Origin of the sequence: Diaphorobacter sp. ED-3 (assembly GCF_027625375.1) — a bacterium.
Taxonomy (GTDB): domain Bacteria; phylum Pseudomonadota; class Gammaproteobacteria; order Burkholderiales; family Burkholderiaceae_C; genus Diaphorobacter; species Diaphorobacter nitroreducens.
The window spans coordinates 3,084,967-3,534,167 of record NZ_CP115182.1; the positions used below are offsets into that span (position 1 = coordinate 3,084,967).

The window sequence follows — 449,201 nt, forward strand, 5'->3', positions numbered from 1 at the left end:
CATAAGCCGCGGCCGCGGCGAACACCATGGCCAGGGCCGCTGCGTACACCCACAGCAGGCGGCGTGCACGGTACGCGGCCAGCAGTTGCAGGGTCGGCGGCACCGCCAGCACCACGGCGTAGAGCGGCCAGAGCACAGCGGCGTCGCCCTTCGGCAGCAGCCCGTGCAACGCCCACAATGCGGCGCCCTGCGCGATCGCCCAGCCGATCATCCACCCTCTTGCCCTGCCATGCTCCATGCCCTGTTCCCTCCCGTCGTCTGTGTTTCAGAAGCTGCCCTCAAACCCATCGCGGAAGCGATTCTCGCGGACTGGCCCGTCTGCACGGCACATCGGGCGCCGACAGCGCGTGCCATTGGCAAGATATGCCACGCCGCCGGGTGCGGTGCCAAGCGCCGCGTGGAAAGCCTGAGGACAACTTCTCAGAGTTTCTGCAGATCCATCATCAGCTGGCGCGTGCGCAGCAAGGGGCTGCCGCAGTGGTATTGCAGCAGCGCACGCAACTGCGTCTTGAGATCGGCCGCCACCGGCGCCTCGGCTGTCGCGATGGCCCGCAGCGTGGCGGTGTAGCGCGCGGGCTCGTCCAGCGCGCCCTGCAGGGCCAGCCACTGGCCTCCCGAAAGCGCCGCCCGGTCGGCCGGCACGGCCGGGCGCAGGCCGGCTTCCGGCACGAGCGCGTAGCGCGCCGCCGCGTGCAGCGGAGCAAGCGTGGAGGTCTCCGCATTCAGGCCCGGCAACAGGCCGATCTCGCGCAGCAGCAGCAGCTCGAAGCTGCGCAGCACGGGCTCCAGCGCATCGCCATGTTCCCCCTCGTGGTCCACGGTTGCCAGCACGCGCACCACGCCGGCATAGGTATCGAACAGCGGCGCGTGGGTGTCCTCACGCGCCAGCAGCCGCAGGAGCAGTTCGTTGAGGTACAGGCCCGATAGCAACGCATCGCCCGTCGGCATGACATGGCCACCCGCCCACTCCGCGCCCTTGAGCGCATGGATCTCGCCATGCCCCTCGCCGCCCAGCGTGTAGGTCACCCGCAGCGGCTGCAGCGGCAGCAGCACGGGCCGAAAGTTGGAGGTGGGCTTCTTCGCCCCTTTGGCGACCAGCGCCACGCGGCCGTAATGGCGCGTGAACGTCTCCAGGATCAGGCTGGATTCACTCCAGTCGTAGCTGTGGAGTACGTAGGCGGGCTCGTCGGCGATGCGGCGGGCGGCCATGAATTGCTATCTTTTAAATAGCGTCCAACGCTTGACAGATGAGCGCTGGAGGCTGATTTGCTTGAAAATCCGTGTGCAAGCATCCCCCGCGCCGCGTGACGTCGCCACTGCACCACCCGTCAGAGAGCAGCGAAACGGGCCACGCCAGAAGCCTGCGCGGAGCGAGCCTTGCCCAGCCACCGCGTCACCCCTGTGCCCGCGAAACGCAGCGCCGCGCGCGGGGGAAGACGGCACAGCCGTTCACGGGACGGTCCTATTCATAACCGAAGGAGCGCACGCGCGCTTCATCATCGGCCCAGCCGGAACGCACCTTGACCCAGACCTCCAGAAACACCTTGGCATCCATGAGCTTTTCAAGCTCCTGCCGTGCCTCGGTGCTGATGCGCTTCAGGCGTTCGCCCTTTTCGCCGATCACCATGGCCTTGTGACCGTCGCGCTCCACCACGATGGTGGCCGCGATGCGGATGAAGCGCTTGTGCTGCTTGCTCTTTTCCTCATCGAACTTGTCGATGACCACCGTGGAGGTGTAGGGCAATTCGTCGCCCGTGAAGCGGAACAGCTTCTCGCGCACGGTTTCAGAGGCGAGGAATTTCTCGCTGCGGTCAGTCAACTCGTCCTCGGCATACCACCAGGGCTGCTCGGGCAGGTACTTTTCGCAGATGCCGTACAGGCGCTCGATATCGCCCTTGTTCTTGGCCGACATGGGCACGAACTCCGCGAACGGGTGGCGGCCCTGCATGTCCCGCAGCCACGGTGCGATCTCGGCGCGGCGATGCACGGTATCGAGCTTGTTGGCGATGAGCAGCGTGGGGATGCCCGGCTTGAACAGCGACAGCACCTTGGCGTCGGCCAGCGTGAAGCTGCCGGCCTCGACCACGAAGAGAATCAGGTCCACGTCGCCAATCGCGCCCATCACGGTCTTGTTGAGCGACTTGTTGAGCGCGGTGGAATGCCGGGTCTGAAAGCCCGGCGTGTCCACGAACACGAACTGCGTGGCGCCGCGCGTGCGGATGCCCGTGATACGGTGGCGCGTGGTCTGCGCCTTGCGACTGGTGATGGAAATCTTCTGCCCCACCAGCGCATTCATCAGCGTGGACTTGCCCACATTGGGTTTGCCCACGATGGCGATCAGCCCGCAGCGCTGGCCGCTGGCCTCGGCCGGGGCATCGCCGCCGGGGCGCGCGGCCGCCAGCATGGCTTCCAGGTCATTTTGGCCGCTAGCGCCCGAATCGTCTGCGCTACCAGCTACGGTTTCAGTAGCATTCATACGTTTTTCGCTTTCAACTGGGCCAGCATGGCACCGGCGGCGGCCTGCTCAGCGGCGCGGCGCGATGCGCCGCTGCCGCGCTCCACGCGCTGCAACTCGACCACCTCGCACTCCACATGGAACACCTGGTTGTGCGCGGCGCCCGTGGTGGAGACGACCCGGTACTGAGGCAGATTCATTTTGCGGCCCTGCAGCCACTCCTGCAACGCGGTCTTGGCATCCTTCGCCGCCTCCTGCAAGCGCGGACTCAACTCCACGCCCTCGAACAGGCGGTGCACCAGCTGCTCGGCGCACTCATAGCCCGCATCCAGGTACACCGCACCGATGATCGCTTCCAATGCATCGGCCAGGATGGACGGGCGCAGCTTGCCGCCGGACTTGGCCTCGCCCTCCCCCAGGCGCAGCACCGGCGGCAACTGCAGCCGCACGGCGACCTGGTGCAGCGAGTCCTGCTTGACGAGCAGTGCACGCACGCGCGACAACTCCCCTTCGGGCAGGTCGCGCATGCGGCGAAACAGCAGGCTGGAGACCGCGAGGCTCAGCACCGAGTCGCCCAGGAATTCCAGGCGTTCGTTGTGGTCCGCGCTGAAGCTGCGGTGGGTGAGCGCGCGCTGCAGCAGCGACGCATCGGAGAACTGATGCTGCAGGCGTTGCTGCAGCGTGGAGAGACTGACCGGTTGCACTAAGACTAGTAATTCGGGGGTTGGGTCGATTCCTGGAAGCGGTAGACCAGGAAGGCCGGTCCCGCCAGGGCAATTTCACGCGAATAGCTGAATGACACCACGATCTTGTCATTGCGCTTGGTGATTTCCAGGTCCTTGCCGGCAATGGAATGGATGTCGTCAATGGCTGCTGCCCGGTCGAACGCTGCGCGGATCTCGGGCACCGTCGAGCCGTCGCGCGCCGCCTTCGCTGCGGCCTTCTTGATCGCGAAGTATTCCAGGAAGATGGGTACGGACTGCCCGCCGATCGCGAATGCGGCCACAGCGATCAGGCCCACGAAAATCACGCCGATGAACGACAGCCCCCGCTGACGCGAACGAGTGGTGGTGCGTTGTGCTCCCATGTCTGCTTCCCTCTCTGCCAATACTGGTTAGTTGAATGGTCCGATGCGCTTGAGATTACCGAAGTTCATCCACACGAAGAAGGCCTTGCCCACGATGTTCCCGTCCGGCACGAAACCCCAGTAGCGCGAATCGAGCGAATTATCGCGGTTGTCACCCATCATGAAGTAGTGCCCTTCAGGCACCTTGCAGGTCACGCCCTCGACGCTGTAGCGGCACTGATCGCGGAATTGGTAATTGCTCGCACCCTGCACGAACGCCGGAACTTCGGGGTTGTTGAGAAGACGGTGCGGGTGTGCCCCCAGGTGCTCCTCGAACTGCTTGAAATAGCGCATCGCATCCGGGTCGAAGAAGTCCGGTAGTGCCGTGGTGGGCACCGGCGTGCCATTCACCGTCAGGCGCTTGTTCAGGTAGGCCACCTCATCCCCTGGGATACCCACCACGCGCTTGATGTAGTCCATGTTGGGTTGCGGCGGGTAGCGGAACACCACCACGTCACCACGCTGCAGCGGATTGCCTTCAGTGATCTTGGTGTTGATCACGGGCAGGCGCAGGCCATAGGTGAACTTGTTCACCAGGATCAGGTCGCCCACGAGCAGCGTCGGGATCATCGAACCCGAGGGAATCTTGAAGGGCTCGAACAGGAACGAGCGCAGCAGAAAGACGATGGCGATCACGGGGAAGAGCCCCGCTGTCCAGTCCAGCCACCAGGGTTGCATGAGGATGCGCCCCTTGGCTTCCTGGAGGTCGTCCTGGTCCACCTTCTGGATGCCCATGCGATCCAACTCGGCGCGGCGCTGGGCCGCTGCAGCCTCCAGTGCCTGCGCGGCCTGGCGGCGCCGGGGCAGGAAGATGAAGCGCTCGGCCAGCCAGTACGCCCCAGTCACCACCGTGGCCAGGAACAGCAGCAGCGCGAAGTTGCCCTCAAGCGCGCCGAAATACCACGCGCCCACATAGCCCACGAATGCCGCGAGCACCGCGGCCGTGATGTATTGCATGACTTGCACAGCGATCAATCCTCAACCTGCAGGATCGCCAGGAAGGCCTCTTGCGGCACCTCCACCGACCCAATCTGCTTCATGCGTTTCTTGCCTGCCTTCTGCTTTTCCAGCAGCTTGCGCTTGCGGGTGATGTCGCCGCCGTAGCACTTGGCCAGCACGTTCTTGCGCAATGCCTTGATGGTCTCGCGCGCGATGATGTTGGCGCCGATGGCCGCCTGGATGGCCACGTCGAACATCTGGCGCGAGATGATCTCGCGCATCTTCGCCGCCACCGCGCGGCCGCGGTATTGCGACTGGCTGCGGTGGACGATGATGGACAGCGCGTCCACCTTTTCGCCGTTGAGCAGGATGTCCACCTTGACCACGTCGGAAGGGCGGTACTCCTTGAACTCATAGTCCATCGAGGCATAGCCGCGCGAGACGCTCTTGAGCTTGTCGAAGAAGTCCAGCACGATCTCGCCCAGCGGCAGTTCGTAGGTCAGCATGACCTGGCGGCCGTGGTACTGCATGTTCATCTGCACGCCGCGCTTCTGGTTGGCCAGCGTCATGACCGGGCCCACGTAGTCCTGCGGCATATACAGGTGCACGGTCACGATGGGCTCGCGGATCTCCTGAATCTTGCCCTGGTCGGGCATCTTGGACGGGTTCTCGACCATGATGACCTCGCCGTCGCCCTTGACCACCTCGTAGACCACGCTGGGCGCGGTGGTGATCAAGTCCTGGTCGAACTCGCGCTCGAGGCGCTCCTGCACGATCTCCATGTGCAGCAGGCCCAGGAAGCCGCACCGGAAGCCGAAGCCCAGCGCCTGCGACACCTCGGGCTCGAAGTGCAGCGAGGCATCGTTGAGCTGCAGCTTTTCCAGGGCGTCGCGCAGCGCGTCATATTGGTTGGCTTCTGTCGGGTACAGGCCGGCAAACACCTGGGGCTGGATTTCCTTGAAGCCCGGCAGCGCCTCCGTGGCGGGGCCCAGGTTGTTGGGCAGCTTCTTTTCCAGCGTGATGGTGTCGCCCACCTTCGCTGCCTTCAGTTCCTTGATGCCGGCGATGATGTAGCCCACCTCGCCCGCCTCCAACGCATCGCGCGACTGCTGCGCGGGCGTGAACACACCGAGGTTGTTCGCCTCGTAGGCAGCGCCGCTGGCCATCATCTTGAAGCGTTCGCCCTTCTGCAGCCGGCCATCGACCACACGGACCAGCATGACGACGCCCACGTAGGAGTCAAACCAACTATCGATGATCATCGCGCGCAGCGGCGCGTCGGGCTTGCCGCGCGGTGCCGGCACCTTGGCGACGATCTGCTCGAGCACGTCGTCGATGCCCATGCCTGTCTTGGCCGAAATGGCAATGGCTTCGCTTGCGTCGATGCCAATCACATCCTCGATCTCGGCCTTGGCGGTGTCTGGATCGGCCTGGGGCAGATCCATCTTGTTGAGCACAGGCAGCACTTCCACACCCAGATCCAGCGCGGTGTAGCAGTTGGCCACGGTCTGCGCCTCGACGCCCTGCGATGCATCGACCACCAGCAATGCACCCTCACACGCCGAAAGCGAGCGCGACACCTCATAAGAGAAGTCCACGTGGCCCGGCGTATCGATCAGGTTCAGGTTGTAGACCTTGCCATCACGCGCCTTGTATTGCAGTGCCGCGGTCTGCGCCTTGATGGTGATCCCGCGCTCCTTCTCGATGTCCATCGAGTCGAGCACCTGTGCTTCCATCTCCCGGTCGGCCAGTCCCCCGCAGCGTTGGATGATGCGGTCAGCAAGCGTGGACTTGCCGTGGTCGATGTGCGCAATGATCGAAAAATTTCTGATGTGGTTCATCAACGGGATACGACAAGTATTTGAACCGCAAGGCTCATGACAAGAAAAAAGGGCGCGTCAAACAAGCGACGCGCCCTGAACCAACAATCTTTGGCAACTGCGATAGTTGGAGCTTCATTGTAGGCAAAAAGGCCCCGACAAGGGGTGCGTCCTACAAGCGCCCGGGGTCGTTGCCGGGCTGCAACGAGGCACTTATCCACATCTTATTCAACCAACACATCTCAAATTGCTGAATAACAAGTGAACAAGCCATGGAAAACCTGTGCATGACTTAGCGCGTTTTCCGCATGGCGACGTTCAAGGTGGAGTTATATTGATTGGCGCCTTTGAAACACACTTATTCTATCAATAAGTACATAGCGCCCCGTTGATACCAACCCTGCGAAAGAGCGTTCCCCGCTACGGAATCGCAGGGCTCCAGCGAGCCCTGGCGACGCTGCCTAACGGCTGGGGCGGATCAGTGCATATTGCGCCCATTCGCCGCGACGGAAAAGCACGTTGATGGGTTTCCCCATGTCAGCCTTCGCTAGTACCGCTTCGAAATCCTTGAGGTTACGGACTTCGGTGTTAGCCAGCGCGATGATCACATCGTCTGCCCGCAGACCGGCACGCGCCGCCGCGTCGTTGGCAGAGACCACGCGCACCCCTCCCTTCACCTTCAGTTCCTTCGCCTGCGCAGCGGTCAGGTCGGCAACGACCAAGCCGATCTGCTGAGCCGCTGTCGAGGACTTGCCCTTGCCTTCTGCTTCGGCTGCCTTGGCTGCCACCTTTTCATCAGGCTCCACCTCGGCGATGGTGATCGACAGGTCGCGCAATGCGCCACGGCGGAACACCGTGATATGGGTCTTGGTGCCTGGCTTGGTGTTGCCCACCAAGCGGGGAAGGTCAGACGCCTTCTCGACGGCCTTGCCGTCATAGCGCGTGATCACGTCGCCCGCCTCGATGCCAGCCTTCTCCGCGGGGGATCCAGTCTCCACGCCGCGCACCAGCGCGCCGTCGGTTTTGCCAAGCCCGATGGACTCCGCCACATCCTTGGGAACCGAGCCAATCTGAACACCAATGCGGCCACGGCTCACGCGACCGCTCACACGCAGTTGCTCGCTCACGCGCATGGCCTCGTCAATGGGAATGGCGAACGAGATACCCATGAATCCACCAGAACGGGAGTAAATCTGGCTGTTGATGCCCACCACCTCACCCCGCATGTTGATCAGAGGGCCGCCGGAGTTACCGGGATTGATGGCCACGTCCGTCTGGATGAAGGGCAGATAGTCGCCCGTATCGCGCTGCTTGGCACTTACGATGCCGGCGGTCACGGTGTTTTCCAGGCCAAAGGGAGAGCCGATTGCAATGACCCATTCACCCGCCTTAAGACGGCCCACGTCACCCACCTTTACCGCGGGCAGTCCCGTGGCGTCGATCTTGACGACGGCAACGTCGGTGCGCTTGTCCGAGCCGATGATCTTAGCCTTGAACTCCCGCTTGTCGGTCAGCGTCACAATCACTTCGTCCGCCCCCTCCACCACGTGGGCGTTGGTCATGACATAGCCGTCAGGACTCAGAATGAACCCCGATCCCACGCCACGCGGCTGCTCTTCGGGCTGCGGACGCTGCGGCCCCTGCTGGCGTGGAATGTTGGGCACCGGGACACCAAAACGCCGGAAGAACTCCAGCATGTCTTCATCCATGCCTCCGATGGAGGGCCTCGCCGTCACCTTCTCGGTTGTGCGAATGTTCACCACGGACGGTCCCACCTGCTCGACCAGTTCGGTGAAGTCAGGCAAGCCACGCACCACGGCAGCAGGCTGGGCCTGCACCGAAGCGGGCGCCACCACCAAGCCTGCGCCGCCCATTGCCAAGGCGATAGCCATAGCGCAGGGCCACCATGCGCGCTTTGCACGGAGTTTCGTCATCATCAGCCTTTCTTTTCCAGACAATCCGCAACAGCGGGAATAGCAGTTTGTGAGAAAGCGGCGCGCATTGGTTCCCGTACACCGGGAACGGCACGCATCATTCGTCCTTGCGTTGGACGGACTCGATGAACCGCTGGAGCGTTCGGGCAGGAACTTCCCCCACAGCGGTCACCCAGGCGGTTTTGTGCACCTGCCGGCCCACCACTTGTGTGGCGCCCATACTGGCACTGCGCACAGATGCAGCATGGCGTGCCGCATCGAACGGCTCCACAAAGACGGAAAGCGTGGCCAAGCCGTCTGAGTAAATGCACTGCAATAGCGGGCCGGACGCCATGGCCATCACGTCTTTGCGATAGCAACCCTGGGAGACGAATCCGGTCACCGCCTTGCCCATGGTCCAGCCTTGCGCTTCGGCCGTCGTCCGCTGAAGAGGGACCTTTACGAGACGATACCCCTGCAAGTCCTCCATCATCTGTTCGATGCGCGACAGATCCGCCGGGACATCCAGATTCAGTTCCGAAAATGCCACCTGCTCCAGGAGCCGCCCCTCGCCGTCCAAGGTCTGCATCTTGACAACCAATCCAGACACACGATCCACCCAGATCTGGTAGCCGAATCGCCAGGCGTCACGGGGCTGGAATAAAAGCCGATCGGCATCCCTCCCGGCCACGCGCTCCTGCCCAAGCGCCCGCAGTGCGTAATGCTGCGAAGGATGGACACCCTTGGCGTCGGCAACACGCGGAAAAGCACCGGGCACGTCGCGCAGTTCGCTGCGTACCACACGGGCCTGCGGAAGGAAGGTGCGGACCTCCTCTTCGCGCCGGAAGACCACCCGTGGTGTTCCGCTCAGCGCCTCGACCCGCTCAATTTGCCGCGCACCCTCGCAGGCATGCCAGATCCGGGAACTGACCATGGCCCCATTGGAAGAAAGAACCACGAACGTGCCACGGTAGCTGCGAAACAGCGAAGCATGGTGCATGCGCGCAACCCACTCCGCCACGTCGCGTGGTTCGCCAGGGGTCGTTGGTGCGGGGCCTGACATGCAGTTCGCCGCAGCCACGCCACAGAGCATCAAACCGCCACACACCAACCACCATGACCGCAACCTGCGGCAGCACTGCATTACTCGCCACCGAATCACGCGCCTGGACTCCCTAGCCTAGACATTCCAACGATGAGCCCGACCCTTTAGCGCGCAGGCGCTTCAAACGTGGCGTTCCGCAGGAAGCCTGCCGGCATCTGCAGTGCAGTCGTGCTGCCAAACTGCTTGTGCGCCGCGAGCAACTCATCCAGACGCGGATCACGCAACATGACCTGTTGCCCATCAGGGCCGGCGGCTGTAGCCAGCAGAGCGGGCGCCGTGGCCGTCATGGCTGGCTGGGCCGCCGCCAACTGCGCGCCTGCCGCGCGGCCGTCACCTTCGGCGCCCAGATAAACACTCCATCCAACAGCCGCGATTGCGGCAAACGACGCGAACCCTGCCGCCACCTTCCAGCGGAACACTGCGGCGTTGGCTGCGTTGTCTTTCGTCTGCCCCGCCTTCATAGAGGCCACGTGACCTACTTCCACGGCCGCCAAACGGGGCGCCGGTTCGCGCGCCAGTTGCGTGCGCAGGCGGTCTACGAGTTCAAGGTCTCCCATACCCGCTGCTTCAGAACTGCGCAGGGTGTCACCTATCAAATGGTAGAGCTGCCACGTCGCCCTCCCCTCGGCGTTCGCGGCATAGGTGAGCGCGTGCGCAAATTCTTCGCCCTGCAACTCCCCATCGGCCAAAGCCGACAGCTGTTCTCGCATCATCATGTCGTCGTTCATGGTGTTTACTCGCCAAACCGCGCCATTGCCATTCACACGCCTACCACCGCTTGCCGGAGCGCTTCTCCAGCAAAGGCTTGACCCGCGCGGAAATTGCCTCGCGCGCACGGAAGATCCGCGAGCGCACCGTACCGATGGGGCATTCCATGGCTACGGCAATTTCCTCGTAACTCAACCCCTCGATCTCCCGCAGAGTCACGGCCTGCCGCAAATCCTCGGGCAATGCCTCCATGGCCGCATTGACAGCGGCAGCGATTTCCTGGGCCGCCAACACGGTTTCGGGGGTTTCGTCGCTGATTAGTTCACGATCCAGGAAGGAAGTTTCATCTTCGGAGTCGCTGCTGCCGCGAAGAGCGCTCTCCGTGACAACCGGATTGCGTTTCATGTCTACCAACGCCTTCTTGGCGGTGTTCACGGCGATGCGGTAGAGCCAGGTATAGAACTGTGCCTCTCCACGGAACTGGTGCAAGGCTCGGTAGGCACGCAGAAAGGTTTCCTGCGTGATGTCGGCTACCAGATCGGTATCGCGCACCATACGCCCCACCAGGCGCTCGATGCGCCGCTGGTATTTGATGACCAGAAGTTCATAAGCCCGCTGGTCCCCCGCGACGGTGCGCTCGACCAATCGCAGATCACTGTCGGCGGGCTCTTGGGGCGCGGGCGATGGGGTCGTCATGTCTTGTGGGATGCTCCGCCACCCTGCGGGGGTGGCATTCCGTCGGTTGTCTGCTTCGCGGGCGCGCCAGCCAGGGAGCCGCCACGGGCGCGCGAATATACCGCACGCCGCAGAGCCGGCCATTGGAGAGGGTCGCTCCTGCATTCCATCCACAGCCATTGCCGTGTGTGGGATGCCCCTTGCACGGAAAGCATCAGGATGGTCTGAAAGTCAAGATGCACCGCGGGTGACTGATCCACGGGCATACGTATGCCCGTTCGCCCAGTCTCCAACCACCATAGGCTGCCATCCCACACCAAAAAGCCTTCCGGCAGGCGGTGCCAGAAGCGCCAGGCCGCCGCCATACCCAACACCCAGGCCACAGCGCCAACCCAGGCGCGCATGGCCAGGTCGGGCTGACGTCCATGGGATAGCAACCAGACCGATAGACAGGCCATGCCGGCCAGCGCCAACACGACAAGGGTGCGGGCCACCACGAGCGAGCGGCCATAGGGGTAGCGAACGGCGGGAGCGTGCAAGGACTCACGCATGGCGGACGTTAGCCAAACACTGGTGAGGACGAGCCCGCCCGATGATCCAGAGACTCGCGGACGCGCCGGCCGCCGCGCCAGGCCCGATCAATCAGACGCGCCGAAACACCAGCGTTCCGTTGGTGCCACCAAAGCCAAAATTATTCTTGACTGCGATGTCGATCTTCATGTCCCGCGCCGTGTTGGCACAGTAGTCCAGATCGCACTCCGGATCCTGCTCGAAGATATTCGTGGTAGGAGGCACCTTCTGCTGGTGCAAAGCGAGTACGGTGAACACACTCTCAATGCCTCCCGCTCCACCAAGCAAATGCCCGGTCATCGATTTGGTCGAACTCACCACCATCTTCTTGGCATGGTCACCCAGTGCCGCCTTGATGGCATTGGTTTCGTTGAGATCCCCCAGCGGCGTGGACGTGCCGTGCGCATTGAGGTAATCCACCTCGTCGACATTCACGCCGGCATTGCGCAGTGCGGCAACCATGGCACGCCGCGGGCCATCCATATTGGGTGCCGTCATGTGCCCGGCGTCAGCGCTCATGCCATAGCCCAACACCTCGGCGTAGATGCGCGCGCCACGCGCCTTGGCGTGTTCGTACTCTTCCAGCACCAGAACCCCCGCACCCTCGCCGAGAACGAAGCCATCGCGGTCCTTATCCCAGGGGCGTGACGCCGTCTGCGGATCATCGTTGCGCGTGGACAGGGCACGCATGGCTGCGAAGCCGCCCACACCCAGGGGCGAGACGGTGGACTCCGTACCGCCAGCGACGATCACATCGGCATCCCCGTATTCGATCTTGCGGGCCGCTTCGCCGACGCAATGCAGGCCCGTGGTGCAGGCTGTGACCACCGATAGGTTCGGTCCCTTGAAGCCGAAGCGCATCGACACCTGGCCAGCCACCATGTTGATGATGGATGCAGGGACGAAAAACGGCGTGATGCGGCGCGGCCCCCGGTTGGTCAACTCCGCATGCGTGTTCTCGATCAGCGGCAGTCCGCCGATGCCGGAACCAATGATGCAGCCGATGCGGGTGGCCAATTCATCGTCCAGCGCCTCGCCCGTGGGCAGACCAGCGTCGCGCACTGCCTCTTCGGCCGCCGCGATACCGTAATGGATGAACGTATCCATCGTGCGCGCATCTTTGGCACTGATGAAGGAGTCCAGGTCAAAACCCTTGACCTCGCCAGCTATCTTGCAGGCAAAGTTCGTCGTATCGAACTTGGTGATGAGGTCTATGCCGGATTTCCCGGCGAGGATGTTGGCCCAGGCATCGGCCACCGTATTGCCAACGGGGGTGATGCAACCCAGGCCGGTCACGACAACGCGACGACGGCTCATGCGCTAAACCTTTGCTGATGGGATGCCGCGCCCCAGGGAGTGCGGGGCGGCAGCGACTTAGGCCTTCTGGTGGGTATTGGCGTAGTCGATGGCGTTTTGCACCGTCGTGATCTTCTCTGCGTCTTCGTCAGGGATCTCGATGCCGAACTCGTCTTCCAGCGCCATCACCAGTTCCACCGTGTCCAGCGAGTCGGCACCCAAATCTGCCACGAAGGCTTTTTCGTTGGTGACTTGGGACTCTTCAACGCCGAGTTGTTCGGCAATGATTTTTTTGACACGTGCTTCGATATCGCTCATGGTTTCCCTCAGGGGGTTGTGAATGAATCCGCGATTCTAGCCGCTCCGGGTAAAGCCCCGTAGCAGCCCGCCGTACGGACAAAGCGGCGTCAACTGACTTTAATTACATGTACATGCCGCCATTGACATGCAACTCCTGTCCCGTCACATAACCTGCACCAGCCGAGGCAAGGTAAGCCACGGCATGGGCGATGTCACTGGGCTGCCCCAATTCGCCCATGGCGATCTGGGATTTCAGCGCTTTTTTCTGCTCTTCCGGCAGATCGGCAGTCATGTCGGTGGCAATGAAACCCGGAGCCACGCAGTTCACCGTGATGCCGCGGCTGCCCAGTTCACGCGCCAATGCACGGGTCATACCTGCCACACCAGCCTTCGCGGCCGCGTAGTTGGCCTGTCCGGGGTTGCCCGATGCGCCCACCACGCTGGTGATACTGATGATGCGCCCAAAGCGCTGTTTCATCATGGGCCGAATAGCCGCACGACTAACGCGGAAAACGGCCTTGAGATTGGTGTCAAGCACGGCATCCCAGTCGTCGTCCTTCATGCGCATGGCCAGGGTGTCACGCGTGATGCCCGCGTTGTTCACCAGCACATGCAGGCCCCCATGCTCCTTGACGATGGCATCCACCAGCGCGTCCACGGCTGCGCCGTCGGTCACGTTCAGTTTGACGCCCTTGCCGCCGTAGGCCGCCAGGGCCTGGCCGATGCGCTGCGCGCCTTCATCTGTGGTGGCCGTACCAATCACGCGCAAGCCCCGCTGGCCGAGCTCGGCGGCAATGGCGGCTCCGATGCCGCGGGTGGCGCCGGTAACCAGCGCAATCTGGGGAGAGGCGGATTCACTCATGCCAGCAGTTCCTTGGTTTCGGCCAGCGTGGCCGGGTCAAACAGTGAGGCGCCAACCAGTTCGGGGTCGATGCGCTTGGTCATCCCGGCCAGCACCTTGCCGGGCCCGCATTCGATCACATGCGTCACGCCACGCGCCTTCAGCGCCTGCACACACTCCACCCAGCGCACCGGGCCGAAGGCCTGCCGATAGAGTGCATCGCGGATGGCATCTGCGTCTTGCTGCACCGCGACGTCCACATTGTTGACCACGGGAATGCGCGGAGCGCCCAGTTTCAGTGCAGCGAGCGCGGCACGCAGTTTTTCTGCGGCGGGCTTCATCAGGCTGGAGTGGAAGGGCGCCGACACCGGCAGTGGCAGTGCGCGCTTGGCGCCCGCTGCCTTGAGCACTTCGCAGGCTTTCTCCACGCCCGCCTTGGTACCCGCAATCACGGTCTGAGCGGGATCGTTGAAATTCACGGCTTCCACCACATCGGTGGAGCCAGCACCAAAGCTGGCCGTAGCCTCGGCGCAACCTGCGATCACCTTGGCTGACTCCAGCCCGAGGATGGCCGCCATGGCGCCTGCACCCACTGGCACGGCCTCCTGCATGGCGGCGGCACGCAGGCGCACCAGCGGGGCTGCCTGGGCCAGGCTCAAAACCCCCGAGGCCACCAACGCGGAGTATTCGCCCAGGGAGTGCCCGGCCACGGCAGCCGGCAGTGCCCCGCCCTCAGCGCACCACACGCGCCAAGCCGCAATCCCGGCCACCAGCATCACCGGCTGGGTGTTGGTGGTAAGGGCCAGCGCCTCCTTGGGCCCCGCATGAATCAACGCACCGACGTCTTCGCCGAGCGCCTCTGAAGCCTCGCGCAGCGTCTCGGCCACCACGGGATGGTCACCCCAAGCGTCCAGCATGCCCACCGACTGCGAGCCTTGGCCGGGGAACACAAATGCAAAAGTTTTCGACATGGTCAAACAGTTCAAGACAAAAGCGGCTCCAGCGCTTGCACAGCAAGCGCAAGCAGCTACATTTTCAGGAGCACCGCACCCCAGGTGAAGCCGCCGCCCACCCCTTCCAGCAGCACCGTCTGGCCCGGCTGGACCTGGCCATTGCGCACGCCATGGTCCAGTGCCAAGGGAATGGAGGCGGCCGACGTATTGCCGTGCTGATCCACCGTGACCACCACCTTGTCCATGGACAGCTTCAGCTTACGCGCCGTGCTCTGCATGATGCGAATGTTGGCCTGGTGGGGGATCAGCCAGTCGATATCGGCGTCGGTCATGCCCGCCTTGTCCAGCGTGGCCCGCGCCGCTTTCTCCAGCACGCCGACGGCCAGCTTGAAGACGGCCTGGCCATCCATCTTGAGCAAAGGGTCGCCCAGAATCTGGCCGCCGTAGACGTTGCCCGGCACGCAGAGGATGCCGACATGGCTGCCATCGGCATGCAGGTCGCTCGCAAGGATGCCGGGCGCTTCCGAGGCCTCCAGCACCACTGCGCCGGCGCCGTCGCCGAACAGTACACAGGTGGTGCGGTCGTTGAAATCCAGAATGCGGCTGAAGACCTCGGACCCCACGACCAGCGCGCGGCGCGCTCCCCCGGAGCGGATCATGGCATCGGCCACCGTGAGTGCATAGACGAAGCCGCTGCACACGGCCTGCACGTCGAAGGCGGGGCAGCCATTGGCACCCAGCTTGTTTTGCAGAATGCAGGCGGTGGAGGGAAACACCATGTCCGGTGTGGACGTGGCGACGATGATCAGGTCAAGATCTTGCGCCTGGCAACCGGCGGCCTCCAGCGCGCGGCGCGATGCCTCCAACGCCAGGTCGCTGCTGGTGACGTCCCGGTCGGCGAAATGGCGTGCGCGGATGCCCGTGCGCTCCACGATCCATTCATCGGAGGTCTCGATGCCCTGCTGCGCCAGCTGGGCCACCAGGTCATCATTGGTTACCCGGTGCGGCGGCAAATAGCTGCCGGTGCCGGTAATGCGTGAATAGCGTGTCATTGGGGGAGGCACGGCCGGTCAGGAAGCGGGCTGGGCGTCTGCGGCTGCCAGCAAAGGCGCCGCATGCGCAACCCGCGCGCGGACGCGGTCGAGCAGGTTGTTGCGGGCCGCATCATACGCCCGGATCAAAGCCTGCTCGAAAGCCAGCACGTCGGCCGAACCATGGCTCTTGAACACGAGCCCCCGCAGTCCGAGCAGGGCGGCACCGTTGTAACGCCGGTGATCCATGCGCCTCATGATGGCAGATAACACCGGATAAGCGACGATGGCAGCCATTTTCGTGAAAATGTTGCGCGAAAACTCCTGTTTGAGCGCTCCCGCAATCATCGATGCCACGCCCTCACTGGCCTTGAGTGCCACATTGCCAACGAAACCGTCACACACCACGATGTCCACAGTGCCCTTGAAGATGTCGTTGCCTTCCACATTACCGTGAAAGTTCAGGTCGCCGGATTTGGCCGCAGAACGCAGCAGTTCACCGGCTTTCTTGATGACATCGTTGCCCTTGATGACCTCTTCGCCAATGTTCAGCAATCCTACGAGCGGTTCATCGCGGTCCTGCAGCACCGACACCAACGCAGATCCCATGACAGCGAATTGCAGCAAATGCTCGGCCGTGCAATCGACATTCGCGCCCAGGTCCAGCACGGTGGTGGCACCGCCTTGCGCATTGGGCATCTGGGTGGCGATGGCGGGGCGGTCGATGCCGTCCAGCGTCTTGAGCAGATAGCGCGCGATGGCCATCAGCGCACCAGTGTTACCGGCGGAGATGGCCGCATGCGCCACGCCATCCTTGACTTGCTGGATGGCCACGCGCATGGAGGAGTCTTTCTTGCGACGCAGCGCGACCTCCACCGCATCGTCCATCGTGACCACCTCCGACGCCACGACATGCGTCACGCGCTCGTGTACCAGACCCTGCAGGCTGTCCTGCCCACCCACCAGAATCAGGCGTGCGTCAGGGTGATGCTCCAGGAACTGTCGGCACGCGGGAAGCGTGACGCTGGGGCCATGATCGCCCCCCATGCAGTCAACAGCCAGTGTGATCATCGGCAAATCGTCAAGCCGTCAGGCGGCCGTAAATAAATGGGCCATTTTGGCGCATGCCAAAACGACAAAGGCCCGCGCTACTTCTTTCGTAGCAGCGGGCCCGGAGGGTGCGCAGCCTGGATCAGGCTTCGGATTTGTTCTTCAGTACCTGACGGCCGCGGTAGAAGCCGTTGGGGCTGATGTGGTGGCGCATATGGGTTTCGCCGGTCGTGGGCTCCACGGCGATGCCAGGCACCGTCAGGGCATTGTGCGAACGGTGCATGCCGCGCTTGGAGGGAGACTTCTTGTTTTGCTGAACAGCCATGATCGGCTCCTAGGGTCTTGAAAGGGTTGGTGAAAAACGCGATCAGCCCATTGAAGACACGAGGGGATTCGCGCGAAGCCCTCGATTATATCTCAAATGGTTTTTGATCGAAACCGCCGAACGGGCCGTTTCTCAGGCGTCCGGATTGTCCTTGCGAAGCCCTGCCAGGGCTGCGAACGGATTGGGCTTGTCGGCACTGGCCTGCTCGAAGTCCTCGTCGCTGGAGGCCAGCGTGACATCTGTCGGGCATTCCTCATGGCGCGGCACCACCGGCAGGGCCATGAGCAGTTCGTCTTCGATCAGCTCGCGCAGATCGAACTCGCGGCTCAATGCCAGCAGATCCTCATCGCTGTCGCCATCCAGTGCCTCGGCGGTGGCTTCATCGGCCACGAAGCGGAATTCGCGCTCCACCTCCAGGGGCACGTCCACGGAATGCAGACAGCGCTGGCAGGTCATCGGCAAGGTGGCGCTGGCTTTCAGACGCAGCCAGACCTGGCCGCCCACGCCGTGCGTGGTGCGCACTTCGCCGTCCGCCGCCCAATCCACGCGCAAATCCGGGTGCAGCCCCTGCGCCTCCTCGGCCAGACGCTTGTATTTGAGCAGCGTGTCATGACCGGACAGGTGAGCGCCGGCCTGTGCAAAAGCCTTGACGTCCAGCCGGTCAGGGGAGTGTTCCTTGGTCATGCTGGGCAGTGTAAGAGAATCCAGGCATGCCGGATTTCTCCCCCCTGTCCCGCTCCCTGGTATTGGGATCGACCTCGCGCTACCGGCGCGAACTCCTGGCCCGACTGGGCCTGCCCTTCGACGTGGCTGCCCCCGCGGTGGACGAGACACCGCGGCCGGACGAAGCCCCGCGCGCGCTGGCACTGCGCCTGGCGCTGGCCAAGGCGCGCGCCGTGGCCAGCCTGCATCCGCAGGCCATCGTGATCGGCTCCGACCAAGTGGCAGACCTGGACGGCGAGCCGCTGGGCAAGCCCGGCAACCACGAACGCGCCACCGCCCAGTTGCGCCGCATGCGTGGCAAGACCGTGGTGTTCCACACCGCTGTGGCGGTGGTCTGCCAGGACTGCGGCTTCGAGCAGGTGGACCTGGCGCCGGTGCGGGTGCGCTTTCGTGACCTTTCGGACGACGAGATCGAGCGCTATCTGCGTGCCGAGCAGCCGTACGATTGCGCCGGAAGCGCCAAGAGCGAGGGCCTGGGCATCGCGTTACTCGACGCGATCGACAGCGACGACCCCACCGCCCTGATCGGGCTGCCCTTGATACGCACCTGCCGCATGCTGCGCGCCGCAGGGCTGGTGCTGCCATGAGCGAAAGCACTGCAACGGTTGGCTCGACCCCGGCTCGGGGCACCCTGTATCTGGTGCCCGCGCCGCTGGACTTCGGCTGCGAGAGCCAGGCGCCCCTGACCGAAGCCCTACCGGAGGGCACGTTGCGCCAGGCCGCACACCTCACCCATTGGATTTGCGAGAACGCCAAGAGCTGCCGCGCCTACCTCAAGCGCGTGGACGCGCTGCACCCGCTGGGGGCGCCGCTGCAGGCGCAGCAGATCACCGAACTGCCGCGCGAAGTGCACAAGAAGGGCGACCACGGCGCCCGGGGCCATGCATCGTTCGACGCACGTCCGCTGCTGGCGCCGGCATTGGCAGGGCACGACATGGGCCTGGTCAGCGAGGCGGGCATGCCCGCCGTCGCCGACCCCGGCAGCTCCGTGGTGCGCGCGGCGCATGACCTGGGGCTGCGCGTGGTACCGCTGGTGGGACCGGTGTCGCTATTGCTGGCACTGGCAGCCAGCGGACTCAACGGCCAGAACTTCGCCTTCGTGGGCTATCTGCCGCAGGACGCAGGCGAGCGCACCAAACGCCTGCGCGAGCTGGAAACTCTGGCCCACAAGCAGGGCCAGACACAGCTTTTCATCGAGACGCCTTACCGCAACGCCGCACTGTGGCAGGCGCTGCTGCAGGGGCTGCAGCCGCAGACCCGGCTGGCGCGCGCAAGCGGCCTGACGCTGGCCGATGCGCAAGTTGCCAGCCACACGGTGCGCGAATGGCGCCAACACACCGCCGGCACGCCGGACAACCGCGTACCCACGGTCTTCGCCATCGGTGCGTAGGCCGCACGTACGGCCCCGGTTGATTCAAAAATAATAGCTTGCAGCGCTTGATAGATAAGCGCTGGAGCCTGATTTAACCCAATATCAGCGCAGCTGCGGCAGCTGCAGCGCAGCCAGGCCCTTCACGGCGCCCATGCCTACCGCGGCGCCAAACTTCTTGGCCAGGCGCTCGGCCACGTTGTCACGGCGGGTGTAGTCGATCACGTCCTCGGCCTTGACCACCTCGCGCGCCACGTAGTCCAGGTTGCCCAGTTGGTCGGCCAGTCCCATCTCCACCGCCTGCTGGCCCGTCCAGAACAGGCCGCTGAAGGTTTCGGGCGTGACCTTGAGCCGGTCGCCCCGCCCCTGCTTCACCACGCCGATGAACTGCTGGTGGATCTGGTCGAGCATGGCCTGGGCGTATGCGCGCTGGGTTTCGGTCTGGGGGCTGAACGGATCGAGAAACCCCTTGTTCTCACCGGCGGTGAGCAGGCGGCGCTCCACCCCCAGCTTTTCCATGGTGCCGGTGAAGCCGAAGCCGTCCATCAGCACGCCGATGCTGCCCACGATGCTGGCCTTGTCCACGAAGATGCCGTCCGCCGCCGCCGCGATGTAGTAGGCCGCCGAGGCACAGGTTTCCTCGACCACGGCATAGACGGGCTTGTTGTACTTGGCCTTCAGGCGCACGATCTCGTCGTTGATGATCCCCGCCTGCACCGGACTGCCGCCCGGCGAGTTGATGAGCAGCACCACGGCCTGCGAACCCGCATCCTCGAATGCGCTGCGCATGGCGGCTACGACAAATTCGGCGCTGGCCTCGGCGCCCGCGGCGATCTCGCCCTTCACGTCCACCACGGCCGTATGCGGCGTGCTCTTGCTGGTGGCGGTCATTTCGCGCGAAAGCGCGGCCCAGATCACCGCGCCCGCCAACAGGACCCACGCCAGGCGCCAGAAGTTGCGCCAGCGGCGCGCCGCGCGCTGCTCGGCCAGGGTGCCGAGCACCAGCTTCTCCAGCGTCTCGCGCTCCCAGCCGGGGGCGGCTGCGGCCTTGCTCGCTTCATTTTTTGTGGCTTGTTGCGCCCACAGGTCGGGCGCTGCGGGCGGATTTCCCTCAAATCCCGTGGGTTCGGTGCGGTTGGGATCGGTCATGGAGTCAAAACTCTACGGTGTGCAGATGGAGGGCAGTATGCCAGCGCACCCGGCCCCCTTCCTCGGACAAGGAGATCTTCACCAGCCCGCCGCGGCACGGACCGCCAGCGCAGGCTCCCGTGTCGGGCTGGTAGGCCGCGCCATGCGTGGCACACAGCAGCCAGCGGCCGGTGTCGTCGAAAAACTGACCTTCCTGGTAGTCCATCTCCATCGGTACATGGGTACAGCGGTTCAGGTAGGCGTGCACGCGGCCCTGATAGCGGATGGCGAAAGCGCGGCAGATCTGGCCGCAGTAGCGCACGTCGAACGCCACGGCGCGGCCGCCATCCACCAGTGCCTCGCTGGGGCAGAGGTCGATGCGTTGCTCCACCGGAGTCGCCATTACGCGTGCTCCTGCAGCCAACGGTGCAGATCGGCCACGGACGAAGCCACGCACAGCGGCCCCAGTTCGGCAAAGCCCGCCGTGTCGTGCGCGCCATAGCCCACGCCCACGCTGGCACAGCCCGCGGCGCGGGCCATTTCGAGGTCGTGCGTGGTGTCGCCGATCATCAGCAGGCGCTCGGGCTCCACGCCGAACTCGGCCATCAGTTCCTGCAGCATCAGCGGGTGCGGTTTGCCGGCGGTTTCGTCCGCGGTGCGCGAACCGTCGAACATGCCGCGCAGTTGCACCTGGTGCAGCACCTGGTCCAGGCCGCGTCGGCTCTTGCCCGTGGCTACGGCCAGCAGGTGGCCGCGCGTGCGCAGGCCCTCCAGCATGGGCAGCACGCCGTCGAACAGGCTCAGGTCGTCCTGGTGCTGCAGGTAGTGGTAGCGGTAGCGGTTGCCCAACTCCGTATAGCGCTCGCGCGGCACGTCGGGGGCCGCATGGGCCAGGGCCTGCGGAAGCGCCATGCCGATCACCCAGGCGGCGGCTTCATCCGTAGGCACGGTGCCGCCCACATCGCGCACCGCATCCTGAATGCTGCGCACGATGATGGCGGTGGAGTCAAACAGCGTGCCATCCCAGTCGAAGGCAATGAGATCGAATCGGCGCGGGCGGAAATCAGGCATGTGCGGGGTCGTCGGAAAGGAAGGCGGTCAGTTCGGGCGGCAATTCGGCGCGCAATTCCAGGCGCTCGCCGCTGGCCGGGTGGTCAAACTGTAGCCGCCATGCGTGAAGGAACATGCGCTTCAAGCCTTGCTTCTGCAGGCGCCGGTTCAGGTCGAAGTCGCCGTACTTGTCGTCGCCCGCGATCGGGTGGCCCTGGGAGGACAGGTGCACGCGGATCTGGTGCGTGCGCCCGGTCTTGATGGTCACCTCCAGCAGGCTCATCGCCGGCAGGCCTTGCAAGGGGCGCGGCGCGAGCTGGCTGCGCACCTTGACCAGGGTGACGGAGCGCATGCCGTCCGGGTCGTCGGGCGTGGTCACGCGCACGCGGCGCTCGCCATCCTCCTGCAGGTATTTGTGCAGCGGCGTGTCGATGACCTTCTTGTTGCCGGGCCAGTGGCCGGTGACCAGCGCCAGATAGGTCTTGCCCGTCTCGCGCCCCCGGAACTGGTCCTGCAGATGTGTGAGCGCCGAGCGCTTCTTGGCCACCAGCAAAATGCCCGAGGTCTCCCGGTCCAGCCGGTGCACCAGTTCCAGGAAGCGCGCCTGCGGGCGCGCCTGGCGCAACTGCTCGATCACGCCAAAGCTCACGCCGCTGCCGCCGTGCACGGCCGTGCCGGCGGGCTTGTCGATGGCGATCAGGTGCTCGTCTTCCAGCAGGATGGGGAATTCGCGCGCGGGTGCGGGGCGCTCCGCCTTGTCCAGCACCTTGTCGGACACGCGCACGGGGGGCAGACGCACCAGGTCGCCCGGTGCCACGCGCGCGTCGGCGCTGGTGCGCCCCTTGTTCAGGCGAACCTCGCCGCTGCGGATGATGCGGTAGACGTGGGTCTTGGGCACGCCCTTCAGGTGGCGGATGAGGAAATTGTCGAGCCGCTGGCCCGCGGATTCGGCGTCGACCTCGACGATGCGGGCCGCCGGGGCTTCTGGCGAGGTGCGGCCAGCGGCCGGTTTGCCCCCTATAATGTGTTTCACCTGCGCGACGAATGTGTAAGTGGTTGATTTGTCTGGAGTTTAATGGACCCAGCCCGGCTCGGCGCGCAGCATGGTTGATGCCAACGGGCGTCATGCGCGCAGATTGCAGGCCGTTTGCCTGCGAGGTCCGCATGCCGGCCGTGCAGGCTGACAAATCGAAACACTGAATCTACGGAATCCCAAGCTGGCCGCGCACCCCACCCGGGCACTGCGGCCAGCGGATCAAAGCGAAAATCATGTGGGTGTTGCTGGCATGGATGGTGTCATTGTGGCGAGGGCGTCAGCCTTTGCCACGTGCACGCAAATCGCCACCAACACCCGCCGGTCAAGCGCCAATAGCTACATTTTTAGTAGCACGCCTGCGCGCTGACCGGCTCGCCCCCATCCACGCGCCACCACCCCGCCTGCTGAGTTAGCCAACCCAGCAGTCGTGGTGCATCCCGGCAATTCCCTCGTTTCGATGCGTCAGTCCAGGCATTTCCGGCTCGTGTAGAGCCTGTTTGGTTTGGAACCGGCGGTACGCGCCGCTGCAGCCCTGAGAGAGCGCTGCGCGCGGGCCGCCACGACACAACGAAAAGGAATTGCATCATGAAGCGGATGCTCATCAATGCCACGCAGCCCGAGGAGCGGCGCCTGGCCATCGTGGACGGCCAGAAGCTGCTGGACTACGAGATCGAGATCGAAGGGCGCGAGCAGCGCAAGGGCAACATCTACAAAGCCGTCGTCACGCGCGTGGAACCGTCGCTGGAGGCCTGCTTCGTTGACTATGGCGAAGACCGCCACGGCTTCCTGCCGTTCAAGGAAATCTCCAAACAGTATTTCGCCGAGGGCGTATCACCCAGCCAGGCCAGGATCCAGGACGTGATCAAGGAAGGCCAGGAGCTGATCGTCCAGGTCGAGAAGGAAGAGCGCGGCAACAAGGGCGCGGCCCTGACCACCTTCATCAGCCTGGCCGGCCGCTATGTGGTGCTGATGCCCAACAACCCGCGCGGCGGGGGCGTGTCGCGCCGCATCGAAGGCGAGGACCGCGCCGAGCTCAAGGAGGCGATGGACCAGCTGGAGTACCCCAAGGGCATGAGCATCATCGCGCGCACCGCCGGCATCGGCCGTTCCGCGCCCGAGTTGCAATGGGACCTGAACTACCTGCTCAAGCTGTGGACCGCCATCGATGGCGCCGCCAAGGCCGGCAAGGGCGCCTTCCTGATCTATCAGGAATCCAGCCTGGTGATCCGCGCCATCCGCGACTACTTCAACAGCGACATCGGTGACATCCTCATCGACACTGACGACATCTACGAGCAGGCGCACCAGTTCATGGCGCACGTCATGCCCGAGCATGCCGGCAAGGTCAAGCGCTACCGCGACGACGCACCGCTGTTCTCGCGCTTCCAGATCGAGCACCAGATCGAGTCCGCCTACGCGCGCACCGTGACCCTGCCCTCGGGCGGCGCCATCGTGATCGACCACACCGAGGCGCTGGTCAGCGTGGACGTGAACTCGGCACGCGCCATCAAGGGCGGCGACATCGAGGAAACCGCCACGCGCACCAACCTGGAGGCCGCCGACGAGGTGGCGCGCCAGATGCGCCTGCGCGACCTGGGCGGCCTGATCGTGATCGACTTCATCGACATGGAGGAGAGCAAGAACCGCCGCGAAGTGGAAAACCGCCTGCGCGACGCGCTGCGCCAGGACCGCGCGCGCGTGCAGTTCGGCACCATCAGCAAGTTCGGCCTCATGGAGATGAGCCGCCAGCGCCTGAAGCCCTCGCTGTCCGAAGGCGCACACATCCGCTGCCCGCTGTGCGACGGCACCGGCCACGTGCGCGACACGGAAGGCTTCTCGCTGCAGATGCTGCGCATGATCCAGGAAGAGTCCATGAAGGACAGCACCGCCGCCGTGCACTGCCAGGTGCCGGTGGAGGTGGCCAGTTTCCTGCTCAACGAAAAGCGCACCGAGATCGCCAAGATCGAACTCAAGCAGCGCGTCTCCGTGGTGGTGATCCCCAACAAGTCGCTGGAAACGCCGCACTACAAGCTGGAGCGCCTCAAGCACGACGACCCGCGCCTGGAAAACCTGGACGCCAGCTACAAGCTGGCCGACGTGGAGGAAGACCAGACCAAGGTCACGCGCCGCTCGCAGGAGCCCACCAACAAGCAGACGCCCGTGATCAAGGGCGTGTTGCCCGACGCACCGGCCCCTGTGGCCGAGCCGCGCCCCGAAGGCGCCGCCCGCGGCGCCACGCGCCCGCAGGGCCAGGGCCAGCAGCGCCCGGCAACGGCCCCCACGCCTGCGCCCCAGCGCCCGGCCGCCGCACCTGCGCCCGAGCAGGGCTTCTTCGCATGGATCAAGAGCCTGTTCGGCTTTGGCGCCGCACCCGCGCCCGCACCTGTGGCCGCCCCCGCGCAGACGCCCGCGGAACCCGGCGCACGCGGCGAAGGGCGTCGCGGTGAGCGCGGCGGTCGCCGTGGCGAACGCACTGGTGAACGCAGCGGCGAGCGTGGCGGTGAGCGCAATGGCAACCGCGAAGGCGGCGAAGGCCGCGGCCGCCGTGGCGAAGGCCGTGGCGGCGAGCGCAGCGCCGAGGGCCGCGAGAACCGCGAACCGCGTGAGCCACGCAATGGCCGCGACGGCGAACGCCGTGGCGAGCACGCGGAAGGCGAGAGCCGCCGCGAGCCGCGCGAAGGCCGTGGCGGCCGCGAGCGCGGTGAGCGCAACGCACAGCCGCCCGTGCAGTCTGCGGCCGACCTGGCCAACTCACCGGTCACGACCGATGCCGACGTGGCAGTGACCGAGGAGCGCACGGCACGCACCGGCGAGCGCGGTGAACGCCGCGAACGGGGTGAACGAGGCGAGCGCCGTGAGCGCGGTGGCGAGCGCCGCGAACGCGGCCCGCGCACCATCGACGCCAACGCCCCCGCCGCTGGCGCCGACTTTGCCGACACTGCGCCCCTGGCCGCATTGCCGGACATGGACCTGTCCGGCGCTGAAGTCGGTACGTCCGGCGCCGAGGCCCCCGCCGGCGAGGAGCGCCGCGAGCGCCGTTCGCGCGACCGCTATGGACGCGACCGCCGCGAACGTGGCGAGCGCGGCCCGCGCAATGCCGAGGCCAGCGCCACCGGGCCCGATGCCGAAGCGCCTGCCGCGCCGCTGATGGACCTGGACCTCCCCGCTCCCGCTGCGGCGGCCGAGGAAGACTCCGCCCCCGCACGCCGCAGCTATTTCGCCTCCGCTCCGGCATCTGCCCCGGCGGCAGCGCCGCAGGCCGCGCCCGAAGCCACGGCCGCAGTGACGCCACCCCCGGCCGCCGTGCCAGTCCCCGCACCGGCGCCCGCGCCCGTTGCAGCGGCACCTGTGCCCGCACCGGCTCCGGCTGCCACCGCGGTAGCGCCGGCAACCGGCGGCATGCCGCGCGTGCAGGCATTCACGCTGCCCGTGGACACGCTGCAGCAGGTGGCGCAGGCTTCGGGCCTGCAATGGGTGAATTCCGACGCCCAGAAGATCGCCGCCGCGCAGGCCGCGATTGCGGCCGAGCCCAAGCCCGTCCACGTGCCGCGCGAGCGTGCGCCCGTGGTGGTGCTGGATGAAGGTCCGCTGGTGCTGGTGGAAACCCGCCGCGACCTGGGTGCGATGCAGCTGCCGTTCGACCAGGACAACGCGGCCGCCTAAGCCCGCGCCATGGCAGAACACCGGGGGCGTCACGCCCCCGGTGGCGTTTTACGCTATCGATAAATGAGCTGCTGGCGCTTGATGGATAAGCCTTAGAGGCATATTCAGCTGATAGCCACGGCAGCTCGCACATTGGGAGTAATGACCGTGCTGTTCCTGCTGTCGCCCGCCAAGTCGCTGGACTACGACACCCCCCTGCCCGCCGGCCTGCCGCACACGCTGCCCGCGTTCGTGCCCGACGCACAGCGCCTGATCGCGGTGCTGCGCGAGAAGTCGCCGCAGGAAGTGGCCGCGCTGATGTCGATCAGCGACCCGCTGGCCGCCCTCAATGTGGCGCGCTATGCGGCCTGGCAGCCGCGCTTCACGGCCACCAACGCGCGCCAGGCCGTGATGGCCTTCAACGGCGACGTGTACGAGGGGCTGCAGGCGCAGACGCTCTCCCTCGAAGACCTGCAGTGGGCGCAGCAGCATGTCGCCATCCTGAGCGGCCTGTACGGTGTGCTGCGGCCGCTGGACCGCATGCAGCCCTACCGCCTGGAGATGGGCACGCGCCTGGCGACCGATGCCGGCGCCAACCTTTACCAGTTCTGGGGCGCGCGCATCGCCGAACACCTGAACCAGCGACTGGCCGCGGACGCCACGCCGGTGGTGGTCAACCTGGCTTCGCAGGAGTACTTCAAGTCCGTGGACCGCAAGGTGCTCAAGGCGCGCGTGATCGAATGCGTGTTCGAGGACAACAAGGCCGGCCAGTACAAGATCATCAGCTTCTACGCCAAGCGCGCGCGCGGCCTGATGGCGCGCTGGGCCATCCAGCAGCGCGCGGCCACCCCGCGGCGGCTGGAGGAATTCGACCTGGAAGGCTATGCTTTCCACCCGGCCTCGTCCCAGCCCGACCGGCTCGTGTTCCGCCGCCACGCCGCCGGCAGCTAGACGGGTTCCCCTCCTTTCCTGGAAGCCCCCCATGAACCACGCCGTCGAAACCGCGCACTATCCCGCCACCCAGGCCGTCGACCAGCCCTTCGAGGCCACCGTGCGCGAAGGCTGGGGCGTGTGGATCACGTTCATGCGCGAAGAATTCCTGAAAGCCACCTTCACCCGGCGCGCCGATGCGGAGGCGTTTGCCGCCCAGCACACGCATGGCGGCCAGCGGGGCCAGGTGCGGCGCATGTGGCTGCTGGTGAACGAGACGGCCGGCGAGGCTTATGCGCTCGCGTCCGACGGCGTGCAGCCGCTGCAGGGTGTAGACCTGGACTTTCGCCACCACCAGCGCCTGCAGACGCTGCGCAGCGACGTGCTGTCGCGCTTGAGCGATGCCGAACTGCAGGTGCTGGGCCTCAAGCGCACCTGAAACCCTTGCCCCGACGAAAGCCCATGCCAGATCACAGCTTCGCCTCCTCCCAGTCCGTTACGCCCGAGCTGCGCCAGTGGATCCTCGACCAGTCCGGCGCCGGCATCGCCACGCCCGCACTGATCGAGGCCATGCGCAACGCGGGCTGGGCCGATAGCGTTGCCGTGCGCGCGGTGGAGGAGGTACTGCGCGCGCATCTGGACGGCGCGGCGCAGCCGCAAGGCCTGCCGCCCGCCGTGCCGGTGCCCGAGCCCGACATCGCCGACGCGCCGCTCTTCATCGACGTGGGCGACCGCCAGGTCGAGGTGCTGATGTCGATGGCCCACCCGCGCGTGGTGCTGTTCGGCAACCTGCTGTCGCCCGAGGAATGCCAGGCCATCATCGATGCTGCACAGCCACGCATGGCGCGCTCGCTCACCGTGCAGACCACCACCGGCGGCGAAGAGGTGAACGCGGACCGCACCAGCGACGGCATGTTCTTTCAGCGCGGCGAGACGCCCGTGGTGCAGCGGCTGGAAGAGCGCATCGCCCGCCTGGTGCGCTGGCCCATCCAGAACGGCGAAGGCCTGCAGGTGCTGCACTACCGCCCCGGCGCGGAATACAAGCCGCACTACGACTACTTCGACCCCGACCAGCCCGGCACCTCCACCATCGTGCGCCGCGGCGGTCAGCGCGTGGCGACGCTGGTGATCTACCTGAACAACCCGCGCAAGGGCGGCGGCACCACCTTCCCCGACGTGCCCCTGGAGGTGGCGCCGCGCCAGGGTAATGCGGTGTTCTTCAGCTACGAGCGGCCCCACCCCAGCACGCGCACGCTGCACGGCGGCGCCTCGGTGATCGAGGGCGAGAAGTGGATCGCCACCAAATGGCTGCGCGAACGGGAATTCAAATGAAATGGGCCGCTAGCGCTTATTCGACAAGCGCTAGCAGCTATCCAATCCATAGCACACCATGAACACCCCGGAACACTCCCAGCTCGGCAAGGCCTCGGCCTATGCCGACCAGTACGACGCGTCGCTGCTGTTTCCCATCCCGCGCGCGGACAAGCGCGCCGAGATCGGCATCGACGGCAACGCCCCCTTCTTCGGCGCGGACCTGTGGACGGCGTTCGAGCTGTCCTGGCTCAACCTGCGCGGCAAGCCGCAGGTGGCCCTCGCCCACATCACCGTGCCCTGCGAGACGCCCCACATCGTCGAGAGCAAGTCGTTCAAGCTGTACCTGAACAGCTTCAACAACACCCGCTTTGCCAGCGAGGCCGAAGTGCGTGCGCGCATCCGCGCTGACGTGAGCGAGGCCGTGTGGCGCGGCGCCGAGCATCCCGGCACCGTGGGCGTGACGCTGCTGCTGCCCGAGGCCTTCGACCGCGAGCCCATCCACGAGCTGGACGGCCTGCTGCTGGACCGCCTGGACGTGGAATGCACGCGCTACCAGCCCGCGCCCGAGCTGCTGGCCGCACACCATGACGAGGCCCCGGTGACCGAGACGCTGGTGAGCCACCTGCTCAAGAGCAACTGCCTGGTGACCGGCCAGCCCGACTGGGGCAGCGTGCAGATCACCTACAGCGGCGCGCAGATCGACCAGGCCGGCCTGCTGCAGTACCTGGTGAGCTTTCGCAACCACAACGAATTCCACGAGCAGTGCGTGGAGCGCATCTTCATGGACATCTGGACGCGCTGCCGCCCCATCAAGCTGGCCGTGTACGCGCGCTACACACGCCGCGGCGGCCTGGACATCAACCCCCTGCGCACCAGCCACCCGCAGCAGCTGCCGCGCAACGTGCGCACCGCGCGGCAATAAAGCGGCAATCGCATGGCAGCAGCGCGCTCGTAGCAGCGCACGGCCCGGCACCGCCACGGCCCCATGCAGCCAGTAGCCGCGCGTGCCTTTTCACCGAAAGCGCCACGCGCTGGACGGCCCGTCAGCCCAGGCGGAACACATCCACGCTGCGGCCCAACGAGGTCACGCCTGCGCGCAGCGCCTGGGCCGCGGCGGCCGACTCCTCCACCAACGCGGCGTTCTGCTGCGTCACGCTGTCGAGCTGGACGATGGCCTCGTTCACCTGGCCGATGCCTTCGGACTGCTCGCGCGTGGCGGTCGTGATCTCCTGCACCTGGGTGCTCACGCGCCGCACCGCGTTCACCATCTCGTCGATGGTCCGGCCCGCCTGCGCCATGCGCCGGTTGCCATCGGCGATGCCATCCACCGTCTGGCCGATCAGGCCGCTGATCTCCTTGGCGGCGGTGGCACTGCGCTGCGCCAGCGCGCGCACCTCGCCCGCCACCACGGCAAAGCCGCGGCCCTGCTCGCCCGCGCGCGCGGCCTCCACCGCGGCGTTGAGTGCCAGCAGGTTGGTCTGGAAGGCAATGCTCTCGATCACGCCGATGATCTCGCCCATGCGCGCCGACGAGCGGCGGATGTGCTCCATGGACTGCGCCACCTCGGCGATGGCGGCGCCGCCGCGGCTGGCCACGGCCGTATTGCGCTCGCTCTCGCTCGCCATCTGCGCCGCCGCATCCGCCGTGTGGGCCACGGTGCTGGCCAGTTCCTCCATGGCGGCCGCAGTCTGCTGCAGGCTGCCGGCCTGCGCTTCGGTGCGCGCCGACAGTTCGCGTCCGCCCTGCGCCACCTGCGTGGCGGCGGCAGAAAAGCCCTGCACTTCGTTGCGCACATCGCCCACCACGGCGCGCAGGTTGATCTGGATCTGCACCAGACGGCGCATGAGCGCTCCCAGCGACGCCGAATAGTCGGTGCGCGCCGTGGTGGCCAGGTTGCAGCCCGCGATGTCGCCGGCAAACCGCTCGGCCTCCTCCAGCGCGGTCGAGAAGTGGCGGTGAATGTAGTTCAGCATGACGCCCGCGCCCAGCCCCAGCGCGGCAGCCCGCCACGCCACGGCCGCCCAGCCCGCAAGGCCCAGCACGTCGGGCAACAGTACGGCGATGGACAGCACCGCCAACGTAAGGGCCATGTGTGCCGTAAGGCCCAGGCGTACCAGGCGCTCCACCCAGCCGCGTGGGCCGGCGTGCAGCAACTCGCCCTCGCGCAGCACCAGCGTGACGCGGCCGGACTGGGCCTCGGCGCGCATGCGCGCATACAGTCGGCCGCGGCCACCTCGTCGGCCGATGGCTTCACCCGCACCGACATGTAGCCCACGGGCTTGCCGCGTTCCAGCACCGGCACCACGTTGGCGCGCACCCAGTAGTGGTCGCCGTTCTTGCGGCGGTTCTTGACCAGCCCCGTCCAGGGCTTGCCGCGGCCGATGGTGGACCACAGGTCCTTGAAGGCCGCCGGGGGCATGTCGGGATGGCGGACGAGGTTGTGCGGCTGGCCCATGAGTTCTTCATGGGAATAGCCGCTCACCCGTGCGAACGCGGGATTGCAGTGGGTGATTTCACCCCGGGTATTGGTGAGAGACACCAGCAACTCATCGGCGGGATAGTCATACCCGCGGCCCCGTGACCGGGACGTTCACACGCATGCAGAACCTCTGAAAGGACGAACGGCCCCTCTGCGGGGCCGTCAGGAATGTGAGTAAACGAGTGTAACTTTTATGAATTACCCCCTAGATTTACGTCAAGCAAATTCGCACCAACATGGTGCGACATCCCGACCCCATCAGAACAACGGCGCGCTTTCGCCCCAACCCGCCGCCTGCTGGGCAACGGCTGCCTGGGGCAGCAGGTTGCCCACGCGCACGCCCAGCAGGCGCAGGCGCTTGGTCAAGGGCACGCGTTTGAGGCACAGGCCCGCCACGCGGCGGATGGTGGCCGCGTCCTGGGTGAAGTCCGCCACCGTCTGGTCGCGAGTGGCGATCTTGAAGTCGTCGTAGCGCAGCTTGATGCCGATGGTGCGGCCCGCGTAGCCCTTGCGCTGCAGGTCCCCCGCCACCTGCTCGCACAGTGCGGTGAAGATGCGGCCCAGTTCGGCCCGGTCGTGCACCGCGTGCAGGTCGCGCTCAAAGGTGGTTTCGCGGCTCATGGAGACGGGCTCGCTCTCGGTCACCACCGCGCGCTCGTCGCGCCCCCAGGCCGCGTCGTGCAGCCAGGCACCGTAGGAACGCCCGAACTGCTGCATCAGCCACGGCAGCGGCCGCTGGGCCAGTTCGCCAATGGTGCGGATGCCGTGGGCGAGCAGCCTGGCCTCGGCCTTGGGGCCCACGCCGTTGATCTTGCGGCAGTCCAGCGGCCAGATCAGGTCTTGCAGGTCGCCTGGCTGCACGATGGAGATGCCATTGGGCTTGTTGAACTCGCTCGCCATCTTGGCGATGAGCTTGTTGGGCGCCACGCCGATCGAGCAGGTCAGCCCCGTGGCGTCGAAGATGCTCTTCTGGATCAGCCGCGCCAGCACCCGCCCGCCGTCGCGCTGGCCGCCCGCTACTCGCGTAAAGTCGATGTACACCTCGTCCACGCCGCGGTCTTCCATGACCGGCGCGATGGAGAGGATTACCTCTTTGAAAAGCCTGGAGTAGCGACGGTAGGCAGCAAAGTCCACCGGCAGCAGCACGGCCTGCGGACACAGGCGCGCGGCCTTCATCAGCCCCATGGCCGAGCCCACGCCGAACTGGCGCGCCGCATAGGTGGCGGTGGTGATCACACCGCGGCCCGCGTAGTCCTTCAGCAGCGCAAACGCCGCCACCGGAATATCCCCCGGCCGCCCGGCGTAGGCAGCGGCCAGCGCTTCGTCCTGCGGGCGGCGGCCGCCGCCGATCACCACGGGCAGCCCCTTGAGCTGCGGGTAGCGCAGCAGTTCGACGGAGGCGTAGAACGCATCCATGTCGAGGTGGGCGATGCGGCGATCAGAGGCAGTAGCGGTCACGGCCGCAATTGTCGCGCGCTGCGCGAGTCGTGCCGCCTAGGAAACTGGCGCGCCCCCCGGCGTGGGCCACCGCGCAAGGGCCGCCCCGCCGCGCTGGTGGCGTCCCCCTGCCCGCATTGCGCGGCAATGCGAGAGCGGGGGGAAGGCGCGAAGCGACTCAGGGGATGTTTCTCTTCACACGCCCTGTAGGCAGGTCAGCACCAACCCCACCAGCATCAACGCCATGCCGATCTTCTCGGGCCGCGTGAAGGACTCGCTGAACAGGCGGCGCGATACCAGGTAGCTGAACACCACCTCCACCATGCCCAGCGTGCGCACGGCGCCCGTGGTCTGCATGGCGTAGGCGGTGAACCACGCCAGCGACGCGGCCGCACCCATGCTGCCCGCCACCAGCGACATGCGCCACGCCGGCCACAGCGGCGCCAGGCCCCGCTCGTTCTTGAGCGCCACCCAGGCGCCCAGGCCCAGCGTCTGCAGCGTCTGCGCGATCAGCACGCCCCAGGCGCCCGACAGCCACGGCGTCTCGGCCCCTAGCGCCAGCGCCCCGCCGCGAAAACCCACCGAGGCGATCGCAAAGCTGGCGCCGCAGGCCAGGCCATAGAGGGCCGGGCGGCTCAGCCAGGCCGCAGGCGACAGCAGCTGTCCGCGCGGGGGCAGCGACAGCAGCAGCACGCCCAGCGTGGCCACCACCATCGCCAGCAGCGCGAGCGGCGTGGGCAGTTCGTGCAGGAACACGCTGGCGAACAGCGCCACCTGCAGCACCTCGGTCTTGGACAGGGTCACGGCCACGGCGAAGTTGCGCTCGGCCATGGCCAGCAGCAGGAAGGCCGTGCCCGCGATCTGGAAGAACGCGCCCAGCGCGATCCAGCCCAGGTAGGCGGCGCTGAAATGCGGCACGGCCGGCGGCTGCGCGGGCCAGGCGTACAGCAACGCCAGCCACACGCCGGCAAACGGCAGGCCGTAGAGAAAGCGCACCAGCGTGGCGGGCAGCGTGCCCAGCTCGGCGGTCAGGGAGCGCTGCGCGGTGTTGCGCACGGTCTGCGCCAGCGCGGCAAACAGCACCACGGGCACCCAGAGCCAGGGTGCAACGGCGGTCAGGGAGGAGGTCATGCGCCGCCGAGCATAGCCAGCGCCATCGCCGCGCAGCCCCTGCGATTGGCGAGGGGCGCCTCAGCCCATGGCGATGGCCATCCTGAATACCCGACGCCAAATCGGCCGCCAGCGCTTATCTACCAAGCGCCAGCAGCTATTAAGACAATAGTACGCGTCAGCTCTGCGGCGCGGTGGGATAGGTGCCGGGCACGAGGATGGAGCGGTCCACGTTCTGGATGTTGGTGTGGCCGCAGAAGGCCATGGTCACGTCCAGCTCCTTGTGGATGATCTGCAGCGCCTTGGTCACGCCCGCCTCGCCGAATGCGCCCAGGCCGTACACCATGGCGCGGCCGATCATGGTGCCGCGCGCTCCCAGCGCCCAGGCCTTGAGCACGTCCTGGCCGCTGCGGATGCCGCTGTCCATCCACACCTCGGTCTGCGAGCCCACGGCATCCACGATGGCTGGCAGCGCGTGGATGGCGGACGGCGCGCCGTCCAGCTGGCGCCCGCCGTGGTTGCTGACCACGATGGCGTCGGCGCCGTGCTGCACGGCCAGGCGCGCGTCCTCCTCGACCATGATGCCCTTGAGGATCAGCTTGCCGCCCCACTGCTCCTTCACCCAGGCCACGTCGGCCCAGGACAGGCGCGGGTCGAACTGCTCGTTGGTCCAGGCGGCCAGCGAACTCATGTCCGACACGCCCTTCACATGCCCCACCAGGTTGCGGAAGGTGCGCCGGCGCGTGCCGGCCATGCCCAGGCACCACTGGGGCTTGGTCATGAGGTTGATGATGTTGGCCAGCGTGGGCTTCGGCGGCGCGGTCAGGCCGTTCTTGATGTCCTTGTGGCGCTGGCCGATCACCTGCAGGTCCAATGTGAGCACCAGGGCACTGCACTTGGCGTCCTTGGCGCGCTGGATCATGCGGGCCATGGCATCGCGGTCGCGCATCATGTACAGCTGGAACCAGAACGGCGCGCTGGTGTTCTCGGCAATGTCCTCGATGGAGCAGATGCTCATCGTGGACAGCGTGAACGGAATGCCGAACTTCTCGGCCGCGCGCGCGGCGTGGATCTCGCCGTCGGCATGCTGCATGCCCGTGAGCCCCACGGGCGCGATGCACACGGGCATCTTGGCCTGCTGCCCCACCAGCGTGGTGGCCGTGGTACGCCCTTCCATGTTCACCGCCACGCGCTGGCGCAGCTTGATGGGGTGGAAATCGTCTTCGTTGGCGCGGTAGGTGCCCTCGGTCCAGGCGCCCGAGTCGGCGTAGTCATAGAACATGCGCGGCACGCGGCGTTCAGCGACCACGCGCAGGTCTTCGATGCAGGTGATTTTGGACAGGTCGGCCACGGCAAATCCCTCGGGCTGTGCGAGCATGCCGCGCCTGGAGCGCCAGCGAATGGCCGGTGCCTTCCCAGTCCGGCAGGCTCTTGGTGAGTGCGTTGACGGAAAAGCGTGGATCGTAGTCCCAGCCCGGCGCCGCGTGCTTGAAGGATTTGAGCGCGCTGTGAAAATTTTGCAGCGCGGGCGCGGGCGCGGGCACCAGGCACCGGGCTCGCACGTGCCGCTGCGTCAGCGCCGCGCGCGCACGCCCGCGCCGCGCACCTCGATCTGCACCTGGTCCAGTACCTTGCCCTGGGCGTCCATCAGCTCCACGCGGTGGCGGCCCGGCCAAGGCAGCCATGCCCACTGCGCGCCGCTGCCGGCCATCCGCCCGTCGATGCGCCAGCGCACCGCCGCGCGGCCCACACCGCCCGCCGTGAATTGCAGGCGCTGGTGCGCGGGCGGAATGTCCGGGTCCAGCGCCACCACGGTGCCCGACGCCGGCGCCAGGATGCGCGCCGCTACCGCCTCAGGACTTGCATCATTTGTGCCTGTAACGCCCGTCTCGCTTGCGCCACCAGCTTCACTTTCGATAGCAAATAACGCTTGCTGCGTGCCGCCCATGAACCACTCCTGCCGCGCACCCTCCAGCGGCTGGCCACCGTCGCCCGGCCCGAAGCGCACCGCCTGCCGCACCAGGCCCTGTGGCGGGCGCGGCGCGCGGCTGGGCGTGCTGCGGTGCAGCCAGCCCATGACCTCGGCCCAGATGGGCGCTGCGCCGCTGGTGCCGCTCACGTCATGCATGGCGGCGCCGCTGGCGTTGCCCACCCACACGCCCACGGTGTAGCGCTGCGACCAGCCCACGGCCCAGTTGTCGCGCATGTCCTTGCTGGTGCCGGTTTTCACCGCCGTCCAGAAGCGCGTGGCCAGCACGCTGTCGGTGCCAAAGGTGCGCACGCGCGCGTTGGCATCCGACAGGATGTCCCCCACGATGAAGGCCGCGCCGGCATCCAGCGCCGGCGTGAACGCCGGGCGCTGCGCAGGCGCATAGGCCACGGGGCTCAGGCGCCCGCCGTTGGCCAGCGCACGGTAGGCATTGGTCAGGTGCAGCAGCGGCACCTCGCTGCTGCCCAGCGCCAGGCTGTAGCCGTAATAGCCGCCCGATTCCGGCAGCGGCAGGCCCAGGCGCCGCAGTTGCTCGAAGAAGGCGTCGGGTGTCACCATCACCAGCGTGCGTACCGCCGGCACGTTCAGCGAGGCGGCCAGCGCGGTGCGCGCGGACACCCAGCCCTTGAACTGGCGGTCGTAGTTTTGCGGGATGTAGAGCCCGCCGGCGGTGGCGATGTGCGCGGGCGAATCGTGCACCAGCGAGGCGGCCGTGAGCCGCCGCTCGGCAATCGCCTGCGCGTACAGGAAGGGCTTGAGCGTGGAGCCGGGCTGGCGCAGGGCCAGCACGCCATCCACCTCGGCCGCCTGGCTCAAGGGGCCGGACGAGCCCACCCAGGCCAGCACCTCGCCCGTGGCGTTGTCCAGCACCACCAGCGCGGCGTCTTCCACGTTGCGCCCGCGCAGCTCGCGCAGGTGGCGCGTGAGCGTGTCCACCGCCATGCGCTGCAGCGGCGCGCTGAGCGTGGCGCGCACGCGCTGCTGCGCACTGCCCGACGGCATGCGCGCCCCCTGGCGCAGCAGCTGGCGCGCAAAGTGCGGCGCGATGCCCTGGCTGGCGTCGAACGCGCGGCGCTGCAACGCGGCGGTGGTGAACAGGTCCAGCGCGTCGCAATCGGCACCCTGCGCGCCGCTGTGGCCCGCCCGTTGCATGTCGCGCAGCACGCCACAGGCGCGCCGGGCCACCAATGCGGGCCGCGCATTGGGCGCGCGCACCAGGGCCGCGGCCACGGCGGCCTCGCGCTCATCCAGGCCGTGCGCGGCTTTGCCGAACAGCGTGCGCGCCAGCGCGTCGATGCCCACGATCTCCCCGCGAAACGGCACCAGGTTCAGGTACGCCTCCAGGATCTGGTCCTTGCGCCAGCGTCGGTCCAGCACCTGTGCGGCCACGGCCTGCCCCAGCTTCTGCGGCACGCTGCGCCCACCGGGGCCCTGGCGCAAGAAATCGGCATCCGGGCCGTCGAGCAGCCCCGCCAGCTGCATGGTCAGCGTGCTGGCGCCGCGCGTGCGCTGGTTCCACAGGTTGCCCCAGGCGGCGGCCGACACCGCGGCCCAGTCCACGCCGCTGTGCTCGTAAAAGCGCCGGTCCTCGCTCAGCACCAGCGCCTGGCGCAGCGCGGGCGACACATCGGCCAGGCCCAGCCACTGGCCGCGGCGCACGGTGGCGTCGGTACGCAGGCGCTGCAGCACCTCGCCCTCGCGCGAAAGCACCAGGGTCTCGGACGAGCGGAAATCGGCGCGCACCTCATCGAACGTGGGCAGCGCCAGGCTGACGGTGCTGGCCAGCGCCAGACACGCCGCCGCGAGGGCGCGCCGCCACCTCACAGGCGCGTCACCGCGTGGCGCGCAGTGCGGCCGCATCACACCAGCGCTGCGCCACCTGCGGCGAGGTGGTGCATACCGCGTCGTGCGTGGCGGTGGTCACGGCGCGCTCCAGCAACTGGATGTCGGCCTCGTGCTGGCGCGCCACGTGCGGGTCCTCGAAGAAGATGGCGCGGTGGCAGCGCCGCTGCAGCACCCAGTCGGCAATCTGCGCGTCGCCGCCCAGCGGGCCGCTGTTGAAGCGCTGCACCCAGGGCGTATCGGCGGGCCAGCCGCGCGCCCAGGCCAGTTCGTTCAGGCGCTGGCCCGTGGTGCCCGTGGCCACGCGCTGGCGAAAGCGCGAGAGCAGCTCGAAGTTGCGCGCCGCAAAGTCCAGCATGGCGGACTTCATCGCATCGTGCGCGATCAATGCCAGCGTCTGCGCGCCGTAGTCATGGAAGCGGTCGGCGTTGCGGTCGGCCGGCAGGCCGGCATGCATGCGCTCCATCTCCACCCAGTCGCGCGCGCTGGCCACCGTGGACAGGAACGGCTTGCCGTGGATCACGCACTGGCGCTTGAGCGCCAGCGCCTCCGGGAAGATGGACGACGGGTCCACCGGGTCGATGAGGTAGATGGCGCCGTCCAGCGTGCGGCCCGGCTCGGGCATGCCCACCACCTCGGCCACGAGCTTCATCAGCCCGCCCTCGCGCCCATAGGGGTAGCGCACCAGCGGCCGGTAGCCCTGCAGCATGCCGGCGGCGGCGATCGCATCATGGGTGCGGCCCACGGTGTGCAGGCCCAGCCGCAGTTCGCGTATGCCCGCCTCGCAGGCGCGCAGGAAGGCGAACAGCGCCCCGTCTTCGGTATGGTGGTGCAAACGGTTGGCGGCTAGACCCATCAGCATGTGCAAAGGCTTTCAGACGAAGAAGAGGGACAACTGCCGAGCATAGTCGCAGCCGCACACGCCACCGCTGCCGCGGCCTTACCGACCACGCCACCAGGCGAAGAGCAGCACAGCCAGCAGCACCCACAGCATGACGATGATCGCCGCGGCCAGCCAGCTGCGCGGGCGTGCCAGCATGCGCGCGGCACGCTCGCGCGCGGCCAGCAGCACCGGCGGCGGCAGCAGGCGCAGCACCAGCGCCAGGCCCAGGGGCACGATGAGCAGGTCGTCCAGATAGCCCAACACGGGAATGAAATCGGGCACCAGGTCGATGGGGCTCAGCGCATAGGCGGCCACGGCCAGCGCCAGCAGGCGCAGCGCCCAGGGGGTACGGGGGTCGCGCGCAGCCAAATAGACGACGAGCACGTCGCGCTTGAGCGCACGCGCCCATTGCTTGGCGGTTTGCAGCAGTCCCATGGCGTGTTCAGGCGGGGTGATTCATCCAAAGGGCTGCATCGTACGAGCTGCCCCGCGCGGAAATGGCTTGATGTACATCAAAACCCCACTGGGATCGGGTGACGACAGTGGCTGCATTCTCCCTTCGACACCCTCCCCTGCCCCATGGCCAAGAAGTTTCCGCTGAACCCCGCGCATCCCGAGCGCACGTGCTGGGGCTGCGACCGCTACTGCGCCGCCGATGCCATGCAGTGCGGCAACGGATCGGAGCGCAGCCAGCATCCGGCGGAGCTGTTCGGCCCCGACTGGGCCGAGTGGGAGCCGCCTTCTGCCGGCGAGGCGCCTGCACAGCAGCAGCCCGCCGCATCACAGCCCGCCTGACCGCGCGGTCACTCATTCCAGCACCAGCAGCACGGGCTGGTGGTCTGATGCCTGCGTCACGCCATCGACCCGCACCGCACGCACCCGGCTCCTCAGCGAATCACTGACCCAGATGAAGTCACAGGCCAGCGGCTGCGGCGCATAGGTCTGGTCGAACACGCAAAACGTGGGCGGCTGTGGCGTGCTGGGGTGCAGCAGTCGCCATGCATCCCACAGCGGGGGCTGGCCTGCCTGACCCGCGGTCGCGCCCTCCTCGTCCGCCAGCGCAGCGGCCAGGGCGGCGTATTCGGGCTCGTGCGCCTGCAGGTTGAAGTCGCCGCACAGCACGGCGTGGGGCGTGTACGCCTTGGGCTGGAACGGCGAGCCGTCGGCCAGGCCCTGCGGCGGCTGCGCAGCCTGCGCGCAGGCCTGCAGGTGCAGCGCACGCAGCGCCAGCGCCTGCGCCATGCGCTGGGGCTTGGAGTAGTACTCCAGGTGCGTGGTCATCACGCGCACCGGGCCCAGCGCGGGGTCCTGCACGGTGAGCACGCTGCACAGGCGCGGCATGCTGCGCACGCCGGCATCGGGCGGGTATGGCAACGGGTGGTTCTGCAGCTGCAGCACGGGCAGGCGCGTGGCGATCAGGTTGCCAAAGCGCTGGCGGCCCGCGGCGGTCCACTCATCCACCGCCGCGCCAAAGAACACCTGCCAGCCTGCGGGCAGCGCGGCCTGCACCTGCGCCACCTGGTCGCCGGGCGCGCCGGCCAAGCCGGGGTAGTTCACCGCGATCTCCTGCAGGCACAGCACATCCACGTCGCCCAGCGCCACTGCGTATTGCACGATGCGCGCGGGGTCCACGCGGCCGTCCAGGCCGCGGCACCACTGGGTGTTCCAGGTGACGAGCTGCATGGTTTACTCCTGAAAACAGAGCTGCTCGCGCTTGCTGCACGGGCGCTGGAGGCTGATTTGTTTTGAATCGCTACTTGATGCCCGCGCGCATGAAGCTTTGCACGAACTGGCGCTGAAAGAGTATGAACCCGATGAGCAGCGGCGCGGTTGACATCAGCGTGGCCGCGGTGATGAGCGACCATTCCACGCCCTGCTCCACCGACGAGAACACCTGCAGCCCCACGGTGAGCGGGCGGGATTCCACGCTGTTGGTGATGATGAGCGGCCACAGGAAGTTGTTCCAGTGAAAGCTCACCGACACCAGCGCAAACGCGGTGTACACCGGCCGCGCCAGCGGCACGTATACGCGCCACAGGATCTGCAGGGCGCTGGCACCCTCCACGCGCGCGGCTTCATCCAGCTCCTTGGGAATGCCCATGAAGGTCTGGCGCAGCAGGAAGATGGCAAACGCCGAGGCGAAGTACGGCAGCCCGATGGCCACCAGCGAATCCACCAGGCCCAGGCGACCCATGGTCTTGTAGTTCTCCACCAGCAGGATGTCGGGCATGACCATGAGCTGCACCAGCACCAGCGCGAAGGCCACGTTCTGGCCGCGAAAGCGATAGCGCGCGAAGGCATAGGCCGCCAGCGTGGACAGCACCAGCTGCGCGGCCAGGATCATCGCCACCAGCACGGTGGTGTTGAGGAAGTAGCGCGCGAAGGGCGCGGCCTCCCAGGCGCGGCGGAAGTTCTCCAGCGTCCAGGGCGCCAGCAGGTCGAAGCGCGTGGCGTACTCCGCGGGGTGAAAGGCCGTCCACACCGCATAGGCCAGCGGCAGCAGCCACAGCAGGGCCAGCGTCCAGGCGGCCAGGGTGTCCAGCAGGGTGACCTGGTACAGCGTATTGGTTCTCATGGCGCGTCGCGCCCTCCTAAGGGATGAAACCGGCACCACCCAAGCCAGGGCCGCCGTGCAAGGGCCGCCCCGCCGCACGGGCAGCGTCCTCCTTCCCACGCGCAGCGTGAGAGAAGAGGGAAGCGGTGCAGCGCTCAGGGGGGTGTTTCACTGGTAATGCACCCGTTTGTCGAACACGAAGAACTGCACCAGCGCCACGCCGGCCAGCGCCACCACCAGCACCACCGTGAGCGCCGCGGCATAGCCCGTGTCCCAGAACTTGAAGCCCACCTCGTACAGGTGGTACAGCAGCAGCGTGGAAGCGTTGTCCGGCCCGCCGCGCGTGAGGATGAAGAGATGGTCCACCAGACGGAAGGCGTTGATCACGGCATTGACCAGCACGAACAGCGTGGTGGGCATGAGCAGCGGCCACTGCACGCGGCGAAAGAAGTACCAGCGCGACGCGCCCTCGATGGCCGCGGCCTCCTTCAGGCTGGGGTTCAGCGTCTGCAACGCGGCCAGGTAGAAGATCATGAAGAAGCCCGCCTCCTTCCACACCGCCACCACCGTGACGCAGGCCAGCGCCGTCGCCGGGTCGCCCAGCCAGTTGCGCGACGGCAGCCCGAGCAGGCTGGTGATCTGCTCCAGCAGCCCGTACTGCGGCGTGTAGAAGAACAGCCAGATGTTGGCCACGGCGATCATCGGCAGCACGGTGGGCGTGAAGTACGCCATGCGCACCCAGGTACGCCCGACCATGCGCTCATTCACCCACAGCGCCATGATCAGCGCCAAGCCGATGGACAGCGGAATGGTCGCGCCAGCGAACCACAGGTTGTTGCGCGCGGCCTGCCAGAACACGGGGTCGTCCACCATGGCCGCATAGTTCTCCAGCCCCACCCACACCCCCGCACGGCCGCCGCGGGGCGTGGAATGGAAGCTGTCGATCAGCGTGGCCAGCGTGGGCCAGTGCGTGAAGGCCACCAACAGGACCAGGGCCGGAAGCAGCATCAGCCAGGCGTGCACGGCACGCTGGCTGCTGCCCGCATCCGGCGTGCTGCGCATCACCGGCATGGGAGGCTCGCCCTTACTTGTAGCTGCGCAGGATGCGGTCGGCCTCGCGCTGTGCGTCCTTCATCGCTTGCGCCGAGGTCTTGGTGCCGTTCAGCGCGGCCTGGATGGCGTCGTTGAGCACCTTGGTCACACGCTGGTTGTCGTGCGTGGAGAACTCGGCCACCGATACCGGCAGTTGGTCGCGCGCCACCAGCGCGGGCGGGAAGTCCTGGCCGTATTTTTTGAGCGCCGGCGTGTCGTAGGCAGCAGGCGAGACGGCCACGTAGCCGCTGTCCATGCTCCACTGCGCAGCGCGCTCGGGCTGGGTGATCCACTTGGCGAACTCGAACGCGGCCTGCTGCTGCTCTTGCGGCGCCTTCTTGAAGATGTAGAAATTGCCGCCGCCCGTGGGCGAGCCCTTGCGCAGGTTGCCGGCAATCTGGGCCACGCCGAAGTCGAACTTGGCGTTGTTCTTCACGTTGGTCAGGTTGCCCGTGGTCGTGACGATGATCGCGGCCTTCTTCTCGAAGAAGTCCTTGGGCGTCGTGCCCCACTCCACCACGCCCTTGGGGTGCACGCCTTCCTTGGCCAGGTTGACCCAGAAGTCCAGCGCCTCGATGACCTTGGGGTGGTCGAAGGTGACCTGGGTGCCGGCGCCGTTGGCCAGCAGCACGTCGTTGGGCGTGGTCAGCGTCTGCAGCATCCAGTAGGCAAAGCCGGTGGACGGGATCTGGATGCCGTACTGCGTCACGTTGCCGCTGGCGTCCTTCTTGGTGAGCTTATGCGCCGCTTCCTTCAGTTCCTTCCAGTTCTGGGGCGCCTTGTGGGGGTCCAGGCCGGCTTCCTTGAAGGCCTCCTTGTTGTAGTACATGACCACCGTGGAGCGCTGGAACGGCACGCCCCAGGTCTTGCCGCCCGTCTGGCTGTTGGCCATGAAGGCCGGGTAGAAGCCCTTGAGCCAGGCACGGTCGGCGTCGGTCTTCACGAAGTCGTCGATGGGGGCGATGGCGTCCTCGTCGATCAGCGTGAACATATCGGTGGACAGCAGCACCGACGTGGCCGGCGCCTTGCCGGACTTGTGCGCGGTGAGCGCCTTGACGATGGTCTCCTGGTACGTGCCGGCATAGATGGGCACCACCTTGTACTGCGGATGCGCCTTGTTGAAATCGGCCGCGTAGCCGTCGATCACCTTGGTGATGGGGCCGCCCACGACCACGGGGTAATAGAACGGCACCTCCACCGGGGCCTGCGCATGGGCGGTAACGGCACACAGCGCCATGGCCGCGAGGGCGGGCGCAGCCAAGGTCTTCAAAAACATCTTGCGTTGCATTGCGAAAGCTCCTGGGGTCTGGAAAGAGTGGGGAGAGGAAACGAAAGGCAGCGCCGTGCACGCGCATGCGGCGCAGGCTGCGTAAGAAGTGGCTCAAGCCGCCAGGCGCTGGCCCTGGGCGTCAAAGAAATGCTGGTCGTGCCCGCACCACCGCAGGCGCACACCCTGGCCGTTGGCTGCGGGGGCGTGCTGCCCCGGCGCGCGCACGGTGATGAATTCGGTGCCGATGGCGCAGCGCAGCACGGCATCCGCGCCCAGGTATTCCTGGCTGTGCACGGCGGCGGCCACGCCGCTCGACCCACCGCTGCCATCGTCCAGGGCCACGGCCTCGGGACGCAGGCCGAGCCAGTGCGCCTGCGTGCGACCCACGGCGATATCGGTGCCCGCGATGCGGCCCTGCTCCAGGCGCACCAGGTTCATGGCGGGCGTGCCGATGAAGCGCGCGGCAAAGGTGGAAGCGGGCGCGGCGTACACATCGCGCGGCGGTGCGCACTGCTCCACACGCCCCTGGTGCAGCAGAACCACCTGGTCGGCCATGCTCATGGCCTCGGCCTGGTCGTGCGTCACGTACACCACGGTGAGGCCCAGGCGCTGCTGCAGCTCGCGCAGCTCGGTGCGCATCTCCTGGCGCAATTGCGCATCCAGGTTGGACAGCGGCTCGTCCATCAGGCACACGCGGGCCTGGGCCACCAGGGCGCGGCCCAGCGCCACGCGCTGCTGCTGCCCGCCGGACAACTGTGCGGGCCGACGCTCCAGCAGCGGGGCCAGGCCGAGCAGCTCGGCGGCTTGCGCCACGCGCTGCGCGGCCTCGGCCTTGGGCACCTTGCGCACCGCCAGTCCAAAGCCGATGTTCTGCGCCACGCTCAGGTGCGGAAACAGCGCATAGTTCTGAAACACCATCGCGATGCCACGCCGCGCCGGCGGCAGCTGCGTGACGTCCTGCCCGTCGATGCGCACGCTGCCCGACGTGGGTGACTCCAGCCCGGCGATGATGCGCAGCGTGGTCGATTTGCCGCAGCCCGAGGGTCCCAGCAGCACGCAGAAAGAACCGGGCTCAATGCGCAGGTTCATGGACTGCAATGCCGTGGTGCTCCCCCAGGACTTGGCAACCGCATCAAGTTCGATCAGTGACATCGCGGCAGTGTAGGGACCGCTTGTGACGCTGGCGTTACGCACCCGCACGCCGCGGCGGGCCACCCGCCCACCCGCCACGGCCCGTCGATCGGTCCGTGGCGGTGCGACACCAAAACTGCCGCTAACGCCCGTCCATCAAGCGCCAGCAGCTATGCATTGAATAGTCACGGGCGCTGCACCACGTTCACCCGTGCATTCGGTGCCTCGCCGAACATCTCGGGCGCATACAGTGCCTCGACGCGGCTGGGCGGCAGCGCAAAGTCGCCCGCATTGTTCAGGCGCACGGTGTACTGCATCGTCACCGTGCCCTTGGGCAGGTACTCGTAGTAGCTGCGGAAGGACTCGAAGCCGCGCTCCTCGAACGCGGGCCAGCCCCGGCCCTCGCGCTTCTCGCCCTGCGTGGCGATCTCGGAGTCGCGCCCCAGGCCGCTGCCCCGGATGGTCGCCCCTGCGGGGATGGGATCGGTGATCGCCACCCAGGTCATGTCGGCCGTACCGGTCACCTCCAGCGTCACGCGCAGCACGTCCCCGCGCGAGTAGCTGCCCGCGGGCAGTGCCTTGTCGGCCTGCTCAACCGGCGTGACCGTGCGCTTGAGGGTGTAGCCCGCGCTGAACGGCTGCTGGCGCGGCACGGCCGCCACCGACTGCAGCGTGAGCCACGGCTTGCCCGGCCCCTGGTGCGTGACCACGAGCGGCTGCGCCGCGCCAGCGCCCGTGCCCCACGGCAGGAACATGCCGTTGTTCTTGAGCATGCCGGGCGCCGCTGGCGCGCCGAACCAGCGGGTCTGGTGCGCGGCGCCCGCGGCGTCGCTGGCCTTGGCCGGCTCCACCTTGGCCCAGTCCACGCTAGCGCTGTGGCCGCCGAGCGTGGCGCGGGTGGTGCCGGCCACCGGCGTGGACTCGAAGCGGGCGCTGAACTTCTCCAGCGCCAGCCCGCCCCACAGGTTGGCCGTGGTGGTGTGCCATGCGCCGCCCTGCTGGCGCGCGATGAAGCCGCTGGCCAGGCGCCCCATGTCGTCCTTCCACGCGGGGTCGTCCAGCACGGCCAGCATGAGGCGCGCGGTGTTCACGTCGCCGTTCTGCATCAGCCACCACCAGTAGTCCTGCTGCTCGGTGCTGAACAGCAGCTTGGTGCCCTGGTAGGACAGGCGGCCCTTGAGGATCTGCATCGCCTCGGCCAGGCGCTGCTCGCGCTGCGGCACGCCCTGCACCCGCTTGAGTACGTTGACCCAGTCGATCACCGCGTGCGTCGGCCACTGGTTGGGCGCGATGGTGATGCTCTCCAGCAGCCGCGCCGGGGCATGGCCCGTGCGCGATAGCGCCTCGATGGCCGCCAGCTTGCGCAGGTCCAGATCCTTGCGCGGGCTCCAGAAGTCGCGCTGGATGCGCCCTTCCACGAAGGCCGTCAGCCCGCGCTCCATGGCCTCGCGCACTTCGACAGGCAGCGTGAACTCGGGGTACAGCGCGGCCGCTTCGTGCGTGGCGGCCAGCAGGTAGGCGGTGAGCGTGTCGCTGCCCCGGTTCGCGCTGCCTTCGCTCGGCGGGAAGTAGTAGGCCAGGCCGTCGCCGTCCAGGTAAGTGGGCATCTGCGCGGCCACGCTGCGCCACAGCGCGGCATCGCGCAGGCCGATGGCCTTGCTGGCCTTTTGCTCCAGGCAGGCGAACGGGTAGTTGGCCCACCAGTCGCGCACACCGGGCAGGCCCTCGGCCAGCCGGGGCTGCAGCGCCAGCTTGAGGCCGCCGCGCCCCTGCAGCGCACCGGCGGGCGGCGCCGCCTCCGTCTGGAAGCTGCCGTCCAACTGCACCAGCGTGGCCTGCTGCACGGCCAGCGGCACGGCCGGCACCAGCCGCTGGGTCACCTTGAGCGCATCGCGTGCGCCGCTCACCGTATCGCGCGCCTCGATCTCCCACAGCAGCGCCTGGGCACGCGTCTGGGCCAGCTGCGCGGGCGCGGTGACGGACCACGCCACCTCGCGCGACTCGCCTGCGGGGATCGCCACGGTCTGCTGGTCCAGCTGCAGCAGCGTGGCACGCGGCGTGACCTCGACCTTCATCGCCGCCTTGGTGGTGTTGCGCAGCGTGAGCTGCGCGCGGAACTGGTCTTCCTCGCGCACCAGCGGCGGCAGGCCGCTGATGATCTGCAGGTCCTGCGTGGCGCGGATCTGCGTGGCAACGGTGCCGAACAGGCCCGTTCCCGCATCCGCCACCGCTACCACCTTGAAGGTGGTGAGCGCGTCGTTGAGCGGCACGGTCACCTGCGCCCGGCCGTTCGCGTCCAGCTGAATGGCGGGCCGCCACAGCAGCAGCGTGTCCAGCAGCTCGCGCGTGGCCGTGTGGCCGCCGCCGCCGCCCGCAGGCACGGCCTTCTTGCCGTAGTGGCGCCGGCCGATGATCTCCATCTGCGCGGTGGAAGTCTCCACGCCCCACGCCCGGCGCTGCAGCATGGCCTCCAGCAGGTTCCAGCTGGTGTTGGGCATCAGCTCCAGCAGCGCCTGGTCCACGGCGGCCAGCGCCACCTCGGCGCCGGCGGCGGGCTTGCCGTCCGGCAGCGTGGCGGTGATGGTGACCTGCGCCTTGCCGCGCACCGGGTAGCTGTCCTTGTCGGCCTTGACCTGCACCGCGATCTGGTGCGCGGCATGGCCCACACGCAGCTCGGCCACGCCCAGCCGGTAGGCGGGCTTGGACAGGTCCACCATGGCCGTGGGGGCGACGTACTCGCGGCCTTCGTACCAGAAGGCGTTCCACCATTCGCGCGGCGCCTTGAAGCCCCAGGTGAAGAAGCTGTACCAGGGCACCTCGCGCAGGCGCCCGCGCAGCGCCAGCACGCTCACGTAGACGTTGGGGCTCCAGTCCTGCCCGATCTGTACCTGCACCGTGGGGTCCTGGCCATTGAGCTGCACCACGCGCGTGTCGATGATGCCCTCGCGTTCCACGCTGACCAGCGCCGTGGCATGGCGAAACGGCATGCGCACCTGCAGCCGCGCGGTCTCGCCGGGCTGGTAGCTCTTCTTCTCGGGCAGCACGTCGATGCGGTCATGGTCCTCGCCGCCAAACCACAGCTCGCCGCGCCGCGTGACCCAGACGGAGGACGCGGCCTGGGCCTCGTTGCCGTCCTTGTCGCGCGCGGTGACCACCAGCTCCACCTCGCCGGGCTCGTCCAGCTTGGCGTCGCACAGCAGCAGGCCGCGGCTGTCGCTTTTGCCGGTGCACACGGTGCCCAGGTCCTTGGTCTCGGTCTTGTTGTCGTAGCTGTAAAAGCCTCCCACCATGCGCTTGCGGCTGGTGGTGGTGACATGCGCGATGGCCTGCACGGCCAGGGGCACACCGGCCTGGGGCTGGCCCTGCAGCGACAGCGCCAGCGCCTGGAAGCGCACGCGGCTCGCAGCCGATGCCCAGCCCTCGGTCTTCACGCCCGCCACCACGGCGGCCGGCCACAGCGTGTGCGTGCTGCGCACCGTCTGCACCTCGCCATTGGGGTCGGCATAGGTGGCCTCCAGCACCAGGTCCTGCGCCTGGCGGGCCGGGGGCAGTTCTTCGATGGTCACGCGACCCGCGCCGCTCTTGTCCAGCGTGAGCGCCAGCTTGTCGGCCACCACGCGCGCGTCCTGCCGCGCCGCGGGCTCCTCGTCGTCATCGCCCGCCTGCGCGCCGCGCTTGCGGGGCGGCTGGAAGCTGAAGGCGTCGAAGTCGCCGAACTGCAGGAACTTGCCGCGCACCATGGCCGACACCCGCACCGGCAACTGGCCGGCAGGGCCGCCAGACACGTAGCCCACCCGCACGTCGGCCGGCACCGAGCGCACGCGCACCAGCGGCTTGCTGTCCGCGGGCGCGATACGCCCTTCCAGCACCGGCAGGCGGAACTCCTCCACGCGGAAGCTCCCGGACTCGAACGAGCGCTCGCCCCCATTGACGTCAGCGCCGCGCAGCTCCACCTGGTACAGGCCCAGCTTGGCCGCCGGCGGCACCGCGAACTCGCTGGTGGCCGACAGGCCGCCCGTGCCCGTCTTGCGCCACTGCAGCGGCTGGGTGAACTGCTGGCCGCTGCCGACGTGGGTGATCGCCAGTTCCGACGGCCGCTCCTGCGGCAGCGCAAAGCCCTGGCGGTTCTGCAGGCGCAGCACGTGCTTCATGGACACCGTCTCGCCCGCGCGCAGCAGCGTGCGGTCGAAGATGGTGTGGGCCACGGTATCCGGGCGCGGGTCGCTGCTGGTGGGCAGGTTAAAACGCCAGGGCTCGATGCCGCGCTGCCAGTCGCTCCAGGCAAAGGCCAGATCCTCCACCCCGTCCGCGCCGCGGTGGCGCGCGCTCACGAAGTAGGCCTGCGAGCCATCGCCGTAGTCGTCGTAGCCGTCTGCGTCGCCGCAGCGCGGCGGCTCGGGCGACAGTCCGTCAAAGCGCGCAATACCCTGCGCATCGGTCTGCGCCTGGGCCAGCAGGCGACCCCGGCAATCGGACACGCGCACGCTCGCGCCCGGCACGGGCTGCCCCTTGTCCAGCGTGGTCACCCAGGCCAGCGCGTTCTCGCGGCCCAGCTTGAAATGCACGCCCAGGTTGGTCACCAGCGCCGCCGTGCGCACATACATGGTGCGGCCGGCGCCGTGGCGCTCGTCCAGCAGCGCGCCGCCCAGCGCCTGCGACGCCACCTCCACCACATGGAAACCCGGCGCCAGCGGTATGCCCACGACCTCGAACGGCCGCGGGTCCGCTGCCGCGGCGCGGGGCAGCTCCAGCGCCTTGGCGCCGCTCTGGCCGGCCAGCAGCGACAGCATGCGGGTCTGCACGTACTCCTTGTTCTCCTGCCCCTGCAGCGGCTGGGGCAGGGTGCTCACGCCGTCCCTGCGGGCCTGCCCACGCTCCACCAGCGCGCCGTGGTAGCGGCGCACCTTGCGCATCCAGGCGATGATCTCCGCATCGCCGCCGGGCTGCAGCGTGCGCACCCGGCCTGCCGGCGCCTCGGGGGTGGACGCAGGTTGCAGGCCCTGCACGCGCAGCGCGGGTTCCACCTTGCGCAGCGTCACGGGTAGCAGCGCGGGCGGGTGGTCCTCGGCCGGGCCTTCGGCAAAGCGCTCGACGATGCCAAAAGGCGCCGCCGCAAACTTGGCCAGCGGCGGCATGCCGCCCGTGGCCACCTTGAGCGGGAAGCTCGCCGCATTGCGCGGCGCGCGCCCCGCGGCATCGCGAAAGTCCGCCGGCAGCTCCACCGTGAAGGACGTGCTCTCGGCCAGCGGCACGCCAAAGCGCACGGCATTCACTAGCGTATCGCCCGGTTGCGCGGCCGTGCCCTCCCCTTCGCCCTCAAAGCGCGGCAGCAGCGTCTCGTAGCTGGACTTCAGCCGTATGCCCGCCGCCACCTTGCGCGATACGGGTGCGTTGAACGACAGCACCATGGGGCGGATCGGCAGGCACGCGGCCTGGGCGTTCTCGCGCTCGCACTGGAACTCCACGGCAAAGGGCTCGCGCACCTGGAAGGCAAAGCGCTTTTCCACCGTGTTCGCCACGCCGCTGGGCGTGGCCACGCCCTTGCCGAAGACAAGCTGCATGCGCGTGCCCGAGGTCAGGCGGCGGTTGCATGCCAGCGTGGCGTATTGCAGCGGCGCCTGCGCGGCGCGCTTGTCCAGCCCGAGGGCCTTGAGGATGTCGCCGCGCTGCGCACCTTCGACCAGGCGCACAGGCACGCGCTCGCCCACGCCGTCCAGCGCGCACCAGGCATGGCTGCGCAGGCTGTCCTGCGTGGCCGCGCCGTTCAGCTGCAGCACGAACACCTGCTCCTCGTCGATGGACTGGTAGGTGCCGGGCAGGATGCGCTGGACAAACGGGCCGCCACTATTGAACTGATAGCTTTTCGCGCCCGACAGCTCTGCGCCGGAGACCGATTTGAACCCCGACCTGGCGGTGGCCGTGCAGCGCACGCCCGGCGGCAGGTCGCGCGCGAAGTCGAACACCCATTCGCGCTCGCCCGTCCAGCGGCCCGTGCCCTTGGCTGCATCGGCGTCGCTGCACTGCACCGTGAAGGGAGCCGGCGCCTGTGGGTCGCCAAAGCGCACGGCGGCCGCGTCAAACCGCGCCACCACCTGGCGCACCTGCGCCACCTCGCCCTGGGGCGAAAAGCTGCTCACCTGCAGCGCCTGCGCGCCGCCCGCCAGCAGTGCGCCACCCGCGGCAACCCACCGTATCCATGTATTCAAGAGATCCCCCCTGCAGTGCTTTGGCCGAGCGTATCAAAGCGCTCCATGCGCCACGCGGCTGTTGCATGCGCTTACAGCCTGGGCAGACCCCGTCCCGTGCGGTGGCGCATGACGACGCCCAAAGGGGCGCAAGTCCTACCCAGGCGCCGTAAAACCGCGCGAAACATGGCGGCTCGCCGCAGCGCGGCACCGTGCAACACCCACCGCCATTTCGCCCAAGGAGCGTCCATGCCACGAACCCCCGCCACCAAGCAACCCCTACCCGCCCGCCAGGCCGCGGCCCATGCGGACAGCTACCGCGGCCATGCCGGAGAACTGCAGCAGCAGGCCGCCGGCCAGCACCCGGTGCTGACCACCCAGCAGGGCATTGCCGTGCCCGACAACCAGAACACCCTGCGCCCCTCGCCGCACGGGCCGGCGCTGCTGGAAGACTTCATCCTGCGCGAGAAGATCACCCACTTCGACCACGAGCGCATTCCCGAGCGCGTGGTGCACGCGCGCGGCTCCGCGGCGCACGGTTTCTTCGAGCTCACCCACTCCCTCGCGGACTACACCACGGCACGGGTACTGACCGAAGTCGGCACGCGCACGCCCGTGTTCACCCGCTTTTCCACGGTGGCCGGTGGCGCCGGATCGGTGGACACGCCGCGCGACGTGCGGGGCTTTGCCGTGAAGTTCTACACGCCCGAGGGCAACTGGGACCTGGTGGGCAACAACATCCCGGTGTTCTTCATCCAGGACGCGATGAAGTTCCCCGACCTCGTGCACGCCGTGAAGATGGAGCCCGACCGCGCCTTCCCGCAGGCCGCCAGCGCGCACGACACGTTCTGGGACTTCATCTCGCTCATGCCCGAATCCATGCACATGGTGATGTGGATCATGAGCGACCGCACCATTCCGCGCAGCCTGCGCATGATCGAGGGCTTTGGCGTGCACAGCTTCCGGCTGGTGAATGCCGCGGGCGAAAGCACCTTCGTCAAGTTCCACTGGCGGCCCAAGCTGGGCATCCAGTCCACCGTGTGGGACGAGGCGATGAAGCTGCAGGCGGCGGACAACGACTTCCACCGCCGCGACCTGTTCGAGGCCATCGAGGCGGGCGACTACCCCGAGTGGGAGCTGTCCGTGCAGCTGTTCACCGAGGAAGAGGCCGGCTCGTTCCCCTTCGACCACCTGGACGCGACCAAGCTCATCCCCGAAGAGCTGGTGCCGCTGCGGCCCATCGGGCGCATGGTGCTCAACCGCTGGCCCGACAACTTCTTCGCCGAGACCGAGCAGGTCGCCTTCTGCCCGGCCAACCTGCCGCCGGGCATCGACTTCAGCAACGACCCGCTGCTGCAGGGGCGCCTGTTCAGCTACCTGGACACGCAACTGCTGCGCCTGGGCGGCCCCAACTTTGTGCAGATCCCCATCAACGCGCCCAAGTGCCCCTTCGCCCACAACCAGCGCGACGGCCACATGCAGATGCTCGTGCCGCAGGGCCGCGTGAACTACGAGCCCAGCAGCCTGCAGGCCGACTCGCCCCGCGCATCGCAGGCGGCAGGCTTTCGGCACGTGGCGCAGACCGACGAGGGCAGCGGCAAGGGGCGCATCCGCCCCGAGAGCTTTGCCGACCACTACAGCCAAGCGCGCATGTTCTACCGCAGCCAGAGCCCGCTGGAGCAGGCGCACCTGGCGTCGGCGCTGGTGTTCGAGCTGTCCAAGGTACAGACGCTGCATGTGCGCGAAGGCGTGGTGGGCCATCTGCTGCACATCGATACGGAGTTGGCCCAGCGCGTGGCCGATGGCCTGGCGCTGCCGCAGCTGCCGCCCGCCCCCCCGCTGGCCGTGCCGGTGCAGGACCTGCCGCCCTCGCCCGCCCTGCGCATCATCGACCGCATGAAGCCCACGCTGCAGGGCCGCTGCGTGGGCATTCTCGTGGCCGACGGCTCCAACGGCACCACCGTGGCCAACCTGCGCAAGGCGCTGGAGAAGGCGGGCGCGCAGGTGAAGATCGTCGCGCCCAAGGTGGGTGGCGCGCTGCTCAAGGACGGCACGCAGTTGCCTGCCGACGGGCAGCTGGCGGGCACGCCCTCGGCGGTGTTCGACGCGGTGGCCTCGGTGCTCTCGCCGGAGATGGGCGCGCAGCTGGCGCGCGAGGCCGTGGCGGTGGACTGGTTCCGCGACGCCTTCGGCCACCTCAAGGCCATCGCTGCCTGCAAGGGCACGCAGGCCATCCTGCAGGCCGGCGGCATCGAACCGGACGCGGGCGTGGTGGACCCGGCCGACGCGCAGGGCTTCATCGCCGCCGCGCAGACGCGCCAGTGGGCGCGCGAGCCGCAGGTGCGCACGCTGGCGTGAGCGCGGGCCTACGCTGGTCTGCGGGGCAGCGGCCGGGGTGCGCCCCTACCGCGCCCCTACCGCGCAGCTACCGCGCAGCTACTGCACGCCTACTGCGCCGTGAAGCCGCTGTTGCGGATGATGCGCGCCCAGGCTGCGGTGTAGGCCTTCTGGCGCGCGGCCAGTTGTCCGGGCGCCATGTGGCCCACGGTGAGGCCCAGGGTGGTGAGCTGCTCATGCACCGCGGGCTGCGCCAGCACCTGCGCCAGTGCGGCGGAGAACTGCGCGATGAAAGCGCCGGGCGTGCCGGCCGGCGCGTAGATGCCGTAGTACGGCAGATCCTCGAAGCCCTTGAGGCCCAGTTCGTCGAACGTGGGCACATCGGACAGCGCGGCCTGGCGCTGCGTGCCCAGCACGCCCACCACGCGCAGCTTGCCAGCGCGGTGGTGCTCGATGAAGTCCTGCACCGATCCCACGCCCGCCGCGATCTGGTTGCCCAGCATGTCGCCGATCATGGGCGCGCTGCCGCGGTAGGGCGCGGCCACCAGGTCCAGCCGGTACTTGCGGCCCAGCAGCTTGACCAGAAACTCCGGCGTGGATGCCGGCGCCGGCACGCCCACCGCGCCCTGGCCACCCCGCGCGGCCTGGAGCCACTGCACATACTCGTTGAACGAACGCGCGGGCGTGCCGCCCGAAACGGCAAACGCGTTCACGAAGGTGGCAAAGCCCGCCACGGGCACGAAGTCGCTCACCGGGTCGAAGCCGGGGTTCTTCACCACCAGCGGCAGGATGGAGAGGGTGTGGTCGTGCGTGAGGAACAGCGTGGTCCCGTCGGCCGGCGCGGCCTTGAGCACCTGCGCCGCGATCTGCCCGCCCGCGCCGGGTCGGTTGTCCACCACCACGGGGACGCCCAGCACGTCCTTGAGCTTGTCGGCCAGCAGGCGGGCGATGGCATCCGAGCCGCCTCCGGGCGGAAAGCCCACCAGGATGCGCACCGGCTTGGTGCCGTCGGCCCAGGCGGGCAACGCCGGCAGCACGCTGGCGGCAACGGCGCGGGCCAGCAGGTGGCGGCGGTGCAGGTTCATGGTGGCTCTCCTGGGGCGGCAGGTCGGTACAAATTCAGGAGCTGCTCGCGCCTGCCAGTAAAGCGTTTCAGCATCAAAACATACTGAAAACCGCCTACATCAAGCGCTGACAGCTCCTATTTTTGACGGGCAATCAGGCGGACAGCCGCGCACGGTGGCGCGCCAGCTGCGTGCGCACCTGCGCGGGCGCGGTGCCGCCCAGGGTGTTGCGCGCGTTCAGCGAGCCCTGCAGGCTCAGGGCATCGAACACGTCCTTCTCGATCGCCGGGTGAAAGCCCTGCAGCACGGCCAGCGGCAGCTCCGACAGGTCCACGCCGTGCGACACCGCGGCCTTCACCGCGTGGGCCACGGTCTCGTGCGCGTCGCGGAACGGCAGGCCCTTCTTGACGAGGTAGTCAGCCAGGTCGGTCGCCGTGGCGTAGCCCTTGAGCGCCGCGGCGCGCATGGCCTCGGCGTTCACGGTGATGCCGCCGTCCTTGCAGCCGGTGGCGGAGTTCATCTGGCCGCCGATCATCTCGGCGAAGATGCGCAGCGTGTCCTTCAGCGTGTCCACTGTGTCGAACAGCGGCTCCTTGTCTTCCTGGTTGTCCTTGTTGTAGGCCAGGGGCTGGCCCTTCATCAGCGTGATCAGGCCCATCAGGTGGCCCACCACGCGGCCGGTCTTGCCGCGCGCCAGCTCCGGCACGTCGGGGTTCTTCTTCTGCGGCATGATCGACGAGCCGGTGGTGAAGCGGTCGGCGATCTTGATGAAGCCGAAGTTCTGGCTCATCCAGATGATGAGTTCTTCGGACAGGCGGCTCACGTGCACCATGCACAGGCTGGCGGCGGCCGTGAATTCGATGGCGAAGTCGCGGTCGCTCACGCCGTCCAGGCTGTTCTGGCACACGCCCTCCATGCCCAGCGTCTTGGCCACGCGCTCGCGGTCCAGCGGGTAGGTGGTGCCGGCCAGCGCGGCGGAGCCCAGCGGCAGCACGTTCACCCGGCGGCGCACGTCGCGCATGCGCTCGGCATCGCGTGCAAACATCTCCACGTAAGCCAGCAGGTGGTGCGCAAAGCTCACGGGCTGCGCCACCTGCAGGTGGGTGAAGCCGGGCAGGATCACCTCGACGTTCTGCTCGGCCACCTCGACCAGCGACAGCTGCAGCTCGCTCAGCAGGCCCTCGATCAGGTCGATCTCGCCGCGCAGCCACAGGCGCACGTCGGTGGCCACCTGGTCGTTGCGGCTGCGGCCGGTGTGCAGGCGCTTGCCGGCGTCGCCCACCAGCTGGGTCAGGCGCGCCTCGATGTTCAGGTGCACGTCCTCCAGGTCCAGCTTCCACTCGAACGCGCCGGACGCGATCTCCTGCGTGATCTGGGCCATGCCCTTCTGAATGTCGGCGTGGTCCTGCGCGCTGATGATGCCTTGCGCGGCCAGCATCTCGGCATGGGCCAGGCTGCCCGCGATGTCGGCCTGCCACAGGCGCTTGTCGAAGAACACGCTCGACGTATAGCGCTTGACCAGATCGCTCATGGGCTCGGAGAACAGGGCCGACCAGGCCTGGGCCTTGGTGGCGAGCTGGTCGTGGGACGGTTGCGAGGCGGAAGAAGAGGACATGGGGGCAATAATCCGGGGGTTTCGACACCCGGAACGCCCGGATGCCGCAATGCAAGAGACGCAAATTTTATCGACCCGCCCCGCCGCCCTGCCCGAAGCCGCACCGCGCAGTGCGGTACGCGGCCGCGCGCTGGTGTTCGACGCCTGCCAGGTGGGCGTGGTGCTGCGCGCCGTGCTGTTCGTGGAACTGGTGCTGGGCGTGGGCGCCTTGTTCGGCGCGGGCAGCCTGGCCGAATGGCTGGCGCGCCTGGCGTTGCTCACGGGCGGCGCGCTGCCGGCCACCCTCGCCTGGCTGATCACGGCCTGCAGCCTCAAGACGGCGCTGCAGCGCCTGCAGGAGCCGCTGCAGTACGCCGCCGGCGTGCTGCTGGGCGCACTGGCCGGCCTGCTGGCCTGCGCCATGCTGGCCCTGGCCAGCGGCCCCGCGGGCGCCCCGCCACCGTGGCTGGCCAGCGCCGCCAGCGGCGCGCTGCTGGCGGCGCTGCTGGTCACCGCGCTGAGAATGCGCGCCCGCGCCCGCACGCCCGCCGCCACCACCGCGCGCCTGACCGAGTTGCAGGCGCGCATCCGTCCACACTTCCTGTTCAACACGCTCAACAGCGCCATCGCCCTGGTGCGCGACGAACCCGCCAAGGCCGAGGCGCTGCTGGAAGACCTGAGCGACCTGTTCCGCCACGCCCTGGTGGAGCAGGGCGAGTCCGCCACACTGGAGGAAGAGATCGTGCTGGCGCGCCGCTACCTGGACATCGAGCAGGTGCGCTTTGGCGAACGCATGCGCGTGCAATGGGTGCTGGACGCGCGCGCCAACGCCGCGCGCCTGCCGCCGCTCTTGCTGCAGCCGCTGGTGGAAAACGCGGTCAAGCACGGCGTGGAGCCCAGCGCGCGCGGGGGCAAGCTGCGCATCGCCACCGAGCGGCGCGGCGGCCGCGTGGTGCTGACCATCACCAACACCCTGCCCACCGATCGCCCCACGGCCGAGGACGCGCCGCGCGGCCACGGCATCGCACAGGCGAACGTGCGCGACCGCCTGCGCCTGCTGCACGACGTGGACTGCGACTTCAGCGCCGGCGTACAGGGCGGCCTGTACCAGGTGCGCATCTCGCTGCCCGCGCCCTGAATCCCCGGGCCACGCGGCACGCCACATCCACTACAGTCGACGCCCCATGCACATCCTGATCGTGGACGACGAACTCCTGGCCCGCAGCCGCCTGCGCACGCTGCTGGCCGACTGCGACCCCCGCCACAGCGTGACGGAGGCCGCGCACGCCGCGGACGCATTGGCGCAGCTCGAGGCCAGCGGCGGCCGCGCGGTGGACGTGGTGCTGCTGGACATCCACATGCCCGGCCAGGACGGCCTGGGACTGGCGCACCACATCCAGCGCCTGCCGCACCCGCCGGCCATCGTGTTCGTGACCGCCCACGCGGACCATGCGCTGTCGGCCTTCGAACTGGATGCCGTGGACTACCTGACCAAGCCCGTACGCCTGCAGCGCCTGCAGCAGGCGCTGGCCAAGGCGCAGCGCGCCGCCGTCCCCAGCGCCGCTCCCACGCGCTCGCCGCTGCCGGCACCCAGCGGCGAGGTGCTGCTGATCCAGGAGCGCGGGCGCACCGAGCGCGTGCCGCTGGACGACGTGCTGTTCCTGCGCGCCGAGCAGAAATACGTGACGGTGCGCACCCTCACGCGCAGCTTCGTCATCGACAGCGCGCTGTCCGACCTGGAGGCGCGCCACGCGGGCCACTTTCTGCGCGTGCACCGCAGCACGCTGGTGGCCCGCCGCGCCATGCGCGCACTGGAGCGCTATTACGACGCCGAGGAGGGCGAAGGCTGGGCCGTGCGCCTGCATGGACTCACCGAGCCCCTGCCGGTCTCGCGCCGCCAGGTGGCCGGGGTGCGCGAGGCGCTGGCCACGGGTTGATACGGCTGCGGCGTTCACGGCGTTCCAGGCGCCCACACGCCCGCACCCTCTAAACGGCTGCACCCTCTGCGCGGCCGCCGGCCCTTGGACTGGCGCCGCGGTCCTCCCCGGGCAGGCAGGCGCGGCGCGCACACCGGCGAACGCGCTGCCGTGCTCAATGCGCGTGCGCCAGCCCGCTCACAAAGGTCACCACCGCGATGCCGGCCGCCAGCCAGGCGATCTGCGCCAGCGTCTGCGCGGCCGAGAGGCGTTTTTGCAGTTGCGGGATCAGGTCGGCCAGCGCCACGTACACGAAGCTGCTGGAGGCGATGGCCAGGAAATACGGCAGCCCGCCGTCCCACAGCCCCACCAGGTAGTAGCCCACCAGGCCGCCCAGCGCCGTCAGCGCGCCCGCCAGCGAGACCTTGAGCAGCGCCGCGTTGCGGTGGCGGGTGCTGTGGCGCAGCACCACCAGGTCGCCGATGTGGTGCGGCACCTCGTGCGCCAGCACCGACAGCGCGGCCACCACGCCCAGCCGCATGTCCGCCATGAAGGCCGAGGCGATCAGCACGCCGTCGCCAAAGCAGTGCACGCTGTCACCGGTCAGCAACGCCCAGCCGCCATGCCCGTGCTGGCCCGGGCCATGGTGGTGGTCGTGCGCGTGGTCAGGGTGGTGGTCGTGGTGGCCCTGGCCATGGATGTGCCGCTCGGACGGGCTGTGCTCATGGCCGTGGTGCCACAGCTCGGCCTTGTCCAGCAGGAAGAAGAACACCAGCCCCAGCAGCAGCGTGGCAAACAGGTCGTGCGCACTGGCCTGGCTCTCGAACGCCTCGGGCAGCAGATGCATGAAGGCGGTCGCCAGCAGCGCGCCCGCCGCCAGGCTCAGCAGGTGGTGCGGCCCCACGCGCTGGCGCGTGCCCATGCCCAGGCGCAGCAGCGCCGCCGCCACCCACACACTGCCAATGCCCGCGGCCAACGTGGCCAGGATGATCGCTATCAATGTCATAGCTGCCTGCGCTTTCTCTTATTGGCTTGGATGCCAATTTCATTCAAAACCAAACTCTCGCCGCGCCATCAAAAAAAGCCCCGAAGGGCTTGTGTGCGTGCTGGCTGCCGCGGCTCACGCCACGCCGTGCTGCTTGAACCAGGCCAGCGTGCGCTTCCAGCCGTCCTGCGCGGCTTCCTTGCGAAAGCTCGGGCGGTAGTCGGCATGGAAGGCATGCGGCGCGTCCGGGTAGACCACGAACCGCGAGGCTTTCGCTGCGGCAGACCCTTCTGACAGGGCGCTTTTCATCTTATCAATCGTGTCAAGGGGTATGCCGGCATCTTTTTCACCATACAGACCCAGCACGGGTGCCTTGAGGATGGGCGCCAGGTCCACGGGGTGCTTGGGATTCAGGGCGCTGGCCTGCCCCACCAGGCGGCCATACCAGGCCACCCCGGCCTTCACCGGACCATGCGCGGCGTAGAGCCAGGTGATGCGGCCGCCCCAGCAAAAGCCGGTGATGCCCACGCGCTGGAGGTCGCCGCCATGGGCTCCGGCCCATTGCACGGCGCCGTCCAGGTCGGCCATGACCTGGGCATCGGGCACCTTGGACACCAGCTCGCTCATGAGCTTGGCGACTTCACTGTAGGCGCGCGGGTCGCCCTGGCGCGCGAACAGGTCGGGGGCAACGGCAAGGTAGCCCTCGTGCGCCAAGCGGCGGCAAACGTCGGCAATGTACTCGTGCACGCCGAAGATCTCTGAAATCACCAGCACCACGGGCAGCCCCGTCTTGCCCTGCGGCGCCGCGCGGTAGGCCCGCACGTCAAAGCCGTTCACCGCAAAGTGCACCTCCCCCGCCGTGAGCCCGTCGGCCGGGGTGGAGACCGCTGTCTGCGCCATCACCGGCGCGGCCGCGGCGGCATAGCCGGCCCCCAGCATGACGCCCAGCGCGGTGCGGCGGCTGGCGCCCGCTGCCGTGCTACGGCCGGGGACGAGTGCATCGAAGTCGTTCTGGAGATCGCTGTGCATGACGGAGGCTCCTGGCAAGGGGTGGCAAGGGTTGGGGGACGGACGCCCCCCGGCGCTGGCCAGGAGGCATGGCGTGCCAATGTAGCGGCAATGGCCGTTTTGCGCATGCGACCCGCCCGCGCCACCGCGCCACCGGGCGACAAGCGCTATCAGTGCGCCTTGTCCCAGTCGGGCCCCACGCCCACTTCGGCCAGCAGCGGTACCTGCAGCGCGGCCACGCCGGCCATCAGGCGCGGGATCTCACGGCGCAGCCAGTCCACCTCGCCCTCGGGCAGCTCGAACACCAGTTCGTCGTGCACCTGCATGATCATGAGCACCTCGGGCTTGCGCGCGTCCAGCTCGCCCTGCACGGCCACCATGGCCTTCTTGATGAGGTCGGCCGCCGTGCCCTGCATGGGCGCGTTGATGGCGGCGCGCTCGGCCGCGCCGCGGCGCGGGCCGTTGGGCGAGTTGATCTCCGGCAGGTACAGGCGCCGGCCGAACACGGTCTCCACGTAGCCGCGCGCCTTGGCCTGGGCCTTGGTCTCTTCCATGTACTGCTTCACGCCGGGGTAGCGCTGGAAGTAGCGGTCGATATAGGCGGCGGCGGCCTTGGTCTCGATGCCCAGGTTCTTGGCCAGGCCGAAACTGCTCATGCCGTAGATCAGGCCGAAGTTGATGACCTTGGCGTAGCGGCGCTGCTCGCTGCTTACCTGGTCCAGCGCCACGCCGAACACCTCGGCCGCCGTGGCGCGGTGCACGTCCAGGCCCTCGCGGAAGGCGTGCAGCAGCGCCTCGTCGCCGCTGATGTGCGCCATGATGCGCAGCTCGATCTGGCTGTAGTCGGCACTGGCAATCACGCGGCCCGCGGGTGCCACGAAGGCCTCGCGCACGCGCCGGCCCTCCGGCGTGCGAATGGGGATGTTCTGCAGGTTGGGCTCGTTGCTGGACAGCCGCCCGGTGACGGCCACGGCCTGCGCGTAGTGGGTGTGGACGCGGCCGGTGCGCGGGTCCGCCAGCGTGCTGAGTTTGTCGGTGTAGGTGCCCTTGAGCTTGCACAGGCTGCGGTGTTCCAGCAGCTTGGCGGGCAGCGGGTAGTCCTCGGCCAGCTTCTCCAGCACCTCTTCGTCGGTGCTGCGCGCGCCGGTGGCGGTCTTCTTCACCACGGGCATGCCCAGCTTGTCGAAGAAGATTTCACCCAGTTGCTTGGGCGAGCCCAGGTTGAAGGGCTGGCCGGCGATGGCGTACGCCTCCTGCTCCAGCTGCAGGATGCGCTGGCCCAGCGCGTGGCTCTGGGCGGCCAGCTTGCCCGCGTCGATCAGCACGCCATTGCGCTCGATGCGAAACAAGGTCTCGCTGCAGGCCATCTCCAGCTCGTAGATGCCGCGCAGCTTGTCGTCGGCCTGCAGCTGGGGCCATAGCACGCGGTGCACATCCAGCGTCTGGTCGGAGTCCTCGCACGAGTAGGCCGCAGCCTTGTCCACCGGGACCTGGGCAAACGGGATCTGCTTGGCCCCCTTGCCGCACAGGTCTTCGTAGCTGATGCCGGTGCGGCCCGTGTGGCGCTCGGCCAGGCTGGCCAGGCCATGGGGCTTGTGCACTTCCAGCACGTAGCTTTGCAGCATGGTGTCGTGCGCATAGCCGCGCACCTGGATGCCATGGTTGGCGAACACATGCCGGTCGTACTTCACGTGCTGGCCCAGCTTGGGGCAGGCCGGGTCTTCCAGCCAGGGGCGCAGGCGCTCCAGCACCTCGGCCAACGGCAGCTGCGGCGGCGCGTCAGGGCCGTTGTGCGCCAGCGGGATGTAAGCGGCGGCTCCGGGCTCGACGCTGAAGGACACGCCCACGATCTCGGCGCGCAACTCGTCCAGCGACGTGGTCTCGGTGTCCAGCGCCGCCAGCGGCGCGGCCTTCAGGCGCGCGAGCCAGCCGTCGAGCTGCTCCCAGGTGAGGATGGTGTCGTAGGTCACCTCGCGCTGCTGCGCCTGCACGGCGACGGCGCTGGCGTCGGGCGTGGCGAAGAGGTCTCCGCTGGCGCCAGCATCCGGCACCACCGCGGACGGCAGCGCGCGTGCCAGGCTCTTGAAGCCATACTTTTGATAAAAATCGCGCAACGCGTCCGCCTGCTCAGCGCCAACAGCTATCGCATCGATAGCAGGCAGGCCATCGAGGTGGCCTGCCAGGTCGCAATCGGTCTTGATGGTGACCAGCGTGCGTGCGGTGGGCAGCCAGTCCAGCGCCCCGCGCAGGTTCTCGCCGGCCACGCCCTTGATGGCGCCCGCGTTGGCCAGCAGCGCATCCAGCGAACCGTATTCCGTGAGCCATTTGGCGGCGGTCTTGGGGCCGACCTTGGGCACGCCGGGCACGTTGTCCACGGCATCGCCCACCAGGGCCTGGTAGTCCACCATGAGCGTCGGGGGCACGCCGAACTCGGCGGTCACGCCGGCCACGTCCCGCTTCTTGCCGTTCATGGTGTCGATGATGGTGATGTGTTCGTTCACCAGCTGGCTCAGGTCCTTGTCGCCGCTGGAGATCACCACCTGCATGCCCTGGCCGGCGGCGGTAGCAGCCAGCGTGCCGATCACGTCGTCGGCCTCCACGCCGGGGATACACAGCACCGGCCAGCCCAGCAGCCGCACCACCTCGTGGATGGGCTCGATCTGCGCACGCAGGTCATCGGGCATGGGCGCGCGGTGCTGCTTGTACTCGGGGTACAGCGCATCGCGAAAAGTGGGGCCGCTGGCATCGAAAACGCAGGCGGCGTAGTCGGCCGGGACTTCTTTCTTGAGCGCCTGCAGCATGTTGATCATGCCGCGGATGGCCCCCGTGGGGGCGCTGGCGGGATCGCCCGGCACGGCGCGCAGGTCGGGCATGGCATGGAATGCGCGGTACAGGTAGCTGGAGCCATCCACCAGCACCAGGGTCTTGGGGCGTGTCATCGGCGAATTCTCCCACGCTCATCGGCCGTGGCCGCCATCGCAATCAGCACCCCGCACGCGGGCAGGTGCAGTGGAAAGCGGCACAATCCGTCGCCATGGCCCGGCGGTGCGCCGCGCCCTCCCCTCTCCCCAAGGCTGCCCCATGAAACACCACCTGCTCGCACTCGTCGCCTGCGCCACCACCACCCTGGCGTGGGCCAACCCGGACTTCAAGAACGTGCCGCCTTCGATGCAGAAGTCGCTGCACGGCATCAGTGCCGCACAGTTTGACGGCGGCGTGCTGCGCGCGCAGATGAACAAGCCCGAGGTCACCGAGCTGGTGTACAACACCTTCGTCTTCCACAACATCTGCGCGCAGCAGTGGCACGACCCTGCGCAGTTCGCGCGCCTGGGCCTCACGCGCGTGGAGCTGTTCAACGCCGCCGGCACGCAGGGCTTTGCCTTCGATGCGCGCGGCGATGTGTGCGAGGAGATGGGCAAGCTCGGCAAGAACTTCCGCACCTTCATCGGCAAGTACACGCAGGCCTGCAGCGCCAGCACCTGCCCGCCGCAGCGCTGAGCGCGCACGCCGGCGCACGGCGCCTACAATCGCGCCATGCGCGCTCTCCACTCCACCTTCCTGCTGCTGGCCCTGGCCAGTGCTCCCGCCCTGGCTCAGAATGCAAGCCAAAATGCCATTCAGCCCAGTACAGACGGGCGCGGCCAGCTATTGGAAAGAGAGCAGCAGGCTGAAGGGCGCCACAACCAGCGCGTAGAGCACATCGTGGTGGAGGACGCCGGCAGCCGCGTGCAAGAGCTGCGCGTGGGCGGGCAGACGCAGAGCATCACCGTGCAACCCAAGACCGGCACGCCGCTGCCCGCGTATGAAGTGCGCTCCAACGACGGAGCCCGCGCACGCCCCGGCAACTTCAACGAGTCGGACACCGTGACCGCACCGCGCGTGTGGAACTTGCGCAATTTCTGACCGCAGCCAACGCGGCATTCCTGGCGGCCCGTATCGCCCGCTCCTTCCCCCGTTTTTTTTCAGCACGCCGCGTGCACTGACGTACTGACCGATGGCCGTTTTCACCGAAGTCTCCACCAAAGAGGCGCGCGAATTGCTGCGCCGGCTGCAGCTGGGCAAGCTGCTTGAGCTGCGCGGCATCGAGGGCGGCATCGAGAACACCAACTACTTCGTCACCTGCGAGCAGGGCGAGTACGTACTCACGCTGTTCGAGCGCCTCACCGCAGAGCAGCTGCCTTTCTACCTGCACCTGATGAAGCATCTGGCGCACGCGGGCATCCCCGTGCCGGACCCGCAGGCCGACAAGCATGGCGAGATCCTGCACCAGGTGTGCGGCAAGCCCGCTGCGCTGGCCACCAAGCTGCGCGGCAAGAGCCAGCTCAGCCCCCAGGAAGCGCACTGCGCGGCCGTGGGCACCATGCTGGCGCGCATGCACCTGGCCGCAAGCAGCTATGAACGCCAGCAGCCCAACCTGCGCGGCCTGCCCTGGTGGAACGAGACCGTGCCGGTGGTACTGCCGCACATCGGCGCCGAGCCGGCGGCGCTGTTGCAGTCCGAGCTGGCCTACCAGAACCATGTGGCGGCCTCCAGCGCCTACGCGGCGCTGCCGCGCGGCCCCATCCATGCCGATCTGTTCCGCGACAACGTGATGTTCGAAGGCGAGGAACTCACGGGCCTCTTCGACTTCTATTTCGCGGGCGTGGACCCCTTCCTCTTCGACCTGGCCGTATGCCTGAACGACTGGTGCATCGACCTGCCCACCGGCGCGCACGCCGCACCGCGCGCCCAGGCCATGATCGACGCCTACCAGGCCGTGCGCCCGCTCACCGCGCATGAACGCGCCCTGCTGCCCGCCATGCTGCGCGCCGGGGCGCTGCGCTTCTGGATCTCGCGCCTGTGGGACTTCTACCTGCCGCGCGAGGCCGCCATGCTCAAGCCCCACGATCCCACACACTTTGAGCGCGTGCTGCGCCAGCGCGCGGCCCATCCGGTGACTCTGTAGCCACCATGGTGCGCCGCGCGCCGCGCAACAGCCACTCCACACATAACCGTTGGTTTCATCCACCGCTGCGGCCTGTGCAGCGGCAACTGGGGTAAATTCCTCCATGCGCCCGCACCGCTGCCGCGGCGCTCCACCTTCGATTTCCAATCCATGAAACTGCACATCGTCCCCGCGCGCGCGGGCCTGGAATGGGTACGCCTGGGCATTCGCGTGTTCTGGCGCCAGCCCATGGCGCTGGCCGCGCTGTTTTTCATGACCATGGCGGCGATGTCGCTGGCCACCATGCTGCCGCTGATCGGTCCCGCCGTGGCGCTGGGCCTGCTGCCCTCGGCCACGCTGGCCATGATGGTGGCCGCGGCCGAGGCCAGCCAGGACCGCGTGCCCACGCCCGCACTGCTGCTGGTGGCGTTTCGCACCGGCAAGCAGCGGCTGAACCACATGCTGACCCTGGGCGCGCTCTACGCCGTGGGCTTCCTCGGCCTGATGGGGCTGTCGGCCCTGGTGGACGGCGGGCAGTTCGCACGCGTGTACCTGGGCGGCGAGCCGCTGACGCGCGAGATGGCCGAGTCGGGCAGCTTCCAGGCGGCCATGTGGCTGTCGCTGCTGCTGTACGTGCCGCTGTCGCTGCTGTTCTGGCACGCGCCCGGCCTGGTGCACTGGCACAACGTGCCGCCCGTGAAGGCGCTGTTTTTCAGCATCGTCGCCTGCCTGCGCAACTTCGGGGCCTTCACGGTGTATGGGCTGTCGTGGATGGGCGTGTTCCTCGGCGCAGGCGTGGTCATCAGCCTGCTGGTCACGATGCTGAGCGCCATCGGCCTGGGCGCCGGCATGGCCGGCGGCATCATGGTGGCGACGGCGATGATGCTGGCCGCCATGTTCTTCTCGTCGGTGGTGTTCACGTTCCGCGACAGCTTCGACGCGCCCCACCACGACCACGGCGACTCGTCCGCTGCGGCGTCACCCGAGCAGGATTCATAAAGCTGCGCCAGCGGAGTCGTCGGGGCGCTCCGCCCGGTCCCGTGCTTCCAGATATTCCGACGGAGCGGGCCGAGTCCCCGCGCGCTTCGGCGTACCCGGGCGTGCCCCGAGCCAAACAGTGCGCTTGGGGTGGCTGCTCCTCAGCGAACAAGGTTCCACCCGCGCCCTCGCCCTGAACAGGCAAGAAAAAACCCGCCAGAGGCGGGTTGGAAGTACCGCGGAGCCGTCCTGCGCGCAAGGCGAGAGACGGCTCCCGTGCAAGCCGGTTAGATACCGATCGTGCCGCCGTCCTTGCGCGTCACCACCACGGTGGCCGAGCGCGGACGCTTGAGGCCCTTGTGGCTGCTGGTGATCCCAGGCTGGTTGCCGGGCCAGTAGCTGGTGAAGGTGCTGGTGGCGAAGTTGGCCTTCTCAGCATCCTCGCCCGGGTGCTGCACGTTGAAGAACAGCGTCTTGCCGTCGGGCGTGACCACCACGCCCGTGATCTCGCAGTCGAACGGGCCGACCAGGAAGCGGCGCACCGTGGCCTCGGTGGGCTTGGAGCCCATGATCGTGGCCTGGCCCTCCTTGGTGGTGACCTTGCCGCCGTCACCGACCTTGCCGGGAATGGCGGCCAGCATCATGCAGTTGGTCACATCGGTGTAGGAACCGTCGTCGGTCTGGATCCACAGCAGGCCGCCGGCATTGGCGCTGCGCTGGTCGAAATGCAGGCCGTCGGGGCTGGAGAAATCGTTCACGGCGGTCAGGCCCGACAGGTTCTCGCTCTGCTTGTTGTCGCTGCGCGCGCCGAACAGGTACACGTCCCACTGGAACTTGGTACCCGCCTGGCCGCCCTCTTCCTTCCAGCGGATGATGTGGCCATTGGTGTTGCCCACGCGCGGGTTGGCGGCGTTCAGCGTGGCGGCCGTTCGCTGCGAGTTGTTGGTCATGGTCATGTACACCTCGTTGTTCAACGGGTTCACGCCACCCCACTCGGGACGGTCCATCTTGGTCGCGCCGCGGGCGTCGGCCGCCAGGCGGCAGTGCATGACCACATCGGCCTGGTCGGCGAACGGGTACAGCGCGTTGGTGGCGTCGATGCCGTTCTTGCCGAACGTCAGTTCCAGCCACTCGCCGCTGCCATCGTTGTTGAACTTGGCGGCGTACAGCGTGCCCTTGTCCAGGTACTTGGCACCGGCGGCCACGCCGCCGTTGATGTCCTTCGGATCCCACTTGGCATCGGACACGAACTTGAACACGTACTCGTTGCGCGCATCGTCGCCAGAGTAGATGACGATCGGCTCGCCGGCCTTGGCGGGCGCCGGCCATGCCCCTTCATGGTTGAAGCGGCCCAGCGCCGTGCGCTTGACGGGCTTGCTGTCGGGGCGGAAGGGGTCGATCTCCACCACCCAGCCGAAGGTGTTGAAGATGTTGCGATAGTCCTCAGCGGCGCTGGCGGCGCTCACCTTGCTGTTCCAGCGCTGGTACTGCTCGCCCTCGGCGGTGTCCCAGAGGTAAGGGCTCTTGCGGTTCTCGGGCAAGCCATAGCGCTTCAGGGCCACGATTTCGGTGGCGGAGCGTTGGGCGTCGTCGCCGGCGGCACGGCCGATGACGTTCAGGAAGTTCTCCTCGCACGTCAGGTAGGTGCCCCAGGGCGTGTAGCCGTTGGCGCAGTTGTTGTTCATCCCGAAGGCCTGCTTGCCGTCCGGCGAGAGCTTGTTGAACAGCTTGGCGTTGCCGGCGGCGGGGCCGCCAAAGTCCATCGGCGTGGCCGAGGTGATGCGGCGGTTGTATTTGGAGCCGCGCACCATCTCCATCTCGTTGCTGCCGCTCTTGCGCTTGACTTCCACCACGCTGGCACCGTGGGCGCGGATTTCCTTGTCCACCTGCTCGGCCGGGCGCTTTCCGTCCACCGTGATGCGCCCCGTGGGATGCAGACCATAAGGCGCAACCACATACTCATGGTTCACGCACAACAGGCCGCGGTCGGAGCGGCTGGGGTCGAACTTGCCGTCGTCGGACATGCCGAAGTAGTACATGCCGTCGTGGCCGTCGCCGATGCGGCGGTCATAGGACTCGGCCGTCTCGGAGCCATCGTCCTTCCAGGACTCGTCGCCATAGTGGATCGGGTCGCCCAGGGCGTGCAGGATGCTGACCTGGTAGCCCTCGGGTACCGTTACCAGGTCAGCGTTGCTCTTGGCGACGGCATTGAAGTTGAGGCGGATCGGCTCGGGTGCGGGAGTTTCGTCATCGTCGCTGCCGCCGCCGCAGGCGCTCAGGCTCACGCCGCCCAGCAGAGCCGCAGTGGTGGCGCCGACACCGCCCTTGAGGGCGCTGCGACGGCTCAGGCGCGCGGCCAGGACGCTGTCGATGTGCTGGTTGGACGAATGGTTGACGATTTCATTGTCGTCGTACTCGGAAACGATCGTGGTGTTCATGGGTCGTTGGACTCGGTAGTGGCAATCAAGGTCCCGCGATCCTGGAGTACGTCTGTTGCGCCCGCATGACGTGTACATGACATCTTCAAGACACCGCTTCGCACGCCGGGCCCTCTGTGTACGCGCGAGGAACACACAGGCCCACAGCGCCTGAGCCACGCGCGGGCCCGGGTCCCATCCCCTACCGCACCGGCAATGCCCCGATCACGATCTGCACGCGCCGGTTGCGCTGGCGCCCATCAGGATCGTCCCGCCCATCCGGCGTGGTATTGGGCGCGACAGGCTGGCGTTTGCCCATGCCGCGCGTGGCGATCGGCCGCCCCGTGCGCGACTGCAGCGCGGCGGCAACGGCGGCGGCGCGGCGCTGCGACAAGGCGTCGTTGTAGGCATCGCCCCCCTTGCCGTCTGTGTGTCCCACCACGTCGATGGGCGCCTGGGGGTAGCTCTTGAGCAGCTCGGCCGCCTTGTCAAGCGAGCGCGCGGCATCGGCCCGCAACTCGGCCTTGTCAAAGTCAAACAACACATCGGCAGGCAGGTCGATGGAGATGGCCTGCTCGGGCGTGGGCTGGGCCTGCAGTTCCACCAGCAGCGCGCGGGTCTGCTCCAGCCGCTGCGGCGGCACCTCGGCCGCGCGCAGCAGCGTGGCCGGCCCTGCCGCCGCCTGCAGCCGGGTTTCGGTCTCGCGCGGCACCAGGCCGCCGTGCGTCACGTGCGGCTGCAATTGGGTCAGCGGGGCAGCATCCGCTGGTTGCAAATGGGTGGGCGTCGCCGCGAGCGACTGGCTGCTGCGCCGCACTTCCAATGGTTGCGCTGCTGAGGCCACGGCGGCGCAGCACGCGGCCCACAGGGCAGCCTGCCAGGCTGGCGAACACCGCACCGCCATCAGCCCGCCTGCAGCGGCAGGTCCATGGACAGCCCCGGCGCCACGATGTTGTCGCCATCGTTGCCGTCATTGAAGACCAGCTTGAGCGTGCGCGCGGTGGGCAGCACGCGGCCCAGGAAAACCAGTTGCCCATCCAGGGTCTGGCCTTCGCGGATGGTGATGTCCCGGTTGTGGTCCGGCCGCTTGACGTGCAGGCGCGCGCCGCTTTCGTCCTGCAGGTAGGTATCGGCCAGCGCCAGCATGGTGGAGTCGGTGATGCGGTTGGCAAAGGAGATGCTCACATCCAGCACCGTGGCGTCCCCCCCGATCTGCACACTCTTGACGCGCACCGTCACCCCCGCCGGTGCCACGCCTTGCACGCCCAGCGGCAAGGTGCGTGGCGCGGCCGGAGCAGCGCTGGGAGCGGTTACCGCCTCCGGTACCGCAGACACCGCCGTGGTTGCCGCCGCAGGCGCAGCAGCCACGGCGGGAGCGGGTGCCGGCGCGGGTGCGGGGACCTGCACCGCCGCTGTGCCCACCGGATCCTTGCAGCCCGTGAGCCACAACGCCGCCATAGCCACCGCCGCCCAGCCCGCGATACCTTTGTATGCCATACCCATCTTTACTCCTTAAGTGGTTCTCGAAAAGCGCATGCGCATCAACGGATGCGAATGCTGTTCACTTGCGAAGGGGCGCCCAACGCCTCGCCCGGGGCAGCAGTGGGTGGGCAATCACGCGTATCCACATGACGGGAGTTGCGCCCCTGCACGATCACCGTGCGGCCTTCCAAACGCGCGCCGCGCACGTCCACGCTATTGACGGAAGTGTCCGTGGCGCCGCAGATCGTTGCGGCCGCGCTGTTGCCCGTGGCTTCCACGCGATTACCCATCCCCTCCCGCTTCGGTGCGTTCCTGGGTTCTACCGGCGCGGGACGCCGGACGGCCCCGACCTGGCCGGCACTTCCGTCCTGCGGGCGGGACGGCCCGATATCGCCGCGGGGTCCCAAGCTGCCTCGCGGACCGAGGGGGTCGCCAGCCCACGACAACACAGGCAGGCTGGCGCCCCATCCGGTCCAGAGGGTTGCGGCAAGCATTAGGCAGAAACGTTGCATAACGGCAATCAGGGAGATGCGGGGATACCGGGCAACCGCGCGCCGGGCAACGGCGCTGTCGGACCGGAGGATGACTGAGGTACCCCAGGCAAGCTCCGGCCGGGCAGCGATGGCGCGGCGGCGGGTAACGCAGGCGCCGGCGCAGACGTGAGCGGCGCGCCTGTCGGCGCCTGCGGAGCACTCGGCGTCTGGCGGAGAACCTGGGCCTCCAGTTCCAGCGCGAAGCGTTCAGCCAAGGCCATTTCTTCGGCGGCCATTTCCGACCCCAGATCGTTGATAGCCTGGGCCACGTCGGGGGCCGCGGCGGTTGCGCCCGGCGCCCCAAGGCGCTGCGCCAGACGGGCATAGCCCAGGGCCTTGACTTTGTCCTGCGGCACACCACTGCCGCGGCGGTTCATCTCCGACAGGCGTTGCATCGCCCGCGGGTCACCCCGCACCGCCGCCATCAGGTACCAACGGTAGGCCTGCCCCACGTCGCCCAGGCCAGCGCGCGGGTTTTCGTAGGCATTGCCCAACAGCGACAGAAGCTGCGGGTTTTGCGTGGTCACGGCCTCACGCTTGAGACGCTCCAGTTCATTGCGATACAGGGGGCCCTGGCAGCCCAGGTCAGTCACCCCTTTTTCCAGAGACTGATTGCAGGCTTCGAGAAAGCGCACGCTCGCACTCACCGGGGGTGATCCGCTCCCCTGCGCCGTGGGAGGCACAGGTGAGCCACCAGGTGCGGGCGCGACTGCAGGCACCGCCGCGGGCTGCGCGTGTGCGCCCAGCGAAAGGCAGAGGGCCGCGCCGCACCAGGCCTTGTAGACGAACATCCTGCTCATGTGCCTGCCTTGCCATTCGCCGCCGGCGAGGGGGCCGCAGGTTGCGCTGCAGCCTGCACCGCCGCATCCCATGGCATGGGCACATTGAAGAACAGCGGCTGGAAGCCTTCCCAACTCATCACGTCCACAGAACCCCACTCTGCGAAACGCGCGGCGTACACACGTTCCAGGGCCGCCCGCGTGGGCTCGTCATATTTCTGTGTGACCTCCACGGGCTCGCCATACTTGCGCAACATCACCTGGATGAGGCCGATCTTGAGCTCAGGGGTCAGGCCATTGAAGGCATTGCGCATGTTCTGCATGACCACGGGATCGGGCGTTCCACCTGGAATACAGCGCCAATACGGCGTGTTAGTGGCCTTGCCCACAAGTTCCAGGACGCTCAAATCCACCAGCGTGCGGATCGCCGAATGGCGTCCTTGCAAATACTTGCCCTCCATCTTGAAGCCGAAAGCGTCACCGTAGAAGCCCAGGCTGGCGTTGTCCTCGGAGCTGAAGTTCAGCACCTTGACCACGTTGGACGCCTGTATCTGCGGCACCATCTGCTGGGTGGAAAAACTCACGAGATTGAGGTCCAGCGCCAGCGCCGAGTAGATGGCGGTGCGCTTGACGTCACCGCCCAGCGTGACCGTACCGTTGCCTCCTCCGAATTCGATGCCCACCGAGTTCACCCGCCCCGCGCCTGCAATAGCGCGATCGAACTCCGTCAATGCGCCAGTGATGAGGAAATCGGGCATGGTCACGCCGAACTTGGCCCCCAACTGCGCCTGGGCAACCAAGTATTCCGGATGGTAGGGAACGTACACCACGCGCGCACCGATGCGGTTGACAGCGGTACGCACCATCTCCGTGATGTCGCCGGGAATCTCGGCGCCCACGAGAGGGTTCGACAGATTGGTGGCGTCGAGGATGCTGCGCGTTTGCATGTAGAGGACCGGGTCGCCGTCCTTGTAGATATCCAGCATTCGGCCGAAACGGCCCAGCGCCTGCGCATAGGGGCTGAGGTTGGTGACCGGCAGGAGCTTGTCGGATTCGCGCTCCTGCATGAGCTTGTTGGCGTCCTTGAGCGCGTTCTCGGTGGTGGCGCAGCCCGCCAGCAGCACCAGAGCCAACGCGGCCCCTCCCATTCGCAGATAGTTGGTTCTCATATTTCTTTGTGTTCAACGATGACCTGTTGGCGCTGCAGACGGCGACGCCCCTGCGCCCTAGCGCGAATTCAGCACTGTGATGTTCTCCACGCCACGGCCCTCCACATACAGCGTGACGTTGCCGGACACGTTGCCCTGAATCACCGGGCTGGCAATGCGCAACGTGCCGTCGGCGCCGCGCTGTATATCGGAGTACGAGGTACGGATCACCAGGTTTTGCTGGTTGTCGGGCAGTTTCAGCGTACCGTCGGGCTGCACCAGGGCGCTCTGGTCCACCAGCGTGTTGCGGGCGATGGCACGCGCCACTCGCGCCTTGGCGCTCACCGAGGGGTACACGCCATCATTGAGGCGTACACCACTCTGAGCCATGTCCTTGTAGGAACCCAGCTGCTCGCCGTAATTGACCATCTGCGCTGGCGCGGATAGCGCCACGATCGACAGCACCCCGCCGGCGGCCCAGGTGCGAATGGCGTTTTCCAGGTTTTTTTTCATAGGTGGACCTTCCTTGCACATTGAATGAAAGAGCGCCGTACGGCATCGCTACATACTCAACAGGTTCACTGCAGGCAGCACGGTCACGGACTGGTTGACCACGCCAGAGGAGGGCACCGTGTAGGTGTAGCCCGGGTTGGCCGCGAAGGCCGCGTTGCCTGCCACTCCGGCGGCTCCCGTGATCGCGCCACCCACATTGCGCACGCTGCCGGATGTCATGCCGGGACCGGCCATGGTGGCGTTGCCCACGATGGCCACCGTGCCGGTCACCACGCCATGGTTGATGAGGGAGTTGGACACGCCTCCAACGGTCGCACGTCCGTGGTTGCCAACAATCGCCACGGTACCCGCCATGACGCCTTGGTTCACCACGGAATTCACCGTGCCGCCCATCACCGCCCCGCCCCTGTTTCCGGCAATCACGACCTGGCCGCTGAGCAGCCCGCGGTTGTCCACGCTGTTGACCGTGCCACCGCCCAACGCGGTGCCCTGGTTGCCACTGATGACGATGCGGGCTCCCTGCATGCTGCCGCGATTGCGCACGCTGTTGACCGTACCGCCGCCCTGTGCGCTGCCGGTGTTGCCGGCGATCAGCACTTGCGTGCGCCGCAGCGCGCCGGTGTTGTCCAGCGTATTCACACGCCCGCCGCCCTGGACGCTGGCCTGGTTGCCGAGGATGGAGATGCTGGCCGTCGCAATGCTGCCGTCGTTGCGCACGCTGTTGGCGCTGCCGCCCGTCGCCGTACCCTGATTGCCAAGCACCGTCACCTGGCTCGCGGAGAAACCTCCCCGGCCCACCACACTGTTGACCACGCCCCCTGAATCCGCCTGCCCCTGGTTGCCCAGGATGGTGATGCTACTGCCTTGCAGCGAGCCCGAGATGTCTGCGCTGTTGACCGTGCCCTGGCGCGCGGTGCCCTTATTAGCAGCCAAGGTGACCTGCGTGCCGCGCACGCGCGCGCCCTGGCGCACCCGCAGGCTGTTCGCTGATGCATCGCGCGCCCCCCCGGCATCCGACCCGCCCTGGTTGCCCGCCAACTGCACGCTGGAGCCCTGCAGGCCGCCATCGACCTGCACGCTGTTGGTGAGCGCGACGCGGCCGTCACGTGCCTGTGCGCCGGAGGCGGAATTGCCCGCCAAACTCAACTGCATCGCCTCGGCAGTCCCGTCGCCTTGAACGAAACTGTTGGCAGAAGCCAACCCTTCGTCCGCCCGCACGTTCGCCGCTAAGTTGCCCGCCAGTTGAATGCTGGCTGCACGCAGCTGTCCCAGCACCTGAACTGCGTTGGCATTGGCCTGGCCGATGCCCTTGCCCCAGGCCATCCCCGCCACCGTCGCTTCGCGGCCCTGGCTGCGCACGTTTGACGCATTGTTGCCGGCAAGCGTGACGCTGCTGGCTTCCACCCGGCCACGGTCGTTGAGCGCAAGCGCATTGGCATTCACACGCCCGCCCTGCGCCTGCGCCTGGCGAGCCCGGTTACCGGCCACCATCAGCGAAGAGCGGTCCAGCCCCGTGGCGGCTGCCCCATCCATGTAAAGGGCGTTCGCCGCCAGCACCCCGTTGCCATGGCGGCCCACGCCCAGTACCTGCGACGCCCCGCCCTCGGCCACGATGCCCTCGACCACGTTGCCGGTGATCGCCACATTGCTGCCACGGATTAGCGCCCCCCGGTAGGCCGCAAGCGCGTTGACCAGGGCCGTGCCGCCGTGCGCCTGGACACTGCGCGCCTGGTTGCCGGCGACGGCCCAGGTCGATGCCGCATCCACCCACGCGCCGTTGTGCAGCACCAGGGCGTTTGCCGCAGCCCGCGCCTGCGCACTGCGCGAGGCCATACCGCCACCTGCAGCGGCCGAACCCGCCTCGGTTGAAATCTGCCGCGCCGTATTCCCGGCGATGGCCCCGGTTCCTGAAAGACGCGCCGCCTGTCCGCCGCCGTGCTCCAGGGCCACGCTGTTGGCCATGGCAATGCCGCCACGCGACTCAATCCGCACAGCCGTATTGCCGAGCACTGCAAGGCGGGAGGCGTCCAACTGCGACCCTGCAATGGCCAGTGCGTTGGCCAGCGCCGACGCGTTCTGCGCGGAAGCAAACAGCACTCCGCCACCGGCCTGGGCGGCATACCCCGTGGCGCTCACGCCTTCGGCATGGTTGGCGGACAGCGTCACGTCCGACTGCTGGACCCGCCCCTCGCTGAGCAGCAACGTGTTGGCTCCCGCCAGCCCCCCTGCGCCCTGTACCTGCTGGGCGGCGTTGCCCGCGAGCGCCACACGCGCTTGCGCCAGCGTGGACTGGCGGTCGGCCACGGCGGCATTCGCCAACGCACGGCCGTTGCGCTCGAAGCCCGCCACCGCGCCACCGCCAATGCTGCCCGTCGCGCCGGCCGTCTGCACCTGGGCCGCCCGGTTGCCCGCGACGTGGACGCTACCGCCCTCCACCGTGGCGTCATCCAGCCACAGGCTGTTGGCGACGGCTGCGCCGCCGGTCGCCACGACGCCCTGTACCCGGTTGCCCGCCAGGTCATGGCGCGGACCGGCACGCAGCGCGCCGCGCGTCACGGAGATGCTGTTGGCCAGTGCCGTGGCCGACATGCGCACATCCGCAAGTGCGCCACGCAGGACCGATGCCGCGCCACCCCATGCGCGCACATCGGTGGCCTCGTTGCCTGCGAGGGAGGCTGCATATCCCCCCGCCGCGTCTGCGCGATGTTCGCTAAAGCTGATGCTGTTGGCCAGCGCACTTGCGCCGTCCGCCCCCACCTGCCTGGCCTTGTTGGCCGTCTGCTGCAGCCGCACCCCTGCGAGTTCGCTGGACGCCAGCGACACGGTGTTGGCTGCGGCCACGCCTGTCAGCTCGACCTGCGCGATGGTGCCCCTCCCCACGCCACCCGCTCCCCCGCCAGCGCGCACGTCGGTGGCTTCATTGCCCGTCTGGGTGACATCGGTGCCCACGAGCTCGCTGCGCGCGGCCGTGACACCGTTGGCCAGCGCCGCACCGCCAATGGACGTCACCTCCCGGGCGTTATTGCCGGAGACCACCACCTGCGAATTGCGCACCGCCGTGGCGTCCAGCAGCACGCTGTTGGCAGTTGCGCGGCCCGGCATCTGCAGCGACCCGCTGCCCAGCAGCACCTCGCTCTTGGCGCCAAAGGCGGCCACTTCGGCTGCACGGTTGCCCTGTACCACCAGGCCGGAACCCCTGATCGGTTGCGCGCCAGTGCTGCCCGCGGCCAGCACCACGTTGGCCGTGGCCGCCCCGCCCAGCGCATGCACGAAGCCCGTTATCTGGTTGGCCAGCACATGCACGCGCGACTGGCGCAGTTCCATTCCCGCGATGCCCGCGGCATGGGCCTGTGCGGTACCCGCCAGATCCACCCGCATGCCCGCGTTGGCAAGTGCCGAGCCCTTGCTGCCTGTGGAGACGACCGGACCCGCCGCCCGGTTGCCCTGCACACGCACTTCGCTGGCGCCATCCACCTGCGTGCCGGCGCTGTTCTTGTGCCAGCCGAGGCCGGCCAGCATGGATTCCTGTGCCGTGGCGCGCAGCGGCAGTGCCGCCGCTGTCAGCCCCAGGCACCAGATGATGACCATTGGCCTGTCAATGCCTTGCACCTTGTGTCCTCTCTCTGCCACACCCTGGCGTCTGCACCGGTTGCGCGCTGAGGCGCCAGGATGCACACGGCAGGGCGCCGGTCGCACGGCCGCCGGGCTCCGCGCCGCGCGTCCCGCGGCTGGACCCGTACGTCGCGGATAGCAACCCACGGTAGAGGCCAGCCACCGCCGCGCGGTACAGCATCAGTTGATATTGATGCTGTTGACGTTGGCCGTACCGCCAATGGCCTTGATGTCGGTGGCTTCGTTGCCGCTCACCGTGATGTCAGAGTTGCGGATCTTCGAGCCGGTGATGTTGATGCTGTTGACGTTGGCCACGCCCTCCATCGACACCTCGGCCACCTTGATGCCGGCCTTGCCGCCACCGGCAATCACGTTGGTCGCCTTGTTGCCGGTCACGGTCACGCGGCTGTTGGTCACTTCCGAGCCGGCGGAGCCCTTGCCCGACAGCAGGCCCGGAATTGTCACGTTGCCGCTCTGGGCAAAAGCGGCGCCGCAGCCCAGGGACAGGGCGGCAATGGCGGTCACTGCAAGTTGTCGCATTTCATGAATCCTTTCGAGTGGATGATGGGTAATCGGCAATGCAATAAATGCGGCCCTTCAGGCTGCGGGCGGATTGTTCCCAACATCACAAGACTTCATGTAAACAAAAGTTCTGCTCTTTACACACCTAATGTAAGCACACACCAACCCTTATTTTTCACCGATTCCACGCATGGGCCCTCGGGGCGCATGGAATGTCTTCGCTCGCGGAGGAGAACTGCCGGCTTTCGATTTAGCAGAGCCAAAATGATTAAAAAATCATCACGAATCAATTGCGACATGAATCATCAAGTTACGCTTTGAATAATCAAGGAACCTGCTCGCCCAGTCCGCCACCAAAATCAATCTCAAATAAATTTCCAAACCTAAGGAAATCCTGCAAAACCCCGAACGCAGTCTGCTAGAAGCCAGGAAGTCATGGCATCCTCCCCGCCCATGAAGCAAAGCAGCCTTGACCTGAAACTGAGCACCAAAAAGACCCGCAAGCAAGAACTGCTGATCCAGATGGATTTGGTGGTTCCCTGGGCTGCGTTGGTCGAGCTCATCACGCCGTATTACCCAGAAGGCAAGAACGGCCGCCCACCCTTTGCCCTGGAGACCATGCTGCGCATCCACTGCATGCAGCAGTGGTTCACCCTGTCAGATCTGGCGATGGAAGAGGCCTTCTTTGACACCCCGATCTACCGGGAGTTTGCAGGTCTTGATGTCCATGGGAGGGTGCCTGACGAGAGCACCATCCTGAGGTTTCGTCATCGGCTGGAGAAACACAAGCTGGCCGAGCAGATTCTGGCCACTGTCAACGAGCTTCTGGCAGCCCAGGGCTTGCTGCTCAAGGCAGGCACTGCGGTCGATGCCACACTGATCGCAGCGCCTAGCTCTACCAAGAACAAGGACAGAAAGCGCGATCCAGAGATGCATTCGAGCCAAAAGGGCAACGAATGGCACTTTGGCATGAAGGCACATATTGGCGTGGATGCGGACTCGGGACTCGTGCATACCGTCATAGGCACCTCGGGTAACGTGGCCGACGTTGTAGAGGGCAACAGCTTGCTGCACGGGCAGGAGACAGACGGGTTTGGTGATGCAGGCTACCAAGGTATCGACAAGCGCCCGGATGCCAAGGAGGCAGTGCGGTGGCACATCGCGATGCGCCCAGGCAAACGCAGAGCGCTGGACAAAGAGAACAACCCCGTTGACGCGCTGATAGACCAAGTGGAGAAGATCAAGGCGAGCATCCGTGCCAAGGTGGAGCATCCCTTCAGGGTGATCAAACGACAGTTTGGATACACCAAGGTGCGCTACCGGGGATTGAAGAAGAACACGTTGCAGCTCAAGACGCTGTTTGCGCTGTCCAATCTTTGGATGGTGCGCCATCAATTGCTGGAGGCGCAGGGATGAGTGCCCCTGAAATCAGGCAAATGGCCGCAAAGGCGGTGCAGATGGCCCGCAAGGGCGTGGAAAGTGGTGCGAAGACCCAGGCTAAACGCCATCCATCGCACTATCTGAAACCGGTGACCTTGTAGCACTTACGCATTCGAGTTATTCAGGGCATCCCTAATAGTCATCAATATTTCATGAAAATACGGCAGATTAATTTGGGTATTTGTATTCTGGGCGTGGCAATGGCGCTGGGCGCATGCTTGGACAGCGGAGGACAGAACATCCGGTTTCCCGCCGATCCCGCCATCCACGCGGCGCTGCAGGCGCAGTTCGCCAATGATCCGCACAGCGCGGCGGCGCGTGAACTGGTCCGCACGCTGGGGGGAGAAGGCGGAGAGTTGCGCTATCGGGTGCGGCACGTGCTGTACCGCCAGGGACCGTTCGAGGCGCGTTACGACGCCGTGCTGCACCTGGGTCAGCCCGGCGCGCGGAACCTGCAACAGCTCTACGCCAGCATGATTCCGGAGGCGGAGCGCACCCGGTTGCCTGCACAGGACTTGGCGCATTACGAGGAGTGGCTGCGCCAGCTGGCCGCCACGCTGGAAAAGGCGAACCCCGACCAGTCTCGCGCGCTGCGCCACACGCTGGAAGTGCTGGGCCCCTGCTACCGCGACGCACCGGCGGGGGCCGAAGTCGTCGTCATGGAAGGCCTGTCCGCCTTGTTGTCGCCGGAACGCAAGGGGCTGTTTGCCGAAAAGCTCCCCGCCGACCAGGCGGTGCTGCGCTGCCTGCCCTCCTAGCGCCGGCGCAGGCAGGCAGGGCCGCCCGTCGCCACCCGCGCCAACCCGCCTTACTCGACGATGGTGAGCTTGGCCACCGACAGCGCCAGCCACTTGGTGCCGTGGCGCGGAAAGTGCACCTGCGCCCGCGCGTCGGCGTCCGCGCCCTCGATGGCCAGCACCTTGCCCTCGCCGAACTTGGTGTGGAACACCGCCAGCCCCACGCGCAGGCCATGGCCCGGCGCCGCCTTGACCGGGGGTACGGGGGGACTGGCGAATACTTCGGTCTTGAAGCCAAATTGGCCTCTAGCGCCCGACTGGTAAGCGCGAGCAGCTCCTGAATCAGGAGCAAAAGATCCAAACCCTGCCTGGCGCGGTGTGATCCATTTGAGCGCCTCCTCGGGTAGCTCATCAAAAAAGCGGCTCTTGACGTTGTAGCGCGTCTGCCCGTGCAGCATGCGCGTCTGCGAATGGCTCAGGTACAGACGCTTGCGCGCGCGGGTGATGGCCACGTACATCAGGCGGCGTTCTTCCTCCAGGCCGTCGCGGTCGCTCATGGAGTTCTCATGCGGGAACAGCCCTTCCTCCATGCCGCCGATGAACACGCAGTCGAACTCCAACCCCTTGCTGGCATGCACGGTCATGAGCTGCACCGCATCCTGCCCCGCCTGGGCCTGGTTGTCCCCCGCCTCCAATGCGGCGTGGGTCAGAAAGGCCGCCAGCGGCGACAGCGTTTCGCCGGTGTCGGCATCCACGTTGCCAGGGATATCCAGCATCGGCGCGTCGGGGTCCAGCCCCTGGCTGGCCGGGCTTTGCGTGAGGGCGTTGCCGTGCTCGTCCAGCGGCAGCGCGACCGCATCGCGGCCAAAGCCCTCCTGGGTGACGAAGCTCTCGGCCGCGTTGATGAGCTCGTCCAGGTTCTCCAGCCGGTCCGCGCCTTCCTTTTCGTGGCGGTAATGCTCCAGCAGGCCGCTGGATTCGAGCACCTGGCCGATGATGCCGCGCAGGTTCTGGCCCTGCGTCTGCTCGCGCAGCACTTGAACCAGGGCCACGAAGGCCCCCAGGTTGGTGCCGGCCTTGCCAGGCACCGCACTCACCGCGTCGTGCAGCGAGCAGCCACTGCTGCGCGCCGCATCCTGCAGCACCTCCAGCGTGCGCGCACCAATGCCGCGCGGCGGGAAGTTCACCACGCGCAGAAAGCTGGTGTCGTCGTGCGGGTTCTCCAGCAGGCGCAGATAGGCCAGCGCGTGCTTGATCTCGGCGCGCTCGAAAAAGCGCAACCCGCCGTACACGCGGTAGGGCACGCTGGCGTTGAACAGGGCCGATTCGATCACCCGGCTCTGCGCATTGCTGCGGTAGAGCACAGCGATCTCCTTGCGCGGCATCTCGCCGTCCCGCACGAGCTGCTTGATCTCATCGACCATCCACTGCGCCTCGGCCAGATCGCTGTTGGCCTCGTAGATGCGCACGGGCTCGCCCGGGCCCTGAGTGGTGCGCAGGTTTTTTCCCAAGCGCCGGCTGTTGTGGCTGATCAGCGCGTTGGCCGAATCCAGGATGTTGCTGTAGCTGCGGTAGTTCTGCTCCAGCTTGATCTGGTGCTGCACGTCGAACTCGCGCACAAAGTCCTGCATGTTGCCCACGCGTGCCCCGCGAAAGGCGTAGATGCTCTGGTCGTCGTCACCCACGGCCAGCACGCTGCCCTGCGTGTGCAGGCGTCCGTCCACCACGTCGCCCGCCATCTGCTTGAGCCAGGCGTATTGCAGCTTGTTGGTGTCCTGGAACTCGTCCACCAAAATGTGCGCAAAGCGCCGCTGGTAATGCGCCCGCACGGGGTCGTTGTCGCGCAGCAGCTCAAAGCTGCGCAGCATCAGCTCGCCAAAGTCCACCACGCCCTCGCGCTGGCACTGCTCCTCGTACAACTGGTACAGCTCCACCTTCTTGCGCGTGTCGGCATCGTGCGCCGGCACGTCGCGCGGGCGCATGCCCTCTTCCTTGCAGCCAGCGATGAAGTAGGCCAGCTGCTTGGGTGGGAAGCGCTCCTCGTCCACGTTGAACTGCTTGCACAGCCGCTTGATGGCCGAGAGCTGGTCCTGCGTGTCCAGGATCTGGAAGGCTTGCGGCAGGCCTGCCAGCTTGTGGTGCGCGCGCAGCAGGCGGTTGCACAGGCCGTGGAATGTGCCGATCCACATGCCCCGCACGTTGATGGGCAGCATGGCTGAGAGGCGCGTCAGCATCTCCTTGGCCGCCTTGTTGGTGAAGGTGACGGCCAGGATGCCGCCCGGAGTGGCCAGACCGTTCTGCAGCAGCCAGGCAATGCGCGTGGTAAGCACCCGGGTCTTGCCGGAGCCGGCGCCCGCCAGGATGAGCGCATGGCCGGCAGGCAGCGTCACGGCGGCCAGTTGCTCGGGGTTGAGGTTTTGCAGCAGCGGCTGCACCGCCTGGGACGAAACCCCGGTAGCGCCGGCACCATTGCCAGTGCCAAAAGGCGCTGGCGCGCCGGAAAACAGGTCGTGTGGGAGCATTCCGCCATTGTAGGAACGCGGCTGGCGCATGCAGCCGCTCGGGCTTTGTGGAACCATGGCACCCATGCGCTATCCACTGCTCACCCTGCTTGCCTGTCTCGCCATGCCCCTGGCGATGGCGCAGCCGCGCGCCTCCTGCTCCAGCGACGCCCAGCCCAAGCCCACGGTGCTGGTGGAGCGCTTTCTCAACGCCGACTGCGCCAGCTGCTGGGCGGAGCCGCCGGCGGTCGCGGCTGCTGGCCGGGATGCGCTGGTGCTCGACTGGATCGTGCCCGGCACGCAGGGCGAAGATGCCCCGCTGTCTGCCGCGGCCACGCCCGATGCATTGGAACGCCTGCGGTCACTGGGACGCGAGGTGCCGCAGCGCAGCGACACCTTCGTGAGCAGCCTGCCCACGCTGCCCACCACCGCCCTGCTGCGCGTGGCCCACGGGCCCGCAGTGGCGGACTACGTGGGCGCGCATCTGCGCTTCATTCCCCCGCATGGCAAGACTCCGCGCCGCCTCCAGGTCACGCTGCTCATGCTGGAGGAAATACCCGCAGGCACCGAGGGCAGCCCGGTCACGCGCCACCTGGTGCGCAATGTCTTTCACGGCGTGTGGGACGCGCGCGGGCAGCGCCCCTCACAGGAGCGGGGCGGCTGGCTGGAGATCCGCCCCATGCGTATACCCGATGGAGCGCGGCCCGAGCGCCTGCGCATGGCGGCCTGGGTGCAGGGCGATGGCGGCGACTGGGTAGGCGCCGCACACACCTACTGCGGCACGGGTCATTAAAGCGAAGGCAGCGCGGCGGGTAGAATCAATCACCGGGCCCAAGTTTCTTGCGCCCGGTTTTTTTGTGCCTGCGCACTGCAGGGACCGGCCCGGCCATCACGCCTGCGGCCCGCAAAAGCCGGAAAGCAAGCCAAGCGCCCCATCGCCCGCGAAATCCCTCGCGCGCGACCTCTACAGGAGCTTGGAACCTTATGGAAATCTTCGACTACGACAACATCCTGCTGCTGCCGCGCAAGTGCCGCGTGGAAAGCCGCTCGGAGTGCGACACCAGCGTGGAGCTGGGCGGGCGCCGCTTTCGCCTGCCCGTGGTGCCCGCCAACATGAAGACGGTGGTCGACGAGAAGATCTGCACCTGGCTGGCGCAGAACGGCTACTTCTACGTCATGCACCGCTTTGACCTGGACAACGTGCAATTCGTCAAGGACATGCATGCGCAAGGGTGCTTCGCATCGATCTCGCTCGGGGTGAAGCAACCCGACTACGACACGGTGGACCGCTTTGTGGCCGAGGGCATCTGCCCCGAGTACATCACCATCGACATCGCGCACGGCCACGCCGACAGCGTGAAGAACATGATCACGTACCTGAAGGCCAAGATCCCCGCGGCCTTCGTGATCGCCGGCAACGTGGGCACGCCCGAGGCCGTGATCGACCTGGAGAACTGGGGCGCGGACGCGACCAAGGTGGGTATCGGCCCCGGCAAGGTGTGCATCACCAAGCTCAAGACCGGCTTCGGCACGGGCGGCTGGCAGTTGTCGGCGCTGAAGTGGTGCGCGCGCGTGGCCACCAAGCCCATCATTGCCGACGGCGGCATCCGCAGCCACGGCGATATTGCCAAAAGCGTGCGCTTTGGCGCCACGATGGTGATGGTGGGCTCGCTGTTCGCGGGTCACGAAGAATCGCCCGGCAAGACCGTGGAAGTGGACGGCGATCTGTACAAGGAGTACTACGGCTCGGCGTCCGACTTCAACAAGGGCGAGTACAAGCACGTCGAGGGCAAGCGCATCCTGGAGCCCATCAAGGGCAAGCTGGCGGACACCCTGACCGAGATGGAGCAGGACATCCAGAGCTCCATCAGCTATTCGGGCGGCAAAAAGCTCATGGACATCCGCAAGGTGAATTACGTGATCCTGGGCGGCGACAACGCTGGCGAGCACCTGTTGATGTAAATTTTTCGGCCGACGTCGCAGCGAGGCAAAAAAATGGTGCATAATCCATGGCTGTGCTGCAACGCGGCACCTCTGAAAAGAGAGGGCTCTTAGCTCAGTTGGTAGAGCAGCGGACTCTTAATCCGTTGGTCGAGTGTTCGAGTCACTCAGGGCCCACCAAAGACAGCCAAGCCGAATCCGCAGCGCGGATTCGGCTTTTTTCATGGCGATCTGGGCTCCACGCCAGCCCGGCTCTCCCGCTCCTTCGCCCGCTTGATGCGGGCCTTCTCCTCCCCGCCTATTCAGGCCCATCGCACCCCTGGCGCCCATCGCTGCGCGGCCGCCACAGCGGCGGGCCGATGCGCCACAGAACGGCCAGGAAGGCCAGGCACCAACCTGCAGCCGCCAGGGCCAGCCAGCCACCTCCCCCGCCCATCCCGCCAGCGGCCGCACGCACGGCCGTCGCCACCAGCAGCGCGGCCGCGCCCAGGGGCACCCACCGCCCGGGGTCCGGTGCCAGACCGGCGTGGGCACGCCCGGCGATGGCGATCACCACGTAAATGCCCAGCCCCACCGTGCCCATGCCAATCAGGTGCCGGCCTGCAGCGGTACCGGGAAGGACACCCAGATGCGCCAGCCCCAGCGCGCCATAGCCCAGGGCCATGCAGGCGTACATGGCGTAGAGCAGCAGCGGAAACCGCCGACGCCACAGGGCGGCACCGACATGCCAATCACCCATCAGGTGAAAGACCGCCGCCGAGGCAGCCAGCGCCAGCCAGCCCGCCAGCGCGCTCGCCGGGCGCAGGAACTCGGCCGCGGTGTACAACGTGATGCACAGTGCCGCCAGGTGGCGCCGCGGCGGGCGGGCCACGTAGGGCGCGGCACCCGGCGTGACCTGCTCGATGGCGCGGTTCACGATGCGCATCGAAATGCGGCTGGCCGCTACCACGATGAGCAACATGAGCACGCCCAGCGCCGCATGCAGCCACCGCAGCCCCGCCATGCCGCGCAGCGCATCGGCGTAGAAGCCCGCCGCCGTTCCTGCCAGAGCCAGCAGCAGCACGCCAAACGACCCGTGCCGTCGCCCTTGCGGGCTGCGCAGCGCGGGTGCCAACACCGCCAGCAGCGCCAGCGGCAGGCCCACCTGCGCCGCGGCCGCCAGCCACAACGCCACACCGCCGGCATGGCCTGACACCCAGAACCCCAGCCGGCCACACAGCCACAGCAGCACCAGCGCGCGCAACTGGCTTCGCGTGGCGCCAGGCCTGCCGGTGAACTCCGGCAGCGCCGTCAACGCAAAGCCCGCCACCGCCGCCATGGCAAAGCCGTAGACCAGTTCATGCACATGCCACACCAGCGGCCCGCCGACCACCCGGGGCACGGGCCAGCCCAGCGCCAGCACGAAGGCCCACCAGCCCAGCAGGCCGATGGCCGCCACCATGGTCAATACAAAGAAGGGGCGCATGCCGCACATCCAGATGGGATGGCCGCTGCGCAGCAGGTTCGCGGGGTGATTCATTTCAAAAAAAGGAGCTGCTCGCGCTTTCCCTGCAATGGCTGGCGGCATTTTTCATATCAATTTCAACAACCACTACGCTGCGGCCCGCCGACCATGGCGGCGGTGGCGTGCCACGTGCCCGCAGCCGCCACGCTGTCGTCCGCGTCCGTGGCGGAGCCCGCCCTGTCGGGCAACCCGAACGCGGCACGCACCGCGGGATGCTGCTGCAACTCCGCCGCGCAGCGGTGCACCAGCGCGTCGCCACGCGCTACCGCCGCGCCGGGCGGGTGGTAGCGCGCCACGATGCGGCCCGGCGATGCGGCCATCACCAGCACCTCGTCCGCCAGCCGAACGGCTTCCATCAGGTCGTGGGTAATCAACAGCACGGCCATGCCCGTGTGTGCCTGCCGGGCCAGCAGCAACTGGTGCAACTGGCTGCGCAAGCCCACATCCAGCGCGGCAAAGGGCTCGTCCATCAGCAGCAGCGCGGGTGCCAGTACCAGCGCGCGCGCCAGCGCGGCACGGCTTTGCATGCCGCCCGACAACTCGGCCGGGTACTGCGCCAGCGCCGCAACCGGCAGGCCCAGCGCCTGCGCCATCTCGGCGGCCTGGCGGTGGCGCTCGGCTCGCGCGGCCCCTCGGGCCTTCAGGCCCAGTGCAATGTTGTCGCAGGTGGTCATCCACGGCAGCAGCCGCGGCTGCTGGAACATCACCGCGGTGGGCTGCAGGGGCTGCTCGATGCGGCCCTGCTGCGACGCCAGCAAGCCGGCGCACAGGTGCAGCAGCGTGGTCTTGCCGCAGCCCGAGGGGCCCACCAGCGCAACGATGCGCCCTGGTGGCACCTGCAAATCGATGCCTTGCAACACCATCGCCGGCCCGTAGGCGTGGTGCAGCGCCTCAATCTGCAAGCCGCTCATGTGCCGGCTCCCCGCCAACGCTCCAGCTCGCGCTTGATGGGCTCCAGCAGCGCGTACTCGAGCACCAGCAGGCTGCCAACGACGGCGCAGATCCAGGCCAGCGATGCGCCCGTGTCCAGGTGCGAGCGCGTCACCGCCAGCGCCGCGCCCACGCCGTCGCTGGTGGCCAGCAGTTCGGCCATCACGGCCACTTTCCACGACGAGCCCAGCGCCGTGATCCACGCGGGGAAGAGGTACGCCGCCACATGCGGCAGGTACAGATCGGTGAGGCGCATGCGCCAGGGCAGGCGATAGGCGCGCGCCATGTCCTTGAGGTGGTGGTCCAGCGTGCGCGTGCCCTGCAGCGCGCCGATGAACACCACCGGCAGGCAGGCCACGAACACCGTGAACACCGGCGTGCCATCCCCCGCGCCGAACCACAGCATGGCCAGCACCAGCCAGGCGATGGGCGGCATGCCCAGCAGCAGCGTGACCCAGGGCCGCGCCATCATCGAGGCCGTCATCGACAGCCCCGCCAGCAGCCCCAGCGCACTGCCCACGGTCACCGCCAGCAGCAGGCCGGCAAGCGCACGCCGCGCGGTCACGGCCAGCTCGGGCCAGGCAACGCCCGATTGCACCAGGCCCCACAGGGTGGCGAAGGTGGTCATCGGGTCGGGCAGGATCAGCGGGCCATACAAGCCCGCGCCCAACTCCCACAGCGCCACGAACAGCAGCAGGCTGGCAGCCGCGCCCCAGCCGCTCCAGAGGTACGCGGGAATGCCGCGCAGCCAGCGCCAGGCAAGGCCCATGTCAGCCGCCCTCCCCCGGCTCGGGCACGTAGACCATGGAGCCGTCCTTGAGCCGGTAGGCCACGCCGGCCTTGGCGCCCTCGCCCTCCCCGATCTCGCCGCTGGCGCGGTAGCGGTCGATCTTGCGGCCGTCCTTCACGATCACCTCCATGCTGGGCTGGCCGGGGTTCTTGATGACGGTGACCGATTCGCTGCCAAAGGGATTGACCGCACTGTTGGCCACCGCCAGCAGCAGCGCCGCGATGATGACCAGGAACACATCGATGAGGTTGACGACCGAGAGGATGGGGTCATCCGTCTCCGTGTCGTCCAGCAGGCGCAGGCGGCTCATTGCACCCCCTCCATCGCCAGCGCGGCCACGGGGTCGTGCACGGGCGCCGGCGCGGGCGGCTGCACCGGCGCACCCTGTTCGATGACGGCCAGGTCCACGGCATACCAGCGCCGGCGCACGTTGACCACGGCATAACTGATGGCCGCCGCCAGCAGCGCGAGGATCACCGCCGAGAACGCCACCATGAGGTTGCGCGAGACGTCGGCCAGTTGCCCGTCGGCCAGTGCCATGAGCGCAGGCCCCATGGGGATCATGGTGGCCACCAGACCCAGCATGGGCGCCACGCGGGTGGCAATGCGGGCGAACTCCAGCCGCTTCGTGGCCAGCGCCTCCAGGTCGATCAGCGAAAGCGCCGGATTGCGCGCCCGCGCGGTGGCCAGTTCAAACCCGCCGGGCTGGCCCCGGTGGCGCTGCCACGCCTGCCATGCGAAAGCCCCCAGCGCATAGAACGCATGCACGAACAGCAGCGCGATGGCGATGAGCACGGGATAGAGGAAAAGCTGGCTGGCGACGTACATCGCCGATTCGATCGGATTGGTCATGGTGTATCGAGGTTCAATGGGATGGAACAAGGGTGCGCCGGCGCTGGCGCAGGGCGCCTGCCGCGGTGATGGCCGCAAGCAGCAGCCCCAGCGCGGCCGTGGCCAGCGTGGGTCGGGGGGGCTGCACCGGCTCCACGGGTGCCAGGCGCATGCCCGTTACCGTGGGCGGTGGCGGCACGGGTTCGGGGGCCGGTTCGGGCGGGGCCTGCGGCTCAGGCGCCGTCGGCGCTTGCGGGGCCACGGATGGCGTTGCCGTGGGACGCGCGGCGCGCGCAGGCGACTGCAGGCCGAAGCCCATCGCGGCGGCCTGCGGCGCCCCCTCGGCAACGAAGGACGCAAAGCGCGCGTTGTCGCTGCGCACGTCGAAGCGCCGCGACAGGTCGCGCCAGCGGCTCTTGAGCGTCTGCAGCGTTTGCGCATCGGCCTGCCAGTAGCCCTGGCGCGCGGCCTCCAGCATGCGCTCGATGGTCTGCGCCAGGGCGTGCGGGTTGTGCTGCTCGAACCACGCATCCAGGCCCAGGCGGTGCTTGTCGCGCACGTACACGTCAGCCATCTCCTGCCACTGGTCGTCGCGCACGATCTCACGCGCCACGGCCGTCCAGCCCCAGAAGTTGTTGGTGGCGTCCAGCACCTGCAGCGTGCCCGCGTAGCCTTCCTTCATCAGGCCCTGGATGTAGCCGGGGTGGAACTGGCGCGTCGCCAGCTCCTTGGCGAGAAACTGCGGCGCGCCTTCCACGCGCCCGCTGCCCGGCCCGCGCAGATTGCTGATGAGCAGCTGCGGAGCCTTGCCGTCGAGGTGGCGCACGGCCAGCGCAATACCGCCCAGGTACTGGAACGGGTCGTCCGTGGTCAGCATGCCGTAGGTATTGGAGCTGCGCGAGAGCACGGCGGCCTGCGTGCCGCGCAAGTGCTCGGCATAGAGGTTGCCCGTCCCGTCCTTGCCGCCGCGTTGCGCGGCAGGCAGGCTGCCCCACTCGGATTCGTCGGGCCCGTAGGCGTACTGCATGCGCGAGAGATAGAGCTGCGCGAGCTTGCGGTCGCCCTCGGCCTTGCCCTGCCAGGTGTCGGTGGCCAGCACCGCGTCGTCCAGCCCCGTGCCGTAGCGGCCCGACTCGGAAGAGAAGATGCGTGTCTGGCCCGCGCGCAGCGCCACGCCCTCCGCCATGCCGCGCGCGCGCAGCCGCTGGGCGATGGCGCGGGCGTTGGCCGCCACGGGGTTGTCGGGCTCGTCGGCCTGCGCGGCCAGCTGCGCGGCGCGCGCAAGCTGCTGCATGGCGTTGGGGAAATGGTCGCGGTACAGGCCGGTGGCCGACAGCACCACGTCCACCCGCGCACGGGCGAGCTGCTTGCGCGGCACCAGCCGCACGCCGGTGACGCGCCCGCCCTGGTCCCACACCGGCTCCACCCCCATGAGCCACAGCGCCTGCGCCTCCAGCATGCCCTGGTGGCGCATGGTTTCCACCGACCAGAGCGAGAAGGTGACCTTGGTGGGCGCGGTGCCGCCATGCTGTTCACGGTAGGCGGCAATGAGCTGCTCGGCGGCCTGCTTGCCGGCCTCCCAGGCCTGCGGGGTAGGCACGCGCGAAGGGTCGAAGCCATACAGGTTGCGGCCCGTCGGGTAGGCGTCGGGGTTCTTGAGCGAATCGCCGCCGTAGGACGTGGGCAGGTGCCGCCCCGCCAGCACGGCGAGCAGCGCCGGCAGTTCGTTCTGTGCGCCGATGGCCTGCCACCACTGCCGCGCCTGGGTCATGTGGTGTCGCAGCGGCGCGGGCAGCGCATCGTCGGCTTCGCCCTCCAGCAGATGGCGCGCCAGCAGGCGGTAGGGCACGGTCTGCGCCATGCGCTCGTAGTCGCCCACCAGGGCTTCGTCGATGTCCTCGGCCGGTGTGCCCGCATGGCGCGCGGCCGCCTCCCAGTAAGGGCGGCCCAGCATCAGCAGCACGGTGCCCAGGCGGTGCGCGTCGGCCGGCGCGGTGCCCAGCGTGTGCAGGCCCAGGGGCTGGGCGGTCTCGGCCAGTTCGTGCAGGTGCGCATGCAACTGGTTGACGAAGCCCGCGAAGTCGGCGCGCGCCTGCGCGGCGGTGAGGCCCATGTCGGCCACGATGCGCTGCTTCTCGGCGCCCCCCAGCAGATCGGCGGCGATGCGCTCCTTCACCGCACCCTCGTCCTGCGCCACCCAGGCGTGCAGCAGGTCGTGCAGCGCGGTGAGCTGCGCATGCAGCCCCGCGGGCTGAAACGGCGGCGTTTGGTGGCTCACGATCACCGCGCGCCCGCGCCGGCGCGCCTGCTGCGCCTCGCCGATGTTGTCGGCGATGTAGGGGTAGGCCACGGGCACGTCGCCCACGGCCAGCATGCCGGGGTCGGTTACGGCCAGGCCGCGCTCCTTGCCCGGCAGCCATTCCTGGCTGCCGTGCGTGCCAAAGTGCACGAAGGCATCGCCCACGTTCCGCCGCGCCCACAGGTACACGGCCAGGTAGTGGTGGGAAGGCCAAGCGCTGGTGGAGTGGTAGAGCGACTTCTCCTTGTCTGCCCACTTTTCGCCACGCGGCGGCTGCGGCAGCAGCGCCACTTTGCCCAGCATGAGGCGCGGGATGACGAAGAACGCCTGGCCGCCTTCGCGCACCACCATCGACGAGTCCTCGGGTGCGCCCCAGCTCTTGTGCAGCGCATTGCGCGTGGCCGCGGGCAGCGTGGCGAGCCAGGCGCGGTATTCCTGCACCGGCAGGCGGTCGGCCAGACCATCGCGCAGCAAGGGCGCCAGCATGCCGTCGCGGTAGGCGGGCGCGAGCAGGCGCTGCAACTGCGCGATCAGCGGCTGCTCGTCCGCGGCCTGGGTGTCGTAGCCCGCCCCGCGCAGCGCAGCCAGCGTGGCCTGCAGGCTGCGCGGCACGTTGAGGAACGAGGCCGACAGGTTCTTCTCCCCCGGCGGGTAATTCCAGAAGAACACGGCGATGCGCTTGTCGGCGTTCGCCTTGCGCTGCAGCGCCACCAGGTTGATCGCCTTGCCGACGACGGCGGCGGCCTGCGCGGCGATGGGCACGACCTGCTCGTCCCCCGCGCGCGTGGCGGCGGCCACCTGGATGTCCACCACGCCCGCGTACTCGGCCTGGGCCAGGTAGAAGGGCACGTCCATGAGGGCCACGCCCTGCGGGCTGGCGGCCCACGCGGCCTCGTCGCCCCGCCGGTAGGGCATGGCCTGCAGCACGGGCATGCCCAGCCGTGTGAACTCGGCGCGCCGCTCGTCGGCGTTCAACATGATCTGCGTGTTGATGAGCACGTCGGCCAGCACCGGCGTGCCCGCGCCGCCGGGCTGCAGCACGCGCGTGACGCCGCCCGGGTCGAGCATGGGCGTGTAGAACGCCAGCGCCGTGGCGCCGGCGGCTTCGATGCGCGCGATGAGGTCGTCGATGAATGCCGTCTGCATCGAGGCGATGTACTGCTGGTGCAGGGCGATGGCGACCACGGGGCGGCGCTGGCCGTCCGTGGGGTCGACGCCCTGCGCGTGCAGGTACGCGGCAGGGTCGGCCGTCACCAGGCCCGGCGTGCGCGGGTGGTAAATGCCGGTCTTGGGGAACACCACAGGCGCCGGCGCCGCCCCCAGCGCGTCGCGCCCCTGCAACTGTGCGGCCAGCGTGGCGAAGAACCCCTCGAAGTTCTGGCGCCCGCCGCTGGCGTAGTAGCGCACGAGCCGCTGCGCCACGGCCTCGGGCAGGCCGCCGCCCCAGGCGGTACGCGCGTCGTACAGCCAGGCGTGCGGCACCGCCAGGGCGGGCAGCGCGCGCGTGAGACGCGCGCGCACCTCGTCCTGCAGGTAGCTGTCGAAGAACACCGCGTCATGCCCACGCCACAGCCCGCCGTCCACGTCGGCGGGCAGGCTGCCCAGGAAGCGCACCTCCACGGTCAGCCCGTGCGGGCGCGCGATCTCGGCCAACTGATGGAACTTGCCAGCCGGTACGTTGCCCGTGGCAATGAACAGCACCGATGCCGCCTGCGCCGCGCCCGCAAGCAGCAGCATCAGGCCCATCAACCATTTTTTAAGCAAATCGGCCTCCAACCCTTGTGTATCAAGCGCGAGCAGCTATCAAAACAATACCGCCCGCGCAAAGCGTTCAGAAATCCAGCCGCGCACTCACGAAGACGCGGCGGCCCTGCTCGGCATAGCCGAACGCGGGGGACTTCTCCGCCAGGCGCAGATCGCCCAGGTTCTCCAGGCCGGCGCGCAGGTTCAGCCGCTGGTGCGCGCCCAGCGCCCAGGCGCGGCCCACGCTCGCGTTCCACAGCGTGTAAGCGGGCAGGCGCTGGCCGGAGCTGGTCTGGCGGCCCGTGTACTCGGCGCCCAGCTGCGCGTCCCAGCCCGCCACGCGCCACGCCAGGCGCGAAGCCACGCTGGTGTCCGGCCGGTCGGACAGGCGCTCGCCCGTGGCCTTGTCACGGGTGCGCAGCAGCGTGGCGTCCATGCTCCAGCGCAGCGCGTCGGTGATGGCCCAGGTGAAGCCGGCCTCCAGGCCCTGGATGCGCGCCGCGTCCACGTTGTCGTAGAGGTAGGTGCGGCGCGTGCCCACCTGCTGGATCAGGCGGTAGGTGATGAGCTGCTTGACCTCGGTATGGAACGCGGTGGCGCGCAGCGACCAGGCCGGGCTGACCTGCCAGTCGGCCCCGATCTCGAAGGAGTTGGAGGTCTCCGGCTGGATGTCGGCGTTGCCCCGGAAGGTGTGCGGCCCCTCGGCGCCCACATAGTTCGGCGAGATCTGCTTGAGCGTAGGCGCCTTGAAGGCATGTCCCAGGCCGCCCTTGACCACCAGCGCGGGGCTGGCCTCCCACACCAGGTAGGCGCGGGGGCTCAGCTCGGAGCCGAAGATGCCGTGGTGGTCCGCGCGCAGCCCCAGCGTGGCCAGCAGGTTCGTGCCCAGCGCGAACTCGTCCTGCACGAACAGGGCCTTGTGCGACACGTCGTCGCGGCCGTTCAGCAGGCCGGAATTCACCAGCTCTTCATTGCGCCACTCGCCGCCCACGGTGACCTGGTGGCCACCCCAGCGGGTGGTGGCGTGGCCGTCCACCACATCGTCCGTCATGTCCTGCGCCCGCGTGGGGCTGACGCCGTTGGTGCGGCTGTTGCGCACGCTGATCTCGCTGCGGTAGGCGCGTGCCTGCGCCTTCCAGGCGCCTATCTCGCCCTTCCACCCCACGTGCGTCTGGCGGCGGTCGAGGTCATAGCGGTTGGCATAGGGGCGCGTGCCGCTCACGTCGTCGTAAAAGCGCCGCTCCTCGCCATCGGTCACGCCGGCCTCCAGCCGGTGGCCGGGCGCCAGGTCCAGCTCGGCGTTCAGCCCCAGGCTGCGCGGCTTGCGGCCCTCGATCTCGCTGTAGCGCGGGTCCTCGCGCTGCGCCACGGCGTCGCGGTGGGCGTACTCGGCATTCACCGACAGGCGCAGCCGGTCGTTCAGTGGGCCCGCCGCAAACAGCGAGGCGCCCCCTTCGGCCGCGGCCTCGCCGCCGGCGGGGAAGGCGGCGTTGAAGCCCAGCGAGCCGATCCAGCGGTCGCCCGGCTTGCGCGTGATGATGTTGACCACGCCGCCCAGCGCCTCGGACCCGTACAGCGCCGACATCGGCCCGCGGATGATTTCCACACGCTCGATGGCCGACACCGGCAGCCAGCCGTACTGGTAGTCGGAATGGCCGATCACGTCGTCGCTCGCGCTGATGCGCCGCCCGTCGATGAGTGTGAGCGTGTGCTTGCCCTCCAGCCCGCGCAGCGCGAGCGTCTTGCGCCCGCCCACCTGGCGCGCGCTGAAGGTGATGCCCGGCGCGCCGCGCACGGCGTCCAGCAGGTCGGCCGCGTTGCGCTCGGCGAGGTCCTGCGCGGTGATCACGGTGACGCTGGCGGGCGCCGTGCGAGCGTCCTGCTCGGTCAGTGTGGCGGTCACGGTGACGGGCGCCAGGGCGGTGGCGGTGGCGGCGGGGGCCTCGGCCGCGGCCTGGGCACGCACGGCGCCCGACAGGCACAGCAAGGCGGCCAGGGCCAGCGGATGGCGACGGCAAAGGGTCACATGGATCAAGTGGTGTGGCATGAACGTCCTGAGGAAAGACCGCAGTGGCTGGACGCTGGCGCCGCATTGCTGGCGTGGGGCTGGGCGGGAGAGTGGAAGAAACCGGAGTCGGGCAGCCGCCCGCCCAGCAGCGCGGGGTCGCGCGCGAGCAGTTGCTGGAAGAAGAAGTCGACCTCGGCGCGCGCCCGCTGCGCCGGCACCGCGTCCAGCTGGCTGGTGGCCAGCGCGTCGGCCACGGCGTCGGGGGTCAGCAGGTCGATGCGTGCGGCCACCATGCGGCCGCACTCCTGGGGATGGGCGCGGCACCAGGCGACGGAGCGCGCATAGGCTGCGTCCACGGCCGCGAGCGCGGCGCCTTGCCCGCGCAGGGCGCCCACAGCGGCAATACCCGCCTGCGGGATGCGCGGCGCGCGCTGGAACACACGGCCCCATTCCTGCTGCAGATCGGCGCCGCGGTGCAGCGCGGGCGCCACCAGCCCGAGGGGAAAGGACTGCGTCTTGCGCAGCGCCAGGGACACGGCGGGCTCCGACAGCAGCGCATGGCGCACCCGGCGTGTGATGAGCAACTGCATGGCTTCCATGGGCGTGGGCACGTAGCGCACGCGGAAGTCGCGCCGCACGTCCAGCCCCTGCCGGGCGGTAAGCAGTTGCAGCATCAGATCCGGCATGTCGCCGCGGAAAGGCACGGCGATTTCCTCGCCGCGAAAATCCGCCAGCGTGCGCCGCGCGCCATCACGCGTGACGATCCACAGCGCGCCCCAGGTGGAGATGCTCAGCAGCGTGACGCCCGCGCCACGGTTGTAGAGGTTGGCCGCCACGTTGCTGGGCATGGCCAGCACATCCGCCTTGCGGCCCAAGGCCATCACGCGCAACTGGTCGGGGTCGCGCCAGGGGGTGAACTCCACACGCTCGGCCACGCCCGCCAGCGCCTGAGTCTCGGCCATGTGGATCAGGGGCGCCGAGACGATGGCTGGCGGCCCGGCCAGCACCAGGCGGGCCAGCGGCGCGGCAGGAGCGGCAGGCGCAGCGGGAGCCGCCGCGCCCCATGCCGGCAACCCGGCGAGCGCGAACGCACCCGAGGTCTGCAGCAGGCGGCGGCGGCCCTGGTCAACGGACTGCACAGGGTTCGTCAGCATCGCATCTCCCTCAGAACTGGTAGCTCACGCCCGCCGCCACGTTGCGGCCCAGGCCCGGCAGGTAGCCCGGCTGCGCTGCCGTGGCCTGGTTGCGAATGGCATAGCTGCTGGCGTAGCGCCGGTCGGTGAGGTTGTCGGCCTGCAGGTAGCCCGTCCAGGGGCCGCTCTTCCATTCCAGCTTGAAGCCCAGCAGCGCGTAGGCGTCCTGCTCGCTGCCGGCGGTGTTGGCGTGGTCGGTGGGCGTGTCGGTGGGCATCCAGCGCAGGCTGGGACCCATGCGCCAGACACCCGCACCCGTGGCGACGCGCCACAGCACCTCGGCATTGATCAGGTGGCGCGGCACGCCGGCGATGCGGTTGCCGGCGTAGATGCCGTCTTTGAAGCGGAAGTCGCTGTACGTCCAGGAGCCACGCCAGTCGAGTGCGCCCATGCCCAGCTGCCAACTGCCCGACAGCCCTGCCTCCACGCCCTGGTGGCGCGTGCCGCCGGCGTAGTTGTAGGTGCCCACCTTGATGCCGTTGGCATCGGTGGTGCTCATGAGTTCGCCGGCCACCTGGCTGCGGTACACGGCAGCCGTCCAGTGCAGGGCACGGGCACCCTCGCCCCAGCGGCCTTGCCCACCGACCTCGAAGGTGGTGGCGCGCTGCAGGTCCAGCCGCACCAGCTCGCTGGTGGCCGCCGCGGGGGCGTTGGGCGCTACGGTGGCGGAGACGATCTCCCAGAATGTGGGCGCCTCCTGGCTGCGGCTCAAGTTGGCCCACCAGCGCACGGCCGGCGTGGGCGTCCAGTTCACCCCCACCTTGGGCGTGGAAAAGCTCCACTGCTGTTGCAGCGTGCGGCCGTCCAGGCGGCTGGCGGCGTCGCGTGTCTGGTGGCTCCAGCCCCACTGACCGACCAGCGTCCATGCCGGCGCCAGGCGCCAGTCGGCCGCCAGCAGCGCCTGCAGGTTGTCGGCCGTGAGGTCATAGGCGCCAAAGCGCTGCAGCGCTGCCCCGTTCACGGGGCTGGTGGCGTCTAGATCGCGGTCCATGCGGCTGCGCGACCAGCCCAGCGCCGCGCGCCAGGCCAGGGGACCGGCCGTCTGCCCGCTGGCCTGCCACTGCGCACCTGCCGTGCGGCTGCGGGTGATGGTGTAGCTGGTCTGGTTGTTGAACAGGTCGTCCGTGTCCTGCCAGTAGACGCCCAACTCCTGGCGCAGCGCATCGTCACCCCAGCGCGAACGGTTGGCCAGGCGCAGCTGCGTGGCTTCACGGCGCGGGTCGCGGCGGTAGACGTTGAGCAACTGGTCCTGCGGCGTGGCGCCGTCGCCCATCACACCGCGCGGCTGGGTGCGCACGCGGTCCTTGGGCACGACGGTGGGGATGTCGAAGTCCAGATCGGTCCACGACAGGTAGGTGCGGTTCTCGAACCCGCCGGCAGCCTGGAACCCCACGTTGGCATGCAGCGCATCGCGCTGCGACGCCGAATGGTGGCGGTAGCCGTCGTAGCGGTCGCCGCTCACGCTGATGCGCCCATCCCACTGCGCGCCCTGCAGGCCGACCGCGCCCTGCAGCGCCTGGCGGCCAAAGCTGCCCACCTCGGTGCGCACGCGGCCCCGCTCATCGGCGCCCGTGAGCGACTGGAAGTCCAACTCGCCCCCGAGCGTGGTCGCGCCCGGCATGAGCGTGTTGGCGCCGCGGCGCACGCTGACCAACGCGGCATTGCGCGGCTCCACCAGGCCGATGATGAAGGAGCCATCTGCGTCGTTCAGCGGAAGTCCGTCCTGCAGCAGCAGCACGCCGCGGTTCAGCGGGTTGCTCTGGATGCCCGACCCGCGTATGGACAGGCGCGGCTGGTCAGTGGCACCAAAGAAGTCCTGGATCACGATGCCCGGCTGGTAGTCCAGGGCGTCGCGCAGCGTGGCCAGGCGCGTCTCCTGCTGCGGAGTGGCCAGGTTGGTCCCGCCGGGAACGCGGTCCAGGCGCTGCTGCTCCGCCGCCACGGAGGGGCGCAGCGGCGCGGCCGCTTCGGCATCGCCCTCGGCACGCACGGTCACCGTGGGCAGTTGCGCCGGAGCAGGCTCGGCCGCCATCGCCAGCGGGCACAGCAGCGCCAGGGCGGGGGCCGTCGTGCGGGTCCATGCACGAAGACTGGAGCGAAGGGAAGGAAGGTGGTGCGGCGGCATGAAAGTGAGAGAATTTGAAATAAATGCGATTCATTCGTATTCTCAAAGCATGCCACCACATAACCGGAATATGAAATGACTTTTATCAACGCGACCCCGGGCGGCGCGGCGGACGCGCAACAGAGCGGCTTCAGAGAGGCGAGCAGCCTGTTGGGCACCAACGCGCTGCTGCAGGGCTTGCCGGCGCCGGCATTGCAGGATCTGGCCCAGCATGCCCTCGCGCGCACGCACCCCGACGGGGAAACGCTGTTCCACGAAGGCCAAGCCGCCTGCCACTGCCTGCTGGTGGCGCAAGGTGCCGTGGAAGTGCTGCGCTATGACGCCACGGGCGAGGAGCGCATGCTGCACTGTTTCACCCCCGGGCAGTGGGTGGCCGAGGCGGCCATGTTCATGCCGCACGGGCTCTATCCGATGACGGCGCGCGCGCAAGGCGCCACGCGGGTCTGGCGCATTCCCCGGCAGGCGTTGCGCACGGCGTGCGAGCGCCACCCGCTGCTGGCGCTGCGGCTGCTGGAATCGCTGAGCCTGCGCCTGTACCACTGCGTGAACGAGGTGGACTGGCTCACCAGCAGCAATGCGCAGCAGCGCCTGGCCGCCTACCTGGTGGCGCGGTGCAGCGAGGGCGGCGAGCCGGTCGAGCTGCCCACCAGCCAGCGGCACCTGGCGGCGCGCCTGGGCATCCGCGCCGAGACGCTGAACCGCCTGCTCGCCCAGTGGCAGGCCAAAGGCTGGATCCGCGGCGAGCGGCGCACCTGGCGCCTGTGCGATGCACACCAGCTGCGTCAACTCGCCGCGCCCGGCACGCGCACGTTCTGACGCCCTGGCCACAGGGCCGCAACTTGGGTGGCTGGCGGCTGGCCGGCGCGCCCTCACCCACCGATAATGCGCCCACCATGCACATCCTGCGCAACGCCCGTCACCTGGCACGCCTGTTGTTGGCGTGCTTTGCCGTGTCGCTGGGCGTGGCGACGGCAGCGCCCTTCGTGCAGGCAGGCCATTTAGAGCGCGTCTGCACCGCCTCGGGCGAGGAGCGCTGGGTTGCCGCCGGCGGCAACAGCGCGGTGGGCACCAACGATGCCTCCCACCCAACGCATGCGCTGGACTGCGCCCTGTGCCTGCCGCCCCTGCTGCCCGCTCTGGATGCACCCCCGTGGCGCGGCCTGCAGCAGCTCTCGCATGTCCCATCTGCGGATGTGGTGCGCCAGACCCATGTACCGGCGCTCAGCCGCGCGCCTTTCCCGCCGCGCGCCCCGCCTGCGGCGCCACTCGCCCTCGCACCGTTTTGAAAACGGCGGGCACGGGCCCCCGTGCACCCGCACTCTTCTCGCATACCACGGCAGCGCTGACCGCCTGCCCCATCGTTTTTTCAAGGATTTTTCATGTTCTCCCAACCGCTCGTCTCCCGCATCGCCGTCGCCGCCACCCTGCTCGTGGCCGGCGCAGCCCACGCCCAGGTCACCGTGCAGGACGCCTGGGTGCGCGCCACGGTGCCGCAGCAGAAGGCCACCGGCGCCTTCATGCGCCTGACGGCCGCGCAGGATGCCCGCCTGGTCAGCGCCAGCAGCCCGGTGGCCGGCGTCACCGAAGTCCATGAAATGAAGCTCGTGGACAACGTGATGAAGATGCGCCCGCTGCCCGCGCTGGATCTGCCAGCCGGCCAGGCCGTGGAACTCAAGCCCGGCGGCTACCACATCATGCTGCTGGACCTGAAGCAGCCCGTCGCCCAAGGCTCGACCGTGCCCCTGACGCTGGTTTTCGAAGCCAAGGATGGCCAACGCACGACACAGGAGTTGCAGGCGCCCGTGCGCGCCGTCAGCGCCACGGCCGCGCCGGCCATGGGCCATGGCAAGCCGCACGGCGGCCATTGAGGCTCATCCAGTACGGCTGAAGGTTTTTTAGACCTCTAGCGCTTGCACAGCAAGCGCTGACAGCTATCAATAGCATAGCTTCCACACGCATCCATCGCGGGCGCGGACGAGGGGGTTGGCCGATAATGCGGCGCTTTGCACGGCGCCTGCGTTGCGCGCCCTCCCCCGATTTCCCACACCATGCACTCTGACGCGAAACACCTGTGGCGCGCGCCGCGCTGGGCACTGGCCATCCTGCTGGCTCTGCTGGGCATGGTGGGGCCGTTCGCCATCGACACGTACCTGCCCGCCTTCCCCGCCATCGCGGGCGCGCTGCAGGCCACACCGGTGCAGATGCAGCAGACGCTGTCGGCCTACCTGTTCGCGTTCGCCTTCATGACGTTGTTCCATGGCTCCCTGTCCGACAGCTTCGGGCGTCGGCCCGTGGTGCTGTGGGGCCTGGCCGTTTTCACGCTCGCTTCCCTGGGCTGCGCGCTGTCGCAGAGCATCGGACAGTTGGTAGCGTTCCGGGCGCTGCAGGGCCTGTCGGCCGGCGCGGGCATTGTGGTGTCGCGCGCCGTGATCCGCGACATGTTCCCGCCCACGCAGGCGCAGCGCGTCATGGCGCAGGTGACGATTTTCTTCGGCGTGGCGCCGGCCATCGCGCCCATCGTGGGCGGCTGGCTGTCGGTGCACCTGGGCTGGCACAGCGTGTTCTGGTTTTTGACGGGCGTGGGCGTGCTGCTGTGGGTGGCCAACTGGCGCCTGCTGCCCGAGTCGCTGCCCGCGCACAAGCGCCAGCCGATCCACATGGGCCACCTGCTGCGCGGCTACTGGGAATTGGGCACCAGCCCACGCTTCATCCTGCTGGCGCTGGCCAGCGGCGTGCCGTTCAACGGCATGTTCCTGTACGTGCTGTCGGCCCCGGCCTTCCTGGGTGAGCTGCTGGGCCTGGGGCCCACGGAGTTCTTCTGGTTCTTCGTGATCAACATCGCCGGCATCATGGGCGGCGCCTGGGCCAGCGGCCGGCTGGCCGGTCGCATCCCGCCCAAGCGCCAGATCCGCCACGGCTTCGTGATCATGCTGGCGATGGCGCTGCTCAACCTGGGCGCCAACCTGGCGCTGGCGCCGCATGTGTCGTGGGCGCTGTGGCCCATCGGCATTTTCTCGTTCGGCTGGGCCCTGATGGTGCCCGTGGTCACGCTGCTGGTGCTGGACCTGTACCCGCAGCGCCGGGGCATGGCCTCGTCGCTGCAGGCATTCGTGGGCGCCACGGCCAACGGCCTGGTGGCGGGCGTAGTGGCGCCGCTGGTCATGCATTCGGCCCTGGCGCTGGCGGCGGCCTCACTGCTGCTGATGCTGGTGGGGCTGGTGTCCTGGATCTACCTGCACCACCGCTGGCCGGACATCGGCCGCCACACCATGCACGTGGGCTGAGAGTGGCGCGCGGCCCCGTGTGCCGCGGCGACCGGCGCCCCTGGCGCCGCAGTCGTGCAGCTTCTGCGTCTACCTCCCCGGCCCCGGACCGGTGCACGGCCACGTCCAGCAACTCGCCCCTCAAGCCGCAATAGCCTGCCCTCCGAGAAGGTCCACGGCCCCGGCCCGGACGAACGGGTTGTTGATCTCCTGCGCGGCCCCGGTGCGCTTCACGGGGAGTTGGCGCGCAATAAAAAAGCCAGCCCTCGACGAGAGGGCTGGCTTGTCATGGGGGCCGCGCTGCCGGCTTAGCGGTCGTTGCGCGCCGGGCGCTTGCCGGCACCGTGGGGTACGAACGGCTTGCCCGCGCCCTGCGGCTTGGCAAACGCGGGCTTGCGGCCAAAGTCTGCGCGGGGTACTGCAGCGTCACCGCGGCCACCACCATGGCGGCCGGCGTCACCAAACCGGGAGGCTTCGCCAAACCCGCTCTTGCGGCCATAGCCTTCACCGTCGCGGCGGCCGCCGAAGCTGTTGCCACGATCGCCACCGCGCGGTGCGCCATAGCCCTCGCCAGAGCGGGGGGCTGCGCCGCGCGGGCCGCGGTCGGCAAAGCCGCCACGGTCGCCGTAGCTGCCACGTGGGTCACGGTCGCCATAGCCACCACGATCACCAAAGCCGCGCTCGCTGCCGCCGCGGCCAAAGCGCTGCTCGCGCGGGCCACGGTGGCCATCACGCCCGCCACGACCGCCGAAGTCTGCGCGGCCGCCTTGCGGGAAGCGCTGGGTAGGCTCCAGGCCCGCGACCACCTCGGCCTTGAACTGCTGGCGGCTGTAGCCCTCGATGTCGAAGATCTTGCGGCGGTCGCGGAACTCGGCAAAGGTCACGGCCAAACCATCGCGGCCGGCGCGGCCCGTACGGCCGATGCGGTGCGTGTAGTCCTCGGCCTTCATGGGCAGGCCGAAGTTGAAGACGTGGGTGATGGTCGGCACGTCGATGCCGCGCGCGGCCACGTCGGTCGCCACCAGGATCTGCACCTGGCCATTGCGCAGCGCCATCAGGCGGCGGTTGCGCAGGCCCTGGCTCAGGGCGCCGTGCAAAGCCACGGCACTGAAACCTTCCTGCTGCAGGTCATTGGCCAGACCATCGCACTCCACCTGGGTGCTGGCGAACACGATGGCCTGGTCGATGGAGGCATCGCGCAGCCAGTGGTCCAGCAGCTTGCGCTTGTGCTGCGCGTTGTCGGCCCAGTACAGCATCTGCTTGATGTTGGCGTGCTTTTCCTGCGGCGTGTCGATCTGGATCTTCTTCACAGACGCGCCGTTGTCGTGCATCACCCGCATGGCGAGCTGCTGGATGCGCGGCGCGAAGGTGGCGCTGAACATCATGGTCTGCTTGCGCTGGGCGGTGAGCTGGTTGATCTCGGCCAGGTCGTCGGAGAAGCCCAGATCCAGCATGCGGTCGGCCTCATCGACCACCAGGAACTGCACCTGGTCCAGCTTGATCTGCTGCGAACGCTGCAGGTCCAGCAGGCGGCCCGGCGTCGCCACCACCAGGTTGGCATTCTGCAGCTTGGCGATCTGCAACTGGTAGGGCATGCCACCCACCACGTTGGCGATGCGCAGGCCCTTGCAGTGCTTGACCAGATCGATGGCATCGTGCGCCACCTGTTGCGCCAGTTCGCGCGTGGGGCACAGCACCAGCGCACCGGGCGTCGCCGCCTTGAAGTTGCGCGCCTGCGTGGGGTTCTTGCGCTTGGGGCGCTTCGGGGGGGCCTCGCCACGCGCGGCCGCCTCGGCGGCGGCGCGCTCGAAAGCGGCGCGCTCGGCGACTTCGGCCTCGGCCTGTTGGCGGATCAGCGTGTGCAGCACGGGCAGCAGGAAGGCCGCAGTCTTGCCGCTGCCAGTCTGGCTGGAGACCATCAGATCGATGAAGCTCGCGTCATCGCCCGAGCCCATGGCCAAGGGAATCGCGCGAGTCTGCACCTGCGTGGGCTCGGTGTAGCCGAGGTCGGCCACAGCCTGCACCAGTTCGGGCGCAAGGCCCAGTTCGATGAAGCCGGCGGGCAGAGCGGGCGCGGCGGTGGTAGGAGAAACAGGCGCCTCAATCGAAGCGGCCATAGGGGATTGGGCAGGCGCGATCTCGCCCTGCACGTGCATGGTGTCTGTCATGTCGTATGTATGAAGCGCGCGGGTGCAACCCGCGGCGGCTTCGTCAGTGGTTCATCAAAACATCAACCATCCAACGAAACCTGCACCAGCAGTGAGAGCTGGGCGGGTGGGTCATTGACGCAGGCACTGGAACGCTGGAAACCGTTCAAGGCCCGCAACCCATTGTGAGAAGGGAGATGCGCAAGGGCTGCGCGATGCGGCCAAACCTTCAGTCGGGTTTGGGGGTCGTTTTCACGCAAGCCTGTGATTATCGCACGATTCGGGTTTTCCCGCAAACGGGGATCAAACGGCCAGCAGATGCGTGCGGTAGTGCAGTAGTTCGTCGATGGATTCGTGCACATCGGCCAGGGCCGTGTGGCGCTGCGCCTTCTTGAACGAGCTGTAGGCCTCGGGCTTCCAGCGCTTGGCCAGCTCCTTCAGCGTGCTCACGTCCACATTGCGGTAGTGGAAGAACGCCTCCAGCTTGGGCATGTACTTCACCAGGAAGCGCCGGTCCTGCCCAATGCTGTTGCCGCACATCGGCACCACGCCCTTGGGTACATAGCGCGACAGGAAGGCGAGCAGCTCGCGCTCGGCATCGGCCTCGGTGACCGTGGAGGCGCGCACCTTGTCGATGAGGCCGCTGCGGCCATGCGTGCCCTTGTTCCAGGCGTCCATGCCGTCCAGCACCGCGTCCGCCTGGTGGATGGCGAACACCGGCCCTTCGACACGCAGCGTGAGGTCGGCACTGGTGACGACCACGGCGATCTCCAGCAGGCGTTCGGTTTCGGGGTTGAGGCCGCTCATTTCACAGTCCAGCCAGACGAGGTTCTGGTCGGATTTGGCAAGCGCGGGAACAGTAGGGTTGGCAGTGTCAGACATGCCGGGAATTGTCGCCGATGGCCTAAACTCGCGCGCAGATGCAGCCTCCTTCCGCCTCCCTCCTCTCGCCATCTCACCTGACCACACTGGTGTTCGCCGGACTGCTGCTCGCAGGCCTTGCCTTGCGCCTGTGGCTGGCCACGCGCCAGATCCGCCACGTGGCGCAGCACCGCGGCGCCGTGCCCACGGCCTTCGCCCACCGCATTCCGCTCGCCGCGCACCAGAAGGCAGCCGACTACACCATTGCCAAGGCGCGCTTCGGCCTGCTGGAAATGGCGCTGGCTACCGCCGTGGTGCTGGGCTGGACGCTGCTGGGTGGGCTGGATGCGCTGAACCAGGCGCTGCTGTCCTGGCTGGGCGGTGGCATGCTGCAGCAGTTGGCGCTGCTGGCCTGCTTCGTGCTCATCGGGGGTGCCATCGACCTGCCCGTCGCGCTGTACCAGACCTTCGTGATCGAACAGCGCTTCGGCTTCAACCAGATGACCCCGCGCCTGTGGCTGGCCGACCTGCTCAAGTCCACGCTGCTGGGCGCGGTGATCGGCCTACCGATCGCGGCGCTGATCCTGTGGCTCATGGGCGCCGCCGGACCGCTGTGGTGGCTGTGGGCCTGGGGCACGTGGATGGGCTTCAATCTGCTGCTGATGGTGGTCTTCCCGCTGTTCATCGCGCCGCTGTTCAACAAGTTCCAGCCACTGGAGGACGAATCGCTCAAGGCGCGCGTCACCGCGCTGATGCAGCGCTGCGGCTTCGCAGCCAAGGGCCTGTTCGTGATGGACGGCAGCCGCCGCAGCGCGCACGCCAACGCCTATTTCACCGGTGTGGGCAAGGCCAAGCGCGTGGTGTTCTACGACACGCTGCTCAAGCAGCTGTCGCCCGGCGAAGTGGAAGCCGTGCTCGCGCACGAACTCGGCCACTTCAAGCACAAGCACATCACGCGGCGCCTGGTCGGTATGTTCGCCATCAGCCTGGCGGGCTTTGCGCTGTTGGGCTGGCTGTCCACGCGCACGTGGTTCTACACGGGCCTGGGCGTGCAACCCAACCTGATGCTGCCGGGCGTGCCCGGCGCCGCGCCCAACGACGCGCTGGCGCTGCTGCTATTCCTGCTTGCAGCGCCCGTGTTCACGCTGTTCGTCACGCCCGTACTGGCACAGCTCTCGCGGCGCCATGAGTTTCAGGCCGACGCCTACGCTGCGGCCCAGAGCAGCGGCGACGACCTGGCGTCCGCCCTGCTCAAGCTCTACGAAGACAACGCCTCCACGCTCACGCCCGATCCGGTGTTTGCGAAGTTCTACTACTCCCACCCTCCCGCCACGGAGCGCCTGGCGCGTCTGCCCGTGGCCTTGCAGCCATGAATTCGATGTTCCCCAAGAAAGACTGGTCCACACAAACCAGGCGCGCGCTGAAAGCTACTGAAATAGTAGCAAAACTGGTCGATCTGCCGGGCTGGCAACTGTCCGGCGACGGAGCCGATGTCGCCATCGAGAAGACCTACCGCTTCGCCAATTACCACGAGACCATGGCCTTCGTGAATGCCGTGGCCTTCATTGCCCATGCGCAGGACCACCACCCCGATCTGTCGGTGCACTACGGCCGCTGCGTGGTGCGCCTGAATACGCATGATGTGGCCGGCATTTCGGCGACCGACGTCGATTGCGCGACGCGCATCGATGCACTGCTCGCACCCTGAGCCCATGGCCCAAGCCCCTGCGCGCCTTGAAGGCCTGGTGGTCGCCAGCCACGGCCGCCATTGCGTGGTGGAGAGCGCGGGCGGCGAGCGCCGCATCTGCCATCCGCGCGGCAAGAAGAGTCAGGCCGTGGTGGGCGACCGCGTGCTGTGGCAGCCCGCCGCGCCCGGCCAGGGCCGCGGCCATGGCGACGAGGGCACCATCGAAAAGGTGCTGGAGCGGCGCAACCTGCTGTACCGCCAGGACGAGGTGCGCACCAAGTCGTTCGCCGCCAATTTGGACCAGGTGCTGATCCTGATCGCGGCCGAGCCTGTGTTCTCCGAAAGCCAACTCGCGCGCGCTCTCATCGCCGCAGAAGCGGCGCGCATCACGCCGTTGATCGCGCTCAACAAGAGCGACCTGGTCGAGCCGTTCGCGCGCGCCTGGGAGCGCCTGTGGCCCTACCGCCATATGGGGGGCGAGCAGGACACGCAGCACCACTACCGCGTGCTGCCGCTGTCACTCAGCGAATCGGGGGCGGTGGACCGCGACATGCTGATGCACCTGCTGGCCGGCAAGACCACGCTGGTGCTGGGCCCCTCGGGCGCCGGCAAGAGCACGCTGGTCAACCTGCTGGTGCCCGGCGCCTCGGCACAGACGGGCGAGATCTCGCAGGCCCTCAATTCGGGCCGCCACACCACCACCACCACCACGCTGTACTGGATCGACCCGCAGCGCACTACGGCGCTCATCGATTCGCCCGGCTTTCAGGAATTTGGATTGCGCCACCTCGCGCCCACCGATCTGGCGCGCTACATGCCCGACATCGCAGCCCATGCCGAGGGTTGTCGCTTCTACAACTGCACCCACCTGCACGAGCCCGGGTGCGCGGTGCAGGCCCAGGTGCGCGACGAACAAGACGCGCAGGCCATCAGCCCCCAGCGCTACCGGATCTATGGCGAGTTGTTTGCGGAGTTGAGCGAGAGCCCCTACTGAGTTTGAAGTGAAAAGTGGCTTTCGCGCTTATTCAGAAAGCGCTGACAGCTATTAAATAAGGAGCATCACCCCAGCAGCCGCGCGAAGGTGAGCAAGGCCAGCAGCAGCATCCACACCACGACCGAGCGCCACACCAGCCCCACCACGCTGCGCAGGTGGCCTACCTCGGGCTCGCGGCCAGGAGTACTGTCGCTGTCGCCAATGTCGGCGTCCACCTCGAAGCCCGGCTGCACCTGCGCACCTGCGCGGCTGCGCAGCGCCTCGCCGCCCAGGCGCACATTGATGGCCCCGGCGGTTGCCGCCAGCACCACGCCATCGTTGTCGTTGGGGAAGCGCTGTGCGTGGAAGCGCCAGCCCTCGATGGCCTCCTCGAAGCTGCCCACCACGGCAAAAGACAACGCCGTCAGCCGTGCGGGAAGCCAGTCGATCACCGTCCATGCCTGGGCCGCGGCATGCTGCAGCGACTCGCTGGGCGGCTGCGTCGCCTCGCGCGCACGCGCGCCCCAGTAGCGCGACACGAACTCCGCCAGGCGGTAGAGCACCGCCCCGGTCGGGCCCAACCCCAGCGCCGCAAGGATGGAGAACCACGCCAGCACGCCAAACACATGACGGTGCGCCGCAATCACCGAGTACTCGATCACGTGGCGCACGATCTCGCTGCGTGGCAGCTCGCTCACCTCCACCTGCTTCCACTGCGCCAGGCGCGCCCGCGCATCGGCCGCGTCGCCCTCCTCCAGCGCGTCGCGTATCCCCGTGAAATGGTGGCTGAACTGGCGAAAACCCAGCGTCACGTAGAGCACGGCCACGTTCCAGACCAGGGCGAACGGCCACCCCAGCCAGTGGAGCAGCGCCAGGTGCACCGCCAACACCACCAGCGGCGGCACCAGCACGGCCAGTCCCCACGCCACCCATCCGTGGTGCGACTGCCCCGCGTCGAAGTTGCGGTTCACCGACACCGCCCAGGCACGCAGTCCGGTATGGATGGGGTTGCTGCGCGCGAGCGGTCTCGCCTGCTCGATCAGCAATGCGAACAGGATGGCAAAGAAACTCATGCGGCAATCATACTGGCGCTTGTTACAAGGCCCAACACCGCGGGCGACAGCGCTGCAGCCTTGCTGCGGCGCCCCCCTTCAGGCCATCATGAAGCGGTAGAAGTTGCGCAGCATGCCAGCCGTGGCACCCCAGATGTAGCGCGTCGTCGCGCCGTCCTGGTAGGGCATGGCGAACCATTCGCGCTGCGCGCCTTGCCACTGCAGCCGATGGCGCTCGTGGTGCGCGGGGTTGAGCAGGAAGTCCAGCGGCACCTCGAACACGTCGGCCACCTCGTACGGGTTGGGCTGGAGCGCGAAGCCCGGCCGCACCAGCGCGACCACCGGCGTGACGAGGAACGAGGTGCCCGTCACATACATCGACAGGTTGCCCAGCACCTCGACCCAGTGCGGCTCCAGGCCCACCTCCTCCTGCGCCTCGCGCAGCGCGGTGGCGGCGGCATCGCGGTCTTCGGGATCGGTGCGCCCCCCCGGAAAGGCCACCTGGCCGGAATGCGTGGACAGGTGCGCCGTGCGCTCGGTGAGCAATACCGTGGGCCGATCGCGCAGCACGATGGGCACGAGGACGGCGGCGTGCGCGGGCTCGCGTTCCGCGAACTTCTTCTCGCGCTGCACCTCAGGCGTCCAGGGCGGCGGCGCGGCAAAGCGCAGTCGCAGTGCCTCCGGCGTCTGCGCATGCGGGGGCACGGCGGGTAAATGGTCGTCCACCCCTACGAGCGGCACGGTGCGCGGATCGAAGTGAGGCAGCGAGGACAGCGAAGGCAGGGCCGCCGCAGAGGACGCGCCGACAGGACGATGAGAGCTCACGGGGGTTCAAAAAGAAAAAACCGCTACAGGCTTTCGCACTGTAGCGGTTTCGAGTCGCGCGGTGAGCGCAGCCGTATTTATGCGGCCACTGCAGCTGCCTTGACGCGCGAAGGCAGCTTTTCCTTGATACGCGCCGACTTGCCGCTGCGCTCGCGCAGGTAGTACAGCTTGGCGCGGCGCACGTCGCCGCGGCGCTTCACTTCGATGCTGGCGATCAGCGGGCTGTAGGTCTGGAACGTGCGCTCCACGCCTTCGCCGCTGGAGATCTTGCGCACGGTGAAGCCGCTGTTCAGGCCACGGTTGCGCTTGGCGATCACGACGCCTTCGTAGGCCTGCACGCGCTTGCGGGTGCCTTCCACCACGTTCACGTTCACGATGACGGTGTCGCCAGGCGCGAACGAGGGAATGGTCTTGTTCAAGCGGGCGATTTCTTCCTGCTCGAGGATCTGGATCAGGTTCATGGTTGGTTTCCGACGATCATGTCCGCGCCAGGATTGGCAGGGCGCCCCTATTGGCGCCTTTGTGGCTATGGTTCAGGCCCACAGCGGCCGGCCAGAGGATCGAGAACAGGCGATTATAGCAAGCTTGCGTTTTGCGCCAATAGGGCCTCGTCCGCGCGCGTGAGCTGCCCGCGCTCGCGCGCAACCTGCAGCAGGTCCGGGCGGTGGCGCGCGGTGATGAGCAGGCGCTGATCGCGCCGCCAGCGCTCGATTTGCGCATGGTGGCCGGACAGCAGCGGCGCGGGAACGGCGCGGCCGGCCCATTCCTCGGGGCGCGTGTAGTGCGGACAGTCCAGCAGCCCGTCCAGCGCGGGGTTGAAGCTGTCGAGCTGGTGGCTGCCCTCGTCGTGCAGCACGCCCGGCTGCAGGCGCGCCACGGCGTCCAGCAGCGCCATGGCCGCGATCTCGCCGCCCGAAAGCACGAAGTCGCCCAGGCTGATCTGCGCATCCACGTAGGCGTCGATGAAACGCTGGTCCACGCCCTCGTAGCGTCCGCACAGCAAGATGGCACCCGCGCCGGCGGACCAGTCCTGCACCGCGGCATGGTCCAGCCGGCGGCCAATGGGGGAGAACAGCACCAGGGGCGCCCGCGCCTGCTCGCCCTCGGCGCGATCGGCGCGTATGGCGGCCAGGCAGCGCGCCAGCGGCTCGGCCAGCATGACCATGCCGGGGCCGCCGCCAAAGGGCCGGTCATCCACGCGGCGGTAGTTGCCCTCCGCATGGTCGCGCGGGTTCCACAGCCGCACCTCTACCTGGCCCGACGCGTAGGCGCGCCGCGTCACGCCGCTGGCAAGAAACGGCTCGAACAGCTCGGGAAACAGGGTGATGACATCGAAACGCATGGCACGCGGACAGCCGCCTCAATAGTCGGGTTGCCAGTCCACAGTGATGCAGCGCCCCGCCAGGTCCACTTTGTCCACATAGGCCGACACAAAGGGAATCATGCGCTCGTGCGGCTTGCCTTCGTGCTCGTAGGCTAGCACCAGCGTGGTCTGCGGCCCCGTGGGCAGCAGGTCGCGCACGGTGCCCAGCGCCACGCCCTCGCGGTTGACCACAGGCAGGCCGATCAGGTCCACCCAGTAGTACTCGTCATCGCCCGCCACCGGGAAGTTGGCGCGGGGCACGAAGATGCGCGCGCCGCGCAGCGCCTCTGCTGCGTCACGGTCGTCCACACCCTGCGCCCAGGCGACCACGGAGTCCGAATGCGTGCGCGCCTGCCGGATGGGCAGCAGCACGGTGCCGGTGAAAAAACTCTTGGTTCCCTTTTCCGCCGGTTGCAACAGCCAGGACTTGGCGGCGAGCAGGGCCTCGGGGTTGCTGCTGTAGGGCAGCACCTTGAACCACCCTTTTACGCCCCAGGCATCGGTGATGCGGCCCACCTCCACGGCGTCAGAGGGCAGTTCGGCGGTTTCCAGGACAGGCAGCTGAGGCATGGCGGCGGGATGCGAGGGTGAGGCCAAGAAAAAAGGCGGGGTCCGTCAGTTGCACCAACGGAGCCCGCCCTTTTCGGGAGTGCGAACGATCAGGCGGCCTTCTGGGCGGCTTGCTTGATCAGACGGTCCACGGTGGGAGAGGGTTGTGCGCCCACGCCCTTCCAGTACGTCAGGCGGTCCTGGGCGATGCGCAGGCCTTCTTCGCCTTCCTTGGCGGAAGGGTTGTAGAAGCCCAGCCGCTCGATGAAGCGGCCGTCGCGGCGCACGCGCTTGTCGGCAACGACGATGTTGAAGAACGGACGGCCCTTGGAGCCGCCGCGGGAGAGTCGAATCACGACCATAATGAATCCTTCGGGTGGTTACACAGCAGTGGCTGCGCTCTGTTTTGCGGCGTTTGAGACACGCGACTTGGCCACCCGGCCAGCGACACGCTGCAAAGTCCGCGATTATATCCACAACACAGAAAAGATGCCCCTCATCCGCGCCAGCCGGGACGAAGACGTCGCTGCCATCACCGCCATCTACACCCACCATGTGCTGCACGGCACGGGCACCTTCGAGATCGACCCGCCCACGGCGCAGGACATGGCGGCGCGTCGCGCGGATGTGCTGGCCAAGGGCCTGCCCTACCTGGTGGCCGAAGAAGCAGGCCAGGTCCTGGGCTTTGCCTACTGCAACTGGTTCAAGCCCCGCCCGGCCTACCGTTTCTCGGCCGAGGATTCAATCTACATCGCCGACGCGGCGCGCGGCCGGGGCCTGGGACGGCAGTTGCTGGAGGCCCTCGCCATGCAGGCCGAGGCCGCCGGCGTGCGCAAGCTGATGGCAGTGATCGGCGACTCGGCCAATGCGGGCTCCATCGGCGTGCACCGGGCCGCAGGTTTCACCGACGTGGGCGTGATGCGCTCCGTGGGCTGGAAGTTCGGCGCCTGGCGCGACATCGTGCTCATGGAAAAGCCCCTGGGCGCGGGCGATACCACCGCCCCCGAATGAAGGCGCGCCAATAATCGCGGCCATGAAGAACAAGACTGTTGCCGCGTGGCTGGCGTTCCTGGGCGGCCCGCTGGGGTTGCACCGCTTTTACCTGTACGGACTGGGCGACTGGATCGGCTGGCTGCTGCCGATCCCCACGGCCCTCGGCGTGTACGGCATCCAGCGCGTGCAGCAATGGGGGCAGGACGACCAACTGAGCTGGATGCTGATTCCACTGCTGGGATTCACGATCGCAGGCTGCGCACTGCGCGCGATCCTCTACGGTCTGATGACGCCCGAGCGGTGGAACGCGCGCTTCAACCCCGCTGCGGCGCCCGATGCGGCGCCGGGGCGGACGCACTGGTTCACGGTGTTTGCCATTGCGACATCGCTGCTGGTGGGCACGGCCGTGCTGATGGCCAGCATTGCCTTCAGCTTCCAGCGCTACTTCGAATACCAGATCGAGGAAGCGCGCAAGATTTCACAATGAAATCAGGCTCTAGCGTTTGATGGACAAGCGCGAGCAGCTACTCAAACGATAGCAAAATCACTCCAGCCTGGCAGATCGCGGGCGCCGCGCACTGCGGCATAGAACTGGCGCCCACCGGCTCCGCCGCCCCGCGAAGATCAATAGAGCTGCAGGCTCACCCAATAAGCGATCGCCGCCACGAAGGCGCTGGCGGGGATGGTCAGGATCCACGCCCAGACGATGTTGCCGGCCACGCCCCAGCGCACGGCGCTAGCGCGCTGGGTGGAACCCACGCCCACGATCGCGCCCGTGATGGTGTGGGTGGTGGATACGGGGATGCCCAGCGCAGTGGCGATGAACAGCGTCATCGCGCCGCCGGTCTCGGCGCAGAAGCCCCCCACGGGCTTGAGCTTGGTGATTTTCTGGCCCATGGTCTTCACGATGCGCCAGCCGCCGAACATGGTGCCCATGCCGATGGCCGCGTAGCACGAGATGATGACCCACATGGGGGGCGAGGCATCGCCCGCCGAGGCGTAGCCCGTGGCGATCAGCAGCAGCCAGATGATGCCGATGGTCTTTTGCGCGTCGTTGCCGCCGTGGCCCAGGCTGTAGGCCCCGGCGGAGACGAGCTGCAGCCGGCGGAACCACTTGTCCACGCGGTTAGGACTGGTGCGACGGAAGACCCAGGCCACGATCAGCATCATCAACGAGCCCAGCAGGAAACCCAGCATGGGCGACACGAAGATAAAGGCCACGGTCTTGAAGATGCCGCTGGCCACCAGTGCGCCCGCGCCGGTCTTGGCGATCACCGCGCCCACGATGCCGCCGATCAGTGCATGCGAGGAACTGCTGGGGATGCCGTAGTACCAGGTGATGACGTTCCAGGTGATGGCCCCCACCAGCGCGCCGAAGATCACGTGGGTGTCCACCACGCTCGGGTCCACGATGCCCTTGCCGATGGTGGCCGCCACGCTCAGGTGGAACACGAAGATGGCGACGAAGTTGAAGAAGGCCGCGAAGACCACGGCCTGCGTGGGCTTGAGCACGCCCGTGGAGACCACGGTGGCAATGGAGTTGGCGGCGTCGTGGAACCCGTTCATGAAGTCGAACACGATGGCGAGCGCCACGAGCACGACCACGATCCACAGGGCGGTTTGTACTGTTTCCATGCTGGGAATGAGGGGGCGAGCCCTGCCAGGGATGCGAAGCGCAGGCCTGCGGCCGCGCCTCAGGAGTTCTCGAGGATGATGCCCTCGATGAGGTTGGCCACGTCTTCGCAGCGGTCGGTGATGGTCTCCAGCAGCTCGTAGATGGCCTTGAGCTTGATGACCTCGCGCACGTCCGGCTCCTCGCGGAACAGCTTGCTCATGGCGCTGCGCAGCACGCGGTCGGCGTCGCCCTCCAGGCGGTCGATTTCCTCGCAGGTCTTGAGCGCGGCCTCGGCCACGGCCGGATCGGCAATGCGCGACAGCAGCTTCACCGCGTCCTGCACGCGCTCGCAGCACTTGAGGCTGAGGTCCGTCAGGCGGGTGATCTCATCCGTCATGTGGTGGATGTCGTACAGCGCCATGGTCTCGGCCGAGTCCTGGATCAGGTCGGCCACGTCGTCCATGGTGTTGATCAGCGAGTGGATCTGCTCACGGTCGATGGGCGTGATGAAGGTCTTGTGCAGCGTGCGGTTGACCTCGTGCGTCACGCGGTCGGCGGCGCGCTCGGCGTTGTCCACGTCCTGGTTGTACTGGTCGCGCAGGTGGGTGTCGCTGTAGTTCGCCACCAGTTGCGAGAACGCCCGCGCGGCCTCGACGATGCGGTCTGCATGCTGGTTGAACATCTCGAAAAAATTGCCCTCGCGGGGCAACAGCTTTCCAAACAACATGCCGACTCCTGATCGAACCTTCTGGCGGTATATGTGACGCAGAGATGACCAAGACGTGACAAATCTGCGAAAACCGCGAGTTTAACCGGCGCCAGACAGCCGCCCGGCGCACCAGGTCAAAGCGGATGCGCAGAGACCGGCGCCCCCCGGCAGGGCCTGCGCGGCTCGGCTCCTACGCGCTGCGGAAGATGAAGTACACCGCCCCGACGAGGCACAGACCCGCCCAGAGGTAGTCCCATTTGAGCGGCTCGTTCAGGTAGAACACGGCGAAGGGCACGAACACCGTCAGCGTGATCACCTCCTGCATGATCTTGAGCTGCCCCACGCTGAACTGCGTATGCCCAATGCGGTTGGCCGGCACCTGCAACAGGTATTCGAACAGGGCGATGCCCCAGCTCACCAGCGCCGCCACGTACCACGGGGCGGTGGCCAGGTTCTTCAGGTGGCCGTACCAGGCCATGGTCATGAAGATGTTGCTAGCAACCAGCAGCAGGATGGTCTGGAGGGGGATGGGCAGGGATTGCAGGGCGTGCATGGCGCGGCGGATTTTACAAGCCAAATCACACTCTAGCGCATATCCATCAAGCGCTGGTAGCTATAAAAAACAAAGCACCGCCGCAGCGGTGCCTGTTCCAGCGGCCAGCGGCCGCCCTTTCACTCACCCAGGTAGGCGGCGCGCACGCGCGGATCGCTGAGCAGATCCCGTCCCCCGCCGGCCATGGTGATCAGGCCGGACTCCATCACGTAGCCGCGGTCGGCAATCGCCAGCGCGCGGCTGGCGTTCTGCTCCACCAGCACGATGGTCACGCCCAGGGCATACACGTCGCGCACCACCTCGAAGATCTTGTCCACCATGATGGGCGACAGGCCCATGGAGGGCTCATCCAGCAGCAGCACCTTGGGCTGGCTCATCAGCGCGCGGCCCATGGCCAGCATCTGCTGCTCGCCACCGGACATGGTGCCCGCCAGCTGGTCCTTGCGCTCGCGCAGGCGCGGGAAGATGGTGAACATCTTTTCGATGTCGGCGGCAATGCCCGCCTTGTCGTCGCGCGTGTAGGCGCCCATGAGCAGGTTCTCGGTGATGGTCATGCGCGCGAACACGCCGCGCCCCTCGGGCACCATCACCAGCCCCTGCTTGACCAGGTCCCACGCGCCCTTGCCCCTGATGCTCTGGCCCAGGTACTCGATGTCGCCATTGTTCATGCCCAGTGTGCCGGTGATGGCCTTCATGGTGGTGGTCTTGCCCGCCCCGTTGGAGCCGATCAATGTGACCAGCTCGCCCTCGCGCACCTCGAAGTCCACCCCCTTGACGGCCTGGATGCCGCCGTAGGCCACCTTCAGGCCCTTGACCTGCAATAGAACTTTGTTGGATTTTTCGGCCATGTCTTGCGTCCTTCAGTGCCCGCCGGAGCCCAGATAGGCCTCGATCACTTTTTCGTTCTTCTGCACGTCGGCAGGGGTTCCCTCGGCAATCTGCTTGCCGTAGTCCAGCACCGTGACACGGTCGCACAGGCCCATGACCAGCTTCACGTCGTGCTCGATGAGCAAGATGGTGCGGTTGTCGTTGCGGATGCGGTCGATCAGCTCGCGCAGTTGCACCTTCTCGGTGGCGTTCATGCCGGCGGCGGGTTCGTCCAGCGCGATCAGTTGCGGATCGGTGGCCAGGGCGCGCGCGATCTCCAGGCGGCGCTGGTCGCCGTACGACAGCGTGCGCGCCTTGAAATCGGCGTACTTGCCGATGCCCACGTAGTCCAGCAGCTCCTGCGCGCGCTTGGCGATGGCCGCCTCCTCCTCCTTGAAGCTCTTGGTGCGGAAGATGGCCCCGAAGAGCCCGGAATGCGTGCGGATGTGCCGCCCCACCATCACGTTCTCCAGCGCCGTCATGTCGGCGAACAACCGGATGTTCTGGAAGGTGCGCGCAATGCCCGCCTTGGCCACCAGGTGCACGGCGCGGGGCTCGTAGGGCTGGCCCGCCAGTTCGAAACTGCCCGCATCGGGCGTGTACAGGCCGGTGATGACGTTGAAGAACGTCGTCTTGCCCGCGCCGTTGGGACCGATCAGGCCATAGACCTGGCCTCGCTGGATGGTGATGCCCACGTCGGACAGCGCCTGCAGGCCGCCAAACCGCTTGGAGATGCCCGCGACCTTCAGCACCACTTCTTTCGATGTATCTGCCATGTTGTTGCTCTACCGGTGGTGTCAGGACTTCTGCGCAAGGCTCTTGCCATGCTCGGGCGCGGGCCACAGGCCCCGCGGGCGCAGCAGCATCACGATGATCATGGCCAAGGCGATCAACAGTTGGCGCAGGATGGACGAGTCCAGCCGCCCGTCGGTCATCGCCTGCAGCGGGCCGGCCACATAGCGCAGCACCTCGGGCAGCGCGGACAGCAGCACGGCACCCAGGATCACGCCGGGAATGTGGCCGATGCCGCCCAGCACCACCATGGCAACGATCATCACCGACTCCATCAGGCTGAACGACTCGGGCGAGACGAAGCCCTGGAACGCGGCGAACATGGCGCCGGCCACGCCGCCGAACGAAGCGCCCATGCCGAAGGCCAGCAGCTTCATGTTGCGCGTGTTGATGCCCATCGCCTTGGCGGCGATCTCATCTTCGCGGATGGCCATCCACGCGCGCCCGATGCGCGAATCCTGCAGGCGATAGCACACCAAAATGGTGACCAGCACCAGGAACAGGAACAGGTAGTAGTACAGCGTGACGGAGTTGATGTCGTAGCCGAACAGCTCCAGCCGCTTGCCCAGGTCCAGCCCGAAGATCTTCACCGAATCGATCTGCCCCAGGCCCTTGGGGCCGTTGGTGATGTTGACCGGGTGGTCCAGGTTGTTCATGAAGATGCGGATGATTTCGCCAAAGCCCAGCGTCACGATGGCCAGGTAGTCGCCGCGCAGCTTGAGCACCGGTATGCCCAGCAGCACGCCGGTGCACGCCGCCAGCACCAGGGCTAGCGGGATCACCATCCACAGCGACATGTGCAGCCCATCGGGGAAATTGGCGGCAAACCAGGCGAAGTTCTCCGTCAGGTGCGGCGAGGCCAGCAGGCCGAACATGTAGGCACCGACGGCATAGAACGCCACGTAGCCCAGGTCGAGCAGGCCGGCGTAGCCCACCACGATGTTCAGGCCCAGCGCCAGCATCACGTACAGCAGGGCCAGATCGGCGATGCGCACCCATGCGTTGCCGAAGTACTGCAGCACCAGGGGCAGAACCAGCAGCGCAATGCCGCCCAGGATCCATTGGATCTTGTGGTTTTTCATGGTCGTTGGCTCCTCAGGCGCGGTCGGCCACACGCTCACCCAGCAGGCCCGAGGGGCGCAGCGTCAGGATGATGATGAGCACGATAAAGGCGAAGATGTCGGTGTAGTGGCTGCCCAGCACGCCCCCGGTGAGGGTGCCGATGTAGCCGGAGCCGATGGCCTCGATGAGCCCCAGCAGAAGTCCGCCCACCACGGCGCCAGCCAGGTTGCCGATGCCGCCGAACACCGCCGCGGTGAACGCCTTCAGCCCCGGCAAGAAGCCCATGGTGTGCTGCGCCGTGCCGTAGTTGGAGGCCCACATGATGCCGGCGATGGCGGCCAGCACCGCGCCGATGATGAAGGTGGCCGAGATCACCATGTCGGGCTTCACGCCCATGAGCGCGGCCACGCGCGGGTTCTCTGCCGTGGCGCGCATGGCGCGGCCCAGCCGTGTGTAGTTGACCAGGTAGACCATGGAAGCCAGCGCCACCACCGTCACGCCCAGGATCAGCACCTGGGTGGTGGTGATCACCGCGCCGCCCACTTGGAACGGCTGGGTGGGCAGCAGCGTGGGGTACGGTTTGTAGTTGGGCTTCCAGATGATCATCGCCAGCGTCTGCAGCAGGATCGACATGCCGATGGCGGTGATCAAGGGGGCCAGGCGCGGGCTGTTGCGCAGCGGCCGGTAGGCGACTTTTTCGATGGTGAAATTGAGTACCGCCGCCACCACGCAGGCGATCAGCGTGGCCAGCAGCAGAATGAGCCAGCCGGGCGCGCCCGGCATGGCCTCCTGCATGAGGCCGATGCAGCTCCAACTGGTCAGCGCGCCGACCATGAGCACTTCCCCGTGCGCGAAGTTGATGAGCTGGATGATGCCGTACACCATGGTGTAGCCCAAGGCTATCAAGGCGTACATGCTGCCCAGAACCAGACCATTGATGATCTGCTGCAGCAAGATGTCCATATGTTGAGTCCTTTGTATCGACTATTGACGTGCACACCAGCCAAGCACCGCGAATCGATGCAGCCTTGTGGGCCCGTTCGCCATCTAGCAAAAAACCCGCCAGGCAAGGGTCTGCGCGGGTTTGTGAAGAAATTGTAGTCAGAGGAAACACGCCGTCCCTACCACGTTTGGACGGGGTTTTCCCTTGATTGGAGGGCGCATCAGGCGGGTGCCGCGCGCATTAGAAATATTGATGATTGCGACGCGATCAGGGAATGCGCTTATTCCCAACGGGTCATGGATTGGGCTGAACAATGCCGTGCAACGGGACCGTGGTCGGCCCGCCGCTAGCCCCTCACACAAGAAGCCACTCGAAGCCTAGGCGTCTGGGGGCACGTCGTCGGGGCCACCCTGCGCTGCCGCATTGCGCGCGCGCAGTTCATCGAGCTTCTGGCCGATCTTGATCTCCAGCCCGCGCGGCACCGGTGCGTAAAAGCCCGGCGGATCCATGCCATCGGGCAGGTAGTTCTCGCCCGCGGCAAAGCCGCCCTCTTCGTCGTGCGCGTAGCGATAGTCCTTGCCGTAGTCCAACTGCTTCATGAGTTGGGTGGGCGCATTGCGCAGGTGCAGCGGCACGGGGCGCGTGCCGTCTTGCTTCACGAAGGCGCGGGCCTTGTTGTAGGCCATGTAGCCCGCATTGCTCTTGGGCGCCACGGCGAGGTAGATGACGGCCTGCGCCAGCGCCAGCTCGCCCTCCGGGCTGCCCAGGCGTTCATAGGTCTGCGCAGCGTCGTGCGCGATCTGCATGGCGCGCGGATCGGCCAGACCGATGTCCTCCCAGGCCATGCGCACGATGCGCCGCGCCATGTAGCGGGGGTCCGCCCCGCCGTCGAGCATGCGCACCAGCCAGTACAGCGCAGCATCAGGATCGGAGCCGCGCACCGACTTGTGCAGCGCGCTGATGGTGTCGTAGAACTGTTCGCCACCCTTGTCGTAGCGGCGCATGCGCTCGCCCAGCACCTGCAGCAGCCAGGCGTCTTCGATGCGCTCGATGCCCGCCTGGCTTGCGGTGACCTCCAGGGTTTCCAGCGTGTTGAGCAGGCGCCTCGCATCCCCGTCGGCATAGGCGATGAGGCGCTCCAGCGCTGCATTTTCAATAGCTGGTAGCGCTTGCAGCGCCTGGGCCTTGGCCACAATTTGCTTCAAGTCGTCGCTGCCCAGAGGCTGCAGCACATAGACCGCGGCACGCGACAGCAGGGCCGAGTTGACCTCGAACGAAGGGTTCTCGGTGGTCGCCCCCACGAAAGTGAACAGGCCGCTTTCCACATGCGGCAAGAACGCGTCCTGCTGGCTCTTGTTGAAGCGGTGCACCTCGTCCACGAAGACGATGGTGCGCTGCTGCATCAGCCCGTCGCGTGCGCTCTCGGCCAGCTGCACGGCATCGCGGATGTCCTTCACGCCGCCCAGCACGGCACTGATGCTGATGAACTGCGCATCGAACGCCTCGGCCATCAGGCGCGCAATCGTGGTCTTGCCCACGCCGGGCGGCCCCCACAGGATGCAGCTGTGCGGGCGGCCCGATTCAAACGCCAGCCGCAGCGGCATGCCCGGCCCCAGCACATGCTGCTGGCCAATGACCTCGGCCAGCGAACGCGGACGCAGGCGTTCGGCCAAGGGCTGGTGGGCCAGCGGGGAAGCGCGACTCATAGCGTATCGAGCGGGCTCAACACGCCGCGCCCGCCCTTGTTCAAGACATGGGTGTAGATCATGGTGGTACTCACATCCTTGTGACCCAGCAACTCCTGCACGGTACGGATGTCGTAACCTGCCTGCAGCATGTGGGTGGCAAAAGAATGCCGCAGCACATGCGGTGTGCAGGGCTTGTCGATGCCCGCGCGGCGCGCTGCCAACGCCACGGCCTTCTGCACCGACTGCTCCAGCAGGTGATGGCGCCGCTGCACGCCCGAGCGCGGATCCACCGAACGCACCGCGCTGGGGAATACGTACTGCCATCCCCAGGCCGTGGCTGCATTCGCGTACTTCACGGCCAACGCATCAGGCAACCACACGGCACCAAGACCCGCATCCAAGTCCTTGCGGTGCAGCGCACGGGCGCGCTCCATCTGCTCGCGCAACGGTGTGATCAGATTCTCGGGCAGGACGGTCACACGATCCTTGTTCCCCTTGCCTTCGCGCACGATCAGTTCACGCCGTTCGAACTCCACATCCTTCACGCGCAGGCGCAGTGCCTCCAGAATGCGCATCCCCGTGCCGTACAGCAGCGAGGCAACCAGCCACTGCGTGCCCTGCAGGTGCATCAGCAGCTCGCGCACCTCGCGCTGTGTCAACACCACCGGCAGGCGGCGCGCCTTGCGGGCCGAAACAATCTCATCCAGCCAGGGCAAGTCGTGCTGCAGCACCTCTTTGTAGAGAAACAAAATGGCGGCCTTGGCTTGGTTCTGCGTAGAGGCGGACACATTGCGCTCAACAGCCAGGTGGGTCAGAAAAGCGGTGACCTCCGGTGCCCCCATCTCGCGCGGATGGCGCTTGTCATGGAACAAGATAAAGCGGCGCACCCAATCCACGTAAGCCTGCTCGGTGCGAATGGAATAGTGCAGCACCCGGATGCGCTCACGCATCGACTCCAGCAGCCGGGGCGGCTGTCGCACGGCGGGTGGGCGTGAAACGGAAGGCGCATCCATCCGTGAAATTTTAGGCGGTCTAAATTACCGCTGCCATGGGCGTTTATGGAGAGGCTTGACAGCCTGCTTGACTTAGGCCGCGGCCGGTCGATAGCATGCAGAGATCTAATTCTAGTTAGACTTTTGGGCGGCGCGAATCTTGCTGCCCAAAGGCTTGCATTTACGGAGCAAAAAATGAGCACTCACCGCGTGTATAAGTCCCATGAATTCATGCAGCCAGCCGAGAAAGAACCAATACGGTCTGTTGTTGTTGAATCTTCGCATTCAGTTATCGTGGCTTGGCATGTGGAGCCCGGCCAAACTATTGCGCCACATATTCACCCCGACGGACAAGATACATGGACCATCCTTTCAGGGGAAGGTCAATATCAAATTGACGAGCAAGGCAACACCGTTGCAATTGTTCCGGGGGATATCGTAGTTGCAAACAAAGGGCAGGTGCACGGTGTTCTTTGCACCAGCGTTGGCCCACTTCGGTTCATTTCAGTGGTTGCGCCTTTGGATGCTGGTTATGAACCGCTATCAGCAAAAACATAGGGGATATCAAGTGCAACAAGCTGCCTCCGCTCCCCAGCCTAACTGTTTGGTCAAGCTGACGCCAACAGGCTCCGCCTGTTGGTACCCTCCGCTTCGCTCCGGCGCAGCTTACCGCGGGCGTTAGTCCCTTCATATTCCCGCTTTATGCAGGCCGCTATTTATTCCAGCGTTTTGTCCATCGCAAAGGTTCAGCCTTTGGCGCTTGGCCGTTGCGCTGGGCTTCGCCTGCAATCGTTGCGCAGTTTTCAAGCCTTTTTGGCCTCTAGCTCCCGTCCCGCTTGCGCTAGCAGCTCTTTCTTTGGTAGCGTTTTGCGGGTGCGCGGCGCTTTTTCAAACCCCGGCGGGTCTAACCCGGCGGTCAAGCGGACCCGCCTACGGCGGGCCGCTTACCTTGGCCGTTAGTCCCTTCATATTCCGCTTTATGCAGGCCAGCATTTATTCCAGGGTTTCGCCTTTCTCAAAGGTTTCTCCTTTGAGGTTTTGGCGCTCTGCCGGGCTTCGCCTGCATTCGCTGTGCCAGTTTCAAGCCTTTTTGACCTCTAGCGCTTGTGCAGAAAGCGCTGCCAGCTATCGTTCTTGCAGCGCTGCGCCGCTTTCGTGGCCCAGCGCTTTTTCGTGGGCCGCGCCCTTCTTCAAGGCTGGGCGCTCCCTTTTGGCCTTCGGGTCTAACTCTGCGGTCAAGCGGACGGCTTCGCCGCCGCTTACCTTGGCCGTTAGTCCCATTACCCGCTTTATGCGCACAGCCACTTATTCCAGCGCTCGGCCCTATTCCAGGGGCTTTGAAGCCTTTTTGGCCTCCAGCGCTTTTGCAGCAAGCGCCACCAGCTATCATTCTTGCAGCGCTGCGCCGCTTTCGTGGCCCAGCGCTTTTTCGTGGGCTGCGCCCTTGTTCAAGTCCGGGCGCTCCCTTTTGGCTTTCGGGTCTAACCCGGCGTTCAAGCCGACCCGCCTACGGCGGGCGGCTTACCTTGGGCGTTAGGCTCAAATGCGAAGAGAAGCGAAACTAGTAGGTGCATTCGCTCTGGCGCTTGGAATTTCTGCGCTCGCAATAAGTGCAAACCTTCTGCTTGGAGGTGAGACGCAGAGCGGCGGGCTTAGCTGTAAGTCCATTTGCGGTTTGTCTTTATTGGTCACGCAATTCCTTGGCGCTAGTACTGGTGGGCTTGTGGGAAGTCTGCTATGGCTACTGGTCGGCATTGTTTTTACTTTCGTCGGATATCGGGTGTTTAGTGGCCGTTAACACACCTAACCCGGCGCTCAAGCCGACCCGCATACTGCGGGCGGCTTACCTAGTCCGTTAGCCTGCCTTTTATTCCTGCTCATTTCAGCCCATGAATATTCAAACGCCATTTGCCCTCGCAAGCGTTTATCCGCTGGGTGTTTGGCGTTCGCTCGGGCTTCGCCTGCGTGGGTTGCGTCAGTTTCAAGCCTTTTTGGCCTCTAGCCCTTGTGCAGCAAGCGCTGGCAGCTCTGGTTTTCGTAGTCCGTGGCCTGTGCGGTCACTTTCGTTTTTGCGCTTTGGGTCTAACCCGGCGCTCAAGCCGACCCGCATACTGCGGGCGGCTTACCTAGTCCGTTAGGGAGCAAATATGGGAGAGGCCATTGCAGCACTCCTTGGGGCTGTTTTGGAGGTCGCGATGATCTTCACGGGTAAAGCAGTCGTATCGGCTGCCAGTTTTGGCCGCTGGCGCGGCGAGCAACTCAGTAGTTCTGAAGGCCGCATTCACAGTCCCGCAGGCGCTCTATCGTTTAAGCGTGATGGTCAGCGCGTGTTTACCGCTACAGGTCTTTTTTTCATCGGAGGCATGTTTTATGCACTGTTCGCGCTGGCAGCACTTTTGTTTGCAGCATTGGCCTAACCCGTCGGTCAAGCGGACAGGCCTTCGGCCAGCCGCTTACCTTGTCCGTTAGGCCATCACATGCTCGGTCTTACGCTATTTCGGTCGACGCTTCTATTGCCCCTTGCAGTTCCGGCCATCGCTGTTTTGCTCCGGCTGGAAGTGGCTGGATTTCTTGGTATCGCTACCTTCGTTGTTGCCGCACCTTATACAATTTTTGTATTCTGGGCGTGGAAGCACATGGGACGGTTTGCCAGCTTCAGAGAGGCGTACATCTTTCTTGCAAAGGTCCCGGTTATATTCGCTATTCCAATCGGTCTGCTTTGGTTTCTTGGCTTACTTGCCACAGCCATCCCATTCTCAACAGCCTTAAAGTCAACGAGCCAGCTACTTGCAGTCTTGGTAGGTACGGCCTACCTATACAGTGTCATTGCGGCCCTCTTGGTTACGCTGGCACAAGCCGTTGGACTTTCCGATAAATATAAAGGCCATGAATAGGCGGGAGCCTAACATTTCCGTCAACACGGACCTGCGCAAGCGGCGCTTCGCACCGCTTGCGCAGGCCGGTTACGTCAGACGTTAGGCAATTGCAATGAAGGCGCTCGCATGGATCACAACTGCTTTGTGCATCACTTACGGTGCAATCGCACTGATTATTTATCAGACAAAACATGCCGATGTACTTGAAGAATCAAAAAGCCTTAGAGAGATTGAAGCAAAAGTCGAAGGGGTGCAAAGGTGTCCAGGAAAAAGCCTGTGCTATCAGACGATAGTTTCTTACCAAACAAACGACAAAGTCATTACCGCAAAAGTTCTTGGTGAGCACGGGAAAGATGGGGCAATCATTTCAATTTGGACAAAACCCGGGGCACCAAAAGGTTATGACTCCCCCTCCGCATTTATTGAACAATCAATGGTCTTTTTCCCGTTATTCTTCCTGCCTACCGCCTTAATTATTCTTCCGCTTCTGCTCGCTCTTCAAGGAAAAAGTGAGTCTACGAAACCAAGCAGCCAATGAAAACCGTCTGCCTAACATGGCGCTCAACCTCGCTCCTTTCAGTCGCTGGACGCTGCGCGATAAAGCCGCGCAGCGCCGGTTAGCTCTACGTTAGCCTGCTTTTTATTCCTGCTCATTTCAGCCCATGCATATTCAAACGCCATTTACCCTCGCAAGCGTTTATCTGCTGGGTGTTTGGCGTTCGCTCGGGCTTCGCCTGCGTGGGTTGCGCCAGTTTCAAGCCTTTTTGGCCTCTAGCCCTTGTGCAGCAAGCGCTAGCAGCTATTGTTTTCGTAGTCTGTGGCCTGTGCGGTCACATTCTTTTTTGCGCTTTGGGTCTAACCCGGCGCTCAAGCCGACCCGCATACTGCGGGCGGCTTATCTTGGCCGTTAGTCCCTTCATATTCCGCTTTATGCAGGCCCGCATTTATTCCAGCGCTTCGCCTTTCTCAAAGGTTTCTCTTTGGTGGTTTTGGCGCTCTGCTGGGCTTCGCCTGCGTTTGCTTGGTCGGTTTCAAGCCTTTTGGGCCTCTGGCGCTTGTGCAGCAAGCGCCACCAGCTATCATTCTTGCAGCGCTGCTCCGCTTCGGTGGCCCAGCGCTTTTTCATGGGCCGCGCACGTCTTCAAGGCTGGGCGCTCCCTTTTGGCCTTCGGGTCTAACTCTGCGCTCAAGCGGACCCGCATTCTGCGGGCCGCTTATCTTGTCCGTTAGCCATGAGGATCAACCCAATTCGCTCGTTCGCAAGAAGGCATCCTGTTCGCTACTCGGTCATGGCATACGTTGTAGTCGGGGCGCTTTACATCGTGTTGCGCGGCATCCTCGGCGGGCGCCTGGCAGCGATGCTGGCTTTGGACACCGTGCTATTCGCGGGTCTTCTACTGTTGGTTGTAGGGCCTGCGTTGGTTCTGGCGCCGCGACTTGAGCGCACACTCTCCCGCCGATTTCGGGGTGGGGCCCCCTTCCTAGCGCTGTTTGGCTTCCTCGCCATATCCCTTCCCGCCGGTTTTGCGCTCGCCACATGGGTACTAAAGCACTTTCCGGTCGTTCCGTAATAGCCCACAGCGCGGCTAACCTTTTGCTGCAGCGGACGGCTTCGCCGCCCGCTGAGCGCAAACGTTAGTCCCATCACCCGCTTTATGCGCAGCCACTTGTTCCAGCGCTCTACCTTGTCCAAGGGGTTTTCAAGCCTTTTTGGCCTCCAGCGCTTGTGCAGCAAGCGCAACCAGCTATTATTCTTGCAGCGCTGCGCCGCTTCCGTGGCCCAGCGCTTTTTCGTGGGCTGCGCCCTGGTCCAAGTCCGGTCGCTCCATTTTGGCCTTCGGGTCTAACCCGGCGTTCAAGCCGACCCACCTACGGCGGGCGGCTTACCTTGGCCGTTAGTCCCATCACCCGCTCTATGCGCGCAGCCACTTATTCCAGCGCTCCGCCCTGTTCCAAAGGCTTTCAAGCCTTTTGGGCCTCCAGCGCTTGTGCAGCAAGAGCCACCAGCTATCATTCTTGCAGTGCTGCGCCGCTTTCGTGGCCCAGCGCTTTTTCGTGGGCTGCGCACATCTTCAAGGCTGGGCGCTCCCTTTTGGCCTTCGGGTCTAACTTTGCGGTCAATCGGACCCGCATTCTGCGGGCCGCTTACCTTGGCCGTTAGCTAGCAGGGAAGTACGTCGCAGTGGCACACACAGATCAATCAATCGATACCCTTGTATCAGTTAGCGGCACTCTCGCTAGCATCGGCCTGGCGCTGGTTGCAATCCTGGTCTCAAAGACCTCAATCGATCACATTGAAGTGATTGCAGACGATATCTTCTTGTTCTCTTCGCTCGGCTTTTTGTTTGTCGTTGTACTTGGCTACCTTGCACAGAAGCGCGCAAGCACCACTCAAGCAACAAAGTTAGTAACGGCTGCCGAATGGATCTTTTCCGCCTCTCTCGCAACCATCGTGATCGGCGCTGTCTTGATGGTGTACTCAGAGTTGTAATTTGCGTTGCTAGCTAACAATTCGTTCAAGCCGAGCCCGCTTCGCGGTCTCGGGTGTGACCGGGCTGCAACGGGCGGGCCGGCTTAACTCAGGTGTTAGTCCCATCACCCGCTTCATGCGCGCAGCCGCCTATTCCAGCGCTCTGCCCTGTTCCAAAAACTTTCAAGCCTTTTGGGCCTCCAGCGCTTGTGCAGCAAGCGCTACTAGCTATCATTCTTGCAGCGCTGCGCCGCTTCCGTGGCGCAGCGCTTTTCGTGGGTCGCGCCCGTCCTCAAGTCTAGGCGCTCCCTTTTGGCCTTCGGGTCTAACTCTGCGCTCAAGCCGACCCGCCTACGGCGGGCGGCTTATCTGGGCCGTTAGTCCCTTCATATTCCCGCTTTATGCAGGCCGCTATTTATTCCAGCGCTTCGCATGTCTCAAAGGCTTTCCAAGCCTTTTTGGCCGCCAGCGCTTGTGCAGCAAGCGCCACCAGCTATCCTTCTTGCAGCGCTGCGCCGCTTTCGTGGCCCAGCGCTTTTTCGTGGGCTGCGCCCTTCTTCAAGGCAGGGCGTTCCCTTTTGGCCTTCGGGTCTAACTCTGCGGTCAAGCGGACCCGCATTCTGCGGGCCGCTTACCTTGGCCGTTAGGCTTCTTGTGGTTCGCCGAATTAGTTCCAAGAAAATGCCTGTCCACGTAAGCAGAACTCTCATTTCTGTTGGAGCCTTGGCTCTCTCTTCGGTTGGTCTAATCGCCGCTCTTTTTGGCTTAGCTGTGGTTAAAGGCTTAACCGCCGCGGCCATTTTGTTGGTGTGGCTGGCTGCTTTCACCGCACTCACCAGAATGGTCCTGGCGTGGATACGCGACACAGTACTCGGCCAAACTTATTCAAAGCGGGCGTTTCTACTTGGCTGCTCTTCACTTCTAGCGCTTCCGCTTGCCACATTGCCTGAAGCACTCGCGACTGTTAGTGCACTCTCGGCTCTGATGCGCTTTACAACCACACTTCTATTTGAAATAGTCGTGTCGTTGCCTGCAATAGCACTGGCATGGCACCTAAACAAGTTTCATTCGGGCTGCACTGGCCGCTAGGCTGTTCTTCGCAAATCCCAATCAAACGATTCATGCCTGCTTCCACCTTCCACTTCGGTCCCCAGCCTAACTGTGGGTTCAACGCGGACGCCAACATAGGCCATGCCTTCGGCATTTTCATGGCCTATGTCGGTACCCTCCGCACTTCGTGCTCCGGCGCCGGTTAACCAGGGCGTTAGCCATGAGGATCAACCCAATTCGCTCGTTCGCAAGAAGGCATCCTGTTCGCTACTCGGTCATGGCATACGTTGTAGTCGGGGCGCTTTACATCGTGTTGCGCGGCATCCTCGGCGGGCGCCTGGCAGCGATGCTGGCTTTGGACACCGTGCTATTCGCGGGTCTTCTACTGTTGGTTGTAGGGCCTGCGTTGGTTCTGGCGCCGCGACTTGAGCGCACACTCTCCCGCCGATTTCGGGGTGGGGCCCCCTTCCTAGCGCTGTTTGGCTTCCTCGCCATATCCCTTCCCGCCGGTTTTGCGCTCGCCACATGGGTACTAAAGCACTTTCCGGTCGTTCCGTAATAGCCCACAGCGCGGCTAACCTTTTGCTGCAGCGGACGGCTTCGCCGCCCGCTGAGCGCAAACGTTAGCCTGCTTTTTATTCCTGCCCATTTCAGCCCATGAATATTCAAACGCCATTTACCTTCGCAAGCGTTTATCCGCTGGGTGTTTGGCGGTCGCTCGGGCTTCGCCTGCGTGGGTTGGGCGTGTCCGAATTTTTGTGTAAACGGGTCGGACTTCAATTGACGGAGATGCGGTCTCCGAACTGAATGGTAAAGCGGGTCAGCGCGGCCTTCCAATCCCGGATGGGCATGGTCCACTTCTGGCTGATGTTGCGCAGCGCCAGGTAGAACAGCTTGGTCAGCGCCTCGTCGCTGGGGAACGAGCCCCGGTTCTTGGTCAGCTTCCTCAGGCTCATGTTCACCGACTCGATGGCATTGGTGGTGTAGATGACCTTGCGGATTTCCGGCGGGTAGTCAAAGAACGGGGTCAAGCGGCTCCAGTTCCTGCGCCAGGACTGGCCGATGGGCAGGTACTCGGCATCCCATCGGGCCTCGAACTCTGCGAGCATCAGTTCGGCCTCCTCGGCGGTGGCGGCCGTGTAGATACGGCGCAGGTCGGCCGCCACTTCCTTGCGGCGCTTCCATGAGACGTAGTTCAGGCTGTGACGCACCATGTGAACGATGCACAGTTGCACCACCGCCTTGGGGAAGACTGCCTCGATGGCGTCAGGGAAGCCCTTGAGCCCATCGACGCAGGCGATGAAGATGTCCTGCACGCCCCGGTTGCGCAACTCGGTGACCACCTGCAGCCAGAACTTGGCGCCCTCGGTCTGGGCCAGCCACAGGCCCAGCACCTCCTTGTCGCCCGTCATGGTGATGCCGATGGCCAGGTACACCGCCTTGACCCGCACCGCGCCCTCGCGCACCTTCACATGGATGCAGTCCAGATAGACGATGGGATAAATCGGCTCCAGCGGTCGGGCCTGCCAGGCCTTGACCTCGTCGGCCACGGCATCTGTCACCGAGGAAATCAGGCTGGGTGAGACCTCGGTGCCGTACATCTCTTCGAGGTGGGCCTGTATCTCGCGCACCGTCATGCCACGGGCGTACAGCGAGATGATTTTGTCGTCGAAGCCGGCCCAGCGGGTCTGGTGCTTGGGGATGAGCTGAGGCTCGAAGCTGCCATGGCGGTCGCGTGGCACTTCGATGGGCAATTCGCCGAACTCGCCCTTGAGGGTCTTCTTGCTCTTGCCGTTGCGGGTGTTGCCAGCGGGGTTGGCCACCGCCTCGTTGCGTTCATGGCCCAGGTGCTCAGTCAGCTCAGCGTCCAGGGCTCGCTCGACCAGCAGCTTGGTAAGTTGCTTGAGCAGACCGTTCTCGCCGATGAGGTCTTCGGGCTTCTTGTAGTTGGCCAGCAGGCCAGACAGCAGTTCTTCGGGTACGTCGTGTTTCTTGGTGTTCATTGTGCTTACGGACAGGCCGGCTTACGCCGGCGGTGGATTGTCCGTTTACACAAAATTCTGCACACCCTCGCAACTGGCTGTGGCCTAACAGTTCATTCAAGCCGAACCCGCTTCGCGGGTCGGCTTAATTCAGGCGTTAGTCCTCTCATATTCCTCTTTATGCAGGCCTAGCCTATGCCTAACAATTGGCATGGCTGGGGCTGCCTGACCAACTGGACAAGCCGACGCCGGCAAACTCCCCTTGCGGCTGCCCTCCGTGCTTCTCGATCCGGCGCGGCTTGCCGCGAGTATTAGACGTTGGTTCGTGGCAGCAGTCGCGTGCATGCGCTACGCTAGCATGCGTTGCCGCCACTGTGCAGCGCGGCTGAGTTCAGGTGTTAGCTCTTCCTGTCGCCCGTATCTGTACCCCACCATGCCCATCCGCATCGTCCGCCTCGGCACTCCCCGCGCACGCGATGAAGGCACGCGCATCGGCACCGTGCGCCGCCCGCCGCGCGGCGTGCCCAAGGAGCAGTTCGCGGCGCAGGACTGGTATGACGTGTGGTACCCCAACCTCTCGCCCAGCCCCGAGACCGTCAAGCTCGCCCAGGCCGCGCAGACGCCCAAGGAATGGGCGGCCTTCACCCAGCAGTTCCGCCAGGAGATGGCCACGCCGGAGAACCGCCACACCATCGCGCTGCTGGCCGCGCTGTCGCAGCACAACAATTTCTCCGTGGGTTGCTACTGCGAAGACGAGGCGCGCTGCCACCGCTCGGTGTTGCGCGCGCTGCTGTCCGAAGCCGGCGCCCGCATCGCAGACTGATGGCGAAGCCACCGGGCAACACATTGCCGCGCAACGCATTGCCGCGCAACGCATTGCCGGGCAACGACCTGCCGCGCGTCGAAATGCCGCGTGTCGAAATGCCGCGGGCCAAAGCGCCGAGCGTCGAAGTGCCCCCCAACGAGCCGCTGGACGCGCTGCTGCGCCGCGTGCGCGCCTGCACGATCTGCGCCCCCTTCCTGCCGCTGGGCCCGCGTCCCGTGCTGCAGGCCGATGCACGCGCGCGCCTGCTGATCGTGGGGCAGGCACCGGGGCGCAAGGTGCATGCCTCGGGCATTCCCTTCGATGACGCGAGCGGCGAGCGCCTGCGCACGTGGCTGGGGCTGACGCGCGAGACGTTCTATGACCCGGCGCGCGTGGCCATCGTGCCGATGGGCTTTTGCTATCCGGGCCGTGGCGCCTCGGGCGATGCACCGCCCCGCCCCGAATGCGCCCCCGCGTGGCGCGTGCCGCTGCTGGCACGGCTGCCGAACATCGCGCTGACCGTGGCCGTGGGCCAATACGCGCTGGCCTGGCATCTGGCCGCGTGCCGCGGGCAGCCGCTGGGGGAAACCGTGCGCGGCACCTGCACCCTGCCGGATGCGCCCGTCCTGGCCCTGCCGCACCCCAGCCCGCGCAACAACGGTTGGCTCAAGCGCCACCCGTGGTTCGAGTCCGAGTTGCTGCCGCTGGTGCGGGCACGCGTGGCGACCGTGCTGGCGGTTTAGAGCAAAACAGGGCTCTAGCGCTTACCCCATAAGCGCTAGCAGCTATCGAAACAGAAGCATCTACTGCGAGAGCACATCCGCCCCCGCAGGCGGCTTGAACTGGAAGGTGCCTGCCGGCAGCGCCGGGTTGAGCTGCATGCCGGTGAAGCGGATCAGCGATCGCTGCCCAAAGCTGTCCAGGATGTCCAGCGCCGCCAGTTGCTCCCCCGCGAAGCCCACGCGCACGCTCTTGAGCTGGCCGTCCTTGGCCTTGGGCGTAGCCAGCACCCACTGCAGGCCGTCCTGCTCGGGCGCCGACTCCAGCGCGAAGTCGGCGCGCAGCGCCGCCAGGTCGGGCGCGGACGCGAGCAGCGCCGCGGGCGTGCTGCCCAGCGCCTTGGATTGCGTGCGCTGGGTCACTTGGTTCAAGTCCGCGTCGTACAGCCACAGGGTCTGCCCATCGGCCACGATGAGCTGCTCGAACGGCTTGCGGTAATGGAACTTGAAGCGTCCCGGACGCTGGAATTCAAAACTGCCGCTGGAGGTCTTGGTGCGGCCCGCCTGGCCGTCCTTGGGCGGCGAGGTCACGGTCTGCGTGAACTCGGACCGGCCGCTCTGGGCGGTCTTCATGAAGGTTTCAAGGCTTTTCAGGCCGTCAGCCCAGGCGCAACCAGCGCCAGCAGCTATCAAAATCGCAGCAAATATTTTCTTCAACACCATTTCTCCATGCAAGCGGTTGCGTGGACAGCGGGCCAGGGAGCGTGCCCAGGCAGCTTTACTCGCTGCGCGCGGGCACCAGCACCTCGCGCTGGCCGCTGGCGGTGAGTGCGCTCACCAGGCCGGCCTTCTCCATGTCTTCGAGCAGGCGCGCGGAGCGGTTGTAGCCAATGCGCAGCTTGCGCTGCACGTAGGAGATGCTGGCCTTGCGGTCTTTCAGCACCACCTCCACGGCCTGGTCGTACATGGGGTCCTTCTCGCCGCCGCCTTCGCTGTCGCCAAAGCCGAAGCCGCTGTCGTCGCCCTCGACGGTACCGCCTTCCAACACCCCTTCGATGTAGTCCGGCTCCCCTTGTTCCTTCAAGTAGCTGACGACACGGTGCACCTCGTCATCGGAGACAAAGGCGCCGTGCACGCGGATGGGCAGGCCCGTGCCGCTGGCCATGTAGAGCATGTCGCCCATGCCCAGCAAGGCCTCGGCGCCCATCTGGTCCAGGATGGTGCGGCTGTCGATCTTGCTGCTGACCTGGAAAGCGATACGCGTGGGGATGTTGGCCTTGATCAGGCCGGTGATCACGTCCACGCTGGGGCGCTGCGTGGCCAGAATCAAATGGATGCCGGCAGCGCGCGCCTTCTGCGCCAGGCGGGCGATGAGCTCCTCGATCTTCTTGCCCACGACCATCATCAGGTCGGCCAGCTCGTCGATCACCACCACGATGTGCGGCAGCCGCTCCAGCGGCTCCGGGCTCTCCGGTGTGAGGCTGAAGGGGTTGGGGATGTGCTCCTCGCGCGCCTTGGCGTCGTCTATTTTCGTGTTGTAGCCCGCGAGGTTGCGCACGCCCAGCTTGCTCATGAGCTTGTAGCGGCGCTCCATTTCGGCCACGCACCAGTTCAGCCCGTGGGCGGCCTGCTTCATGTCGGTGACCACCGGCGCGAGCAGGTGCGGAATGCCCTCGTAGACCGACATTTCCAGCATCTTGGGGTCGATCATCAGCAGGCGCACGTCGCGCGCCTCGGCCTTGTAGAGCAGCGACAGGATCATGGCGTTGATCCCCACCGACTTGCCCGAGCCCGTCGTGCCCGCCACCAGCACGTGCGGCATCTTGGCCAGGTCCGCCACCACGGGCGCGCCCACGATGTCCTTGCCCAGGCCCATGGTCAGCAGGCTCTTGGCGTCGTGGTAGACCTGCGAGCCCAGGATCTCCGACAGGCGGATGGTCTGGCGTTTGGCGTTGGGCAGTTCCAGCGCCATGAAGTTCTTGCCAGGAATGGTCTCGATCACGCGGATGGACACCAGCGACAGCGAACGCGCCAGGTCCTTGGCCAGGTTCACGATCTGCGAGCCCTTCACGCCCGTGGCGGGCTCGATCTCGTAGCGCGTGATCACCGGGCCGGGCATGGCGGCCACCACGGTGACGTCCACGCCGAAGTCCTTGAGCTTCTTCTCGATCAGGCGGCTGGTCATCTCCAGCGTCTCGGGCGACACGGTCTCCTGGCGCGCCTGCGCGGCGTCCAGCAGGTCCACCTGCGGCAGGTTGCTGTCGGGCATCTCGCTGAACAGGGGTTTCTGGCGCTCCTTCACCACGCGGGTGCTCTGCACCACATCGGACAGCACTGGCTCGATGATGGTGACAGGCTGCGGGTGCTGCACCTCAATCTCGTGGCGCTCTTCCTGCACCACTTCCTCGCGCTCGCGCGCGGCGCGCCGTCCCACGGCCACGTCCTTGGCCTTCTCGCGCCGCGCCCGGCCGCGCTGCACCAGCGCATCGATGCGCCCGCCCAGGCGCTCGGCCAGATGCCCCCAGGAGAAACGGAACACCAGCGCCGCGCCCAGCACGACCACCACCACGCCGGCCAGGCCCGAGCCCGTGAACCCGAGCCAGCGCACGGCCAGCGGCCCCGTCATATAGCCCAGCATGCCGCCCGCATGGCCGGGCAGCAGGGCTTCGAACCGGTACAGCCGCGACCATTCCAGTGCCGTGCTGGCGCACAGCAGCAGCGCCAGGCCGCCCCAGAATACGCCGCGGCGCTGCCACGGCGCGTGGCCTGCGGCGCCATCGCCGCGCATCCAGCGCGCCAGCGACGCAAACCAGGCGCGCACGCCCGCGGCGACGCACCACCAGACGGAAAAGCCCAGCACGAAGTAGCTGCCGTCGGCGAGCCACGCCCCGAGCCTGCCCACCCAATTGGACAGTGGCTGTCCATTGCCCGCACCCGATGTGGACCAGGCCGCATCCTGCGCGGAATAGCTCACGAGGGCCAGCAGCCAGAACACCAGGCCCAGCAGGCCCAGCACCAGGCCGATCTCATGGCCGAAGCGCGCCGCGCCGGTGCGTGGCGCCGACTTGCTGGAGGAAGAAGCGTTCAGGGTGTTGAGGGAGTACGTCATGGGATAAGAGCGCGCAAGCTTACCCCATGCCGACGACGCGTCTGTGCGCCGTGCGCTGCGTGCGGCAGCCCGCCCCAGGCCTGCCGGCTGCCCGCCTTTTTGTCACTGCGCTGCGCCAGCGCAAAGGCCGATACGCCCGCCCCGGCCGTGTTATTCATGGCTTCTTACAATGGCCGCGATTGAAAACCCGACCGCAGGCGCCCGCGCGGACCGGTTGATACTGGGGGGCCCGGCCCCAGGTTCTTACGGGGCACGCCGGTCGCCCGGCATAACAAAACCTTACTTTTCAGCCATGTCCACTACCCAACACGCCAAAGTCATGATCCTCGGCTCCGGCCCGGCGGGCTACACCGCCGCGGTGTACGCCGCGCGCGCCAACCTCAACCCCGTGCTCATCACGGGCCTGGCCCAGGGCGGCCAGCTCATGACCACGACCGAGGTGGACAACTGGCCCGCCGACGTGCACGGCGTGCAGGGCCCCGAGCTGATGCAGCGCTTCCAGGAACATGCCGAGCGCTTCAAAACGCAGATCGTGTTCGACCACATCAGCCAGGTGGACCTGTCCAAGCGCCCCTTCACCCTTACGGGCGACAGTGGCACCTACACCTGCGACTCCCTCATCATCGCCACGGGTGCATCGGCCAAGTACCTGGGCCTGCCCTCCGAGGAAGCCTTCATGGGCAAGGGCGTGTCCGCCTGCGCCACCTGCGACGGCTTCTTCTATCGCGAACAGGACGTGTGCGTGGTCGGCGGCGGCAACACCGCCGTGGAGGAAGCGCTGTACCTGTCCAACATCGCTCGCAAGGTGACGCTGGTGCACCGCCGCGACAAGTTCCGCGCCGAGCCCATCCTGATCGACAAGCTCATGGAGAAGGTGGCGGCCGGCAAGATCGAGCTCAAGACCTTCTTCACGCTGGACGAAGTGCTGGGCGACGCCACCGGCGTGACCGGCATCCGCCTCAAGCACACCGAAGACGGCCATACCGAGGACATCGCGCTGCAAGGCTGCTTCATCGCCATCGGCCATGCGCCCAACACCGACATCTTCCAGGGCCAGCTGGCGATGGAAAACGGCTACATCGTGACGCAGGGCGGCCTCAAGGGCTTTGCCACGCAGACCAGCGTGCCGGGCGTGTTCGCCGCCGGCGACGTGCAGGACCATGTGTACCGCCAGGCCATCACCAGCGCCGGCACGGGCTGCATGGCCGCGCTGGACGCGCAGCGCTTCCTGGAACAACAGGAATAACGCACTAAGCCCTGCCCACCCGGCTCCTGCAGGTTTCGGCATGCAGGGGCTTTTTGATATTCGGGCTATAATGCGCGGCTTTGCCAAATCCTGCGCCTGCAAATTGCAGCGCAAAGGCTGCGGCGACCGGGTTACCGCCACCCGTTCAAACTGGCGAGGTGAGGCTGACCGGCACGCTCCTGCTCTCGCGGGACTTCAGCGCCGGCAGCCGTTGCAACTATCGGAGTGTCCTGATGGCACGCGTATGTGAAGTAACGGGCAAGAAGCCCATGGTGGGAAACAACGTCTCCCACGCCAACAACAAGACCAAGCGCCGTTTCCTGCCCAACCTGCAGTACCGCCGTTTCTGGGTGGAAAGCGAGAACCGTTGGGTGCGCCTGCGCGTGTCCAGCGCCGCTCTGCGCCTGATCGACAAGAACGGTATCGACTCCGTGCTCGCAGACATGCGTGCCCGTGGCCAAGCCTAATTTCCTCAAGGAGAACAACCATGGCTTCCAAAGGCGGACGCGAAAAGATCAAGCTGGTGTCCACGGCCGAAACCGGTCACTTCTACACCACCACCAAGAACAAGAAGACGATGCCTGAGAAGATGTCGATCATCAAGTTCGACCCCAAGGCTCGCAAGCACGTCGAGTACAAGGAAGCCAAGCTGAAGTAATTCGGCCCGGCTCCTGTCAAAAAGCCGCCCGGCGTTGCGCCCGGCGGCTTTTTTCATGTCCAGCGTGGGCATAAAAAACCGCGGCACCCTTCCGGGTTGCCGCGGTACTGCGGTCAGAAGAGCCAGCCGCCGCGTCGCTCAGGCGTGGACCGCGCGCAGCTTCAGCGAAAACTCCTTGAGCGCCGCGATGCCGCTGGCCTCGGCCCGCTGGCACCAGGCCTGCAGGTCTGCGGTCAGCTGATCGCGCGACTGCGAGGTGTTGAGCCAGAGCTGGCGCAGCTCCTCGCGCATGGTGACCATCTTGTCGAGTACGGGGTGCGCTGCACGCACTTCGGCCAGCGTCGGCTGGGCCTGCGCAGGGACCTTCTCGGCGTCGCGGTGCAGCCAGCGCTTGGCGCGCTTGAGGGCCGACACGTCGGCCTTGCGCGCCTTGAGCGCGGCGATCTCGTCCTTGCAGGCTTGGCGCACGCCGCGCGCATAGCCGGCCATGACCTCGTAGCGGTTGGCGATGAGCGCCTCCAGCGTCTTTTCGTCCGCCACCGGCTTCACGGCGCCCAGGCGCAGCTTGGGCGGCACCTTCTTGACCTTGGCCCAGCCCAGGCGCTGCAACGCGCTGATGTAGAGCCACCCCACGTCGAACTCATACGGCTTGACCGAGAACTTCGCGGCCGTCGGATAGGTGTGGTGGTTGTTGTGCAGTTCTTCACCGCCAATCACAAGGCCCCAGGGCACGAGGTTGGTGGAGGCGTCCTGCGCCTCGAAGTTGCGGTAACCCCAATAGTGGCCCACGCCGTTGACCACGCCAGCGGCCCAGAACGGGATCCACGCCATCTGCACGGCCCACACGGCGGCGCCCACGGCGCCAAACAGCACCAGGTTGATGACCAGCATCAGCCCCACGCCCTGCCAGGTGAAGCGGCTGTAGACGTTGCGCTCCATCCAGTCGTCCGGCGTGCCATGGCCGAACTTCTTCAGCGTCTCGGCGTTGGCCGCCTCGGCACGGTACAGCTCTGCGCCGCGCCACATCACGGTGCGCAGGCCGCGCGTCTGCGGGCTGTGGGGGTCGTCGGGCGTCTCGCACTTGGCGTGGTGCTTGCGGTGGATGGCCACCCATTCCTTGGTGACCATGCCCGTGCCCAGCCACAACCAGAAGCGGAAGAAATGCGCAGGCACAGGCCCCAGGTCCAGCGCACGGTGCGCCTGCGAGCGGTGCAGGAAGATCGTCACCGCCGCGATCGTGATGTGGGTGGTGGCCAGGGTGTAGAGCACGATCTGCCACCAGGCCAGGTCCCACACGCCATGCGCCAGCCAGTCGAGCGCGGTATTCCACGCGGCGCTATCAAACAACATACAAACCTCGATCCACTATCCAATACCGCCGCGCAGCCGGCGGCGTTCCACATTGTCGGGAGCCGTCCCCGCGGACCGGAACATGCCCGGCCGCCAGGATGGCTTCGCGTTGCGTGCCAGCGCGTAGGAAAGTTACGCGCGGCGGGTCCAGACGGCAGCGAAGAAACCGTCCGTCTGGTGCAGATGAGGCCACAGCCGCAGATATCCAGTGCCGCTGGCGCCGCCATGGCACAGGCGTGCGGCATCGGGCACCTTCAGCTGCGTGAGCAGCGCGCCGGCGTCCTGCGGCTCGAAATCGGCATGCGCCGCGCCGAAGGCTTCGGCAATGGCCTCGTTTTCCTGCGGCAGCACACTGCACGTGGCATAGACCAGCCGCCCGCCAGGTTTGACCAGGCGCGCCGCGCTTTCCAGGATGGCGGTCTGCTTGCCGGCCAGCTCCCGCAGCGCCTCGGGCGATTGGCGCCACTTCAGGTCGGGGTTGCGGCGCAGCGTGCCCAGGCCCGAACAGGGGGCGTCCACCAGCACGCGGTCGATCTTGCCGGCCAGGCGTTTGACGCGCTCGTCGCGCTCGTGGGCGATGGCCGCGGGGTGCACGTTGGACAGGCCCGAGCGCGCCAGGCGGGGCTTGAGCGCCTCCAGCCGGTGGGCCGACACGTCGAAGGCGTACAGCCGCCCCGTGCTGCGCATGGCCGCGCCGATGGCCAGCGTCTTGCCGCCGGCACCGGCGCAGAAGTCCACCACCATCTCGCCGCGCTTGGCGTCCAGCAGCAGCGCGAGCAGCTGGGAGCCTTCGTCCTGCACCTCGATGGCACCGCGCGTGAACGCGTCCAGCTTGGTGAGCGCGGGCTTGCCGGCGATGCGCAGTCCCCAGGGAGAGTAAGGTGTCACTACCGATTTGATAGCTGCTTGCGCAAGCTCCTTCTGCACCTGGTCGCGTTTTTCCTTCAAGGCATTGACGCGCAGGTCCAATGGCGCAGGCTGCGCCAGGCTGTCGGCCAGGGCCCAGAAGCCGCTCTCGCCCAGCTGCTCCTTGAGCGGCGCCACCAGCCATTCGGGCAGGTTGTGGCGGTGCGGCGCCAGCAGGTCTTCAGGACGCACGGCGTCGCACTGGTCCAGCCAGGACTTTTCCTGCTCGGTCAGTGCGCTCTTGACGAAGTCGCGCGGGCCGTGAAAGCCCAGGATGGCCAGGCGCCGCTCCTTGGGGCCCGCGCCCGAGCGCGCGAGCTGCTCGAACAACAGCTTCTTGCGCAGGACGTTGTAGACGGTTTCGGCCAGCGTGGCGCGCTCGCGCGGGCCCAGGCCGCGGTGCTCGCGGAAGTAGCGCGAGACCACGGCGTCGGCCGGGTGTTCAAAAGTAAGGACCAGCCTGACGAGTTCCGCGCAGGCGTCCACAAGGGCTTTGGGATGCATGGCGTGATTGTCCCATCTCGCGCCCGCATCATCCGCCGCCGCCTCAAGCCCCTCCGGGCCCGGCGTGCACAGGTTCGAACGCCTGGCGCTCGATGTCCTCCAGCGCCGCCGTGTCACCGGCCGCGAGCACCAGCACCTGTCCCGGCAGTTCCAGCTCGCTCTCCAGACGGCGGCACAGGGCAAAGCGCGCCTGCGCATCCAGACCGCGCAATTGCACGAACAGCAGGTAGGTGCGCCGCTGGGGCATGGCGCGCAGTTGCTTGCACACCAGCCAGGCGCGCGCCACCGCGCGGTGCAGGGCCAATTCGGCCTGCAGCTCGCCGAGCTCGAACGCGCTCAGATCGTGGCGCGTCACGCGCTGGAAGAAGGGCGTGTCGTACAGCTCCTCCAGGGCGTCATCCTCCACCTCCTCCGCCTGGCGCACGCGCTCGCGCCAGCGCTTGAGGGCCTCGGCGTCATAGTCCCCACCGGCCTCGGCACGCTGCTCCAGCGCCTGCACCGCGCCCCGGGCCGCACCCCAGCGATGGGTGGGACTGCAGTCCCACAACGCCTCGCAACAGCGCAGGCGCCCTGCCACGTCCTGTGGCGGCAGACTGTCGGCCAGCCCGAGCAGCGCACCCACATGGGCGGGTTCGCGCGCCAGCACGCGCTCGTACAGCGGCTGCACGGCGGCCTGCGGGTCCAGCCGGCGCATCAACCGCGCCAGCTCCACGGTCTCGGTGGCGCTGTTGCCGGCCTGGGTGGACTGCAGGGCGTGCACGCGCTCCTGCGCCCGCTGCAGGCGGGCGTGGTGCTGCTTCCACACCGTGGCGTTGGCCTTGCACCACTGGTCATCGAAGTGCGCCAGCCAGCCGCGCGCCTGCGCCCCCAGCAGCGACAGCGCCCCGCGCTGCGACCACGGCGGCAGCGTGGGGCGCCCACCCGTGAGCGCCTCCACCCGGTCGCGCAGCACGGGGTGGGTGTCGTCCACGCCGCTCAGGCGCCGTACCGCTTCGCGCAGCGCCATCTGGGCGAAGGCCGGCTCCGGCGGCAGTGCCAGCAGGCGCTGCAGGGCGCCGTAGGGCCCGGCGGGCAGCGGCTGGGACAGCGCGCCCTGCCAGTGCTGGCGCCAGAACTGCTCGCCCAGCCAGGCGCCCTTGATCTCGACCTCGGTGAGCGCGGCGGCCACCTCATCCTGGCCCAGCAGGCGCGCGGCGATGCGGTCGGCCTCGTATTCGTCCTGGCGGGCCAGGGCGAAGGTCTTGGCGGCAAAGCGCGGCCAGTACCAGTCCAGGAACGCCCGCGTGGCCACGGCCATGGGGCCGGCATCGTCCTGCATGCCCTCGTGCAGGCGGTGCCAGCTCAGGCGGGTGCGGTAGATCCAGGCCGCAAAGCGCCCGTGGTCGCCACGCAGGTGGCCGTATTCGTGGGCCAGCACCGCCAGCAGGCGCTTTTTGTCCAGCGCCATGAGCAGCGGCAGACCGAGCGTGAGCTGATTGCGCGCACCGCCCAGCATGCCCCAGCGTGCCTCCTGGCGGATGCTGGCGTTGAAGTCGTCGTCCAGATACACCTCGTGGATGGGCGGCCCCTTGATCTTGCGGCGGATGCGCTCCAGCGCATCGAACAGCGCCGGCGCCTCACGCGCGGTGATCTGCACGCCCTGGGGCGGGCTGCGCGGCACCCACAGCGCACGCAGGCTCAGCCATAACAGACCGCACGCGGCCATCACAATCCATACCCAAGCGAAGCGGAACTTCCCGTGGAGGAGTTGGGGCACCACCCACACCAGCATGCCCACGGCCAGCGCCAGGCAGCCCAGCACCCAGGCGTAGCCCAGCGCCGCAAAGGCGGCCACGCCGCGGCGGTAGGCACGGCTGTCGTCGGCGCTGGCCATCTCGCTCATGCGCACCATGTGTATGAAGTCCGCCTTCTTCATCAACCGCCCTCCCGTTGTGATGCGTATTTTTTCCACCGCGAATGCTATCCATGAACGATGAACTGCCACCCCTGGTTTGCACACCCCCCGGCCGCTATCGCCACTACAAAGGCGGGCTGTACGAGGTGCTCGGCACGGTACGCCACAGCGAGACGCTGGAGCCCATGACCCTGTACCGCGCGCTGTACGGCGAGCAGGGCCTGTGGGTGCGCCCGGCCGCCATGTTCAACGGGACGGTGGTGGTCGATGGCCGCGAGCAGCCGCGCTTCGCCGCGTGCGCGGACACACCCGAGGATTGAAGAAAAATACGGCCCTTGCGCCTGTCCATCAAGCGGCAGAAGCTCCTCTTTCAATAGCAAATACCACCTACTGGCTGCGCGCGCGGCCCGGCACCCCGGCCCTCCTTTGTCCTACGCCGGCGCCCAAAGGCGGGCACTACGGTGTAGTCAGGACGACAAGCGGCGGCGTGCGCAGGCGAGCCCCGTGCGCCGCGGAAAGGAGCCTTCCATGGACTATCTGCTGCAGGGAATGTTTGGCGAGCGGTCGCTGACCAAGGTGGCCGCCGTGTTCAACGACCGGGCCGACGCGCAGGCGATGGTGGCGCGGCTGCAAAGCCTGCCCGGTATGGCGCCCGGCCAGGTGCGCATGCTGGGGCCGGAGGATGCGCGGGAAGACCATGCCGAGCACTTCGGCCGCACGCTGGAGCCGGAGCAGCGTGGCATCTTCCGCACGATGATCCGCGCCCACGTGGTGACCGGTTTCGCGGGCGGCGTGCTCGGCCTGCTGCTGTACGCGTGGCTGCTGCGCTCGGGCACCCCGCTGATCGCCAGCAGCCCACTGCTGGCCTTCATCGCCGTGGTGGGCTTTTGCACCACCTTCGGCCTGTTGGCCGGCGGCCTCGTGACCATGCGCCCCGACCACGTGGGGCTGATCGCCGAGGTGCGGGAAGCCCTGGAGCAGGGCCGCTGGGCGGTGGTGGTGCACCCGACCGACACCGCGCAGACACGGCAGGCGCGCGCGTTGCTGCAGGATGGCGGCGGCGCGCAGGTGGCGCGCACGCTGTGAGCGTGCCGCCCGGGCGGCTTGCAAGCAAATCACGCTCCAGCGCACGCCCCATCAGCGCTAACAGCTATCGATTCGCGAGCAATTGCGCCAGTACGGCGCGTGGATAGATCAGGTGTTCCTGCGTGAGCACGCGAGCGGCCAGCGCGTCGGCCGTATCACCCGGCAACACGGGCACCACCGCCTGGTCCAGGATGGGGCCCACGTCCAGTTCTGCCGTGACCTCGTGCACCGTGCAGCCGGCGAACCTGCATCCGGCGTCGATGGCGCGCTGGTGCGTGTGCAGGCCCGTGAAGGCCGGCAGCAGCGAGGGGTGGATGTTGACCAGCCGGCCCGCGAAGTGGTCCACGAACCCCGGGGTGAGAATGCGCATGAAGCCGGCAAGCACCACCAGGGACGGCTCGTAAGCGTCGATGGCCTGGGCCAGCGCGGTGTCGAACGCCTCGCGCGAGGGATAGGCCTTGTGGTCCAGCACCTGGGTGGCAATGCCCTGTTCACGCGCCAGCGCCAGGCCCTTGGCATCGGCCTTGTTGCTCAGCACCGCGGCCACACGGATGCCGTGGCGGCCCGCCCAGTCCTGCTGCTGCGCGGTGCGCACGATGGCCGCCATGTTGGAGCCGCCGCCGGAGATCAAAATCACGATGTTCTTCATTTGCCGGAAATTATCCCCTGCCCATGCCCTTTGACGCCCGCACCCGCCCCCTGACCGCGCCGCAAGCGCGCGTGCTTGCCACGCTGCTGGAAAAGTCCCGCACCGTGCCCGACAGCTATCCCCTCACCCTCAACAGCCTGCTGGCCGGCTGCAACCAAAAGAGCAGCCGCGATCCGGTCATGCAACTCACCGAGAGCGAGGTGCAGCAGGCGCTGGATGAGCTGCGCCAGCAGACGCTGGTGCTGGAGATCGGCGGCGCGCGCGTGGCGCGCTGGGAGCACAACTTCACCCGCGGCGTGGGCGTGCCCGACCAGTCCGCCGCGCTGCTGGGCCTGCTGATGCTGCGCGGCCCGCAAACCGCGGGCGAGCTGCGCATCAACGCCGAGCGCTGGCACCGGTTTGCCGATATCTCCTCGGTCGAGGCCTTCCTGGACGAGCTGCAGTCGCGCTCCGATGACAAGGGCGGGCCGCTGGTCACGCTGCTGCCGCGCGCACCGGGCGCGCGCGAGCCGCGCTGGGCTCACCTGCTGTGCGGCCCTGTGGATGCCAGCCCCGTCCAGATGGCCAGCGCATCGCCCGCGTCACGCAGCGAGGAAGACGGCGCACTGGCCCAGCGCGTACAGGCCCTGGAGGATGAAGTGGCCGCGCTGCGCGCTACCGTGCAGCGCCTGTGCGAGCAACTGGGCGTGGCCGAGCACTGACCTCGCCAAGACCCCGCACCTGTCACGGTTCGGACAGGGCTGAAAAGCACGCCCGTGCTACAACGGCGGCTTCACAGGAGACAGCATATGGACCTTGCATTCACCCCCGAAGAGCAGGCATTCCGCGAGGAAATTCGCGCCTGGGTGCGCACCCACCTGCCCCAGGACATCGCACACAAGGTGCACAACGCCCTGCGCCTGACCAAGGACGACATGCAGCGCTGGGCCAAGATCCTCGGCGCCAAGGGCTGGCTGGGCTACGGCTGGCCCCGGGAGTTCGGCGGACCCGGCTGGAATGCCGTGCAAAAGCACTTGTTCGAAGAGGAATGCGCCCTCGCCGGCGCGCCGCGCATCGTGCCCTTCGGGCCGGTGATGGTGGCGCCGGTGATCATGGCCTTTGGCAGCAAGGAGCAGCAGCAACGCTTCCTGCCCGGCATCGCCAGCGGCGAGGTGTGGTGGAGCCAGGGCTACAGCGAGCCGGGCTCGGGCTCGGACCTGGCCAGCCTCAAGACCCGCGCCGAGCGCGTGGGCGACAAGTACATCGTCAACGGCCAGAAGACCTGGACCACGCTCGGCCAGTACGGCGACTGGATGTTCAACCTGGTGCGCACCAGCACGGAGGGCAAGCCGCAGACGGGCATCAGCTTCCTGCTGCTGGACATGAAGTCGCCCGGCGTCACCGTACGGCCCATCAAGCTGCTGGACGGCGAGTGCGAGGTCAACGAGGTGTTCTTCGACAACGTCGAGGTGCCTGCCGACCAGCTCATCGGCGAGGAGAACAAGGGCTGGACCTACGCCAAGCACCTGCTCAGCCATGAGCGCACCAACATCGCCGACGTGAACCGCGCCAAGCGCGAGCTCGAGCGCTTGAAGCGCATCGCCAAGGCCGAGGGCGTGTGGGACGACATGCGCTTTCGCGACCAGATCGCGCTGCTGGAGGTGGACATCGTCGCGCTGGAGATGCTGGTGCTGCGCGTGCTGTCGATGGAAAAGAGCGGCAAGAACCCGCTGGACATCGCCGGCCTGCTGAAGATCCGCGGCAGCGAGATCCAGCAGCGCTATGCAGAGCTGATGATGCTGGCTGCAGGCCCGTTCGCCCTGCCCTTCATCGAGGAAGCCATGGAAGCCGGCTGGCAGGGCGACTTCCCTGGCGGCGTGGCCGCCAACGCCCCGCTCGCCTCCACCTACTTCAACCTGCGCAAGACCACCATCTACGGCGGCAGCAATGAAGTGCAACGCAATATCGTCGCTCAGACCGTGCTGGGTTAAGGAGACAAGACCATGGATTTCAACTTCTCCGACGACCAGCAGCAACTGCGCGACGCCGTGCGCCGCTGGGTGGACAAGGGTTACGGTTTCGAGCGCCGCCGCGCCATCGTGGCCGCGGGCGGATTTGACCGCGCCGCTTACAACGAGTTGGCCGAGCTGGGCCTCACGGCCCTCACCGTGCCCGAGGCCCACAGCGGCTTGGGCCAGGGCGCCGTGGATGCCATGGTGGCCATGGAAGAGCTGGGCCGCGGCATCGTGATGGAACCGCTGGCGCATGCGTTCATTGCGGCCCGCGTGCTTAGCGAATGCGCCGACGACAACATGCAGTCCGCCTGGCTGCCGCGCATCGCCAGCGGCGAAGCCCTGGTGGTGCTGGCCCACCAGGAGCGCAAGGCCCGCTACCGCCTCGATGTTTGCGAGGCAAAAGCGGCTGCAGCGCCCGGTGGATATGCGCTCACAGCTATCAAAAGCGTAGTTCCGGCGGGCGACCAGGCGGACGCCTTCCTCGTGCCCGCACAGCTCGATGGCCGCATCGCGCTGTTCCTGGTGGAACGCAGCGCCGCCGGCGTGGCCACGCGCGGCTACCTCACGCAGGACGGCAGCCGCGCCGCCGAACTGTCGCTGACCCAGGCCCCCGCCACGCTGGCCACCGCCGACGGCCTGGCCGCGCTGGAGCTGGCCGTGGACACCGGCATTGCCGCCGCCTGCGCCTACGCCGTGGGCGCCATGGAGCAGACCCTGGCCATCACCGCCGACTACATGAACCAGCGCAAGCAGTTCGGCGTGCCCATCGCCAGCTTCCAGGCGCTGCGCCACCGCATCGCCGACATGAAGATGCAGCTGGAACTGGCGCGCTCCATGAGCTACTACGCCAGCCTGAAGCTGGGCGAGGAAGCCGGCGAGCGCCGCCGCGCCCTGGCCCGCGCCAAGGTGCAACTGGGCCAGTCCATGCGCTTCGTCGGCCAGCAGGCGGTGCAGTTGCACGGCGGCATCGGCGTGACGGACGAGTACATCATCAGCCACTACTTCAAGACGCTCACGCAGCTGGAGATGTCGTGGGGCGACACGCTGCACCACCTGGGCGAGGTGGGCGCGCGCATGCAGGACACGGCGGGGGTGTTTGCCTAAGGGCCCGTTCTCAACGCAAAACGCGGCCCCTGGCCGCGTTTTTTCGGATGCTGCCTGCGTCAGCTCAACAGCCGCGACGACTTTGGCACGTGGGCCATGAGGAACTCCATCTGGTCGGCCAGGATGCGCCGGTTGCGCAGGATGAAGTCTTCCCACAGGCTGGGTACGTAAGGCGTGTACAGCAGCGGCATATGCGCCTGCTCGGGCGTACGCGGGCCCTTGCGGTGGTTGCAGGGGCGGCACGAGGTGACCACGTTCATCCAGTGGTCCACGCCGTTCCTGGCAAACGGCACGATGTGCTCGCGGGTCAGGTCCTGTTCCTGGAAATGCCCTCCGCAGTAGGCGCACACGTTGCGGTCGCGTGCGAACAGCTTGGCGTTGGTGAGGCTGGGGTAGAGGTCGAAGGGGTTGATGTTCGGCACGCCACGCGTACCGATGATGCTGCTTACCGCGATCTGTGACTGCTCGCCGGTGATGGCGTTATGGCCACCGCGAAACAGCGCGACCTGCGCGCCGATCTCCCAGCGCACCTCGCCCGCGGCGTAGTGGGTGACCGCCTGCTCCAGCGTTATCCAGGATTGCGGCAGCCCCTGGGCCGACAGCTTCAAGACCTTCACAACACGCCTCCTGCCATGGAACACAAGAATCGGAACGTTGATGTCTCGCCGGTCGCACTGTGCAGCGCAGCCGGTAGCGCACAATATACTCTTTTTCATGACAAATTGGCGTCAAGCGCTTGATGGACTTGCGCCAGCCGCTATCAAAAGAAAAGCACTGCGATGAAGATCTTCCGCGGCTTCCATCACCCGGAGGTGGCACCGGCCTGCGCCCTCACCATCGGCAATTTCGACGGCGTGCACCGCGGCCACCAGGCCATGCTGGCCCTGCTGAACAGCGAGGCGCAGCACCGCGGCGTGCAAAGCTGCGTGCTGACCTTCGAGCCGCATCCGCGCGACTACTTCGCCGGGGTGCACAAGCGCCCGGATCTCGCGCCCGCGCGCATCGGCACGCTGCGCGACAAGCTGTCCGAGCTGGCGCGCTGCGGCGTGCAGCAGACCATCGTGCTGCCGTTCAACGAAAAGCTGGCACGCCAGGCACCCCAGGCCTTCATCGACGATGTGGTGGTGGGCGGCCTGGGTGCGCGCTACCTGCTGGTGGGCGACGATTTCCGCTTCGGCGCCCAGCGCGCGGGGGACTACGCCATGCTGGACACCGCCGGCCGCGAGCGCGGCTTCGAGGTGGCGCGCATGAACAGCTACGAGGTGCACGGGCTGCGTGTTTCCAGCTCCGCCGTGCGCGACGCCCTGGGCGCCGGCGACATGGAGGAAGCCACTCGCCTGCTGGGGCGCCCGTACGCGATCTCTGGCCACGTGGTGCATGGACGCAAGCTGGGCCGGTCGCTGGGCCGCTCCGCCGCCAGCGGGCCTCACCAGGACGGCTTTCGCACGCTGAACCTGCGCTTTGCGCACTGGAAACCGGCCGCCAGCGGCATCTTCGCGGTATTGGTGCACGGGCTGGACGCCGAGCCCCTGCCCGGTGTGGCCAACCTGGGCGTGCGCCCGTCGCTGGACCCGAGCGACGTGAACGGCGGGCGCGTGCTGCTGGAGACGCATTGCCTGCAGTGGCCCGCTCACCTGGGGGCCGAGGGGGCCTACGGTAAAATCGTGCGCGTGGAACTCCTGCACAAACTGCACGACGAGCTGAAGTACGACAGCCTGGGCGCCCTCACAACCGGCATCGCCAAGGACTGCGATGACGCCCGCGCGTACTTCGCATCCTCCCACGCAGAGACCCGTCGCCAGACCACCCGCGACCGAATTTGACGGGGCCGCCTTCGCCCCGCCAGCGCTTGGCGGGCCGCGCCAGCCCCGCCCGTGTCCTGCCCCCGTGTTTGCCTTTCGGGCCACGCCCGGAACGCCCTTGACCTGAAGGTTCCCATGTCCGACTCCAACCCCAAGAACGCCCCCGCCAGTGCCTACCGCGGCACACTGAACATGCCCGACACGCCCTTCCCCATGCGCGGCGACCTGCCCAAGCGCGAGCCGGGCTGGGTCAAGGAATGGGACGACAAGGGCATCTACAAGAAGCTGCGCGACGCCCGCAGCGGCGCGCCGAAGTTCATCCTGCACGACGGCCCGCCGTACGCCAACGGCCAGCTGCACATCGGCCACGCGGTGAACAAGATCCTGAAGGACATGATCATCAAGGCGCGCCAGCTCGAGGGCTTTGACGCGATCTACGTGCCGGGCTGGGACTGCCACGGCCTGCCGATCGAGAACGCTATCGAAAAGCTGCACGGCCGCAACCTGCCGCGCGACGAGATGCAGGCCAAGGGCCGCGCGTTTGCCACCGAGCAGATCGCGCAGCAGATGGTGGACTTCAAGCGCCTGGGCGTGCTGGGCGACTGGGACAACCCGTACAAGACCATGAATTTTGCGAGCGAGGCCGGCGAGATCCGCGCGCTCAAGAAGGTCATGGAGCGCGGTTTCGTGTACCGTGGCTTGAAGCCCGTGTACTGGTGCTTCGACTGCGCCTCGTCGCTGGCGGAGTTCGAGATCGAATACCAGGACAAGAAGAGCCAGACGCTGGACGTGGCGTTCAAGGCACATGAGCCGGCCAAGCTGGCCGCTGCCTTCGGCCTGCCCGCCCTGTCCAAGGACGCCTTCGCGGTCATCTGGACCACCACCGCCTGGACCATCCCCGCCAACCAGGCACTGAACCTCAATCCCGAGCTGCCGTACGCGCTGGTAGACACCGAGCGCGGCCTGTTCATCGTGGCCGAATCGCTGGTCGAGGCCTGCATGACGCGCTGGGGCCTCACGGGCCAGGTGCTGGCCGTGGTGCCCGGCGAAAAGCTCGCGGGCCTGGAGTTCGAGCATCCGCTGTACGACATGGACGCGGGCTACCGGCGCCTGTCGCCCGTGTACCTGGCCGACTACGCCACTGCCAGCGATGGCACGGGCCTGGTGCACTCCTCGCCCGCCTATGGCGTGGACGACTTCAACTCCTGCGTCGCCCACGGCATGGCCTACGACCAGATCCTGAACCCCGTGCAGGGCAACGGCACCTACGCGGCGGACTTTCCGCTGTTCGGCGGCCAGCACATCTGGAAGGCCGTGCCCGTCATCATCGACGCACTCAAGGTCGCCGACCGCCTGCTGAACACCACCACCATCACCCACAGCTACCCGCACTGCTGGCGCCACAAGACGCCCGTGATCTACCGCGCCGCGGCGCAGTGGTTCGTGCGCATGGACGAGGGCGAGGGCGTATTCACCGACCCGGTGCAGAAACCCGCACAGACCCTGCGCCAGATCGCGCTGGAAGCCATCGAGCACACGGCCTTCTACCCGGACAACGGCAAGGCCCGCCTGCGCGACATGATTGCCGGACGGCCCGACTGGTGCATCTCGCGCCAGCGCAGCTGGGGCGTGCCGATCCCGTTCTTTCTGCACCAGGACTCGGGCGAGTTGCACCCGCGCACCATGGAGATCATCGACCAGGCCGCAGAGATCGTCGAGCAGGGCGGCATCGAAGCCTGGAGCCGTGTGACGGCCGAGGAGATCCTGGGCGCGGAGGACGCCAAGCACTACACCAAGAGCACCGACATCCTGGAAGTGTGGTTCGACTCCGGCTCCACCTTCTGGCATGTGATGCGCGGAACCCACCCCACCATGCACCATGACGAGGGTCCCGAGGCCGACCTGTACCTCGAAGGCCATGACCAGCACCGCGGCTGGTTCCACAGCTCGCTGCTGCTGGCCAGCGCCATCTTCGGGCGCGCACCTTACCGCGGCCTGCTCACGCACGGCTTCACGGTGGACGGCCAGGGCAAGAAGATGAGCAAGTCGCTGGGCAACACCGTCTCGCCGCAGGAGGTGAGCGGCAAGCTGGGCGCCGAAATCATCCGCCTGTGGTGTGCCGCCACCGACTACTCGGGCGACCTGGCGATCGACGACAAGATCCTGGCACGTGTGGTGGACGCCTACCGCCGCATTCGCAACACGCTGCGCTTCTTGCTCGCCAACGTGAGCGACTTCGATCCGGCCCAGGACGCCGTGCCGTTCGAGCAGCTGCTGGAGATCGACCGCTACGCCCTCTCGCGCGCGGCGCAGCTGCAGCAGGACATCCTGGCGCACTACAAGGTGTACGAGTTCCACCCCGTGGTCGCCAAGCTGCAGCTGTACTGCTCGGAAGACCTGGGGGGCTTTTACCTCGACGTGCTCAAGGACCGCCTGTACACCACGGCGCCCAAGAGCCTGGCGCGCCGCAGCGCGCAGACCGCCCTCTACCAGATCACCCACGCCATGCTGCGCTGGATGGCGCCGTTCCTGTCCTTCACGGCCGAAGAGGCATGGAAGGTGTTCGGCCAGTCCGAGACCATCTACCTGGAGACCTACCAGACCATTCCCACGGCCGACGAGGGCCTGGCCGCCAAGTGGGAACGCCTGCGTGAGATCCGCGACGCGGTGAACAAGGAGATCGAGACCGTGCGCGCTGCCGGAACCGTGGGCTCGTCGCTGCAGGCTGTGGTCACGCTCACTGCCGCGCCCGAAGACCATGCGCTGCTGGCCAGCCTGGGCGACGACCTGAAGTTCGTGCTCATCGTTTCAGCTACACATTTGGTAGCTGGCAGCGCCCTGCAGATCAGCGTTGCGGCCAGTTCCGATGCCAAGTGCGAGCGCTGCTGGCACTACCGTGCCGACGTGGGCCAGAATCCCGAGCACCCCACGCTCTGCGGGCGCTGCGACAGCAACTTGCATGGCGCCGGTGAAAACCGGGTGCACGCCTGATGGCGCGCGCCGCCGTATCCCGCAGCGCCAGCCTGTGGCCCTGGCTGGCCTGGGCCGTGCTGCTCGTCATTGCCGACCAGTTCACCAAGACGCTGATCCTGGGCTACTACCGCCTGGGCGACGCGACCTACGTGACCAGCTTTTTCAACATCGTGCGGGCGCACAACACCGGGGCGGCGTTCTCCTTCCTGGCCGATGCCGGGGGATGGCAGCGCTGGCTGTTCACGGGCATCGCGCTGGCAACGGCGGTCTTCATCCTATGGCAGCTGCACGCCCACCCGGGGCAGAAGCTGTTCTGCTTCGCGTTGTCCAGCATCCTGGGCGGTGCCATCGGCAACGTGGTGGACCGCCTGCAGCATGGCTACGTCGTGGACTTCCTGGACTTTCACCTGCGCGGCTGGCACTTCCCCGCGTTCAACGTGGCCGACTGCGCCATCACCGTGGGCGCGGCCTGCCTGATCCTGGACGAGCTGCTGCGCGTGCGCCGCACCGGCTGACGCCCGCCTGGGCGCCACCACGGCGCCCGTTCGCGGGTATGCTGCGCTGTTTCATGGTCGCACGACGACCCGTTGGAAGAGCCCAAGCCCACACATGAAACACCTGCTGAATCTGCTGGCCGCCATTGCCCTGCTGGTCTGGGGCACGCACCTCGTGCGCACCGGCGTGCTGCGCGTGTTCGGCGCCAATCTGCGCACCATGCTGGCGCGCAGCATGGGCAACCGCTTCTCCGCCGCGCTCTCGGGCATGGGCGTGACGGCGCTGGTGCAGTCCAGCACCGCCACCTCGCTCATGACCTCGTCCTTCGTGGGCCAGGGCCTGATCACGCTGCCCGCGGCGCTGGCCGTGATGCGCGGCGCCGACGTGGGCACCGCGCTCATGTCCGTGCTGTTCTCGCTGGACCTGTCGTGGCTGTCGCCGCTGTTCATCTTCGTGGGCGTGGTGCTGTTCATCGCGCGCCAGGCCGGTACCGCCGGGCGCGTGGGGCGCGTGCTGATCGGCCTGGGGCTGATGCTGCTGGCGCTGGAGATGGTGATGCAGGCCAGCGGCCCCATGCTGGCCTCGCCCGTCATCAAGATGGTGCTGGGCTCGGTGCGCAGCGACATTGCGCTGGAGATCATCCTGGGCACGGTGCTGGCCGTGCTGGCCTACTCCAGCCTCGCCATCGTGCTGCTGATCGCGGCCATGGCCGCCTCGCACGTGGTGCCGCTGGACGTGGCCCTGGGCCTGGTGCTGGGCGCCAACCTGGGCAGCGGCCTGGTGGCGGTACTGACCACCGCCAAGTCGGCCGTGGAGGTGCGCCAGGTGACCGTGGGCAACCTGGTGTTCAAGGTCATGGGCGTGCTGCTGGTGGCCCCGTTCATCGGGCTGTGGCTGCGGCACCTGCAGCCGCACATGCCCGGCACGGCCCAGGGCGTGGTGCTGTTCCACCTGGCCTACAACATCCTCATCAGCGTGGGCTTCATCGGCTTCACGCAATGGGTGGCGCGCGCCGTGGCGTGGCTGCTGCCTAAGCCCGAAAGCGCGCAGCGCCGCCGCCCGCAGCACCTGGACCCGTCCGCGCTGTCCACGCCCTCGCTGGCCATCTCCTGCGCGGCGCGCGAGGCGCTGTACCAGGCCGACGTGGTGGAGACCATGTTGCTGGGCGTGCTGCAGGTCATACGCCACAACGACCAGGACCTGGCCGAACGCCTGCGCAAGATGGACGACGAGGTGGACGAGCTGTACTCCGCGATCAAGTACTACCTGACGAAGATCTCGCGCGAGGCCCTGGGCGAGGAGGAAAGCCGCCGCTGGGCCGACATCATCAGCTTCACCATCAACATGGAGCAGGTGGGCGACATCATCGAGCGCGTGCTGCAGGACATCGAGGACAAGAAGATCCGCAAGGGCCGCGACTTCTCCGAGGCCGGCATGGCCGAGATCACCGAACTGCACCAGCGCCTGATAGACAACCTACGCCTGGGCATGAGCGTGTTCCTGAACGGCAACCTGCGCGACGCGCAGCGCCTGCTGGAGGAGAAGGTGCGCTTTCGCGACCTGGAGCGCGCCTACGCCGCCAGCCACCTGCTACGGCTGTCGGACGGCACGGTGCCGGCCATGGAGACCAGCTCGCTGCACATCGACCTGATCAGCGACCTCAAGCGCATCAACTCGCACATCTGCTCCATCGCCTACCCCATCCTGGAGTCGGCCGGCGCGCTGGCCCCCAGCCGCCTCAAGGCCCTGCGCGCGGCGCCCGCGCCGCTGAACGATCACCCCTGAGGCGCTGTCGCCTGGGGACGGCGTGCATAGCGCTGCGCCAGCACCGCGCACACCATGAGCTGCATCTGGTGGAACACCATCAGCGGCAGCACGATGGCGCCCGCGGCCTCTGAGGGGAACAGCACCTTGGCCATGGGTACGCCGCTCACCAGGCTCTTCTTGGAGCCACAGAACACGATGGTGATCTCATCCTCCTTGGAAAAACCCAGGCGCCGCGCCAGCCAAGTGGTGGCGGTGAGCGCCAGGCCCAAGATCACCGCGCACACCACCAGCAGGCCGGCCAGCGCGGGCAGCGGCAACTCGCGCCACAGGCCGCCCACCACGGCTGCGCTGAATGCGGTGTAGACCACCAGCAGCACCGAGCCCTGGTCCACGTACTTGAGCGTCGCTGCGTGGCGGCTGATGAAACCGCCGATCCACGGCCGCAGCAGGTGCCCCGCAACGAAGGGCAGCATCAGCTGCAGCATGATGCGACCGATGCTGCCCAGTACATCCTGCTGCACCGTGCCCGAGGCCTGCGGCAGCACCACGCCCACCAACAGCGGCGTGATCACGATACCCAGCAGGGTGGAGGCCGAGGCGCTGCAAATGGCCGCCGCCATGTTGCCGCGCGCCACTGCCGTGAACGCGATGGCCGACTGCACCGTGGCCGGCAGCACACACAGGAACAGCACGCCGGTGTACAGCTCTGGCGTCACCAGCGGCTGCAGCACCGGCCGCAGCACCAGGCCCAGCACCGGAAACAGCATGAAGGTGCTGGCCACCACCAGCAGGTGCAATCGCCAGTGGCCGATGCCTGCGATCACAGCCTCGCGCGACAGCTTGGCGCCATGCATGAAGAACAGCAGCGCCACCACGCCCACGGTGGCCTTCTCGAAAAACGCGCCCACGGCGCCGGATGCGGGCAGCAGGCTGGCCAGCGTGACGGTGGCCACGAGGGCAAGGGTGAAGTTGTCGGGCAGCAGACGGGAACGGGCCATGGTGTGCGAGGAGCGGTGGAGAAAGCGTGCCGTAGTGCGGCGAGCCTGCCGGCGCAGGCATGAGGCCTGGATTGTCGGGCATGCGCCCCTTGGGCGTCGGCGCACCGCATGTTCTCCAGTCCGCTGCACAGGCAACCGCCGCGGCGGCGCTTCACTAACGAATGAAATCGCTATCTAACGCCTGTCAATTATGCGGCGTCAGCTATTTTTTTAATAGCAAATCACCAACCGTAGAAACCGGCCAGCACCAGCGCCGCCTCCGGCGTGAACGCCCCTCGGGCCAGGCGCTCGTGCACCTCGCCATGGGTCAGGCATTCGAAGCGCGCCACCTCGCCATCCTGGTTCACCGGCACCACGCCCTCGGGCACGGTGGCGTGGAACCAATCGATGCGCTCCACCATGTAGCCGGTGGCACCCGCCTCGCTGCTGGGCTGCGCAAACTGCACCTGGCCGCCGGCTGCCAGGGCCTGCAGTTGCTCCAGGCGCAGCCCGGCCTCCTCCCATGTCTCGCGCGCCAGGGCTTCATGCAGGGTGTCGGCCGCGGACACCATGCCGCCCATCAGCGTGTCCCACTGGCCGGGGTTGTTGGGCTTGGTGAAGGAGCGCTGCTGCACCCACAGGGCGCCCCCCGCCGTGCGGCCCACCAGGTGCACGGCCTGCGTGGCCAGGCCCAGCACGCGCACGGCCCCGCGCTCCACGGTCGCCAAGCGCCGGCCATCGGGCGTGCACACGGCCAGTTGCTCGTCGCGCCAGGGGCCGCAGCAGCCCGCCGTGCGCAGCGCATGGGCCAGCGCATTCAGCGCCGCCGTGGCCTCCTGCGCCGGCAAGGCCCAGGCGGGTTGCCCTTGATGCTCTATTTGTGATAGCTGCCAGCGCTTGTCCAGTAACCTTTGAATGCCAATCTGGTCAAAAACCGCGGCATCCACCGACCCCACGCACTCGCGCCCCAACAGCAGCGGCACGCGCGGTGCCACTGGCGGGCACTGCGCCTGCCGGCGTGCGGCGGCCACCCAGGCGGGCGCCGGCTGGCTGGGCGCCGTCATTCCAGCGTGAGGATGGTGGAGCCGGTGGTCTTGCGCGCCTCCAGGTCGCGGTGCGCCTGCTGCACGTCGCGCAGCGCATAGCGCTGGGCAATGTGGATCTTCACCTGGCCGCTGGCCACCACGGCGAACAGGTCGTCCGCCATGGCCTGCGTGGCCTCGCGTGTGGTGATGTGGCTGAACAGCGTCTGGCGCGTGACGTACAGCGAGCCCTTGGCGCCGAGCATGCCGGGTGCGAACGGCGCCACGGGGCCCGACGCGTTGCCGAAGCTGGCCATCAACCCGAAGGGACGCAGGCAATCCAGCGACTTGTCCCAGGTGTCCTTGCCCACGGAGTCGTACACCACCTTCACGCCGCGCCCGCCGGTGATCTCCTTGACCCGGGCGGCGAAGTCTTCCTTGGCATAGTTGATGGCATAGGCCGCGCCGTTGTCCAGCGCCAGCTGGCACTTGGCGTCCGATCCTGCGGTGCCGATGAGCTGCAGGCCTAGGGCCTTGGCCCACTGGCAGGCGATCAGGCCCACGCCCCCCGCGGCCGCGTGGAACAGCACGAAGTCGCCGGGCTCCAGCCCTTCGACGGGGCGGGTTTTCTTCAGCAGGTACTGGGCGGTCAGGCCCTTGAGCATCATGGCCGCACCGGTCTCGAAGCTGATCGCATCGGGCAGCTTGCACACGCACTTGGCGGGCATCACGCGCACTTCGCAGTAGCTGCCGGGCGGCTGGCTGGCGTAGGCCGCGCGGTCGCCCACGCGCATGTGCGTGACGCCCTCGCCCACCGCCTCGATCACACCCGCGCCCTCCATGCCGATGCTGGCCGGCATGTTCAAGGGGTACAGGCCGGTGCGGTGGTACACGTCGATGAAGTTCAGGCCCACCGCGCGGTGGCGGATGCGCACCTCGCCCGGGCCGGGCTCGCCGACCTGCACGTCAACGATCTGGAGTTCTTCGGGGCCACCATGCTGGCGGATCTGAACGGCGAGGGTCATGGGAATGGGTCTCCTGGAATGATTGCAAGCGAACGCCGCAGATGCTGCCATGATTTGCCAGCCCTTGCCGTGCGCGGGACACACACGGGAGGACGCCGACTGTCACGCCTTTCGCTTACAGTTGCTGCCCCTATGACCCAACGACTCTCACCGGGCACGATTGCGATGCTCGTGGCCGCGCCGCTGCTATGGGCCGGCAATGCCGTGGTCGGACGCGCGCTGAACACGCTGATCCCGCCCATCACCCTGAACTTCGTGCGCTGGCTGCTGGCGTTTGCGCTGCTGCTGCCGCTGGCCTGGCAGGTGCTGCGCCCCGGCAGCCCGCTGTGGCCGCACTGGCGCCGCTATGCGCTGCTGGGCCTGCTGGGCATCGGCAGCTACAACGCGCTGCAGTACCTGGCGCTGCAGACCTCCACGCCGCTGAACGTGACGCTGGTGGGCTCGGGCATGCCGGTATGGATGCTCATCATCGGCGCGCTGTGCTTCGGCGTGCCGGCCTCGCGCAGGCAAATAGCGGGGGTGCTGCTGTCGGTGGCCGGCGTGGTGCTGGTGCTCAGCCGCGGCAGCTGGGAGCAGTTGCTGGCGCTGCGCCTGGTGCCGGGCGACCTGTACATGGTGGCGGCCACCATCTCCTGGTCGTTCTACAGTTGGCTGCTGGTGCGTACCAGCGAGCCGCGCGAACTGCGCGGCGACTGGGCGGCCTTCCTCATGGCGCAGATGATCTTTGGACTGGGCTGGTCGGGCGCCTTCGCGGGTGCGGAATGGTCACTGGGCGCCACGCAGATCACCTGGGGCTGGCCGCTGGCCGCTGGCCTGGCCTTCATCGCCGTGGGCCCGGCCATCCTGGCCTATCGCTTTTGGGGCGTGGCGGCGCAACGCGCGGGGCCGGTGGTGGGGGGATTCTTCATCAACCTCACTCCGCTGTTCGCGGCGGTGCTGTCCACGGTCTTCCTCGGAGAAGCGCCGCACCTGTACCACGCCCTGGCGTTCGCGCTGATCGTGGGTGGCATCGTGGTGTCGTCGCGCAGAGCCTAGGCCGGCCCACGCACAGGCGTCAGTGCGCTGCTGCGGGCTGCGCCTGCGGCGCGTCGCCGTAGCGGGACTGCAGCGCCTCCACCGGCATGGGGTGCGCCAGCAGGTAGCCCTGGTACACGTCGCAGCCATGCAGCGCGAGAAAGCTGCGCTGTTCCTCTGTCTCTACCCCCTCGGCCACCACTTCCAGATCCAGGTTGCGCGCCATGCCCAGGATGGTCTGCACCACCACATCGTCGCTGCGACTCTCGCCCAGGTGGTGCACGAAAGTGCGGTCGATCTTCAGCCGATGCAAGGGCAGCCGCGTGAGGTAGGCCAGTGAAGAGTAGCCCGTGCCGAAATCGTCCACGGCGAAACGCACACCCTTGGTGCGCAGCTGGTGCATTTTGGCGATGGAGTCTTCCACGTCCTCCAGCACCAGGGATTCGGTAAGTTCCAACTCCAGCCGGTGCGCCGGTGCGCCGCTGCGCAGCAAGAGTTGCGACAGCTGCTCCACGAAGTCGGGGCTGCGGAACTGGCGCGCGCTCACATTCACGCTCAGCGACAGCTCGCGCAGCCGCGGCGATGCCTGCCAGCGCGCCAGCAGCTCGCAGGCGCTGGCCAGCACCCAGCGGCCCAGGGGCACGATGAGCTCGCTGTCCTCCGCCACGCCGATGAACTCCGCAGGCAGCACCAGGCCGCGCTCCGGGTGCTGCCAGCGCAGCAGCGCCTCGACCCCCACCACGGCGCCGTCGCGCGTGAACTGGGGCTGCAGGTGTAGCAGGAACTGCCCTTCGCGCAGCGCATCCTGCAGGTCCGACTCCAGCCGCGCACGCGCGCTCAGCGCCACCTGCATGCGAGGGTCGAAGAAGCACACCGCGTTGCCGCGCTGCGCCTTGACCTGGTACATGGCGATGTCCGCCTGCTTGAGTACTTCGGCCGCAGTCTGCAGCACGCTGCCGAACAGCGCGGCGCCCACGCTGCAGCTGCCGTGGTAGCTCTGTCCCGCGATCGGATAGGGCTGCGCCAGCAGTTGCACGACCTTCTCGGCCACGGCGCGCACCTGCTCGCGGGCGCGTTCCGCCTCGGTCGCCAGGCCGGCCAGCAGCACCACGAATTCGTCCCCGCCCAGGCGCGCCACGATGTCGCCCACGCGCACGCCGCTTTCCAGGCGGCGGGCGACCTGCTGCAACAGGTAGTCCCCGATCTCGTGGCCCAGGGTGTCGTTGAGGGTCTTGAAGTGGTCCAGGTCGATGAACAGCACCGCGCCATGCGTGCCCGTACGCACCGCCGATGCGCTGGCATCGCCCAGCTGATCCAGCAGCAGGCGCCGGTTGGGCAGGCCGGTGAGCTGGTCGTAGAACGCCAGGTGTTCCACCTCGGCCGTGGCCAGCCGCAGGTCGGTCACGTCGTGGTAGATGATGACCACGCCGCCATCGGCCGTGGCGCGCTCGGTGATCTGCACGTAATGGCCGTTGGGCAAAAGCTGCTCCACCCCGCCTCGCGGCGTGCACTGCTGCTGCAGGCGCTCCTCCACCCACGCGCGCTTTTCCTCCGCGCTCGCGCCGGGCAGGTGGTAGTGCACAGTCGTCTCCAGCACGCGGCGAAACGGCACGCCCTCCCCGATGGTGCTGACGAGCCAGGGGAACATCTCCTCGAAGCGCAGGTTCCACTGCACCACGCAGCGCTGTGCGTCCAGCAACACGAAGCCGCTCACCATGGCTTCGAGCGCCTGGTCCAGCGTGGCCTTGGAGCGCGCCACCACCCGCCGCGCACTGTGCATGCGCCGCAGGTACTGGGCGACCACGCTTCCCGCGGCCACCACCGTGGCCGCAAACAGCAGCGCGCCGAACAGCACCGTCAGCGCCTCCTGCCGCCAGCCCGCCAGCGCCGCGTCGCGCGGCAGGCTGACGGTGGCCCACAGATCGGGGTAGATGAGCGGACGCGCCACCACCATGGCCGGTTTGCCCGACAGCCGCGCGCTGGCCTGCCATGCGTGCACGCCATCGTCCGCGCTGCCTTCCTGCAGGGCCGGCGCTGCGCGCTCCTGCCGCTCCACGGTCCCCTGTGGCGCCTCCACGCCCAGCAGCAGCACGCCTTGCGTGCGCTCCAGCGTCACTTCCATGTCGGGAACCTCCAGCCCCTGCATCAGCACCGCCACCAGCGCTTCCGTCGGCACCTGCGCGACGACCAGCAGCGGCGTGCCGTCGCCCATGCGCAACTGGCGCGCCATGTACAGCACCCGCTCGGAACTGGTAGGACTCACCACGGGTTGGCTGACGGACAGCGTGGCCACCGCGGGCGCGAGGGCGGCCGCCAGGAAGCCCTCGGGCAGCTCCACGCCGTCCAGTTCGCCGGTGGACGCCGAAGATGCCAGCACGGCGCCCCGCGCATCGAGCAGCGCCACGTAGCGCAGCAGGAGGTTCTGCCGCGCCACGCCGCGCAGCAGCGTGTCGGCACCCGCCACGTCAAGGCCCGCACGGTCGCGTGCGCGCAGGGCCAGCAGCTCTTCCGTATGCGCCAACAGCACGTCGAAAGAGAGCAGCGTGCGGTTCATGCCCGCCTCCGCCCCCGCGGCAAAACGGGTGACGCGCGCCTCGGCAACGTCCAGCGCGTCCGCACGCGTATGCCACAGCAGCACGGCCACCGCCACCGCCAGCCCTGCGAGCAGCGCAGCCACCACCCCCCAGGTGATCAGGTGCAGGCGCCTGCCGGGCGTGGGCTTCATGGCTGCACCGGCGCACTCATGCGGCGCGCAGGACCGATGGTGCGATCCCAGATATCACGGCAGCGGGCTCCGCAGCGCCGGACCCAGCGCGGCAGCACCACGGTGTTGAAGATGGTCTCGCGCCGCGCCTCGTCCTGCGCGCGCACCGGCACCAGCGCCATGGCGCCCTGGCGCCCCGTGGTGCAGCTGGGGCTCCCGACATTGCAGGCCAGGCCCTGCTCGGTCTCGCCCTGGGCACTGAGCCACACGGCCGTCTCCAGCTTGGGCAGCTCGGCCTGCAGCAGCTGGCGCAGATCGGCGGGCAGCGCCTGCCAGGCCGCGCGATTGGCCGCAAACACCGCCATGCCCCAGCTGATGGGCATGGGGTAGAGATAGGCCGCATGTGCGTGCAGACCAAGGATGTTGCCCGACATGCTGGCGGTGACGGCGCATTCGCTGGCGCCCGTCTCCATGCTCTTGACCACCTGTGCGAACGGCACGCGCTGGGGCTTGGCGCCCAGTGCCGCAAAAAAGTCGCCCTGCGCGGCCGAGGACACCCGCACATGCCGTCCGCGCAGGTCATCCAGGCCCAGCAGCGGGTCCTTGCAGAACAGCACCTGCGCCGGGTAAACGTAAACCGCCAGCAGCTCCACGCCATGCTCCTCGCGCAGGGCTTTCTCCAGGTACGGACGGAAGGCCGCGAGCGAAGCGCGCAGCGTCGCCAGGTCCGGATTCAGCCCCGGCAGGTCCACGGCGGTGTACTGGGGGTACTGTGCCGACAGGGAGCTCATGAGCACCGTGCCGAAGGGCACCACGCCCAGTTGCAAGAGGCGCAGCATCTCCATGCCCGGAACGCCGGCACGGTCGAAGGGCACGATATCGGCGCGGTAGCGGCCCTCGCTCAGGCGCGGCAAATCGCGCGTCCAGAAGGGCGCCTCCAGTTGCGTGTACTGCGTGACGCCGGCCAGCCCTCCCACCACGCGCAGGCGCAACGGCGCGGCATCGGCCGCGGGCGTGTCCGGCGCGACGGCGTGCGCGGCCGCGCACAGCAGCGCCGCGCCCCACAAGGCCAGCCGCCCGCGCAGTGCGGGGCAGCGCATCCGTCGTCCCAGCAGTTGCATGCAACACCCTTTCGGCACCTGAGCCCTGCAGCCGCCCGCCCCCATCGCGGCGCGGGGCATGGCGGGCGGTCGGCGCGTTCTCGCCCGTTGTGGTCTGGCGCGTTCCTCAGAAGGTGCCGGGATAGGCACCGCCGTCGGCCAATACGTTCTGCCCCGTCATATAGCCCGCGTGCACGCTGCACAGGAAGGCGCAGATTGCGCCGAACTCCTGCGGCGTACCAAAACGGCGCGCCGGGATGGCGCCTTGTTGCGCGCGGCGCACTTCATCGAGGCTCTTGCCGGTCTTGCCGGCCGCGGCCTGGAGGGTGCCCGCGAGCCGGTCGGTATCGAACTTGCCCGGCAGCAGGTTGTTGATGGTGACGCCCTGCGCGGCAATGGTGCTGCGCGCCACGCCGGCCACAAAGCCGGTCAAGCCGCTGCGCGCGCCATTGGACAGGCCCAGGATGTCGATGGGGGCCTTCACTGCGCTGGAGGTGATGTTGACGATGCGGCCAAAGCCCCGCTGCGCCATGCCGTCCACCGTGGCGCGGATCAGTTCGATGGGCGTGAGCATGTTGGCATCCACCGCGCGCATCCAGGCATCGCGGTCCCATTCGCGGAAATCGCCGGGCGGGGGGCCGCCGGCGTTGGTGACCACGATGTCGAAGTCCCGGCCCGGCCCGCCAGCTATGGAAAAAACGGCTGCGCGCCCCTCTGGGGTGGTGATGTCGGCTGCCGCAGCCAGCACCGTGGGTTGGTTGCCATTTTGGCCTCTAACGCCCGATGCATCTGCGCCAACAGCTATCAAATCAGAAGCAGTGCGCTGCAATTCACCGGCATTGCGGGCGTTGATCACCACGTTCACGCCCTCGCGCACCAGGGCCTCGGCGCAGCCGCGGCCCAACCCCTTGCTGGCCCCGCAGACCAGCGCCCATTTACCCGCGATACCCAGATCCATACCGTGCTCCATCGCCGCCGGAGGCGGTTCCTGCAAAACAATTTGAAACGATCATAGTGGACACTGCCCACACCCGCATCAGGACCACCGCCCGCGTCGAACACCGCGCGGGGCACGAAAACCCGTCCTCCGTCCCAGGGAATGACCATCAACCGAACCGTCAGATGCGCGCGGCCATGACGGGTGTTGCACCGATCATGCTCCTGTGTGCCACCATGCCAGGGCCCGTGTGTTGGAAGGCGATTCTCTTAGGCGCGCCTGAGCAGCGGCTGCAGCGCCGTCGGGTGCCGCCCAGGCAGCCGGCGCTGGCGTCCAGTACCTGCTCCTTCAGCGCGTTCACCCGATGCGTCGCCGCACCAGCCCGCCACTGTAGACGAGATACACCGCACCGCCCGCCAGGAAGACCGGCGACCGCGGCATCGCAGCGGGCGGGCACCGCGCGGCGGTTGTCGGCGCGACACGCGGCTGCGTAGCCGGCAGCTACGTTGGAGGCAGGCCGGAACGCGCCCCCCACCAAAGCATCCCTCACCCTTCCAACGCTTGTCGCCCAAGCGCCACCAGCGCCCCTTTCAGGAGCATCTGCGCCACTACCCCGTTGCCGCCACGCATAAAAAAAGCGCCCCGGAAAGGGGCGCCTTGCAAGGGGTGCCCTGGCACATGCCAGGGCGGCCATCTGCGTCAGTCCTCGACGAACGCTTCCTCGCGCTTCTTGCTCACCGCGGGCAGCAGCACGATGACCAGCAGCAGGGCCGCGGCCGCCAGCAGGCCGGCAGAGATGGGGCGCGTGACGAACACGCTCCAGTCGCCACGCGACAGCAGCAGCGCACGGCGCAGGTTTTCTTCCATCATCGGGCCCAGGATGAAGCCCAGCAGCAAGGGAGCGGGTTCCACCCCCAGCTTGTAGAACAGGTAGCCGATGAAACCGAATCCGCCCACCATCCACACGTCGAACGTGTTGTTGTTGGTGGAGTACACCCCCACCGCGCAGAACAGCACGATGGACGGGAACAGCCAGCGATAAGGCACGGAGAGCAGCTTGATCCACATGCCGATCAGCGGCAGGTTCAGGATCACCAGCATGGCGTTGCCGATCCACATCGAGGCGATCAGGCCCCAGAACAGCTCGGGGTTGCTGGTCATCACCTGCGGGCCGGGCTGGATGTTGTGGATGGTCATGGCACCCACCATCAGCGCCATCACGGCGTTGGGCGGAATGCCCAGCGTCAGCAGCGGGATGAAGGAGGTCTGCGAACCCGCGTTGTTGGCCGACTCGGGAGCCGCCACGCCGCGGATGTTGCCCTTGCCGAACGGCACTTCGCCGGGGTGGAGCTTGGTCTTCTTCTCGATCGTGTAGGCCGCAAAGGCCGACAGCAGCGCGCCGCCGCCGGGCAGGATGCCCAGGGACGACCCCAGGGCCGTGCCGCGCAGCATGGCGGGGAGCATGCGCTTGAAGTCCTGTGCCGTGGGGAACAGGCCGTGCACCTTGGCGGCAAACACTTCGCGCTCGTCGTCGGGCTTGGACAGGTTGGCGATGATTTCGCCGTAGCCGAACACGCCCATGGCGATCACGGTGAAACTGATGCCGTCGGTCAGCTCGGGGATGTCAAAGCTGTAGCGGGCCACGCCGGAGTTCACGTCCGTGCCCACCAGGCCCATCAACAGGCCCAGCACGATCATGGCGACGGCCTTGAGCAGCGAGCCCGAAGCGAGCACCACGGCACCGATCAGGCCCAGCACCATCAGCGAGAAGTACTCGGCGGGGCCGAACTTGAAGGCCACTTCCGTCAGCGGGGGCGCAAAGGCCGCCAGGATCAGCGTACCCACGCAGCCCGCGAAGAACGAGCCGATACCGGCAGCGGCCAACGCTGGGCCCGCACGGCCCGCGCGCGCCATCTGGTAGCCGTCGATCACGGTCACCACGGAGGACGACTCGCCCGGCAGGTTCACCAGGATGGCGGTGGTGGAGCCGCCGTACTGCGCGCCGTAGTAGATACCTGCCAGCATGATCAGCGCTGCCACGGGCGGCAGCGCGTAGGTGGCCGGCAGCAGCATGGCGATGGTGGCCACGGGGCCCACGCCGGGCAGCACGCCGATCAGCGTGCCCAGCAGACAGCCGATGAAGCAGTAGATCAGGTTCTGGAACGTAAACGCGACGCCAAAACCCATCGAGAGGTGTTCAAACAATTCCATGGTCTAGATCTCCGAATCAACCCACGATGAAGCTAGGCCAGACGGGGAACTGCAGAGCCAGCCCCCAGATGAATGCCACGTAGCTGCCCACGGCCAGGATGGTGGCCAGGATGAACACTTCCTTGAAGTGGAACTGGTTGCCCGCCAGGCTGGCCACGAAAGTCAGGCCGTAGATGGCAACGATCAGGCCCATGGCCGGCACGCCGAAGCTGGGCAGGCCCGCCAGCAGCACGCCGAACAACAGGTTGGCGGAAATGATGAAGAAGATCTGCTTCCACGCCCACTTGCCGATCTTGTCGCCGTCCACCGTCTCGACCACGGTGGCCTTGAACATGATGGCCGCGCCGATGATGCCCAGCAGAATGCCCAGCATCAGGGGGAAGTAGCCCGGTCCCATGCGGGCGCCGGTTCCTACGCTGTAGGTGGTGGCGCCCCAGGCAAAGCCACCGCCGACGACGAGGAACATGAGGCCGGAAAAGAAATCTTTCTGACTCTTGATTTTCACGAATGTCTCCCAAAAGGAACGCGACGGGCGATTGTGGAGTGTCGGGCAGCGTTTCTCGATGTGGATTCCACCTACCGGTAGATACAAGTTTTCCCTAGAGGCAACACCCCAGGACCTACCCTTCGGCGCGACACCCATCGCTGCGCGACGTCGGGGCGGCGCGAGGCCGTGGTCAGGCCGCGCCTGCGCCGCTGGAGCGCGCGGAAATACCTTTTTCCACAGCGCTCTGAGGGAAGGACGCGCGCCCGGTGCATACGGTGGAACGGCGCATCTGCTGCGCCGCGATGGCAGAGGTCGAGGCGCTACTCCAGCGGCGGGGTGGCGGCGATGACTTCCTCGAACGTGGTCACGCCTTCGGCCGCGCGCAGCGCGCCCGCCAGGCGCAGCGGGCGCATGCCGTCCTGCACGGCCTGGCGGCGCAGCGCGTCGATGGAGGGCGATTGGTTCACCTGGGTCTTGAGCGCCTCGCTCACGGTGAGCAGTTCATAAAGCCCCATGCGGCCGCGAAAGCCCGTCATACGGCACTCCACGCACCCCACGGGCTTGTAGGCGCGATAGCCCCCGTTGATCTTCCAGGGGCGGATCATGTCGGCCAGCGCCTCGGGGTCGGCCGCCTCGTCCACCTGCCGGCAGTGCCGGCACAGCGTGCGCACCAGGCGCTGCGCCAGCACCCCCAGCAGCGTGGCGTTGATGAGGTACGGCGGCACGCCCAGCTCCATGAGGCGCGTGACGGCGCTGGGTGCGTCGTTGGTGTGCAGGGTGGAGAACACCAGGTGGCCGGTGAGCGCGGCCTGCACGGCCATGTCGGCGGTGGCCAGGTCACGGATCTCGCCCACCATGATCACATCCGGGTCCTGGCGCATGAGGGCACGCAGCCCTTCGGCGAAGGTGAAGTCCAGCTGCGGCTGCACCTGCGTCTGGTTGAAGCTGGGCTCGATCATCTCGATCGGGTCCTCCACCGTGCTCACGTTCACCTCCTCGGTGGCCACGCGCTTCAAGGTGGAGTACAGCGTGGTGGTCTTGCCCGAACCCGTGGGCCCGGTCACCAGGATGATGCCGTGCGGGCGCTTGACGAGTTGCTCCCAGCGCTGCGCATCGTGCGCGGTGAAACCCAGCGCGTCCAGGTCCTTCACGGCGTTGTCGGGGTCGAAGATGCGCATCACCATCTTTTCGCCGAAAGCGGTGGGCAGCGTGGACAGGCGCATTTCCACCTCGTCGCCACGCGGGTTGCGCGTCTTGATGCGGCCGTCCTGCGGGCGGCGCTTTTCCACCACGTCCATGCGGCCCAGCAGCTTCACGCGCGCCACCATGGCATTGAGCACGCCCATGGGCATCTGGTAGACGGCATGCAACACGCCGTCGATGCGAAAGCGGATCACGCCCTGCTCGCGGCGCGGCTCCAGGTGGATGTCGCTCGCGCGCTGGTCGAAGGCGTATTGCCACAGCCAGTCCACCACGCGCACCACGCCCTGGTCGTTGGCGTCCAGCTGCTTGTTGGTCTTGCCCAGCTCCACGAGCTGCTCGAAGCTGCTGCCCGCGGCGCCGCCGCCGGCCTTCTGCGCCTCGCGCACCGACTTGGCCAGCGCATAGAACTCCGCCGTGTAGCGCGTGATGTGCTGGGGGTTGGCCAGCACGCGCCGTACCGTGCGCCGAGACTGGCGCTCCACCTCGGCCACCCAGTCATGCAGGAAGGGCTCGGCCGTGGCCACCACCACCTCCTTGGAGGTCACCTGCACCGGCAGCACCTTGTGGCGCTCGGCGTAGCTGGCGCTCATGGCGTCGGCCACACGGCCCACGTCCACCTTCAGCGGGTCGATGCGCAGAAACGCCAGGCCGCAGCGCTGGGCCACGTATTCGGTGAGGATGTCCACGTCCAGCGGCTTGCCGTCGCTCGCGCGCAGCATGGCCACGTTGCCCAGCCGCACCAGCGGGTGCTGGCTGCTTTCGGCCTGCGAGCAGCGTGCGATGGTGCGCTGCGCCTGCTCGGCGGTGATCACGCCATCGGCACGCAGCCAATCGACGATGAGCCGCCACTGCAACGGGCCGGTGGGCCCGCCGGCGGCCGTGGGGGGGGATGCGGGCAATGCTTCGGCAGTCATGGTGCGAGTGGCGGCAGAGGTCAGGCGACCGGTTTGAATACGCGCAGCCACTTGGTGGCCGGCAGGTCCCAGCGGGCCTGCACGCTTTCGGCGCGGGCCAGCAGCTCGGCACGTTTAGGCCGCGTGGGCGTGCGCTGGGCCAGCACCACGGTATTGCCCTCGCGCGTGGGCTTGAAAGCCCAGAGCGCGTCGGCGCCAAAGGCCTCGGCGAGCTTGTCCAGGCTGCGCTCGTAGCTGGAGGCGCGGCCGAACAGGTTCACCGTGAGGCAGCCGTCCAGCGTCAGCAGCGCACGGCAGTCGGCATAGAACTCCGCGCTGTCCAGCACTGGCGCAGCGGCCTCATGGTCGTACAGGTCCACCGCCAGCGCGTCCACCGTGCCGTGCCATTCGGGCTTCTTGATTTCCTGGGCCGCGTCGGCCAGCACCACACGCTGCATGGGGCCGTCGGGCGGCAGCTTGAACCAGGCGCGGCAGACGGCCTCCACGCGCGGGTTCAGCTCGACCACGGTGCAGCACATGCGCAGCTTCTTGCGGCAGAACTTGGTGATGGCGCCGGCCCCCAGGCCCAGTTGCATGGCGTGGCGCTTGGCCACGCTGGCGGGCTCCACGAACAGCAGCCAGGCCATCATGCGTTGCACGTACTCCAATTCGATCTCGAACGGCTGGGCGATGCGCATGGAGCCCTGGATCCACGGCGTGCCCAGGTGCAGATGGCGCACTTCGCCATCATCGGAGACGCTCACCTCGGGCAGTTCGGTGACGGCGGTTTTCTTGCGGGTCAAATCGTTATACCAATCCAAAAGTCGCCAGGGCCTCGCCCCAGGCGTGCAGTTTTTTCTCGAAGCTCCACGACGCGTTGGCCGGGCTGGTGGATGGCAGGCGCAGCGATGGCATCGGCGCATCTGCCTTCAGCCCCAGGCTGGCGCGCACGGCCTTGGCGTGGCGGAAGCTTTCCCCGCCATTGTGGGCGATGGCGGCCAGCCCCGGCGCGCGGGCATGCAGGCCGGCGAAGTCGTTGACCTGCGCGTTGCGGATGCTGGTATCCAGGCTGCCCTCGCGCTCGCAGGCGGCATACACGTCCCACAGGCCCAGGCCGCGGGCCAGCAGCCAGTCGCAGCGCGCGGCGTACTGGTCGCGGCCCGGCAGCGGATGCTGCGGCCACAGCGCCGCCAGGATGCGCCAGAAGTGGTTCTGCGGATGGCCGTAATACTGCTGCGCGGCGAGCGACGCCACACCGGGGAAGCTGCCCAGCACCAGCACCCGCGTGCCGGAGCCCACCACGGGCGGCAGGCCGACCAGACGACCGGCAGACAGCACTACCGTTTTTTTCTGCGCAGCCACCGGCCCTCCATTACTATTGTTTGTATAGCTGCTAGCGCTTGCTGCATAAGCCTTTGAGCCCGAAAGCACTCAAACCTATGCCAACAGTTCAGCCAGCCGTGGCAACGCTGCGCAAGCGTTGGCGCGCGTGGCATGGGCCAGTTCTGTGCTGGAGATGCCGCGCAGCTGCGCCACCACCGCACCGATGCGCGGTAACTGTGCAGGCGTGTTGCGTGCGGGCGGGCGGCCAGCGGCGCGCTCGGCCGCGGTCACGTAGAGCCAGTGCGGCGGAATGTCGGGCGCATCGGTCTCCACCACCAGCGCGTCCAGCGGCAGTTCGGTGGCCAGGCGGCGCAACTGCAGCGCACGGTCGAAGGTGACCGCGCCGCCAAAGCCCAGCTTGAAGCCCAGATCGATGAAGGCCTGCGCCTGCTGCAGGCTGCCATTGAAGGCATGGGCGATGCCGCCGCGCACCGGCAGCTCGCGCAGCGCCTTGAGCAACTGGTCCGCCGAGCGGCGCACATGCAGGATAACGGGCAGGTCGAACCGGCGCGCCAACTGCAGCTGCGCCCGGTAGAAGTGCTGCTGGCGCCCCAAATCCAGATGGGGCACGAAAAGGTCGAGCCCGATTTCGCCGACCGCCACCAGCCGCGGGTCGTCCTGGTACTGCTCCAGCGCGCGCGCCAGGGCGGGCAAGTCTTCGTCGCCGGCGACGGGAGTGAACAGGGGATGGATGCCCAGCGCATAGCTGTCGCCGTGGCGGTGCGCCAGGTCCCGCACGGCCTGCAGATTGGCGAGTTCCACCGCGGGCAGCACGCAGTGGGCCACGCCGGCCTGCGCGGCGCGTGCACGCTCGGCATCTGCGAGCGCTGCGCCGCCGTGATCTGCAAATTCATCCAGGTGGCAATGGGTGTCGATCCAGACGTCCATGCGCCGGATCATGCCACCGCACGCCCCCAGCGCCGGCCCGCAGTGTCTCAGTGCGTTTCAGCGCCAATACTCTGCGGATCGGTCGGCGGCGCATCGGCGCCGCAGGAGCTGCTGTGCCCCATCAGCCCTTCTTGCTCAGCGGGCAGGTGTTCATGCCCAGCAGCGAGTACGCAGGGCAGGTGCCCGCCAGGCCGGTCAGCAGTGGCACCACGCCCAGCCAGCCCCACCAGCCCACGGTGCCCGTGGCCGCCAGGCCGATGAGCACCAGACCCACCGCGATGCGCAGCCCGCGGTCCCAACCCCCAACGTTGTGTTTCATGACACTTCTCCTAGTTGACGAAAAAAACGGTACCTCTGCGCAGCGACGCGGCCGCTCAGGGGCAGAAGATGTCCTTGAGCGCAGCCACGAGCTTTTCCGCCGCCGGGTCGGCAATGCGGTAGTACAGAGTCTGCGCGTCGCGGCGGAAGGTCACCAGCCCCTCATCGCGCATGCGCGCCAGGTGCTGCGACAGCGCGGACTGGCTCAGGCGCACCTGCTCCAGCAGCGTGCCCACGGAGGCCTCGCCCTGCTCGATCAGCAGGCACAGCACGAGCAATCGGTGTTCGTTGCCCACCGCGCGCAGCAGCGCAGCGGCGCGCGCGGCGCCCTGCTGCATGAATTCCAGGTCGGCGGTAGTGGCCACCTGCGCTCCTTGTTGATAAATATCTAAATTAACGTATGCTAATTTAGTAGATACTAATAAACATGTCAACAGCGCCGAGCAGGCGCATTCCTTTCACCACCAGGAGTTCCACCATGACCTCGTCCACCGACTACAAGGCCCTCACGCGCGAAATCTCTAGCAACGTCAGCGAGCTGCGCAACAGCGTTCCGCAGGTGATGCAAGGTTTCAACGCGCTGGGCAAGGCGGCTCTCGCGGGCGGCGCCATCGACGCCAAGACCAAGGAGCTGATCGCGCTGGGCATTGGCGTGGCCGCGCGCTGCGATGGCTGCATCGGCTTTCACACCCAAGCGCTGGCACGCCTGGGCGCCACGCGCGCCGAGGTGCACGAGGTACTGGGCATTGCGGTGTACATGGGCGGCGGGCCCGCCCTAATGTACGCAGCCAATGCCGTGGCCGCGTTCGACGAGTGCGCCCCCGCGCAAGCGCCCGCCGCGACGGCCTGATCTACTATTGAAAATATAGCTGCCAGCGCTTGTCCAGCAATCGCTGGAGGCCTTTTTTAGCTCAAAGCACCGGAGACCAAGCGCACGACGCGGTCGCACCGCGCGGCCAGCGATTCATCGTGCGTGACCATCACGAAGGCAGTGCCCTGCTCGCGCGCTAGCTGCAGCATGAGGGCGAACACGGCATCAGCGGTCGCACGGTCCAGGTTGCCGGTGGGCTCGTCGGCCAGCACGCAGGCCGGCTGCGTGACCAGCGCCCGCGCAATGGCCACGCGCTGGCGCTCGCCACCCGACAGTTCCGCCGGGCGATGGTGCACACGCTCGCCCAGGCCCACGGCCTGGAGCATGCGCACCGCCCGCTCGATGCACTGCGCGTACGGCTCGCGGCGGATGCGCAGCGGCATGGCCACGTTGTCCTGGGCGCTGAACTCGGGCAACAGGTGGTGGAACTGGTAAATGAAGCCCAGGTGCGCATTGCGCAGGCGCCCCTGCTGCGCGGGCGATAGCGCCTGCAGCGCCTGCCCCTGGAGCGTGACGGTGCCGGCGCTGGGCGCGTCCAGCCCCCCCAGCAGATGCAGCAGCGTGCTCTTGCCCGAGCCCGACGCCCCCACGATGGCCAGCGTCTCGCCGGCGTGCACTGCCAGATCCACGCCCTTGAGCACGGTGACGTCCAGCCGGCCCTCGGTAAAGCGCTTGGTCAGGCCTTGCGCCTGCAGCACCACTTGCCCATTACTCATAGCGCAGCGCCTCCGCGGGGTTCACGCGGCTGGCGCGCCAGCTCGGGTACAGGGTGGCCACGAAGGCCAGGATCAGGGAAATGACGGCAATGGGCGCGATGTCGCTGCTTTGCGGGTCGCTGGGCATCTTGCTGATGAGGTAGATGTCCTTGGGCAGGAAGCTGGCGTTCAGCGCCCGCTCGATGGCGGGCACGATCACGTCGATGTTGAAGGCCACGCCCAGGCCCAGCAGCAGGCCGGCCAGCGTGCCGATCACGCCCACCATGGCGCCCTGCACCATGAACACGCCCATGATGCTGGCGGGGCTGGCGCCCAGCGTGCGCAGGATGGCGATGTCCGCGCGCTTGTCGGTCACGGTCATCACCAGCGTGGACACCAGGTTGAATGCCGCCACCGCGACGATCAGCGTGAGGATGATGAACATCATGCGCTTTTCCAGCTGCACGGCCGCGAACCAGGTGCGGTTCTGCTGCGTCCAGTCGCGGATCAACAGATTGCCCGAGAGGCTGTGCGCCAGTTGCTGCGTGACTTCGGGTGCGTCATGCAGGTTCTTGAGCTTCAGGCGCACGCCGGTCGGCCCTTCCAGGCGGAAGATGCGCTCGGCATCCTCGTGGTGCAGCATCACCAGCGCAGAGTCGTATTCATAGTGGCCCGAATTGAAGGTGCCCGCCACCGTCATCTGCTTGAGGCGCGGCACCACGCCCGCAGGCGTGACCTGGCCGGCCGGTGCGATCAGCGTGACCGCATCACCCGCGCGCACGCCCAGCTGGCGCGCCAGTTCGCTGCCCAGGATCACGCGGAACTCGCCCGGCACCAGGGCCTTCAGGCCCTCCAAATTCTCGGCGGCCAGGTCGGTCACCTCGGCCTCGTGCGCGGGGTCGATGCCGCGCACCAGCGCGCCCTTCATGTCCTCGCCACGCGCCAGCAGCGCCTGGGCGGCGACGAAGGGCGCGGCGCCCACCACGTTCGGATTGGCCCGCGCCTCGGCCAGCGTGCGCGGCATGTCGGGCAGCGCTGCTCCGCCCGGCGCGAAGATCTCGATGTGCGAGACCACGCTGAGCATGCGGTCGCGCACCTCTTTCTGAAAGCCGTTCATCACGGACAGAACGATGATGAGTGCCGCCACCCCCAGCGATATGCCCAGCATGGACACGCCCGAGATGAAGGAGATGAAGCCGTTGCGCCGCGTGGCCCGGCCTGCCCGGGTGTAGCGCCAGCCCAGGGCCAGTTCGTAGGGAATTTGCATGGAAGCGCGATTGTGTCATCGACCCGGGCCCGCGGCGCGGGCCCAGGGCAGCAACGCGCGGCGGCCTCAGCGCAAGCCGGGTGCCGCAGGGGCTGACGCGCCAAGGCCGCCTGCCCTGCGCGGCGCCGGCCCGCGGCTCAGCGGCCCGTTTCCGTCAGATAGGCCTTGCGCGCAGCCACCGCGGTGTCGGCGAAGTCGGAGAACACACCATCCACGCCCAGGCGGTAGAACTGCAGGTACTCGGCCTGGGGGTCGCCTTTGTAGTCGAAGGCCAGGCGGCGGTTTTCGTTGCGCATGGTCCAGGTGTGGACCATCAGGCCCAGCTTGTGTGCGTCGGCCACGAGGCTGGTGGGAGTGCTGCTGGAAGCGTCGGCGTAGTTGACCGCGCCATCCTTGTTCACGTCGACCATCTTGCCGTCGGCGCCAAAGGTGCCCTTGACCGGCACGATGTAGGGCTTCCAGGGGCCCACGCCGTCGGCGTACTTGGCGATCTCGGCCAGGCCCGCCGGCGTGACCATGGAAGCGAACAGGTCCTTGCGGCCCGCGCGTGTCCAGTCGTAGGGGCGGTCATATGGCGCCTCGAAGGTGACCGCGCCGGTCTTGAAGTCGTAGTCGTTGCCATCCACCAGCTGGATGAGGCGCAGCTGGGTCTTGGTGCGCAGGTACTTGAGGTTGGCCGTCTCGAACGACTGCAGGATGACCGGCGAATCCTTCTTGGTGTAGCCGTACTCGGCCAGGATGGCCAGCAGGCGGTCTTCGAGCTTGAGGCCCGCATCTTCATGGTAGGTGGGGTGCTTGGTCTCGGGATAGACGCCGATCACGCGGCCCACCTTGCCGCCCTCGGTCTTGGCCAGGTCCAGCACCTCGCGCAGCGTGGGGATCTGGAACTTGCCGTTATAGGACTGGTCGCGCTCGGCCAGCGGCTGGATGGCGCGCAGGGTCTTCAGTTCCGCCAGCGTGAAGTCGGTGGCGAACCAGCCTTCTTCTTCCACGCCATCGACCATGCGCTTGGTCTTGCGGCTGGCGAACTCGGGGCGGCTGGCCACATCGGTGGTGCTGGTGATGTTGGGTTCATGGCGCGCCACCAGGTGGCCGTCCTTGGTGGCTACCAAATCGGGCTCGATGAAATCCGCCCCCATCTGGATGGCCAGTGCATAGCTCTCCAGCGTGTGGTCCGGGCGGTAGCCCGAGGCGCCGCGGTGCCCCACCACGAGCGGAGCCTGGCCGCTCAGCGTCGGCAGCGGTGCGGGGTCGTCGCCGCCGCCACAGGCGGTCGCCAGCAGGGAGGCACTCATCGCAATGATCAAGGGAAGACGGTGAGAAGACATGGGCATCCTTGGCCGTAAAAGTGAGCGATCCAGTCTCTGTTGCACTTGTGACGCTTGCATGACGCTGTGGGTTTTGCGCCCACCGTCATCGGGTGCATCCGGGACAATACACCCCTATGTCGGACATGCCCCATTTACTCATCCCGCTGGCCGCCAGCCCGGCCCAAGGATGCCAGCAGGCGCTTGAAGGCCTGGAACTGCCCCAGTTGGACCGGCTGTTGGCCCGCCTGTCCAGCACCGGCCTGGACGCCGGCGCCGAGACGGACTTCGCCCCGCCCCACGAACGCGCCCTGGCCCGCCACCACGGCCTGCCCGCCACCAGCGAGGGCACCACGCCCTGGGCCGCGTGGCACCAGCACCAGCAGGTCAGCGCTCCCCATGCGGCCACCAGCGCCTGGGCCTTCATCACCCCTTGCCACTGGCAGGTCGGTGCCGACCATGTCACGCTGGGCGACCCGGCGCGGCTGCAGCTGGACGAGGCCGCCTCGCGTGCGCTGCTGGCCATCGTGGCGCCCTGGTTTGCCGAGGACGGCATCACGCTCGCCTACGACCAGCCGACGCGCTGGGTCGCGCAAGGTGCAGTGTTCAACAACCTGCCCACCGCGTCGCTGGACCGCGTGATACAGCGCGACGTGCGCGCCTGGATGCCCGACCCCGCCCGCGCGCGCCTGCTGCACCGCCTGCACAGCGAGATGCAGATGCTGCTGTACACCCACCCCTTCAACGACGCACGCGCGGCCCAGGGCCTGCCGCCGGTCAATGCCTTCTGGGTGCACGGCGCAGGCGCCCTGCCCCAGCCACCCGCCCCCGTGCCGGCGCCCGAGATGCCCACCACCCTGCTGGACGCTGCGCTGCGCGAGGACTGGCACGCCTGGCGCCAGGCCTGGGCCGCGCTGGACGCTGGCCCCGTGGCGCGCCTGGCCGCGCATGTGGCGGGCGGCGGCGCGGCGCGCCTCACGCTGTGCGGCGAACGCGGCGCACAGTCCTGGCATACGGCGCCGCGCAGCCTGGGCCAGCGCATTCAAAGCCTTTTCAAGCCCCAGCGCTTTTCCAGCGTGCGCGAGCAGCTATGAAAATAGTAGCAAGAGACATCCCACCGCGCGTGGTCTGGGCGCTGGAGCAGGCCGGCGTGCACCCGCTGCTGGCACGCCTGTACGCGGCGCGCGGCATCCGCGCCAAGGAGGAGCTGGACGACGCCCTCGCCCGCCTGCTGCCGCCGGACACCCTCATGGGCGTGCAGCAGGCCGCGGCGCTGCTGGCCGACGCCATCAGCCAGGACCGGCGCCTGCTCATCGTCGCCGACTACGACTGCGACGGCGCCACCGCCTGCGCGGTGGGGGTGCGCGGCCTGCGCCTGCTGGGCGCACGCCATGTTCAGTATTTGGTGCCCGACCGCGTGGTGGACGGCTACGGCCTCACCGCCTCCATCGCGCAGCGCGTGCACGAGCGCGGCGCCGACGTGCTCATCACCGTGGACAACGGCATCGCCAGCATCGAGGGCGTGGCGCGCGCCAAGGCGCTGGGGCTGACGGTGCTCATCACCGACCACCACCTGCCAGGCTCCGAACTGCCCGCGGCCGACGCCATCGTCAACCCCAACCAGCCCGGCTGCGGCTTCGAGAGCAAGTCCATCGCCGGCGTGGGCGTGATGTTCTATGTACTGATGGCGCTGCGCGCCGAGCTGCGCGCGCGCGGCGTGTTCGACAAGGCCACGCAACCCAAGCTGGAGCCGCTGCTGCCGCTGGTGGCCCTGGGCACCGTGGCCGATGTGGTGCGCTTGGACAACAACAACCGCCGCCTGGTGGCGCAGGGCTTGAAGCGCATCCGCGCCGGCCAGATGCAGGCCGGCATCCAGGCCCTGTTCGACGCCGCCGGGCGCAAGGCCCCCGTCGCCACCACCTTCGACTTCGGCTTTGCCCTTGGGCCCCGCATCAATGCCGCGGGGCGCCTGGCCGACATGACGCTGGGCATCGAATGCCTGCTGACCGACGACCCGGCACGCGCCGCCGACCTGGCCCGGCAACTGGATGCCATCAACCGCGAGCGGCGCGAACTAGAGGGCGGCATGCGCGAGCAGGCCCTGCTGCTGGCGGAGAGCCTGTTCGACGAAGGCGAGGAGCCGCCGCCCGCCATCAGCGTGTTCGACCCGGACTTTCACGAGGGCGTGGTGGGCATCGTGGCCTCGCGGCTCAAGGACAAGCTGCACCGCCCCACCTTCGTGTTCGCTGCCAGCAGCGCGCCGGGCAAGGAGCATGAGCTGAAGGGTTCGGGGCGGTCCATCCCCGGTTTTCACCTGCGCGACGCGCTGGACCTGGTAGCCAAGCGCCACCCCGGCGTGATCCTGAAGTTCGGCGGCCACGCCATGGCGGCCGGCTGCACCGTGGCCGAGGAGCATTTCGACCTCTTCGAGCAGGCCTTCGCCCAGGTCGCACAGGAATGGCTGGATGCCGCGACGCTCACGCGCCGGCTGGAAACCGACGGCCCGCTGGCCCCGGAATACTGTCGTGCGGAACTGGTGGACACGCTGCACCGGGAGGTCTGGGGCCAGGGCTTTGCGCCGCCTACCTTCAGCGAGGAAGTGCAGGTGCTGAGCCAGCGCCTGGTGGGCGAGGCGCGCAACCACCTGTCTATCAAGCTGCTGCACCAGGGCCAGCCCGTGGACGCCATCTGGTTCGGCCACACCGACCCGCTGCCCGAACGGGCGTTGCTGGCCTTCCGGCTGGACGTGAACGAGTGGCGGGGCGAGCGGCGGGTGCAGTTTCTGGTGGAGGGACTGGAGTCGCCTGCAATGTGAACGGGCGAGCAACTGTGGTCCGGGGAGGCAACAGCCTCGAGTGCAGAAAACAAGCGTTCAAGCGGCGGCTTGGTGGGCATGCTGGTGTCTGCGCTCATTGACCAGATTGTGGAAACCTAGGCAGACCGCAGCGTGCAGATCGCCGAAGTCGCAAACGGCCGACTGCTGTATGCCGGCCGTCCGGGAGGACTATTGCATGGGCCTCGCTCTCCCAAGTACGGAGCAGACAGCAAGCCATGACCACGTAACGTCCAAAGCGGCGTATAGATGGCGAAAAGCGCGGCACAGGCCGCGCTTTTTTTGTTTCACGATGACTCCAGCCCGACATTTCGCTGGACTGCGCTGTAGCCCGATACAGCAGGTTTATCAATAACTTACGCGCGTCCATCATATGCCGGTGCTTTCTGAAACCTGACCCGCTTTCCCCTCGCGCCGCTCCTATCTGGCTCCTGGAATCGGGTCGTTCCAAGGAGTCATCATGGCAAAGATCAAGCTCACGAAGACCGCCGTAGAGGCGGCACAACCCCAGGCCACGGCCATCGAACTGCGGGATACCGTGGTGCCTGGATTCCTCTGCAAGATCACCCCGGCGGGCCGTCGGGTGTTCATGCTCCAGTACCGCACGAACGCCGGGGAACGCCGCAAGCCCGCCTTGGGTTTGTTCGGGGAACTGACTGTTGAACAGGCCCGCGTCATGGCCCAAGACTGGCTGGCCGAGGTTCGCCGGGGCGGCGACCCCGGCGGCGCCAAGGCCGAGGCGCGCAAGGCGCCTACGATGGCCGAGTTGTGCAAGAAGTTCATGGAGGACTACTCCAAGAAGCGCAACAAGCCCAGCACGCAGGACGGCTACCAGGGCGTCATCGACCGCTGCATCGTCCCGCTGCTGGGCCGCAAGAAGGTGCAAGACGTGAAGCGGCCCGACATTGCCGGCCTGATGGAGAAGCTGGCCTACAAGCCGACCGAAGCGAACAAGGCTTTCGGCGTGCTGCGCAAGATGTTCAACCTGGCCGAAGTGTGGGGCTTCCGCCCGGACGGCACGAATCCGTGCCGCCACGTTCCGATGTACCCGCCTGGCAAGGAAACCCGGCTCATCGTGGACGATGAACTGGTGCGCGTCTTCCGCCAGTTGGAGAAGCTGGAAGTGGAGGGACTGGAGAACTACGTCATCCCGCTGGCGATCCGGCTGCAATTCGAGTTCGCTGCGCGTCGCTCCGAAATCTGCCCGCTCGAATGGGATTGGCTGGATTTCGAGGGGCGGCGAGTGAAGTGGCCTGACAGCAAGACCGGCGGCATGTCCAAGCCCATGAGCGCGGAAGCCTATCGGCTGCTTTCGACGGCTCCGCGTCGGGAGGGCTGCCCCTATGTCCTGCCTTCGCCCAACGACCCGGACAAGCACCTGACCTTCGGCGAGCACTACGGCGGCTGGTGCCGAGTGCTCAAGGCCGCTGGCGTGCCGCACGTTGGCACGCACGGCATCCGCCACCGCTCGGCGACGGACATTGCCAATTCCGGCGTCCCCATCAAGGTCGGCATGGAGCTGACCCAGCACAAGACCGTCGCGCAGTTCATGCACTACGTCCACACCGAGGACAAGCCCGTCCGCGATGCGGCCGAGCTGGTAGCCAGCCGGCGGCAGGCCATCACGGGTGCGCGGCAGAGTCAGCCGCAGGAGGCAACAGCATGAACAGCAAGAAATCGGCCGCAGTGGCGGTCAAGCCTGCCGCCTTGCCTGCCGGCTACGCCGGCATCCACGGCGGCATCGTGGAACTGCTCGACGCTGCACGCCGTGCAACGGCGCGCAGCGTCAATGCGCTGATGACCGCCAGCTATTGGGAAATCGGCCGCCGCATCGTGGAGGCCGAGCAGCAGGGCAAACGCCGCGCAGGGTACGGCGAGCAGTTGATCGAACGGCTGTCTGCCGACTTGACTGCGCAGTTCGGGCGTGGGTTCAGCCGCCCGAACTTGCAGCAGATGCGGTCGTTCTTCCTGACCTGGCCAATTCGCCAGACAGTGTCTAGCGAATCTTCTCTAGCGCCGTCGCAAGGGCATTTCCTGCTGGCGCAGGGCCGCCCTGGGCGGCTGGACGAACTGGCCCATGTCTTCCCCTTGCCGTGGTCGGCCTATGTGCGGCTGCTGATGGTCAAGGACGACCACGCGCGCCAATTCTACGAAGCCGAAGCCCTGCGCGGCGGCTGGAGCGTGCGCCAGCTCGACCGGCAGATCGGCAGCCAGTTCTACGAGCGCACGGCGCTGTCGAAGAACAAGGCGGCGATGCTGGTCAAGGGCGCCGTGCCGAAGCCGGACGATGCCGTGACGGTCGGTGATGCGATCAAAGATCCGTATGTGCTGGAGTTCCTCGACCTCAAGGACGAGTATTCGGAATCCGACCTCGAACAAGCCTTGATTCGACGGCTGGAGGATTTCCTGCTGGAGCTTGGCGACGGCTTCACCTTCGTCGGGCGGCAGCGTCGCTTGCGCATTGACCAGACGTGGTATCGCGTCGATCTGCTGTTTTTCCATCGGCGCTTGCGCTGCCTGGTCATCATCGACTTGAAGCTCGGTGCGCTGACGCATGCCGATGTGGGCCAGATGCACTTGTATTGCAACTATGCGAAGGAACACTGGACGTTCCCCGAGGAAAATCCGCCCGTGGGCCTGATCCTCTGCGCCGACAAGGGACACGCCTTGGCGCGGTACGCGCTGGAAGGCTTGCCCAATAAGGTGATGGCGGCGAACTACAAGATGGTGCTGCCGGATGCCGAAGTGCTGCAAAAGGAACTGGAGAACACGCGGCGGCTGATCGAATCTCGCGTGACCATGCTTCCCAAGAAGCGCAAGCAATAACCGGGCGTCTCGGCGTGCCGCCGTCGGGCTCGCGGGCTGCGCCCCGCGCTTCGTGCCGAATCGCGGCCATCCGGCTTTGATCCCTGACGCCTTCGGCCCTTGCGGGCCTGCGCGCTGCGCTTGCTCAAAGGCAGGTGTGTGCAGTGGGCGGGGTGTGGGCGGTCTTGCTGTTCCCTTCACCGTATCACGGCGTTCTCGCCGTCAAGGGCAGCGCGCGCTTTGGCGCGCTTGCGTCCTGGCGGCCGTCTGCGACCCCTGACTGCTTGCGCTGCGCCGTGCTCCCGACGGTTCCGGGCAATTCCGCCCGAGCAACCGGAGCACGATTATGTCGCAACTGTCCTTTTCCTCGTTCGATGTCTCGCTGATGGTGCGCGATGCGCAGGGCCGCTACCTGCTGGCGACGACTGACCAGATTCTGGAGGCTGCGCGCCAGGCCATTGAGCACAAGATGCAGCGCGGTGAAGCGTTCAGTTCGCCGGCGGCGGTCAAGGAGTACCTGTGCGCCAAGCTGGCGGGCTTCGAGCATGAGGTGTTCGCCGTGCTGTTCCTCGATACGCAGCATCGCCTGATCGAATACGTCGAGATGTTCCGCGGCACCATCGACAGCGCATCGGTGCATCCGCGCGAAGTGGTCAAGGAGGCGCTGCGGCTCAATGCGGCGGCGGTCATCGTTTCGCACAACCATCCGAGCGGCAACCCCCAGCCGAGCAGGGCCGATGAGGCGCTGACCCAACGGCTCAAGGAGGCGCTGACGCTGGTGGACGTGCGCGTGCTCGATCACATCATCGTGGCCGGGAGCCGCACCGCGTCATTCGCCGAACGCGGCCTACTTTGATCCTTGGGGGCTTCGGCCCCCTTTTTGCTGCGACGGTGGTCAGATCGCCGCTTGATTGACGCGCCGGCTCAGTGCCTCGGCGCTTTCCTTGCGCTCGCTGTACCTGTCCACGAGGTACGGCGCCACGTCGCGCGTGAGCAGCGTGAACTTCATCAACTCCTCCATCACGTCCACGATGCGGTCGTAGTAGGCCGAGGGCTTCATGCGCCCGGCCTCGTCGAACTCCTGGTACGCCTTGGCGACCGAGGACTGGTTGGGGATGGTCAGCATGCGCATCCAGCGGCCCAGCACGCGCATCTGGTTCACGGCATTGAAGGACTGCGAGCCGCCCGAAACCTGCATCACCGCCAGCGTCTTGCCCTGCGTCGGGCGCACCGCGCCGACGGACAGCGGAATCCAGTCGATCTGCGTCTTCATCAATCCGGTCATCGCGCCGTGGCGCTCGGGCGAACTCCACACCATGCCTTCGGCCCACTGCGCCAATTCGTGCAGTTCCTTGACCTTGGGGTGATCGGCCGGTGCGTCGTCCACCAGCGGCAAGCCCGAGGGATTGAACATGCGCGTCTCGCCGCCGAGCGCGCGCAGGATGCGCGCCGCTTCCTCGGCGGCCAGGCGGCTGAACGAACGCTCGCGCAGCGAGCCGTAGAGCAGCAGGAAGCGCGGCGCGTGCGTTGCGCGCTCGGGTGTCAGCAGTCGCTGGGTATCGGGCTGTTGGAACAGCGCGGTGTCGATATTGGGCAGGTCGATTCTGATTTCAGACACGGCGACCTTCCGCGTCCACGACCGCTTCGCCGTCCTCCTTGTTGAACGCGCCGCGCTGCGGCTGCGGCAGGATGTCCAGCACGGCCTCCGAGGGGCGGCACAGGCGCGTGCCCAGCGGCGTGACCACGATGGGGCGATTGATGAGGATGGGGTGCTGGAGCATGAAGTCGATCAGTTGCTCGTCGCTCCACTTCGGGGCATCGAGGCCCAGTTCCGCATAGGGCGTGCCCTTCTCGCGCAGCACCGTGCGCACCGGCACGTTCATCGCGGCGATCAACGCCGTTAGCGTTTCGCGGTCAGGCGGTGTCTTCAGGTACTCGATGACCGTGGGCTCTTCGCCGCTGTTGCGGATCAGGGCCAGCACGTTGCGCGACGTGCCGCAGTCGGGGTTGTGATAGATCGTGATGTTGCTCATGGAAAATTCTTGGTTATCTCTGGACAGGGTTCGGGCCGCACTCGTACCAGCCCTTGCTTTGGTTGACGATCCGAACCACCAGCAGCATCACCGGCACCTCGATCAGCACGCCGACCACGGTGGCCAGCGCCGCGCCGGACTGGAAGCCGAACAGGCTGATGGCGGCGGCCACGGCCAGCTCGAAGAAGTTGCTGGCGCCGATCAGTGCCGACGGGCAGGCGATGCTGTGCTGCTCGCCCGCCTTGCGGTTGAGCCAGTAGGCCAGGCCGGAATTGAAGAACACCTGGATCAGGATCGGCACCGCCAGCATGGCGATCACCAGCGGCTGGCGCAGGATGGCCTCGCCCTGGAAGGCGAACAGCAGCACCAGCGTGAGCAGCAGTGCGGCGATCGACAGCGGCCCGATGCGCTCCAGTGCGGCATCGAAGGCCGCTTGACCCCGGCGCAGCAGCGCGCGTCGCCAGAGCTGCGCGAGGATCACCGGGATGACGATGTACAGAGCCACCGACACCAGCAATGTCGCCCACGGCACGGTGATGGACGACAGCCCGAGCAGCAGGCCGACGATGGGGGCGAAGGCGAACACCATGATCGTGTCGTTCAAGGCCACCTGCGACAGCGTGAACACGGGGTCGCCGCCGGTCAGCCGGCTCCAGACGAACACCATCGCCGTGCAGGGCGCGGCGGCGAGCAGGATCAAGCCCGCAACGTAGCTGTCGAGCTGGTCGGCGGGCAGCCATTGCGCGAAGACCTGGCGGATGAAGATCCAGGCCAGCAGCGCCATCGAGAAGGGCTTGACCGCCCAGTTCACGAACAGCGTGACGCCGATGCCGCGCCAGTGCTGCTTGACTTGGCCCAGCGCGCCGAAGTCCACCTTGAGCAGCATTGGAACCACCATCACCCAGATCAAGAGGCCCACGGGCAGGTTGACCTGGGCGATCTCCATGCGGCCGATGGACTGGAACACGCCCGGCGCGAACTGGCCGAATGCGATACCGGCGGCGATGCACAGCAGCACCCAGACGCTCAGGTAGCGCTCGAACAGGCTCATGGGCTGCGGTGCCTGCGCGGGCCGCAGCGCTTCAGGGGTTGCGCTCATCGCGTCGGCCTCACTTCGTACCGATGCCGCGCAGCTCGTGCTGCAGCGACATGGCATCCAGGCGCTGAATCGGCAGCGACAGGAACAGTTCGATGCGCCGGCGCAAGGTCAGCGCCGCATCCGTGAATGCCCTGCGCTTTTGCTCGTCGGTGCCTTCGACGGCTGCGGGATCGGGCACGCCCCAATGCGCCGACATGGGCCGTCCCGGCCAGACCGGGCAGACCTCGCCGGCGGCGTTGTCGCAGACCGTGAAGATGAAATCCAGCTCCGGCGCACCGGGCGCCGCGAACTCGTCCCAGTTCTTGCTGCGGTAGCCGGTGGCCGGCATGTGCAGCCGCTCCAGCGTGGCGAGTGCCAGCGGGTGGATTTCGCCCTTGGGGTGGCTGCCCGCCGAGTAGGCGCGGAAACGCCCTTGGCCCAGTTGGTTGAGAATGCCTTCGGCCAGGATGGAGCGGGCCGAATTGCCCGTGCAGATGAACAGGGCGTTGTAGGTTTTGTCTGTGGTCATGGGGGCCTCGTATCAGCAGCAGGAGGAAGCCGACTTCACCGCAACGCCTACCGGCTTGCCGCGCGTCGGGGCGCAGCAGGCAGCGGTGGAATTCGCTGCAGGCGCTGCTTCGTTGAAGACCGGGATGTTGCCCAGCGTGTGGAAATGCTCCCAGGCCACACCCTGCGGGTCGGTGATCCAGTGCTTCTCGCTGCGCGCGTAGCAGCAGGTGGTGGTGCCTTCGTCCAGCAGCGCCATGTCGGCCGCCTCGGCGCGGGCCTTCAGCACGGCCAATTCCTCGGCATCGTCGGTCTGGATGCCCAGGTGGTCGATGCCCGGCTTGTTGCCGCGCGTGGAAATGGCGAAGTTGACCGGCGGGTCTTCGAGCATCCATTTGGCGTAGTCGCCTTCGATGCGCGCGGGCTGCGCGGCGAATAGTTGGGAATAGAAGCCGATGCTGCGGTTCAGGTCATCGACGTGCAGGTGGACGTGGAAGCGCTTCATGGAGTGATCCTTTCAGCAGGAGGTACAGGCGGAGGAGGAATCATTGGCCTCGCACACGCCGCCCTGGCAGCAGTGCTCGGTCAGGTAGCCGATGAGGCCATTCATGTGGCCGTACTCGGCGCGGTAGATCAGGTTGCGGCCCTGCTGCTCGATGGTGACCAGGCCCGCATGGGCCAGCTCCTTCAGGTGGAAGGACAGGGAGTTGCGGGCCACGTCGAGCTGATCGGCCAGCACGCTGGGCGTCAATCCTTCGGGGCCGGCGACGACCAGGGCGCGGAACACGCGCAGACGCTGGGTGTGGGCCAGGGCACCGAGGGCGGAAACGGCTTGGGTCTCGTTCATGTTTCGATAATACAACATTTATTGAATCATTGAGCGCAGCCAAGTCATCCATGCGTGCATCTCGGCGTGCCGCCGTCGGGTTCGCGGGCTGCACCCCGCGCTTCGTGCCGAATCGCGGCCATCCGGCTTTGACCCCTGATGCCTGCGGCCCGGCCCGTCGATCTGGGCCTGCGCGCTGCGCTTGCCGAAAACCGGGGTACGTGGAGGTGGGAGGGAGGCGGTCTTGCTGTCCCCTTCACCGTATCACGGCGTTCTCGCCGTCAATGACTGCGCGTGCAAGCACGCTTGCGGCCTGGCGGCCGTCTTCGATCTTTGACTGCTTGCGCTGCGCCGTGAGGGCGACGGTTCCGGGCAATTCCGCCCGTGCAACCGGAGATCGTCATGAGCGACAAATCACACGTTTCACTCGAACAGCATGTTTGCCTCGTTTGCGGCACGGCGTTCGATACCGGCGCCATCCTGCTGGACAAGCGCCTGCGCGCGAGCATGGAGCGCCATACGGCGACCGGCTGGGGCCTGTGCCCCAAGCATCAGAAGCTGGCCGACGATGGCTTTGTGGCGCTGGTCGAATGCGATCCGCAGCGCAGCGGTTCGCAGGCCGGCGGGCGCATGAAGCCCGAGCAGGCGTATCGGACGGGCCGACTGGCCCATCTGCGGCGCACGGTGTTCGCGCGGATGTTCAACGTACCGATCGCGGACGAGCAGGCTTGCGTGTTCGTTGAGCCTGACGTGATTGAGCAGTTGCAGTCGATGACGGCGCCGGCGGCGAGCTGATCGCGCCGCGCTGCCTTCGGTGCGTCGTTCCTTCGGGAGCGGCGCACCTTTCTTCTTGCTGCGCCCGGTGCCGATGCCGTCACGCCTGCGGCGCTGCGCGCTGCGCTTGCCTCCAGGGGAAAGCCCTGCGGGCTATCCCCGCCGCGCAGGCTTGGCGCCCCTCGAAGACCGCCGACCCGGCTGCGCCGGATCGGCCAGACCGCATTCGTAACAGATTCGCGGTGCCTTACGTGCGCTCGTCCTGACCCTGTTGCTAATTCGGCTTTGAAGTCTGGGCGTCCCCGGCCACCTGGGAGATGGCCGGTCGCGCTGTCGTGCTTCGCATCGAGCCGCCTGCGGCGTCTCGCCCCTGTCGGGCTTCCATCGTTCCCTCGCTCCGCTCGGCTGACGCCTCCGGCCCGGCTTCCAGCTTCGGGCCTGCGCGCTTCGCTTGCCGTGCGGTTCGGCACACAGGGATGGCCGTTGCCATGTCCAGCCGTCTTCCCTGACTTCATCACCTTGTCCGCGACTGTAGCCCGCGGCCATGTGCCGTCAAGGCGCGCCAGGCCGTGTCCTCGCTGCGCTGCGGGCCGCACCAACCTGGCGCTTGTTTCCTTGACGGCCCCCGTCCACGGGCCCCCTTTCGTCGCGGGCGATGAACTCAGGAAAGACGGTGGCAACAGGGCCAACCGGGTTCCTCGTGCCGACCGCACCGAACAGCCGAAAGGCTGGGCTCCGAATCTAGGAATCCGGTGTGCGGTGTGAACAGCAAACCTCTTTTGTCAGGAGAAAGACCATGCAACTCGCATCCCGTTTCGCTTCCCGTTCCCCCTCGCTGCGCAGCGATTACCCGCTGTCCGATGACCAGATTCACCGCGTAGCCCCGTCCATCTTTGCGGACGCTCCGCATGAGAGCCGTTCGGAGCGGTACGCCTATATCCCCACGGCTGCCGTACTGACCGAGCTTCGCAAGGAGGGGTTTCAACCCTTCATGGTGACGCAGACCCGCGTGCGCGATGAAGGCAAGCGCGAGTACACCAAACACATGCTGCGCCTGCGCCACGCCAGCCAGATCAACGGCGCGGAAGCCAACGAAATCGTGCTGCTGAATTCGCACGACGGTACGAGCAGCTATCAGATGCTGGCCGGACTGTTCCGTTTCGTTTGCAGCAATGGGCTGGTGTGCGGCGACACCGTGGCCGATGTGCGCGTGCCCCACAAAGGCGATGTTTCCGGGCATGTCATCGAAGGCGCTTACGAAGTCTTGCACGGCTTCGACCGAGTGAAGGAATCCCGCGATGCCATGCGCGCGATCACGCTAGACGAAGGCGAGGCCGAAGTGTTCGCCCGTTCCGCGCTGGCCCTCAAGTACGACCCCACGGACAACAAGCCCGCGCCCATCACGGAGTCGCAAATCCTGATGCCGCGCCGGTTTGATGACCGACGCCCCGACCTGTGGAGCGTGTTCAACCGCACGCAGGAGAACTTGACCAAGGGCGGATTGCATGGCCGCAGCGCCAACGGACGCCGCCAGCAGACCCGACCCGTGCAGGGCATTGATTCCGATGTGCGCCTGAATCGCGCCCTCTGGATGTTGGCCGATGGCCTGCGCCAGTTGAAAGCCTGAACCGTTCCCCCGCCGGAGGGGCGGCTTCCCCTCCATTCCCTTGTTTCACTCGATTGGAGAGTCACCATGAACGCCATCACCCAAACCGAAGCCCGCGCCGTCAATACCGCCGCAGCTATTCCGCTGGAAGCTGCCGACCCGACCAAGAACCTGATTCTGGTTCCGCTGTCGCGGCTGGTGCTGCGCCCCGCTGGCCGCAACGTGCGCAAGACCCCGCGCATGTCCATTCCCGAACTGGCCGCATCCATCCAGCGTGTGGGTCTGCTGCAAAACCTGATCGTGATCGCATCCGCCGATGGCGAGCATTACGAAGTTGTGGCCGGTGGCCGTCGCCTCGCCGCGTTGAAGCTGCTGGCGAAGAAACACCGCATCGCCAAGGATTGGGAGGTGCCTTGCCTGCTGGTGGCCGATGGCACGGCCCGCACGGCCAGCCTCACCGAGAACGTGCAGCGCGAAGCCATGCACCCGGCAGACCAGTTTGAAGCCTTCGCGGCGCTGGTGGCCGAAGGCCGACCCATCGAGGACATTGCGGCGGATTTCTCCGTTACGCCGCTGGTGGTGCAGCGCCGTTTGAAGCTGGCGAATGTCTCGCCGCGCCTGATGGCCGACTACCGGGCCGATGCCGTCACGCTCGATCAGTTGATGGCCCTTGCCATCACCGATGACCACGCCGCGCAGGAAGCCGCGTTCTACGATGCACCGCAGTGGCAGCGCCACCCATCCCACTTGCGCGAACGCCTGACCGAAAGGGAAATCGACGCCTGCCGGCATCCGCTGGTGCGCTTTGTCGGGCTGGACAGCTACGAGGCCGCAGGCGGTGGCGTGCGCCGTGACCTGTTCGCGGAAGATGATGCGGGTGTGTATCTGACCGATGCCGCGCTGCTGGAACGGCTGGCGCAAGACAAGCTGGCGGGCATCGCCGCCACTGTCCGCGCCGAGGGTTGGGCCTGGGTGGATGCCACGCCGGGCGTGACCCATGCCGACCTGCACGCTTTCCAGCGTGCGCCGAGAGAGCGGCGCGAGCCGAACAAGCGCGAAGCCGCACGCATCGAGAAGCTGCAAGCCAAGATGCAGGATGTCGCCGAAGCGGTGGATGCCGCGATGGACGCCGACGACGAGGACAAGGCTGACGCCTTGCAGGAGGAAGGCGAAGCCTTGGGCGATCAGTTGCAGGCGCTGGAAGATGGCTTGCAGGACTATGGCGCGACCGTGAAGGCCGCAGCCGGTGCCATCGTCAGCATCGACCGCAACGGCGAAGCCGTGATTCATCGCGGGCTGCTGCGGGAAGCCGAGGCCAAAGCGCTGCGCACGCTGGAGCGGCTGCGCCAGGGGTTCGGCAGCGAGGACGCCGAGAACGATGGCAAAGGCGAGGAAGACGAAGCACCCAAGGCCGCATCCATGTCCGACCGGCTGGCCCAGCGCCTGAGCGCCCATCGCACCGCCGCGCTGCAAATCGGGGTGGCCTGCCGTCCGCAGGTGGCGCTGGCCGCGCTGGTGCATGGCATGGTGCAGACTGTTTTGTTTGATCGCCGCTATGGGCATGACCTGCCGCTGGGCGTGCGCCTCACGGTGCAAGACCGGCTGGAAGGCATGGCCCCGGACTTGCCCGAATCACCCGCCGCCGTGGCCCTGCGCGAAATGCAGCAGGCATGGGCCGAAAGGCTGCCACAGGACGATGCTGAATTGTTCCCCGCGTTGCTGGCGATGCGCCAAGCCGAACTGATGGCCCTGCTGGCTGTGTGCGTGGCGTCCACGGTGGACGTGGTGACGCCTCGCGCCACGCCGCACCAGCCGGGCGCGAAACTGGCGCAGGCCGTGGGCCTCGACATGGCCGCATGGTGGCAGCCGACCGCCGAGGGGTATTTCCGGCATGTGCCGAAGGCCGTGATTCTGGAGGCTGTGGGCGAATACGCGCCCGAGCACGTCACGCGGCTGGCAAAGTTGAAGAAGGCCGACATTGCCAGCGAAGCGGAGCGACTGGCCGATGGCACGGGATGGATGCCCGCCATATTCAAGGCCGCAGGGCCGCAGGAGGTGACACCGGAGGACGTGCCCGAAGACGGGGCGGAGGACGCCGCCGCCGTGGCGGATGAACCCGCCGAGGCATTGGCTGCTTGACCCTCACCGCAGCGAAGCGCCCCGGTTCAGACCGGGGCGCTTCGCCGCAGGGAGCCGAATGATGCCCACCATCAACACCACCAGCCGCCCGCGCATGGCGGCAATCTACGCACCCGGCACAGTGCGCGCCCGCCGCTGGCACGGCGATGGCGATGTGCGCGGCTACCGTCCGCCTTCGGGCTGGACGGCCCGCGCCGACCTCACCGACATTCACCCCGTCACGGGCCGCGCCTTGCCGCGTGCCGTATGGTGGATCATCGAGACGAAGGAATAGCCATCGTCAGCACCGCGCCCAGGCCGTTCCGCCCTGGGCGCGGTGAACTTCAAAAATCCGGGCGCGGCGGTGGCCGCGCCCGGTGTTGAAGCCGAACATCACGCCGCCGCCTTCGCTGGCACTCAGGCGGCGGCGTTGCAATATGCGGGCGGCACGCCCGATTCCTCATCCAACTGCCTTCGCGCCTGCGGCACTGCGCGCTGCGCTTGTCTCCAGGGGAAAGCCCTGCGGGCCATCCCCGCCGCGCGTGGCTTGGCGCCCCTCGATACCACCGAACCGGCAGCGCCGGATCGGCCAAGGTCAACGCCCCGCCGCTGGGCAGTGCTCGGTGGGTGCGCCGGGGCTTGCTGCGGCAGGTTGTGCGAATGCGTGCCGTCCGCGACGCTGGCGGCTCGTTGCCTGTGTGTCACGAAGGATGGTTCACGAATACGCCGCCCGGCCGTGCTTTTGGGTTCCATGCCGCGCTGCAAGCAGGGCCGCCCGCATGGGCAGGGGCGTGTTCCTGCTGGTCGTTGGGGAATGGCCTTGCCTGTGTCAGAGAGCGTGCCGGTAAAACCTTCGTGCGGGGATGCCGTGGTGGCCATGACTCCTTTCGGATTGGGGTGGTTCGGCCCAAGGCGTCCTTGTGTTGTTGTGAATCCTGGCGGTGGCGCGGGCTTCATGTCTGCAACCTTCCAGCCCAAATAATTTCCCCTGCGCTGCGCGCATTCCTCGCGGGGCAAATTATTTGGTCTTCCAGGTGCTTCACTGCGTTGCGCCCGCAAGCGGTGCAGCCAGCCCTTCCTCCGCCGGCCGGATCACAACAAGGACGCGATGGGCGCGAACCTTGTTCAACCGTAAGGAGTTTCATCATGGCAACCATCGGCACCTTCACCGCGGACAAAGACGGTTTCACCGGCACGCTGCGCACCCTGACGCTCAACGTCAAGGCCAAGCTGGTTCCCAACGACAAGGGGGACAACGAGAAAGCCCCGGACTTCCGCGTTCAGGCCGCCAGTCACGACATCGGCGCGGCATGGAAGAAGACCAGCGAGGCCGGACGGAATTACGTCTCCGTGACCCTTGATGACCCCTCGTTCCCGGCAACGGTCTACGCCCGCCTGATCGAAGACGAGGACGGCACGCACGACCTGATCTGGTCGCGCAGCAAGCCCCAGGCGGCCTGACGGCCGCCAGCGCCCCGCCCACGCGGCGGGGCGCTGTGTTGCGAATGCTGCGCTGTATCGGCAAGCAGAATGGCTTGGCAGTGTGCGGGATGTGTCTTGCCTGGCTACCAAGCAATGGCTTGAATTGGTAGAGGTACATGCGGGGCGGGTCGGTGCTGCGCACCACCGGGCTTTGCGGGCTCCGCCCCGTGCCGACTACGCCGTCACGGCCATTCGGCTCCAATCCCTGCCGCCTTCGCGCCTGCGGCGCTGCGCGCTTCGCTTGCCTCCAAGGGATCGGCGCCAGGCCCATCCCCGCCGCGCGGTGCTTGGCGCCCCTCGATACCGCCGAACCGGCTGGCACCGGATCGGCCTGGCACGCCCCGCCATGATGGCGGGGCTTCGGCGGCTATGCCTGGGCTACCGCCAGCAGTTCTTCGGCCTTGCTCATCAGCACTGCCGTGCTGCATTCGAGTGCGCTGGCGATCTTGAAGATGATCGCCAGCGTGGGCATGTGCTCGCCACGCTCGACCTTGCCCATGTGCGAACGCTCGATGCCCGCGAGGTGCGCCAGCGACTCCTGCGCGATGCCGCGCTCCGTCCGCAACGCGCGCACCGCCGCGCCGAAGGCTTGCGCCAGTTCGGCATCGAAGGTGGTGGCGCCCGCTGGCCGGCCGCGCTGGATGGATCGCTTCTGCATGGACAGAAGCGTCAAGTCGCAGCACAATTAAAACCACGTTATCTTTAACTCTTTCACGGCTCTGGCCTTATTCGTGCTTTTACGGAAATCCGCTTTTGCGGATTCCGACAGAACCGGAGAACCGCCTACGTGCCTTTCCAGATTTCTACAATTCTGTTTTTGCGCTTTCGTGTTTCCAAGGCTTTGGTGGAACACGCATCCGTGCTTCGGCGCGGAAGCGCAAAACCGGCAATCCATGTTGGAACAGGAGCACCACGATGAACGCTCCCCTCGTCACCGATGCGCAGCGCGCCGCGCTGCTGGAGAACGGGCGGCGGGCCGCCGCCGGTGAACCGCACGACCCGTTGCCGGTCGTGCGGCTGTTCACCCCCGACGCGCACGCCATCTGGCTGCTGGCCTCGCTCGATCCTGCCGATGACGATACGGCGACCGGCATCATGGACGTGGGCATTGGTATGCCAGAGCTGGGCCGCATCAAGCTGTCCGACCTGGCCTCCATCGTCGGCCCGAACAAACAGCCCGTGATGCGGGATTTGTATTTCCAGGCAGTGCGCCCGTTGTCGGAATACCTGCGGCTGGCCCAGGAGAACGGTTCCATCGTTGATTGAACCGTTCGCGCTCCGGCCAAGCCGGGCGCATTCAGACTATTTCGGTCTTGCTCCAGACCTTTTCGATCTGAATTCGCACTCTGCTTCAAACCCGAATATCTGTGACTGAAACAGTCACGATCTTTCGCGCGGCTTGCGGCACGGTGTTTTATGCCGCGTGACATTTTTGGGTCAGGCGGCCGTCGCATTCAGACGGATTTCGCAACTCGCCGGAGCCTATCGGTCTTGACACCAGAAGTTACAGCTTAACCGGATTTCCACCTTGATTTGAGGCTCCCGCATGTTCGCCGCCGTGGCGACGTTCCTGCTGTTCGACAGGAGCTTTCGTCATGGTCAGCCCTCACCATTTCGCGCACTGGTATCCCACGGCCGCTTACCTCTACGTCCTGGGGCTGGACACGCTCGCACTGGCCTGGGAGTACCTGCGCCGCCATCCTGATTACCGGCTCGACTGGCTGCGCCGTGCGCGTCGCTCTGATGCTGGGCATCGCTGGGGCTTGCGCCTGCTGGAAGACCCGGCGCTGGATGCGCGTGACGCGCACCCGGCCTGGCTGCCCGGCCACACTGGTGTGGTGCAGCTCTACCCTGATGCTGATCCGCCGCCCGACGCCGCCGCATTCGACTTCTGGAACATCCCCGGCCACAAACACCTGCTCCACGACGGCAAGCGACTGGCGCTGATCGCGCGCAGCCCCGGCCAGTGCCTGCGCTTCGCGCTGGCGCCCGGCCTGGAGGACGGCATGGCTGTCGCCTATGCCTATCACGGCGGTGCTGCCGCACCTGCACGCGGCCATGCGCCCGGTGCGGCGCTGGCCAATGCTCGGCCCCGGCCATCGCATTCGGCCTTGCTGGAACTGCACACCTTGCAGGCGCTCGACGCGGCCCTGGCGGGCGCGTCCTTGCGCGACGTGGCCGAAGGCTTGTTCGGCGTGGACACCGCGGCCGGTTGGTACAGCGACGGTGGCCTGCGCTCCAAGGTGCGCCGCTTGGTGCATCGCGGCGATGCGCTGATGCGCGGCGGCTATCGCCGCCTAGCACAGCTTGCGCCGCTTGAGAAGGGTCGTTTTGAAGGCCACGCAAAACGACCCTGAGCTAGAGAGCTTCGTTTTCTGAGACTGCCTCCATCCGGTTGCGCTGTGTGGCCGGAGCCCTGCAACCGATGGAGGTTCTCACCATGCGTCCTGCTCCCTTGCGGCCTGCCGCCGCTCCCGCAACCACCTCGACCGCTGCCGCACAGCCGCAGCGTTATCTGACCAACGACGAAGCCGCCGAGTACCTGCGGCTGTCGCCGCGCACGCTGGAAAAGCAGCGCGTGCTGGGTGGCGGCCCCAAGTTCCGCAAGTTCGGCCGCCGCGTCATGTACGCCGTGGCCGACCTCGATGCCTGGGCCGCCGAGCGCAGCTATGAAACCACGTCCGATCCCGAATACGCCGAGCAGCACTCGGCGGACAGCCGTGCGCGCTGATCGCTGGCGCGCGGGTGGCCTTCGCCATGACCAGCCCATCGCTGCCATCGCGGCGGCGACCGTCGCAGGAGCGCGAACAGCTCGACCTGTTCCGCGCCTTGCCAGGCGACATGGCGCCGCGCGACAGCCAGGACCTGATGGCCTTTCCGTTCTTCTCGCTGGCGAAGTCGCGGCGCACGGCGCCGATCGACTTCCGCGCCAGCGGCATCACGATCCGCGTGGAGGGAACGCAAGAGCATGGCATTGCCACGATCTGGGATGCGGACGTGTTGATCTGGGCCGCCAGCCAGATCGTGGAAGCCCGCGATGCAGGACTGCGCCCCTCGCGACTGATGCAGGCAACGCCCTACGAGATCCTGCGCTTCATCGGGCGCGGCACGTCGCTGCGCGACTATCAGCGCCTCAAAGCGGCCTTGGATCGCTTGCAGTCCACGACGGTGGCCACGTCCATCCGGGAAACCACGGGCAGGCGCTTACACCGCTTCTCGTGGGTCAACGAATGGAAAGAGATGGCCGATGCCAGCGGCACACCGCTGGGCCTCGAACTGATCCTGCCGGACTGGTTCTATGCGGGCGTGCTCGACGCCGCCCTGGTGCTAACCATCGACCCGGCGTATTTCCGGCTCACGGGCGGGATCGAGCGCTGGCTGTACCGGCTGGTGCGCAAGCACGGCGGGCGACAGCCTGGCGGGTGGCAATTCGACTTCCAGCATCTGTACCGCAAATCGGGCAGCGTGGCGCGGTACTACGACTTCGCCGCCGACCTGCGGGCGCTGGTGGCGCGGCAAGCCTTGCCGGGCTACCAGTTGGGCATAGAGCACGTCTCGGGCATTGCCTCGCCGCTGTTGACGTTCCGGCCCGTGCCGTCCACGGCACGGGGATAACTGCTGCGCAGCCTGTGGACGGACTCGTGCTATCAGGCAACAGAGGTATCGTGCTATCAGGCAATGAATCCTCGTGCTATCAGGCAACAAAATCGGCCGCAAAGCCAATGCTGGCGCGGGTTTCGGCCTCTCCTAACTTCCCTAACTTAAATTCTCTAACTTTTAGTAGAAGCGCCGCGCCACGGTGGACAACCACCACGCGGCACGAAAAGCAGCAGCAACAGCCGGGCTTTCCAACACGGAGGGCCAGGCCATGATCGTCGCGTTGCTCAATCAAAAAGGCGGCGTGGGCAAGACCACGCTCGCCACCCACGTCGCCGGCGAGCTGGCGATGCGCGGGCAGTCGGTCATCCTGCTGGATGCCGACCCGCAGGGCTCCGCGCTGGACTGGACACAGCGCCGCAGCCAGCAAGGTTTGCCTAGGCTGTTCAGCGCCGTGGGCCTGGCACGCGAAACGCTGCACCAGGAAGCGCCAGAACTCGCCCGGCGGGCCGATCACGTCGTCATCGACGGGCCGCCGCGCATTGCCGCCCTGGCGCGCTCCGCACTGCTGGCGGCCGAGCGCGTGCTGATCCCGGTGCAGCCCAGTCCCTACGACCTGTGGGCCAGCGCCGAGATGGTGGCGCTGATCCGCGAGGCGCAAGTCTTCCGGCCTGCGCTGCGCGCGGCCTTCGTCATCAACCGGCGCGTCAGCACCACCGTGATCGGACGCGAGGCACGCGGCGCGCTGGCCGAGCAGCCGCTGCCTGCGCTGCGCTCGGAAGTGCGCCAGCGCATCGTCTTCGCCGACAGCGTGGCCGCTGGGCGGCTCGCCCGCGAGACGGCGCCGGACAGCGCCGCCGCGCGCGAGATCACCGCACTGGTGGACGAACTGCTGCGGTGGCCGTCATGACCACGAAGCCCACACCCAGCAGCAAACGTGCTGCCAAGCGTGTCGGCATCGGCGCCCGCCCGCCTGCGAATCCGCACGCCGAGGCGTGGATTCGGCAGGGCGACGGCGATGCGCTCAACAAGGGCGATCTCTATACCGCCCGCTTGACCCTCGACATCACGCCCGCGATGCGGGCGCGCATCAAGGTTTCGGCCTTCACGCGGGGCGTGACGGTGGCCGATCTGCTGCGCGCACTGCTGGAACGGGAGTTCCCGGAGCAACGCAGGGAGAACACGCCATAAACGCATCCGCTTTTCCTGCCGACGTGCAGGCTCCTATCGCGGCCACGGCTGCACCGTCGCCGTCGCTCGCTGTGCTCGCTGTGCTCGCGGCGCGGCACACCTTAACGCCGCTGACGCGCGTTTCGCTGGCCTTCCTGGAGCACCGTTTCAAGCTCTATCTGCGCTTTGGCGAACCCGCGCGCACGCTGCGGCTCGACCGCTGGCGCAGTCTCGCCGTGTTCATACCGAACGCCGTGTTCTGCCGCATTCGCTGGCAGGCCAACGACTACGGCACGATCCGCTGGCAGCTCATGGTGATGCAGGCTTGCACGCCATTGGATGACGCGCAGCGCATCCCCGGCGTGCAGCCGGGCGCGCGCCTGCTGCTGCACGCCGAGGGCGACAACGCGGTGCGCGCCGTGTTGGAGCGTATCGACGCCATCGAGGCGCTGGGCATCGCGCCTGCTACCGCCTCGCCCGCGTACTGGCGCGCACTGGGCAACCGGCTCGCGGCGCGCTTGCCGCTGCCCGAATACAGTGCCGAGCGGCACGCCGCCTGGCTGGCCGGGAGGGTGCTGCCATGACGGCCCATCCTCGCTCCCGCCTGCGCGCTCGCCTCGTGCTGGCGGGCCTGTCCGCCTGCGGCCTCGCTGCGCTGGCCTGGGCGTCCTTCGTGCATCCGCTGCCACGCCTGACCTACAACCCGTCCGACAGCGTGGAGGTCGGCTGGTATCGCATCGATCCGCTCGACCATCGCACCAGCTCGCCACCACGTCCGTTGTCGGTAGGCAGCATCGTGCTGGTGCCGCTGCCTGCCGAGGCTGCCGCGCTCGCTGCGCAGCGCGGCTACCTGCCGACGCGCATTCCTCTGCTCAAGCGCGTGGGCGCGGTGGCGCCGCAAGAGGTGTGCATCGCTGACGGCAAAGTCCACATCGACGGCGTGCCTTCAGCCGCCGTGCTGTCTGCCGATCGCTGGGGCCGGCCGCTGCCATCCTGGCAGCAATGCCACCGCTTGCGGCATGGCGAGCTGTTCCTCCTCAGTGTGACCAATCCGGCGTCGTTCGATAGCCGGTATTTCGGGCCGGTCAGCGCAGCTTCCGTGATCGGCGTTGCGCGCCCCGTCTGGCTGGAGTCGCGCCCATGATGGCCACCGATTCGCTGCGCATCATCGTGCTATCGGGCGTGTCGTTCTGCTGGCCGTTGTCATGTCGTCGCGCGTGCAGTGCGAGCGCATCCGCGCTGCACTTCGCGCTGCCTCCGGCGCAGCCGTCCCACGTGCAGGCGTCTTGCCTCGAACACGGCTGGCCTGCGGCCATTGCCGTGTTCGCCGGTGCGCTGGCTGCTGGTGCAGCCTTGCCACCGGGCCGCAGTTGCCGGGATCGAGAACCTGGGGGACAGGGGGAGGCAAATGCGGAAGGCAAGACAAAAGGGGGCGGCACCTGTCGGCCCGCAAAGCCAGTCTGCACGTGGGGGGGCGAGGCACGCAGCGGCTTTGCCGCCGTGCCGCTTGGGGCGTGAGGCACGCACCGATACAGGCATGTCCGCGTGCTTCGCACGCCCGGACACGCCAGAGTTTGCAGGGAGCGCAGGCATGACCAACCGCCGCGACGATGATTTCCGCATCCGCCCCAGCGCACCGAAGAACCGGGGCCAGGGCTTCGTATCCAAGGTGCTCCAGCAGGCAGGCAAGGCCAGCGGCGGCAAGTCCACGGTGCGCCGTCCTGGCGGCAGTGGCAAGGGCACCGGCCAGCGGCCCGGATCGCGCCTGGGACGCGGCCACACGGCGGCGCGCTTCGCAGGGGCGAAGCTCACGCCTATGTCGCGGCGCGTGACCATCAAGACACTACTGGTCAACCAGCAGCGGGCCAGTCCGCAGTCGCTCGCCAAGCACCTGCGCTACATCGAGCGCGACGGCGTGGGCCGCGACGGCGAACCGGGTCGGGCCTATGGGCCGCAGACCGACGAAGCTGATCTGAACGCATTCAAGGAGCGCTGCGCCGATGATCGGCACCACTTTCGCTTCATCGTTTCGCCCGAGGAAGGGGCCGAGCTGGAAGACCTGCGCACCTACACGCGGCACCTGATGGGACGCATGGAGGCCGACCTGGGCACGCGGCTGGAATGGGTGGCGGTCGATCACTGGAATACCGACAACCCGCACACCCACCTGATCGTGCGCGGGCGCGACGACACCGGCAAAGACCTCATCATCGCGGGCGACTACATCACTGATGGTTTTCGTCATCGCGCCGCCGAGCTGGCGACCGAATGGCTGGGGCCACGCACCGAGCTGGAGATCCAGCAGACCTTGCAGCGCGAGGTGGAGCAAGAGCGGTGGACTAGCCTGGATCGCACGTTGAAACGCGAGGCCGGCGAGGATGGCCGGGTACAGATCGAACGCTTCAACGAACCGACGTTGCAACGCCAGCGCCTGCTGCTGATCAGCCGCCTGCAACGCTTGCAGCACCTGGGCCTGGTCGACGAGACGCAGCCCGGCAGTTGGGCCGTCCATGCCGATGCCGAGAAGACCCTGCGCGCCCTGGGCGAGCGTGGCGACATCATCCGCACCATGCAGCGGGCCATGCGCGGCGAGCCGCGCGAGCTGGCGGTGTTCGAGCCGGGCCAAGATGCTGATGGAGGTGGCCGAACCATTCTCGGCCGCGTGGCAGCGAAGGGGCTGGCCGACGAGCTGCGCGACCGGGGCTATCTGGTCATCGACGGCGTGGACGGCAAGGCCCACTACGTCGCGCTCAACGCACACGATGAACTGGCGAACTATCCGGCCGGCGCCGTAGTGGAGGTGAAGGGATCGGCCGACGTGCGCGCGGCCGACAGGAACATCACCGCACTGGCGAGCGGCGGTCTATACCGCACCGACCATCACCTGGCCGTCGCGCAGGGTCAGGCCGTGCCGGGCCGTGATCCGCAGGAAGTCGTCGCGGCCCACATCCGCCGACTCGAAGCCCTGCGCCGCGCCGGCATCGTGGAGCGCGTGGCCGAAGGGCTATGGAAGGTGCCGGACGATCTGCCCGAGCGTGGCCATCAGTACGACGCGCAGCGCCTGGGCGGCGTGGCTGTAGAGCTGAAATCGCACCTGCCCATCGAGCGGCAGGCGCGCGTGATCGGGGCCACCTGGCTCGACCAGCAGTTGATCGGCGGCGGCTCGGGCCTGGGGGACCTGGGCTTTGGCGGCGAGGTCAAGGAGGCATTGCAGAAACGCGCCGACTTCCTTGCCGAACAGGGGCTGGCCGAGCGGCGCGGGCAGCGCGTGATCCTCGCCCGAAACCTGCTGGGCACGCTGCGCAGCCGCGAGCTGGCGCAGGCCGCCAAGGACATCGCCGCCGAAACCGGCCTGGAGCACCGCCCGGTGGCCGACGGCCAGCGCGTGGCCGGCATCTACCGCCGCAGCCTCATGCTCGCCAGCGGTCGGTATGCGATGCTGGACGACGGCATGGGCTTCAGCCTGGTACCGTGGAGGCCAGTGATCGAGCAGCGGTTGGGGCAGCCGCTTGCGGCGACGGTGCGTGGCGGAACGACCTCATGGGAAATCGGGCGTCGGCTTGGGGTTTCTTTGGGCTAGTCACTTGAGGCTATGTGCCCCATGAACATGGCCCCTGCGCGTCGCCGGTTCGTGCAGATGGCGCGATGCTGAGGACAGCTCGGTCAAGATGCCGCACTGGCTGGCCTGCTGGGATTCACGGCAGCGTTCCCGCAAGGTCTTGAGCTGTCGTTCCAACGCTTTCAATTCCTTGATGCGGGTAGCCACATGGTCGATGTGCTCGTCGAGCAGGTCGTTCACCTGGGCGCAGTTCTCGTGCGGTGCATCCTTGAAGCGCAACAGAACCCGGATTTCATCCAGCGTCATGTCCAACCCCCGGCAGTGCCGGATGAAGGACAGCCGGTCAACGTGTTCTTCTGCGTACATGCGGTAGTTGCCATCCGTATGGGCCGTTTCGGGTAGCAAGCCTTCACGCTCGTAGTACCGGATCGTCTCTACCTGGGTATGTGCGGCCTTAGCCAGTTCGCCGATTTTCATGAGTTCATCTTCAGCGGTCGCGGGTTTTTCTCCAAGGCTCATTGTAGGCGCTTGACTCTGTAGTGGGTACAGGGTTTCCAATCTGACTGAAAAGGAGAATTTCATGAACTCTGCCCACCAACGCCAACACGCCGACGCTGCCTGCTGCGGGAGTGGCTGTGCAACAGTGCCTGTGGCGCCCGAGCCAACAGCGTCTGATGCAACGACTATTGGGCCGCAACGCTTTCGCATAGAAAACATGGACTGTGCCTCAGAGGAGTCGGAAATCCGCCGGGCGCTGGAAGGCATGGCGGGGATTCGCAGCCTGCGATTCAACCTGGGGGATCGAGAGCTTGCCATTGCCGCCGATGACCACGCGCTGCCCGAGGCCCTAGAAGCGATCCGCAAAGCGGGTTTCAAGCCAGAACCCCTCGGCGCGAAGAATGTCCAGCGCTTCCGCATTGCGAATATGGACTGTGCCTCGGAGGAGTCGGAAATCCGCCGGGCGTTGGACGGCATGGCGGGAATTCGTAGCCTGCAATTCAATCTGGGCGAACGCGAGTTGGCCATTGCCGCCGATGATCCTGTCTTGCAGCAGGCGCTAGACGCAATCCGCAAGGCAGGCTTCAAGCCGGAACCTCTTGGCGACACAGGCTCGTCGGCTGCTGCGGTTGCCTCGCCAACGGGCTTCTGGACGACATGGGGCAAGTCGCTGGGCGCCCTGGGGTTGGCTGTGGCGGCCGAGGGCTTGGCATTCGCCTTTCCAGACAGCGTACCTGTCAAGGCGCTGGGAATGGCGCTGGCCGCGGCGGCCATCGCGCTGTCGGGTTTCTCGGTTTACGGCAAGGGGCTGGCTGCACTGCGGCAGGGCCGCTTGAACATCAATGCCCTGATGACCGTGGCCGTGACCGGCGCTTTCCTGATCGGCCAGTGGCCCGAAGCGGCGATGGTGATGGCCCTATATGCGATTGCGGAAGCCATCGAGGCCCGCGCCGTGGATCGGGCGCGCGGCGCCATCAAGAGCCTGCTGGCGCTCGCGCCGGAGCAAGCTGAAGTGCGTCAAGACGATGGCAATTGGGTGCGCATGGGAGTCAAGGAAGTCACTGTGGGCATGACCGTGCGTATTCGCCCTGGCGAGCGCGTTCCGCTGGATGGCATCGTGAGCCTAGGTCAGAGCGCTATTGACCAGTCCCCCGTGACCGGCGAAAGCTTGCCGGTGGACAAGAGCCCCGGCGATGAAGTCTTCGCCGGCACCGTCAATCAGGCTGCGGCGTTGGAAATCCGTGTCACGGCCCCCGCGTCCGACAGCACGCTGGCGCGCATCATCCACGCCGTTGAGCAGGCCCAGTCTTCCCGTGCGCCCACGCAGCGTTTCGTGGATCGCTTTGCCGCCGTCTACACGCCTGCGGTGTTCGTCCTGGCCGTTGCCGTTGCGTTGTTGGCGCCCTGGCTCATGGGGCTGACCTGGATGCAGGCCGCCTACAAGGCCCTGGTGCTGCTGGTCATCGCCTGCCCTTGCGCCTTGGTGATTTCCACGCCCGTCACCGTCGTCAGCGGTTTGGCCGCTGGGGCGCGGCGAGGCATCCTGATCAAAGGTGGTGTGTACCTGGAAGAGGCGCGCAAGATCAAGGCCGTGGCGCTGGACAAGACCGGCACCATCACCGAAGGCAAGCCCAAGCTGGTGGCCTTCGAGCCCGTGGACACAGGACTCGGCCAACAAGCCCTGGAGGGGCTGGCCAAGAGCCTCGCAGCGCGGTCGGATCATCCAGTGTCCAAGGCCATCGCAGATGGCGTGTCGTCCGCCACGCAAGAAGTGGATGAGTTTCAGGCTGTTGCCGGGCGCGGCGTGCAGGGGGTGATCGACGGCCATACCTATGTGCTGGCTAACCACCGCTGGATTGAAGAGCGCGGGCAGTGTTCGGCTGACCTCGAAGCCCGCCTTGCAGTGCATGAGCAAGCTGGCCGCACCGTCACGTTGTTGGCCAGCAGCGAACGGGTCATGGCCATCTGTGCAGTAGCCGACACCATCAAATCCTCATCCGCGCAGGCCGTGGCCGACCTGAAGGCATTGGGCGTGACGCCGGTGATGTTGACGGGCGATAACCTGGCGACGGCGCAAACCGTCGGCACCCAGGCGGGCATCGCCGAGGTGCGTGGCAACCTGCTGCCCGAGGACAAGTTGCAGGCCATCGGCGAGCTTCAGCAGCGCATGGGCGTCACGGCGATGACCGGCGACGGCATCAACGACGCCCCCGCGCTGGCGAAGGCTGACATCGGCTTCGCTATGGGCGGCGCGGGCACCCACACCGCGATGGAGGCCGCCGACGTGGTGCTCATGAACGACGACCTACGCCGCCTGCCCGAAACGATCCGGCTGTCCAGGCGCACCCACGCCGTGCTATGGCAGAACATCGCGCTCGCGCTGGGCATCAAGCTAGTGTTCCTGCTGCTGGCGATCTTCGACGATGCCTCCATGTGGATGGCCGTGTTCGCCGACATGGGGGCGAGCTTGCTGGTGGTCTTCAACGGGCTGAGGCTGCTCAGGCAGCAGGCGGGTCAGTAAAACCGAATATGGAGTGTTGAAAATGGGAATCCTGGATCGAATTTTTGGTGGGCATGGCGGCGGCCACGGCGGGGGGCATGGCGGCTCCCACGGGCATGGCAGTAGCCATGGCCACGGTGGCCCCAGCAGTCACGACTGGGGGCGCAATCCGGCGCCTTCGGCCAGCGGCATCACTTGCCCGCAATGCAAAGCGATCAATCCGAACGGCGCTCGCTTTTGCGGCCAGTGCGGGACATCGCTGGTGCCAGCGTCGTGCACGAAGTGCAGTAGCGTCATTCCGATCGGCGCGAAATTCTGTGCTCAGTGCGGCAACGCGGTAACTTAAGTCATGGTGATCTCGGCCTGGATCTACACCTTGATCCCGGCAGCGGCCGCCATCATCGGAGCTGCGGTCGCGGTGAACGTGCGGCCGGGGCCAACACTGGTCAGCGCGATTCAGCATTTCGCCGCTGGCGTCGTGTTCGCGGCGGCGGCCGGCGAAATCTTGCCCGACATCATGCACCGGGCCTCGCCTTGGGCGACGATGATCGGCGGCGGAATCGGCGTCGCCACCATGCTGCTGGTGAAGCATCTGGAAGCGTTGGCGAAGGGGCCGGCCGGTCTCCTGACCGTGATCGGCATCGACATCCTGATTGATGGCTTGGTGCTTGGTATCGGGTTTGCGGCTGGCCCAAAGGTCGGCTTGCTTCTGACCATCGCCCTGACCATCGAGGTTCTGTTCCTGGGATTGACAGTGGCCACGGAACTCGGCGAGAGCGTTCGCTCCCGTGCCAGGGTCGTCTGGATCACGGCCGCGCTCGTGCTCTTGCTGCCGATCGGGGCCTTGCTTGGAGCGCCGGTGGCGCTGTTGCCCAACCCTCTTCTGACTGGCTTCTTCGCGTTTGGTCTGATTGCGTTGCTCTACCTCGTGACCGAAGAACTGCTGATCGAAGCACACGAAACGCCAGATCGCCCCTGGGTGACGGCGATGTTCTTTGTCGGCTTTCTGGCGCTTCTCCTGCTGGAAGAAGTAATTGGCTAGGGGCTGTTGAGAATCACCGAGAGTTGATAACCCCAGCCGCGAGATAGATCATCGCTGCGAAGCTGGTATCCGTCTTGTCGCTACGCATGGCGATGCGCTTGAACTCCTTGAGCTTGCCAAAGAAGTTCTCGATCAAGTGACGCCATTTGTAGATCTCCCGGTCAATCTCCAGTGGCGCTCTCCTTCGCGGCATCTGTGAGATCACCACCTGCGCCCCGCGCTTGTCCAACTCCTGGATCAGCCAGTTCACATCGAAGGCCTTGTCGGCGAGCAAGGCTTCAAAGCGCACATCAGCGATCAGCTCTTTGACCCCTTTGGTGTCATGGCGCTGCCCTGGCATCAAGACGAACTTCACCAGATTGCCCAACGCATCCGTCAGCGCCAGGATCTTCGTGCTCATGCCTGCGCGCGAATGGCCTATGGCTTGGCCCGAAGTCCCCCTTTTGCCCCCTGGCCGTGCCGGTGCACTTTCACAATCGTGGCATCCACCATCGCATATTCCATGTCTGGCTGCTCGCTCACTGCATCGAACAGGCGTTGAAATACGTCGGCCTTGAGCCAGTCTCTAAAGCGCTTGAACACCGTGTTCCACTTGCCAAACTCTGGCGGCAGGTCTCGCCAAGGGCTGCCTGTGCGGGCAATCCACAGCACTGCCTCAACGAAGCGGCGGTTGTCGGTGCCGCTGCGCCCCGGATCACTTGGCTTGCCAAGGCAGTGCGGCTCCATCTTGGCCCATTGCTCGTCTGTCAGTACCCATCGAATGCTCATGCTCCTATTGCATCACATCCATTCACGCCTCTCAGATTGATTCTCAACAGACCCTAGTGGAGCCAGTCTGTTGGTGGTGCCCGATCCGTTGACTATTGCGCGCGCGGGGTGGGCACCATGAGCCCGATAGACGTGATGCCGTTGCTCGAATCGACCATCGTCCGCCCTCCGTGCATGCGGGCGATGGCAGCCACGATGGCCAAGCCCAGTCCATGATTGCGGGCGGCATCCGACCGCGCCGCATCTGCCCGGTAGAAGCGGTTGAACAGATTGGGCAAATGCTCGGCTGAAATCGTCTGCCCCTCGTTCACCACCCGCAGGGCGATCTCGCCGTCCAGCCGGTCGATTTGCACGACAACGGTGCTGTGCGGATGCGCGTGTCGGGTTGCGTTGCCGATCAGGTTGGATAGCGCGCGCTGCAACAGGCGCACATCGGCCAAGCCGGTGGCATCGCCGTCGATACGAACCTTCAGCCCGGCCTCTTCAATGGCCGCCTCGTGCAATTCCACCACCGCGCGCGCAACGCCGGCCAGACTGGCGACATGCTCGCGGCGGGCCTCAGCCCCACGGTCGGCTTGCGACAGAAAGAGCATGTCCTGCACGATCATCGACATGCGCTGGAGATCTTCGAGGTGCGAGCCCAACACATCTCGCAACGTGTCGGCATCGCGTGCTTTGCGCAAAGCAACTTCAGTGCCCCCCATCAACGTCGCCAACGGCGTGAACAGTTCATGCGCAACATCAGCATTGAAGGCTTCCAGTTGTTCGTAGGCTTTGTGCAGACGCTTCAGCAACTCGTTGACGTGAGCCACCAGCGGAGCCAGTTCGTCGGGTTGAGCGGAGCCATCCAGAAGCCGGTGTAGAGTATCGGCCTCCAGTGCCTGGATCTGAGCCGAGAGGTCGCGCACGGGACGCAGCCCGATTTGCACCAGCGTAAATCCGCCAGCAGCAATCACCACTGCGCCAGCGAGTGCGGCGGCGACGAGCGTGCGGGCTAGGCGTTCTAGCACACGATCGTCCTCGCTGACATCAAGACTCAGCACCGCCTGGATGGGGGGGATGCCGGTCGTAGCCTCGAATCGCATGTCGATCACGCGGTGATGCACTGGAATGCCGGCGCTGGCATAGATGACGCTGCCGTCGGCACGGGTCAGGATCAATTTCATGTCCTGTCGGCCGACCATGCCATCGTCGAGCTTGTGTGCGAGCGTGCCGTTGTCTAACTCTGCTGCCTCGGCAATAAGATGGTTCACCTGGGTCTGCTGTTGCCGCAGCGTGTCCATCTGCCGCTCCTTGAAGCTCAGCGCGGTGACGGTGTAAATGCCCAGGCAGGTTAAGGCCAGCCCGACCAGTGTGAGAAGTGCGAGCCAACGGGCAAGCCGCCGTCCCAGCGATCCGGTACGCCTGGGTCTCACGACTGCCGATCTTCGAGTACGTAGCCCATGCCACGGACGGTGTGCAGCAGTGGGCGCTCGAAGGGCAGGTCGAGCTTGCTCCGAAGGCGACGCACAGCGACGTCGATCACGTTGGTACCGTGATCGAAGTTCACGTCCCATACTTGCTCCGCGATTTCGGTACGTGACAGAACCTCGCCCTTGCGGCGCAAGAGCAGCGTCAGCAGTTGGAACTCCTTTGCGGACAGGTCGATGCGCTGGCCGGCCCGAGTAGCGCGCCGCCTCGCCAGGTCCACTTGCAAATCCCCAAGGCACAGCACCAGCGCATCAGGCGCGGGTGCAGTACCAGCAGCGCGGCGCAGCAGCACCTCGATGCGTGCCACCAGTTCGGAAAAGGCGAACGGCTTAACGAGGTAGTCGTCCGCTCCCGTCTTCAGTCCGCGCACGCGATCCTCGATACGATGACGGGCCGTCAACATGATCACCGGCGTCTGCTTGTTCTGCCGCAGCGCGGCCAGCAAGCCAAAGCCGTCGATGCCCGGCAGCATGGTGTCGAGAACGATCAGGTCGTAGTGGCCGTCAGAAGCCATGTGGAGGCCATCGATGCCGTTGACAGCCACATCGATCACATAGCCTTCTTCAGAGAGTCCCTTGCGAAGATAGTCCGCGAGCTTGGCTTCGTCTTCCACGAGCAGCAGCTTCATGCGCAGCGTTCCTGCCGCGGTCTCTCGCAACCTGTCCAAATTGTCATCTGCACGTTTTACTCCCGTTCGGTGCCGGTTCTTACATTGTCCTCATGCCTTCGGGCATATCGATTATCTGTACTTAGCAATGGAAAGGACCATGAAATGAAACTGACCCATATTGCTGCCTTGAAGGCCATCGTCCTGGCTACGGCACTCCCCCTGACGGCCCAGGCCAGTTCGATTTGGCATCCGGCCCCCACCGAGGAGGGCTTCACGTACCACCCGGATCACTTCCAGAGTACCAAGACACGCGCCCAGGTGATGGCCGAAGTCGAGGCAGCCCGCAAGGACGGTACGCTGGCAATCCTGCAACGTGGAGCACCGTTGCCCATCAAGAGTTCCGAAGCGCCGAAGACGCGCCAGCAGGTTGTCGATGAGATGCGCAGCGAATCACCAGAAGCGCGGCGTGCGCGGCTCGAAATGTATTCCGGCGGTTGACCTGCTGCTGCCCGTACCCTGCGCTGTGGCGCCCCCTCGTGTCGCCTCAGTCGTCAAAGCGGCCACAACTCGCCGAATATCGAAGCGGCTCTGATTTGATGCAGGATGAACCTGAGAGGAGGCACGCTACGCGCACGGGGCTCTGAGAAAACCCAAGCAGCGAGGAGTGGCAAAGTAAAGCCTGTAGCTGCTACACTGTTACCCCTATGCGCAAATGGCTGGCCATCGTCTTGCTGGTGTTCTTGCCGCTTCAATTCAGTTGGGCGGCAGTGGCCAGTTATTGCCAGCATGAAACCGGAGCTGCGGCCAAGCACTTCGGCCACCATGCGCATCAGCACAAGGCGGCCGACGGCCAGGATGCCAGCCCTGATCCGGCCAAGACCCTGGGTGGCGATCCTGATTGCGCGTCCTGTCATGCCGGGTGCTTCTCGGTCTTGTCAGGGGATGTCAAGCTGGCGTCGCCGGTCAGCCCGTCCCTGGATACGGGGTATCCCCCGGAGCACCTTGCTGCGCCTCCACCTGAACGTTTAGAGCGCCCTCAGTGGCGTGTCCTCGCCTGATCGGCGGGGAGCGCGTTCCTTTCCCTTCGTCCTCACCCCTGCCGTCGCGCATGGCGCGCTACGGTATCCAGCCGGCTTCGCGCGGCTGATGTGATGACGTTGCTGGCGATCATCTGGATCGCCCCCCCGCCGATTCCCTTGTGTATTTCAAATCACTGGAGAATCGGATGCTGAAGGATATTCACAATTACAACGCGAGGGCGGTTGCGGCAGGCTTGCTCCTTGCGCTCATGACGGGGACGGCTTTCGCTCAGTTATTGCCGACGGCACCAGCTCTTGGGCAGAGCGCCAACGGCGTAGAGCAGATTGAAGCAGCAACGCCCCTGACTCTGCAAAAGGCCGTCGCGCTGGCTTTGGAGGCGAATCTTGACCTAACTGTCGCCCAACGGGAAATCGAGGCGGTGGAGGGCCAGGTAATTCAGGGACGAGTACGTCCTAATCCCGAGCTGGCGTACTCGCTCGAAGACCAACGCACGCCAACCCGCACGCAAAGCGTCCAGATCAATCTGCCCATCGAGCTGGGGGGCAAGCGCGCTGCCCGCATTGCCGCGGCAGAGCGAGGGCGTGACGTCGCAGTTGAAGAACTGAACACGCGGCGCGTTGAAATTCGCGCCGCTGTGGTTGCCGCCTTCTTTGAGGCGCTGGCCGCCCAGGATCGCACGGCCTTGGCCCAGGACAGCGTTGACCTGGCCAGGCAAGCGACGGATGCCGTTGCCAAGCGCGTGACGGCGGGCAAGGTGTCCCCGGTCGAAGAAACCAAGGCTCGGGTGGCCGAGGCCGGCGTGCGGGTTGAACTGGCACAGGCGCAGAGCGAACAACGCAGTGCCCGCGCGCGGCTGGCCAGTTTGCTCGGGGCCAACCCGCCGCGTTTCACCCAGGTAGCGGGCAGCGTGGACGATCTTCCCAACGTCCCTTCGCTGGATGACATCCAGCAGCGCTTGTCGGCCTCATCGGCATTGCGCCGGGCGCAGTTGGAGATCGAACGCCGTCGGTCGCTGGCCGACGTGGAGCGCAGCAAGCAGACGCCCGATGTCACGGTCAGCCTGGGCGTGAAGCGTCCGAACGAGTTAGCGCGCAATCAGTTAATGCTCGGCATTTCCGTGCCGCTGCCTTTGTTCGACCGCAATCAGGGCAATCTGTTGGAAGCGTTGAAGCGTGAAGACAAGGCGAGGGATGAACTCCAGGCGTTGAATCTGCGCCTCAACACAGAGCTGTTGCAAGCCCGCGAGCGGCTGGCGTCGGTTCGCGGCGAGATCGACATATTGCAGCGAGAGGTGCTGCCAGGGGCCAAGAGCGCCTATGACGCGGCCACCGTGGGCTTTGGTTACGGCAAGTTCAACTACCTGGAAGTGCTGGACGCACAGCGCACCTACTTTGCCGCCAAGTCCCAATACCTCAAAGCATTGGCTGAGGCACATCGCACGGCTGCGGACATTGACCGCGTGCTCGGCGAACCTGGCGCAAATGCTACCCAGCCAGCGAATAAGGAATAAACATGAAAATCGATGCCAACAAACTGAATGTCAGCAAGAAGCATCTGATCGCCATCGCCGTGATCGTTGCGGCGGGCGTTGTACTGGGCAGCGCCATTCTCGGCGGCAAAGCAACCAAGAAAGCCGAAGATGACGGCCACGGTCACGGCAGCCACGTCGAAGCCAAGGCACACAGTGATGGTGAGCATCACGGTAAGGCCAGTGGAGACAAACACGATCACGACAAGGGTCATGCGGACGGCGAGCACCACGAGGCCCCGACCAAGGGGCCGCATGGAGGCAAGCTGTTCAAGGAGGGGGATTTCGGGCTGGAAGCGTTGCTGGCCGAGGACGGCGGCGAACCCCGTTTGCGCATCTGGTTGTTCGATAAGGACAAGCCTCTACCCAGCGGCGCAGCCAAGGTCAGCGCCACCATCACGCGCTTGACCGGAGAGAAGCAGACTCTAAATTTCGCACCTGACAAGGACAGCCTGTTGAGCCGCGAGGTCGTGCCGGAGCCGCACGCGTTTGAAATAAGCATCGTTGCCCAGACCGCCAAAGAACCCTTCATGTTCGTGCTCAACCAAGAAGAGGGGAAGGTCGAACTCAGTGATGCGCAAATCAAAGCGGCATCCATCGGTATCGATACGGCTGGTGCGGCACGAATCAAGTCCGCCCTGCAATTGCCAGGGGAAATTCGCCTGAACGAAGACCGGACGTCACACGTTGTGCCACGCATTGCGGGGGTGGTCGAGAGCGTGCAGGCCAGCTTGGGGCAAGCGGTCAGACGAGGCCAAGTTCTGGCTGTCATTGCGAGCCCGGCCGCGTCTGAGCAACGCAGTGAACTGCAAACCGCACAAAAACGTCTGGCCCTGGCGAAGACCACGTTCGAGCGTGAAAAGCGGCTCTGGGAGCAAAAAATTTCCGCAGAGCAAGACTATCTGCAAGCAGGGCAAGCGCTGCACGAGGCGGAAGTCACTGTGGCCAACGCTCAACAGAAGCTATCCGCTTTGGGGCTGGCCCCAGGTTCTCAGGGGGGGCTTAACCGTTTTGAATTGCGCGCGCCATTCGATGGCTTGGTGATTGAAAAACATCTCAGCCTCGGTGAAGCCGTCAAGGAAGACGCTGCCGTGTTTACCGTGTCCGATCTGGGGCAGGTTTGGGCTGAAATCAACGTGCCAGCCAAGGACTTGCCGCTGGTTAGAGTCGGCGAAAAAGTGACCATCAAGGCAACTGCATTCGATGCCAGCGCTACTGGCGTCATCACCTTTGTTGGGTCGCTGATTGGCGAACAAACCCGTATGGCCAAAGCCCGAGTGGTATTGGCCAACCCGAAAGGTTCTTGGCGTCCTGGACTGTTCGTCAATGCGGAAGTGACCTACTCTGAGGCTGACGTGCCTGTGACAGTGGCCAGCGATGCCATTCAGACCGTCGGAGACAAGCCGGTCGTGTTCTTGAAGGTGAATGGGGGATTCATTGCCCAGCCCGTGCAGTTGGGCCGCAGTGATGGCAAGCGCGTCGAGGTGGTGCAAGGGCTCAGAGCCGGGGCACCGTATGCGTCGGCGGGCAGCTTTGTTGTGAAGTCAGAGCTTGGCAAAGCCTCTGCCGAACACACCCATTGATACCGGAGCGACACACATGTTTGAAAAACTCATTCGCGCAGCCATCGAGCACCGATGGTTGGTGTTGCTGGCGGTCTTTGGTATGGCTGCCATCGGCGTGTTCAACTACCAAAAGCTACCTATCGATGCCGTCCCGGACATCACCAATGTCCAAGTGCAGATTAACACCCAAGCGCCGGGATATTCCCCTCTGGAAACCGAGCAGCGGGTGACTTACCCGATTGAAACCGTGATGGCGGGTCTTCCCAATCTGGAGCAGACCCGTTCCTTGTCCCGCTACGGGCTGTCGCAAGTGACTGTGATCTTCAAGGATGGCACCGACATCTACTTCGCGCGCCAGTTGGTCAATGAACGCATCCAGGAGGCCCGCGACAAACTGCCTCCCGGAATCACTCCTGCGATGGGGCCCATATCGACAGGCTTGGGTGAGATTTACCTCTGGACAGTCGAGGCCAAGGATGGTGCGAAAAAACCGGATGGCCAGCCCTACACGGCCACCGATCTGCGCGAGATTCAGGACTGGATCATCAAACCGCAGTTGCGCAATGTGCCCGGCGTGACGGAAATCAACTCGATTGGTGGTTTTGCCAAGGAATACCAAATTTCACCGATACCCGAGCGACTGGCCTCGTTGGGCGTCACCCTGCAGGACATTGTGACGGCACTGGATCGCAATAACGGCAACGTGGGTGCGGGCTATATCGAGAAGCGCGGCGAACAGTACCTGATCCGTGCGCCCGGACAAGTCAAGACCCTGGAAGACATTGGCAACGTTATCCTCAGCAGTGCGGGCGGCGTGCCGATACGGGTGCGTGACGTTGCGGACGTGGGGCTGGGGCGTGAACTGCGCACCGGCGCGGCCACGGATAACGGTCGCGAGGTGGTGCTGGGCACTGTGTTCATGCTCATCGGTCAGAACAGCCGTACGGTTTCGCAGGCCGTGGACAAGAAGATGGTGGAGATCAACCGCAGCTTGCCCGAGGGCGTGCATGCGGTGACGGTCTACGACCGCACCGTGCTGGTGGACAAGGCTATCGCCACGGTGAAGAAGAATCTGCTGGAAGGCGCGATCCTGGTGATCGTGATCCTGTTTCTGTTCCTGGGCAACATCCGCGCGGCCATCATCACGGCGACGGTGATTCCTTTGTCGATGCTGTTCACCTTCACTGGCATGGTGCATTACAAGGTGAGCGCCAACCTGATGAGCCTCGGGGCGCTGGACTTCGGCATCATCATCGACGGAGCGGTGGTGATCGTCGAGAACTGCGTGCGACGCCTGGCCCATGCACAGGCGCACTACGGCAGGCCGTTGACGCGGGCGGAACGCTTTCACGAGGTGTTCCTGGCATCGAAGGAATCACGCCGCGCGCTGCTGTTCGGGCAACTCATCATCATGGTGGTCTACCTGCCCATCTTCGCCCTGACGGGGGTGGAAGGGAAGATGTTCCACCCGATGGCGTTCACGGTGGTGGCTGCACTCGTGGGGGCCATGATCCTGTCGGTGACTTTCATCCCGGCAGCGGTCGCCCTGTTCATCGGCCATCGGGTCAGCGAGACGGAAAACTTCCTGGTCGTGCAGGCCAAGCGCTGGTATGGCCCGCTGCTGGATCGCGTGATGGCGGCCAAAGCAGTGATGCTGGCGGCAGCCGCCGTGGCAGTGGTGCTGTGCGGCCTGATCGCCACCCGAATGGGCAGCGAGTTCGTGCCCAGCCTGAACGAAGGCGATTTCGCCATCCAGGCGCTGCGCATTCCGGGCACCAGCCTTTCGCAATCGGTTGCGATGCAGCAGCAACTGGAAGCCACGCTGAAGGCCAAGTTCCCCGAGATCGACCGCGTTTTCGCGCGCACCGGCACGGCGGAAATCGCGTCCGACCCCATGCCGCCGAACATTTCCGACGGCTACATCATGCTCAAGCCGGTGTCCGAGTGGCCGGAGCCGCGCAAGTCGCGCGACGAATTGCTGGCGGCCATTCAGGAGGTCGTGGGCAAGATTCCGGGCAACAACTACGAGTTCTCGCAGCCGATCCAGTTGCGCTTCAACGAACTTATCTCAGGGGTTCGCAGCGATGTCGCGGTGAAGATATTCGGCGACGACATGGATGTCTTGAACAAGACGGCCGAGGAGGTCTCGTCCATGCTGCAGAAGATTCCCGGTGCGTCCGAGGTCAAGGTGGAGCAGACCACCGGCTTGCCGATGCTGACCGTGAACATCGACCGCCAGAAAGCCGCGCGCTATGGGCTGAACGTGGCCGACATCCAGGACACCGTGGCCACCGCCATCGGCGGGCGCGAGGCTGGCACGCTGTTCGAGGGCGACCGCCGCTTCGACATTCTGGTTCGCTTGCCCGAGTCCTTGCGCAACGACCTGGACAGCATGAAACGCCTGCCGATTCCGCTGCCGCGCGCAACGGGTGCCACGGGCGGTGCCGAGGGCCGAACCAACTTCATCCAACTGGCCGAGGTGGCGAGCTTCGAACTTGCGCCCGGCCCCAACCAGGTCAGCCGGGAAAACGGCAAGCGCCGCATCGTGGTGAGCGCCAATGTGCGCAGTCGCGACGTGGGCTCCTTCGTGGCCGACGCCGAGGCCGCGCTGGCGCAGGTCAAGATTCCCACGGGCTATTGGACGAGTTGGGGCGGCACGTTCGAGAACCTGCAATCCGCTACGCAGCGCTTGCAAATCGTCGTGCCGGTGTCGCTGCTGTTGGTCTTCGTGCTGCTGTTCGCCATGTTCGGCAACGTCAAGGACGGCTTGTTGGTCTTCACCGGCATTCCGTTCGCGCTGACCGGCGGTATCCTGGCACTGTGGCTGCGCGACATTCCGCTGTCGATCTCCGCCGCCGTGGGCTTCATCGCGCTGTCGGGCGTGGCCGTGCTCAATGGCCTGGTGATGATTTCCTACATCCGCAGCTTGCGTGAAGACGGAACGCCGCTGGATGCGGCCATCCGCGAAGGCGCGCTGACACGCTTGCGGCCGGTGCTGATGACGGCCCTAGTGGCGTCGCTGGGTTTCATCCCGATGGCGATTGCCACGGGAACAGGCGCGGAAGTGCAACGCCCGCTGGCTACCGTAGTGATCGGAGGCATCTTGTCTTCCACCGTGCTGACGCTGCTGGTGCTACCGATTCTGTATCGGCTGGCCCATCGCCCGGACGAGCAAGAAGAGGATGTCACGGCAGAGCCCGCACATGAGGGCGTAACCGCTTGAAAGGAACAACGATGAACGCCGTTACGGCACCACGACAGACTCCTTCGAGCTTTACAGGGACATCGACTCATGGAATTTCGTCACCTTCGGTACTTTCTGGCCGTTGCCGAGGAGCTGCACTTCGCCCGCGCTGCGGAGCGGCTGCATATCGAACAGTCACCACTGTCGCGCGCCATCAGGGAATTGGAAGAAGAGTTGGGCGCACAACTGTTCGTGCGTACCAGCCGCAGCACGCGCCTGACGCTTGCGGGCAAGCTGCTGATGGAGAACGCGCCTCGCGTGCTGTTGGCGCTGGACCAGGCGCGTGAGAGCGTGAAGGCAGCGGCCAATGGCTTTCACGGCCGGTTGCGCGTGGCGCTGTCCGACGGCATCACCCCCTCGCGCTTGCCGGCGCTGCTGGCGCGCTGCCGCGAGGAAGACCCGGAGATCGAGATCCGCCTGTTCGAGGTGCCGCTGGCCCAGCAGCTCAGCGGCCTGCGTGACGATCTATACGACGTGGGCTTCTCGATGGCCGACGAGGTGGGCGACGGCATCATCATCGAACCCGCCTGGGAGGATGAGCTGATGGTCGCCATGCCCGCGCGCCATGAACTACTGGCCCACAAGCGGGTACCGCTGGATGAAGTGCTGCAACATCCCCTGGTGCTGGGCGACCCGGCAGTTTGCGAAGGCCATGCCAAGCAGATCGACCGCATCCTGCGCAAGCAGGACCGGGAGCCCTTGATCGAACAGTACGTCGCCACGTTCGACGTGATGATGACTTTCGTGTCGGCCGGCTTGGCGCTAGGGCTCGCAGGCGCCGCGCACATCGCTTCCAGCCGCGAGCCGGGCGTGGTGGGCCGACCGCTCGCGGGAAAGTCGCCCATGCTCACTACCTATCTGCTGCGCCGCGACGCCGAGCCGTCGCAGGCGCTAGCCCGCTTTATCGAGCGGGTCGAAGCCCTGGGACCGGGAGACGCTTAGCCATTGGCCCCGTTTCACTTCGGAGGATTCAAGCCATGAACCTATCCAAGATCATCGCTATGTCGTCGCTAGCAGTTCTGCTGGTCGCCTGCGGCAAGTCTGAGCCGTCCAAGCCCGCTGCCGTGCCCAGCGTGGAGGAACTGGCTGCTGACCCCGTGCGTTTGCGAGAACTGCGCCAGCAGTGCAAGACGGATCGTCCGACGATGGGCGACGTGCTGTGCAACCGAGTGGCCGAGGCGACGAACCGACGTTTCCTGGGCGACGGCAAGGTGCCTTATACGCCACCGAAGGAACCGCCGAAGTTCTGATGGTCGGCTTGCCGCAACGCACCTGCGCGTGCCTGCGCCTTTTTGCGCGCTGCGCAGCAGCGCGCTCATTGTGGCGGTCTTTCGCCCCAGTTCTTCCCTGCCGGAAACCATGTTTTTTGCGGCATCAACCTGCCGATAACGGTCTTTGACCGGCACGCCCAGCGGCACTGATCCTCACGAGGGCGGCACATGCCTGTGCTGCGATCGGAGGCTGGATGATGCAGGGAACGAACGTGCTGTTCGGTCAGATTGCCGTGGTGTTCGGCATCGTGATCGCTGGGGTGTGGAGCGCCACGCAATGGACAGCGGCGGCCCTGGGCTACCAACTACGCCTGGGCTCGCCGTGGTTCGATTTCCTGGACACACCGGTCTATCACCCGTGGCGGTTGTTCGAGTGGTGGTTCTTCTTCGATGCCTACGCGCCGCGCGTGTTCGATACCGGCGGCGCCATCGCGGGCGGCAGTGGCCTACTGGCGGTTGTGGTCGCCATCGGCATGTCGATCTGGCGCTCGCGCCAGTCGCGCCTGGTCACGACCTATGGCTCGGCCCGCTGGGCCAATGTGGAGGACATTCACAAGGCGGGCCTTGACCACCCTGCGGGCGTGTTCCTCGGCCTGCATCGCCAACAGTACCTGCGGCACGAAGGCCCGGAGCACGTCCTGACCTTCGCACCCACGCGCTCGGGCAAGGGCGTGGGCTTGGTGGTGCCGACGCTGCTTTCCTGGCCCGCATCCGCTGTCATCCACGACATCAAGGGCGAGAACTGGCAGATCACCGCCGGTTGGCGCTCGCGCTTCTCGCATTGCCTGCTGTTCAACCCCACCGATGCGAAGTCAGCGGCCTACAACCCGCTGCTGGAGGTACGACACGGCGCGCATGAGGTGCGCGACGTGCAGAACATCGCGGACATTCTGGTTGATCCCGAAGGTGCGCTGGAGAAGCGCAATCACTGGGAAAAGACTTCGCACGCGCTGCTGGTCGGGGCCATCCTGCATGTGCTCTACGCGGGCGAAGACAAGACGCTGCGCGGCGTCGCCAACTTCCTCTCCGACCCGGCCAGCCCCTTCGAGTTGACGCTGCACCGGATGATGACCACGCCGCACCTCGGCGATGGGCCTCATCCGGTGGTGGCCTCGGCTGCGCGCGAAGTGCTCAACAAATCGGACAACGAGCGTTCCGGCGTGTTGAGCACCGCCATGTCGTTCCTCGGCCTGTACCGCGATCCCACGGTGGCCCAAGTCACGTCGCGGTGCGATTGGCGCATCGCCGACCTGATCGCGGCCGAGCATCCGGTATCGCTGTATCTGGTGGTGCCGCCTTCGGATATTTCGCGGACGAAGCCGCTGATCCGCCTGATCCTCAATCAGATCGGGCGACGGCTGACGGAATCGCTCGATGGCTCCGACGGCATCGAGCGCCGCCACAAGCTGCTGCTGATGCTTGACGAGTTCCCGGCGCTCGGGCGGCTCGACTTCTTCGAGACGGCACTGGCCTTCATGGCGGGCTATGGCATTCGCAGCTTTCTCATCGCGCAGTCGCTCAATCAGATCGACAAGGCGTATGGGCAGAACCATTCGATTCTGGACAACTGCCATGTCCGCGTGACGTTCGCCACCAACGACGAACGCACGGCCAAGCGGATCTCCGAAACGCTGGGCACTGCAACCGAGCTGCGCGCACAGCGCAACTACGCAGGCCACCGGCTCGCGCCGTGGCTGGGCCACCTGATGGTGTCGCGCCAGGAGACCGCGCGCCCACTGCTGACGCCGGGCGAAGTGATGCAGTTACCGCCGGATGAAGCCGTGGTGATGGTGTCCAGCGTGGCGCCGATCAAGGCCAAAAAGCTGCGCTATTACGCGGACACCAATTTCAAGCGGCGCGTGCTGCCGCCGCCCGTGCTTGCGGCCGGACGCTATGCCGACGTTCCGCCCTCGCGAGCCGACGACTGGAGCGGGCTGGCGATTCCCGCCGTGCCTGCCGCACCGGCCACTGCACCTACTGATGGCCTGGAGCACTTGGGTTCGGCCGACGACGGCGGACCGCGCCGTCAGCCCGAACTTTCCGAAGCCGTCGCCTACGACCCCGAGCTGGCCGCGTCCGCAGCCGACCTCGGGTTGCTCGATGACGATGACGACCTGCCGCTTCCCCTTCCTCGCCAGCTTGACCCGGCCATGCAGCGCACGGCCCGGCTGGCTTCCCTCGACCCCAACGACGGAATCGAGCTATGAGCCACTACCGCCTCAACCTGTTCATCCAGCCGGAGCATGCCAAGCGTCTGGACGAGCTGGCCGCCAAGAAAGGCGTATCGAAATCCAGCATCGTCGCGGCGGCGCTCGCATCGTGGCTGTCGCCCGATGCTGCCGACCAGCGCGAGGCAGCGATTGCCAAGCGGCTTGATCGCCTCTCGCGCCAGGCCGAGCGCATGGAGCGCGACCAGAACATCGCCATCGAAACGCTGGCGCTGTTCATCCGCTATTACCTCACGGTCAGCACGCCAGTTCCCGAGGCGCACCAAGACGCGGCACGCGCACAGGGCAAAGCGCGCTTCGAGCAGTTCGTTGAACAGTTGGGTCGCCACCTGCTGCGCGGTCGAAGCCTGGTGCGCGATGTGGTGGAGGAACTGCACCCCGACCCGGCGCGGATGGATGACGCGGCGGCAGTTGCCGAAGCGCAAGAGCGCGCCTCATGAGCGTCGCACCTTCGTCCTTCGCCACCTCGCTCGACCGCCGCATTCAGATGCTGCGCACGGCGATGGGGCCGCTGATCGCTGCCGCGCTCGAAGACCCGGACGTGGTGGAAGTCATGCTCAATCCTGATCGCACCCTTTGGGTGGATCGGCTTTCATCGGGCCGCGCACCGATGGGCGTGGAGCTGTCCGAGGCGGACGGCGAGCGAATCATCCGCCTTGTCGCCGCCCACGTTGGCGCAGAAGTCCATCGCGGCCAGCCGCTACTGTCCGCCGAACTGCCCGAAACCGGCGAACGCTTCGAGGGTATCTTGCCGCCCGCCGCGCCAGGGCCGGCCTTCGCGCTGCGGAAGCGCGCCATCGGTGTGATTCCGCTGGAGCGGTACGTCATCGACGGGATGATGACCAGCGCGCAGGCGGGCTTTCTCGTTCGTGCCGTGCGCGAGCGGCAGAACGTCCTGATCGCCGGCGCCACCAGCAGCGGCAAGACCACGCTCGCCAATGCGCTGCTGGCCGAGATCGCCGCCACGGGCGACCGCGTGCTGGTGCTCGAAGACACGGTGGAACTGCAATGCGCGGCCCGCGACCACGTTCCGCTGCGCACCCGCGCAGGCGTGGTGTCGATGACCGAGCTTGTGCGCTCGTCCATGCGCCTGCGGCCTGACCGCGTGGTCGTGGGCGAGGTGCGCGGCGCCGAGGCGCTGGATCTCATCAAGGTGTGGGGCACGGGCCATCCGGGTGGCATTGCCACGATCCACGCCGGCTCCGCCCTCGGCGCGCTGCTGCGCCTGGAGCAACTGATTCTCGAAGTGGCGGTGAACCCGCCCCGCGCGCTGATCGCCGAGGCGGTCAACGTGGTGATCCACATCGCCGGGCGCGGACGCAAGCGCCGCATCGAGAGCATCGCCCGCGTCGTCGGCTTCGACGGCGTGGGTTACCGACTGGCGGATGCGATGGACGCGCCGTTTCCCGAGCTGCCGCCACTTCCCGATGCCGCACCCGCTGCGGCGACTTCCCCATCCCTCGACCTTTCTGGAGAACTGCCATGACGCACGTTGATGCTTTCCGTATTTCTGTAAATCCGCTTTCCCGCCGCTCCAGTCCCGCGCGGCTGGATGGCCTGGCCCGCCCGGCCATGCAAGGCTTGATGCTCGCTGCCTTCATGCTGCTGCTTGCGGGCACTGCACAGGCCGCCGGTTCCTCGATGCCGTGGGAAGGCCCGCTGCAATCCATCCTTGAATCCATCCAGGGGCCGGTGGCGCGCATCGTCGCGGTCATCATCATCATCGCCACGGGCCTCGCGCTCGCGTTCGGCGACACGTCGGGCGGCTTTCGCAAGCTGATCCAGATCGTGTTCGGCTTGAGCATCGCCTTCGCCGCGTCCTCGTTCTTCCTGTCGTTCTTCAGCTTCTCGGGCGGGGCCGTCGTATGAGTGCCCCGGACACCTTCGCGGCCGGGTTCGAGGTGCCGCTGCATCGCTCGCTCACCGAGCCGATCCTGCTGGGCGGCGCACCGCGCACCGTGGCGATCGCCAACGGCACCTTGGCCGCCGCTGTCGGGCTAGGCCTGCAACTGTGGATTCCCGGTGTCGTGCTCTGGATCGTCGGCCATTCGCTGGCGATGCGGGGCGCGCGCGTCGATCCGCAGTTCATGGCCGTGTTCGCGCGGCACATCAAGCACCGCCCGCTGCTGGACGTGTAGGGGAGGACGCCGCGATGCTGAACCTCGCCGAATACCGCCAGCGACCGGCCTTGCTCGCCGACTGGCTGCCCTGGGCCGGACTGGTGGCACCGGGCGTCGTCTTGAACAAGGACGGCAGCTTCCAGCGCACGGCGCGCTTTCGTGGCCCCGACCTCGACAGCGCGACGCAAGGCGAGCTGATCGCCACATCGGCGCGCTTGAACAACGCGCTGCGCCGCCTGGGTTCGGGCTGGGCGCTGTTCATCGAAGCCGAGCGCCGGTCTGCCGCCGACTACCCGCACTCCGATTTCCCCGAACCGCTGTCCTGGCTGGTCGATGAAGAACGCCGCGCCGCCTTCGAGGATTCGGGCAACCACTTCGAGAGCGGCTATCACCTGACGCTGGCCTACCTGCCGTCCGAGGAATCCCGTGCTCGGGCCGCGGGCCTGCTGTACGAAAACCGGCCCACCGAAGGCGTGGATTGGCGCGAGCGGCTGCACGCCTTCGTCGCTGAAACGGATCGCATCTTCGACCTGCTCGATGGCGTGATGCCGGAGATCGCCTGGCTTGATGACAGCCAGACGTTGACCTACCTGCATTCGACCGTCTCGACGCGCCGCTACCGCGTCGGCGTTCCCGAAGTGCCGTTCCACATCGACGCGCTGCTGACCGATTCCGCGCTGGTCGGTGGCCTGGCGCCGATGCTGGGCGACCAGCACCTGCGCGTGGTGTCGGTGCGCGGTTTCCCGACCTCGACCTGGCCGGGGATTCTGGACGACCTCAACCGCCTGGGCTTCGCGTATCGCTGGAGTACGCGCTTTCTGTGCCTCGACAAAGCCGAGGCGGAAAAAGAACTCGCCCGACTGCGCCGCCAGTGGTTTGCGAAAAGGAAGAACGTCATCGCGTTGCTGCGCGAGACGATCTTCCAGCAGGAAAGCCCGCTGGTCGATACCGACGCCAACAACAAGGCCGCCGACGCCGATGCTGCCTTGCAGGAGCTGGGCAGCGATCAGGTCGCCTTCGGCTACCTGACGGCGACCGTCACCGTCATGGACGCGGACGCCGCCGTTGCCGACGAGAAGCTGCGCATGGTGGAGCGCGTCATCCAGGGGCGCGGCTTCGTCACCATCCCCGAAACGCTCAACGCCGTGGATGCGTGGCTGTCGTCCATTCCGGGCAACGCATACGCCAATGTCCGCCAGCCCATCGTCTCGACGCTGAACCTGGCGCACATGATGCCGGTGTCGGCGGTATGGGCCGGCCAGGAACGCAATGCGCATCTCGATGGGCCGCCGCTGATCGTCACGCGCACAGACGGCGCCACGCCGTTCCGGCTGGTGACGCACATCGGCGACGTGGGCAACACGCTGGTGGTTGGCCCCATCGGCATGGGCAAGTCGGTGCTGCTGGCGACGATGGCGATGCAGTTCCGCCGCTATCGCGGCTCGCGCATCTTCGCCTTCGACATGGGGCGCTCGATCCGCGCGGCCATCCTGGGCATGGGCGGCGAGCACTACGACCTGGGCGCGGACGACGAGATCGCCTTCCAGCCGCTGGCGCGCATCGACCGAGAGGGCTACCGCACCTGGGCCAGCGAATGGGTGGAAGGCCGCCTGCTGCACGAAGGCGCGGCCGTCGGCCCGGACGAGAAGGCGGCCATCTGGTCTGCGCTGGGGAGCCTGGCCAGCGCGCCGGTGGAGCAGCGCACGCTCACGGGCCTGACGGCCTTGCTGCAATCGAACACCTTGCGCCAGGCACTCGCGCCCTACGTCCTGGGCGGCGCGCACGGCAGGCTGCTGGATGCCGACCACGACCGCCTCGGCACATCCGACGTGCAGGCGTTCGAGATGGAGGAGCTGATGCACAGCAAGGCTGCTGTGCTCGCGGTGCTGCGCTACCTGTTCGCGCGCTTCGAGGAGCGGCTGGATGGTGCGCCCACGCTGCTGATCCTCGATGAAGCCTGGCTGTTCCTCGATGACCCGGTGTTTGCGGCGCGCATCCGCCAGTGGCTCAAGACGCTGCGCAAGAAGAACGTCAGTGTCATCTTCGCCACGCAGTCGCTCGCGGACGTGAAGGATTCGGCCATCGCGCCGGCCATCATCGAAAGCTGCGCGAGCCGGATTTTCTTGCCGAACCCGCAAGCGACCGAACCGCAGATTCGCGCGATCTACGAGGGCTTCGGCCTCAACAGCCGGCAGATCGAGATCGTCGCCACCGCGCAGCCCAAGCGCGACTACTACTACCAATCCCGCCTCGGCAACCGCGTGTTCGACCTCGACCTGGGGCCGGCGACGCTGGCCTTCGCGGGTGCTTCCACGCCGCAAGACCAGCGCGCCATTGATGAGGTTCTTGGCCGCGTGCCGCAGGACGCCGGCGTGCCCGGCTTCGCGGGCGCCTGGCTGCGCCATCGCGGCCTCGATTGGGCGGCCGACCTGCTGCCCTCGTTCCCCGGCTACGCGCCGGGTTCCCTCCGTACCGCTGACCACCCCCAGGAGAACCAACTATGAAATTGCATACCCCCAAGCTCGCCGCGTTGACCGCCGCCTGCGTGCTCGCATTCGGCATCGCGCAACCCGCCCACGCCTTGTTCGGCGTCGGCGACATCGTGCTCGACCCGACCAATCTGGTGCAGAACACGCTCACCGCCGTTCGCACGCTGGAGCAGATCAATAACCAGATCCAGCAACTCCAGCACGAAGCGCAGATGCTCATTAACCAGGCGCGCAACCTGGCCAGCCTGCCGTCCAGCGTGGTCGGCCAGTTGCGCGCGAACCTGGCGACCACCCAGCGACTGATCGCGCAGGCCAAGGGCTTGGCCTACGAAGTGACAAGCATCGACCGCGAATTCGTGCGCCTGTATCCCGAGAAGTACGCCGCCACGGTGAGCGGCAATCAGATGTACCTCGATGCGCAGGAGCGTTGGAAGAACACGCTCAACGGCCTGCAAACGACCATGCAGATGCAGGCCCAGGCGTCGCAGAACCTGAGCGACGACGAAAGCGTGCTGGCCGACCTCGTGGGCAAGAGCCAGTCGGCCGAGGGCGCGCTGCAAGCGATGCAGGCCATGAACCAGTTGCTGGCCTTGCAGGCCAAGCAGTCGATCCAGACGCAGCGGCTCCAGATCACGCAAGACCGCGCGGCCTCGCTGGAACTGGCGCGGCAGGCGGCGGCCACGGAGCGCGGGCGCGAAGTGACGCGCCGCTTCCTGGGCGAAGGCACGCCGTACACGCCGCAGCCCGTCAATTTCTACAACCGCTGACGGAGGCTGCCATGCAACGCACGCCCGTCGTGTTTGCTTTCGCCATTCATGCGCTGGTGCTGGCCGGCTGTGACCGGCCGCAGCAAGTGTCGGTGAATGCGCTCGCCGCCGACCCGGCCCGGTTGCACGCGCTGCGCGCGCAGTGCCGCGCGGGCGCGCACGACGGCGCGTTTTGCGCGCAGGTGGCACAGGCCGACCTGCGGCGCTTTCTCTCCGGCCAGGCCGGGCCGAATGAGTACCAGACGCTGGCCGACCTGCCGCCGATCCCGCCCAGCTTCGATGAACCCGCCGATGGCAGCGCGGCAATCGCTCTGCCTGGGCAGGAGGACTCGCCATGAACGACGTGACGGTCATCGACCGCTTCCTCGACACCTTCTCGCGCTACATCGACTCGGGCTTTGGCCTGTTGCACGGCGAAGTGGCGTTTCTGACCGCCACGCTGATCGTCATCGACATGACGCTCGCCGGGCTGTTCTGGGCGATGAGCCATGCCACCGGCCAGGGCGAGGACGTGATCGCCAAGCTGATCCGCAAGGTGCTGTACGTCGGCGCCTTCGCCTACATCATCGGCAACTTCAACTGGTTGGCTGGCATCGTGTTCCGCTCCTTCGCCGGGCTGGGCCTGACGGCCAGCGGCTCGACCCTGAGCATGGAGAACTTCCTGCAACCGGGCCGGCTGGCGAAGGTCGGCATCGACGCCGGTGCGCCGATCCTGAAACAGATCGGCGACATGGCGGGCTTCCCCGAAGTCTTCGTGAACATCACGCCCATCGTCGTGATGTTCCTCGCTTGGCTGATCGTCCTGCTGTGCTTCTTCGTGCTGGCGATCCAGCTTTTCATCACGCTGATCGAGTTCAAGCTGACCACGCTTGCCGGCTTCGTGCTGGTGCCGTTCGCGCTCTGGAACAAGACCGCATTTCTCGCCGAGAAGGTGCTGGGCAACGTGGTGTCGTCCGGCATCAAGGTGCTGGTGCTGGCGGTGATCGTGGGCATCGGCTCGGGCCTGTTCGCCGAGTTTCAGGTACAGCCCGCCGAACCATCCATCGACCACTCCGTGGTCGTGATGCTGGCCTCGCTGACGCTGCTGGCCTTGGGCATCTTCGGGCCGGGCATTGCAACCGGGCTGGTGTCCGGCAGCCCGCAGCTCGGCGCAGGTGCGATGGCCGGTGCGGCGCTGGGCGCGGCCGGCGCTGCTGTTGCCGTGGGCGCTGCGGCTACGGGCGTCGGCGGCGCAGTCGCCGCCGGGGCGCGCATGGCGCCCGCAGCCGCCAAGCTGGCCGGTAGCGGAGCGCGTGCCGCCACTGGGGCCGCCAGCAGCGCGCGGTCGGCGTTTCAGGCGGGTTCTGCATCCGCCGGCGGCGGCCTCAAGGGCGCTGCCGCTGGTGTCGGCAATGTCGCCAAGACCGGCGCGCAGGCGACCGGGCAGAAGGTGGCTGAGGGCGCGCGCTCGATGAAGGAGCGTGTCGCCGCCGCCTTCCGGCCCGATGACGCCGGATCGGCGTCAGGGGGCGGTGCCGCACAGGCTGCAAACGAGCCAACCCCATCCACCGCGCAACCCGCCTGGGCCAAGCGCCTGCATCGCAGGCAGCAGCTCACCCATGCCGCGACGACCGCCGCCCACACGCTGCGCGGCGGCGATGGCGGCAGCTCCAGCCAAGGCCCGAGCCTGCGCGATTCCGATTCCTGATCTTCAAGGAGAACTCCCATGCGATTCAAACGACCGCAGGTGCGCTACGCCGATACGCCACAGCCTGCTACTCCGTATCAATCCGCCGCCCAGGTTTGGGACGAGCGCATCGGCTCGGCCCGCGTGCAGGCCAGAAACTGGCGCTTCATGGCCTTTGGCTGCCTCACGCTGGCCGTGCTGATGGCGGGCGGCCTAGTCTGGCGCTCGGCGCAGTCCATCGTCACGCCCTACGTTATCGAGGTGGACAACGCGGGCCAGGTGCGCGCTGTCGGCGAGGCCGCCACGCCCTACAAGCCCAGCGATGCGCAGATCGCCTACCACCTGGGCCGCTTCATCGGCCTGGTGCGCTCGCTGTCCATCGACCCCATCGTGGTGCGGCAGAACTGGCTCGATGCCTACGACTACACGACCGACAAAGGCGCGGTCGTGCTCAACGAGTACGCCCGCACGAATGACCCGTTCGCGCGCATCGGCAAGGAGTCGGTGACGGTGCAGATCACCAGCGTGACCCGCGCCAGCGACACGTCTTTCAACGTGCGCTGGACGGAAACGCGCTTCGTCAATGGCGCGCTGGATCGCACCGAACGCTGGAACGCGGTGATTTCCACGGTGCTGCAAACCCCGCGCACCGAGCAGCGTCTGCGCAAGAACCCCCTGGGCATCTACGTCAACGGGCTGTCGTGGAGCCGCGAACTGGAAGCTAACGAAGGAGCAAAACCATGAATGATCTTTTCCGTAAATCCGCCTTGCCGATCATGTTGCTTGCCCTCGCGGGCTGCGCCACGCAGGGCAAGCCGCCGCCGTCCATTTCGCTCGATGAGCCGGCGCAGGCGCAGCCGCTGCCGGAGCCGCCTGCGCCTGTGGAAGTGGTGGCCGTGCCGCAGGTGCTGCCGATGCCGGCGCAGATGAAACCTGTGCCGGATGCCAAGCCCACGCCGGAACCCGCCGATGAAACCGTGCGTGTGTCCCGCGCCAACGCCGAGGCGCGCATTGCGCCCACGCGCGAGGGCTACGTCAACGCGATCCAGGTCTGGCCCTTCACCGATGGCGCGCTGTATCAGGTCTATGCGGCCGTGGGCCGCGTGACGGTGATCGCGCTCCAGCCCGGCGAGGAACTGGTGACGGTGGCCGCTGGCGATACCGTGCGCTGGATCGTCGGAGACGCATCGAGCGGCAGCGGTGATGCCTTGCGCGTCAATGTGATGGTCAAGCCGATCCGCTCGGGCCTCAAGACCAATCTGGTCATCACGACCAGCCGCAGGACGTACCTGCTGGAATTGACCTCGACCGAGAAGACCTGGATGGCATCGGTGTCCTGGGAGTACCCGAAGGACAAGATGCTGGCTTTGCAGCGCCAGTCGCAGGCGGCCAGTGCCGCCGCGCCGGTCGATGCGGGCCTGTCGCTGGAGAAGATCCGCTTTCGCTACGCGGTCAGCGGCAGCAATCCACCGTGGAAGCCGCTGCGCGCTTTCGACGATGGCGAGAAGGTCTACATCCAGTTTCCGCCGGGCATCGCCCAGGGCGAGCTGCCGCCACTGTTCGTGATCGGTGTGCAGGGCGACGGGCAACTGGTGAACTACCGTTTTCGCTCGCCGTACTACATCGTGGATCGGCTGTTCGGCGCGGCCGAGCTGCGCCTGGGCGGGGACAAGGGCGACGTGGTGCGGATCGAGCGCACGGACGGCACGCGAAGGAACTGACCATGAGCCAGGACGATTCCCCTGATCTTGCACCGCAGACGGGCAAGGTGGCGCCCGAAGCGGTGGCGCTGCGCGCCCAGCCGCGCCCGGTCACGCGCCTGAATCGGCGCACCTTGGCCATCCTCACGGGCGGCCTGTCGGTCGCCGTGCTCGGGGCCACGATCTGGTCGTTGCAGCCGCATCGGCGCGGAGCGGGCGAGCAGACCGAGCTGTACAACGTGGATCGCGTCTCGAAGTCCGAAGGGCTGGACGGCCTGCCTTCGGACTATTCCAAGCTGCCGCCGAAGGTGCCCGAGCTGGGGCCACCGCTGCCGGGCGATCTCGGCCCGGCCATCGTGAAGTCGCAGCAGCCGGTGACGCCGACGTATGCGCCACCGGGCCACGACCCGGAGGATGCGCGACGCAAGGAGGCTGACGCGGCGGCGGGTTCATCGGTGTTCTTCCGCTCGGGCAACCAAGGCAAGGCCACCGCGCCGGTCACGGCGCAAGCCGCTGCGGCTGCACCTGGCAGCGCCTTGGCCGGCTTCGACCCGCTGGCCGCCGGGCCGGCCTCGACAGCAGCGCAGCCCGCCGACCCGACCGCTGTGCAGAATCGACAAGACCAGAAAGAGGCGTTCCTGAAAGGCGGCTCTACGGAAACCCGCAATTCCGGGAATCTGAAAATGCCGTCCTCGCCGTATCAGGTGATGGCCGGGACGGTGATCGCTGGCGCGCTGGTGACAGGCATCAAGTCCGATCTTCCGGGCGACGTGATCGCCACGGTGACGGAGCCGGTCTACGACACGGCCACGGGCAAGTTCCTGCTGATTCCGCAGGGCTCGCGCATCCTGGGCCGCTACAACAGCCAGGTCAGCTATGGACAGAGCCGGGTGCAGGTGGTTTGGAACCGCATCATCCTGCCGGACACGTCCTCGCTGACGCTGGACAACCTCGTCGGCACCGATCCGGCCGGCTATTCGGGCCTGGAAGACGGTGTGGACTACCACTGGAGCCGCATCGTCGCCGGTGCGGCGCTGACGACGCTGCTGGGCATCGGCGCCGAGTTGGCCGCGCCGGAGAACCGGCAGGACGGCAACCGCATCGTGATCGCCGGGCGCGACAGCGCACAGGACAGCATCAACCAGGTCGGGCAGGAGATGACCCGGCGCAACATGAACATCCAGCCGACGCTGACCGAGCGGCCCGGCCTGCCGGTGCGGATCATCGCCAACCGCGATCTGGTGCTGCGTCCGTACCAGCCAATGTTCTTCCAGCGGGGAGCGATGCAATGAGCACGACCAAGAAACTGCGGCTCGGGCCACTGCCCAAGACCGAGAGCGTCAAGCTGACCTTCGCTTGCCCGGCCAGCCTGAGGGCCACCCTCGACCGCTATGCCGCGCTGCACGCGCAGGCATATGGCGAGACCGTCGATGCAACGACGCTTATCCCGCACATGCTGGAGGCGTTCATGGCGGGGGATCGGGGATTCAGGAAGGGCACGGCGACACGGAGCGCGCCAACGAAGCCGACATGATGGCGTCGCGTACCAATGGCATCCGTCGAACGCGCAGCCCCAGGCTGCGCGTTCTTCATTCTCTGGATGCCGCACGCAAAGCCTCTTGGGCTATGATGGTGCGACAGGCCCGCCGTTCCTCGGCAATCCCGCACGCTCCAGCGCGATCCGGCTTTCCCTCCCGACGCTCCTATGTGGCTCCTAGCCCACAAGGCCGCACTTCCGCAAAGTGGCCTGAAAACGAGCTAACCTACTGTCCCATATACGGTTTCAAGCTCTGCGTGATTTGCACGAAGGACTTGACACCAGAACTTTTTTGTCCCGACTGGGGACGGGCCGTACCAATGACGCTATTTTTTAGAGCTTAGAAGCTCTCCCATTCGCCATCCGCATCCGATGCCGCAGGCGTCTTGGCCGGCGCGATCTGGGGGGTGGACACCTTGGCGGCAGCCTTTGTCGGTGTGGGCTTGGCCAGCGTCGCGCGCGCCGGCGTTGCGGCCGGTGTCTTGACTGGGGCGGGCGCTACCGCTGGCGGCGCCACGCGGGCCGGGCTGCGGGGCGCCGCGACGGCGCCATTGCCCACATTGAACACGGCCACTACCTGCGCCAGGCGCTGCGCCTGTTCATGCAGGGCGGCGGCGGCGGCACTGGACTCTTCCACCAGCGCGGCATTTTGCTGCGTCATCTGGTCCAGGTTCGCCACGGCCTGGTTCACCTGGCCGATGCCGTCGCGCTGCTCGGTGGACGAAGCGGTGATCTCGCCGATCAGGTCGCTCACGCGGCGCACGCTGTGCACGATGTCCTGCATGCTCTGGCCGGCCTGCTCCACCTGGGCTGAGCCCGATTGCACGTTGTCCACGCTGGTGGTGATGAGCTGCTTGATCTCCTTGGCGGCCTCGGCGCTGCGCTGCGCCAGGCTGCGCACTTCGCCCGCCACCACGGCAAAGCCGCGGCCCTGCTCGCCCGCGCGTGCGGCTTCCACGGCGGCGTTCAGCGCCAGGATGTTGGTCTGGAAGGCAATGCCATCGATCACACCGATGATGTCGGCGATCTTGCGGCTGGATTCGGTGATCTGCTGCATGCTGGTGACCACCTGGCCCACCACTTCGCCGCCACGCTCTGCGGCCTGCGCGGCGTTGGCGGCGAGTTGGTTGGCCTGGCGCGCGGTGTCGGCCGACTGGGTGACGGTGGCGGTGAGCTCTTCCATGCTGGCGGCCGTCTCTTCGAGGTTGGCCGCGGTCTGCTCGGTTCGCGCAGACAGGTCGTGGTTGCCCGTGGCGATCTGGCTGGACGCCGCCGAGACCGATTCCACGCCCGAGCGCACTTCGCCCACCACGCCGCGCAGACGTGCTCCCATGGCCGACAGCGAGCGCAGCAAGTGGCCCAGTTCGTCACGACGGTCATCGTGCACGTCTTGCGTCAAGTCGCCACCGGCAATCGCGTTAGCCAGCCCCACGGCCCGCTCCAGGGGATGCGTGATGGAGCGCACGAGCAGATTCGCCAGCACCAGGCCCAAGACCACCACCACCGCGGCGATGCCCGCGCCCATCCACATGGCGCGCTGGCGCAAGGCCTGGGCCTCTTGCTTGGCGGCGTCGCGCTGCCGTTCTTGCAGTTGGACGAAGGCGTCCTGTTCGCCCACATAGCGCTCCACGGCGGGCAGCAGTTTGCTGTCCACCAGGGTCAGCGTGCGGGCGAAGTCGCCTTCGGCCCGGGCCTTGGTGGCCTCCGCCAGCGCGTCCAGCACCACCTTGCGGGCGGCGGCCACGCGTTCCATCTGGGCCTTGTCCTCCGCAGAGGAGGCCACAGCCTCCACCTGTTTTTGCAGGGCATTGATGGCCTCGATCCCCTGCTTGGCTTTCTTCTGCAGGCCCGACGCCAGGGTCTCGTCGGCCGAGGCCAGCGCGCTCACGGACTGGTCCACGGCCAGCGTGGTCAGCCCTTTCCAGCGCAGGGCCAGGCTGATGCGGTCTTCGTTGGCCTGCACGATGCGCGCCGCCTCATCATCGAGCTGGGCGGTGTAGGCCAACAGGCCCGCCAGCAAAAGCAGCATGGAGACCAGCAGCCCCAGGACGAGTCCCCACAGTTTGCGGGCGACGGGCAAATGGTTGAAATTCATGTTCTACGCAATCAAGGGCGCCAGGCGCCGTGGGCTGTTGAGGGCCGTGCTGCGATTGGTCGGCAGCAAGGGTAAACCCCCATATTGTCTCATTTACACACATTTAATTACAAACTATCGATCACCGACGCCTCACAACGCCTTTGTCACCCGGTTGTAACCACCACGACAACATGCCCTGCTGGCTCCCCCTAAAATGAAATCGTGTCCATCCTCCTCAATGCCGACCTCCACTGCCACTCCGTGGTGTCTGACGGCACCCTCACACCCGAAGCGCTGGCAGCCCGTGCGCATGCCAACGGTGTAGCGCTGTGGGCGCTGACGGACCATGACGAGATCGGCGGCCAGCACCGCGCCGCCGCCGCCGCGCACGCGCTGGGCATGGACTACCTCACGGGCACAGAGATCTCGGTCACCTTCGCCGACACCACGGTGCATATCGTGGGACTGGGGTTCGACCCGGACAATGCACAACTCGCCCAGGGCCTCGCGGCCACGCGCGGCGGGCGCAGCGAACGGGCACAGGAGATGGCGCAGCAACTCGCGCACGTGGGTATCCGCGGCGCATTCGAAGGGGCGTTGCGCTACGCGGGCAACCCCGAACTGATCTCGCGCACGCACTTTGCCCGCTTCCTCGTGGAGACTGGCGTGTGCCACGACACCTCCGAAGTGTTCCGGCGCTTTCTCACCGAGGGCAACCCCGGCTACGTACCCCACCGCTGGGCCACGCTGGGCAATGCGGTGCGCTGGATCCGCGAGGCCGGCGGCATGGCCGTGATCGCCCATCCTGCACGCTACCGATTCACGGCGAATGAGGAATACGCCTTGTTTTCCGAGTTCAAGCAGCACGGCGGCCAGGGCGTGGAAGTGGTGACCGGCAGCCATACGCCATCCGAATATCCCGTGTACGCCGCCATGGCGCAGGAGTTCGGCATGGCCGCCTCGCGCGGCAGCGACTTCCACAGCCCGAACGAATCACACACCGATCTGGGCGCCCTGCCGGATTTGCCAGGCCAGCTCACCCCCGTGTGGGAGCTGTTGTCCGATCGCATCCTGCGCGCCCCCCGCACCACTGCCGGCTGACCGCCGCGCCCCTCCATGGCCCAATATTTCGAGATCTACGCCGACAACCCGCAGCCGCGCCTGCTCAAGCAGGCCGCCACGCTGCTGGCGAGCGGCGGCATCCTGGCCGTGCCCACCGACTCCAGCTACGCGCTGGTCTGCCGCCTGGACGACAAGGACGCCGTGGACCGGATTCGTCGTATTCGGCAGATCAACGACAAGCACCACCTCACTCTGCTGTGCCGCGACCTGTCGGAGCTGGCCAATTACGCGCATGTGGACAACCGCCAATATCGCCTGCTGAAGTTGGCCACGCCGGGGCCTTACACCTTCATCCTGGACGCCACCAAGGAAGTGCCGCGCCGCGTGAGCCATCCGCAGCGCAAAACCATCGGCCTGCGCGTGCCCGACCGCAAGGGCCTGCAGATGCTGCTGGAGCTGCACGGCGCGCCGCTGCTGGCCACCACACTGATCCCAGCGGGCGAAAGCGAGCCGCTGAACGACCCGCAGGAGATCCGCGAGCGCTTTGAAAAGCAGCTCGATGGCATCCTCGACGCGGGCGGCTGCCCGCTGGAGCCCACCACGGTACTGGACCTCACGCCCATGAATACCGGCGGCGACCCCATCGTGGTGCGCGAAGGTGGCGGCAGCCTGGCCAAGCTGGGGCTTTAAGGGCACGCGCCCGGGCTTGGTGCGTGCCACAGCGGCGAAATACGCCCGACGAAAGAATCAGAACGTTTCAGGCCTCTAGCACCCATCCAGCAAGCGCCAACAGCTACCAAAATAGTAGCAATCAGTCACACCGCCACCAGCCGGCGCAGCCATTGCAGCAGCACCTGCGGCAGTTCCTCGGGCCGCGGCAGCAGCGCGTAGTGATGGGCACCGAACACCATGGGCAGATAGCGGGCCGCCTGGCGATCGATGGTCAGGCAAAACGGCGCAATGCCTTGCAGCCGCGCCTCGGTCACGGCCTGACGCATGTCCTCCAGTCCATAGCGGCCTTCATAGGCGTCGATGTCGTTGGGCTTGCCATCGGACAGCAGCAACAGCAGGCGGTGCGCGGCCGGCTGGCGCATCAGCGTGCTGGTGGCATGGCGCAGCGCGGCGCCGGCGCGCGTGTAGTGCTCGGGCTCCAGACCGGCGATGCGCAGCGCAGCGTCCCGCCCGTAGGGCTGGTCAAAACGCTTGACGTTGCGCACCACCACCCCCTGCGGCCCCTCGCCGGAGAACGCCTGCACCGCAAACGGCGCGCCCATGCCGTCCAGCGCCATGCTCACCAGCAGCAGCGCCTCACGCGCTACGTCAACCACCCGCCGGCCCGGCGCCACCCAGCCGTCGGTGGAGCCGCTCACATCCATGAGTACCAGCACCGCCAGGTCGCGGTGCAGGCGGCGCTCGCTGCGGTACAGGCGCTGGGGCAGCGGCAGGCCCGCGGCAAAGTCTGCGCGCGCCTCGATGCAAGCCTCCAGATCGATCTCGTCGCCGTCGAGCTGGCGGCGCACGGCCACGCGGCGGCTGCGCAATAGCTCGAACCGCCTGCGCACGGCGTGCAGCATGGCCCGGCGCTCATGCAGCGTGGCTTCCAACCAATCGGGCGCGCCCGGGGCTGCGTCGTGCACCCACACGGCGGCGCCGGGGCGGCGGTAGCTGCCGCTGGCGCCGTCCCACTCGGGGTAGTACAGAACGTCGACGCCCGGCGCGGCGGCCGCACCGCCGCCCGCCCGCGCCTGGCGCGCCAGATGCTCCGGCGGGTCATCGGACAGCAGCACCTCCTTGGGACGGCCGGGCGTGGCCACGAGGCGCGCCTCGGGCAGTTCGGACAGCGCATCGGCGAACTCCTCCGCCGCCGTGCTGGCGTCGCGGTCGCTCGGGCGCTGCATGCCCATGGGGTCCGCGGCCTGCTCGTGCGGCTGGGCGGTCTGCACCATCCATGCACCGGGACCGTTCGCGTCGTCCTCATCGGGAAGCGCCTGGCGCACCTGCGGACGGCGCGCCAGACGGGCAGCATGGGTCGTGCCAGAGGCATCCTCTGCGCCGTCCGCCGTGGCGTGCGCAGGCGCGGGGGTAGCCGGCGTGCGCAGCTCGCCCAGCCACTCGTCGACCATGCACCAGCGCTGCTGGCGCGCTGGGGCCGCGGCCGGACGCAGGCGCGAAGCGAGGGCACGTGCATGCGCCAGCACCTGTGGCGCCTGGGCCGGCAGCGATGGCATCAGGCCGGGAGGCCCGGCGCCCGCGGGGGGGCCGGCCAGCAGGGCGTGCACCAGCGACTCCAGGGGTTGCAGGTGCGGCGGCAGCGCTGCCACGGCCGGGCGCGCAGCCAGCATGGCCTGCCGCAGGCGCGCCAGTGGCGCGGCCATGCCCGGCAGGCGCAGGGCCAGCGCGTGGTCGGCGGCATGGGCTTCAAGCAGTGCAAACAACCCCCGCTCGAAACCGTCCGCCGCCTGGGCAGCGTATGCCGGCGCCCCCCGCACTGCGCGCATACCGTGCATCAGCGCGAGCGTGCGGTAGCGTTCGTCGGCGGGGAGCGCGCCTTCCTTCCCCGCTTGCGCACCGGGTATATCCGTCAGCGCGGGGGGCAGCCACAGGTTGGCGCCGTCGGTAGCGGGCACGGCGTCGCGCTGGCTGGGGGCCTCTGCACGCTGCATCCAGCGCGAGAGGAAGGTAGGCGGCGCAGGCGGTTGCGCCGCGCGCAGCTGCAGGCGGATGCCCAGCGCGGCGCTTACCAGCAGGTCCAGGCGCGGCGCCACATCGGCCAGATGCAGCCGGGGTGGGCCGGCCGGCGGGGGGCGGTGGCGGCGCCACAGCGCCTGGGCATAGATCGTGGCATGTCGCGCCGCGTCGGTGATGACGTCCTCGGCCTCGGCCATGGTCAGACGAAGGTGGCGTCGACAAGGTCGCGCATGGCGCCCACCAGCGATGCCTCGTCCGACAGCGGCGCCACGATGGCGTGCAGGCAGGCGCGGCGCAGGTCCACGCCGCGCACCGCCAGCTGCGCGGCCGCCACCAGCAGCCGCGTACTGGGCACCTCGGCCAAGCCACGGTCCTGCAGTGCGCGCAGCCGCGTGGCAAGCTGCACCAGCGCGCGCGCCTCGGGCTCGGCAATACCGCTTTCCTGCGCGACGATGCGCGCCTCTACCTCAGGCGCGGGAAAGCCGAAGTCCAGCGCCACGAAGCGCTGGCGCGTGCTGGGCTTCAGGTCCTTGAGCATGCGCTGGTAGCCGGGGTTGTATGACACGATGAGCCCGAAACCGGGCGCGGCCTCGACCACCTCGCCCGTCTTGTCGATGGGCAGAATGCGCCGGTGGTCGGTGAGCGGGTGCAATACCACCACCGTGTCCTGCCGCGCCTCCACCACTTCGTCCAGGTAGCACAGCGCGCCCTCGCGCACAGCGCGGGTCAGCGGCCCGTCGTGCCACACGGTGCCGCTGCCCTGGATGAGGAAGCGGCCGATCAGGTCGCTGGCGCTCAGGTCGTCATGGCAGGCGATGGTGATGAGCGGGCGCTTCAGGCGCCAGGCCATGTGCTCTACGAAGCGCGTCTTGCCGCAACCTGTGGGTCCCTTGAGCATGACGGCCAGGCCCTGTGCGTGGCACTGCGCGAAGACCTCGATCTCGTCGCCGCTGGGCAGGTAATAGGGGGGCTCCGGCGCAGGGGACGTTGCCGGGCGGGCCATCCCCGCCCCGCCCTGTAGATCAAATCGCTGCAGCACGGTGCGTATCGAGGGGACGGTCCACCGGATCGCTGGCGCTGACCCCCAGCCGCAGCGGGTGGCGGAAGAAATCGATGATGAACAACGCAACGCCAATCGCGAAGATGGACGCAGTGATGACCAGCATGACAAAGTGCACCTGGATCTTGAGTTGCGCATCCAGGTAGCCCATGCCCATGATGCGCTCCAGGTACACCTGCCCAATGCCCGCGGTGGCGAACGACAGCGTCATGCCGAACATGCCCGCCAGCTGCATCCAGAACGACAGGTAGCCCATGGCGGTGCCTTCCTCGGGCCTGCGTGTGAGGGCCGGCTGCGCATAGCTGATCATGGCCATCACGATCATCGCGTAGGCTCCGTAGAACGCCGCGTGCCCGTGCATGGCGGTAATGAGGGTGCCGTGCGTCCACTTGTTCACGCTGGGGAAAGTGTGGGCCAGGCCCAGCAGGCCGGCACCGAACAGCGTGAACACGGCGCTGCCCACCGTCCAGTGCAGCGCCAGCTTGTTGGGGTGGGCCATGCCCGAGCGGCGCATGGCGAAGTAGGCATACATGGCCATGCCCACCAGGGCCACGGGCTCCAGTGCGCTGAAGAAACCCCCGATGGGCAGCCAGTACTGCGGCACGCCCACCCAGTAATAGTGGTGCGCCGTACCCAGGATGCCGGCAATGAACACCAGCCCCACGATGACATAGAGCCACTTTTCCATCACCTCGCGGTCTGCGCCCGACAGGCGGATCAGCAGGTACGCGAGGAAGCCGCCCTGGATCATCTCCCACACGCCTTCCACCCACAGGTGGATGGTCCACCACCGGTAGAAGATGGCCACGGTGTAGTTGTGAAACTCCAGCAACGCCGGAAGGTACAGCACCGCCGCCAGGCCCAGGCCGCCCAGCAGCACACCCTCCGGTGTCGTGAAACGGCCGGACTTGCGGATCGTCATGCCGACGTTGTAGAGGAACATGAGCATCACGATCACGATCACGATCTTGGAGGGCAGCGGCTGCTCCAGCAGCTTGTTGCCCGTGCCCCAGCGGAACAGGTAGCCCACTACCGTGGCCACGCCCATCACCGTCCACAGCACGAGCTGGATGTAGGCCAGCCGTGTGCTGTGCAGTTCGGTGCGCGACTCGTCGGGCACCATCCAGTACGTGGCCCCCATGAAGCCGCACAACACCCAGACGATCAGGATGTTGGTATGGATCATCTTGGTCACGTCGAACGGCAGGATGTACAGCAACGGGTCCGGCCCCAGGTACTTGGTGGCCGACAGCAGGCCGAACACCAGCTGCAGCCCGAACAGGGCCACGGCCACGGCGAAATACCAGTAGGCGACGGATTGGGACTTGTATCTCATGGCGGACTCCGGCGATGGCTGCGGGCGTGCTTACTTCATGGACATCAGGTAGGCCACGAGCTGGTCGATCTGCTCGGCCGTGAGGTCCTTGGCGTAGGTCGTGGGCATGAAAGAGGTCCCATCAGCCGAGTACATGGGCCCGGGCACCAGGTGCGCACTGGGCGAAACGATGGACTCATGCAAGTAGGCCGCCACATCCTTGGCCTGGCCCTTGTAGTCGGCCGAGCCCAGCAGTGCCTCGGTGCGGCCCTTCACACCTGCGAGGGACGGCCCGGCCATATTCACGCCGGGCGCGGTGGAGTGGCAGGCGGTGCAGGCGGGCGTGGCCGTGCGGAATACCCGCTCGCCCAGGGCAATCGGGTCTTCGTTGCCCGACAGCGGGCGCGCACCGGGGGGCGCAGCGATGCCGCCCCGTTCGATCTTCGCGTCGTCCGCCTGCTGCGCGGCGCTGCGGTCAGCCCCCGGCAGTGTGGAGCCCGTCACGAGGATGGGCCGCGGCGGCCATCCCTGGTTGTCCACGTTGCTGACCCAGTCGAAGAAGGCGATGAGTCCGGCAATGTCCTCGTCGCTCAGGTCTTGCTTGGGCATCAGGCGACGGTGGCGCTGCTCGTCGTAGAACTTGGAAGGATCCTTCAGGTAAGCCTTCAGATAAGCCTCGCCGCGCAGCTTGGTGATCTTGGTCAGATCGGGCGCGTAGTAGGCGCCTTCGCCAAAGATGGTGTGGCAGTTGATGCAGTTGTTCTTGTGCCAGACATCCTTGCCGTGCACAACCGCAGGAGTAATGGACTCGGCATTGGTCAGCGCATCGAACTTGCGGTGGCTGTCAAAAGTGAGGAGGAGGAACACCGCCGCCGAGAGGCCCGTGGCGACGATGGCGAAAAGACGCGTCTGGCGCTTGTTCATGGAGCCCTCCCTTTCACACGCCGATGCCAGACCAGTACATGACGGCCATGGTGCCGGCGTAGACCATGGCCACGACCATCAGCAGCACCACGACGAGCGCAAACACCTTCACAGGCAGATACCAGGCATGCATGGGGTGGCCTCCTCTAGCTTGTTGTTTGGGCCGGCGCGCCGTGGGAGCGCGCGCCACTGCCGTGCATGATGACGGCCTGTCCAGCATGCGGCTGTCGGACAACTGCCCGTGCGCTGTCAGACAGGAAGCCGCGGCGCGCATGGGCGACAATCGGCGGGTGCCCATGACCGACCTTATCCAGACCGTCCTCATCTACGCCCTGCCGGTGCTGTTTGCCATCACCGTGCACGAAGCCGCGCACGGCTATGCCGCCCGGCACTTTGGCGACAACACCGCGCTGATGATGGGCCGTATCACGCTCAACCCCCTCAAGCACATCGACCCGGTGGGCACCGTGCTCATGCCGCTGCTGCTGTATTTCGCCACCTCGGGGGCGTTTCTGTTTGGCTATGCCAAGCCCGTGCCGGTGAACTTCAGCCAACTGCGCCACCCCAAGCGCGACATGATCTGGGTGGCGCTGGCGGGTCCCGCATCCAACTTCATCCAGGCCATCGGCTGGGCGCTGCTGCTGGTCGCGCTGGTCGCCACCGGCACTCAGGAGCGCTTCTTCCTGGAGATGGCGCGCGCCGGCATTGCCGTCAACCTCGTGATGTGGGCGTTCAACCTGTTTCCGCTGCCACCCCTGGACGGGGGGCGCATCCTCGTCGGCCTGCTGCCGTGGAAGCAAGCCCATTTTCTCTCGCGCCTCGAACCCTACGGCTTCTTCATCGTGCTCGCACTGGTGGTGGCGGGCGTCGTGGGCGCGCTGTGGCTGCGCCCCCTGATGGCGTTGGGCTACAGCGCCATCAACCTCATGCTGTCGCCACTGGTCGCGGTGCTGCGCTGACCGGCTCCTTCTCTGACTTCCCTCATGCCAAAGACCATCCGCTTCCTCACCGGCATCACCCCCTCGGGCACGCCGCACCTGGGCAACTTCATGGGCTCCATCCGCCCCTCCGTGGCCGCCAGCCGCAACGCAGGCGTAGAGAGCTTCTACTTCCTGGCCGACTACCACGCCCTCATCAAGTGCCAGGAGCCCGAGCGCGTGCACCGCTCCACGCTGGAGATCGCCGCCAGCTGGCTCGCCGCCGGACTGGACCCGCAGCAGGTCACCTTCTACCGTCAGTCCGATATCCCTGAAATTCCTGAGCTGCACTGGTTGCTGACCTGCGTGACCGGCAAGGGGTTGCTCAACCGCGCCCACGCCTACAAGGCCGCACAGGACAAGAACCAGGAAGCCGGCCGCGACCTGGACGACGGCGTGAGCGCAGGGCTGTTCATGTACCCCGTGCTGATGGCGGCCGACATCCTGATGTTCAACGCCCACAAGGTGCCCGTGGGCCGCGACCAGATCCAGCACATCGAGATGGCCCGCGACATGGCGGCCAGCTTCAACCACCTCTACGGCGAACACTTCACGCTGCCCGAGGCGGCCGTCGAGGACAACGTGGCTCTGCTGCTGGGCCTGGACGGGCGCAAGATGAGCAAGAGCTACGACAACACCATTCCGCTGTTCTCGACGCGCGAGCAGTTGAGGAAGCTCATCGGCTCCATCGTCACCGACTCGCGCGCCCCTGGCGAGCCCAAGCAGGTGGAGGGCTCGGCCCTGTTCCAGATCTACCAGGCCTTCGCCACACCCGAAGAGACCGCCGCCATGCGGCGCGCCTATGCGGACGGCATCGCCTGGGGCGACGCCAAGCAGATGCTGTTCGAGCGGATCGACCGCGAAATCGCGCCCATGCGCGCGCGCTATGACGACCTGATGGCCCATCCCGAGAAGGTGGAGGCCGCCCTGCAAATCGGCGCCAAGCGCGCCCGCGCCATCGCCGCCCCCTTCCTGCAGCGCCTGCGCGCCGCCGTAGGCCTGCGCGGCCTGAGTGCCGTCGCCCCCCCCGCACCGGCCACGCAGAAGACCAGCAAGGCCGCCCTGCCAGCGTTCAAGCAATACCGCGAGGCCGACGGCAAGTTTTACTTCAAGCTGGTGGCTGCCGACGGCCGCTTGCTGCTGCAAAGCACGGGTTTCGACGCCCCGCGCGACGCCGGCCAATCCATCGCTCGGCTGCAAAAGGAAGCCGGCGCACTGCAGGCCCTGGCCCCCCTGTTGACGCCGGTGGACGGCGTGCCAGCATCAGAGGTGGAGGCGGCGCTGCTGGCTCTGGCAGCTGCGCAGGAATGAATCCCGGCGCCCGTTGCTATTATTTACATAGCTGCCGGCGCTAGCTCAGCAAGGCACCGGGGGCAAAAATAGCTCGAAATTTGGTCACAAGAGCTGGCCCCAGAAGGGACGCACCAAGAAAAAAGCCTTGCAAGCGACTGGCTTGCAAGGCTTTTTAGTTTGGCGGAGAGGGTGGGATTCGAACCCACGGTAGTGTTGCCACTACGCCTGATTTCGAGTCAGGTACATTCGACCACTCTGCCACCTCTCCTGTGTGTCGAAGCCCGCGATTCTAGCAGGAAATTTCAGACCGGCAGCGTGGCTTGGCCGCCCATGTAGGGGCGCAGCACCTCGGGAATGGTCACGCTGCCGTCCTCGTTCTGGTAGTTCTCCAGCACCGCCACCAGCGTGCGGCCCACGGCCAGGCCAGACCCGTTGAGGGTGTGCACCAGCTCGTTCTTGCCCTGCGCGTTCTTGAAGCGCGCCTGCAGGCGGCGGGCCTGGAAGGCTTCGCAGTTGCTCACCGAACTGATCTCACGGTAGGTGTTCTGGGCGGGCAGCCACACTTCCAGGTCGTAGGTCTTGGCGGCGCCAAAGCCCATGTCGCCCGTACACAGGCTCATCACGCGGTAGGGCAGGCCCAGCTTCTGCAGTACAGCCTCAGCATGGCGGGTCATTTCCTCCAGCGCCTCGTAGCTCTTGTCGGGATGCACGATCTGCACCATCTCGACCTTGTCGAACTGATGCTGGCGGATCATGCCGCGCGTGTCCCGGCCGTAGCTGCCGGCTTCCGACCGAAAGCAGGGCGTATGGGCCGTGAGCTTGAGCGGCAGCTGGGCCTCTGCCAAGACTTCGTCGCGCACGAAGTTGGTCAGGGGCACCTCGCTCGTGGGGATGAGGTACAGCTGCGCGTTGTCGGGTACGGGCTCAGCGTCCTGACCGCCCTTCTGGGCCGCGAAGAGGTCGCCCTCGAACTTGGGCAATTGGCCCGTGCCCTTGAGCGAGTCTGCATTGACGACGTAGGGCACGTAGCACTCGGTGTAGCCGTGCTCCTGGGTCTGCACGTCCAGCATGAACTGCGCCAGGGCCCGGTGCAGGCGCGCGATGCCCCCCTTCATCACCGTGAAGCGCGATCCCGAGAGCTTCACGCCCATGTCGAAGTCCAGGCCCAGCGGCTCGCCCAGGTCCACATGGTCCTTGGGGGTGAAGCCCAGGCTGCGCGGCTGTTGGCCATCGGGGCTCCAGCGGCGCACCTCCACGTTGGCGCTCTCGTCCGAGCCCACGGGCACGCTCTCGTGCGGCAGATTCGGGACGGCGGCCAGCATCGTTTGCAGTTCGCCCTGGATCTGATCTAGCCGGGTGGCAGAACCGTCCAGTTCCGCCTTGATCGCGGCCACCTGGGCTTTCGCAGCCTCGGCGGCGTCCTTCTCACCCTTGCCCATGAGCATGCCGATCTGCTTGGACAGCTGGTTGCGCTGCGACTGCAACTCCTCGGTGCGCATCTGGATGGTCTTGCGCTCGGACTCCAGGGCCTGGAACGCCTCCACATTCAGGAAGGCCTGGGGCTTCTTGCGGGTTTCCAGCCGTGCGACGGCCGATGCGAGGTCTTTGCGAAGGAGGAGGATGTCTAGCATAGGCGGCGATTTTAGTGGCGCAGCCCGGCATGCTAAGAGCGTACTGGGGCGAAAGCCGCGGCGTTTTGCGCCGATAACATGGCAATGCACCATCAATACGGGTGCATTGGCCAGGGGTCAGGAGGCAAAACCATGTTTTTCGTGTTCGGCCCTTCGGGGCAAATCTACCGGGGTGGACCGGACAAGCTGGCGCAGGTGGCGCCGGTGCGGCGCGTGCACCGCCCCCAGGCCCTGCGCACGCGCGCCCTGGACAGCGACGCGGCACCTGTTGCGACCGCAGCCCCTCCCGCCACGGCGCAGACGGCGACGCCCAAGCCCATGCGCCTGCTGGAGGCCGTATCGGCCTATGTACAGACCGAGCAGGGCCCCGCCCAGCCGCGTCAGCCGCTGTCGCGCGTGGGCGACGTGATGACCAGGGGCGCGCTCGCGGTGGCCCCCGATCAGCGGGTGAACGATGCGTGGCAGACGCTGGCCGAGCACGAAATCGCACAGGCCCCCGTGGTGAATGATCAGGGCCAAGTGGTGGGCCTGCTGCTGCGCGCCGACATGGCGCCCCTGGACCTGCTGCCCGAGCCCGGCGCGGTCAAGCAGGCCATTGAGCTCGCGCGCCGGCCGGTCTCCGAAGTGATGGTGAGTCCCGTGCCCACGGTGGCTGCGGACACGGAACTGCGCCGCGTGGCGGGCGTGCTGCTGGACACCGGCCTGCCCGGCCTGCCGGTGACGGATGAGCGCGGGTTGCTCGCGGGTTTCATCTCGCGCACCGACATCCTGCGCGCGGTGGCGGCGGACCCGCCGCTGGACCTGTGGAGTTGAGCCTCAGTCGCCGCTCGCGGGATCGGCGCTGACTTCCTCGTCGGGCAGGCGCGAGGCCAGCACCTTGTCGATGGTCTTGCCATCCATGTCCACCACCTCGAAGCGCCAGCGCTCCCATTGCACCGTGTCGGTGACCTTGGGCAGCTTGCCGGTCAGCAACATGACCATGCCGCTCAGGGTCTGGTAGCGGCCGCGGTCCTCTTCGGGAACGGTGGACAGTTGCAGGCGGTCCTTGAGTTCGGGCACGGGAATGTGGCCATCCAGCAGCCAGCTGCCGTCCTCGCGCTCCACGGCCCAAGAGGTTTCGGGGTCGCGCGGCTGGAACTCGCCCGTGATGGCCTCGATGATGTCCTGCACTGTCACGATGCCCTGCACCTCGCCGTATTCGTCAATGACGAAGGCCATCTGTACGTCGGACTGCCGGAAGTTGTCCAGCAGTTCCATGGCATTGATGGTCTCGGGCACGTACAGCGCCGTCTGCAGCGGCTGGGTCGTCAGGTCGCGCGCCTGGGCGTCGCGCACCGTGCGCGACAGCCACTGGCGCGCGTTGAGCACGCCCAGGATGTTCTCCATGCCGCCGCGCACCACCGGAAAGCGTGCATGGTCGGACTCCTCGATGCGCCGCAGGTTCTCCTCGAAGGGCTCCTCCACATCGAGGAACACCACGTCCGCGCGCGGCACCATGAGCGAGCCGATCTGCCGGTCGTCCAGGCGGAACACGTTGCGCACCATCTGGTGCTCGTGGGACTCGATCACGCCGGCACTCGTGCCCTCGGCCAGCACGGCGTGGATCTCGTCCTCCGTCACGGCACTGGCGGAATACTCCTTCACCCCCAGGGCGCGCAGCAGCCCCTCGGTGGAGATCGACAGCAGGCGCACGAAGGGCTTGGTGGCGAGCGCCAGCCAGTTGATGGGGCGCGCCACGACGCGCGCCACCGTCTCGGGGTAGCTCTGGCCCAGCCGCTTGGGTACCAGCTCGCCGACGACGATCGAGAAGTAGGTGATCAGCACCACCACCAGGCCCGTGGCCAGGTAGCCGGCCAGTTGCGGCTCCACCCCCAGGCCCAGCAGCCACTCGCGCAGCGGCTTGGCCAGGGCCGCCTCGCCCACGATGCCGTTGAGCACGCCGATCGAAGTGATGCCGATCTGGATGGTGGAGAGAAAGCGCGTGGGGTTCTCGCCCAGCTTGGCCGCGGCGATCGCCCCGCTATCGCCCTCATCGATCAGCTTCTGCAGGCGCGTCTTGCGCGCGGAGACCAGCGCCAGCTCGGACATGGCGAACACGCCATTGAGCAGGATGAGGGCGAACAGTATTGCTATTTCCATATGCAGGGGGCCCAGCGTGCCCCCACGGTGTGAAGAAGCGGAAATTGTAAAGAGGCCCACATTCTGCGGGGGATTGGCCATCCGGTGCCACATGCCCCACCCACGCCCAGGCATTGCAATATAGATGCCAAATATGCCCTTAGCGCTTATCCATCAAGCGCGAGCAGCTATCAATAATGAAGCAAAGCTGTCGCAGACAGGGTTTGTGCAGCCCCGCGACGCCCGGGCTTTAGCGGGCGAAGAAGTGCGTTCAGTGTCCGCCCGGGCCGGTTTCGGGCGTGCGCTCGGTGATCTCCAGGCCCGTGGCGGTGTCCAGCTTCAGGCCCTTGGGCAGCGGGAATTTCACGGTTTCCTCGATGCCGTCCAGCTTGCGCACGGCCACCGCGCCCAGTTCCTTGATCCGCGTGATCACGGCCTGCACCAGCACCTCGGGTGCCGACGCACCGGCCGTGAGGCCCACGCGGGAGATGCCGTCAAACCACTCGTGGCGCAGCTCGTCCACGCTGTCGATCATGTAGGCCGGCGTGCCCAGGCGCGCTGCCAGCTCACGCAGGCGGTTGCTGTTGGAGCTGGTGGGGCTGCCCACCACGATCACCAGGTCCACCTGCGGGCTGAGCAGCTTCACCGCGTCCTGGCGGTTCTGCGTGGCGTAGCAGATGTCCTGCTGCTTGGGCTCGCGGATGGAGGGAAAGCGCGCGCGCACGGCGGCGGTGATTTCGGCCGCGTCGTCCACGCTGAGCGTGGTCTGCGTGACCACGGCCAGCTTCTCGGTCTGCGCGGGCTGCACACGGGCCACGTCGGCCACGTCTTCCACCAGGTGGATGCCATGGTCCAACTGGCCCATGGTGCCCTCTACCTCTGGGTGCCCCTTGTGGCCGATCATGATGAACTCGTAGCCTTCCTTGGCCAGCTTGGCCACCTCGACATGCACCTTGGTCACCAGCGGACAGGTGGCGTCGAAGATGGTGAAACCCCGCGCGCGCGCCTCGTCCTGAACAGCGCGGCTCACGCCGTGGGCCGAGAAGATCAGCGTGGCGCCGGGCGGCACCTCGTCCAGGTCCTCGATGAAGATCGCGCCCTTGGCCTTCAGGTCGTTCACCACGTAGGTGTTGTGCACGATCTCGTGGCGCACGTAGATGGGCGCGCCGAACTTGGCAATGGCGCGCTCGACGATCTCGATGGCCCGGTCCACCCCCGCGCAAAAGCCGCGCGGCTCGGCCAGAACGATTTCCTGGGGTTTTTGCATGGCGGCGTCCCGTTCAGAGCACGCCGATGAGCAGCACTTCGAAGGTGACGGGCACGCCCGCCAGCGGGTGGTTGAAGTCAAAGCGCACGGCGCCGTCTTCGCGCACCTCCAGCACCACGCCGGCGTACTGGCCCGTGCCGTCGGGCGTGGGGAACTGCACCACGTCGCCCACGGTGTATTCCTCGTGGGGGTCGCCCAGCTCGTTCAGCAGCTTCTTGGCCACCCATTGCTGCATGTCGGGGTTGCGCTCGCCGAAAGCCTCGCCCGCGGCCAGCTCGAACGTGGCGCGCGCACCCTCGGGCAGGTCGATCAGGCGCTGCTCCAGCGCGGGCGAAAGCTCGCCCGTGCCGACCGACAGCGTGGCGGGCTTGTCCTCGAAGGTATTGATCACGTCACCCGCTGGGCCGGCCAGGCGGTAGTGCAGCGTGAGGAACGAGCCCTGTTGCACAGTGGGCACGGAGGACGAGGATGCGAAGGCGTCTGCGGTCATGAAAGCTCTCGATAAACTGCCGGCATTGTAGAAAACCGGGCAAGCCCCCACGGCCGTATGCCGGGGCGGCGCCCACCGCGCCATGCCCCTCAAAGACCTGCCGCTGGATGCCCAGCCCCGCGAAAAGCTGCTCGCACGCGGCCCCGCAGCACTGTCCGACGCCGAACTGCTGGCCATCCTGCTGCGCACGGGCCTGGCGGGCAAGGGCGTGCTGCAGCTGGCCCAGGAGCTGCTGGATGATCCCGTGCGCGACCCCGCCACGGGCCGCAGCGCCGGCGGCGGCTTTGGCGGCATTGCCGGGCTGCTGCACGCCAGCAGCCAGGACCTGCAGCGCATCAAGGGCCTGGGCCCCGCCAAGCGCGCCGAGCTGATGGCCGTGCTGGAACTCGCCCGCCGCGCCATGGCCCAGCAGCTGCGCGAGCGCGAGGTGTTCGACTCGCCGCAGGCCGTCCAGCACTACCTGCAGCTGCACCTGGCGGGGCGCACGCACGAGGTGTTCGCCGTGCTGTTCCTGGACAGCGGCAACCGCCTGATCGCCATGGAAGAGCTGTTCCGGGGCACGCTCACGCAGACCTCGGTCTACCCCCGAGAAGTGGTGCTGCGCGCCCTGCACCACCATGCCGCCGCCGTGGTGCTGGCGCACAACCACCCCAGCGGCAGTGTGCAGCCCAGCCGCGCCGACGAGGCGCTGACCCAGACCTTGAAGGCCGCGCTGGCGCTGGTGGACGTGCGCGTGCTCGACCATGTGATCGTGGCGCCAGGCGCGGCCCTGTCCATGGCCGAGCAAGGGCTGGTGTGAGCGCATCGGGGCGCGCGCGGCGCGTACTGGCCCAGGCGCTGCTGCTGGCCATGGCAGGCTGCGCCCCGCTGGCCACGCGCCTGCCGCCCCCGCAGCCGCCGGCCCAGGCCCCGCTGCTGCGGCTCATCGGCACTGCCACCGTGCCGCCGCTCACCCGCTATGGCGGCACCACGGTGGGCGGCCTCTCCGGCATCGACTACAACGCCGCGCAAGACACCTACCTGCTCATCAGCGACGACCGCTCCAGCCATGACCCGGCGCGCATCTACACCGCCCGGCTGCGCTACGACGCCACCGCCCTCGCCCCGCCCGAATTCACCGGCGTGCATACGCTGCTGCATGCCGGCGGCCGGCCCTATGCGCCGTGGCTGAGGGCGCACCCCGGCATGGACGTGCCCGACGCGGAAGCCGTGCGCTGGCTGCCTGGCGGCGCGCAGTTCGTGTGGACCAGCGAGGGCGACTTCAGCCGCGGCTTCGGCCCGCAACTGCGCGTAAGCCGCGCCGACGGCGCGGCCGTGCGCGATGTCGCCCTGCCCGCCCGCTTCACGCCCCAGGCCGGCAGCGGACCGCGCAGCAACGGCACGCTGGAGGGCCTCGCCCTGGCGACCGATGGCCGCACCGCATGGCTGTCCATGGAACTGCCCTGGCGCCAGGACGGCCCCCCTGCTACGCTCGCATCGGGCGGTGCACCAGTGCGCATCACGGCCATCGACCTGGTCAGCGGCCAAGCGCTGCGCCAGATCGCCTACCCGCCCGACGCCGTGCCGCAGGCCCGCCGCCTGCCCTGGGGACCGCAGATGAACGGCGTGAGCGAGATCCTGGCCGACGGTGCGCACCACCTGCTGGTGCTGGAGCGCGCCTACAGCGCCGGCGCCGGGGTTGCCGCGCGGCTGTACCGCATCGACACGCGCGCGGGCAGCGACACGCTGGCGCTGGATGCGCTCACCCCCGCCAACCACCACAGCCCCCCCAAGACCCTGGTGGCCGACTTCGCCGCCCTGGGCCTGGATGTGGACAACCTGGAGGGCATGACCTGGGGCCCGTCCCTGCCCGGCGGTGGCGCAGGCGGCAGCACGGCGGGCAGCTGCGTGCTGGTCTTCGTGAGCGACGACAACTTCAACCCCGCGCAGGTCACGCAGTTCATTGCCGCCGAATACCTGGACCCCCAGGGCGGACATGGACGATGCGGTACAACCACCGCCAGCCCATGAACGCCGCCCTCACCGCCCGTTCCTTCGCCGACCTCAAGCCCCTGCGCCGTGCACTGCAGGAGGCCGCGCAGCAGCGGGCCGAGCGCGAGCGCCTGCGCCGCGAGGCCGAGCGGCACGCGCGCGCCGAGCGCCACCTGTTCGCCGACGCAGTGGGCCCCGTGCAGCCGCTCAAGCGGGGACACGAGCGGCGCTGGTCCACGCCCGAGCCGCCCGAGCCGCTGCCCGTGCAGCGCGCGCTGGACGAAGAGCGCGTGCTGCGCGAGTCGCTGAGCGACGAGTTCGACGTGACCACGCTGCTGGACGTGGACGACCAGCTCAGCTTTCGCCGCCCGGGCATCGGGCTGGACGTGACGCGCAAGCTGCGCGGAGGGCACTGGAGCATCCAGCGCCAGTTGGACCTGCACGGCCTGCGCACCGACGAGGCGCGCGAGGCGCTGGGCGATTTCATCCGCCTGGCGCACCGCACGGGCCTGCGCTGCGTGCGCGTGGTGCATGGCAAGGGGCTGGGGTCGCCGGGCCGCACACCGGTGCTCAAGGGCCGGGTGCAACGCTGGCTGGTGCAAAAGAAAGAGGTGCTGGCCTTCGTGCAGGCGCGGCCGCTGGACGGCGGCGCGGGCGCGCTGGTGGTGCTGCTGCAGCCCGGGCGGCGCAGGCCGGGCGGCTGACGACCAGCACTTCAAGCCAAAACAGCCTTCAGCGCTTATCCATCAAGCGCCAGCAGCTATTGTTTTAGAAGCGAAAGGCCCACGGGGGCGTGCACCACCGTGGGCCCGCCCCCGTGCGGGGGGACGCGCAGCGCTTACTTGGACAGGTCGATCTTGTACTTGGCCATGCCCTTGCCCGAGCCGTCATCGGCCGCGAGCAGCGACACGCCGGCCAGCCCCGCGGCCTGGGCCACGGGCAGCGCGTCCGCGCCGGAGCTGAACACCACGTCGCCCGCGGTCGTCACCTGGGTGAAGCGCCAGCTCTTGGCCGCTCCGTTCGCCACGCGCGTGACCTGCGGGTTCTTGCGCACGTACTCGATGACCACGTCACGGTTGGCATCCGGCGAGGCCCAGATGGTGGCCGAGCCGTCGAGCTTCGGGATGAAGCTCTTGCCGCTGGTGGCGCGGTAGTTGTTGGTGGCGATCACGAACTCCTGCGCCGGGTCGATGGGCTGGCCCTTGTAGGTCAGGCCCTTGATGCGGCTGCCCACGGGCTGCGTCACGTCGATCTCGTACTGCACGTCCGCGGTGGTGAACATGTCGAAGTTGTAGCCGGGGAAGGTGCTGATGAGCGCCTGCTCGCCGGCCTTGGCGGGGTCGATCTGGTTGAAGCGCTTGGCGGCGGCCTCCAGCCAGTCCTTGACGTCGGCGCCGTTCACCTTCACCGCGTACACGGTGTTGGGGTACAGGTACAGGTCGGCCGCGTTGTAGATGGCCAGCGGGCCGGCCGCGACGTCGGTGAAGTCCTTGCCGCCCTGGAAGCCCGACTTGAACGGCGCGCTCACCGACAGCACGGGCAGCTGCGCGTACTGCGGCAGGTTGGCCTGGATGTAGGCCGCCACGTAGGCCTGCTGCGCCTGGTTCACGATCTGGATCGCGCCGGGGTCGCCCACGTCGGCAAACAGCGTGCTCATGCGGAAGTCGGTGTTGCCGATCGGCGTCTTCACGTAGTTGATGGCGGCCTGGTGCTGGCTCTCGATCAACGGTGCCACGGCGGGGTCGGCGGCCACGAATACGTTGGCGCCTGCGGCGTCCTTGGTCTGGATGTTGCGCAGCTCGCTCTTGCTGGCGGCCTTGTCCACGCTCCAGGCCTTGCCGTCCCACTTCAGCGCAAGCTGGATCACGCCCAGCGACTTGCCCCAGGAGCTGGCCATCACAGCAGGCACGCCATTGATGGTGCCGGCCTTGTTGTCCACGCCAGCCTGCGTGAAGGCGGGCTTGGCCGACAGGTCCGGGAACACGCTGTGCTGGTGGCCCATGACCATGGCGTCGATGCCCGGCACCTTGGACAGGTGCAGGCCCGGGTTCTCCATGGTGGGCGAGTAGCTGCTGGCGTCCAGGCCGCCGTGCAGCAGCGCGACGACCAGCTGGGCACCCTTGGCGCGCAGTTCGGGCACGTACTTCTGCGCGGCCTCCACGGCGCCTTCGGTGTAGACCTTGCCCTCCAGGAAGCGCTTGTCCCAGTTCATGATGCCCGGCGTGGTGAAACCGATCACGCCGATCTTGATGGGCAGCTGGACCTCCTTGCCGTCGCTGGACTTGGCCACCAGCGTGCGCTCCAGCACCGTGTAGGGCTGCACCAGGGGCTTCTTGGTCTTGCTGCTGTACACGTTGGCCAGCACGGCGGGATAGCCGTTGCCGGCACATTTCTTGGTGGCGTCCACGCCGTCCACCTCCAGGCCGCCGCCCAGCACCTGGTTCAGGAACGGCAGGCCGTAGTTGAACTCATGGTTGCCCAGCGTGCCCGCGTCAAAGCCTAAAGCGCCCATGGCCTTGTACATGGACAGCTGCTGCGTGCAGGGGATGGGGCTGACCGTGGCCTCGTAGTCGGCCAGGGCCGTGCCCTGGATGGTGTCGCCGTTGTCCACCAGCAGGGTGTTGGCGAACTCCTTGCGCGCGGCGCGCACCAGCGTGGCCGTACGCTCGAAGCCGTAGGTCTTGTCCTCGGCCAGCTTGAAGTAGTCGAAGCTGCGCACGTTGAAGTGCAGATCGGTGGTTTCCAGCACGGCCAGCGTGGCCGTGGCGGGCGTGGCGGCGGAGCTGTCGCCATCGTCGTCGTTGCCGCCGCAGGCGGCCAGCAGCGCGGCACAGGCCAGCGCGCCCAGCGCATGGCGACGGGGGAAAACAAAGGCTAGGCGCGCGGCAAATGGCTGGCCGCGCAAGAAAGTGTCCTGCATGGAAGACCCTGGTGGTGGATAAAACACCAGAGTCTGTGGGCCGGGTTTGACAGGCATGTGACGCCAAGAGTCCGCCTGTCGCATCCGTCTTCACCGCGCTTGCCACAAGCGCCAATAGCTATTGAATCAATAGCTATTTCAACCGCCGCGGTTGCGCATCCAGTCGGCCGTGCCCATGAAGCTCTCGTTCAGGCGCGCGCGCAGGTCGTCGGGCACGTCCACTTCCCCCATGGCCTGGTCCATGCAGGCGACCCACTGGTCCCGCTCCAGGATGCCGATGGAAAACGGCATATGGCGCGCGCGCAAACGCGGGTGGCCGAAGCGGCTCTGGTAATGGTCGGGCCCGCCCAGCCAACCGCAGAGGAACCAGAACAGCTTGTCGCGCGCGTCATCCAGCGTAGTGCCGTGGCTGGCACGCAGCTCGGCGTAGCCGGGCTCCAGGTCCATGAGGTCGTAGAAACGGTCCACCAGTTGGCGGATGCGCGGCTCACCGCCGATCCGCTCGAACGGTGTGGCAGGCGTGGGGGCGGACGGCGCGGGATCAGGTGCTGACATACGCGGCATTGTAGAAAACGGGCCGGCGCCGCTTCCTCGGGGCTGTCAACGCTCGCCGCGCGCCTCGGCCTTGGACTGGCAGGCAATGCAGCGCGCCGCCGCGGGCTGGGCCAGCAGGCGGGCCACGCCCACGGGCTGGCCGCAGTCGGTGCACTCGCCATAGCTGCCGTCGGCCAGGCGTGCCAGGGCCGCGCGCACCGCCACCAGCTCGTCGTGGTCGCGCGTGGCCTCGGCGTCGCGCACGGTGGCTTGCGCCATGCGGTCGGCCTGGTCCTTGCGGTCGTCCAGCCGCTCGGCATCGGCGCGGTTGGTGGCCACGGCCAGCGTGTCGCGCTGGGCCTCGCCCAGTTCGGCCAGCAATTGCTGCTTGCGCTGCTCCAGCGCACCGCGCAGCTGTTCGCGTTGGGAATCGGAGAGAGGGGTGGTGTTCATGGTTTCAGCATGCCACTGGCGATACGGGACATGTTGACACACATCAAGCACCACCCTCCGCGCCACGGCCCGCCGCCTGCCAATGGCGCCACAGCGCCACCGCATCCCATGCCCGGTCGGTGGCCAGGTCCAGCACCTGTGCCTGCTCGTCGGGCGCCAGTGGCTCGGCGCTGTCCTGCTGGCGCGCGAGCACGGCCAGGCTAGCTTCCGACGGGTCGGTGCCGGCCGCGCTGCGGCGCAGCACGCGCTCGCGCAGTTGCTGTGGGTCCGCATGGCAATGCAGGATGGTGAACGGAACGCCCAATTCGCTTGCCAGCGCGCGAAAGGCGTCGCGCTCGCGCCGGTGCAGGAAGGCCGCGTCCACGATCACCGGGTAGCCTGCCTGCAGCACGGCGCGGGCCTGCTGGCGCAGGTGCGCGAAGGTGCGCTGCGAGGCCTCGGGGGTATAGATGTCCACGCCCCGCGCGGCGGAGCGGTCCAGCGCCGCCAGGCCATACAGGCGCTTGCGCTCTACATCCGAGCGCAGGCGCACGGCACCTTGCTCCAGCAGCGCGGCGGCGACGGTGGACTTGCCAGACCCCGACAGTCCGTAGGTGATCAGCAGGCGGGGGGCCAGCGGCGCGGCCAGGCGTTCGGCGCAAGCCAGATAGTCCGGCCCCGATGTCCCCGCCAGACCCTGCGCAGCACGCAGGCGCGCGGCCATGGCCCGCACCAGCGCGCGGTAGACCTCGTAGGGGCGCAGCACGGCCAGGCCGGCATAGTCGCCCGTGACCGCCAGGTAGCCGTCCAGGAAGCGCCAGGCCAGGTCCGACCGGCCATGGGCATGCAGGTCCATGCTGAAGAAACCCGCGTCGGCCAGCGTGTCGATCCAGCGCAGCGGCGGGCTGAACTCGATGCAGTCGAAGGCGGTGAGCGCACCCGCCAGCAGCACCACGTTGCCCAGGTGCAGGTCCCCATGGCCTTCGCGCACATGGCCCGTGGCGTGGCGCACGGCCCAGCACAGGGCCAGCAGGGGCTGGCGCGCGCTGAACCACATGCGCAGCGCCGCCAGCCGCGCGCTCTCGGCTTCGCCGAGCAGCGGCGCCAGCGTGTCCAGCACGCCGGTGATGGCCTGCTCCACCTGCACGGCCGTGCCCCAGCCGCCATCCGGCGGCGCCACCGGCGCGCCGACGTGAAAGCGCGCGAGATGCACGGCAAACGCGTCCACCTGCGCGGGCAGCAGCGCGCCGGCGCGCACCAGGGCGTCGGCCTCGCTGCCCTTGGGAAAGCGGCGCATGCGCAGCACCCAGTCGATAGCGTTGCCGGCTTCCTCCACGCTCCCCAGGCGCGGCGCCTTGGCGCTGCCCACCACCGGCAGTATGTCCCGGTAGAGCATGGGCGCCAGGCGCTGGTTCAGGCGCAGTTCCTCGCCGCAGAAATGGCGCCGCGCCTGCAGCGTGCGGAAATCGGCAAAGGGCAGGTGCAGCGGCTTCTTGAGCTTGTAGGCATGCGTAGGGGTCAGCAGCAGATGCGACAGGTGCGTCTGCACATGCTCCACCGGCCCCCCCTCGGCCACGCCCAGGGCCCGACACAGCGCGGCAGCCAGATCGGCACTCTCGTCTGCGTCAATAAGCAAATTGGCCTCCAGCGCAATACCAGCAAGCGCTGGCAGCTATCAAAATCATTGTTGACGATGGCGCAGCGAGGCGTCCCAGGCCGGGTTGGGCAGGCCCTGGCCGGCGTACTGCTGGTTGCGCGAGTTGGAGCGCCACACGCCGCCGCCCACGCCCACCTGCGGCTGCGTGCGGTACCAGTACCAGCGCCCGTCTTCGTCCTGCGCCAGCCAATCCCAGCCCTCGGGCGCCTGCGACCAGTCGGGTTCCCAATGCGGCGTGTCGTGTTGCGGCATGGCCCTCCTCACTCCTGCGCTGCGCTGCGCAACGTCTGTACCACGGGGCGGCGCAGCACCTCGCGCAAACCCCACCAACCCGCCGCCAGCGCCAGCAGCGCACCCGCCAGCGCACCGGCGATCGGCACCCAGAACTGGGCCGTCCAGCTGAAGTCGAACACATAGCGCGCCAGCGCCCAGCCCACGGCCACGGCCACACAGCTGGCCAGGAAGCCCGCCAGCAGGCCCACGCCGGCCAGTTCGGCACGCTGCACCTGTCGCAGCAGGCTGGCACGCGCGCCCACGGCACGCATGATGGCGAATTCGCGTGCGCGCTCCTCGCGCGTGGCGGTGACGGCCGCGAACAGCACCACCAGCCCAGCCGCCAGCGTGAAGGCAAACAGAAACTCCACCGCGCGGATCACCTGCGCCAGCACCCCTTGCACCTGGGCCAGCGTGGCGCTCATGTCCACGTTGGTGATGTTGGGGAAGGCATGCACCAGCGCGTTGTCAAAGCCCGGCTGCTGCGGCGCGCGGTAGGCGGCCAGGTAGGTGTAGGGCACGTCGGGCATCTGCGCCACCGGGTACATCACGAAGAAATTGGCACGCATGGAACTCCAGTCCACCTGACGCAGGCTGGTGATGCGCGCCTCGCTCTGCACGCCGGCGATGTCAAAACGCAGTCGATCGCCCAGCTTGAGGCCCAGCGTCTTGGCGATACCCTCCTCCACGCTCACGGCGCCGCGCTCGTCGGGGGTCCAGCGCCCGCCCACGATGGGGTTGTGCTCCGGCGCGTCGTGGGCGTTGGAGAGGTTGAACTCACGGTCCACCAGGCGCTTGGCGCGGTCGTCCTCATAGTCGTCCATGCCCACCGGGCGGTCGTTGATGGCCACCAGCCTGCCGCGGAACATGGGGTACCAGTCGTACTGCGCCACGCCAGCCCGCTGCAGCATCTGGCGAAAGGCCTCGGCCTGGTCCGGCAGGATGTTGATCACGAAACGGTTGGGCGCCGTGGCCGGCGTGGCACGCTGCCAGCTGGCGATGAGGTCCGTGCGCAGCAGCACCAGCAGCACCAGCGCCAGCAGCCCCACCGCCAGACTGCTGACCTGCACCACGGCATAGGCGGGGCGCGCGGCGATCTGGCGCGTGGCCAGCACCAGCCAGCGCGGCGCCGTGGTCTCGCGCACACTCTTGCGCAGCAGCCCCACGGCCGCCCAGGCCAGCGCGGCAAACAGCAGCGCGGCTGCGGCAAAACCACCCACGGCGATCGCGCCCAGCTTCCAGTCGCGGCTGACCACCAGCAGCAGCGCCGCAAACCCCGCCACGCCCAGGCCCAGCACAGCCAGGGACGTGGGCCGCACATTCCCCAGGTCACGCCGGATCACGCGCAGCGGCGGCACCTGCGCCAGCTGCAGCACCGGCGGCAGGCCGAAGGCGCACATCAGCGTGAGGCCCACGCCCACGCCGAAGGCCACGGGCCAGAGGCTGGCCGCAGGCAGTGCCGATTCCACCAGCCCCGCAAGCAGCAACACGAACACATGGTGCACCGCAAAGCCCAGCAGCACACCCAGCGCGCTGGCGAACAGGCCGACCAGCGCGAACTCCATCACGTAGGCGCCGGCGATCGTGCGCTGGCTCTGGCCCAGCACGCGCAGCAGCGCGGCGGCGTCCAGATGCTCGTTGGCGAAGCCGCGGGCGGCCAGCGCCACGGCCACGGCCGAGAGCAACGCCGCCAGCAACGCCACGAGGTTCAGGAACTTCTGCGCGCGGTCCAGCGTCTGGCGCATCTCAGGCCTGCCGCTGTCCAGCGACTCCACACGCACGCCGCGCATGCCCGGCTCGGCCGCCGCCGCACTGGCCCAGGCGGTGAAGCGCTTGACGGCGTCCGGTGTGCCGGCCACCGCAAAGCGGTAAGTGATGCGGCTGGCGGGCTGCACCAGCCCGGTAGCGGGCAGATCCATCGCATTGAGCATCACGCGCGGGGCAAAGTTCATGAAGCCCGCCCCGCGGTCGGGCTCCAGCGTGATGATGCGCGTGATGCGCAGTTGCGTGTCCCCCAGCAGCAGGAAGTCACCCAACTGGAGCGCCAACGACTCCAATAGCGGAGCGTCCACCCAAACCTCGCCCTGCGCCGGAATGCTCTGTGTGGGAATGCCGGGGCGCTGCGGGGCGTCCGCCACCTGCAGGCGGCCGCGCAACGGGTAGCCCGGCTCCACGCTCTTGAGCGCCACCAGCCGGCTGGCGCCGCCCTGCAGGTCGGGCGCGCGCCCCATGGTGGGAAAGCTCAGGGTGGTCACGCCCGTCAAACCCAGCGCCCGTGCCTGCTCCACAAACGCGACGGGCGTGGGGTTGTCGCTGGCCACCACTGCGTCGCCGCCCAGCAGTTGCAGTGCGTCGCGCGCCAGGCCACCCTGAAGTCGATCCGCAAAGAAACCCACCGAGGTGAGCGCTGCCACGGCCAGCGTCACGGCGACCATGAGCAGGCGCAACTCGCCCGCGCGCAGATCACGCCAGAGCGTGCGCCAGCCCAGGCGAGCCCATGGCACAGCGATGCGGCCGGTTGGCGAGTCTTGCGAAGATGCGGAGGCGGGGGATGCGGGCATGGCGTGCATCATGCCACCGGCACTATGTGTGCCTCAGTGACCGCCATTGGCCACATAGGGCCCCTTGCGCCGCTACGCAGCGGGTACAGGCGGTGCCTGTGCCAGCTCTGGCTGCAGCACCAGCCGATCCGCCCCGCTGTAGCACAGAAAGCGCCGATTGGTCGCACGTCCGATGGCGCACAGCCCCAGTTGGCTGGCCACCGCATGCCCCATTTGCGTCATGCCGCTGCGCGACACCACGATGGGCACCCCCATCTGGGCGGATTTGATGACCATCTCGCTCGTGAGGCGACCCGTGGTGTAGAACACTTTGTCGCTGCCCTGCATGGCCTCGGCAGGCTGCTGCATCCACATCCAGCCCGCAATGGTGTCAATGGCATTGTGGCGTCCCACGTCCTCCACAAAGACGAGCATCTGCGGCCCCTGGAACAGGGCGCAGCCGTGCACCGAGCCGGCGGACTTGTAGGTGGATTCCTGAAGTCGGATGGCGTTGACGATGCCATACAGCTCGGCCTGCGTCAGTTGCGCGGGAGGCAGGCGTATCCCGGCCACCTCGTCCATCAAGCCGCCGAATACGCTGCCCTGGCCACAGCCGGTGGTGACGACCTTGCGCGCGGTGCGCTCTTCGATGCGTGCGATGCCGCGGCGCGTGGCGACGGCGGCGGCGTTGACCTCCCAGTCCACGGTGATGGACTCGATCTCCTCCACGGAATCCACCAACCGCTGGTTGCGCAGGTATCCCAACACCAGCAGTTCGGGGTGTGCGCCCAGCGTCATCAGCGTGACCAGCTCGCGCCGATCCACGTACACCGTGAGCGGGCGTTCGGCGGGAATGTGCAGCTCTTCGCGCTCGCCTCTTTCGTTGATGGCTTGCACCGCATGGGTGAGCGGCGCAACCGCCTGCGTGAGCCGCGGCACACTGGCATGGCGAGAGAGGGTCTGTGGTTGGGACGTTGGCGTCATGGGTGCAGCGTACACGTAACGACGCCCCGGCGCGCAGAGCGCGGCGGGGCGTGCAGGACAGAGGCCACGGTCACCGGCCCACGGGCCTGCAGGCACCGCGGACTGGCGGCTCGGTCAGCTCTTGGGGGCCGACGCGGCGGCGGCCGGCACGGCCGTGTTGGGGGGGCTGGTGGCCGTGCCCGCAGGCGAGTGAGCACCCGCGGCCTCTAGCGGCTTGGCCTCCGGCGGCGTGTAGCTGAAAGGCCCCGGATCAAGGCACGCGGGGGCAGAAACCGCAGGCGCGGCGTTCGGCGCGGTGCGGCGGTAGTGCGCCACCACGCGGTCCTGTGCCTGACACAGCTTATAGGCGTCCACCTTGCCGGACCATGCGGCCTTGGCGGCGGTCTCTGCCGCCTTGGCCTGTGCCTCGGGCGACAGGGGCGGCAGCTTGGCGGCTGCCACGCCGGCCAACGACGCCAGCGCCAGACCCGCTGTGCAGCGGCGCACGAGAGTTGCTGCAAAAATCATGAGGTTCCTCCTACGGCGGGGTGGGAAGGCGTGGTTTGCGCGGCGGGAGCCGCACCACTGCGCTGTGCGGGAATCTTGCCGCTGCGGACATCGTCGGCCCACAGCTCATGGTGCTCGCGCGCCCAGGCCTCGCTTACGTAACCGGTCTTCATGGCCTTGTAGGCCCCGCGCATGCCGATCGTGCCCATGTAGATGTGACCCAGCAGCAGCGCCATCATCCAGAGGGCCAGCGTGGCGTGCACCATGTGGGCGATCTGCATCTCTCCGCGCAGCAGGCCCCAGCCGGGGATCAACTTGTCGAGCACCAGGCCCGACAGCACAACAAACACGCCGGGAATAGTGATGCCCCACCAGAACATGCCCTTCTCGCCTGCGTTGAAGCGGTGCGACGGCACTTCCTTGTGGGTGAACATGCCACCTGCCTTGGACAGCCAGACGAAGTCCGCGCGGTTGGCGATGTTGTCCTTGATGAAAGTGACGATGATCACCGTGAGCGACACGGCGAACAGCGGGCCCATGAAGTTGTGCACGTTCTTCGCCGCGTACGCCAGCCAGCCGAAGAGCTGTGCGCCCAGCACGGGCAGCAGGAAGAACTTGCCGAACGCCATCAGGATGCCCGTGATGGCCAGCGTGACGAACGCAATCGCATTGGACCAGTGCGCCGCGCGCTCGAAGGGCGTGAAGCGCTCGATCCGGCGACCGCCAGCCTCGGCATCCGCGTGGCCCAGGGTGCCCTTGGTCACAAAGAAGATGGCCAGCGCCAGCACGGTGATGCCCAGCAAGGCCGCGCCGTAGGGAATGATCCAGTTATTGCGCACCTCGCGCCACGCCTGGCCTGCCGTGGTGTAGCGCGAGCCGGGGTATTGCGCGAACGGCTGGATCAGGTTGCCGGCCTCAGGGGCCTGGCTCGCCGGCAGGCTGCTGTAGCCCGTCACCCCATCTCGCACCTGCCGCCACATGGGCGCGTTGTTGCCCGGCTGAACCTTGGCACGCTCACCGTTGGTCTGCTGGGCGTAGCCCGGCTCCTCACTGGCATCGGGCTTCACGTCGAAGATGTTCTGGCTTTTGACGGCACCAACCGCCGCCGGCACAGGGGCAGCGTCTGCCGCCGCGGGCGCTGCCGCGTCGCTGGCGGGCGCCGCCGGGGCCTGCGCCCACGCGGCACCGCTGGCAAGCAGCAATGCACACAAGAGGTGTTTCATGGCAGACCTCGCATCACCGCACGCGGTTGTATTCGTTTTGGCCGTACTGCATGCGGGTCTTGAGCTTTTGCTCCCAGCTGCCCGCATCGCCCGCCTTCCAGTCGGGAGAAGTGAAGTTGCTGCCCGTGCCCGCGTAGGGCGGTGCGTCGTACTTCACACCGCCGCCGGTCTGCGGTTTTTCGCCGCAGGCCGTCAGGGCCACGGCTGCGCCCAGGGCGCCTAGAACATGCCATGCACGCGTCTTCATGACTTTGCTCCCGCCGGCGGCTGGCCGGCCTGCTTGGAACCATAGGCCGTGCCCCAGCCCCACACCTCGGCACCCTTGCCCCGCTGGACCACGCGGGTGCGGAAGATGTCGGCGACCACGTCGCCGTCACCGGCCAGCAGCGCCTTGGTGGAGCACATTTCGGCACAGGCGGGCAGCTTGCCCTCGGCCAGGCGGTTGCGTCCGTACTTCTCGAACTCGGCCTGGCTGCCGTGCTCCTCGGGACCACCGGCACAGAAGGTGCACTTGTCCATCTTGCCGCGCACACCAAAAGTGCCCTGCGAGGGGAACTGCGGCGCACCGAACGGGCATGCATAGCTGCAATAGCCACAGCCGATGCAGACATCCTTATCGTGCAGCACCACACCTTCTTCGGTGCGGTAGAAGCAGTTCACGGGGCACACCGCCATGCAAGGCGCATCGCTGCAGTGCATGCAGGCGACCGAGATGGACTTTTCACCGGGCACGCCGTCATTCAGGGTCACCACGCGGCGGCGGTTCACACCCCAGGGCACTTCATGCTCGTTCTTGCACGCTGTCACGCAGCTGTTGCATTCGATGCAGCGCTCTGCATCACAGATAAATTTCATGCGGGCCATTGCGGTCTCCTCACGCAGCTTCCACGTTGCAGATCGTGGTCTTGGATTCTTGCATCATGGTCACGCTGTCGTAGCCATACGTTGTCGCGGTGTTCACGGCCTCGCCACGCACCACAGGCGCTGCGCCCTTGGGGTAGTGCGCCAGCATGTCGGCGCCTTGCCAGCGGCCGGAGAAGTGGAATGGCATCCACACGGTGTCGGGCGCTACGCGCTCGGTGACCAGGGCCTGCACATTCAGGCGTGCGCCGGTGGGCGAGCTGAGCCACACGCGGCTGCCGTTGCGAATGCCACGGTCGGCAGCGGTCTTGGGGTTGATTTCCACGAACGCTTCCTGCTGCAACTCGGCCAGCCAGGGGTTGGAGCGGGTTTCTTCACCACCGCCTTCGTACTCGACCAGGCGGCCCGACGTCAGGATGAGCGGGAACTTCTCGTACACCTTGTCCGCCATGTTCTTGTCCTGCACCGTCTTGTACAGCGTGGGCAGGCGCCAGAAAGCCTTCTTGTCCTCGTGCGTGGGGTACTTGGCCACCAGATCGGGACGCGTGCCATAGATGGGCTCGCGGTGCTGGGGAATCGCATCGGGGAAGTTCCACACCACGGCCCGCGCCTTGGCGTTGCCAAAGGGATGGCAACCATGGTTCTTCATGACCACGCGGATGATGCCACCCGAGGGGTCGGTCTTCCAGTTCTTGCCTTCGGCCGCCGTCTTCTCGGCGTCGGTCAACTCGTCCCACCAGCCCAGCTTCTTGAGCAGCACGTGGTCAAACTCGGGGTAGCCGGTGGTGATGTCTGCGCCCAGTGAGTGCGATCCATCCTCGGCCAGCAGGTTCTCGCCATTGCGCTCCACGCCGAAGTTGGCGCGGAAGTTACCGCCACCGTCCATGACGTGCTTGGATGTGTCGTACAGGTTGGCCGTGCCTGGGTGCTTGAGCTCGGGCGTGCCGTAGCAGGGCCATGGCAGGCCGAAGTAGTCACCTGCAAAGTCGTAGCCGGTTTCCTTGTCCTTGCCGCCCTTGGCCTTGAGGGTCTTCACGTCGAACACATGCATGTTCTTCATGTGGGCCTTCAGGCGCTCCGGACTCTGGCCGGTGTAGCCAATGGTCCAGACACAGCGGTTGATCTCGCGCAGGATGTCCTCGGGCACGGGTTCGTCCATGCCCTTGACCTTCTGCATCTGGTAGTTCTTGACCAGTTCCTTGTCGAAGCCAAGCTTCTGTGCAAACTGGTACATGATCATGTGGTCACTGCGGCTTTCCCACAGCGGCTCGATGACCTTTTCGCGCCACTGCAGCGAGCGGTTGGATGCCGTGGCCGAACCACTGGTTTCAAACTGGGTGCAGGCCGGCAGCAGGTACACGGCCCGGTTGGGATTCAGATCCTCTGGCTTGCCGGGCATGGCCGCCATGGCCGCCGTGGCCGACGGATAGGGATCAACCACCACCAGCAGGTCCAGCTTGTCCATCGCGCGCTTCATCTCCAGGCCGCGCGTCTGCGAGTTGGGCGCATGGCCCCAGTAGAAGACACCGCGCAGGTTGGAATCCTGGTCGATGAGCTCGTTCTTCTCCAACACGCCGTCGATCCAGCGCGAGACGGTGATGCCGTTCTTGCTCATCATGGCGGGCGATGCGTAGCGGCCCTTGATCCACTCGAAGTCGACCCCCCAGGCGTTGGCAAAGTGCTTCCACGAGCCTTCGGCCAGGCCGTAGTAGCCTGGCAGGGAGTCAGGATTGGGGCCAACGTCAGTCGCGCCTTGCACGTTGTCGTGGCCACGGAAGATGTTGGTACCACCACCGCTCTTGCCCACGTTGCCCAGGGCCAACTGCAAGATGCAGGAGGCACGCACCATGGCATTGCCGATGGAATGCTGCGTCTGGCCCATGCACCACACGATGGTGCCGGGGCGGCTGTCGGCCAGCATCTTGGCAACCTTGAACATCTGTTCTTCTTTGACGCCGCAGGCCTCTTCCACCTTGTCGGGTGTCCACTTGGCCATGACCTCGTCGCGCACCTTTTCCATGCCGTAGACACGGTCGTGGATGTACTTCTTGTCTTCCCAGCCGTTCTTGAAGATGTGATAGACCAGACCGAACAGGAAGGGAATGTCGGTGCCCGAGCGGATGCGCACGTACTCGTCGGCCTTGGCAGCGGTGCGGGTGAAGCGTGGGTCTACCACGATCATCTTGCAGCCGGTTTCCTTGGCATGCAGCATGTGCAACATGCTCACGGGGTGGGCTTCAGCCGCGTTGGAGCCGATGTACAGAGCGACCTTGCTGTTTTGCATGTCGTTGTACGAATTGGTCATGGCGCCGTAGCCCCAGGTGTTGGCCACACCCGCCACGGTGGTCGAGTGGCAAATGCGCGCCTGGTGATCGCAGTTGTTGGTGCCCCAGAAGCTCACGAACTTGCGCAGCAGGTAGGCCTGTTCGTTGCTGTGCTTGGAAGAGCCGATGAAGTACACGCTGTCAGGGCCACTGGCCTTGCGCAGTTCCAGCATCTTGGCGGAGATTTCGGTCAGGGCCGTATCCCAGCTGATGCGCTCGTACTTGCCGTTGACCAGCTTCATGGGGTAGCGCAGGCGGTACTCGCCGTGGCCGTGCTCGCGCACTGACGCCCCCTTGGCGCAGTGGGCGCCCAGGTTGATGGGCGAGTCAAACACCGGTTCCTGGCGCACCCAGATGCCGTTCTCGACCACGGCATCCACAGCACAGCCCACCGAGCAATGGGTGCACACGGTGCGGCGCACTTCGATCTTGCTGTCGCCCAGGCCCACCTTGGCGCCTTCAGCCGCTTGCGACTTCTTGACCAGGGTAAGTTGCGAGGCTGCAATGCCAACGCCTACCCCCAGGCCCGAGCGGCGCAGGAACGCGCGGCGGTCCATGGTGGGCAGCGCCTGCGAGAGTCCGCGCCGCAAGCTGTGCACGAAAGAGGAAGAGGCCTGTGCACCTTGCGGCGCATGGGAAGATTTTTTAGTCAGCAACATGGCGAACCCCGCTGTGCCGCATCAGATGCGGGTGGTGTTGTAGTAGTGGCGGACATGGTCCGATTCATGGTAGCCGCCGCCCCGCTCGGGGGTAGGGCGCTGGGCCTGTTCCACCACAGCCTGCGGGGTGGTCACCATGCGCGCAAGCACGGCCACGGAAGCGGCTGCGGCACCGACGGTGGCAGCACCTGCAAAGAAACGACGACGGGAAGGGGTGGGCTGGCGGTCCTGCATTTTTGTCTCCAGGAATGCTGGCAAGAAAACGGAAAAAATCGCGGCGTATGAAGCCGCATGCATACAGTCTATGACATTGGTCACAATGCGGCAACGTCACCCGAGGACCGGGCTCGCCTTTGGCGATGGGCCTGCTGCACCGTTGCACGTTCCGCGCTAGGTGCGGCGCCGCGCTTACTCGAGCATGTCGAAGCCCTGCGACTCCACTGCCACGAAGGCGCGCGTGAACCGCGCCAGGACGGCGTAAAAGCGCGCCCGCGGCTGCTGCTCCAGCACATCACACAACTGCAGCACCCAGGGCTGGATATGCGCGGCAAAGAAGGTGCGCTGCGACTCCAGGTGGCACACGCCCCCATCGTCACCGGCGATCAGGTAGCGCATCACCTCGCACAGGTAGGCGATGTGATCCTCGGTATCGGGCATGTCCTCCCGGGCGGCCAGGCCCAAGCGCTGCAGGTCGGTGCGCAGCCGCGCCAGGGGCTTCTCGTTCAAGAAGCCGCTGAGGTAGTGAGAGCCGTACAGGAACACCTCGGGCTTGCCTACGCCGCCGAAGAGCGCGTCGTACTCGTCGGCCACCGCGCCGTCCGTCAGCTCTCGTGCCACGGCCACGAGCTGCTGCCAAGGCTCCTGCAGAAAGGCGCCGCTGGCGGGCGCCTCGGTCACCGCGACGCGCAACGCATCCAGCAGGGCCGGATCGGGCGAGGCGTAGTACAGCTGGGCCAACAGGCCGTACAACTCTGCGCGCGCGGTTTCCTCATCCAGCGCGGAGGTGGTGGCCGGGGCGGAGAGGTGGGCTGTGGTGGGGCTGCTCACAGGTCGGTCACTTTCGCTTCGTTCTGGGCGGAGTACAGGTCAATCACGCGGCAGTCGCCGCACATCTTGAGGCGTTCCAGCGCCTCACCCTGGAACATCGGGTGGTCGGCCAGCCTGCCCAGCATGGCCTCGATGGCCTGCAACGTGCCGAAAGGCTTGCCGCAGCGGATGCAGCCGTAGGGCTGGGTCTCGTTCAGCACGCGCGGCTGGCCGCGCTCCGGCGTGAGCAGCATGCGCGGCTGCAGCGCGATGGCGTTTTCGGGGCAAGTGCGCTCGCACAGGCCGCATTGCACGCAATTCTGCTCAGTGAAGCGCAGTTGCGGTGCCTGCGGATTGTCCTGCAGCGCGCCGGCGGGGCAGGCGCTCACGCAGCTGAGGCACAGGGTGCAGCGGTCCTTGTCCACGACCACCGTACCCCACGGAGATGGCCCTTTGGGTAGCGCAATGGCCTCGGGCAACTCGCGCGCGGGGGCATTGGTCACCAGATGATCCAGCGCCAGCTCCAGCGTGGCGCGCTTGTCATTGGTCGGCGTGAAGCGGGCGGCCTGCGCCGGTACGCTGCCGCACGCGCCGCCGATCGCGCGCAGCCCCGCATCCAGATCGGTCGCGGAGCGCGCATGCACGCAATGCAGATGCGTGCCCGTATAGCCCAGGCCGTGCAACAACGCCTGCGCCACCGCCATCTGCGACTGCAGGCCTTCCACGTACTGCGGTGCCTCGTCCCCCGTGAACAGCACCGCCACCTGTGTCGCCCCCTGCGCGATGGCACTGAGCCACAGATCGATACCGACACTGGCTGTATGCCACAGCGCCACGGGGATCATGTGCGCGGGCACGCCCTGGGCCACGCCCAACTGGGCCGCGCGTCCCAGTTCATGCACGAGCTGCTGCCCGCTCTCCTGGCTGTGCAGCAGCAGGCTGGGCTGTCGGCCGCCGGCCTGGGCGTAAGTGGACAGCAGGGTACGGATGCGCGTGCCCATGTCCTGCGCGGACGGGTAGGTATAGCCCATGGCGCCCGTGGGGCAGACCGTGGTGCAGGCGCCGCAGCCCACGCACAGGTGTGGATTGACCACCACCTGCTGGCGCACGGGGTCGCTGCTGATGGCCTCGGCCGAGCAGATGTCCACGCAGGCATTGCAGCCCACCCCACGGTTGCGGCTGTGGGCGCAGAGCTTGTGGCGGTAGCTGAAAAACTTGGGCTTCTCGAATTCACCCACCAGGTCGCGCAGGCGCAGCAGCGCCTGCAGGTCGTGCCCGTCCCAGCGGAAGTACCCCTGCGGCAGCGCGTGCTGCAAAAAGGTGGGCCCGGCGCCGGCAGGACGCAGGTCCAGCACCAGATCAAAGTCCTGCGACTGCACCTCGGCCTCGCGCTCGAAGCGGATGGCACCCGCCACCACGCAGACCTTCACGCAATCGCGGTGGCCGGTACAAGCCGTCATGTCAATCTGGTAATCGAGCCCGATGGCGTTCTCGGGGCAGGCGGTCACGCAGGCATTGCAGCGCGTGCACAGGTCCAGGTCGATGGGGTTGTCCGCCGTCCATTGCAGCGCAAATCGCCCCAGCCAACCCTTGAGTGACACAACGCGCCCGCCCAGCACGGGAAAGCGCCGCTCTTGCCGGCCACCGGCATCACCGGGGCCTTGCGCGAACAGCGTCACGTCCAGCACGTCGGCCAGCAGCGTGGCCGCACGCTCGGCGGCATCCAGCGCGCCGATGATCAGCAGACGTCCACCACTGCGAAAGCTCACGGTGGGCACAGGCTCGGGCTCTGGCAGATGGGCCGCCGCCAGCAACGCAGCGATCTTGGGGCCGGCCTGGCGCGCATCGCGGCTCCAGCCGCCAGTCTCGCGAATGTTGACGAAGCGCAGGGGCGAAGTGGCCCCTTCGGTCTGCTCGGCCAGTTCGGTGAACAGGCGTTGTTCCTGGGTGCAGGCGACAAGCACCGTCTCGCCGCTGCGCACGGCCTGCTGGAAGGCGCCGGCCTCGCGGCGGCACAGGGTGGAGTGGAGCGTCAGCTCCTCATGCAGAGCCGTTCCCAGTGCCCTGGGGTCCAGAGGCATGGTCCGGTTGCAATCGCATATCAGCGTCTTGGGCATCGGGTAGGTGGCTGGCGGGCGCGGTCTGCTGCGGTGCAGCATCCGGCGCCTGCGGGCTAGGAATGGCGTTGCATACGCCGGACTGTGCCACATCGAGGTCGCCCGCGGCCTGCGGCGTCGCGATCACCCCAGCACCCTGGCTGGCCTTTGCCGCGCTGGCGCGCTCCTGCGGCGCGTCCTCCTGCACCAGTCCCAGCACCTTGGCGCTGGCGAGCTGGCGCAGCGTGCTCAGCGGCAGCGGCGTGGGCTGGGTGTAGTCGTCGATATAGACATCCAGCCCGTCCATCACATTGAAGTGCGGGTCGCTGAACAGCTTCTTCATGGCGGCGTTGCGAACCTCCGGCGCCACGCCGCGCGTCACGAAACTGGAGAAGTCGGACTCTGGCGTGAGCGCCTGCACGTCCTGCAGCGTAGGCAACGGCCGCGCTGCGGCTGCCGGTTGCGCTGCTGGCTGTGCGGTGAGTTGCTGCACGGGTGCCGCAGGTGCTTCACGCTGCGGCGGCAGATCGGGCGCCGCAGCAACCTCCACCTCGGTCTGGGAAGCGGTTTCGGGGTCTCGCGCCTCCTGCTTGCGCCGCGACCAGCGGCCCAGGAAGCCCTCAGCCATGACCGCCCTCGCCTTCTGCCGGCGCGCCACCGCCACCGCCGCCTCCGCGCGTCTTGCCCGTGGAGATGGAAGCGGGGTTGCCGAACCGGTCGGTCAGTGGGCGGAAGCTCTCGGGCCGGCGGCGGCGCTTGGGCTCGGGCTGGTAGTGCTCCGTCACGAAGGCCTGAAGCCATTCGCGCACCGGGCCGGGCGCGGGCACCTGGTCCACGTTTTCCTGCGCATCCAGCCATCGGCCCGCATCGTGGTAGCTCAGGCTCACATCGACCGGACGCGCCAGCTGGTGCCCGTCCGCGCCGGGCTCCTCGTCCATGCGCCAGTGCACGAACCAACAGGGCTCGGGCGCGCTCAGATTGAGGTGGTAGCCCTCGATATCGTCGCGGAACAGCTCCACGGCGAAACCGGGGAACAGCCAGTGCTCCTCGGCCTCGCTCTGGCGCAACAGGCGGGGCGTGGTGCCAAACACGTCTTCATGCGGCACGACCTCGCCCAGGGACCAGCGCCAGGGCTGCCAGCGGTTGTTCAGGTGCTCGCGGCGCATGACCACAGCAACGGAGATAAAGGGGCGGGAGGACATGCGCGCCACTGTACGCCGGAGTCAGCCGCCCTGCCCCTGCGGCGGCGCAATGCCCCGCACGGCCACGGCGCAATACTTGAACTCGGGGATCTTCCCGAACGGGTCCAGCGCCGCATTGGTGAGCAGGTTGGCCGCCGCTTCCACATAGGCAAACGGCATGAACACCGCACCGCGCGGCGTGCCGTCGTCGCGGCGCACACGCACCTGCACGGCACCGCGGCGCGAGCGGATCGCCGCCCAGTCGCCCGGCGCCAGCCCTAGGCGCGCCAGTTCGTCGCCGTGCAGCGAGGCCGTGGCGTGCGGCTCGATGGCGTCGAGCACGGCCGATCGCCGCGTCATGCTGCCCGTGTGCCAGTGCTCCAGCTGGCGGCCCGTGATGAGCACCAGCGGGTAGTCGGCATCGGGCCGCTCGTCGGCCGGGATGATGTCGGCCGGCACCAGCGTCACACGGCCCGTGGGGGTGGGAAAGCGCTCGGTGAATACGATGGGCTGGCCCGGGTCCTCGGCCGAGAGGCAGGGGTAGGTCACGCTGGACTCGCGCTCTAGCCGGTCCCAACTGATACCCGCGATGGCGCCGGCCATGGCCTGGCGCATTTCCTCGTAGACGGCAGCCACGCCAGCTTCTGCGCCCTCGTAGTCCCAGGCCAGGCCCATGCCCTTCGCCATCTGTTGCACGATCCACAGATCGGGCCGCGCGTCACCCGGTGGCGTGAGCGCGCGCCGGCCCAGCTGCACCATGCGGTCGGTGTTGCTCACGCTGCCGGTCTTCTCGGGCCAGGCGCTGGCGGGCAGCACCACGTCGGCCAGCCAGGCGGTTTCGGTCAAGAAGATGTCCTGCACCACGAGGTGCGCCAGGCTCGCGAGCGCCTGGCGCGCATGGTTCAGGTCAGGGTCGCTCATGGCCGGGTTCTCGCCCATGATGTACATGCCGCGCACCTTGTGCGGGTCGGCCTCATGGGCCAGGGCCTTGTGCATGATCTCGACCACGGTGTAACCCGGCGCGTCGTCCAGCGGCAAGCCCCAGAACTGCTCGAACCACGCGCGCGCCTCGGCGTTGTCCACGCGCTGGTAGTTGGGGAACATCATCGGGATCAGGCCCGCGTCGCTTGCGCCCTGCACGTTGTTCTGGCCGCGCAGCGGATGCAAGCCCGTGCCGGGCCGGCCGATTTGCCCGGTGACGGTGGCGAGGGCAATCAGGCAGCGCACGTTGTCGGTGCCATGCACATGCTGGCTCACGCCCATGCCCCAGAGGATCATCGAAGCCTTGGCCGTGGCGAACGCGCGCGCCACCTCACGCAGCGTGTCCGCGGGAATGCCGCAGAGCGGCGCCATGGCCTCAGGGCTGTAGGCGCGCACGTTCTCTCGCAGGGCCTCGTAGTTGAGCGCACGGTCACGGATGAAGGCCTCGTCGGCCAGGCCCTCCTCGATCACCGTGTGGATCAGCGCGTTGAGCACGGCCACATCGGTGTCGGGCCGGAACTGCAGCACGCGCCAGGCGTGGCGCCCGATGTCGGTCACGCGCGGGTCGGCCAGCACGATCTTTGCACCCCGCCGGGCGGCATTCTTGATCCATGTGGCGGCCACGGGGTGGTTGGATGTGGGGTTGGAGCCGATCACCAGAATAACCTCGGCATGCGCCACGTCGCTCACCGGGTTGCTCACCGCGCCCGAGCCCACGCCCTCCAGCAGCGCCGCCACGCTGGAGGCGTGACACAGGCGCGTGCAATGGTCCACGTTGTTGCTGCCAAAGCCGGTGCGCACCAGCTTCTGGAACAGGTAGGCCTCTTCGTTGCTGCCCTTGGCCGAGCCAAACCCCGCCAGCGCCTTGGGGCCGTGCGCATCGCGCAGCGCACGCAGTCCGCCTGCGGCGCGCTGCAGTGCCTCGTCCCAGGTCGCCTCGCGGAAGACCTCGCGCCAGTCCTCGGGCCTCACAGCGCCCTGCCAGTCCTTGGGAACGCCAGGTTTGCGCACCAGCGGCACCGTGAGGCGCTGCGGGTGGTGCGCGTAGTCAAAGCCGAAGCGCCCCTTCACGCACAGGCGGCCCCGGTTGGCCGGGCCGTCACGGCCGTCCACGCGCACGATTTTTTCGTCCTTCACGTGGTAGGTGACGAGGCAGCCCACGCCGCAGAACGGGCAGACCGAGTCCACCGTGCGGTCCACCTTCTGCGGGCCGATGTGGGTCTTGGGACTCAGCGCGCCCGTGGGGCAGGCCTGCACGCATTCGCCGCAGGCCACACAGGTGCTGGCGCCCATGGAGTCGTCCAGGTCGAAGACGATCTTGCTGTCGGCTCCGCGCAGTGCATAGCCGATCACGTCGTTGACCTGTTCCTCGCGGCAGGCGCGCACGCAGCGGTTGCACTGGATGCACGCGTCCAGGTGCACGGCCATGGCCGGGTGGCTCAGGTCAGGCGCTGGCTGCGCGCGGCGCAGTGCGGCCAGTGCGGGGCGCACGGCCACGCCCAGCGCATCGGCCCAGGCGCTCAACTCGCCATGCTGCCCCGGGGGCGTTGGTACTTGGTCAAATTGTGCTCCAGCGCTCTCCTGGTAAGCGCTATCAGCTATTATTTTTGTAGCGTCGTTCCACTTGTAGCCGGTCTCTGGCATGTCGGACAGCAGCAGTTCCAGCACCATCTGCTGGCTCTTGAGCGCGCGGGGGCTCTGGGCGTGCACGCGCATGCCGGGCGTGGGCGCGCGGCAGCAGCTGGGCGCCAGCGTGCGCTCGCCCTCGATCTCCACCACGCAGGCGCGGCAGTTACCGTCGGGCCGCAGGCCATCGGTGTGGCACAGGTGGGGGATCTGCACGCCGTGGCGGCGCGCGGCCTGCCACAGGGTTTCGCCCGGAAGGGCCTGCAAGAGTTCGCCGTCGAGCTCGAACGGCACGGCGCCTGCGCCGGTGTGCGGTGCGGCGCTCATGGGCGATCCTCCGGCACTGCGGCGGGCGGAATGCGCTCGGTGCGCACGCCGCCACGCGGCAGCGGCAGGTCACCGGGCCAGGGGCCCTCGCCCACCTCATGCGCAAAGTACTTGTGGATGCAGCGGATCGGGTTGGGTGCCGCCTGCCCCAGCCCGCAGATGGAAGCGTCGGCCATCACCTGCGCCAGGTCGTCCAGCGTGTCCTCGTCCCACAGCGGTGCCTGCATGAGCTGCGCGGCCTTGGCCGTTCCCACGCGGCACGGCGTGCACTGGCCGCAGCTCTCGTGCGCAAAAAAACGCATCATGTTCAGCGCCGCATCGCGCGCGCGGTCGTGCTGGCTGAGCACGATCACGGCCGCCGATCCGATGAAGCAGCCGTGCGGCTGCAGCGTGTCGAAGTCCAGCGGCACATCGGCCAGCCGCGCCGGCAGGATGCCGCCCGACGCGCCACCTGGCAGGTAGGCATACAGCACGTGCCCGTCGGCCATGCCGCCGCAGTATTCATCCACCAGTTCACGCAGCGTGATGCCCGCGGGCGCCAGCTTCACGCCGGGTTCCTTCACCCGCCCGCTCACGCTGAAGCTGCGCAGCCCCCTGCGCCCGTGGCGGCCGAAGCTGGCAAACCACTGGGGGCCCTTTTCCACGATGTCGCGCACCCAGTACAGCGTCTCAAAGTTGTGCTCCAGCGTGGGCCGGCCGAACAACCCCACCTGGGCGATATAGGGCGGGCGCATGCGCGGCTCGCCGCGCTTGCCTTCGATGCTCTCGATCATCGCGGACTCCTCGCCGCAGATGTAGGCGCCTGCCCCGCGGCGCAGCTCAATGCGCGGCAAGGCGCACGGCGGGTCGGCCTGCAGTTCGGCAATCGCTGCCTGCAGGAGGGCGCGGCAGCCGTGGTATTCGTCGCGCAGGTAGATGTACACCTGCGCGGTGCCCACCACCTGTGCAGCCACCAGCACACCCTCCAGGAAACGGTGGGGGTCACGCTCCAGGTAAGTGCGGTCCTTGAACGTGCCGGGCTCACCCTCGTCGATGTTCACCGCCATGAGGGCCACGCCCCCACGCTCCCCGGCTTCGCGTGGTCCGCTGCCCGCCGAGGGGGCCGCTGCCTCGCTTGGGGCGGCCTGGCGCCCGGCAAGGGCCGCCTGCTCGCGCACGATGCGCCACTTGCGCCCCGCCGGGAAACCCGCACCGCCCAGGCCGCGCAGGCCCGAGTCCTCCATGGCCGCAAGCACGCCGTCGGCCGGCACGTGCCCCTGCGCCAGGCCGGCGGCCAACGCATAGCCGCCGCGCGCCCGATAGGCGGCCAATCCCACCCACGGCGGCGCGACCGCCTCCGGCCCGCGCGTGATCGCCGTTTGCGGCAGCGCTTCAAAAACAGGAGCTGTCGGCGCTTGAGGGTGCTGGGCCTGAGCCCGATCCGGCATCAAATCGACCCGCTCCAGCACCGCCCCCAGCGTGGCACGCGGCACCGGGCACTGGTGCACCACGGCCACAGGCGCCTGCTCACAGCGGCCCACGCACGGCGCGGCCTGCACACGCACGTCGCCATGGCCCGCGGCGCTCAGCCGCCCAGGCAGTTCGGCCAGCAACGCGTCGGCCCCGGCCATGCAGCAGGACAGCCCGTTGCACACGCGCAGCACCAGGCGCGGCGGCCCGTCGGCGTCGCGCAGCACCTCGAAGTGGTGGTAGAAGCTTGCCACCTCGTACACCTCGGCCATGGGCAGGTTCATCAGGCGCGCCAGCGCCACCAGGTGCCGCTCGTACAGCGCGCCGTGGCGATCGTTGATCAGGTGCAGGTGCTCGATAAGCCGGTCGCGCGCATAGCCCTCGGGCGGGCGCGCGCCGATCAGCGTCTGCACCTCGGCCAGGGCAAAGGCCTCGGGCTGGCGGCCTTTGAGGTGAGCCTTGCGGCGCAGGCGCTCGCGCAGATCGTCTGCCGTGGCCACGGGCACGGCGGTGAATTCGGGTCGGGAGATCATGGAATCGCGGGGAAAAGGAAGCGCAGGCAGTGTGCGCCGCGCCCCCCGCGGCGTCAATGCACGCCGTCCCACCGGGCAGGACTAAGGCGGGGCCCTGCTGTCCGGCACACCGCCCCGCCGCATTTCGCTTGCCCTCGGCACCTTGGCCCCATACCGCTCTCGCTGCATGGCATTTCACCCAGCCGTCCTGCCTCTTTGCAAAGGCCGGTAAGATACGCGCCCTTCAAAGCCGCGCTCCGCTCCTGGCTCCCGCCCGGCCCTGCAGGCCCCCGCCGCACCCCTGGATTGCGGCGCATGCGGGCCCTGCCCTACCACTCTTTCCGACGCTTTCTCGCTATGCAAACGACTTTCCGATCGCGTATCGCGCTGATCGCCGCCCCCGCGCTGGTCAGCCTCGGCCTGGCCGCACCCGCACTGGCCCAAGACATCACCCTGCGTGGCGCGGGCGCATCCTTTCCTGCCAAGGTGTATGCCCAGTGGGCCAGCCACTATGCGCAGGAGCGCGGCACCAAGGTCCAGTACGCAGCCGTCGGCTCTACCCAAGGCGTGCAGCAGATCAAGGCGCAGCAGGTCGACTTCGGCGCCACCGACATTCCCCTGTCGCAGCAGGAACTGGCCCAGCATCACCTGATCCAGTTCCCCACGCTGGTGGGCGGTGTGGTGCCGGTCGTGAACCTGCCGGGCGTAGCCAGCGGGCGGCTGCGCCTGGATGCGCACGTGCTGGCCGCCATCTTCGCCGCACGCATCGACCACTGGAACGACAAGGCGATTGCCGCGCTGAACCCTGAATTGAAGCTGCCCAACCTGCCGATCACGCGCGTCGTGCGGGCCGACGGCTCGGGCACCACGCAAGTGCTGATCGCCTACCTGCGGCTGGCCGCGGCCGCGGACGACAGCGCCATCCCCCTCAAGGACGGACGTGCGAATTGGCCCGCCGGCGGCGCGATCCAGGCCGTGGAGGGTTCCAGCAAGATGGTGGCGGCGGTGCAGGCCACCGCTGGTGCCCTGGGCTACGTGTCATCGGACTATGTGGTGGGCGACGGTCCCGCCGCCGTCGCGCTGCGCAACCGGCGCGGCGAATGGGTGACCCCTTCGCTGGCGAGTTACCGCGCCGCCGTGCGCGGCGCCAACCTGTTTCGTGACGGCCTGAACGCGCCGCCGCTGGTGGACGTGGACACCCCAATGGCCTGGCCCATCGTGTCGGCCACCTACATCGTGATCGACAGCAAGCCCGCCGCGCCCGAGCGCACGGCACGCGCGCTCAACTTCTTCTATCGCTCGTTCCTGATGGGCGACCGCGCGGTGGCCGGCACCGGCTTTGCGCCACTGCCCGCCGAGACGCAGGCCCGCGTGGTGGCGCTGCTGAGCACGGTGCGCGCACCGGACGGCAAGCCGCTGCCCGTGATGGGCGAAGCAGAGGAAGGCGCGGGCGCGCGGCTCGCGCTGCGCTGAGCCGCGCGCCCTGGCAGATCAGGTGTTCTTGCTGATCGAGATGGTGGGGAACTTGCTGGAGAAGTCCTTGGCCTGCTGCGCGATCTTCACGGCTACATCGCGCGCCACCTTCTTGTAGATCTGCGCGACCTCGCCGTCAGGGTCGGCCACCACGGTGGGCTTGCCGCTGTCGGCCTGTAGGCGGATGTGCATGTCCAGCGGCAGCGCGCCCAGGTAGTCCATGCCATAGTCGGCGGCCATCTTCTTGCCGCCGTCGGCGCCGAAGATGTGCTCCACATGGCCGCAGTTGCTGCACACGTGCACGGCCATGTTCTCCACGATGCCCAGGATGGGCACGCCCACCTTCTCGAACATCTTGATACCCTTCTTGGCGTCCAGCAGCGCAATGTCCTGCGGCGTGGTGACGATCACCGCGCCGGTCATGGGCACGCGCTGGGAGAGCGTGAGCTGGATGTCGCCCGTACCCGGCGGCATGTCGATGATGAGGTAATCCAGGTTCTTCCAGTTGGTCTGGCGCAGCAGCTGCTCCAGCGCCTGCGTAGCCATGGGGCCGCGCCAGATCATGGCCTCGTCCTGATCCACCAGGAAGCCGATGGACATGACCTGCACGCCGTAGTTCTCGAGCGGCTCCATGGTCTTGCCGTCCTCGCTCTCCGGGCGGCGGCTGATGCCCAGCATCATGGGCTGGCTGGGGCCGTAGATGTCGGCATCCAGCACGCCCACGCGGGCGCCTTCAGCGGCCAGCGCCAGGGCCAGGTTGGCGGCCGTGGTGCTCTTGCCCACGCCGCCCTTGCCCGAGGCCACGGCGATGATGTTCTTCACCTGCGGCAGCAGCTGTACGCCCCGCTGCACCGCGTGTGCGATCACCTTGGTGTTGATGTTGACCGACACGTTCTCCACACCCGCCACTGCCTTGGCAACGGCGATGAACTGGCGGCGCAACTCGGGCACCAGGCTCTTGGCGGGGTACCCCAGCTCCACGTCGAAGGCGACATCGCCGCCGTTGATCTGCACATTGCGCACCGCGCGCGTGCTCACGAAGTCCTTGCCCGTGTGCGGATCCTGGACGCCGGCGATCGCCGCCAACAATGCCTGTTCTGTGAGTGCCATGGTTGTGTGGTTTGCTGAAGAGAAAGCCGGAGTCTAGCCAAGCGGCCTTGGCACTGGCGCGCCTGTGCCTTTGTTTGCCTACAGCCCACGCAGCTGGCGCGCCACGCTGCGCAGCATGCCGATGAAAGCCAGCAGCCAGGCCAGCAGCGCCACGGCAAAGAACAGCCGGGGCAGCGCATCCAGAAAGCCAAAGGCCATGGCCTGGTCCATCTGCCAGGTGCAGGCCGCGTACATGCCCAGCGGAAACACTGCGCCCCAGTACAGTGGGTCGTAGCGCAGCGGAAAGCGGCGCACGCCGTGGCGCCAGATGCCCAGCAGCACCAGCATGGGAATCCACCAGGTGCCCGCGGCCCAGTAGAACACCGTGAAGCCCTTGAGGAACGGCAGCAGCGACACCAGGAACGGCGCCTGTGGCGCGTTCAGGATCAGCAGCGATCCGGCCAGCGTGGAAATGGCCATGGCCCCCATGTTGATCCAGTACGGCGGCGACAAGTCGCCCGGCGAGAAGGGAAAGAACAGGTAGCGGTAGAAGATCAGCGCCATCATCCAGATGTAGAGCATGCCGCCCCACAGCCACATGGACAGCGCCAGCAGGTTGAGTTCCAGCCGCAGCGGCTGGCCGATGCGCGCGGCCAGCAGGGCGCTGGACACGGCCAGCGCCTGCGTGGACACCACGGCCAGCAGCCAGGCACCGCTGATGCCCCGGTCCAGCGGGGGCTTGTCCCGGCGGATGGTGAAGGCCGTGAAGATGGTGTAGGTCAACACCAGCCACAGCAGCGCCGCCAGCGCCCATAGCGCGAAGCCCAGCGGCACATGGCCCAGCAGCACGATGCACTGGCTGGCCAGGATGCCCGTGGCCGCCACCATGGTGAAGTAGCCGGTCCCGCGCGCGTGGTCCACCATGTCGCCAAAGAAACGCCGGGGATAGCGCCAGGCCCGCAGTACATACAAGGCCCACAGCACCACGTACTGCACGGCATTCAGGGCCAGCAACGCGCGCGCCAGCAGGGGATGGCCCAGCATGTCCGCAACCAGTGAAACGATGCCTGTGGCCATGACCAGGCCGAAGTAGGCAGGCGACAGCTCGCGCAATCCCCCCTGCCCCGCCGGAGTAGCCAGCTGCGGCGGCGACCCCGGCGGCGTGTTCAACGCAGCTCCAGCCGTGCCGGCCCCGCCTGCACGCTGCCGATCACCGCCGCCTGCGCGAAACCCTCGCGCGCGAACACCCCGAGCACGTCCTGCACGCTGTCCGGCGCGCAGGCCACCAGCAGGCCGCCCGAGGTCTGCGGGTCCGTCACCAGCGCCTGTGCGGTGGCCGGCAGGCCGGCGTCCAGCGCCACGCCCTCGCCATAGCCGGCCCAGTTGCGGCCGCTGGCACCGGTCACGAAGCCCGCAGCAGCCAGGTCCGCCACGCCGGGCAGCAGTGGCACGCGCGCCCAGTCGATCTGCACCGTGACGCCCGCGCCGCGCGCCACCTCCAGCGCATGGCCGGCCAGGCCGAAGCCCGTCACGTCGGTGATGGCGTGCACGCCGGGCAGCTCGGCCAGCAGCGGGCCGGGGGTGTTCAGGCGCGTGGTGGCGGCAATCATCTCGCGGTAGTGGGCGTCGGCCAGTTGCTCCTTCTTCAGCGCGGCCGAATACACGCCCACGCCCAGCGGTTTGCCTAGCACCAGCACGTCGCCCGGCTGGGCGCCGGCGTTGCGGCGCACCCGGTCCGGGTGCACCAGGCCCATGGCTACCAGGCCGTAGATGGGCTCGACCGAGTCGATGGTGTGGCCGCCCGCGATCGGGATGCCCGCCGCGCGGCACACGTCCTGCCCGCCGCGCACGATGGCGCCGATCACGTCCAGCGGCAGCGTGTTCACCGGCATGGCCACCAGCGCCAGCGCCATGATGGGCTTGCCGCCCATGGCGTACACGTCGGACAGCGCGTTGGTGGCAGCGATGCGGCCGAACTCGTACGGGTCGTCCACGATAGGCATGAAGAAGTCCGTGGTAGCCACCAGCGCCTGGCTCTCGTTCAGTCGGTACACGGCCGCGTCGTCCGAGGTCTCGATGCCCACCATCAACTCGGGCGGCATGACGGCGCCCGCGCCGCTTTGCTGCAGGATCTGCGACAGCACGCCCGGCGCGATCTTGCAGCCGCAACCGCCGCCATGCGATAGCGAGGTCAGGCGCGGATGGGAAGGGGCGGCGGTGGGGGCGGAAGCATTCATGGCAAACAGGGAAAAAGCGCGGTGACGGACAATGGCGCCTGCCCCGACGCAAAAAAGTGTGCCGCGGGCGCGCCGCGCGCATCATCCCAGATTCGCACCTGCCCGGCTTTGTTCAGCACCGCATTCCCGTGTCCCACCACCGCCCCATCCGTCCCGAAGACCGCCACCAGTTCGACACCCTCATCGACGCGCGCTCGCCCGCCGAATACGCCGAGGACCACATCCCCGGCGCGATCAACTGCCCGGTGCTGAACGACGAGGAGCGCGCCATCGTCGGCACCATCTACGTGCAGCAAAGCGCCTTCGAGGCGCGCCGCGTGGGCGGGGCCATGGTGGCGGCCAACCTGGCGCACCACCTGCGCACGCATTTCGCCGACAAGCCCGCACACTGGCGCCCGCTGGTCTACTGCTGGCGCGGCGGCATGCGCAGCGGCTCCATGGTGCAGTGGATGCGCCTGGTGGGCTGGGACGCGCAGCAGCTCGCCGGCGGCTACAAGTCCTTTCGCCGCCATGTGATGACGCAGATCGAGAACCTGGTGCCGCAGCTGGAGCTGCGCGTGCTGGTGGGCGCCACCGGCAGCGCCAAGACGCGCGTACTGCAGCAGCTGGCCGGCATGGGCGCGCAGGTGCTGGACCTGGAGCACTACGCCCGCCACAAGGGCTCGCTGCTCGGCGCGCTGCCGGGCGTGCCCCAACCATCGCAGAAAAATTTCGAGACACAGATCGCCACCGCACTGGAGGCGCTGGACCTGTCCCGCCCCGTGTATGTGGAGGGTGAGAGCGCGCGCATCGGCCGCCTCACGGTACCCGTGCCGCTGGTGCAACGTCTGCGCGCCGCCGCGTGCATCGAGATCGAAGCCACGCCCGAAGAGCGCCTGGCCTACCTGCTGCGCGACTACGCTTACCTAGGCGACGACCCCGATGCACTGGCCAAGCGCCTGGGCACGCTCACCGAGCTGCAGGGCAAGGAAGTCGTGCAGCGCTGGCAGGCCTGGGCCCGGGCGGGGGAGCTGTCCGCGCTGTTCGCCGAGCTGATGCTGCTGCACTACGACCCGCACTACGGACGCTCGCAGGCGCGCAACTTCACGCACTGGGAGACACGCCAGCGCGTGGTCGCGCCGGACCTGTCGCCCGAGGGCATCGCCAGCGTGGCGCAGGCCGTGCTGGCGCTGGAATAGTTAGGCATCAAATCAGGCTGCAGCGCTTTATGGATAAGCGCAAGCAGCTATCATTTTTGAAACCCTCTCGCGCACATGAAATCCCGGCGATTCGTACGGGAACACGCCGCCTTCGGCTAGGCTCAAACCCACCTCATTCCTCAAGGACTCCTTTGTGAAATTGAAGATGGCCCCGAACTCGGGCTTCGCAATCCTGCTGCGCTCGCCCTGGTGGGTGAGCTTTGCCATCGCCGCCGCCATCGTGCTCGTCTGCGGCGCACTGCTGCCGAGGGACATCGCCCCGTTCGCCGCCATGGGCGCGCTGCCGATCGCCGTGATCGGCTGCATCGCCGCGTGGCGCCAGTGGCGTGCCCCCAGCGCCGCGCGCGTTCAGGGCGCCCTGCAGGCCGCTGCCGCCATGCCGTGGAAGGATTTCGCCAACACGCTGGAGCGCGCATGGCGCACCGAGGGGCACGAGGTGCAGCGCCTGGCCGGCCTGCACGCGGACCTGCGCATCACGCAGGGTGACCGCGCGGTGCTGGTGGCCGCACGCCGCTGGAAGGCCGCCACGCATGGCGTGGAACCCCTGCGTGAACTGCACGCCCAAGCGCAGCAGCAAGGCGCGCAGGCCGTGTACGTGGCGCTGACCGGCACCGTGAGCGAGACCGCACGCAGCTTTGCGCGCGAGCATGGCGTGGTGCTGCTGGAGGGCGATGCCCTGGCTGCCCTGCTGCTCAAGGCCACGCCCGCAGGTTAAAAAAAGCGCAACCCAAGCCGCGTGGCTCCATGACCCACTCCCCTGCCCCTGCGCACACCGGCCTGGTGCTGATGGGCGGCGGCGCGCGTGCCGCCTACCAGGTGGGCGTGCTGCAGGCGATTGCCGACCTGCGGCTGGCTTGCGGCGAGCGGCGTGGGCCGGGGCCATTCGGCATCCTCACCGGCACCTCGGCCGGCGCCATCAACGCGGCGGCCATGGCCTGTGGCGCGGACCAGTTCGACCGCACGGTGCGGCGCCTGGCGCGCGTGTGGACCCAGTTCCATGCCCGACAGGTGTACCGCGCCGACTCCCTGAGTGTGATGCGCAGCGGCGCACGCTGGCTCACGCTGCTGTCGCTGGGCTGGGCCCTCACCCGCTGGAGCCGCATGCGCCCGCACTCGCTGCTGGACAACGCGCCGCTCGCGCAACTGCTGGACCAGTTGGTGCCACTGGCGCGCGTGCCGCGGCTGATCCGCGCGGGCCACCTGCGCGCCCTGGCGGTGACCGCGTCCAGCTACAGCTCGGGCCAGCATGTGGCGTTCTTTGACGCCGGAGACGCCCAGGAGCCCTGGGTACGCTCATTGCGCAAATCCGCGCGCGGCCCCATCACGCGCAACCACCTGCTGGCCTCGTCGGCCATTCCGTTCATGTTCCCGGCAGCGCCACTGGCCATCGACGGACACACCGAATACTTCGGCGACGGCTCCATGCGCCAGACCGCGCCGCTGCTGGCGCCCGCCATCCACCTGGGCGCGTAGCGCCTGCTGGTGGTGGGCACCAGCCGCACCTATGAGCCGCCGCGCCCCTGCATGGCTGGCACGCAGCAGCCCTACCCGGCGCTGGCCCAGGTGGCGGGCCACACGCTGTCCAACATCTTTCTGGATGCGCTGTCGGTGGATATCGAGCGCGCCCAGCGCATCAACCAGACGCTGGCGCTGATTCCGCCCGAGGCGCGCAGCCACAGCCCGCTGCGGCCGCTGGAGCTGCTGGTGTTCGCCCCCTCGCGCAACCTGGACGAGATGGCGGCGCGGCATGTGTGCGACCTGCCGGGGACCATCCGCACCCTGCTCAGAGCGCTGGGCGTGCGTGCCGACCGACCCGACGCGGGCACCGGCGCGCTGGTCAGCTACCTGCTGTTCGAGCGCGGCTACACGCAAGAGCTCATGGCACTGGGCCACGGGGACGCGATGGCGCGGCGCAGCGAGATCTGCGCCTTCTTCGGCTGGCAGGACCACGGCAATCCCGTGCGGGCGCCGCGGAACTGACACGCCCTAAAATCGAGGGTTGCGCCTCGAAACCCGAGGCGACTGGAGAGCCGCCCCCGATGACCGCACGCAAGATCTTCGTCACCACCGCCCTGCCGTATGCCAACGGCAATTTCCACATCGGCCACATCATGGAGTACATCCAGGCCGACACCTGGGTGCGCGCGCAGCGCATGCAGGGCAACGCGGTCAACTTCGTGGGCGCGGACGACGCCCACGGCGCGCCCATCATGATCGCCGCCGAGAAGGCGGGCAAGACACCCCAGCAGTTCGTGGCCGACATCGCCGCCGGGCGCAAGCAGTACCTGGATGGCTTTCACATTGCCTTCGACAACTGGAGCAACACCGACAGCCCGGAAAACCACGAGCTGTCCCAGCAGATCTACCTGGACCTGAAGGCCGCTGGCTTCATCGAGACGCGCACCATCGAGCAGTTCTTCGACCCGGAGAAGAACATGTTCCTGCCCGACCGCTTCATCAAGGGCGAGTGCCCGCGCTGCCATGCCAAGGACCAGTACGGCGACAACTGCGAGGTCTGCAGCTCGGTCTACGCGCCCACCGACCTGATCAACCCGTACTCGGCGCTGTCGGGCGCCAAGCCGGTGCTCAAGACCTCCGAGCACTTCTTCTTCAAGCTCTCCGACCCGCGCGCGGTGGAGTTCCTGACCGAGTGGACGCAGAACGGCCAGCATGTGCAGCCCGAAGTGGCCGCCAAGATCAAGGAATGGTTCGGCACGCGCACCAATCCCGACGGCACGACCAGCGAAGGTCTGGACGACTGGGACATCTCCCGCGACGCCCCCTATTTCGGCATCGAGATCCCCGATGCGCCGGGCAAGTACTTCTACGTGTGGCTGGACGCCCCCGTGGGCTACCTGGCCTCGCTCAAGAACCTCTTGAACAAGCGCGGCGAGGACTACGACGCCTACATGGCCGACCCGCAGCTGGAGCAGTACCACTTCATCGGCAAGGACATCATCACCTTCCACACGCTGTTCTGGCCCGCCATGCTGAAGTTCAGCGGCCGCAAGACGCCCACGAAGATCTGCGTGCACGGCTTCATGACCGTGAACAACGGCGAGAAGATGAGCAAGAGCCGCGGCACGGGGCTGGACCCGCTCAAATACCTGGCCCTGGGCATGAACCCCGAGTGGCTGCGCTACTACCTGGGCGCCAAGCTCAACGGCAAGAACGAAGACATCGACTTCAACCCCGAAGACTTCATGGCCCGCGTGAATTCCGACCTGATCGGCAAGTACGTGAACATCGCCAGCCGTGCCGCGGGCTTCATCTACAAGCGCTTCGGCGGCAAGCTGGGCGAAGTCAGCGCCGATGGCCAGGCGCTGCTGGCGCAGCTGCGCGAACAGGCCGGTCCCATCGTTGCGGCCTACGAGGCGCGCGACACGGCCCGCGCCGTGCGCGAGACCATGCTGCTGTGCGACCGCGTGAACAGCTACGTGGACGCCAACAAGCCCTGGGAGCTGGCCAAGCAGGAGGGCATGGAGGCGCGCCTGCAGGACGTCTGCACCACCTGCATCGAGGCCTTCCGCATCCTGACGATCTACCTCAAGCCCATCCTGCCGCAGGTGGCGGCCGACGTGGCGCGCTTTCTCATCGTGCCGCCCGAGCAGTTTGCCGAAGTGGCCCAGCCCCTGGGCGCCGGCCACCAGATCGGCCAGTACCAGCACCTGATGCAGCGCGTGACGCAGGAGCAACTGGACGCGCTGTTCGAACCCCCTGCTCCCGCAGTCGAAAAGGTCATCCCTGGCGGAGAGGAAATCGCCCCGACGATCACCATCGACGACTTCGCCAAGGTGGACCTGCGCATCGCGAAGATCGTGAAATGCGAGGCCGTGGAAGGCTCCACCAAGCTGCTGCGCCTGACACTGGATGTGGGCGAAGGGCAGACACGCAACGTCTTCAGCGGCATCGCCAGCATGTACAAGCCCGAGGACCTGCAGGGCAAGCTCACGGTGATGGTGGCCAATCTGGCGCCGCGCAAGATGAAGTTCGGCCTGAGCGAGGGCATGGTGCTGGCCGCCAGCCACGCCGACGAGAAGGCGCACCCCGGCATCTTCGTACTGGAGCCCTTCCCCGGCGCGCAGCCGGGCATGCGCATCCACTGATGCCCCAGCCTCGGCGATCGCGCCAGCCCCTGCGCCTTGCGGCTGCATGGGTTTTTTTGTGCGCCTTGCTTTCGGGGTGCACGGTGGTGGCGGTGGGTGCAGCCGCCGTCAGTGTCACGGCGACCGCTGTGGGGCTGGCGGCCGACGCCGCCGTGGGCACAGCCAAGGTCGTCGGTAAAGGCGTGGGCAAGGCCTATGACGCGATGACCGACGAAGAAGACCACAGCGGCATCACCATCCGCTACCGCGAAGGCGGCGCACCGCAGCCGCTGCCGGATGCCCCGCCGCAGGAGCAGGCGGCACCCACGCCTGAGGCGCTGCCGTAGCCGCTGCGCGCGTTGCCTGGCGGCACCCGCCACAGGACGTACGCATGGTCACGCCGAGGGTTCGCCCGGTGGCCGCGCGGCCTGCCGCCACTGCCCCGGTGTGCAGCCTGTCCAGCGGCGAAAGGCCCGGTTGAACACGCTGGGCTCCGCGAACCCCAGCGACTGGCTGATCTCGCCCAGCGGGCGGTCCGCCTGCGCCAGCGCGTGCAGTGCGGCCTGGTGCCGCGCCGCGTCCAGTACGGCGGTGTAGCTCAAGCCCAGCGCCTGCATGCGTCGCGCCAGGGTGCGCTCGCTCAGTCCCAGCGCTGCCGCGGCCTGGGCGCGTTCGGGCGCCTTGCCGTGCAGCGGCGCTTGCAATTGGTCAGCCATCCACGCGCGCAGCGCCTGCGCCAGGTCGGCCGGCGCTGACAGTGCCGCCAGCCGTGTCGTCGCATGTTCGCGGTGCAGGCGCGCGAGCTGCTCGTCGGCCTGGGGCAGCGGCGCGTCCAGCAGCGCGTTGTCCAACAGCACGCCGCTGAAGGCCTGCTCGAATTCCACGGCGCAGCCGAAGGCCTCGCGGTAGCCCGCCAGCGGCCCGATGCGTGCCTGGCTGAACTGCACCTGCCGCGGACGCACCACCTGTCCCGTGACCCAGCGCGCAAACGCCACGACCGCGGCCAGCACCGCCTCGATCTGGTGCGGGCTGAATGCCAGCGCGCCCTGGCGCGGGTGGTACACCACCCAGCTGGCGGTTTCGCCCGCGATCATCTGGAAACGCCCGCCGTCGCTGATGAGGCGCTGGTACTGCTGCACCGCGGCAATGGCCGCGCGCAGGCTGGACGCGGACTGCAGCAGGTAGCTCACCACATTGAAACTGCCCGGCCCCACCTGTGCCCCCACCTTGAGGCCAAAACCCGAATCCTGCGTGCAGTGCACGGCTGCGCGCCACAGCCGCGTGATGTGGTCAATGGGCCAGCGCTCGTGCGCCAGCTCGGCCGGTGCGATGCCCGCCTGCGCCAGCAGGCGCTCGCGCGCCACGCCCGCGCGCTCGGCGGCGGCCAGCACGGTGTTCACCCAACTCATCGAAACGCTGGCCTGCAAGGTCAATTTCCATGGCCTCCAAAGTCTATGCCGCGCCATGATATGCCGCTATCTTGGCCGGCAGTGCGCCACACAGAGCGCGCAAGGAGACAGCCGCATGGCAACCCAACATTCCGACACCGTCGTCATTGGCGGCGGTCTGGCCGGCATCGTGGCCGCGCTGGAGCTGCTGCGCGCGGGCCAGCGCGTCACGCTGGTGGACCGCGACACGCCTGAACGCTTCGGCGGCCTGGCGCTGTGGGCCTTCGGCGGCATGGCCCTGGTGGGCACGCCGCTGCAGGCAAAGATGAAGATCCCCGACACGCCCGAGCGTGCGCTGGCCGACTGGCTGCGCTTTGGCGAGCTGGACGCTGACCACCACTGGCCCCGCGCTTGGGCGCGGCACTACGTGGAGCATTCGCGCGCGCAGGTGCACGACTGGCTGCTGCAGGAGGGCGTGAAGTTCATGCCCGCGGTGAACTGGGTGGAGCGCGGGCTGCACGGCGACGGCAACAGCCTGCCGCGTTACCACATCGTCTGGGGTACCTCGCGCGAACTCACGCGGTGCCTGATCGCGGCGCTGCGCCGTGCGGGTGAAGGCAGCAGGCTCACACTGCTGCACGGCCACCGCGCCACGGCACTGGACCACCAGGGCGGACGGATCGCCGGCGCCGTGGCGGTGAACGAAGCCACGGGCGAGGAAGTACGCCTGCAAGCCCCGGTGGTGGTGCTGGCCATGGGCGGCATCAACGGCGGGCACGAGGAGACCCGTGCCAACTGGCCCCAAGGCCGGCCGCGCCCCGCCGCCATGCTCAACGGCGCACACCCCTTCGCCGATGGCAAATTGCACCGCCACGCCGCCCGCCTGGGCGCGCAGATCACGCACGCGGGCGAGATGTGGAACTACGCCGCCGGCTTTCCGCACCCGTTTCCGCATTTCGACGGGCACGGCCTGTCGGCCATTCCCTGCAAGTCGGCGCTGTGGCTGAACCACCGGGGCGAGCGCATCGGCCCTGCGCCGCTGGTCACCGGCTTCGACACGCACTGGCTGTGCCAGCGTGTGGCCGCGCAGGAAAAGCCCTGGACCTGGCACCTGCTCAACTGGCGCATCGCAGCCAAGGAGTTCGCCATCTCCGGCGCCGAGCACAACCAGCGCATCCGCGACAGGCAGTTCCCGCAGTTCCTCAAGGAAACGCTGTTGGGCAACCACCGCCTGGTGCGCCAGATGCAGCGGCAAAGCCCGCATTTCCTGGTGGACGACACCCTGGCGGGGCTGGCCGCGAAGATGAACGCACTCACCGCCTCGCTCGATGTGCGCCCCGAGGTACTGCAGGCCACGGCCGACGCCTTCGACGCCAACTTTGCCCACGGCGCCAAGCTGCACAACGACGACCAGATCCGCCGCATCCTGCACGCGCGCCAGTGGGGCCCCGACCGGCTGCGCACCTGCGCACCCGCGCCGCTGCAAAAGCCCGGCGCGGGGCCGTTCATCGCCATCCAGATGCAGCTCATTACGCGCAAAAGCCTGGGCGGGCTGCAAACGGACCTGCACAGCCGCGTTCTCGACGGCGCAGGCCAGCCCATCGACGGCCTGTACTGCGTGGGCGAGGCGGCGGGCTTCGGCGGCGGCGGTGCGAACGGCAAGCGCTCGCTGGAAGGCACCTTTTTGCCCGGCTGCATCCTCACCGCACGCGCCGCGGCGCGCGCCATCACCGGGAGGGCCGGCGCATGACCCACTACCCCGCATCGGTCGCCGACTGGCGCCGCCAGGCCGAGAGGCGCCTGCCGCGCTTTCTGTTCGACTACATCGACGGCGGCGCCAGCGACGAGCGCACGCTGGCCGCCAACGTGCAGGACTTCGCCGCCCTGCGCCTGCGCCAGCGCGTGCTGGTGGACGTGGCCCAGGTGGACACGCGCGCCACCCTGGCAGGCCAACCCTGCGCGCTGCCAGTGGCGCTGGCGCCCATCGGTCTGGCGGGCATGGCCGCGCGCCGGGGCGAAGCGCAGGCCGCGCGCGCGGCGCACGCGGCGGGCGTGCCGTTCACGCTCTCCACCGTGGGCATCTGCCCCATCTCCGAGGTGGCGGCTGCAGCCGGCGCACCGCCCTGGTTCCAGCTCTACATGCTGCGCGACCGCGGCGCCGTGCGCGCACTGCTGGACGGTGCCTGGGCCGCCGGCTGCCGCACGCTGGTCTTCACGGTGGATCTGCCGCTGCCCGGCATGCGCCTGCGCGACATCCGCCACGGCATGGCCGCGAGTGGCGCGCGCCCTGCGCTCATCCGCGCCGCACAGGTGCTGGCGCGCCCCGGCTGGGTGCGGGACGTGGCGCTGCGCGGCAAGCCGCTGCGCTTTGGCAACCTGACGGCGCAGGTGCCCGGCGCGCGCGACCTGGGCGCCTTCAAGGCCTGGGTGGACGCGCAGTTCGACCCCAGCGTGACGTGGAAAGACATCGACTGGCTGCGCGGCCAGTGGCAGGGCCGCCTGCTGCTCAAGGGCATTCTGGACGTGCAGGACGCCCAGGCCGCCGTGCAGGTGGGCGCGGACGGCATCGTCGTCTCCAACCACGGCGGGCGCCAGCTCGACAGCGTGGCCTCCACCGCCGCCAAGCTGCCCGCCATCGCCCAGGCCGTGGGCGCGCAGACTGAGGTGCTGGTGGACGGCGGCGTGCGCAGCGGCGTGGATGTGTTCAAGGCCCTGGCCCTGGGCGCGCGCGGTGTGCTCATCGGCCGCCCCTGGGTGTGGGCGCTGGCGGCGCAGGGCGAGGCGGGCGTGCGCACCCTGCTGGCCCAGTGGCAGCGCGAGCTGCTGCTGGCAATGACGCTGGCGGGCGTGACGCGCGTGGCCGACATCGGCCCCCAGCACCTCGACACGGATTGATAACGAAAAACGGCTCCAGCGCTTACCCATCAGCGCCAGAAGCTATGAATAAAGAAGCAAGGAGATTCCCATGAACGGCGCACAAGCCCTGCTCAAGACCCTGGCCGATGCCGGTATCGAGGTCTGCTTCACCAACCCTGGCACGAGCGAGATGCACTTCGTCGCCGCGCTGGACAGCGAGCCGCGCATGCGCGCCGTGCTGGCGCTGTTCGAGGGCGTGGCCACCGGCGCGGCCGACGGCTACGCACGCATGGCCGGCAAGCCCGCCGCCACGCTGCTGCACCTGGGCTGCGGCCTGGGCAACGGCCTGGCCAACCTGCACAACGCACGCAAGGGCAAGGTGCCGGTGGTCAACATCGTGGGCGACCACGCCACGTACCACACGCAGTACGACGCGCAGCTGCAGTCCGACATCGAGACCGTGGCGCGCAACGTCTCGCCCGGCTTCGTGCGCACCGCGCAAAGCACTGCGGCCCTGTGCCAGGACGCGGCAGACGCCATTGCTGCCGCGCGCGGCCTGCCGGGCCAGGTGGCCACGCTGGTCCTGCCGGCCGACGTGTCGTGGGGCGAGGGCGGCCAGCCCTGCCCGCCCCCGGAGGTGCCCGCGCCCGCGGCCGCCAGCGACGAGGCCGTGCAGGCCATCGCACAGGCCATCCGCTCGGGCGAGAAGACCATCGTGCTGCTGGGCGGCCAGGCGCTGCGCGAGGGGGCGCTGCGCAGCGCCGCGCGCATTGCGGCCCACAGCGGCGTGCAGTTGCTCGCCGAGGTGTTTCCCACCCGCATGGAGCGCGGCGCGGGCCTGCCCGCCGTGGAGCGCGTGGCCTACCTGGCCGAGCTGGCAGGCGTGCAACTGGCGGGCGCACGGCACCTGGTGCTGGTCGATGCGAAGTCGCCCGTCTCGTTCTTCGCCTACCCCGGCAAGGCCAGCGACCTGGTGCCCGCAGGCTGCACGGTGCACACCCTGTGCAGCCCGGCGCAGGACGCGGCGGCGAGCCTGGACAAGCTGTCCGCCGCGCTGGGCGCCAGCGCCACGCAGCCGCCCCTGGCCCCGGCGCAGCGCCCCGGCCGCCCGCGCGGGCCGCTCACCGCGCCCAAGGTGTGCAAGGCCGTGGGCCACCTGCTGCCCGAGAACGCCATCCTCATCGACGAGGCCATCACCTCCGGCCTGATGCTGGGCGTGATGACGGCGGGCTGCCCGCGCCACGACCTGATCACGCTGACCGGCGGGGCCATCGGCCAGGGCCTGCCCAATGCCGTGGGCGCGGCCATCGCCTGCCCCGACCGCCCGGTGATCGCACTGATCGGCGACGGCACGGCGATGTACACCCTCCAGGCGCTGTGGAGCATGGCGCGTGAGAACCTGCATGTGGTGTCGGTCATCTTCAACAACGCCAGCTACTCGGTGCTGAACGTGGAGCTGGAGCGCGTGGGCGCTGAGCAAGCGGGCCCCAAGGCCAAGTCGCAGCTCGACCTGAAGGGCCCGGTACTCAACTTCGCCCAGCTCGCGCAGGGCATGGGCGTGCATGCGGTGCGCGCCAGCACGGCCGAGGACTTTTGCCAGGCGCTGGAATACGCGCTGGCGCACCCCGGGCCGCACCTGATCGAAGCACTGGTGCCCGAGTCGCTCGCCGGCCCGAAGCGCAAGGTGCTGCCCTGGCTGCTGCGCGCCCTGCCCAGCCTGCCGCCGCAGGTGGCGCGCGCGCTCAAGCGCAAGATCGCGCCGTGAGGCGGCCGAGAGCCCCACGCAAGAAAGCCCTGCACCGCGGGGCTTTCTTTATATGAATGATTTTGGCCTCTAGCGCTTTCCAGACAAGCGCGAGCAGCTCACTTTTTCATATCAACGGCATCAACCGCCCTGGTAGCGTCCCGGCCGGTGGCTGACCCACAGGAACACGCACATCACCACCGTGGCGAGCACCGACCAGGCCACGCGCTGCCATGGCACCACGCACAGCGCCAGCAGCACCACGCAGCAGTCGATGCCCAACTGCACCTTGCCAGCCCGGATGCCGTGGCGCTGCTGCGCGTAGAGCGACACGATGGTCGCGCCGCCCAGGCTGGACTGGTGGCGCGCCAGGAACAGCACGCCCGTGCCCATCAGCAGCCCTCCGGCCACCGCGGCGAACGCCGGGTGCAGGTAGTCGATGTGGAACACGTTCGGCGCCAGCACCATCACCAGCGACAGCATGGCCACGCAGACGAAGGTCTTGAGCGTGAAGGCGCGCCCCAGGTGGCGCCAGGCAAACCAGTAAAACGGCAGGTTGATGAGGAAGTACACCGCGCCGAACGACCAGCCCGTGGCGTAGTGCAGCACGAACGCCAGCCCCGCCGTGCTGCCCGTGAGCAGCCCGGCCTGGGCGTACATGAGCATGGCCAGCCCGACAAACAGCGAGCCGGCGAACAGCGCCTGGGCGTCCTCGAACGGGCCGTGGCGCAGGGTGGCGTTGGAAGAGGGAACCTGCGCCGCGCCATCGGGCGCGAGTGCGGAAAGAGACGATTGGGCGTGCAAAGTGTGTGCGGTGCGGCTGGCCATAGTGTGGTTCCTGAGCATCCTGCGGGTCGGCGCTGGTGGCGCCGAGGCGCAATCATCTCATGGAAAACCCTAGGTCTGCTGGGCGCCAGCGCCCGTCCCTCCCCGCTCGCGCATTTCAGGGCGGCTCCAAGGAGGCGGCCCAGGATCGGCTCAAGGGCCGTCGTGCAGCTTCTCGGTGCTGGCCGCACGCAGCACGCGCCCGTCGGCGCCGAACACCACGGTGAACAGCTTCTCCTGCGCGGGGGCGTCGGTCCAATGCCAGTCCCACTCGGTCTCCTGCTTGAGCTCGTAGGTCACCTGCTTGCCGGGCTTGCCCAGCAGGCGGCGCACCTGCTCCTGCGTCATGCCGGGCTGCACCTTGGCGAAGTGGTGCGGTGCCAGCACCTGGCGCAGCGCGCTCATCTTGCCGTCGGTGCCGATGGTGATCATGTAGTTGCGCCGCCCGGCCGGCTGGCGGTTGTACTCCAGGGTGCGCGAGCCGTCGGCCTCCTGCCAGACCTGCTCGGGCTCGCCAAAGCGCGCGCGTACGTCTTGCTCGGTGGAGACGCCCTCTTCCAATTCGCGGATGCGCTGCTCGTCGCAGCCCGCCAGCAGGGTGAGCACGGCCAGCAGGGAGGCGCCCGCGCCCTTGAGCCAGTGGTGAAAAGCCATCGGTAGGTCCATCCTCATGGTGATCGGCCGCCCGGTCGCGGCGCACAGGCTGCACTGTAGAGCGTCCACGGGCCTGCCGCACGGGCCCTCACCCAGGGGCCGGGGCTAAAATGCGCGGTTACCAAGAGGCTCACGCACCGCACCATGTCCTTCTTTCGCCGCCCCGACTACGAATCCGACACCACCCAGTTCATCAAGCAGCTCAAGGCCCAGAAGCCCGAGCTGGATGCCCAGCAGCAGGCCGGCCGCGCCCTGCTGTGGGACAAGCAGGTGGACCGCGATGCCTGGCAGGACTACAACGCCGGGCGCATCCCCCAGCAGCCCTACGTGTACCAGTCGCGCTCCTGAGCGCGCCACACATCAAATCAGGCTCCAGCGCCCATGCAGCAAGCGCTGGCAGCTATTGAATAAATAGTAAGCTCCATGGCCGCCCCGCGTCTCGCCGCGACTGCCGACGACGGTGCGCCGCCGGCCTCTGGCGCCGGCCTGCCGCAGGTGGTGGACCAGGTGGCGCTGGCGCGCCTGTATGGCGAGCCCCTGTTCGCGCTGCCGCAGGACCTGTACATCCCCCCCGACGCGCTGGAGGTGTTCCTGGAGGCCTTCGAAGGCCCGCTGGATCTGCTGCTGTACCTGATCCGCAAGCAGAACTTCAACATCCTGGACATCCCCATGCTGGATGTCACACGCCAGTACCTGGGCTACGTGGAGGAGATCCGCAGCCGCAACCTGGAGCTGGCGGCCGAGTACCTGCTGATGGCGGCGATGCTCATCGAGATCAAGTCGCGCATGCTGCTGCCGCCCAAGAAGCAGGAAGGCAGCGCCGAGCCCGAGGACCCGCGCGCCGAACTGGTACGCCGCCTGCTGGAGTACGAGCAGATCAAGCTGGCCGCCATGCACCTGAACCAGGTGCCGCAGTACGGCCGCGACTTCCTCCGCGCGCAGGTCACCATCGAGCAGAGCCTGCAGCCGCGCTTTCCGGACGTGAGCCTGACCGACCTGCAGGAAGCCTGGCGCGACATCTTGAAGCGCGCCAAGCTGGTGCAGCACCACAAGATCACGCGCGAGGAACTCTCGGTGCGCGAATACATGAGCCATGTGCTCAAGGCGCTGCAGGGCCGGCGCTTCGTGGAATTCGAGGAACTGTTCCAGCCCGAGAAGGGCGGCACCGTGCTCGTGGTGACCTTCATCGCGCTGCTGGAGCTGGCCAAGGAAACCCTCATCGAGATCACCCAGGCCGAGGCGTTCGCACCCATCTACGTGCGCCTGGCCTATACGCCTGTCTGATCGCCCCCATCCCCCTCGCCACGGCCGGGTGGCTGCGGCGCACATTGCCATGACCTCACACGACTTCGACGTACTCATCGTAGGCAGCGGCCTCGCAGGGCTGACCGCCGCGCTGCAGCTGGCGCCCACCCACCGCGTGGCCGTCCTCACCAAGCGCCAGCTGGCCGACGGCGCCAGCGGCTGGGCCCAGGGCGGCATCGCCGCGGTGCTGGCGGAGGGCGACAGCTTCGAGTCGCACGTGCAGGACACGCTGGTGGCCGGCGCCGGCCTGTGCGATCTGGCGGCCACACGCTTCGTGGTGGAGAACGCGCCGCAGGCCATCCGCTGGCTGCAGGGCCTGGGCGTGCCGTTCTCGCAGGAAGAGGGCGCCCTGCACCTCACGCGCGAAGGCGGCCACAGCGCGCGGCGCATCGTGCACGCCACCGACGCCACGGGCGCGGCCGTGCAGCGCACGCTGATCGACGTGGTGCGCGCCACCCCCGGCATCACGCTGTTCGAACACCACACCCTGGTGGACCTGATCACCAGCGCCAAGCTGGGACTGGCTGGCGCGCAGCGCTGCCTGGGCCTGTACGCGCTGGACGAGGCCACCGACGAGGTGCTCACCTTTCGCGCACCGCACACCATCCTGGCCACGGGCGGCGCGGGCAAGGTGTACCTGTACACCACCAACCCCGACACGGCCACGGGCGACGGCATTGCCGCGGCCTGGCGCGCGGGCTGCCGCGTGTCCAACCTGGAGTTCATCCAGTTCCACCCCACGTGCCTGTACCACCCGCACGTCAAGAGCTTCCTCATCACCGAGGCCGTGCGTGGCGAGGGCGGGCAACTCAAGCTGCCGCCGCAGGCCGGCGGCACGCGCTTCATGCCCCAGCACGACGCGCGCGCCGAGCTGGCGCCGCGCGACATCGTGGCGCGCGCCATCGACTTCGAGATGAAAAAGCACGGCCTGGACTGCGTGCACCTGGACATCTCGCACCAAAGCCCCGCGTTCCTGCAGGAGCACTTTCCCACCATCCTCGCGCGCTGCGCGGAGCTGGGCATCGACATCACGCGCGAGCCCATCCCCGTGGTGCCCGCCGCGCACTACACCTGTGGCGGCGTGCTCACCGACCTGGCGGGCCGCACCGACCTGCACGGCCTCTTCGCCATTGGCGAGACCGCCTGCACCGGCCTGCACGGCGCCAACCGCCTGGCCAGCAACTCGCTGCTGGAATGCATGGTGTTCGCGCGCGCCGCGGCCGCGCACATCCAGCAGGCGCAGCGCGCGGACCTGCCCGCGCTGCCCGCGTGGGACGACAGCCGCGTGACCGACGCCGACGAGTGCGTGGTTATCTCCCACAACTGGGACGAGCTGCGCCGCTTCATGTGGGATTACGTGGGCATCGTGCGTACCACCAAGCGGCTGGAGCGCGCGGCGCACCGCATCGCGCTGCTGCAGGGCGAGATCCAGGAGTTCTATGCCAACTTCCACGTCACGCGCGACCTGCTGGAACTGCGCAACCTGGTGCAGGTGGCCGACCTGATCGTGAAAAGCGCGCAGATGCGCCATGAAAGCCGCGGCCTGCACTTCAGCCGCGACTGGCCCGACGTGGCCGCCCCCGCCGCGCCCACCATCCTGGTGCCGCCCGCACGCTGACCCCTTTTCACAATCCAAGGAGATTCCATGTACCGCACCCTGCTCAAGTCCAAGATCCACCGCGTCAAGACCACGCACTGCGAGTTGCACTACGAAGGCTCGTGCGCCATCGACGAAGACCTGCTGGAGGCCGCCAACATCTGCGAGAACGAACAGGTGCACATCTGGAACGTGGACAACGGCGAACGCTTCGTCACCTACGCCATCAAGGGCCAGCGCGGCAGCGGCATGATCTCGGTGAACGGATCGGCCGCGCGGCGCGCCTGCGTGGGCGACCTGCTCATCATCGCGGCCTTCGCCCAAGTGGCAGAAGCCGACGTGGCCGCACACCAGCCGCAACTGGTGTTCGTGAACGACCAGAACCGCCAGGTGGAACTGCGCCACCACGTACCCACGCAGGCACTTTGATCCATCACCCTTCCACCACCGGGAACACACCATGCCCCATCTGACCATCGAATACTCCAGCAACCTGCCCGGCTATCCCGAGGCCCAGGCACTGGCCGATCTCAACGCGTCCCTGTGCGCCAGCCCCGAGATCCTGGACGAAGCCGACCTCAAGTCGCGCTTCGTGCGCACCAGCGGCAGCTTCCAGATCGGCACGCAGCCCGCCAACCGCGCGTTCGTGCATGCGCAGCTGCGCCTACTGTCCGGCCGTAGCCCCGAAGCCAAAAAGGACCTGGCGGGGCGCATCGCCGAGGTGTTGCGCCGCCACACCCCGCACCCTGCGGGCGTGCTGGTACAGCTCAGCGTGGAGATCGTGGACATGGACCGGCCGAGCTACGTGAAGGAACGCCTGTAAGCACCTGGGGATCCGGAACGTAAAAAAGAAACCGCTGTGCTCTGAGAGTCACAGCGGTTGGGGTGCCTGCCCGGCCCGGCCGTTCCTCACCGGGAGAACGCGGCCGAGGCACGGCGCACGGCATGTGCAGGCTGCTTACGCACGCCCCCGCGCTGCCTCCGTGCGCGCGTCCCCACTACCCGGTCAGTCCCTGCGGTGGGGCCGAGCCTATGGAACAAACAACTTCGCGCAATCCTGCACCAGGTGGGACATCCGGCGGGTTCAGCAGGTTCAGCGGGTTTTGCCGTAAACGCCGATATGCGCAGGTGCGGAACCACCGCCTTAGCAGGGGGCCCCGCTTAAGGCGCCCCGTCCAACGTCGCGTCCAGCCAGCCGCGCAGGCTGTTGATGAAGGCCCAGCCCTGCACGCGCGGCAGATCCTGCAAGCGCACCACGGCTTCCACCATGCGTCCCTCACGCAGGGCGACGGCGCGGCCCACACCGGGCAGCAGGCCGCAGGCCAGCGGCGGCGTGACCCAGCGACCGTCCAGCAGCAACGCCAGGTTGCCGAAGGTGCCCTCGGTGATCTCACCCGCAGCGTTGTAGAGCACGGTGTCGAACACACCGCCGCCCGCCGCCGGTGCGAAAGCGGCGTAGTGCGCGCGGCGCGTGGTCTTGTGCCGCGTGAATTCGCTGTGCGCCCGGGTGAAGGGGCGATCGGCCAGTGCCAGCCGCACGGGCATGGGCGTCGCGGCCAACGCGAAGGCTTCGGCGCGCGGCACGCCGTGTGCGTTCAGCAGCAGGCGCACACGCCAGTCGCCCTGCGCATGGGCAGCGGCCAGTGCATCCAGGCAGGCCTGCACGCGCGCGGCATTCCAGGGATAGCCAAAGTGCACGGCGGCGGCCTGCATGCGCGCCAGGTGCTCCGCGCGGTGGCGCAGCACGCCGGCATGCAGCCCCAGCGTTTCCAACAGGTCGAACGGCGCGCTGGCGCGATCCACGAAGGCACGCTTGGCCGCCCACTCGCCCCACTCGGCCGCCGGGTCGGCGCCCCAGACGATGCCGCTGCCGATGCCGCAGCGCGCGCGGCCGCCCCGCAGCTCCACGGTACGGATGGGGACGTTGAAGGTGGCGGCGATGGCGCCCTCGCCCGCCGCCGGATCGGGCCGCACCACGCCCACCGCGCCGCAGTACACGGCGCGCGGGCCGGTCTCCAGCGCGGCAATCGCGCGCATGGCCTCCACCTTGGGCGCACCCGTGACCGAACCGCAGGGAAACAGCGCGCCGAACACGTCGGCCAGCCGCGTGCCGGTGCGCGTGCGCGCCACCACGTCGGAGGTCATCTGCCAGACAGTGGGCAACTGCTCGGTGTGGAACAGCGCCGGCACGCGCACGCTGTGCGGCGCGGCGATGCGCGAGAGGTCGTTGCGCAGCAGATCCACGATCATCACGTTCTCGGCGCGTTCCTTGGGGCTGCCGCGCAGCGCTGCGGCCTGCGCCGCATCGGCCTCGGGCGTGGCGCCGCGCGCGGCCGTGCCCTTCATGGGACGGGTGAGGATGCCGCCCGCGCCCGTGGGCCCGGAGCGCCAATCGAAGAACAGCTCGGGCGACACCGACAGCACCTGCGTGCCTACGCCGTCGTCAAGGTGCGCCGCGTAACCGCCGGGCTGCGCGCGGCGCAACGCCGCGAACAGTGCCTGTGCGTCGCCTTGCCATGTGCCCATGAGCGGTGCGGTGTAGTTGACCTGGTAGTAGCGTCCCGCCGCGATGCCCTGCTGGATCTGCGACAGCGCTGCATCGAATGCGGCGCGTGGCAGCGCCTGAGTCCAGTCGATGGACGCCGTTCCCGCGGCCTCGTGCGCGGGCCAGGGCGCGGGGGCGTCGTACACCGCGAACCAGGCGAGCGCGGGCGCGCCCTCCCCTTGCGCGTCGGCATGCACCGCCAATGCCGGGTCGAACGCGGGCGCGGCCTCGTAGCGCACCCAGCCCACGCACCAGTGGCCGGCGCGCGCCGCGGCTTCCACCGCATGCAACACACCCGTCACTTCCTGCAGACGTGCAGCCACCAGCACCTGGCGCGGCGACGCGAAGGCGTGGCGCAGGCGCGGCGCGGCGGCGTCGCGCGGGTCGGCAAAATCGATCAGCGATGTGGTGGGCATGAAAACAGGCCGTAGCGCTTATCCATCAAGCGCAAACAGCTACTCAATTTATAGCAACCAAACACCCCGTCAGGCCGCCCCGAAATGCGGCACCAGCGCACCCGCGGGCTGTCCGCTCTTGAGCGCCGCGGTGAAGGCCAGCATGCGGTCGATGGGTTGGCGCGCGCGCGGGATCAGCGCGGGGTCCACATGGATGGCGTTGGCGCCGGTCTCCAGCACGCGCGCCACGTCGGCCAGTCCGTTCATGGCCATCCAGGGGCAATGCGCGCAGCTCTTGCAGGTGGCGCTGTTGCCGGCGGTGGGGGCCTCGTGGAAGGTCTTGCCGGGGTTGAGCCTGCGCAGCTTGTGCATCATGCCGCTGTCGGTGGCGACGATGAACTCGCGCGCGTCCATTTCACGCGCAGCCTGGAGGATGGCGGACGTCGAACCCACGGCGTCGGCCAGGGCCACGACCTCGGGCGGGCTCTCGGGGTGCACGAGCACCTTGGCTTGCGGGTGGTCCTTCTTGAGCAACTCCAGCTCCAGCGCCTTGAACTCGTCGTGCACGATGCATGCACCGTTCCAGAACACCATGTCGGCGCCCGTTTCGCGCTCGATGTAGGCGCCCAGGTGGCGGTCGGGGGCCCACAGGATTCGTTGGCCCGCATCCTTGAGCGCACGCACGATGTCCAGCGCGCAGCTGGACGTGACCAGCCAGTCGGCACGCGCCTTCACGGCGGCGCTGGTGTTGGCGTAGACCACCACCGTGCGGTCGGGGTGCTGGTCGCAGAAAGCGCTGAACTCGTCGATGGGGCAGCCCAGGTCCAGCGAGCAGGTCGCGTCCAGGTCGGGCATGAGCACGGTCTTCTCGGGGCTGAGGATCTTGGCCGTCTCGCCCATGAAGCGCACGCCGCTCACCACCAACGTTTGCGCCGCGTGGTCGCGGCCAAAGCGCGCCATCTCTAGCGAATCGCTGACGATGCCGCCGGTTTCCTCGGCCAGATCCTGCAGGTCCGGGTGCACGTAGTAGTGCGACACCATCACCGCGTTCTTCTCTTTCAGCAGGCGGCGGATCTTGTCCTTGAGCGCCGCACGCTCGGCGGGCGATAACTCGGGCGGCACACGCGCCCAGGCGTGCTTGGTGGAGCAGGTGGCGCCGTCCGCGCCCGCGAGGGGCTGTTCGTACTCGACGTCCTTGATGGCGGTCGTATTCATGGCAATGCTCTCGCCGCCGGGGCGCGACGGCTTTACGAGGGGGAATCGATTGTCGCGTCTTGGAAGACGCTACGCCGTGTCAGGCCAAATCCTGCAGGCGCATGGAGAAATCCGTGGCCTTCACATCCTTGGTCAGCGTGCCAATGGAGATGCGGTCCACGCCCGTCTCGGCCAGCGCACGCAGACCTTCCAGCGTGACGCCGCCCGAGATCTCCAGGATGGCGCCCCCGCCCGCATGCGCCGCGTTGATGCGCACGGCCTCGCGCAACTGTGCCAGCGGCATGTTGTCCAGCAGCACCATCGTCGCGCCCGCATCGAGCGCCTCCTGCAGCTGCGCCAGCGTTTCCACCTCGATCTCGATGAATGCAGCCTGCGCAGCCACCGCCTGGGCGGCCCGCAGCACCGCCGTCACGCCGCCGGCGGCAGCGATGTGGTTTTCCTTGATGAGCACGGCATCGTGCAGGCCGATGCGATGGTTGGTGCCACCGCCTGTGCGCACGGCGTACTTCTGCGCCAGGCGCAGGCCCGGCAACGTCTTGCGCGTGTCCACGATGTGGGCGCGGGTGCCGGCCACGGCATCCACATAGGTGCGCGTCTTGGTGGCTACGGCCGACAGCAGCTGCAGGAAGTTGAGCGCCGTGCGCTCGGCGCTCAGCAGCGCGCGCGCCTGGCCTTCAATCTCCAATACCACCTGGTCGGTGGCGCAGCGCGCGCCCTCGGCCACATGCCAGGTCAGCTTCACACCGGGGTCCAGCGCACGCAGCGCAGCCTCGACCCAAGGAGCGCCGCAGATCACGGCGGCTTCGCGCGCGAGGATGCGCGCACGCACGCGGCGCGCGGGGTCGATCAGGCCGGCCGTCAGGTCGCCGCTGCCCCCGTCTTCCTGCAGGGCGCGGTCCACATCGGCACGGGCCAGCGCCGCGAGCGCGTCGGCGCCAAACAAGTCTCTCGTCGTCATGGGGCGAGCATAGCCGCATCGCATAGACTCGCCGCACTTTTGCAACCCGACGGATCCCAAGCGCCATGACCGACTCCCCCACCGCCGGCACGCCCTATGGCACGCTGCCGCCCGCGTCGCCGCTGCCCCAGAGGCGCCCCGTGAGCCTGCCCCGCCTGGCGCAGATGCGCGAGACGGGCGAGAAGATCACCATGCTCACCGCTTACGACGCCACCTTCGCAGCCGTGGCTGATGCGGCGGGTGTGGAGTGCATCCTGGTGGGCGATTCGCTGGGCATGGTCTGCCAGGGCCTGCCCAGCACCGTGGGCGTGACGCTGGAGCACATGGCCTACCACACGGCCAGCGTGGCACGCGGCCTGCACCGCGTACAGGGCACGGCCTGGCTGATCGCCGACCTGCCCTACGGCAGCTATGCCGAGAGCCGCGAGCAAGCGCTGCGCAGTGCCTGCCAGCTCATGCAGGCGGGCGCCCACATGGTCAAGCTCGAAGGCGGCGGCTGGACCGCGCCCACGGTGCAGTTCCTTGTGGAGCGCGGCGTGCCCGTGTGCGCGCACCTGGGCCTCACCCCGCAGACGGTGCACGCCCTGGGCGGCTACCGTGTGCAGGGCAAGGGCGATCAGGCCGCCCAGCAGCTGCGCCGCCAGGCACTGGAGCTGCAGGACGCCGGCGCCGCCATGCTGGTGCTGGAGATGGTGCCGACTCCCCTGGCACGCGACCTCACGCAGGCCCTGCCACGCTGCCACACCATCGGCATCGGCGCGGGCAGCGGCACGGCCGGCCAGGTGCTGGTGATGCACGACATGCTGGGCATCAACCTGGGCAAGAACCCGAAGTTCGTGCACGACTTCATGCGGGATGCGGGCAGCGTGCGCGGCGCCATCGAGGCTTATGTGCAGGCCGTCAAGCAAGGGCGCTTTCCCGACGACGCACTGCACGCCTGGAACTGACCAAACACCTTCACCCATGATCACCGTCCGCACCATTCCCGAACTGCGCGCCGCCATCGCCGCGCATCCCGGCGCAGGCCGCCCCAGCAAGCGCCCCGCCTTCGTGCCCACCATGGGCAATCTGCACGACGGCCACATCGCCCTGGTGCGCCAGGCCCGGCCGCTGGGCGACGTGCTGGTCGCCAGCATTTTTGTGAACCGCCTGCAATTCCTCCCGCACGAGGACTTCGACAGCTACCCCCGCACCTGGGAGGCCGATTGCGCCAAGCTGGAGGCCGCGGGCTGCGACATCGTCTTCGCGCCGCGCGAGAGCGATCTCTACCCCGAGCCCCAGACCTTCAAGCTGCAGCCCGACCCGCAACTGGCCGACATCCTGGAAGGACATTTCCGCCCAGGCTTCTTCACGGGCGTGTGCACCGTGGTCATGAAGCTGTTTTCCGCAGTGTTCTTCGCCAGCGGCGGCGGCACGGCCGTGTTCGGCAAGAAGGACTACCAGCAGCTCATGGTGATCCGCCGCATGGTGCAGCAGTTCGCGCTGCCCGTAGAGGTGGTGGCAGGCGAGACGGCCCGCGCCGACGATGGGTTGGCCCTGAGCTCACGCAACGGCTACCTGAGCACCGCCGAGCGCGTCCAGGCCGTGCAACTGTCCGCGGCGCTGCGCGCGCTGGCCCAGGCGGCGCAGGCACCCGGCGCCCCCCCGCTGGCCGCCCTGGAACAACAGGCCCTGCAGACCCTGGCGCAGCAAGGTTGGGCGCCCGACTACCTCACCGTGCGCCAGCGCCACGATCTTCAGCCCCCCGCTGCAGGCGCAGCCGCCGGTACGCTGGTGGCGCTGGGCGCGGCACGCCTGGGCAGCACGCGGCTGATCGACAACCTGGAATTCTGAGACCGCGCGCGGCGGCAGTCCGTGCGTAGGCGTAGGCGCACTCGCACAAGCACAGGACCGCGATGACCTACGCGGCGTGGCAGCCTGGACGGACATCGAGGCGTCTGGCCCATCGCTAAGGTGAAGGCATGTTTCAACCATCCCTATAGGAGGCGTACATGCCGATCATTCTTTGGCTTCTGGGTGTCCCGCTGAGTATCGTTTTGCTGCTGATGCTGTTCGGTGTCCTGTGACCCAAGCACCCTGAACCGCGCACGACAAAAAGCGGCCCGCAGGCCGCTTTTTGCTGTTCACTGGAGATGTGTGCGCATCAATGGCGCTCGACGGTAGGCTCGCGCTCCATGAGCCGGGCCACCGCCTCGGCAGCGCGCAGTTCACCGTCGAGCAGCGCGACGACACACTCCGCAATAGGCATCTCAACGCCCACCGCGCGCGCGCGCTGTACCACGGTGCGGGCGCTGTACACCCCCTCAGCCACATGGCCCAGCGACTCCACCGCCTGTGCCAAGGTCCGCCCCTCGGCCAGCAACAACCCCACACGGCGGTTGCGCGACAGGTCGCCTGTAGCGGTCAGCACCAGATCCCCCAGGCCCGACAGGCCCATGAAGGTCTCGGGCCGCGCGCCCAGGGCAAGGCCTAAGCGGGTCATTTCCGCCAAACCGCGGGTAATCAATGCCGCACGCGCATTCATCCCCAGTTGCAGCCCGTCGCACAGGCCGGTGGCAATCGCCAATACGTTCTTGACCGCACCGCCGACTTCCACGCCTACGATGTCCTCGCTGGCGTACACGCGCAACGCGGGCCCGTGGAAGGCCTGCACCAAGGCGTCGCGCACCGTGGCGCGGGGGCTGGCGGCCACCATGGCCGTGGGCTGGGCGGTGGCGACCTCCTGGGCGAAGCTGGGGCCGCTGAACACACCACTGTGCAGCCGCGGTGCGACCTGCGCGCACACTTCATGCGCCATCAGCCCCGTGTCGGCCTCGAAGCCCTTGCACAGCCACGCGATGGGCGCCGCGCAGCCGTCCAGCCGTTCCAGCATGCCGCGCAGCGCCGCCATGGGCGTGCCGACGACGACGAGGTCGGCGTCAGCGGCCAGCGCGCCCATGTCACCCGACGCCACGTGCAGGCCGGGCGGGAACGCAAGGCCGGGCAGGTAGCGCTGGTTCTGCCGCTTCGCCTGCATGGCCTGCGCCTGCTGTGCGTCACGGGCCCACAGCGTCACCTCATGGCAGGCTGCGTGCGCAGCCGCGCTCATGGCCAGGGCAGTGCCCCAGGCGCCTGCGCCAAGGACTACTATTTTCATAGCTACTCGCGCTTATCAGGCGGGCGCTAGAGCCTTAAATAGCTCTAACACCCGTTACGACCAAGAAGCCGTTACTGGGCCGTGCTGGTGGCAGCCTCGGCGGCTGCGGCCTGTTGCTGCTCGTACATGGCCTGGAAGTTGATCTCGGCCAGGTGCACGGGCGGAAAGCCCGCACGCGTCACGGTGTCGGCCACGTTGCCGCGCAGGTAGGGGTAGATGATCTGGGGGCAGGCAATGCCGATGATGGCGCCCATCTGGTCCTCGGGCACGTTGCGGATCTCGAAGATGCCGGCCTGCTTGGCCTCCACCAGGAACACAGTCTTGTCCTTGATCTTGGTCTGCACGGTGGCGGTCACGGCCACTTCAAAGATGCCTTCGACCACGGGTGTGGCCTCGACCCCCAACTGGATGTCCACGCTGGGCTGCTCCTGCTCCAGCAGGATCGCGGGCGAATTGGGCTGCTCCAACGACAGGTCCTTCAGGTACACGCGCTGAATCTGGAACACGGGGGTTTCTTCGGCCATGGTGGTCTCGGTCTTTCGGTCAAAACAAAGCCCGCCCGGGAGAGGCTCCCGCAGCGGGCAACATGGGGCGCATTATGCAACGCGCCAATGGCGGCAAAGGCTCAGGCGCCCAGCAGCGGCACCAGACCGCCACGGCTGTCCAGGGCCACGAGGTCGTCGTGTCCGCCGACGTGGGTGTCACCAATGAAGATCTGCGGCACGGTGCGCCGGCCGGTGATCTCCATCATGTGCTGGCGCGCGGCGGGGTCGGTGTCCACGCGGATTTCCTCGATCTGATCCACACCCTTCAGCTTCAGCAACTGCTTGGCGCGGATGCAGTAGGGGCACACGGCGGTGGTGTACATCTTCACGGCTTGCATGGACGGCGACCTTTCTGCGTAACGAACAATGCTGGTAGATGCGGGCGCCTCAGGCCTTTTCAACCGGCAGGTTGGCCTCGCGCCAAGCGGCCAGGCCGCCGGCCAGCGCCTGCGCCTTCTCGTAGCCCAGGCCCTTGGCGATGCCTGCAGCCCGCGAGGCGCGGGCGCCCTTGGCACAGACGAGGATGATGGGCACGGCCTTGTTCTTGACCACCTGCGGCAGGCGCTCCTGCAACTGCCCCAACGGGATGTTCTTGGCGCCACCCACGTGGCCCGCGGCGAACTCCTCAGGCTCGCACACGTCGATCACCACCGCCTTCTCACGGTTGATGAGCTGTACGGCCTGCGCCGTGCCCAGGGTACCGGCCCCGGCCCCCTTGAGGGCCGGCAGCAGCAGCATGACGCCCGAGGCCAGCGCGAGGAAGATCAAATACCAATTGTCGAGAACGAAATTCACGGGGTTCCTTGGGGTATGCAAACCGCGCAATTCTAGAATGTCGGGTTTTTGACCTGAAGCCCCAAGGGACACCATGCACAAACTCGTTCTGATCCGCCACGGCGAATCCACGTGGAATCTGGAAAACCGCTTCACCGGCTGGACCGATGTGGATCTGACCCCCACGGGCATCGAGCAGGCCAAGAATGCCGGCCGCCTGCTCAAGGCCGAGGGCTACGATTTTGACCTGGCCTACACCAGTGTGCTCAAGCGCGCCACGCGCACGCTGTGGCACTGCCTGGACGAGATGGACCGCACCTGGCTGCCCGTGGAGCACAGCTGGCGCCTGAACGAGCGCCACTACGGCGCTCTGCAGGGCCTGAACAAGGCCGACATGGCCAAGCAGTATGGCGACGCGCAAGTGCTGGTCTGGCGCCGCAGCTACGACACGCCGCCGCCGGCCCTGGAGCCCACCGACCCGCGCTGCGAGCGCGGCGACATCCGCTACGCGGGCCTGGCGCCCGAGCAGGTGCCGCTGACCGAGTGCCTCAAGGACACGGTGGCGCGCGTGCTGCCCTACTGGAACGAAGCCATCGCGCCAACGATCCGCTCGGGCAAGCGTGTGCTGATCGCAGCGCACGGCAACTCCATCCGCGCGCTGGTCAAGTACCTGGACGGCATCTCCGACCAAGACATCGTGGGCCTGAACATTCCCAACGGCATTCCGCTGGTGTACGAGCTGGACGCGGAACTCAAGCCCCTGCGCAGCTACTACCTGGGCGACGCCGAGGCCGCCGCCAAGGCCGCAGCCGCGGTGGCATCGCAAGGCAAGGCCTGAGCCGCCGCCTTCTGGAAAGCGTAGCGCGGTCTTGCTTGAAAAATAGGCAGATCCTGAAGGAACTGCCCAGGCCGCAGCCCTTCCAAGGTGTATATTGAATCGGTAGAGGTGTTCTATGGGCCACAAACTCAAAATTGCTGGATGGATATCGGTGGGCGTGGTGGCCGGAGCGCTCACGACCGTCTCGCTGCAGACCGTGGCACGCGGCGCCATGACCCCGCTGCCGCTGGAGGAAATCCAGCAGCTCTCGGCCGTGTTCGGCCTGATCAAGACCGACTATGTAGAGCCGGTCGATGATCGCAAGCTCATCACCGATGCCATCGGTGGCATGGTCGCCAGCCTCGACCCGCATTCGCAGTACTTCGACAAGAAGTCGTTCAAGGAATTCCGCGAAGGCACCACCGGCCGCTTCGTGGGCGTGGGCATCGAAATCACCCAGGAAGACGGCCTGATCAAGATTGTCTCCCCCATCGAGGGCTCCCCCGCCGACCGCGCGGGGCTCAAGACCAACGACCTCATCACGAAAATCGACGATACGGCCGTGAAGGGCCTATCGCTCAACGACGCGGTCAAACGCATGCGGGGCGAGCCGAACACGCAGGTGACGCTAACCATCCTGCGCCGCGACGAGAGCCGCAGCTTTCCCGTCACGATCACGCGCGAGGAGATCAAGACCCAATCGGTCAAGGGCAAGATCGTCGAGCCGGGCTACGCCTGGATCCGCCTGTCGCAGTTCCAGGAACGCACGGTGGACGACTTCGTGCGCAAGGTCGAAGAGGTCTACAAGCAGGATCCCCGCCTCAAGGGGCTGGTGCTGGATCTGCGCAACGACCCCGGCGGCCTGCTGGATGCAGCCGTGGCCGTGTCGGCTGCCTTCCTGCCGGAGAACGTGACGGTGGTCTCCACCAACGGCCAGCTGGCCGAGAGCAAAGCCACCTTCAAGGCCTCGCCCGAGTTCTATCTGCGCCGCGGCAGCGGCGACCCGCTCAAACGCCTGCCCGCCGCCATCAAGACCGTGCCCCTGGTGGTGCTGGTCAACGAAGGCTCGGCTTCGGCCAGCGAGATCGTCGCGGGGGCGCTGCAAGACCACAAGCGCGCCACCATCATGGGCAGCCAGACCTTCGGCAAGGGCTCGGTGCAAACCGTGCGGCCGCTGGGCCCCGACACGGGCATCAAGCTCACGACGGCGCGCTACTACACGCCATCGGGCAAATCGATCCAGGCCAAGGGGATCGTGCCAGACGTCATGCTCGACGAGACCGCCGAGGGCGACATCTACGCATCGCTGCGCATGCGCGAAGCCGACCTGGAAAAACACCTGACCAGCGGCCAGGGCGAGGAAGCGAAGGACGCCGGCCGTGAGAAGGCGCGCGAGGAGGCCCGCAAGCGCCTCGAGGAAGAGGCCAAGAAGCCCGTGTCCGAGCGCAAGCTGCCCGAGTACGGTTCGGACAAGGACTTCCAGCTCAGCCAGGCACTCAACCAGCTCAAGGGCCGCACCGTGCTGGCCAGCAAGACCCTCACGGAACGCAAGGAAGAGAAGAAGGACAACTGACGCTGTCTTTCTTGGCAACCAGGCCGGGACTCCCGCGGAGCCCGGCCTTTTTCACGCCCACCACCCCATGAACGACGATCAACTGCTGCGCTATTCCCGCCACATCCTGCTCGACGAGATCGGTATCGAGGGGCAGGAACGCATCCTGGCAGCCCACGTACTCGTCATCGGTGCCGGCGGTCTGGGCTCGCCGGCCGCGCTGTTTCTCGGCTCCGCAGGCGTGGGGACCCTGACGCTGGTGGACGACGACGTGGTGGACCTCACGAACCTGCAGCGCCAGATCGCCCATACCACGGCGCGCGTCGGCACGCCCAAGGTCGACTCCGCGGCCCAGGCCGTGCAGGCCATCAACCCCCTGGTTTCAGTGCGCACCGTGCGCCAGCGTGTGGACGCCGCCGCGCTGGATGGGCTGGTCAACGCCGCAGACGTGGTGCTCGACTGCACGGACAACTACCAGACGCGCCAGGCCATCAACGCCGCGTGCGTACGCCAACGCAAGCCCCTGGTGGCAGGCGCGGCCATCCGCTTCGACGGGCAGATTTCCGTGTACGACCCCCGCCGGGATGACACGCCCTGCTATGCCTGCCTGTTCTCGCCCACCGCCGGTTTTGAGGAGGTGCAGTGCGCCACCATGGGCGTGTTCGCGCCCATGGTCGGCATCATCGGCACCATGCAGGCGGCCGAGGCGCTCAAGCTGCTCGTGGGAGTCGGAAGCTCGCTCGCAGGCCGGCTGCTGATGCTGGACGGGCGCGACATGCAGTGGACCGAAGTGCGCACCGAGCGCGACCCGGCCTGCCCGGTATGCGGATCCCTGCACGCACCCGCCCGGTAGGAATGCACCTACGGGCACTGCACCCGGCTGCTGGCAGAATCCGCCAGCCTGTTTTCATACAGTAGCGCCGATGCCCTATTTTTCGTTCCCGGCCGAACAGGAAGCACCGTGAAACTGCGCACGTACATCGTCGAAGACAACGCCACCATCCGCGAAAACCTGATCGGAACGCTCGAAGAACTGGCGGAGGTGGAAGCCGTCGGCATCGCCGAGACGGAGGACGAGGGCAAGGAGTGGCTTACCTCGCACACCTCCCAGTGGGACCTGGCGATCGTGGACCTGTTCCTACGCCAAGGCAGCGGGCTGGGCGTGTTGGCCGCCTGCCGCAACCGCCTTTCAGCGCAGAAGATGGTGGTGCTGAGCAACTACGCAACACCCGACGTGCGCATGCGCTGTGCGCAGTTGGGGGTGGACGCCGTATTTGACAAATCCAACGAGATCGAGGCGCTGGTGGACTATTGCATCGAACACAGCAACAGCACGCATCGGGCAGCCTCCAGCTCCGCAGCCACCAATTGAAGGAGGCGCTGCGCGGGCCCATCTGCACTTTGACACGCGCCCATCCTTACTCTCAAACCTCTGCACTCAATCGATGAGCTTGTTCTTGAGCGCGTAGTACGTCAGATCGCTGTTGGAGGACAGCCCCATCTTTTCCATGAGCCGCGTGCGGTAGGTGCTCACGGTTTTCACGCTCAGCGACAGCGACTTGGCGATGTCACCCGCCGTCTCGCCCTTGGCCAGCTTGAGGAACACCTGGAACTCGCGCTCCGACAGCTGCTCGTGGGGCGGCGCATCGTCCTTGCGGTTGAGCTGCTGGGCCAGCAGGTCGGCCACGGACGGGGTCAGGTAGCGGCGACCCAGGGCGATGGTGCGGATGGCCTCCACGATCTCCTTGGGCTCGCATTCCTTGTTCAGATAGCCGCTCGCACCCTGGCGGATCAGATTGATCGCATAGTGCTCCTCGGGGTAGCCGCTGAGGATAAGAATGCCCATGTCGGGCGCCTTGGCGCGCAGCATGGCCAGCGCATCCAAGCCGCTCTGGCCGGGCATGGACAGGTCCATCACCAGCACGTCGATCTCGTGAACGCGCACCAGATCGATGGCTTCCCTGCCGTTGCTTGCCTCGCCAACGATCCGCAGGTCCACATGTTCCGAGAGAAATTGGCGTAGCCCGGCACGGACTATCGCATGGTCATCCACAATGCCAATCTTGATCATTGAGCCTTCTTTCAAGAGGAGAGCGCCTTGCTCCCCGGTAAGGTATGGTCTGAAGATCTGCCCATCTGCTCTGCATTGCACTAGCATGGCAGCGCAGGCCGATGATATGCATTTTCAACCGTGCCCTGCCAGTCCCCGTGGAGAAGCCCAAGCATGAGTTGGTCCCGTTTTCGCAAGATCGCCGTCAGTCTGCCGCTGGCATTGCTGGCTGTGGCCCTGCTGGTTGGCATCAACGAAACCGGGTACATGCGCTCGCACGCGGCCGTGGGCGACCTGGCCCGCTCGCACGCCACGCGCGCTGCGCTCGACCGGCTGCTGCAGAACATGCTCAACGCCGAGACGGGGCTGCGCGGCTACCTGCTCACTGGCGACGAGCGCTATCTGCAGCCCTACGAGCAGGCGGTCGCCACCATCAATACCAACCTTGACGAGCTGCGCCAGACCTACCGGCACGCACCGCAGGACCTGGACGACTTTTCCCAGCTTTCGCAGCAGATCACGCGCAAGCTTTCCGAACTCGACCTCAGCCTCAAGCTGCGCCGCCAGGACAACGATGACGCCTGGAAGTTCGTGCTCTCCACCGACGTGGGCAAGGAGAACATGGATGCCATTCGGGCGATCGCAGCCCGACTGGTGGCGCGCAGCGCCCAGCAAACGGAACACAGCACGCAGGAGATCCTGCATTCGCTGATGCTCTCGCGCATCGGCATCGCCGCCGTGGCGGTGGTGGGGCTGCTGGCGTTCTACCTGTACCTGCGCCAGACCAGCGCCTTGCAGGCTGCGCATGCGCGCGAACAGGAGGTGTTGGCGCGCGAACGCGACCGACTGGAGCAGTTGGTACGTGAACGCACTGCCGCGCTCTCCGAGTTGGCCAGCCATCTGCAGCAAGTACGCGAGGAAGAGCGCGCACACCTGGCGCGCGAGCTGCACGACGAGCTGGGTGCTTTGCTCACGGCCGCCAAGCTGGACGTGGCGCGCCTGAAGTCGCGCATCGATTTGCACACCCCCGAGAACGCCGAGCGCGTGCAGCACCTCACCGAAACGCTCAACAGCGGCATCGCGCTCAAGCGGCGCATCATCGAGGACCTGCGCCCTTCGTCGCTCTCCAATCTCGGGCTCACCACGTCGCTGGAAATCCTCACGCGCGACTTCGCGCAGCGCAGCAACCTGCAGATAGACACCAGCCTGGAGTCCGCCAAGCTGTCCGACGCAGCGCGGCTCACCGTCTACCGGCTGGTGCAGGAGTCCCTGACCAACATCAGCAAATACGCCAACGCGCGCAAGGTGCTGGTGTCGGTCCACAGCTATCCCAACCATGTATCGGTACAGGTGCGGGATGACGGCGACGGGTTCGACATCTCAAGCATCGCCCCCGACGCGTATGGTCTGTTCGGCATGCGCCACCGTGTCGAGGCGGCGGGCGGCAAGCTCACGGTCACGTCCACGCCCGGCGAGGGCACCCTGGTCAGCGCCGTGCTGCCGCACACGCTCACCTGACGCGTTCCCAGCCCTGCGTCCGGGCTGCTCATCTGATCGGTGGCGTCCTACAGCGGGGTGCGCCAGCCACCGGCACTCATGCAACGCCAGCCTCCCTACAGTCAAGCCATGTGCTCAGGCGCATTCGCAACCCCGGCGCACCGCGCCGAAAACAAGGAGCTGGTTATGTTGCATTACGCAGTGGTATTCCTGGTCATCGCCTTGGTGGCCGCCCTGTTCGGATTTGGCGGCATCGCCGCCGGCGCCGTGGGCATCGCGAAGATCCTGTTCTTCGTGTTCGTGATCATGGCTGTTGTGACCTTCGTGCTCAGCTTGTTGAAGAGGGGCTGACGCCCCAGCAACCTGGCCCGCCAGGCAAATGCCACCACAGAAAGGAACTCCCCCAATGACGATCCAAACCACCACCCAGAAGGCGGCAGAGACGGCGCACAACGTGGCCGAAGGCGTGTTCGACAAGGCGTCCGAAACACTGCAGTCCACCCGCCGGATGACCAATGAGTCCATCGACAAGGCCGAGACCCGCATGCAGCGCATGCAAGAGGGCGTGGACCCGATGATCGACGACCTGGCCGCCAAGGCGCAGGATCTGGCCACGCGCGGCATTTCGTACTGCGCGCACACCGGCGAACGCGCGCGGCGCCAGTTTCACCAGGCTGCGGACGCCACGAACCGCTACGTCGCGGAACAACCCGGCAAGTCCCTGCTGATCGCCGCAGCCGCGGGCGCCGCCTTTGCCACTGCGCTGATGTGGACACGCCACCGCAGCGAGCGTTATTGAGACCACCGCAGGAACCGACCCGATGATGCACAGCGATACCCACGCCAGCGCGCTTCAGCTTGACGAAGCCGCGCTCCGCCAGGCAGCCACCGCGGATCTGGACGAAGGCGCCGTGACGCCCGCGTACGGCCCACACCGCGATGCCATCATTGCCCTGCTCAACGACGCTCTGGCGACCGAGTTGGTCTGCGTGCTGCGCTACAAGCGGCACTATTTCACGGCGGACGGCCGCGAGTCACCGGCGATCGCCGCAGAGTTCCTGGTGCACGCCAACGAGGAGGCAGCCCATGCCGATCTGCTCGCCCAACGCATCGTGCAGTTGGGCGGATCGCCGGACTTCTCCCCTTCTACGCTGCTGTCGCGCAGCCATGCGCAATACGATGAGTCGTCCGATTTGCAAGACATGGTGCGCGCCAACCTGGTGGCGGAGCGCATCGCGGTGGAGGCCTATCGCCAGATGATCCAGTTGATCGGCGACAAGGATCCCACCACGCGGCGCATGCTCGAAGGCATCCTGGCCGACGAGGAGGAGCATGCGGATGAACTGAAGGACTGGCTGCACCGCTAGCCTCCCTTTCCCAACCGTTGAGGCCACCGGAGGGTGCAACAGGCCGCAGCGGGGTTATCCCAGCACCCGTGTTTTCAACCATAACCTAAGGACACAACCATGAAATACGCACGTGCCATCGCCTTTTCCCTGCTTGCAGGCGCCACCATCGTTTCCACGGGCTGCTCGGTAGCACGCAACCAGCAAACCGTGGGCTCCTACATGGACGACGCAGGTATCACCACCGCCGTGAAGGCCAAGATGGCAGAGGACAAGAGCGTCTCTGCCACCGCCATCAGCGTGGAGACGCTGAACGGCACCGTCCAGCTCTCGGGCTTTGCCAAGACCCAGGCCGAGAAGGACCGCGCCGAAGCCATCGCGCGCAACACCAAGCATGTGCGCGAGGTGCGCAACAGCATCGTCGTGCGCCCGTGACGCACGCGACTGCGCAGGAACGCCGCCCTCTGGGCGGCGTTTTTTTTCGGCTGGTAGGTGACGCGCACTACCTGCGTCAGAATCCCTACGCATGCGACTGTTCCACTGCGGCCAATGCGGCTCCCTCGTGTTCTTCGAGAGCGTGCAATGCGTGCACTGCGGCTGCACGCTGGCGTTCTCTCCCGAAGACATGGCCATGTTGGCGCTCGCGCCTGCGGACGACGGCGACCACACCCTGTCGCGCACCTGGCAGCGTGTTCCTACACGCGGCAGCGACGGCACTGCGCCACCGGCCCACTACCAGCTATGCACCAACCGCACCACCTACGGCGCCTGCACCTTTGCGCTACCGGCCGCAGATGCCCAGGCGCACGGCGGGCTGTGCGCCGCCTGCCGCCGGACGCGCGTGCTACCGGACCTGTCCCTGCCCGACAACCTGCGCCGCTGGTCGCAGATAGAGAGCGCCAAGCGGCACCTGTTCTACACGCTGGCGCGCCTGGGACTGTTGAGCACGCAGCAGCCCGGGCCGGTGTATGAATTCCTGGCGGACGTGGCGGGCGCGCCGCCCGTCATGACGGGGCATGCCCAGGGTGTCGTGACCCTCAACGTGGCCGAGGCCGATGACGACGAGCGCGCGCGCCGGCGCCAGGCCATGCATGAGCCCTACCGCACGCTGCTGGGTCACCTGCGGCATGAATCCGGCCACTACTACTGGGAAGAGTTGGTGCTGCGCGCCGGACATGTGGAGGCCTTCCGCGCACTCTTCGGCGACGAGCGGCGCGACTACGCCCAGGCGCTGCAGGCGCACTACCAGCGTGCCCCCCTGCCCGCTGCGCAATGGCAGCCGCAGCACGTCAGCGCCTATGCCGCCGCGCACCCCTGGGAGGACTGGGCCGAAACGTGGGCGCATTACCTGCACCTGGTCGATCTGCTGGAGACGGCCGCCAGCTTTCAGACCCGCATGGCCATTCCCGGCACGACACCCGATCACGCGCAGCACTACGCCATGCCCGACCCGTTTGCACAGCCGGCGCCCGGTTTTGATGCCATGGTCTCGGCGTGGATGCCGCTGACGCTGCTACTCAACAGCCTGAACCGCAGCATGGGCCAGCGCGATGCCTATCCGTTTGCCCTGTCCACGGGCGCGCTGCGCAAGCTGCGCTTCGTACACGACACCGTGGCGCGGCGCTGATCACGCCGCGGCGGTGCGGCCCAGCTTGTGCAAGAGGCGCTCGTGTACGCCGGGCGAGACAAACTGCGCCACGTCGCCGCCCAGCGTGCCGATCTCGCGCACCAGCGTGCTGCTGATGAACTGGTACTGGCTCGCGGGTGTGAGAAACACCGTCTCGACGCCGGGCACCAGCGCGCGGTTCATGCCGGCAAGCTGGAACTCGTAATCGAAGTCCGTGCCCGAGCGCAGCCCGCGCACCATGGCCGTGCCGCCGCGCGCGGCAGTGAACTCCGTCACCAGCCCCTCGAAGGACTCGACCTGCACCTGCGGACAGTCGGCAAGCGCCTGGCGCGCCATCTCCATGCGCTCGTCCAGGCTGAACAGGGTTTTCTTGTGGTGGGCAATGGCCACGGCCACGATTACGCGGTCGAACAGTCTTGCCGCGCGGCGCACCAGATCCTCATGCCCCAGCGTGATGGGGTCGAAGGTTCCGGGATAAATGGCGAGCACATGCGCCATGGTGTGGGGTCTCCTTGCAGTGGCGGAGCCCGCACGGGCTCCGTGGGGCGGATTATGCAGCGCACGCCTGCCCATGGGCCATTGAAGCCAAATCAGCCTCCAGCGCCCTACCAACAAGCACGAGCAGCTCCTATATCAATAGCAATCAGGCTTTGTGGAGCAGGTGCGCATGCACGGCCCCGGCCTTCAGGTGCCGGTGCAGCGCCAGCCCCAGCGGGCCGAGCTGCTCCTGCGTCCAGGCTGCAGGCGCCTCCAGGTAGATGAAGCCGACGGGCGCCACGGCCTGTGCGGCGGCCTGCAGCGCAGGGGCGAACAGCTCGCCGCCAAAGGGCGGGTCGATGAGCAGCAGGTGCATGCTGGCCGGCGCGCACTGGCGCAGCGCGGCCACGCCGTCGCCACGCTGTACGCGCACGGCGCTCGTCTGCAGGCGCTGGCGCAGCGTCTCCAGTTGCGCGGCCAGTGCGGCGTCGCCCTCCACCAGCAGCACGCTGGCCGCCCCGCGCGAGGCGGCCTCGAAACCCAAGGCGCCGGTGCCGGCGAAGGCATCCAGGCAGCGCCAGCCCGTCAGGTCCTGGCCCAGCCAGTTGAAAAGTGTCTCGCGCACGCGATCGGGCGTGGGACGCAGGCCGGGCTTGTCCAGCACCGGCAGGCGCGTGCGTTTCCACTGCCCGCCGATGATGCGCACCTCGCCGGCGCCCTTGGCGGGCGCACGCACTGCAGTACGTGTGGCTATGCGCGGGGCGGCTGGCGCCGCGGCACGCCGGTTCATGGCCGGGCCTTTGCCGTGGCGGCCGGCTGCGCGCCCACGATAACGGTCACCATGCGCTCGGGCTGCAGCTTGCGCTGCAGGGCGGCGCGGATGTCGGCCACGGTGAGGGCCTCCACGCGGTCGGTCCAGTGCTCCAGGTAGTCCAGCGGCAGGTCATTCCAGGCGATGTTGACCACGTTGGCCAGCAGCTTGCGGTTGCTGTCGATGCGCAGTGCAAAGCCACCGACGAGGTTGTCCTTGGCGGCGCGCAGCTCGGCCTCGGTGGGCCCTTCGGCCACGAAGCGGGCGAGGACATCGCGCGTGACCTGCACGGCCTGGGCGGCCTGATCGGGCCGGGTCTGCAGGCCGACGACGAAGGCCCCGGCGTTCAAGCCAGGCGAGAAGCTGCTGCCCACGCTGTAGGAAAGGCCGCGCTTCTCGCGCACCTCATTGGTCAGGCGCGAGGTGAAGCCACTGCCACCCAGGATGTGGTTGCCCACCAGCAACGCGAGGAAGTCCGGATCCCGGCGCACAAAGCCCGGCTGGCCGATGAGCACATGGGCCTGTGCCGAAGCGAAGGGCACATCCACCTGCACGGCGCGTGCCAGCGGCTGCACCTCGGCCACGGGTGGCAACGGCGCGCAGGCCCCGGCCTGGGGCGCAGGCAGGCGCGACAGCAGCGTCTGCACCAACGTTTGCGCCTGGGAACGCGTGAGGGCTCCCACGATGCTCACCCGCGCACGGCAGGCCTGCAGGTACTGGGCATGGAAAGCCTGCAGATCGGCCGGCTGGATGTTGTTCAGTGTCTCGGCCGTGGCGCGCTGGCCGTAAGGGTGGCCGCCGAACACTGCGGCGTTGAAGGCCTTGCTGGCCACGGTGCCGGGGCGTGTGTCGGCCTCCTTGATGGCGGCGCTCCAGCGCGCCCGCTCGCGCTGCCACACGTCCGGTGCATAGCTGGGCTGGCCCAGCTGGCGCGCGGCCAGGCGCGCGGCACGGTCCAGCAAGTCGGGCTCGGTCAGCGAGCGCAGCGAGAACGCCAGGCCGTCGCGCTCGGCGCCAGCCTCGAAGCTGGCGCCCAGGTCGGCCCAGGCCTCGCCCAGTTCGTTCTCGTCCATCGGGGGCTCGTTCGGCCCGCCCGCATTCACGCCCTTGGAACTCATCAGGGCCGCCGCCGCAGCCAGGCCCGCCTGCGGCGCGGGATCACGGCGCGCGCCGGCATCGAAGTCGACCTGCACGTCCACCATCGGAATGGCCGGGCTTTCCACCAGCCACACGCGCGCGCCGCTGGGCTCGGTCCAGTGCTGGATGGGCAGCAGCGCCCACGCGGATTGGGTATAAAAAATGGCTCCAGCGCTTATCAACAAAGCGCGAGCAGCTATCGTTTTAAGAGTTTTGTACATCGCTGACACCTTGGCTCAATGCACGCGGCCACCGGCAGCGTCGGGTGCTGGGGCGGCACGCTTGGTGCCTGCCGCCACGGGCTGGGGCAGCAGCGTGGCAACGGTGAGCTGATCGTCGCCGAAGTAACGCGCCGCCACGGATTGCACCTGTTGCGGCGTGACCGCGCGCAGCAGCTTGAGCATGCGCTCGTCCGCGTCCAGCGGCAGGCCCTGCACCCAGTTGCTGCCCAGATCGCTGGCTTGGCTGTAAAGCGAATCGCGCGCGTAGATGGTGGAGGCCGCCCACTGCGTCTTCACGCGCGAGAGCTCGGCCTCGCTCACGCCCTCGCGCGCCACGCGGGCCACCTCGGCGCGCAGCGCCTCCTCGACCTGGGCCGAGGTCTTGCCCGCGGCGGGCACGCCGGTCATGAGAAACAGCGCCGGCCCGCGTCCGAGGATGGACGCCTGGCTGTCCGCGCCGTCGGCCACACGGTCCGCACCCTGCGTGAGGGCTCGCTCCAGGCGCGCGCCGTCGTAGCCGCTGAGCACGGCCGACAGCACCAGCAGCGCCAGGCCGTCACGGTCGGCATCGGTCATGTCCTCCAGGCGCGTGACACCCGGCACGCGGAAGGCCAGCGCCACGTAGGCCTGCTCGGCCGGCGCCTTGAAGGCGATGCGGCGCAGGCCCTGCTGCGCCGGCTCGGTGCGCGGCTTGCGCGCCGGCAGGGCACGTGCGGGAATGGTGCCGTAGGTCTTCTCCGCCAGGGCCAGCACCTGCGCCGGGTCCACGTCGCCCGCCACCACCACGGCGGCATTGCCGGGCACGTACCAGTCGCGGTAAAAGCGGCGCACGTCGTCGGGGGTCATGGAGTCCAGGTCGCTCATCCAGCCCACCACCGGGCGACGGTAGGGCGAAGCGATGAAGGTGGAGGCGAACAGCTGCTCGATGAGCGCGGCGCGCGGCTGGTCCTCGGTGCGCATGCGGCGCTCTTCCTTGACGACCTCGATCTCCTTGGTGAACTCCGCGTCGGGCCACTGGTTGTGGGCGAAGCGGTCGGATTCGAGCTGCATCACGTCGGCCAGCCGCCCGGCCGGGATCTGCTGGTAGTAGCCGGTGTAGTCGCGGCTGGTGAAGGCGTTCTCCTGCCCGCCCAGCGCCGCCACGCGGCGCGAGAACTCGCCCGGCGGCACGGCCTTCGAGCCCTTGAACATCATGTGCTCCAGCACATGCGCCACGCCCGAGGTGCCGTCCACCTCGTCCATGGCGCCTACGCGCAACCAGACCATGTGCACCGCCGTGGGCGCGCGCCGGTCGGGCTGCACGATGAGCTGCATGCCGTTCTTCAGGGTGAATTGCTGCGCACCGCTGGCCGTGGTGGCCTGGGCGTGCGCCGCCGCGGCAGACGCAGCAGGTTGGGATACATGCGCCGGGTTTTGCGCCCAGGCGTGCAGACAGGCCAGCAGGCCCACAAGGGTGATAGCGCGTTTCATAGAATGGCTGCGATTCTAAGAACCCGCCAATGTTCAGTTTTTTCAAGAAAAAATCGCCCGCCCCCGCCGAACCCGCCCTTGCACCCGAGGACGTGGCCAGCCCTGCGGCGCCGCCCGCGGCCGACGCCCCCGCCAGTGGCGGAGCATTCGGCTGGCTGCGCAAGCCCTTTGGCGCAGGCGCCACCAGCGTGGCGGAGCCGGCTGCCCCTTCGGCCGGCGCCCCCGCAGCCATCGACGTGCCCCTTGCCGTCCCCGAGCCCACCCCGAAGCCCGGGGGCGCACGCCAGGGCTGGATGGACCGGCTGAAATCCGGCCTGCGCAAGACCGGCAGCAGCATCGCGACCGTCTTCACGGGCACGCAGATCAACGACGCGCTGTACGACGAACTGGAGGAAGCCCTGCTCATGGCCGACACCGGGGTGAAAGCCACACAGCACCTGCTGGAGGACCTCAAGCGCCGCGTGAAAGAGACCAAGACCACCGAGCCTGCTGCCGTAAAGGGACTGCTGGCCGATGCGCTGGCCGACCTGCTGCGGCCGCTGGAAAAGCCGCTGGTGATCGGCGAGCACACACCCACCGTGATCATGGTGGCCGGCGTGAACGGCGCAGGCAAGACCACCTCCATCGGCAAGCTCACCAAGCACCTGGCCGACCATGGCGAGAGCGTGCTGCTGGCCGCCGCCGATACCTTCCGCGCCGCGGCGCGCGAGCAGTTGGGTGTCTGGGCCACGCGCAACACGGTGGAGATCGTCAGCCAGGAAGGGGGCGACCCTGCCGCCGTGAGCTTTGACGCCGTTACCGCCGGCCGCGCGCGCGGCAAAGATGTGGTGCTGGTGGACACCGCCGGCCGCCTGCCTACGCAGCTGCACCTGATGGAAGAGCTGAAGAAGATCCGCCGCGTGGTCACCAAGGCCGATGCCAGCGCCCCGCACGAGGTGCTACTGGTGATCGACGGCAACACCGGCCAGAACGCCCTGGCGCAGGTGCGCGCGTTCGACGACGCGCTTCAACTCACCGGCCTGATCGTCACCAAACTGGACGGCACGGCCAAGGGCGGCGTGCTGGCCGCCATCGCGCAGGAGCGGCCCGTGCCCGTGTACTTCATTGGCGTGGGCGAGAAAGTGGAAGACCTGGAGACCTTCAGCGCACGCGAATTCGCCCAGGCCCTGCTGACCTGAGATAGTTACCCCCTGTGGGCGGATGCAGGCGGCATCCGCCAGCCATTGCTTCAACGCGGCGCTTGAGCAGGCCCGGCTATCGAGGCCGGGTCCACCTGCTGCGCCACCCACAGCACATAGTCCTGCTCTGCCTGCACGGCGTGGGTGAGCAGTTGCGGCACTTCGTAGGGGTGCTGGGCACGCAGCCAGTCCCGCAAGGCGGGCGCGGCAGACAACAGCGTCTTGCACACCAGCCGCCACTCTGCTTCCGCCTGCTGCACCCCCTGCCAGACATAGTGCGAGGTGATGGCCTCCACCTGCACGCAGGCGGCCAGGCGCGCCTGGACAGCGCCCCTGGCCAGTCGGTGTGCGGCGGCGGCGTCGCCCACGGTGGTGGTCACAACGGCGATCTGGGCGTCTGGGGAAGATGTCATGATCGAAGTCTGGCACAAGGCGTAACTGCACAACGGCCCTTGACGCGCGGGGAAGCAGCCGCACCTGCGTTTTAAGGGCCGTCGTTGCGCCTCTTGGTGGTTATTTCCTACATCCGTAGGGGAACTATGCCTTTAGCACTCTATCCAATGGAGTGCTAATATGATTTGCATGGAAGAAAGGACTACCGATATGGCACTCCAGACTGCAACCTCCGTGACGACCCTCTCGCCCGCGAACCCGTGGGCGCTGGTTCCCCCGCTGGGCAACCTGGACGCCTATATCTCCGCCGTCAACCGCCTTCCCCTGCTCACGCAGGAGGAGGAGCAGCGCTACGCGCGCCAGCTCAAGGATGACAACAATGTCGAGGCTGCCGGCCGCCTGGTGCTGTCGCACCTGCGCCTGGTCGTGTCCATCTCGCGCCAGTACCTGGGCTACGGCCTGCCGCATGGCGACCTCATTCAGGAAGGCAACGTGGGCCTGATGAAGGCCGTCAAGCGCTTTGACCCTGACCAGGGCGTTCGCCTGGTGAGCTACGCCATGCATTGGATCAAGGCCGAGATCCACGAGTACATCCTGAAGAACTGGCGCATGGTCAAAGTAGCAACGACCAAGGCGCAGCGCAAGCTGTTCTTCAACCTGCGCTCCATGAAGCAGGGCTTCAAGGCCGACGCGCTGGACGCCGACACGCACCGCGAAACCTTATCCGACCACGAGATCGACCTGGTGGCCGAGCAGCTCAACGTGAAGCGCGAGGAAGTCATCGAGATGGAAACGCGCCTGTCCGGTGGCGACGTGCTGCTGGACCCCGCTCCCAGCGACGACGGGGAGCAGGCCTTTGGCCCCATCGCCTACCTCGCCGACGCGGGCCATGAGCCCACCGCCATGATCGAGGCGCGCCAGCGTGACGCGCTGGCCACGGACGGTATTGCCACCGCCCTGGACAGCCTGGACGCACGCAGCCGCCGCATCGTGGAGCAGCGCTGGCTGCAGGTGAACGACGATGGCTCGGGCGGCATGACACTGCACGAGTTGGCGGCCGAGTATGGCGTGAGCGCGGAGCGCATCCGCCAGATCGAGGTGGCCGCCATGAAAAAGATGAAGAAGGCGCTGGCCGAATACGCCTGAGCCGTCGCCCAGCAGCCCGGATCGCGGGCAGATAATCCAGGCGCGCAGCCCTCACCGGCTACGCGCCTTTTTCTTTGCCGGCGGGGCTGCACCTGGCTGCCCGGCCCAGACTGGAGATCGCCACCCATGTTCCCCCACCCCCTCGCCCGCCGCGGCCTGCTGGCACTGGCCCTGGCTTCGGCCTGCGGCGCCGCCGTGGCCCAGAAGGATGCCGCGCCCGCCACCCCCGGCTGGCCCGCCAAGCCCCTGCGCATCATCGTGGGCTTCCCACCGGGTTCTTCGCCCGACCTGACGGCGCGCACCTTCTCCGAGCCACTGTCCCAGGCCCTGGGCCAACCCGTGGTCGTGGAAAACAAGGTGGGTGCGGGCGGCAACATCGGCGCCGATGCGGTCGCCAAGGCGCAGGACGGCCACACCATCGGCCTGTTCATCAACGGCAACCTGACGATCGCCAAGCTGCTCAACGCGCACGTGCCCTACGACCCCGTGAAGGATTTCGCGCCGCTGTCGCTGATCGGCGTATCGCCCCTGGTCCTGACCGCTCCCGTGAACCAGCCCGACGTGCCCGCGGGCGCCGACGCACGCGCCTTCCTGCAGGCCGCGCGCACCGCGGGCGACCGCTGGAGCTACGGCACCCCCGGCGTGGGCACCGTAGGCCACCTGGGCACCGAGCTGCTCAAGGCGCGCACCGGCATTGCACCGGTGCACGTACCGTACCCCGGCTACCCGCAGGTGGCCACCGCCATGCTGGGTGGCCAGTTGCAAATGGCGCTGCTGCCGCCCGCGCTCGCGCAGGCCCAGGCACGGGCGGGCAAGCTGCGCCTGATCGGCGTGACCTCCGCGGGCCGCAGCACGCTGGCGCCCGAGGTGCCCAGCCTGGCGGAGGCCGGCGTGCGCGATTTCCAGCTGGAGATCTGGAACGCCTTTGCCGCACCCGCGTCCATGCCCGCCCCGGTGCGCGCACGGCTGTCCCGCGTGATCGGCGAGATCGCCCGCAGCCCCGAAGTGCGCGCCAAGCTGTTCCAGCAGGGCTGGCAGGCCATTGGCTCGTCGGCCGAGGGGCTGGCCAACCGGATCCAGGCCGACACGGCCACCATGAGCCGCGTCATCCGCGAACAGGGCATCCGCGCCGAGTGACCGCGCACCGCCGCAGCGCGGCGGCCACGCCGGTAAGGCCGGCCGGGGGCGCGGCCTGCGGCGCGCAGTGCAAGCACTTGGTCCCAAACGTTGACCTAGGTCACGGGGCAGGACGGCCCCGCCTTGCACACTCTCCGCCAATCCCCAGCACTCCGAGGCCGCTGACCGGCCCTCTACGAGGCGCTACGGTATTCATAGCTTCCACCGCTTGCCAGACAAGCGCTGAAGCCCATTTTGGCTTGTACTCATGACCGACCATCCGTCCTCCGGCGGCCATACCTGCAACGACTGCGCCTGCCAGCAGCAGTGCCTGCTGGGCCGCCTGGACCCGCAAACGCGCGCGGGCTGGCGCGGGCACCTGACGGAGCGGCGCTTTCGCAAGGGCGAGATGCTGCAGCGCCAGGGCGAGAGCATCCACAGTGTGCAGGTGGTCAAGATCGGTACGCTGCTGGTGCAACGCCGCGGCGACGATGGAGTGGAGCACCCCGTAGGCATGGCGGGCTGCTGCGAGGCCCTGGGCGCCCCCGCGCTGCTGCAGCAGCCGGCGGACCTGTCCTACGTGGCGGTCACGCCGGGGCGCGTCTGCCAACTGGACCTGGCGCCCCTGCTGGGGGCCGGTCGCCAGTTCCAAGGCGAATTCCTGCTGGAACTGGCGCGCGAACAACTGAACGCCAACGCGCGCCTGTCCGACTGGGGCCGCATCGCCCGCATCCGCGGCGTGGTGGGCCAACTGGCGGGCGCGCTGCTGCAACTGGCCGAGCTGCAGCGCAGCACGCTGGTGCGCCTGCCCAGCCATACGGTGCTGGCTGCCCTGCTCGCCACCACGCGCGAGTCCGTGGCGCGCGCCCTGGCGCTGCTGGCGCAGGAGCAAGGCGTGCTGCGGCGCGACCGCTGGCACTGCGAGATCCAGCGCGCGCCGCTGCTGGCGCTCACGCGCGGCGGCCGCCGCTCGGCGGCCAACCTGTACCAGGCGCGTGCGGCTGCGCGCACCACCCCTGCGGCGCAAGCGCCGGTGCACGCCGCGCTGTAAGCCAGCGTCGCTGCCGGCACCTCAGCCCAGCGCACCTTCCGCCGCCACGTCGGCACCGGCCGCGTACAGCAGCGCCACGTCGTCGGGAGCCAGCGCCTTGGCAAACAGCCAGCCTTGGTAGCAGGCGCACTGCATCTCGCGCAAAAACTGCAACTGCTCGCGCGTTTCCACGCCCTCCACGACCACCCGCAGCCCCATGGTGTGCGCCAGCGCGACCACGGCGCGCACCAGCGTGGTGTCGCCTCCGCTGGCAGGCACGTTGCGCATGAATTCCCGGTCCACCTTGATGTGCGACACCGGCAGGCGCTTGAGGTAGGCCAGCGACGAGTGGCCCGTGCCGAAGTCGTCCAGCGCCACGGCCACGCCCAGCGCACGCAGCTCGTTCAGCACCTGGCAGGCCTGCTCGGGGTCCGCCAGGGCTTCGGACTCGGTCACCTCCAGTTCCAGCAACTCGGGCGGGACATGGTGGGTGCGCAGGTTGCGCGCCACCTGCTCGACGAGGTCGGTCTGCCGCAGCTGCTGGGCGGACAGGTTCACCGCCACGCGCAGACGCATGCCCTGGCGCTCCCACGCCGCGATCTGGCGACAGGCCGCGGCCATGACCCAGGCGCCCAACTCCAGGATCAGTCCCGTGGCCTCCGCCACGGGCACGAAGCGCTCGGGCGACACCTCGCCCAGCTGCGGGTCGTGCCAGCGCAGCAGGGCCTCCACCCCCACCATGCGGTTGGTGGCCACCTCGACCTGCGGCTGGTAATGCAGCGTCAGCCCGCCGTAGGCCAGCGCCAGCTTGAGCCGGTCGTGCAACTGGATCTTCTCGGCCATCTTGCGGCCCATGGACGGAGCGTAGAACGCGAAGTTGGCGCGCCCGCGGTGCTTGGCGTGGTACATGGCCATGTCGGCATAGCGCAGCAACGTGGCGGCGTCGCCCGCATCCTGCGGGCACAGCGCGATGCCCATGCTGGCGCCGAAGTTCAGTTCGAACCCCTGCACGCGGCAGGGCACGCACAGCGCCTGCATCAGCCGCGCGGCCACGCCCTCGGCCTGCGCGGCGCAGGCCACCCCGGGCAACAGCACGGTGAACTCGTCGCCGCCCAGGCGCGCAAGGATGTCGCCCGTGCCCAGCGCACCCCGCAGGCGCCGCGCCACCTCCTGCAGCACCTGGTCGCCGGCGGCATGGCCGTAGCCATCGTTGATGGCCTTGAAGTCGTCCAGATCGAGCAGCAGCAGCGCGAAGGGCGGGCTTTGCGCTGCCGCCTGCTCCGCGATCGCCTGTTCCAGCCGCTGGCCGAACGTCCAGCGGTTGAGCAGGCCGGTCAGCGTGTCGTGCGTGGCCTGGTAGTGCATGCGCGCCTCCAGGCGCCGCAGGTCGGAGACGTCGCGCACAAAAGCCACCACCGTGCCCCCGTGGGAGGAGGAATGGCCGAGGGCGATGTCCACCGGCACCTGGCTACCGTCGCGTCGCTGCAACCACAGGTCGCGCCCCATGCCCATGGGCCGGCGGCTGGGAGACTGGTGGTAGCGCTGCATATGCTGGCCATGCTCGGGCCGCGCGTGCGCCGGCACCAGCAGGTCGATGGACTGGCCGCACAACTGCGCGTTGGTGTAGCCGCTGATGGTCTCCATGGGGGCGTTGACCATGAGGATGCGGCCCTGTCGGTCGGCCAGCACGATGCCGTCGGGCGCCGCATCCATGGCAGCGCGTTCCAGCGTGCCCGCGCTCAGGCTGCCGATGCGCTGCAGGAAGGCCGCCGCACTGTCGTCGGCGGCGTCATCGGTCCGATGGGGCGGCGGGTGCGTCACGCCGTCCTCGGACCGGGGGCGGGCGGCAGGGGCAAAGGAATCCATGGCGCGTCGGTAGGGCGTCGGTAGGTTGAGGCCGTGGCCGGCGCCTGCGCCATCACCGTCGATGCGCCTGGCGGCCAGCCACTATGCACTCTAGGCAGGCGCGGCGCTCTCCTGGCGCCTATCGCCACCCAAGGTGACGCACACGTCAATTCAGGCCCTACGGGCAATGTGGTTTTTGCCACACGCCAGCCCCTGGGCGCGTGGAATCAGCGCGTTTCGTCCAGCAGCGCGCGTACGTCGGCCGCCAGGCTCTGTGCCCCACTGCCGTAGCGGTGGTACACGCGCAGGCGGCCGGCGGGGTCGTAGACATAGCTGCCGGCGGAATGGTCCATGGTGTAGCTCGTGGGGGTCTGGCCCTCCACGCGCTTGTAGTAGATCTTGAAGTCCTTGGCCACGGCGGCCAGTTGCTCGGGCGTGCCGCGCAGCGCGAGGAAGCTGGGATCGAAGTTGGCCATGTAGGCCTTGAGTACCTCGGGCGTGTCGCGCTCGGGGTCCACGCTGACGAAGATGCCTTGCAGCTTGTCGCCGTCCGCGCCCAGGGCGCGCTTGACGTCGGCCAGTTCGGACATCGACGTGGGGCAAACGTCCGGGCACTGCGTGTAGCCGAAGAACACCACCACCACCTTGCCCGCGAAGTCCTTGAGGCTGCGCGGCTGGCCGTTGTGGTCGGTCAACTGCAGGTCGCGCGCGTACTCGGCACCCGTGAGGTCCACCCCCTGGAACTTGGGCGCCTTCGGAGAACATGCGGCAAAAGTGCCTGCAACGCCCATCCAGAGAGCGCCAGCAGCTATTTTTTTCAGAGCATCACGTTTATCCATAAGCTTGCTTCACAGGAGGTAGTGGTCCACCAGCAGCGCCGCGAACAGCAGGCTCAGGTGGATCAGCGAGAAACGAAAGGTCTTGCGCGCCAGCGTGTCGGAGTAGTCGCGCCACAGCCGGAAGCCGTACAGGCAAAAGCCCGCGCTCAGCACCACGGCGGCTGCAAGGTAGATCCACGAACTCATACCGTACACGAAAGGCATGAGGCAGCCTGCGAACAGGATCAAGGTATAGAGAAACACCTGCAGGCGCGTGAACTCGTTGCCGTGGGTGACGGGCAGCATGGGCAGGCCGGACTTGCGATAGTCCTCCACGCGGTACAGCGCCAGTGCCCAGAAGTGCGGCGGCGTCCACAGGAAAATGATGAGGAACAGGATCAGTGCCTCGGGGCCCACCTCGCCGGTCATCGCGGCCCAGCCCAGCACGGGCGGCATGGCGCCGCTGGCGCCGCCGATCACGATGTTCTGCGGCGTGAGCGGCTTGAGGATCACCGTGTAGATCACCGCATAGCCGACAAACGTGGCGAACGTCAGCCACATGGTCAGCGGGTTGACCCACCAGTACAGCAGCGCCGAGCCCGCCGCGCACAGCAGCGCCGAGAACAGCAGCGTCTGCGTGTTGGACAGCTCGCCCTTGGCCGTGGGGCGCCAGGCCGTGCGCTTCATCTTGGCGTCGATGCCCTGCTCCACGATGCAGTTGAACGCCGCCGCCGCACCAGCCACGAGCCAGATGCCCGCGCTGGCCACGGCCATCAACGCCCACTGCGCGCCGCTGGGCATGCCCGGCACGGCCAGCACCATGCCGATGAAGGCGCAGAACACGATGAGCTGCACCACACGCGGCTTGGTCAGCGCGTAGAACTGGGACAGCCGCGACGGCAGAGCGCGCGGCGCTGCGGCGGCGGGGGCGGGAGCAGGAGCGGCACTCATGCGGAAACTCTCTCGACGGAATCGGCACCGGCGCGCGGCTGCGAAGCCGTGGCGCCGGCAGTGGCGCGGCTGGCCGTGAGCGCCCAGGTCAGCACCACCACCAACGCGGCAGCGCCGCCCGTGTGCAGCACGGCGGCCACCAGCGGCCAGTCCAGCACCACGTTGGACAGGCCGGTGACAAACTGCAGCAGCGCCAGGCCTGCGAGCCAGCGCGCCGGGTCGCGCAACACGCCCGCGCGGCGCAGGCGCCAGGCCAGCACCACCAGCGCCGCCAGCACCAGGTAGGCCGCGAGCCGGTGCACGTAATGGATGGCCGTGAGCCCGGCGAAGCTGATGTGGCTGCCGTCCTGCAGCAGGCCCAGCGCGCGCCAGACCTGAAAGCCCTCGGCAAACGCCATGTCGGGCCACCAGCTGCCCTGGCACTGCGGGAAAGTGGTGCAGGCCAGCACCGCGTAATTGGTGCTGACCCAGCCGCCCAGCACGACCTGCAGCGCCACCAGCGCCGCCGTCACGCCCAGCAGCCAGCGCAGGCCGCGTGGCAGCGCCACGGGCACCACGCCCTGCGTCATCTGCGTCTGGCGCACGGCCTGCACGCACAGCAGCGCCAACAGCACCAGCCCGCCGATGAGGTGTAGCGTGACGATGGCCGGGAACAGCTTCATGGTCACCGTGAGCGCTCCAAACGCGCCCTGCAGGCACACCCACACCAGCGTGGCGGTGGGCCACCAGGGGCTCAGCGCGGGCGCCGCCCCTGCCAACTGAGGCAACTGTGCGGCTGCGCGGCGTTGGCGCCACGCGCCCACGGTGAGCGCGATGATCAGCACGCCCACGCCGGTGGCAAGGTAACGGTGGATCATCTCCACCCAGGCCTTGCCGTGGGTGACGGGGCCGGTGGGCATGGCTTCCTGTGCGGCGGAGATCTCCGCACGCGCGCCCACCGGGCTGGCGTTGCCGTAGCAGCCCGGCCAGTCGGGGCAGCCCAGGCCGGAGTCCGTCAGGCGCGTGAAGGCGCCGAACAGCACCAGGTCGAAGGTGAGGAACAGCGTGAGCACGGTGAGCGCCTGCAAGCGCCGCACCGGTGTGCCGCCCCGCCCGCGCCACCACACCCAGGCCAGCGGGCCCAGGGCGATCACGATGCCCAGTGCCATCAGCTCCAGGGCCGGCGCCAGGTCGTACAGCGGCTGCATGTCCGTCACGGGGCCTCCTGCAAGCGGCCCGGCTGGTCCCATGATGCTGAGGCGCGCAGCAGCCGGTCCAGGTCGCGCTTGGCCTTGGCCGCGCCAGCGCGGTCCAGCCGCGCGGGAAAGCGCATCATCCAATGGCCCTGCGGGTCTACGACGTACAGGTGTTCTTCCAGCGTATGGCCGGGCGCGGGTTGCAGCCAGGTGGCCAAGGTGGCGGCATCCACGCGGCGCACGGTGGCGCCCTGCAGGCCGGGGGCGATCTCCGCCGGGGGCACGGCGCCGTCGGACACCAGCCAGACCCAGTCCATGCGCTCCTTCTCGCGGCCCATGGTTTCGCGCAACTGGCGCTGCAGGTACAGGTTGTTGCGGCAGCCGTCGTCGCAGGCGCCGGGTGCCACGCTCACCAGCAGCCACTGGCCACGCAGCTCGCCCAGCGTATGCGCCGTGCCGTCCAATGCGGTGGCTGCGGCCTGCGCGGGCAAGGCGCGCTGGGGTTCGATGAGCTCGCCAAAGTTGCGCCGGCCCTCGGGACGCAGCACGTAATAGGTGAAGTACGAAGCGATCACGGGCGCCGCGCACACCAGCAACAGCCCCAGCATCTGCCAGCGGCCGCTGCGCGAGCGCTGCAGCGCCGCCATGGCATCGCCGGCCTGGGGCAGGCTGTGCACCGTGAGGCCCAGCGGCTGCTGGCCGCCGGTCTCAGGCACCACGCTGGCGGCCTGGGCGAAGGAAGCGTCGGACGAATTGGAACCAGACATAGAGGATTGCCACCAGGCCGCAAAGCCCGAACCATTGGAATGCGTAGCCGTAATGCTTGTCGACGCCGCTGTCGATGGGCGCCCAGTCGCGCTGCAGCCCGTCGCTGGCGGCGCCGGTCTGCACGACGGTCAGGGGCGCCAGCGCCAGGCCGGTCTCGGCCCCATAGGCGGCCAGGTCCAGATTCTGCCGGATGCGCGAAGACCCCTCGCCCTGGGCGGTGGGTGCGAACTCATACAACCGCGCCGGCGGTCCGGCGAGCCGCCCCTCCAACTGCACCGGTCCGGCAGGGGTGGTGATCTCCGGCAGGCGCGTGCGCTCCAGGAAGTTGCGCGGCGCCCAGCCGCGCTGTACCAGCACCACGCGCGGGCTGTCCGCCAGTTGCAGGGGCGTGAACACGAAAAAGCCCGGACGCCCGTACATCTGGCGGTTCTCCAGGAACACCGTGGCCTCGGGCAGCCACTGGCCGCGCAGCTCGGCGCGGCGGTGCAGCAGCGGCGCGGTGGCCTCCTGCGATGCCGACTGCAGCGCCTGTGCCAGTTCGGCACCCTGCAGCGGTGCGCGGGACTGGCGTTCGTCCATGGCCGCCTGCAGCGCGGTCTTCTGCGCGGCACGCGACAGTTGCCAGCGGCCCAGGGACGCAGTCAACACCATGGCGACCAGCGCCGCGAGGGTCACCAGCCAGAAGCGCAGGCCGAAGGGTTGTCGGGCAGGGTTCACCGGATAATGGGCCTCATGAAGATTCTGGTGGCATTGGCGTTTCTCGCCATCATCGCAAGCTTGGGCTCGGCGCTGTTTTTCATGATGCGCGGCAAGGGCGACGACCGGCAACAGGGCAAGCGCATGGCCCGCGCGCTGGGGCTGCGCGTGGGGCTGTCCATCGTGCTGTTCCTGTGCCTGCTGCTGGCCTGGAAGCTGGGGTACATCCAGCCAACCGGGCTGCCCGCCGCAGTGCGCTGAGGCGCACGCCGATGGCCATCAAAAAAGTGAGCGCCTTGCGCTTGGTGCACAGGGCTTTCAATAGTATTTATATCCAAAGTGCTTATCTATCAAGCGCAGGCAGCTCCTGTTTTTGAAGCAACCACCTCCGCGTAAAAAAAGCGCCTTGCGGCGCTTTTTCCCGATCCGGAGACGGGATTACATCCAATACACCAGGATGTACAGGCCCAGCCAGACCACGTCCACGAAGTGCCAGTACCAGGCCGCGCCCTCGAAGCCGAAGTGGCGCTCGGCCGTGAAGTGGCCGCTGTGCAGGCGCAGCGTGATGAACAGCAGCATCAGCATGCCCACGAACACGTGGAAACCGTGGAAGCCCGTGAGCATGAAGAAGATGGAGCCGTACACGCCCGAGGTGAGCTTGAGGTTCAGGTCGGTGTAGAGGTGGAAGTACTCGTAGCCCTGCACGCACAGGAACACGAAGCCCAGCAGCACCGTGACCCACATGAAGCCGATCGTCTTGGCGCGCTGGCCTTCGCGCAGCGCGTGGTGGGCAATGGTGAGCGTGACGCCCGACGTCAGCAGCAGCGCGGTGTTGATGGTGGGCAGCCAGAATGGGCCCACGGTCTGGAACGGCTCCACGGTGTTGGCCGGAGAGGCGGTCGCCCCGGCCGCCAGGCTGGGCCAGACCGCCTTGAAGTCGGGCCACAGCAGAGCGTTGTCCAGGCTGCCCAGGGCCGGCACGGAATGCGCACGCGCCCACCACAGCGCGGTGAAGAAGGCGCCGAAGAACATCACCTCCGAGAAGATGAACCAGCTCATGCTCCAGCGGTACGAGATGTCGATCTTGCGGCCATACAGCCCGCCCTCGCTCTCGCGCGCAGCATCGCGGAACCACTGGTACAGCACGAACAGCCACCACGCCAGGCCGAAGGCCAGCGAATACTTGCCCCAGTCATGGCCGTTGATCCACTGGCTCGCGCCGAGGAGGACAAAGAACAACCCCGCCGCCGCCAGCACGGGGTGGCGAGACTCCGCGGGGACGTAGTAGTAAGGCGTCGTGCCGTGGGTAGATGCACTCATTTCAGCTCCTCGTTCTCAAAGTTCTCGGTTGTCTCGTTGTTATCAGCGGCGGCAGGCCTCAAGCAATCCAGTTCACCAGTCCGATCAGCAGCAGCACCAGCACAAACAGAGCGACCAATCCTACGAAGACGATGTGCAGCGGCTGCAGCATCTCCTGGTCGCGCTGGTACTGATCCCCCTTGCGCAACCCGATCAGCGACCATGCCACGGCACGCAGGGTGCGCAACAGCGATCCCTTGCGCGGCGGACGCGGGGGCGTGGGGCTCATGAACCGGCCTCCGCGGAAGTCGCCGGCAGTGCGGCGGCCGTGGACTGGGGCGCGGCCGGCGTCTTGCCGCCGACTTCGAAGAAGGTGTAGGACAGCGTGATCGTGGTGACGTCCTTGGACAGGCGCGGGTCGATCACGAAGGCCACGGGCCATTCCTTCTTCTCGCCGGGCTCCAGGGTGTATTGGTTGAAGCAGAAGCACTCCAGCTTGGTGAAGTGGGCGGCCGCCTGGCGCGGCGCATAGCTGGGGATGGCCTGCGCGGCCATGCGGCGGTCCTGCACGTTCTGGAACTCGTACATCACCGTGGCCAGCTCGCCCGGGTGCACCTGCACGGAGCGCTGCGCGGGCCGGAACTGCCACGGACCACGCGCGTTCGCATCGAACTCCACAGTGATGAGGCGGGTCTTGTCCACCTGGCTGTTGGCGGGCACCTGGGCGTTGCGGCCGGCCGTGCCATTGCCGGGCACCTGCCGCTCCGACAGCGACAAGATGTTGATGCCCGTCATCTCGCAAATGTGCTTGTAGATCGGGATCAGCACGTAGCCGAAGGCGAACATGCCGACCGTCACCACGGCCAGCTTGCCCACCATCTTCAGGTTCTCGCTACGCGCACCCATGGTCCCGCCCTTTCGTCAATGCAGCCAGGCGATCTTCACTATGAAGCCGATGAAGAACACCGCCGCCACCGACGCCAGGATCAGCGCCATGCGCAGGTTGGATTTTTTTTGCTCCGGCGTGGTCATGGCGATCTCCCGCAATGTCAGCCGATCACCCGCGTGGCCGTAGCGTCCAGCTTGGGCGGCACTTCAAAGGTGTGGAACGGCGCGGGCGACGGCACTTCCCATTCGAGGCCTTCAGCGGCTTCCCAGGGCTTTTGCGGCGCCTTCACGCCCCGCCCGCGCATGGCCGGCAGCACGACGAACAGGAAGAAGTACACCTGCATCAGTCCAAAGCCCAGCGCCCCGACGGACGCCAGCGCGTTGAAGTCGGCAAACTGCATGGGGTAGTCGGCATAGCGGCGCGGCATGCCCGCCAACCCCAGAAAGTGCATGGGGAAGAAGGTGATGTTGAAGGTGATCAGCGAGCCCCAGAAGTGGATCTTGCCGCGCGTCTCCGAGTACATGATGCCCGTCCACTTGGGGCTCCAGTAGTAGTAGGCCGAGAACATGGCGAACAACGAACCGGCCACCAGCACGTAGTGGAAGTGGGCCACCACGTAGTAGGTATCCTGCAGCTGGATATCGATCGGCGCCATGGCCAGGATCAGGCCCGTGAAGCCGCCGATGGTGAACACGAAGATGAAGCCCACGGCCCAGAGCATGGGCGTTTCGAAGGTCATGGAGCCGCGCCACATGGTCGCCGTCCAGTTGAAGATCTTCACGGCGGTGGGCACGGAGATCAGCATCGTGGCGTACATGAAGAACAGCTGGCCCGTGACTGGCATGCCCGTGGTGAACATGTGGTGCGCCCACACGATGAACGACAGGATCGCGATGGACGAGGTGGCGTACACCATGGAGGCGTAGCCGAACAGCTTCTTGCGGCTAAAGGCGGGAACGACCTGGCTGATGATGCCGAAGGCCGGCAGGATCATGATGTACACCTCGGGGTGGCCGAAGAACCAGAAGATGTGCTGGTACATCACCGGATCGCCGCCGCCGGCCGGATTGAAGAAGCTGGTGCCGAAGTGGCGGTCGGTCAGCGTCATGGTGATCGCGCCGGCCAGCACGGGCATCACGGCGATCAGCAGGTAGGCCGTGATCAGCCAGGTCCAGGCGAACATGGGCATCTTCATGAGCGTCATGCCCGGCGCGCGCATGTTCAGGATGGTCACGATGATGTTGATCGACCCCATGATGGAACTGGCGCCCAGGATGTGCATGGCAAAGATACCCACGTCCATGGACGGCCCCATCTGCAGGGTCAGCGGCGCATACAGCGTCCAACCCGCGGCAGGCGCGCCACCGGGCATGAAGAACGACGACACCAGCATGATGGCCGCGGGGATCATCAGCCAGAAGCTGAAGTTGTTCATGCGCGCGAACGCCATGTCGGACGCGCCGATCTGCAGCGGGATCATCCAGTTCGCGAAACCCACGAAGGCCGGCATGATGGCGCCGAACACCATGATCAGCCCGTGCATGGTGGTGAGTTGGTTGAACAGCTCGGGGTTCACCACCTGCAGCCCGGGCTGGAACAGCTCGGCACGGATCAGCAGCGCGAGCACGCCGCCGATCATCAGCATGGTGAACGAGAACAGCAGGTACAGCGTCCCGATGTCCTTGTGGTTGGTGGCAAACACCCAACGGCGCCAGCCGGTGGGGCCGTGGTGGTGGTCACCGTGGTCGTGTGCGTGGCCGCCGGCGTGCCCGTGATTGTCCAGAACTGCGCTCATGTTCGATTCCTCAATGCGTTGGGCGTTGCGGTTCACTTGCCTCGCTGGGCCACGATTTCAGACGGCTGCACCAGCTGACCCGTCTTGTTGGACCAGGCGTTCTTGGTGTAGGTCACCACGGCGGCCAGATCGGTGTCGCTGAGTTGCGCCCAGGCGGGCATGGCGCCGTTGGCAGCGCCCTTGAGCACCACCTGGATCTGCTTGGCGTGGTCGGCGTCGGTGACGATGGCCGAACCGTCCAGCGGCTTGATGGGGCCGGCCCCCTTGCCGTTGGCCTGGTGACAGGCGGCGCAGTTGGCGGCGTAGACCTTCTCGCCGCGCGGCAGCAGCGCGTCCAGCGTCCAGACCTTGCTGGGATCGTCCAGCTTGGCGGCGGCCTTCTTCTTCTCGCCATCCACCCACTGCGTGTATTCCTGTGCGGACACTACCTTGACGTGGATCGGCATGTAGGCGTGCTCCTTGCCGCACAACTCGGCGCACTGGCCGTAGTAGTCACCCACCTTTTCCGCGCGGAACCAGGTGTCGCGCACGAAGCCGGGGATCGCGTCCTGCTTGATGCCGAATGCCGGCACCATGAAGGCGTGGATCACGTCGTTGGCCGTGGTGATCACGCGCACCTTCTTGCCCACCGGCACCACCAGGGGTGCGTCCACCTTCAGCAGGTAGTCGGCTGGTGCATTGGCCACGTTGCCGCTGTCGGACATCCGGCGATGGCTGCTGTCCAGCGTGGAGATGAAAGACAGGCCCTCGCCCTCGCCCGACAGATAGTCGTAGCCCCACATCCACTGGTAGCCGGTCACCTTCACCGTGAGGTCGGCATTGGTCGTGTCCTTTTGCGCCACCAACACCTTGGTGGCCGGCAGGGCCATGAGGACCACGATGATGAAGGGGATCACCGTCCAAACCACCTCGACGGTGACGGACTCGTGGAAATTGGCGGCCTGGGCGCCGCGCGACTTGCGGTGCTTCCAGATCGAATAGAACATCACCGAGAACACGCCGACGAAGATCACCGTGCAGATGATGAGCATCATCCAATGCAGGAAGTGCTGCTCCTCGGCGATCTTGGTCACGGGGGGGTGCAAGTTCAGCTGGTTCACCGCCGGGCCGCCGGGCAGGCTCTGAACCGCATGGGCCGCCGTGCCCACCCATGCTCCGGCCATCAGCAGCCCAGAAGCCAGCTTGTTGGAAATGCTCTTCATAGTTCTCACTTGCTTCTAAGCTCCAATTGACCAATCCCTCGGTGCGCACCTGCGTGGGGTCAGGCGGCGCACAAAGCCATGCGGGCATGCCGTGCACCCGCTTTCACCAATCAGTCCAGACCGCTTTCCTGGCAGCCTGTTGTCTCCGCAATCCAACACGGACTCTCTTGATCGCATTCAGCATGCCCAGCACGGGACATGGCTGCAATACACGTTAGTCCCGAGAGAACACTGCCAAGAAGTGACGCAGAAAGGAGGCCTGAGAGCGCCGCGCGGCGCCATCAGAACCCCAGAAGACGCGACGCCGGCCGCGGGCGACCACCCGATGCAGGCGCGCCAAGAGAGTTCCGAATCTGCAATCTTAAAGAATTGTAGCCTGCATTGATTGAGGTCATTGACAGCGCAAATTGCGCCGCAGCCCCCTCAGCGCGGCACCGTGCGTCCTGCGTGGAGCATGGCGCGCATGTCCTGCAGCGACACCGCGCTGCTGCCCTCCACGCGCACGCGGGGCGCGGGCTTGAAGGCATGGCCGTAGACGACCTCGAAGGTCAATGCAAGCTGCCCCTCGTGGCGAGGGTCGGCCAGCCGCTGGGCCAGCGCCTCTTCCAGTCGCTGGCGCCACTGGCGCCCGCGCAACGCGGGAAAGCGCTGCGGATGCAGGTTGCGCCCCAGGCCGCGCAGCTCCTGCAGCAGCCGCTCGGGCGTGGCAAAGGTGAGCGTGATGCGTTCCATGTCCATGACAGGCTCGGCAAACCCCGCATGCACCAGCATGTCGCCCCAGTCGTGCATGTCGGTCATGGCGTGGCCGGCGGCGGGCCAGCCCAGCTCGGCATACAGCGCGTGCAGCTCGCGCAGCGTGTCAGGGCCCAGGCACGAGAACATCAGATAACCGTCCACCGCCAGTGCCCGATGCCACTGGGTGATCAGCGCCTGCGGGTCCGCCGCCATGTGCAGGGCCATGTTGGACCACAGCATCTGGACGCTGCCCTCGGGCGGCACCCCGAAGCGCGGCGCCGCAGCGGACCAGCGCGCGGGGCTCCACCAGGGCTTTGCGAAGCGCACGCGCGCCAGCGCCTCCCCCGCGGGCGATGAAGTCTCGGTGATATGGCTGGCGGCTTGTTCGAAATGCTGGCCCACCAGGCCATGGCCCTGCACGCCGCCGCGCAGCGGATCCCAGTCGCACCAGGCCTGCGGCGCCTGCACGATCCACTGCAGCCGCTCCTGCATGCGCTGCGCCACCTCTTCGTGCAACCAGGGCGAGACCTCGGGCACCATGGCATGCCAGCGTGCAGCGGCAACCGGGTCGATGGTGGGCGGAAGGTGTTCGGACATGGCGGGCCGCAAATGGCCGCGAGTATATTGAGCCCATGCTATTCACGCATCTGGCCACGCACCTGGCAGGGATATCGCGCGGCCTGGCCCGCATGGGCGCGGCAGTGCCCAGCCGCTGCGCGGTCTGCCATGCCTGGCCCGCGCGCCCCGTGTGCGACGCCTGCCGCATGCAGTTTGCTCCGCCGCTCCCGCGCTGCGCCACCTGCGCGCGGTTGCTGCCCCACGGCGTCGCGCAGTGCGGCGACTGCCTGCGCCACCCACCGCCGCTGGATGCCTGCGTGGCCGCAGTGAGCTACGCCTTTCCTTGGGCCGACCTGCTGGCCCAGTTCAAGTTCCATGCGGAGCCCGGCTGGGCCGGCGCCCTGGCGCAACTGATGGCGCGTGCCCCAGGCGCGCAGGCAGCGCTGGCCCAGGCCGACCTGGTGTTGCCCGTGCCGCTGTCACCCGAGCGATTGCGCCAGCGCGGCTACAACCAGGCCCTGCTGCTGGCGCGCGCGCTGGGCCACCCACAGGTGCACGCGCGGATGCTGCTGCGCGTGCGCGATACCGAGGCGCAGAGCCACCTGGCGCGTGCCGAACGGCTGCGCAACCTGCGCGGCGCCTTCGTGCCCGACCCGCTGCGGGCCGCGCAACTGGCCGGCAAGCGGGTGCTGCTGGTGGACGACGTGATGACCACCGGCGCCACGCTGCATGCGGCCGCAGCGCCCCTGCGCGATGCGGGTGCGCTGCAGGTCTGCGCGCTGGTGCTGGCCCGCACGCCGTGACGCGCGGGCATGGCCGCCGGTATACGATTCATCACCATCTGCCGCCTCATCCGTCAGCCCGCCACCCGCGGCCGCCGACAATAGCCACCATGTTTCACATCGTCCTCGTCGAGCCTGAGATTCCGCCCAACACTGGCAACGTGATCCGCCTGGCTGCCAATACCGGCTGCATGCTGCATCTGGTGGAACCGCTGGGCTTCTCCATGGAAGACCCTCTCATGCGCCGCGCGGGGCTGGACTACCACGAGTACGCAGAGGTGCGCCGCCACCCGGGCTGGACGGCCCTGCTGCGCGACATGCAGCCCGACCTGTCGCGCATGTTCGCGCTGACCACCCATGGCACGCAGTCGGTGTACGACACGGGCTTCCTGCCGGGCGACTGGTTCGTGTTCGGTGCCGAATCGCGCGGCCTGCCGCCGGAACTGCGCGAGACGTTCCCGCCCGCGCAGCGCCTGCGCCTGCCGATGCTGCCCAACCAGCGCAGCCTGAATCTGTCCAACGCCGTGGCCGTGACGGTCTACGAGGCGTGGCGGCAAAACAGCTTTCTCACTCCGCCCACGCAGACCCAGCCTGCCTGAACCGGACCGGCAGGCCCCCGGCGCAGGCCCTTCAGGCGGGTGCGCCGTAGCTGCGCACCAGCGCCTCTGCCACGCACACGGGCTTGTCGCCACCCTCGCGCTCCAGGGTCACCTCCCAGGTCATCTGCATGCCGTCGGGCGCGACGGGCTCGGCCGCTGCCAGCACCATGTGCGCGCGCAGCCGGCTGCCCACGGGCACGGGAGCGGGGAAGCGCACCCGGTTGAGTCCGTAGTTCACGCCCATGCGCGCGCCGGTGATGGCAAACGATGCCTCCATGAAGCGCGGCAGCAGCGACAGTGTCAGAAAGCCGTGCGCGATGGTGGTGCCGAACGGCCCCTGCGCTGCGCGCTGCGGGTCCACATGGAGCCACTGGTGGTCGCCCGTGGCGTCGGCAAACCGGTCGATCTGCGCCTGGGTGACTTCCACCCAGTCGGTGACGGCCACTTCCTGCCCGACGCAGGAGGCCACTTCGGAATAGCTGCGGAAGGTTTTCATGCGGCCACTGTAGCGGCCTGCGCGCGCGGGCGCCTGTCGGCACCGCGACAGCCCAGGCGCTGGAACTCGGCCAGCGCGCGCGTCAGGCGCCGTCCAGCCAGGCGCAGATGCCCTGCCACTGCTCCAGGTCGCGCGCCACGCGGCCGGGCGACAGATCGAACAGCGACAGGCCGTGCGCCGCCAGGTGGATGTAGTTCTGCGTGTCGCGCAGGTAGCCCAGCACCGGCAGGCCCAGGCTGTCCACGAAGGCATGCAGCTTGTCCGCCGCGATGGTGCGCGCGTCCACGCGCATGCCCACGATGCCGATCGGCACGCCCGCGCTGCGACGGTGCGCGGCCAGCTCGTCCAGAAACTGGCGCGTGGCGAAGATGTCGAACACGCTGGGCTGCAGCGGCACGATGACACGGTCGGCCAGCTTGAGCATGTCCTTCAACCGCCAGCCGTGCAGGCCCGCGGGCGTGTCGAGCACGGCGTGGGTGGCGTGCTTGGGCGGCTTGTCGAAGCGATCGGGCTCCACGTCCCACGCGCCGATGGGGCGCGCCGCGGCCGGGCGTTGCTGCAGCCACAGCCGCGCGGACTGCTGGCGGTCCACATCGCCCAGCACCACCGCATGCCCGCGGCTGGCGTAGTAGCCGGCGATGTTGGTGGCCAGCGTGGACTTGCCCACGCCGCCCTTGGGATTTGCAACTGCGACCACGGTCATGCCTGCCTCCTGTGTTCCGTACCCGCGCGGGGCCAGCCCGCATCGTAGTGCCGGCGGTCACGGCCGCTGGCTCCACATAAGCAAAAACAGGCCTTAGCGCCCGTCCATCAAGCGCCAATAGCTATCATAAAAATAGCTAACCACCGGCTATCCGTGCTGCGTGCCGCGCTTGACGAAAAACAGCCCTGCGCCCACCAGCATCAGCAGGCCGCCAAACACGCGGTTCTGCGTGCGCATGGCGCGGCCGCTGCGCATCAGCGTGCGCAGCGCGCTGGCGCTGGCGGCGTAGCCGTTCATCACGATCAGGTCCACCGAGAGCATGGTGACGGCCATCACCAGCAGCTGGCTCCACAGCGGGCGCGTGTCGGTCATGAACTGCGGCAGCACGGCCACCATGAAGATGATGCCCTTGGGGTTGGTGGCATTGGTCAGCAGGCCGGTGAGCACGCGGCGGTGCCAGCTCGCGGGCTGCGCCTGCAGGTCGCCCTGCAGCGTGCCGGCGGCGCCCGCGCGCCACTGCATGAAGCCCAGGTAGATCAGGTAGCACGCACCCAGCACCTTGACGATGCTGAAGGCCAGTTCCGACGCCACCAGCAGCGAGCCCACGCCCGCGCCGGCCACCACCAGGATCAGCAACAGGCCCAGCTCCAGCCCCAGGATCGTGGCGCCCGCCTTGCGCACGCCGTAGGACAGCCCGTGGCTCATGGACAGCACGGCGCCCGAGCCCGGCGAGATGGCGATCACCCACGACGCCGCAAAAAAAGCCATCCAGGTATGCCAGTCCATGTCGTGGTCCGTTGGGAAATGAGGGGGAAGGAATGCGGCGATTCTATCGGCCGACGCAGCCGGCACGCTGCGCGGCGGTCCTCGGGCGTCCGGCATGAAAATGCGGCCTAGCGCTTTTCCATCCAGCGCTAACAGCTATCAAAACCAGAGCATCTACAGCACCCTGCCCGCCCGGCGGCCCCCCGCGCCTGCGCCGCCCGCGGGCCGGGTGCACAATTTCTGCCCGCGCCCGAGTGCGGCGCACGCACTCCCCGCATCACTTTTCGCGCCCTCTTCCTACACACCATGGCCCAAGCCCCCGTCTGGCTCACCTACGGATTCACCTATCTCGCCGCGGCCGTGATCGCCGTCCCCATCGCCCGCGCGCTGGGGCTGGGCGCCATCATCGGCTACCTGGCCGCGGGCATCGCCATCGGCCCCTGGGGCCTGGCGCTGGTGAGCAATGTGCAGGACATCCTGCATTTCGCGGAGTTCGGCGTGGTGCTGATGCTGTTTCTGGTGGGGCTGGAGCTGCAGCCCAGCCGCCTGTGGAGCCTGCGCCGCCCCATCTTCGGCCTGGGCACGGCCCAGATGGTGGGCTGCGCCGCACTGCTGTGGGCCGCGGCCTGGGCCTTCGGGCTGCCGTGGCGCGTGGGGCTGGTGGGCGCGCTCGGGCTGGCGCTGTCGTCCACCGCCATCGCGCTGCAGGTGATCCACGAGCGCAACCTGATGCGCACGGACAGCGGGCAGAAGGCCTTCTCGATCCTGCTGTTCCAGGACGTGGCGGCGATCCCCATCCTGGCGCTGCTGCCGCTGCTGGGCGTGGCCGCGCGCGCGGCCGAGCTGGACCATCCGCACGAAGTGCAGGAGCTGCTGCTGGAGGCGGCCAAGATCCTGGGCGTGGTGGGCGCCATCGTGCTCGGCGGGCGGCTCGCGCTGCGCCCGCTGCTGCGCTGGATCGCCAAGAGCAAGACGCCCGAGATCTTCACCGCCACCTCGCTGTTCCTGGTGGTGGGCATCGCCATGCTGATGCTGTCGGTGGGCCTGTCGATGGCGCTGGGCGCGTTCCTTGCCGGCGTGCTGCTGGCCGACAGCGAGTTCCGCCGCGAGCTGGAGACCGACATCGAGCCCTTCAAGGGCCTGCTGCTCGGCCTGTTCTTCATCGCCGTGGGTATGAGCATCGACTTCGGCGTGATCCTGCGCACGCCCTGGGGCATGCTGGCGCTGCTGCTGGGCTTCCTGGGCATCAAGGCACTGGTGATCTGGACGCTGGCGCGCGTGACCGCCATGCCCTACCAGGAGCGGCCGGTGTTCACGCTGCTGCTGGCGCAGGGCGGCGAGTTCGCCTTCGTGGTGTTCCAGGCCGGCGCGGGCTTTCGCGCGATTCCGGCCGAGATGGCGTCGCTGCTGATCGGCGCGGTAGCCTTGTCCATGCTGATCAGCCCGCTGCTGCTGGTGCTGCTGGACCGGGTGCTGCTCAAGCGCTTTGCCACGCTGAAGACCGCCCCGCAGGCGCAGGAGATCTCCGAGCCGCAGTCGGCCCCGGTGATCATTGCCGGCTTCGGGCGCTATGGGCAGATCGTGGCGCGCATGATGCTGGCGCAAGGCGTGCCCGCCACGGTGCTGGACCATAGCGTGGAGATGCTGGAGGTGGCCCACACCTTTGGCTACCGTGTGTTCTATGGCGACGCCACGCGCGTGAACCTGCTGCGCATGGCCGGCGCCGAGCATGCGCGCATCCTGGTGGTGGCGGTGGATGCGCCGGAGCAGTCGCTCAAGATCGTGCAACTGGCGAAGAAGCACTTTCCCCAGTTGCAGATCGTGGCGCGCGCGCGCGACGTGACGCACTGGCACGCGCTGCGCGATCTGGGCGTGGAGCATGTGGAGCGCGAGGTGTTCGAGTCCAGCCTGCGCACCGCACGCACCGTGCTGGAGCTCAACGGCCTGTCGGCGCAGGAGGCCGACACCTTGGCCGAGCGCTTCCGCGCGCACAACATGGCGCTGTCCAACCGCATGTACGAGCACCACAACGACCGCGAGGCCATGATCGCCGTCGCCAAGCAGGGCCGCGCCCAGCTGGTGGAGCAGATGGCCAAGGAGCGCCAGGAACGCCTGGCCGCGGCGGAGGCTGGCGCCGGCCTGCCGCCCGATGTGCCCCAGGCACCCAAGGCTCCATAACAAAAGAGCCTGTAGCGCCCGCCTATCAAGCGCTACAAGCTCTCGTATCAATAGCAGATTACCGCTACCCCTCCACACGCCGTGTGAGGGAGGGGTAAGCGGCTGCACCGCTCAGCGAAGGGTCAGTCGGCCGTCGCGCCGGACTCCTTCACCACCTTGCCCCACTTCACGCTTTCGGCCTTGATGAAGGCGGCGAACTGCTCGGGTGTCTCGGCCACCACGTCACCGCCCTGCTCCGCGATCTTCTTCTTCACGTCGGCCTGGTTCAGCACCTTGATCAGCGCGGCGTGCAGCTTGTCCAGCACCGGCTTGGGCGTGCCGGCCGGGGCAAACATGCCGAACCAGGAGGTTGCCTCGTAGCCGGGCACGCCGGCTTCGGCGATGGTCGGCACGTCAGGCAGCTCGGGCGAGCGCTTGGCGGTGGTCACGGCGATGGGGCGCAGCTTGCCCGAGCGCACGTGCTGGATGGCCGAGGGCATGTTGTCGAACATGACGGAGGTCTGGCCGCCCAGCAGGTCGGTCATGGCGGGGGCGCTGCCCTTGTAGGGGATGTGCAGCAGGTCGGTGCCGGTCATGCTCTTGAAGAGCTCGCCCGACACGTGGGGCGACGCGCCGCTGCCGGGCGAGCCAAAGGTGATCTTGCCGGGGTTGGCCTTGGCGTAGGCGATCATTTCCTTCACGGTCTTGAACGGCTGGCTGGGGTGGGCCACCAGCAGGTTGGGCACCGTGGCCACGCGCGACAGCGGTGCAAAGTCCTTCACCGGGTCGAAGGGCATCTTCTTGTACAGCGACTGGTTGATGGCGTGCGTGCCCACCGTGCCCATGAACAGGGTGTAGCCGTCGGCTGCGGCCTTGGCGGCCAGCGATCCGCCAATGTTGCCGCCCGCGCCGGGCTTGTTGTCCACCACGACGGACTGGCCCAGCTCGGTGGTGAGGCCCTGGCCCACGATGCGCGCCAGGATGTCGGTGGTGCCGCCGGCCGAGAACGGCACGATGATGGTGATGGGCTTGGTGGGGAAGTTCTGCGCCAGGGCGCCCAGGGGCAGCGCGCCGGCGGCGGCCACGGCCAGGGAGGCCAGCAGCGTGCGGCGGGTGGTGTGATGAAGGTTGGTCATGCTTGTTTCCTCTTTCTCTAGGATTGGATGAATGGAAGGGAGCGGCGTGGGCAGCGCAGCAAGCCGCACTGCATCGCTACCTGCGGTCTCAGCCGCGCAGGAACTGCGCCAGGGCCTCGTCAAAGGCCTGCGGCGCTTCCAGGTTGGACAGGTGCGAAGCCGGCACCTCGGCCAGCCGCGCACCGGCAATGGCCGCCTGCATGAAGCGGCCGTCGGCCACGGTGGTCACGGGGTCGGCGCTGCCGGCCACGATCAGCGTGGGCAGGTCGATGCCACCGACCTGTGAGCGCAGGTCGGCCAGCGCCAGGGCTTCGCAGCAGGCGGCATAGCCCTCGGGGGCGATGCCGGCAATCCAGCTCTGCGCGCGCAGCACCACGTCCGGCTCGGCCGCGCAGAAGGCTGGGGTGAACCAGCGCGCGGGTGACGATGCGGCCAGCTCCGCCATGGCGTCACGGCCCTTTTCGCGCACCAGCGCGGCGCGGGCCTGCCAGCCTTCGGCCGTGCCGATCTTGGCGGCGCTGTTGCACACGGCCAGGCTCAGCAGGCGCTGGGGCTGGTGCACGCCCAGCCACAGGCCCGTGAAGCCGCCCATGGAGATGCCGCAGAAGTGCGCACGCTCGATCCGCAGCGCATCCAGCACCGCGACCACGTCGCCGCCCAGCAGTTCGAAGGTGTAGGGGCCGGGTGTCACCACGCTCGCGCCGTGGCCGCGCGTGTCGTAGCGCACCACGCGGAAGTCCTGGGCGAAGCGCGCGGCCTGCGCGTCCCACATCTCCAGCGTGGTGCCCAGGGAGTTGGAAAACACCAGGGCCGGGGCGCCCTCGGGGCCTTGCACGCACACGCGCAGGCGCCCGCCTTGCACGTCCACCCAGCGTTCTTGCTTGTTCATGCTCGCTCCTCGGGTCACGCCGCGCGCTTACACGCGCTCCAGCACCACGGCGATGCCCTGGCCCACGCCGATGCACATGGTGCACAGCGCGTAGCGGCCGCCCAGCGTGTGCAGCTGGTTCACGGCGGTGGTGGCCAGGCGCGCGCCCGAGGCCCCCAGCGGGTGGCCCAGGGCGATGGCGCCGCCCCACTGGTTGACGCGCTTGTCGTCATCGGCAACACCCAGGTCGCGCAGCACGGCCAGGCCCTGTGCGGCGAAGGCTTCGTTCAGCTCGATCACGTCCATCTGGTCCAGCGTCAGGCCGGTCTGGGCCAGCACCTTGCGCACGGCGGGCGCGGGGCCAAAGCCCATGATGCGCGGCGCCACGCCGGCCACGGCCATGCCCACCACGCGGGCGCGGGGCACCAGGTTGTATTGCTGGGCGGCCGCTTCGTCGGCCAGCAGCAGCGCGCAGGCGCCGTCGTTCACGCCGCTGGCGTTGCCGGCCGTGACGGTGCCGCCCTCGCGCACCACGCCCTTGAGCTTGGCCAGCGCCTCCAGCGTGGTGGCGCGGGGATGCTCGTCCTGGCTGACCACGACGGCGTCGCCCTTCTTCTGGGGAATGACGACGTTGACGATTTCCTTGGCCAGGTAGCCGGCGGCCATCGCGGCGGCCGCCTTCTGTTGGCTGGCCAGGGCCATGCGGTCCTGGGCCTCGCGCTCGATCTTGAAATCGTCGGCCACGTTCTCGGCCGTCTCGGGCATGGAGTCCACGCCGTACTGAGCCTTCATCAGCTTGTTGATGAAGCGCCAGCCGATGGTGGTGTCGTACACCGCGTTGCTGCGGCTGAAGGCGCTTTCCGCCTTGGGCATCACGAAGGGCGCGCGGCTCATGGACTCGACGCCGCCAGCGATCATCAAGCGCGCCTCGCCCGACTTGATGGCGCGCGCGGCGGAGCCCACGGCGTCCAGGCCCGAGCCGCACAGGCGGTTGATGGTGGCGCCGGGCACGTCGATGGGCAGGCCGGCCAGCAGGCTGGACATGCGCGCCACGTTGCGGTTGTCCTCGCCGGCCTGGTTGGCGTTGCCATACAGCACGTCATCCACCGCTGCCCAGTCCACGCCAGGGTTGCGCTCCATCAGCGCCTTGATGGGCAACGCGCCCAGGTCGTCGGTGCGCACGCTGGAGAGGGCGCCGCCGTAGCGGCCGAAGGGGGTGCGGATCGCGTCGCAGATGAAGGCTTGGCGGGCGTTGCTCATGGTGTCTCCGAGGGGAATATCAAAAAAGTGAGCTGCCAGCGCTTGTCCATCAAGCGCTGGAGGCCGTTTTGGTACTTATTGCTGTGCGGGCTGGATCGGCAGGCCGACGATGCGCTCCAGTTCCTCGTGCGAGAGGCCGGGCACGGTGTCGATCAGGCGCAGGCCCTGGGGCGTGCATTCCAGCGTGCACAGGTCGGTGTAGATGCGCTTGACGCAGGCCAGGCCCGTCAGGGGGTAGCTGCAGGCCTGGACCACCTTGCATTCGCCGGTCTTGCTAACCAGGTCCATCATCACCCAGGTGGACTTGGCGCCCACGGCCAGGTCCATGGCGCCGCCCACGGCGGGAATGGCGCCGGGCTCGCCGGTGCTCCAGTTGGCCAGGTCGCCCGTGGCCGACACCTGGAAGGCGCCCAGCACGCAGATGTCCAGGTGGCCGCCGCGCATCATCGCGAAGCTGTCGGCATGGTGGAAGTAGCAGCCACCGGGCAGCAGCGTCACGGGCTGCTTGCCGGCGTTGGTCAGGTCATAGTCCTCCTGGCCCTTGGCGGGCGCGGGGCCCATGCCCAGGATGCCGTTCTCGGAATGCAGCACCACCTCGCGGCCTGCGGGGATGTGGTTGGCCACCAGGGTCGGCTGTCCGATGCCCAGGTTCACATAGGCACCGTCGAAGATGTCCTGTGCCACTCGTGCGGCCAGTTCGTCCTTGGTTCGTTTTTGATAGCTGCTCACGCTGTATCTCCTTGGGCTGAACGGGCTTTACTTCTTGAATCCACCGGCCTGGGTGGCCACGCGCGGCACCTGGACGACCTTGCTCACGTAGATGCCGGGGGTGACCACGGCCTCGGGGTCCATCTCGCCCAGCTCCACCAGTTCGTGCACGGTCGCCACGGTGTACTTGGCCGCCATGGCGCACACGGGGCCGAAGTTGCGCGCCGACATGCGGTAGGTCAGGTTGCCCCAGCGGTCGCCCTTCTCGGCCTTGACCAAGGCCACATCGCCGTAGATGGGGTACTCCAGCACGTAGTGCTTGCCGTTGATCTCGCGGGTTTCCTTGCCTTCGGCCAGCTGCGTGCCATAGGCCGTGGGGCAGAAGAAGGCGCCGATGCCGGCGCCCGCGGCGCGCATGCGCTCGGCCAGGTTGCCCTGGGGCACCAGTTCCAGTTCGATCTTGCCGCTGCGGTACAGCTCGTCGAACACATAGCTGTCCACCTGGCGCGGGAAGCTGCAGATGATCTTGCGCACCTGCCCGCTCTTGAGCAGCGCGGCCAGGCCGGCATCGCCGTTGCCGGCGTTGTTGTTGACCACGGTGAGGTCGCGCGCGCCTTGGGCGATCAGGCCGTTGATCAGTTCAATGGGGTTGCCCGAAGTGCCAAAGCCGCCAATCAGTACGGTGGCGCCGTCCTGCACGCCCGCGAGCGCCTCGGCAACGGAATCCGCAATCTTGTTGATCATGTGTTGCTGGTCCAGTGAGGGAAAAGGAGCCGGCCCGGGCCGGCTGGCTATCGTGATCGTGTCACTTTGTTCGTATATAGAACAAATGTTCGTATAATGAATTTTAGGACGAACTGCCATGGATGACACCCCCCTTTCCGTAAGTAATACCCACAAGCCGGGGGATAGCTACGTGCAGTCGTTTGCACGCGGGCTGGAGGTGATCCGCTCCTTCAGCGCGGCGGCGCCGCAGCAGACCCTGAGCGAAGTCGCGGCACGCACCGGCCTGACGCGCGCGGGCGCGCGCCGCATCTTGCTAACGCTGCAGACGCTCGGGTATCTGGAGAGCGATGGCCGGCTGTTCCGCCTCACGCCGCGCATCCTGGACCTGGGCTTTGCCTACCTCAGTTCCATGCCCATCTGGGACCTGGCCGAGCCACTGATGGAGGCCCTCACCGACCGCGTGCACGAGTCCTGCTCCGCCGCCGTGCTGGACGTGCTGGACATCGTCTATGTGCTGCGCGTACACACCCACAAGATCATGAGCACCAACCTGGCCGTGGGCTCACGCCTGCCGGCGTTCTGGACATCGCTGGGCCGCGTGCTGCTGGCCGAACTGCCCGAGCAGGAACTGCGCGCCCGACTGGCCGCGCTGCCGCGCCAGCAGTTCACGCGCCACACGGTGCTGGACGATGCGACGCTGCTCGCGCGCATCGCCCAGGCACGCGCCCAGGGCTGGTGCCTGGTGGATCAGGAACTGGAAGAGGGTTTGATTTCGGTGGCAGCGCCACTCAAGAACCGGGCGGGCCAGGTGGTGGCGGCCCTGAACATCAGCGGCCAGGCCAATCGCACCAGCACCGAAATGCTGCGCGAGCAGTTGCTGCCCGAACTGCTGGCCACGGCCCAGACCATCTCGCGCATGCTGGGCACGCGCCGGCCCTGACGCACGTAGGACCTGGGCCAACGCCCGCGCGCACGGCGCAAACCGTGCGCGGCCATGGAACCTGCGTCAGGGCTTGCGCATGCTGAGTACCAGCACCAGGGCGCCCACGGCGATCGCGCCAATGCTGAGCCATTGAGGCACATTGACGGATTCCTTTTCCTTCACCGACAGCTCCAGCGGCCCAATGCGGGCCTGCGTGGTTTCCTTGGTGAAGCTGAAGCCCCCGGTGAAGAACCCGGCCAGGCCCAGAATCAGCAAGATCACGCCCAGAATGCGCATGCCCGTCATGGTGTCCACCTCTTTTTTATGTTGGTCGTAGGGTCGGCAGCCGCCTGCGGCGCCCGCCGCTACTGTAGAGCTGGGCGTAACCCCGCCGGCGTAGGAGGCCACCGCGACATCCCGCGGCAGACCCGCCACGTTGCATGCTACTCTGGAATCCATGTTCAATCCCACCCAAGCCGACGTACGCCGCTTCTTCTGCGCCACGCATGCCAAGCAGCAGGCCGGCCAGCCCATGGAGGCCATCGAGACGCTGGCCGGCCTGTGGATCGCGGAGCACCCCGAGTACCAGCCCGAGCTGGCCGATGTGGACACCGCCCTGGCGCGCAACTACGACGAGACGCCGGACCGCACCAACCCCTTCCTGCACCTGTCGATGCACCTCTCGATCAGCGAGCAGTGCAGCATCGACCAGCCGCGCGGCATCCGCCAGGCCGTGGAGCTGCTGGCCGCGCGCCTGGGATCGTTGCACGACGCGCACCACGCCGCCATGGAGTGCCTGGGCACCATGCTGTGGGAGGCCCAGCGCGCGGGTCGGGCACCCGACGGCAACGCCTATATCGCCTGCGTCCAGCGGCGCGCCACGCGGGGCTGAGCCGTGGTGCCGCGCGGTGCGGCGCCCGCGTAGTCGTGCGGGTACACCAGCACGTCGCAGCCCACGCCCCCCAGCAGCCGCTGGGCTACGCCGCCCAGCAGCAGATCCAGCATCCATCCCCGGCGCCGGTGCATCAGCGCCACCAGCTCCGCGCCCGAGCGCTCCTGCTGCACGGCCACCTGCCGCGCCACATCGCCCATGCCGACGGTCATTCCCACACGATTGCGCCGCGCCTCGAAGGCATCGGACAGCCGCACCAGCCGGTCGTGCGCATGCCGCTGCATTTGCGCGCGCCACGCGCGCACGGCCTGGGCCGATGCCTCGGCACTGCGCAGCTTGGCCTCATCGCGCAGGTCCACGGAATGGAACAGCTCCACCGCAGCGGCAGTGTCCAGCCCGCTCGCGTAGCGCACCATGGCATCGGCCGCCGGCGAAAAATCCACGGCCAGCAGCACATGCGCATAAGCCTCGCGCGCCGCACGCTGCACCACCAGCACGGGGCACGGACTGCGCCGCAGGATCTGGCTCAACGTGCCACCGCGCCACAACTGCTCCACGCCCTGGTGCGCGCGCTTGTCCAGCACCAGCAGGTCGGCGCCCTCGGCCGCGCGCAAGACCTCATCCACCACGCCGGCGCCGCGGTACGCCAGGGCCTTGACCGGCAGGTCGTGGCGGCGCGCCAGTTGGCGCGCGCGCTGCTCCAACCGCGCCTGCGGGTCGACGAACTTCGGGTCCGGCTGCTCCGCACCAAACAGAAGATGCAGGCGCGCCTTGTGCTCGGCAGCCAACAGCGCGGCACGGTCAAGCGCATGCTCCGCCGCGGTCGAGAAATCGGTGAGGGCCACAATGGTCTGAAGGCGCATGGTCAAAACTCCTGGTCAACAAGCGGGAACAACGGCGCACAAAGCGACCGTCAGCGGCGCGTCATCGGCGGGAAGAAGGTGCGCATCCGGGGTGCCGCACGGCGGCGCGCGCGGCAAGCAGGCCCCCGCGCACCGGAGCTGGCTGCCCGGCGGTACGCGTGACGCTTGGATGAAAGGAGTGGAGAACCGCCGGGCCTAGTGATCTGCGGCCGGCGAAGCTGGTTTCAGAACACCCATCCTGCGCATGGCGCGCGCCATCACGACGGCTGCAGATGCAAGCCGCGCGATACGGACGCACGGGGTGGAAACCAGGAAACGCATAGTGCCGATTGTAGGAAGTCCCTCCCTCCGGGGCAACCATTCCGCACCTGGGCGTGCCAGATAAGGGAACCCGGCCCGCGTGCCTCACCCGGGCGTAAAAAAACCCGCGTTGGCGGGCTTCTTCGGGTGCGTGCCACGGTCAGCGAAAGCGCGGCTGCGGAACGACCTGCAGGTCTCCATCAAGCGAACCCAGGTAACCCGCCAGCGCCTTCAGCTCGGCGTTGGAAAACTGCTTGGCGATGCCGGCCATCACGCCGTTGCTGCGGCCCACGTACGCGCCCTTGTCGGTCTTGTACGACTTGAGCGCCACGAACAGGTAGTCCGCATGCTGGCCCGCGATCTTGGGATAGGACGGGTCGATGGGCTTGGCGAAGTTCTCGCCGTGGCAGGACACGCAAGCGCCCTTTTGCAGCAGCTGCGCCACCTGGGCATTGGGTTCGCGCGAGGGCTTAGCGGGTGCCCCGGCGCTCGTGCCGTGCTCGGCATAGTAGGCCGACACATCGGCGATGTCCTGCTCGGACAGCGAATCGGCGATGCCGCGCATGGTGGGATGCTTGCGATCGCCCTTCTTGTAGGCGTCGAGTGCGGAGGCGATGTACTTGGCACCCTGGCCGGAAATCATCGGCACCTTGTGCACTTCGGGGAAGCTGGCCTGGTAGCCCGGGATGCCGTGGCACCCGATGCACATGGCGATCTTTTGCGCCCCAGCCTTGGCATCTCCCTTGATCTCCTCGGCATGGAGAAAACCGGTCGCACAAGCGACAGACAGGCCGAATATCGTGGTCAGTGTCTTCTTCATTTTGCGCGCACAATCAGGCGATTGGTTGTCTCCGCGTTCTAGTTCGTGGACGATTATAGCCAGCGCTTGTCAAGCCCTTTCATCAACGATTTCCCTATTCCCAGGCCCATGAAATTCCAAGGATCCCAGAATTACGTTGCCACCCAGGACCTGATGCTCGCGGTGAATGCAGCCATCACACTCCAGCGCCCGCTGCTGGTCAAGGGCGAGCCCGGCACGGGCAAGACCATGCTGGCCGAGGAAGTGGCCCAGGCGCTGGACATGCCGCTCCTGCAGTGGCACATCAAGTCCACCACCAAGGCGCAGCAGGGCCTGTACGAATATGACGCGGTGAGCCGCCTGCGCGACTCGCAACTGGGCGAAGAGCGGGTCAAGGACATCCACAACTACATCGTCAAGGGCGTGCTGTGGCAGGCCTTCACGGCCGACAAGCCGGTGGCCCTGCTGATCGACGAGATCGACAAGGCCGACATCGAATTCCCCAACGACCTGCTGCGCGAACTCGACCGCATGGAGTTCTACTGCTACGAAACGCGCGAGATGATCCGGGCCAAGCACCGCCCGCTGGTGTTCATCACCTCCAACAACGAGAAGGAGCTGCCCGACGCTTTCCTGCGCCGCTGCTTCTTCCACTACATCAAGTTCCCCGAGGCCGAGACGATGAAGAAGATCGTCGACGTGCACTTCCCCACGCTCAAGAGCGAACTGCTCACCGTGGCGATGAAGACCTTCTACGACGTGCGCAACCTGCCCGGCCTGAAGAAGAAGCCCTCGACCAGTGAGCTCATCGACTGGCTCAAGCTGCTGGTGGCCGAGGAGATCCCTCTCGAAGCCCTGCAAAGCGCCGACAACAAGGTGGCCGTGCCGCCGCTGGTGGGCGCGCTGCTCAAGAACGAGCAGGACGTGAGCCTGTTCGAGAAGCTGGTCTTCATGAACCAGCGCAACCGCTGAGCCGGAGCCCGTCATGAGCACTGCACAGCGGCTTCTGATGGAAGGTGCGTCCGACGCGATAGGGTTCGTGGGCGGCGCGCTCGCGGGCTATGGCGTGGGCCTGCTGCTGGGGATGGATATCTTCAGCGAGGGCTACGGGGCGGCCAGCATTGCAGGCATCGCCCTGGTGGGCATCGGGGGCGGGCTGGGCCTGCACCTGGCACGGCGCTGGCGTGCGGCCCGCAGCGCGCGGAAAGAATGAGCAAGGAGCGACAGTCCATGGCCTTCGTCGAGCCCGTCACCCTGCGCCAGAGCGGCCTGCGGCTGGAGCCCCTGGCCCTGGCGCATGAAGCCGGCCTCGCCGCCGCCGCGGCCGACGGCGAGCTGTGGAGACTGCGCGTCACCAGCGTGCCCGAGCCGCAGGACACGCGCGCCTACATCGAGACGGCGCTGCGCATGCGCGACGAAGGCAACCGTTTCGCGTTTGCCGTGCTCGACGATGCCACGGGCCGCGTGCTGGGCACGACGAGCTACCACGACATCCTGCCCGCCGTGAAGCGGGTGGAGATCGGCTACACCTGGTACCGCCAGAGCGTGCAGCGCACGCATGTGAACACCACTGCCAAGCTGCTGATGATGGGCCATGCCTTCGACACGCTGGGCTGCCACGTGGTGGGCTGGCGCACGGACAACTTCAACTTTGCATCGCAGCGCGCCATCGAACGCCTGGGCGCGAAGAAGGACGGCGTGATCCGCGGCCATGCGCTGCGCCGCGACGGCACCATCCGCGACACGGTGATGTACAGCATGCGCAGCGGCGAATGGCCCGAAGCGCGCGCGCAGTTGCTATACCTTCTGCAGCGCCATGCGCCCGCTGAATAAGCGCTGGAGGCCTGTTTCATGTTGATCGACTTCTTCTACACCCTGCGCGCCGGCAAGCTGCCGGTGTCCGTGAAGGAATTCCTCACGCTGCTGGAGGCGCTGCAGGCCGGCGTGGTCGGCCCCAAGTCCGACGACGCCTGGAGCCTGGACGACTTCTACTACCTCGCGCGCACCGCGCTGGTGAAGGACGAAAAGCACTTCGACAAGTTCGACCGCGCGTTCGCGGCCTACTTCAAGGGCGTGGAAATGCTGGCCGACTTCCGCAAGGAGATCCCCGCCGACTGGCTGCGCAAGATGCTGGAGCGCGAGCTGACGCCCGAGCAGAAGGCCGCCATCGAGAAGATGGGCTGGGACGAGCTGATGGAGACGCTCAAGAAGCGCCTGGAGGAGCAGAAGGAGCGCCACGAAGGCGGCAACAAGTGGATCGGCACGGGCGGCACCAGCCCCTTCGGCCACGGCGGCTACAACCCGCAGGGCATCCGCATCGGCGGCGCGGGCAAGAACAAGAGCGCCGTGAAGGTGTGGGAGCAGCGCGCCTACCGCGACTACGACGACACGCAGGAGCTGGGCACGCGCAACATCAAGGTGGCGCTGCGCCGCCTGCGCAAGTTCGCACGCGAGGGGCATGAGCTGGAGCTGGACCTGCCGGACACCATCCGCGCCACGGCGGCCAACGCGGGCTGGCTGGACATCAAGATGGTGCCCGAGCGCCACAACAACGTGAAGGTGCTGCTGCTGATGGACGTGGGCGGCACCATGGACGAACACATCCAGCGCGTGGAGGAACTCTTTTCTGCCGTGAAGAGCGAGTTCAAGCACCTGGAGTTCTACTACTTCCACAACTGCGTTTACGACTTCATGTGGAAGAACAACCGCCGCCGCTTTGCCGAGAAGTTCCCAACCTGGGACATCATCCGCAAGTACAACAAGGACTACAAACTCATCTTTGTGGGCGACGCCACCATGAGCCCGTACGAGATCCTGCAGCCCGGCGGCAGCGTGGAATACAACAACGAGGAGCCCGGCGCAGAGTGGTTGCAGCGCCTCACGCACGCCTTCCCCCGGTTCGCGTGGATCAACCCCGAACCCCAGGGCGTGTGGCAGTACCGCCAGAGCATCAGCATCATCCAGCAGCTCATGGGCGATCGCATGTACCCTTTGTCACTCAAAGGCCTCGAAGAAACGATGCGGCTTTTGTCAAAATAGCCCGCATGACCAAGCCAAGCTCAGCGCCGGCCCGGTGGTCGGCGTTGCTGTTTCTGCTGATCGGCCTGGCCCTCTTGCAGGGCTGCAGCCTGCTGCAGCGCCCCTCCCCCGCGCCGCACGACGCACCCTCTTCCATCACCTCCGAGGCGGTCCCGGACTCCGGCCCCGATGCGTTCGCGCTGGATGTGCAGGTGGAGGACGACACCCTGCGCGAGTACCTCACGCGCCATCTGGAGCTGCAGCGCTTTCGCCAACTGCCCGACCTGCAGGCGCATGAACTCACGCGGCTGTTGGGTTCGGCCGACGCGAACGCCCGCGACCTGCTGGCCACGCAGGGCTACTTCAGTCCCGAGATCACCATCGAGCTGCGCGAGCAGGCCACCGACGCCGACGCGCCACCGCGCACCGTGCTGGTCAGCGTGTCGCCCGGCCCGCGCACGCACATCGCCAGCGCCGACATCACGCTGATGGGCGAGGACGGCCACGGTGCCGACGCAACCGAGCTGGCGCGCCGCCAGGCCCGGTTGCAGCGCGGCTGGTCGCTGCCGCCCGGCGAGCCGTTCACGCAGGAGGGCTGGGACAGTGCCAAGAACCAGGGCCTGCGCGATCTGCAGGCGCGCCGCTACCCCACGGCGCGCATCGCCAGCAGCCGCGCCGAGGTGGACGCCGACCGCGCCGAGGCCAAGCTGCAGGTGGCCTACGCGCCTGGCCCGGCTTACCGTTTTGGCACCCTGCAGATCCAGGGTGGCGAGCGTTACGACAACGAGGGCCTGCGCCGCATTGCGCGCCTGCCCACGGGCGAGGTCTACAGCGAGGCGCGCCTGCTGGACACCCAGCAGCGCCTGGCCAGCAGCGGCTATTACGACGCGGTGTTCCTCACGCTGGACACCGAGCACGGCGATCCGCAGGCCGCGCCCGTGATTGCCCAGGTGCGCGACGCGCCGCTGCAAAAAATGGTCTTCGGCGTCGGTATCTCCACCGACAGCGGACCGCGCCTGTCCATGGACCACACGCACAACCGCCTGCCGGGCTTGGGCTGGCGCGCCGTGAGCAAGGTGGCGGTGGACAACAAGCGCAAGCTGCTGTCCACCGACTGGACCGGGCTGCCGCATGCGAACGGCTGGCGCTGGTTCACCGGCCTGCAGCTGCAGCGCGAGGCCACGGGCAGCTACGACGTGGACAGCTCGCGGCTGCGCGCCGGGCGCACCAAGAGCACGGACCGCATCGACCGCAGCTACTTCCTGCAGCACGACACGGCCAAGAACCGCGGCGAGGACGCGCCGCCATCCAGCAGTGCGATTTCCGCCAACTACGGCTGGACGGGGCGCTACTTCAACAGCAATACCAACCCCACGCGCGGCTGGGGCCTAGCGGCCGAGCTAGGCGTGGGCACCACGCTGCGCCCGGAGCGCGACCCCTTCGTGCGCACGCTGCTGCGCTGGCAGTCCTTCGTCGGCCTGGGCCGCGTAGACCTGGGGAACAACGTGCGCCGCGGCAGCCGCCTGTCGCTGCGCCTGGAGGGCGGCGCGGTGCTGGCGCGCGACGGCGCCGACATCCCCGTCACCCAGCTGTTCCTGACCGGCGGCGACACCACCGTGCGCGGCTACGGCTACCGCAGCATCGGCGCGCGCACCGACGCGGACAAGCTCTTCGGCGGGCGCTACATGGCCGTGGGCAGCGCCGAATGGCAGCGCCCCATCACCGTGCGCGGCAACCGCACCGACTTTGAGAGCGCCCTGTTCATCGACGCCGGCGCCGTGGCCGACACACCTGGCGATCTCACGGCGCGCGTGGGCGTGGGTGCAGGCCTGCGCTGGCAAAGCCCGGTGGGCCCGCTGCAGGCCGACCTGGCCTATGGCCTGCACACGCACCAGGTACGGCTGCACCTGCGGCTGGGCTACACGTTCTGATATGCAAAAAAGTGAGCTGCCAGCGATTGATACACAAGGGATTCTGATGGTTTTCTTTTCGAATTCCTTTACTGGCAAGCGCTAGCAGCTATTGTTTTTAAACCTCCATGACCCACCCCTCCAGCCACCAGCCCTACGCCGCAGGCGCGACGCCCACGCCGCGGCCGCCGCCGCGCCGCCGCGCCGGGCGCTGGGTGCTGGCTGCGCTGGGGGGCCTGCTCATGGCGGCGCTGGTGCTGCTGGGCGGGCTGTGGTGGTGGGCCGGCAGCAACACCTCGCTGGCCAGCGCACTGGCGCGCGCGGCGCAATACCTGCCCGAGGGGCAGAGCCTGCAGGCGCGCGACGTGAGCGGCTCGCTGCGCTCGGGCGGCACGATTGGCTGGCTGCGCTGGAGCAGCCCCACGCTGGCCGTGGAGGTGCGCGACGCGCGCATCGCCTGGAGCGTCGCGCCGCTGCTGCGCCGCCAACTGCGCCTGGGCGAGGTGCGGGCCGCGCAGGTGCTCATCACGCCGCAGGATGCGCCCGGCCCGCAGGAGCCCACCCCGCCGCTGCAGCAACTGGTGCTGCCGCTGCGGATCGAGTTGCCCTTCCACGCGGACCGCATCGACTGGGCCGGCAACACCGTCGCCGAGCAACTGGAGGGCACCTACCGCTACGACGGCGAGCAGCACCGCCTGGCGGTGGACCAGGTCACGCTGGCCCAGGGCCGCTACGCGCTGCTGGCCACGTTGCAGGCCCAGGCGCCCATGGCGCTCACCGCCACGCTCAACGGCACGCTGCGCACGCCAGTGCCCGGCAGCGCGCAACCCTTGCAGGCCCTGGCCCAGGCCAGCGCGCAGGGCACGCTGGCCGGCGCGGGTGCACAGATCCAGCTCACGGCCCAGCTGCGCGGCACCGATGGCGCAGGCCCCGCTCATCCACCGCTGCGTGCCGACCTGCAAGCGCGCATCGCCCCCTGGGCCGACCAACCGCTGCTGCAGGCCGCGGCCGAGGTGCAGGCCCTGGACCTCGCCGCGCTGTGGCCGCAGGCGCCCGCCACCCAACTCAGCGGCACCGCCGCGCTGGAGCCCGCCGAGGCCAACGCGCCCGGCTGGCAGATTCAGGCCGCGCTGCGCAACGCCCTGCCCGGCCCGTGGGACCAGCAGCGCCTGCCTGTCGACACACTGCAGGCCCGCGCCGCGTTCGACGGCACCACCTGGACCGTGTCCGAATCGCTGGCGCGGGTGGGCAGCGGCAGCGTCACGCTGCAGGGCGCCTACACGCCCGCCACGCGCGCGCTGCAGGGCCAAGCCGAGGTGCGCGCCCTCAACCCTGCGGCGCTGCACACCCTGCTGGACGCTGCGCCCGTGAACGGCGCCGCCAGCGCCGAAAGCCGCGACGCTGCCGAGGGCGGCGCCGTGCGCTTCAGCGCCGACCTGCGCGCCGCCGGCCGCCCCGCCCCCACGGCCGCGGCGAAGGCGGGCGCCCCCGCGCCGCTGCGCCTGGACCAGTTGACCGTGCAGGGCCAGTGGCAGGGCGATCGGATCGACATCGCCCGCCTGCAGCTGGACGCCCTGCGGGCGCAAGTGCGCGCCCAGGCGCTGCGCATCGACCTGGCGGGACCGGCCGTGCAAGGCGCGCTACAGGCCACGCTGCCCGGCGCCAGCGCGCAGTTCGACGGGCAACTCGCACCCCAGCGCGGCAACGGCACGCTGGACCTGCGCATGACGGACGCGCAACGCGCGCAGCGCTGGCTGCAGGGCCTGCCGGGCCTGCCCGCCGCATTGGCGGGCTGGAGCCTGGACGGCAACGCCACGCTGGCCGCCACCTGGCGCGGCGGCTGGCACGACCTGCAGCGCCAACTGCAGGCCGCGGGCCTGCCGGCAGGCACGGCCGTGGCTGCCGCAACCGCGCCGCAGCGCTTTGACCTGCAGGCCCAGCTGTCCGCGCCGCGCCTGCAGATCGCGCGCGCACCCCAGCCCGGCACGGACGCGGGCCCGCTCACGCTGGAGCTGCGGCGCACCACCGCCACGCTGCAGGGCTCGTTGGCGCGCGCCGCGCTCGACTGGGATGGCGAGCTGCGCCACGGCCCGCAGCCTGACGAGGGCCCTTCCGCCCGCAGCGCCACCCTCACGGGCCAGCGTGCCCAGCTGCGCCTGCGCGCCACGGCGGCCAGCCGCGGCGCGGGCCAATGGCAGGCCCAGTTGGAATCCCTGCAGATGCAGGCCGACGCGGCCGGCCAGCCCGGCCCGTGGAAGCTGCGCCTGGCCGAGCCGGTGGCCATCCAGCTGCGCCAGTCCCCCCAGCTGGTGGTGGAGGCCGGCGCCGGCCAGGCCTTCGTCGAAGGGCCGCGACCCGGTCATCTGCAACTGCGCTGGCAACCCCTGCGCTATGCCCAGGGCGCGCAGGGTGCCCTGCAGCTGCGCAGCCAGGGCGAACTGAAGGGCCTGCCGCTGGACTGGGCCAACGCCTGGCGCATGGACGGCGACGGCATGCTGGAGCGGGCGGGCCTGGCGGGCGACCTGCTGCTGGACGGCACCTGGGACATCGACGCCGGCGACACGCTGCGCGCCAGCGCCAGCCTGCGGCGCAGCAGCGGCGACCTGCGCATCCTCACGCTGGATGCCGCGCCCACCACCGTGGTGCACAGCAGCGGCCAGGGCAAGGGCGCCCAGGCGGCCCAAGCCACGCCCACGCGCGGCACGCCCGCCGGCGTGCGCCAGGCCGAACTCACGGTCAGCGCCGAAGGCCCGGCGTTGCGTGCCCGACTGGCCTGGGACAGTGAGCGCGCCGGCCAGTTGCACGCCGAAGGCAGCACCCAACTGGCGCGCACGCCCGACGGCTGGACCTGGCCCGCCGAGGCCCCACTGGCCGCCACCGTGCGTGCCGAACTGCCCGACGTGGGCGTGTGGTCCGCCCTGGCGCCGCCGGGCTGGCGCGTGCGCGGCACGCTGAGCGCCGACGCGCGCCTGTCCGGCACGCGCACCGCGCCGCAGTGGAGCGGACAGCTGGCGGCGGACCAATTCGCCATCCGCTCGCTGCTGGACGGCGTGGACCTGCAAGACGGGCGCCTGCGCGCCGCGCTGCAGGGCGACCGGCTCACCATCACCGAGCTGAGCCTGCACGGCGGCCAGGGCAGCCGCGCACGCATCGCGGGCTACAGCGGCAACCGCACCGCGGCGCCGCAGGACGGCGGCACGCTCACCGGCAGCGGCACCGTATCGTGGGGCACGGCGGGCGAAGGTAGCTCCGGCATCCGCATGGATCTGCGCGCGCAGGCGCGCGCGCTGCAGCTGCTGGTGCGCGCCGACCGGCAGGTCAGCGTCTCGGGCGACCTCACGGCGCGGCTGCAGGGCGGGCAATTCACGCTGCGCGGCCAGCTCACTACCGACCGCGCCACCATCATCCTGCCCGAGGCGGGCGCGCCCACGCTGGGCAGCGACGTGGTGGTGCGCTCCGCCGCATTGGACAAGCAAGCCGCCGCCAAGGCCGCGCGCGACGCGCAGCAGGCCCAGAAGGCCGAGGCCGGCGGGCAGGTGCAGGCCGCGCGCCCGCCCGACATCGCCGTCACGCTGGACCTGGGCAACGACTTCGCCCTGCAGGGCCACGGCATCACCACACGCCTGACGGGGCAGCTGGACATCCGCAGCAGCGGCACGGCCGGCGCCCCGCCGCGCGTGACCGGCGAGGTGCGCACCGTGCAGGGCCGCTACCGCGCCTGGGGCCAGGCGCTGGACGTGGAAACGGGCTTGCTGCGCTTCAACGGCCCCTACGACAACCCGTCGCTGGACGTGCTGGCCATCCGGCCCAACATCAGCGTGCGCGCCGGCGTGCAGGTCACGGGCACGGCCCAGTCGCCGCGCGTGCGCCTGTATGCCGACCCCGACCTGCCGGACGCCGAGAAGCTCTCGTGGGTGGTGCTGGGCCGCAGCGCCGCCAGCGGCGGCGCCGAGGCCGCGCTGCTGCAGCAGGCCGCGCTGGCTCTGCTGGGCGGGGGCTCCGGCAGCGGCACCGGCGGTATCGCCAAGCGCGTAGGTCTGGACGAGATCGGCTTCAAGGGCCCCGGCACGGGCGAGGACGCGAGCGCCGCCGCCCTCACCTTCGGCAAACGCCTGTCCAAGGACCTGTACGTGACCTACGAGCGCAGCCTCTCGGGCGTGCTGGGCACGCTGTACATCTTCTACGACCTGTCGCAGCACCTCACGCTGCGCGGCCAGACGGGCATGCAAAGCGCGGTGGACCTGATCTACACGGTGCGCTACGACTGAAGTTCTATGCCAAAAATCGGCCGTAACGCTTTCCCTTCAAGCGCAAGCAGCTATTAACTCAATAGCAAAAGGGCGGCATGGCACCGCCCTTACAATCTTGCCTCCCTCTCCGTAGTTCAATGGATAGAACGAGCGCCTCCTAAGCGCTAGATACAGGTTCGATTCCTGTCGGAGGGACCACTTTCCGGGCAGATGCCGGCGCAGGATCTAGCGCTCGCCATCCGTCCCAGACTTGGGGTCGGTTTCCGGTGCGGTGGGGTCGGTGTCCACCAGCCGGCCCGCCGCAGCGCCGCCCAGCGCCCCCGCCACACTGCCCGCCAGGGTGCCCACAAAGACGCCCACCGGCCCCGCCGTGGCAGCGCCTACGGCCGCGCCCGCAGCTGCGCCCGCCATCGCGCCGCCGCCCATCAGCACCGATTTGGATTCACGCTCCTGGTCTTCGGGCGGCAGGGGCTGCTGTGCCTGCGGCTCCGGGTCTTGCGACGGCACGCCGTGGCCGGGTCGTGCCTGTTCGGCCAGGTCGGGGTCGATGGGTGGGTTCTGGGGAAATCGCGGATCGGTGGCGTTCATGGCGCACTCCTTAAAACAGTGGTGGACGCACGCTGCGTGCGCCCGATACCCCCGTTGTAGTGTGGAGGTGGCTGCGGGCGTGCCCGCCAGCCGGCCGCAGGCGTGTCGGACGAGGGCGCCACCGCATCACTGCACGGCCCCGATCGCGCATCCCACGCCCCATGGGTCCGAAGGGACGTGCGGCGCACCTGTGCCGGGCAACCCGGGCACCACGACTACCCATCGCAGCCGCGCCGCCCAGCAGCGAACGCGCCGGCCTACCCTTCGCCTGCACGGGCGCGACAGCCGCCTAGAGCTGAAAGCCCACCGAGCGCACCACGCCTTCGATGACGTCGCGCAGCCAGGAGGGCGCACGCGCGTGGTAGGGGCGCGCGCGGGCCAGCAGCTGGTCGCTCCACTGCGCCAGCCAGTGCAGTTCCTGCGGGCCGTAGAACACGGTCATGGCCTCGTAGTTCAGGAACAGGCTGCGCGCGTCCAGGTTGAGCGAGCCGACGAGAGCCAGTTCGTCGTCGATGAGCACCGCCTTGGCATGCACCATGGCCGGGGACAGCCATACCCGCGCACCCGCGGCGGCCAGCTGGCGCAGCGCGCGCTCGCGGGCCAGGTCCGCCAGGCGGTGGTTGGAGCGCGCCGGCACCACCACGCTGACCTGCACGCCGCGCCGGCAGGCCAGGCACCAGGCGTCCAGCAGCGCGTCGTCGGGCACGAAGTACGGCGTGACGGCCACGATGCGCCGCTGGGCATGGTAGGCAGCCGCCAGCAGCAGCGCATGCACGGTGTCGTCGGCATGGTCGGGACCGCTGGGCAGCCACTGCGCCAACGGGCCGTGTGCGGTCGGCGCGGGCAGCGCCGGCGCGGCGGTGCTCCGCGCCTTGCGGCGGCGGCGCAGCACCAGGCCGCGCGCCACACGCCAGTCGGTGGCGAACTGGGCCTGCGCCTGCGCGGCCAGCGGGCCATGGACCTCGTAGCTCAAGTCCGCCCAGGCGGGGTGGCCCGGCCGGTCGATGAAGTACTCGCAGGCCAGGTTGCGCCCGCCGCTCCACAGCCGCTCGCCGTCGGCCACGACCAGCTTGCGGTGGTTGCGCAGGTTGGTGCGCCCGTGCAGCGGGTTGTGCAGCAGCGGCATGAAGCGGCGCACCTGCAGGCCCTGGCGCCGCAGCGCGCGCAGCATGCCGGGCGGCGTGCGCATGCTGCCCAAGGCGTCCACCAGCAGGCGCACGCGCACGCCGCGGTGCACGCAGTCCAGCAGCGCGCGCGCCACCTCGCGCCCCACCTCGTCGTAGGCAAACACGTAGGTGCACAGGTCCAGCCGGTGGCGGGCCGACGCAATGGTGGCCAGCAGCCCCTGCAGCGCCTGCGTGCCGTCGGCATGCAGCACCACCCGCGCATTGCGCACGGCGGGCGCCAGCTCCAGGCTGGCCAGCAGCCGCGTGGCCCAGGGCGGCCCGCCTTCCGTTGCCTCCAGCGGCGGGTCGTGCGGGCGACGCGCGGGCCGCGCGAACTTGCGCGTGCCGAACAAGAGGAACAGCGGTACGACCAGATAGGGAAACGTGACGATGCCCAGCACCCAGCCCATCGCGGCCGAGGGGTGGCGGCGCTGGTGGCCGATGCGCGTGCCCATCACGTACACCAGCAGCCCCACGGCCACGAAGATCGCGTGGCCCAGGCCCGAGAGCACGGCCACGCGGATCATGCGCGGGGGTGGAGCACGCGGCGAGGGCCCGCCAACGACCATTGCTGCACAGCGCGCGCCGCGGCCGCACGGCCAGCGACCGCATGCATGGGCCCCGCATGCGGGGCGCATTCTTCTGGCGGTACGGGTGGTGTCATGGCGCTCTCCCACGGCCCGGAACAGGCAGCATGCCGCCCAGCATATCGGCCCGGCGCCGCGCGCGACTGTAGGACAGCGGCGCGGCGCCAGGGAATGGGTCTTTTTGCTATTTATTTAATAGCTATTAGCGCTTTAAACATAAGCGTTACAGGCCAATTTAACCGAAATACCCGAAATTCCGATGGCCCGGTATCAGAGCAACTCCAGCACCCGCTCGGGCGGGCGGCACAGCAGGGCACCGCGCGGCGTCACGACGATGGGGCGGTTGAGCAGCACCGGGTGCGCGGCGATGGCGGCGATGAGCTCGGCATCGGTGCGGCCCGGGTCGGCCAGATCCAGCGCGGTGTAGGCGGCCTCCTTGGTGCGCATGACTTCGCGCACGGGCACGCCCAGGCGCGCCACCAAGGCGGTGAGCTGGACGGCATCCAGCGGCTGGGCGAGATAGTCCACGACGGTGGGCTCGATGCCGCGCTCGCGCAGCAGCGCCAAGGCGCCGCGCGAATTGCTGCAGCGGGCGTTGTGGTAGATGGTGATGTCGGCAGGGGTCATGCGCGCAGTGTAGGCCGCCACGCTGGGCCGTACCGGGCCGCCTCGGTGTCCAATGAGGCGGCGCCGGGTCAGCGCGACGACGCGCGCAGCGTGCGGCTCAGCAGGATCACCGGCACCAGCCCCACGGCCACCAGCGCCAGCGAGGGCAGCGCGGCCTCGCCCAGGCGCTCGTCGCGGGCCAGCTGGTAGGCCACCACGGCCAGGGTGTCGCTGTTGAAGGGGCGCAGCACCATGGTGGCCGGCAGCTCCTTCATCACGTCCACAAACACCAGCAGCGCCGCCGCCGCAGTGGAGCGCTTGAGCAGCGGCCAATGCACGCGCGTGAGCACGCCCAGGCTGCCCACGCCCAGCATGCGCGCCGAGTCGTCCAGGCTGGGCGAGACGCGCGCGTAGCCGCTTTGCACCGACTGCAGCGCTACCGCGCAAAAACGCACCAGGTAGGCCCAGACGATGCCCACGGCCGTGGCGGTGATGATCGCGGGCAGCCCCCAGCCGGGCGCCGCGGCCTGCATCCAGCCCACGGGCAGCAGCAGACCCACGACGATCACCGCCCCGGGCACGGCGTAGCCCAGGCTGACCAGCTGCACCACGCCACGCGTGAGCGCATCGCGCCGGCGGCGCACGGCAAACGCCAGCACCAGGGCAATGCCCACGGCCAGCACGGCCGTAATGCCCCCCAGCCGCACACTGTTGCCCGCCCATTCGATGAAACGCGACCAGGGCAGCACCGACCAGTCGGCCGCCAGCGGCCGCAGCATGAACAGCACCGGCGCCACGAAGCCCATCAGTACTGGCAGGGCGCACACCAGCCACGCCGCCACGGCGCTTGCACCGTGCAGCCGCGTGGGCTGCGCCTCGGTCGAGCCGGCGCGGCCCACGCCGCCCGTGGCAAAGCGCATGCGCCGCTGCGCGCGCAGCTCCAGCTGCAGCAGCAGCACCACCAGCACCAGCAGCACGGTGGCCAACTGCGCTGCGGCGAGCCGGTCGTCCATGGACAGCCAGGCCTTGTAGATGCCCGTGGTGAAGGTCTGGATGCCGAAGTACGCCGCGACGCCGAAGTCGGCCAGCGTCTCCATGAGCACCAGCGCCACGCCCGCGGCCACCGCCGGGCGTGCCAGCGGCAGCGCCACGCTGCGGATGCGCCGCGCGGGCGATGCGCCCAGCAGGCGCGCCGCCTCCATGAGGTGCGCAGCACGCTCGCCCAGCGCCGTGCGCGCCAGCAGGTACACGTAGGGGTAGAGCGAGAAGATGAACACCCACACCGCACCGCCCAGGCTGCGCACCTCGGGCAGCAGGCGGCCCTCCAGGCCGAACGTGGCGCGCAGCCAGACCTGCAGCGGGCCGCTGAATTGCAGGAAGTCGGTATACGCGTAGGCCGTCACATAGGCCGGCATGGCCAGGGGCAGCAGCAGCAGCCACTCCAGCGAGCGCCGGCCACGGAAGTCGAACAGCGTGACCGCCGCAGCGCAGGCCGTGCCCACCACGGCCGCGCCCACGGCCACGGCGAGACCCAGCCACAGCGTGGTCCACAGGTACCCCGGCAGCACCGTGGTGGCCATGGCGCGCAGAATGGCGCCGGACTGCGCGCCGCCCTCGCCCCAGGGCAGCCACGCCCCCAGCACGGCCAGCAGGGGCAGCGTGAGCAGCAAGGCCAACAGGATCAGTGAAGTGGAGCGCAGGGCGCGGCGGATTCGTGGCAGCAAGGGACGGCCGGTAGCGAGGTGCAAGGCGAAGAGAGCGCATCCACCGCCTGCCTGGTGAACCGTGGCGGCTGTGATGCAAATGGGAACAATTCTACGCAACCGCGGGCCGCAGGTCGGCCGCGCCCCCGCCGGCATGTGGGCCCTGGGGCGGCGCGCCCAGGCGGCGCAGCGCGGGGCCACGCCTGCGCAGTACGGCGCTGTGGCGTGGGGTCATTCAGGGCAGGACACGCCCTAAACTCACGCCATGTTTCTGGAAGTGTCTCAATTGGAAGTGCGGTACGCCAACCGCCCGCAAGCCGCCGTGCGCGGCGTGACCCTGGGCCTGGCCGCCGGCGAGATCGGTGTGCTCATCGGCCCCTCGGGCTGCGGCAAGACCACCCTGCTGCGCGCGGTGGCGGGGCTGGAACCCGTCACCGAAGGAGCCATCCGCCTGGGGGGCGAGGTGGTGGGCGCACCGGGGCGCAGCATGCCCCCCGAGCAGCGGCGCATGGGCATGGTGTTCCAGGACTATGCGCTGTTTCCGCACCTCAGCGTCGGGCGCAACGTGGCCTTCGGCATCCACGCACTCCCCCGCGCGGAGCAGGCCGAACGCGTGCGCGAGTCCCTGGCTCTGGTGGGTCTGGAGGGCAGCGAGGCGCGCTTTCCGCACGAGCTCTCGGGCGGCCAGCAGCAGCGCGTGGCATTGGCGCGCGCGTTGGCACCGCGCCCGCGGCTGATGCTGCTGGACGAGCCGTTTTCCAATCTGGATGTGGACTTGCGCGAGCGACTGGCCCACGAGGTGCGCAGCATCCTCAAGACCGCCGGCGCCACGGCACTGTTCGTCACGCACGACCAGTTGGAGGCCTTCGCCATCGGCGACCGCATCGGCGTGCTGGAGGGCGGCCACCTGCACCAGTGGGACGATGCCTACTCCCTCTACCACCGCCCCGCCACGCGCTTCGTGGCCGACTTCATCGGCCATGGCGTGTTCGCCCCCGCCACGCTGGTGCAGCAGGGCAGCCATGTGGTGGCGCGCACCCCGCTGGGCGACCTGACCGACATCGACGGCTGCCTGCTGCCGGCAAGCTACCCCGGCGGCGAATGCGACGTGCTGCTGCGTGCCGACGACGTGGTGCATGACGACAGCTCACCCGTGCGGGCGCGCATCGTGCGCAAGGCCTTCCGCGGCTCGGAATTTCTGTACACGCTGGAACTGGCCAACGGCCTCACCGTGATGGCCCACGTGCCCAGCCACCATGACCATGCCATGGGCGAATGGATCGGCATCCGCACGCAGGTCGACCACGTGGTGGCGTTCGCACGGGAGAACGCCGCACGCTGACCGCGGCCCCCTCAAGCGCCCCTGCCGTCGGGGGGCGCCAGGCTCAAGACTTGTCCTTGCGCGGCAGGTTCTCCAGCGCGGCCAGGTCGATCTGGCCCATGAAGCCCTGTACGTCCTTCAACGGCAGGTTCTCTGCCTCCACCGTGACCACCACGCCGTTCTTGAGCACCGCGCGCAGTTCCGCCTGGCTGCCGTCCTTGGCGTAGCTGTGGTGCAACGTGCGGCCATTCTCCTGCCAGGTCTTTTCCACGATGCCGTCGCTCTCGCGCTCGCCCTGCACCATGCCCGCCAGTTGGGCCAACTGGCCGAATGCACCCGCATCCACGACCGAAATGCGCACAACCTTGTCACCGTTGCCGTACTCGGCCTCCGCCTGGCTGGTCGGCAGGCCTGTGGCAGCGCCGTCGTGGACCTCATAGCTGGTGCGTTCCAGCGATCCCAGCTTGGCGGGCAGCGCGGCCTTGAGCGCATCGACCCCCACCGTCTGGTGCTTGGCACCTCCCATGGCCGCCGCCATCGCCTGCCCTGCGGCTTCGGTCATCTGTTGGGTATCGCCGCTCTTGTGCGCCTGCTCCATACGGCGGGCAGCCTCTTCCATCTTCTTGCCGGCCTCTTCCAGCTTGGCGGTGTCCAGCGTGACCTGCCCACGCGGCGTGTCGATGACCACGGCCGGGCCGCCCGCACTGCCCCACATGGCGGGGCCATGCGGCATGAACAGCGAACCGATGGCCGCAATGACGATGCCCAGCACGATGGCCACCACCACGACCACCGCCGTATAGGGCACGGCGCGCGCAGCCGGGCTGCGCATCAGCAGCGGCAGCCCCAGGTACAGCAGGTACAGCGAATACAGCGCCGCCACCAGGCCCAGGATGGCCAGCGCCGGCAACAGGCTGAACACGCCGCCCAGCATGGCGGCCGTGCTGGCGTAGACCGCGACCTTGAGCGCCTGTCCCTGGTTCTGGGTGCCGCCGAACGTGGGTGCCAACGCATTGATGACCAGGGCCAGCACATACACGCCGACCAGGCTCAACACATAGGACACGGCCATGTTGGCAAGCCCGGCGAGCACCGGCACGCGCATGCTGAAGCCAAAGCCTCCCATGCCGATCAGCGACATGCCGATGAATCCGCAGACGGCCGGAATGGCCGCGAGGATCATCAGGTAGCCCGTGAACAGGCGTGCCGTATCGGCAGGCTCTCCATCAATGGCGGCCCAGGTCTCGCGGGGCTTGAGCAAAATCCCCTTCACGCGCTCCATCAGTTGCATGCATCCCTCCCTCGGTTATTGGCAAAGAGGCGCACCATACTGCAGGCGCATGTCGATGCGATGGATGTAAACAGACCGTTACAGCCCCGTTGCACACACATGTGCACTTTTGGCGACAGCAGGAGGCTATTCAGCGTTGGCGCAGATCGTCCACTGCGGCATGCAATGCCTGGCCCCACACCCGGCGGTCGCGCCCCTGCGCACGCTCGGGCATGCCGAAATGCGCCACCGCCGTGATGGGCGGCGCGGTGAGCGTGCGCCAGATGGAGCCCACCAGCGTTTCGTCGCCGATATAGCTCGGGGCGTGGGTGGTCTGGCCGCTTGCGCGGTCCACGAAGCGCAGGCCGATGGGCTGCACGGGCACGTCCGCCTGCAGTGCAGCCTGCAGCAGGTTGGGGTGAAAGGGCAGCAGCGTGCGCCCGTCGCCGGTCGTGCCTTCGGGAAACACCGCGAGTATTTCGCCCCGCAACAGGGCATCCCGCATGCTGCCCACCATGCGCAGGGCATCGCGCCGCGACGCGCGCTCGATGTACAGCGTGCCCGCTGCCGTGGCGAGCGTGCCGACGATGGGCCAAGCCTGCACGTCGGACTTGGAGATGAAGCGGCAGTAGCGCGCCGCATGCATCACCGGGATGTCGAGCCAGGACAGATGGTTGGCCACCAGCAGCACCGGCCCCTGGCTCGGCGGGGTGCCGCGCACCTCCAGCGTGACCCCCGCGCAGGCCAGCAGGCCCAGCGCCCACGCCTGCACCCGCGCCTGCTGCTGCTCCACCGATAGGCGTGGGAAGCGCAACGCCACCACGAGCAGCCCCTGTGCAGCGTGCAGCACCAGCCGCAACACCCGCCAGCAGGCCCGTAATCCCCGCAGCATGTGCGTGTGCCGGCGTCGCTCAGCCGCGCTCGAACGCGACTTGGCCGCCCACCAGCGTGCAGCGCACCCGGCCCGGCAGTTCATAGGTCGAGAACGGCGTGTGCTTGCCCTGGCTGGCCAGTGCGTCGGCCTGCACGGTCCAATGCGCCGCAGGGTCCAGCACGCACAGGTCGCCCACCCCGCCTTCGATAATGCGGCCCACGCTGGCCTGCAGCGTGCCCAGCGACGTGCCCAGCACCCGCGCGGGCTCTGCGGTGACCACGGCCAGCGCACGCTGCAGCGGCGCGCCGCCTTCCTGCGACCACTTGAGCGCCACGGACAGAAGCAACTCCAGCCCCGTCGCGCCGGGCTCGGCCTCGGCAAATGGCAAAGCTTTGGCATCCTCGTCCACAGGCGTGTGGTCGGACACCAACGCGTCGATGGTGCCATCCAGCAGCGCCGCGGCCAGCGCATCGCGGTCGCGCTGCTGGCGCAGCGGCGGCGTGAGGCGCGCGCGGCTGTCGAAGTAGCCGATGTCCGCATCGGTGAGCATGAGCGAGTTGATGCTCACGTCGCAGCTCACCGGCAGGCCGGCCGCCTTGGCCTGCCGCACCAGATCCACCCCCGCGCTGCTGGACAGGCGGCACAGGTGCACGCGCGCGCCCGTGGTTTTGAGCAACTCGAAGATGGTGTGCAGTGCAATCGTCTCCGCCGCCACGGGCACGCCCGACAGGCCCAACCGTGTGGCCAGGGGGCCGCTGGCGGCCACGCCCTTGCCCAGGTGCAGTTCCTGCGGGCGCAGCCAGACGGTGTAGCCGTAGGTCGCGGCGTACTGCAGCGCGCGCTGCAGCACCTGGGTGCTGGTCAGCGGCACCTCGGCCTGGCTGAAGCCCACGCAGCCGGACTCCGTCAGCTCGGCCATCTCGGTCAGCACCTCGCCGGCCAGCCCGCGCGTGACTGCGCCCAACGGGAACAGCCGCGCCTGGTGCAGCTTCTCGGCGCGGAACTTGAGCATCTGCACCAGACCAGGCTCGTCGAGCACCGGGTCGGTGTCGGGCGGGCAGACCAGGCTGGTCACGCCACCCGCGACGGCCGCCGCCATCTCGGATTCCAGCATGCCCTCATGCTCATGCCCCGGCTCGCGCAGGCGCGCCGCCAGGTCCACCAGACCCGGCAGCACCAGGCAGCCGCTGGCATCGATCACGCGGGTGGGCGTGAAACCCTGGGGCTCGCGGTCCACCGCGATGATGCGGCCCGCGGCCAGCGCCACGTTGCACACCTTGTCGAGGCCGCTGGCGGGGTCGATGACGCGGCCGTTCTGGATGAGGATTTTCATGGTTCTAAGCCAAATTGGCCGTTAGCGCCCGTCCCACAAGCGCTAGCAGCTATCAAAACAATAGCAAATGAGTCATCCGGGTGATCCATGGCGCCGTGCGCCACCCACACCCCATGAAACTGGGGCAACCCAGGTCAGGGCCACCGTGCAAGGGCCGCCCCGCCGCGTTCGCGGCGTCCCCCGGGGGGGATTGCGCGAAGCGGCTCAGCGAGGTCATGCTTCATTCCCTGCCACGATGGACATGACCGCCATGCGCACCGCGATGCCGAAGGTGACCTGCGGCAGGATCACGGCCTGCGGACCGTCCACCACGGCGGAGTCGATCTCCACGCCGCGGTTGATGGGGCCCGGGTGCATGACGATGGCATCGGGTTTGGCCAGCCGCAGCTTCTCGGGCGTGAGTCCGAAGCTCTTGAAGTACTCTTGGCTGGAAGGCAGCAGCGCACCGCTCATGCGCTCGTTCTGCAGGCGCAGTGTGATGACCACGTCGCAGCCTTTGATGCCTTCCTCCAGGTTGTGGAACACCCGCACGCCCATCTGCGCCATGTCGGAAGGCACCAGCGTGCGTGGGCCCACCACGCGCACCTCGGCTGCGCCCAGAGTGGTCAGGGCATGGATGTCCGATCGCGCCACGCGCGAATGCAGCACGTCGCCCACGATGGCCACCGTGAGGTTGGAGAAGTCCTTCTTGTAGTGGCGGATGGTGTACATGTCCAGCAGCCCCTGCGTGGGGTGCGAGTGCCGGCCGTCCCCTGCGTTCACCACGTGCACGTGCGGTGCCACATGCTGTGCGATCAGGTAGGGCGCGCCCGATTCGCTGTGGCGCACGACGAAGATGTCCGCCGCCATGGCGCTCAGGTTGTCGATGGTGTCCAGCAGCGTCTCGCCCTTGGCGGTGGAGCTGCGCGCGATATCCAGATTGAACACGTCGGCCGACAGGCGCTTGGCCGCGATCTCGAACGTGGTGCGCGTGCGCGTGCTGTTCTCGAAGAACAGGTTGAACACGCTCTTGCCGCGCAGCAGCGGCACCTTCTTGACCTCGCGCTCCTGGACGCTGACGAAGTTGGTGGCCGTGTCCAGGATGTGCGTGACGATGTCCTTGGGCAGGCCCTCGATCGACAGCAGGTGGATCAGCTCGCCGTTCTTGTTGAGTTGGGGGTTGCGCTTGTACAGCACCGTCAGACCTCTTTGACGTCGAAATGGAAAGCGCCGGCCTCGCTGCGGGCCAGTGCCAGCGATTGCGTGGGCGGCAGCGCCACGCGCGCCGCAGCGAACTCGGCGGCCACCGGCAGCTCGCGGCCGCCGCGGTCCACCAGCACCGCCAGGCGCACGCGCGCCGGGCGGCCGTAGTCGAACAGCTCATTGAGTACGGCGCGGATGGTGCGGCCGGTGTAGAGCACATCGTCCAGCACCAGGATGTCCGCGCCATTCACGTCGAACGGCAGCGTGGTCTGCGCGCTGGAGGCCAGGCCCCGCTGGGAGAAATCGTCGCGGTGCATGGCGGACGACAGCACCCCGGCCTGGCCCGGCAAGCTAAGGTCCTTTTGCAGACGCTCGGCCAGCCAAGCGCCGCCCGAGGCGATGCCCGCCAAGTAAGTGTCAGATTCGCGCAGCATGCGCACGCCGCGCAGCAGCTCGGCGTACAGCGCCTCGGCATCCAGCGTGAGATGGCCCGGGCGCGTGGCACCCGGCGGGGTCGTAGCAGAACTCATGGCAGGTTCCTCAAAAACTGTTCCAGGATGATGCAGGCCGACGCGGCGTCGGCATCAGCCGCGCCCGCAGAAAGGGCCTCGGTGGTGCTGTAGCGCTCGTCAACCTCGAAGACCGGCAGGCCGAAGCGCCCGCGCAGCTGGCGCGCGAACTTGAGCGCACGGGCGGTGTTCTCATGGGCAGCCCCGTCGGGATGCAGCGGCACGCCCACCACCAGGGCATCGGGCTGCCACTCGCGGATGCGCTCGGCCACCTGGGCGAAGCGGGCATCGCCCTCCGCGCGGATCGTGCCCTGGGGCGTGGCGCTGCGCAGCATGCGCGTACCCACGGCGACGCCGGTGCGCTTGAGCCCGTAATCGAAAGCCAGAAAGGATTGGAAATGCGCGGGGACGACGGCTGGAGCAGGCTGGCCGCTCATGCATGCCCCGCTTCGGGCGACAGCATCCACGACTGCAGGCCCAGCAACCCCAGTGCACGGTCATAGCGCTCTTGCACAGGCGTTTCGAAGATGACCGACACGTCCGCACCCACGGTGAGCCAGCTGTTCTCGGCCAATTCGGACTCCAGTTGGCCTTCGCCCCAGGCCGAGTAGCCCAGCGTCACGAGGACGCGCCGTGGGCCCGCACCATGGGCCAGCGCCTCCAGCACATCCTTGGAAGTGGTCATTTCCAGCCCGCCGGGGATGGTCATCGTGGAGGCGTAGGGCGACTCGTCCTCGCTCTCTTGCGGGCCGCGCATGGCCTCGTGCAGCACGAAGCCGCGCTCGGTCTGTACCGGGCCGCCCTGGAATACCGGCTGCAGCGTGAGATCCTCTCGCCCGAGGGACAGGTCCACCTTCTCGAACAGCCCTTCCAGGCTGATAGGCGTGGGTTTGTTGATGATCAACCCCAGCGCGCCGCGCTCGCTGTGCTCACACAAATACACCACACTGCGCGAAAAAGAGGCATCTTCCACGCCCGGCATGGCGATCAGGAAGTGGTGCGTCAGATTCATGGGCGCGGTATCGGCAGGCATGCGGCAATTTTACGGCCAACCACCGCATCGCCCCGTTATCCGAGGGCATCGCCCCGGTGCACAAAAGACAAGGCCCGGCAGGCGTGCAGCCTGCCGGGCCTGGGTGACGCTGGACTGCGTCGCCGTCAGGCGGTCACTGCCTCTGAGTTCAGGCTGGCGTAGTGGCGCACCAGGCTCATCAGCTCCTCGTCGGAGTAGGGCTTGCCCAGGTAGTGGTTCACGCCGAGTTCCATCGCATGGTCGCGGTGCTTCTGCGCAATGCGCGAAGTGATCATGATGATCGGCAGGTCCTGCAGCGCAGCGTCGGAGCGGATGTTGCGCGCGAGGTCAAAACCGTCCATGCGCGGCATCTCGATGTCGGACAACACGACCGCGGGGCGCTCTTCCTGCAGGCGCTCCAGCGCCTGCAGGCCGTCGGCCGCCAGGGCCACTCGGTAGCCTTCGCGCTGCAGCAGGCGCTGCGTGACGCGGCGCACGGTGATCGAGTCGTCCACCACCAGGATCAACGGCACCTGCTGCACCGGCACCAGCAGCGAAGCGGCGGGCGTGCCGCCCTCGGCAGCCACCACCGCGCCGGCTTGGTCCACCGCCGGTGCGTGCGTGGCCGCGCGCACCTGGTCGCCGTACACCGTGGCCAGCGCCACCGGGTTGTAGATCAGCACCACGGCGCCCGAAGCCAGCACGGACATGCCCGCGAGGCCTGGCAGACGCGACAGCTGCGGCCCCAGGTTCTTCACCACGACTTCCTGGTTGCCCAGCACTTCGTCCACGTGCATCGCGATGCGCTGAGACGCGCTGCGCAGGATCACCACGGGGCGGCTCTTGCCCGTGACCTCCGTGCTGCGCGAGGACGACTGGAGCAATGCACCCGCCCAGTAGAAGGGCAGATCCTCCAGGCCATCCGAGATGGTATGGCTGGCGTAGGCAGCGTCGAGCTCCGTGCCGGAACTGCGGCGCACGATCTCCACCAGGTTGGCTGGCACGCCGATGGTCAGGTTGCCCGCGCGCAGCATCACCACCTGGGTCACCGCTGTCGTGAGCGGCAGCACCATGCGGAAGGACGTTCCCTTGCCCGCCTCGGTAGAGGTCTCGATACGGCCACCCAGGGCATTCACCTCCGAGCGCACCACGTCCATGCCGATACCACGGCCGGAAAGGCCCGTGATCTCCGACGCCGTGGAGAAGCCCGGCATGAAGATCAGGTTGGCCGCCTCGCCATCGCTCAGCTGCGCATCGGGGGCAATCAACCCTTGCGCCACGGCCTTGTCCCGGATGCGGGCGATGTTCAGGCCTGCCCCGTCGTCGCGGAACGCCACCGACACGTCGTTGCCCTCGTGCCGCAAGTCGATGGAGATCGAGCCCACAGGAGCCTTGCCGGCAGCAGCGCGCGTCTCGGGTTCCTCGATGCCGTGCCCAACGCAGTTGCGCAGCAGGTGTTCGAACGCAGGGGTCATGCGGTCCAGCACACCGCGGTCCATTTCGATGGAACCGCCCGAAATGTCCAGCTTGATCTGCTTGCCGGTTTCCTTGGATGCCTGGCGCACCACCGCATAGAGGCGTTCCGAGATGCCCTCGAACTCCACCATGCGCGTGCGCAGCAGGTCGCGCTGCAACTCACGTGCCTGCCGGCCCTGGGCGATCAGATCGTCTTCGGCGTCTTCCATCGCACGTTGCATGTTGCGCTGCACGGTGGCCACGTCGTTGACCGACTCCGCCATCATGCGCGTCAGTTCCTGAACGCGGGTGAATCGGTCGAATTCCAGCGGATCGAAGCCCGCCGCCATGTCCTTGGACAGGGCCAAGCGGGACTGCATCTGCGATTCCGCCTGTACCTCGATGTCACGCAACTGCTGGCGCAGGCGCTCCAGGTTGCCCGACAAATCGGTCAGCGAACTGCGCAGTTGCGACATGCGCACGTCCAGCCGCGAACGCGCGATCATCACTTCGCCAGCCTGGTTCACCAGCCGGTCGAGCAACTGCGAACGTACGCGCACGGAATGCCCACCTGCCGCACGCAGGGGGGCCGGCGCAGGGACTGCACCCAACGGCGCACGCAACGCAACGGGCGGAGCGAGCGGCTGGGAAAGCCCTGGCGCGGGAGCGGATTGGACCACCTGTGCGTCCTGTCCATGCTCAGCGGCCGGTACCGCCGGCTCCGCTCCAGTTGCGCGCAGTGCGTCGAAACTCGCCTGCAATGCGTCGAAGTTGACCAGCAAGGGCTCAATGTCTGCGGCCGCCACGGTTTCCGTGTCGATCTGCTCCACGGCCGTTTCCATGCGGTGCGCCATTTCGCCAAGCCGCATCGCGCCTGCCAGGCGCGCACTGCCCTTGAGGGTGTGCAGGGCGCGCAGCAGTTCGCTGCGTGCGCCCAGGTTCTCCGGCCGCGACGACCACTGGCGCAACGCCCCACCCAGCGTGGGCAGCAGTTCAACCGCTTCTTCCTCGAAAATGGGAAACAGATCGGGGTCGATGTTGTCCAGCGCATCGATGTCGTCATCGATATCGACGGTGGTCGACACGGCAGGTGCGACAGTATCGCCAATCACGCGGTCGTGGCCTACGGGGAGCGTAGGCGCCACCACGGGCGATGGGGCAGCCGGCTCGTCGACGGCGGTCACATGCGCGGTGCCCTGAGGCGTTGCCGGAGCCGGCTCCAGCGTCTCAAATGCCTGTGCCTGTGCCTGTGCCTCTGCCTCGGCGAAAGCACGGTCTTCCAGCGACACCATGCCGCTGATCACTTCGGTCTGCAGGATCTCGTTGAGCTGTTCCAGCACCGAGGCGCTGGGCTCCTTCAGGAAGCCTGCGGCGAATTGGTGCAGCAGCCTCCGGATGTCCTCGGCAGCGGCGTTGAATGCCTGCGCATGCTCGGGGAGACCCTGCTGCAGCAGTTGAACATGCTGCAGCGTATGTTCCAGGGTACGCGCAAGATTGGACAGTGCCAAGAACCCGACAGTGGCAGAGCTGCCTGCCAGCGAGTGCGCCAACGCCACCGCGCTGTCCGGCAGCGGCTGGTGCAATTCCAGCGACCATTCCTGCAACGCAGTCACGAGGCGGCGCGACCATTCGTCGGCCTCGTTGAGGTACACGTTGTACAGCGGTATGCCGATGCGCAGGTGCTCGATGACCTTGACCGCTTCGTCGACCGCTTCCTCCACCGGACCGTCCGTCCCAGCCGCGGTTTCAGCGGCTTGCGCAGACGGTACGTCCGCCGCTGGCTCCTCGTCCAGGATGAACTCGGGTTGGACGCCATCCGTGCCGATAAAGAATGTCTCGTCCTGCCGCACCGCCGATGCGTTATCCGCCGGCTCCGCCACCGTGTCAGCCGCTACTGTTGAAGCGGGTTGGCCGACCTCCTGCGCTGGCGCATCGGTGGCTTGCAGCGCAGCCTCGAACAGGGAGAAATCCACCTCCTCCGTCACCGTCTCGGGAGCTGCGGGCACCTCCTCCACCGGCAACACGGCCTGGTCGGCCTCATCCGCATCGATGAAGGTGTCGACAAAGTCGCCGCCCACTTCCTCATGGCCCGCCGTCGCGTCCTGAGACGGCACGTCGACATCCGGCAGCACCAGATCAAACTCCAGCGCGGCAGCGTTGGCGTGGGCGTCAACCGCTTCGAGCGGTGCAGGCGGTTCAATGGCAAATGCTTGTGGTTCGGCCGCGGGCTCCGGAAGGTCTGGCACCGACAACACGGGCTCGTCAGGCAGCAGCGGTTCTGCGGGCACTTGCGGCGCCACGACCGCAGTGGTGTCCGCGGAGTCGGAGGAGGGCACGCCCAGTGGCAGCAGCGTGCCATCCGTGCGCATCGCATCCGCCGCAACCCGGAAGGCTTCGGCCTTCCACGGGTCGGCAGCTCCTGCTGCGATGTCATCGGCCCATCGACCGAAGGCGCCCAACGCCTCGGAGGAGAGTTGCAGCAGCGCTTCCTTGATGGGTTTTTGCTCGGCCAGCCAGGCATTGAGCGTCTGCTCCATGGACCACGCGGCTTCACCAAATTCGTTCAGTCCCACCATGCGCGAGCTACCCTTGAGGGTATGGAAGGCCCGCCGCAGCGTGGTCTGCTCGCTCAGGTCACCCGGTGCAGCACGCAGCGCGTCGATGGCCGACAAGCCGGTGGCGACAACTTCGCGCGCCTCTTCCAGGAAGATGTCGAGCAGTTCATCCTCGCCATCGTCCTCCGGCAGGGCTGCGGCAGCGACGTTGCTCGAAGGAACCACTGGAAGCGCGGGCTCTTCCGGAGCGACCACCGCCGAAACGGCGCCTTCCGACGTCGCCACGTCCACGTCAAGCAGCGAAAAATCAATGTCCGCCAGTGCAGACGGCGTGGCGCTCTCGACCACAGCCGCAGCCGCGGGTTCGGGTGCGTCGGGGAATGGGAGCTCCAACGCGGGCACGGCTGGCGCTTCCTGATCATGCGCGCCCGGATGAGGCAGTTGCGCACGCGCCCGCCCCATGAGGACACGCAACTCGCCCAGCTCTTCGTCGTAAACGAAGAGCTTGCGCGCCATGGCACGCTGATAGCTCAGCATGTCGATGAGAAAGCCCAGCGCTCCTAGGCTGTTGCCCAGTTTCTCGAAAACCTGCGGGCGCTCTTCCTCGGGCAGGTCGTTGGTCAGCATGCGCTCGACCGTGTCGCGCATGCGCACCACGGCCAAGGAGGCCTGATCCAGTCCCAGCACGGACAGCACGCCGCGCATCTGCTGCAAGCTGCCAGGCACGGAGGCAAGCAGGCTCATGTCTTCCGGGCTGCGGAAGAACTGGTCCATGGACTTCTCTGCCTCTGCCAGAGTCGCACGCAGTTCACCGACCACGCTACCCATGGTCTGGTGGTCACTGACGCGGCGATACAGCTCTTCCATCCAGGGTTCAAGAGGCTGCGATTCCCCGCCGGCAACCACGCTGTCCAGTCGCTCGGACAGCCGCGCAGCTCGCTCCGCCATGTACTGCTGGGCGGCATCCAGCTCCTCGAAGGACGCCTGCAGATACAGCACAGAGGTGGCCACTTCCATGGCCAGCGCTGCCGAAGGAGGCTCGCCCGACCGCGTGGTGGCCTCCAGGGCACGCGTCAGGGCCAGTGCCAGGCTTTCGCTGTCCGGGTGCAGTTTGCGCAATGAATCGCACACCAGGCTGAACTGGTCCGCTGCCGGTTTGAGCTTGTTGCGGTCTCCACCCGCAAGTGCGGACCAGGTTTCCGTGGCCGCGGCAATGCGCTTGCGCGCCTGCGCAAGAATGGCAGGGTCGAAAAGACCGAAGCGCGGCTGGTCATAGTCCACCGGCTGGTAGCGATTCAAATCAAACGCGCGCCGCACGGCCGTCAGTACCGGCATGCGGGAAGCTGCATCCGCCGTCGCAGGCACCACGGCCTGGGCGCAGAAGAACAGAAGATCCTGCACCAGACGGTCGCTGATCGCCGTGTCCCCCTTGGCCAGGGTGGCGTATTGCATCAGCACGCGCGAAGCGACGCGCTTGGCATACAGGTCCGGATTGAGTGCCTGCTGCGCCAACGCCTCGAAAAAGCCTGCACAGATCTTCCAGAAAGCGCGAGCCTGGCGGTCGGTCTGCGCCGCAGCGAAGCCCAGGCAGGTTGTCTGCATGTCTGCAGCGGCGCCCGGGTCCGCATTCTTCACCAGCCGCAGTACAGCGCTGTCCAGCCGCGCACGCGCTTCCGATCCATAGGGCAGCGGCGCAGCGGCAACCGGCACGTCAGGATCATGGAAGCGCCGCTCCACGGGCCACAAGTCCGCTGGATGCACCCGCTCGCCCCCCGCCAGCGTCTGCGCCTCGCGGTACTGGGGAAACAGCGCCACCGGCGACACGGACTTGCCTGCGAGCACATGCTCCAGGTATTCGATCAAGGCAAAGCTGGCGCGCTCGATGACGGCCGCTGCATCATCGCTGCAGGTCTCCGGCCGCTGAACGAACCGCTGGACCGCCGTTTCCATGGCGCGCAACACCAGGGCCGGAGGCGCCATGCCCACCATCTCCAGCGCGCCGCTGGCCTGGTGGAGTTGCTGGCGTGCGATGCGCAAAGGCCCCGCGTCCAGTGAGGCGAGATCGGACTCCCGCGCTATCTCGGCATCGCGCACGAAACGGCGCATGGCCTTGACGGCACCATCCAAGGATTTGCGCAGTTCATCGAGCACCCATGCGAGCGGCCCAAGATCCTGCTCGCCCTGGGCCCAATCGGCGCCCTGTGCGTTTGCGGCGTCAACAGATGACATGGATTCGTCCCCGGCTGATCCGGAGCAAGTTCGTTAATGGAAGACGTCAGGCAATCTTGAATCGCGCCACCGACTGGCGCAGTTCCTCGGCCACGTGAGACAGTTCACGCACCTGCTGCGCAGTCGTACGGGTACCTTCTCCGGTCTGCTCCGTCACCGCAAAAATATGCTGGATGTTGTCTGCCACGCCGTTGGCGAGGTCCGCTTCGCGGGAGGCTGACGATGAGATCTGCTCAATCAGCTCGGCCAGCCGCCGCGACACGCGGTCGATCTCCGAAAGCGCCGTTCCTGCGCTGTCCGACAGACGCGCTCCTTCCACCACGCCCTGGGTGGAACGCTCCATAGCGGCCACCGCGTCCTGGGTGTCGGTCTGAATGGCCTTCACGAGCGCCGAGATCTGGCGCGTGGCGTCTGCGGAGCGCTCCGCGAGACGCTGCACTTCTTCCGCCACCACCGAGAAGCCGCGACCGGCTTCACCGGCGGAGGCAGCCTGGATGGCCGCGTTCAGAGCCAGCACGTTGGTCTGCTCGGTAATGTCCGAGATCAGCTCGGTGATTTCGCCAATCTCCTGGGATGACTCGCCCAGGCGCTTGATGCGCTTGGACGTATCCTGGATCTGGTCGCGGATGGCGTTCATACCACCGATGGCGTTTTGCACGGCCTGCAGACCCTGGTCGGCGGCCTGCAGCGACTGGCGGGCCACCGAGGCGGATTCCTGCGCTTGCGAAGACACGTCGTTAATACGCGTTGCCATCTCGAGCACCGAACGGCCCGTTTCACGGATTTCACGCAGCTGCTCGGTCGAAGCCGCCAGCAGTTCCGTAGAGGTGCTGTCCACCTGCGCGGTGGTCTGGGCCATCCGGGCCGCGGTGTTCTGCACGTTGCCCACCAGCTGGCGGAGCTCTTCCACCGTGTAGTTCACCGAGTCGGCGATGGCGCCCGTGATGTCCTCCGTCACGGTGGCTTCCTGCGTCAGGTCCCCTTCAGCGACCGATTGCAGTTCGTTCATCAGTCGCAGAATGGCCGCCTGGTTGGCGTCGTTGATGCGCTTGGCTTCCTGTTCCTGGCGCTTGGCATCACGCTGCTGTGCTTCGGCCGTGGCTTGGCGGCTGCGGCTGTCCAGCAGCTGCACGCGCGAAATACCCACGCCGCACAGCAGCACGAAGATACCGGCCACGGCGAGCGCGGCGAACTGGCCCGCACCCATGCCCGATTGTGCCGACAGCTTGCTCTGCAGGCCTTCCAGTTGACGGCGCAGCGGTTCGCTGTCTGCCAGGATGGCCGACTGCGCCTCACGTGCGGACACCAGACCCTGGAGGTTGCCCAGGATGGCGCCGGCTTGTGTACGCGTCTGCTCATACAGCTTGATGAGCGACTCCAGTTGCTCGCGGGTCTGGGCATCGCGGGTGGCAGCCAGGCGGAGGTCGGCGCTACCGTCCAGCATGCCCTGTGCGATTTCCTTGAAGGAGTTCAAGTCCTTGCCGAGCAGGAACACCGCCTCAGGGCTCACGCCCTCCGTCGTTTGGAACTCGTTAGCCGACTTGCCGATACGCTGGGTCAACATCACGAGCTGGCCTGCGGCAGAAATCTCGGAGGCGGGCGCATTTTGCTGAAGCTTCAGGGACGAGACCGTCTCCGCGATCTCCAGCAGGTCCGAGGACTGGCGGTTGATGGTACGCAGAGCGTCGCCCACCTGCGTCAGGATCTTTTGCTGCCCCATCACCACGCCCGCGTTACGCTCGGCACGCTCCACCAGCGGCGTGATGGCATCCAGTTCGGGGCGGAAAGGCTCGCCCAGTGCCTGCACATCCAGTTCGTTGTCGCCGCCGTTGAGTGCGCGCACGTTGCGCGCCAGCACGCCCGAGCTCTCCACCACGTCGGGGAAGGCCTGGGGGCTGCCCACCAAGGCCTGCGACACGGACTTTGCAAGCCGCTGCGACTGCATCAGCGACTGGCCGGTCGCCGTCAGCTGCTGCGCCGAGCGGTTGGCTTGCTGCAGCACCCAGCCGGCAATCAAGGCGAGCACCACCAAGCCAACACCCAGCAGCATCAGCAGGCGGCGCTGGTGGACGGCAGTGGTTGCGCGGCCCAGCAGAGGCAGCGAGACCAAGTCTTCATCCGCAAACTCCCCTTCGGGATATTGCGCCGCATCGCCGGGATCGCCCTGCACGCTGGCCATGCCATCGGTCTGGTACGCATCGGCAAGCAGTCCGCCCGTCGGGTGCTGCGCCAAGTCAGTGGGGTTCAGCTCAGCATCCGGGTCGGCGGGCTTGCGGTTAAACAATTTTCCAAATGGATTGACGACGGACATGGTGCTGCCTTACAGAAATAATCAAGCGCTGATGCTGAGAAAAGCGGGATGCTGGGAAAGAGCGTGCAGGTTCAATTCCTGCCAACGCGTGCCCTGTGCATCAAGATAGGTGGTGCCGAAATAGGGGGGCGCATCGGCCTCCGGCGGCTCGGAGGCGACGAAGGCCTCCATTCCCCGCAGGCCGGACAGCCGGTCCACGAGCAAGGCGGCATTCACGTCCAGCGCACCATTGAAGGCCAGCAGGCTGGATTCTGACAAGGCCTGCTCCGTGCGCATCTGCGCGGCGCCAAGGAGGCCCGCCAGATCCACCACGCCGGTGAGCGCGCCACGCAGGTTGGCCACGCCCAGGAACCACGGTTGGGTATACGGAACGGGCTGCACCCCGCCCCAGGAGAAGATCTCCCCCGATTGTCCAAGAGGGAGAAGGAAATAGCGTCCGGCAGACTCCACGGCCAACCAGGACGACACGGACACACCCTCGCCTCTGGCAGCCTGCAGCCGGGCGGCAAGTCGTGTCTGTAGCTCTTTCAGGGCTTCGCGGTTAGCCATGGGTATGCAGCCGGCCTCAGTTCAGCGCGTCGATCTTGGCCTGCAGTTCTGCAGGATCGACTGGCTTGGTGATGTAGCCGCGCGCGCCCTGGCGCATGCCCCACACGCGATCGGTTTCCTGGTTCTTGCTCGTGCACATGATGATGGGCACATCCGCATACTGCGGATCGCGGGTAATGGCACGGGTCAGCTGGAAACCGTTTTGGCCGGGCATGACCACGTCCATCAGGATCAGGTCCGGCTTTTCCTCGGCCAGACGGCGAAATGCCTCTTCGGCATTCTCGGCGGTACGCACTTGCATGCCCTTTTTCTGCAGCAAGTCGGTCAGAAACATCAACTCGGTCTTCGAGTCGTCCACGACCAAAACTTTCTGAATCGGCATTACAAAACTCCTTATTGGGCATTTCCAAATTGCTGCACAGCCTGCAGCAACTGGTCTTTGGTAAATGGTTTGGTCAGATATTCCTGGCAACCGACCATGCGGCCGCGCGCCTTATCGAAAACCCCGTCCTTGGATGAAAGCATTACCACGGGCGTATCAGCAAAATGCGCGTTGCGTTTGATGATGGCGCAGGTCTGATAACCATCCAGCTTGGGCATGAGGATGTCGCAGAAAATCAGCTGAGGCTGGTAATCATTGACTTTGGCCAAGGCATCGAAACCATCGTCGGCCAATAAAACCTCGTGCCCTCCCTGCTTGAGGAAAATTTCGGCGCTGCGCCGTATGGTATTGCTGTCGTCCACCACCAGGACACGGAAGGTGGGACCGGTCGTCGTCGTAGCCAATTTCTCACTGCTCCTGAGGAACGAAAAAACAACGCTGGCAGGAGCCGCGCCTCAAATCTCGACCATCTCGAAGTCTTCCTTGCGGGCGCCGCATTCGGGACAGGTCCAGTTCATGGGAACGTCTGCCCAGCGGGTGTTGGGGGCAATGCCGTGCTCGGGGCAGCCCGCAGCTTCGTCATATATCCAACCGCAAATCAAACACATCCAAGTTTTTGGGTCCGTCACAGCTTAAGGGGCCTTCACATAGAATGCAACGATTGTATCTAGTCATCACTGCCGGATGCAGCTTTCGTGCCACCGGTTACGCTGGCACCCACCCATGCAATCGAATACCCCTTCAGAACCCGACAGCCAAAGCTTGACGGCGGATGACAGCGAATCCACCGCCCCCACCATCTGCGTGATGGTTTTCAATGCAAACGACCCCAGCGGCGCGGGAGGATTGGCGGCCGATATTTCGGCGGTGTCCTCGGTCGGGGGGCATGTCGCGCCAGTGGTGACCGGGACCTATGTGCGTGACAGCGCCGAGATATTCGACCATTACGCCTTTGAAGACGAGACGGTCGCCGAGCAGGCCCGTGCAGTGCTGGAGGATATGCCGCTGCACGCGATCAAGGTCGGCTTCGTGGGGAGCCCCGAGAACCTGAGCGCCATCTCCGAGATCGCCGCCGACTATGCGGACGTGCCCGTCATCGCCTTCATGCCGGACCTGTCGTGGTGGCAGGACGACCTCATCGACCAGTACCACGACGCCTTCCGCGAGCTGTTGCTGCCGCAGACATCGGTGTTGGTTGGAAACCACAGCACCCTGTGGCGCTGGCTGCTGCCGGACTGGGGCAGTGAGCGCCCACCCTCGGCACGCGACCTGGCCATGGCAGTCGCGGAGATAGGCGTGCCCTACCTATTGGTGACCGGCATTCCCGCGGCGGAGCGGCATATCGACAATGTGCTCGCCTCACCGCAAACGGTGCTGGGCAGCGGGCGCTTCGAACGCTTTGAAGTGACTTTCATCGGAGCGGGCGACACCCTGTCGGCCACCCTGGCGGCGCTCATTGCCACCGGCAGCGACCTGGGCGAGGCCACGAGCGAAGCGCTCACTTACCTGGACGGCTGCCTGCAGCACGGATTCCGCCCCGGCATGGGCCATGTGCTGCCCGACCGCATGTTCTGGGCCCAGCCCGACGACGAGGACACCGACGACGACGTATCTCCCTCCGCGGTGGTGGAGGGCTTCGATTTGCCACCCCATGACACACAACACTGATCTCAATCTCCCCCTTTTCGAACGCGCCAAGGCGCTCATCCCCGGCGGCGTGAATTCGCCGGTGCGCGCCTTCCGCGCCGTGGGCGGCACGCCCCGCTTTATCACGCGTGCCCAGGGCGCCTACATGTGGGACGCCAACGGCCAGCGCTTCATCGACTACATCGGCTCCTGGGGACCCATGATCCTGGGCCATGGCCACCCCGCCGTGCTGGAGTCCGTGCAGAAAGCAGCTCTGGAGGGCTTCAGCTTCGGCGCGCCAACCGAGCGTGAAGTGGAGCTGGCCGAGGAGATCATCCGCCACGTGCCGTCCATGGAGATGATCCGCCTGGTCAGCTCGGGCACCGAGGCCGGCATGAGCGCCATCCGCCTCGCGCGCGGCGCCACCCGGCGCAACAAGATCATCAAGTTCAACGGCTGCTACCACGGCCATGCCGACTCGCTGCTGGTCAAGGCCGGCTCGGGCCTGGCCACCTTCGGCCACGCCACCAGCGCCGGCGTGCCGCAAGAGGTGGTGCAGCACACCCTGGTGCTGGAATACAACGACGTGGCCCAACTGGAGGAGGCCTTCACGCTGCACGGCCCCGACGTCGCCTGCGTGATCATGGAGCCCATCGCCGGCAACATGAACTTCGTGCGCGCCAGCGTGCCCTTCATGCGCCGCGCGCGCGAGCTGTGCACGCAGCACGGCGCGTTGCTGGTCATCGACGAGGTCATGACCGGCTTTCGCGTGGCGCTGGGCGGGGCGCAAAGCCTGTACGCCCAGGCCATCCCGGGCTTCAAGCCGGACATCACCGTGCTCGGCAAGGTCATCGGTGGCGGCATGCCGCTGGCGGCCTTCGGCGGCTCGCGCGCCGTGATGGAGCAGCTTGCGCCGCTGGGCCCGGTCTACCAGGCGGGCACGCTGTCGGGCAACCCGGTGGCCACGGCCTGCGGACTGGCCACACTGCGCGAGATCGCCAAGCCCGGTTTCTACGACGCCCTGGGCGCTCGCACCCGCGCCCTGATCGACGGCCTCGCGGGCGCTGCCAGCGCTGCGGGTGTGCCGTTCTGCGGCGACACCCAGGGCGGCATGTTCGGCTTCTTCCTGCTGCCGCAACTGCCGCAGAACTACCCCGAGGTGCTCAACACCGACGGCATGCGCTTCAACACGCTGTTCCACGGCCTGCTGGACGGCGGCGTCTACATTGCCCCGGCGCTCTACGAAGCCGGCTTTGTGAGTGCCGCCCACACCGAGAAGGACATCGCCGACACCGTGGCCGTGGCGCGCGACGTGTTCCAAAAGCTATAGTTTTCATAGCTTCCAGCGCTTGATGGGAGAGCGCTGGAGGCATAAAACGTGCTTACTCGCCCGCACCCATCCTTGCGGGTGACCGGCGGATGGGCGCATTGACGCGTGCGCGACGGTGGTTCATGAAACCGTCATCCCTTGCTGCGAGCCTTGGCGGGTTCATCACCTTTCACCCGCCCGCCATGCAGCGACACGACGATTCCAAGCCCCTCACCAACCTCCTGCAGGCTGCGCACGCCAGCACCCCGCCCGCCGCAGACGGCGGGCGCCGTCGTTTCGTGCGGCAGATCACGCTGGGCGCCGCCGCGCTGGGCACCCTGCCCCTGGCGGCCTGTGGCGGCGGCGACGATGACGCACCCGCCGTACAGTTCGCGCACGGCGTGGCCAGCGGCGACCCGCTGGCCGACCGCGTCATGCTCTGGACGCGCGTCACGCCGCCCGCCGACTTCAGCGCCGAGATCCCCGTGCAGTGGGAGGTGGCCAGCGACGCCGCCTTCGCCAGCATCGTGGCGCGCGGCGAGGTGCGCACCAGCGCCGCGCGCGACTACACGGTCAAGGTGGACGCCACGGGCCTGAAGCCCGCCACCGCCTACCACTACCGCTTCAAGGCCTTCGAGGCCACCTCGCCCACGGGACGTACCCGCACCCTGCCCACGGGCAGCGTGGCCCAGGTGAAGCTGGCCGTGTTCTCGTGCGCCAACTACCCGGCCGGCTACTTCAACGTGTACGCCGATGCCGCCCGGCGCGGCGACCTGGATGCCACCGTGCACCTGGGCGACTACCTCTACGAATACGGCCAGGGCGGCTACGCCTCGGGCAACGCGGCGGCGCTGAGCCGCCTGTCCCAGCCGGCCAACGAGATCCTGAGCCTTGCCGACTACCGCACGCGCCATGCCCAGTACCGGACCGATGCCGACCTGCAGGCGCTGCACGCCGCCGCGCCCATGATCGCCGTGTGGGACGACCACGAGATCGCCAACGACACCTGGATGAACGGCGCGGAAAACCACCAAGCCGCCGAAGGCAGCTTTACCGCGCGCAAGGCCGTGGCGCTGCAGGCGTACCACGAGTGGATGCCCACACGCAATGCGCAGCCGGACGTCATCTACCGCAGCTTCGCCTTCGGCAACCTGCTGGCGCTGCACATGCTGGACACGCGCGTGGTGGGACGCGATGCGCAGGTCGACTACGCCGCCTTCTTCAAGCCCGGCGGCTTCGACGCAGCGGGCTTCACCGCGGCCGTGGGCAATCCCGCGCGCCAGTTGCTGGGCACCGCGCAGACGCAATGGCTGCAGCAGCAGATGGCCGCCTCCAGCGCCACCTGGCAGATGCTGGGCCAGCAGGTGCTGATGGGCCGCATGAACATCCCCGCGCCCATCCTCATGGAAACGCTGCAGCCGGGCAGCGGCGTGACGGTGTCGCGCTACGCGGCCATCGTCGCCAAGGCGCGCACGGCGCCCGCCACGCTCACGCCCGAAGAGCAGGCCATCCTGGCGCAGCCCTCCATCCCCTACAACCTGGACGCGTGGGACGGCTACCAGGCCGCCCGCGAGACGGTGCTGGGCATGGCCCGCGCCATGAACAAGAACCTGGTGGTGCTGGCGGGCGACACGCACAATGCCTGGGCCAGCGAGCTGAACGACATGAACGGCAACCCCGTGGGCGTGGAGTTCGCCACCTCGTCGGTGAGCTCGCCCGGCTTCGAGGAATACCTGCCCAATGAAAACCCGGCCACGCTGTCGGCGGCGCTGCTGCAGCTGGTGGAGCCACTCAAGTACTGCGACACCGCGCGCCGCGGCTACATGGTGGTGACCGCCACGGCCACCGAATGCCGCGCGCAGTGGGTGTACGTGAACACCATTACCAGCCGCCAGTTCACCACCAGCGCCGAGACCACGCTGGCCGTACAGGCCGGCACGCCGGGCCGCCTGCTGAAGGTGTGAGCGGGACGGCGCAAGCGGTGCCGCCGTCCACGCGAGTGGTTTACAGCGTTTTCTGACTCTAACGCCCGTCCAATAAGCGCTAACAGCTATTGATTCAATAGCACACCACCCTCGGCGGGCGGCAGCGCCAACAGCCACTGCGCCATCTGCAGGGCCTGCGCCTCGGTGATCTGGGGATGGCGCGGCATCAGCGTGCGGCCCCACACGCCCACGCTGCCCTCGCGGATCCTGCCGGCCAGGTACGCGGCCGCATCACTGCGGCCGGCGTAGCGCGCGGCGATCTGGCGAAAGCCCGGGCCTACGGCGTGCCGCTCCAGGCCATGGCAACGCAGGCAATCCGATGCCTCGACCAGCGCGCGGCCCGCGGCCCGTTCCGGGTGCGCCTGCTGGGCGGCGCCCAGCGCCTGGGCTGCGGGCCCCGGCTGCAGGATGCGCCAGCCCACGTTGAGCACCCCCAGCACCACCAGCACCATGAACACCATCAGCACCCAGCCCAGCCAGCGGGGCCGGGGCGGCGGTGTGTCGTCGTGCAGCGGGTCTGGGTCCACCGGCATGCGGCGTGGTCAGCGCGTGTCAGTGGCGGAAGTGGCGCACGCCCGTGAAGACCATGGCCACGCCGCGCTCGTTGGCCGCGTCGATGACCTCCTGGTCGCGCATGGAACCACCGGGCTGGGCCACGCAGGTCGCGCCCGCGTCGACCACCACGTCCAGCCCATCGCGGAACGGGAAGAAGGCGTCGCTGGCCACCACGGTGTTCTGCAGGGACAGGCCCGCGGCCTGCGCCTTGATGCTGGCGATGCGCGCCGAATCCAGCCGGCTCATCTGGCCCGCACCCACGCCCATGGTCATGCCGCCCTTCACGAACACGATGGCGTTGCTCTTGACGTACTTGGCCACCTTCCAGGCGAACAGCAGGTCCTGCATCTCTTCCTGCGTGGGCTGCTTGAGGGTCACCACCTTCACATCGGGCAGTTGCAGCTCATGGTTGTCGGCCGTCTGCAGCAGCAGGCCCGAGCCCACGCGCTTGGCGTCCATCAGGTTGCGCCCCTGCTCCCACGCCGTGGCACCGCCGGAGGCAGGCAACGCGATCTTCATCAGGCGCACGTTGGCCTTGGCCTTGAACACCTCCAGCGCCTCGGGCGTGAAGTCGGGCGCCATCAGCACTTCGACGAACTGCTTGGCGATCTGCTGCGCGGCCGCGCCGTCCACGGGGCGGTTCAGCGCGATGATGCCGCCGAAGGCGCTCGTCGGGTCGGTCTGGAAGGCCTTGCTGTAGGCCTCCAGCGCGCTCGTGCCCACGGCCACGCCGCAGGGGTTGGCGTGCTTGACGATCACGCAGGCCGGCAGCTTGAAGCTCTTGACGCATTCCCAGGCGGCGTCGGCGTCGGCAATGTTGTTGTACGAGAGTTCCTTGCCCTGCAGCTGCACGCCGGTGACGATGGAGCCGGGCGCGGGGTGCAGGTCGCGGTACAGCGCGGCCTGCTGGTGGCTGTTCTCGCCGTAGCGCAGGTCCTGGATCTTGGTGAAGATGCCGTTGCTCTGGCCGGGAAACAGCGCGCGTTCGGGCACGTAGCTCTCGGACAGCTTGGCCTCGTCGAACTGGATGGACGACAGGTAGTCGCTGATGGCGCCGTCGTACTGCGCGATGCGGTTGAACGCCGCCACCGACAGCGCGAAGCGCAGCTTGTCGGACAGCTTGCCCGCGGCCTTCAACTCGCCCAGCACCGCGTCGTACTGGTCGGCCGAGGTGACCACGCCCACGTCCTTCCAGTTCTTGGCAGCGCTGCGCACCATGGCGGGGCCGCCGATGTCGATGTTCTCGATGGCGTCGGCCAGCGTGCAGCCGGCCTTGGCCACCGTGGCCTCGAACGGGTAGAGGTTGACCACCAGCAGGTCGATGGTGTCGATGCCGTGCTCCTTCAGCGCCGCCATGTGCGCAGGCAGCTCGCGGCGCGCCAGCAGGCCGCCATGCACCTTGGGGTGCAGCGTCTTCACGCGGCCGTCCAGCATCTCGGGGAACTGCGTGACCTCGGCCACCTCGGTGACGGGCAGGCCGCTCTCGGCCAGCAGCTTGGCGGTGCCGCCGGTGGACAGCAGGCGGATGCCCAGCGCATGCAGTGCCTGGGCAAATTCGACGATGCCGGTCTTGTCGGAGACGGAGAGGAGTGCGTTCATGGGGGACTCGTGATGGTTTTGATGAAATCGGGCTGTAGCGCTTGATGGGAAAGCGCCACCAGCTATTCTTTTAGAAGCAACATCAGAGCAGCTTGTGCTCCACCAGCTTCTTGCGCAGCGTGTTGCGGTTCAGCCCCAGCCATTCGGCGGCGCGGGACTGGTTGTTGTCGGCGTGGCTCATCACCACCTCCAGCAGCGGCTTTTCCACCAGGCGCACGACCATGTCGTACACGCCGTCGGGCGTCTCGCCGCCCAGGTCGCGAAAGTAGCCCTGCAGGCTCTCGCGCACGCATTGTTCAATGTTGTTCCGGCTCATGCTCTGTTTCCCTCACGGGCGGGACCGCGTCGGCGCCGTCGTGTGCGGACGGCAGCCGGTCCATCTGCGCGCCCAGCGCGCTGAAGAAATCGGCCACCGCCTGCCACTGCGCCGCGCAGTCCTCGATGGTGTTGATGTGTTGTCGCAGTGCCTCGCCGCCCGGCAGCGCGCGCACATACCAGGCGATGTGCTTGCGCGCACTGCGCACGCCGCTGGCCTCGCCGTACAGGCCGTAGTGGTCCTGCAGGTGCTCCAGCAGCAGGCGGCGCACCTCGGCCACCAGCGGCGGCGCGAGGTGCTCGCCAGTGGCGAGGTAGTGGCCGATCTCGCGGAAGATCCACGGCCGGCCCTGGGCCGCGCGCCCGATCATGACCGCGTCGGCACCTGTGGCGGCCAGCACCGCCCGGGCTTTCTCGGGCGACGTGATGTCGCCATTGGCCACCACGGGCACGCGCACCGCGGCCTTCACGGCAGCGATGGTGTCGTACTCCGCCTGGCCCTTGTACCCCTGCTCGCGCGTGCGGCCGTGCACGGTCAGCATCTGGATGCCCACGTCCTCGAAGCGGCGCGCCAGCACCACGGCGTTCTTGTGCTGCTGGCACCAGCCGGTGCGCATCTTCAGCGTGACCGGCACGCCGCGCGGTGCGCAGGCGGCCACCACGGCCTCGGCGATCTCCACGGCCAGGGCTTCGTTCTGCATCAGGGCGGAGCCCGCCCACTTGTTGCAGACCTTCTTGGCGGGGCAGCCCATGTTGATGTCGATGATCTGTGCGCCGCGGTCGATGTTGTAGAGCGCGGCCTCGGCCATCATGTCCGCGTCGGTGCCGGCGATCTGCACCGCGATCGGGCCGGGCTCGCCCTCGTGGTTGGCGCGGCGGCTGGTCTTGAGGCTGTTCCACAGGTCCTTGCGCGAGGTCACCATCTCACTCACCGCATAGCCCGCGCCCAGCCGCTTGCACAGCTGGCGAAACGGCCGGTCCGTCACGCCCGCCATGGGGGCGACGAACAGGCGGTTGGCCAAGGGAATGGGGCCGATCTGCATGGACGGTACGGGCGGGCTGGGGGTGTGTGGGCGAAGGGGCGGATTCTACCTGCCCAAAATTTCAGCAACCGAAAAGCCAGCACTGCGATTGCGCATGTTGCGCCCGCGGGTGGCGACGCAGCCAGCGCACCGCTGCCCCTACACTTGCAGCCCTGCTATGGAAATCTGGATGCACCAACTGCTGGACCTGCTGGCTCTGCCCCAATTCGGCCTGAGCACGGTGTTCATCGTGGCCTTCATCTCCGCCACGCTGCTGCCCGTGGGCTCGGAGCCGGCGGTGTTCGGCCTGGTCAAGCTGAACCCCGAACTGCTCTGGCCCGCGATCCTGGTGGCTACGGCCGGCAACACGCTGGGCGGCGCGGTCAGCTGGTGGATGGGCCTGGGCGCGCACCGCGCCTGGGACGCCGCGCGCCGGCACCGCCACGCGGGCCATGCGCAGCCCCCCGCCAAGCCCGCCCGCGAACTGAGCCGCACCGAACGGCGCGCCCGCGTGTGGCTGCGCCGCTGGGGGCCCAAGACCTGCCTGCTGAGCTGGCTGCCCGTGGTGGGCGACCCGCTGTGCGCCGTGGCCGGCTGGCTGCGCATGCCGTTCTGGCCCTGCCTGGTCTACATGGCGATTGGCAAGTTCTTCCGCTATGCCAGCATGACGGCCGGCCTGCTGTACCTGGTGCCGGGCGACTGGGTACGCTGGCTGTATCCCTGATCGCACGGCATACGGGCGCGGCACTCGCACCCGGCGCCGGGGGTCACGCGAGGGGACGCACGGCGCGCCACAGCTTCAGCAAGTGCGGCAGCGCGGGTGCTGGCTCCCCACGCATGCACACCAGGCACCGCGGACTTTCCTGGGCCTTTGTGCCCGACAAGCGGGCGCTGCCAGCCGAAGTGCGGGTCAGACGTTGAAGAGGAAGTTCATCACGTCGCCGTCCTTGACGACGTATTCCTTGCCTTCGGCGCGCATCTTGCCCGCGTCCTTGGCGCCCTGCTCGCCCTTGTACTGGCTGAAATCCTCGAACGCGATGGTCTGCGCGCGGATGAAGCCGCGCTCGAAGTCGCCGTGGATCACGCCGGCCGCCTGCGGCGCGGTATCGCCCACGTGGATGGTCCAGGCGCGCACTTCCTTCACGCCGGCCGTGAAGTAGGTCTGCAGGCCCAGCAGCTTGAAGCCCGCGCGGATCAGGCGGTTCAGGCCCGGCTCCTCCAGCCCCATTTCCTGCAGGAACATGTCGCGGTCCTCGTCGCCCATCTCGGCCATCTCGGCCTCGATCTTGGCGCAGATGGCGACCACGGGCGCGCCCTGGGCCTCGGCATAGGCCTTGAGCTTGTCCAGCAGGGGGTTGTTCTCGAAGCCGTCCTCGGCCACGTTGCCCACGAACATCGCCGGCTTGGCGGTGATCAGGCAGAACTGCTTGAGCAGCGGCGCGTCTTCCTTGGACACCGGCACGGTGCGCGCCGGCTTGCCCTCATCCAGCGCAGCCTGGATGGGCGTGAGCAGTTGCACCAGCTTGGCGGCTTCCTTGTCGTTGCCGCTCTTGGCCGCCTTGCTGTAGCGCTGCAGGGCCTTCTCGACGGTGGCCAGGTCGGCCAGGCACAGCTCGGTCTGGATGACCTCGATGTCGGCGATGGGATCCACGCGGCCTGCCACGTGGATCACGTTCGGGTCCTCGAAGCAACGCACCACGTTGACGATGGCATCGGTCTCGCGGATGTGCGCCAGGAACTGGTTGCCCAGGCCTTCGCCCTTGGAGGCACCGGCCACCAGGCCCGCGATGTCGACGAACTCGACGATGGCGGGCACGATGCGCTCGGGATTGATGATCTCTGCCAGCTGCTGCAGGCGCGGATCGGGCACCTCCACCACGCCGGTGTTGGGCTCGATGGTGCAAAAAGGGTAGTTCTCGGCGGCAATGCCGGCCTTGGTGAGGGCGTTAAAGAGGGTGGACTTGCCGACGTTGGGCAGGCCCACGATGCCGCATTTCAGGCTCATGGCAGGGCTTTCGTAGGTTCGGGAGACAAACCCGCCATTTTACGGGAGGGGGTATGCAGCGAAGCGCGCGCGCGCCAATGCCCCGCAGGCGCTCCCCTCGCCAGGCGCCCCCGCAGGGCCCCCTCAGTCGAACCGCAGGTTGGCCGCCACGGGCTGGCCCACGCGCAGCACCGTGCCAGAGCCCTCGCGCACGATGGCATTCATGGCGAAGGTGATCGCGCCGTCCATGCGCGGGTCCTGGCGGTAACGGCGCAGGGCCGTGCTGACGGCCGGGGTGCTCTCGGCCGTGGCGGGGTCGATGTTGGGGATGGGGCAGCGCGTGCACGGCTTGACGAGCTGCAGCCGCACATCGCCTTCGCCCGTGCCGATGAAAAGCTCGTCGATGCGGTCTTCGTCGTGCGCCTCGACCCCGGCAATCACCAGGTTGGGCCGAAAGCGCTCCATGCCCACCGCCCCCTCGCCCGCGGCCAGCAGCCGCTCGTTGAGGCCGTCCAGCGACCCCTGGCTCGCCACCAGCAGCGGAAAGCCGTCCGCGAACTGGGTGGGCGCCTCGATGCCGCCGGTCCACCGCAGGCTGGACAGCCGGCGGTGCTCCGGGTCAAACCGCACCAGCCGGCAGCGCAGCCCCAAAAAGTCCGAAAACCACTGCGCGGCCAGGTCGCCCATGTCCCAGGCGGGCACGGTGTCGTCCCACACCTGCACGGTGGCCGGCTGCTCGACCCGGTCCAGCGCCACATGCAGCGCCAGCATGCCGGGCGCGCGCAGCACCAGGTCGTCGCTGCGCAACTGCGGGCGAATCAGCGCCATGCGCGGCAGCGTGCGCTGCGACAGGAACACGCCCTGCGCGTCGACCACCATCCAGGCGCGGTCCAGGTCCAGCCCGGTATCGGTCAGCAGAGCCTGCTGCACCTCGATGCCCGCGCAGGACTTCACGGGATGGATGAACAGCCGGGCCACGGTACCGGTCAAGTCATGGTCTGCACGAAAGCTCACGCTGCTGCTCCTGTCGCTGTCGATGGATGAGGGGATTGGCCCGCGATTGTGCCGCCGCCCCACCCGGCGCAGGGGCGTAGCGCGGCTCCTACAATCCCGGGATGGCGCAGACATTTGACGTATGTATCCGCGGCGCGGGCGTGGTGGGCCGCACCTTGGCACTCTTGCTGGCGCGCGACCGCCTGCGCGTGGCGCTGGTGGGCCCGCCGGAGGGCTCCCCCTCCGACGGCGACGTGCGCGCCTACGCGCTCAATGCCGCCTCGCGCGCGCTGCTGGAATCCGTGCGCGGCTGGCCCGACGCGCAGCATGCGACGGCCGTGCTGCAGATGCAGGTGCACGCCGACCAGGACGGCCAGGTGCGCTTTGACGCGGCCCAGCAGGGCCACGAGGCGCTGGCCTGGATCGTGGACGTGCCCGCGCTGGAGGCGCGCCTGGCAGATGCCGTGCGCTTTCAGCCGCTGGTGGAGCCGGTCGCCGCACCCGTGGACGCCGCGCTCACCGTGGTGTGCGAAGGCCGCGCCAGCCGCACGCGCGCCGAGTTCGGTGCCGAATTCGACATCACCCCCTACGCCCAGCACGCGATCGCCACGCGGCTGGTGTGCGAGCGGCCCCACGGCCAGGTGGCGCGCCAGTGGTTCCTGCCCGACGGCGGCATCCTCGCCTTCCTGCCGCTGGACGGCGCCCAGGGGCGCACCGTGGCCGTGGTGTGGTCGGTGCCGCAGGAGCAGGCTCCGCACTGGCTGCAGGCCGACGAAGGCAGCTTCACCCAGCGCCTGCGCGAAGCCAGCCGCGATGCGCTGGGCGCTTTGCAGCTCGCGGGCCCGCGCGCCAGCTGGCCGCTGCAGCAGGCCCAGGCGCGCCACTGGTGCGGCGCCCTGCCCGGCCAGTCCGCCCTGGGTGCGCGCCGCAGCTGGGCACTGGCCGGCGACGCCGCACACAACGTGCACCCCCTGGCCGGCCAGGGCCTGAACCTGGGCCTGGGCGACGCGCGCACGCTGGCGCGTGTGCTGCACGAGCGCGCGGCTTGGCGCAGCGTGGGCGATCTGCGCCTGCTGCGCAGCTACGAGCGCGAACGCAAGGCCGCGCTGCTGCCGATGGGCATGGCCATGGACGGTCTGCAGCAACTCTTCACCCGGCGCGAGGGCGCGCTGGCCGCGCTGCGCAACTGGGGCATGAAGGGCTTCGAGCGCAGCGGCCCGCTCAAGGCCTGGGTGGCCCGCCAGGCCATGGGCGCTGACTGATACGACGAGCCCCTTTTTCTGAGTAGAACGGAAACCAACGCAATGAAACTCCTCCCCACCTTGCTGGCCGCCACTGCCCTGTGCCTGGGCCTGAACGCATCGGCACAGGACGCCGCGATCCGCAAGGCGCTGGCCGAGCGCATCCCGCAGCTGCAGCAGATCGACGAAGTGCGCTCCACGCCCATGAAGGGGCTGTACGAGGTGCGCATCGGCACCGACCTGTTCTACACCGACGCCCAGGGCAACTACCTGATCCAGGGCGAGCTGATCGACACCAAGGCGCGGCGCAACCTGACAGAGGACCGCATCAACAAACTGACGGCGGTGGACTTCAAGGCCCTGCCGCTGCAGGACGCCTTCACCCTGGTGCGTGGCAACGGCGAGCGCAAGCTGGCGGTGTTCGAGGACCCGAACTGCGGTTACTGCAAGCGCTTCGAGAAGGACATGCAGAACGTGGACAACGTGACGGTGTACCTGTTCCTCTACCCCATCCTTAGCCCCGACTCGGCCGAGAAGTCGCGCAACATCTGGTGCGCCAAGGACCGCGCGGCCGCGTGGGACGACCACATGCTGCGCGACAAGACGCCCGCAGCGGCCAGCTGCGACACGGCAGCGCTGCAGCGCAACCTGGCGTTCGGGCGCAAGCACAAGATCACCGGCACGCCCACGCTGATCTTTGCCGACGGCTCGCGCGTGCCCGGCGCCATCGGCGCGCAGGACGTGGAAAAGCGCCTGGCCGCTGCCGGGAAGTAAGGCGCCACTGCCGCCCACCGCGCATCCTTCACCGGCATGCGCTGCAAATATGAGAGCTGCTAGCGCTTGCTCACTGAGGACTTTCAATACATTTCATATTGATACCCTTGTGTAGTAAGCGCAAGCAGCTATTTTTTTTGACATCACCCCTCTCGCTGCATTCCGCCATGTCTCTTGCCGCCAGCACCGCCGCCGTCCATTACCGCATCGACCCCACGCAGACCCACGCCCACCTGTACCGCGTCACGCTCACCGTGGCGGTGCCGGCGGCGCAGCAGGAACTGTCGCTGCCGGTGTGGATTCCGGGCAGTTACCTGGTGCGCGAGTTCTCCAAGAACCTGCAGTCGCTGCAGGCGCAGCAGGGCGGCGCCCCCGTGCCCCTGCAACAGCTGGACAAGCACCGCTGGCGCGCGCAGTGCACGGCGGGCACGCCGCTGGTGCTGAGCTACGAGGTGGCCGCCTACGACACCTCGGTGCGCACCGCCTGGCTGGACGCCACGCGGGGCTTCTTCAACGGCACCAGCCTGTGCCTGCGCGTGCACGGGCAAGAGGAGGCGCCGCACACGCTGGAGGTCGCGTGCCGGCCCGCGCTGGCCGGCTGGTCGCTGGCTACGGGGCTGGAGCCGGTGGCGGTCGCACCGTCCGGCTTCGGGCTGTACCGCGCACGCAACTATGACGAACTGGTCGACTGCCCCGTGGAGATGGGCCCGTTCTGGAGCGCCCAATTCACCGCCTGCGGCGTGACGCACCAGCTGGTGGTGGCGGGCGCCGCGCCGTCGTTGGATGGCGAGCGCCTGCTGCGCGACGTGCAGCGCATCTGCGAGGAGGCCATCCGCTTTTGGCATGGCGCGCAGCAGCCGCCGTTCACACGCTATGTGTTCCTGCTCAACGTGGTGCACGACGGCTACGGCGGGCTGGAACACGGCAACTCCACCGCCCTCATCTGCGGCCGGCGCGACCTGCCGCGCGTGGGCGAGGCCGCCACGCCCGAGGGCTACACCACCCTGCTCGGCCTCATCAGCCATGAGTACTTCCACACCTGGAACGTCAAGCGCCTGCGCCCCGCCGAATTCGCGCGCTACGACTACACGCGCGAGAACTACACCGAGCTGCTGTGGTTTTTCGAAGGCTTCACCAGCTATTACGACGACCTGCTGCTGCGCCGCGCGGGCCTGGTGGACCACGCCACCTACCTGCGTCTGCTGACCAAGAACATCAACCAGATGCTGCAGACGCCGGGCCGCCAGGTGCAGTCGGTGGCGCAGGCCAGCTTCGACGCCTGGGTCAAGTACTACCGCCAGGATGAGAACACGCCCAACAGCACCGTGAGCTACTACACCAAGGGCGCGCTGGTGGGCCTGTGCCTGGACCTCGCGCTGCGCCGCGAAGGCCGCACCACGCTGGACGACGTGATGCGCGCGTTGTGGCAGCGCACCGGCGGCGGCCCCATGGCCGAGACCGACCTGCTGGCCGTTTTGCAGGAGTTGTCGGGGCGCGACTGGTCCGGCGAGATCGGGCAGTGGGCGCACGGCACGGCGGAGCTGCCGCTGGCCGAGCTGCTGGCTGCCCATGGCATCCGGCTGCAGGCGGAGCCCGCGCAGATCGCCCAGCGCCTGGGCCTGCGCGTGAACGAGAACCACGGCGTACACATCAAGACCGTGCTGCGCGGCGGTGCGGCAGAGGCAGCCGGCTTCATGGCCGGCGACGAATGGCTGGCGCTGGAAACGCCGGGCCAGGCCTGGCGCCTGCACAAGTTGGACGATGTGCCGCTGTACGCCGCCAGCGCCACCCAGATCACGGCCCTGGTGGCGCGCGACCAGCGTCTGATGCGCCTGGCGCTCACTCTGCCAGGCGCCGGCGCGGCCTCTGACACGGTGCGCCTGGACGTGCAGGACGCCGCCGCGGCCCAGCGCTGGCTGGGGCCGGCCCAGCCGGGTCCTCAGGCATGAAGGCTTGGGTATATTCCCGGCATCCCACCCACTACAAACAGGAGATCACCTTGGCCTACGAATGCATCGAAGTCCGCACCGAAGCGGACAAGGTCGGCATCATCACGCTCGCCCGTCCAAAACAGCTCAACGCGCTCAACGACCAGCTCATGACCGAGCTGGGCGAGGCCCTCAAGGCGTTCGACGCCGACGAGAAGATCGGCTGCATCATCCTGACGGGCAGCGAGAAGGCCTTCGCCGCGGGCGCCGACATCGGCGCCATGGCCAAGTACAGCTTTGCCGATGCGTACAAGGGCGACTACATCACGCGCAACTGGGAGCAGATCCGCAGCATCCGCAAGCCCGTCATCGCGGCGGTGAGCGGCTACGCGCTAGGCGGCGGCTGCGAGCTGGCGATGATGTGCGACTTCATCATCGCGGCGGACAATGCCAAGTTCGGACAGCCCGAAATCAAGCTGGGCGTGATCCCCGGCGCGGGCGGCACGCAGCGCCTGCCGCGCGCCGTGGGCAAGGCCAAGGCCATGGACATGGCCCTCACCGGCCGCATGATGGACGCCACGGAAGCCGAGCGCTCCGGCCTCGTCAGCCGCGTGGTGCCGCTGGACAAGCTGATGGAAGAAGCCCTGGGCGCGGCCCTCGTCATCAGCGGTTTCTCGCAGATCGCCGTGATGGCCGCCAAGGAATCGGTGAACCGCGCCTTCGAAGGGACTTTGAGCGATGGCGTGATGTTCGAGCGCCGCCTGTTCCATGCGCTGTTCGCCACCCAGGACCAGAAGGAAGGCATGGACGCCTTCGTGAACAAGCGCGCCGCAGTCTTCACGCACCAATAAATTTTTGTTCTATAATTCGCGGCTTCGGTGGTATAGCTCAGTTGGTTAGAGCGCAGCATTCATAATGCTGATGTCCCAGGTTCAAGTCCCGGTACCACCACCAGATACAACCCGCAGCGCCCCAGGTGCTGCGGGTTTTTCTTTAGCCGCGTGGCGGGCCGGCGCCTGCCACTAGAATTTTCGTTTCAGCCCCTGGATGTACACCATGAATCGCTGCAACACCCTCACCTTCGCGTCCACCCGCACCCGCGGCGCCTGGCTGGCGACCCTCGCATGCCTGGCACTGCTGGGCGGCGCCGCGTCCACGGCCGCCACGGCCCAGACGGTGGCGGCCACCGGCCTTGCGCGCACCTTCCCCGCCAATGCGCTGCGCGGCACGCTGAACTTCCAAGACCGCACGACGGCCCTGCTCAACGGCAATGCCATCCAGGTGGCGCCGGGCATGCGCCTGTTCAGCCCGCAGAACGCGCTGGTCATGACCCACACCGTGCAGGGCAAGCCCCTGAAGGTGAACTACGTGACCGAGGCCAGCACGGGCATGCTGCTCACCGCCTGGATCCTCACGCCCGCCGAGGCCGCCTTGCCCCGCAAGGGCAGCGACACCGAAACCAACGTGCGTTTCGAGTGGGACACCAAGCCCGCCGCGCTGCGCTGACACACCCGCGCTGATCCACCGCGCTGAAGCCCGGCGCGCGTTCGCGTTTCGCCGGCCCCGCTGGCCAGCCCGCAACCGCCCCGCTGCCGCCTGCGCCGCGGTGGCTGGTCTTTCGCGAGATTGAAGAGACACAAGCCATGTCCAAGAAAGTTTTCATCAAGACCTTCGGCTGCCAAATGAACGAGTACGACTCGGACAAGATGGCCGATGTGCTGGGCGCAGCCCAGGGCTATGAGCCCACCGACGACCCGGAGCAAGCCGACCTGATCCTGTTCAACACCTGCTCGGTGCGCGAGAAAGCGCAGGAGAAGGTGTTCAGCGACCTCGGCCGCGTCAAGCACCTCAAGGACAAGGGCGTGCTCATCGGCGTGGGCGGCTGCGTGGCCAGCCAGGAGGGCGAGGAGATCATCAAGCGCGCCCCGTTCGTGGATGTGGTCTTCGGCCCGCAGACGCTGCACCGCCTGCCCGATCTGCTCAACGCCCGCGCCGCCAAGGCCAGGCCGCAGGTGGATATTTCCTTCCCTGAGATCGAGAAGTTCGACCACCTGCCGCCCGCGCGCGTGGAGGGCGCCAGCGCGTTCGTGTCGATCATGGAAGGCTGCTCCAAGTACTGCAGCTACTGCGTGGTGCCCTACACGCGCGGCGAAGAGGTCAGCCGCCCGTTCGAGGACGTGTTGGTGGAGGTCGCCGGCCTGGCCGACCAGGGCGTGCGCGAAGTCACGCTGCTGGGCCAGAACGTGAACGCCTATCTGGGCGCCATGGGCGACACCGCGGAGAAAGCCGACTTTGCGCTGCTGCTGGAGTACGTGGCCGAGATCCCCGGTATCGAGCGCATCCGCTTCACCACCAGCCATCCCAACGAGTTCACGCCGCGCCTGATCGAGGCCTACGCCAAGATCCCGAAGCTGGTGAGCCACCTGCACCTGCCCGTGCAGCACGGCAGCGACCGCATCCTGATGGCCATGAAGCGCGGCTACACGGCCATGGAATACAAGAGCACCATCCGCAAGCTGCGCTCCATCCGCCCCGACATGGCGATGAGCAGCGACTTCATCGTGGGCTTCCCGGGCGAGACCGAGGAAGACTTCCAGAAGATGATGAAGCTGATCGACGATGTGCGCTTCGACAATTCCTTCAGCTTCATCTTCAGCCCGCGCCCCGGCACGCCCGCCGCCAACCTGCACGACGACACGCCGCATGAGGTGAAACTGCGCCGCCTGCAGGAGCTGCAGGCCGTGATCAACCGCAACATCCTGGAGATCAGCCAGGAGCGCGTGGGCACGGTGCAGCGTCTGCTGGTGGAGGGCGTGTCCAAGCGCGACGGCAGCGAGCTGATGGGCCGCACCGAATGCAACCGCGTCGTCAACTTCCCCGGCCAGGAGCGGCTGATCGGCCAGATGATCGACGTGAAGATCACCGAGGCGCGTACCTACACGCTGCGCGGCGAGGTGGTGACGGGCGAGGTCACGACCGCAGTCGGATGACCCTCAAAAACCATAGCTACCAGCGCTTGCTAACTCTGGATTTCCAATGGTTTTCCGCCTGAAATCCTTGAAATACCAGCGCGAGCAGCTCTATTTATAGGAGCGGTCACCGCTCCCCTGTTCAGAACCGCGGCATGCCTCCCATGCCCGGCAGGCCGCCCTTCATGCCGCCCATCTTCTTCATGAGCTTCATGAGGCCGCCGCCCTTCATCTTCTTCATCATGCCCTGCATCTGCTCGAACTCGTTGAGCAGGCGGTTGACCTCCTGCACCTGCACGCCGGCGCCCTGGGCGATGCGCTTCTTGCGTGTGGCCTTGATGAGCTCGGGCTTGCGGCGCTCCAGCGCCGTCATGCTGCAGATGATGCCCTCCTTGCGGCGGATGTCGCGCTCGGCCTTGTCCATGTCTACCTGACCGGCCTTGGCCGTGAGCTGCGCGGGCAGCTTGTCCATGAGGCTGGACAGGCCGCCCATCTGCTTCATCTGCTGCAACTGGGCCAGGAAGTCGTTCAGATCGAACCCGTCGCCGCTCTTGACCTTCGCGGCGAGCTTTTGCGCCGCCTCCATGTCCACGCCGGCCGTGACCTGCTCGACCAGCGCGACGATGTCGCCCATGCCCAGGATGCGGCCCGCGTGGCGCTCGGCGTCGAACACCTCCAGGCCGTCGATTTTTTCGGACACGCCGGCAAACTTGATCGGCGCGCCCGTCACCTGGCGCACCGACAGCGCCGCACCGCCGCGCGAGTCACCGTCTAGTTTGGTGAGCACGATGCCCGTGAGCGGCAGCGCTTCCTTGAAAGCCTTGGCGGTGTTCACCGCGTCCTGGCCCTGCATGGCATCGACGACAAACAGCGTCTCCACCGGGTTCAGCACGGCATGCAGGTCCTTGATTTCCTGCATCAGCACCTCGTCGATGGCCAGGCGGCCGGCCGTGTCCACCAACAGCACGTCGAAGAAGTGCTTCTTGGCGTAGTCCAGCGCTCCAAGGGCGATGTCGCGCGGCTTCTGGTCGGGCGTGCTGGGGAACCACTCGGCGCCGGCCTGCTTGGTCACGGTCTTGAGCTGCTCGATGGCGGCGGGGCGGTACACGTCGCCCGAGACGGTCAGCACCTTCTTCTTGCGCTTTTCGATCAGGTGCTTGGCCAGCTTGGCCGTGGTGGTGGTCTTGCCCGCGCCCTGCAGGCCGGCCATCAGGATCACCGCCGGCGGCTGCGCGTTGAGGTTGATGTCCGCCACGCCCTCGCCCATGGTCGCGGCCAGCTCCTTGTTCACGATGCCCACCAGCGCCTGGCCGGGCTTCAGGCTACCCAGCACCTCCTGGCCCAGGGCTTTTTCCTTCACGCGGGCGATGAAGTCGCGCACCACGGGCAGCGCCACGTCGGCCTCCAGCAGGGCCATGCGCACCTCGCGCAGCATGTCCTGCACGTTGGCTTCGGTGATGCGGGCCTGGCCGCGCATCTCCTTGACGAGACGGGTGAGTTTTTCGGTGAGTGCGGAGGCCATGGCCAAATGCTCCAGATGCACCGGCCCGGGCGTAATGCCGGCCGATGGCACAGCCCCGACGACCAGGGGCGAAAGGCTAAACTGCGAACCCATGATTTTACCCAGTGCTTCCCCGCTCGGCTGGCTGCTCGCCCTGGCCACCGCCGCCGCCTACGCGCTGGCGGCGGCCCTGGCGCCGCGCACCTCCACAGGCCGCGGCCAACTGGCCATCATGGCCCCTGCCTGGATGCTGCATGGCGCTGCGCTGGTCTGGGGCCTGCTGGGCAGCACGCCGCATTTCGGCTTTGCCGCTGCCTTGTCGATGACGGCCTGGCTGGTACTGACCACCTACGCCGTTGAGCGGCAGCTGTTTCCGCAGATGCGCGCGCGCTGGGTGCTGTGCGCACTGGGCGGCGCGGCCGTGTTGGTGGCGGCGCTGTTTCCGGGCCGGCCACTGCACGTATCCGCCTCGCCCTGGCTGCCGCTGCACCTCACGCTGGGCATTGCCTGCTATGGCCTGTTTGCCGCAGCGGTGGTGCACGCCTGGCTCATGAGCCGTGCCGAGCGCCAGATGCGCCTGGCAGCCGATTCGCACAGCGGCATGCCGCTGCTGACGCTGGAGCGGCTCACGTTCCGCTTCGTGACGGCGGGCTTTGTGCTGCTCTCGGCCACGCTGGTGGCGGGCTGGCTGTTCAGCGAGCAGCTCTACGGCCGCGCCTGGCTGTGGGACCACAAGGCCGTGTTCTCGCTGCTGGCCTGGATCACCTTCGCAGTGCTGCTGCTGGGCCGCTCGCGCTTTGGCTGGCGCGGCCGCAGCGCCGTGCGCGTGCTGTATGCAGGCACGGCACTGCTGCTGCTGGCCTACGTGGGCTCGCGCTTCGTGATGGAAGTGGTGCTGGGGCGGGCGGCATGAAATACCTGGTCCTGTTCGCTGTGCTGGCCGTGGTCTACGCGGTGTGGCGCGCGCAGCGCCGTGCGTCTGCGCCGCGGCAAGGCAACACCCAGCGTCCGCCCATCGCACCGCCACAGGACATGGTGCGCTGCGCCCACTGCGGCGTGCACCTGCCACGTGGCGATGCCGTGCCCGGGGGGGCGCATATGTACTACTGCAGCACCGCCCACCGGGACCGTGGGCCCGCCTGAGCCGATGCCCTCCAAGCTGGCAGCCGCCGCCTCTCCCCTGCCCTTTCATCGCCTGTGGAATGCCTTCCTCACAGCGCGCGTGATGGTGGCGCTGGCGCTGCTGCTGCTGCAGTTGCTGGGCATTGCACTCAACCAGGCCGGCGAACCGCTGCTGTTCAGCATCTGCCTGGGCTACCTGGTGGCCACGGTGGCGCTGCGGGTGTGGGGGCACGGCGCCGTCCCTGATCCGCGGCCCGGCATCCAGTGGTTGCCGTCCATCGGGCTGGATCTGTTGCTGGTCAGCGTGCTGCAGGCGCTGCAGCAGTCGGGCGGCTTGAATTTCACGCCGTTGTTCGGACTTCCGGTCCTGATGGCAGGCGTGCTGGGATCCTTGACACTGGCTCTGGCAACCACGGCCGGCGCCACGCTGCTGCTGCTGGCCTGGGCCTGGTGGCTGGGCACATACGGCGGCGCCGGAGACGGCACGCAGCGCTACCTGCAGGCGGCGTTGACAGGCACCGGCTACTTCATCGTCGCCTATCTGGTGCACCTGCTGGCCGCCAAGCTCACCAGCGAGCAGCAGATGGCCCGGCGCAGCCAGATGGATGCGCGCACCCACCGCGCGGTCAGTGCCCTGGTGATGCAGCACGTGGCCGATGGCGTGCTGGTGCTGGACCTGCATGGCCAGGTCCGCCTGGCCAACCCCGCGGCGTTGCTGATGCTCGGCCACAAGATCTCCGGAGATTCCTCCCTGACGCTCACGCACACGGCGGCCTTCAAACCCCTCATGGATCTGGCGTGCGCCACTTTCCAGATGGAGCGTCCCCAGCATGCCGATGTCAACGTCCTGCACGATGGCCAGATCCCCATGGCCCTGCGCGTGCGCGCATGGCTCACCCACACGCAGGACGCCCCGGACGACTCTCCGGGGGAGCCGCTGTGCGTGATGTTCCTGCACGACCTGCGCGAAATGGAAGCGCGCCTGCGCACCGAGAAGCTGGCCGCCATGGGGCGCATGTCGGCCGCCGTGGCACATGAGATCCGCAACCCGCTGGCAGCGATCGTGCAGGCCAACGAACTGCTGGAAGAAGACCTGGACGACCCCACACAGAAGCGCCTGACACACATGGTGCGTCAAAACGCCGACCGGCTGGTGCGCATCACGGAGGACGTACTGGACATTGCGCGCGTGCAGCACCAGATCCACCAGGCCAGCTCCTCCACCGTGGCACTGGATGCCACGGTGCAGCAGGTGTGGAACGACTGGACGGCGCAGGACCCCGCACGCCGCCAGGGGCAACTGATACTGGACGCGGGCTCGGCGCAGGTGGAGTTCGACGCCGAGCACCTGCGGCGTGTGCTAGTGAACCTGCTGGACAACGCATTGCGCTACAAGGGACCCGAACCCGATTCGCTGTGCCTCGCGACGCGCGCCACCCCCGGCGGGAAGGCCGGCGTGCAGGTGTGGAGCGATGGCGCACCGCTGGACAAATCGGTGGAGCGGCATCTGTTCGAGCCTTTCTTCTCATCCGAAAGCCGCTCCAGCGGGCTGGGCTTGTACATCTGCCGCGAGCTGTGCCAGCGCCACGGGGCGGACATCGGTCACCAGCGCACCACACGCAGCCTGGCGCGCGGCGAGGTGGCGGGAAACGCCTTCACTGTGACCTTCCGCAGCCTTTCGCGCCCTGCAGACAGCGCATCACTGTTTGACACAATCGTGGTCTGACACGGCCCACAGACCATGAATGCATCCACCGCCTCCATCCTTGTCGTCGATGACGAACCCGATCTGCGCACCCTCTATGAGCTGACCCTGCTGCGCGAAGGCTACCGCGTGGAGACCGCCGCCAGCGTGGACGACGCGCGCCAACAGCTGCAGACGCAGAAGTTCGACGTCGTGATCACCGACATGCGGCTGCCCGACGGCTTCGGCATGGACTTGCTGCACGGCCTGCGCAGCCAGCAGCGGCGTGAACGCTGCGTGGTCATGACGGCCTATGGATCGGCCGAGAACGCGGTGGAGGCGCTGCGCGCGGGCGCGTTCGACTACCTGACCAAGCCCGTGGACCTGAAGCAATTCCGTGCCGTGGTGGCCTCGGCGGTGCAGGGTATTGGCGCCGTACTGGCGGCGCCCAAAGCCACCCGCCCCGGCGCACGCAACGCCACGCAGTGGCCGGACATGCAAGATCCTGTGCTGGATCGCCTGATCGGCGACTCCGAAGCCATGCGCAATGTGAAGCAGCGCATCGCCAAGGTGGCGCGCAGCATGGCCCCCGTGCTGGTGCGTGGCGAGTCAGGCACGGGCAAGGAACTGGTGGCCCGCGCGCTGCATGCCAGCAGCCAGCGCTCCGAAGGCCCGCTGATCGCCGTCAACTGCGGCGCAATTCCCGAGAACCTGCTGGAGGCAGAGTTCTTTGGCGCGCGCAAGGGTTCCTACACCGGCTCTACGCACGACCGGGAGGGCTACTTCCAGGCCGCCCGTGGAGGCACGCTGTTCCTTGACGAAATTGGCGACCTGCCGCTGCCCATGCAATCCAAACTGCTGCGTGCGATCCAGGAGCGCACGGTACGGCCCCTGGGCTCCACGCAGGAAGAAGCCGTGGACGTGCGCATCGTCAGCGCCACGCACCGAGACCTGGCCGCTGACGTGCAGGCGGGGCGCTTCCGCCAGGATCTGTATTACCGGCTGAATGTCATCGAACTGCTGATCCCACCGTTGCGCGAGCGGCGAGAGGACCTGCCCGCGCTGTGCGAGGCCTTGCTGGCCCGTATCGAGCAAGAATCGGGGGTGGCCGTTCCCCACCTGACAGAGGAAGCGCTGCAGTGCATCGCACAGCACCCGCTCACCGGCAATGTGCGCGAGCTGGAAAACCTGCTGCATCGCGCGGTAGCCCTCAGCGATGGCCATGAGCTGCACGTTGAAGGCGCGCCAGCCTCCACCGTGGAGGCACCGCCGCCCCTACCGCAGCCCGTACCGTCCGCACCAGCCATCGCGCAGCCCGCTGAGCCGCACGCGCCCCCTCGTTGGTCCGGCATCAGCGAAGGCATGCCCCTGCCCAACGATCTGCAAGCCTGGCTCGACCAGCAGGAACGGGAAATACTCGTGCGCGCCCTGCGCGAGGCGAGTTTCAACCGCACGGCCACCGCAGCCCGCCTGGGCATCAGCCTGCGCCAGATCCGTTACCGGATTGCCCGGCTGCACATCGAGGTACCGCAAGACGGCGACAGCCATGGCGACGCGCAGCCCTGAGCCTGCGGCCCGGCGGCCCGCCTGGCACGGCGGCTGGTACGCGAATGCGAGACGCATGGACTCGCCCAACCACGGGCCACGCCCCCCGCAGGCCAGCGTGGACCTCATCGTGGTGCATTCCATCAGCCTTCCCCCCGGAGAGTTTGGCGGGGACCATGTCCACCGGCTTTTCATGAACCGGCTGGACTGGGACGCCCATCCTTATTTCCAGCAGATTCGCGGCCTGGAAGTGTCGACGCATTTCTTCATCACGCGCGCAGGTGTGCTGTGGCAGTTCGTGGACGTGGGCCGACGCGCCTGGCACGCGGGCCGTTCCCACTACCGAGGGCGCGATGCCTGCAACGACGACTCGATCGGCGTTGAGCTGGAGGGGCTGGAAGGTGGAAGCTTCGAGCAGGCGCAATACGCCACCCTTGTGACCCTTTGCAAGGCGCTGCGGCAGCGCTACCCCGTGCGCTACATCGCAGGGCATGAGCACATCGCGCCTGAACGCAAACACGACCCAGGCCCTGGGTTTGACTGGCGTGTACTTCATGGAGCCTTCGCCGGCACGGGTGTTCTTTTTCCGCCAGGGTGCTGATCCCTCCAGCCACCCGGACGCATTGCCGCACTTTGCGCCTTCGCCTCGCCTTCACTGCTCAGGATGAAGTTGCACGCGCGTTTGCGCGCAAGATCGGCCAGCATGCCGCACCATGGCTCAAGCCGTCGGATGCGGGCCTGACCCTACGGAGGCTGCGACGGCAGTAGAAGGCCCAGGCGTTCAATCACGACGAAACGATCTCGCCAGCCTCTTATGGGGATACACTACCCCTAGTGTCTTGAACCATCAAGACACACTAGATATAGTGTGCGGCGACAGTCTAAGCCGCCGTTTCGCCGGCCGAAGGTGACTACCCGTCCGCCTGGCCATTTCTCCGAACACCTCCGAGGACCTCCATGCACGCTGCGCCCCTATCCGTTCCTGTTGACACCCCATCGCCTGCACGGGCCACCCCGTCAGCCACGCCGACCGGGGCCCATCCACTGATGCACTACCAGATCATTCGCCGCAACGGCGCCGTGGTGCCCTTCGAGCCGCAAAAAATCGCCGTGGCGATGATGAAAGCATTCCTGGCCGTTCACGGGGCACAGGGAGCAGCCTCGGCGAGCGTGCGCGAAGTGGTGGATCAGCTGACCCAGGCAGTCGTGCGCGCGCTGATGCGCTCGCGCCCCGCGGGAGGAACGTTCCACATTGAGGACGTGCAGGACCAGGTGGAGCTGGGCCTGATGCGAGGCAGCCATCATGAGGTGGCACGCGCCTACGTGCTCTACCGCGAGCGCCGCGCGCAAGAACGCGCACAGAAGAAGGAACAACTGCTACCCCAGATGCCGGCCCTGTATGTACAGGACCAAGGTCAGCGCGTGGAGCTTGACATTCTGCGCCTGCAGAGCCTGGTGGAAGCCGCATGCACGGGCCTGGGATCGGACGTCCAGGCCGCGCCCATCATCGCGGAGACGATGCGCAACCTGTACGACGGCGTACCCATGGACGAGGTGTACAAGGCATCCATCCTCGCGGCGCGCACCCTGATCGAGAAAGATCCCGGCTACACCTACGCGACGGCACGACTGTTGCTGCACACCATCGTGCGCGAGGTGTTAGGCCGCGACGTGAATCCCGCCGACATGGCCCTGGCCTACGCCGAGAATTTTCCACAGTTCATCCGCCAGGGCGTGGACAACGAGTTGCTCGACCCGCGCCTGATGGAATTCGACCTGCAACGCCTGGGAAGCGCACTGAAGGCCGAGCGCGACCTGCAGTTCGACTATCTTGGCCTACAGACGCTGTACGACCGCTACTTCCTGCATGTGCGCAAAACGCGCATCGAGCTGCCTCAGACCTTTTTCATGCGCGTGGCCATGGGCCTGGCGCTGCGCGAGGACGACCGCAACGCCCGTGCCATCGAGTTCTACGAACTGCTCAGCTCCTTCGATTTCATGAGCAGCACGCCCACGCTGTTCAACAGCGGGACATTGCGCTCGCAGCTGTCCAGCTGCTACCTGACGACGGTGCCCGACGAGCTGGAGGGCATCTACGAATCCATCAAGGAAAACGCCCTGCTGTCCAAGTTCGCGGGCGGCCTGGGTAACGACTGGACACGCGTACGCGCCCTCGGTGCACGCATCAAGGGCACGAACGGCGAGTCGCAAGGCGTGGTGCCGTTCCTCAAGGTGGTCAACGACACGGCCGTGGCCGTGAACCAGGGCGGCAAGCGCAAGGGTGCCGTCTGCACCTACCTGGAAAGCTGGCACCTGGACATCGAAGAATTCCTGGAGCTGCGCAAGAACACCGGCGACGACCGGCGACGCACACACGACATGAACACGGCCAACTGGATTCCCGACCTGTTCATGAAACGCGTAATGGAAAAGGGCCTGTGGACACTGTTTTCCCCCTCGGATGTCCCTGATCTGCACGACCTGTACGGACAGGCCTTCGAAAAAGCCTACATCGCCTACGAGGCCAAGGCCGAGAGCGGCGAGCTGCCTCTGTTCAAACGCGTACCGGCCGTCGACCTCTGGCGCAAGATGCTTTCCATGCTGTTCGAGACCGGGCATCCCTGGATCACCTTCAAGGACCCGTGCAACATCCGCTCTCCCCAGCAGCATGTAGGCGTAGTGCACAGTTCCAATCTCTGTACCGAGATCACGCTTAACACCAGCGATGCCGAGACGGCCGTGTGCAACCTGGGATCGGTGAACCTCGCGCGCCATCTCAAGGACGGAGGCATCGACCACGACAAGCTGCGCAAAACCGTGAGCACGGCCATGCGCATGCTGGACAACGTGATTGACATCAACTACTACGCCGTACAGAAGGCCAAGGATTCCAACCTGCGCCACCGCCCCGTCGGCCTGGGCCTGATGGGGTTCCAGGACGCGCTGTATGAACTGCGCATTCCCTACGCAAGCGACGCCGCAGTGGAGTTTGCCGATACCTCCATGGAGGCTCTCTGCTATTACGCCTACTGGGCCTCAACCGATCTCGCCCAAGAACGGGGCCAATACTCCAGTTACCAGGGTTCTCTGTGGTCCCAGGGCATCCTGCCGCTGGATTCACTGCAGTTGCTGGAGCAGGAACGTGGCGGGTACGTGGAGGTGGACCGTACGACCCGTCTGGACTGGGACATGCTGCGCGCCAAGATCGCGCAAGACGGCATGCGCAACTCCAACTGCATCGCCATTGCGCCCACAGCCACCATCTCGAACATCGTTGGCGTGGACGCCTCCATTGAGCCCTCCTTCGGCAATCTCTCCGTCAAATCCAACCTCTCGGGAGAGTTCACGGTCATCAACCAGTACCTGGTGCGCGACCTGAAGCAGCTGGGCCTGTGGGACGACGTGATGCTCATGGATCTCAAGCACTTCAAGGGATCGCTGCACGCGATCGACCGCGTTCCCCTCACCGTCAAGGCACTGTATGCCACCGCCTTCGAAGTCGCTCCCACCTGGCTCGTCGAAGCGGCGGCGCGTCGACAGAAATGGATCGACCAGGCGCAGAGCCTGAACATCTATATGGCCGGCGCCTCAGGCAAGAAGCTCGACGAGACATACAAGCTTGCGTGGATACGCGGTCTGAAGACCACTTACTACCTGCGCACGCAGAGCGCGACGCATGTGGAGATGAGCACCGTGAACACACGCCAGCTCAATGCCGTCGCGTCTGGCGCAAGCGACACGGGGGAGGGAACGATGGCACCAAGCTCGGCACTGAACGCTGCCGTGGCCGCAGCGCAAGCGCAGGCTGCTGCCATCCCTGCGACCGACGTGAAGTTCTGCGCCATTGACGACCCCGGCTGCGAAGCCTGCCAGTAATGCCGTGCGCATGCGGGCGCAGCGTGACACATCGTCGCCTCGTTCGCATGTGTCGTGAAGCAACAGATCACGCCTGGCAACGCTTCGGTGCTTTTCATTTTGAAGCACTGCTTCCATAATCCGACCACTGGAAAACCTATGCTCACCTGGGACGACGAAGTCAAGCCCTCATCGCAAAAACTCTTGGACGGCAGTCACTCCAACGACCGCCCTGTGGAGCCTCCGCCAAACGGTTTCCAAGCACCCGTGTTGCAGTCCGTCGCCAGCACTTCGACGCGCACTGCCCCTACTACGTCTGCAGCACCCCAACACCGCCGCGTGTCTGCGGTCGACAAACGCATCATCAACGGCCAGACCGACGTCAACCAGTTGGTGCCGTTCAAGTACAAGTGGGCGTGGGAGAAATACCTCGCCACCTGCGCCAACCACTGGATGCCGCAGGAAGTGAACATGACGCGGGACATCGCACTCTGGAAGGACCCGAACGGCCTGACCGAGGACGAACGGCGCATCGTCAAGCGCAACCTGGGCTTCTTCGTCACGGCCGACTCGCTGGCCGCCAACAACATCGTGCTGGGCACCTACCGCCACATCACGGCGCCGGAATGCCGGCAGTTCCTGTTGCGCCAGGCGTTCGAGGAAGCCATCCACACCCATGCGTACCAGTACATCGTGGAGTCACTGGGCTTGGACGAAGGCGAGATTTTCAACGCCTACAACGAGGTCCAGTCCATCCGCGACAAGGACGAGTTCCTGATCCCCTTCATCGAAGCGATCATGGATCCGCGCTTCACGACCGGCACACCCGAGAGCGACCAGACACTACTCAAGTCGCTGATCGTTTTTGCCTGCCTGATGGAAGGTCTGTTCTTCTACGTGGGTTTCACGCAAATCCTGGCACTCGGCCGCCAGAACAAGATGACCGGCGCTGCCGAGCAGTACCAGTACATCCTGCGCGACGAGTCCATGCACTGCAACTTCGGCATCGATCTGATCAACCAGCTCAAGCTCGAAAACCCACATCTGTGGACGGCCGAGTTCAAGGACGAGATCAAGGCCCTGTTCATCAAGGCAGTGGAACTGGAATACCGTTATGCCGAAGACACCATGCCGCGTGGCGTGCTGGGTATGAACGCCTCCATGTTCAAAGGCTACCTGCGCTACATCGCGAACCGCCGCGCCACACAGATCGGGCTGGAAGCGCTCTTTCCGAATGAAGAGAATCCGTTCCCCTGGATGAGCGAGATGATTGATCTGAAGAAGGAACGCAACTTCTTCGAGACGCGCGTCATCGAGTACCAGTCGGGCGGCGCCTTGTCCTGGGACTGACATCTTCGTAGACCAGGCCATGATTTTTCAACCACGCTCCGCGCACACAGCACCGTTCGGCGCTGCGGCCTTGGGGCGTTTCCGCATTCGTGGTGACGCATATTCAGTCGTCGCCATGGATCGCTCCACGCCCAATGCAGGCGTGGGGTGCTCTTTGCAAATCGACCCAAGGAGAAAATGATGGCAACTGCGAAGAAACCCGCTGCAAAGAAAGCAGCTCCCGCTAAGAAGACGGCTCCAGCCAAGAAGGCAGCCGCTCCTGCCAAAAAGGCCGTAGCAGCCAAGAAGGCAGCACCCGCCAAGAAGGCAGCCGCTCCTGCCAAAAAGGCCGTAGCAGCCAAGAAGGCAGCACCCGCCAAGAAGGCAGCCGCTCCTGCCAAAAAGGCTGTAGCAGCCAAGAAGGCAGCACCCGCCAAGAAGGCAGCCGCTCCTGCCAAAAAGGCCGTAGCAGCCAAGAAGGCAGCACCTGCCAAGAAGGCAGCCGCTCCTGCCAAAAAGGCCGTAGCAGCCAAGAAGGCAGCACCCGCCAAGAAGGCAGCCGCTCCTGCCAAAAAGGCCGTAGCAGCCAAGAAGGCAGCACCCGCCAAGAAGGCAGCCGCTCCTGCCAAAAAGGCCGTAGCAGCCAAGAAGGCAGCACCCGCCAAGAAGGCAGCCGCGCCCGCGAAGAAGGCTAAGGCTCCTGCCGCAGCGCCCGCTCCTGTCGCGCAAACAACGCTGAACCCGCAAGCCGCATGGCCCTTCCCTACGGGTGGCAAGCCATAAGGCTACGGGACAGTCCAGCCTACGACCCGGTGCTTGCACCGGGTTTTTTTATGGCGAATCCGCAGTCAGAAACGCTTCTTCGATCCCAGCCACTCGCTCAGTCGGGTTGAAAGTCCAGCTGGTAATTCTGCGGACCACGCTGTGCGATCTTGAGCGCGCCCAGCCGGTTGCCCAACTGAGCGCAACGTGCCAGGGTCCACCCCTTCTCCAGGCCGTAGAGCAAACCGCCACGCCAGGCATCCCCGCAGCCCGTGGGGTCCACCACCTGCGCCGGTTGCACAGGGGGAACATGCGTCCTGACACCCTGTTCCCATATTTCACATCCCTGTGCTCCCAGTGTGACGATCAGGCCGCGGACCCGATGCGAGATCTCTGCCAGGATCCAGCCCGTACGGTCGCACAACATCTTGCCTTCGTAGTCATTGACGGCGATCCAGCTCGCCTGCTCGATGAATCGACGCAGGTCTGCGCCATCGAACATGGGCAACCCCTGTCCCGGATCGAACACGAACGGAATGCCCGCCTCGGCGAATTGCGCCGCGTGCTGCAGCATGGCCTCACGGCCGTCCGGTGCGATGATGCCCACGTGCGCACCCGCCCCGGGCGGAATGCGATGCAGGTGGGCCTGCATCATGGCACCGGGGTGGAACGCCGTGATCTGGTTGTTGTCCCGATCGGTCATGATCATCGCCTGGGCGGTGTATGTATCCTCCACGCGGCCGACAAAGCGGGTGTCGACGCCGAGTTGCTGCAGTCGCGCCAAGTATTCGCCGCCATCAGCGCCCAGCATGGCCATGGGCAGCGGGTTGCCTCCCAACAGCTTGAGGCTGTATGCGATATTGCCAGCGCATCCTCCAAAGTCGCGGCGCAATGTGGGAACGAGAAACGACACATTCAGGATATGCAGTTGCTCGGGCAATATTTGCTCTGCAAAACGCCCATCGAACGTCATGATGGTGTCGAAGGCCAGGGAACCGCAAATCAGCGCAGCCATAGGGTCAAAGCTCAAGAGTAAAAAATCAGGGATAGAAGGCCACCAGCCGATAGCCGGCCACCTGCGCAGCGCCCTGGATCACCTGCAACGGCAGTGCACCGCTCCACACGAAACCTGGTGCCAATTCCAGGGGGGCCCCCAGTTCGTCACGCAGCAATACGCGCCGCACAATGGGTTGGTCTTGCGCATCCGTCAGCGTGAGTTCCAGCGCCGGCATCGCAACGGCCTGGGTCGACGTATTCTTCACGCTCATCTGCAACTGGTACCCGGACGGATCGTGGCGCGCCTTCAGAAACGATGAGCTGTCGATGACCACGGCCGTGATGTGCCGTGGAGGTTGCAGCACGCACTGCAAGCGCCCGCACAGTCGTTCCATCCAGGCGCGGGCCGCGGGATGACGCGATGCGATGTCGTCCCGTTCCTGGATGGTGATTTGGAGAAGCAAGGCCACCACCAACGTCAAGCCGACCAAGGACAGGCCCACACGCACGGAGGGCCTGCGCCAGAACGCGTTGCGCCGCGCAGCCTTCACGAAGCCAGGTTCAATGACGGGATCCGTGCGGTCGTCGGCGTGCCCTTCTTCCCGCTCCAGCGATGGCGCGCCTGCATCCTCCGATGGCGCCAGGGACTCCAGCGGTTCAGCCGGGCTGGGCGCCATCTCTGGTGATTCGATGGTTTCCTGCGCCGCCCTCCCCGCAGCGGACGTGCCCCCCTCCTCTGTGGGTATCGGTGAAACCAGGACGGCAGATGCTTCCGCGGATTCCTGGCTGCTGGGTTCCTCCGATTCCGCATCCTCCTCAAGAGGCGCCGCCGGTAACTCGTAACCCCGCGGGAGCGTATGGACTGGCGGGGCGGGAATATCGCGCGCGGCTGGAGACAGGGGCGCCGCATCGGCATCCACCGGGGGCGCAGCCATTGCTTTCGGCGTCTTCGCAGGCGCTGCGCCCTCCGGATTCGCCAGCAGAAAGGCGGGGACCGGGGGCGGTGGGGGAACCCATGGTGGAGGTTCGCTTTCCGTACGCAGGCCTTCATCCGCCGCGGGAACCACTTCCTGCGGTGCGCACGCGGCCGCTGCAGACATCACCGGGTCCGGCGCAAGCGACGTTGGAGCCTCCACATGCCGCGCGCTGCCCCAGACCTGAATGCCTTCCGAGGCTTTACCGACGGGCTGTGGCGGAGGCTTGAGCGCATCCAGAAGCAGGTCGGAAAGCAACGGCTCCGCCTCCTGCACCTGCAAGTGCTGCGATGCATCGAACACCTCCTTGCAGTGCCCGCATCGCACCCAGCCTTCCGATATCCGCAGCTGATCGGCAACCACCCGAAAGGTGGTGGAGCAGTGGGGGCAGCGGGTGATCTGGCTCATCGGCTGTGGATTGTAGGGGCCCCTCTACGGCCCCGCGCAGCCCGCGCGGTTAGCGACGCGCGGTCATCAGGATCCAGCCATCCTCACGGTCCGACACCTGCAGCTGCAGCCACGGCGCATAGGCCTCCTGCAGCTCCTCCGCCTGCCGCTCCAGGATGCCGGCCAGCACAAGGTGCCCGCCCTGCGCAACATGGCCGCTGAGCAAGGGCGCCAGCACCTTCAGCGGCGTCGCCAGAATATTCGCCAACACGGTCTGGTATTGCCCTTGCGCGCGCTCGGGCAGACCCGCGTTCACCTGCACGCCGTTGGCTTGCGCATTTTGTCGCGTGGATTCCACGGCTGCCGCGTCAATGTCCACCGCGTCGATCTCTGTGGCGCCAAATTTCGCGGCGCCGATCGCCAGGATGCCGGAGCCGCAGCCATAGTCGAGCACGCGCCCCAGCGCCTGCCCGGCCGCGTCGCCATGTTTGGCAATCCAGCGCAGGCACATGCGCGTGGTTGGGTGGGTTCCCGTGCCAAAGGCCAGCCCTGGATCCAGGCGGATGCTACGGCGCGCAGCCGCGGGCATCTCGTGCCACGTCGGCACGATCCAGAAATCGGGCGTGATGTCCACCGGCGCGAACTGGGATTGCGTGAGCCGGACCCAGTCCTGCTCCTGCACCACACTCACCCCCTGCACGATGCAGCCCTCGAAGAAATCCTGGGCCTGCAACAGTTGCCGCGCCTCCTCGGCCGCCTCTTGCGTAGGAAACAGGGCAGTGATGCGGCTACGCTGCCAACCCTCACGCGGGGGCGGCATGCCAGGTTCTCCAAAAAGCGCCTGCTCGGCATCGGTGTGCGCGTCGGCATCTTCCACGGACACGCTCAAGGCTTCCAGCGCATCGAGCGCATCGCTCACGGTCTCCACCCGTTCCTCGGGGCACAACAGGTTCAGCTCGAACATGGGATCAGCCTCCTTGCACGCGATCCATGAAAAAAGCTGGCATCCGTTTCCGGATGCCAGCGGGCAGGTCAGAAGTGCTGGCGATCAGCGCTGGCGCTGCGACAGCCACTCCTCCAGGTAGTGGATGTTGGTGCCGCCCGCTACGAACTTGGCGTCCACCATGAGTTCGCGGTGCAGCGCCACGTTGGTATTGATGCCTTCGATCACCGTTTCCGACAGTGCCGTGCGCATGCGCGCCAGGGCTTGCTCGCGCGTATCGCCGTGCACGATGATCTTGCCGATCATGGAGTCGTAATTCGGCGGCACGTAGTAGTTCGTATAGGCGTGCGAGTCCACGCGCACGCCCGGGCCGCCAGGCGCGTGCCACATCGTGATGCGGCCCGGCGACGGGATGAACTTGTAGGGGTCCTCGGCGTTCACCCGGCATTCGATCGCATGGCCATGGATCTGAACCTGGCGCTGAGTGAACGGCAGTTTTTCGCCTGCAGCCACCATGATTTGCGTGCGCACGATGTCCACGCCCGTGATCCACTCGGTCACCGGGTGCTCCACCTGCACGCGGGTGTTCATCTCGATGAAGTAGAACTCGCCGTTCTCGTACAGGAACTCGAACGTACCCGCACCGCGGTAGCCGATCTTCTTGCAGGCGGCCACGCAGCGTTCGCCAATCTTCTCGATCAGCTTGCGCGGAATACCCGGTGCCGGCGCTTCCTCGATCACCTTCTGGTGGCGACGCTGCATGGAGCAGTCGCGCTCGCCCAAGTACACGGCATTGCGGTACTTGTCGGCCAGTATCTGGATCTCTATATGGCGCGGGTTCTGGAGGAATTTCTCCATGTACACGGCCGGGTTGCCAAAGGCGGCCTGCGCCTCGGCCTTGGTCATCTGCACCGCGTTGACCAGCGCCGCCTCGGTGTGCACCACCCGCATGCCACGGCCGCCACCACCGCCAGCGGCCTTGATGATGACCGGGTAACCGATGCTCTTGGCAATGCGGCGGATCTGCACCGGATCATCCGGCAACTCGCCATCGGAGCCCGGCACGCAGGGTACGCCCGCGCGGATCATGGCCTGCTTGGCCGACACCTTGTCACCCATCATGCGGATGGAGTCGGGCGTCGGGCCGATGAACTGGAACCCGCTCTTTTCCACCCGTTCGGCGAAATCGGCGTTTTCCGACAGGAAGCCATACCCCGGGTGAATGGCCTCGGCGTCCGTCACCTCGGCCGCCGAAATGATGGCAGGCATGTTGAGGTAGGACAGCGGCGAGGGCGCGGGGCCGATGCACACAGCCTCCTCCGCCAGCTTGACATATTTGGCGTCGCGGTCGGCCTCGGAATAGACCATCACGGCCTTCACGCCCAGTTCGTGGCAGGCACGCTGGATTCGCAGGGCAATCTCGCCGCGATTGGCGACCAAAATCTTCTTAAACATGGTTGGCCTCGCGGCTCAAGGCCGCATGCAGACAAAAACCCGCGCCAGCGCCTGGTGCTGCCATGCACGCGCAACGAGCGCATGCGGCGGGGGCTGAAGCGCTCATGCGCGGCTTACTCGATGACGAACAGCGGCTGCCCGTATTCCACCGCCTGCCCGTTCTCACCTAGGATGCGGGTCACCGTGCCGGACTTGTCGGCCTCGATCTCGTTCAGGATCTTCATGGCTTCGACGATGCACACCGTGTCACCTTCCTTGACCTTGCTGCCCACCTCGACAAACGGCTTCGCGCCCGGGCTGGACGCGCGATAGAACGTACCCACCATGGGCGACTTGACGATATGGCCAGAAGGGGCCGCCGCCGCGGGGGCAGGCAATTCGGCGACGGGCGCGGTGGGCGCGGCCGCTACGGGCGCGGCGGCCATGGGGGTTTGGACGGGAGCGGCGACGAACTGCTGCACCACGGCCCCGCCGCTCTTCACGATGCGGACCTTGCCCTCGGCTTCGGTGATCTCGAGTTCAGAAACATTCGACTCGGAGACCAGATCGATGAGGGTCTTGAGTTTTCGCAAATCCATGGGGGCTCCAACGGCTAGAAACGGAATGGGGAGCGAATTTACCCTAATTTCGGACTATTTCACCGAAACGACCCCAATTGCCACCATCTCCATTGAGGAAACACAGACGCTCACCACGTTGTGGACCAGCCTTGGAGATCCTGCGCCGTCAGTTGGCCCATTTTACGCTTCAAAATGCTGCCATTTGCGCCAAACAGTACGGTAAAGGGCAGCCCGCCCTTTTCGTTGCCCAGCCGGCGTGCCAGGTCGGTGCCGCCCAGCCCCCCCAAGGCGATTGGGAAATCGAGAGGCATGCGCTCTAGAAATTTGCGCACGTTGGAAGGCTGATCGATCGCCAAGCCCACAACCTGCCACCCTTTGGCGCGGTGTTCCCCATAAAAGGCATTGAGCAGCGGCAGTTCTTCCACGCACGGGGGGCACCAGGTGGCCCAAAAATTCAACAGCAGGGGGCGACCCCGCAAGGCGGCCATGGACAGCACTTCGCCCGCCGGGCCTTCAAACTGAGCGCCCCAGACGGCGTCGGACACGCCCTCTTGCACCGGGCCCGGCCGCAGCCGCCAGGCCGCCAGCCCCGCGCCCCCCAGGGCGGCAAGGGCACCGGCCCCCACCAGCAGCCAGCGGCGGCGGGGCGGATGGGCGGTCGGCGCTTTTGCGGAATCGGCAGACGCCGAAGAGGAAAGAGTGGGCTCGTTCATGAAGACAGGGTGGAAATAGGCATTTCCTGCAGCAACCGGCGCACGGCTTGCAGATCACCCCGGGGCGCGCGCCCCCGGGCGTCGGGGCGCAGCGCGCCACGCAGGTCGTCCAGGTCATAGATCAGCAGATGCACCCCGATCTCTTCGTGCAACGCGGCGGATCGGCTGCTCAGACTCAAGGCATCGACCGGCTCGCCCCGGAAACCCATGACGGTGCGCGGCTCGTAATTCACATGGTGGTCGATGAGGGCAATCTCGGCCGATTTGGGATCGTCGCAGAACAGCGCCAGGTAGATGTCGGACAGCCGTGTGGCCGTGCCGTGCCAGACCGCACCGCCCAGGTAGGGGCGGAAGTCCTGCATGCGTTGCATCCACACCAGTGCCAATTCGCGCAGCGCCCGCAATTCGGTGGGTTGGGTATCGGCGCAAAACAGGCCGATGTACTCCCGCACGGCGTCCTCGACGAGGTCGTTGTCGGGCAGCGGCGTGCGCTGGGGCAGCCCCAGTTCCTTGACCGCGCGGCGCTTGGCCGCCCCCCATTCCAGCCCCTCCTCGACCACCAGGCGGGCTGCGGCATTGGCGATTTCGATGGCAAGGGCGTTTTGCATGGCGGCACGGTCCAGAACGCAGGACGTCCATTGTCGCCCCAATGCCCCGCAATACCGTTGACGCAACCGTGACGGCGCACCCGCCGCAGGGGCAATGCACCATGCATCCGCCATTTGCTCCTTATTCGATAGCTGTTCGCGCTTTATCAACGGGCGTTAGAACCATTTTTCTCATAAATCCTGGAGGTTCCACCGAGGTCCATAGAATCGGGAGCCATGCATATACACATCCTGGGCATCTGCGGCACGTTCATGGGCGGCCTGGCCGCGCTGGCGCGCGAGGCGGGCCACCGTGTCACCGGCTGCGACGCCGGCGTCTACCCTCCCATGAGCGACCAGTTGCGCGCCTTGGGAATAGAGTTGATCGAAGGCTATGGCGCCGACCAGCTCGCGCTGAAGCCTGACATGTTCGTGGTGGGCAACGTGGTCAGCCGCGCGCGGCTGGCGGACGGCACGCCGAAGTTTCCGCTGATGGAGGCCATCCTCGACGCGGGCGCGCCCTATACCAGCGGGCCGCAATGGCTGGCCGAGCATGTGCTGCAGGGCCGCCATGTGCTGGCCGTCGCCGGCACGCACGGCAAGACGACCACCACGTCCATGCTGGCCTGGATTCTGGAATGCGCGGGCCTGGCGCCCGGCTTCCTGGTGGGCGGTGTGCCGATGAACTTCGGCGTATCCGCGCGTCTGGGCGCACCCGTACGGCCCCTGGCCGGGCCAGGACCGCTCGCCACGGCGCCGCTGTTCGTGATCGAGGCGGATGAGTACGACACCGCGTTCTTCGACAAGCGCAGCAAATTCGTGCACTACCGCCCCCGCACCGCCGTGCTGAACAACCTGGAGTTCGATCACGCCGACATCTTTGACGACCTGGGCCAGATCGAACGGCAGTTCCACCACTTGGTGCGCACGGTGCCGCCCTCGGGCCGCGTGGTGGTCAATGGGCTGGAGGAGAGCCTGGCACGCGTACTGCACGCCGGCTGCTGGAGCGGCGTGGCCAACTTTGGCACCGCGGTGAGCGACTTCGGCGCGCAAGGCGCGCCGCACGATTTCGAGGTGCTGCAGCGGGGCCGCACAGTGGCACGCGTGCAGTGGACGCTGACGGGCGTGCACAACCAGCTCAATGCCCTCGCTGCCATCGCGGCCGCCGAGCATGTGGGCGTGACGCCGGCCCAGGCGGCCGAGGCGCTGGCGCGCTTCGAGAACGTCAAGCGCCGCATGGAGCTGCGCGGCACGGTGCGGGGCATCGCTGTCTATGACGACTTTGCGCACCATCCCACGGCGCTGCGCACCACGCTGGACGGACTGCGCCGGCGCGTGGGCCCCAAGGGCGAAGGCCGCGGGCGCATCCTGGCGGTGTTCGAGCCGCGCAGCAACACCATGAAGCTGGGCACCATGAAGGCGCAGTTGCCCTGGGCGCTGGAGCCGGCCGACCTGGCCTTCTGCCATACCGCCGGCCTGGACTGGGACGCCGCTGCGGCGCTGGCCCCCATGGGTGCGCGCGCGCAGACGGCGGGCGACCTGCCCACGCTCGTGGGCCAGATCCGCGCGGTGGTGCAGCCGGGCGACCACATCGTCTGCATGAGCAACGGCAGCTTTGGCGGAGTGCACGCCCAACTGCTCGCAGAACTATCAAAACAATAGCTGCTATCGCTTGATTAATAAGCGCTAGCAGCCTTTTTGGCTTGAAACTTAGAAGCTGACAGCCATGCCCGGCACGTCCACGCGCACGACGGGCCTGGCAAGCGCAGCGACGGTGGCGCGGGCAAACTGGCCGGACCATGCAGGATCGGCCAGCAGCGTCGCCCCCGCGGCACGGGCCACGGTCAGCACCTTGTCGGCCAGCAGCACCTTGCCGCTGGCGCGCAGCGGTTCGCATTCCAGGCGTAGAAATTCATCGTCCAGCCAGCGGCGTGCGTCCTCGTGCGACAGGGGCTGTCCCCCCTGCGCGTCCAGACGGAATTCCTGATCGGGGCTCAGGGTGACCAATACTTCGCTGTGCATGAGCTGTCTCGCCTTTTGATGGAATAGTGTTGACGGGTGAACGGGACGGCGCGGCCGCGCCATTCCCGTGCCGCGAGCTTACACCGCGCCCGCTTCAGCGCGCGCGCCGCGCTTGCACGGCGGCCGCCAGCTCGGCCAGGCAGGCAACGGAGTCGTCCCATCCCAGGCAGGCGTCGGTGATGCTCTTGCCGTATTCCAGCGCCGTGGCATCGTCCTTGCCCGGCGTGAACTTCTGCGCTCCGGGCTGCAGGTGGCTTTCCACCATCACGCCGAACACGCTGCGCGAGCCGCCTGCGATCTGCGCGGCGATGTCGCGCGCCACATCGCGCTGCTTCTCGTGCTGCTTGCTGCTGTTGGCATGGCTGCAGTCCACCATCAGCGACGCCGGCAGGCCGGCGGCCTCCAGGTCCTTGCAGGCCGCGGCAACGCTGGCTGCGTCGTAGTTGGGCGCCTTGCCGCCGCGCAGGATCACATGGCAATCCTTGTTGCCCGCGGTGTGCACGATGGCCACCTGGCCGTTCTTGTGCACCGACAGGAAGTGGTGGCCGCGGCTGGCGGACTGGATGGCATCGGTGGCGATGCGGATGTTGCCATCGGTGCCGTTCTTGAAGCCGATGGGGGCCGAAATGCCGGAGGCCAGTTCGCGGTGGACCTGGCTTTCGGTGGTGCGCGCGCCGATGGCGCCCCAACTGATCAGGTCGCCGATGTACTGGGGCGAGATCACGTCCAGGAACTCGCTGCCCGCCGGCACGCCCAGGCGGTTGATGTCGATGAGCAGCTGGCGCGCGATGCGCAGGCCCTCGTCGATGCGGTAGCTGCCGTCCAGGTAGGGGTCGTTGATCAGGCCCTTCCAGCCCACGGTGGTGCGGGGCTTCTCGAAGTACACGCGCATCACCACTTCCAGCTGGTCCTTGTACTGCTCACGCACCGCCTTGAGCTTGCGCGCATAGTCCACCGCGGCGTGCGGGTCGTGGATCGAACAGGGGCCGATGATGACGAGCAGCCGGTCGTCCTCGCCGCTCATGATGCGCTGGATGCTGCGGCGTGTGTTGGCAATCAGCGACTCCACCTCCGACCCGCGGATCGGGAAGAAGCGAATCAGGTGGTCTGGAGGAGGAAGCACGGTGATGTCCTTGATGCGTTGGTCGTCGGTTTCGCTGGTTTTCTCGACGTTGGGATACCAGGCATCGCTGCTGGAGACATGGGCGTTCATGGGTGCTTCCTCTCGGGTGTGTGGGGGTGAAGATGGAAAACGGAGAACAGATAACAAAAAACCGCCGGGCTTTTCAGCTTCGGCGGTTTCTTAGAGAAGGGGGCTCAGTCTGGGTGCGCGCGTACCTCTCATCCGCCAGGGACAGAGAACCAAAAGTAAAAGTAAAACGCGCTGTGAACTGACATGCGAACCAATGTAGCACGTATTGCGGCACCGCAACATAGGCACCGTGTTGCCGTCGCGCTACAACCGCTTACGGATGCCGTCCCTCGAACCACCACCGGCGCAGGCGCGCCAGCAGTGGCGCACGCGTTGGGCGCTCCGCGGCAGGCCGGGTGTCGGGCGCCGATCGCTCCATGCAGGGGTCGCCCTGCATATAGATGTCGAGCACCAGCCGCGCCTCTCCCAGCGTGCGCCAGGCCTGCCGCTCGAAAGTACTGAAGCGCTCGGCCTCAGAGGGGCTGCGCTGCTGCAAGGCCTGCTGCCATTGCGCCAGGGCATCGCGCAATTCGCGCAACGCGCGCTGGTAGACACCGAATTCATACAGCGCATGCCAGGCCGACCCCATGCCAGTGAGGTGCAACTGGTGGCGCCTTGCGCAATGCGCCAGCGCCTCTGCGCTGCGCCGCACGGCCTCGGGCCCCAGCTGCCCCCGGCGCGCGCGCGTGGCGGCCTCGATATGCTGGGCCAGCTCGCCCAGGCTGTCGCGCAGCGCACGCGCGTCCTCGTCCGCCTCGCCGCCGTGCGGGTTACGGTCCGGATCGGTGAAAGTCTGCGGGCGGCTGGAGTGTGGCGCGGGCATGGCACACAACCGGCCGCGGCGCTCAGGCCGTGCCGCCCACCGTCAGGCCATCGATGCGCATGGTGGGTTGGCCCACCCCCACGGGCACGCTCTGGCCTTCCTTGCCGCAGGTGCCCACACCGCTGTCCAGGCGCATGTCGTTGCCGATCATGGTCACCTTCTTGAGCGACTCCGGGCCGCTGCCGACGATGGTCGCGCCCTTCACAGGGTACTGGATCTTGCCGTTTTCCACCCAGTAGGCCTCGCTCGCGGAGAACACGAACTTGCCGCTGGTGATGTCCACCTGTCCGCCGCCGAAGTTGGTGGCGTACAGGCCCTTCTTGATGCTGGCGACGATCTCCTGCGGGTCCTTGTCGCCGCCCAGCATGTAGGTATTGGTCATGCGTGGCATGGGGATGTGGGCATAGCTCTCGCGCCGGCCGTTGCCCGTAGGCTTGACACCCATGAGGCGCGCATTCATCGCGTCCTGGATGTAGCCCTTCAATATGCCGTCCTCGATGAGCACGTTGCGCTGCGTGGCGTGACCCTCATCGTCCACGTTGAGCGAGCCGCGGCGGTCGGCCAGCGTGCCATCGTCTAGCACGGTGACGCCCTTGGCCGCCACGCGCTGGCCGATGCGGCCGCTGAAGGCACTCGACCCCTTGCGGTTGAAGTCGCCCTCCAGCCCGTGGCCCACGGCCTCGTGCAGCAGCACACCGGGCCAACCGGGGCCCAGCACCACGGTCATCTCGCCCGCGGGCGCGGGGCGCGACTCCAGGTTGACCAACGCAGCATTCACGGCTTCATGGACATACTGCCCGATCTGCTCGTCGGTGAAATAGGCCAGACCGAAGCGCCCGCCCCCGCCGGCCGAGCCCACCTCGCGGCGGCCGTTCTGCTCGGCGATGACGGTGATCGACAGGCGCACCAGCGGGCGCACATCGGCGGCCATCAGCCCATCGGCACGCGCCACCAGCACCACGTCGTACTCGCTGGCCAGGCCCGCCATGACCTGCACCACGCGCGGGTCCTTGGCGCGGGCACATTGCTCGGCGCGCTCCAGCAGGCGCACCTTGTCGGTGCTGTCCATCGAGGCGATGGGGTCGATGTGCGGGTACAGTGAACGGCTTTTTGCTATCTTCTTGGAAGCTACTCGCGCACGTCCCACCTTATCCGCGGCCGAAATGGTCCGCACGGTACGGGCCGCGTCGAGCAGCGAGGCCTCGGAAATATCATCCGAGTAGGCGAAGGCCGTCTTCTCGCCGCTCACCGCGCGCACGCCCACGCCCTGGTCGATGGAGAACGAGCCCGTCTTGACGATGCCCTCTTCCAGGCTCCAGCCTTCGCTGCGCGTGTACTGGAAGTACAGGTCGGCGTCGTCCACGCGGTGCGCGCGGATCTCCGCCAGGGCGCGGGAGAGGTGGGACTCGTCCAGGCCGAAGGGGGTGAGCAGCAGCTCACGGGCCAGGCCCAGGCGTTCAATGGTGGGTTCGCGGGAAATCATCGGCCGATTGTAGGCAGGCGCCCTAGACCCTGCGTGCACGCAGGTTCCCCCCGCAGCCCCGCTACCGCGCCCGCGGCGGCCCCTGCTCGGGCTGGTGCTGTGCGCGTGCCACCGACATCAGCACCCCCAGCGCAAGCCCCAGCGTGACCATGGCCGTGCCGCCGTAACTGACGAACGGCAGCGGCACCCCCACCACGGGCAGGATGCCGCTGACCATGCCCATGTTCACGAAGGCATAGGTGAAGAAGATCATCGCCACGGCACTCGCCATGAGGCGCCCGAACAGCGTATTGGCGTTGGCCGCAATCGCCAGCCCGCGCCACACCAGCAGCACAAAGCAGACGATCAGGGTGAGGTTGCCCACCAGGCCGAACTCCTCGGAGAACGCGGCGAAGATGAAGTCGGTCGTGCGCTCGGGGATGAACTCCAGGTGCGTCTGCGTGCCGGCCATGAACCCCTTGCCCCACACGCCGCCCGAGCCGATGGCGATCATGCCCTGGATGATGTGAAAGCCCTTGCCCAGCGGATCGCGCGTGGGGTCCAGTAACGTGCAGATGCGCTGTTGCTGATAGTCGTGCAGCACCGGCCAGCGCACGCCCTCGGCGCACAGTTGCGGCTCGAACCAGACGATGAGCGCAATGCCCACCGCGCCCAGCAGCACCGGCGGCACCACCAGCTTCCAGGGCAGGCCCGCAAAGAAAATCACCGACAGCCCCGCGGCCATCACCAGCAGCGAGGTGCCCAGGTCGGGCTGTTTCATGATCAGGCCCACGGGCACCATGAGCAGCGCCCCCGCCACCACGAAGTCCAGCGCACGCAGCTGGCCCTCGCGCTTCTGGAACCACCAGGCCAGCATCAGTGGGGTGGCGATCTTCAGCAGCTCGCTGGGCTGGATCACCACACCCACGTTGATCCAGCGCTGCGCCCCCTTCTTGGTGATGCCGAACAGCGCCACGCCCACCAGCAGCGCCACGCCCAGCGTGTACAACGGCACGGCCAGCATCATCAGCCGCTGCGGCGGCACCTGGGCCACCACGAACAGGATGCCCGCGGCCAGCAGCATGTTGCGGCCATGGTCGTAAAAGCGCGTGCCGTGGTCGAAACCCGACGAATACATGGCCACCAGGCCGATGGAAGACAGCGCCAGCAGCAACGCGATGAGCGGCCAGTCAAAGCCGCGCAGCAGCGGCAGGAGGCGTTGCGGCAGGGAAGGTTTGTCGAAAGCGGCGGCCATGGGGCGCGATTATCGGGCGCCCGGCCAAGCCCCCGGCGTGATTCCAGGACTAGGCATCAGTCGGCCTGGCGAAACGCCAGCACCAACTGGTTGCGCAGCGTGCGCAGCTGCCCCTGCACCTTGTCGTCCACCACCAGGCCGCCAGGGCGCTCATGGTCGGCATAGATGAGAGCAAAGGGACGCTGCTTGATCGACAGCGGCAGCAGCAGAAAGCTGGTGGCATCGAAGCTGCCGAGGAACCATGCCGGCAGACGCGCTCGCACACGCTCCTCGGTAGCGTCGGCAATCAGGGTATCGGCGCCCCGCTGGCACACGGCGGCAAACAGGTCATCCGCGTCCTTCAGGGGCACGGCCAGGGCGCGCACGGCGTCTGCGCTGCCTTCGCCCAGTCCGAAGCGCCCGGTCATGCGCTCGGTCTTGACCTCGCGCAGGCAGAACACGATGCGCCGCGCGCCCAGCGCACGCAGCATGGTTTCCAGCACCATGCGCACGATGTCATTCAGGCGGAAGTCCTCCACCATGGCGTTGCTGACCTCCTGGATGCCAGCGGCCAGCACCTCGGCCGCCTGGCTGACGGAAGGCGCCGCATCAGTGGACGGCGCCAGCGTCAGGGGCAGGGTCTGCAGGGCGTCGTAATGCAGCTCATGGCCCGTGGCCGGGTCGGCCCATACCGGCGGCGCATCCAGGGCGGCGGGCGGAGCCAGCAGGCGCGCCGCGGGCGAGCCCTTGTCCACGCGCAAGTCCAGGGCGTCGGCCATGGCGATGAGCTGCTCGCGTGCCAGCACCGTGGCCTTGACGAACTCCTGCTGCGTCATCGAGAAAGCGACCGCATAGTGCGCCGCCAGCTGCTGCAGGCGGGCGCCCGCGGGTTCCGGCTCATGCTGCAGCATGATGGTGGCCGCCTCGTTCGCGGCACGTCCCACCCAGCGCAACCGCTCCACGCCCTCGGGCGGGCGCTGCGGCGGCCGCCCCTGCGGCGGTCGTATGCAGCGCTGCAGGGAATCGGGCAGGCTCCACACACGCGCCACGCCGACACCCAGGTCTTCCAGGCTCAGTCCCAGCACCTGCAAAGCCGCGGCCTCATCGCCCCCCGACGGCCGGTCAGAGGCCACCAGCGCACCGATCCGGGCCGCCTCCTCCGGGAAATAAAACGAGCACAGCATGCGCCCCAAGCCCTGGAACATCGCGCCGAGAAACGCTTCCTCGCGCTGGTCACTCGGCCCGCACAGCTGCGCCGCCACGGCGCCGGCCATCATGGTGCGCAAGAATTCCTCGCGCATCTGCTTGGCATGCCCCCGGTCCTGCATGTGCTCCAGCAGCACCAGCGACAGCGCCATGTTGCGCACCGCATTGAAGCCCACCAGGCTCACCGCGCGCGAGACCGTGCCGATGCCGCCCCCCAGGTGGGAAAAGGGGGCGCTGTTGACCAATCGCAGCAGCTTGTTGGTGAGGGCAACGCTCTTGAGGATCTCGTTGGTCAGATCAGCAATGCTGTCGTCCTCCGAGTGGGTCATGCGCTGGATGCGCGCCACCGAATCGGACAGCGCCGGAAAGTCACTCTTGTGGCGCATGCGCCGCAGCAGGAAGTCCAGCGCGGCATTGCTTGCCGCGGTAGGGGCGCTCACCGGCGCCGCCCAGGCACGCAAGGCATCGCACATTTCCTGCGCGCTGGCGTAGCGCTCGGCAGGGTCGCGCGCCAGGGCCCGGCGCAGGATGGAGCGCAGGCCATCGTCCACGCCTGCGCCCAGATCGTCGGGCAGCTGCGGCGCGTGCCGGGCGACATGCGCGAGCGCCTGCGCCGGATCGCGCTCAGTAATCAAACGCCTGCCGGTGAGCAGTTCCACGAGCACCAGCGCAGCGGCGTAGATGTCCGACGCGGGCGCGGGCGCCGCGCCCGCCACCGCTTCTGGCGCCAATGTAGGCCGGCGTGCCGCGCGCAACGGGGCCGCCCCCAGGGCTGGCCATGGCCGCGGCGATGCCGAAATCCATGATCCGCGCATGGCGCTGGGCATCCACCATCACGTTCGACGGCTTCAGGTCGCAGTGCACGATGCCGGCCTCATGCGCCGCCTGCAGTCCTTCGAGCACGTCCACCATCAGCTCCACCGCGTCGTGCACCGCACAGCGGCCCTGATGCGCCAGATGCTCGGCCAGCGTGCAGCCTGGCACATATTCGAACACCAGGTCGGGCTGGCCTTCGTGCACGTCGGCCTCGAACACCGGCACGATGCGCGGGTGCGACAGCCGGCCCACATGGCGCGCCTCGCGCAGCCACTGCTCCTGCGCCTGCGCGTCGCCGCCGTCGGCCAGCCACTTGACCGCGACCTCGCGGTGCAGGCGCGTGTCCCGCGCCAGCCACACGGTCGCCTGCGCGCCCCGGCCCAGCACGTGCAGCAACTCGAATCGCCCCAGGCGCTGGCGAGCGGGCATGGCGCCCGCTGCAGCGCCCAGGGTGGCCGGACGGGAAACGGAATCGGGCATGGCGTAAGCTGGCTACAAGATCCACGCATCATCCACCAAAAACCGTTGCCGGACCGGCATTTGCCTTTCGACAGCGCCGACGCTGACAGCCATGCCCACCACCCACCTGCTGTACCTGCACGGCTTTCGCTCCTCGCCCCAGTCCACCAAGGCCCGCCAGGTGGCCGCGCACGTGGCCCAGCACCACCCGGGCGTGACGTTCTGGTGCCCACAGCTGCCCCCTTCGCCGCGCGCGGCGATGGCGCTGGTCGCAGGCGGCATCGCCACCTGGCCGCAGGGACCGCGCATGGCGGTGGTCGGCTCGTCGCTCGGCGGCTACTACGCCAGCTGGGTGGCGCAACAGGCGCGCTGTACCAGCGTGCTGCTCAACCCCGCCGTCCACCCCGCGCGCGACCTGGAACGCTACATCGGCGAGCAGACCGCGTGGCACAACCCCGAAGAGCGGTTCTTCTTCCGCCCCGAGTACATCGCCGAGCTGCAGGCGCTGGACGTGCGCCACCTGCCGCCCGCGGGGCCGGAGCTGCTGATCGCCGCGCAGGGTGACGAACTGCTGGACTGGCGCGAGATGGTCGCGCGCTACCCGCAAGCCACCCAGCGCGTACTGCCCGGCGGCGACCACGCGCTGAGCGACTTCGCCCAGCACCTGCCCGAGGTGCTGGCGTTCTGCAACCTGGCCTGATCAGCGCTCCAGCGGCGGGCCACCGGAAGGCTGGCCGCGCTGCCAGCGCCCGAATTCGTACGGATAGGCGCGGCGGTAGCGGTCGGTGTGCAGCGCCACCTCGTCCTCGCGGCCCAGCAGCCGCGCGCTGGCGATGAGCTTCTCGATCACGCGCGGCTCGGGCGAGTAGTGCAGCAGTTGCAACGCCAGGGCATGCATCTCGGCCGCATTGGCGGGCGTGACCACCGCAGTGGTGAGTTGCGCGAACTGCGCTGGCGCGCGGAAGAACCACACCTGCCGCGCCGCGTCGGCAGCCGTCAGCGCGCGCAGCGCCGCGGGCCGCTCGGCCGTGGGACGGTACAGCGCGCTCACGCGCGCGTAGTCCCGTACCAGCACGAACCCCATGGCCGGTGCCGCCAGCAGTGCCGCGCCCACCACCACCGCACCCACGGGGCGCCAGCGCGCCGCACGCGACAGCCAGGGTGCCAGCAGCACCAGCACGGCCAGTGCGGTGGCCAGCTGGAACGGCCCGTACCACAGCGGGAACTCCAGCAGGCTGTGCACGCCCACAAGGGCCAGCACGCCCCAGGCCAGTTGGCGGTGGGGCTGCGCCTCGCGCCAGGGGCGCGCGCGCAGCGCGGCCCACAGCGGCACGCCGCACAGCAGCAGCGCAGCCGGCAGGCCCAGTTCCACCGCCAGATGCAGCGGCAGGTTGTGGGCGTTGTCCAGCAGCACGCAAAAACGCTCTCCCGCAAACGGGTGGATGTAGTGCGCGTAGTCCAGCTCGCCCCAGCCCCAGCCGGCCCAGGGCCGCTGGGCGATCAGCTCCAGCACGTTGGACCACAGCGTAGCGCGGCCGACGCAGGTCTGGGAGCCATCGGCCATCCGCATGAACAGGCCGTCCATGCGCATGCCCGTCCACCGCAGCAGCAGCTGCGGCAAGCCCCACGCCGCCACCGCATAAACCGCCAGCCCCACGCCGGCCATGCCCAGCGCCAGTGCGCCACTGCTACGCCGCCACACGACGAGCAGCGCCAACACCACCAGCCACTCCAGCGCCCCCGTGCGCGAGGCCGTGGCCGCGCCCGCAGTGGCCAGCAGCACCATGGCCCAGGGCACCGCGACCGCCGCCAGCACCGGCCAGCGCGCGCCGCGCCCTCCCAGCACCGGGTTGCCGTCCACCTGCTCCTGCAGGCGCGCCACCCACCACAGCAGCGCCCACACGCCCAGCGCCAGCAACGTGGCCTGCTGGTTGCGCTGGCGCAAGTTGCCGAAGGCCAGGCCCGGGCTGGAGGCATGCACCCACGGCGCCCACCCCGGGTCGCCCATGAAGAACTGCACCAGGCCGATGGCCGCGGCCACCAGCGCCGCCAGCAGCAGACCCGCCGCCAGATGGGCGCCCAGGCGCGCGGCACTGGGACGCCAGGCGCCGCACCAGGCCAGCGCCGCCAGCAGCCAGGCGCAGGCGCCGCTGGCCAGCAGCGGCCAAAAGTTGGAATACGGAGCCTCGGTAATGCCAAAGACGAAGGGCAGCGCCATCGCCAAAATCGCCAGCGGCGTGAAATCAGGACGCATGGCGGGGCGGTGCTGCAAAGGCGATCGTGGGCGTCATGGTGGCGCCCATCATAGGCGCCGCCATGGCACCAGCCGCACTTCAAGCCAAAAATGCCTCCAGCGCTTTTGCAGCAAGCGCTGGTAGCTATCAAAGGCAGAGCAATGGGTTACCTGGGCGTGCAGGCGGCTGCGCAGCCAGGCGATGAGCGCCGCACGCTCGCCATCGTCCTTCACGCCCGTGTAGCCCATGGACGTGCCCGGCACGGTGGCTGGCGGGTCCATCAGGAAGCGCTGCAGCGTGCGCTCGTCCCAGACGATGCCGCTGGCCTTCATGGCCGGGGAGTAGCCGACGAACCCCGGCGCCGTGCCCGCGCGGCGGCCGAACAGGCCGCAGTGCTGCGGTCCCGTGCGGTGGCCCTCGATGGCGTGGCACCCCGCGCAGCGCGCGTAGATCTGCTGGCCGCGTGCCAGCTGGGCTGCGTCAGGCGCCATGGGCTGGGGCGCGGCCGGCGCTGGCGTTGCCGGTGCGGGCCCGGCGACCGCCATGCCCGCAGCACCAAGCGCCAATCCGCCCACCAATGCCCAGGCCCGCCTGCGCCCACCCGCCTGGACTCGGGTCATGACAGGAACGCCGAGGGCACCGGCGCCTCACCCAGGGCCTGGCGCAGCACGGCCCAGTGCATGGCCTCGTCGCCCAGGATGCTGGCGGCCGCCTGCGCCAGGGCACGGTCGGCAAACAGCGGCACCGCGCCCAGGTAGGCCGACACGGCGCCGCGCTCCAGTCCGGCGGCAAAGCGCAGCACGTCGGCTTCGGCCTTGAGCTTGTCGGTCGGAAAGCCGTACTGCGCCTTGGCCTGCACGGGCTTGCCGCCCATCTTCTGCACGGCGCCGGCGATCGCGTCGGCATGCTCCTTGTGGTGGCCCTGGAATTGCTGCGCCAGCGGCAGCACGCCGGAGGTGAGCAGACCGCTCTCGGCGCCCACCTGGTAGGCGGCCACGGCCTCGTACTCCGCCGCCAGCGCGGTGTTGAGGATGCGTACGTCGGCCTCATGCTGTCGCGCATCGGTCTTGGCAGCGGCGGCCAGCGCGTCGCGCCCACCCAGCAACGCCACGGCCGAGGCCGAGAGCACGGCCGCGCCCAACGTGCGACGGCGCGCTAGCAGCGCAGAAGTAGAAGAAGGAGGCAGGAAGAAGGAAGAGCGGTTCATGGTCATCTCCTTGAAGAAAGGGACAAGGGCCGCGCCGGCGGCGCGGGTAATCGGCGCGGCGCACAGCGGCGCGCAGGCCATAGGCGTGGGCGGGGTGGCGCCGGCCCGTCAGGCCAGCAGCCCGCGCCGCGCCAGTGCGTCCAGCACCTGCTGCACGACCTGGTCGCAGCGCGCGCCCGCAAACGGAAAGACGCTGTCGGCGCAGGCTTCCACCCGCGCGCCCAGCGCGTCGCGCAACATGGCGCGCGAACGCAGGTAGCGGGTGCGCACCAGCTCTTCGCTGATGTCCAGGCAGAAGGCCGCCTCCTGCACGCTCATCTCCTGCACGGCACGCAGGAGGAACACGCTGCGGTACAGCGGCGGCAGGCTGTGCACGGCCGACTCCAGCAGGGCGCGCAACTGGGCACGCGCAAGTGCCTGGTCGGGCGCGTCGTCGGGCGGGGCGGAATAGGACATGGCATCCTCCGGCTGCGGCTCCTGGTCGCTGGCCTGCGCGGGGTCGATGGCCACGCTGCGCGCACGCCGGCGCAAGACGTCCAAGGCCGTGCGCAGGCAGATGCGCGCCAGCCAGGTGCCCAGCGCGGCATCGCCGCGGAAGGCCCGCAGCCGCGTGAAGGCGCGCAAATAGGCCTCCTGCACCACGTCCTGCGCCTCGGCGTCGTCATGCACCACGCCGCGCGCGGCGCGAAACATCAGCCGGTTGTGGCGCCGCATGATGGCGGCGAAGGCTCCCGCCTCGCCGGCGAGGGCGCGCGTCACCAAGGCCGCGTCCGCCGCACGGTCGGTGGTGGGGATGGCAGTGGCAACCGCCGCCTGCGGCAGGTCCTCGGATGGGTGCATGGCTCGCCTCGCTTTCGTTGAGACCCTTTGCCCATTGGACGCACGCCGAAGGCCTGGCGTGACAAACACCCGCAATCACCTGCCACGAACAGGGGCGCTGCCCGCCGCCATGGGAAAATCGCGCCCCTATGCATGCACTGTTCGACGAAGCCGGCAAGTTCCTGGCCGGCCGCATCCTCTCCGAAGCCGAAAGCTCGGCACAGATTGAGCTCGACTCGGGTAAACGCGTCAAGGTCAAGGCCGCCAACATCCTGTTGAAGTTCGACAAGCCCGCCCCGGCCGAGCTGCTGGCGCAGGCGCGCGAGATCGCCGCCGGCGTGGAGCTTCCGCTGGCCTGGGAGTTCGCGCCCGAGGAGGAGTTCGGCTTCGCCGAGTTGGCGCGCGACTATTTTTCTGCCCAGGCGCCAGTGACCGAGCAAGCCGGCATGCTGGTGGCGCTGTTCGAGGCGCCGCACTACTTCCGCCGCGCGGGCAAGGGGCGTTTTCGCAAGGCGTCGGCCGAGGTGCTGCAGCAGGCCCTCGCCGCCATCGAGAAGAAAAAGCAGATTCAGGCGCAGATCGACGCCTGGGCCGCCGAACTCGTCGCCGGCACCTGCCCGCAACCCGTGCGCGAGCAGCTCTACAAAATTCTGTTCCGCCCCGACAAGAACGCGCCCGAGTACAAGGCCGTGGTCGAGGCCAGCCGCAGCGCGCAGAAGGCTCCGCTGGACCTGTTGCAGGCCGCGGGTGCGATCGACTCCAGCTACCAGTTCCACTGGAAGCGCTTCTTGTTCGACAACTTCCCCAAGGGCACGGGCTTTCCCCAGCTGGCGGCACCCCAGCCGCCGGCCGACCTGCCGCTGGCGGATGTACAGGCCTATTCCATCGACGATTCGGCCACCACCGAGATCGACGACGCCCTGTCGGTGCAGGGCCTGGGCACCGGCACCGTGACGCTGGGCATCCACATTGCCGCGCCGGGCCTGGCGATCCAGCCCGGGGGCGACCTGGACAAGCTGGGGCGCACACGCCTGTCCACCGTCTACATGCCGGGCTACAAGATCACCATGCTGCCCGACGAGGTGGTGCAGATCTACACGCTGGACGAGGGGCGCGCCAACCCGGCCGTGTCGCTGTATGTGACGATCGACGAGGCCACGCTGGCCATCACCGCCACCGAGACGCGCCTGGAGCGCGTGCCCGTGACGGTGAACCTGCGCCACGACCAGCTGGACCACATCGTGACGGAAGAGTGGTTGGCCGACCCAACCATTCAACATGAAAACACGCCACAGGCCTTGCTGGATCTGCGCGAGCAGCTCTCCTTTTTGCACCGACTGGCCAAGCAGCTCAAGGCCCAGCGCGAAGTCGTGCGCGGCAAGCCCGAAACCTTCAACCGCCCCGACTACACCTTCCGCCTCGCCGGCAACGACGGCGCCGAGCCCAACGGCAGCGAAACGGTGGACATCACCACCCGCAAGCGCGGCGCGCCGCTGGACCTGATCGTGGCCGAGGCCGCCATCGTCGCCAACAGCACCTGGGGCAACATGCTGGCCGAGCACGGCGTGCCCGGCATCTACCGCAGCCAGGCGAGCCTGGCGCCCGGTGTGAAGGTGCGCATGTCCACCAAGGCGCTGCCGCACGCCGGCATCGGCGTGAAGAGCTACGCCTGGGCCACCTCGCCGCTTCGCCGCTACGTGGACCTGGTGAACCAGTGGCAGATCATTGCCTGCGCGCGCCACGGCAAGACCGCTGCACTGGCCGCACCGTTCAAGCCCAAGGACGCGGAGCTGTTCTCCATCATCAGCAGCTTCGATGCCGCCTACAGCGCCTACAACGGCTACCAGGCCGGCATGGAGCGCTTCTGGACGCTCAAGTACCTGCAGCAGAACCAGATCACCGAGCTGGAAGCCACCGTGTTCAAGGAAGGGCCGAACGGCAGCTTCCTGGTGCGCGCCGACACCCTGCCACTGGTGCTGCCCGTGCTGGGCGCGCAGCAGCTGCCGCGCGGCGCACGCGTGCGCGTCAAGCTCGGCGAGATCGACGAGATCACGCTGGACGTGGCGGGCACCCTGGTGGCGCGCCTGGACGACCCGCTGGATGCCAGCGACGACGGCCCGGTGGACGAGGACGAGGGCGACGAGGAGGCCGTGGCCGGCCCGATCGCCATCGCGGTCGATGTCAACGAGGCCGAGGGCGAGGGCACCGGCGGCACCGCTGATAATCGGGCGCCGTGACAACCGCTCCCTTGCTCCACCGCCATGCAGCGCGCCGCCCCACAGGGGCGCCGCGGCCTGCAGTGATGGCGGCCCGACGATGAAAATCTCCACCCTGCTTCAACGCCTGACGACGCTGCAGATCGCGCTGGGCGTCTCCATCGCCGTGCATGCCGCACTGCTCACGGTGCGCTTCGTGGACCCCGAGAGCTTCAACCGCGTGTTCCAGGACACGCCGCTGGAGGTGATCCTGGTCAACGCGCAGTCCAACGAGCGCCCCGACAAGGCGCAGGCCATCGCGCAGGCGTCGCTGGCCGGTGGCGGCGAGGCCGCCAAGGGACGCGCCACCAGCCCCCTGCCTTACTCGGCCCTCACCACGATCGGCGACGACCTGGAGGAAGCCCAGCGCAAGATGGACCAGATGCTGGAGCAGCAGACCCAGATGCTGGCCCAGCTGCGCAAGCAGCTCGCCGTGCTGCCCGAGCCCGACCCGCGCAAGCCCAGCCAGAGCACCGACAGCCAGGCCCAGGAAGAAAAGCGCCGCCAGTTGGTGAAGCTGCTGGCCGAGATCGAAAAGCGCATCAACGAGGAAAACGCCCGCCCGCGCAAGCGCTACATCAGCCCCGCCACGCGCGAGGAGGTGTACGCCGTGTACTACGACGCGCTGCGCCGCAAGGTCGAGGACAAGGGCACGCAGAACTTCCCCGAGCAGGGCGGCAAGAAGCTCTACGGCGAGCTGATCATGATCCTGACAGTGAACCATGACGGCCGCGTGCTGGCCACCGAGGTGGTGCAGGGCTCGGGCAACCGCCTGCTGGACCGCCGCGCCGAGGCCATCGCCCGCGCCGCGGGGCCCTTTGGCCACTTCGGCCCGGCGATGCGCGCCAAGGCCGATCAGATCGCCGTGGTCTCGCGCTTCAAGTTCACGCGCGACCAGACCCTGGAAACCGACCTGCGCTGATGACCGCCGCCGCCGACCTCTACTGCGTGATGGGCAATCCCATCGCCCATAGCCGCTCGCCGTGGATCCACGCGCGCTTTGCCCAACTGACGGGCCAGTCGCTGCACTACGAGCGCCGCCTGGTTCCGCTGGACGGCTTCGCCCAGGCGCTGCAGAGCTTCGCCGCCGAAGGCGGGCGCGGCTGCAACATCACCGTGCCGTTCAAGCTGGAGGCCGCGCAGCTGGCCACCACGCGCAGCGAGCGCGTGCAGCTGGCCGGCGCGGCCAATACCCTCGTGTTCGACGGCGGCAGCATCCATGCCGACAACACCGACGGCCTGGGCCTGGTGGCCGACATCACGCAAGGCGCGGGCGCTCCACTCGCCGGGCGCGACGTGTTGCTGGTGGGCGCGGGCGGCGCGGCCGCCGGCGTGCTGGGCCCGCTGCTGCGGCAGCACCCCCGGCGCATCGCCGTCGTGAACCGCACGCCCGCGCGCGCCCAGGCACTGGTGGACAGCCACGCCGCGCTCGCAGCGCTACAAAAAACAGAGCTACTGGCGCTGGACATGCAAGCGCCAGGGGCCGATTTCGATGTGATCATCAACGCCACGGCCAGCAGCCTGGAAGGCGGCCCGGTGCCCGTGCCCGCCAGCGTGCTGCGCCCCGGGAGCCTGGCCTACGACATGATGTACGGCCCCGCGGCGCAGCCCTTTCTGGACTGGGCCACGGCCCACGGCGCCACCGCGCGCGACGGGCTGGGCATGCTGGTGGAGCAGGCGGCCGAGGCGTTCCTGCTCTGGCGCGGCGTGCGCCCGCCGTCGGCCCCGGTGCTGCAGGAGCTGCGCGCGGCCATCGCCGCGGGGGCCTGAGGCATGCGGGGCGCACTGCGCTGGTGCATGCTGGTGCTGCTGGCACTGCTGGCGCTGCAGCTGTTCTTCGTAGCGCGCATCGCGGCCATGGCGGTGATCGACCCGGAATCCACCACCTTCCAGCGGTCCGAGGCCTGGGCGCAATGGTCCCAAGGCAGCGGCATGCGCTGGCGCCAGCAGTGGGTGCCGTACGCACAGATATCCGACCACCTCAAGCGCGCGGTGGTCGCATCGGAGGACGACAACTTCGTCAACCACGACGGCGTGGACTGGGATGCCATCGAAAAGGCCTGGGAGCGCAATGCGCGCATCGAGGCGCAGCTGGCCGCCCGGCCGTCGGCCACGGGCCGCGCGCCCAAGATCCGCGGCGGCTCCACCATCACCCAGCAACTGGCCAAGAACCTGCTGCTGTCGGGCGAGCGCAACCTGGTGCGCAAGGGGCAGGAATTCGTGCTCTCCCTGGCGCTGGAGCAACTCCTGCCCAAGCAGCGCATCCTGGAGATCTACCTGAACAACGTGGAATGGGGGGCAGGCGTGTTCGGCGCCGAGGCCGCCGCGCAGCGCTACTTCGGCAAGAGCGCGCGCCAGCTCACCGCGCCCGAGGCCGCGCGCCTGGCCGTGATGCTGCCGGCGCCCAAACGCTTCGAGAAGGCGCCCGGCTCGGCCTACCTGGCCGGGCGCACGCGCGCGCTGCTGGCGCGCATGGGGCGCAGCGAGTTGCCCTGAACCACATGTCATTCATACAAGCAAAATCGGCCTAAAAACCAATAGCAGCAAGCGCGAACAGCTATAAATTTAATAGTCCATGAGAATCCTTGGCATCGACCCCGGACTGCAGACCACGGGCTTCGGCGTGGTGGACGTGGACGGCCATCGCCTGCGCTACGTGGCCAGCGGCACCGTCCGCACCACGGGGCGCGCCACGGGCCTCGCGCTGGGGGATCTGCCGGGCCGCCTCAAGGTGCTGTTCGACGGCGTGAGCGAGGTGGCAGCGCGCTACCAGCCCAGCACGGCGGCGGTGGAAATCATCTTCGTCAACGTCAACCCGCAGTCCACGCTGCTGCTGGGCCAGGCGCGCGGCGCGGCGCTCACCGCGCTGGTGAATGCCAACCTGCCCGTGGCCGAATACACCGCGCTGCAGATGAAGAAGGCCGTGGTAGGCCACGGCCGCGCGGCCAAGTCGCAGGTGCAGGAGATGGTGCGCCGCCTGCTGGAATTGCCCGGCCTGCCGGGCACCGATGCCGCCGACGCCCTGGGCCTGGCCATCACCCACGCGCATGCCGGGGCGGCCATGGCCCGCGTGGGCGAGGTCGCGCAGCTCACGCGGCGCCAGCACGCCATGTACAAGGCCGGGCGCAGTTACTGAACGACTGAACGCGGCCCTTGCCTCTGGGGCCTTTCCCTACGCAGCAAGCGCGGGCAAGCCAACGTCCTTCTCCGCCATTTCCCGCCCGGCGGTTGCGCGCGCCAACGCCACGGCCCCCGGCTGCGGCGCGCCGCCCTGCAGCTTGAAGCGGCTGACCGCCTCGGTCAGTCGGCCCGCCTGGTCGCGCAGCGACTGCGACGCGGCTGCGGACTCTTCCACCAGCGCGGCGTTCTGCTGCGTCATCTGATCCAGGTGGCTGACCGATTGGCCTACCTGGCCAATGCTGCCCGCCTGCTCGGCGGCCGCGCTGGTGATCTCGGCCACGATGTCGGAAACCCGGCGCACGCTGGCCACGATCTCGGTCATGGTCTCGCCCGCCTGCGCCACCAGGCGCGAGCCGCCCTCCACCCGCTCGACGGAGGCGCCGATCAGCGCCTTGATTTCCTTGGCGGCGTCGGCGCTGCGTTGCGCCAGGCTGCGCACCTCGCTGGCCACGACGGCAAAGCCCCGGCCCTGTTCACCGGCGCGCGCGGCCTCCACGGCGGCATTGAGTGCCAGGATGTTGGTCTGGAACGCGATGGAGTCGATCACGCCCGTGATGTCGCCGATGCGCCGCGAGCTGTCGGAAATCTCGCCCATCGTCTGCACCACCTGCGCAACCACCGCGCCGCCGCGCACCGCCACCTCGGCCGCGTTGGCCGCGAGCCCGCTGGCCTGGCGGGACGATTCGGCACTGTGCTGCACCGTGCCGGTGAGCAACTCCATGGACGAGGCGGTCTGCTGCAGGCTGGCGGCGGTCTGCTCGGTGCGCTGGCTCAGGTCCTGGTTGCCCAGGGCGATCTCGCACTGGCCGTGGCGATGCTGCCCGCAGCCTGCTGCACCTGGCCCACCAGGGTGCGCAGCGCATCCTGCATGCGGCCCATGGCAGCGACGAGGCTGCCGATCTCGTCACGCTGGCGGGACTGCACCGCATGCGACAGGTCGCCCGCGGCAATGCGCTCGGCCAGCGCGCGCGCCTGCTCCAGCGATTGCGTGATGGAACGCACGCTGAACAACGTCAGCGGCACCAGCACCGCCAACCCCAACAGCACGGCTGCAGCAATCAGCATGGACATGGTGGCGGTGCGCTGGTCCAGGGCGGCGCGCGCCTCTTCCATGTGGCCGCGCGCCTGCGTGGCCAGGCTGGCCAGCAGGGCATCGGTGGTGTCCATGTGGGCCTTGAAACGCTCGGCATACGCCCCCGCGCCCGCGCCATCAAGCAGGGCGCGCTCGATCTGGTCGAAGATCGGCACGAGCCCGCCTTCGTACTGCCCGACCTCGGCCAGCGCTTTGTCCAGTGCGCCGGTGAATTCCACGTTGCCGGCCTGCACCTCGCGCACCTGCGCCATGCTCTTGCGCAGCGCATCCAATTGGCGGCTCCAGCCCTCACGCAGCGCCTGCACCTCCACGGCGTTGTTGAAGTTGATGATGATGTCCTTCTCGGCGCGGCGCAGGTGCCCCAAGCCGGTGCGAAGTTCGGCCATGTCGGTGAGCGTCTGCACCTGGCGCGCGAACAGCTCTTGCAGCGTGCTGCGCGAGCGGTCGAGCGCAACGTAGCCCAGAGCGCCCACTGCAGTCAGCAGGACCAGGGAAAAAGTCGTGGCGAAATACAGCCGCGCGCGAATGGAAAGCTGCCCCAGAACCCTCATGGCATTCCTTTGCTGAACATGATGACCGGCGTGTGCAAGTTCCACGCCATGGCAGAGATACCGCCTCGTGGGCGGACCGGAATGCAACTGTATGTTGCAAGCGCTCAATCCCAAGGCAGGGTAATCACGGTCCCGTTGTCTCTGGTGAGATGGGGCTTAGGCAGCGCGGCAAGGCATGCCTAGAAAACATATTGTCACAATCTTTGTCCATAGTGCGGTTCGGCCCTAAGGCTTTGGTCACCCCGAACACGCGCATGTCCTTCTCTTCTTCCCCTACCCGCTCTCTTTCCATCGGCCCGCTGGGTCGCCGGCTGCTGGGCCTGTTCATGACGGTGCTGGCGCTGAGTCTGGTCGGCTCGGCCATCGGCGTGTGGTCGCTGCGGCACATCGGCCAGTCGACGGACGACATGGTTCAGCACAGCGTGGCCAACGAACGACTGGTGGCCGACGCCTATCGGCTGCAGGCCATCAATGCCGAGCGCTACAAGGCCGTGGCCTTGAGTTCAGAACCCGAGGTGGGGCAAGCCATCGGCGCCGACATTGCCGCTACGCAGCAGCAGTACGACAGGCTGGTAGCCACCCTGGCGCAGCGGCTGGCCGGCACAGCCGACGAGGAACTGCTGTCCCGCGTGAAGGCGCGGGCCGCCGACTTCCACGAGGCCCAGGCCGCACTGGTGCAGGCACGCGACTTCGGCCTCACGTCACGCATTCAGCAGGTGTATGGCGAACGCTTCCTGCCCGCGTCCCAGGCATTGCTGGGGTCGCTGGATGCGCTCACGCAGTCGCAGCGCCAGTCCATCGACACGGCCGCCCTGGCCGTGGGCGGCTGGAGCCAGCAGGCGCGCTGGTCGCTGCTGGCGTTCGGCAGCCTGTCCCTGGTGCTGGGCACCCTGCTCGCGCTGTGGCTGGTGCGCAGCATCACGCAGCCCATTGCACTGGCCAGCGACACCGCGCAGCGTGTTGCGGGGCTGGACCTGCGCCAGGACATCGTGGGCCACGACCGGGATGAAACCGGGCACATGCTAACGTCCCTGTCGGTCATGCAGTCCGCGCTGCGCAGCCTTGCCGGACAGGTGAGCACCTCCGTGCACAGCCTGCACACGGCTTCGTCCGAGATGGCCAACGGCAACGCCCACCTGTCCACCCGCACCGAGGAGGCCGCAGCCAGCCTGCAGGAAACGGCCGCCGCGCTGGAGCATGTGACACGCGCCGTTCAACAATCGGCCGAGACCGCCGAGCATGCCGAGGCACGCGCCGCACAGGCGGCAGCCACCGCGCACGAAGGCAGCAACGTGGTGACGCGCATGGAGCAGACCATGCAGCAAGTGGCCCACAGCGCGCACCAGATCGGCGACATCACGGGCATGATCGACTCGATCGCGTTCCAGACCAACATCCTGGCGTTGAACGCCGCGGTGGAAGCCGCACGTGCCGGTGAACAGGGCCGCGGTTTCGCGGTGGTGGCCAGCGAAGTGCGCAGCCTGGCGAACCGCTCGGCCGAGGCCGCGCGCGAGATCAAGGCATTGATCCAGGCATCCGTGCAGCAGGTGGATGCCGGCGCCACCCTGGCCGCTGATGCGGGGCGAACCATGGCGCAGGTGGTGGCGGCCATCCAGGACGCCGCGCGCACGATGGCCGACATACGCTCCAGCCACCATGCGCAGCAGCAGGACATCCTCTCCATCCACTCGGCCCTGTCGCGGCTGGACCAGATGACCCAGCAGAACGCGGCCCTCGTGGAAGAGTCCGCGGCCGCCACCGAGAGCTTGCGCGGCCAGGCCCATGAGCTGGCGGCGCAGGTCAGCCGCTTTCGCCTGCCGGGTGAACTGGCGCACGCACTGCCGTCGCCCATGCCCACCCGGCTGCTGGCCGCGGCCTGATACGGCCACTTGGAGCCGGCCTGGCATGGCAGGCCGGCGGCTTTGCGCGGGTCAGTCGGCGCGGTGGATGGGCACGTAGAGCTCGCCGCCCGTGCGGTTGAACTCCTCGGCCTTGGACTGCAGGCCCTGTTGGGCGAATTCGCGCACTTCCTGCGTGATCTTCATCGAGCAGAACTTCGGCCCGCACATGGAGCAGAAGTGCGCCACCTTGGCGCTGTCCTTGGGCAGGGTCTCGTCGTGGTATTCCTTGGCCGTATCGGGGTCCAGGCCCAGGTTGAACTGGTCCTGCCAGCGGAAGTCGAACCGCGCCTGGCTGAGCGCATCGTCACGCGCGCGGGCGCCCGGGTGGCCCTTGGCCACGTCGGCCGCGTGCGCGGCAATCTTGTAGGCAATGATGCCCTGCTTGACATCGTCGCGGTCGGGCAGGCCCAGGTGCTCCTTCGGGGTCACGTAGCACAGCATGGCCGTGCCCATCCAGCCGATCATGGCGGCACCGATGGCGCTGGCGATGTGGTCGTAGCCGGGGGCGATGTCGATGGTCAGCGGGCCCAGGGTGTAGAACGGCGCCTCGTGGCAGGTCTTGAGCTGCTCCGTCATGTTGGCCTGGATCATGTGCATGGGCACGTGGCCGGGGCCTTCGATCATGGTCTGCACGTCGTGCTTCCAGGCAATCTGCGTCAGCTCGCCCAGCGTGTGCAGCTCGGCAAACTGGGCTTCGTCGTTGGCGTCCGAGGCGCAGCCGGGGCGCAGGCCATCGCCCAGGCTGAACGACACGTCGTACGCCTTCATGATGTCGCAGATGTCCTCGAAGTGCGTGTAGAGGAAGCTCTCCTTGTGGTGCGCCATGCACCACTTGGCCATGATGGAGCCGCCACGGGACACGATGCCCGTGCGGCGCGCGGCGGTGAGCTGGATGTAGGCCAGGCGCACGCCCGCGTGGATGGTGAAATAGTCCACGCCCTGCTCGGCCTGCTCGACCAGCGTGTCGCGGAAGATCTCCCAGGTCAGGTCCTCGGCAATGCCGCCGACCTTTTCCAGCGCCTGGTAGATAGGCACCGTGCCGATGGGCACGGGCGAGTTGCGCACGATCCAGTCGCGCGTGGTGTGGATGTTCTTGCCGGTGGACAAGTCCATCACGTTGTCGGCGCCCCAGCGGATGGCCCAGACGAGCTTCTCCACCTCTTCCTCGATGCTCGACGTGACGGCGGAGTTGCCGATGTTGGCGTTGATCTTCACCTTGAAGTTGCGCCCGATGGCCATGGGCTCCACTTCGGGGTGGTTGATGTTGGCGGGAATGATGGCGCGGCCACGGGCGACCTCGTCGCGCACGAACTCGGGCGTGATGATTTTCGGGATGCTCGCACCCAGCGGGTTGCCGGCCAGGCGCTGCTCGCGCGCGGCGTCCTGCATGTATTGCTGCATCCACTCACGGCGACCGTTCTCGCGCAAGGCCACGTATTCCATCTCGGGAGTGACGATGCCCTTCTTCGCGTAGTGCATCTGCGTGACGTTGGCGCCGCTCCTGGCGCGCAGCGGCTGGCGCTGCAGCGCCGCAGCCTCGGCGCGCAGCTGGGCCAGGCGGTCGCCATCCTCGGCCTTCTGGCCGTCGTCCAGCGCCTTGCGCACGCGACCCTCATAGCCCTCGGTGTCACCGCGCGCGGCAATCCATTCGCCCCGCACGCTCGCAAGGCCCTTGCGCACGTCGATCTGCACGGCAGGATCGGTATAGGGGCCGGACGTGTCGTACACGCTCACCACTTCGCCGTTGGTGAGCTGAATGTCGCGCACCGGCACGCGCAGCCCGGGCTGGCTGCCGGCGAGGTAGGACTTGGTGGAAGCGGGAAAGGGTTCGCGCGTGAGCGCAAGCAGGCTGGCGAACTTGTCGGGGGCATTCATGGCGGGCAGCTCCTTCATCGGCGGGATGGATGGAATTGCTCCGCTATCGATCGGATGGACGGACGGAGCACGACCCTTCTTGCGGGTGTACCCGTTCCCCCCTATCCGACTGCAGCTCTTCTTACGCTGGCATGAACCAGATCAAGTTCGCGGTTCCGGCGGTCAGGTCCGCCATCTCAGCACGCCGTTACGTGCACCCCGGAGCGGGGCCGAGTATAGGCGACTTGACCGCCAGCAAGGTGCCTTACAGCAGACGCTCGAGGATCAGCACCAGGAAGAACATGGACGCCGCGATCACGGTCCATTTGACGATGACCAGTCCAAAACGCTTGTAGCGCTGCTGTCCCGTAGCGGCAAAAAAGGCAAACGACACGCCGGCAGCCAGCAGCAGCAGAAGGACAGCCCATCGGAAGATCAACATGCACGCGTCCCCCGTCCATTACCAGGCACGCACCGGCTGTGTGAAACCTGCGGGCGCCTGGCGCTCATTCTCGAAGGTCACGATCTCCCACGCATCCTCGTGGGCCAGCAGTTCGCGCAACAGCAGGTTGTTCATGGCGTGGCCCGAGCGGAAGGCGCTATAGGCCGCCAGCAGCGGCTTGCCAACGAGGTACAGGTCACCCATGGCATCGAGGATCTTGTGGCGGGCGAACTCGGCGTCGTAGCGCAGACCATCGGCGTTGAGCACCTTGTAGTCGTCCATGACGATGGCGTTGTCCAGCCCGCCACCCAGCGCCAGGCCGCTGGAGCGCAGCATCTCCACGTCCTTCGTGAAGCCGAAGGTGCGGGCGCGCGCAATGTCGCGCGCGTAGTTGCCTTCGCCCAGATCGAACTCCGCGCTCTGCCCGGTGGAGTCCACGGCGGGGTGGGCGAAGTCGATGTCGAAGCGCAGCTTGAAGCCATGGTAGGGCTCCAGCCGCGCCCACTTGAGCTGCTGGCCCGTGCCTTCACGCACTTCCACGGGGCGCTTGACCCGTATGAAGCGCTTGGGCGCGTTCTGCAACTCCACCCCCGCGCTTTGCAGCAGGAACACGAAGGAAGCGGACGATCCGTCGAGGATCGGCACCTCCTCCGCCGTGATGTCGATGTAGAGGTTGTCCAGCCCCAGCCCTGCGCAGGCCGACATGAGGTGCTCCACGGTATGCACCTTCGCACCGCCGGCGCCAATGGTCGAGGCCATGCGCGTATCCACGACGGCCGTGGCGGTAATGGGAATGTCCACCGGCTCCGGCAGATCCACGCGGCGGAACACGATCCCCGTGTCCGGCTGTGCCGGGCGCAACGTCAACTCGACCCGCTGGCCGCTGTGCAGGCCTACGCCCACGGCGCGGGTCAGGGTCTTGATGGTGCGTTGCTGAAGCATCCGCCGATTCTAGGCCGCCAGACACGGGCCGGCAGTACCCCTTTTCTATGACGTTGATAGCAGCGAAACGTTCTGCCGCCTGCGCTGCGCGTCGATCTGCAGAAGCGCTGACATACGGACAACGAGCGCGTCGCCGAACAAAATTGGAACAAATGAGGTAATTATGTTAATAAATGTTTACAAAACTCGCCATTTTGGCGAATTTCGGAGAAAGCCCCCCATGACCAAGCTCAGCCTCAAGATGAAGATTCTTGCCATGCTGGGAACGGCGCTGCTCGCGCTGATCGTGATGTCGACCCTGTCGTTGCTGCAGGAGCGCAAGCTCATCATCGACGCCCGCAAGGAAACCCTGACCACCGCCGTGCAGACGGCGCACAGCATCGTCGCCGCTTACAAGGAAGCGGCCGACAAGGGCGCGATGAGCGTAGAGGACGCGCAGAAGGCCGCCAAGGAATCCCTGCGCCTGTCGCGCTACGGCGGTGCGGAAGGCAAGACCGAGTATTTCTACATCTGGACCATGGACAGCCGCGGCGTGATGCACCCCATCAAGCCCGAGTGGGAAGGCCAGGACATGGCCGGCAAGCTCAAGGACGGCGATGGCAACGACCTGCTCAAGCAGATCACGGACGCACTGCAGCGCAGCAAGGATGGCAAGGCGTATGTCTCTGCCAGGTTCATGCGCCCTGGCGAGCAGACGCTCGCACCCAAGCTGCAATACGCCGTGCGCATCGATGGATGGAACTGGATGGTGGGCTCCGGCCTGTACACCGACGATATCAATGCCGCAGTGCGCCAGGCGCTGCTGACCGACCTGCTGGTGGTCGCGCTCGTCACCCTTGCCGTGGGAGTGGTCGGTTTTGCGGTGTTCCGCTCGGTGGTGCGCCAGATCGGCGGCGAACCTGCCCACGCCATGAGCGTCATGTCGGAAGTCGCGCAGGGCCATCTGGACACCGCCATCCCTCCCGCGCCCGCAGGATCGCTGATGGATGGGCTGTCGCAGATGGTGGCCTCGCTGCGCCGCCTCGTGGTTGAGGTGCGCAGCGCCTCAGACAGCATTGCCACCGCGGCCAGTGAGATCGCGCAGGGCAACAACGACCTGGCCCATCGCACCGAGGACACGGCCAGCAACCTGCAGGCCACGGCCAGCAGCATGGAAGAGCTCTCCAGCACGGTGCGCCAGACCTCCGACGCCACCCAGACCGCCAACCAATTGGCCGCATCGGCCGCGCAGGTGGCGGCACGCGGCGGGGACGTGGTATCCCAGGTGGTGAGCACCATGGAAGGCATCAACGCCAGCAGCGGCAAGATCAGCGACATCATCGGCGTGATCGACGGTATCGCCTTCCAGACCAACATCCTGGCGCTCAACGCTGCCGTGGAGGCCGCGCGCGCCGGCGAACAAGGCCGGGGCTTTGCCGTGGTGGCCGGAGAAGTCCGCACACTCGCGCAGCGCAGTGCGCAAGCCGCCAAGGAAATCAAGGCGTTGATCAACGATTCGGTGGAAAAGGTCCGCTCCGGCACGACACTGGTGGACAGCGCCGGCAGCACCATGACCGAGATCGTCAGCAGCGTTCAGCGGGTGACGGACATCATTGGCGAAGTGCGCGCCGCCACCTCCGAGCAAAGCCAGGGCATTGCCCAGGTCAGCACCGCCATGCACCAGCTTGACCAGATGACGCAGCAGAACTCCGCGCTGGTGGAGGAATCCACCGCCGCGGCGGCCAGCCTGCGCGAGCAGGCCATGAAGCTGACGGACGTGGTGGCGCTGTTCCGCGTGCAGGCAGGCGAGGTACAGCGGCCCCGCCCCGCCACGGCGCCCACGCGTGCTGCACCCCCCGCGGCGCGCCCGGCCGCAAGCGCACCTCGCACTCTGTCCACTCCCGCGGCACCCGCGCTACAGGCCAAGCCCGCCAAGGCGCCCGGCGCCGGCCCGGACGACGGCGACTGGGAATCGTTCTGACGCCGATCCGTGCGGCGCCCGCAGGCGCCAGCGCGCGCCGTGTAGCGCACGTCATGCGGATGAGCGACCGCACATGAAAAAGCCGCTGGCACGCCAGCGGCTTTTTCATTCAGGCACCTTGGTCGTGGCGCCGGTGGAGCTTCAGTCCGCCTGCTTGCGCAGGAAGGCCGGAATCTCCAGTTCATCCATGCCGCCCGAAGACAGCGCATCCACGCGCGCCGTGGCCACGGAACGGTTGGTGCGCCAGACGCTCGGCACGGCCATGCTGCCGTAGTCGGCCTGGGCCGCACCGCCCACCATGCCGGCGGAAACTCCGACCGCTGCGCCGGCCATCGGCATCTGGTACGCCACGTTGTCCGTGCCGGTGCGCAGGCTGCCCTGCACCACCTGCATGGGCTGGCGGCGCGCGTTCTGGCGCGACAGGCCCGTGGCCACCACGGTCACGCGGATCTCGTCACCCAGCGTGTCGTCGTATGCCGCGCCGAAGATCACATGCGCGTCCGGCGAGGCGTAGGCGTTGATGGTGTTCATTGCCAGCCGCGATTCGGCCAGCTTGAGGCTGCCCTTGCTTGCAGTGACCAGCACCAGCACGCCCTTGGCGCCCGACAGGTCGATACCTTCGAGCAGCGGGCAGGCAATCGCCTGTTCGGCCGCGATGCGCGCGCGATCCGGGCCGCTGGCCGTGGCCGTGCCCATCATCGCCTTGCCGGGTTCACCCATCACGGTGCGCACGTCCTCGAAGTCCACGTTCACCTGGCCGTACTCGTTGATGATCTCGGCGATACCGCCGACCGCGTTCTTGAGCACATCGTTGGCGTGCGCGAAGGCTTCTTCCTGGGTGATGTCATCGCCCAGCACCTCCAGCAGCTTCTCGTTGAGCACGACGATCAGCGAATCAACGTTGGCTTCGAGCTCGGCCAGCCCATCGTCGGCGTTCTTCATGCGGCGCCCGCCCTCCCAGTCGAAGGGCTTGGTGACCACGCCCACCGTGAGGATGCCCATCTCCTTGGCCACGCGCGCGATCACGGGCGCAGCGCCCGTGCCCGTGCCGCCGCCCATGCCGGCGGTAATGAACAGCATGTGCGAGCCCTGGATGGCCTGCCGGATGTCCTCCTGCGCAGCCTCGGCGGCCTCGCGGCCCTTGTCGGGCTTGCTGCCCGCGCCCAAGCCGCTTGCGCCCAGTTGGATGGTGCGATGCGCCGTGCTGCGGGTGAGCGCCTGCGCGTCGGTGTTGGCCGTGACGAACTCCACGCCCTGCACGTTGCGCGAGATCATGTGCTCGACGGCGTTGCCGCCGCCCCCGCCGACACCGATCACCTTGATCTGCGTGCCCTGGTTGAACTCTTCGGACTCGATCATTTCGATGGTCATGATGGTGCTCCTGAAACTTGGGTTGTGATTTGCAATTGCCGTAGGTTGGTGTTTGTTAGGGGACGGTCATTGCCGTCGGGCGGAGGCGCGGTACTTCGCCATCGCCCGCGGCGCCGCGGCGGCGGACTGGCGCGTGCCATCCAGAGCGGGGGAAAGGTCATGTCAGAAGTTCCCCACGATGAAGTCCTTGAACCGGCCAAATGCGGTCTTCACCGACCCGCTCTTGGCTGCCACCTTGAAGCCGCGCAGGCGCGCCAGGCGCGCCTCTTCCAGCAGGCCCATGACCGTGGCGGCGCGCGGCTGGGCAATCATGTCGGCCAGCGCGCTGGAGTACTTCGGGATGCCGCGGCGCACGGGCTTGAGGAAGATGTCCTCGCCCAGCTCCACCATGCCCGGCATGACGGAGCTGCCGCCCGTGATCACGATGCCCGAGGACAGCACCTCCTCATACCCGGACTCGCGGATCACCTGCTGCACCAGCGAGAAGATCTCCTCCACGCGCGGTTCGATCACACCCGCCAGCGCCTGCTTGGACAGCATGCGCGGGCTGCGGTCGCCCAGGCCCGGCACCTCGACCTGCGCCTCAGGGTCGGCGAGCAACTGCTTGGCATAGCCGCTCTCCACCTTGATGTCCTCGGCGTCCTTGGTGGGTGTGCGCAGCGCCATCGCGATATCGCTGGTGATCAGGTCGCCCGCGATCGGGATCACCGCCGTGTGGCGGATCGCCCCCCCGGTGAAGATGGCCACATCGGTGGTGCCCGCGCCAATGTCCACCACGGCCACGCCCAGTTCGCGCTCGTCATCGGTAAGGACGGCCTGGCTGCTCGCCAGCGGGTTCAGCATCAGCTGCTCCACTTCCAGGCCGCAGCGGCGCACGCACTTGATGATGTTCTCGGCCGCGCTCTGCGCGCCGGTCACGATGTGGATCTTGGCCTCCAGGCGGATGCCGCTCATGCCGATGGGCTCTTTGACATCCTGCCCGTCGATCACGAACTCCTGCGGCTCCACCAGCAGCAGCCGCTGGTCGCTGGAGATGTTGATGGCCTTGGCCGTCTCCACCACGCGCGCCACGTCCGCCGGCGTGACCTCCTTGTCCTTCACGGCCACCATGCCGCTGGAGTTGAGGCCGCGGATATGGCTGCCCGTGATGCCGGTATAGACGCGCTGGATCTTGCAGTCGGCCATCAACTCGGCCTCCTTCAGCGCCTGCTGGATGCTCTGCACCGTGGCGTCGATGTTCACCACCACGCCGCGCTTCAAGCCATTGCTGGGGGCTACGCCCAGGCCGGCCAGCTTCAGCTCGCCCCCGGGCAGCACTTCAGCGACGACTGCCATGACCTTGGCGGTGCCGATGTCCAGCCCCACGACCACGTCTTTGTATTCTCTTGCCATAGTTCTCTGTCCTGCCCTCAGTTGTTCTGCCCCGCCCTGCGCGCACGCGACGCCGCGCGCAGCGCAGCCGCCTTCTGTGCATCCGTACTCACGGTGGTGACGCCGCGCAGGCGCAGCGCATAGCCGCTTTCATGCCGCAAGTCGGCGTACTCCAGCGCATCCACACGACGCCCCTGCCGCTGCGCCACGTCCGGCAGCGTGTGCACCAAGCGCGACACGCGCTGCATCAGCAATTGCGTCGAGCCACTCCCCAGCTCCAGCACCGCACCGCTGTCCAGCGTGACCCGCCAGCCTCCATTCCCCGTGAGCTGCAACGAGTCGATGCCGGAACCCAGCGGCGCCAACGCGGGGGCCAGCTGGCGGTACATCTGCAGCAACTCCGCGGAGCGCTCGGGCGTGCCCATCAGGCGCGGCAGGTTGTCTTGCTCCAGGTCGCCCGCGTCGGCTTCAAAGACCTCGCCCCGGCTATTGACCAGGGTGTCACTGCCTTCGGCGCCCCAGTAGGCGACCACGTCGTGCTCCTGCAGCTGCACGCGCAATCCACTGGGGAACTCGCGGCGCACATATGCCTGCCGCACCCAGGGCACCTGCTCGAAGGCGCGGCGCGCGGCCTGCAGGTCGATGGTGAAGAAGTTGCCCACGAGTTGCGGCGCAACGTTGGCACGCAGGCTCAACGCGCTGGTGTGCACGAGGTCGCCCTCCACCACGATGCGCCCGATCGAGAACGCGGGATGGCGCAGCAGCCAGCCCCCGCCCACCGCCAGCACGGCCAGGGCGCAGCCCAGGAACAGGACCGTGGCGGTCATGTTCATGAGGCGAACGTCCAGCGGTGCGGGCAGCGTGTTGTTCATACCGGCTCCCGTCCTCCTGCCGCACCGGCCCGGCCCTGCAGCGCGTCCAGCGACGCGCTCGCCAGGATGCGCAGGCACAGATCGGGGTAGCTGACGCCGCTGGCATTGGCCGACATCGGCACCAGCGAGTGGCCGGTCATGCCGGGCGAGGTGTTGATTTCCAGCAGGAAGGGCTTGCGGTCGCTCGCGCGGATCATGATGTCGGCGCGCGCCCAGCCGCGGCAACCCAGCGTACGGTAAGCCTGCACGACGATGCGCTGGATCTCGCGCTCCTCGGCCTCGGGCAGGCCGCTCGGGCAGTGGTACTGCGTGACGTCGGTGAAGTACTTGTTCTGGTAGTCGTAGTTGCCCTGGGGCGCCTCGATGCGGATCACCGGCAGCGCGCGCGCCTCGGCGCCTTGGCCCAGTATGGGACAGGTGGTCTCGTCACCATCGATGAACTGCTCGCACAGCACCTCGGGGTCATGCTGCGCGGCCAGCCGATACGCCTGTTCGCACTGCCCCAGCGAAGTGACCTTGGTCAGGCCGATGGTGGAGCCCTCGCGCGAGGGCTTGACGATCATCGGCGCGCCCAGCTCCTGGAAGGCCTGGGCCGTCTCCGCACTGCTGGACACCAGGCGCCAGTCTGGCGTGGGCAGGCCGTCCGCGCGCCAGATGCGCTTGGTCATGATCTTGTCCATGGCGATGCTGGACGCCATCACGCCGGGACCGGTGTACGGAATGCCCAGCAGCTCCAGCGCGCCCTGCACCGTACCGTCCTCGCCATGGCGGCCGTGCAGCGCGATGAAGCAGCGGCTGTAGCCGTGGGCCTTGAGCTCCGACAGATCACTGTGCGCGGGGTCGAACGCATGCGCGTCCACGCCGCGCGAGCGCAGCGCCTGCAGCACGCCGCCGCCAGACATCAGCGACACCTCACGCTCGGCCGACGTGCCCCCCATGAGCACAGCCACTTTGCCCAGCGCCTTCACATCAATCTTGGGGTCGTTTTGGCTCATTGCGCCCGTCCTTCCTGCGCTAGCAGCTCATTTTTTTGCAGCAAATCAACCACCTTGGCGGGTACGCCACCGATCGAGCCCGCCCCCATGCACAGCACCACATCACCATCCCGGGCGCCCGCGGCAATGCGCTGCGGCATGTCGGCCACGTTGTCGATGAACACCGGCTCCACCGTCCCGGCCACGCGCAGTGCGCGTGCCAGCGACCGGCCGTCGGCCGCCACGATGGGCGCCTCGCCCGCGGCATAGACCTCGGTCAGCAGCACCGCGTCGGCTGTGCCCAGCACCTTGACGAAGTCCTCGAAGCAGTCGCGCGTGCGGCTGTAGCGGTGCGGCTGGAAGGCCAGCACCAGGCGCCGCCCCGGATACGCCCCGCGCGCGGCCGCAAGCGTGGCCGCCATCTCCACCGGGTGGTGCCCGTAGTCCTCGATGAGCGTGAAGTGCCCCCCACCCTGCGCGGGCAGGTCGCCGTGGCGCTGGAAGCGCCGCCCCACCCCGGTGAAACCAGCGAGTGCGCGCAGCAGGGCCTCGTCGGGCACGTTCAGCTCGGCCGCCACGGCGATCACCGCCAGGGCGTTGAGCACGTTGTGCTCGCCGGCCAGGTTGAGCACGACCTGCAGGTCCGGCAGCGTCACGCCGTTGCGTCGCTGCACGGTGAAATGCATCTGCGTGCCCACGGCACGCAGATCCACGGCGCGCACCTCGGCATCTTCGGACAGGCCGTAGCTCGTCACCGGGCAGGTCACCAGCGGCAGGATGTCGCGCACCGCCGGGTTGTCGATGCACAGGATGGCCGTGCCGTAAAACGGCATGCGGTGCAGGAAGTCCACGAACGCCTGCTTGAGCCGGCCGAAGTCGTGGCCGTAGGTCTCCATGTGATCGGCATCGATGTTGGTGACCACCGCCATCACGGGCAGCAGGTTGAGGAACGAGCCATCCGACTCGTCGGCCTCGACCACGATGTACTCGCCCTGGCCCAGCTTGGCATTGGTGCCCGCGCTGTTCAGCCGCCCGCCGATCACGAAGGTCGGGTCCAGCCCCGCCTCCCCCAGCACGCTGGCCACCAGGCTGGTGGTGGTGGTCTTGCCGTGTGCGCCGGCAATGGCGATGCCCTTGCGCAGGCGCATCAGCTCGGTCAGCATCAACGCGCGCGGCACCACGGGAATCTTGCGCTCACGTGCGGCCAGCACCTCGGGGTTGTCAGCCTGCACAGCGGTGGAGGTCACGACGGCGTCCGCACCAGCGATGTGCGCCGCCGCGTGGCCCACATGGGTGGCCACGCCCAGTGACTGCAGGCGGCGCAGCGTGGGGCTGTCGGCCAGGTCGGAGCCGGAAACCACATAGCCCAGGTTGTGCAACACCTCGGCAATGCCGCACATGCCGGAGCCGCCGATGCCGACGAAGTGGATGTGGCGAATGGCCTGCTTCATCGTGCCAGCCTTTCACATGCCGCGACGATGTCGCGGGTTGCGTTGATCTTTCGCATCGTGCGTGCCTTTTGCGCCTTGGCCAGCAGATCCTGGCGCTTCATGTTCTGCAGCATCTCGGCCAGGCCGTGGGCGGTCAGGTCGGCCTGCTGCACCAGCCAGCCCCCGCCCACCTTCACCAGGTACTGCGCGTTGGTGGTCTGGTGGTCGTCCACCGCGTGCGGGAATGGCACGAACACCGCCGCAGCCCCCACGGCCGCAATCTCCGTCACCGTGCTGGCGCCCGCGCGGCACAGCACCAGGTCCGCTTCGGCGAACGCGGCTGCGGTGTCCTCGATGAACGGCGTGAGCGTGGCCTCGACGCCCGCCGCCGCGTAGCTGCGGCGCAGCGCCTCGATCTGGGACTCTCCGCTCTGGTGGGTGACGATGGGTCGGTCCTGCTCATGGATCCATGCCAGCGCCTGGGGCACGATGTCGTTGAGCGCCTTGGCGCCCAGACTGCCGCCCACCACCAGCAGGCGCAGCGGACCTTCGCGCCCGGCAAGGCGCCGCTCGGGACGGGGCTGGCGCGTGAAGGCGCGCCGCATGGGGTTGCCCACCCACTGCGCATCGGGCAGCACATTGGGAAAGGCCGTGTAGACCCGCGTGGCCAGCCGCGACAGCAGCTTGTTGGCCATGCCGGGCACTGAGTTCTGCTCGTGCAGCAGCAGCGGCTTGCGCGCCAGGCGCGCGGCAATGCCGCCAGGGAAGGTGACGTACCCGCCCAGGCCGATCACCACGTCCGGCTGCAGCCGGCGCACGACCGCGCGCGCCTGCAGGCATGCGCGTGCCAGCCGCAGTGGCAAGGCCAGCAGTGTCTTCAGGCCCTTGCCGCGCACGCCGGAGAAGTCGATGGCCTCGAACGCGAAACCGCGCGGCGGCACCAGGCGCTCTTCCATGCTGCCGGGCGTGCCCAGCCAATGCACCTGCCAGCCACGTTCGCGCAGCGCCTCGGCCAGTGCCAGCCCAGGAAAGATATGTCCGCCCGTGCCACCGGCCATGACCAGCGCCGTGCGTTGGCGCGCGGGAAGGGAGTGCGCAGAGCGCTCCAGGACCTGCGTCGCGGGAAAATTGGACTGAACGCCCTCGCGCCGTCCGGCCCGCGCGCGCGCGGATCGCCCACGGCGGGGGTGCTGGCTGTGGCCGAAACGTGACGTCATGTCGGCGCTCCTGGTGCGCGGCGCGCGCGCAGGGGCATGGCAAGCCGGCAGTACCGACGCACTGCCACAAGCCCGGGGCGGTAAATAAGGTTCCTCATGCACGGCCTCCGCGCATGAGCAGCTTGTTTTCGTAATCCACACGCAGGACCACCGCGATGGCGACCAGGTTCATCAGGATGGCCGATCCGCCAAAGCTCATCAGCGGCAGCGTCAGCCCCTTGGTGGGCAGCGCCCCCAGGTTCACTCCCATGTTGATGAAGGCCTGAAAGCCCACCCAGATCGCCACGCCCTGGGCTACGAGGCCCGAGAACACGCGGTCCAGCGCGATGGCCTGGCGGCCGATGTGCATGATGCGCCGCGTCATCCACAGGAAGGCGACGATCAGCGTGAGCACACCCACCAGGCCAAATTCTTCGCCGATCACCGCCAGCAGGAAGTCGGTATGCGCCTCGGGCAGCCAGTGCAGCTTCTCGACGCTGCCACCCAGCCCCACACCGAAGATCTCGCCGCGGCCGATGGCGATCAGTGCATGCGAGAGCTGGTAGCCCTTGCCCAGGGCATGTTGCTCGCTGAACGGATCGAGGTAGGCAAACACGCGCTCGCGGCGCCAGGGTGAGCTGGCGATCATGATGGCGAAGGCCGCCACCAGCACACCCGCAATCAGGAAGAACATGCGCGCGTTCACGCCCCCCAGGAACAGGATGCCCATGGCGATCACCGCGATCACCATGAAGGCGCCCATGTCGGGCTCTGCCAGCAGCAGCGCACCCACCACCGCCACGGCGGCGGCCATGGGCAGCACGGCGCGAAAGAACCGCTCCTTGACCTCCATCTTGCGCACCATGTAGTCCGAGGCGTAGATCAGCACCGCGAACTTCGCCAGCTCGGACGGCTGGAAGTTCATGAACCCCAGGCTGAGCCAGCGCCGCGCGCCGTTCACCATGGTGCCCACGTGCGGTATCAGCACCGCGATCAACAGCACGATGGAGGCCACGAACAACCACGGCGCCATGCGCTCCCAGGTGTCCATCGATACCTGGAACGCGATCAGTGCCGCGACGAACCCCACGCCGATGGCAATCGCGTGGCGCAGCAGAAAGTGCGTGGGCGCGATGTTGCCAAAGCGCGGGTTGTCCGGCATGGCGATCGAGGCCGAATACACCATCACCACGCTGAAGGCCAGCAGCAGGACCACCACCCACAACAGCGCCTGGTCGAAGCCCAGCACGCGCGCGGGCGTGGCGGCCGTGCGACGGTATTCGGTGCCGCCCACGCGCACGGGCAGGACGTCGGCGTTTGCGGCCGGCGCGGCACCCGCCCAGGCCCGCATGCGCTGCCACAACGAGGGACGGGAAGCGGCGGTCGCGGCGGTCATGCCGTCCCTCCTTCCAGCGTCTGGCCGGCGTCTTCGGCCAGCGCCTGCACGGCTTCGCAGAAAACGCGAGCGCGGTGCGCGTAATTGTCGAACATGTCCAGGCTGGCGCAGGCGGGCGACAGCAGCACGGCGTCGCCCGCATGGGCGCGCTGTGTGGCCAACTGCACGGCCTCGGGCAGCGTGGCGGCGTCCTGCAGCGGCACGCCGCAGCCCTGCAGCGCGGCGCGGATCTGCGGCGCGTCGCGCCCGATCAACACCACCGCGCGCGCATAGCGCGCCACGGGCGCGGCCAGCGGCGAGAAGTCCTGACCCTTGCCGTCGCCACCCAGGATCACCACTAGGCGCCGGTCGGCGCCCAGTCCGGTCAGCGCAGCCACCGTGGCGCCCACGTTGGTGCCCTTGCTGTCGTCGAAGTACTCCACCTCGTGCACGATGCCCACGGACTCCACGCGGTGCGGCTCACCGCGGTATTCGCGCAGGCCGTAGAGCATGGGCGCGAGCGGGCAGCCCGCAGCCTGGGCCAGCGCCAGCGCAGCCAGGGCATTGATGGCGTTGTGCCGCCCGCGGATGCGCAGCGCGTCGGCGGGCATCAGGCGCTGGATGTGCAGCTCGGCGTCCTGCGCCTTGCCGCGCTTGGCCGTTTCGTCCGCCTCGTGTGCACGCACCAGCCAGGCCATGCCGCTGACCACCTCGATGCCGAAGTCCCCCGGGCGCTGCGGCATGTCGCCACCGAAGGTCACGTGTGCGCGCAACTGGGGTTTTTGCAGCTTCACGCGCACTGGCGGCGGCAGCAGGGCCATGACTTCCGCGTCCTCGCGGTTGAGCACCATGAGGCCGGTTTCGCCGAAGATGCGCCCCTTGGCCTGTGCGTAGGCCTGCAGGCTGCCGTGCCAGTCCAGGTGGTCCTGCGTGATGTTGAGCACGGCCGCGGCCGTGGGCTCGAAGCCCTGCACGCCATCGAGCTGAAAGCTCGACAGCTCCAGCACCCACACCTCGGGCAGCGTGCCCGCGTCGATGTGCTGCGCCAGCGTATCCAGCAGCGTGGGGCCGATGTTGCCGGCCACCGCCACGCGCTTGTCCGCGCACTCCACCAGCAGCCCCGTGAGCGAGGTCACGGTGGTCTTGCCATTGGTGCCAGTGATGGCCAGCACCGCGGGCGCGTAGCCCTGACCGGCGCGCAGCTCGCGCAGCGCCTGCGCATACAAACCCAATTCGCCTTCCACGCTTATCTGGCGGGCGCGAGCAGCTATAACAACAGGAGCAATCTCATTCGGACTCAGACCTGGCGAGCGGTATACCGCGTGCAGCGCGCGCCCCTGCACCAGGGTCTCATCGAAGGCGCCAGCGATGAACTCCACCTGGGGCAGTTCTGCGCGCAGCACCGCCAGCTGCGGCGGACTGCTGCGCGTGTCGGCCACGGTGACCTGCGCACCACAGCGCACACACCAGCGCGTCATGGCCAGGCCCGAGGCGCCCAGACCCAGCACCAGCACCTGCTTGCCGGCAAGCGCGGGCGGCGCCTGCGGGGCCTCCTCGGACGCGGCGGCGGGCTCCTCAACGGCGTGGTCCGCAGCCGGAGAAACGGGTGTGTCTTCAGCAGACGCGCCAGCGCCACCGTCCGCCGGAGCCGCGTCGGCAAAGATGCGCGCCACGAACTCGGCCGCGGCGGCCGCGGCTGACACCGCGGGTGCGGTGTAGTCATAGCGCGCCGCTGCATCTTGCGCGGGCGCTGGCAAGGGCGATAGATCCTGCGGCGGACTGTCGTGCGCCGCATCCTGCGGCAACGCGTCGTCCCGCTCCCCGGGCGCGGACGCGGGCGCCGGCGGCACAGTCGTCGCTGCGGCGCCGAATGCGTCGGGGTGCAGGGGATCGTGGTGGCCAGTGTTCATCGCAGCTTCAGCGTGGTCAGACCCACGAGGCACAACAGCATGGTGATGATCCAGAAGCGCACGACGACCTGCGTCTCCTTCCAGCCGCTCTTCTCAAAGTGGTGGTGCAGCGGCGCCATCTTGAGGAGGCGCCGGCCCTCGCCATACTTGCGCTTGGTGTACTTGAACCAGGTCACCTGCAGCATCACCGACAGCGCTTCCACCACGAAGATGCCGCCCATGATGGCCAGCACGATCTCCTGGCGCACGATGACCGCGATCGTGCCCAGCGCAGCGCCCAAAGCCAGCGCGCCGACGTCGCCCATGAAAACCTGGGCGGGGTGGGTGTTGAACCACAGGAAGGCGAGGCCCGCGCCCGCCATGGCGGCGCAGAAGATCAACAGCTCGCCCGAGCCGGCGATATAAGGGAACAGCAGGTATTTCGCATAGCCCGCGTTACCGGTCACGTAGGCGAAGATGCCCAGCGAGGCGCCCACCATGATCACGGGCATGATGGCCAGGCCATCCAGGCCATCGGTCAGGTTCACGGCGTTGCTGGAGCCCACGATCACCAGGTAGGTCAGGATCACGAAGCCCAGCACCCCCAGCGGGTAGCTCACTTCCTTGAAGAACGGCACCAGCAGGCCTGCCTTGGGCGGCAGGTCCATCGAAAAGCCGGACTGCACCCAGGTGATGAACAGCTCGAACACCCGCGTGTTGGAGTTCTCGGAAATGCTGAATACGAGGTACAGCGCGGCCAGCAGCCCGATCACCGACTGCCAGAAATACTTCTCGCGCGAACGCATGCCCTCGGGGTCCTTGTTGACCACCTTACGCCAGTCGTCCACCCAGCCGATGGCGCCAAACCCCAGCGTCACGGCCAGCACGATCCACACGAAACGGTTGGACAGGTCGAACCACAGCAGCGTGGAGATGGCAATGGAGCCCAGAATCAACACGCCGCCCATGGTGGGCGTGCCGCTCTTGGACAGGTGCGTCTGCATGGCGTAGCCGCGGATCGGCTGGCCGATCTTGAGCGAGGTCAGCATGCGGATGACCTTCGGCCCCGCGATCAGCCCGATGAGCAGCGCCGTCAGCGCCGCCATCACCGCCCGCAGCGTGAGGTACTGGAACACCCGCAGAAAGCTCAGCTCGGGCGACAGGCCTTGCAGCCATTGGGTCAGCATCAGCAGCATGCGGCTCCCCCTTGCGCGGCAGCGCCTGCGGCGCCGTCCTCATGCAGTGCCTGCAGCGCCTGCACGACCTGTTCCATCTTCATGAATCGCGATCCCTTCACCAGCACGCTGCCCACCGTGGGCAGGGCCTGCCCCACTGCGGCCTGCAGCGTGGCCATGTCCTTGAAATGCCGTGCGGCCGTCCCACAGGCCTGCACGGCGTGGGCGCTCAGGTCGCCCAGCGCAAACAGCTGCTCAATGCCGCGCGCACGGGCGTGCGCACCGGCCTCGGCGTGGAACTGCGACCCCTGGTCGCCCACCTCGCCCATGTCCCCCAGCACCAGCAGGCGCGGGGCAGGCAGTGCGGCCAACACCTCGATGGCCGCATGCACCGAGTCAGGGTTGGCGTTGTAGCTGTCGTCCACCACCGTGATGGAACGTCCCCCACAACGCACGGCCAGTGCGCGCGAGCGCCCGTTGACCGGCGCGAAAGCCGCCAGCCCTTGCCCAATGCTCGCCAGAGGCACCCCGGCCGCCAGCGCGCAAGCCGTGGCGGCCAGGGCATTGGTGACGTTGTGGCGCCCTGCGATGGCCAGCCGCGTATCGAATGCGCCGTTGGGGGTGTCGATGCGCACCTGCCATGCGCCGTCGCCCCATTGCGCTGCGGCGCAGCGCACCTCGCCCGCGGCCTCGCCAAAGGTCAGGCAGTGCCGCGTGTCGGCCAGCTCGCGCCACAAGGGCGTGAAGGCATCTGCCGCCGGGAACACAGCCGTGCCATCGGCCGTCAGGGCAGACAGCACGCTGCCGTTCTCGCGCGCCACGGCCTCCACCGTGTGCATGAATTCCAGGTGCTCGCGCTGGGCGTTGTTGACCAGGGCCACGGTGGGCCGGGCAATGTCCGCCAGATTCGCGATCTCGCCGGGATGGTTCATGCCCAACTCGACCACCGCAGCCTCATGGCCCGGCCGCAGGCGCAGCAGCGTGAGGGGCACGCCCACGTCGTTATTGAAGTTGCCCTGCGTGGCCAGCGCGGCGTCGCCTTTCCAGGCCCGCAGCACCGCCGCGATCATTTGCGTGACCGTGGTCTTGCCGTTGCTGCCGGTCACGGCGATCAGCGGCAGATCCCGCTGCGCGCGCCAGCCAGCGGCTAGCGCTCCCAGGGCGGCCAGGGTGTCGGGGACCTCGATGCCGGGCAGACCGGCGTCGGCCAGGCCCGCATGCGCAATGGCCGCCGCGGCGCCGGCCGCTCGCGCCTGGGACAGGAACTGGTGCGCATCGAAACGCTCACCCTTGAGCGCCACGAACAGGTCACCTGCGGCCAGGGTGCGGGTATCGGTGTGCGCGCGCGCGAGCGGCGTGGCACCTTCGCCGATCAGTCGCGCACCAGGAATGCGGGAGCGCAGCAGATCAAACGCCTGTTGCAGCGTCATCATGGGGGAGTTGTTCTGGTGGTGGCTCATGCCACGCCTCCTCGGCGCGCGAGCGCTGCACGCGCGTGCGCCATGTCGGAGAACGGCACACGCTGGCCCGCCGTCTCCTGGTAGTCCTCATGGCCCTTGCCGGCAATCAGCACCACATCGT

The 449,201-nt window shown here is 67.4% G+C and carries 419 protein-coding genes, 4 tRNA genes, 5 pseudogenes and 1 riboswitch (2 of these 429 only partly in view); of the genes and pseudogenes, 186 read left to right on the forward strand and 242 right to left on the reverse strand.

All coding sequences use genetic code 11. From position 1 onward, the window contains the following. From PCQ86_RS14990 to PCQ86_RS15080, 19 genes are all read right to left on the reverse strand, one after another. Window positions 1-211, reverse strand: partial view of a DUF4153 domain-containing protein gene (locus PCQ86_RS14990; protein WP_270174104.1) — the start only. It extends 1,478 nt beyond the left edge of the window; 211 of the gene's 1,689 nt are visible here — the first part of the coding sequence; the start codon lies at window positions 209-211; the stop codon falls past the left edge of the window. A gap of 209 nt (window positions 212-420) precedes the next feature. Then, window positions 421-1,209: a DNA repair protein RecO gene (gene recO / locus PCQ86_RS14995; RefSeq protein ID WP_270174105.1), complete on the reverse strand. Its 789-nt coding sequence runs from the start codon at window positions 1,207-1,209 to the stop codon at window positions 421-423. A gap of 253 nt (window positions 1,210-1,462) precedes the next feature. Further along, the gene (gene era / locus PCQ86_RS15000) at window positions 1,463-2,476 is read right to left on the reverse strand and encodes a GTPase Era (RefSeq protein WP_011806387.1); all 1,014 of its coding nucleotides are present in this window, start codon (window positions 2,474-2,476) and stop codon (window positions 1,463-1,465) included. Continuing rightward, window positions 2,473-3,159, reverse strand: coding sequence for a ribonuclease III (rnc, locus tag PCQ86_RS15005; RefSeq protein ID WP_270174106.1), 687 nt, complete (start codon window positions 3,157-3,159; stop codon window positions 2,473-2,475). Before rnc ends, era begins: the two co-directional genes overlap by 4 nt. A gap of 5 nt (window positions 3,160-3,164) precedes the next feature. Continuing rightward, window positions 3,165-3,542, reverse strand: a complete 378-nt coding sequence (locus PCQ86_RS15010) for a DUF4845 domain-containing protein (protein WP_172207998.1) — start codon at window positions 3,540-3,542, stop codon at window positions 3,165-3,167. Between the two features lie 27 nt (window positions 3,543-3,569). Then, window positions 3,570-4,547: a signal peptidase I gene (lepB, locus tag PCQ86_RS15015; RefSeq protein ID WP_041836392.1), complete on the reverse strand. Its 978-nt coding sequence runs from the start codon at window positions 4,545-4,547 to the stop codon at window positions 3,570-3,572. A 5-nt stretch (window positions 4,548-4,552) separates the two neighbouring features. Next, window positions 4,553-6,361 (reverse strand): translation elongation factor 4, encoded by a 1,809-nt coding sequence (lepA, locus tag PCQ86_RS15020; RefSeq protein WP_015913971.1) that lies wholly within the window; start codon window positions 6,359-6,361, stop codon window positions 4,553-4,555. Window positions 6,362-6,801: 440 nt separating this feature from the next. Beyond that, on the reverse strand, window positions 6,802-8,232 hold the full coding sequence (locus PCQ86_RS15025) for a DegQ family serine endoprotease (RefSeq protein WP_442874560.1): 1,431 nt from the start codon (window positions 8,230-8,232) through the stop codon (window positions 6,802-6,804). A 139-nt stretch (window positions 8,233-8,371) separates the two neighbouring features. Further along, complete coding sequence (locus PCQ86_RS15030; RefSeq protein WP_270174108.1) at window positions 8,372-9,397, reverse strand: MucB/RseB C-terminal domain-containing protein; 1,026 nt, start codon at window positions 9,395-9,397, stop codon at window positions 8,372-8,374. 65 nt (window positions 9,398-9,462) lie between these two features. Further along, window positions 9,463-10,086 carry a sigma-E factor negative regulatory protein gene (locus tag PCQ86_RS15035; protein WP_270174109.1) on the reverse strand — a complete coding sequence of 208 codons (624 nt, stop codon included), beginning with the start codon at window positions 10,084-10,086 and terminating at the stop codon, window positions 9,463-9,465. A 40-nt stretch (window positions 10,087-10,126) separates the two neighbouring features. Next, window positions 10,127-10,762, reverse strand: coding sequence for an RNA polymerase sigma factor RpoE (gene rpoE / locus PCQ86_RS15040; RefSeq protein ID WP_103737424.1), 636 nt, complete (start codon window positions 10,760-10,762; stop codon window positions 10,127-10,129). Window positions 10,763-11,383: 621 nt separating this feature from the next. Continuing rightward, window positions 11,384-12,628, reverse strand: a complete 1,245-nt coding sequence (fabF, locus tag PCQ86_RS15045; protein WP_270174110.1) for a beta-ketoacyl-ACP synthase II — start codon at window positions 12,626-12,628, stop codon at window positions 11,384-11,386. 57 nt (window positions 12,629-12,685) lie between these two features. Then, window positions 12,686-12,925: an acyl carrier protein gene (gene acpP / locus PCQ86_RS15050; RefSeq protein ID WP_003058049.1), complete on the reverse strand. Its 240-nt coding sequence runs from the start codon at window positions 12,923-12,925 to the stop codon at window positions 12,686-12,688. 103 nt (window positions 12,926-13,028) lie between these two features. After that, window positions 13,029-13,769 carry a 3-oxoacyl-ACP reductase FabG gene (fabG, locus tag PCQ86_RS15055; RefSeq protein WP_270174111.1) on the reverse strand — a complete coding sequence of 247 codons (741 nt, stop codon included), beginning with the start codon at window positions 13,767-13,769 and terminating at the stop codon, window positions 13,029-13,031. Further along, entirely contained in the window at window positions 13,766-14,719 is a 954-nt protein-coding gene (gene fabD, locus PCQ86_RS15060; protein ID WP_270174112.1) for an ACP S-malonyltransferase, read from the reverse strand. The genes fabG and fabD overlap by 4 nt, the downstream gene beginning before the upstream one ends. Window positions 14,720-14,775: 56 nt before the next feature. Next, a complete protein-coding gene (locus tag PCQ86_RS15065; RefSeq protein WP_011806400.1) occupies window positions 14,776-15,753 on the reverse strand; it encodes a beta-ketoacyl-ACP synthase III in 978 nt (325 codons plus the stop codon). A gap of 18 nt (window positions 15,754-15,771) precedes the next feature. Next, entirely contained in the window at window positions 15,772-16,803 is a 1,032-nt protein-coding gene (plsX, locus tag PCQ86_RS15070; protein WP_270174113.1) for a phosphate acyltransferase PlsX, read from the reverse strand. A gap of 121 nt (window positions 16,804-16,924) precedes the next feature. Then, complete coding sequence (rpmF, locus tag PCQ86_RS15075) at window positions 16,925-17,107, reverse strand: 50S ribosomal protein L32 (RefSeq protein ID WP_011806402.1); 183 nt, start codon at window positions 17,105-17,107, stop codon at window positions 16,925-16,927. A gap of 132 nt (window positions 17,108-17,239) precedes the next feature. Continuing rightward, window positions 17,240-17,791 carry a YceD family protein gene (locus tag PCQ86_RS15080; protein WP_015913981.1) on the reverse strand — a complete coding sequence of 184 codons (552 nt, stop codon included), beginning with the start codon at window positions 17,789-17,791 and terminating at the stop codon, window positions 17,240-17,242. A 26-nt stretch (window positions 17,792-17,817) separates the two neighbouring features. Between PCQ86_RS15080 and PCQ86_RS15085 the strand changes: the two genes are divergently transcribed. Then, complete coding sequence (locus PCQ86_RS15085; protein ID WP_220637813.1) at window positions 17,818-18,417, forward strand: Maf family nucleotide pyrophosphatase; 600 nt, start codon at window positions 17,818-17,820, stop codon at window positions 18,415-18,417. Beyond that, on the forward strand, window positions 18,414-19,220 hold the full coding sequence (locus tag PCQ86_RS15090; protein WP_270174114.1) for an SAM-dependent methyltransferase: 807 nt from the start codon (window positions 18,414-18,416) through the stop codon (window positions 19,218-19,220). The genes PCQ86_RS15085 and PCQ86_RS15090 overlap by 4 nt, the downstream gene beginning before the upstream one ends. Window positions 19,221-19,304: 84 nt before the next feature. Here the strand turns inward: PCQ86_RS15090 and PCQ86_RS15095 are convergent, their stop codons facing one another. The 4 genes from PCQ86_RS15095 to PCQ86_RS15110 are packed head-to-tail and all read right to left on the reverse strand — an operon-like array spanning window position 19,305 to window position 22,410. After that, on the reverse strand, window positions 19,305-20,348 hold the full coding sequence (locus PCQ86_RS15095) for a S49 family peptidase (RefSeq protein WP_047351569.1): 1,044 nt from the start codon (window positions 20,346-20,348) through the stop codon (window positions 19,305-19,307). Between the two features lie 4 nt (window positions 20,349-20,352). After that, complete coding sequence (locus PCQ86_RS15100) at window positions 20,353-20,730, reverse strand: Rieske (2Fe-2S) protein (protein WP_047351570.1); 378 nt, start codon at window positions 20,728-20,730, stop codon at window positions 20,353-20,355. After that, window positions 20,730-21,398 carry an HAD family hydrolase gene (locus PCQ86_RS15105; protein ID WP_103737418.1) on the reverse strand — a complete coding sequence of 223 codons (669 nt, stop codon included), beginning with the start codon at window positions 21,396-21,398 and terminating at the stop codon, window positions 20,730-20,732. The genes PCQ86_RS15100 and PCQ86_RS15105 overlap by 1 nt, the downstream gene beginning before the upstream one ends. After that, complete coding sequence (locus PCQ86_RS15110) at window positions 21,391-22,410, reverse strand: RluA family pseudouridine synthase (RefSeq protein ID WP_270174115.1); 1,020 nt, start codon at window positions 22,408-22,410, stop codon at window positions 21,391-21,393. The genes PCQ86_RS15105 and PCQ86_RS15110 overlap by 8 nt, the downstream gene beginning before the upstream one ends. A 588-nt stretch (window positions 22,411-22,998) precedes the next feature. Here PCQ86_RS15110 and PCQ86_RS15115 point away from each other — a divergent pair. The 5 genes from PCQ86_RS15115 to queF all read left to right on the forward strand — a co-directional run bounded on the left by PCQ86_RS15115 (window position 22,999) and on the right by queF (window position 29,221). Continuing rightward, the gene (locus tag PCQ86_RS15115; RefSeq protein ID WP_270174116.1) at window positions 22,999-26,076 is read left to right on the forward strand and encodes an Rne/Rng family ribonuclease; all 3,078 of its coding nucleotides are present in this window, start codon (window positions 22,999-23,001) and stop codon (window positions 26,074-26,076) included. A gap of 147 nt (window positions 26,077-26,223) precedes the next feature. Beyond that, window positions 26,224-27,006: a peroxide stress protein YaaA gene (yaaA, locus tag PCQ86_RS15120; protein ID WP_270175453.1), complete on the forward strand. Its 783-nt coding sequence runs from the start codon at window positions 26,224-26,226 to the stop codon at window positions 27,004-27,006. A 31-nt stretch (window positions 27,007-27,037) separates the two neighbouring features. Then, window positions 27,038-27,424, forward strand: a complete 387-nt coding sequence (locus PCQ86_RS15125) for a hypothetical protein (RefSeq protein ID WP_011806411.1) — start codon at window positions 27,038-27,040, stop codon at window positions 27,422-27,424. 23 nt (window positions 27,425-27,447) lie between these two features. After that, window positions 27,448-28,317: a 2OG-Fe(II) oxygenase gene (locus PCQ86_RS15130; RefSeq protein ID WP_270174117.1), complete on the forward strand. Its 870-nt coding sequence runs from the start codon at window positions 27,448-27,450 to the stop codon at window positions 28,315-28,317. Between the two features lie 58 nt (window positions 28,318-28,375). Next, window positions 28,376-29,221, forward strand: coding sequence for an NADPH-dependent 7-cyano-7-deazaguanine reductase QueF (gene queF, locus PCQ86_RS15135; protein ID WP_270174118.1), 846 nt, complete (start codon window positions 28,376-28,378; stop codon window positions 29,219-29,221). Window positions 29,222-29,342: 121 nt separating this feature from the next. Here queF and PCQ86_RS15140 read toward each other — a convergent pair. The 7 genes and pseudogenes from PCQ86_RS15140 to PCQ86_RS15170 form a co-directional block, all read right to left on the reverse strand. Continuing rightward, window positions 29,343-30,899: pseudogene (locus tag PCQ86_RS15140) on the reverse strand (methyl-accepting chemotaxis protein). A 137-nt stretch (window positions 30,900-31,036) separates the two neighbouring features. Then, window positions 31,037-32,194, reverse strand: coding sequence for a DNA polymerase IV (gene dinB, locus PCQ86_RS15145; protein WP_270175454.1), 1,158 nt, complete (start codon window positions 32,192-32,194; stop codon window positions 31,037-31,039). Between the two features lie 216 nt (window positions 32,195-32,410). Further along, window positions 32,411-33,346: a DMT family transporter gene (locus PCQ86_RS15150; RefSeq protein WP_196995771.1), complete on the reverse strand. Its 936-nt coding sequence runs from the start codon at window positions 33,344-33,346 to the stop codon at window positions 32,411-32,413. Between the two features lie 157 nt (window positions 33,347-33,503). Then, a complete protein-coding gene (locus PCQ86_RS15155) occupies window positions 33,504-34,703 on the reverse strand; it encodes an alpha-hydroxy acid oxidase (RefSeq protein WP_270174119.1) in 1,200 nt (399 codons plus the stop codon). Window positions 34,704-34,898: 195 nt separating this feature from the next. Further along, entirely contained in the window at window positions 34,899-37,175 is a 2,277-nt protein-coding gene (gene pbpC / locus PCQ86_RS15160; protein ID WP_270175455.1) for a penicillin-binding protein 1C, read from the reverse strand. After that, window positions 37,147-38,019, reverse strand: a complete 873-nt coding sequence (locus tag PCQ86_RS15165; protein WP_015913994.1) for a methylglyoxal synthase — start codon at window positions 38,017-38,019, stop codon at window positions 37,147-37,149. The genes pbpC and PCQ86_RS15165 overlap by 29 nt, the downstream gene beginning before the upstream one ends. A 78-nt stretch (window positions 38,020-38,097) precedes the next feature. Further along, the gene (locus PCQ86_RS15170; RefSeq protein WP_103737410.1) at window positions 38,098-38,475 is read right to left on the reverse strand and encodes a YkvA family protein; all 378 of its coding nucleotides are present in this window, start codon (window positions 38,473-38,475) and stop codon (window positions 38,098-38,100) included. A gap of 144 nt (window positions 38,476-38,619) precedes the next feature. On the opposite strand from PCQ86_RS15170, the gene PCQ86_RS15175 reads away from it, so the two are divergent. After that, window positions 38,620-38,835 carry a DUF3079 domain-containing protein gene (locus PCQ86_RS15175; protein WP_011806421.1) on the forward strand — a complete coding sequence of 72 codons (216 nt, stop codon included), beginning with the start codon at window positions 38,620-38,622 and terminating at the stop codon, window positions 38,833-38,835. Window positions 38,836-38,847: 12 nt separating this feature from the next. Here the strand turns inward: PCQ86_RS15175 and PCQ86_RS15180 are convergent, their stop codons facing one another. The 6 genes from PCQ86_RS15180 to PCQ86_RS15205 form a co-directional block, all read right to left on the reverse strand. Further along, window positions 38,848-39,723 carry an endonuclease/exonuclease/phosphatase family protein gene (locus PCQ86_RS15180; protein ID WP_103737409.1) on the reverse strand — a complete coding sequence of 292 codons (876 nt, stop codon included), beginning with the start codon at window positions 39,721-39,723 and terminating at the stop codon, window positions 38,848-38,850. Window positions 39,724-39,793: 70 nt separating this feature from the next. After that, complete coding sequence (locus PCQ86_RS15185; protein WP_011806423.1) at window positions 39,794-40,615, reverse strand: carbohydrate ABC transporter permease; 822 nt, start codon at window positions 40,613-40,615, stop codon at window positions 39,794-39,796. A 147-nt stretch (window positions 40,616-40,762) separates the two neighbouring features. Continuing rightward, entirely contained in the window at window positions 40,763-41,665 is a 903-nt protein-coding gene (locus PCQ86_RS15190) for a carbohydrate ABC transporter permease (protein ID WP_270174120.1), read from the reverse strand. Between the two features lie 13 nt (window positions 41,666-41,678). Next, a complete protein-coding gene (locus PCQ86_RS15195) occupies window positions 41,679-42,974 on the reverse strand; it encodes an ABC transporter substrate-binding protein (RefSeq protein WP_270174121.1) in 1,296 nt (431 codons plus the stop codon). A 93-nt stretch (window positions 42,975-43,067) separates the two neighbouring features. Then, the gene (locus PCQ86_RS15200) at window positions 43,068-44,108 is read right to left on the reverse strand and encodes an ABC transporter ATP-binding protein (RefSeq protein ID WP_270174122.1); all 1,041 of its coding nucleotides are present in this window, start codon (window positions 44,106-44,108) and stop codon (window positions 43,068-43,070) included. 164 nt (window positions 44,109-44,272) lie between these two features. Beyond that, window positions 44,273-50,293, reverse strand: a complete 6,021-nt coding sequence (locus PCQ86_RS15205; RefSeq protein WP_270174123.1) for an alpha-2-macroglobulin family protein — start codon at window positions 50,291-50,293, stop codon at window positions 44,273-44,275. A 228-nt stretch (window positions 50,294-50,521) separates the two neighbouring features. Here PCQ86_RS15205 and PCQ86_RS15210 point away from each other — a divergent pair, with 228 nt between their 5' ends. After that, a complete protein-coding gene (locus PCQ86_RS15210; RefSeq protein ID WP_015914001.1) occupies window positions 50,522-52,630 on the forward strand; it encodes a catalase in 2,109 nt (702 codons plus the stop codon). Between the two features lie 89 nt (window positions 52,631-52,719). Here PCQ86_RS15210 and PCQ86_RS15215 read toward each other — a convergent pair whose 3' ends face one another. Both PCQ86_RS15215 and argH read right to left on the reverse strand, forming a co-directional pair. Then, window positions 52,720-53,694, reverse strand: a complete 975-nt coding sequence (locus PCQ86_RS15215) for a Bug family tripartite tricarboxylate transporter substrate binding protein (protein ID WP_270174124.1) — start codon at window positions 53,692-53,694, stop codon at window positions 52,720-52,722. A gap of 133 nt (window positions 53,695-53,827) precedes the next feature. Continuing rightward, window positions 53,828-55,288, reverse strand: coding sequence for an argininosuccinate lyase (gene argH, locus PCQ86_RS15220; RefSeq protein WP_270174125.1), 1,461 nt, complete (start codon window positions 55,286-55,288; stop codon window positions 53,828-53,830). Between the two features lie 49 nt (window positions 55,289-55,337). Here argH and PCQ86_RS15225 point away from each other — a divergent pair, with 49 nt between their 5' ends. Then, the gene (locus tag PCQ86_RS15225) at window positions 55,338-56,405 is read left to right on the forward strand and encodes a sensor histidine kinase (RefSeq protein WP_011806432.1); all 1,068 of its coding nucleotides are present in this window, start codon (window positions 55,338-55,340) and stop codon (window positions 56,403-56,405) included. Between the two features lie 46 nt (window positions 56,406-56,451). Beyond that, complete coding sequence (locus PCQ86_RS15230; RefSeq protein ID WP_011806433.1) at window positions 56,452-57,204, forward strand: LytR/AlgR family response regulator transcription factor; 753 nt, start codon at window positions 56,452-56,454, stop codon at window positions 57,202-57,204. A gap of 154 nt (window positions 57,205-57,358) precedes the next feature. Here the strand turns inward: PCQ86_RS15230 and PCQ86_RS15235 are convergent, their stop codons facing one another. From PCQ86_RS15235 to polA, 3 genes are all read right to left on the reverse strand, one after another. Continuing rightward, complete coding sequence (locus tag PCQ86_RS15235) at window positions 57,359-58,189, reverse strand: ZIP family metal transporter (RefSeq protein WP_270174126.1); 831 nt, start codon at window positions 58,187-58,189, stop codon at window positions 57,359-57,361. A gap of 114 nt (window positions 58,190-58,303) precedes the next feature. Continuing rightward, window positions 58,304-59,197: a dienelactone hydrolase family protein gene (locus tag PCQ86_RS15240; protein ID WP_011806435.1), complete on the reverse strand. Its 894-nt coding sequence runs from the start codon at window positions 59,195-59,197 to the stop codon at window positions 58,304-58,306. Between the two features lie 149 nt (window positions 59,198-59,346). Beyond that, on the reverse strand, window positions 59,347-62,115 hold the full coding sequence (gene polA / locus PCQ86_RS15245) for a DNA polymerase I (protein WP_270174127.1): 2,769 nt from the start codon (window positions 62,113-62,115) through the stop codon (window positions 59,347-59,349). 142 nt (window positions 62,116-62,257) lie between these two features. Between polA and PCQ86_RS15250 the strand changes: the two genes are divergently transcribed. The 4 genes from PCQ86_RS15250 (at window position 62,258) to PCQ86_RS15265 (ending at window position 65,099) form a co-directional block, all read left to right on the forward strand. Beyond that, a complete protein-coding gene (locus PCQ86_RS15250; protein ID WP_088886204.1) occupies window positions 62,258-62,674 on the forward strand; it encodes a hypothetical protein in 417 nt (138 codons plus the stop codon). Between the two features lie 36 nt (window positions 62,675-62,710). Further along, window positions 62,711-63,079 (forward strand): hypothetical protein, encoded by a 369-nt coding sequence (locus PCQ86_RS15255; protein WP_011806438.1) that lies wholly within the window; start codon window positions 62,711-62,713, stop codon window positions 63,077-63,079. 91 nt (window positions 63,080-63,170) lie between these two features. After that, window positions 63,171-64,121, forward strand: coding sequence for a homoserine kinase (locus PCQ86_RS15260; RefSeq protein WP_270174128.1), 951 nt, complete (start codon window positions 63,171-63,173; stop codon window positions 64,119-64,121). A 150-nt stretch (window positions 64,122-64,271) separates the two neighbouring features. Then, window positions 64,272-65,099 (forward strand): BPSS1780 family membrane protein, encoded by an 828-nt coding sequence (locus PCQ86_RS15265; protein ID WP_103737397.1) that lies wholly within the window; start codon window positions 64,272-64,274, stop codon window positions 65,097-65,099. Window positions 65,100-65,365: 266 nt separating this feature from the next. On the opposite strand, the gene PCQ86_RS15270 is transcribed toward PCQ86_RS15265, so the two are convergent. From PCQ86_RS15270 to PCQ86_RS15310, 9 genes are all read right to left on the reverse strand, one after another. Continuing rightward, a complete protein-coding gene (locus PCQ86_RS15270) occupies window positions 65,366-67,516 on the reverse strand; it encodes a PhoX family protein (protein WP_015914011.1) in 2,151 nt (716 codons plus the stop codon). A gap of 181 nt (window positions 67,517-67,697) precedes the next feature. Continuing rightward, complete coding sequence (locus PCQ86_RS15275) at window positions 67,698-68,399, reverse strand: OmpA family protein (RefSeq protein ID WP_172208074.1); 702 nt, start codon at window positions 68,397-68,399, stop codon at window positions 67,698-67,700. Beyond that, on the reverse strand, window positions 68,399-68,992 hold the full coding sequence (locus PCQ86_RS15280; RefSeq protein WP_252102178.1) for a hypothetical protein: 594 nt from the start codon (window positions 68,990-68,992) through the stop codon (window positions 68,399-68,401). The genes PCQ86_RS15275 and PCQ86_RS15280 overlap by 1 nt, the downstream gene beginning before the upstream one ends. Window positions 68,993-69,036: 44 nt before the next feature. Further along, complete coding sequence (locus tag PCQ86_RS15285; protein ID WP_252102177.1) at window positions 69,037-69,267, reverse strand: hypothetical protein; 231 nt, start codon at window positions 69,265-69,267, stop codon at window positions 69,037-69,039. Between the two features lie 230 nt (window positions 69,268-69,497). Next, window positions 69,498-70,145: a tetratricopeptide repeat protein gene (locus PCQ86_RS15290; protein WP_270174129.1), complete on the reverse strand. Its 648-nt coding sequence runs from the start codon at window positions 70,143-70,145 to the stop codon at window positions 69,498-69,500. Window positions 70,146-70,306: 161 nt separating this feature from the next. Beyond that, window positions 70,307-71,458, reverse strand: coding sequence for a CsgG/HfaB family protein (locus PCQ86_RS15295; protein ID WP_252102175.1), 1,152 nt, complete (start codon window positions 71,456-71,458; stop codon window positions 70,307-70,309). 57 nt (window positions 71,459-71,515) lie between these two features. Continuing rightward, entirely contained in the window at window positions 71,516-71,950 is a 435-nt protein-coding gene (locus PCQ86_RS15300; protein WP_252102174.1) for a hypothetical protein, read from the reverse strand. A 48-nt stretch (window positions 71,951-71,998) separates the two neighbouring features. Beyond that, a complete protein-coding gene (locus PCQ86_RS15305; RefSeq protein ID WP_270174130.1) occupies window positions 71,999-75,559 on the reverse strand; it encodes a beta strand repeat-containing protein in 3,561 nt (1,186 codons plus the stop codon). Window positions 75,560-75,742: 183 nt separating this feature from the next. Continuing rightward, window positions 75,743-76,102 carry a hypothetical protein gene (locus tag PCQ86_RS15310; protein WP_252102172.1) on the reverse strand — a complete coding sequence of 120 codons (360 nt, stop codon included), beginning with the start codon at window positions 76,100-76,102 and terminating at the stop codon, window positions 75,743-75,745. Between the two features lie 435 nt (window positions 76,103-76,537). Here PCQ86_RS15310 and PCQ86_RS15315 point away from each other — a divergent pair, with 435 nt between their 5' ends. The 3 genes from PCQ86_RS15315 to PCQ86_RS15325 are packed head-to-tail and all read left to right on the forward strand — an operon-like array spanning window position 76,538 to window position 78,282. After that, entirely contained in the window at window positions 76,538-77,500 is a 963-nt protein-coding gene (locus tag PCQ86_RS15315) for an IS5 family transposase (protein ID WP_196995044.1), read from the forward strand. Further along, entirely contained in the window at window positions 77,497-77,625 is a 129-nt protein-coding gene (locus PCQ86_RS15320) for a hypothetical protein (protein WP_255352815.1), read from the forward strand. Before PCQ86_RS15315 ends, PCQ86_RS15320 begins: the two co-directional genes overlap by 4 nt. A gap of 51 nt (window positions 77,626-77,676) precedes the next feature. Further along, window positions 77,677-78,282, forward strand: coding sequence for a hypothetical protein (locus PCQ86_RS15325; RefSeq protein ID WP_270174131.1), 606 nt, complete (start codon window positions 77,677-77,679; stop codon window positions 78,280-78,282). Between the two features lie 50 nt (window positions 78,283-78,332). Here the strand turns inward: PCQ86_RS15325 and PCQ86_RS15330 are convergent, their stop codons facing one another. Further along, on the reverse strand, window positions 78,333-80,783 hold the full coding sequence (locus PCQ86_RS15330) for a UvrD-helicase domain-containing protein (RefSeq protein WP_270174132.1): 2,451 nt from the start codon (window positions 80,781-80,783) through the stop codon (window positions 78,333-78,335). A gap of 64 nt (window positions 80,784-80,847) precedes the next feature. Here PCQ86_RS15330 and PCQ86_RS15335 point away from each other — a divergent pair, with 64 nt between their 5' ends. From PCQ86_RS15335 to PCQ86_RS15345, 3 genes are all read left to right on the forward strand, one after another. Continuing rightward, window positions 80,848-81,555, forward strand: coding sequence for a hypothetical protein (locus tag PCQ86_RS15335; RefSeq protein ID WP_442874434.1), 708 nt, complete (start codon window positions 80,848-80,850; stop codon window positions 81,553-81,555). A 191-nt stretch (window positions 81,556-81,746) separates the two neighbouring features. Then, a complete protein-coding gene (locus PCQ86_RS15340; protein ID WP_270174134.1) occupies window positions 81,747-82,724 on the forward strand; it encodes a GMP reductase in 978 nt (325 codons plus the stop codon). Window positions 82,725-82,807: 83 nt separating this feature from the next. Next, window positions 82,808-82,883 (forward strand) — tRNA-Lys (locus PCQ86_RS15345). A gap of 118 nt (window positions 82,884-83,001) precedes the next feature. Here PCQ86_RS15345 and PCQ86_RS15350 read toward each other — a convergent pair. The 9 genes from PCQ86_RS15350 to PCQ86_RS15390 all read right to left on the reverse strand — a co-directional run bounded on the left by PCQ86_RS15350 (window position 83,002) and on the right by PCQ86_RS15390 (window position 96,126). Then, a complete protein-coding gene (locus tag PCQ86_RS15350; protein ID WP_270174135.1) occupies window positions 83,002-84,222 on the reverse strand; it encodes an NnrS family protein in 1,221 nt (406 codons plus the stop codon). 62 nt (window positions 84,223-84,284) lie between these two features. Next, window positions 84,285-85,118 (reverse strand): ATP-binding cassette domain-containing protein, encoded by an 834-nt coding sequence (locus PCQ86_RS15355; RefSeq protein ID WP_270174136.1) that lies wholly within the window; start codon window positions 85,116-85,118, stop codon window positions 84,285-84,287. Then, window positions 85,115-85,906: an ABC transporter permease gene (locus PCQ86_RS15360; RefSeq protein WP_015914019.1), complete on the reverse strand. Its 792-nt coding sequence runs from the start codon at window positions 85,904-85,906 to the stop codon at window positions 85,115-85,117. Before PCQ86_RS15360 ends, PCQ86_RS15355 begins: the two co-directional genes overlap by 4 nt. 1 nt (window position 85,907) lies before the next feature. Continuing rightward, window positions 85,908-86,237 carry a DUF2149 domain-containing protein gene (locus PCQ86_RS15365; RefSeq protein WP_015914020.1) on the reverse strand — a complete coding sequence of 110 codons (330 nt, stop codon included), beginning with the start codon at window positions 86,235-86,237 and terminating at the stop codon, window positions 85,908-85,910. Continuing rightward, the gene (locus PCQ86_RS15370) at window positions 86,234-86,779 is read right to left on the reverse strand and encodes a MotA/TolQ/ExbB proton channel family protein (protein WP_047349833.1); all 546 of its coding nucleotides are present in this window, start codon (window positions 86,777-86,779) and stop codon (window positions 86,234-86,236) included. Before PCQ86_RS15370 ends, PCQ86_RS15365 begins: the two co-directional genes overlap by 4 nt. A gap of 13 nt (window positions 86,780-86,792) precedes the next feature. Further along, window positions 86,793-90,803: a cobaltochelatase subunit CobN gene (gene cobN / locus PCQ86_RS15375; RefSeq protein ID WP_270175456.1), complete on the reverse strand. Its 4,011-nt coding sequence runs from the start codon at window positions 90,801-90,803 to the stop codon at window positions 86,793-86,795. Between the two features lie 85 nt (window positions 90,804-90,888). Further along, window positions 90,889-92,847 carry a TonB-dependent receptor plug domain-containing protein gene (locus PCQ86_RS15380; protein WP_270174137.1) on the reverse strand — a complete coding sequence of 653 codons (1,959 nt, stop codon included), beginning with the start codon at window positions 92,845-92,847 and terminating at the stop codon, window positions 90,889-90,891. Continuing rightward, window positions 92,832-93,962 carry an ABC transporter substrate-binding protein gene (locus tag PCQ86_RS15385; RefSeq protein WP_047349836.1) on the reverse strand — a complete coding sequence of 377 codons (1,131 nt, stop codon included), beginning with the start codon at window positions 93,960-93,962 and terminating at the stop codon, window positions 92,832-92,834. Before PCQ86_RS15385 ends, PCQ86_RS15380 begins: the two co-directional genes overlap by 16 nt. Before the next feature lie 10 nt (window positions 93,963-93,972). After that, window positions 93,973-96,126: a TonB-dependent receptor family protein gene (locus tag PCQ86_RS15390; protein WP_270174138.1), complete on the reverse strand. Its 2,154-nt coding sequence runs from the start codon at window positions 96,124-96,126 to the stop codon at window positions 93,973-93,975. A 75-nt stretch (window positions 96,127-96,201) separates the two neighbouring features. Between PCQ86_RS15390 and PCQ86_RS15395 the strand changes: the two genes are divergently transcribed. From PCQ86_RS15395 to PCQ86_RS15410, 4 genes are all read left to right on the forward strand, one after another. Next, window positions 96,202-96,942 (forward strand): Crp/Fnr family transcriptional regulator, encoded by a 741-nt coding sequence (locus PCQ86_RS15395; RefSeq protein WP_270174139.1) that lies wholly within the window; start codon window positions 96,202-96,204, stop codon window positions 96,940-96,942. Window positions 96,943-97,019: 77 nt separating this feature from the next. Continuing rightward, window positions 97,020-97,412: a DUF2946 family protein gene (locus PCQ86_RS15400; protein ID WP_041836083.1), complete on the forward strand. Its 393-nt coding sequence runs from the start codon at window positions 97,020-97,022 to the stop codon at window positions 97,410-97,412. A gap of 93 nt (window positions 97,413-97,505) precedes the next feature. After that, entirely contained in the window at window positions 97,506-97,994 is a 489-nt protein-coding gene (locus PCQ86_RS15405) for a copper chaperone PCu(A)C (protein ID WP_011806461.1), read from the forward strand. A 180-nt stretch (window positions 97,995-98,174) separates the two neighbouring features. Further along, window positions 98,175-99,410: a multidrug effflux MFS transporter gene (locus tag PCQ86_RS15410; RefSeq protein WP_172208087.1), complete on the forward strand. Its 1,236-nt coding sequence runs from the start codon at window positions 98,175-98,177 to the stop codon at window positions 99,408-99,410. A gap of 287 nt (window positions 99,411-99,697) precedes the next feature. Here PCQ86_RS15410 and PCQ86_RS15415 read toward each other — a convergent pair whose 3' ends face one another. After that, window positions 99,698-101,557, reverse strand: a complete 1,860-nt coding sequence (locus PCQ86_RS15415; RefSeq protein ID WP_270174140.1) for a DEAD/DEAH box helicase — start codon at window positions 101,555-101,557, stop codon at window positions 99,698-99,700. A 282-nt stretch (window positions 101,558-101,839) separates the two neighbouring features. Continuing rightward, complete coding sequence (gene orn, locus PCQ86_RS15420) at window positions 101,840-102,418, reverse strand: oligoribonuclease (RefSeq protein ID WP_011806464.1); 579 nt, start codon at window positions 102,416-102,418, stop codon at window positions 101,840-101,842. Between the two features lie 38 nt (window positions 102,419-102,456). Between orn and PCQ86_RS15425 the strand changes: the two genes are divergently transcribed. From PCQ86_RS15425 to rsgA, 3 genes are read left to right on the forward strand one after another with little or no spacing between them, the layout of a single operon-like run. Then, window positions 102,457-103,770, forward strand: coding sequence for a M48 family metallopeptidase (locus PCQ86_RS15425; protein WP_270174141.1), 1,314 nt, complete (start codon window positions 102,457-102,459; stop codon window positions 103,768-103,770). Next, a complete protein-coding gene (locus tag PCQ86_RS15430) occupies window positions 103,767-104,105 on the forward strand; it encodes a 4a-hydroxytetrahydrobiopterin dehydratase (RefSeq protein ID WP_270174142.1) in 339 nt (112 codons plus the stop codon). Before PCQ86_RS15425 ends, PCQ86_RS15430 begins: the two co-directional genes overlap by 4 nt. 4 nt (window positions 104,106-104,109) lie before the next feature. Beyond that, window positions 104,110-105,078, forward strand: a complete 969-nt coding sequence (gene rsgA / locus PCQ86_RS15435) for a ribosome small subunit-dependent GTPase A (protein ID WP_041838880.1) — start codon at window positions 104,110-104,112, stop codon at window positions 105,076-105,078. 65 nt (window positions 105,079-105,143) lie between these two features. Here rsgA and PCQ86_RS15440 read toward each other — a convergent pair whose 3' ends face one another. From PCQ86_RS15440 to rpsP, 6 genes are all read right to left on the reverse strand, one after another. Next, window positions 105,144-106,130, reverse strand: coding sequence for a CobD/CbiB family protein (locus PCQ86_RS15440; protein ID WP_270174143.1), 987 nt, complete (start codon window positions 106,128-106,130; stop codon window positions 105,144-105,146). A 78-nt stretch (window positions 106,131-106,208) separates the two neighbouring features. Next, complete coding sequence (locus PCQ86_RS15445) at window positions 106,209-106,934, reverse strand: CoA pyrophosphatase (protein WP_369799245.1); 726 nt, start codon at window positions 106,932-106,934, stop codon at window positions 106,209-106,211. Window positions 106,935-107,011: 77 nt separating this feature from the next. Beyond that, window positions 107,012-107,395 carry a 50S ribosomal protein L19 gene (gene rplS, locus PCQ86_RS15450; RefSeq protein ID WP_011806470.1) on the reverse strand — a complete coding sequence of 128 codons (384 nt, stop codon included), beginning with the start codon at window positions 107,393-107,395 and terminating at the stop codon, window positions 107,012-107,014. 113 nt (window positions 107,396-107,508) lie between these two features. Further along, on the reverse strand, window positions 107,509-108,276 hold the full coding sequence (trmD, locus tag PCQ86_RS15455; protein ID WP_270174144.1) for a tRNA (guanosine(37)-N1)-methyltransferase TrmD: 768 nt from the start codon (window positions 108,274-108,276) through the stop codon (window positions 107,509-107,511). An 18-nt stretch (window positions 108,277-108,294) separates the two neighbouring features. Next, complete coding sequence (rimM, locus tag PCQ86_RS15460; protein ID WP_270174145.1) at window positions 108,295-108,867, reverse strand: ribosome maturation factor RimM; 573 nt, start codon at window positions 108,865-108,867, stop codon at window positions 108,295-108,297. A gap of 89 nt (window positions 108,868-108,956) precedes the next feature. After that, complete coding sequence (gene rpsP, locus PCQ86_RS15465) at window positions 108,957-109,208, reverse strand: 30S ribosomal protein S16 (RefSeq protein ID WP_011806473.1); 252 nt, start codon at window positions 109,206-109,208, stop codon at window positions 108,957-108,959. A gap of 127 nt (window positions 109,209-109,335) precedes the next feature. Here rpsP and PCQ86_RS15470 point away from each other — a divergent pair, with 127 nt between their 5' ends. After that, the gene (locus PCQ86_RS15470) at window positions 109,336-109,857 is read left to right on the forward strand and encodes a GNAT family N-acetyltransferase (protein WP_270174146.1); all 522 of its coding nucleotides are present in this window, start codon (window positions 109,336-109,338) and stop codon (window positions 109,855-109,857) included. A 22-nt stretch (window positions 109,858-109,879) separates the two neighbouring features. Further along, entirely contained in the window at window positions 109,880-110,326 is a 447-nt protein-coding gene (locus tag PCQ86_RS15475; RefSeq protein WP_011806475.1) for an NINE protein, read from the forward strand. 137 nt (window positions 110,327-110,463) lie between these two features. Here PCQ86_RS15475 and PCQ86_RS15480 read toward each other — a convergent pair whose 3' ends face one another. The 9 genes from PCQ86_RS15480 to PCQ86_RS15520 all read right to left on the reverse strand — a co-directional run bounded on the left by PCQ86_RS15480 (window position 110,464) and on the right by PCQ86_RS15520 (window position 119,081). Next, the gene (locus PCQ86_RS15480) at window positions 110,464-111,474 is read right to left on the reverse strand and encodes an inorganic phosphate transporter (RefSeq protein ID WP_011806476.1); all 1,011 of its coding nucleotides are present in this window, start codon (window positions 111,472-111,474) and stop codon (window positions 110,464-110,466) included. Window positions 111,475-111,533: 59 nt separating this feature from the next. Continuing rightward, a complete protein-coding gene (locus tag PCQ86_RS15485; protein WP_011806477.1) occupies window positions 111,534-112,181 on the reverse strand; it encodes a DUF47 domain-containing protein in 648 nt (215 codons plus the stop codon). 172 nt (window positions 112,182-112,353) lie between these two features. Beyond that, window positions 112,354-112,716, reverse strand: coding sequence for a DMT family protein (locus PCQ86_RS15490; protein WP_011806478.1), 363 nt, complete (start codon window positions 112,714-112,716; stop codon window positions 112,354-112,356). A 119-nt stretch (window positions 112,717-112,835) separates the two neighbouring features. Continuing rightward, window positions 112,836-113,564 (reverse strand): ABC transporter ATP-binding protein, encoded by a 729-nt coding sequence (locus PCQ86_RS15495; RefSeq protein ID WP_270174147.1) that lies wholly within the window; start codon window positions 113,562-113,564, stop codon window positions 112,836-112,838. A gap of 12 nt (window positions 113,565-113,576) precedes the next feature. Then, window positions 113,577-114,359 carry an ABC transporter ATP-binding protein gene (locus tag PCQ86_RS15500; RefSeq protein WP_270174148.1) on the reverse strand — a complete coding sequence of 261 codons (783 nt, stop codon included), beginning with the start codon at window positions 114,357-114,359 and terminating at the stop codon, window positions 113,577-113,579. A gap of 21 nt (window positions 114,360-114,380) precedes the next feature. Beyond that, complete coding sequence (locus PCQ86_RS15505) at window positions 114,381-115,457, reverse strand: ABC transporter permease subunit (protein ID WP_047349897.1); 1,077 nt, start codon at window positions 115,455-115,457, stop codon at window positions 114,381-114,383. Window positions 115,458-115,470: 13 nt separating this feature from the next. Continuing rightward, complete coding sequence (locus tag PCQ86_RS15510; protein WP_011806482.1) at window positions 115,471-116,400, reverse strand: branched-chain amino acid ABC transporter permease; 930 nt, start codon at window positions 116,398-116,400, stop codon at window positions 115,471-115,473. Between the two features lie 357 nt (window positions 116,401-116,757). Next, entirely contained in the window at window positions 116,758-118,086 is a 1,329-nt protein-coding gene (locus PCQ86_RS15515; RefSeq protein ID WP_270174149.1) for a replication-associated recombination protein A, read from the reverse strand. Then, window positions 118,083-119,081: an integron integrase gene (locus tag PCQ86_RS15520; RefSeq protein WP_270174150.1), complete on the reverse strand. Its 999-nt coding sequence runs from the start codon at window positions 119,079-119,081 to the stop codon at window positions 118,083-118,085. Before PCQ86_RS15520 ends, PCQ86_RS15515 begins: the two co-directional genes overlap by 4 nt. Before the next feature lie 174 nt (window positions 119,082-119,255). On the opposite strand from PCQ86_RS15520, the gene PCQ86_RS15525 reads away from it, so the two are divergent. The 16 genes and pseudogenes from PCQ86_RS15525 (at window position 119,256) to PCQ86_RS15590 (ending at window position 125,053) form a co-directional block, all read left to right on the forward strand. Further along, complete coding sequence (locus tag PCQ86_RS15525) at window positions 119,256-119,618, forward strand: cupin domain-containing protein (protein WP_013722854.1); 363 nt, start codon at window positions 119,256-119,258, stop codon at window positions 119,616-119,618. A 144-nt stretch (window positions 119,619-119,762) separates the two neighbouring features. Beyond that, a complete protein-coding gene (locus PCQ86_RS19795; RefSeq protein WP_333489918.1) occupies window positions 119,763-120,020 on the forward strand; it encodes a DUF1010 domain-containing protein in 258 nt (85 codons plus the stop codon). 19 nt (window positions 120,021-120,039) lie between these two features. Next, window positions 120,040-120,597, forward strand: coding sequence for a DUF1010 domain-containing protein (locus PCQ86_RS15530; RefSeq protein ID WP_270175457.1), 558 nt, complete (start codon window positions 120,040-120,042; stop codon window positions 120,595-120,597). 352 nt (window positions 120,598-120,949) lie between these two features. Next, window positions 120,950-121,198 (forward strand): DUF1010 domain-containing protein, encoded by a 249-nt coding sequence (locus tag PCQ86_RS15535; RefSeq protein WP_270174151.1) that lies wholly within the window; start codon window positions 120,950-120,952, stop codon window positions 121,196-121,198. 9 nt (window positions 121,199-121,207) lie between these two features. Beyond that, window positions 121,208-121,477, forward strand: coding sequence for a hypothetical protein (locus PCQ86_RS15540; protein WP_011806486.1), 270 nt, complete (start codon window positions 121,208-121,210; stop codon window positions 121,475-121,477). After that, window positions 121,431-121,529 carry a DUF1010 domain-containing protein gene (locus PCQ86_RS19880; RefSeq protein ID WP_442874435.1) on the forward strand — a complete coding sequence of 33 codons (99 nt, stop codon included), beginning with the start codon at window positions 121,431-121,433 and terminating at the stop codon, window positions 121,527-121,529. Before PCQ86_RS15540 ends, PCQ86_RS19880 begins: the two co-directional genes overlap by 47 nt. An 8-nt stretch (window positions 121,530-121,537) precedes the next feature. Continuing rightward, window positions 121,538-121,954 carry a hypothetical protein gene (locus PCQ86_RS15545; protein WP_270174152.1) on the forward strand — a complete coding sequence of 139 codons (417 nt, stop codon included), beginning with the start codon at window positions 121,538-121,540 and terminating at the stop codon, window positions 121,952-121,954. A gap of 94 nt (window positions 121,955-122,048) precedes the next feature. Next, window positions 122,049-122,474: a hypothetical protein gene (locus PCQ86_RS15550; protein ID WP_270174153.1), complete on the forward strand. Its 426-nt coding sequence runs from the start codon at window positions 122,049-122,051 to the stop codon at window positions 122,472-122,474. Window positions 122,475-122,598: 124 nt separating this feature from the next. Next, complete coding sequence (locus tag PCQ86_RS15555; RefSeq protein WP_270174154.1) at window positions 122,599-122,847, forward strand: DUF1010 domain-containing protein; 249 nt, start codon at window positions 122,599-122,601, stop codon at window positions 122,845-122,847. Between the two features lie 19 nt (window positions 122,848-122,866). Next, on the forward strand, window positions 122,867-123,166 hold the full coding sequence (locus tag PCQ86_RS15560; RefSeq protein ID WP_270174155.1) for a DUF1010 domain-containing protein: 300 nt from the start codon (window positions 122,867-122,869) through the stop codon (window positions 123,164-123,166). Between the two features lie 480 nt (window positions 123,167-123,646). Beyond that, window positions 123,647-123,835 (forward strand): DUF1010 domain-containing protein, encoded by a 189-nt coding sequence (locus PCQ86_RS15565; RefSeq protein WP_333489919.1) that lies wholly within the window; start codon window positions 123,647-123,649, stop codon window positions 123,833-123,835. A 16-nt stretch (window positions 123,836-123,851) separates the two neighbouring features. Beyond that, the gene (locus PCQ86_RS15570) at window positions 123,852-124,097 is read left to right on the forward strand and encodes a DUF1010 domain-containing protein (protein WP_270174156.1); all 246 of its coding nucleotides are present in this window, start codon (window positions 123,852-123,854) and stop codon (window positions 124,095-124,097) included. A gap of 21 nt (window positions 124,098-124,118) precedes the next feature. Next, window positions 124,119-124,427: a hypothetical protein gene (locus tag PCQ86_RS15575; protein ID WP_270174157.1), complete on the forward strand. Its 309-nt coding sequence runs from the start codon at window positions 124,119-124,121 to the stop codon at window positions 124,425-124,427. Between the two features lie 115 nt (window positions 124,428-124,542). Continuing rightward, window positions 124,543-124,668: pseudogene (locus PCQ86_RS15580) on the forward strand (DUF1010 domain-containing protein); the annotation flags it as partial. Then, the gene (locus PCQ86_RS15585) at window positions 124,665-124,787 is read left to right on the forward strand and encodes a DUF1010 domain-containing protein (protein ID WP_270175458.1); all 123 of its coding nucleotides are present in this window, start codon (window positions 124,665-124,667) and stop codon (window positions 124,785-124,787) included. The pseudogene PCQ86_RS15580 and the gene PCQ86_RS15585, both read left to right, overlap by 4 nt. Before the next feature lie 20 nt (window positions 124,788-124,807). After that, a complete protein-coding gene (locus PCQ86_RS15590) occupies window positions 124,808-125,053 on the forward strand; it encodes a DUF1010 domain-containing protein (protein WP_270174158.1) in 246 nt (81 codons plus the stop codon). A gap of 1,179 nt (window positions 125,054-126,232) precedes the next feature. On the opposite strand, the gene PCQ86_RS15595 is transcribed toward PCQ86_RS15590, so the two are convergent. Further along, entirely contained in the window at window positions 126,233-127,459 is a 1,227-nt protein-coding gene (locus tag PCQ86_RS15595) for an IS256 family transposase (protein ID WP_011805843.1), read from the reverse strand. 412 nt (window positions 127,460-127,871) lie between these two features. On the opposite strand from PCQ86_RS15595, the gene PCQ86_RS15600 reads away from it, so the two are divergent. Together PCQ86_RS15600 and PCQ86_RS15605 are read left to right on the forward strand one after the other, a co-directional pair. Further along, window positions 127,872-128,261, forward strand: a complete 390-nt coding sequence (locus PCQ86_RS15600; RefSeq protein WP_135147904.1) for a DUF488 domain-containing protein — start codon at window positions 127,872-127,874, stop codon at window positions 128,259-128,261. Window positions 128,262-128,359: 98 nt separating this feature from the next. Continuing rightward, window positions 128,360-128,986 carry a uracil-DNA glycosylase family protein gene (locus PCQ86_RS15605; RefSeq protein WP_255580607.1) on the forward strand — a complete coding sequence of 209 codons (627 nt, stop codon included), beginning with the start codon at window positions 128,360-128,362 and terminating at the stop codon, window positions 128,984-128,986. Window positions 128,987-129,046: 60 nt separating this feature from the next. Here the strand turns inward: PCQ86_RS15605 and lolA are convergent, their stop codons facing one another. Further along, window positions 129,047-129,685: an outer membrane lipoprotein chaperone LolA gene (gene lolA / locus PCQ86_RS15610; RefSeq protein WP_369799247.1), complete on the reverse strand. Its 639-nt coding sequence runs from the start codon at window positions 129,683-129,685 to the stop codon at window positions 129,047-129,049. A 55-nt stretch (window positions 129,686-129,740) separates the two neighbouring features. Next, on the reverse strand, window positions 129,741-132,071 hold the full coding sequence (locus PCQ86_RS15615) for a DNA translocase FtsK (protein ID WP_015914048.1): 2,331 nt from the start codon (window positions 132,069-132,071) through the stop codon (window positions 129,741-129,743). Window positions 132,072-132,363: 292 nt separating this feature from the next. On the opposite strand from PCQ86_RS15615, the gene trxB reads away from it, so the two are divergent. The 3 genes from trxB (at window position 132,364) to rpmG (ending at window position 133,975) form a co-directional block, all read left to right on the forward strand. Next, window positions 132,364-133,317, forward strand: a complete 954-nt coding sequence (gene trxB / locus PCQ86_RS15620; RefSeq protein ID WP_011806494.1) for a thioredoxin-disulfide reductase — start codon at window positions 132,364-132,366, stop codon at window positions 133,315-133,317. A 233-nt stretch (window positions 133,318-133,550) separates the two neighbouring features. Next, window positions 133,551-133,784, forward strand: coding sequence for a 50S ribosomal protein L28 (gene rpmB / locus PCQ86_RS15625; protein ID WP_003058229.1), 234 nt, complete (start codon window positions 133,551-133,553; stop codon window positions 133,782-133,784). Window positions 133,785-133,804: 20 nt separating this feature from the next. Beyond that, window positions 133,805-133,975, forward strand: a complete 171-nt coding sequence (rpmG, locus tag PCQ86_RS15630) for a 50S ribosomal protein L33 (RefSeq protein ID WP_011806495.1) — start codon at window positions 133,805-133,807, stop codon at window positions 133,973-133,975. A 138-nt stretch (window positions 133,976-134,113) separates the two neighbouring features. Here rpmG and PCQ86_RS15635 read toward each other — a convergent pair whose 3' ends face one another. From PCQ86_RS15635 to PCQ86_RS15645, 3 genes are all read right to left on the reverse strand, one after another. Then, entirely contained in the window at window positions 134,114-135,325 is a 1,212-nt protein-coding gene (locus tag PCQ86_RS15635) for a DesA family fatty acid desaturase (protein ID WP_270174159.1), read from the reverse strand. A gap of 132 nt (window positions 135,326-135,457) precedes the next feature. Continuing rightward, a complete protein-coding gene (locus tag PCQ86_RS15640) occupies window positions 135,458-136,735 on the reverse strand; it encodes an RsmB/NOP family class I SAM-dependent RNA methyltransferase (protein WP_015914051.1) in 1,278 nt (425 codons plus the stop codon). 43 nt (window positions 136,736-136,778) lie between these two features. Further along, the gene (locus tag PCQ86_RS15645) at window positions 136,779-138,650 is read right to left on the reverse strand and encodes a M48 family metallopeptidase (RefSeq protein WP_270174160.1); all 1,872 of its coding nucleotides are present in this window, start codon (window positions 138,648-138,650) and stop codon (window positions 136,779-136,781) included. A gap of 50 nt (window positions 138,651-138,700) precedes the next feature. Here PCQ86_RS15645 and PCQ86_RS15650 point away from each other — a divergent pair, with 50 nt between their 5' ends. Further along, on the forward strand, window positions 138,701-138,949 hold the full coding sequence (locus PCQ86_RS15650; protein ID WP_270174161.1) for a DUF1653 domain-containing protein: 249 nt from the start codon (window positions 138,701-138,703) through the stop codon (window positions 138,947-138,949). 208 nt (window positions 138,950-139,157) lie between these two features. Next, window positions 139,158-139,715: a hypothetical protein gene (locus PCQ86_RS15655; protein ID WP_270174162.1), complete on the forward strand. Its 558-nt coding sequence runs from the start codon at window positions 139,158-139,160 to the stop codon at window positions 139,713-139,715. Between the two features lie 64 nt (window positions 139,716-139,779). On the opposite strand, the gene purN is transcribed toward PCQ86_RS15655, so the two are convergent. Continuing rightward, a complete protein-coding gene (gene purN / locus PCQ86_RS15660) occupies window positions 139,780-140,364 on the reverse strand; it encodes a phosphoribosylglycinamide formyltransferase (protein ID WP_047349858.1) in 585 nt (194 codons plus the stop codon). Window positions 140,365-140,387: 23 nt separating this feature from the next. Here purN and PCQ86_RS15665 point away from each other — a divergent pair, with 23 nt between their 5' ends. The 3 genes from PCQ86_RS15665 (at window position 140,388) to PCQ86_RS15675 (ending at window position 143,462) form a co-directional block, all read left to right on the forward strand. Further along, a complete protein-coding gene (locus PCQ86_RS15665) occupies window positions 140,388-141,065 on the forward strand; it encodes a YceH family protein (protein WP_015914056.1) in 678 nt (225 codons plus the stop codon). Between the two features lie 87 nt (window positions 141,066-141,152). Continuing rightward, entirely contained in the window at window positions 141,153-142,334 is a 1,182-nt protein-coding gene (locus PCQ86_RS15670) for an acyl-CoA dehydrogenase family protein (protein WP_015914057.1), read from the forward strand. 12 nt (window positions 142,335-142,346) lie between these two features. After that, on the forward strand, window positions 142,347-143,462 hold the full coding sequence (locus PCQ86_RS15675) for an acyl-CoA dehydrogenase family protein (protein ID WP_196995809.1): 1,116 nt from the start codon (window positions 142,347-142,349) through the stop codon (window positions 143,460-143,462). A 59-nt stretch (window positions 143,463-143,521) separates the two neighbouring features. On the opposite strand, the gene PCQ86_RS15680 is transcribed toward PCQ86_RS15675, so the two are convergent. Further along, window positions 143,522-144,079 (reverse strand): HNH endonuclease, encoded by a 558-nt coding sequence (locus tag PCQ86_RS15680; RefSeq protein WP_011806507.1) that lies wholly within the window; start codon window positions 144,077-144,079, stop codon window positions 143,522-143,524. A gap of 162 nt (window positions 144,080-144,241) precedes the next feature. Here PCQ86_RS15680 and PCQ86_RS15685 point away from each other — a divergent pair, with 162 nt between their 5' ends. The 4 genes from PCQ86_RS15685 to PCQ86_RS15700 all read left to right on the forward strand — a co-directional run bounded on the left by PCQ86_RS15685 (window position 144,242) and on the right by PCQ86_RS15700 (window position 150,517). Beyond that, entirely contained in the window at window positions 144,242-145,285 is a 1,044-nt protein-coding gene (locus PCQ86_RS15685; RefSeq protein WP_011806508.1) for a bifunctional riboflavin kinase/FAD synthetase, read from the forward strand. Window positions 145,286-145,399: 114 nt separating this feature from the next. After that, on the forward strand, window positions 145,400-148,255 hold the full coding sequence (ileS, locus tag PCQ86_RS15690) for an isoleucine--tRNA ligase (RefSeq protein ID WP_270174163.1): 2,856 nt from the start codon (window positions 145,400-145,402) through the stop codon (window positions 148,253-148,255). Further along, window positions 148,255-148,752: a signal peptidase II gene (gene lspA, locus PCQ86_RS15695; protein WP_270174164.1), complete on the forward strand. Its 498-nt coding sequence runs from the start codon at window positions 148,255-148,257 to the stop codon at window positions 148,750-148,752. Before ileS ends, lspA begins: the two co-directional genes overlap by 1 nt. 94 nt (window positions 148,753-148,846) lie before the next feature. Next, entirely contained in the window at window positions 148,847-150,517 is a 1,671-nt protein-coding gene (locus PCQ86_RS15700; RefSeq protein WP_011806511.1) for a Na/Pi cotransporter family protein, read from the forward strand. On the opposite strand, the gene PCQ86_RS15705 is transcribed toward PCQ86_RS15700, so the two are convergent. The 3 genes from PCQ86_RS15705 to PCQ86_RS15715 all read right to left on the reverse strand — a co-directional run bounded on the left by PCQ86_RS15705 (window position 150,508) and on the right by PCQ86_RS15715 (window position 153,523). Beyond that, window positions 150,508-151,497, reverse strand: a complete 990-nt coding sequence (locus PCQ86_RS15705) for a bile acid:sodium symporter family protein (RefSeq protein WP_270174165.1) — start codon at window positions 151,495-151,497, stop codon at window positions 150,508-150,510. The genes PCQ86_RS15700 and PCQ86_RS15705 overlap by 10 nt on opposite strands. A gap of 221 nt (window positions 151,498-151,718) precedes the next feature. Continuing rightward, window positions 151,719-152,540 carry an NUDIX hydrolase gene (locus tag PCQ86_RS15710; RefSeq protein WP_270174166.1) on the reverse strand — a complete coding sequence of 274 codons (822 nt, stop codon included), beginning with the start codon at window positions 152,538-152,540 and terminating at the stop codon, window positions 151,719-151,721. Beyond that, window positions 152,537-153,523 carry a quinone oxidoreductase family protein gene (locus tag PCQ86_RS15715; protein WP_270174167.1) on the reverse strand — a complete coding sequence of 329 codons (987 nt, stop codon included), beginning with the start codon at window positions 153,521-153,523 and terminating at the stop codon, window positions 152,537-152,539. The genes PCQ86_RS15710 and PCQ86_RS15715 overlap by 4 nt, the downstream gene beginning before the upstream one ends. A gap of 132 nt (window positions 153,524-153,655) precedes the next feature. Here PCQ86_RS15715 and PCQ86_RS15720 point away from each other — a divergent pair, with 132 nt between their 5' ends. Further along, the gene (locus tag PCQ86_RS15720; protein ID WP_270174168.1) at window positions 153,656-154,558 is read left to right on the forward strand and encodes a DMT family transporter; all 903 of its coding nucleotides are present in this window, start codon (window positions 153,656-153,658) and stop codon (window positions 154,556-154,558) included. Between the two features lie 19 nt (window positions 154,559-154,577). On the opposite strand, the gene PCQ86_RS15725 is transcribed toward PCQ86_RS15720, so the two are convergent. The 11 genes from PCQ86_RS15725 to PCQ86_RS15775 form a co-directional block, all read right to left on the reverse strand. Continuing rightward, the gene (locus tag PCQ86_RS15725; protein WP_270174169.1) at window positions 154,578-157,262 is read right to left on the reverse strand and encodes a bifunctional diguanylate cyclase/phosphodiesterase; all 2,685 of its coding nucleotides are present in this window, start codon (window positions 157,260-157,262) and stop codon (window positions 154,578-154,580) included. Continuing rightward, complete coding sequence (locus PCQ86_RS15730) at window positions 157,259-158,341, reverse strand: TRAP transporter substrate-binding protein (protein ID WP_270175459.1); 1,083 nt, start codon at window positions 158,339-158,341, stop codon at window positions 157,259-157,261. Before PCQ86_RS15730 ends, PCQ86_RS15725 begins: the two co-directional genes overlap by 4 nt. Before the next feature lie 127 nt (window positions 158,342-158,468). After that, window positions 158,469-159,299, reverse strand: coding sequence for an SDR family oxidoreductase (locus tag PCQ86_RS15735; protein WP_270174170.1), 831 nt, complete (start codon window positions 159,297-159,299; stop codon window positions 158,469-158,471). Window positions 159,300-159,977: 678 nt separating this feature from the next. Further along, window positions 159,978-161,489, reverse strand: coding sequence for a tripartite tricarboxylate transporter permease (locus PCQ86_RS15740; RefSeq protein ID WP_011806516.1), 1,512 nt, complete (start codon window positions 161,487-161,489; stop codon window positions 159,978-159,980). Between the two features lie 16 nt (window positions 161,490-161,505). Continuing rightward, window positions 161,506-161,994 carry a tripartite tricarboxylate transporter TctB family protein gene (locus PCQ86_RS15745; protein WP_123676247.1) on the reverse strand — a complete coding sequence of 163 codons (489 nt, stop codon included), beginning with the start codon at window positions 161,992-161,994 and terminating at the stop codon, window positions 161,506-161,508. 302 nt (window positions 161,995-162,296) lie between these two features. Next, window positions 162,297-164,093 (reverse strand): GspE/PulE family protein, encoded by a 1,797-nt coding sequence (locus PCQ86_RS15750; RefSeq protein WP_011806518.1) that lies wholly within the window; start codon window positions 164,091-164,093, stop codon window positions 162,297-162,299. Between the two features lie 20 nt (window positions 164,094-164,113). Next, complete coding sequence (locus tag PCQ86_RS15755) at window positions 164,114-164,875, reverse strand: spermidine synthase (RefSeq protein WP_270174171.1); 762 nt, start codon at window positions 164,873-164,875, stop codon at window positions 164,114-164,116. A gap of 4 nt (window positions 164,876-164,879) precedes the next feature. Further along, window positions 164,880-165,410: a DNA-deoxyinosine glycosylase gene (locus PCQ86_RS15760; protein WP_103737203.1), complete on the reverse strand. Its 531-nt coding sequence runs from the start codon at window positions 165,408-165,410 to the stop codon at window positions 164,880-164,882. 99 nt (window positions 165,411-165,509) lie between these two features. Further along, the gene (locus tag PCQ86_RS15765; protein WP_196995822.1) at window positions 165,510-166,343 is read right to left on the reverse strand and encodes a TatD family hydrolase; all 834 of its coding nucleotides are present in this window, start codon (window positions 166,341-166,343) and stop codon (window positions 165,510-165,512) included. A 121-nt stretch (window positions 166,344-166,464) separates the two neighbouring features. Next, window positions 166,465-166,662 (reverse strand): YgaP family membrane protein, encoded by a 198-nt coding sequence (locus tag PCQ86_RS15770; protein ID WP_011806522.1) that lies wholly within the window; start codon window positions 166,660-166,662, stop codon window positions 166,465-166,467. 55 nt (window positions 166,663-166,717) lie between these two features. After that, complete coding sequence (locus tag PCQ86_RS15775; RefSeq protein WP_172209352.1) at window positions 166,718-166,999, reverse strand: ArsR/SmtB family transcription factor; 282 nt, start codon at window positions 166,997-166,999, stop codon at window positions 166,718-166,720. Between the two features lie 140 nt (window positions 167,000-167,139). Here PCQ86_RS15775 and PCQ86_RS15780 point away from each other — a divergent pair, with 140 nt between their 5' ends. Then, a complete protein-coding gene (locus PCQ86_RS15780) occupies window positions 167,140-167,511 on the forward strand; it encodes a carboxymuconolactone decarboxylase family protein (protein WP_011806524.1) in 372 nt (123 codons plus the stop codon). Between the two features lie 56 nt (window positions 167,512-167,567). Here PCQ86_RS15780 and lolD read toward each other — a convergent pair whose 3' ends face one another. The 3 genes from lolD to PCQ86_RS15795 all read right to left on the reverse strand — a co-directional run bounded on the left by lolD (window position 167,568) and on the right by PCQ86_RS15795 (window position 170,822). Continuing rightward, window positions 167,568-168,248, reverse strand: coding sequence for a lipoprotein-releasing ABC transporter ATP-binding protein LolD (gene lolD / locus PCQ86_RS15785; RefSeq protein WP_047349873.1), 681 nt, complete (start codon window positions 168,246-168,248; stop codon window positions 167,568-167,570). Further along, entirely contained in the window at window positions 168,241-169,494 is a 1,254-nt protein-coding gene (locus PCQ86_RS15790) for a lipoprotein-releasing ABC transporter permease subunit (RefSeq protein WP_011806526.1), read from the reverse strand. Before PCQ86_RS15790 ends, lolD begins: the two co-directional genes overlap by 8 nt. A 137-nt stretch (window positions 169,495-169,631) precedes the next feature. After that, window positions 169,632-170,822, reverse strand: coding sequence for a glycerophosphodiester phosphodiesterase (locus PCQ86_RS15795; protein WP_270174172.1), 1,191 nt, complete (start codon window positions 170,820-170,822; stop codon window positions 169,632-169,634). A 116-nt stretch (window positions 170,823-170,938) separates the two neighbouring features. On the opposite strand from PCQ86_RS15795, the gene PCQ86_RS15800 reads away from it, so the two are divergent. From PCQ86_RS15800 to radC (PCQ86_RS15825), 6 genes are all read left to right on the forward strand, one after another. Then, window positions 170,939-171,895: a phosphoglycerate mutase gene (locus tag PCQ86_RS15800; protein WP_270174173.1), complete on the forward strand. Its 957-nt coding sequence runs from the start codon at window positions 170,939-170,941 to the stop codon at window positions 171,893-171,895. Next, the gene (gene recJ, locus PCQ86_RS15805; RefSeq protein WP_270174174.1) at window positions 171,892-173,616 is read left to right on the forward strand and encodes a single-stranded-DNA-specific exonuclease RecJ; all 1,725 of its coding nucleotides are present in this window, start codon (window positions 171,892-171,894) and stop codon (window positions 173,614-173,616) included. The genes PCQ86_RS15800 and recJ overlap by 4 nt, the downstream gene beginning before the upstream one ends. 12 nt (window positions 173,617-173,628) lie before the next feature. Continuing rightward, entirely contained in the window at window positions 173,629-173,736 is a 108-nt protein-coding gene (locus PCQ86_RS15810) for a GNA1162 family protein (RefSeq protein ID WP_084002017.1), read from the forward strand. A gap of 358 nt (window positions 173,737-174,094) precedes the next feature. Further along, window positions 174,095-175,300 (forward strand): tyrosine-type recombinase/integrase, encoded by a 1,206-nt coding sequence (locus PCQ86_RS15815; protein ID WP_059400224.1) that lies wholly within the window; start codon window positions 174,095-174,097, stop codon window positions 175,298-175,300. Next, entirely contained in the window at window positions 175,297-176,460 is a 1,164-nt protein-coding gene (locus tag PCQ86_RS15820) for a PDDEXK nuclease domain-containing protein (protein WP_009523253.1), read from the forward strand. The genes PCQ86_RS15815 and PCQ86_RS15820 overlap by 4 nt, the downstream gene beginning before the upstream one ends. Before the next feature lie 325 nt (window positions 176,461-176,785). Beyond that, window positions 176,786-177,295 carry a RadC family protein gene (radC, locus tag PCQ86_RS15825; protein ID WP_009523254.1) on the forward strand — a complete coding sequence of 170 codons (510 nt, stop codon included), beginning with the start codon at window positions 176,786-176,788 and terminating at the stop codon, window positions 177,293-177,295. A gap of 39 nt (window positions 177,296-177,334) precedes the next feature. On the opposite strand, the gene arsH is transcribed toward radC (PCQ86_RS15825), so the two are convergent. From arsH to PCQ86_RS15855, 6 genes are read right to left on the reverse strand one after another with little or no spacing between them, the layout of a single operon-like run. Further along, window positions 177,335-178,057: an arsenical resistance protein ArsH gene (gene arsH, locus PCQ86_RS15830; protein ID WP_009523255.1), complete on the reverse strand. Its 723-nt coding sequence runs from the start codon at window positions 178,055-178,057 to the stop codon at window positions 177,335-177,337. After that, window positions 178,050-178,472: an arsenate reductase (glutaredoxin) gene (arsC, locus tag PCQ86_RS15835; RefSeq protein ID WP_009523256.1), complete on the reverse strand. Its 423-nt coding sequence runs from the start codon at window positions 178,470-178,472 to the stop codon at window positions 178,050-178,052. The genes arsH and arsC (PCQ86_RS15835) overlap by 8 nt, the downstream gene beginning before the upstream one ends. Before the next feature lie 13 nt (window positions 178,473-178,485). Further along, on the reverse strand, window positions 178,486-179,571 hold the full coding sequence (arsB, locus tag PCQ86_RS15840; RefSeq protein ID WP_009523257.1) for an ACR3 family arsenite efflux transporter: 1,086 nt from the start codon (window positions 179,569-179,571) through the stop codon (window positions 178,486-178,488). A 10-nt stretch (window positions 179,572-179,581) separates the two neighbouring features. After that, on the reverse strand, window positions 179,582-180,079 hold the full coding sequence (locus tag PCQ86_RS15845; protein WP_009523258.1) for an arsenate reductase ArsC: 498 nt from the start codon (window positions 180,077-180,079) through the stop codon (window positions 179,582-179,584). Window positions 180,080-180,091: 12 nt separating this feature from the next. Further along, on the reverse strand, window positions 180,092-180,562 hold the full coding sequence (locus tag PCQ86_RS15850; RefSeq protein WP_009523259.1) for an ArsI/CadI family heavy metal resistance metalloenzyme: 471 nt from the start codon (window positions 180,560-180,562) through the stop codon (window positions 180,092-180,094). A 12-nt stretch (window positions 180,563-180,574) separates the two neighbouring features. Further along, complete coding sequence (locus tag PCQ86_RS15855; RefSeq protein ID WP_009523260.1) at window positions 180,575-180,904, reverse strand: ArsR/SmtB family transcription factor; 330 nt, start codon at window positions 180,902-180,904, stop codon at window positions 180,575-180,577. A 381-nt stretch (window positions 180,905-181,285) separates the two neighbouring features. Between PCQ86_RS15855 and PCQ86_RS15860 the strand changes: the two genes are divergently transcribed. The 5 genes from PCQ86_RS15860 to PCQ86_RS15880 all read left to right on the forward strand — a co-directional run bounded on the left by PCQ86_RS15860 (window position 181,286) and on the right by PCQ86_RS15880 (window position 186,842). After that, a complete protein-coding gene (locus PCQ86_RS15860; protein ID WP_270174175.1) occupies window positions 181,286-181,678 on the forward strand; it encodes an ATPase in 393 nt (130 codons plus the stop codon). A 775-nt stretch (window positions 181,679-182,453) separates the two neighbouring features. Then, window positions 182,454-183,284 (forward strand): DUF932 domain-containing protein, encoded by an 831-nt coding sequence (locus PCQ86_RS15865; RefSeq protein WP_270174176.1) that lies wholly within the window; start codon window positions 182,454-182,456, stop codon window positions 183,282-183,284. A gap of 66 nt (window positions 183,285-183,350) precedes the next feature. Continuing rightward, window positions 183,351-185,402: a ParB N-terminal domain-containing protein gene (locus PCQ86_RS15870; protein WP_270174177.1), complete on the forward strand. Its 2,052-nt coding sequence runs from the start codon at window positions 183,351-183,353 to the stop codon at window positions 185,400-185,402. Between the two features lie 61 nt (window positions 185,403-185,463). Then, window positions 185,464-185,676, forward strand: coding sequence for a hypothetical protein (locus PCQ86_RS15875; protein ID WP_009523265.1), 213 nt, complete (start codon window positions 185,464-185,466; stop codon window positions 185,674-185,676). Window positions 185,677-186,527: 851 nt separating this feature from the next. After that, complete coding sequence (locus PCQ86_RS15880) at window positions 186,528-186,842, forward strand: DUF736 domain-containing protein (RefSeq protein WP_270174178.1); 315 nt, start codon at window positions 186,528-186,530, stop codon at window positions 186,840-186,842. A 388-nt stretch (window positions 186,843-187,230) separates the two neighbouring features. On the opposite strand, the gene PCQ86_RS15885 is transcribed toward PCQ86_RS15880, so the two are convergent. After that, on the reverse strand, window positions 187,231-187,521 hold the full coding sequence (locus PCQ86_RS15885; RefSeq protein WP_009523267.1) for a helix-turn-helix domain-containing protein: 291 nt from the start codon (window positions 187,519-187,521) through the stop codon (window positions 187,231-187,233). Window positions 187,522-187,778: 257 nt separating this feature from the next. On the opposite strand from PCQ86_RS15885, the gene PCQ86_RS15890 reads away from it, so the two are divergent. The 10 genes from PCQ86_RS15890 (at window position 187,779) to PCQ86_RS15935 (ending at window position 195,210) form a co-directional block, all read left to right on the forward strand. Further along, window positions 187,779-188,129: a DUF2958 domain-containing protein gene (locus PCQ86_RS15890; RefSeq protein WP_009523268.1), complete on the forward strand. Its 351-nt coding sequence runs from the start codon at window positions 187,779-187,781 to the stop codon at window positions 188,127-188,129. A 329-nt stretch (window positions 188,130-188,458) separates the two neighbouring features. Continuing rightward, entirely contained in the window at window positions 188,459-189,220 is a 762-nt protein-coding gene (locus tag PCQ86_RS15895; RefSeq protein WP_059400216.1) for a DUF2285 domain-containing protein, read from the forward strand. Between the two features lie 83 nt (window positions 189,221-189,303). Then, window positions 189,304-189,594: a helix-turn-helix transcriptional regulator gene (locus PCQ86_RS15900; RefSeq protein WP_059400233.1), complete on the forward strand. Its 291-nt coding sequence runs from the start codon at window positions 189,304-189,306 to the stop codon at window positions 189,592-189,594. A 26-nt stretch (window positions 189,595-189,620) separates the two neighbouring features. Further along, window positions 189,621-190,478: a replication initiator protein A gene (locus tag PCQ86_RS15905; RefSeq protein ID WP_009523271.1), complete on the forward strand. Its 858-nt coding sequence runs from the start codon at window positions 189,621-189,623 to the stop codon at window positions 190,476-190,478. 253 nt (window positions 190,479-190,731) lie between these two features. Then, entirely contained in the window at window positions 190,732-191,370 is a 639-nt protein-coding gene (gene parA, locus PCQ86_RS15910; protein ID WP_270174179.1) for a ParA family partition ATPase, read from the forward strand. Next, the gene (locus PCQ86_RS15915) at window positions 191,367-191,651 is read left to right on the forward strand and encodes a hypothetical protein (protein ID WP_060983861.1); all 285 of its coding nucleotides are present in this window, start codon (window positions 191,367-191,369) and stop codon (window positions 191,649-191,651) included. Before parA ends, PCQ86_RS15915 begins: the two co-directional genes overlap by 4 nt. Then, complete coding sequence (locus PCQ86_RS15920; protein WP_270175460.1) at window positions 191,648-192,214, forward strand: DUF2840 domain-containing protein; 567 nt, start codon at window positions 191,648-191,650, stop codon at window positions 192,212-192,214. Before PCQ86_RS15915 ends, PCQ86_RS15920 begins: the two co-directional genes overlap by 4 nt. Then, window positions 192,211-192,774, forward strand: a complete 564-nt coding sequence (locus tag PCQ86_RS15925) for a S26 family signal peptidase (RefSeq protein WP_270174180.1) — start codon at window positions 192,211-192,213, stop codon at window positions 192,772-192,774. The genes PCQ86_RS15920 and PCQ86_RS15925 overlap by 4 nt, the downstream gene beginning before the upstream one ends. Next, window positions 192,771-193,148, forward strand: a complete 378-nt coding sequence (locus tag PCQ86_RS15930) for a hypothetical protein (protein ID WP_077176498.1) — start codon at window positions 192,771-192,773, stop codon at window positions 193,146-193,148. The genes PCQ86_RS15925 and PCQ86_RS15930 overlap by 4 nt, the downstream gene beginning before the upstream one ends. A 73-nt stretch (window positions 193,149-193,221) precedes the next feature. Beyond that, on the forward strand, window positions 193,222-195,210 hold the full coding sequence (locus tag PCQ86_RS15935) for a relaxase/mobilization nuclease domain-containing protein (RefSeq protein ID WP_270174181.1): 1,989 nt from the start codon (window positions 193,222-193,224) through the stop codon (window positions 195,208-195,210). Here the strand turns inward: PCQ86_RS15935 and cadR are convergent, their stop codons facing one another. Next, a complete protein-coding gene (cadR, locus tag PCQ86_RS15940; protein ID WP_270175461.1) occupies window positions 195,211-195,666 on the reverse strand; it encodes a Cd(II)/Pb(II)-responsive transcriptional regulator in 456 nt (151 codons plus the stop codon). Window positions 195,667-195,769: 103 nt separating this feature from the next. Here cadR and PCQ86_RS15945 point away from each other — a divergent pair, with 103 nt between their 5' ends. Genes PCQ86_RS15945 through PCQ86_RS15955 form a run of 3 tightly spaced genes read left to right on the forward strand, consistent with a single transcriptional unit; the run spans window position 195,770 to window position 199,229 of the window. After that, entirely contained in the window at window positions 195,770-198,208 is a 2,439-nt protein-coding gene (locus PCQ86_RS15945; protein WP_442874437.1) for a heavy metal translocating P-type ATPase, read from the forward strand. Window positions 198,209-198,230: 22 nt separating this feature from the next. After that, entirely contained in the window at window positions 198,231-198,533 is a 303-nt protein-coding gene (locus tag PCQ86_RS15950) for a double zinc ribbon domain-containing protein (protein ID WP_082136747.1), read from the forward strand. Window positions 198,534-198,536: 3 nt separating this feature from the next. Then, the gene (locus tag PCQ86_RS15955) at window positions 198,537-199,229 is read left to right on the forward strand and encodes a ZIP family metal transporter (RefSeq protein ID WP_009523279.1); all 693 of its coding nucleotides are present in this window, start codon (window positions 198,537-198,539) and stop codon (window positions 199,227-199,229) included. Window positions 199,230-199,242: 13 nt separating this feature from the next. Here the strand turns inward: PCQ86_RS15955 and PCQ86_RS15960 are convergent. The 3 genes from PCQ86_RS15960 to PCQ86_RS15970 all read right to left on the reverse strand — a co-directional run bounded on the left by PCQ86_RS15960 (window position 199,243) and on the right by PCQ86_RS15970 (window position 202,095). Further along, window positions 199,243-199,997 (reverse strand): IS5 family transposase gene (locus tag PCQ86_RS15960; protein ID WP_270174183.1). Its coding sequence is split into 2 segments (ribosomal slippage): window positions 199,243-199,664 and window positions 199,664-199,997, totalling 756 coding nucleotides; the frame shifts between segments, so codons are not numbered across the junction. 92 nt (window positions 199,998-200,089) lie between these two features. Beyond that, on the reverse strand, window positions 200,090-201,280 hold the full coding sequence (locus PCQ86_RS15965) for a heavy metal sensor histidine kinase (protein WP_009523280.1): 1,191 nt from the start codon (window positions 201,278-201,280) through the stop codon (window positions 200,090-200,092). 128 nt (window positions 201,281-201,408) lie between these two features. Continuing rightward, the gene (locus PCQ86_RS15970) at window positions 201,409-202,095 is read right to left on the reverse strand and encodes a heavy metal response regulator transcription factor (RefSeq protein ID WP_009523281.1); all 687 of its coding nucleotides are present in this window, start codon (window positions 202,093-202,095) and stop codon (window positions 201,409-201,411) included. Window positions 202,096-202,239: 144 nt separating this feature from the next. Here PCQ86_RS15970 and PCQ86_RS15975 point away from each other — a divergent pair, with 144 nt between their 5' ends. From PCQ86_RS15975 to PCQ86_RS16070, 20 genes are all read left to right on the forward strand, one after another. Next, window positions 202,240-202,575 carry a DUF4148 domain-containing protein gene (locus PCQ86_RS15975; RefSeq protein WP_009523282.1) on the forward strand — a complete coding sequence of 112 codons (336 nt, stop codon included), beginning with the start codon at window positions 202,240-202,242 and terminating at the stop codon, window positions 202,573-202,575. 206 nt (window positions 202,576-202,781) lie between these two features. Continuing rightward, on the forward strand, window positions 202,782-203,135 hold the full coding sequence (locus PCQ86_RS15980) for a hypothetical protein (RefSeq protein WP_083840419.1): 354 nt from the start codon (window positions 202,782-202,784) through the stop codon (window positions 203,133-203,135). A 167-nt stretch (window positions 203,136-203,302) separates the two neighbouring features. Next, window positions 203,303-204,628 (forward strand): TolC family protein, encoded by a 1,326-nt coding sequence (locus PCQ86_RS15985; protein ID WP_270174184.1) that lies wholly within the window; start codon window positions 203,303-203,305, stop codon window positions 204,626-204,628. 2 nt (window positions 204,629-204,630) lie between these two features. Then, the gene (locus PCQ86_RS15990; RefSeq protein ID WP_270174185.1) at window positions 204,631-206,229 is read left to right on the forward strand and encodes an efflux RND transporter periplasmic adaptor subunit; all 1,599 of its coding nucleotides are present in this window, start codon (window positions 204,631-204,633) and stop codon (window positions 206,227-206,229) included. 16 nt (window positions 206,230-206,245) lie between these two features. Then, complete coding sequence (locus PCQ86_RS15995) at window positions 206,246-209,434, forward strand: CusA/CzcA family heavy metal efflux RND transporter (RefSeq protein ID WP_270174186.1); 3,189 nt, start codon at window positions 206,246-206,248, stop codon at window positions 209,432-209,434. A gap of 69 nt (window positions 209,435-209,503) precedes the next feature. After that, complete coding sequence (locus PCQ86_RS16000) at window positions 209,504-210,397, forward strand: LysR substrate-binding domain-containing protein (protein ID WP_009523286.1); 894 nt, start codon at window positions 209,504-209,506, stop codon at window positions 210,395-210,397. A gap of 35 nt (window positions 210,398-210,432) precedes the next feature. Next, the gene (locus PCQ86_RS16005; RefSeq protein WP_009523287.1) at window positions 210,433-210,705 is read left to right on the forward strand and encodes an EexN family lipoprotein; all 273 of its coding nucleotides are present in this window, start codon (window positions 210,433-210,435) and stop codon (window positions 210,703-210,705) included. A gap of 218 nt (window positions 210,706-210,923) precedes the next feature. Continuing rightward, window positions 210,924-212,933: a conjugal transfer protein TraG gene (locus tag PCQ86_RS16010; RefSeq protein WP_270175462.1), complete on the forward strand. Its 2,010-nt coding sequence runs from the start codon at window positions 210,924-210,926 to the stop codon at window positions 212,931-212,933. Then, window positions 212,930-213,394, forward strand: coding sequence for a ribbon-helix-helix protein, CopG family (locus tag PCQ86_RS16015; protein ID WP_003056139.1), 465 nt, complete (start codon window positions 212,930-212,932; stop codon window positions 213,392-213,394). Before PCQ86_RS16010 ends, PCQ86_RS16015 begins: the two co-directional genes overlap by 4 nt. Further along, window positions 213,391-214,440 carry a P-type conjugative transfer ATPase TrbB gene (gene trbB, locus PCQ86_RS16020; RefSeq protein ID WP_003056138.1) on the forward strand — a complete coding sequence of 350 codons (1,050 nt, stop codon included), beginning with the start codon at window positions 213,391-213,393 and terminating at the stop codon, window positions 214,438-214,440. Before PCQ86_RS16015 ends, trbB begins: the two co-directional genes overlap by 4 nt. Then, the gene (locus PCQ86_RS16025) at window positions 214,437-214,823 is read left to right on the forward strand and encodes a TrbC/VirB2 family protein (protein WP_003056137.1); all 387 of its coding nucleotides are present in this window, start codon (window positions 214,437-214,439) and stop codon (window positions 214,821-214,823) included. Before trbB ends, PCQ86_RS16025 begins: the two co-directional genes overlap by 4 nt. Continuing rightward, entirely contained in the window at window positions 214,820-215,092 is a 273-nt protein-coding gene (locus PCQ86_RS16030) for a VirB3 family type IV secretion system protein (RefSeq protein ID WP_003056130.1), read from the forward strand. Before PCQ86_RS16025 ends, PCQ86_RS16030 begins: the two co-directional genes overlap by 4 nt. A gap of 14 nt (window positions 215,093-215,106) precedes the next feature. After that, window positions 215,107-217,578: a conjugal transfer protein TrbE gene (trbE, locus tag PCQ86_RS16035; RefSeq protein WP_003056125.1), complete on the forward strand. Its 2,472-nt coding sequence runs from the start codon at window positions 215,107-215,109 to the stop codon at window positions 217,576-217,578. Next, entirely contained in the window at window positions 217,575-218,330 is a 756-nt protein-coding gene (gene trbJ / locus PCQ86_RS16040; protein WP_003056124.1) for a P-type conjugative transfer protein TrbJ, read from the forward strand. Before trbE ends, trbJ begins: the two co-directional genes overlap by 4 nt. Before the next feature lie 11 nt (window positions 218,331-218,341). After that, complete coding sequence (locus PCQ86_RS16045) at window positions 218,342-218,668, forward strand: hypothetical protein (protein WP_003056123.1); 327 nt, start codon at window positions 218,342-218,344, stop codon at window positions 218,666-218,668. Next, the gene (gene trbL, locus PCQ86_RS16050) at window positions 218,665-220,017 is read left to right on the forward strand and encodes a P-type conjugative transfer protein TrbL (protein WP_270174187.1); all 1,353 of its coding nucleotides are present in this window, start codon (window positions 218,665-218,667) and stop codon (window positions 220,015-220,017) included. Before PCQ86_RS16045 ends, trbL begins: the two co-directional genes overlap by 4 nt. 18 nt (window positions 220,018-220,035) lie before the next feature. Continuing rightward, entirely contained in the window at window positions 220,036-220,740 is a 705-nt protein-coding gene (gene trbF, locus PCQ86_RS16055; RefSeq protein WP_003056121.1) for a conjugal transfer protein TrbF, read from the forward strand. Next, complete coding sequence (gene trbG / locus PCQ86_RS16060; protein WP_270174188.1) at window positions 220,737-221,717, forward strand: P-type conjugative transfer protein TrbG; 981 nt, start codon at window positions 220,737-220,739, stop codon at window positions 221,715-221,717. The genes trbF and trbG overlap by 4 nt, the downstream gene beginning before the upstream one ends. A 2-nt stretch (window positions 221,718-221,719) precedes the next feature. Next, window positions 221,720-222,988 (forward strand): TrbI/VirB10 family protein, encoded by a 1,269-nt coding sequence (locus tag PCQ86_RS16065; protein ID WP_270174189.1) that lies wholly within the window; start codon window positions 221,720-221,722, stop codon window positions 222,986-222,988. Further along, complete coding sequence (locus tag PCQ86_RS16070) at window positions 222,985-223,230, forward strand: DUF2274 domain-containing protein (RefSeq protein ID WP_024537615.1); 246 nt, start codon at window positions 222,985-222,987, stop codon at window positions 223,228-223,230. Before PCQ86_RS16065 ends, PCQ86_RS16070 begins: the two co-directional genes overlap by 4 nt. Window positions 223,231-223,573: 343 nt before the next feature. Here the strand turns inward: PCQ86_RS16070 and PCQ86_RS16075 are convergent, their stop codons facing one another. Continuing rightward, entirely contained in the window at window positions 223,574-225,328 is a 1,755-nt protein-coding gene (locus tag PCQ86_RS16075; RefSeq protein ID WP_270174190.1) for a methyl-accepting chemotaxis protein, read from the reverse strand. A 204-nt stretch (window positions 225,329-225,532) separates the two neighbouring features. Here PCQ86_RS16075 and PCQ86_RS16080 point away from each other — a divergent pair, with 204 nt between their 5' ends. Together PCQ86_RS16080 and PCQ86_RS16085 are read left to right on the forward strand one after the other, a co-directional pair. Then, on the forward strand, window positions 225,533-226,411 hold the full coding sequence (locus PCQ86_RS16080; RefSeq protein ID WP_270174191.1) for a 3',5'-nucleoside bisphosphate phosphatase: 879 nt from the start codon (window positions 225,533-225,535) through the stop codon (window positions 226,409-226,411). A 15-nt stretch (window positions 226,412-226,426) separates the two neighbouring features. Next, a complete protein-coding gene (locus tag PCQ86_RS16085) occupies window positions 226,427-227,062 on the forward strand; it encodes an L-threonylcarbamoyladenylate synthase (RefSeq protein ID WP_270174192.1) in 636 nt (211 codons plus the stop codon). 125 nt (window positions 227,063-227,187) lie between these two features. Here PCQ86_RS16085 and PCQ86_RS16090 read toward each other — a convergent pair whose 3' ends face one another. From PCQ86_RS16090 to PCQ86_RS16105, 4 genes are read right to left on the reverse strand one after another with little or no spacing between them, the layout of a single operon-like run. After that, window positions 227,188-229,257, reverse strand: a complete 2,070-nt coding sequence (locus PCQ86_RS16090; protein ID WP_270174193.1) for a nitric oxide reductase activation protein NorD — start codon at window positions 229,255-229,257, stop codon at window positions 227,188-227,190. 2 nt (window positions 229,258-229,259) lie between these two features. Next, on the reverse strand, window positions 229,260-230,063 hold the full coding sequence (locus tag PCQ86_RS16095; RefSeq protein ID WP_011806537.1) for a CbbQ/NirQ/NorQ/GpvN family protein: 804 nt from the start codon (window positions 230,061-230,063) through the stop codon (window positions 229,260-229,262). 19 nt (window positions 230,064-230,082) lie between these two features. After that, window positions 230,083-231,456, reverse strand: a complete 1,374-nt coding sequence (locus PCQ86_RS16100; protein ID WP_270174194.1) for a cbb3-type cytochrome c oxidase subunit I — start codon at window positions 231,454-231,456, stop codon at window positions 230,083-230,085. Window positions 231,457-231,486: 30 nt separating this feature from the next. Next, window positions 231,487-232,359: a c-type cytochrome gene (locus PCQ86_RS16105; RefSeq protein ID WP_135148161.1), complete on the reverse strand. Its 873-nt coding sequence runs from the start codon at window positions 232,357-232,359 to the stop codon at window positions 231,487-231,489. Between the two features lie 296 nt (window positions 232,360-232,655). Between PCQ86_RS16105 and PCQ86_RS16110 the strand changes: the two genes are divergently transcribed. Beyond that, window positions 232,656-233,318, forward strand: coding sequence for a site-2 protease family protein (locus PCQ86_RS16110; protein ID WP_442874438.1), 663 nt, complete (start codon window positions 232,656-232,658; stop codon window positions 233,316-233,318). A 24-nt stretch (window positions 233,319-233,342) separates the two neighbouring features. Further along, a complete protein-coding gene (locus PCQ86_RS16115; protein ID WP_270174195.1) occupies window positions 233,343-234,647 on the forward strand; it encodes a tryptophan--tRNA ligase in 1,305 nt (434 codons plus the stop codon). A gap of 160 nt (window positions 234,648-234,807) precedes the next feature. Here PCQ86_RS16115 and PCQ86_RS16120 read toward each other — a convergent pair. After that, window positions 234,808-234,897, reverse strand: a tRNA-Ser gene (locus tag PCQ86_RS16120). 34 nt (window positions 234,898-234,931) lie between these two features. Then, a complete protein-coding gene (serS, locus tag PCQ86_RS16125; protein WP_088888457.1) occupies window positions 234,932-236,260 on the reverse strand; it encodes a serine--tRNA ligase in 1,329 nt (442 codons plus the stop codon). A gap of 132 nt (window positions 236,261-236,392) precedes the next feature. On the opposite strand from serS, the gene PCQ86_RS16130 reads away from it, so the two are divergent. After that, entirely contained in the window at window positions 236,393-237,073 is a 681-nt protein-coding gene (locus PCQ86_RS16130; RefSeq protein ID WP_270174196.1) for a CBS domain-containing protein, read from the forward strand. 3 nt (window positions 237,074-237,076) lie between these two features. Here the strand turns inward: PCQ86_RS16130 and PCQ86_RS16135 are convergent, their stop codons facing one another. From PCQ86_RS16135 to PCQ86_RS16145, 3 genes are all read right to left on the reverse strand, one after another. Then, entirely contained in the window at window positions 237,077-238,399 is a 1,323-nt protein-coding gene (locus PCQ86_RS16135) for a hemolysin family protein (RefSeq protein ID WP_270174197.1), read from the reverse strand. 250 nt (window positions 238,400-238,649) lie between these two features. Further along, complete coding sequence (ispH, locus tag PCQ86_RS16140; protein WP_270174198.1) at window positions 238,650-239,645, reverse strand: 4-hydroxy-3-methylbut-2-enyl diphosphate reductase; 996 nt, start codon at window positions 239,643-239,645, stop codon at window positions 238,650-238,652. A 13-nt stretch (window positions 239,646-239,658) separates the two neighbouring features. After that, complete coding sequence (locus PCQ86_RS16145) at window positions 239,659-240,135, reverse strand: FKBP-type peptidyl-prolyl cis-trans isomerase (protein ID WP_015914095.1); 477 nt, start codon at window positions 240,133-240,135, stop codon at window positions 239,659-239,661. Window positions 240,136-240,217: 82 nt separating this feature from the next. On the opposite strand from PCQ86_RS16145, the gene radC (PCQ86_RS16150) reads away from it, so the two are divergent. The 3 genes from radC (PCQ86_RS16150) to PCQ86_RS16160 are packed head-to-tail and all read left to right on the forward strand — an operon-like array spanning window position 240,218 to window position 242,810. Next, window positions 240,218-240,934 carry a RadC family protein gene (radC, locus tag PCQ86_RS16150; RefSeq protein WP_015914096.1) on the forward strand — a complete coding sequence of 239 codons (717 nt, stop codon included), beginning with the start codon at window positions 240,218-240,220 and terminating at the stop codon, window positions 240,932-240,934. After that, window positions 240,931-242,145 carry an esterase-like activity of phytase family protein gene (locus tag PCQ86_RS16155; protein ID WP_270174199.1) on the forward strand — a complete coding sequence of 405 codons (1,215 nt, stop codon included), beginning with the start codon at window positions 240,931-240,933 and terminating at the stop codon, window positions 242,143-242,145. The genes radC (PCQ86_RS16150) and PCQ86_RS16155 overlap by 4 nt, the downstream gene beginning before the upstream one ends. Continuing rightward, on the forward strand, window positions 242,142-242,810 hold the full coding sequence (locus tag PCQ86_RS16160) for a Smr/MutS family protein (RefSeq protein ID WP_270174200.1): 669 nt from the start codon (window positions 242,142-242,144) through the stop codon (window positions 242,808-242,810). The genes PCQ86_RS16155 and PCQ86_RS16160 overlap by 4 nt, the downstream gene beginning before the upstream one ends. Before the next feature lie 134 nt (window positions 242,811-242,944). On the opposite strand, the gene PCQ86_RS16165 is transcribed toward PCQ86_RS16160, so the two are convergent. From PCQ86_RS16165 to PCQ86_RS16255, 19 genes are all read right to left on the reverse strand, one after another. Next, on the reverse strand, window positions 242,945-245,026 hold the full coding sequence (locus tag PCQ86_RS16165) for a bifunctional 2',3'-cyclic-nucleotide 2'-phosphodiesterase/3'-nucleotidase (RefSeq protein ID WP_270174201.1): 2,082 nt from the start codon (window positions 245,024-245,026) through the stop codon (window positions 242,945-242,947). 138 nt (window positions 245,027-245,164) lie between these two features. Then, window positions 245,165-245,590 carry a group II truncated hemoglobin gene (locus PCQ86_RS16170; RefSeq protein WP_011806554.1) on the reverse strand — a complete coding sequence of 142 codons (426 nt, stop codon included), beginning with the start codon at window positions 245,588-245,590 and terminating at the stop codon, window positions 245,165-245,167. A gap of 36 nt (window positions 245,591-245,626) precedes the next feature. Then, complete coding sequence (locus tag PCQ86_RS16175; protein ID WP_015914101.1) at window positions 245,627-246,013, reverse strand: TraR/DksA family transcriptional regulator; 387 nt, start codon at window positions 246,011-246,013, stop codon at window positions 245,627-245,629. Between the two features lie 43 nt (window positions 246,014-246,056). After that, complete coding sequence (locus PCQ86_RS16180; protein WP_270174202.1) at window positions 246,057-247,628, reverse strand: bifunctional aminoglycoside phosphotransferase/ATP-binding protein; 1,572 nt, start codon at window positions 247,626-247,628, stop codon at window positions 246,057-246,059. Window positions 247,629-247,673: 45 nt separating this feature from the next. Then, the gene (locus PCQ86_RS16185; RefSeq protein ID WP_015914103.1) at window positions 247,674-247,901 is read right to left on the reverse strand and encodes a hypothetical protein; all 228 of its coding nucleotides are present in this window, start codon (window positions 247,899-247,901) and stop codon (window positions 247,674-247,676) included. A gap of 8 nt (window positions 247,902-247,909) precedes the next feature. Continuing rightward, window positions 247,910-250,483: an ABC transporter permease gene (locus tag PCQ86_RS16190; protein ID WP_270174203.1), complete on the reverse strand. Its 2,574-nt coding sequence runs from the start codon at window positions 250,481-250,483 to the stop codon at window positions 247,910-247,912. A gap of 72 nt (window positions 250,484-250,555) precedes the next feature. Next, complete coding sequence (locus tag PCQ86_RS16195) at window positions 250,556-251,446, reverse strand: formate dehydrogenase accessory sulfurtransferase FdhD (protein ID WP_015914105.1); 891 nt, start codon at window positions 251,444-251,446, stop codon at window positions 250,556-250,558. A gap of 114 nt (window positions 251,447-251,560) precedes the next feature. After that, the gene (locus PCQ86_RS16200; RefSeq protein WP_015914106.1) at window positions 251,561-251,953 is read right to left on the reverse strand and encodes a hypothetical protein; all 393 of its coding nucleotides are present in this window, start codon (window positions 251,951-251,953) and stop codon (window positions 251,561-251,563) included. Beyond that, window positions 251,950-253,155 (reverse strand): formate dehydrogenase subunit gamma, encoded by a 1,206-nt coding sequence (locus PCQ86_RS16205; protein WP_270174204.1) that lies wholly within the window; start codon window positions 253,153-253,155, stop codon window positions 251,950-251,952. The genes PCQ86_RS16200 and PCQ86_RS16205 overlap by 4 nt, the downstream gene beginning before the upstream one ends. 13 nt (window positions 253,156-253,168) lie before the next feature. Beyond that, window positions 253,169-253,402, reverse strand: a complete 234-nt coding sequence (locus PCQ86_RS16210) for a lipoprotein (protein WP_047349804.1) — start codon at window positions 253,400-253,402, stop codon at window positions 253,169-253,171. Then, a complete protein-coding gene (gene fdh3B / locus PCQ86_RS16215) occupies window positions 253,399-254,019 on the reverse strand; it encodes a formate dehydrogenase FDH3 subunit beta (protein WP_011806563.1) in 621 nt (206 codons plus the stop codon). The genes PCQ86_RS16210 and fdh3B overlap by 4 nt, the downstream gene beginning before the upstream one ends. Before the next feature lie 10 nt (window positions 254,020-254,029). Next, window positions 254,030-256,999, reverse strand: coding sequence for a formate dehydrogenase subunit alpha (locus PCQ86_RS16220; protein WP_270174205.1), 2,970 nt, complete (start codon window positions 256,997-256,999; stop codon window positions 254,030-254,032). 21 nt (window positions 257,000-257,020) lie between these two features. Next, a complete protein-coding gene (locus tag PCQ86_RS16225; protein WP_103737094.1) occupies window positions 257,021-257,233 on the reverse strand; it encodes a formate dehydrogenase in 213 nt (70 codons plus the stop codon). 174 nt (window positions 257,234-257,407) lie between these two features. Then, window positions 257,408-258,046, reverse strand: coding sequence for a TorD/DmsD family molecular chaperone (locus tag PCQ86_RS16230; protein ID WP_270174206.1), 639 nt, complete (start codon window positions 258,044-258,046; stop codon window positions 257,408-257,410). Then, window positions 258,043-260,106 (reverse strand): 4Fe-4S dicluster domain-containing protein, encoded by a 2,064-nt coding sequence (locus tag PCQ86_RS16235; protein ID WP_270174207.1) that lies wholly within the window; start codon window positions 260,104-260,106, stop codon window positions 258,043-258,045. The genes PCQ86_RS16230 and PCQ86_RS16235 overlap by 4 nt, the downstream gene beginning before the upstream one ends. After that, the gene (locus tag PCQ86_RS16240; protein WP_011806568.1) at window positions 260,066-260,749 is read right to left on the reverse strand and encodes a DUF3306 domain-containing protein; all 684 of its coding nucleotides are present in this window, start codon (window positions 260,747-260,749) and stop codon (window positions 260,066-260,068) included. Before PCQ86_RS16240 ends, PCQ86_RS16235 begins: the two co-directional genes overlap by 41 nt. Continuing rightward, a complete protein-coding gene (locus PCQ86_RS16245) occupies window positions 260,742-261,323 on the reverse strand; it encodes a DUF3305 domain-containing protein (protein ID WP_047349800.1) in 582 nt (193 codons plus the stop codon). The genes PCQ86_RS16240 and PCQ86_RS16245 overlap by 8 nt, the downstream gene beginning before the upstream one ends. Window positions 261,324-261,344: 21 nt before the next feature. Next, window positions 261,345-264,236, reverse strand: a complete 2,892-nt coding sequence (gene fdhF / locus PCQ86_RS16250; protein ID WP_270174208.1) for a formate dehydrogenase subunit alpha — start codon at window positions 264,234-264,236, stop codon at window positions 261,345-261,347. After that, a complete protein-coding gene (locus tag PCQ86_RS16255) occupies window positions 264,233-266,218 on the reverse strand; it encodes an NADH-ubiquinone oxidoreductase-F iron-sulfur binding region domain-containing protein (protein WP_270174209.1) in 1,986 nt (661 codons plus the stop codon). Before PCQ86_RS16255 ends, fdhF begins: the two co-directional genes overlap by 4 nt. Before the next feature lie 336 nt (window positions 266,219-266,554). Here PCQ86_RS16255 and pstS point away from each other — a divergent pair, with 336 nt between their 5' ends. Then, window positions 266,555-267,670: a phosphate ABC transporter substrate-binding protein PstS gene (pstS, locus tag PCQ86_RS16260; protein WP_270174210.1), complete on the forward strand. Its 1,116-nt coding sequence runs from the start codon at window positions 266,555-266,557 to the stop codon at window positions 267,668-267,670. Window positions 267,671-267,688: 18 nt separating this feature from the next. Here pstS and apbC read toward each other — a convergent pair whose 3' ends face one another. The 3 genes from apbC to selD form a co-directional block, all read right to left on the reverse strand. Then, window positions 267,689-268,780, reverse strand: coding sequence for an iron-sulfur cluster carrier protein ApbC (apbC, locus tag PCQ86_RS16265; RefSeq protein ID WP_270174211.1), 1,092 nt, complete (start codon window positions 268,778-268,780; stop codon window positions 267,689-267,691). 78 nt (window positions 268,781-268,858) lie between these two features. Continuing rightward, entirely contained in the window at window positions 268,859-269,929 is a 1,071-nt protein-coding gene (locus PCQ86_RS16270; protein WP_270174212.1) for a tellurite resistance/C4-dicarboxylate transporter family protein, read from the reverse strand. Further along, window positions 269,926-270,996: a selenide, water dikinase SelD gene (selD, locus tag PCQ86_RS16275; protein ID WP_270174213.1), complete on the reverse strand. Its 1,071-nt coding sequence runs from the start codon at window positions 270,994-270,996 to the stop codon at window positions 269,926-269,928. Before selD ends, PCQ86_RS16270 begins: the two co-directional genes overlap by 4 nt. 128 nt (window positions 270,997-271,124) lie before the next feature. Here selD and mnmH point away from each other — a divergent pair, with 128 nt between their 5' ends. The 5 genes and pseudogenes from mnmH (at window position 271,125) to PCQ86_RS16300 (ending at window position 276,627) form a co-directional block, all read left to right on the forward strand. Next, the gene (gene mnmH, locus PCQ86_RS16280) at window positions 271,125-272,174 is read left to right on the forward strand and encodes a tRNA 2-selenouridine(34) synthase MnmH (RefSeq protein ID WP_270174214.1); all 1,050 of its coding nucleotides are present in this window, start codon (window positions 271,125-271,127) and stop codon (window positions 272,172-272,174) included. A gap of 166 nt (window positions 272,175-272,340) precedes the next feature. Beyond that, complete coding sequence (locus PCQ86_RS16285) at window positions 272,341-272,910, forward strand: restriction endonuclease (protein WP_015914120.1); 570 nt, start codon at window positions 272,341-272,343, stop codon at window positions 272,908-272,910. 29 nt (window positions 272,911-272,939) lie between these two features. Then, window positions 272,940-274,175, forward strand: a pseudogene (locus tag PCQ86_RS16290) (patatin-like phospholipase family protein). A gap of 59 nt (window positions 274,176-274,234) precedes the next feature. Further along, entirely contained in the window at window positions 274,235-276,301 is a 2,067-nt protein-coding gene (gene metG, locus PCQ86_RS16295) for a methionine--tRNA ligase (RefSeq protein WP_270174215.1), read from the forward strand. Between the two features lie 86 nt (window positions 276,302-276,387). After that, on the forward strand, window positions 276,388-276,627 hold the full coding sequence (locus tag PCQ86_RS16300; protein WP_442874441.1) for a hypothetical protein: 240 nt from the start codon (window positions 276,388-276,390) through the stop codon (window positions 276,625-276,627). Between the two features lie 48 nt (window positions 276,628-276,675). Here PCQ86_RS16300 and PCQ86_RS16305 read toward each other — a convergent pair whose 3' ends face one another. Continuing rightward, window positions 276,676-277,689, reverse strand: a complete 1,014-nt coding sequence (locus PCQ86_RS16305) for an AraC family transcriptional regulator (protein ID WP_270174217.1) — start codon at window positions 277,687-277,689, stop codon at window positions 276,676-276,678. A 115-nt stretch (window positions 277,690-277,804) separates the two neighbouring features. Between PCQ86_RS16305 and PCQ86_RS16310 the strand changes: the two genes are divergently transcribed. The 3 genes from PCQ86_RS16310 to PCQ86_RS16320 all read left to right on the forward strand — a co-directional run bounded on the left by PCQ86_RS16310 (window position 277,805) and on the right by PCQ86_RS16320 (window position 282,289). After that, on the forward strand, window positions 277,805-279,418 hold the full coding sequence (locus PCQ86_RS16310) for an FAD-dependent oxidoreductase (RefSeq protein WP_270174218.1): 1,614 nt from the start codon (window positions 277,805-277,807) through the stop codon (window positions 279,416-279,418). Then, window positions 279,415-280,563: an L-lactate dehydrogenase gene (locus PCQ86_RS16315; protein WP_270174219.1), complete on the forward strand. Its 1,149-nt coding sequence runs from the start codon at window positions 279,415-279,417 to the stop codon at window positions 280,561-280,563. The genes PCQ86_RS16310 and PCQ86_RS16315 overlap by 4 nt, the downstream gene beginning before the upstream one ends. Before the next feature lie 70 nt (window positions 280,564-280,633). After that, window positions 280,634-282,289: an acetolactate synthase large subunit gene (locus tag PCQ86_RS16320; RefSeq protein WP_270174220.1), complete on the forward strand. Its 1,656-nt coding sequence runs from the start codon at window positions 280,634-280,636 to the stop codon at window positions 282,287-282,289. A gap of 120 nt (window positions 282,290-282,409) precedes the next feature. On the opposite strand, the gene PCQ86_RS16325 is transcribed toward PCQ86_RS16320, so the two are convergent. Both PCQ86_RS16325 and bamE read right to left on the reverse strand, forming a co-directional pair. Further along, entirely contained in the window at window positions 282,410-283,096 is a 687-nt protein-coding gene (locus PCQ86_RS16325) for a YitT family protein (protein WP_270174221.1), read from the reverse strand. A 150-nt stretch (window positions 283,097-283,246) separates the two neighbouring features. Then, the gene (bamE, locus tag PCQ86_RS16330) at window positions 283,247-283,747 is read right to left on the reverse strand and encodes an outer membrane protein assembly factor BamE domain-containing protein (RefSeq protein WP_088888432.1); all 501 of its coding nucleotides are present in this window, start codon (window positions 283,745-283,747) and stop codon (window positions 283,247-283,249) included. Window positions 283,748-283,891: 144 nt separating this feature from the next. Between bamE and PCQ86_RS16335 the strand changes: the two genes are divergently transcribed. The 5 genes from PCQ86_RS16335 (at window position 283,892) to PCQ86_RS16355 (ending at window position 287,472) form a co-directional block, all read left to right on the forward strand. Next, window positions 283,892-284,095 carry a DUF3460 family protein gene (locus PCQ86_RS16335; protein ID WP_011806589.1) on the forward strand — a complete coding sequence of 68 codons (204 nt, stop codon included), beginning with the start codon at window positions 283,892-283,894 and terminating at the stop codon, window positions 284,093-284,095. 75 nt (window positions 284,096-284,170) lie between these two features. Continuing rightward, entirely contained in the window at window positions 284,171-285,031 is an 861-nt protein-coding gene (locus tag PCQ86_RS16340; protein WP_270174222.1) for a segregation and condensation protein A, read from the forward strand. 49 nt (window positions 285,032-285,080) lie between these two features. Further along, the gene (gene nadB, locus PCQ86_RS16345; protein ID WP_015914132.1) at window positions 285,081-286,670 is read left to right on the forward strand and encodes an L-aspartate oxidase; all 1,590 of its coding nucleotides are present in this window, start codon (window positions 285,081-285,083) and stop codon (window positions 286,668-286,670) included. 27 nt (window positions 286,671-286,697) lie between these two features. After that, on the forward strand, window positions 286,698-287,078 hold the full coding sequence (panD, locus tag PCQ86_RS16350) for an aspartate 1-decarboxylase (protein ID WP_011806592.1): 381 nt from the start codon (window positions 286,698-286,700) through the stop codon (window positions 287,076-287,078). Window positions 287,079-287,109: 31 nt separating this feature from the next. After that, window positions 287,110-287,472 carry a 5-carboxymethyl-2-hydroxymuconate Delta-isomerase gene (locus PCQ86_RS16355; RefSeq protein ID WP_011806593.1) on the forward strand — a complete coding sequence of 121 codons (363 nt, stop codon included), beginning with the start codon at window positions 287,110-287,112 and terminating at the stop codon, window positions 287,470-287,472. 338 nt (window positions 287,473-287,810) lie between these two features. Here PCQ86_RS16355 and PCQ86_RS16360 read toward each other — a convergent pair whose 3' ends face one another. From PCQ86_RS16360 to nadC, 3 genes are all read right to left on the reverse strand, one after another. Then, the gene (locus PCQ86_RS16360; RefSeq protein WP_270174223.1) at window positions 287,811-289,610 is read right to left on the reverse strand and encodes a chorismate-binding protein; all 1,800 of its coding nucleotides are present in this window, start codon (window positions 289,608-289,610) and stop codon (window positions 287,811-287,813) included. Window positions 289,611-289,679: 69 nt separating this feature from the next. After that, window positions 289,680-290,804, reverse strand: coding sequence for a quinolinate synthase NadA (gene nadA, locus PCQ86_RS16365; protein WP_270174224.1), 1,125 nt, complete (start codon window positions 290,802-290,804; stop codon window positions 289,680-289,682). A gap of 79 nt (window positions 290,805-290,883) precedes the next feature. Continuing rightward, window positions 290,884-291,762 (reverse strand): carboxylating nicotinate-nucleotide diphosphorylase, encoded by an 879-nt coding sequence (gene nadC, locus PCQ86_RS16370; protein ID WP_270174225.1) that lies wholly within the window; start codon window positions 291,760-291,762, stop codon window positions 290,884-290,886. A 65-nt stretch (window positions 291,763-291,827) separates the two neighbouring features. Between nadC and panB the strand changes: the two genes are divergently transcribed. After that, a complete protein-coding gene (gene panB, locus PCQ86_RS16375) occupies window positions 291,828-292,709 on the forward strand; it encodes a 3-methyl-2-oxobutanoate hydroxymethyltransferase (protein ID WP_047349770.1) in 882 nt (293 codons plus the stop codon). Window positions 292,710-292,725: 16 nt separating this feature from the next. Beyond that, window positions 292,726-293,595 (forward strand): pantoate--beta-alanine ligase, encoded by an 870-nt coding sequence (gene panC / locus PCQ86_RS16380; protein WP_270174226.1) that lies wholly within the window; start codon window positions 292,726-292,728, stop codon window positions 293,593-293,595. Between the two features lie 310 nt (window positions 293,596-293,905). Here panC and PCQ86_RS16385 read toward each other — a convergent pair whose 3' ends face one another. The 4 genes from PCQ86_RS16385 to PCQ86_RS16400 form a co-directional block, all read right to left on the reverse strand. Then, window positions 293,906-294,898 (reverse strand): NAD(P)H-dependent glycerol-3-phosphate dehydrogenase, encoded by a 993-nt coding sequence (locus PCQ86_RS16385; RefSeq protein WP_011806599.1) that lies wholly within the window; start codon window positions 294,896-294,898, stop codon window positions 293,906-293,908. A gap of 71 nt (window positions 294,899-294,969) precedes the next feature. Then, window positions 294,970-295,422: a protein-export chaperone SecB gene (gene secB / locus PCQ86_RS16390; protein ID WP_011806600.1), complete on the reverse strand. Its 453-nt coding sequence runs from the start codon at window positions 295,420-295,422 to the stop codon at window positions 294,970-294,972. Window positions 295,423-295,523: 101 nt separating this feature from the next. Beyond that, the gene (grxC, locus tag PCQ86_RS16395) at window positions 295,524-295,781 is read right to left on the reverse strand and encodes a glutaredoxin 3 (RefSeq protein WP_196995877.1); all 258 of its coding nucleotides are present in this window, start codon (window positions 295,779-295,781) and stop codon (window positions 295,524-295,526) included. Between the two features lie 49 nt (window positions 295,782-295,830). Further along, window positions 295,831-296,238, reverse strand: a complete 408-nt coding sequence (locus tag PCQ86_RS16400) for a rhodanese-like domain-containing protein (RefSeq protein ID WP_172208314.1) — start codon at window positions 296,236-296,238, stop codon at window positions 295,831-295,833. Between the two features lie 73 nt (window positions 296,239-296,311). On the opposite strand from PCQ86_RS16400, the gene gpmA reads away from it, so the two are divergent. From gpmA to PCQ86_RS16420, 4 genes are all read left to right on the forward strand, one after another. After that, on the forward strand, window positions 296,312-297,055 hold the full coding sequence (gene gpmA / locus PCQ86_RS16405) for a 2,3-diphosphoglycerate-dependent phosphoglycerate mutase (protein ID WP_103737118.1): 744 nt from the start codon (window positions 296,312-296,314) through the stop codon (window positions 297,053-297,055). A 115-nt stretch (window positions 297,056-297,170) separates the two neighbouring features. Next, window positions 297,171-298,607 carry a S41 family peptidase gene (locus PCQ86_RS16410; RefSeq protein ID WP_011806604.1) on the forward strand — a complete coding sequence of 479 codons (1,437 nt, stop codon included), beginning with the start codon at window positions 297,171-297,173 and terminating at the stop codon, window positions 298,605-298,607. A gap of 67 nt (window positions 298,608-298,674) precedes the next feature. Beyond that, window positions 298,675-299,439: a HesA/MoeB/ThiF family protein gene (locus tag PCQ86_RS16415; RefSeq protein WP_270174227.1), complete on the forward strand. Its 765-nt coding sequence runs from the start codon at window positions 298,675-298,677 to the stop codon at window positions 299,437-299,439. A 108-nt stretch (window positions 299,440-299,547) separates the two neighbouring features. Then, window positions 299,548-299,958 carry a response regulator gene (locus PCQ86_RS16420; protein ID WP_011806606.1) on the forward strand — a complete coding sequence of 137 codons (411 nt, stop codon included), beginning with the start codon at window positions 299,548-299,550 and terminating at the stop codon, window positions 299,956-299,958. 66 nt (window positions 299,959-300,024) lie between these two features. On the opposite strand, the gene PCQ86_RS16425 is transcribed toward PCQ86_RS16420, so the two are convergent. After that, window positions 300,025-300,657: a response regulator gene (locus PCQ86_RS16425; protein WP_103737120.1), complete on the reverse strand. Its 633-nt coding sequence runs from the start codon at window positions 300,655-300,657 to the stop codon at window positions 300,025-300,027. Window positions 300,658-300,810: 153 nt separating this feature from the next. Between PCQ86_RS16425 and PCQ86_RS16430 the strand changes: the two genes are divergently transcribed. From PCQ86_RS16430 to PCQ86_RS16455, 6 genes are all read left to right on the forward strand, one after another. Next, window positions 300,811-302,154: a sensor histidine kinase gene (locus tag PCQ86_RS16430; protein WP_270174228.1), complete on the forward strand. Its 1,344-nt coding sequence runs from the start codon at window positions 300,811-300,813 to the stop codon at window positions 302,152-302,154. 165 nt (window positions 302,155-302,319) lie between these two features. Beyond that, window positions 302,320-302,484, forward strand: a complete 165-nt coding sequence (locus PCQ86_RS16435; protein ID WP_011806609.1) for a DUF1328 domain-containing protein — start codon at window positions 302,320-302,322, stop codon at window positions 302,482-302,484. 55 nt (window positions 302,485-302,539) lie between these two features. Continuing rightward, window positions 302,540-302,932: a hypothetical protein gene (locus PCQ86_RS16440; protein WP_011806610.1), complete on the forward strand. Its 393-nt coding sequence runs from the start codon at window positions 302,540-302,542 to the stop codon at window positions 302,930-302,932. A 22-nt stretch (window positions 302,933-302,954) separates the two neighbouring features. Further along, on the forward strand, window positions 302,955-303,500 hold the full coding sequence (locus PCQ86_RS16445) for a ferritin-like domain-containing protein (RefSeq protein ID WP_011806611.1): 546 nt from the start codon (window positions 302,955-302,957) through the stop codon (window positions 303,498-303,500). Window positions 303,501-303,599: 99 nt separating this feature from the next. Continuing rightward, window positions 303,600-303,914: a BON domain-containing protein gene (locus PCQ86_RS16450; protein WP_015914146.1), complete on the forward strand. Its 315-nt coding sequence runs from the start codon at window positions 303,600-303,602 to the stop codon at window positions 303,912-303,914. A gap of 91 nt (window positions 303,915-304,005) precedes the next feature. Next, window positions 304,006-305,106, forward strand: a complete 1,101-nt coding sequence (locus tag PCQ86_RS16455; RefSeq protein ID WP_270174229.1) for a zinc-binding metallopeptidase family protein — start codon at window positions 304,006-304,008, stop codon at window positions 305,104-305,106. On the opposite strand, the gene coaD is transcribed toward PCQ86_RS16455, so the two are convergent. The 4 genes from coaD to PCQ86_RS16475 form a co-directional block, all read right to left on the reverse strand. Further along, complete coding sequence (coaD, locus tag PCQ86_RS16460) at window positions 305,107-305,604, reverse strand: pantetheine-phosphate adenylyltransferase (RefSeq protein WP_270174230.1); 498 nt, start codon at window positions 305,602-305,604, stop codon at window positions 305,107-305,109. 145 nt (window positions 305,605-305,749) lie between these two features. Further along, window positions 305,750-306,373, reverse strand: coding sequence for a 16S rRNA (guanine(966)-N(2))-methyltransferase RsmD (gene rsmD, locus PCQ86_RS16465; RefSeq protein ID WP_270174231.1), 624 nt, complete (start codon window positions 306,371-306,373; stop codon window positions 305,750-305,752). Beyond that, entirely contained in the window at window positions 306,370-307,752 is a 1,383-nt protein-coding gene (locus PCQ86_RS16470; protein WP_270174232.1) for a M16 family metallopeptidase, read from the reverse strand. The genes rsmD and PCQ86_RS16470 overlap by 4 nt, the downstream gene beginning before the upstream one ends. A 15-nt stretch (window positions 307,753-307,767) precedes the next feature. Further along, window positions 307,768-309,222, reverse strand: a complete 1,455-nt coding sequence (locus tag PCQ86_RS16475; protein WP_220637910.1) for a M16 family metallopeptidase — start codon at window positions 309,220-309,222, stop codon at window positions 307,768-307,770. A 29-nt stretch (window positions 309,223-309,251) separates the two neighbouring features. On the opposite strand from PCQ86_RS16475, the gene ftsY reads away from it, so the two are divergent. Then, window positions 309,252-310,400 carry a signal recognition particle-docking protein FtsY gene (ftsY, locus tag PCQ86_RS16480; protein ID WP_196995883.1) on the forward strand — a complete coding sequence of 383 codons (1,149 nt, stop codon included), beginning with the start codon at window positions 309,252-309,254 and terminating at the stop codon, window positions 310,398-310,400. Between the two features lie 50 nt (window positions 310,401-310,450). Here the strand turns inward: ftsY and cutA are convergent, their stop codons facing one another. Then, window positions 310,451-310,813 carry a divalent-cation tolerance protein CutA gene (gene cutA / locus PCQ86_RS16485; protein ID WP_270174233.1) on the reverse strand — a complete coding sequence of 121 codons (363 nt, stop codon included), beginning with the start codon at window positions 310,811-310,813 and terminating at the stop codon, window positions 310,451-310,453. A 190-nt stretch (window positions 310,814-311,003) separates the two neighbouring features. Here cutA and rpoH point away from each other — a divergent pair, with 190 nt between their 5' ends. From rpoH to PCQ86_RS16500, 3 genes are all read left to right on the forward strand, one after another. Next, window positions 311,004-311,939 carry an RNA polymerase sigma factor RpoH gene (gene rpoH, locus PCQ86_RS16490; RefSeq protein ID WP_270174234.1) on the forward strand — a complete coding sequence of 312 codons (936 nt, stop codon included), beginning with the start codon at window positions 311,004-311,006 and terminating at the stop codon, window positions 311,937-311,939. A 126-nt stretch (window positions 311,940-312,065) separates the two neighbouring features. Beyond that, complete coding sequence (locus PCQ86_RS16495; protein ID WP_270174235.1) at window positions 312,066-313,076, forward strand: Bug family tripartite tricarboxylate transporter substrate binding protein; 1,011 nt, start codon at window positions 312,066-312,068, stop codon at window positions 313,074-313,076. A gap of 247 nt (window positions 313,077-313,323) precedes the next feature. Continuing rightward, entirely contained in the window at window positions 313,324-314,106 is a 783-nt protein-coding gene (locus tag PCQ86_RS16500) for a Crp/Fnr family transcriptional regulator (protein ID WP_270174236.1), read from the forward strand. A gap of 21 nt (window positions 314,107-314,127) precedes the next feature. On the opposite strand, the gene PCQ86_RS16505 is transcribed toward PCQ86_RS16500, so the two are convergent. The 6 genes from PCQ86_RS16505 to PCQ86_RS16530 all read right to left on the reverse strand — a co-directional run bounded on the left by PCQ86_RS16505 (window position 314,128) and on the right by PCQ86_RS16530 (window position 320,359). Then, window positions 314,128-315,951, reverse strand: coding sequence for a putative bifunctional diguanylate cyclase/phosphodiesterase (locus tag PCQ86_RS16505; protein ID WP_270174237.1), 1,824 nt, complete (start codon window positions 315,949-315,951; stop codon window positions 314,128-314,130). A 206-nt stretch (window positions 315,952-316,157) separates the two neighbouring features. After that, window positions 316,158-316,721, reverse strand: a complete 564-nt coding sequence (locus PCQ86_RS16510) for an SCO family protein (RefSeq protein ID WP_015914157.1) — start codon at window positions 316,719-316,721, stop codon at window positions 316,158-316,160. Window positions 316,722-316,778: 57 nt separating this feature from the next. Next, entirely contained in the window at window positions 316,779-317,699 is a 921-nt protein-coding gene (cyoE, locus tag PCQ86_RS16515; RefSeq protein WP_011806625.1) for a heme o synthase, read from the reverse strand. Beyond that, window positions 317,696-318,895, reverse strand: coding sequence for a COX15/CtaA family protein (locus tag PCQ86_RS16520; RefSeq protein WP_270174238.1), 1,200 nt, complete (start codon window positions 318,893-318,895; stop codon window positions 317,696-317,698). The genes cyoE and PCQ86_RS16520 overlap by 4 nt, the downstream gene beginning before the upstream one ends. After that, complete coding sequence (locus PCQ86_RS16525; RefSeq protein WP_011806627.1) at window positions 318,892-319,641, reverse strand: hypothetical protein; 750 nt, start codon at window positions 319,639-319,641, stop codon at window positions 318,892-318,894. The genes PCQ86_RS16520 and PCQ86_RS16525 overlap by 4 nt, the downstream gene beginning before the upstream one ends. Continuing rightward, window positions 319,583-320,359, reverse strand: a complete 777-nt coding sequence (locus PCQ86_RS16530; RefSeq protein ID WP_011806628.1) for an SURF1 family protein — start codon at window positions 320,357-320,359, stop codon at window positions 319,583-319,585. Before PCQ86_RS16530 ends, PCQ86_RS16525 begins: the two co-directional genes overlap by 59 nt. A gap of 15 nt (window positions 320,360-320,374) precedes the next feature. Here PCQ86_RS16530 and PCQ86_RS16535 point away from each other — a divergent pair, with 15 nt between their 5' ends. Next, entirely contained in the window at window positions 320,375-320,599 is a 225-nt protein-coding gene (locus PCQ86_RS16535; protein WP_015914161.1) for a twin transmembrane helix small protein, read from the forward strand. 177 nt (window positions 320,600-320,776) lie between these two features. On the opposite strand, the gene PCQ86_RS16540 is transcribed toward PCQ86_RS16535, so the two are convergent. From PCQ86_RS16540 to PCQ86_RS16570, 7 genes are all read right to left on the reverse strand, one after another. Then, window positions 320,777-321,658, reverse strand: a complete 882-nt coding sequence (locus tag PCQ86_RS16540) for a cytochrome c oxidase subunit 3 (RefSeq protein ID WP_270174239.1) — start codon at window positions 321,656-321,658, stop codon at window positions 320,777-320,779. A gap of 58 nt (window positions 321,659-321,716) precedes the next feature. Beyond that, window positions 321,717-321,926: a DUF2970 domain-containing protein gene (locus PCQ86_RS16545; protein WP_220637918.1), complete on the reverse strand. Its 210-nt coding sequence runs from the start codon at window positions 321,924-321,926 to the stop codon at window positions 321,717-321,719. Then, window positions 321,923-322,543: a cytochrome c oxidase assembly protein gene (locus PCQ86_RS16550; RefSeq protein WP_088888409.1), complete on the reverse strand. Its 621-nt coding sequence runs from the start codon at window positions 322,541-322,543 to the stop codon at window positions 321,923-321,925. The genes PCQ86_RS16545 and PCQ86_RS16550 overlap by 4 nt, the downstream gene beginning before the upstream one ends. Window positions 322,544-322,558: 15 nt before the next feature. After that, the gene (locus PCQ86_RS16555) at window positions 322,559-322,669 is read right to left on the reverse strand and encodes a cytochrome oxidase small assembly protein (RefSeq protein ID WP_270174240.1); all 111 of its coding nucleotides are present in this window, start codon (window positions 322,667-322,669) and stop codon (window positions 322,559-322,561) included. A 17-nt stretch (window positions 322,670-322,686) separates the two neighbouring features. After that, a complete protein-coding gene (ctaD, locus tag PCQ86_RS16560) occupies window positions 322,687-324,321 on the reverse strand; it encodes a cytochrome c oxidase subunit I (RefSeq protein ID WP_015914164.1) in 1,635 nt (544 codons plus the stop codon). Between the two features lie 32 nt (window positions 324,322-324,353). Beyond that, window positions 324,354-325,523 carry a cytochrome c oxidase subunit II gene (gene coxB, locus PCQ86_RS16565; protein WP_172208374.1) on the reverse strand — a complete coding sequence of 390 codons (1,170 nt, stop codon included), beginning with the start codon at window positions 325,521-325,523 and terminating at the stop codon, window positions 324,354-324,356. Between the two features lie 423 nt (window positions 325,524-325,946). After that, window positions 325,947-326,855, reverse strand: coding sequence for a class I SAM-dependent methyltransferase (locus tag PCQ86_RS16570; RefSeq protein ID WP_270174241.1), 909 nt, complete (start codon window positions 326,853-326,855; stop codon window positions 325,947-325,949). 35 nt (window positions 326,856-326,890) lie between these two features. On the opposite strand from PCQ86_RS16570, the gene PCQ86_RS16575 reads away from it, so the two are divergent. Together PCQ86_RS16575 and PCQ86_RS16580 are read left to right on the forward strand one after the other, a co-directional pair. Next, a complete protein-coding gene (locus tag PCQ86_RS16575; protein ID WP_047349750.1) occupies window positions 326,891-327,619 on the forward strand; it encodes a ComF family protein in 729 nt (242 codons plus the stop codon). Between the two features lie 89 nt (window positions 327,620-327,708). Continuing rightward, window positions 327,709-328,197: a tRNA (cytidine(34)-2'-O)-methyltransferase gene (locus PCQ86_RS16580; protein WP_088888407.1), complete on the forward strand. Its 489-nt coding sequence runs from the start codon at window positions 327,709-327,711 to the stop codon at window positions 328,195-328,197. A gap of 31 nt (window positions 328,198-328,228) precedes the next feature. Here PCQ86_RS16580 and PCQ86_RS16585 read toward each other — a convergent pair whose 3' ends face one another. From PCQ86_RS16585 to PCQ86_RS16595, 3 genes are all read right to left on the reverse strand, one after another. Next, entirely contained in the window at window positions 328,229-328,693 is a 465-nt protein-coding gene (locus tag PCQ86_RS16585; protein ID WP_270174242.1) for a MaoC family dehydratase, read from the reverse strand. Window positions 328,694-328,775: 82 nt separating this feature from the next. Beyond that, on the reverse strand, window positions 328,776-329,396 hold the full coding sequence (locus PCQ86_RS16590; protein WP_103737138.1) for a ParA family protein: 621 nt from the start codon (window positions 329,394-329,396) through the stop codon (window positions 328,776-328,778). Window positions 329,397-329,543: 147 nt separating this feature from the next. Then, window positions 329,544-330,182 carry a LysE family transporter gene (locus tag PCQ86_RS16595; RefSeq protein ID WP_270174243.1) on the reverse strand — a complete coding sequence of 213 codons (639 nt, stop codon included), beginning with the start codon at window positions 330,180-330,182 and terminating at the stop codon, window positions 329,544-329,546. A gap of 285 nt (window positions 330,183-330,467) precedes the next feature. Between PCQ86_RS16595 and kefC the strand changes: the two genes are divergently transcribed. After that, complete coding sequence (gene kefC / locus PCQ86_RS16600; protein WP_270174244.1) at window positions 330,468-332,339, forward strand: glutathione-regulated potassium-efflux system protein KefC; 1,872 nt, start codon at window positions 330,468-330,470, stop codon at window positions 332,337-332,339. A gap of 122 nt (window positions 332,340-332,461) precedes the next feature. Here the strand turns inward: kefC and PCQ86_RS16605 are convergent, their stop codons facing one another. From PCQ86_RS16605 to PCQ86_RS16625, 5 genes are all read right to left on the reverse strand, one after another. Beyond that, entirely contained in the window at window positions 332,462-333,454 is a 993-nt protein-coding gene (locus PCQ86_RS16605) for a Bug family tripartite tricarboxylate transporter substrate binding protein (protein ID WP_270174245.1), read from the reverse strand. 88 nt (window positions 333,455-333,542) lie between these two features. Further along, a complete protein-coding gene (pcaD, locus tag PCQ86_RS16610; RefSeq protein ID WP_270174246.1) occupies window positions 333,543-334,343 on the reverse strand; it encodes a 3-oxoadipate enol-lactonase in 801 nt (266 codons plus the stop codon). A gap of 27 nt (window positions 334,344-334,370) precedes the next feature. Further along, window positions 334,371-335,582, reverse strand: coding sequence for a 3-oxoadipyl-CoA thiolase (pcaF, locus tag PCQ86_RS16615; RefSeq protein WP_015914173.1), 1,212 nt, complete (start codon window positions 335,580-335,582; stop codon window positions 334,371-334,373). Window positions 335,583-335,657: 75 nt separating this feature from the next. Continuing rightward, entirely contained in the window at window positions 335,658-336,311 is a 654-nt protein-coding gene (locus PCQ86_RS16620; protein ID WP_088888401.1) for a 3-oxoacid CoA-transferase subunit B, read from the reverse strand. A gap of 27 nt (window positions 336,312-336,338) precedes the next feature. After that, window positions 336,339-337,034 (reverse strand): 3-oxoacid CoA-transferase subunit A, encoded by a 696-nt coding sequence (locus tag PCQ86_RS16625; RefSeq protein ID WP_015914175.1) that lies wholly within the window; start codon window positions 337,032-337,034, stop codon window positions 336,339-336,341. A gap of 118 nt (window positions 337,035-337,152) precedes the next feature. Here PCQ86_RS16625 and PCQ86_RS16630 point away from each other — a divergent pair, with 118 nt between their 5' ends. Then, entirely contained in the window at window positions 337,153-337,956 is an 804-nt protein-coding gene (locus tag PCQ86_RS16630) for an IclR family transcriptional regulator domain-containing protein (protein WP_270174247.1), read from the forward strand. A gap of 66 nt (window positions 337,957-338,022) precedes the next feature. Here PCQ86_RS16630 and PCQ86_RS16635 read toward each other — a convergent pair whose 3' ends face one another. Next, window positions 338,023-338,244, reverse strand: coding sequence for a hypothetical protein (locus PCQ86_RS16635; RefSeq protein ID WP_015914177.1), 222 nt, complete (start codon window positions 338,242-338,244; stop codon window positions 338,023-338,025). Window positions 338,245-338,395: 151 nt separating this feature from the next. Between PCQ86_RS16635 and PCQ86_RS16640 the strand changes: the two genes are divergently transcribed. Next, the gene (locus PCQ86_RS16640) at window positions 338,396-338,830 is read left to right on the forward strand and encodes a DUF1841 family protein (RefSeq protein ID WP_135149822.1); all 435 of its coding nucleotides are present in this window, start codon (window positions 338,396-338,398) and stop codon (window positions 338,828-338,830) included. On the opposite strand, the gene PCQ86_RS16645 is transcribed toward PCQ86_RS16640, so the two are convergent. Continuing rightward, complete coding sequence (locus tag PCQ86_RS16645) at window positions 338,791-339,693, reverse strand: universal stress protein (protein ID WP_270174248.1); 903 nt, start codon at window positions 339,691-339,693, stop codon at window positions 338,791-338,793. The two genes, PCQ86_RS16640 and PCQ86_RS16645, sit on opposite strands and share 40 nt — an antisense overlap. 460 nt (window positions 339,694-340,153) lie before the next feature. After that, window positions 340,154-340,813: a c-type cytochrome gene (locus PCQ86_RS16650; protein ID WP_011806652.1), complete on the reverse strand. Its 660-nt coding sequence runs from the start codon at window positions 340,811-340,813 to the stop codon at window positions 340,154-340,156. A gap of 108 nt (window positions 340,814-340,921) precedes the next feature. Between PCQ86_RS16650 and PCQ86_RS16655 the strand changes: the two genes are divergently transcribed. The 7 genes from PCQ86_RS16655 (at window position 340,922) to PCQ86_RS16685 (ending at window position 350,168) form a co-directional block, all read left to right on the forward strand. Then, window positions 340,922-341,764 (forward strand): AAA family ATPase, encoded by an 843-nt coding sequence (locus PCQ86_RS16655; protein ID WP_270174249.1) that lies wholly within the window; start codon window positions 340,922-340,924, stop codon window positions 341,762-341,764. Window positions 341,765-341,777: 13 nt separating this feature from the next. After that, complete coding sequence (locus PCQ86_RS16660; protein WP_011806654.1) at window positions 341,778-342,005, forward strand: hypothetical protein; 228 nt, start codon at window positions 341,778-341,780, stop codon at window positions 342,003-342,005. Window positions 342,006-342,022: 17 nt separating this feature from the next. Then, complete coding sequence (locus PCQ86_RS16665) at window positions 342,023-342,625, forward strand: GNAT family N-acetyltransferase (protein ID WP_135149825.1); 603 nt, start codon at window positions 342,023-342,025, stop codon at window positions 342,623-342,625. An 18-nt stretch (window positions 342,626-342,643) separates the two neighbouring features. After that, window positions 342,644-343,831 carry a vWA domain-containing protein gene (locus PCQ86_RS16670; RefSeq protein WP_015914183.1) on the forward strand — a complete coding sequence of 396 codons (1,188 nt, stop codon included), beginning with the start codon at window positions 342,644-342,646 and terminating at the stop codon, window positions 343,829-343,831. A 5-nt stretch (window positions 343,832-343,836) separates the two neighbouring features. After that, the gene (locus PCQ86_RS16675; RefSeq protein ID WP_270174250.1) at window positions 343,837-345,741 is read left to right on the forward strand and encodes an autotransporter assembly complex protein TamA; all 1,905 of its coding nucleotides are present in this window, start codon (window positions 343,837-343,839) and stop codon (window positions 345,739-345,741) included. Window positions 345,742-345,848: 107 nt separating this feature from the next. Beyond that, window positions 345,849-349,988: a translocation/assembly module TamB domain-containing protein gene (locus PCQ86_RS16680; RefSeq protein WP_270174251.1), complete on the forward strand. Its 4,140-nt coding sequence runs from the start codon at window positions 345,849-345,851 to the stop codon at window positions 349,986-349,988. A 105-nt stretch (window positions 349,989-350,093) separates the two neighbouring features. Continuing rightward, a tRNA-Arg gene (locus tag PCQ86_RS16685) sits at window positions 350,094-350,168 on the forward strand. A gap of 27 nt (window positions 350,169-350,195) precedes the next feature. On the opposite strand, the gene PCQ86_RS16690 is transcribed toward PCQ86_RS16685, so the two are convergent. The 4 genes from PCQ86_RS16690 to PCQ86_RS16705 all read right to left on the reverse strand — a co-directional run bounded on the left by PCQ86_RS16690 (window position 350,196) and on the right by PCQ86_RS16705 (window position 354,641). Next, on the reverse strand, window positions 350,196-350,558 hold the full coding sequence (locus tag PCQ86_RS16690) for a hypothetical protein (RefSeq protein WP_220637930.1): 363 nt from the start codon (window positions 350,556-350,558) through the stop codon (window positions 350,196-350,198). 289 nt (window positions 350,559-350,847) lie between these two features. Beyond that, a complete protein-coding gene (locus PCQ86_RS16695) occupies window positions 350,848-352,251 on the reverse strand; it encodes a phospholipase D-like domain-containing protein (RefSeq protein ID WP_270174252.1) in 1,404 nt (467 codons plus the stop codon). Between the two features lie 330 nt (window positions 352,252-352,581). Next, entirely contained in the window at window positions 352,582-352,938 is a 357-nt protein-coding gene (gene arsC, locus PCQ86_RS16700; RefSeq protein ID WP_103737212.1) for an arsenate reductase (glutaredoxin), read from the reverse strand. 68 nt (window positions 352,939-353,006) lie between these two features. Further along, complete coding sequence (locus PCQ86_RS16705; RefSeq protein WP_199856208.1) at window positions 353,007-354,641, reverse strand: ABC transporter permease; 1,635 nt, start codon at window positions 354,639-354,641, stop codon at window positions 353,007-353,009. Between the two features lie 244 nt (window positions 354,642-354,885). On the opposite strand from PCQ86_RS16705, the gene PCQ86_RS16710 reads away from it, so the two are divergent. Further along, window positions 354,886-355,962 carry an ABC transporter ATP-binding protein gene (locus PCQ86_RS16710; protein WP_270174253.1) on the forward strand — a complete coding sequence of 359 codons (1,077 nt, stop codon included), beginning with the start codon at window positions 354,886-354,888 and terminating at the stop codon, window positions 355,960-355,962. A 43-nt stretch (window positions 355,963-356,005) separates the two neighbouring features. Here PCQ86_RS16710 and PCQ86_RS16715 read toward each other — a convergent pair whose 3' ends face one another. From PCQ86_RS16715 to PCQ86_RS16775, 13 genes are all read right to left on the reverse strand, one after another. Beyond that, complete coding sequence (locus tag PCQ86_RS16715; protein WP_011806664.1) at window positions 356,006-357,232, reverse strand: Yip1 family protein; 1,227 nt, start codon at window positions 357,230-357,232, stop codon at window positions 356,006-356,008. 130 nt (window positions 357,233-357,362) lie between these two features. After that, window positions 357,363-358,103 carry a lysophospholipid acyltransferase family protein gene (locus tag PCQ86_RS16720; protein ID WP_015914191.1) on the reverse strand — a complete coding sequence of 247 codons (741 nt, stop codon included), beginning with the start codon at window positions 358,101-358,103 and terminating at the stop codon, window positions 357,363-357,365. 19 nt (window positions 358,104-358,122) lie between these two features. Beyond that, the gene (locus tag PCQ86_RS16725) at window positions 358,123-359,418 is read right to left on the reverse strand and encodes a dihydroorotase (RefSeq protein WP_011806666.1); all 1,296 of its coding nucleotides are present in this window, start codon (window positions 359,416-359,418) and stop codon (window positions 358,123-358,125) included. Window positions 359,419-359,631: 213 nt separating this feature from the next. Then, a complete protein-coding gene (locus PCQ86_RS16730; RefSeq protein WP_011806667.1) occupies window positions 359,632-360,594 on the reverse strand; it encodes an aspartate carbamoyltransferase catalytic subunit in 963 nt (320 codons plus the stop codon). A 2-nt stretch (window positions 360,595-360,596) separates the two neighbouring features. Then, on the reverse strand, window positions 360,597-361,130 hold the full coding sequence (gene pyrR, locus PCQ86_RS16735; RefSeq protein WP_270174254.1) for a bifunctional pyr operon transcriptional regulator/uracil phosphoribosyltransferase PyrR: 534 nt from the start codon (window positions 361,128-361,130) through the stop codon (window positions 360,597-360,599). Continuing rightward, window positions 361,127-361,546 carry a Holliday junction resolvase RuvX gene (gene ruvX, locus PCQ86_RS16740; protein WP_015914192.1) on the reverse strand — a complete coding sequence of 140 codons (420 nt, stop codon included), beginning with the start codon at window positions 361,544-361,546 and terminating at the stop codon, window positions 361,127-361,129. The genes pyrR and ruvX overlap by 4 nt, the downstream gene beginning before the upstream one ends. Beyond that, window positions 361,543-362,142, reverse strand: a complete 600-nt coding sequence (locus PCQ86_RS16745) for a YqgE/AlgH family protein (RefSeq protein ID WP_011806670.1) — start codon at window positions 362,140-362,142, stop codon at window positions 361,543-361,545. Before PCQ86_RS16745 ends, ruvX begins: the two co-directional genes overlap by 4 nt. 125 nt (window positions 362,143-362,267) lie before the next feature. Continuing rightward, on the reverse strand, window positions 362,268-368,360 hold the full coding sequence (locus PCQ86_RS16750) for a hybrid sensor histidine kinase/response regulator (RefSeq protein WP_270174255.1): 6,093 nt from the start codon (window positions 368,358-368,360) through the stop codon (window positions 362,268-362,270). 46 nt (window positions 368,361-368,406) lie between these two features. Further along, on the reverse strand, window positions 368,407-370,671 hold the full coding sequence (locus tag PCQ86_RS16755; protein WP_270174256.1) for a methyl-accepting chemotaxis protein: 2,265 nt from the start codon (window positions 370,669-370,671) through the stop codon (window positions 368,407-368,409). Window positions 370,672-370,692: 21 nt separating this feature from the next. Then, on the reverse strand, window positions 370,693-371,220 hold the full coding sequence (locus tag PCQ86_RS16760) for a chemotaxis protein CheW (RefSeq protein WP_270174257.1): 528 nt from the start codon (window positions 371,218-371,220) through the stop codon (window positions 370,693-370,695). 16 nt (window positions 371,221-371,236) lie between these two features. Then, a complete protein-coding gene (locus PCQ86_RS16765; RefSeq protein WP_011806674.1) occupies window positions 371,237-371,602 on the reverse strand; it encodes a response regulator in 366 nt (121 codons plus the stop codon). A gap of 11 nt (window positions 371,603-371,613) precedes the next feature. Further along, a complete protein-coding gene (locus tag PCQ86_RS16770) occupies window positions 371,614-372,006 on the reverse strand; it encodes a response regulator (RefSeq protein WP_011806675.1) in 393 nt (130 codons plus the stop codon). Window positions 372,007-372,057: 51 nt separating this feature from the next. Further along, window positions 372,058-372,210 (reverse strand): rubredoxin, encoded by a 153-nt coding sequence (locus PCQ86_RS16775; RefSeq protein ID WP_011806676.1) that lies wholly within the window; start codon window positions 372,208-372,210, stop codon window positions 372,058-372,060. Window positions 372,211-372,325: 115 nt separating this feature from the next. Between PCQ86_RS16775 and thiD the strand changes: the two genes are divergently transcribed. From thiD to PCQ86_RS16790, 3 genes are all read left to right on the forward strand, one after another. Beyond that, the gene (thiD, locus tag PCQ86_RS16780) at window positions 372,326-373,270 is read left to right on the forward strand and encodes a bifunctional hydroxymethylpyrimidine kinase/phosphomethylpyrimidine kinase (protein WP_135148301.1); all 945 of its coding nucleotides are present in this window, start codon (window positions 372,326-372,328) and stop codon (window positions 373,268-373,270) included. Further along, complete coding sequence (gene hemL, locus PCQ86_RS16785; RefSeq protein WP_270174258.1) at window positions 373,254-374,558, forward strand: glutamate-1-semialdehyde 2,1-aminomutase; 1,305 nt, start codon at window positions 373,254-373,256, stop codon at window positions 374,556-374,558. The genes thiD and hemL overlap by 17 nt, the downstream gene beginning before the upstream one ends. A 182-nt stretch (window positions 374,559-374,740) precedes the next feature. Continuing rightward, window positions 374,741-376,501 (forward strand): alkaline phosphatase D family protein, encoded by a 1,761-nt coding sequence (locus tag PCQ86_RS16790; protein ID WP_270174259.1) that lies wholly within the window; start codon window positions 374,741-374,743, stop codon window positions 376,499-376,501. A gap of 86 nt (window positions 376,502-376,587) precedes the next feature. Here PCQ86_RS16790 and PCQ86_RS16795 read toward each other — a convergent pair whose 3' ends face one another. The 4 genes from PCQ86_RS16795 to dusB all read right to left on the reverse strand — a co-directional run bounded on the left by PCQ86_RS16795 (window position 376,588) and on the right by dusB (window position 380,034). Then, window positions 376,588-377,055, reverse strand: coding sequence for a c-type cytochrome (locus PCQ86_RS16795; protein WP_270174260.1), 468 nt, complete (start codon window positions 377,053-377,055; stop codon window positions 376,588-376,590). Between the two features lie 19 nt (window positions 377,056-377,074). Beyond that, a complete protein-coding gene (purH, locus tag PCQ86_RS16800; RefSeq protein ID WP_088888382.1) occupies window positions 377,075-378,676 on the reverse strand; it encodes a bifunctional phosphoribosylaminoimidazolecarboxamide formyltransferase/IMP cyclohydrolase in 1,602 nt (533 codons plus the stop codon). A gap of 82 nt (window positions 378,677-378,758) precedes the next feature. Continuing rightward, window positions 378,759-378,992, reverse strand: a complete 234-nt coding sequence (locus tag PCQ86_RS16805) for a Fis family transcriptional regulator (protein WP_011806682.1) — start codon at window positions 378,990-378,992, stop codon at window positions 378,759-378,761. Then, the gene (dusB, locus tag PCQ86_RS16810) at window positions 378,973-380,034 is read right to left on the reverse strand and encodes a tRNA dihydrouridine synthase DusB (protein ID WP_270174261.1); all 1,062 of its coding nucleotides are present in this window, start codon (window positions 380,032-380,034) and stop codon (window positions 378,973-378,975) included. The genes PCQ86_RS16805 and dusB overlap by 20 nt, the downstream gene beginning before the upstream one ends. Window positions 380,035-380,203: 169 nt before the next feature. Between dusB and PCQ86_RS16815 the strand changes: the two genes are divergently transcribed. Then, window positions 380,204-380,737, forward strand: coding sequence for a YqaA family protein (locus PCQ86_RS16815; protein WP_270174262.1), 534 nt, complete (start codon window positions 380,204-380,206; stop codon window positions 380,735-380,737). Between the two features lie 186 nt (window positions 380,738-380,923). Here PCQ86_RS16815 and ychF read toward each other — a convergent pair whose 3' ends face one another. Beyond that, entirely contained in the window at window positions 380,924-382,018 is a 1,095-nt protein-coding gene (gene ychF / locus PCQ86_RS16820) for a redox-regulated ATPase YchF (RefSeq protein WP_270174263.1), read from the reverse strand. A gap of 123 nt (window positions 382,019-382,141) precedes the next feature. Then, on the reverse strand, window positions 382,142-383,011 hold the full coding sequence (locus PCQ86_RS16825; RefSeq protein ID WP_270174264.1) for an MOSC domain-containing protein: 870 nt from the start codon (window positions 383,009-383,011) through the stop codon (window positions 382,142-382,144). A 101-nt stretch (window positions 383,012-383,112) separates the two neighbouring features. On the opposite strand from PCQ86_RS16825, the gene PCQ86_RS16830 reads away from it, so the two are divergent. From PCQ86_RS16830 to miaB, 7 genes are all read left to right on the forward strand, one after another. After that, window positions 383,113-384,252 (forward strand): FAD-dependent monooxygenase, encoded by a 1,140-nt coding sequence (locus tag PCQ86_RS16830; RefSeq protein WP_270174265.1) that lies wholly within the window; start codon window positions 383,113-383,115, stop codon window positions 384,250-384,252. Window positions 384,253-384,294: 42 nt separating this feature from the next. After that, window positions 384,295-385,005 (forward strand): DsbC family protein, encoded by a 711-nt coding sequence (locus tag PCQ86_RS16835; RefSeq protein ID WP_011806716.1) that lies wholly within the window; start codon window positions 384,295-384,297, stop codon window positions 385,003-385,005. A gap of 167 nt (window positions 385,006-385,172) precedes the next feature. Beyond that, on the forward strand, window positions 385,173-386,954 hold the full coding sequence (locus PCQ86_RS16840; protein ID WP_270174266.1) for a M61 family metallopeptidase: 1,782 nt from the start codon (window positions 385,173-385,175) through the stop codon (window positions 386,952-386,954). A 50-nt stretch (window positions 386,955-387,004) separates the two neighbouring features. Further along, window positions 387,005-387,784, forward strand: coding sequence for an enoyl-CoA hydratase (locus PCQ86_RS16845; protein WP_015914224.1), 780 nt, complete (start codon window positions 387,005-387,007; stop codon window positions 387,782-387,784). Between the two features lie 26 nt (window positions 387,785-387,810). Further along, a tRNA-Met gene (locus PCQ86_RS16850) sits at window positions 387,811-387,887 on the forward strand. A 102-nt stretch (window positions 387,888-387,989) separates the two neighbouring features. After that, a complete protein-coding gene (locus PCQ86_RS16855; RefSeq protein WP_270174267.1) occupies window positions 387,990-388,439 on the forward strand; it encodes a hypothetical protein in 450 nt (149 codons plus the stop codon). A gap of 137 nt (window positions 388,440-388,576) precedes the next feature. Beyond that, complete coding sequence (gene miaB, locus PCQ86_RS16860; RefSeq protein ID WP_270174268.1) at window positions 388,577-389,923, forward strand: tRNA (N6-isopentenyl adenosine(37)-C2)-methylthiotransferase MiaB; 1,347 nt, start codon at window positions 388,577-388,579, stop codon at window positions 389,921-389,923. Between the two features lie 121 nt (window positions 389,924-390,044). Here miaB and ffh read toward each other — a convergent pair whose 3' ends face one another. Further along, window positions 390,045-391,424: a signal recognition particle protein gene (ffh, locus tag PCQ86_RS16865; protein ID WP_135148851.1), complete on the reverse strand. Its 1,380-nt coding sequence runs from the start codon at window positions 391,422-391,424 to the stop codon at window positions 390,045-390,047. Between the two features lie 91 nt (window positions 391,425-391,515). Here ffh and PCQ86_RS16870 point away from each other — a divergent pair, with 91 nt between their 5' ends. The 8 genes from PCQ86_RS16870 (at window position 391,516) to PCQ86_RS16905 (ending at window position 401,721) form a co-directional block, all read left to right on the forward strand. Beyond that, window positions 391,516-392,316: a cytochrome C assembly family protein gene (locus tag PCQ86_RS16870; protein ID WP_011806722.1), complete on the forward strand. Its 801-nt coding sequence runs from the start codon at window positions 391,516-391,518 to the stop codon at window positions 392,314-392,316. Beyond that, window positions 392,313-392,546 carry a PP0621 family protein gene (locus PCQ86_RS16875; protein ID WP_172208454.1) on the forward strand — a complete coding sequence of 78 codons (234 nt, stop codon included), beginning with the start codon at window positions 392,313-392,315 and terminating at the stop codon, window positions 392,544-392,546. The genes PCQ86_RS16870 and PCQ86_RS16875 overlap by 4 nt, the downstream gene beginning before the upstream one ends. 4 nt (window positions 392,547-392,550) lie before the next feature. Then, on the forward strand, window positions 392,551-394,251 hold the full coding sequence (locus PCQ86_RS16880; RefSeq protein WP_270174269.1) for a sensor histidine kinase: 1,701 nt from the start codon (window positions 392,551-392,553) through the stop codon (window positions 394,249-394,251). A gap of 15 nt (window positions 394,252-394,266) precedes the next feature. Beyond that, the gene (locus PCQ86_RS16885) at window positions 394,267-395,775 is read left to right on the forward strand and encodes a sigma-54-dependent transcriptional regulator (RefSeq protein WP_270174270.1); all 1,509 of its coding nucleotides are present in this window, start codon (window positions 394,267-394,269) and stop codon (window positions 395,773-395,775) included. Then, window positions 395,756-396,355: a 1,6-anhydro-N-acetylmuramyl-L-alanine amidase AmpD gene (ampD, locus tag PCQ86_RS16890; protein ID WP_270174271.1), complete on the forward strand. Its 600-nt coding sequence runs from the start codon at window positions 395,756-395,758 to the stop codon at window positions 396,353-396,355. The genes PCQ86_RS16885 and ampD overlap by 20 nt, the downstream gene beginning before the upstream one ends. Window positions 396,356-396,711: 356 nt before the next feature. After that, the gene (locus tag PCQ86_RS16895) at window positions 396,712-399,630 is read left to right on the forward strand and encodes a ribonucleoside-diphosphate reductase subunit alpha (RefSeq protein WP_011806727.1); all 2,919 of its coding nucleotides are present in this window, start codon (window positions 396,712-396,714) and stop codon (window positions 399,628-399,630) included. 138 nt (window positions 399,631-399,768) lie between these two features. Next, a complete protein-coding gene (locus PCQ86_RS16900) occupies window positions 399,769-400,959 on the forward strand; it encodes a ribonucleotide-diphosphate reductase subunit beta (RefSeq protein WP_088888365.1) in 1,191 nt (396 codons plus the stop codon). 180 nt (window positions 400,960-401,139) lie between these two features. Then, the gene (locus PCQ86_RS16905; protein WP_172208460.1) at window positions 401,140-401,721 is read left to right on the forward strand and encodes a histone; all 582 of its coding nucleotides are present in this window, start codon (window positions 401,140-401,142) and stop codon (window positions 401,719-401,721) included. Window positions 401,722-401,818: 97 nt separating this feature from the next. On the opposite strand, the gene PCQ86_RS16910 is transcribed toward PCQ86_RS16905, so the two are convergent. The 7 genes from PCQ86_RS16910 to PCQ86_RS16940 form a co-directional block, all read right to left on the reverse strand. Next, window positions 401,819-402,715: a carbohydrate kinase family protein gene (locus tag PCQ86_RS16910; protein WP_270174272.1), complete on the reverse strand. Its 897-nt coding sequence runs from the start codon at window positions 402,713-402,715 to the stop codon at window positions 401,819-401,821. Between the two features lie 25 nt (window positions 402,716-402,740). Continuing rightward, window positions 402,741-404,078, reverse strand: coding sequence for a zinc-ribbon and DUF3426 domain-containing protein (locus PCQ86_RS16915; protein WP_270174273.1), 1,338 nt, complete (start codon window positions 404,076-404,078; stop codon window positions 402,741-402,743). Window positions 404,079-404,127: 49 nt separating this feature from the next. Continuing rightward, window positions 404,128-405,021, reverse strand: coding sequence for a 50S ribosomal protein L11 methyltransferase (prmA, locus tag PCQ86_RS16920; RefSeq protein ID WP_270174274.1), 894 nt, complete (start codon window positions 405,019-405,021; stop codon window positions 404,128-404,130). Between the two features lie 84 nt (window positions 405,022-405,105). After that, window positions 405,106-406,455 carry an acetyl-CoA carboxylase biotin carboxylase subunit gene (gene accC, locus PCQ86_RS16925; protein ID WP_011806733.1) on the reverse strand — a complete coding sequence of 450 codons (1,350 nt, stop codon included), beginning with the start codon at window positions 406,453-406,455 and terminating at the stop codon, window positions 405,106-405,108. Window positions 406,456-406,568: 113 nt separating this feature from the next. Then, entirely contained in the window at window positions 406,569-407,033 is a 465-nt protein-coding gene (gene accB, locus PCQ86_RS16930; protein WP_011806734.1) for an acetyl-CoA carboxylase biotin carboxyl carrier protein, read from the reverse strand. A gap of 110 nt (window positions 407,034-407,143) precedes the next feature. Next, entirely contained in the window at window positions 407,144-407,728 is a 585-nt protein-coding gene (locus PCQ86_RS16935) for a TlpA family protein disulfide reductase (RefSeq protein WP_270174275.1), read from the reverse strand. Then, window positions 407,725-408,336, reverse strand: coding sequence for a hypothetical protein (locus PCQ86_RS16940; RefSeq protein WP_270174276.1), 612 nt, complete (start codon window positions 408,334-408,336; stop codon window positions 407,725-407,727). Before PCQ86_RS16940 ends, PCQ86_RS16935 begins: the two co-directional genes overlap by 4 nt. Before the next feature lie 216 nt (window positions 408,337-408,552). Here PCQ86_RS16940 and mpl point away from each other — a divergent pair, with 216 nt between their 5' ends. Next, complete coding sequence (mpl, locus tag PCQ86_RS16945; RefSeq protein WP_270174277.1) at window positions 408,553-409,977, forward strand: UDP-N-acetylmuramate:L-alanyl-gamma-D-glutamyl-meso-diaminopimelate ligase; 1,425 nt, start codon at window positions 408,553-408,555, stop codon at window positions 409,975-409,977. Between the two features lie 48 nt (window positions 409,978-410,025). Here mpl and PCQ86_RS16950 read toward each other — a convergent pair whose 3' ends face one another. The 7 genes from PCQ86_RS16950 to PCQ86_RS16980 form a co-directional block, all read right to left on the reverse strand. Beyond that, complete coding sequence (locus PCQ86_RS16950; RefSeq protein WP_011806738.1) at window positions 410,026-410,337, reverse strand: hypothetical protein; 312 nt, start codon at window positions 410,335-410,337, stop codon at window positions 410,026-410,028. Window positions 410,338-410,431: 94 nt separating this feature from the next. Then, a complete protein-coding gene (locus PCQ86_RS16955; RefSeq protein ID WP_047350663.1) occupies window positions 410,432-411,550 on the reverse strand; it encodes a 3-deoxy-7-phosphoheptulonate synthase in 1,119 nt (372 codons plus the stop codon). A gap of 253 nt (window positions 411,551-411,803) precedes the next feature. Beyond that, on the reverse strand, window positions 411,804-412,352 hold the full coding sequence (locus tag PCQ86_RS16960; protein WP_011806740.1) for a hypothetical protein: 549 nt from the start codon (window positions 412,350-412,352) through the stop codon (window positions 411,804-411,806). 22 nt (window positions 412,353-412,374) lie between these two features. Continuing rightward, window positions 412,375-413,835: a metalloprotease TldD gene (gene tldD / locus PCQ86_RS16965; RefSeq protein WP_015914243.1), complete on the reverse strand. Its 1,461-nt coding sequence runs from the start codon at window positions 413,833-413,835 to the stop codon at window positions 412,375-412,377. A 61-nt stretch (window positions 413,836-413,896) separates the two neighbouring features. After that, window positions 413,897-415,069, reverse strand: a complete 1,173-nt coding sequence (gene rodA, locus PCQ86_RS16970; protein ID WP_011806742.1) for a rod shape-determining protein RodA — start codon at window positions 415,067-415,069, stop codon at window positions 413,897-413,899. Between the two features lie 56 nt (window positions 415,070-415,125). Beyond that, window positions 415,126-416,985: an HDOD domain-containing protein gene (locus PCQ86_RS16975; RefSeq protein ID WP_238526542.1), complete on the reverse strand. Its 1,860-nt coding sequence runs from the start codon at window positions 416,983-416,985 to the stop codon at window positions 415,126-415,128. Next, the gene (locus PCQ86_RS16980) at window positions 416,879-417,550 is read right to left on the reverse strand and encodes a serine/threonine-protein kinase (protein WP_238526543.1); all 672 of its coding nucleotides are present in this window, start codon (window positions 417,548-417,550) and stop codon (window positions 416,879-416,881) included. Before PCQ86_RS16980 ends, PCQ86_RS16975 begins: the two co-directional genes overlap by 107 nt. Window positions 417,551-417,641: 91 nt before the next feature. Here PCQ86_RS16980 and PCQ86_RS16985 point away from each other — a divergent pair, with 91 nt between their 5' ends. Continuing rightward, window positions 417,642-418,229: a YqiA/YcfP family alpha/beta fold hydrolase gene (locus tag PCQ86_RS16985; protein ID WP_270174278.1), complete on the forward strand. Its 588-nt coding sequence runs from the start codon at window positions 417,642-417,644 to the stop codon at window positions 418,227-418,229. Here PCQ86_RS16985 and PCQ86_RS16990 read toward each other — a convergent pair whose 3' ends face one another. From PCQ86_RS16990 to PCQ86_RS17005, 4 genes and pseudogenes are all read right to left on the reverse strand, one after another. Beyond that, window positions 418,230-419,783, reverse strand: a complete 1,554-nt coding sequence (locus PCQ86_RS16990; protein WP_270174279.1) for a Wzy polymerase domain-containing protein — start codon at window positions 419,781-419,783, stop codon at window positions 418,230-418,232. It abuts the gene before it with no gap. Between the two features lie 165 nt (window positions 419,784-419,948). After that, window positions 419,949-420,308 (reverse strand): annotated as a pseudogene (locus PCQ86_RS16995) (c-type cytochrome); the annotation flags it as partial. A gap of 71 nt (window positions 420,309-420,379) precedes the next feature. Beyond that, window positions 420,380-420,970, reverse strand: coding sequence for a ferritin-like domain-containing protein (locus PCQ86_RS17000; protein WP_270174280.1), 591 nt, complete (start codon window positions 420,968-420,970; stop codon window positions 420,380-420,382). Between the two features lie 108 nt (window positions 420,971-421,078). Beyond that, window positions 421,079-421,810, reverse strand: coding sequence for an RNA polymerase sigma factor (locus PCQ86_RS17005; protein WP_270174281.1), 732 nt, complete (start codon window positions 421,808-421,810; stop codon window positions 421,079-421,081). A gap of 128 nt (window positions 421,811-421,938) precedes the next feature. On the opposite strand from PCQ86_RS17005, the gene PCQ86_RS17010 reads away from it, so the two are divergent. The 5 genes from PCQ86_RS17010 (at window position 421,939) to ruvC (ending at window position 427,180) form a co-directional block, all read left to right on the forward strand. After that, a complete protein-coding gene (locus PCQ86_RS17010) occupies window positions 421,939-424,026 on the forward strand; it encodes a ribonuclease catalytic domain-containing protein (protein WP_270174282.1) in 2,088 nt (695 codons plus the stop codon). Between the two features lie 79 nt (window positions 424,027-424,105). Then, on the forward strand, window positions 424,106-424,966 hold the full coding sequence (locus PCQ86_RS17015) for an energy transducer TonB (protein ID WP_041836422.1): 861 nt from the start codon (window positions 424,106-424,108) through the stop codon (window positions 424,964-424,966). Then, window positions 424,966-425,814 (forward strand): shikimate dehydrogenase, encoded by an 849-nt coding sequence (gene aroE, locus PCQ86_RS17020; protein WP_270174283.1) that lies wholly within the window; start codon window positions 424,966-424,968, stop codon window positions 425,812-425,814. The genes PCQ86_RS17015 and aroE overlap by 1 nt, the downstream gene beginning before the upstream one ends. A 3-nt stretch (window positions 425,815-425,817) precedes the next feature. Continuing rightward, a complete protein-coding gene (mtgA, locus tag PCQ86_RS17025; protein WP_220637969.1) occupies window positions 425,818-426,540 on the forward strand; it encodes a monofunctional biosynthetic peptidoglycan transglycosylase in 723 nt (240 codons plus the stop codon). Between the two features lie 79 nt (window positions 426,541-426,619). Beyond that, window positions 426,620-427,180: a crossover junction endodeoxyribonuclease RuvC gene (gene ruvC, locus PCQ86_RS17030; RefSeq protein WP_011806752.1), complete on the forward strand. Its 561-nt coding sequence runs from the start codon at window positions 426,620-426,622 to the stop codon at window positions 427,178-427,180. A 36-nt stretch (window positions 427,181-427,216) separates the two neighbouring features. Here the strand turns inward: ruvC and PCQ86_RS17035 are convergent. Further along, a pseudogene (locus tag PCQ86_RS17035) lies at window positions 427,217-428,868 on the reverse strand (methyl-accepting chemotaxis protein). A gap of 254 nt (window positions 428,869-429,122) precedes the next feature. Between PCQ86_RS17035 and PCQ86_RS17040 the strand changes: the two are divergent. After that, window positions 429,123-430,748: a methyl-accepting chemotaxis protein gene (locus PCQ86_RS17040; RefSeq protein ID WP_270174284.1), complete on the forward strand. Its 1,626-nt coding sequence runs from the start codon at window positions 429,123-429,125 to the stop codon at window positions 430,746-430,748. A 51-nt stretch (window positions 430,749-430,799) separates the two neighbouring features. Here the strand turns inward: PCQ86_RS17040 and thiC are convergent, their stop codons facing one another. The 3 genes from thiC to lpxC form a co-directional block, all read right to left on the reverse strand. After that, window positions 430,800-432,644, reverse strand: a complete 1,845-nt coding sequence (gene thiC, locus PCQ86_RS17045) for a phosphomethylpyrimidine synthase ThiC (protein WP_270174285.1) — start codon at window positions 432,642-432,644, stop codon at window positions 430,800-430,802. Between the two features lie 101 nt (window positions 432,645-432,745). After that, window positions 432,746-432,855: riboswitch (TPP riboswitch) on the reverse strand. A gap of 33 nt (window positions 432,856-432,888) precedes the next feature. After that, complete coding sequence (locus PCQ86_RS17050; RefSeq protein WP_011806756.1) at window positions 432,889-433,065, reverse strand: hypothetical protein; 177 nt, start codon at window positions 433,063-433,065, stop codon at window positions 432,889-432,891. Between the two features lie 18 nt (window positions 433,066-433,083). Further along, window positions 433,084-434,007, reverse strand: coding sequence for a UDP-3-O-acyl-N-acetylglucosamine deacetylase (lpxC, locus tag PCQ86_RS17055; RefSeq protein ID WP_015914257.1), 924 nt, complete (start codon window positions 434,005-434,007; stop codon window positions 433,084-433,086). Between the two features lie 220 nt (window positions 434,008-434,227). Here lpxC and PCQ86_RS17060 point away from each other — a divergent pair, with 220 nt between their 5' ends. Next, a complete protein-coding gene (locus PCQ86_RS17060) occupies window positions 434,228-435,967 on the forward strand; it encodes a methyl-accepting chemotaxis protein (protein WP_270174286.1) in 1,740 nt (579 codons plus the stop codon). A gap of 141 nt (window positions 435,968-436,108) precedes the next feature. Here the strand turns inward: PCQ86_RS17060 and ftsZ are convergent, their stop codons facing one another. From ftsZ to PCQ86_RS17115, 11 genes are all read right to left on the reverse strand, one after another. After that, window positions 436,109-437,338, reverse strand: coding sequence for a cell division protein FtsZ (gene ftsZ / locus PCQ86_RS17065; protein ID WP_011806759.1), 1,230 nt, complete (start codon window positions 437,336-437,338; stop codon window positions 436,109-436,111). A 162-nt stretch (window positions 437,339-437,500) separates the two neighbouring features. Then, on the reverse strand, window positions 437,501-438,730 hold the full coding sequence (gene ftsA / locus PCQ86_RS17070; protein ID WP_015914259.1) for a cell division protein FtsA: 1,230 nt from the start codon (window positions 438,728-438,730) through the stop codon (window positions 437,501-437,503). Window positions 438,731-438,747: 17 nt separating this feature from the next. Next, entirely contained in the window at window positions 438,748-439,581 is an 834-nt protein-coding gene (locus PCQ86_RS17075) for a cell division protein FtsQ/DivIB (RefSeq protein WP_015914260.1), read from the reverse strand. Next, entirely contained in the window at window positions 439,578-440,576 is a 999-nt protein-coding gene (locus PCQ86_RS17080; RefSeq protein WP_270174287.1) for a D-alanine--D-alanine ligase, read from the reverse strand. Before PCQ86_RS17080 ends, PCQ86_RS17075 begins: the two co-directional genes overlap by 4 nt. After that, window positions 440,573-442,006, reverse strand: a complete 1,434-nt coding sequence (gene murC / locus PCQ86_RS17085) for a UDP-N-acetylmuramate--L-alanine ligase (protein ID WP_270174288.1) — start codon at window positions 442,004-442,006, stop codon at window positions 440,573-440,575. Before murC ends, PCQ86_RS17080 begins: the two co-directional genes overlap by 4 nt. Next, window positions 442,003-443,202: an undecaprenyldiphospho-muramoylpentapeptide beta-N-acetylglucosaminyltransferase gene (gene murG / locus PCQ86_RS17090; protein WP_123676128.1), complete on the reverse strand. Its 1,200-nt coding sequence runs from the start codon at window positions 443,200-443,202 to the stop codon at window positions 442,003-442,005. Before murG ends, murC begins: the two co-directional genes overlap by 4 nt. Before the next feature lie 94 nt (window positions 443,203-443,296). Continuing rightward, on the reverse strand, window positions 443,297-444,577 hold the full coding sequence (gene ftsW, locus PCQ86_RS17095; protein ID WP_015914263.1) for a putative lipid II flippase FtsW: 1,281 nt from the start codon (window positions 444,575-444,577) through the stop codon (window positions 443,297-443,299). After that, a complete protein-coding gene (murD, locus tag PCQ86_RS17100; RefSeq protein ID WP_270174289.1) occupies window positions 444,574-446,466 on the reverse strand; it encodes a UDP-N-acetylmuramoyl-L-alanine--D-glutamate ligase in 1,893 nt (630 codons plus the stop codon). The genes ftsW and murD overlap by 4 nt, the downstream gene beginning before the upstream one ends. Further along, a complete protein-coding gene (gene mraY, locus PCQ86_RS17105; protein ID WP_088888341.1) occupies window positions 446,463-447,641 on the reverse strand; it encodes a phospho-N-acetylmuramoyl-pentapeptide-transferase in 1,179 nt (392 codons plus the stop codon). Before mraY ends, murD begins: the two co-directional genes overlap by 4 nt. Further along, window positions 447,632-449,080, reverse strand: coding sequence for a UDP-N-acetylmuramoyl-tripeptide--D-alanyl-D-alanine ligase (locus PCQ86_RS17110; protein ID WP_270174290.1), 1,449 nt, complete (start codon window positions 449,078-449,080; stop codon window positions 447,632-447,634). The genes mraY and PCQ86_RS17110 overlap by 10 nt, the downstream gene beginning before the upstream one ends. Further along, window positions 449,077-449,201: the 3' portion of a UDP-N-acetylmuramoyl-L-alanyl-D-glutamate--2,6-diaminopimelate ligase gene (locus PCQ86_RS17115; protein ID WP_270174291.1), read on the reverse strand. It continues 1,381 nt past the right edge of the window; 125 of the gene's 1,506 nt are visible here — the last part of the coding sequence; the start codon falls outside the window, past its right edge — the gene reads right to left on this strand; its stop codon occupies window positions 449,077-449,079. The genes PCQ86_RS17110 and PCQ86_RS17115 overlap by 4 nt, the downstream gene beginning before the upstream one ends.

Excerpts from the sequence above, each read along its gene's own strand:
- recO (WP_270174105.1), bottom strand. The coding sequence starts at position 1,209 with ATGGCCGCCCGCCGCATCGCCGACGAGCCCGCCTACGTACTCCACAGC.
- era (WP_011806387.1), bottom strand. The coding sequence starts at position 2,476 with ATGAATGCTACTGAAACCGTAGCTGGTAGCGCAGACGATTCGGGCGCT.
- PCQ86_RS15010 (WP_172207998.1), bottom strand. The coding sequence starts at position 3,542 with ATGGGAGCACAACGCACCACCACTCGTTCGCGTCAGCGGGGGCTGTCG.
- lepA (WP_015913971.1), bottom strand. The coding sequence starts at position 6,361 with ATGAACCACATCAGAAATTTTTCGATCATTGCGCACATCGACCACGGC.
- PCQ86_RS15025 (WP_442874560.1), bottom strand. The coding sequence starts at position 8,232 with ATGGCTATCGCCTTGGCAATGGGCGGCGCAGGCTTGGTGGTGGCGCCC.
- PCQ86_RS15030 (WP_270174108.1), bottom strand. The coding sequence starts at position 9,397 with ATGCAGTGCTGCCGCAGGTTGCGGTCATGGTGGTTGGTGTGTGGCGGT.
- PCQ86_RS15035 (WP_270174109.1), bottom strand. The coding sequence starts at position 10,086 with ATGAACGACGACATGATGATGCGAGAACAGCTGTCGGCTTTGGCCGAT.
- rpoE (WP_103737424.1), bottom strand. The coding sequence starts at position 10,762 with ATGACGACCCCATCGCCCGCGCCCCAAGAGCCCGCCGACAGTGATCTG.
- fabF (WP_270174110.1), bottom strand. The coding sequence starts at position 12,628 with ATGAGCCGTCGTCGCGTTGTCGTGACCGGCCTGGGTTGCATCACCCCC.
- acpP (WP_003058049.1), bottom strand. The coding sequence starts at position 12,925 with ATGAGCGATATCGAAGCACGTGTCAAAAAAATCATTGCCGAACAACTC.
- fabG (WP_270174111.1), bottom strand. The coding sequence starts at position 13,769 with ATGAGTGAATCCGCCTCTCCCCAGATTGCGCTGGTTACCGGCGCCACC.
- fabD (WP_270174112.1), bottom strand. The coding sequence starts at position 14,719 with ATGTCGAAAACTTTTGCATTTGTGTTCCCCGGCCAAGGCTCGCAGTCG.
- PCQ86_RS15065 (WP_011806400.1), bottom strand. The coding sequence starts at position 15,753 with ATGACACGCTATTCACGCATTACCGGCACCGGCAGCTATTTGCCGCCG.
- plsX (WP_270174113.1), bottom strand. The coding sequence starts at position 16,803 with ATGATCACACTGGCTGTTGACTGCATGGGGGGCGATCATGGCCCCAGC.
- rpmF (WP_011806402.1), bottom strand. The coding sequence starts at position 17,107 with ATGGCTGTTCAGCAAAACAAGAAGTCTCCCTCCAAGCGCGGCATGCAC.
- PCQ86_RS15080 (WP_015913981.1), bottom strand. The coding sequence starts at position 17,791 with ATGACCAAGGAACACTCCCCTGACCGGCTGGACGTCAAGGCTTTTGCA.
- PCQ86_RS15085 (WP_220637813.1), top strand. The coding sequence starts at position 17,818 with ATGCCGGATTTCTCCCCCCTGTCCCGCTCCCTGGTATTGGGATCGACC.
- PCQ86_RS15090 (WP_270174114.1), top strand. The coding sequence starts at position 18,414 with ATGAGCGAAAGCACTGCAACGGTTGGCTCGACCCCGGCTCGGGGCACC.
- PCQ86_RS15095 (WP_047351569.1), bottom strand. The coding sequence starts at position 20,348 with ATGACCGATCCCAACCGCACCGAACCCACGGGATTTGAGGGAAATCCG.
- PCQ86_RS15100 (WP_047351570.1), bottom strand. The coding sequence starts at position 20,730 with ATGGCGACTCCGGTGGAGCAACGCATCGACCTCTGCCCCAGCGAGGCA.
- PCQ86_RS15105 (WP_103737418.1), bottom strand. The coding sequence starts at position 21,398 with ATGCCTGATTTCCGCCCGCGCCGATTCGATCTCATTGCCTTCGACTGG.
- PCQ86_RS15115 (WP_270174116.1), top strand. The coding sequence starts at position 22,999 with ATGAAGCGGATGCTCATCAATGCCACGCAGCCCGAGGAGCGGCGCCTG.
- PCQ86_RS15125 (WP_011806411.1), top strand. The coding sequence starts at position 27,038 with ATGAACCACGCCGTCGAAACCGCGCACTATCCCGCCACCCAGGCCGTC.
- PCQ86_RS15130 (WP_270174117.1), top strand. The coding sequence starts at position 27,448 with ATGCCAGATCACAGCTTCGCCTCCTCCCAGTCCGTTACGCCCGAGCTG.
- queF (WP_270174118.1), top strand. The coding sequence starts at position 28,376 with ATGAACACCCCGGAACACTCCCAGCTCGGCAAGGCCTCGGCCTATGCC.
- dinB (WP_270175454.1), bottom strand. The coding sequence starts at position 32,194 with ATGGATGCGTTCTACGCCTCCGTCGAACTGCTGCGCTACCCGCAGCTC.
- PCQ86_RS15150 (WP_196995771.1), bottom strand. The coding sequence starts at position 33,346 with ATGACCTCCTCCCTGACCGCCGTTGCACCCTGGCTCTGGGTGCCCGTG.
- PCQ86_RS15155 (WP_270174119.1), bottom strand. The coding sequence starts at position 34,703 with ATGCTCGCACAGCCCGAGGGATTTGCCGTGGCCGACCTGTCCAAAATC.
- pbpC (WP_270175455.1), bottom strand. The coding sequence starts at position 37,175 with ATGCGGCCGCACTGCGCGCCACGCGGTGACGCGCCTGTGAGGTGGCGG.
- PCQ86_RS15165 (WP_015913994.1), bottom strand. The coding sequence starts at position 38,019 with ATGCTGATGGGTCTAGCCGCCAACCGTTTGCACCACCATACCGAAGAC.
- PCQ86_RS15170 (WP_103737410.1), bottom strand. The coding sequence starts at position 38,475 with ATGGGACTGCTGCAAACCGCCAAGCAATGGGCGCGTGCGCTCAAGCGC.
- PCQ86_RS15175 (WP_011806421.1), top strand. The coding sequence starts at position 38,620 with ATGGCCAAGAAGTTTCCGCTGAACCCCGCGCATCCCGAGCGCACGTGC.
- PCQ86_RS15180 (WP_103737409.1), bottom strand. The coding sequence starts at position 39,723 with ATGCAGCTCGTCACCTGGAACACCCAGTGGTGCCGCGGCCTGGACGGC.
- PCQ86_RS15185 (WP_011806423.1), bottom strand. The coding sequence starts at position 40,615 with ATGAGAACCAATACGCTGTACCAGGTCACCCTGCTGGACACCCTGGCC.
- PCQ86_RS15190 (WP_270174120.1), bottom strand. The coding sequence starts at position 41,665 with ATGCCGGTGATGCGCAGCACGCCGGATGCGGGCAGCAGCCAGCGTGCC.
- PCQ86_RS15195 (WP_270174121.1), bottom strand. The coding sequence starts at position 42,974 with ATGCAACGCAAGATGTTTTTGAAGACCTTGGCTGCGCCCGCCCTCGCG.
- PCQ86_RS15200 (WP_270174122.1), bottom strand. The coding sequence starts at position 44,108 with ATGTCACTGATCGAACTTGATGCGGTTGCCAAGTCCTGGGGGAGCACC.
- PCQ86_RS15210 (WP_015914001.1), top strand. The coding sequence starts at position 50,522 with ATGCCACGAACCCCCGCCACCAAGCAACCCCTACCCGCCCGCCAGGCC.
- PCQ86_RS15215 (WP_270174124.1), bottom strand. The coding sequence starts at position 53,694 with ATGAACCTGCACCGCCGCCACCTGCTGGCCCGCGCCGTTGCCGCCAGC.
- argH (WP_270174125.1), bottom strand. The coding sequence starts at position 55,288 with ATGTCCTCTTCTTCCGCCTCGCAACCGTCCCACGACCAGCTCGCCACC.
- PCQ86_RS15225 (WP_011806432.1), top strand. The coding sequence starts at position 55,338 with ATGCAAGAGACGCAAATTTTATCGACCCGCCCCGCCGCCCTGCCCGAA.
- PCQ86_RS15230 (WP_011806433.1), top strand. The coding sequence starts at position 56,452 with ATGCACATCCTGATCGTGGACGACGAACTCCTGGCCCGCAGCCGCCTG.
- PCQ86_RS15235 (WP_270174126.1), bottom strand. The coding sequence starts at position 58,189 with ATGACATTGATAGCGATCATCCTGGCCACGTTGGCCGCGGGCATTGGC.
- PCQ86_RS15240 (WP_011806435.1), bottom strand. The coding sequence starts at position 59,197 with ATGCACAGCGATCTCCAGAACGACTTCGATGCACTCGTCCCCGGCCGT.
- polA (WP_270174127.1), bottom strand. The coding sequence starts at position 62,115 with ATGACACGCCCCAAGACCCTGGTGCTGGTGGATGGCTCCAGCTACCTG.
- PCQ86_RS15250 (WP_088886204.1), top strand. The coding sequence starts at position 62,258 with ATGAAACACCACCTGCTCGCACTCGTCGCCTGCGCCACCACCACCCTG.
- PCQ86_RS15255 (WP_011806438.1), top strand. The coding sequence starts at position 62,711 with ATGCGCGCTCTCCACTCCACCTTCCTGCTGCTGGCCCTGGCCAGTGCT.
- PCQ86_RS15260 (WP_270174128.1), top strand. The coding sequence starts at position 63,171 with ATGGCCGTTTTCACCGAAGTCTCCACCAAAGAGGCGCGCGAATTGCTG.
- PCQ86_RS15265 (WP_103737397.1), top strand. The coding sequence starts at position 64,272 with ATGAAACTGCACATCGTCCCCGCGCGCGCGGGCCTGGAATGGGTACGC.
- PCQ86_RS15270 (WP_015914011.1), bottom strand. The coding sequence starts at position 67,516 with ATGAACACCACGATCGTTTCCGAGTACGACGACAATGAAATCGTCAAC.
- PCQ86_RS15275 (WP_172208074.1), bottom strand. The coding sequence starts at position 68,399 with ATGGCGGTGCGGTGTTCGCCAGCCTGGCAGGCTGCCCTGTGGGCCGCG.
- PCQ86_RS15280 (WP_252102178.1), bottom strand. The coding sequence starts at position 68,992 with ATGGCATACAAAGGTATCGCGGGCTGGGCGGCGGTGGCTATGGCGGCG.
- PCQ86_RS15285 (WP_252102177.1), bottom strand. The coding sequence starts at position 69,267 with ATGGGTAATCGCGTGGAAGCCACGGGCAACAGCGCGGCCGCAACGATC.
- PCQ86_RS15295 (WP_252102175.1), bottom strand. The coding sequence starts at position 71,458 with ATGAGAACCAACTATCTGCGAATGGGAGGGGCCGCGTTGGCTCTGGTG.
- PCQ86_RS15300 (WP_252102174.1), bottom strand. The coding sequence starts at position 71,950 with ATGAAAAAAAACCTGGAAAACGCCATTCGCACCTGGGCCGCCGGCGGG.
- PCQ86_RS15310 (WP_252102172.1), bottom strand. The coding sequence starts at position 76,102 with ATGCGACAACTTGCAGTGACCGCCATTGCCGCCCTGTCCCTGGGCTGC.
- PCQ86_RS15315 (WP_196995044.1), top strand. The coding sequence starts at position 76,538 with ATGAAGCAAAGCAGCCTTGACCTGAAACTGAGCACCAAAAAGACCCGC.
- PCQ86_RS15320 (WP_255352815.1), top strand. The coding sequence starts at position 77,497 with ATGAGTGCCCCTGAAATCAGGCAAATGGCCGCAAAGGCGGTGCAGATG.
- PCQ86_RS15325 (WP_270174131.1), top strand. The coding sequence starts at position 77,677 with ATGAAAATACGGCAGATTAATTTGGGTATTTGTATTCTGGGCGTGGCA.
- PCQ86_RS15330 (WP_270174132.1), bottom strand. The coding sequence starts at position 80,783 with ATGCTCCCACACGACCTGTTTTCCGGCGCGCCAGCGCCTTTTGGCACT.
- PCQ86_RS15335 (WP_442874434.1), top strand. The coding sequence starts at position 80,848 with ATGCGCTATCCACTGCTCACCCTGCTTGCCTGTCTCGCCATGCCCCTG.
- PCQ86_RS15340 (WP_270174134.1), top strand. The coding sequence starts at position 81,747 with ATGGAAATCTTCGACTACGACAACATCCTGCTGCTGCCGCGCAAGTGC.
- PCQ86_RS15350 (WP_270174135.1), bottom strand. The coding sequence starts at position 84,222 with ATGAATCACCCCGCGAACCTGCTGCGCAGCGGCCATCCCATCTGGATG.
- PCQ86_RS15355 (WP_270174136.1), bottom strand. The coding sequence starts at position 85,118 with ATGAGCGGCTTGCAGATTGAGGCGCTGCACCACGCCTACGGGCCGGCG.
- PCQ86_RS15360 (WP_015914019.1), bottom strand. The coding sequence starts at position 85,906 with ATGGGCCTTGCCTGGCGCTGGCTGCGCGGCATTCCCGCGTACCTCTGG.
- PCQ86_RS15365 (WP_015914020.1), bottom strand. The coding sequence starts at position 86,237 with ATGAGCCGCCTGCGCCTGCTGGACGACACGGAGACGGATGACCCCATC.
- PCQ86_RS15370 (WP_047349833.1), bottom strand. The coding sequence starts at position 86,779 with ATGACCAATCCGATCGAATCGGCGATGTACGTCGCCAGCCAGCTTTTC.
- cobN (WP_270175456.1), bottom strand. The coding sequence starts at position 90,803 with ATGGGCCTGATGCTGCTGCTTGCGGGCGCGGCGCAGGCGGCATCGGTG.
- PCQ86_RS15380 (WP_270174137.1), bottom strand. The coding sequence starts at position 92,847 with ATGCCACACCACTTGATCCATGTGACCCTTTGCCGTCGCCATCCGCTG.
- PCQ86_RS15385 (WP_047349836.1), bottom strand. The coding sequence starts at position 93,962 with ATGCTGACGAACCCTGTGCAGTCCGTTGACCAGGGCCGCCGCCGCCTG.
- PCQ86_RS15390 (WP_270174138.1), bottom strand. The coding sequence starts at position 96,126 with ATGCCGCCGCACCACCTTCCTTCCCTTCGCTCCAGTCTTCGTGCATGG.
- PCQ86_RS15395 (WP_270174139.1), top strand. The coding sequence starts at position 96,202 with ATGACTTTTATCAACGCGACCCCGGGCGGCGCGGCGGACGCGCAACAG.
- PCQ86_RS15400 (WP_041836083.1), top strand. The coding sequence starts at position 97,020 with ATGCACATCCTGCGCAACGCCCGTCACCTGGCACGCCTGTTGTTGGCG.
- PCQ86_RS15405 (WP_011806461.1), top strand. The coding sequence starts at position 97,506 with ATGTTCTCCCAACCGCTCGTCTCCCGCATCGCCGTCGCCGCCACCCTG.
- PCQ86_RS15410 (WP_172208087.1), top strand. The coding sequence starts at position 98,175 with ATGCACTCTGACGCGAAACACCTGTGGCGCGCGCCGCGCTGGGCACTG.
- PCQ86_RS15415 (WP_270174140.1), bottom strand. The coding sequence starts at position 101,557 with ATGACAGACACCATGCACGTGCAGGGCGAGATCGCGCCTGCCCAATCC.
- orn (WP_011806464.1), bottom strand. The coding sequence starts at position 102,418 with ATGTCTGACACTGCCAACCCTACTGTTCCCGCGCTTGCCAAATCCGAC.
- PCQ86_RS15425 (WP_270174141.1), top strand. The coding sequence starts at position 102,457 with ATGCAGCCTCCTTCCGCCTCCCTCCTCTCGCCATCTCACCTGACCACA.
- PCQ86_RS15430 (WP_270174142.1), top strand. The coding sequence starts at position 103,767 with ATGAATTCGATGTTCCCCAAGAAAGACTGGTCCACACAAACCAGGCGC.
- rsgA (WP_041838880.1), top strand. The coding sequence starts at position 104,110 with ATGGCCCAAGCCCCTGCGCGCCTTGAAGGCCTGGTGGTCGCCAGCCAC.
- PCQ86_RS15440 (WP_270174143.1), bottom strand. The coding sequence starts at position 106,130 with ATGAGTTTCTTTGCCATCCTGTTCGCATTGCTGATCGAGCAGGCGAGA.
- rplS (WP_011806470.1), bottom strand. The coding sequence starts at position 107,395 with ATGAACCTGATCCAGATCCTCGAGCAGGAAGAAATCGCCCGCTTGAAC.
- trmD (WP_270174144.1), bottom strand. The coding sequence starts at position 108,276 with ATGCGTTTCGATGTCATCACCCTGTTTCCCGAGCTGTTCGAGCCGTTT.
- rimM (WP_270174145.1), bottom strand. The coding sequence starts at position 108,867 with ATGCCTCAGCTGCCTGTCCTGGAAACCGCCGAACTGCCCTCTGACGCC.
- rpsP (WP_011806473.1), bottom strand. The coding sequence starts at position 109,208 with ATGGTCGTGATTCGACTCTCCCGCGGCGGCTCCAAGGGCCGTCCGTTC.
- PCQ86_RS15470 (WP_270174146.1), top strand. The coding sequence starts at position 109,336 with ATGCCCCTCATCCGCGCCAGCCGGGACGAAGACGTCGCTGCCATCACC.
- PCQ86_RS15475 (WP_011806475.1), top strand. The coding sequence starts at position 109,880 with ATGAAGAACAAGACTGTTGCCGCGTGGCTGGCGTTCCTGGGCGGCCCG.
- PCQ86_RS15480 (WP_011806476.1), bottom strand. The coding sequence starts at position 111,474 with ATGGAAACAGTACAAACCGCCCTGTGGATCGTGGTCGTGCTCGTGGCG.
- PCQ86_RS15485 (WP_011806477.1), bottom strand. The coding sequence starts at position 112,181 with ATGTTGTTTGGAAAGCTGTTGCCCCGCGAGGGCAATTTTTTCGAGATG.
- PCQ86_RS15490 (WP_011806478.1), bottom strand. The coding sequence starts at position 112,716 with ATGCACGCCCTGCAATCCCTGCCCATCCCCCTCCAGACCATCCTGCTG.
- PCQ86_RS15495 (WP_270174147.1), bottom strand. The coding sequence starts at position 113,564 with ATGGCCGAAAAATCCAACAAAGTTCTATTGCAGGTCAAGGGCCTGAAG.
- PCQ86_RS15500 (WP_270174148.1), bottom strand. The coding sequence starts at position 114,359 with ATGGCAGATACATCGAAAGAAGTGGTGCTGAAGGTCGCGGGCATCTCC.
- PCQ86_RS15505 (WP_047349897.1), bottom strand. The coding sequence starts at position 115,457 with ATGAAAAACCACAAGATCCAATGGATCCTGGGCGGCATTGCGCTGCTG.
- PCQ86_RS15510 (WP_011806482.1), bottom strand. The coding sequence starts at position 116,400 with ATGGACATCTTGCTGCAGCAGATCATCAATGGTCTGGTTCTGGGCAGC.
- PCQ86_RS15515 (WP_270174149.1), bottom strand. The coding sequence starts at position 118,086 with ATGAGTCGCGCTTCCCCGCTGGCCCACCAGCCCTTGGCCGAACGCCTG.
- PCQ86_RS15520 (WP_270174150.1), bottom strand. The coding sequence starts at position 119,081 with ATGGATGCGCCTTCCGTTTCACGCCCACCCGCCGTGCGACAGCCGCCC.
- PCQ86_RS15525 (WP_013722854.1), top strand. The coding sequence starts at position 119,256 with ATGAGCACTCACCGCGTGTATAAGTCCCATGAATTCATGCAGCCAGCC.
- PCQ86_RS19795 (WP_333489918.1), top strand. The coding sequence starts at position 119,763 with ATGCAGGCCGCTATTTATTCCAGCGTTTTGTCCATCGCAAAGGTTCAG.
- PCQ86_RS15530 (WP_270175457.1), top strand. The coding sequence starts at position 120,040 with ATGCAGGCCAGCATTTATTCCAGGGTTTCGCCTTTCTCAAAGGTTTCT.
- PCQ86_RS15535 (WP_270174151.1), top strand. The coding sequence starts at position 120,950 with ATGAATATTCAAACGCCATTTGCCCTCGCAAGCGTTTATCCGCTGGGT.
- PCQ86_RS15540 (WP_011806486.1), top strand. The coding sequence starts at position 121,208 with ATGGGAGAGGCCATTGCAGCACTCCTTGGGGCTGTTTTGGAGGTCGCG.
- PCQ86_RS19880 (WP_442874435.1), top strand. The coding sequence starts at position 121,431 with ATGCACTGTTCGCGCTGGCAGCACTTTTGTTTGCAGCATTGGCCTAAC.
- PCQ86_RS15545 (WP_270174152.1), top strand. The coding sequence starts at position 121,538 with ATGCTCGGTCTTACGCTATTTCGGTCGACGCTTCTATTGCCCCTTGCA.
- PCQ86_RS15550 (WP_270174153.1), top strand. The coding sequence starts at position 122,049 with ATGAAGGCGCTCGCATGGATCACAACTGCTTTGTGCATCACTTACGGT.
- PCQ86_RS15555 (WP_270174154.1), top strand. The coding sequence starts at position 122,599 with ATGCATATTCAAACGCCATTTACCCTCGCAAGCGTTTATCTGCTGGGT.
- PCQ86_RS15560 (WP_270174155.1), top strand. The coding sequence starts at position 122,867 with ATGCAGGCCCGCATTTATTCCAGCGCTTCGCCTTTCTCAAAGGTTTCT.
- PCQ86_RS15570 (WP_270174156.1), top strand. The coding sequence starts at position 123,852 with ATGCGCGCAGCCACTTATTCCAGCGCTCCGCCCTGTTCCAAAGGCTTT.
- PCQ86_RS15590 (WP_270174158.1), top strand. The coding sequence starts at position 124,808 with ATGCAGGCCGCTATTTATTCCAGCGCTTCGCATGTCTCAAAGGCTTTC.
- PCQ86_RS15595 (WP_011805843.1), bottom strand. The coding sequence starts at position 127,459 with ATGAACACCAAGAAACACGACGTACCCGAAGAACTGCTGTCTGGCCTG.
- PCQ86_RS15600 (WP_135147904.1), top strand. The coding sequence starts at position 127,872 with ATGCCCATCCGCATCGTCCGCCTCGGCACTCCCCGCGCACGCGATGAA.
- PCQ86_RS15605 (WP_255580607.1), top strand. The coding sequence starts at position 128,360 with ATGCCGCGGGCCAAAGCGCCGAGCGTCGAAGTGCCCCCCAACGAGCCG.
- lolA (WP_369799247.1), bottom strand. The coding sequence starts at position 129,685 with ATGGTGTTGAAGAAAATATTTGCTGCGATTTTGATAGCTGCTGGCGCT.
- PCQ86_RS15615 (WP_015914048.1), bottom strand. The coding sequence starts at position 132,071 with ATGACGTACTCCCTCAACACCCTGAACGCTTCTTCCTCCAGCAAGTCG.
- trxB (WP_011806494.1), top strand. The coding sequence starts at position 132,364 with ATGTCCACTACCCAACACGCCAAAGTCATGATCCTCGGCTCCGGCCCG.
- rpmB (WP_003058229.1), top strand. The coding sequence starts at position 133,551 with ATGGCACGCGTATGTGAAGTAACGGGCAAGAAGCCCATGGTGGGAAAC.
- rpmG (WP_011806495.1), top strand. The coding sequence starts at position 133,805 with ATGGCTTCCAAAGGCGGACGCGAAAAGATCAAGCTGGTGTCCACGGCC.
- PCQ86_RS15635 (WP_270174159.1), bottom strand. The coding sequence starts at position 135,325 with ATGTTGTTTGATAGCGCCGCGTGGAATACCGCGCTCGACTGGCTGGCG.
- PCQ86_RS15640 (WP_015914051.1), bottom strand. The coding sequence starts at position 136,735 with ATGCATCCCAAAGCCCTTGTGGACGCCTGCGCGGAACTCGTCAGGCTG.
- PCQ86_RS15645 (WP_270174160.1), bottom strand. The coding sequence starts at position 138,650 with ATGAAGAAGGCGGACTTCATACACATGGTGCGCATGAGCGAGATGGCC.
- PCQ86_RS15650 (WP_270174161.1), top strand. The coding sequence starts at position 138,701 with ATGAACGATGAACTGCCACCCCTGGTTTGCACACCCCCCGGCCGCTAT.
- PCQ86_RS15655 (WP_270174162.1), top strand. The coding sequence starts at position 139,158 with ATGGACTATCTGCTGCAGGGAATGTTTGGCGAGCGGTCGCTGACCAAG.
- purN (WP_047349858.1), bottom strand. The coding sequence starts at position 140,364 with ATGAAGAACATCGTGATTTTGATCTCCGGCGGCGGCTCCAACATGGCG.
- PCQ86_RS15665 (WP_015914056.1), top strand. The coding sequence starts at position 140,388 with ATGCCCTTTGACGCCCGCACCCGCCCCCTGACCGCGCCGCAAGCGCGC.
- PCQ86_RS15670 (WP_015914057.1), top strand. The coding sequence starts at position 141,153 with ATGGACCTTGCATTCACCCCCGAAGAGCAGGCATTCCGCGAGGAAATT.
- PCQ86_RS15675 (WP_196995809.1), top strand. The coding sequence starts at position 142,347 with ATGGATTTCAACTTCTCCGACGACCAGCAGCAACTGCGCGACGCCGTG.
- PCQ86_RS15685 (WP_011806508.1), top strand. The coding sequence starts at position 144,242 with ATGAAGATCTTCCGCGGCTTCCATCACCCGGAGGTGGCACCGGCCTGC.
- ileS (WP_270174163.1), top strand. The coding sequence starts at position 145,400 with ATGTCCGACTCCAACCCCAAGAACGCCCCCGCCAGTGCCTACCGCGGC.
- lspA (WP_270174164.1), top strand. The coding sequence starts at position 148,255 with ATGGCGCGCGCCGCCGTATCCCGCAGCGCCAGCCTGTGGCCCTGGCTG.
- PCQ86_RS15700 (WP_011806511.1), top strand. The coding sequence starts at position 148,847 with ATGAAACACCTGCTGAATCTGCTGGCCGCCATTGCCCTGCTGGTCTGG.
- PCQ86_RS15705 (WP_270174165.1), bottom strand. The coding sequence starts at position 151,497 with ATGGCCCGTTCCCGTCTGCTGCCCGACAACTTCACCCTTGCCCTCGTG.
- PCQ86_RS15710 (WP_270174166.1), bottom strand. The coding sequence starts at position 152,540 with ATGACGGCGCCCAGCCAGCCGGCGCCCGCCTGGGTGGCCGCCGCACGC.
- PCQ86_RS15715 (WP_270174167.1), bottom strand. The coding sequence starts at position 153,523 with ATGACCCTCGCCGTTCAGATCCGCCAGCATGGTGGCCCCGAAGAACTC.
- PCQ86_RS15720 (WP_270174168.1), top strand. The coding sequence starts at position 153,656 with ATGACCCAACGACTCTCACCGGGCACGATTGCGATGCTCGTGGCCGCG.
- PCQ86_RS15725 (WP_270174169.1), bottom strand. The coding sequence starts at position 157,262 with ATGAAGCCCACGCCCGGCAGGCGCCTGCACCTGATCACCTGGGGGGTG.
- PCQ86_RS15730 (WP_270175459.1), bottom strand. The coding sequence starts at position 158,341 with ATGCGCTGCCCCGCACTGCGCGGGCGGCTGGCCTTGTGGGGCGCGGCG.
- PCQ86_RS15735 (WP_270174170.1), bottom strand. The coding sequence starts at position 159,299 with ATGGATCTGGGTATCGCGGGTAAATGGGCGCTGGTCTGCGGGGCCAGC.
- PCQ86_RS15740 (WP_011806516.1), bottom strand. The coding sequence starts at position 161,489 with ATGGAATTGTTTGAACACCTCTCGATGGGTTTTGGCGTCGCGTTTACG.
- PCQ86_RS15750 (WP_011806518.1), bottom strand. The coding sequence starts at position 164,093 with ATGACTGCCGAAGCATTGCCCGCATCCCCCCCCACGGCCGCCGGCGGG.
- PCQ86_RS15765 (WP_196995822.1), bottom strand. The coding sequence starts at position 166,343 with ATGGACGTCTGGATCGACACCCATTGCCACCTGGATGAATTTGCAGAT.
- PCQ86_RS15770 (WP_011806522.1), bottom strand. The coding sequence starts at position 166,662 with ATGAAACACAACGTTGGGGGTTGGGACCGCGGGCTGCGCATCGCGGTG.
- PCQ86_RS15775 (WP_172209352.1), bottom strand. The coding sequence starts at position 166,999 with ATGCAGCAGGGCGCCGCGCGCGCCGCTGCGCTGCTGCGCGCGGTGGGC.
- PCQ86_RS15780 (WP_011806524.1), top strand. The coding sequence starts at position 167,140 with ATGACCTCGTCCACCGACTACAAGGCCCTCACGCGCGAAATCTCTAGC.
- lolD (WP_047349873.1), bottom strand. The coding sequence starts at position 168,248 with ATGAGTAATGGGCAAGTGGTGCTGCAGGCGCAAGGCCTGACCAAGCGC.
- PCQ86_RS15790 (WP_011806526.1), bottom strand. The coding sequence starts at position 169,494 with ATGCAAATTCCCTACGAACTGGCCCTGGGCTGGCGCTACACCCGGGCA.
- PCQ86_RS15795 (WP_270174172.1), bottom strand. The coding sequence starts at position 170,822 with ATGTCTTCTCACCGTCTTCCCTTGATCATTGCGATGAGTGCCTCCCTG.
- PCQ86_RS15800 (WP_270174173.1), top strand. The coding sequence starts at position 170,939 with ATGTCGGACATGCCCCATTTACTCATCCCGCTGGCCGCCAGCCCGGCC.
- recJ (WP_270174174.1), top strand. The coding sequence starts at position 171,892 with ATGAAAATAGTAGCAAGAGACATCCCACCGCGCGTGGTCTGGGCGCTG.
- PCQ86_RS15815 (WP_059400224.1), top strand. The coding sequence starts at position 174,095 with ATGGCAAAGATCAAGCTCACGAAGACCGCCGTAGAGGCGGCACAACCC.
- PCQ86_RS15820 (WP_009523253.1), top strand. The coding sequence starts at position 175,297 with ATGAACAGCAAGAAATCGGCCGCAGTGGCGGTCAAGCCTGCCGCCTTG.
- radC (WP_009523254.1), top strand. The coding sequence starts at position 176,786 with ATGTCGCAACTGTCCTTTTCCTCGTTCGATGTCTCGCTGATGGTGCGC.
- arsC (WP_009523256.1), bottom strand. The coding sequence starts at position 178,472 with ATGAGCAACATCACGATCTATCACAACCCCGACTGCGGCACGTCGCGC.
- arsB (WP_009523257.1), bottom strand. The coding sequence starts at position 179,571 with ATGAGCGCAACCCCTGAAGCGCTGCGGCCCGCGCAGGCACCGCAGCCC.
- PCQ86_RS15845 (WP_009523258.1), bottom strand. The coding sequence starts at position 180,079 with ATGACCACAGACAAAACCTACAACGCCCTGTTCATCTGCACGGGCAAT.
- PCQ86_RS15850 (WP_009523259.1), bottom strand. The coding sequence starts at position 180,562 with ATGAAGCGCTTCCACGTCCACCTGCACGTCGATGACCTGAACCGCAGC.
- PCQ86_RS15855 (WP_009523260.1), bottom strand. The coding sequence starts at position 180,904 with ATGAACGAGACCCAAGCCGTTTCCGCCCTCGGTGCCCTGGCCCACACC.
- PCQ86_RS15860 (WP_270174175.1), top strand. The coding sequence starts at position 181,286 with ATGAGCGACAAATCACACGTTTCACTCGAACAGCATGTTTGCCTCGTT.
- PCQ86_RS15865 (WP_270174176.1), top strand. The coding sequence starts at position 182,454 with ATGCAACTCGCATCCCGTTTCGCTTCCCGTTCCCCCTCGCTGCGCAGC.
- PCQ86_RS15870 (WP_270174177.1), top strand. The coding sequence starts at position 183,351 with ATGAACGCCATCACCCAAACCGAAGCCCGCGCCGTCAATACCGCCGCA.
- PCQ86_RS15875 (WP_009523265.1), top strand. The coding sequence starts at position 185,464 with ATGCCCACCATCAACACCACCAGCCGCCCGCGCATGGCGGCAATCTAC.
- PCQ86_RS15880 (WP_270174178.1), top strand. The coding sequence starts at position 186,528 with ATGGCAACCATCGGCACCTTCACCGCGGACAAAGACGGTTTCACCGGC.
- PCQ86_RS15885 (WP_009523267.1), bottom strand. The coding sequence starts at position 187,521 with ATGCAGAAGCGATCCATCCAGCGCGGCCGGCCAGCGGGCGCCACCACC.
- PCQ86_RS15890 (WP_009523268.1), top strand. The coding sequence starts at position 187,779 with ATGAACGCTCCCCTCGTCACCGATGCGCAGCGCGCCGCGCTGCTGGAG.
- PCQ86_RS15895 (WP_059400216.1), top strand. The coding sequence starts at position 188,459 with ATGGTCAGCCCTCACCATTTCGCGCACTGGTATCCCACGGCCGCTTAC.
- PCQ86_RS15900 (WP_059400233.1), top strand. The coding sequence starts at position 189,304 with ATGCGTCCTGCTCCCTTGCGGCCTGCCGCCGCTCCCGCAACCACCTCG.
- PCQ86_RS15905 (WP_009523271.1), top strand. The coding sequence starts at position 189,621 with ATGACCAGCCCATCGCTGCCATCGCGGCGGCGACCGTCGCAGGAGCGC.
- parA (WP_270174179.1), top strand. The coding sequence starts at position 190,732 with ATGATCGTCGCGTTGCTCAATCAAAAAGGCGGCGTGGGCAAGACCACG.
- PCQ86_RS15915 (WP_060983861.1), top strand. The coding sequence starts at position 191,367 with ATGACCACGAAGCCCACACCCAGCAGCAAACGTGCTGCCAAGCGTGTC.
- PCQ86_RS15925 (WP_270174180.1), top strand. The coding sequence starts at position 192,211 with ATGACGGCCCATCCTCGCTCCCGCCTGCGCGCTCGCCTCGTGCTGGCG.
- PCQ86_RS15930 (WP_077176498.1), top strand. The coding sequence starts at position 192,771 with ATGATGGCCACCGATTCGCTGCGCATCATCGTGCTATCGGGCGTGTCG.
- PCQ86_RS15935 (WP_270174181.1), top strand. The coding sequence starts at position 193,222 with ATGACCAACCGCCGCGACGATGATTTCCGCATCCGCCCCAGCGCACCG.
- cadR (WP_270175461.1), bottom strand. The coding sequence starts at position 195,666 with ATGAAAATCGGCGAACTGGCTAAGGCCGCACATACCCAGGTAGAGACG.
- PCQ86_RS15945 (WP_442874437.1), top strand. The coding sequence starts at position 195,770 with ATGAACTCTGCCCACCAACGCCAACACGCCGACGCTGCCTGCTGCGGG.
- PCQ86_RS15950 (WP_082136747.1), top strand. The coding sequence starts at position 198,231 with ATGGGAATCCTGGATCGAATTTTTGGTGGGCATGGCGGCGGCCACGGC.
- PCQ86_RS15955 (WP_009523279.1), top strand. The coding sequence starts at position 198,537 with ATGGTGATCTCGGCCTGGATCTACACCTTGATCCCGGCAGCGGCCGCC.
- PCQ86_RS15965 (WP_009523280.1), bottom strand. The coding sequence starts at position 201,280 with ATGGACACGCTGCGGCAACAGCAGACCCAGGTGAACCATCTTATTGCC.
- PCQ86_RS15970 (WP_009523281.1), bottom strand. The coding sequence starts at position 202,095 with ATGAAGCTGCTGCTCGTGGAAGACGAAGCCAAGCTCGCGGACTATCTT.
- PCQ86_RS15975 (WP_009523282.1), top strand. The coding sequence starts at position 202,240 with ATGAAACTGACCCATATTGCTGCCTTGAAGGCCATCGTCCTGGCTACG.
- PCQ86_RS15980 (WP_083840419.1), top strand. The coding sequence starts at position 202,782 with ATGCGCAAATGGCTGGCCATCGTCTTGCTGGTGTTCTTGCCGCTTCAA.
- PCQ86_RS15985 (WP_270174184.1), top strand. The coding sequence starts at position 203,303 with ATGCTGAAGGATATTCACAATTACAACGCGAGGGCGGTTGCGGCAGGC.
- PCQ86_RS15990 (WP_270174185.1), top strand. The coding sequence starts at position 204,631 with ATGAAAATCGATGCCAACAAACTGAATGTCAGCAAGAAGCATCTGATC.
- PCQ86_RS15995 (WP_270174186.1), top strand. The coding sequence starts at position 206,246 with ATGTTTGAAAAACTCATTCGCGCAGCCATCGAGCACCGATGGTTGGTG.
- PCQ86_RS16000 (WP_009523286.1), top strand. The coding sequence starts at position 209,504 with ATGGAATTTCGTCACCTTCGGTACTTTCTGGCCGTTGCCGAGGAGCTG.
- PCQ86_RS16005 (WP_009523287.1), top strand. The coding sequence starts at position 210,433 with ATGAACCTATCCAAGATCATCGCTATGTCGTCGCTAGCAGTTCTGCTG.
- PCQ86_RS16010 (WP_270175462.1), top strand. The coding sequence starts at position 210,924 with ATGCAGGGAACGAACGTGCTGTTCGGTCAGATTGCCGTGGTGTTCGGC.
- PCQ86_RS16015 (WP_003056139.1), top strand. The coding sequence starts at position 212,930 with ATGAGCCACTACCGCCTCAACCTGTTCATCCAGCCGGAGCATGCCAAG.
- trbB (WP_003056138.1), top strand. The coding sequence starts at position 213,391 with ATGAGCGTCGCACCTTCGTCCTTCGCCACCTCGCTCGACCGCCGCATT.
- PCQ86_RS16025 (WP_003056137.1), top strand. The coding sequence starts at position 214,437 with ATGACGCACGTTGATGCTTTCCGTATTTCTGTAAATCCGCTTTCCCGC.
- PCQ86_RS16030 (WP_003056130.1), top strand. The coding sequence starts at position 214,820 with ATGAGTGCCCCGGACACCTTCGCGGCCGGGTTCGAGGTGCCGCTGCAT.
- trbE (WP_003056125.1), top strand. The coding sequence starts at position 215,107 with ATGCTGAACCTCGCCGAATACCGCCAGCGACCGGCCTTGCTCGCCGAC.
- trbJ (WP_003056124.1), top strand. The coding sequence starts at position 217,575 with ATGAAATTGCATACCCCCAAGCTCGCCGCGTTGACCGCCGCCTGCGTG.
- PCQ86_RS16045 (WP_003056123.1), top strand. The coding sequence starts at position 218,342 with ATGCAACGCACGCCCGTCGTGTTTGCTTTCGCCATTCATGCGCTGGTG.
- trbL (WP_270174187.1), top strand. The coding sequence starts at position 218,665 with ATGAACGACGTGACGGTCATCGACCGCTTCCTCGACACCTTCTCGCGC.
- trbF (WP_003056121.1), top strand. The coding sequence starts at position 220,036 with ATGCGATTCAAACGACCGCAGGTGCGCTACGCCGATACGCCACAGCCT.
- trbG (WP_270174188.1), top strand. The coding sequence starts at position 220,737 with ATGAATGATCTTTTCCGTAAATCCGCCTTGCCGATCATGTTGCTTGCC.
- PCQ86_RS16065 (WP_270174189.1), top strand. The coding sequence starts at position 221,720 with ATGAGCCAGGACGATTCCCCTGATCTTGCACCGCAGACGGGCAAGGTG.
- PCQ86_RS16070 (WP_024537615.1), top strand. The coding sequence starts at position 222,985 with ATGAGCACGACCAAGAAACTGCGGCTCGGGCCACTGCCCAAGACCGAG.
- PCQ86_RS16075 (WP_270174190.1), bottom strand. The coding sequence starts at position 225,328 with ATGAATTTCAACCATTTGCCCGTCGCCCGCAAACTGTGGGGACTCGTC.
- PCQ86_RS16085 (WP_270174192.1), top strand. The coding sequence starts at position 226,427 with ATGGCCCAATATTTCGAGATCTACGCCGACAACCCGCAGCCGCGCCTG.
- PCQ86_RS16090 (WP_270174193.1), bottom strand. The coding sequence starts at position 229,257 with ATGGCCGAGGCCGAGGACGTCATCACCGACGCGGCGCGACATGCCACG.
- PCQ86_RS16095 (WP_011806537.1), bottom strand. The coding sequence starts at position 230,063 with ATGGCCCGCCCGGCAACGTCCCCTGCGCCGGAGCCCCCCTATTACCTG.
- PCQ86_RS16100 (WP_270174194.1), bottom strand. The coding sequence starts at position 231,456 with ATGAGATACAAGTCCCAATCCGTCGCCTACTGGTATTTCGCCGTGGCC.
- PCQ86_RS16105 (WP_135148161.1), bottom strand. The coding sequence starts at position 232,359 with ATGAACAAGCGCCAGACGCGTCTTTTCGCCATCGTCGCCACGGGCCTC.
- PCQ86_RS16110 (WP_442874438.1), top strand. The coding sequence starts at position 232,656 with ATGACCGACCTTATCCAGACCGTCCTCATCTACGCCCTGCCGGTGCTG.
- PCQ86_RS16115 (WP_270174195.1), top strand. The coding sequence starts at position 233,343 with ATGCCAAAGACCATCCGCTTCCTCACCGGCATCACCCCCTCGGGCACG.
- serS (WP_088888457.1), bottom strand. The coding sequence starts at position 236,260 with ATGCTAGACATCCTCCTCCTTCGCAAAGACCTCGCATCGGCCGTCGCA.
- PCQ86_RS16130 (WP_270174196.1), top strand. The coding sequence starts at position 236,393 with ATGTTTTTCGTGTTCGGCCCTTCGGGGCAAATCTACCGGGGTGGACCG.
- PCQ86_RS16135 (WP_270174197.1), bottom strand. The coding sequence starts at position 238,399 with ATGGAAATAGCAATACTGTTCGCCCTCATCCTGCTCAATGGCGTGTTC.
- ispH (WP_270174198.1), bottom strand. The coding sequence starts at position 239,645 with ATGCAAAAACCCCAGGAAATCGTTCTGGCCGAGCCGCGCGGCTTTTGC.
- PCQ86_RS16145 (WP_015914095.1), bottom strand. The coding sequence starts at position 240,135 with ATGACCGCAGACGCCTTCGCATCCTCGTCCTCCGTGCCCACTGTGCAA.
- radC (WP_015914096.1), top strand. The coding sequence starts at position 240,218 with ATGCCCCTCAAAGACCTGCCGCTGGATGCCCAGCCCCGCGAAAAGCTG.
- PCQ86_RS16160 (WP_270174200.1), top strand. The coding sequence starts at position 242,142 with ATGAACGCCGCCCTCACCGCCCGTTCCTTCGCCGACCTCAAGCCCCTG.
- PCQ86_RS16165 (WP_270174201.1), bottom strand. The coding sequence starts at position 245,026 with ATGCAGGACACTTTCTTGCGCGGCCAGCCATTTGCCGCGCGCCTAGCC.
- PCQ86_RS16170 (WP_011806554.1), bottom strand. The coding sequence starts at position 245,590 with ATGCCGCGTATGTCAGCACCTGATCCCGCGCCGTCCGCCCCCACGCCT.
- PCQ86_RS16175 (WP_015914101.1), bottom strand. The coding sequence starts at position 246,013 with ATGAACACCACCCCTCTCTCCGATTCCCAACGCGAACAGCTGCGCGGT.
- PCQ86_RS16185 (WP_015914103.1), bottom strand. The coding sequence starts at position 247,901 with ATGCCGCAACACGACACGCCGCATTGGGAACCCGACTGGTCGCAGGCG.
- PCQ86_RS16190 (WP_270174203.1), bottom strand. The coding sequence starts at position 250,483 with ATGCCCGCATCCCCCGCCTCCGCATCTTCGCAAGACTCGCCAACCGGC.
- PCQ86_RS16195 (WP_015914105.1), bottom strand. The coding sequence starts at position 251,446 with ATGACGCCAACGTCCCAACCACAGACCCTCTCTCGCCATGCCAGTGTG.
- PCQ86_RS16200 (WP_015914106.1), bottom strand. The coding sequence starts at position 251,953 with ATGATTTTTGCAGCAACTCTCGTGCGCCGCTGCACAGCGGGTCTGGCG.
- PCQ86_RS16205 (WP_270174204.1), bottom strand. The coding sequence starts at position 253,155 with ATGAAACACCTCTTGTGTGCATTGCTGCTTGCCAGCGGTGCCGCGTGG.
- PCQ86_RS16210 (WP_047349804.1), bottom strand. The coding sequence starts at position 253,402 with ATGAAGACGCGTGCATGGCATGTTCTAGGCGCCCTGGGCGCAGCCGTG.
- fdh3B (WP_011806563.1), bottom strand. The coding sequence starts at position 254,019 with ATGGCCCGCATGAAATTTATCTGTGATGCAGAGCGCTGCATCGAATGC.
- PCQ86_RS16220 (WP_270174205.1), bottom strand. The coding sequence starts at position 256,999 with ATGTTGCTGACTAAAAAATCTTCCCATGCGCCGCAAGGTGCACAGGCC.
- PCQ86_RS16225 (WP_103737094.1), bottom strand. The coding sequence starts at position 257,233 with ATGCAGGACCGCCAGCCCACCCCTTCCCGTCGTCGTTTCTTTGCAGGT.
- PCQ86_RS16235 (WP_270174207.1), bottom strand. The coding sequence starts at position 260,106 with ATGCCTCTGGACCCCAGGGCACTGGGAACGGCTCTGCATGAGGAGCTG.
- PCQ86_RS16240 (WP_011806568.1), bottom strand. The coding sequence starts at position 260,749 with ATGGCTGAGGGCTTCCTGGGCCGCTGGTCGCGGCGCAAGCAGGAGGCG.
- PCQ86_RS16245 (WP_047349800.1), bottom strand. The coding sequence starts at position 261,323 with ATGTCCTCCCGCCCCTTTATCTCCGTTGCTGTGGTCATGCGCCGCGAG.
- fdhF (WP_270174208.1), bottom strand. The coding sequence starts at position 264,236 with ATGAGCGCCGCACCGCACACCGGCGCAGGCGCCGTGCCGTTCGAGCTC.
- PCQ86_RS16255 (WP_270174209.1), bottom strand. The coding sequence starts at position 266,218 with ATGATCTCCCGACCCGAATTCACCGCCGTGCCCGTGGCCACGGCAGAC.
- pstS (WP_270174210.1), top strand. The coding sequence starts at position 266,555 with ATGCAAACGACTTTCCGATCGCGTATCGCGCTGATCGCCGCCCCCGCG.
- apbC (WP_270174211.1), bottom strand. The coding sequence starts at position 268,780 with ATGGCACTCACAGAACAGGCATTGTTGGCGGCGATCGCCGGCGTCCAG.
- selD (WP_270174213.1), bottom strand. The coding sequence starts at position 270,996 with ATGAATGCTTCCGCCCCCACCGCCGCCCCTTCCCATCCGCGCCTGACC.
- PCQ86_RS16285 (WP_015914120.1), top strand. The coding sequence starts at position 272,341 with ATGGCCCCGAACTCGGGCTTCGCAATCCTGCTGCGCTCGCCCTGGTGG.
- metG (WP_270174215.1), top strand. The coding sequence starts at position 274,235 with ATGACCGCACGCAAGATCTTCGTCACCACCGCCCTGCCGTATGCCAAC.
- PCQ86_RS16305 (WP_270174217.1), bottom strand. The coding sequence starts at position 277,689 with ATGAGTTGGGTGAACACCGTGCTGGCCGCCGCCGAGCGCGCGGGCGTG.
- PCQ86_RS16310 (WP_270174218.1), top strand. The coding sequence starts at position 277,805 with ATGGCAACCCAACATTCCGACACCGTCGTCATTGGCGGCGGTCTGGCC.
- PCQ86_RS16315 (WP_270174219.1), top strand. The coding sequence starts at position 279,415 with ATGACCCACTACCCCGCATCGGTCGCCGACTGGCGCCGCCAGGCCGAG.
- PCQ86_RS16320 (WP_270174220.1), top strand. The coding sequence starts at position 280,634 with ATGAACGGCGCACAAGCCCTGCTCAAGACCCTGGCCGATGCCGGTATC.
- PCQ86_RS16325 (WP_270174221.1), bottom strand. The coding sequence starts at position 283,096 with ATGGCCAGCCGCACCGCACACACTTTGCACGCCCAATCGTCTCTTTCC.
- bamE (WP_088888432.1), bottom strand. The coding sequence starts at position 283,747 with ATGGCTTTTCACCACTGGCTCAAGGGCGCGGGCGCCTCCCTGCTGGCC.
- PCQ86_RS16335 (WP_011806589.1), top strand. The coding sequence starts at position 283,892 with ATGTCCTTCTTTCGCCGCCCCGACTACGAATCCGACACCACCCAGTTC.
- PCQ86_RS16340 (WP_270174222.1), top strand. The coding sequence starts at position 284,171 with ATGGCCGCCCCGCGTCTCGCCGCGACTGCCGACGACGGTGCGCCGCCG.
- nadB (WP_015914132.1), top strand. The coding sequence starts at position 285,081 with ATGACCTCACACGACTTCGACGTACTCATCGTAGGCAGCGGCCTCGCA.
- panD (WP_011806592.1), top strand. The coding sequence starts at position 286,698 with ATGTACCGCACCCTGCTCAAGTCCAAGATCCACCGCGTCAAGACCACG.
- PCQ86_RS16355 (WP_011806593.1), top strand. The coding sequence starts at position 287,110 with ATGCCCCATCTGACCATCGAATACTCCAGCAACCTGCCCGGCTATCCC.
- PCQ86_RS16360 (WP_270174223.1), bottom strand. The coding sequence starts at position 289,610 with ATGCCCACCACATCGCTGATCGATTTTGCCGACCCGCGCGACGCCGCC.
- nadA (WP_270174224.1), bottom strand. The coding sequence starts at position 290,804 with ATGAATACGACCGCCATCAAGGACGTCGAGTACGAACAGCCCCTCGCG.
- nadC (WP_270174225.1), bottom strand. The coding sequence starts at position 291,762 with ATGACGACGAGAGACTTGTTTGGCGCCGACGCGCTCGCGGCGCTGGCC.
- panB (WP_047349770.1), top strand. The coding sequence starts at position 291,828 with ATGACCGACTCCCCCACCGCCGGCACGCCCTATGGCACGCTGCCGCCC.
- panC (WP_270174226.1), top strand. The coding sequence starts at position 292,726 with ATGATCACCGTCCGCACCATTCCCGAACTGCGCGCCGCCATCGCCGCG.
- PCQ86_RS16385 (WP_011806599.1), bottom strand. The coding sequence starts at position 294,898 with ATGAAAATAGTAGTCCTTGGCGCAGGCGCCTGGGGCACTGCCCTGGCC.
- secB (WP_011806600.1), bottom strand. The coding sequence starts at position 295,422 with ATGGCCGAAGAAACCCCCGTGTTCCAGATTCAGCGCGTGTACCTGAAG.
- grxC (WP_196995877.1), bottom strand. The coding sequence starts at position 295,781 with ATGCAAGCCGTGAAGATGTACACCACCGCCGTGTGCCCCTACTGCATC.
- gpmA (WP_103737118.1), top strand. The coding sequence starts at position 296,312 with ATGCACAAACTCGTTCTGATCCGCCACGGCGAATCCACGTGGAATCTG.
- PCQ86_RS16410 (WP_011806604.1), top strand. The coding sequence starts at position 297,171 with ATGGGCCACAAACTCAAAATTGCTGGATGGATATCGGTGGGCGTGGTG.
- PCQ86_RS16415 (WP_270174227.1), top strand. The coding sequence starts at position 298,675 with ATGAACGACGATCAACTGCTGCGCTATTCCCGCCACATCCTGCTCGAC.
- PCQ86_RS16425 (WP_103737120.1), bottom strand. The coding sequence starts at position 300,657 with ATGATCAAGATTGGCATTGTGGATGACCATGCGATAGTCCGTGCCGGG.
- PCQ86_RS16430 (WP_270174228.1), top strand. The coding sequence starts at position 300,811 with ATGAGTTGGTCCCGTTTTCGCAAGATCGCCGTCAGTCTGCCGCTGGCA.
- PCQ86_RS16435 (WP_011806609.1), top strand. The coding sequence starts at position 302,320 with ATGTTGCATTACGCAGTGGTATTCCTGGTCATCGCCTTGGTGGCCGCC.
- PCQ86_RS16440 (WP_011806610.1), top strand. The coding sequence starts at position 302,540 with ATGACGATCCAAACCACCACCCAGAAGGCGGCAGAGACGGCGCACAAC.
- PCQ86_RS16445 (WP_011806611.1), top strand. The coding sequence starts at position 302,955 with ATGATGCACAGCGATACCCACGCCAGCGCGCTTCAGCTTGACGAAGCC.
- PCQ86_RS16450 (WP_015914146.1), top strand. The coding sequence starts at position 303,600 with ATGAAATACGCACGTGCCATCGCCTTTTCCCTGCTTGCAGGCGCCACC.
- PCQ86_RS16455 (WP_270174229.1), top strand. The coding sequence starts at position 304,006 with ATGCGACTGTTCCACTGCGGCCAATGCGGCTCCCTCGTGTTCTTCGAG.
- coaD (WP_270174230.1), bottom strand. The coding sequence starts at position 305,604 with ATGGCGCATGTGCTCGCCATTTATCCCGGAACCTTCGACCCCATCACG.
- rsmD (WP_270174231.1), bottom strand. The coding sequence starts at position 306,373 with ATGAACCGGCGTGCCGCGGCGCCAGCCGCCCCGCGCATAGCCACACGT.
- PCQ86_RS16470 (WP_270174232.1), bottom strand. The coding sequence starts at position 307,752 with ATGTACAAAACTCTTAAAACGATAGCTGCTCGCGCTTTGTTGATAAGC.
- PCQ86_RS16475 (WP_220637910.1), bottom strand. The coding sequence starts at position 309,222 with ATGAAACGCGCTATCACCCTTGTGGGCCTGCTGGCCTGTCTGCACGCC.
- ftsY (WP_196995883.1), top strand. The coding sequence starts at position 309,252 with ATGTTCAGTTTTTTCAAGAAAAAATCGCCCGCCCCCGCCGAACCCGCC.
- cutA (WP_270174233.1), bottom strand. The coding sequence starts at position 310,813 with ATGACATCTTCCCCAGACGCCCAGATCGCCGTTGTGACCACCACCGTG.
- rpoH (WP_270174234.1), top strand. The coding sequence starts at position 311,004 with ATGGCACTCCAGACTGCAACCTCCGTGACGACCCTCTCGCCCGCGAAC.
- PCQ86_RS16495 (WP_270174235.1), top strand. The coding sequence starts at position 312,066 with ATGTTCCCCCACCCCCTCGCCCGCCGCGGCCTGCTGGCACTGGCCCTG.
- PCQ86_RS16500 (WP_270174236.1), top strand. The coding sequence starts at position 313,324 with ATGACCGACCATCCGTCCTCCGGCGGCCATACCTGCAACGACTGCGCC.
- PCQ86_RS16505 (WP_270174237.1), bottom strand. The coding sequence starts at position 315,951 with ATGGATTCCTTTGCCCCTGCCGCCCGCCCCCGGTCCGAGGACGGCGTG.
- PCQ86_RS16510 (WP_015914157.1), bottom strand. The coding sequence starts at position 316,721 with ATGGGCGTTGCAGGCACTTTTGCCGCATGTTCTCCGAAGGCGCCCAAG.
- cyoE (WP_011806625.1), bottom strand. The coding sequence starts at position 317,699 with ATGAGTGCCGCTCCTGCTCCCGCCCCCGCCGCCGCAGCGCCGCGCGCT.
- PCQ86_RS16525 (WP_011806627.1), bottom strand. The coding sequence starts at position 319,641 with ATGTCTGGTTCCAATTCGTCCGACGCTTCCTTCGCCCAGGCCGCCAGC.
- PCQ86_RS16535 (WP_015914161.1), top strand. The coding sequence starts at position 320,375 with ATGAAGATTCTGGTGGCATTGGCGTTTCTCGCCATCATCGCAAGCTTG.
- PCQ86_RS16540 (WP_270174239.1), bottom strand. The coding sequence starts at position 321,658 with ATGAGTGCATCTACCCACGGCACGACGCCTTACTACTACGTCCCCGCG.
- PCQ86_RS16545 (WP_220637918.1), bottom strand. The coding sequence starts at position 321,926 with ATGAGCCCCACGCCCCCGCGTCCGCCGCGCAAGGGATCGCTGTTGCGC.
- PCQ86_RS16550 (WP_088888409.1), bottom strand. The coding sequence starts at position 322,543 with ATGGGTGCGCGTAGCGAGAACCTGAAGATGGTGGGCAAGCTGGCCGTG.
- PCQ86_RS16555 (WP_270174240.1), bottom strand. The coding sequence starts at position 322,669 with ATGACCACGCCGGAGCAAAAAAAATCCAACCTGCGCATGGCGCTGATC.
- ctaD (WP_015914164.1), bottom strand. The coding sequence starts at position 324,321 with ATGAGCGCAGTTCTGGACAATCACGGGCACGCCGGCGGCCACGCACAC.
- coxB (WP_172208374.1), bottom strand. The coding sequence starts at position 325,523 with ATGAAGAGCATTTCCAACAAGCTGGCTTCTGGGCTGCTGATGGCCGGA.
- PCQ86_RS16570 (WP_270174241.1), bottom strand. The coding sequence starts at position 326,855 with ATGTCCGAACACCTTCCGCCCACCATCGACCCGGTTGCCGCTGCACGC.
- PCQ86_RS16575 (WP_047349750.1), top strand. The coding sequence starts at position 326,891 with ATGCTATTCACGCATCTGGCCACGCACCTGGCAGGGATATCGCGCGGC.
- PCQ86_RS16580 (WP_088888407.1), top strand. The coding sequence starts at position 327,709 with ATGTTTCACATCGTCCTCGTCGAGCCTGAGATTCCGCCCAACACTGGC.
- PCQ86_RS16585 (WP_270174242.1), bottom strand. The coding sequence starts at position 328,693 with ATGAAAACCTTCCGCAGCTATTCCGAAGTGGCCTCCTGCGTCGGGCAG.
- PCQ86_RS16590 (WP_103737138.1), bottom strand. The coding sequence starts at position 329,396 with ATGACCGTGGTCGCAGTTGCAAATCCCAAGGGCGGCGTGGGCAAGTCC.
- PCQ86_RS16595 (WP_270174243.1), bottom strand. The coding sequence starts at position 330,182 with ATGGACTGGCATACCTGGATGGCTTTTTTTGCGGCGTCGTGGGTGATC.
- kefC (WP_270174244.1), top strand. The coding sequence starts at position 330,468 with ATGGCCCAAGCCCCCGTCTGGCTCACCTACGGATTCACCTATCTCGCC.
- PCQ86_RS16605 (WP_270174245.1), bottom strand. The coding sequence starts at position 333,454 with ATGACCAACCTTCATCACACCACCCGCCGCACGCTGCTGGCCTCCCTG.
- pcaD (WP_270174246.1), bottom strand. The coding sequence starts at position 334,343 with ATGAACAAGCAAGAACGCTGGGTGGACGTGCAAGGCGGGCGCCTGCGC.
- pcaF (WP_015914173.1), bottom strand. The coding sequence starts at position 335,582 with ATGAGCAACGCCCGCCAAGCCTTCATCTGCGACGCGATCCGCACCCCC.
- PCQ86_RS16625 (WP_015914175.1), bottom strand. The coding sequence starts at position 337,034 with ATGATCAACAAGATTGCGGATTCCGTTGCCGAGGCGCTCGCGGGCGTG.
- PCQ86_RS16630 (WP_270174247.1), top strand. The coding sequence starts at position 337,153 with ATGGATGACACCCCCCTTTCCGTAAGTAATACCCACAAGCCGGGGGAT.
- PCQ86_RS16635 (WP_015914177.1), bottom strand. The coding sequence starts at position 338,244 with ATGACGGGCATGCGCATTCTGGGCGTGATCTTGCTGATTCTGGGCCTG.
- PCQ86_RS16640 (WP_135149822.1), top strand. The coding sequence starts at position 338,396 with ATGTTCAATCCCACCCAAGCCGACGTACGCCGCTTCTTCTGCGCCACG.
- PCQ86_RS16645 (WP_270174248.1), bottom strand. The coding sequence starts at position 339,693 with ATGCGCCTTCAGACCATTGTGGCCCTCACCGATTTCTCGACCGCGGCG.
- PCQ86_RS16650 (WP_011806652.1), bottom strand. The coding sequence starts at position 340,813 with ATGAAGAAGACACTGACCACGATATTCGGCCTGTCTGTCGCTTGTGCG.
- PCQ86_RS16655 (WP_270174249.1), top strand. The coding sequence starts at position 340,922 with ATGAAATTCCAAGGATCCCAGAATTACGTTGCCACCCAGGACCTGATG.
- PCQ86_RS16660 (WP_011806654.1), top strand. The coding sequence starts at position 341,778 with ATGAGCACTGCACAGCGGCTTCTGATGGAAGGTGCGTCCGACGCGATA.
- PCQ86_RS16665 (WP_135149825.1), top strand. The coding sequence starts at position 342,023 with ATGGCCTTCGTCGAGCCCGTCACCCTGCGCCAGAGCGGCCTGCGGCTG.
- PCQ86_RS16670 (WP_015914183.1), top strand. The coding sequence starts at position 342,644 with ATGTTGATCGACTTCTTCTACACCCTGCGCGCCGGCAAGCTGCCGGTG.
- PCQ86_RS16675 (WP_270174250.1), top strand. The coding sequence starts at position 343,837 with ATGACCAAGCCAAGCTCAGCGCCGGCCCGGTGGTCGGCGTTGCTGTTT.
- PCQ86_RS16680 (WP_270174251.1), top strand. The coding sequence starts at position 345,849 with ATGACCCACCCCTCCAGCCACCAGCCCTACGCCGCAGGCGCGACGCCC.
- PCQ86_RS16690 (WP_220637930.1), bottom strand. The coding sequence starts at position 350,558 with ATGAACGCCACCGATCCGCGATTTCCCCAGAACCCACCCATCGACCCC.
- PCQ86_RS16695 (WP_270174252.1), bottom strand. The coding sequence starts at position 352,251 with ATGATCCGCGTGGCCGTGCTCTCGGGCCTGGGCCACGCGATCTTCGTG.
- arsC (WP_103737212.1), bottom strand. The coding sequence starts at position 352,938 with ATGACCCCTGCCGACATCACCATCTACCACAACGCCCGCTGCAGCAAT.
- PCQ86_RS16710 (WP_270174253.1), top strand. The coding sequence starts at position 354,886 with ATGTTTCTGGAAGTGTCTCAATTGGAAGTGCGGTACGCCAACCGCCCG.
- PCQ86_RS16715 (WP_011806664.1), bottom strand. The coding sequence starts at position 357,232 with ATGCAACTGATGGAGCGCGTGAAGGGGATTTTGCTCAAGCCCCGCGAG.
- PCQ86_RS16720 (WP_015914191.1), bottom strand. The coding sequence starts at position 358,103 with ATGCTGCGGGGATTACGGGCCTGCTGGCGGGTGTTGCGGCTGGTGCTG.
- PCQ86_RS16725 (WP_011806666.1), bottom strand. The coding sequence starts at position 359,418 with ATGAAAATCCTCATCCAGAACGGCCGCGTCATCGACCCCGCCAGCGGC.
- pyrR (WP_270174254.1), bottom strand. The coding sequence starts at position 361,130 with ATGAGTTCTGCTACGACCCCGCCGGGTGCCACGCGCCCGGGCCATCTC.
- ruvX (WP_015914192.1), bottom strand. The coding sequence starts at position 361,546 with ATGAGCGGCCAGCCTGCTCCAGCCGTCGTCCCCGCGCATTTCCAATCC.
- PCQ86_RS16745 (WP_011806670.1), bottom strand. The coding sequence starts at position 362,142 with ATGCCTGCCGATACCGCGCCCATGAATCTGACGCACCACTTCCTGATC.
- PCQ86_RS16750 (WP_270174255.1), bottom strand. The coding sequence starts at position 368,360 with ATGTCATCTGTTGACGCCGCAAACGCACAGGGCGCCGATTGGGCCCAG.
- PCQ86_RS16755 (WP_270174256.1), bottom strand. The coding sequence starts at position 370,671 with ATGTCCGTCGTCAATCCATTTGGAAAATTGTTTAACCGCAAGCCCGCC.
- PCQ86_RS16760 (WP_270174257.1), bottom strand. The coding sequence starts at position 371,220 with ATGGCTAACCGCGAAGCCCTGAAAGAGCTACAGACACGACTTGCCGCC.
- PCQ86_RS16765 (WP_011806674.1), bottom strand. The coding sequence starts at position 371,602 with ATGCCGATTCAGAAAGTTTTGGTCGTGGACGACTCGAAGACCGAGTTG.
- PCQ86_RS16775 (WP_011806676.1), bottom strand. The coding sequence starts at position 372,210 with ATGTGTTTGATTTGCGGTTGGATATATGACGAAGCTGCGGGCTGCCCC.
- thiD (WP_135148301.1), top strand. The coding sequence starts at position 372,326 with ATGCAATCGAATACCCCTTCAGAACCCGACAGCCAAAGCTTGACGGCG.
- hemL (WP_270174258.1), top strand. The coding sequence starts at position 373,254 with ATGACACACAACACTGATCTCAATCTCCCCCTTTTCGAACGCGCCAAG.
- PCQ86_RS16790 (WP_270174259.1), top strand. The coding sequence starts at position 374,741 with ATGCAGCGACACGACGATTCCAAGCCCCTCACCAACCTCCTGCAGGCT.
- PCQ86_RS16795 (WP_270174260.1), bottom strand. The coding sequence starts at position 377,055 with ATGCCGGTGGACCCAGACCCGCTGCACGACGACACACCGCCGCCCCGG.
- purH (WP_088888382.1), bottom strand. The coding sequence starts at position 378,676 with ATGAACGCACTCCTCTCCGTCTCCGACAAGACCGGCATCGTCGAATTT.
- PCQ86_RS16805 (WP_011806682.1), bottom strand. The coding sequence starts at position 378,992 with ATGAGCCGGAACAACATTGAACAATGCGTGCGCGAGAGCCTGCAGGGC.
- dusB (WP_270174261.1), bottom strand. The coding sequence starts at position 380,034 with ATGCAGATCGGCCCCATTCCCTTGGCCAACCGCCTGTTCGTCGCCCCC.
- PCQ86_RS16815 (WP_270174262.1), top strand. The coding sequence starts at position 380,204 with ATGCACCAACTGCTGGACCTGCTGGCTCTGCCCCAATTCGGCCTGAGC.
- ychF (WP_270174263.1), bottom strand. The coding sequence starts at position 382,018 with ATGAGCCTGAAATGCGGCATCGTGGGCCTGCCCAACGTCGGCAAGTCC.
- PCQ86_RS16830 (WP_270174265.1), top strand. The coding sequence starts at position 383,113 with ATGGCGCAGACATTTGACGTATGTATCCGCGGCGCGGGCGTGGTGGGC.
- PCQ86_RS16835 (WP_011806716.1), top strand. The coding sequence starts at position 384,295 with ATGAAACTCCTCCCCACCTTGCTGGCCGCCACTGCCCTGTGCCTGGGC.
- PCQ86_RS16840 (WP_270174266.1), top strand. The coding sequence starts at position 385,173 with ATGTCTCTTGCCGCCAGCACCGCCGCCGTCCATTACCGCATCGACCCC.
- PCQ86_RS16855 (WP_270174267.1), top strand. The coding sequence starts at position 387,990 with ATGAATCGCTGCAACACCCTCACCTTCGCGTCCACCCGCACCCGCGGC.
- miaB (WP_270174268.1), top strand. The coding sequence starts at position 388,577 with ATGTCCAAGAAAGTTTTCATCAAGACCTTCGGCTGCCAAATGAACGAG.
- ffh (WP_135148851.1), bottom strand. The coding sequence starts at position 391,424 with ATGGCCTCCGCACTCACCGAAAAACTCACCCGTCTCGTCAAGGAGATG.
- PCQ86_RS16870 (WP_011806722.1), top strand. The coding sequence starts at position 391,516 with ATGATTTTACCCAGTGCTTCCCCGCTCGGCTGGCTGCTCGCCCTGGCC.
- PCQ86_RS16875 (WP_172208454.1), top strand. The coding sequence starts at position 392,313 with ATGAAATACCTGGTCCTGTTCGCTGTGCTGGCCGTGGTCTACGCGGTG.
- PCQ86_RS16880 (WP_270174269.1), top strand. The coding sequence starts at position 392,551 with ATGCCCTCCAAGCTGGCAGCCGCCGCCTCTCCCCTGCCCTTTCATCGC.
- PCQ86_RS16885 (WP_270174270.1), top strand. The coding sequence starts at position 394,267 with ATGAATGCATCCACCGCCTCCATCCTTGTCGTCGATGACGAACCCGAT.
- ampD (WP_270174271.1), top strand. The coding sequence starts at position 395,756 with ATGGCGACGCGCAGCCCTGAGCCTGCGGCCCGGCGGCCCGCCTGGCAC.
- PCQ86_RS16895 (WP_011806727.1), top strand. The coding sequence starts at position 396,712 with ATGCACGCTGCGCCCCTATCCGTTCCTGTTGACACCCCATCGCCTGCA.
- PCQ86_RS16900 (WP_088888365.1), top strand. The coding sequence starts at position 399,769 with ATGCTCACCTGGGACGACGAAGTCAAGCCCTCATCGCAAAAACTCTTG.
- PCQ86_RS16905 (WP_172208460.1), top strand. The coding sequence starts at position 401,140 with ATGGCAACTGCGAAGAAACCCGCTGCAAAGAAAGCAGCTCCCGCTAAG.
- PCQ86_RS16910 (WP_270174272.1), bottom strand. The coding sequence starts at position 402,715 with ATGGCTGCGCTGATTTGCGGTTCCCTGGCCTTCGACACCATCATGACG.
- PCQ86_RS16915 (WP_270174273.1), bottom strand. The coding sequence starts at position 404,078 with ATGAGCCAGATCACCCGCTGCCCCCACTGCTCCACCACCTTTCGGGTG.
- prmA (WP_270174274.1), bottom strand. The coding sequence starts at position 405,021 with ATGTTCGAGCTGAACCTGTTGTGCCCCGAGGAACGGGTGGAGACCGTG.
- accC (WP_011806733.1), bottom strand. The coding sequence starts at position 406,455 with ATGTTTAAGAAGATTTTGGTCGCCAATCGCGGCGAGATTGCCCTGCGA.
- accB (WP_011806734.1), bottom strand. The coding sequence starts at position 407,033 with ATGGATTTGCGAAAACTCAAGACCCTCATCGATCTGGTCTCCGAGTCG.
- PCQ86_RS16935 (WP_270174275.1), bottom strand. The coding sequence starts at position 407,728 with ATGAACGAGCCCACTCTTTCCTCTTCGGCGTCTGCCGATTCCGCAAAA.
- PCQ86_RS16940 (WP_270174276.1), bottom strand. The coding sequence starts at position 408,336 with ATGCAAAACGCCCTTGCCATCGAAATCGCCAATGCCGCAGCCCGCCTG.
- mpl (WP_270174277.1), top strand. The coding sequence starts at position 408,553 with ATGCATATACACATCCTGGGCATCTGCGGCACGTTCATGGGCGGCCTG.
- PCQ86_RS16950 (WP_011806738.1), bottom strand. The coding sequence starts at position 410,337 with ATGCACAGCGAAGTATTGGTCACCCTGAGCCCCGATCAGGAATTCCGT.
- PCQ86_RS16955 (WP_047350663.1), bottom strand. The coding sequence starts at position 411,550 with ATGAACGCCCATGTCTCCAGCAGCGATGCCTGGTATCCCAACGTCGAG.
- PCQ86_RS16960 (WP_011806740.1), bottom strand. The coding sequence starts at position 412,352 with ATGCCCGCGCCACACTCCAGCCGCCCGCAGACTTTCACCGATCCGGAC.
- tldD (WP_015914243.1), bottom strand. The coding sequence starts at position 413,835 with ATGATTTCCCGCGAACCCACCATTGAACGCCTGGGCCTGGCCCGTGAG.
- rodA (WP_011806742.1), bottom strand. The coding sequence starts at position 415,069 with ATGGCCGCCGCTTTCGACAAACCTTCCCTGCCGCAACGCCTCCTGCCG.
- PCQ86_RS16980 (WP_238526543.1), bottom strand. The coding sequence starts at position 417,550 with ATGCCCGATTCCGTTTCCCGTCCGGCCACCCTGGGCGCTGCAGCGGGC.
- PCQ86_RS16985 (WP_270174278.1), top strand. The coding sequence starts at position 417,642 with ATGCCCACCACCCACCTGCTGTACCTGCACGGCTTTCGCTCCTCGCCC.
- PCQ86_RS16990 (WP_270174279.1), bottom strand. The coding sequence starts at position 419,783 with ATGCGTCCTGATTTCACGCCGCTGGCGATTTTGGCGATGGCGCTGCCC.
- PCQ86_RS17000 (WP_270174280.1), bottom strand. The coding sequence starts at position 420,970 with ATGAACCGCTCTTCCTTCTTCCTGCCTCCTTCTTCTACTTCTGCGCTG.
- PCQ86_RS17005 (WP_270174281.1), bottom strand. The coding sequence starts at position 421,810 with ATGCACCCATCCGAGGACCTGCCGCAGGCGGCGGTTGCCACTGCCATC.
- PCQ86_RS17010 (WP_270174282.1), top strand. The coding sequence starts at position 421,939 with ATGCATGCACTGTTCGACGAAGCCGGCAAGTTCCTGGCCGGCCGCATC.
- PCQ86_RS17015 (WP_041836422.1), top strand. The coding sequence starts at position 424,106 with ATGAAAATCTCCACCCTGCTTCAACGCCTGACGACGCTGCAGATCGCG.
- aroE (WP_270174283.1), top strand. The coding sequence starts at position 424,966 with ATGACCGCCGCCGCCGACCTCTACTGCGTGATGGGCAATCCCATCGCC.
- mtgA (WP_220637969.1), top strand. The coding sequence starts at position 425,818 with ATGCGGGGCGCACTGCGCTGGTGCATGCTGGTGCTGCTGGCACTGCTG.
- ruvC (WP_011806752.1), top strand. The coding sequence starts at position 426,620 with ATGAGAATCCTTGGCATCGACCCCGGACTGCAGACCACGGGCTTCGGC.
- PCQ86_RS17040 (WP_270174284.1), top strand. The coding sequence starts at position 429,123 with ATGTCCTTCTCTTCTTCCCCTACCCGCTCTCTTTCCATCGGCCCGCTG.
- thiC (WP_270174285.1), bottom strand. The coding sequence starts at position 432,644 with ATGAATGCCCCCGACAAGTTCGCCAGCCTGCTTGCGCTCACGCGCGAA.
- PCQ86_RS17050 (WP_011806756.1), bottom strand. The coding sequence starts at position 433,065 with ATGTTGATCTTCCGATGGGCTGTCCTTCTGCTGCTGCTGGCTGCCGGC.
- lpxC (WP_015914257.1), bottom strand. The coding sequence starts at position 434,007 with ATGCTTCAGCAACGCACCATCAAGACCCTGACCCGCGCCGTGGGCGTA.
- PCQ86_RS17060 (WP_270174286.1), top strand. The coding sequence starts at position 434,228 with ATGACCAAGCTCAGCCTCAAGATGAAGATTCTTGCCATGCTGGGAACG.
- ftsZ (WP_011806759.1), bottom strand. The coding sequence starts at position 437,338 with ATGACCATCGAAATGATCGAGTCCGAAGAGTTCAACCAGGGCACGCAG.
- ftsA (WP_015914259.1), bottom strand. The coding sequence starts at position 438,730 with ATGGCAAGAGAATACAAAGACGTGGTCGTGGGGCTGGACATCGGCACC.
- PCQ86_RS17075 (WP_015914260.1), bottom strand. The coding sequence starts at position 439,581 with ATGAACAACACGCTGCCCGCACCGCTGGACGTTCGCCTCATGAACATG.
- PCQ86_RS17080 (WP_270174287.1), bottom strand. The coding sequence starts at position 440,576 with ATGAGCCAAAACGACCCCAAGATTGATGTGAAGGCGCTGGGCAAAGTG.
- murC (WP_270174288.1), bottom strand. The coding sequence starts at position 442,006 with ATGAAGCAGGCCATTCGCCACATCCACTTCGTCGGCATCGGCGGCTCC.
- murG (WP_123676128.1), bottom strand. The coding sequence starts at position 443,202 with ATGACGTCACGTTTCGGCCACAGCCAGCACCCCCGCCGTGGGCGATCC.
- ftsW (WP_015914263.1), bottom strand. The coding sequence starts at position 444,577 with ATGACCGCCGCGACCGCCGCTTCCCGTCCCTCGTTGTGGCAGCGCATG.
- murD (WP_270174289.1), bottom strand. The coding sequence starts at position 446,466 with ATGAACACTGGCCACCACGATCCCCTGCACCCCGACGCATTCGGCGCC.
- mraY (WP_088888341.1), bottom strand. The coding sequence starts at position 447,641 with ATGCTGCTGATGCTGACCCAATGGCTGCAAGGCCTGTCGCCCGAGCTG.
- PCQ86_RS17110 (WP_270174290.1), bottom strand. The coding sequence starts at position 449,080 with ATGAGCCACCACCAGAACAACTCCCCCATGATGACGCTGCAACAGGCG.